We start from the raw sequence: 461,373 nt of genomic DNA on the forward strand, positions 1-461,373 counted from the left end.
AGAAACCACCCTGGCGCAGATCTGGGCCGAAGTGCTGCAGGTCGAGCGAGTGGGTCGTCACGATCACTTCTTCGAGCTGGGCGGTCACTCGCTGCTGGCCGTTACTCTGATCGAACGCATGCGCCGCAAGGGATTGTCGGCTGATGTGCGCATTCTGTTCAGTCAACCCTCTATTGCTGCGCTGGCTGCCGCCGTGGGCAATGATCGCGAAGTGGTGGTTCCGGCCAACCTGATTGAAGCGGGCTGTACGCACATCACACCTGAGCTGCTGCCATTGGTCGGCCTCGATCAGGCGGAACTGGACCGCATTGTGGCCAGTGTGCCAGGCGGCTCGGCCAATATTCAGGATATCTACCCGCTGGCACCGTTGCAGTCGGGCATTCTTTACCACCACATATCCGCCATCCAGGGGGATCCTTACGTCCTGCAGGCGACCTTTACCGTCAGGGACCAACAGCGCGTCGAGTCTTTTGCCTCGGCTCTGCAAAAGGTTATCGATCGTCACGACACCTTGCGTACTTCGGTCTTCTGGGAAGGGCTGGAAAGCCCTGTGCAGGTGGTCTGGCGTCAGGCGCAACTGGTGGTGGAAACCCTTGAACTGAATCCTGAAAACGGCGACATCGCCCTGCAGATTCGCGAGCGATTCTCGACGCAACATCACAGCCTCGACCTTGGACAGGCTCCGTTGATGCGTCTGGCCTGCGCCCATGATCAGAGCAACGGGTGCTGGATCATGCTGCTCATGTTCCATCATATGGTGCTCGATCACACGGCGCTTGAAGTGGTACGTCATGAAATGCAGGCCTTCATGGTCGGCGAAGGTGACGCGCTGCCAGCGGCGATGCCTTACCGTAACTACGTGGCTCAGGCTTGCCTGGGGCTGACGGAGCGGGATCACGAAACCTTCTTCCGTAGCCAACTGGCCGATATCGAAGAGTCGACCCTGGCGTATGGCCAGGAAGGTGTGCGAGGCGACGGGACTGGCATAGAAGAGGCCAGCATTACCCTGGATGACGAACTGAGTCGGCGAGTACGCGCCCAGGCCCGCAAGCTGGGCAGCAGTGCGGCCAGCGTCATGCATCTGGCATGGGCATTGGCTGCCCGCGCGGCTTCTGGTCGCGACCAGGTGGTTTTCGGTACGGTACTGATGGGGCGTATGCAGGGTGGTGAAGGCTCCGACCGCGCTCTGGGCATGTTCATCAATACCTTGCCGCTGCGAGTGGATATTGATACTCGCAGCGTGGTCGAGGGCGTGAAGTCCACCCATTCAGGACTGACGGCGCTGCTGGGCCATGAGCATGCCTCACTGGCACTTGCCCAGCGTTGCAGTGGCGTTGCCGCGCCTGCACCGTTGTTCAACACCTTGCTCAACTATCGTCATAGCGCTGTGGACATGACCTCCAGCCAGGCCATTTCGGCCTGGGACGGTATCGAAAGCCTGAGCAACGAAGAACGCACCAACTATCCGCTGACCCTGTCGGTGGATGACCTGGGGACAGGCTTTGCCTTCACCGCCCTCGCGATGGTCGAGATTGGCGCGCAAAGGGTATGCGACACATTGTTGTGCGCCCTGGAAAACCTGATCGATGCACTGGAGAATCGCCCGGATACCGCGCTTCATACTATTGCCGTATTGCCTGAGGCCGAGCGCGAGCAACTGCTGCACGGCTTCAACGACAGCGGCACAGACTATCCGCGGGACAGCTCCGTTCATGCCCTGTTTGAACAACAGGTGGCCGAACGTCCTGAAGCGCTGGCCGCTGTTCATGGCGAGCAGTCGCTGACGTACGCCGAACTCAATAGCCGGGCCAATCGACTGGCTCATCATCTGATCAGCCAGGGTGTGATTGCTGGCGATGCCGTAGCCATTCTGCTGCCACGCTCCCTGGATCTGCTGGTGGCGCAACTGGCGATTAATAAATGTGCCGCCGTTTATGTGCCGCTGGACGTCAATGCACCCCAGGAACGTCAAGCATTCATGGTGCAGGACAGCGGGGCGCGTCAGGTGCTGACCCATGGCGACCTGGATGTGCCTCAAGGCGTTGCGCGAATTGATCTGGACCGCCTCGACCTTTGCCAGCAGCACGGCGACAACCCGGAGTTGACCTGCTCCAGCGAAAGTGCGGCCTACATCATGTACACCTCGGGCTCCACCGGGACGCCCAAAGGCGTGCTGGTACCGCATCGCGCCATTGCCCGCCTGGTGATCAATAACGGCTATGCCGAGTTCAAGGCTTCGGACCGAGTAGCCTTTGCCTCCAACCCGGCCTTCGACGCCAGCACCCTGGATGTCTGGGCTCCGTTGCTCAATGGCGGCTGTGTCGTGGTTGTGGATCAGGACGTGCTGCTGTCGCTGCCGGAGTTCAAGGCCTTGCTGCTGGAGCAGTCAGTCAGCGTGCTGTGGATGACGGCTGGTTTGTTCCATCAATATGCTTCGGGCCTGCACGACGCTTTTGCCCAGTTGCGCTATCTGATTGTCGGCGGCGATGTGCTGGATCCTACGGTCATCGCTCAGGTCCTGAAAAACGGTGCGCCTGGACACCTGTTGAACGGCTATGGCCCGACCGAGGCCACGACGTTCTCGGCGACCCATGAAATCAAGGCTGTAGGCGAGGGCAGCATCCCTATCGGCAAGCCGTTGGCCAATACTCGCTTGTACGTACTCGATGCCCGTCAACAGCCAGTGCCACTGGGCGTAACCGGCGAGCTGTATATCGGTGGCGATGGTGTGGCCCTGGGTTATCTGAACCGTGCCGACCTGACCGAGCAAGTGTTCGTGGCTGATCCGTTCAGCACCGACCCGGCAGCCCGTTTGTACCGTACCGGCGACCTGGCGTGCTGGCTGGCAGATGGCACGGTGGAATACCGTGGCCGTAATGACCAGCAGGTCAAGATTCGCGGCTTCCGGATTGAAATCGGTGAGATCGAAGCACGCCTGGCTCAATGTGCCGGGGTCAAGGAGTCGGTGGTCCTTGCCCGTCAGGATGCGGACGGTGGACCGAAGCAACTGGTGGGTTATGTAACGGCTCTGCCCGGTGCGAGCCTGTCGGTACAGGCATTGCGTCGTGAATTGAGCGCTTCACTGGCCGATTACATGGTGCCAGTGGCCTTTGTGGTACTGGACAGCCTGCCGCTGACCAATAACGGCAAGCTGGACCGTCGTGCACTGCCGGCCCCCAATGCCCAGGCGTATGCCAGCCGTGATTACGAAGCGCCCGTCGGGCCGATCGAGTCGGTGCTGGCGACTCTCTGGGCAGAGGTGCTCAAAGTCGAGCGTGTGGGTCGTCATGACCACTTCTTCGAGCTGGGTGGCCACTCGCTGTTGGCAGTCAAACTGATCGAGAAGATGCGTCAGGGAGGGCTGAGCGCTGATGTTCGTGTGCTGTTCAGCCAGCCGACGCTTGCAGCATTGGCGGCAGCTGTGGGTAACAGCACGGAAATCCGTGTACCGGCCAACCTGATCGAGCCGGGTTGCACGCATATCACCCCCGAGATGCTGCCGCTGCTGGAAATCAGCGAAGCTTCGCTTGAACGTGTTCTGGCAGCGGTCCCGGGCGGAGCGGCCAATGTGCAGGATATCTACCCGCTGGCTCCGCTTCAGGAAGGGATTCTCTATCACCACCTGTCCGCCGAAGCTGGCGACCCGTATGTGCTGCAATCGCAGTACGCCTTCGACAGTCGCGAACGTCTGGAAGACTTTGTCCAGGCCCTGCAATCGGTCATCGAACGTCACGATATCCTGCGTACGGCCGTGCTCTGGACAGGTCTGGATGAGCCGGTGCAGGTGGTGTGCCGAAATGTCACGCTGCAACCGCAATGGGTTGAGCTGGACCCGGCCGACGGGCCTGTTGCTGCACAATTGTCGGAGCGTTTCGATGCCCGTCACTACCGCCTGGACCTGACCCGTGCGCCGCTGCTGCATCTGGCCTGTGCCGAGGACAAGGAGCAAAACCGCTGGGTAGCCACGCTGCTGTTCCATCACCTGGCGCTGGACCATACCGCGCTGGAAGTGATGCAGCTGGAAATGCAGGCCTTCCTGCTGGGCACGGCCAATCAATTAGGTGCGGCGATGCCGTATCGCAACTATGTGGCCCAGGCCCGACTGGGTGTCGAGCCAGCGGCCCATGAAGCGTTCTTCCGCGACATGCTGGGGGATATCGACGAGCCGACCCTGCCGTTTGGTGTACATGATGTGCAAGGCGACGGGCACGGGATCGAAGAGTCGCGAGCGTCTCTGGATGTGCAGATCAGCAGTCGTTTGCGTCAGCAGGCCCGTCAGTTGGGTGTCAGCGCTGCCAGTCTGGTGCATCTGGCCTGGGCGCTGGTGCTGGGTAAGGTGTCGGCCACCGATGATGTGGTGTTCGGCACCGTATTACTGGGGCGTATGCAGGGCGGCGAGGGTGCCGACCGTGCCCTGGGCATGTTCATCAACACCTTGCCATTGCGGGTCAACCTGGACAGCAATACGGTGCGCCAGGCTGTGAGCGAGGCCCACGACCGACTCACCGGTTTGCTGGTACATGAACATGCATCGCTGGCACTGGCTCAGCGTTGCAGTGGCGTGGCCGCGACCACTCCGTTGTTCAGTGCCTTGCTCAACTATCGTCACAGCAATACTGAGGCTTCGCAGGAAAGCCTGAGTGCATGGGAAGGCATACAGAGCCTGGGCGGCGACGAGCGCACCAACTATCCGCTGACCCTGAACGTCGATGACCTGGGTGAAGGCTTCCATTTTACCGTTCTGGCACTGGAAACAATGGGCGCCCAGCGCGTCTGTGGCTATATGCAGGTTGCTCTGGAGCAGTTGACCGAAGCACTGGAGCAGGCCCCGCAAACGCCGCTGCACAGTCTGTCGATTCTTCCGGTTGGCGAGCGTGAGCAATTGCTTCACGAGTGGAATATCAGTGACACGTCCTTTGCCGATGATCTACTGATACACCGCGCCGTTGAAAGCTGGGCTGCAAAACAGCCTTCCGCCACGGCAATTCGCTTTGAAGGCCACCTGTTGAGCTATGGCGAACTCAACGCCCGCGCCAATCAGGTGGCTCATCGCCTGATCGACCAGGGCATTGGTCCGGACGATCGTGTGGCGATCTGCGTCGAACGTGGTCCTGAAATGATCATCGGCCTGCTGGGCATCCTCAAGTCTGGTGCGGGTTACGTGCCGATGGACCCGGCGTATCCGGCTGAGCGTCTGGCGTACCTGCTTCAGGACAGCGCGCCGTTGGCAGTGCTGGTTCAGCAGGCCACAGCAGAAGTGCTGGCGGATGTATCGGTGCCGGTCATCAATCTGGATGATCCACGGTTGCAGGAGCAATCCGTCTCCAATCCGCAGGTGGATTCGGCCTCGTCAAACCTGGCTTATGTGATCTACACCTCGGGCTCTACCGGTCTGCCGAAGGGCGTACAGGTCGAGCATCGCAACGTGGCACGGCTGTTCTCGGCGACCCAGTCGTGGTTTGAGTTCGACCCGACCGATACCTGGGCGCTGTTCCATTCGTTTGCCTTCGACTTCTCGGTCTGGGAAATCTGGGGCGCGCTGGTACACGGTGGCGAATTGCTGATCGTGCCGCAACTGGTCAGCCGCTCGCCTCAGGAATGCTATGCCTTGATTTGCGAGGCTGGCGTGACGGTGTTGAACCAGACGCCAAGTGCTTTCCGTCAGTTGATTGCGGCCCAAGGCGAAAGCCAGCAGTCGCACTCGTTGCGTCAGGTGATCTTTGGTGGTGAAGCCCTGGAAACCGGGATTCTCAAGCCGTGGTATGCCCGTGCGGTGAACGCCGGAACGCAACTGGTCAACATGTACGGCATTACCGAAACCACGGTACACGTGACTTATCGTGCGCTGGAAGCGGCGGATGCCTTGCACGCGGGTGTCAGCCCGATTGGCGTGCGAATTCCTGATTTGCAGGCCTATGTGCTGGATGCCAACCGTGAGCCAGTGCCGGTCGGTGTGGTCGGTGAGTTGTATGTCGGCGGTGCAGGCGTGGCACGGGGTTACCTGAACCGTCCTGAATTGAATGAAGAGCGTTTCATTGCCGATCCGTTCAGCCAACGTCCGGGAGCTCGTCTGTACCGCACCGGTGACCTGGCTCGCTGGACCGCCGAAGGCAGCCTGGATTACCTGGGCCGTAACGACGATCAGGTGAAAATCCGCGGTTTCCGTATCGAGCTGGGTGAAGTTGAAGCCCAGCTTGCAGCTTGTGATGGCGTACGCGAAGCGGTGGTTATCGCTCGCGAAGACGTTCCGGGCGACAAGCGTCTGGTGGCTTATGTCATTCCAGAAGAAGGCGTGACGCCATCTGCCGCTGACCTGCGCGACCAGCTCTTGCAGAACCTGGCCGAGCACATGCTGCCAAGTGCCTTTGTGATGCTGGAATCGCTGCCGCTGACTACTAACGGCAAGCTGGACCGCAAGGCGCTGCCTGCGCCGGATCAATCGGCATTGGCCAGCCGGGCCTATGAAGCGCCGCAAGGCAAAGTCGAAGCGGCGATTGCCGAACTCTGGCAGGAATTGCTGGGTGTTGAGCAAGTGGGTCGTCATGACCACTTCTTCGAGCTGGGCGGTCACTCGTTGTTGGCAGTGAAGCTGATCGAACGGATGCGTCAACAGGACCTCAGCGCCGATGTGCGTGTGCTGTTTGGTCAGCCGACTCTGGCAGCCCTGGCTGCAGCGGTGGGCGGGCAGGCACAGATCGTGGTTCCGGCCAATTTGATTCCTGAAGGCTGCGAGCGCATCACCCCGGACATGCTGCCGCTGGCGGATCTGGATCAGGAAGCCATCGATCGTGTCGTGGCCAGTGTGCCGGGCGGTATCGCCAATGTGCAGGACATCTATGCACTGGCACCGTTGCAGGAAGGGATTCTTTATCACCACCTTTCGGCGGTCGAGGGCGATCCCTATCTGCAATATGCGCTGTTCGCTTTTGACAGCCTGGAGCGTGTCCATAAATTTGCCGCGGCCTTGCAGTGTGTGGTGTCGCGGCATGACATTCTGCGCACAGGTGTGCTTTGGGAGCGTCTGGACGATCCGGTGCAAGTGGTCTGGCGTCATGCAGAGCTGGTTGTGGAGGAAGTTCTTCTCGAGTCGGCTGCCGGCGATATCGCTGAGCAATTGAGTGAAGTGCTCGACCCGCGTCATTACCGCCTGGATATTCGCCAGGCCCCGATGATGCGCATCGGTTACGCCCATGATCCGGCCAATAATCGCTGGCTGGGCATGCTGCTGTTCCACCATATGGTCGACGATGCCACCTCCCTGGGGATCGTGACGTCGGAAATCGAAGCGTTCATGGCCGGCCTTGGTGATCAATTGCCTGCCTCGGTGCCTTACCGCAACTACGTGGCTCAGGCGCGCCTGGGTGTCAGTCGTGAAGACCATGAAGCGTTCTTCCGCGACATGCTGGGTGATATCGACGAGCCGACCCTGCCGTTCGGACTGCATGACGTGCAGGGTGACGGGCAGGGGATTCAGGAAGTCCGCCAGGTGGTGGACGCTTCCCTCGGCCAGCGTTTGCGTGCTCAGGCACGCAAACTCGGCGTGAGTGCTGCCAGCCTTTATCATCTGGGCTGGGCGCGTGTGCTGGGCGCCGTTTCAGGTCGCGATGAAGTGGTGTTCGGCACGGTGTTGCTGGGCCGTATGCAGGGCGGCGAAGGGGCCGACCGTGCCCTGGGCATGTTCATCAACACCTTGCCATTGCGTGTTGATCTCGGCGATCAGCCTGTCGACATCGGCGTGAAGAAAACCCATGCCAGCCTGACCGCTTTGCTGGGTCACGAACATGCCTCGCTGGTACTTGCCCAGCGTTGCAGCGGCGTTGAAGCACCTGCACCGCTGTTCAGTTCACTGCTCAATTACCGCCATCTGGAAAACCGTGCCAGTGCTTCCAGTGGCTCGGCCTGGGAAGGTATCGAGGCGCTTTCGGGAGAGGAACGCACCAACTACCCGCTGACCCTGTCGGTAGACGATCTGGGCGAAGGCTTCAATCTGACCGTGATGGCTGAAGCGCAAATTGGTGCAGAACGTGTCTGTGGCTATATGCAGCGCGTGATGCATCAATTGATCGATGCGCTGGAACAGGCTCCGCAGACAGCGCTGGGGAATCTGTCGATTCTTCCGGTTGGCGAGCGTGAGCAATTGCTTCACGAGTGGAATGTCAGTGACGCGAGCTTTGCCGATGACCTATTGATTCACCGCGCCGTTGAAAGCTGGGCCGCAAAACAGCCTTCCGCCACGGCACTTCGCTTTGAAGGCCACCTGTTGAGCTATGGCGAACTCAACGCCCGCGCCAATCAGGTGGCTCATCGCCTGATCGACCAGGGCATTGGTCCGGACGATCGTGTGGCGATCTGCGTCGAACGTGGTCCTGAAATGATCATCGGCCTGCTGGGCATCCTCAAGTCTGGTGCGGGTTATGTACCGATGGACCCGGCGTATCCGGCTGAGCGTCTGGCGTACCTGCTTCAGGACAGCGCGCCGTTGGCAGTGCTGGTTCAGCAGGCCACAGCAGAAGTGCTGGCGGATGTGTCGGTGCCGGTCATCAATCTGGATGATCCACGGTTGCAGGAGCAATCCGTCTCCAATCCGCAGGTGGATTCGGCCTCGTCAAACCTGGCTTATGTGATCTACACCTCGGGCTCTACCGGTCTGCCGAAGGGCGTACAGGTCGAGCACCGCAACGTGGCACGGCTGTTCTCGGCGACCCAGTCGTGGTTTGAGTTCGACCCGACCGATACCTGGGCGCTGTTCCATTCGTTTGCCTTCGACTTCTCGGTCTGGGAAATCTGGGGCGCGCTGGTACACGGTGGCGAATTGCTGATCGTGCCGCAACTGGTCAGCCGCTCGCCTCAGGAATGCTATGCCTTGATTTGCGAGGCTGGCGTGACGGTGTTGAACCAGACGCCAAGTGCTTTCCGTCAGTTGATTGCGGCCCAAGGCGAAAGCCAGCAGTCGCACTCGTTGCGTCAGGTGATCTTTGGTGGTGAAGCCCTGGAAACCGGGATTCTCAAGCCGTGGTATGCCCGTGCGGTGAACGCCGGAACGCAACTGGTCAACATGTACGGCATTACCGAAACCACGGTACACGTGACTTATCGTGCGCTGGAAGCGGCGGATGCCTTGCACGCGGGTGTCAGCCCGATTGGCGTGCGAATTCCTGATTTGCAGACCTATGTGCTGGATGCCAACCGTGAGCCCGTGCCGGTCGGTGTGGTCGGTGAGTTGTATGTCGGCGGTGCAGGCGTGGCACGGGGTTACCTGAACCGCCCTGAATTGAATGAAGAGCGTTTCATTGCTGATCCGTTCAGCCAACGTCCGGGAGCTCGTCTGTACCGCACCGGTGACCTGGCTCGCTGGACCGCCGAAGGCAGCCTGGATTACCTGGGCCGTAACGACGATCAGGTGAAAATCCGCGGTTTCCGTATCGAGCTGGGTGAAGTTGAAGCCCAGCTTGCAGCCTGCAATGGCGTACGCGAAGCGGTGGTTATCGCTCGCGAAGACGTTCCGGGCGACAAGCGTCTGGTGGCTTATGTCATTCCAGAAGAGGGTGAAGCTCCATCTGCCGCTGACCTGCGCGACCAACTGTTGCAAGCCTTGGCCGAGCACATGCTGCCAAGTGCCTTTGTGATGCTGGAATCGCTACCGCTGACTACTAACGGCAAGCTGGACCGCAAGGCGCTGCCTGTGCCGGATCAATCGGCATTGGCCAGCCGGGCCTATGAAGCGCCGCAAGGCAAAGTCGAAGCGGCGATTGCCGAACTCTGGCAGGAATTGCTGGGTGTTGAGCAAGTGGGTCGTCATGACCACTTCTTCGAGCTGGGCGGTCACTCGTTGTTGGCAGTGAAGCTGATCGAACGGATGCGTCAACAGGACCTCAGCGCCGATGTGCGTGTGCTGTTTGGTCAGCCGACTCTGGCAGCCCTGGCTGCTGCGGTGGGCGGGCAGGCACAGATCGTGGTTCCGGCCAATCTGATTCCTGAAGGCTGCGAGCGCATCACCCCGGACATGCTGCCGCTGGCGGATCTGGATCAGGAGGCTATCGATCGTGTCGTGGCCAGTGTGCCGGGCGGTGTTGCCAATGTGCAGGACATCTATGCACTGGCACCGTTGCAGGAAGGGATTCTTTATCACCACCTGGCTGCCAGCCAGGGCGACCCCTATGTGCTGCAGGTGCAGTTCAGTTTCGAGGACCGTCAACGCCTGGAAATCTTTGCCCATGCCTTGCAGAGCGTCGTGGATCGTAACGATATCTTGCGTACCGCGGTGGTCTGGGAAAGCCTGAGCGAGCCGGTTCAAGTGGTCTGGCGCAAGGCAACCCTGGACGTCGAAGAGGTCGTGCTGGAGCAGGGCGAAGCGGATGTGTTGCAGCAACTGCAACAGCGCTTCGATCCACGGCACTATCGTCTCGACGTTTCCCGCGCACCTCTGATGCGCCTGGCTTTTGCTGCGGATCCGGCCAATAACCGCTGGGTTGGCATGTTGCTGTTCCATCACATGGCCCTCGACCATACCGCACTGGAAGTCGTGGTTCAGGAAATGCAGGCCAGCCTCATGGGGCAGACCGAGCTTCTGCCTACCGCCGTGCCGTATCGCAACCATGTGGCCAATGCCCGGCTGGGCGTCAGCCGTGAAGACCATGAAGCCTTCTTCCGCGACATGCTGGCGGATATCGATGAGCCGACATTGCCATTGGGTCTGCAGGATATTCAGGGTGATGGCCACGGTATCGAAGAAGCGCATCAGGTTCTGGACGATGCCTTGAGTCAGCGTCTGCACACTCAGGCCCGCCGTCTGGGTGCCAGTGCCGCGAGTCTGGTGCATCTGGCCTGGGCACAGGTGGTAGGACGGCTTGCCGGGCGTGAAGAGGTGGTGTTCGGTACGGTATTGATGGGCCGCATGAGCGGCACTGCCGGTGCGGACCGGGCGTTGGGCATGTTCATCAATACCTTGCCGCTGCGCATCGATGTCGGCACTCAGGGCGTCGAGGCGGGCGTTCGTGCCACTCATCAACGCCTCTCTGCCTTGCTCGGCCATGAGCATGCTTCCTTGTCGCTGGCTCAGCGCTGCAGCGGTGTACCTTCGGCGTTGCCGCTGTTCAGCACGCTGCTCAACTACCGCCACAGCGCGGGTGAAGCGCCGGTATCCGAAGCCGTGGCAGCGTGGGCCGGTATCCAGACGCTGTCCATGGAGGAACGCACCAACTATCCGCTGACCCTCAACGTGGATGACCTGGGCGACAGATTCATGCTCAATGCCCAGGCGGTTGCCGAGATAGGTGCGCATAGGACCTGTGATCTCATGCAGGCTGCGCTGGTGAGCCTGGTAACGGCCCTGGAAGAAGCGCCGAATACCCATCTCAATCGTCTGTCGGTATTGTCCGAGGCCGAGCGCTGCCAGGTGCTGGTGGCATTCAATGACACCCATGCGCCGTATCCGCAAACCCAGACCATTCACGGTCTGTTCGAGGCCCAGGTCGAGCGCACGCCGGATGCGGTGGCGTTGGTCCATGGCAGTGAGCGCCTGAGCTATCGCACGCTCAACGAACGCGCCAACCGTCTGGCTCACCATCTGCGCAATCAGGGTGTGCAGCCGGATTCCCGGGTGGGCATCTGTGTCGAACGCGGCACCGATATGGTGGTCGGCCTGCTGGCGATCCTCAAGGCGGGTGGCGCCTATGTGCCACTTGACCCGGCCTATCCGGTAGACCGCATTGCCTACATGTTGAAGAACAGTGCTCCGGCAGCCATCCTGGCCCATACCGCAAATCATGAGCTACTGGCCACTTCGTCGGCACCGATCATCGATCTGGATCGGGGCAACTGGCTCAATGAACCGGCCGCCAATCCGCAGGTGCCTGGCCTCAACTCCAGCCACCTGGCTTATGTGATCTACACCTCGGGTTCGACCGGCTTGCCTAAAGGCGTAATGATCGAGCACCGCAACACAGTCAATTTCCTGACTTGGGCACAGCAGGCGTTTGCGCCTGAAGTGCTGGCCAAAACCCTGTTTTCGACCTCGCTGAACTTCGACCTGGCGGTCTATGAGTGCTTTGCGCCTCTGATTTCCGGCGGCAGCATTGAAGTGGTCAAGAACGTTCTAGCTCTGCAGGACGGCGAGCATGACGTCACCCTGATCAACACCGTACCTTCGGCGCTGAAAGCGCTGCTGGAATCGGGCGATCTGGGGCAGGGCGTGCATACCGTCAACGTGGCGGGTGAAGCACTCAAGGGTGCGCTGGTTGAAAGGTTGTTCGCTGAAACCGGTGTCAAACGCCTGTGCAACTTGTATGGCCCATCGGAAACCACCACCTACTCGAGCTGGGTGGCCATGGATCGTGAAGACGGTTTTGCCGCGCATATCGGTAAACCGGTGGCCAATACCCAGTTCTACCTGCTGGACGAACACCGCCAGCCCGTACCGCTGGGTGTTCCGGGCGAGATCTATATCAGTGGTGCCGGCGTGGCCCGTGGTTACCTGAATCGTGACGACCTGACCGCCGAACGTTTCCTGGACGACCCATTCAACGCCGGAGCGCGCATGTACCGCACTGGCGACCTGGGTCGCTGGTTGGCTGACGGCAATATTGAATACCTGGGCCGTAACGACGATCAGGTGAAGATCCGCGGCTTCCGCATCGAGCTGGGCGAGATCGAAGCCAAACTGGCGCGTCATGAAAGCGTGAAGGAAGCCGTGGTCATGGCACGTGAAGATGTGCCGGGCGACAAACGTCTGGTCGCTTACTTCACGGCCCGTGTCGACGGTGTGGATATCGAGGCGTTGCGTGAATACCTGCAAGCCTTGCTGCCTGAATACATGGTGCCGGCGGCCTACGTTGCGCTGGACGCCTTGCCACTGACGCCCAATGGCAAGCTGGATCGCAAGGCGCTGCCCGCACCGGATCTGCAGGCGCTGGTCAGTCAGGGTTACGAAGCGCCTCAAGGCGAAATCGAAGTGGCGCTGGCGCACCTCTGGCAGGAATTGCTGGGTGTCGAGAAGGTTGGACGCTTCGACCGGTTCTTTGACCTGGGTGGGCATTCATTGCTCGCCATTCGCCTGATTTCCCAGGTGAGACTGCGGCTGGGCGTTGAGCTGAGCCTGGCCGAACTGTTTACTCACTCAGAACTGTCGGCCCTGGCCGGATTGCTGGCCCAGGCGGGTCGCAGTGCGCTGCCGGATATTGTCAGGGTGCCTCGTGATGAGGATATTCCTCTGTCGTTTGCCCAGCAGCGCCTGTGGTTCCTGGCGCAAATGGAGGGCGGCAGCACGGCGTACAACATGCCAGCCGGCCTGCGCTTGCGCGGTGCTCTCGATGAAAACGCGCTGCAACAGGCGCTGGAGCGGATTATTGCCCGCCATGAAGCCTTGCGCACTCGCTTCGCCGTTCGTGAAGATCAGGAGCCTGTGCAACTGATTGAATCCCTTGAAAGCGGATTCACGTTGACCCGTGTCAACCTGCAGGCCAGCAACGACCGTGAGCAACAACTGCTCGCCATGGCTCAGGAGGAAGCCCTGGCACCATTCGATCTTGCCACCGGTCCCTTGATCCGTGGACGACTGGTGCGTCTGGGTGCCGAAGATCATGCCTTGCTGGTGACGGTGCACCACATCGTCTCCGACGGTTGGTCCATGGGCGTACTGACCCGTGAGCTGACCGAACTGTATGAAGCCTTCAGGCAGGGAATGGAAGATCCGTTGCCACCGCTGAGCGTGCAGTACGCCGACTACGCGGTGTGGCAGCGCCGCTGGCTCAGTGGCGAAGTGCTGGAAGCACAAAGCCGTTACTGGCAGCAGACCCTGGCCGATGCTCCAGCACTGCTGGCGTTACCCACCGATAAACCTCGCCCGGCGCAACAGGATTATGCCGGTGCGACCCTGGGCATCGTGCTCGATGCAGCCTTGACCCAGGACCTGAAAGCCTTGAGTCAGCGCCACGGAACGACTCTGTATATGACCGTAATGGCTGCCTGGGTCGTGCTGCTGAGCCGGCTGTCCGGTCAAGGCGACGTGGTGATCGGTTCGCCCATGGCCAACCGCATGCGTGCTGAAGTCGAGCCCTTGATCGGCTTCTTCGTCAACACACTGGCCGTGCGTATCGATATCGAGGATGACCCGGATGTCAGCACGCTGCTGGCGAGGGTCAAGGACCGGGTCTTGAGTGCCCAGGCCCATCAGGATCTGCCGTTCGAGCAAGTGGTGGAGGTTGTCAAACCGGTGCGCAGTCTGGCGCACAGCCCGGTATTCCAGGCCATGTTGAGCTGGCAGGATACTGGTGGGACAGCGCTGGAACTGGATGGCCTGGCTCTGGAAGGCATTGGTATTGCCAACACGGTGTCCAAGTTCGACCTTTCCCTGGACCTGAGCGAGTTGCAGGGCCAACTGGTCGGCAGCCTCGAATACGCCACGGCACTGTTTGGTGAAACCACCGTACGCCGTTATATCCGCTATTTCGAAAATGTCCTGCGCGGTCTGCTGGCAGGTGACGAGACGGCAATCACCCGCATTGAATTGCTGGATGCTGAAGAGCGTCAGCGCCTGCTGAATGACTTGAATCGCACACGCACAACCTACCCGCAGACCAGCACCGCTCACCGGATGTTCGAGGAACGTGCGGCTGCCCAGCCGGATGCCATTGCCGTGGTATGTGAAGGCGAGCGCCTGAGTTATGCGCAATTGAACCAGCGGGCCAACCGCCTGGCTCACACATTGACCGGGATAGGCATTGGCCCGGACGATCGGGTGGCGATCTGCGTGGAGCGCGGTATCGATATGCTGGTCGGCCTGCTTGGCGTACTCAAGGCCGGTGGTGCCTATGTGCCACTTGATCCGGCCTATCCCGCGGATCGCCTGCAATTCATGTTGCAGGACAGTCAGCCCAAGGCAGTCTTGAGCCATCGTGGGCTGGACCGTTCACTACCGCAACTGAGCATCCCGATCGTGGCTCTGGACAAACCATTGACGGGCGCGGAGCACAACCCTGAGGTCGAAGGCCTGAACGCCCGACATCTGGCCTATGTGATCTATACCTCTGGCTCAACCGGCAACCCAAAAGGGGTAATGATCGAGCATCGCGGGCTGGTCAACTACAGCCTTGACGCTGCGCGCCTGTTCGAGCTGACGCCTGAAGATTCGGTGCTGCAGCAGAACTCCCTCAACTTCGACCTGTCGGTGGAGGAGGTTTTCCCGGCGTTGCTGGCTGGCGCGACCCTGGTCCCGACCCGTGACATCTTTGGCAGTGAAGGTCTGCAAGATGCTGCCCCGAGCATGCTGCACATGACGGCCGCGCACTGGCATACCCTGGTGGGCGACTGGCACCATCAGCCGCATCTTGCAGCCAGGGCGCTGGCGAACGTGCGGTTGATCAACGTCACCGGCGATGCCTTGTCAGCACAGAAACTGCAATGGTGGCAGGCATTGCGTCCAGCCCATACCCAGTTGATCAATACCTATGGTCCGACCGAGGCGACCGTTTCCTGCACGACTGCCTATGTAGACAACACGGCTGCCAGCCACAACGTCACGATCGGCAAACCGATGGCCAACACCCGCATTTACCTGCTCGATGCACGGCAACAACCGGTTCCAGAGGGTGTGGCGGGTGAAATGTACATTGGTGGTGACGGTGTTGCCCGCGGTTACCTGAACCTTGAGCGAGTGAACGCCGAGCGATTCCTGGCCGATCCTTTCAGCGACGAGCCTGATGCCCGGATGTACAGGACGGGCGATCTGGCGCGTTACCTGGCAGACGGCAGCCTCGAATACCTGGGCCGTAATGACTTCCAGGTCAAGGTTCGGGGTTTCCGTATCGAACTGGGTGAAATCGAAACCCGTCTTGGCGACTGCTTCGGGGTCAAGGAAGCCGTGGTCATCGCCCGCGAGGATGCACCGGGCGAGAAACGTCTGGTCGCCTATGTGGTGCCTCATGCAGGGCAAACGCTGACGGCGGCTGTACTGCGTGAAACTCTCGCACCACAACTGGCCGAATACATGCTGCCAAGCGCTTTCGTGATGCTTGAAGCAATGCCGCTGACACCGAACCGCAAGCTGGATCGCAAGGCGCTTCCAGCGCCGGAAGGCGAGGCCTTTGTCAGCCGGATCCACGAGCCGCCGCAAGGCGCGACCGAAACTGCACTGGCCCAGGTCTGGCAGCAATTGCTTGATGTGGAGCGAGTAGGGCGCAATGACCACTTCTTTGAATTGGGCGGGCATTCCCTGCTTGCCATGCGACTGATTGCCCATGTCAGGCAACGACTGGGTGCCGAGCTGCGCCTGATGGATATCTTCGCCCATCCGGTGCTGGAGGCCATGGCCAAGGGACTGGCCCAGGCGGCCCGCAGTTCGCAGCCTTCGGTGATCGCGGTTTCCCGTGATCAGGCCTTGCCGCTTTCGTTCGCTCAGCAGCGCCTCTGGTTCCTGGCACGTCTTGAAGGCGACAACCCGGCTTATCACATTCCGGCCGGCCTGCGCCTGCGTGGCGAGCTGGATGCGAATGCGCTGCAACGTTCGCTGGACATGATCGTTGCGCGTCACGAGTCGTTGCGCACCACCTTTGTCCAGTTGCCGGGGCATGATGCCGAACAGCGTATTGCGCCGTCCGATATCGGTTTCGAGTTGCGACTGCAGACACTGGAGGGACAACCTGCTACCGAGCATAGTCTTGCGTTGCTGGTGGCTGAAGAGGCCCGTGCACCATTCGATCTGAGTAACGGGCCGTTGGTGCGTGGCCAACTGGTGCGCATGGCCAGCGATGACCATGTCCTGCTGGTGACTTTCCATCACATCATTGCAGACGGCTGGTCTTCGGATATTTTCACCCGTGAGCTGGGCATTCTTTATGAAGCGCTGCGCAACGGTGAAACCAATCCGCTGCCGGCTCTGACGCTGCAATACGCTGACTATGCAATGTGGCAACGCTGCTGGTTGACCGCCGACGTGTTGCAACAGCAGACGGGTTATTGGCAACAGGCACTGGATGATGCTCCGGCGCTGCTGAGCCTGCCTACTGACCGTGCTCGTCCTGCGCATCAGGACTATTCGGGGAATGCCGTCGGCCTGGCGCTGGATCAGGCGCTTACTGAACAGCTCAAGGCGCTGAGTCAGCGTCAGGGCACCACTTTGTTCATGACCGTACTGGCGGCCTGGGCCACGGTACTGGGGCGTCTGGCCAGTCAGGATGATGTGGTGATCGGTACGCCGGTGGCCAACCGTACCCGGGTGGAGGTCGAAGGCCTGATCGGTCTGTTCGTCAACACCCTGGCACTGCGGGTGGACTTGTCTGCAGACCCGTCGGTCGAGGCGTTGCTGCAACAGGTCAAGGCTCGCACCCTTGAGGCGCAGGCTCATCAGGACTTGCCGTTCGAGCAAGTGGTGGAAGCTGTCAATCCGGTGCGCAGTCTTTCCCACAGCCCGATCTTCCAGGCCATGTTGTCCTGGCAGAACGGCGCAGGCGAGGACCTGACCCTGGGTGACATGAACCTGCAGGGCGTGAATTCCACCAGCCGCAGCGCCAAGTTCGATGTGCTGCTGGACATGGCAGAAATCGGCGGTCGCCTGTATGGCTCGCTGGAATATGCAACCGCGCTGTTTGACCGGGACACCATCGAGCGCCACTTGGGTTACCTGGAAGCGGTGCTGCGTGGCATGGTCGCTGACAGTCATGCCGTCGTGACCCATATTCCGCTGGTCAAGGACGATGAGCGTCGGCAGTTGCTCGAAACCTTCAACGCGACCGCCGTGGAGTATCCGCAAGGCCTGACGTTGCATGGTCTGTTTGAAGAGCAAGTGTCGAGAACGCCGGATGCCATGGCCTTGACGTTCGAGGGCACGTCATGGAGCTATGCGCAGCTCAACGCCCAGGCCAACAACATCGCTCATCGCCTGATCGGCATGGGCGTCGGTGTGGAGGATCGGGTCGCGATCTGCGTGGAGCGCAGTCTGCATATGGTTGCGGGCCTGCTGGGGATTCTCAAGGCGGGTGCCGGCTACGTGCCGCTGGACCCGGATTATCCTGCGGATCGCCTCGCCTACATGCTGGAGAACAGTGCGCCGGTCGTCGTGCTCAGCCAGTTGTCGTTGCGTGACAGCCTTCCGGGCTGCAAATGCCCGATGCTGATGCTCGATGGTCAGGATCTGGATGGCCAGCCGGGCGATAACCCGACGGTTGCCAACCTGACAGACTCGAACCTGGCGTATGTGATCTATACCTCGGGCTCAACCGGCCAGCCCAAAGGGGTCATGAACGAACACATCGGTGTCGTGAACCGTCTCTTGTGGATGCAGGACGAGTACGGACTGGATGCGACCGATGTCGTGTTGCAGAAAACGCCGTTCAGCTTCGACGTGTCGGTGTGGGAGTTCTTCTGGCCGCTGTTCAACGGTGCCCGCCTGGTGATGGCACGTCCGGGCGGTCATCGTGAGCCGGCCTATCTGTGCGACACGATTCAGGCTCAGGGTGTGACGACACTGCATTTCGTGCCTTCTATGCTGGAAGTCTTCCTGGCTCACGGCAATCTGGAGCGTTGCCACAGCCTGACTCGTGTGATGTGCAGTGGTGAAGCGCTGCCGGGGCATCTGGTCAGACGCTTCAAGGCACAACCGACCGGCGCCGTTCTGTACAACCTCTACGGTCCGACCGAAGCGGCCGTGGACGTTACTGCCTGGGATTGCAGCGGTCTTGAAACGCCGGATAACACGCCGATTGGCAAACCGGTGGCCAATACCGGCATCTATCTGCTGGACAGTATCTTCCAACCGGTGCCACTGGGCAGTGCGGGTGAGATCTACATTGCCGGTGTTCAGGTTGCCCGCGGTTACCTGGGGCGTCCGGATCTGACCGCCGAGCGTTTCCTGCGCGACCCGTTCAGCAGTGACCCTGCAGCGCGGATGTACCGCACCGGTGACCTGGGCCGATTCCTGGCCGACGGCACGCTGATTTATCTGGGCCGCAATGACGATCAGGTGAAGATACGCGGCTTCCGTATCGAACTGGGTGAAGTGGCTGCACGTCTGGGCACTCATCCGGACATTCTGGAAGCGGTGGTCATTGCCCGTGAAGACGAGCCGGGTGACAAGCGACTGGCGGCCTATTACACCGCGAGCCGTGATCTGGAGGTCGAAAGCCTGCGCGGCTATCTGCTGGGCCTGTTGCCGGAGTACATGGTCCCCGCGGCGTATGTAAGGCTCGACAGCCTGCCACTGAGCGCTAACGGCAAGCTGGATCGCAAGCGCTTGCCTGCGCCGGACCGTGACAGCGTTGCCAGCCGCATTTATGAGGCACCGCAGGGCGCGACCGAAATCTTGCTGGCCGAGATATGGTCTGAACTGCTGCATGTCGATCAAGTAGGTCGCTTCGACCACTTCTTTGAACTGGGCGGGCACTCGCTGCTGGCGGTCACGCTGATCGAACGCATGCGCCAGGCCGGATTGAGTGCCGATGTGCGGGTATTGTTCGGCCAGCCGACCCTGGCTGCACTGGCACAGGCCGTGGGCAGCGACCATGAAGTGACGGTGCCGGAAAACCTGATTGTGGCGGGCAGTGAGCAGATCACGCCCCAAATGCTGCCGCTGATCGATCTGACTCAGGACGAGATCGACCGTCTGGTTACTGCGGTGCCTGGCGGTGTGGTGAACATTCAGGATATCTATCCGCTGGCTCCGTTGCAGGAAGGTATTCTCTATCACCACCTTGCTTCTGAAGTCGGTGACTCTTACCTGCAGCAGGCGTTGTTTACGTTCGAGAATCAGGAGCGTCTGGATGATTTCATCACCGCCTTGCGTGGTGTGATCGGGCGCCATGACATTCTGCGTACGGCGATTTTCTGGGAAGGCTTGAGCGAGCCCGTTCAAGTGGTCCTGCGCCAGGCTCCGCTGCCTATTGAAGTGGTCAAGCTGGACCCACGACAGGGTGCGCTGGAAAACCAGTTGCGCGCGCATTTCGATCCGCGTCATTACCGCATGGATGTACGCCAGGCACCGCTGCTGCATATGGCCTATGCCTATGACGATGAGCGGGATCGCTGGGTTGGCATCCTGCTGTTCCATCACATTGCTCTGGACCATACCGCGCTGGATGTCTTGCAGGCTGAAATGCAGGCGTTCCTGACAGGGCAGGAAGCACAACTGGACGCTGCCGTGCCTTATCGCAACTACGTGGCCCAGGCACGATTGGCTACAGAAGCGCAGACACACGACGCGTTCTTCACGCAAATGCTCGGTGATGTCAGCACCTCGACGCTGCCATTCGGCCTGCATGATGTGCAGATGGACGGCAGTGGCATCGAGCAGTTCCGATTGGTGCTGGACGAGACGCTTGGGCAAAGGCTGCGTGCCTGCGCCCGGCAACTGGGCGTGAGCCCGGCCAGCCTGCATCACCTGGCCTGGGCTCAGGTGCTGAGTCTGGTCAGCGGTCGTGAAGATGTAGTGTTCGGCACTTTGTTGATGGGCCGTATGCAGGGCGGTGAGGGTGCCGATCGTGCCTTGGGCATGTTCATCAATACCTTGCCGATCCGCATTGATATCTCTGCCCGGAGTGCGCGTGAAGCGGTACGTTCGACTCATGCTTCGCTGGCGGCTCTGCTGGCTCACGAGCATGCTTCGCTGGCGCTTGCCCAGCGTTGCAGCGGCATCGAGGCACCGGCGCCGTTGTTCAGTGCCTTGCTCAACTACCGTCACAGCGGGGTGCAGGTCGATGCCAAGGCTCAAGCGGCATGGGATGGCATTCAGGGGCTGGGCGGTGAGGAGTGGAGCAATTATCCGGTCGCGCTGAACGTGGATGACATGGTCGACTCGTTCGTACTGACCGCCCAGGCCGTACCTCAGGCAGGAGCGGAACGTCTCTGCGGCTACATGAACCGGGCGTTGTACAGCCTGATCGAAGCCCTGGAACGTACGCCGGACAAACCGGTTCATGAATTGCAGGTCTTGCCGCTGGCCGAGCGTCATCAGGTATTGCTGGACTTCAACGATACCCAGGTGGATTACCCTTCGGACCAGCCAGTGCATCGTCTTTTCGAGGCGCAGGCACGACTGAAGCCGCTGGCCATCGCTGTCGAGCATGACGGTGTCCAGACTTCCTACAGTAGCCTCGACGAACAGGCCCGGCGTCTGGCCGGACAGCTATGGCACGAGGGTGTCAGGCCGGGTGACCCTGTCGCCATCCTGTTGAACCGTTCGCTGGAATGGCTGGTCAGCGCGCTGGCGATTCTCAAGTGCGGTGCGGTCTATGTACCGCTGGACCGCCAGGCTCCCGAAGAGCGCTTGCGCATGGTTCTGGATGACAGTGCCGCTGTGCTGACCCTGAGCGCCGGGAACATGTCGGTTCCCGAGGGCATTCGCTGGCTGGATGTGACAGTTCCATCGGGTACTGTCCTTGAGGAACAGGTTGAGACGGGTGGCAACGATGCGGCTTACATACTGTACACCTCCGGCTCTACGGGGATGCCCAAAGGTGTGGTCGTGCCGCACCGTGGCATTGCACGTCTGGTCCTGAACAACGACTTCGCGCAGTTCACTGCACAGGATCGTCTGGCTTTTGCATCGAACCCGGCATTCGATGCCAGCACTCTGGAAATCTGGGGTGCGCTGCTCAACGGTGGGCGGATAGTCATCATCGATCATGAATGCCTGCTGGACCCGAACCGCTTCGCGCAGGTCCTGACAGGCTCCGAAGTCAGCGTGTTGTTCCTGACCACGGCTGTCTTCAACCATTACGTGAGCCTGATCGGTGATGCTCTTGCCGGGTTGCGTGTCCTGATGTCGGGTGGCGAGCGGGCAGACCCGCAGATGTTCGCCCGGATGCGCGAAAAGGCTCCTGCCTTGCAGTTGCTTCATGCCTATGGCCCGACCGAGAGCACGACCTTCGCCACCACTCATGAGGTCAGGGAGGTCGCGCCGGATGCAGCCATCCTGTCCATTGGCAAACCCTTGTCCAACACACGGGTGTATGTGCTGGATGCGCGACAAAAGCCTGTTCCCGTGGGCGTCGAGGGTGAGATCTGTATTGCTGGCGACGGCGTGGCTTTGGGTTACCTGAACCGCCCGGAACTCAGCGCAAAAGCGTTCCTCGATGATCCGTTCAGCCCGGGCGAAGGTGCCTTGTTGTACCGCACGGGCGATACCGGACGCTGGCAGGCAGACGGGACCCTGGATTGTCTGGGACGTACCGACAATCAGGTCAAGCTGCGTGGCTACCGGATCGAGCTGGGTGAGATCGAAGCCAGGCTGAATATTCACCTTGCGATCAGAGAGGGCGTTGTACTGGCGCGTGAGTCGACTGCCGGAGGGAAATGCCTGGTGGCCTATTTCACTGCCGATGGCGACGTTGATCTCGAAGCGCTGCGAGCGCACATGCAGAACCAGCTACCGGACTACATGGTGCCGGCAGCCTATGTAAGGGTGGAAAAAATGCCATTGACTGCAAACGGCAAGGTGGATGTTAAAGCACTGCCGGATCCTGATGAACTGGCGCTGGTCAACCGGGGTTATGAAGCGCCTCATGAGGGGCTTGAAACCACACTGGCCGAGGCCTGGGCACAGGTGCTGCAACTGGAGCGGGTGGGACGTCATGAGCGGTTCTTTGAACTGGGTGGCCACTCGTTGCTGGCGGTGCGTCTGGTCGGGGTTCTGACTCAGATCGATGCGCGCATCACTTTGTCGGAGGTCTTCGAGCACGACAGTGTCGCGGCCATGGCCGGGCTTATCCAGCAGCGCGGGGCTGGCCAGTCGGGAGAGGGAGGCGCAGTTCCCGTGCGCCGTAGCGGCACCCGTACGCCATTGTTCCTGGTTCATGAGTTCAGCGGTCTGGACCTTTACTTCCCGGCGCTGGGTAAACACATCGATCTCGATACGCCAGTCTATGGATTGCCCGCTCTGGCCTGGGGTGAGCCGCAATTGCAGACGCTGGAATGCATGGCAACCCGACTGGTCGGGCTGATGCGTGAGGTTCAGCCACAAGGTCCTTATCGTCTGGCGGGCTGGTCGTTTGGTGGTGTTCTGGCCTATGAAATCGCCAACCAGCTGATTGCACTCGAAGAAACGGTCGAGTTCCTTGGCCTGATCGACAGCTATTACCCACGCCTAGTGGATCAGGGGCAGCAGCGCTGGGCCGGCGAACACGGGCATGCCTTGCACTTGCTGGACCGCTGCGAGGTACTGGGCAATGCCGCCGGGCTGAGCAATGAAGAGCGTGCCCGTATCGCTGATGCTCTGGCGGCACTGCAATCGATGGCCCGTCAGGCAGATTTCGATACGTTGCTGGCCGCCTGCCGTGCACAGAATCTGTTGCCTGCGGAAATTGCAGTGTTGGGACGTGACGAGCTCTGGTCTTACCTGGATCGCGAAGTCGCTCATGGCCATGCACTTGCGAACTACAGCGTGTACCCGATTCCTGTACCGGTGCATCTGTTCGTGGCCGCTGAACGAGCCACGGATGCGCCGCTGCATGACGGGCGCCTGGGCTGGGAAGCGGTTATGCCTGTTGCCCAGTTGCGTTGCATCTCGGTACCGGGTGACCACCAGACCATGATGGAAGTGCCGCACATCCAGGTGCTGGGCGAGGCCATCAGTGCGGCATTGGAGGATGGCGGGCCTGCGGGTCCGAACGGCGGTACGTTCCACCCATTGCTGACGATTCAGTCCGGGCGTGCCGACCATGTGCCGGTGTTCTGTGTGCCGGGGGCCGGCGACAGTGTCACCGGCTTTATCGCCCTGGCCGATGCTTTCGGTCCGCACTGGCCGGTACACGGCCTGCAACCCAGAGGACTGGATGGCGCGACAGTGCCTTTCGGTCTGGTAGAGGTCGCCGCCGAGGCGTACCTGAAGGCCATCGATTCCGTTCATCCCCACGGTCCCGTGCATCTTCTGGGTCATTCGTTCGGTGGCTGGGTGGTTTATGAAATGGCGGCTCGTCTCCAGGCCCAGGGACGCGAGGTTGCGTCGCTGACCCTGATCGACAGCGAATCGCCCGGCGGCAACGGTGTGGTGGGCAAGCCTTATACGAGCAGCGGCGTCCTGAAGCGCCTGATCGAGGCGATTCAGTTGTCGTCGGGCAAATCATTGAACATCGATGCGGCGGCCTTTGCTGCCCAGAACGATGCCGGGCAGATGCGAATGCTGCATGCGGGCATGGTGCGCGCAGGCATTCTGCCGGCCCGCTCTCCGGTCACGGCAATGAATGGGCCGGCCCGTGCATTCGGGGCCGCCTTGCGCACGCGCTACAAGCCGGTTCACCGCTACGAAGGTCCGGTCCGGCTGGTACTGGCCGAAGACCCGACCCTGGATGCCGCGAACAACCAGCGTGAGCAGCAATCGATGCTCGAAGGCTGGAAGTCCCATGTGCCGGACCTGAGCGTCTGGTACGGCCCCGGAAACCATTTCACGATTCTCAAGGACGGTCATGTGCAACGCCTCGCGCAATGGTGGCGCGAGGGACTCGCTGAATCAGGCAAGGAAGTCAGCCCGAAAATGCCCCTTGAATAACGGCCTCGACGGCAAGCATCGACAACCTTCATCCCGGCTGCCAGCCAGCCGGGCCTGTCCGTAACGTATTCGTGGTCCTATATGCCAAAGTTCAAATTTCGCAAAACCGTTATCACTCTCGGTCTGGTGGTTGCTGCCGGGGTTCTGTATGCCGCGACTCGCTCCGAGGAAGCACCGCCCCAATACCTGACAGCCAAGGCCGAGCGCAGCGACATCGAGAATTCGGTGCTGGCTACCGGCGTTCTGCAAGGCGTCAGGCAGGTCGATGTCGGTGCCCAGGTGTCCGGCCAGTTGAAGTCTCTCAAGGTCCAGCTGGGAGATGAGGTCAAGAAAGGGCAGTGGCTGGCCGAGATCGACCCGGTCGTATTGCAGAATTCCCTGCGTCAGGCTCAGGTCAATGAAGAGGACCTGATCGCCAAGAAGGAAGCCACGGCAGCGCAACTGGGCCAGGCCAAGGCCACCTACGAGCGTTATTTGAACCTGCTGCCGGCCAACGCAATCTCGAAGCAGGATTTCGAGACGGCCAAGGCGGATTTTCATGTTCAGGATGCCAACCTGCGCTCCTTGAATGCTCAGCTCAAGGATGCCCGTATCCAGGTGGAAACCGCCCGGGTCAACCTGGGGTATACGCGCATTGTCGCGCCCATCGATGGCGCCGTGGTGGGCATCGTGACCCAGGAAGGCCAGACCGTCATCGCCCAGCAACTGGCGCCGGTGCTGCTCAAACTGGCCGATCTGGACACCATGACTGTCAAGGCTCAGGTTTCCGAAGCGGATGTGATTCACATCAAACAAGGCCAGGAAGTCTATTTCACGATCCTGGGCGAGTCCGACAAGCGCTACTACGGCAAATTGCGCGGTATCGAGCCTGCGCCGCAGAACTTCCTGGAAACCCAGGCCAACAACTCCAGTCGCCAGAACACAGCGGTTTTCTATAACGCGCTGTTCGATGTGCCCAATCCTGATCACAAGCTGCGCATTTCGATGACCGCGCAGGTGCGTATCGTCCTTTCCAAGGCCTCTGGTGTGCTGACAGTGCCTGTTGCGGCCTTGGGCGACAAAGATACTGATGGCCGCTTTGCGGTTCGCGTACTGGATGCTCAAGGTGTGGCGCAGGTTCGCAAGGTCAAGACCGGGATCAATAACAATGTCCGGGTGCAGATCGATGACGGGCTGCAGGAAGGTGATCAGGTGGTCATCGGTGAACCTTCCACCTCGACGGCGACTGCAACCGCAACGTCGGGGGCTGGCGCATGACGACTCAACCGTTACTGGAACTGCAGGGCATTACCCGTCGTTTCAGCGCAGGCGCCAAGGATTTCATTGCCCTGGATAACATCAACCTGACCATCAATGAAGGGGAACTGGTCGCGATCATCGGCGCATCCGGGTCGGGCAAGTCGACACTGATGAACGTGCTTGGCTGTCTCGATCATGCCGATGCCGGGAGCTACAAGGTCAGTGGACGTGAAACCCATGCGCTGACGGATGACGAGCTGGCAGCCCTCAGGCGCGATCATTTCGGTTTCATCTTTCAGCGTTATCACCTGCTTGGGCACTTGAGTGCTGTGAATAACGTCGAGATGCCTGCGATCTATGCTGGTGTCGGCGAGTCAGCCCGAAATGACAGGGCGCAAGAGCTTCTGTCACGTCTGGGGCTGGGGGAGCATCTGAGCAATCGGCCCAATCAGCTCTCTGGCGGTCAGCAGCAACGGGTCAGTATTGCGCGAGCCTTGATGAATGGAGGCGAGATCATTCTCGCCGACGAGCCGACCGGAGCGCTGGACACCGCCAGCGGCAAGGAGGTGATGAAGATTCTGCTGGAACTCAATGCGGCCGGGCGCACGGTCATTCTGGTGACTCACGATGAGAAGGTTGCAGCGCATGCGCAGCGAGTCATCGAGATATCCGATGGCAAGATTGTCAGTGATCGTATCAATCCTGATCGTCAGGCCCCGCAAGACCAGGAGCAGGATCAGTTACCGACAAAAAACCGGAAGGGCAATCGCCTGGTGGCCAGCTTCGAGCTGTTTCGCGAGGCCTTCACCATGGCCTGGGTTGCGCTGATATCGCACCGCATGCGCACCTTGCTGACCATGCTGGGGATTGTCATCGGCATTACGTCCGTAGTGTCTATCGTGGCGGTCGGCGAGGGCGCCAAACGCTATGTGCTCAATGACATCGCCGCCATTGGCAGCACGACCATCGAGATATTCCCCGGGACCGACTGGGGAGACAGCCGCTCAGCGGCGATCGAAACGCTCTCCCTGGGTGACGTCGCGGCGCTGGGAGAGCAGTACTACATTGACAGCGCCACGCCCAACGTCGGTCGCAACCTGCTGCTGCGCTATCAGAATCTCGACGTGACCGCGACAGTCAACGGAGTAGGCGACAACTATTTCCGTGTACGGGGCATCAAGATGGGAGAGGGCGTGGGCTTCAGCAAGGAAGACAGCATTCGCCAGGCCCAGGTGGTGGTGATCGATCACAACACCCGTATACGTCTGTTCGGGCCTAAAACCGATCCGTTGGGTCAGGTGATTCTGGTGGATAACCTGCCCTGTGTCGTCATTGGTGTGACCGAAGACAAGAAGAGCGTCTTCAACACCAGCAAAAACCTGAATGTATGGATGCCTTACGAAACGGCGTCCGGACGTTTGCTGGGCCAGCGTTATCTGGACAGCATCACGGTGCGGGTCAAGGACGGTCAGCCGAGCAAGCTGGTGGAAGAAAACCTGACCAAACTTATCGAGAAACGTCACGGCACCAAGGATTTCTTCACCTACAACCTGGACAGCATCATGCAGACCGTGCAGAAGACCAGTCAGTCCCTGGCGCTGCTGTTGTCGCTGATCGCGGTGATTTCCCTGGTGGTCGGCGGTATCGGCGTCATGAATATCATGCTGGTATCGGTGACTGAACGTACCCGCGAGATCGGCATCAGGATGGCGGTGGGCGCAAGGCCTTCTGACATTCGCCAGCAGTTTCTGGTCGAGGCGGTCATGGTTTGCCTGCTGGGCGGCCTGATCGGCATTGGCCTGTCCTTTGCCATCGGTTATGTGTTTTCCCTGCTGGTCAAGGAATGGCAGATGGTGTTTTCGCTGGGATCGATCATCACGGCGTTCGTCTGTTCCACCCTGATCGGCATCGTGTTCGGCTTTGTACCTGCACGCAATGCGGCACGTCTTGATCCCATCGAGGCTCTTGCACGGGACTGAGCCCTGCAGCCAGCCCCGGTTCCCCGGGGCTGAAGCGGCTGAATGAGAAGAGGGTTGCGCTGCTGGAAAGAAGCAAGGGTATCGGTCAGTACATCCCAGGGATGTAGAACCGATACCCTTGCGAAAGGCAGTGAACGTTGAAGAAGTGGAGGGCTGTCTCAGACAGCCTTTTGATAGACGCCGGCAACAGTGACACTGCGTTTGGTGTCGGTTGAATGCAGCCAGCGAAGCAGCGGGCTGCGCCCACCAATCCCCATCTTTACCGCTGCGCGCTTGAAATAGCTCTCTACGGTGCTGACCTTCAATTCCAGCCGTTCGGCCAGTTGAGGCACAGTGAGGCCTGCCAGCAGGCCTACGCATACCTCGGTTTCGCGCAGTGACAGGCTCAGCTCGCATGCATCCAGGCGATCAAGGAAGCGCTGGCGCAAGCTTTCCATGGCTGCATCTTCAGCAGCACCGGCGATAATCGGTGTTGGAGCCACAGCTGTGCGTACGGGCGTCAGGGTGGCGATGTGTTCTTCCACAATGGGCAACAGCATCCAGGACATGTCCTTGAGTTGCGACCGCTCCTGGCTGGTGAAAGGTTTGGACGAGGACGAGCGATAAACCGAGATGACGCAGCGTTGGCCATTGCTGTGCGATGCCAGGTGCACTTGAGGCACCTCACTCTGGTCTGTGCACTGGCTCGAGATGTCCTGTACGTCGAATCTGATGCTTTTATCGATACGGGCATTCGCAAACTGGTCGGCGCTCAGCAAGACAGGCTCCAGGCGGGGCTTTCCGGTCTGCGACATGGCATCCTGACTTGAGCTCCTGGTCATGGGAGCGGGTACTGATGCCGTTGTCGCGACCTCCACCAGCTTGGTGCGGTGCTGGGTCACATGAGTGGCGTCGACATGGAGCGAGGCACTGATCAGATCGTGAAGCAGGCGGGCAAAATGACGGCTTCCAGTACCGGTGATGACTTTACCCAGATGGGGAAAGAGTTGTTGAACGTTCATCAGACTTCCTTTTTGTGTTAGATGAAATTTTTTTCAGTTGAATTTCTTCAACCTTCCCAATCGCGACTAAAACGGCGACGGGCCTATGGATTAAGGTCTGGGTCGTCATCTTCCTGTACGCTTCCCAAGCCTTCCCCTTGGCGATTCAAGGGCTATTTTCTCGCAGCGAGTAATACCAGGAACTTGTAAGACTATTCAAAAAACGACATCGATCGGGTTAAACATCTATCCGGCGTTCGGCGCTCGGGTGGCGGAGTGGAGTAACTATTTGTGCGATGTCTGAATATTGAACAGTGATTGATTTTTAACTTTCACCCCGCTCTTTTACTACTGTACCTAGGTACAGGAATGATTCATGAGGCCGTGGGCGCGCTGTTATAACTTTTTTCAATGCCTCGAATAGTTAATGTTTATCGAAAACTTTCCTTAAGGTGAAACCTTACTAAACATTCCCGCCGTAACGTGCATCGTTTAAACATATACATGTTTCAAACACGTGTTTGTTGAGTAAGTTGTGAGGGGATATCGTGGGGGCACGCAAACTGCGCACTCATTGAGTGCGAGAATGTGCTTTCAATCAGGGCAAAAAGAGGAATTACTCTATCTTTCTGGACTAGACCAAAATGATATCTGGACTAGACCAAGTTGAGATACATGGCTTTCATCATGGCCTGCTTCACGTTGACGCACTCCAGCTTTTCCGTCATTTGGTGAGCATAGAATTTCACAGTGCGCTCGCTGATGTTCATTATCAGGCCGATTTCACGATAGGTCTTGCCCATGCTCAGCCATCGCAGAAACTCGTTTTCACGAGGGGTGAGCCTCAGCGAATCGGAGGAGGAAGAGGGCTGCGGTCGGTTGTGGTGGGCGAGATCGCTTATGGCCTTTATCGCCAGTTGATGGGCTTTGACACTGGGCACAAAGGCTTTGTTGGCCAGGGAAGCGGCCAGGTGCATCGAGCCAAACGTGCGACCTGGCTCATGCATCGGCACGGTGAAACCCTGCTCGATCCCGTAGTGGGCGGATTGCTCGACCACCTCCAGATTGACGTGTTTAGGCCGCAGGATCTCGTTCCAGAAGAACGGGCTCGAGGTGTTTGCCGAATGAATGATGATGGGGTCTTTCTTGTAGAGTGATTTCTTGCGGTAGGTTTCGATCCACTCGGTCGGGTAATTGCTGAATATGGAGACTCGAGAAATACCCAGGGGGGTGAGGTCCATGTGCAGGTAGGCAAAATAATCAACGTTTAACTTGCCAAACAGGGAAGCGAGCGCACTGATATATTCAGTTTCACTGGCGGCAGGGAAATTGCGCTCCGCTTCGATGAGCAAATCAAATACCTGGGAACCCGGCAGTTTTGTGTGCATAGAGTCAGTCCGATAAATATCAATCTTGGCCACGCTTGTGCGTGTCTGTCACCCGGTCAAGAACGCTGAATAGTGCGAGTTTTCATCGGAAACAAATGAGGTCGTATGACAACGGATGATCAGGAAAGTTCAATGGCAAGTTCGAGGCTTGTCGTGTATGACCTGCGCCCTAAGTCTGCCGTATGTGAAAATTTCATGATTTCAAAAGTCGATGTTTACCTGCTCTAAGATTCGATGATTCACGCATGGATCCAATCATGCACGGGGATTGGAAAAAAAGCTATATCGTTTCAGCCTCTAGTGCAACCTGCAGGTGTTGGCTTTTATCATTTTTGGCTATATGAGCGGGCTGGAGTTTGCGTTGGGGTCTTTGATTGAGTGAATTAGTAACACTGCTAAATGGCTTAGTGCATATACATACATATGAGTAGGTAAAAAAATATTAATGTGTTTTGGTACGCCTAGTGCTAGCTATTTAATATTAAGGCCTGACTATCATGCTACGCGGCTGCACTCGGCTACCACTATCATTTGAATGGATTATCGCGATGCCCGCTTACGCTGGCGGTGCCTGGTGAGGCGCGGGTGGGAGGCTTGCCGGGGTGGTGTATTCATGCCAGCCACCACCTAGCGCCTTGTAAAGGTTGATTTCGGCCGTCAATTGGGCGAGACGGTCCGAGATCAGTGTCGATTGAGCGGTGAACAGCGAGCGCTGGGCATCCAGCAGGGTAAGGCTGCTATCAAGGCCGCTTCTGTAACGTGCCTCTGCCAGCCGGTAGTAGTCCTCGTTGGCTTTGAGTGAGTCACGCTGCGCGATCAGTTGTTCTGTGTAGGTCTGCCTTGCCGCCAGGCCATCGGCGACTTCCTGGAATGCGGTCTGGATGCTTTTCTCATACTGTGCGACCCGGATATCTTTCTGGATTTTCGAGTAGTCCAGGCTGGCGCGCAGGTTGCCGGCATTGAAGATCGGAATGTTGATCTGTGGCTGGAACAGCCAACCCCCTGAACCCGCCTTGAACAACCCCGACAGCGCAGTACTTGAGGTGCCTGCATTGGCAGTCAGGCTGATACTGGGAAAGAATGCGGCCCGCGCAGCGCCGATATTGGCATTGGCGGCTTTGAGCAGGTATTCGGCTTGGAGAATGTCCGGGCGACGCTGTAACAGTTCCGAAGGCAAGCCCGCGGGTACGCTGCCAAGAAGCTCGCTGCTCAAGGGCTGCGCCGGCAGCGTATCCGAAACACTGGCACCCACCAGCAGTGTCAGGGCATTGAGGTCCTGGGCAACCAGTCTTTCGTATTGCGCCAGGCGTGCCCGCGCACTTTCCACGGATGTACGAGCCTGGCTGATGGCCAGGGCCGATGCAGTGCCTGCCGATCCTTGCTGCAGGGTCAGATTGAGACTCTGCTCATAGGTTTGCAGGGTGTCACTGGTGAGCCTGAGTTGTTCCTGATCTGCACGCCAGGTGAGGTAAGCGTTTGCCACGTTGGCCACAAGACTCAGTTGCGTACTGCGCCGTGCCTGTTCGCTGGAAAGATAGATTTCCAGATCTTCACGGGAAAGACTGCGGTTGCGGCCGAACAGGTCCAGCTCGTAGGCGCTGATACCCAATGTGGTGGAGTAGGAGCTGCTGATGGCGCGCTTGTTGACTCCAGACAAATCGGCAGGAAGGCTCTGTCGCGTGCCTGACCCGCTCACCGAAACAGCAGGAAACAGGTCGCTGCGTTGTATGCGGTGCTGAGCCTGATAGGCCTCGAGATTGAGTACGGCCACGCGCAAGTCGCGGTTATTGGACAACGAGCTTTCGATCAGTTGGCCAAGTACCGGGTCACGAAAGAAGTTTCGCCAGCCTTGTTCCGCCGCTGCCTGACCTGCAGACGCAGTAACACCTGTCGCATAGGCTGTACCAGTCGGATAGCTTGCAGCTACAGGTGCGGGCGGGCGTTGATAGTCGGGAATGAGAGAGCAACCGCCAAGCACTGAAGCCGCCAGGGCGCTGAGTAGGAAGTACTTCATTGAAATAGCCTTTGTGGGTACCGGCAACCCTCTGCATTCAGTGGATCAGGCACTCTGGGAGACACCAATCATCCACTTCACCAGACCATGACGTCCTTTCACGCCAAGCTTGGCTGCTGCACGTTTGAGGTAGGTTTCTATGGAGCTGTTTTTGACATGGAGTTTTTCAGCCATTTCCGGAACAGTTGAACCGGCAAGCAAGCCAAGACAGATTTCCTTTTCACGCAATGACAGCCTGACTTCGGAGAGCGTCAGCTTTTCGTTGAAGTCTTTCTGCAACTGTTGCCCACCCTGCATTGCTGAATCTTCTTCGGTCGGTGTGCTGAAGAGATTGCGTGTTGTCTGAGCGTGTCGCTCCAGCAAGGGCAGCAGGGTTTCGGAAAAATTCTTCAGGAAGGACAGCTCATGCAGAGAGAAATCACGCAGTGGCGGTTCCCGACGCAGAGAGATCACACAGCGCCGATTGGACTTTCGTGAAACCAGATTGCACTGGTAAGCGACACTGGAACCCGCGTTACTGCCCGGTGCATCGTTGATTGTGTATTTGAGGTGAATCAGCAGTGAATCATCCAGGTTGAGCATCCGCGTGAGCAGCATCTGGTTGTCCGGCAATGCTGTCGGCGTTCCCAGCTTTCGCTCTGTAGCTTCGCGCCCAAGAGGCTGGATGCTTATGATGCTTGCCTCGCTTTCATCGATAGTCCATTCGCTGAGTTCAAGGAAATCGATGGGCACAGAGGCTGCTATGAGCTGATACATATTGGAGACGAACTGCGCATCACCGACGCTCGAGATAAGACGCCCCAGTTCAAGAAAGTAAGCCGGTTGCTTTCCCGTCATTCGTAGATTGGCATTCATCACACGTGTGCCCCCATGGCATTAATTTCCGCCGGTATTTCAGGTATCACCCGGCCCGGAAGTCAATCAATGTCTTGCCTTGTGGTGCGCTCATTTTGTAGGACAAGACTCCTAATGTATGGATGAATGTACACAGGGGCCTTGATCCATGTCTGTAAGGGAAACTGGGGACAAACTGTCATGCATGTCTCTGAAAACGCTACAGAGCCTGCACTGTAAGGTTCTTGAGCCTGTAGATGAACATCACAGCAATCTTGTCCCCGAATGCAAGGACAGACGCGTCCGAGCCCGAATGCTTCTATTCCCCTGACAGAGAATGAGGGGGTTGCATGCATATCACGAAAAGGGCCTGGTGGTGAGGAGGATCTGGCGTTTTCTGCGTGGTCTCAACTACCGCAAGATCATTCTGCGGATGATTTTCATCGACCTGCTGGTGTCACTGGCCGGTTATGCTCTTTATAAAGGTGCCACGCAAGACGAGGCTCCTCATTACCTGACCGCTTCGGCCGAGATTACCCACATCGAAAATGCTGTACAGGCAGAGGGCGTGCTTCAGGGCCAGCAGCAAGTGGATGTGGGGTCCCAGGTTTCCGGCCAGTTGCAAAGCCTGAAGGTCGCTCCCGGCGACAATGTCCAGAAAGGGCAGTTACTGGCCCAGATCGATCCTCTGCCGGCGAGCAATGCGTTGCGTCAGGCCATCGTCAACAGCGAAAGGCTGACTGCAGACCGAGATGCGGCCGCTCACCAGTCGCACCTCGCACGTTTGACCTATCAACGCTATGAGGAACTGGGGGCCGATGCTGCTGTATCGCGTGAGGATTTCGACAAGGCGCGCTTTGATCATGAAGAGAAGAGCGCCACGCTCGCTTCGCTTCAGGCCCAGGTTCGTACTGCCCGAATCAACATAGAGACAGCCCGGATAAACCTGGGCTACACCCGGATTCTTGCGCCCATGGATGGCAAGATCCTGGCCATCGTTACCCAGGAAGGCCAGACAGTCATTGCCGAACAACTGGCGCCTGTGATTCTGAAAATGGCCCGGCTCGATACGATGACCATCAAGGCCCGGGTTTCTGAGGCCGATGTGGTGAAGATCAAGGCTGGCATGCCGGTCTACTTCACGATACTCGGGGACCGCGACAAGCGTTACAACGCCACATTGCGAGGCATCGAGCCGGCCTCTACCAGTTTCGCCAGCCAGTCCAGCGGAGCAGGGCGGTCAGATTCAGCGGTTTTCTACAATGCCTTCTTCGATGTTCCCAATCCCGACGGGCGCTTGAGAATCAATATGACGGCACAGGTACGCGTCGTGCTTGAGGTGAGTGAGGGCGTCTTGACGATTCCTGTGGCGGCACTGGGCGAACAGAACCCTGACGGGACTTATCCGGTGCGCATCCTTGAAGAGCAGGACCAGGTCAGAACGGAAAATATACGTACCGGCATCAATAACAAGGTCAGGGTTCAGGTGCTGTCCGGTTTGAAGGCGGGAGACAAGGTCGTGATCGGGGGAGAGGCACCTAAATAGAGGTCTTGTCTTGCCCTCGAGACGCCTTGAACATATTTAGATACGAAACGGGCTGAACTAACGGCTTGGCCATGCGTTCCTTTTCTGTGCGCAGTCTGCGCGCGCCCTGATGAGCCGGTGCCACTGCACCGCGCATGAGTCCAGGTTCGCCACACGATAAGGAGCCGCCGTGACCGTTACCGCCAACCCCGTCTACCGAAGCACGCCAAGCCCGCTGCACGCGATCTTGCTTGCCGGAACCGTCCCGCTGTTTCTCGGCGCCTTGCTGAGTGACATTGCCTACTTCAAGACCTTTCAGATCCAGTGGAGCAACTTTGCGTCCTGGCTTATTGCCGGTGGCCTGGTGTTCTGCGGCCTGGCGTTGCTGTTCGCGCTGGTCAATCTGATCCGGGCAGAGCACAAGGCTGGTCGCCCGGTGGTGTACTTTCTGCTGCTTCTGGGCACTTGGGTATTGGGCCTGATCAATGCTTTCGAACATGCTAAAGACGCATGGGCCGTCATGCCCTCGGGTCTGGTTCTGTCCGTTATCGTGACCCTGCTGTCTGTTGTCGCCGCATGGATCGGGTTGAGCAACCTGCGGTCAGGAGGTGCGCAATGAGACATTTGCCTGCACTGTCTGTTTTGAGTGTTGCCTTGTTGCTGAGCGCATGTGGCGGCGAAGCGGATAGCACCCAGTCTCTCGGGCCCGATCCCAAACTGCCTGAGCCGCAACGTGGCCTGCTGCCGAGCATGAAAATTGCCGAGCCGGCTGAGTGGGGCGACAAAAAGCCAACCGTGCCTCAGGGCTACAGTGTTACCGCGATCGCTACCGATCTGAGAATCCCGCGTCAGACTCTTGTTCTACCCAACGGCGATATCATCGTTGCAGAAGGTCGTGGCGGCGGTGCTGCGAAGCTCAAGCCCAAGGATGTCATCGCAAGCGTCATCAAGGCCGAGGGTAATACCAAGGTCAAAGGTGGTAACCGTCTGACATTGCTGCGCGATGCCGACGGTGATGGAACCTACGAGCTGAAGACCGTGTTTGCCGAAAACCTCAACGCGCCTTATGGCCTGGCCTTTGCCGATGGCAAGCTGTACGTGGCGAACCAGGATGCGCTGGTGCGTTTCGATTATGCAGAAGGCCAGACCAAGGCCAGCGGCGCGCCCACCAAGGTCACCGACCTGCCGTCCGAGATCAACCACCACTGGACCAAGGCTCTGACTGTCAGCCCTGACGGCCGTTTCCTGTATGTTGGTATCGGCTCAAACAGCAACGTCACCGAACGTGGCATGGAGGCAGAAGTCGACCGTGCCATGGTATGGCAGATCGATGCTCAGACGGGTGCTCACAAGCCTTATGCAACCGGACTGCGCAACCCTACGGCGTTGGCGATTCAACCCGGGACCGGACAATTGTGGACGGTGGTCAACGAGCGTGACGAGTTGGGCCCCGATCTGGTTCCCGATTATCTGACATCGGTACGCGAGGGCGGTTTCTACGGCTGGCCTTACAGCTATTGGGGGCAGAACGTCGACTCTCGCGCCCAGCCGCAAAATCCTGAGAAGGTAGCCGCTGCAATCAAGCCGGATTACAGCCTGGGGTCGCATGTCGCAGCACTGGGCGTCGACTTCTCCATACCGGCCCTGGGCGACAAGTACGCAAACGGCGTATTCGTTGGCGAGCATGGCAGCTGGAACCGGGATAATCCGGTGGGTTACAAAGTGATCTTCGTACCGTTCAGCAATGGACGGCCAGCAGGCGAGCCGCTTGATTTCGCTACAGGCTTCCGGGATGCAGAAGGGAAAACCCGCGGCCGGCCTGTGGGGGTGACTGTCGATCCACGTGGCGCCTTGATCATCGCCGATGACCTGGCGAATACGGTGTGGAGGGTGACTCGTAATCGATAAGCCTTGAGCGATGCGCCGGGCAGTAGTGCCCGGCGTGTCATTTCAGACCGTTTGTGGATGAGTGCGCTACATCGCCGTTGCTACCACCGAAATATAAGCCCCCACACGTAACTAGGCAAAATGCCAGCTGCAACGTCAAAAAGTCATAAGTTAATGACTAAAAACTATTTTTCTTATTCCTGATAGAAATATATCGTCCAGCCACATCAACGATATTTCTTGTAATCAGGAGTCAGGAATGCGGCGTCTTACGGCTTTGGCAATCGCTATTGCAATCAGTGGTTCGGTGTGGGCAAAGACGCCTGCGGATACGTTGATTGTGGCTCGTTCAATTGACGATATCGTCAGTCTTGACCCCGCAGAAAGTTTCGAAATTACCGCTACAAACACTCTGGTCAACTTGTATCAGCGACTGCTGGAACCTGATCGTCAGAATCCGTCTGTGCTGGTACCGGCCCTGGCGCAAAGCTGGACCGTCGGCAGTGACGACAAGAGCCTGGTGTTCAAACTGCGCTCTGGAGCGACTTTTTCTTCGGGCAACGCGGTACGTCCAGAGGACGTCATTTATTCTTTCAAGCGCGTCGTCAAACTGAACAAGACGCCTTCCTTCATTCTGGGGGAACTGGGCTGGACAGCAGACAACATTGACGGCTTTCTTACCAAGGTTGATGAGAATCACGTAAAAATTGCCTGGCCAGCAGGTGTCGGCAGCGCTTTTGCCCTGAGTATCCTGTCGGCGACCCCCGTTGGCTTTATTGTCGATGCGACAGAAGTCGAGAAACATGCGAAGGGCGCCGATCTGGGCAATGGCTGGCTGAAAAATCATTCGGCGGGTACGGGGGCTTATGCATTGCGCTCCTACACACCTCATGAGGCCGTGGTTTTGCAGGCCAACCCCCATGCAGCCGTGGCCCCCAAGCTGAAGACGGTCGTGATCAAGAATGTCACGGATCCGGCAACCCGCCGCCTGCTGGTGGTCCAGGGTGATGCGGACCTTGCGTATGATCTGGGTGCCGATCAGTTCAGCGCTCTTGAGCAGCAGAAGGGCGTGACAGTCCAGCGTTTCCCTTCATCGATGATTTACTACCTGGGCATCAATAGCGGTAACACTCAGGTTCCCGCCCTGAAGAATCCCGCTTTCTGGGAAGCAGCCCGCTGGCTCGTGGATTACCAGAGCATTTCCAAAAACCTGCTCAAGGGGCAGTACAGCGTGCACCAATCGTTCCTGCCATCAGGTGTGGCGGGATCATTGGGTGACCAGCCATTCAAGCTGGATGTGGAAAAAGCCAAAGGCATCCTGAAAAATGCAGGCATCGCTGAAGGCACCAGGATTGAATTGAATGTCTTCAATCAGCCGCCTTACACCGATATTGCCCAGGCATTGCAATCAAGCTTCGGGAAAGCAGGCATCGACATCACCGTTCGCCCTCTGGTCGAGAGCGAGTTGTGGGCAAAGATGCGTAGCCGTGATTATCAACTGATATTCACCTATTGGGGCATGGACTACCTTGACCCTAACTCCAACGCCAGCACCTTCACCTACAACGTGGAAAATGGGCCAAAGACTCTTGCCTGGCGCACCCAGTGGAATATTCCCCAACTAAGCCAGGAGACACGTGCGGCAGCCGCTGAACGCGATCCACAGAAGCGCACCGCCTTGTATGGCCACCTGCAAAAGACCGTACAGGAAAGCTCACCCTTTGTAGTCGCACTGCAAGGCCGCAATCAGGTCGCCGTCCATGAAGGGGTCGAGGGTGTTCTGCAGAACATCACGGTTTCTCTCCCGTACTTCGATCAGGTGAGCAAAGCCAAGTGAGGGTAGGGGCCTCGCGCAGGATTCGAGTGGCAGGAACCGGATTATTGACCTTGTTGGTCACATTGCTGGGCCTGCTGCTCTTTACCTTTCTGCTGACCACGCTATCGCCGGTCGACCCGGCGCTACGTATTGCCGGGGATCGTGCCAGTGAGGCAACCCTGGCACAGGTCCGCAGTGATCTGGGACTGGACCAACCCTGGCCAGTCAGGTTCGGCAGTTACCTCCACCAACTTTCCCAGGGCGATCTGGGTGTTTCCAATACCTCCAGCAAACCGGTGCTGGAAGACTTGAAACGTGCCTTGCCCGCCACCCTGGAACTCGCCACCCTGTCGATTGTGCTGGGTGCGTCTCTTGGATTGTCATTGGGACTGCTGGCTGCCTGGCAGCCCGGTGGCTGGATCGACACGCTGGTGAGGTTGTTCTCACTGATCGGTTATTCGGTGCCGGTGTTCTGGCTCGGGCTGCTGATGCTGCTCTTGTTCTATGCAACATTGCAGTGGGCAGGAGGGCCTGGCCGTCTGGATGATGCGTTTATCTACACCATCGAACTGCCCAGCGGCTGGATGCTGTGGGACACCTGGCGTTCGGGAGAAGAGGGGGCCTTGAGCAACGCCTTCTCGCACCTGGTACTGCCGGTGCTGGTGTTGGGGTTTTACGCCATGGCGGGTATTTGCCGACTGACACGTTCTGCGCTGCTGGGTGAGATGGGCAAGGAGTATGTGATAACCGCCCTGGCCAAAGGTGCTGGGCGCGGTCGTGTGCTGTTCCGCCACGTTTTGCCCAATGTCGCAGGCACACTTGTGGTGGTGGTTGCCCTGGCTTACGCCGGTCTGCTCGAAGGCTCCATTCTCACTGAAACCGTCTTTGCCTGGCCTGGCATCGGTCGCTATCTGACCACTGCATTGTTCGCTGGAGATGTGCCTGCAATTTTGGGTAGCACCTTGCTGATCGGTCTTTGTTTCGTCGTCGTTAACGGCATCGCCGATGTATTGGCTGGCATGATCGACCCACGAACAAGGGAGCTGCTATGAGCCTTTCTGTAGCTTTCGATAGTGTTTCAGGGCAACGCTGGTGGCGTCGCTCACCCGCCTTGACCCTGGGCGGGTCATTGATTCTATTGCTGTTGTTGGTTGCAGTATTTGCACCCTTGTTAAGCGGTTTTGACCCAAATCAGCAAAACATTGAACAGCGTCTGTTGCCACCCTCAGCCAGTCATTGGCTAGGCACCGATGGTTTCGGTCGCGATCTTTTCACACGCCTGCTTTACGGTACACGTCCCACCTTGCTGCTGGTGTCACTGGTCTTGTTGCTGACCTTGCCTATCGGTGTATTGGTGGGAGTCGCGGCCGGGTTTTATGGCGGCTGGGCGGAACGCATTCTGATGCGGATAACCGATGTGTTCATGGCGTTCCCGCAACTGGTATTGGCGCTGGCGTTCGTTGCCATTCTCGGACCGGGCTTGCTCAACGGTGCGCTGGCCTTGTCGCTCACTGCATGGCCGGCCTACGCACGACAGGCACGGGCCGAAACCAGCGTCCTGCGTGACAGCGACTATCTGGCGGCTGCTCATTTGCAAGGTATTACAGGAGCACGTTTGCTGCTCGGGCATGTACTGCCGCTGTGCCTGCCGTCTGTGATTGTGCGGGTGGCATTGAATCTGGGTGGCATCATTCTGGCGGCTGCCGGGCTCGGCTTTCTCGGCCTGGGTGTCGAGCCGCCGACAGCAGAATGGGGCTCGATGGTTGCCGATGGCAGCCGTGTCATCTTCGATCAGTGGTGGGTTGCTGCCGCACCGGGCATCGCCATTCTTCTGACGAGTTTGTCCTTCAACCTGCTGGGCGATGGCCTGCGCGATGTTCTGGATCCCCGTCATGGCTCGTGATGAAACACTCCTGGATGTAAGAGGCCTGCGTGTCAGTTTTCCCGGGCCTGATGCCCAGCGAATTGATGTCGTAAAGGGGATCGATTTCACCGTCGGAACTGAAAAGGTTGCCTTGGTGGGTGAGTCCGGTTCGGGCAAGTCACTGACCGCCCGTGCGCTGCTTGGGCTTGTGCCTCGTCCAGCTCGGGTTTCTGCAGAGCACATGCGCCTGGGAGCCGATGATTTACTGCGGCTGAATGAAAAACAGTGGCAAACCCTGCGCGGTACGCGGTTGTCACTGGTGCTGCAGGACCCCAAGTATTCCCTCAATCCGGTGCTCAAGGTCGGCACTCAGGTAGAGGAAGTGCTGGTATTGCACACCCGACTCGGGCGTCGCGAGCGTCGTGAGAAAGTATTGGAAATGCTCAATGCCGTGGGCTTGCCAGATCCGGTAACGCTCTACGATCGCTATCCTCATGAGTTGTCCGGAGGCATGGGGCAGAGGGTCATGCTGGCGTCGATGCTGATAAATGATCCTCGAGTGCTTATCGCCGACGAACCGACTTCAGCCCTGGACAGCAACCTGCGCGACCAGATGCTCGATCTGATCATGGGCCTGGTAGAGGAGCGGGGCATGGGACTGCTGTTGATCAGCCACGATCTGCCTCTGGTCTCCAGATATTGCGACCGCGTGTTGGTCATGTACCAAGGCAACATCGTGGATCGGTGCCGGGCATCCGAGTTGGCGACTGCCAGCCATCCGTATACGAAAACCTTGTGGAACTGCCAGCCTTCGGCGCTGAGCTATGGGCATCCATTGCCTGTCCTGGACAGAAGCCTGCTTGAGGAGCATCGATGAACGCAGTGGAGATCAGTTCGTTGGCAGTGGGCTTCAAGCGCGGCTTGAGCCACTTCAAGGCGCTGGAAGTCGAGCAGATACAGATCGGGCAGGGCGAGTGTTACGGCCTGATTGGCGGCTCCGGTTCCGGCAAGTCGACTCTGTTGAGGGTGCTTGCGGGACTGCAGCGTGACTGGCAGGGCGGCGTTCAAGTGTTCGGCCAGTCTCTTGTGGCGCAGCAAGCCTTCAAGGGCAAACTGCGCCGCGATGTCCAGATGGTGTTCCAGGACCCATACGCTTCATTGCATCCCTTGCACCGCATTCGTCGCAGCCTGCGCGAGCCGCGGCAAGTCAACGGATTGCCTTTTGATGAACACAGCCTGGTGGCCTCACTGGAGCAAGTGGGTTTGCCCGCCGAGGTTCTGGACCGTTATCCGCATCAACTCTCCGGTGGCCAGCGACAACGAATCGCCATCGTTCGTGCATTGCAGTTGCAACCCGGATTACTGCTGCTCGACGAGCCCACCTCGGCGCTGGACATGACCGTACAGGCAGAAATCCTCAACCTGCTTCAAGGGCTGCGACGCGATACCGGGATGACCATGATCCTCGTCAGTCACGACATGAATACGGTTGCACATCTGTGCGACAGGGCTTTGGTGATCAAGGGCGGCAGCATTGAGCGACGGCTGGACAGGGAAGGGTTATCGGCCATTGTTTGATAAGAGCGCAGACATTATTCAGCCCGGATATTTGACCGTTCGGTCATATCTGCTTAGGGTAGCGCGCTTTGTTTTGCTTCGAGATTGTCATGACCAACCGCTCTAAACTACCGCCTACCGTCTACCTGCTGGGTTTGACGATCTTCACACTGGTCACCGCAGAGTTCATGGTGGCCGGGATGATGCCGGCGTTGGCCGACTCATTCTCGGTGAGCCTTGCCCAGGTCGGTAACCTCATTGCCTTTTATGCACTGGGCATGGCACTGGGCGGGCCGCCTGTCATGGTGCTTCTGGTTTCCCGCAGCATTGGCAATAAGCCTGCACTCATCGGGCTATTGGCTGTGTATGTTGCTGCCGGAGTACTGGCATCGGCGGCGCAAAGCTACGAAATCCTGTTGCTGGCCAGAGTCATCATGGGCGTTGCCAGCGCCGCCTGCATCGGATTGTGCATGACGATATGCGCTGGTCTTGTACCGCCTGAAGCCCGCGGACGGGCGGTATCGGTTGTCCTGGGCGGACTCATGCTTTCACCTGTGGCCGGCGTGCCGATGACCAACCTGATTGAACATGCTTTTGGCTGGCGTGCGAGTTCATGGCTGATCGTGGCGTTATCCTTGGTGTGTACGTTCCTGGTAGCCACCCGATTGCCTGCTGGCGATGCAGACAAACAGCCAGCGTTACGACAGCAACTGAGTGATCTCAACAACCTCAGCCTATGGGGCGCTTACCTCACCAGCGGCCTCATCATCGGATCGACCTTCGCGGCGTTCAGCTACATCACACCGATTCTGATCAAGGAAGTCGGCGTACTTCCCGGCTACATAGCGCCGATTCTGGCGCTTTATGGTGTGGCCAATCTGGCAGGCAATATGTTCGTCGGACGCATCGCCGACCGCCATACATTCCCGGCATTGGGCTGGGGGCTGGCTCTGTTGACACTGGCATTGAGCGGCTTTGCGCTGGCTGGCGATCATCAGTGGCTGAACGTGGCGTGCTTCATCGCGATCGGCCTGACCGGTGTCTCACTGAACCCGGCAATGGCCGCCCGAGTAATGAAAGCCGCCGAGCCGGGCGCACTGGTGAATACACTTCACACATCAGTCATCACGGCAGGCCTCGCGCTGGGTAGCTGGGCAGGTGGAGAAGCTATCAATGCCGGGTATGGCCTGCGTGGACCGCTGTGGGTGGGAGCCGGGATGGCGTTGGTGGGTTTGATTAGTGTGGTGCGGCCGTTGCTGCAGGACTCTTCGGCAACGAGGTCCTGTGCTCAAGGTTGAGAGGGTTTGATCCGGTTTATGGCGTTTGGCATGATTCAAGCCCACACGTAAAGGAATACTCGATGCCAATCTATCTGGCGGCCGAATCAGAACTTCATGTAGGCCAAGGCTCAGTTACAGAAGCACCTGCGGCAGAAGGAACTTACGTTGTTGTATTTGAAGACGATGATGCGGCGCTGGGGTTGTTTGCGTAAGAGCTGGGTTGGGTTTCGCGAGATAGCATCAGTACGGTGGTTCGTGGTGATGTTTTTCTCGCAGGTGAGAAATCTGGCTTGGAAAGCACCAGCAGAGTGACCCATGCTTTGTATAGGATGATTCGTATAATGTGTATTATGTTAAATAATGCATGGGACCTAGTCGTTCGACTAAAACCAAGTACGCGTTGCCGCATAAGGACAGTAGCGCTGTGTGGGCGAAGCTGGTTGGCGTTTGTGCTGAGCTCAATGGCAGCGGCGCAGAAATCGACCTGACCTCACTCCATTTGTACTTGGAAGGACTAGCTCAAGATTTTCACAGGTCGCGGCTTGTGCGTGAGGCCATCATAGACCTGAGCTTAGGCACCGTAGTTGTCAGCCAAGAGCGGCGCGCACAGCTTGCCCCGTTAGCGGAGTACTTGGAGCCCCTGTTCTCAAGCAGCCGCCCTGCCACGAGTACCCTCCTCGCGGATGAACTTCCACCGGTGAGTCCGGCATCAGATAGCACCCTCGCCTCTCGCCAGCTTGATCGCGTCAGTCAATTCCACAACGATCATCGGTACCGGGATGCGCTGGCGCAGTTGGAGGTGCTCGAAGACGGTCTCCCTACTTACGATGCGCACCAACAGGCCCGGTGGTATTTCCTACGAGGGATGTGCTTCTGGCATTTGGCGGAGGACGTGAAAGCCGCGGCAGACCTCGAAATGGCTGCCAGCCTTTACCAGGACGATGAGCGTATCGCGGCGGGCCTTGTCCGGGCGTCGATGCTCAAGGATGACGTGCAGACTGCGATCCAGGTTGGACAGGAGGCCATCGCGCGTTTCCCGGACTCATACTCGGTCTGGGTTGCGCTGACCAATGCAAGGCTTCTGAACAGAGAGCAGCTGACGACCGAAGAGATACCTGAGACATTCCGTGACAAGTCGGGAGCTTGGCAGTTGCTGGCCAGCTCAATGGCTGGAGCCGGAGATGATGAAGGCGCTGTGGATGAATCGCCCCGGATTCTCTAGACACCTTGCAAGCTCATTGCGTAACGCTTTTCAAACTCTACCGGTGACAGCTGATTGTTGAAACCATGCCGGCGTTTTGCGTTGTAGAACATCTCGATGTAGTCGAACACATCGCTACGAGCATCTTGCCGCGTGGTGTAGATTCTCCGCTTGATACGCTCCCGCTTTAGAAGCTGGAAAAAGCTCTCGGCTACGGCGTTGTCATGACAGTTGCCTCGGCGACTCATGCTGGCAACCAAATTATTCGCCTTCAAAAAACTGCGCCAATCGGTGCTGCTGTACTGGCTGCCTTGGTCGGAGTGAACCATCACCTCCTGTTTCGGCTTACGCCTCCAAACCGCCATCAATAACGCATCAATGGCTAGATCACTGGTCATCTGCGACTTCATTGACCAGCCAACGACCTGACGAGAAAACAGATCCAGCACCACAGCCAAATACAGCCAGCCTTCGTACGTGCGAATGTAGGTGATGTCGGTGACCCACACTTTGTTGGGTTCTACGACATCGAACTGGCGCTTCAGTAAATTGGGTGAGGCGACTGCTGGCTTACCTCCGTACTTTCCAGGGCGTCGTCGATACCCTGTCTGAGAGCGCAGCCCCTCAAGACGCATCAGCCTCGCCACACGATGCCGACCACAATCTTCACCGACCTCGCGAAGATCATCATGGATTTTGCGATAGCCATACACTCCGCCACTCTCCAGCCATGAATGCTTAATCAAACCCAGCAATCGCTGATCATCTTTAGCGCGTGCAGATTGCGGCTCAGACAACCAGGCGTAATAACCACTGGGATGGACTTTCAGCGTCAGGCAAAGCCGTCGAATGGAATAGTCGCCCGCGCGCTGCTTGATAAAGGCGTACTTCAGCCGCACTCCTTGGCAAAGTACGCGGCGGCCTTTTTTAAGATGTCTCGCTCTTCAGTGACCCGCTTGAGTTCCGCTCGCAGTCGACGCAGTTCAGCGTGCTGGTCATCGTCTTGCTGCCGTTCTTCTTGAGGTTTGCTGTAGCGCTTTATCCACGCATAGAGGCTATGCGTCGACACACCAAGACGGGCCGCTACGTCAGCGACGGGAAGCTTCTTTTCGGTCACTTGATTGACCGCTTGGGTTTTGAATTCTTCGGGATAACGCGGGTTGCTCATGGCACCTCCTGATTGGCCTCATTTTAAGGCATGGAGGTGTCTACGAAACCCGGGGCGATTCAATCTGTATAGACCACGTTGTCAAATCGCTGGTTCTCTTCTGGGAAGCTCCCTTCAAAAAATCGGCTTTGATACAGAACCACAGAGCTTGCGTAATCAACACCGAGATCTTCACAAATGCTCCAGATCATTGGGGTGATTGCTGGATGGCCGCCCCATACAATCTTGTGCTGGCGAACGGCAGCGATGGCGAACTCGCGAACGGCACACTGGATAAGAAACGGGTCAGCAGTCTCAAAATACTGACCTCGCCCAGCCACTGGGATACTTGCCGAGAGAAAAATCGCCCCCATTTCTACGCCCTCCAGTCTGCAAATTGCCAGCCCGCTTCGCAGGCCTTAACCCATCGCGTCGCCTGGATGTGCTGGCCGAGCCAGTCCAAATGACTCAGCCACTGCGGATGCAGGCCTACATGGTCATAGAGTATGGCCACAGATCCGTCAGGAGAGTTCATTGAAGCTTCGTGCATAGTCGTGGAGGTCGGCACGCCCACGGCTGGGTAAACCACGACCATCCGGTCATCGGGCAGCCGTACCTGAATCCCGCGCCCGGCGCCCATACCAATCACCTCGCCACCAATGGTCTCGATGCCGATTCGCAGATTGCTAACCAGGTTAACGGTTCGCACCGCATGGCTCTTGCTGCGGACTTCTTCAAGCTGGAGACAAATCCGGTCAATCGCGTGGTCAGTGATCCTTCCAGATGCGACATCTAGCTCGCTCGCATCAAGCTCAGCGAGGCTTGCGGTGGCCAAGCGCTCGGAACGCTGGGCTTCGGGCCATCCTACCCGAAGCACGCTGATGCCCTTGGCAAGCGCCCTCCCGAACTCGGCCGATGTCCATCGTAATCGTCCGGCGAACTCACCTACCCGATCCCAGCCATAAGGGCGATGGTGTCCACCTAAAAAATACGTGGACACCATCACCCTTCTTGTCAGGATTTCCATGCGCCAAAGAACCTCTTACCCCAAGCCCTTTAAAGCCCAAGTCGTCCAGGAATGCCTACAACCGGGCGTATCAATGGCCAGCGTTGCCCTGCGTCACGGCATCAACGCTAACCTGGTTCGAAAATGGATTCCTGCGTATCGCAATTGCCAGCCACCGACGCCGCCCGCTTTTGTTCCAGTGAAACTCGCGCCCACAGCCCAGCCAGATCAGCCAATACCTATCAGCCTCGAGATTCCTTTCGGCCAGCAAATACTCACCGTGAAATGGCCATCTTCAGACCCAGATGGTTGCGCCCGCTTTATCCGTGGGCTTGCCCAGTGATCCGCATCGACGCCATCTGGCTCGCCACTGAGCCTATGGACATGCGCGCCGGTACGGAAACAGCATTAGCCAGAGTGATTGCGGTATTTGGTGCGGCGAAGCCGCACTGCGCTTATCTCTTTGCCAATCGACGGGCCAACCGAATGAAAGTCCTGGTGCACGACGGTGTCGGCATCTGGCTTGCTGCGCGGCGATTGAACCAAGGCAAGTTTCACTGGCCTGGCATCCATCGTGGCCTGGAAGTACAACTCGACAGCGAGCAACTCCAGGCGCTGGTGCTGGGCTTGCCTTGGCAGCGAGTCGGCGCGGGAGGCACCATCACAGTGCTATAACACCTTCTATTAGCCCATCGGTTTATCGCCGCTGATCGCCTGCTCTGGCACAATCAGCGGCATGACTTCCTCGCCCAGCCTCGACCAGATGACACCAGAACAGCTACGCGCCTTGGCCGAGCAGGCCTTGCAGTTGCTGTCCCAGGTCGACTCGATGGGCCAGAAGATCCAACGCCTCGAAACGGTCAATGAGCAGCTTGCCCATGAGATCGCGATCCTCAAACGCCACAAGTTCGCCAAGCGCAGTGAGCAACTGAGCCCTGACCAAGGCAGCCTCCTCGACGACCTGCTCGACACCGACCTTGCAGCAATCGAAGCCGAGCTGAAGGCGGCCAATCCGCCAACTGCACCGGCCGAGCCTCGTGAGAAACCCAGACGTGCGCAGCTGCCTGCGCAGTTTCCACGCACAGTGATCCGCCACGAGCCGGAAAACACTCAGTGCGCTTGCGGTTGCCAACTTCAGCGCATCGGCGAGGACATCAGCGAAAAGCTGGATTACACACCGGGCGTGTTCACGGTAGAGCAGCATGTGCGTGGAAAGTGGGCCTGCCGCCAGTGCGAAACGCTGATCCAGGCACCGGTGCCGGCCCAGGTAATCGACAAGGGCATACCTACTGCAGGCCTGCTCGCTCACGTGATGGTGGCGAAGTTCGCCGACCACTTACCGCTATACCGTCAGGAGAAAATCTTCGGCCGCGCCGGTTTGGCAATTGCGCGCTCAACGCTAGCCCAATGGGTCGGGCAAACTGGCGTGCAGCTTCAGCCTTTGGTTGATGCGCTGCGAGAAGCAGTACTGGCGCAGCGAGTTGTCCATGCCGACGAGACGCCGGTGCAGATGCTCGCACCCGGCGAAAAGAAAACTCACCGCGCTTATGTATGGGCTTACTGCACCACGCCATTTTCGGCGCTTAAAGCGGTGGTCTACGACTTCAGCCCAAGTCGCGCGGGTGAACATGCCCGCAACTTCCTCGGCTCCTGGAACGGCAAACTGGTGTGCGACGACTTCGCAGGCTACAAGGCCAGCTTCGAGCTGGGCATCACCGAAATCGGCTGTATGGCTCACGCCCGCCGCAAGTTCTTCGATCTGCACGTGGCGAATAAAAGTCAGTTGGCCGAACAGGCACTGCACTCGATTGGCGGTTTGTACGAGGTTGAGCGGCAAGCCAAGGAAATGGGCGATGAAGATCGCAAGCGATTACGTCAGGAAAAAGCGACGCCCATCGCTGAGAAGTTGCACGAATGGATGCTGGCTCAGCGCGAGCTTGTGCCCGAAGGATCGGCTACGGCCAAAGCTTTGGACTACAGCTTGAAACGCTGGGTAGCGCTGACGCGCTACCTGGACGATGGGGCTGTGCCCATCGACAACAATCCTGTCGAGAACACGATAAGACCATGGGCCTTGGGGCGATCTAACTGGTTGTTCGCAGGATCGCTGCGCAGTGGTAAGCGGGCTGCGGCGATCATGAGCTTGATCCAGTCGGCGCGCATGAACGGGCATGATCCGTATGCGTATCTCAAGGATGTGCTGAGCCGGTTGCCGACGCACAAGGCCAGTGAGATTGACCAACTTTTGCCGCATCAGTGGATGCCGGGCTGACTTGCGCAAGGCGTGTTCCCCGTACGCTTACGATGATCTTCGCTTGCCTGCTCTTCGTCGCTGCGACAGGACTATTGCCCTTGGGTTCTGTTGTTGCAGTCTATTGAGGAAGAACCGCCCTTCGGACAGTTCTTCGCCAAGAATCAGCCACGCTTATTCATAGTCTCAAACATGGCTTCTCCCATCTGACGGGTTTTAACGGAAACCCCGACCAGAATTTCATCTTTACCCGCTCCGAGCTGCTCAATGCTCTCAATAGTAAAATCATCAGCCGAAACCATCATGTGGCTTGCAGCGCCCGCACTGCGAGTACCGCCACCGAGAGCGGTATCGACTATGGGAGGAGCAATTTCAATAACGCGGATATTAGAAGACTTCAGTTGATGCCTCAGGCTCAATGTGAAGGAGTGGATAGCCGCCTTGGTCGCACAGTACACCGGCACGTCAGCCATAGGCGAGAATGCCAGACCAGAGCTGACGTTAATGACGTAAGCGTTTTCTTGCTGCTTAAAGCTCGGCAGCAGCTCCGCAATCAGGTGGACAGGAGCCGTAAAGTTAACGGCGATTTCGGCATCGAGCGTATCCATATGCGGGTCGCTGTTGAAATCACGTTGGTTTTGAACGCCTGCATTGTTGATCACAACGTTGAGGCTTGGGTGGTTATCCTTAAGCCATTTCACCATCGCACGACGACTTTCCGTGTCGGCAATATCGCAAGCATATGGGATCAACGTTGGAACATCATTTTTAGCGCGAGCCAACATCGCCTCATTGCGGCCGCAAATGATCACCGTATTGTTTTCAGCAAGGCGTTTGGCGAGAGAGAAGCCGATGCCGGTGGCACCGCCAGTGATCAGAATGGTATTGCCATTGAGCTTCATGAGAGCTTCCTACTTTTAGTAAGAAGGTGCGCTGCACAAAGAGAGAAATCCGCAGGCACACCTCCACAACCGGCAAGCCGGGCAAGGTGTCGCGGATACCCTTTCGGGAGGAGTTGACGTTCCATGGAACGTTGACCGGGCTACCATCCGGACTGCACTCTTTCGACGCACAATTTTTACCAAGCTTTTGTGCGGATCACAACCCGTGTCGTTAGCTGCAGCTAACAAATATCGGGCATTGCAAAAGTGGATAAGGTTTCTCTCACGCCTGGTTAAGGCGTCCAGGGTCACACACATAAGTGCTATCCAGGTCTAAGGCGCTTGGCTTTCCAAAATCCTTGGAAGCCCGAGTGCCAGCAAGTCAATCGCCAGACGTGATCGTAATGAAAGGTGCTGAGCGTCAGGCCAAACAACGTTGCACTCCATCACCGCCCAGGGATGCACACGAGCAAAACCCAGCAAAATGGGCGCAACGCAGTACCGCCCAAATAGCACAGGAAGCGACACTCTCAAACTTGGCGACAACCTCCCGACGGCCAGTCTCCAACATGATCTCGCCGACGCGCAATTCCTCTATGGTTCGGAGGCATTGCTCGTAATACTGTTGGCCATCTTCGGTATGGATTAAAAGAGCTGCATTCGGCTTGAGGAAAGTCATTCTGGAAGCACATGACAAGAGCGAAGTTAATCTCTTTGCAGAATAATGGCCAAGCCTTTAAAGCATATCAACAGCTACTGCCAATGTGACTGCCGGGGATACGGTGACTCTCTTTTAGCCTGCCTGACTGGAGATAGATGATAAGGCATGCCCACAGGCCATTGCTCACAACGCCTGGAGCACACTGGGGTCGATCAGCTCTAAAGCTCATCGAAAAGCGGCCGTTACACTGGGTTCAACCCTCACTCACGGAAGTAGTGACATGCAAATAACCAACAATCCTCTGCCCATACTGACCCCCGGCGGTACTCGCCCGGCGACTCCCCTGCCCGTTTCTCCAACCCCGCCGCCACCCTTGACCGATGAGCAAAAAGCAGCATTGGAAAAGCTCAGGGATCAGTTGCAAAATCCGACCAACCCTCCGGTTACTGTGACGCCGGTGAAAACCTCGCTGATCGATGAAGTGGTTTAATTCGACACAGTAATGGTGTTCAGGAGGTTATTTCCAAATAACCTCCCTTCTGGTTAACAGCCGTCTACGTTACCGCACTGAATCCAGCCACGAATCAACGTCCCGAGTCATTCAACTCAACGAATACTGTTCGCTGGATGAGCACATGTTTTCCATCAGGAGATGGTGGCGATAGAGTTCACATTCAAACCTGTCGAAGCTCTATTGTATAAGAGAAAATTTGAATCGTTTTTTATAAAGCCAGCCTCATCCCAAACTGCACGGCCTGTATTCCATGAGCCAAGCCTTAAGATGGAGCCCTCAACACCCAATAATAATGCGGCAATCTTAATCATATTTGCCCTGTTACTTTTAATGTTTTCCCAGGCTTTGTAGCCTGGGTTGTAATTGAGATATTTTTATCGCCTGGTCGAGGGCAGCTAAAATAAGTGTCTTCATGCTTTATTTTATGCGCTCAAAAACTCGCATTGGTATCTTTTTACTTTTTCCGGCAGCGTTCATTGCGTCAGTGTATTTTTTGTAATACCCCACAGCCTCAGTGGTTTTTTTCATATTCCAGAGAGAGTCAGCAATATTCAGCATCAATACTGTGCGCTGGCCGACAGATTCAAGGCCTCGATATATTTTAAGCGCAGAAGCATCATCCCCTGCTTGCGCCAGATAAAACCCCAAATCATTTAACGATTGGGTGTTTTTTTCGGGGGAATAACAGCTCATGTAAGAGTCGCCCCCCATAAACATCTGATCTTTTATCGCTGCGGCCCTAGAAGCTGCTTCGCCTATAACAGAAGTCGACTTTATCAACTCCTTAGGGCTTATTGTTTCCAGTTGTGGCTTTATAGTTTCTCCACCATCCGTTGACCAAGTGCCCTCCTTCCAGCTTCCCGAGCAAGCTTCAGCTGGCCGAGAGAGAAGTACACACCCGCTGTCCATGGAAATCATATCGCAGTAATTTTTTTCAGTACTTGTAACTTTCTCAGAGTCATGCAGCTCACCAAATACTGTTCGCTGAATTATTGCATACTTCCCATTCGGGGAGATGGCGGTAGAGTTTGCTCCCAAACCTATCGAGGCGCTTGAGCCGCCATCATACAAAGGGACGCTCAGGCCGTTCTTTGCAAAATCCAATTTACTCCAAACGGAAAAATCTTTATTCCATAAAGAAAAATTTAAAGCTGAGTTTTCAGCACCTTTTAAACTAAGGTCTGCCGCATTGCAAGTAGCCGCCAACGAGAGCAAGCAGTATAGGCCTGCGCCGAAGTTTCTGAGATATAACATTATTACAATTCTGCCTTTAGGTGGTTGTATCGAAGTGATGCGTTTGTCATTCTCCTGCCGGAGCCATACAGATCAAGAACCTTTCTTTCATGAACGTCATGTGTTGCTCCCCATGTATCAATATTTTTGCTGATCGTAGGGTTTTGAGCGAAAAAAGCGTTAAGTGCAGTTCCTAGGTCATCACTTACATAGCCCGGCCTGTTGATATCATGGTCAAGCACCACTGCTCTACCGAGAGCTGTTTTAAAGAAAGCTTCGGCAGTAAAACTATAGCCAGTGGGTTTCTTTTTCAAGGCGCTTCGCAATCTATCTATAAAGTCCATTATCTGTATTTCTATGTATGATGAACTTGCGATTGCGCAGGCCATCACTGAAACCGGCTGACAGTTAACTACCTGTCCAAAAGTTGACTCGCCGCAACCAATTTTCAAGTTGGTCTTGAGTGCCTGCCCTTCTAGCTTGGCACCATTAGCGCGCGCTTCTCCTTGATAATACATTTTTGGCGAAGTTCCAGTCTCATCAAGCTTCCAGCCCTTAGATTCAAAATACTCGATATAATCTTCAGGGTATTTGTCTTTGAATTTTTTGACCTGCGCAGGTAATTCTCCCCCTCCAGAAATATTAATGGTTTTTTGCATTGCGCCCGCAGTGATCACTTCACTGTCGTAACTTTGTACGCCATTGATTTTCGCCTCATTGCCTGACATCACAACAATTATTTTTTTCTCGATCGCAGTTATTTTTCCTCCTGAAACCAGCTCATCCCATTGGGGAGCACTACCAAGCTCTTTATCACCCGTATGTAATGGCCCATAATGTGTCATGCTCGATGAAATCCAGCGAGTAACCTTTACAATGGCGTTGCAGTCACAGGTTTTCTTAGCCCTCATTATTGTAATAAACTCGACAGGATGAAAATGCCAAACCAGACTCGACCCTATCGCCGCCTTCCCAGACAACTCATCCCAAAAAGCATACTTGTCAATACGCTCTTTCTCATGCTTGAGGGTTTTCGGCGAAGTCTCCAGCAGCGCATCCAGCTTGCTCCACTTCGCTGAACCGGACTTGTCCTTCCACTCCGTCGGATGATAAGCAATCAGCCTCGACCATTGATCTCTCGTATCCTTGTTTTTCAAGGCTTCTGACAGCTCGTCAGAGCTGACCTCCTTATCATTGTTTTTATCGATTTTAGCGAAAAGATCCTTGAAAAATGGCGGCATGTCATCCGGATCGAGAAAACCGTCGGCTGTAGTGTTGGTTTCTTCGACAATCTGAAAACCCAACTTCTCCCAGTCATGCTGAGTGATGAGCTGCGCACCTGTCTTTTTCACCAGGCCGGTCAGCGTCTGGTTGTCATCGACGACGCTGACTTCATACCAGTCTTCGTTGTTCTCCTTGATGACAGGTGCCTTGGCCAGATCGATGGCATGTTCTTTCTTGAGGGGGGCAGTTTCGGTGGCAGAGGCTTTTACCTTGAGTTTCGTGTCTTTTGCCAGGTAAAGATACTGCTTGCCTGTTTTCAAGCCAGCGATGTTCTTGAGAAATTCCTTGACCTCTGCTTCGGCGGTGAAAATCTCGACGTGTACCTGATGCTTGCTGCTTATTCCTCCCTCTTCACCTGTGAGGTTTTCGGTCAGCCCCAGATAGCCAATAGGATCGCCTGCCTTGATGCCTGTACTGGCCGTTTCAACCGAGTCGAAACTGCTTGGGGTCAGAGATGTCCATTCGACAACTTTGTAACTTGCTTCGTTTTCCACACATATCCAGAAACTTGGCGGTACAGTACCTGCCCCAGCGACTTCGCCACTAACCAAGGTGCATTTCGCCATTCTGCGGAGTTTGCCCCCCACGTTGAGAGTCAGAACCTCTTTGCTCTCAAACTCTACGATACTGGTGGCGTTGAGTTGGGTGCTGTACTTGTCTCCCGCTGGCTGACCATTTTGTGGATTCACCGGATCCTTGTACAGATCGAGCTTGATGGCGGCAGTCGCCTTTACCTTACCCTGCCAATAGTTCGGGCGCAGACGCTCAACGAGCTTGTCCGCTGTCCAGATTTTGTCGCCAGCGGAGTTTTTATAAGGCGCGTCGTTTTCCTTGTAGGCGAACCAGATTTCATCGCCTGCGTTACGTGTCGTACTTGAACCGCTTTTTACCGACCCGACAAGAATCTTGCCCTTGGCGTATACCTTCACGCCTTCGCTGGCCTGATCGATAATCTCCAACCTTGTGCCTTTCTTGATCAGGCCATAAGACTGGGCACCCTCTACCCAGGGAGCCTTGTCGTAAGCCTTGTAATCACCAACGTTCATCGTAACGACGGGCTTTGGTGTTTCTTCCGGGGCCAGTGGGTAACGTGCGTAGGGCAACAGATGCATGTACAAACTGTAGAAATTCAGTTTGTTCTGCTTACCTTTGTTGGGGCCTTCTTCCGGGTTTGGTGCTGATTTGTATTCGTGGCGCACCAGACAAAAGGAGTTGGAGTACTTCAACTTCTTCTCGTTGTCGCCGAAGGTCGACTCCAGGTAATCCTGATTCAGGCGATAGGCGACAACCTCACCATCGGCCATGCAGCGTACGGGTTCATTCAGTACGCACTGTGGAGCAGTTTTGTCTGAGATATGAATTCCGCCATGCCAGAACCTGTTGCTACCCAGCAGGTAATGGCCAGATGTTTCGCCCTCCAATGCTTTATAGACGTCTTCCACGTCGGTGAACTGCTTACCGTCAGCCTTGCGGAACGGGTACTGAAAGTTCAACAAGGGCGCAGGCCCGGCAGGTGCTGGAGTCGGTTCTGGTGCTGGTGCTGGGGTCGGTGCAGGTGCTGGCGAGCCCCCTGTTCTGAACTCTTCCTTTGCTCTCAGGAATTTCGTCGGGACTGGCCAATAGTAACTAAGAGGCGGTCTTGGGCCAAAAGCCGCAGTGGCATTACCACTACTCTGAGCGCCGAAAAATTTTCCACCCTGAGTCACAGGGTTATAGTCTTCAACAATACCTGTATGAAATAGTGCCACACCACCACGAACAGGAGGTATATTAATCCAGAGCGCGATATCTCCCTTTCTCACATCTTGCGGTAATACGGTCGTGTAATAGGTCGAGTTATTCATCACTCGAGTATCTTCATACGGAATATTGTAACCAGCGCCTGTCAGCAGCAGGTTGACCATATGAGAGCAATCAATCGCCTTTTTGCCGTTAAATAGGGCTGTACCATTACCACCCATCTTGTAAATATAATCGCCGCCGGTGTATCTGCTTTTTAAATCAAGTGGCTCTGTCATTTCTACATCCTGAGAATTAATAGCAATGGCTGGCTATTGTGAGGTCAGCCGCCTGCGTCTTCAGACGCTGCACATTAGTAGCGGCGGTTTGATTACCTTTATCGGCGGCTAGACGATAACAAGCCATCGCTCTAGGTACATCTTTAGTCCCCCATTTCCCGTCTTCAAAGACATAGCCCAGGTAATTGATCGCATCGACAGAACCCATGGATGCAGCTCGAACAAGCTCCTTTTCTGCCAGATCGGGATGTTGGCATACACCGTTGGCTGCAATGTCATTGCCATAGCAGTAAAAAGTCGACAAGCTCGCAGCTCCATCAGCAAGAGTAGTTGCAGCCGCTTTTAAAAGCGCCTCGACCTGTGCGGTTTCCAACTGTGGAGCCATGCCAGAAAGACTCAAACTTGCAGCATCCAGGCTGGCTTCAGGATCACCCGAGGCGGCAGCGCATAGATAGTTTTCCAGAGTCGCTTCAAATAATTCGGTAGTAAGCGGGTACTGCTCTGCCCCTGCTAGCCCGGAGTAAGCATCAGCACGTTGATAGCAGTAATTTTCAGTACGACTCATACCGGGTCTTTTTTCTGCCAACAGGTCTTTCTCACTGATCGACCAGTCTTCCATTCCCCCAAGCACCCAGCACGTCTGGCGAGTAAAGTTGAAGATTTTGATATTGCTGTTACCGGCACGCTTATCAATGACATTGACGTGGCTGTCGTCCACGTTCTCAATGACAACGCCTTCAGTCTTATCCGAAGCCATCGGTGCCATCAGTGGAAAAGCCAGCTCTGTATTCCTCACCTTAATAGTCTGAGGTTCAAATTGCTCAGCCTGTGCCGCAGGCTTGAGCACCAAAGCCGTTACCGTACTTGCCGTGAAACGCTGCTGCACTTGCGGAGCAGTAGAAAACGCCGTGAGGAAGGTGGTGAATTCCTCGGATGGGCACTCATCAGATGCACTGGCACTACCATGAAAAAGACTAAGGCCTGATGTAGCGAAAATCATCGCAGCCAGCAGGCGTCTTTTCTTTAATAGACTATTCATATCAATCACTCAGAAAACACAAAAAAAGCCTTCGGCTTAACCTTCTCAGGCGGCGCATTCACCAACGCCTGATCCATCAAACTCCCCGCCTTGTCCTTATCCGCTGCCCCCGGCAACACGGGTGGTTTGATCGCGATTCCGGTGCCTGATCCCGCCGAGCCACCGGCATTGACCTTGACGACCGGGCCAATCACGGTGATGCCACCGCCATCGAGCTTGATGAAGCTCCCGCCTCCCAGCGCAGTCAGCTCCGTACCGGCTTCGATGACGATCTTGTCGCCAGCCTTGAGATGGATTTCTCTGCCGACGCTGGTCAGTTGTGCCGTACCGAGCTTCACATGCTGGTTTTGTCCGATGGTAAGGTGGTCATCCATCCGGACCTCGACCTTGCGGTCGCTGTGGGTGGTGCGGTGTTCTTCGGCCTTGAGTTCGGTGTAGGTGTTTTTCTCTACGGTGTCGTGGCGTTCGTTGCCGACGCGGACTTTCTGGTCATGCTCGATGTTTTCGTCCCAGTCGCGCTGAGCGTGGATGTAAATCTGTTCGGCGCCTTTCTTGTCTTCGATGCGTAGCTCGTTGTACCCGCCACCGCCTGGAGAACTGAGTGTCTTGAAGACGGTACGGGTCTTGTTGGCTGGCAATGGGTACGGAACCTGGTTTTCCTTGTGGTACAGGCAGCCGTTCACCAGCGGCTGGTCGGGGTCGCCTTCGAGGAAGGTGACGAGGACTTCCATGCCGATCCGCGGGATGGAAATAGCGCCATAGCGGTCGCCGGCCCAGGCGCTGGATACACGCAACCAGCATGTGGTCTTGTCGTCGGCCTGGCCTTCCCGGTCCCAGTGGAACTGCACTTTGATCCGGCCGTACTGGTCGCAGTGAATCTCTTCACCTTTTGGCCCTGTAACAGTGGCTGTCTGGGTGCCGAGAACACGGGGTTTGGTGTGCTCCAGCGCCGGACGGTAGAACACGGCCCACGGGGTGGCGAGGAAGCGGTTGCGGTAGCCCTGATGGAAGTCGTCCTTGTTGTCAGTGGTGTCGCTGGTGACCGACTCTTCCAGCACTTGCGGCTGTTTGCCTTCGTGAACGATTTCGGTCAGCAACCACAGGTCGTTCCACTCGGTCTGGGGATGATCCGAGATTTCCAGAAAGTGCCCGCTGGTGAGGGTCGTCTGGTCGCCCCAGCCTTCGACCTGCTGGTAATCGGCGCGATGACGCTCCAGAGCGCGCTGGCTGAGGAATTTACCCCGGGCGCGGTCCAGGAAACGGCCAGGATAGTCGTAGTCTTCCAGATCCGGCTCGGTGCTTTCGTCAGCGGGCTTCCAGGCGGCTTCAAGTTGTATGCCGGGCTTTTCAAAGTCGTAGTCACGCCGAGTGACACGACTAGTGCGCGTTTCCAGGCGAAAGTTCAAGCCTTTGATTACCGGTTCGTCGGCAACCAGACCGCTGCCTTGTACATACGCCGTTGGCTGACCGAGTTTGGGAAACACAGTCTGATCGTCGCCAAATACCAGCAGATGAAGCTTTTCGCTGTGCTGGAAGTGATAGTGAATCCCCTCCTCTTCACACAGGCGCTGGATAAAGTGCAGGTCGGTTTCGTCGTACTGCACGCAATACTCACGCTTGGGGCACTGCTGGCTGAGCTGGAAGCTGTAGGCGTTACCCTTGATGCCGTGCTCTTCGAGGATCAGCGCAATGATCTCGGGCGCCGACAGTTGCTGGTAGATACGCTGGTTGGTCCTGTGGTGCAGGTACTGCAACTGCGGAACCAGAGACAGGATGTAACGGGTCAGACGCTTGCCGGCGTCGCCCTGGGCGATACGGTATATCTGGCCATGAATGCCGCTGCCCTGAGGATCGAACGCCAGAAACGCCTGCTTGTGCAGGAGCTTTTCCAAGTCCAGATCAGGGTTTTCGCTGACAAGTTCCACGTCGAAACGAAAGGCCTGGCTGATGCCTTCTGTACCAGTAAACGACAGCACCTGCAGATCGCCCTCGTAATCTTCGATGGTCAGGCTGAAGTGCGTTTCGTTGGAAGGGTTGAACATTGTTTGCTCCCTGTTCGGTAGTCATCCGTTACGCCAAGGCATCAGACGCTGCTGCCAGGACGAAGTGACGGTGAAAGCGTCACGCAATTGTTTGGCGGTGATCCTTCGATCCCCGGCATCGAAAGCCAGTGCTGCGCGCAGGGCTGGCCAGCAGTGTCTGGGCAAGTTCTTCGGCGCTTGCAATTCACGATCGAGGCGCTCGTCACGGGCCTGGGTCGAGGGCAAACGGCGAAACGGGTGTTTGCCTCCCGCCAGCTCGAAGATCACACAAGCCACGCCGAAAATATCGGCACCTGCCGACAGTGGCTTGCCTTCGAGCAATTCCGGGGCGGCATAGCCCGGTGTCCAGGCATGGAATCGCTCGCGGCTCAGGTGCGGCAGACCGGGCAGGATACCCTCCTCTGCCTGGCCAAGGCCAAAGTCGAACAGGCGTACGCCGTCTTCTGTGACCATGACGTTGCTCGGCTTCATGTCACCATGCAGCACGCCATGAGCATGGGAATAGGCCAAGGCATCGAGTAACGGCAGTGTGATGTCACGCAGTTCTTTCCACGGCAGCCCCAGAGGCCGCTCACAGAGCAATTTGTCCAGGGTCAGCCCACGCATGAGTTCCATGGTGATGAAGGCCCGCTGACAGTCAGTATCCACTTCAAAGTTATGCAGGCGCAGTACGTTGTCGTGGCGCAGGCGTCGGGTCAGGGCGTACTCGCTGTAAAGCAAGGCGCTGGCATCCGGCGACTCTGCAAATTCTTCGCTGAGGACTTTCAGCGCGATATAAGGATCGGGATCGCCGAACTGCTCGCTCAGCAAGTCCCGGGCACGATAGACCAGGCCCATGCCACCGGCACCGAGCAAACGCTCGATACGGTAACGACCTGCCAGCAGATCGGGCATCTCCGAGATGCTGGCACGGGTCGGCGCCGGCGCAGCGTCTGCCTTGTGCGACTGGGCGAAGGCAAAGTAGGTCAGATTGCTGTCCTGCTCCTCGCTCACCAGCAAGTCGTCTATCGGTCGCATGAGTTCAGTCATTGGCGGATTACCACGGCCGTCAGGTTGTCCCGTGCCGAACCACGCAGGGCACCATCGAACAGGCGCTCCAGCGCAATCTGCGGCGCAGTCAGGCTCAAGGCATTGCCGAGTGCATCGCTGCTGAGCCCTTGATACAAGCCATCGCTGCAAAGCAGAAAGGTATCGCCGGGATACACTTCCAGCTCCAGTACATCCAGGGTCAGTTGCTCTGCAGCCCCGACTGCACGAGTCAGGGCATGGGCGCCAGGATAGGCCCGCGCCTGCTCCGCGCTCATTTTCTGCTCGTCGATCAGTTGCTGCTGCAGCGAGTGGTCCCTGGACAACTGATACAGACGCTGACCGCGCCACAGATAGCAGCGGCTATCGCCGGCCCAGATGCAGGCCGCACGATTACCCTCCACCAGCAGCGCCACAACGGTGCTGCCCATGATGCTGTCGTGGCGTCCGGCGGTGACAGTCAACTCTTGCCCCAAACGGCGATTGAGCCAGTGCAGGCACTGGCGTATGTCCTTGAGTCGTTCGTTGAAATCATTCTGCACCGGCAATTCCGCCAGGCTGGCGACGATCAACTGGCTGGCGATATCGCCCCCCTGATGACCGCCCATCCCGTCTGCGACCACCCACAGCCCATGCTGTGGGGAGTCCAGAAAAGCATCTTCGTTGCGCGCCCGAACCTTGCCGGCATCGGTGCGCGCAGCGCTGCGCCATGGGCTGGCTACCAGCATCAGAGCTGCACCGGCATGCGGAAGGTACGCAGCACGCCCATGTCGAACGGGTTCGGCGTGCGCTGGCTGGTCAGCAGGTAGTTGGCGCGCAGGCCACCCACGTCGGCCTTGAGCACCAATACGTCACGCCCTGTCAGGTATTCGGTCTGCATCAGGTCGAACAGACGGAACAGTGACCATGGGCCAGTGTTCTTCTCGATACCCAGCGGGCGACCGACCATTCTGTCGAGTACCAGGCTGGTGCGCCCGTCTTCGGCATCGGTTGGCCATTTGAACGACACAGGCACGATCGGGCCATGGCGGTATTCAATGGTCTTGTCGCCCAGCTTGAACTCGGAACGGCTGACTGCCGGGTCCAGGGTGTAAGGCTCCAGCTTGAACTGCACTTGCGGCTCGGCCGGGTTATCGGCGAAGAAGCTCTGGCGGATAACCAGTGCAGACGCCATCTGGTCGAGGTAGACCTTGGAGACCGGCAGGCTGTAACCGTCGACAGTGCGCATACGGTAGTTACCCGGATCGCCACTGACGAATGGACGCATGTAGCTGTCGAAGAAGCGATCGGCAATACCTTGAGCCTTGAAGAACTCACGGAAGTCGCTGATTGCCACGTCGCTGGCGCTGTGCGCGTTGAACGGATAACGCTGGTTGATCGCCTTGCCGTAAAAACTGTACAGCTCGTTCTGATAACGCTGGTTCAGGTACTGATAGGAATCACGCAGCACCAGGCGCCATGTGTCTTCAGCCAGGACGTTGAACCACACACCCACCGGACGCGGCAGACGGCTGGATACAGTGCGCAGGTTGCTCAGCGCATCACGCTGGCCACCCATGCGGTTCTTGGCCAGCTCGAACGCGGCCTGATCCGGAGAGCTGGAGCGCGCCAGGCTGGCCATCTGCATTTGCAGTTCGTTGAGGGCTGCCAGGGCTGGCGTCAGGTCAGCGGTCGGGCCGTTGTTGTCATCCAGCAAACGGTGCAGCGGTTCAAAGCGGCTCTGCAGGGATTTGCGTGCAGTATCCGGCAGTTTCTTCGCCAGAGCATCAGACGCATTGCCTGCTGCAGCGGCTGCTACCTTGCCGAGTTTTCCGCCCTTGTCGGCCAGTTGCGCGGCAGCTGCAGCGGCTTCTTCTGCCGTTTCCGCGACCACCGGGAAGCGGGTGTTTTCACGCACTTCCACCAGCATCTGGATGACCGGTGAGTTGGCTGACGTCAGGCCTGCCAGTTGCTCGGCACCCTCGCCAAAGTCGTTGATGGCCGGCAGTTGAACCTGGCCTACCGCTTCACCCCAATAGTTGGCGTAGTCACGGAAATACAGTTGCTCCAGCTCAACCATCAGGCGACGCAAATCCATGCTGCTCAGGCCAGAGCCTTCACCCAATACCCAGTTGTCACGCAGGATATCGCTGACCAGCATCGAGCCCTGTACCGAGAAATACTGCTGGTAACCCTGTTGGGTGTAGAAGCCCGGAATCACGTAGTCGGTGCCGACAAACAGCGAGCCTTGTGGTCCCAGGTGTTGGTCCAGACGGTATTCCGGCAAGTTGCGAGCCTGTTCGCGCAGCATGCGGTAGACCACGTTGGCAAGGGACTCGCTGCGCAGAATCTGACGCGCCTGAGCCACCAGTTGCTCGTCCAGGGGATAAACGAACGGCTGCTTGAGCAAACGCTCGAAGTGGCTGTTCAAGCCGTTCTGTACGGCAGTGTTGCCACTGTAACGCTGGGACCATTCTGTCGCGACCCAGTCCTTGAGCCATTGCTCGTCACGACGGTCCTTCATGTTCAGCATCAGGTACGCACGCAGGCTGTTGAGCAGGCGATCGCGGTCCTTGGTGTTGGCACGCACCTGGCCTTCCAGCAGGGTTGCGACCCGTGGCAACAGTTGTTCTTCGAGCTGACGATCGTAAGCGTCCTTGACGACCGGGTTGACGACTTCACCCTGATACAGACCACCGCGTTCGTGGTAGCTCACATCGTCTTTTGCCGGGAACACCTGGGTAGCGGCGTAGCTGGTGTCCAGGGTCTTGAGCGCTGCCATGGCATCATCGCGGGTGCTGAGAGCCGAGCGTTGCTGGGTCCAGGTCTGAGCAAGGTTGCGCAGGTTTTCCAGACGCTCATAGTTGGCAGAGAAACCGCTTGCCCAAAGCAGGCCGAACAGTCCCAGTGCTGCCAGTGCGCCCACGTACAGCGCACGTTGGCCCCAATGGATGCGGCTGCGTTCGCGTTTGTCCAGACCCGCAAGATCGGCCTCAGGGAAAATCACCCGGCTGAGCAAGTGGTGAATGAAGCGCGAGCGACCGCTGCGCAGGGTTGGCAAGATGCCAGCATTCAGGCCCAGGTTGGCGCCGATACCAGCAGTGGTGGCGTCCATTTCCGCAGTCAGGTGCGGCGCGCTGGTCAGGTAGAAACCACGCAACTGGCTGGCACGCTGGTAGCGGTTGCCGGTGAATGCCATGTCGACGAACAGGCACAGACGCTCGCCGATCTGACCCAGTTGATGCGGGAAGTCGAGGATGCGGCCACGACGCTGGGTGTCACGCTCCTGGTGCATGCGCATGATCACCTGGCTGTTGAGGCGACGCAGCAGTTCTTCAAACTCGTTGCGCAGCACAGCCACATCGGTGCCAATCTGCTCTTTGCGGAAGCTGGTACCCAGTACCTGATCGCTTTCTTCGCGAGTCAGTTGATCGAAGAACTCATCAAAGCCCAGCAGGCTGTCAGCCTTGCTCAGCACCAGATAAACCGGCACGTCCACATGCAGTTTCTGATGCACGTCCTGCAGGCGGCCACGCACCTGACGAGCCAGGGTTTCGAGTTGCTGTTCGCTGCCCTGTAGCAGGGTTTCCACCGGAATGGTCACCAGCACGCCGTTCAACGGACGATTGCGACGACGCTTGCGCAGCAGGTCAAGCAAGGTGCTCCAGGCACTGCCATCGACTTCGGCATCCGGCTGGGTCAGGTAGCGGCCAGCGGTGTCGATCAGCACGCCATGATCAGCGAAGTACCAGTCGCAGTGGCGGGTGCCCAGGGTGTCTCGGGTCAGCTTGCGTTCGATCTTGTTGATCGGAAACTCAAGGCCGGAGAAGTCCAGCAAGCTGGTTTTGCCACTGCCTTGTGGCCCGATCAGCAAGTACCAGGGTAAGTCACTGCGCCAGCGCTCGCTACGGCCGCGATACAGGCTCGACGTCTTCAGGGTCTTGAGCGCATCCTTGAAACGCACTTTCAACTCTTTCTGTTCTTCGTCGATCTGCTCTTCGCGGCGGAGACGATCCTGGCCGTCTTCGCTCTCTTCCATCGCTTTCTTGCGAACACCGGCGCGCCAGCTGACGAAGACCATGGTCAGGCCCCAGATCAGGAACAGCACGCTGATGGTCAGCAGGCGGGAGGTCGAGCCTTCCCAGAACTTGTAGTCATTGACCGCCAGCAGCGGCCCCACGAACCACACCAGCAACGCGACAAACAGTACCAGCAGCAGCGTCCAGACCCATGTCTTGCGCAGGAATGCGCCGACTTTCTTGAAAAAATTCTTCATCACGCGTCCCTGATTACGGCTGCGACTGCGGCTGAACCGCGGTCTGATCAAACGGCTGATAAGGTTGCAGAACGGTGTCGCGCTGCTCGCCCAGCATCCAGGCGAAACCGGAATACATCACCACCAGGCAGACGAAGGTAAACAGCACCACCATCCACACCGGCACGATGCGTACCAGGCTGCGGCGCTGATCGTTCAAGCCTTCCCAATGGGGCGACAGCTCACGTGGTACATCACCGCGCAGTTGACGGATCTGGCGATACAAGGCGTCACGGATGCCTTCGAGCTCGAGCATGCCCCGTGCCTGGACCCGATACTTGCCTTCAAAACCGAGGGACAGGCACAGGTACATCAGTTCCAGCATGGGCAGATGCTTGACCGGGTTTTTCGACAGGCGATCCAGCAACTGGAAAAACTTCTCGCCGCCGAAGGTTTCATTGTGGAAGCTGCTGAGCAGGCTCATCTGCGACCACTCGCTTTCGTTGCCCCAGGGCGTGGTCACAACCGCTTCATCTACCACAGTGCACAGCACATAACGGGCAGCCATTACCTGACTGCTCTCGGCACCGTTGTGCAAGGCGCGCACTTCAAACAGTTTCAGCCCGGCCGTCAGTCGATCGTTGAGTGCGTACAGGTCCTCGCGGGAGTCACTGTGCTTGAGTCGCACCACTTCAGACAGCAGCTCGGAGCCAGCAGCCACCAGCGAATTGAGGCTGATGTTGAACGCTTCGGCCGGGCGCAGGCGCGCTGCATAGATCATGCGCTCTTCAAGCTGCTCGAAGCGTGGCGGCGCTGCGAAGTCGGTCAGCGGGCTCGATGCAGGCCCATGGCCCTGACGGTCGAGCAGGACGGTCTTGTCGTCCTGGTTGTATTCCGTGTCCTTGATCATGTCGATCAGTTCCTTATGGCCCAGAATTTCAGTTCAAGCTCGGCGAATTCGCCGGATACATGGAACGCGAAGCCGCCGGAGCGCTCGAGTTGTGCCAGGTCTTCGGAACTGAGTTCGAGGATGAAATAGGTTTTGTTGGAGTGGAACGCGATCTGCCGCGGGGCCACCGGCAAGGGTTTGACCTTGATGCCTGGCAGGTGCAGGTTGACCAGTTGGCGGATACGCTCCACCGGGCCGACCTTGAGGTGCGCGGGCAAGCGATGACGCAGCTCTTCGGAATCGCAGTTGGCACTGGCCGCCAGCACGAACGAGGCTGAGCCCAGCAGAGTGTGATCGTGCAGCGGCGAGACAATGATGCCGTACTGGCGCGCCTGCAGAATCAACTCGATGGCATGCTGCTCCAGCACCATCGACAACACCTGGCGGATCGCCTCCATCAGTTTGCGGAAGCTCGCGCCCTGGTCGCTGTGCTGATAACGGCTGTCCAGGCGTGGGCGTTTGCTGTCACTGGAAAAGGTCGCCAGATCGCCAAGCATGGTCAGCAGCGTGCGGTACAGTTCTTCCGGGTGAACCTGCTCCAGGCCCAGATAGTGACGCAGCAGCAGCTCGGTGCGGTTGATCAGTTGCAGCATCATGAAGTCGCCGACTTCAGCGCCACCCACCTTGCCGTTGGAGCGAATCCGGTCGGCGATGGTGTCGCCCCGGTGGCTGAGCATGCTGATGACTTCCTTGAGGCATGACAGCAGGTAGCTGGAAGCGTGCGCCTGGATGTAAGTCGGCACAAAGTCCGGGTCGAGGCTGATCACGCCGTCCGGCGTCGTATCGAGCACTTCGCAGATCTTCAGCTTCACGTAGGCCTGATCGCTCTGCTGCTCGCCGAGCAACAGTTTGAAATCGGGACGACCACAGCTGACCTGACTGGCGGAGTCGTCGCCGGCATTGGAGTCGGCCACTTCGGCTTCGTACGCGGTATAGCGCGCCAGCACGTCGGACTGCTCCGGACGACGAGCCTCGATGTGATTGCCGGTCACCAGCGGCAGTGCCAGATAGACCGGTGTATTACCGGTATTGGGTGGCACGTCGAGAGCCAGCGGCTCCGTGTTGCCGCCCAGCTCGAACAGGCTGCCGTCCGGCAGAATCCCCGAGGCCTGACTGACCACCAGCTTGCCCATATTGAGGAACTGCAGGTCGATGTCCAGATTGAGGAAGCCCCAGGTGTAGCTGCCCAGCAGCTTGGTGCGGGTCTTCATCTGGTGATCGTAGTAGCGATCGTTGTGCTGGAAGTGCTGCGGACGCAGCAACATGCCTTCCTGCCAAATGACTTTATGAGAGTTCATGGTCAGTCGACTGCCTTGGCGAGCGATTCATTGGTGTTGCGAATACCGTTCTGATCAAGAACCAGTTCGGCATCGGTGAGTGCCAGCGGAGTAACTTGAAGCGTGTAGCGCCATCTGGTTTCCGGCAGGTCGCGGTAGGCCGCGAGGACACCGACGTAACGGCTACCCTCTCCCACAGTCAGCTTGAGTTCGACGGTTTCACCCGGACGCAGCTCCAGCTCTTCGCTGGTCACCATGTCCGGAGCCAGGGACTCCTTGGCGCGCTCATAAAGGCTGAAGAAGTCCGCATTCTCGAACGCCACCGGGTGCTTGAGCTCGAACAGGCGTACCACGATCGGTGACGGACGGCCGTTGAGGTCCGGGTTCAAACGATCACTGGCCGTCAGCTTCAGGTTGAGCTTGGTGAGATGGGAGTACGGCGAAAGCGTTGAGCAGCCGGCCAGCACCACCAGGGCGGTCAGCGCAGCCAGCGTTTTAGAGAAAGCAGTCATACGGCGAGACATGCGCATCATCCTTGGTGATCGGTGTGGAGGGTGGAAATCAGGCGAATCTGCTCTTCATAGGCCTGGGCGAAATCGCGGGCCATCAAACGCTCGCTCCAGTCATCATCCTGGCGCAGCGCCTGGTGATAGCGCCCGTAAGCTCTCCAGCGACTGCCGGACGTGGCAATCAGCGGTTTGTTGTCGCGCTCGAAACGCAGGGTGAGCTGTTGCGGCGAGAAGTGTTCCAGGGTGCCGCGAACTGCGGCGCGGCTGGCGGTCAGCAAAGCCACCTGATGCGCCTGCAGATCACGGAATGCGCGGGATATCGCCTGCTCGGCCGGCAACTGCCCAGGCTTGCCTGGCTGCAACAGAATGCCCAGTGCTTCACGAGTATCGACGGCAAACTTCAACGGGTTCTTCTGACTGCCCTGAACCGTGGTCTGCGCCAGGCGTAATTCGTTTTTCAGCTCGCTGCGGGTGCGCAGGCTCTGTTGCAGACCGCCGATGCTTTGCTTGAGCAAACGGGCTGCATTGAGCGCCAGTGCCTCTTTTGCATCATGATCGAGATCCTTGAGGTCAACCCCCAGAGCCACAGCAAACTTGTCCCAGAAAGCCTCGGACTGACGCTCGACCGGTGGCGGTGCGGGCGCAGGTTCAGGCTTTTTCGCAACCTCGACCAGTTCCGGCACCAACAGGCTTTCCATATCGATGCGGGCATAGTCGGCACGCTGCCGTCCATCATCGATAGCGGTGTTCGGGGAGATCAACTCCTCGATTTCCGAATAGACACGCTCCTGCTGGTCAAGGGCGTTCAGCGGGTCCAGGTCGAGGAAAGCATCGTCAGGGATGATGCTGCCTGCCGCTTGTGGACGACCGACTTCCACGTCGAAAGTGGCCGGGTCACGAACCAGCCGCGCACGAATCTCGAAGTCACCCAGGACATACACACTGCCGTGTTCGATACGTACGGCTTCACCCTTGCGCAGACGCGCGCCGTTGGCACTGTCCTGAATACCGTTGCTGCTGGTATCGGTCAGGAAAAACGTTCCCTCGCGATAGCTGATCAGCGCGTGATGGTTGGACAAATGACGCTTGCGGTCCGGGATGATCCAGTCGCAGTCCTCTCCCCGACCAATCACGCCACCAGCCTGCTTGAAGGTCTTCTGGCACAACTCCGTGGGCACGAACTGCTTGGTGTTAAGCATTTCGAAAACCAGTTCCATGATGATGCTCCTTGCGGTCACTTGCCGCGATTGACCGCCTGAGGATCACCCAATGGGCGATAGGTGTTGTCGTTGAATTTGTAATTGCCGCTGCAGCCGCCAAGGCCGCATAGAACGACAAGTGTCAGCAGGAAGGCTTGCCAGTGACGAACAGACATCAGAGGGTCTCCAGGAGTAAGCACAAAGCGCCGGACCTTTCGGAGGGCGCTGTTAGAAGCGGATGAATTGGAAAAGAGTGTTGTTGCCTACCCATTGAAATCACCCAGATTGATATTCAGGCGCTCAAGGCGGTAAAGCAGCGTGCGCCTCGGCAAGCCGAGTTCACGCGCGGAAAGAGTCTGGTTGCCATCGTTCTTGCGCAGGCAATCGAGGAGCATGCAACGTTCTACCTGTTCCAGGCGCTCGCGCAGATTGAGGCTGCTGTCCAGAGGAATGGCTTCTGTGCGCAGGGAAAAGTGTTCGGCCAGCAACTCACCGCCCTCGCACAGCAGCACGGCACGTTCGACCAGGCCCTTGAGCTCGCGAACGTTGCCGGGGAAGGCATAACTGGACAGGTGAGTCAGTGCCGAATCCGACCAGCGCAACGACTCACGCTGCAGGAATGCACAAGTCTTGTCGGCAAAGTGCCGAGCCAGGTCGACAATGTCGCCTTCGCGCTGACGCAAAGCCGGCAGTTCGATAGGAAACTGCGCAAGGCGGTAGTACAAGTCCTCGCGGAATGTGCCTTCACTGACCATCACCGACAGGTCCCGGTGCGTGGCGGCGATGATACGCACGTCGATCTTGTGAGTCTCGTTGGAACCCAGCGGCCGAATCTCGCCTTCCTGCAGGACGCGCAGCAGCTTGGCTTGCAGGGCCAATGGCATGTCGCCGATTTCGTCGAGCAACAGGGTGCCGCCATTGGCTGCGTCGAAAAGCCCTTCACGGTCAAAGTCAGCACCGGTGAATGCGCCCTTGCGATAGCCGAACAACTCGCTTTCGAGCAGGTTTTCAGGGAATGCCGCACAGTTCTGCACGATGAATGCCTTCGAGTGGCGCGGGCCGAAGTCATGAATCGCCCGTGCGACCACTTCCTTGCCCGTCCCCGTCTCGCCGCGCAACAGCACGGTATAAGGGCTGTGCAGGACTTTGCTGATCATCGAGTAGGTACGGCGCATGCTTGCGCTTTTGCCGATCAGACCGTAATCGCTGGCATTGGGCACGCGGGCCGATGCAACGGGCAGCTCATCCGTGGGCTGACGCAGGCGCTGCATCAGATGCAACTGGCCAAGTACAAACGAGCCAAGCTGCCCGAGTGAGTCGGCAAAACCTTGCAGGTCGACATGCCGACGGCTCGCGCACAACAATACGCCTTCGACGGATTTCTGATGGGTGACCATGGGGACACACAGCAGCGACTGCCATGGCGTGGCCTGTGCCGGCAGGAAGCTGGTTTCATGCAGGCTGCCGCTCAGTTCACTGAGGAACAGCACACGATTCTGGCTCAGGGCGAACTGCAGCAACTGTTCGTCGCTGTAATCCACCGGCAAGCTCGCCGCTTCCCGTGGTTGCAGGATGCCATCAAGGCACTCGGCATTCATGCCCAGGCAGGTGTTGGTGGCATCCAGCAGGTAGAGCTGAGTCAGCTCGCAACCGCTGAGTCCGGCCAGCCCGCGCACAAAGCCACCCAGCAGATCGGCACCGCTGGCCGCCCGCGACAGTTCAGCGTACTGCGCAAGCAACGCTTCGGCATAGGCCAGTGGCTGAGGCACCTGAGTGAACATCACACCCACCTCAGGCGAACTCGCACGTCACACTGGCGTTGCCGTCAAGCGTGGCGTGAACCCGCTTGAGGCTTTCACCGGTGGCCATGGCATCCAGAAGGCGGTCGGCCACCAGCGGCAGAACGTGCTGATCCAGCAAGTGATCGATCAGGCGCGCACCGCTTTCGCTCTGGGTACAACGCTCGGACAGGTGATCCACAAGGTTCTGGCACCAGGTGAACTCCAGTTGGCGACGGTTCAGGCGCTCGCCCAGACGACCGAGTTTGATCTCGATCAGCTCGCGCAGCACCGGGCCGCCGACCGGGTAATACGGCACGACGCGCATACGGGCCAGCAGCGCCGGCTTGAAATGCTTGCTGAGGACTGGGCGGATGGTTTCTTCCAGCACTTCGGCAGACGGACGCTCGCCGTTTTCGCACAGTTCGGCGATACGGTCGCTGCCCAGGTTCGAGGTCATCAGGATCAGGGTGTTGCGGAAGTCGATCTCACGCCCTTCCCCGTCGTTGGCCACGCCCTTGTCGAAGATCTGGTAAAACAGGTTGAGCACGTCCGGGTCGGCCTTCTCGACCTCATCGAGCAACACCACGGAGTAAGGCTTCTGGCGCACGGCTTCGGTGAGCATGCCGCCTTCGCCGTAACCGACATAGCCCGGTGGAGCACCGATCAGGCGGGAAACAGTGTGCTTCTCCTGGAATTCGGACATGTTGATGGTGGTGATGAAACGATCACCGCCGTACAGCAAATCCGCAAGCGCCAGCGCGGTTTCGGTCTTGCCGACACCACTAGGACCGACCAGCAGGAACACGCCCACCGGTGCGTCCGGCTTGTTCAGGCCCGCAGCCGTGGCGCGCATCGAACGATCAAGCGCATGTACGGCCTGTTCCTGACCACGAATGCGGGTACGCAGGTCAACGGCGAAACTCGTGACCTTGGCATTGTGCTCACGGGCCAGTTGCGACAGCGGCACACCGGTCCAGGCGCTGATCACTTCGGCCACCAGACGCGGGCAGACTTCGAAGCTGACCAGACGCTCCTGGGTCTGGGCGGCGGTCAAGGCGCTATGGGTCTGGTTCAACTCGGCTTCCAGCGTCTCGACACTCAGGGCTTCGTCGGCTTCATTGCTCAGGGTTTCGATGACCGTGCCTTCGGCGTCTTCTTCGACACTGATGGTCGGCTCGACCGCTGCGGCTTCACGGGCCTTGGCCAGTTGCTGACGAAGTTCCAGCAGACGCTCGGCCAGTTGCTTCTGTTCGGTCCACTGGCTTTCCAGAGCGCTCATTTCGCTTTGGGCTTCCTCCAGTCGGGCTTCCAGTGCATCAAGGGCTTCATGGTCGATCAGCAGACCGGCTTCGGCATCACGGCGCAGCGCCTGACGCTGGCGGCCACCTTCAGCCAGCTCGCCACGCAGGCGCTCAAGGCTCTCAGGAGCCGCGGCCAGGCTGATACGCACACGGGCGCATGCGGTATCGAGAACATCGACAGCCTTGTCCGGCAACTGGCGGCCTGCCAGATAACGGGCAGACAACTCGGCGGCACACACCACGGCGTCATCGCGCAGGTAGATACCGTGGCTCTTCTCGTAAACCTGAGCCAGGCCACGCAGGATGGTCACGGCTTCGCTGACAGTCGGTTCGTGCAGTTGCACCGGCTGGAAACGACGGGCCAGGGCCGGGTCTTTTTCAAAGTACTTCTTGTACTCCGCCCAAGTGGTGGCGGCGATGGTACGCAACTCGCCACGGGCCAGTGCCGGCTTGAGCAGGTTGGCTGCATCGGAGCCACCGGCATTGCCGCCTGCGCCAATCAGCGTGTGGGCTTCGTCGATGAACAGGATGATGGGCTTTGGCGATGCTTTGACTTCGTCGATCACACCTTTGAGGCGTCGTTCAAACTCCCCCTTGACGCTGGCACCGGCTTGCAACAGGCCCATGTCCAGGGACAGAAGCTCTACGCCCTTGAGAACTTGTGGCACTTCACCCGCGGCGATGCGCGAAGCCAGACCTTCGACGATGGCGGTTTTACCCACACCGGCTTCACCGACCACAATCGGGTTGTTCTTGCGGCGACGGGCCAGAATATCGACCATCTGACGGATAGCGCCGTCACGGCACAGTACCGGATCAAGTTTGCCGTCACGAGCCTGTTGGGTCAGGTTGTGGGTGAAGCGCTCCAGCAGCGACTCGCCCTGCACTGCCGGTTTTCCGCTGGCCGGTTGTTCTTTCTGGGACAGAGCGAACTCTTTCAGACGTTCAACATTCAACTTGGCCAGCAATGGTTGGTAGCGGCTACCGGCATAGCGCATCGGGTTGCGCAGCAGTGCCAGGATCAGTGCGGCCTGCTCGACCTGGCTTTGGCCCAGCTCAAGGTTGGCAACCAGCAGCGCATCCTGCAGCCATTGCACCAGCTCCGGCGCGAACACCGGGTTGCGCGAAGCGCTGTGCTCGACCCGCGACTGCAAGGCTGCGCTCAGTTCACCGGCATCCACTTCGGCATCCTGCAAAGCGCGCGCGAGCAAGCCTTGGGGACGTTCCAGCAGGCCCAGCAACAAGTCTTCGACGAGGATTTTGCTACCGCCACGGGCAACGCAGCGCTCGGCCGAACGTTCCAGATCACGACGGGTTTCGGCGTCCAGTGCCTGAATAAGTTGTTGCAGGTCTACGTTGATCATGGGTCATCTGTCCTTAATGAGTTTTGCTGCCCAGGGTTACCACACCGTCCGCTTTTTCGCGGCCGAGCCAACTGGTCCATCCCAGGCGACAGGCGTTTTGTTCACCGATGCGCAGTTCGCGTATTTCTTCCTGGCGCAGTACCAGGCGAATGTCGTAATCAAGCGGGTCACGCAAGGTGAACCGCACCAGCGCGCACAGCGGCTGGTAGCCGAAACCGATTGGCAGGAACTCGTGAAAGCGCTGCCAGTCGAGCTCGCGAATGTGAATGCGGAACTTGCCGCTGCGGTCGCGTACATGTTCACCCAGCACCAGGTCTTCCCCGAGCATGCTGTTGGCGCAACCCAGACGATTGCGCTGCTCGTCGAGAATTTCCACCCGACGCTCGATGCACTGCTCGATGGTCAGTTCGGCGTGCTTGAAGTAGTAACGCAGCACCGCTTCGATCAATGCTGCCGAGTGAGCACGCAGGCTGAGCAAGCCCAGATATGGCAGCAGGCGCTTCCAGTTCAGTTCCTTGGCGCGCCGGATCTCTTCACCACCAAGGCCGATCAGGGCGAAAAGATGCGAAGAAAACGCATCGACCGCGCCGCTTTCGAAGCTGGCCCGATAGCGGTATTTTTTCCAGATCGGCAGCATCAGCCGTTGCAGACGATGGTGAAACAGATCGAGGAAATTGCGGGTCGGGTTGCCGTCCTCGCTGTCGCCCAGCGCCTGTTCGCCATAAAACGCAGGCAGCGGCGAACCGGAACCCACCAGACCGATCAGGTTGAAGCGCATGCGCGCTCGCATTTGCCCGTGCTCTTCAAAAAACTCCACGCGATCAACGTCACTGCCAGGGAAACCCAGGCTCGGGTTGGCCTGGAATTCCAGCTGGTCGTACAGGTCGTCCTCGCTCAGGTACGGGTGCGCCTCGCGCAGCCGGTCGATGACCAGCAGCACGGCCTGAAACAGCGAGTACTCTCGTATACTTCGGGTCAGCCCGCTTAAAGCAGGGGCTGAAGGCCCATACGTGGTGTCCATTGGTACACCTCTCCCTGTGTGCTTTTTACCCGCAGCTCATGGTACGAATTGAGACTGGCGTAAAGCGCGAAAAACTCGTTGAGAACCGAAGCGAACACGAACAGGTCGCCTTCGCCGATATACCCTTCCGGGTCGATGGTCAGTTCGGTGCGCAAACCGCGTACCGGCAGACCACGGTGCAACCGGTCCACGTGTTGATGCTTGATCGACTTGAGCCCGCCCAGCAGGCGTTTGCTGACCTTTTCCGCGTGCTGGTCGTAGTAGCGCGGCAGGTCGTAGGTTTCCAGAATCACCTTCAGTGCATTGACGTCGGCAAGGGACAGATAGTTAAGCGACATGTTGCTGATCAGCTTCCACAGGAAATCACGGTTCAGCGGCGGCGCAAAACTCGACGTGGCCTGGGTGATATTGCGAAAACTCAGGAACTCCGGCGTCTCTTCACAGGCCACGCAGATATCGCCGAGCTTGAGCTTGCGCGGCAGGTTCTGGTTGGTGCACATCAGCTCGATAGACAGGGTTTCGTGGGCTTCGGTATGACGGATACCGAAGCTCAGGTAAGTGTCCAGGCCGTGATGCAGCAAGGATGAACGCTGGCGGATGCTGTAGTGCGGACGGCTGTTGGGCACGTCGAAGCTCGGGTCATGCTCGAAGGACTCGAACGGCACGTATTCCTGATAACCGAGGCCGCCGGGCTTCCAGCCGGTCACGCTTTCCACCGAAAACACGCCACAGTTTTCCAGATCGTATTCCGCTGGCAGCAACAGGTACTCGTCCTGTTTGCCATCGAGACGGATCGGCAGCGCGTCGTGCTTGAACAGGTTGACGATGGGCGTGCAGAACAGCTTCACGTTATCCAGGGTCGGACGCAGGCGCTGGATGCCGCTCTTGCGGATGTCAAAGCGCAGTTCCAGGCCACGCATCTGCTTGAGGGTGTCTTGCGGCAGCGCTTTGAGAATATCCAGGCCGTTGACGTCGACGAACAGGAACTTGTCCTGAAAGGCGAAGTATTCCTGCAGGTAGCGATAGCCGCGGAAGGTGTTCAGCGGATACGGGATCAACGCCTCTTCCTCGGCAAAACCCACCGGCTGTACGCGGTCGCCCGGTATCTTGAATGCCATCGGAATGTCGTTGACGCCATTGATAGGCTTGCCGGCTCCGTCCAGAGGAATCAACTCGATGCCTTCCAGATTGCGCAACAAGCTGAGGTAAAGCATCTGGCTGATATAGCGCTCACCGGCGAAGTGCAGGCGCAGACGGCTCAGTTCCAGTTCGCCCAGATGACCATCAGCACTCATCTCCAGGCGCAGACTCAACAGCGAACCGTCGCCCTTCACCGAGTAATTCAGTGCCGCCAGATCCAGCGCCAGCACCTCGGTCGGGTAGCAGGTACGGAAACGGCAACGCACGTCATCCTTGGGCACGCTCTCGACGGGCGTATCACGCTCGACATTCAACGCAGGCCCTGAACGCTTGAGCGGATCGAACTGCAAAATACTGAACGCCGGCAGCGGCCGCATATAGTTGGGCCACAGCAACTGCATCAGCGAATGGCTGAGCTCCGGCAATTCGTCATCGAGCTTCTGGCGCAGACGCCCGGTCAGGAATGCAAAACCTTCCAGCAACCGCTCCACATCCGGATCACGCCCGGCCTGCCCCAGAAAAGGCGCCAATGCCGGGCTACGCTCGGCGAAACGGCGGCCCAACTGACGCAGTGCGGTGAGTTCGCTTTGGTAGTAGTGGTTAAAGGACACGGATTACCTGCCTGTTTTGTGAACGAATTGACCCGTTGCTTTCACGAATACGTACTTCCTTGCCAACTAAGCTGCCTTTAAAACAGCTCACGAAACACCCACTTATCAAAACTATAAATTGCGAGAAACGCTACGATAGAAACCAGCAAAGACGGAGCGCCTGCCCGAAAATCTCTTTGAACCAAAGCCAAGCCGGCACCTTTAACAAGATAATAAAGTGCCGCCACTATCAGCGGAATGAAAGAGATTGTACAAAACAAGAATAGCCATTCATAGAATGTGCTGTTCGGTTGCTGCCCTCGCGGATGTGTAAAAGACATCAGCAACAAAAGCGCAGATACGGCCAAACAAATGTACCGAAACACTTAGCGCAACCCTTTTTCGTACAGCAATTTAGCCAGCTCTCGACGTCTGGCTTTCCCCTCAGGATTATCGCCAGAGTAATAAAAGTGCCCTCCACCATTGAGCATCTGCTTGCCCAATTCAATAGAGGCTTTCATCAATTCTTCATCTGAAATCCCCGCGTAAATTGGATCTCCTTTGTCCTTGAGGTCAATAATGATGGTGCTGCCAATATTGGGGTGTGAGCTGACCGCATCACGTAGGCTCTTATTGATAGGCGCACCAATCAGAACAAGGTGATCGATCCTGATGCCGGCACGGGCATGATAAATGGCACTGCGTGCAGCAATCACTGCCCCCCACGAATAACCGACGATGTTGAACTGCCCAACCTTCGGCAAAGGCTTGTTTATCTGCAAAACGCTCAATGGAAACTCAGTTGCCTTTAATTTGCTCACATCGCGACTTATTTTCATTGCCATCAGATCACTGACGGGGGTACATACAACGTCCTTGTAGTTCCTGACAGTAATCCAGCCAAACAAGTATTTTTTCTCTATATACTCATTGCCGTACTCGCATTTCTGCAATTCTCCATACTCAAGGACGACAGGATCTTTTTCATCCTGATTATAAAGAACCACCGAGGATGCGTCGCTCAGCATGTCGGCGTATTCGGGAACATACTTATCCATACCAACAATAAGTGAAGAGTAATTTCCATAAGCCGCATTGGAAATGCCAACCTCTTCAAATGCTGCGATCATGTCATCGTTATAGGCGCCAATCATCCCTGCTCCGCCAAGAAATACGGTGAGCCCATGCTCTACTTCGACGGACTTTGGCCCCGGCTCCTTGGTTGGCGTGCTCTGCATGGTTGAGACTTTTACAAAGTTTCCGTTAGCAGTTGTTTTGGTATCGGCGCCCATTGATCAGTCCCTCGATGCAATGTAGATGTCGATTTTTTCTGCCTGCTTGTGGCGAGCAACACGATGAGTCAAGCCCTTGTCGTTTGTAATGCCCTCTTCCTCTGAACCATCCTCCCTTACCAAGAGGTAGCGGGAATTAGCCATTGGCGCACCAGACTTGTCGGTCAACACAAACTGCTCATCAAAACCAGGCAAAGGCAACGGCGGCACAAACGGCACCGGAGTATGCGAATTCCCGATAATCACCGTCCCGGACCCAGCCGTCACCTTGTTGCCATGACTACCGACAGAACCCACGGTCGCAGCCGGTTTGCCGTTGATCAGAACGGTTGTTGCAAGATCACCCACCAACGCACCGCCACAGGCCGAGGCATCGCCTTGGCGGGCGGCCGGGAGGCCGTCGAAGAATACGTCGCCGGAACCGGCGGCAATCGGGTTTGTGCCGTGGCCGGATACAGGGCAAGCAGTCGGGTCGGATACACGTGCTGCGGGTTTACCGGACATCGGAGCCTCCTTAGTTGACCTTCACTTGACCACTGCCATCCAGGCGAGCGGCGAAACTGACCTGGCGCTTGAAACCATCAACTTCCAGCAGGCCTTCGATGCTGAAGGACAGGCGAAGCTGATCGTTGTCACGCGGCAGGGAAATGACACGCACGTTGCTCAGGCGCGGCTCGTAGGCTTCGATGAAGCTTTCGATGGCCAGGCGTGCCTGACTCAAGGAATCGTGCAGGCTCAGGCGCATGTCATTGAGATCGGGTAACCCGTAATCGGACAGCGTTTGCACGCTGCCCGCACGGGTGCTGAGCATCTTGGCCAGATGGGCAGCCACGGACGACATGGCGGAAACCTCGCGGCTCCATCCGACGCGTTGATCCGCGTCGCCATTCAGGCGTTCGAAAAGGCTGCCGTATCCAGTCATGAGTTGCTCCTTACTCTTTGTCCAGCTTGCCAACCAGCGACAGGGTGAAATCGGCACCCATGTACTTGAAGTGCGGACGCACGTTCAGGCTGACGCGGTACCAGCCCGGCTCCCCTTCTACATCGCTGACGATGATCTGGGCAGCGCGCAGCGGGCGACGGCCACGCACTTCGGCGCTTGGGTTTTCCTGGTCGGCCACGTACTGGCGAATCCACTTGTTGAGTTCCAGCTCGAGGTCGGTACGCTCTTTCCACGAACCGAGTTGCTCGCGCTGCAGCACTTTCAGGTAGTGAGCCAGGCGGTTGACGATCATCATGTACGGCAGTTGGGTGCCGAGCTTGTAGTTCAGCTCTGCTGCCTTGCCTTCTGCGCTGATGCCGAAGAACTTCGGCTTCTGCACCGAGCTTGCGGAGAAGAACGCCGCGTTGTCGGAGCCTTTGCGCATGGTCAGGGAAATGAAGCCTTCCTCGGCCAGTTCGTATTCACGGCGGTCGGAAACCAGAACCTCGGTAGGAATCTTGGTTTCGATTTCGCCCATGCTTTCGAAATGGTGCAACGGCAGGTCTTCAACAGCACCACCGCTCTGCGGGCCGATGATGTTCGGGCACCAGCGGAACTTGGCGAAACTGTCGGTCAGCTTGGTGCCGAACGCGTAGGCCGTGTTGCCCCACAGGTAGTGCTCGTGGCTGTTGGCGACGGTTTCCTTGTACACGAACGATTTGACCGGGTTTTCTTCCGGATCGTACGGGTTGCGCAGCAGGAAGCGCGGCACGGTCAGGCCAACGTAACGGGAGTCTTCCGACTCACGGAAGCTCTGCCATTTGGCGAATTGCGGGCCTTCGAAGTGATCTTTCAGATCCTTGAGGTCCGGCAGACCGGTGAAGCTTTCCAGGCCGAAGAATTTCGGGCCGGCAGCGGCAATGAACGGCGCGTGGGACATGCAGGCTACGCTGGAGACGTACTGCATCAGTTTCACGTCCGGGGAGCTTGGGGACATGTAGTAGTTGGCGATGATCGCGCCAACCGGTTGTCCACCGAACTGACCGTATTCAGCGGTGTAGATGTGCTTGTACAGACCCGACTGCATCACTTCCGGCGAATCTTCGAAGTCGTCCAGCAGGTCGTCCTTGGAGACGTTGAGGATTTCGATCTTGATGTTTTCGCGGAAGTTGGTGCGATCGACCAGCAATTGCAGACCACGCCAGGACGATTCCAGGGACTGGAAGTCAGGGTGGTGCAGAATTTCGTCCATCTGACGGCTGAGCTTGGCATCGATCTCGGCGATCATGCGGTCAACCATGGCCTTCTTGACCGGCTCACCGTTGTTCTGCGGCTTGAGCAGTTCTTCGATGAAGGCAGATACGCCGCGCTTGGCGATGTCGTAGGCTTCGTCGTCCGGTGTCAGGCGGGTTTCGGCAATGATGCTGTCGAGAATGCTGTATTCGCCGCTCTCGTTGCTCTTTTGCTGTGCTGCGCTAGTGCTCATTGTGTTGGCTTCCTTGACTGATAGAGGCTCAGGCTTTCGGGGCTTCGGCGTTCAGACCCAGCTCACCGAGTACGCGACCGCGGGATTCGTCGTCGGCGAGAACGCCTTCGATGGCTTTGCGGAACGCAGGCGCGTTACCCAGCGGACCTTTGAGGGCCACCAACGCGTCGCGCAGTTCCATCAGTTTCTTCAACTCTGGCACTTGCTCGACCAGGCTGGCCGGGTTGAAGTCCTTCATCGAGTTGACGCGCAGCTGCACGGCCAGCTCTTCATTGTCGCTTTCTTCCTGAAGGCGATTCGGCACGCTCAATGTCAGACTCAGCTCTTGCTTTGCCAGCACTTCGTCAAACGTCATTTTGTCGATGCTGATCGGCTTGCGATCTTCGATCTTGCGTTCGTCCTTGCGGTGCGTGTAATCACCGATTGCAAGCAGCTTCAACGGCAGTTCGATCTCTTCCTGTGCACCACCGGTGGCAGGTTTGAAAGTGACGTTGATGCGTTCCTTGGGGGCTACCGAGCCTTCTTTGGCCATGGCTTTTCTCCTTGCGGTTGTGGCCCTGGGGCCTATTCGAGTACCACTTCGAGGTCGAGGTGGCACAGCCTGCGATAAATCTCTTCCTTGCGTTCACGCACTGCATGGTTCTGCGGTAACAACTCGTAGCAGCTATGCAGTAAATGCAGCACTTCCAGCGCAAGATCGGGCTCCCAGGCGCTCAGGCCTGAGTCCTGTAATGTTTGGTCGAGTGTTTCGAGCTGAGTCCTGGCCAGTTCGTATTTCTTGGCCATGAAGCACAGCCGCGCGAGTGCGAACTGCCAGAAAAACTTTACCCGTCCGCCGTTGGCGCTCTGCAAGCCCTGCTTGAGAATCTGCACGGCAGCCTTGAGGCCTTCCTTGCGCAGAATCGGCATGACATCTTCGAGGGCCTGCTCCCAGGCCGGCTGGATGTCGGCAACTTCAACCTTGCGCGGCGCACTGGCAGTCTGCAGGTGCGGCATGACATTGGCGCTGATCCAGGCGCGGGTATTCGGATCGGCAAACGGTGCGCCGTCGTGGAAACGCAATTCGATAATGCCGGGCAGGCGCTGGATCAACAGTGCAAAGTGGATTTCCACTTCGCGCATGGCCAGTTCGGCGTTCAGGGCTTGCAAACATTCCCAGACCATCCGCTGACCATCGAACCAGAATGGCGCCTTCGTCAGGCTGGCCTCCAGCTCTACCAGCAGGTCGGCATATTTGCCCTGGTCGTAACGATCCTGATAAGCCTTGAGTTTGTCTGCCGGCAGCCCGCGCAGCGCGGTGATCTGCTCGGCATTGCGCTCAGGAACCGCATCGATAGGCAGCCACAGCAGCGTGCGGCTGAGGCGCAAGGCACGCAGGTCACTGGCTTTCTGCTTGAGCCACCAGGCGCACAGCGGACGTGCGTTTTCCTGTTGGGCACGCAGGGCCTTGTGCGCCTCCTTCTCGTTGTCGATCGGCGCACCGGGCGTGAATAACTGGGTAGCGGCCTGCTTGACCTGAGCAACCGCTGCACCCACCACGCCAGGTTCCGGCTGGTTGTCGGCAGCGCGCTGGACCATGCTTTTAAGGCGGCGGGAAAGTGGCAACAGCAGTGGAGCATCATCGCCCAGATGTTTGGTGCACGCATTGTCGAGACCTTCAAGGTGCTCGACCAGACGGCGGAACAGAGGCAGTTGCTCTTTGATGGCAACGTTTTCGTTCAACACCTGCTCAAGGCGTGACACCAGCCAGCTGATGCCAGCGGCACGAGTACGAGCCTTGCTCGGGAAAACCTCGGGCCAGTGATTCTCGCAAAGATGGTGTAAAAGCCCGAGACCTGCCAACAGCCCCTGGAAGGATTCACGCTGATAAAGGGACCAGGTCAGCCAGGCGCCTACGCGCAAATCCTTGGACTGGGTACGAAGGAGAGCTTCACTGTTTTCGCGAATTTTCAGCCAGTCGATCTGACCGCTTTCGTGCATGGATTGGGCTTTATTCAGCTCGCTTTCCAGAGCCTCATACTCGCTTGAAAAGCGAACGTCCTCTCCCGCAAAGCTTTCGGCGCAAACCGGTGCCTTTGCGAGTTCGAGGTAATGAGCTGAAAGCTTACTTGAGTAGGACATCCATGACCTTCAATTACGATCACATCCAATATGGCCATTACAAGTGCAATGGCATAAGACAGCGCGAAGTGGTAGCGAACCCCTGGTTTAATTGGGAATCCCACCTTCTGAGGCCGTGGATCTTACTCACGGTGATGGCCACTAGCAAGTACTTAAACAGCAAGACGAAACTTCTTTATCTTTTGTAGGGATTTTCTTAAATCGCGAGAACTAATGATACCAGGCTGATGTCACACATCTCTGCCTCAGTGCGGCCCACACGGGATGGAACCCCATCCGGCACATCGCAACGGACGACATATCCATCCAGGCGAACCACTCTCTGCGAGGATGAGAACCATCATGTAAGATGATGGCAATTAGCAATCATCTATATATCAACAGCACCCACCACTAACTCTTGCGATTATTATTTTTATGCACGGGAACTAATGATATCAATATGATGTCGCGCGCATCCTGACACTTGGCAATATGCAGACAAAACATGTGCCGTAGTTATGACTGAATGTCATGACCAGATGAATACATACAAGTGATAGGCAATGAAAAGACCATCCTCAGGGTTACCCGGAGATGTCTAGGGGTATTTCCCCATTGCTGTGCATGTATACATGCACAGCAATGGAGGAAAGAAAGGCTTGATGACGAGCCAGGGTTACTCCTGACTCCCTCCAACCAGCGTCTGCACTCTCAATACCTTGTTACCTGACGTCACGTAAGCCCAGTGCTGTGAGCCCGCAGAGCAGAATGCAAGGTTGCCGGTATCCTCTGCAGCCACCTGCAATTTCCCCAGCAGTTCGCCTTTTGGCGAGAACACCTGGATACCTTCTTTGCTGCTGCTCCAGACATTGCCTTTGCTGTCGACCTTGAGGCCGTCAGGGATACCCGGAGTGATTTCGGCAAATGTCCGGCCATTGCTCAGTGCGCCCTTGTGTACCTGATAGACCATGATCTTGTGGGCCAGCTTCGGGTTCTTGAAGTCGTGGGCCAATTGCGAGTCGGCGACGTAGAGCAGGCTTTGATCAGGCGAAAAGGCCAGGCCATTGGGTGAATGAAGGCCCGGTGCCTTGAGGCGCGTCAGCTCCTTGAGCAGCGGGTTATAGCGATACAGGTATTCACCGCCCTGCTCCGGCTTTCCTCCGTAACTCTCTGCCTTGTTCAAGACGCCAAAGGTCGGATCGCTGAACCAGATATGGCCGCTCTTGTCGACGATGACATCATTCGGGCTGTTCAGGCGTTTGCCCCTGTATCTCTCGACCAGGGTTTGCCATTTGCCATCCTTTTCCTGACGCACGATTGCCCGTTCGCCGTGGGAGGCTGCAACCACGCGCCCCTCGGCATCCAGTGCCCGCCCGTTCTGATAGTGAGCAGGATCCAGCAAGGTCGTGACGCCGCTTTTCTCGTCCCAACTCATGACTTTGTTCGCCTTGACGTCACTCCAGAGCAGTCGTCCATCTGGCAGGCACAGCGGGCCTTCTGCCCACTTTGCTCCGTCGGTGAGCAGTTCCACCTTCGCATTGGGCTCGACTAGCGTGGAAAACGAAGGGCTGGTGGCAACCACCGTTATGGGCGAAGCCGCATCCGCAGCCATGATCTGGCTGGTTGCCAAGAGTGAGCTGCCCAATAGCAACAGGGACACTTTCTTTCGTAATTGCCGCATATTCCGTCCTTATATGAAGATACGTACGAAGCTGGTTTGACGGTAATCGGCGGCCGAAGTTTATTCCCGATGTCTATTGGCTACGTAACAGCTTCCAGACGACGATGCTCACCAGACCGATCAAGGCGGAAGCCGCGAGCAGAACCAGACTGTGTGATGAGCTGAAAGCCTGCTGCCCGGCCAGAACGAGTTGCTGCGCCTGATGCCCGCCCAGCGCCTTGGCAGCCATCATCGTTTCGCCGATCGAGCGCCCTGCTGTTTCGGCGATATTCAAGGGCAGGTCACCCGGCAGACGGATCGATCTTTCATAGCTGGACGTCAGAATGATTCCGAACACCGTGATCCCCAGCCCTGAGCCAAGATCATAACTTGTCGCCTCCAGAGCCCCGGCCGAGCCGGCTTTCTCGACTGGCGTATTGCTCATGATCGCGACTGAAGAAGCTGTCATGCCAACGCTGAGTGCCAGTCCGAGTGTCGCCAGGATGAAAATGACCCTCACACCGTTGCTGCCCAGGTCTGCAAGCGCCAGCCCCAACAGCGATACGGCAGAAACCAATAGAGAAAAGCTCGCCACCCGTCTCAACCCGGTCGCCTGAAGAATCATGCCTCCCAGTGGCCCGCCCACAGCGGAGCCAATCATCAGTGGCAGCATGAAAATTCCGGCCTCCAGAGGCGTTTGCCCGAGCACGAATTGCAGCTCCTGAGCGAGCATCAACTCAACCCCGGCAAGCGCTCCCATGACCATCAGTGACATGACAACACCTGCGCTGATCGCCGGAACAGAAAACAGGCTCAAGTCGAGCATTGGGTCGGGCGAGCGCAGTTGTTTACGTGCAAACCAGCACATCATCAGGATGCCGAATGCCAGGAAGAGAATCGTCATCAACAGGGAACTGCCTGTCCTGAAGCCGGATTTCAGGCCATATACTGTTGCCATGATGCCGAAGATCAGAATCAGGGCCTGGCCTATGGGCCACTTTCCGTTACTGCCTGCCGATAGCAGACGCATCGGGATATAGGCCCTCACCAGAGGCATGACAACAAGCATCACTGGCACGTTTATCAGGAATACCGAGCCCCACCAGAAATGCTCGAGCAGCGCCCCGCCAGCAAGCGGTCCCAGGGCAGCTCCTGCGGAAGCGACTGCACCCCAGATGCCCAGCGCCATAGCCCGTTCGCCTTCATCATTGAACGTCTGGCGAACGATGGCCAGGGTGCATGGCATGACCATGGCAGCACCAAAAGCCATGAACGCACGCGCCCCGATCAGGGCCGCGGCACTCGGAGCAAATGCCGCAAGAACCGAACCCGTACAAAAGATGCCAAGCCCCAGCAGCAACATGCGCCGATGACCGACTCTGTCGGCGAGTGTCCCCATGGGGATCAACAGGCTGGCCATCAGCAGCGGATAGATGTCGATGATCCACAGGACCTCGGTGCCGGTTGCCTGCAGGGCCATGGAAAGCGAGGGGACTGCCACGTGAAGAATGGTCAGATCCAGTACGATCGGCAGGAAAGCCATCATGACCGCCAGCAATACCAGCCAGCGGTTTAAAGTTCTACCCGACAAGACAGCTCATCCTTTTCAATACAGCACCACGAAAACACTTGGGCAACCCTTTATTCTTCACCAGCCGAGACACGCTGTGCTCTTTCACGCAGCCCCATGATCAGGACGAAAAACACCGGCACGAAAAGCACCGCCAGCGTTGCCGTGAGCATGCCGCCCATGACGCCGGTCCCGATCGCCTGCTGGCCGGCCGAGCTGGCCCCCGAGGCAAACGCCAGTGGCACAACCCCGAAAATGAACGCCAGGGATGTCATCACGATGGGCCGCAGACGCAGACGAGCCGCCCGGATACTGGCCTCGACCCTGCCCATGCCTTGAGCATGAAGACTCGTCGCGAACTCAATGATCAGGATGGCATTCTTCGCCGAGAGTCCGATGATGGTGATCATCCCGACCTTGAAGAACACATCATTGGGCATGCCGCGCAAGGTAACAGCCAGCACCGCGCCGATAATCCCGAGAGGCACCACCATCAAGACTGCCGCAGGAATCGCCCAGCTTTCATAGAGCGCCGCCAGGCACAGAAACACCACCAGCATCGACAGCCCGAGCAGCAGCGGCACCTGGCCGCCGGATATGCGCTCCTGCAAGGAAAGCCCCGTCCACTGTAGGGCAAACCCTGATGGTAGCCCCGAAGCCAGACGCTCCATTTCCTCCATCGCATCACCAGTGCTGTGCCCCTGCGCGGGCTCGCCGGACAGACTGATCGCCGAGTAACCGTTGTAACGAGTCAGTTGTGCTGGCCCTTTCGTCCACTTGATAGTGGCGAATGCGGAAACAGGCACCATGCGCCCCTGACGGTTTTTGACTTCCAGGCGCAACAGGTCTTCAACCTGCTGCCGACGATCTCCCTCGCTTTGCACGATCACCTGCTGCATGCGGCCAAGATTCGGGAAGTCATTGACGTAAGCTGAACCCAGTGAGGTCGACAGCACGCTGGCGATATCCGAGAACGAAACCCCCATGGCGTGGGCCTGCAAGCGATCCACGTCAATATTGATTTGCGGGGTTTCCGCCAGAGAGGCTTCGCGCACGTTTTGCAGGATCGGGCTGTCGCTGGCTCGACGCAACAACTCGTCACGAGCCTGTCGCATCGCGTCATACCCTTGTGAACTGCGATCCTGCAACCAGACCTCGAAGCCGCCCGATGTTCCAAGACCTTCAACGGGAGGTGGCAACAGACTGAAGACCATGGCGTCCTTGAGACCTGAAAACACGGCAGTTGCCCGGTCGGCAATGGATTGCGCGGAATCCTGAGCCGCTCGCTCGGACCAGTCTTTCAGCGTGGTAAAGGCAAGCGCAGCATTCTGCCCGCTACCGGAAAAGCTGAAGCCGAGAATCATCACGGTATTGGTAATACCGGACTCCCGGGTGTTGTGTGCTTCGATCTGCCTGGCCACTTCAATGGTGCGTTGCTGACTGGCACCTGGCGGCAATTGAATATCGGTGATGGTATAACCCTGATCCTCCATTGGCAGGAACGATGACGGCAGACGGGCAAACAGCAGCCCCATGATGCCTGTCAGCAATAGAAAGATGACCATGTAGCGTCCAATGCGCCCTACTGCCTTGCTTACCAGATTTTCGTAGCCCTGACTGGCTTGCTCGAAGCGCCGGTTGAACCAGCCGAAAAAACCTTTCTTTTCGTGATGCGAGTTTGCAGGTATCGGCTTGAGCATGGTGGCACACAGAGCCGGTGTCAGGCTCAGGGCCAGAAACGCCGAGAACACAATGGCAACGGCCATGGAAATCGAGAACTGCTGATAGATCACCCCCACCGAACCCGACATGAATGCCATGGGAATGAAGACCGCTGTCAGCACCAGGGTTATTCCGATGATGGCGCTGCTGATTTCCTCCATGGCTTTGCACGTCGCTTCTCTGGGTGAAAGCCCTTCCTGGGCCATCAGTCTTTCGACGTTTTCCACCACCACAATGGCATCGTCTACCAGGATGCCGATTGCCAGCACCATGCCGAACAGTGTCAGCACGTTGATCGAGAAGCCGATCACATACATCACGGCAAAGGTGCCCATCAGGGCGACAGGCACCACAAGGGCCGGGATCAGGGTGTAGCGGATGTTCTGCAGGAACACGAACATCACGATGAACACCAGCACCATGGCTTCGATGAGGGTGTGAATGACTTTGGTGATCGAGACCTTCACAAAAGGAGACGTATCGTAAGGAATGTCGTATTTCACACCCGCCGGAAAGTAGCGCGAGAGTTCATCGAGCTTTTGCTGCACCAGGGTCGCGGTGCTCATCGCGTTGGCTGCCGGCGCCAGTTGCACTCCGACGGCCACCGATGCCTTCCCATCCAGACGGGTGGCGAAATTGTAGTTCTGGGCACCGACTTCAACCCGGGCCACATCGCCGATGGTGACGGTTGAACCGTTGGTGTTCGACTTGAGCACAATCGCGGCAAACTCCTGAGGCGTGCTCAACTGCCCCTTGACCATGACGGTAGCGGTCAACTCCTGATCCGTGGAGGACGGCAAATCACCAATGCTGCCCGCCGCAACCTGTATGTTTTGCTCGGCAATAGCCTGGCTGACATCAGCCGGAGTCAGATTGAAAGCCACCAGTTTCTGCGGATCGATCCAGATGCGCATGGCACGTTCCGAGCCGAATAACTGGGCCTTGCCCACGCCTTTCAGGCGCTTGAGTTCGTTGATCACGTTGCGCGTCAAATAGTCGCTCAGCGCAATCTCGTCCAGACGACCGTCAGTGGAAGTCAGCGTCGCGATCATCAGGAACCCGGCGGATATTTCTTCCAGTTGGAGGCCCTGCTGGCTGACCGCACGAGGCAAGCGCGGCTCGATGACTTTCAGACGGTTCTGCACATCGACCTTGGCCAGCTCGGGGTTGGTGCCCGGCTGAAAGGTAATGGTCATGGTCGCCGTGCCCTGGCTGCTGCTGGAGCTGAAATACAGCAAATTGTTGACGCCGTTCAGCTCCTGCTCGATCAGGCTCACCACGCTCTCATCGATGCTATTGGCGGACGCGCCAGGGTAAGTGGCCGTCAGTTCGAGTTGAGGCGGCGCAACGCTGGGGTATTGGGCCACTGGCAGCTGAGGTATTGCCAGCAGACCGGCCAGCACAATGAACAATGCGATGACCCAGGCAAAAACCGGCCGGTCGATAAAGAACTGCGCCATTACTTCTGCTCCTGGGCCAGGGCATCCGCGCCCTCTTCCTGCACGGTGACTGCACTACCCGGTTGCACATGTTGCAGCCCGGAAACGATGACCTGGTCACCGGCGTTCAGACCGTTCTTCACGATCCAGCGATTGCCTTGTACGCCTCCCAGCTCAACGCCCCGCTCCAGAACCTTGCCCTCATCCACAATAAGAACCAGAGCCTTGCCTGCCGCATCACGTTGTACAGCGCGCTGAATGACGGTAATGCCTTGTGCCGTGCGAGCCTGATCAAGCTGTACGCGGATGAAGCTGCCGGGCAGCAGCTCATTTTTAAAATTGGGAAATTCACTGCGCAGCGTGACCTGACCGGTGCCTTGATCAACGGTCAGGTCGGAAAACAGCAACGTCCCCTTGTGCGGATATGGGCTGCCATCTTCCTGAATGAGTGTCGCGGTAATCTGTCCCGGCTCAAGCTGCTGCAATCCGCCTTGCTGCAACGAGCGACGCAGCTCGCTTATCTGGCGGGTGGACTGGTTGATGTCGGCATAGATCGGCTGTAACTGCTGGATGGTTGCCAGAGCAGTTGCATCGCCCTGCCCGACCAACGCGCCTTCGGTAACCAGCGCCTTACCGATTCGCCCCGAGATGGGCGCAGTGACGGTTGCATAATCGAGGTTGAGCCGGGCGCGTTTGAGCGCAGCACGGGTTGAGGCGACATCGGCCTGGGCCTGCAGGAAGCTGGCGCGAGCGTTTTCGGCGTCCTGACGGCTGACGGCGCTGATCTTTGTCAGCTCGGCATAACGCTCGGCCTGCAGACGAGTCTGATACTCCGTCGCCTGTGCCTTGCGCAAAGCCGCTTCGGCACTTTCGAGATCGGCCTGAAAGGGGGCAGGATCAATGCGGAAAAGCACATCGCCCTGCCTGACATCGGAGCCTTCACGGTAAACCCGTTGCAACACGATCCCTGCGACCCGGGCACGGACCTCGGCGACCCGTGGCGAAACCAGGCGGCCATTGAGTTCAGTGGTGATGATCAGGGGACGCGTCTTGACTGTTTCCACCTTCACTTGAGCCGGCATGTCTGGCTCAGCCGTGGGCTTGCCACAGGCAGTCAGTGCGGCAAGACAGGCACACAACAGAAAACGACTTGGATCGAGACGGAATAAAGACGGCATTGTGGCGCTCCCCTGAAGATAACGCCATGCTAAAGACTGCTTGCGCAGCGCATGTAAACAAGTGTTGGGAAGATGTTAATAAGTGTTAAGGCTTTGCTCGTATCCGGCATGCCTTGGTTATGCTGTCCCCTTTGCACAAATGGCCTGAACAATGACCAGGATTATGCTTGTCGAGGACGACATTGCGCTGGCAGAGCTGATTGCAAGTTATCTCCAGCGCTTTGACTACGATGTCACGGTCGTCAACCGGGGAGATCGTGCGCTCGAGGTCATGCATCGTCTACGTCCCGACCTTGTCATCCTTGATCTCATGCTGCCTGGGCTCGATGGCTTGCATGTCTGTCGACAGTTGCGCGACGAAAGTCCCGTTCTGCCCATCATCATGCTCACGGCCCGGGACAAGAACGACGATCAGATTCTCGGCCTTGAAACAGGTGCCGATGACTACGTCGCAAAACCCTGTGACCCTCGCGTACTCCTGGCGCGAATCCGCACCCTGTTGCGGCGCAGCCTTTCTAGCGAGACTCGTCACGATGCCCAGCAGATTGTCCTGGGGCGGCTCTTGATCGATCTGGCTGAGCGACAAGTGAAATGGCGCGACCAGGATGTCGAGCTTTCCTCCGGGGAGTACAACCTGTTACTGGTGCTTGCCAACCACGTGGGAGAGGTATTGAGTCGCGATCAGTTGATCCAGCAGTTACGCGGCATCGAATTCAACGGTATCGATCGTTCGGTCGATGTCGCCATTTCCAAATTGCGTCGCAAGTTTGAAGACAACCCTGCCGAGCCTCGCAGAATCAAGACGGTCTGGGGCAAGGGTTACCTGCTCAGTCGCTCGGAGTGGGACGAGTAACAGGCCGGTTTCACGAACTCATTCCGCACTTCCCCGCAAAAGATAATGGATCGCCATGTTCAAGATGCTCGCTCGGCTTTACCTGATCATGCTGGTGACCTATGGCGTCGCGCTGTTTGCGATCCCGGAGATTGTGCTGAGCTGGTTCAACCAGCAAACCATCACCTATAACCAGGATCAGGCCAAGGGTACGCTGAGTCAAATCAGAAAACGCTTCAATCAGACACCGCAAGAAGCCTGGCCAGCGCTGGAAAACGAACTGCGGACCGATTTTGCCCCGTCTCGGCTGAGGCTTGTCTCCATAGACGATCCAGGCCTGTCGGAGCGTGAGCGCACCGCTCTCAAGCAAGGCCTGAATGCTGTGCGTTCGGACAATTATGGCGAGCTGGGCACAGCACTCACCCTGATCGCCCCGGATACGGTTGTCGAACTGGTAGCGCCCGATGCGCCTGTCGACATCAACATCATGTACTGGCTGATCAATATTCTGATCGGTGCCGCATTGCTGGCCTGTCTGCTGGTATGGATCTGGCCTCACTGGCGCGATCTGCAACGGCTCAAGCGTACGGCGATGACCCTGGGCAGCGGCAATCTGGCCGAGCGAACGCAAATCTCACCACGCTCGAACATTGGCGAGCTGGCCCAGGTGTTCGACACGATGGCTCAGGATATCGAAGGCCTGCTCAATCAGCAGCAGGAGCTCTTGAATGCGGTATCCCATGAATTGCGTACCCCCTTGTCGAGGCTGGAGTTCGGCATGGCGCTGGTCATGGCCGATCCCCTGGAGGCACCGACAAGGCTGCGTCTTGAACAGATGGTGGGCCACATCCGGGAGCTGGATTCCCTGATCGATGAACTGCTTTCCTACACTCGCCTGAAATCACCGAACCAGCGTCCACTGCCCGAGGCAATGCCACTGCAGACGTATCTGGACAGCGTGCTGGGTGGCTTCATCGATGAACAGGAAAACAAGGGGTTCACGTTACTGCTGTGCCTTGAGGATGCCGCAGGATACTTTGCCCTTGATCCTCGCCTGACTGCACGCGCCCTGCAGAATCTGGTCGGCAATGCCATTCGATACTGTAACAAGGTGGTGCGCGTCAGTGCCATGCTGACAGAGCAAGGCCTCGTCATCAGTGTCGAGGATGACGGGATTGGCATACCTGTCGCCGAGCAGGAGCATATATTCGAGCCGTTCTATCGACTGGATCGAAGTCGCGACCGTGATACGGGAGGATTCGGTCTGGGGCTGGCCATCAGTCGTCAGGCCATTGAATGCCAGGGTGGCAGCATTACTGTCGATTCATCGCCACTGGGCGGTGCAAGATTTGAGATATTTCAGCCAGCACGGAAGGCTGGCTGAATATTCATTGTACAGCTCACGCGCTGTGCAACACCCGCCCCTTTACCTCGGCAATCGCCTTGTCCAGGGCAACCTGGAAGACCCCGACCAGCACATCGATTTCTTCGGCCTGAATGATCAACGGCGGCAGGAAACGCACGACCGCTCCGTGGCGTCCGCCCAGCTCCAGAATGACACCCAGGTGCAGGCATTGGCGTTGAATGGCCTGGGCCAGTGCGGTATCCGCTGCTGGCACACGGCTGTCGCCCGGCGTATCGCTGACGATTTCCACGCCGACCATCAGGCCGCGACCGCGAACCTGACCCAGGCATGGGTAATCGCTCTGCAACTGGCGCAGCGAACTCATCAGGCGCTGACCCATGACGTCAGCATGCCTCGGCAGGTTTTCGCTGATGATATGGCGCAGAGTCGCAGCGCCTGCGGCCATGGCCATCTGATTGCCGCGGAATGTGCCGGCATGGGAGCCAGGTTTCCAGGTGTCCAGTTCTTCCCGGTAAACCACCACCGACAGCGGTAGGCCACCGCCAATGGCTTTGGACAGTACGAGAATGTCCGGCTCGATGCCCGCATGTTCGAAGGCAAAGAGTTTGCCGGTACGACCGATGCCGGTCTGCACTTCATCGATGATCAGTGCCACACCATGTTTGCGGGTCAACTGACGCAGGCCCTGAAGCCAGCGCACCGGCGCGGGTATCACACCGCCCTCGCCCTGTACGACTTCAACCACGATGGCCGCGGGAGGCAACACGCCTGACTCCGGATCGCCCAGGAACTGTTCGATGAAATGCAGCCCGGCATCGATACCCGCTTCACCGCCAATACCGAACGGGCAGCGATAGTCATAGGGATACGGCAGAAACTGCACGTCAGCCATCAGAGAACCCAGCGCCTGCTTGGGTCCCAGATTACCCATCAGGCTCAAAGTGCCCAAGGTCATGCCGTGATAACCGCCGGAGAACGACATGATGGGTTTGCGTCCGGTGGCGATACGCGCCAGCTTCAATGCTGCTTCAATGCCATCGGCACCGGTAGGGCCGCAAAACTGGATGCGCGCATGGCGGGCAAAGTTTTCCGGCAATGCCGCGAACAGGTCTTCGACAAAACGATCCTTGACCGGTGTCGTCAGGTCCAGGGTATGCAGGGGCAAACCGGAATCCAGCGTCTGGCGCATGGCTTCGATGGCGACCGGGTGGTTATGGCCCAAAGCCAGAGTCCCCGCGCCTGCCAGGCAGTCCATGAACAACTGACCTTGAGTATCGCGCACATAAAGGCCATGAGCTTCCTGCAACGCCAGTGGAATGCGGCGCGGGTATGAGCGGGCATTCGACTCCCGTGCAGCCTGACGCTGCAGGTACTCATTGGTGTTCAGTTCACGGGGTGCCTGCTGACGAAACTGCTCCAGTGTGAAGGTTGCACTGGATGCCTGGCGGGGCTGGACGCTTTCCATATTGAATCCCTGAAATTGAAAACACGGTCGCAGGCGATCAGCCCTGCCCTTGTACCTGCATGGCCTGACGCAGGCTCAGCGGGCGCATGTCGGTCCAGACTTTCTCGATGTAGCTCAGGCAATCTTCCTTGCTGCCCTGAACATCGAGGGTGCGCCAGCCTTCGGGCACACTGCGATAGTCAGGCCAGATCGAGTACTGTTCCTCATCATTGACTACAACCAGAAAGCGCGTATCCGGACTGTCCAGACTCATTGTTTTTCTCCTTGAACAAGATTTTGATACATTCTCGACACATTACTACGAATGGTAGCAATTCTCATTAATATTTTATTACCTTTACATCCCTCTCAACCGCCGATGGCGAAGATGAACAGTCGCAAGACGCTGACGCCCTGTTTATACTTCCAGCCCCTCTGAACGATAACTGCTCTCAACAAGCGGTCCACGGATGAGTCGATGATTCCCAGCCTTGCTCCGCTGTTCACCGGTCCCCTCGCCGACTACGGTGAGAAACTGCAACTGCGCAGCCTTCCACGGGCCGACGTTCCGGGTGACCTGTTTTTCGAGCACGAGCATTTCAGTGCATTCGTCAATGGCCTGTTGCTGCGCTACAAGACCGATGAGCGTCTTGCCCTGGTATCGCTGTGGTCCAAGTGGTACTTCAGCACCTTCATGGCTCCGGTAATGGCCGCCAGCCTGCTGCAACAATCCGCACTGCCGCTTGCCCTGGCCTACACCGGCCTGCAACTGGGTGACGACTCCAGACCCAAGGCACTGCATCTGGCCCATGCCGGAAAACCTCTGCCAGCCTGCTCGGCCTTCGAGCGCTTTCATGACCTGATCGACAATCACCTGACACCTGTCATCGACGCCCTGGTCAAAGTCACCCGCGCATCGCCCCGGCTGTTCTGGAGCAATGCCGGCAACACCTTCGAGTTCGTCACCAGCCGTCTCGACCTTCACCCGCTGGCCAGCCCGCAAAGCACCGCACCGGCCCGGGAAATCCTCACTGCCCGCCTGCGCCCTGACGGCCGACGCAATCCGCTGTTCGCCCCCGTGCGCTACCACGACACCGGCGCAGATGAACCCCTGCGCCTGAGGCGCATCTGCTGCATCCGCTACCGGCTTCCCGGTGTCGGCTATTGCAGCAGTTGCCCTCTAGATGAATGCAGGCAGCAGGACTGACTATTTCACCAGCTGGAAAGGGTTTTCGGTTTCCCGGTCGTAATCCACCAACTGGCCGTAGTCGAGGCGATAGACCCGGTCGGCCACATCGAAATAACGGTCGTCGTGGGTGATGGCGATCACCGTCTTGCCAGCGGCTTTAAGCTCAGGCAGCAGGTCGTTGTAGAACACATGCCGGAATACCGGGTCCTGATCCGCCGCCCATTCGTCCAGCAGAAAGACTTCACGGCCTTCCATCATCAGCATCAACAGCGCCAGGCGTTTGCGCTGGCCCATGGACAAAGATGTGGTGGACAGGCGCCCGGCCGCGAACTCGACCTTATGGGCCAGCCCCAGACGCTCCAGATAATGATCCACCCGAGCCTCAAGCCCTTCATGATTACCTGCCTCGCCCAGCACATCGGCGAACAGATAGAAGTCGGCAAAGATGGCGGCGAAATGCTCGCGATGCCACTCGCTGGTGCTGATATCGAGCACCACGTCATTGAGTGAAACCTGGCCCGAAGTGGGGACGTAGAGCCCTGTCAGCAACTTGGCCAGGGTCGACTTGCCACTGCCATTGCCGCCGACAATGAAAATCAGCTCGCCACGGCGAATCGACAGATCCACCGGCCCCAGTTCAAAGGCAAATTCGTCACTCTGGCCGGGATAGCGATAACGCACGTTCGACAGGCGCAGTTCTTCAAAAGGCTGCGACGCCTGCTCCGGTGTCGTGAACTGCACCGTTTCCCCCAGGGCCAGGGCATCGATGGCCTGCAAGGCCACATGACCGCGAATGACTGCCGGAATGGCATCGAGGATCATCGAGATCGGCGTGCGCAGGAACATGATTGCCAGTACGTAACCCACCACCACCTGCTGGTTCAGCCAGCCAAGCCCCTGGCCAAGAAAGAACAGCGTACCGATCAGCACGAATACCAGCAGGGTCGTCCAATTGAGGTTGATTGCCCATAAGGTATCAGCGCGCACCGAGGCATCCAGCGACGCCCGTGCGATGGGCTCCAGCTTGTGCTGATAGAGCTGATGCCGACGCTCGCGGCTCAGGCCCAGTTCGCAACGACCATGAATGGCGGCCTCGAATTGTTCGGTCAACTGGTCATCCTGGCGCCGTACCGCCTGCATCAGGGACTTGATCTTGCGCCCGAGCAACACATCCAGGCCGACCCCGAAGGCAATCACCACCAGCGTCAGGAAGAAGAACGGCAAGCTCAGCCAGGCCATGTACGCCAGCCCCGTCAGCAACAACAGGCCGTTGTACAACGAAATCGGCAGTTGCTTGAAGGCAGTGGCGACGGTGGTCACATCTTTGGTCAGCGCGTTGTAGATGCGTGGGCTGCCCAGCCGCTCAATGCGCTCCAGCGCAGTACCCAGCACCTTGCCCACCAGTCGCAGGCGCAACTGGTAGACCAGACGATGGCCGATCTGCACCAGCAGCGACTGCGAGGTGATGCCGCTGACAAACAACAGAATCAGCAAGCCGCCGAATATCAGCAAGGCCTGGCCGATATCGCCAGGGCCTTGTTCCAGACTGCGGTTGATGTAGCCGATCAGGCCGATACTGGCCGCTGCACTCAAGGCGCTGCTCAGCACCGCAAGAAAAATGCGCCACCGAGCGTTATGCAGCAGTTCTTTCAATAGAATCATGACGCCGATACCACCTTGGCAGAAGTTTCCAACAGTAGAGGCAACAGGCTTTCGGCCAGTCGAGGTTCGCCAGGTATTTCGTGATGGCCTACGTCCAGCGTCCATTGGCGAACGGCCTGCTGCGTATGCGCTTGCCACTGGGCACGCAGATCGGCATGGACATTGCCACGCCACACCCAGACCGGCACATCGACGACAGGCAAGGTCTGCTCATACAGGCGCGTCTTGATCGAGCGATATTGCCCCAGCAGTGCAAGCAGCTCTGCGTCGGCCGCTTCCCATTGCAGATGCGAGCGCACCTGAGGATCGTTGAGCAACAGGGTAACGCCTTCGGCATAGTCATGACCGGCCAGCAGGCTCGTCAAGCGCTCCCGTAGCGATTCGCCAATCGGTTGCGCGTGACTGCGGCAATAGAAGGCAAAATCGGCAATCAACTGCCCCGCCTCATCGCCCTCACCCGCCAGACTGCGCCGGGCATCGTGATCGAGCACGGCGAGCCCGGCGATGTTAAAACCGCTGGCCTGCAAGTGCGGCACCAGCAACAAGGCCAGCCGCGAAGCCAGACTCCAGCCCAGCAGCACCAGCGGGCGCTGTTTCAGCTCGGCGGGAATGCTCGCGACATAGTGCTGCAACAGCATATCCATATCGCTTTCGTCCCAGCCTTTTTCCAGAGCCGCAAGGCCGAAGACCGAGACTTGAGCGCCAAGATTGTCCGCCAGTGGCTGATACGCCTGCAGATGCCCTTGGGCTCCGTGTACCAGCAGCAAGGCTGGCGACTGTTCATCGGCTTGCGTCAATACTTTCCAGGGGCCACGGCTCTCGCCATTGCCAAGGCCACTCACCAGGTCGCGCACGGTATGGCGCTCGAACAACAGATTGGTCGGCAGGTTGAGCGACAGACGCTCGCGCAGCAGAGAAACCACCTTGATCGCCGCCAATGAATGCCCGCCGACCGTAAAGAAGTTATCGGTCACCCCCAGGTCGTCGACACCCAGCACTTCGCACCAGATGGCCAGAATGGCAGTTTCCAGTTCACCGACCGGCGCCACTCGCGTGTTTTGCAGGCGTTGCCGGACACGTTCCAACAGGTTTTTGCGATCCAGCTTGCCGTTGCTGTTCAGTGGCAGTGCCTTGAGCTCCAGAATACCGCTGGGCAGCATGTAGTCCGGTAGCTGGCGAGCCAGGCTGGCACGCAGTTGATCGGCTGTCTGAGAACCGGCCTCGTCCTTGACGATAAAGGCCAGCAGACGCGCATGATCGCCCTCGCCATCCAGCAGTACCGCAGCCTGCGATACGCCCGGCTGGGCCAGCAGTGCCTGTTCGACTTCCGCCAGTTCCAGACGGAAACCGCGAATCTTCACTTGCTGATCGTTGCGGCCCAGAATGCGCAGTGCGCCATCAGCCTGACGCAAGGCCAGGTCGCCGGTGCGATACAGGCGACGGCCACTGAGCGGGTCGATACCAAAGGCAGAGCCGCCCACATCCCCCACATAGCCGCGTCCGACACTGCTACCGCTGATGCACAACTCACCGGCCTGTCCCGGCGGTACTGGTCTTTGCTGTTCATCGAGCAGATGGATGCGGTTATCTCCCAGTACCTGGCTCAATGCACTGCCTGCCACGCCCTGATCGAGATCAATCGCTCGCCATAGCACCCCGACCGTGGTTTCGGTCGGGCCGTAATGGTTGTACAGGCGACAAGCCGGTTTCGCCTCGGCCAGACGGCTCAGCAAATGCTCACCGACGGGTTCCCCGCCCAGCACCAGGACCTTGCGAGGAAGAATGTCGGCGGCGTGCTCGCCCATCAGGGCTTCAAGATGCGAAGGGACGATCTTGAGGACATCCAGCGGATGACGCTGAAGTTCTTCTGCAAACGCCCGGGCATCGGTCACGGTGGACTGCTCCAGCACATGCACGCACCCGCCTTGCAGCCAGGCCGGGAACAGCACAGTGTTGCCCAGGTCCGCGAGCAACGACGACACCAGTCCATAATGCCCGCCCTCAGGCAATTGCAGCGCCCGGGTCACTTGCGTGACGTAATGGCGCAACTGAGCCTGTTCGATCTGCACGCCTTTAGGCTTGCCGCTGGTGCCTGAGGTATAGAGCACGTAGGCCAGGTCTTGGGCAGCAACAGGTTGCGGCGTCTCGAACAGCGGGCCATGGCTGGCTTCTGACCAGCTCAGAGTCCTGAGCGACGTTTCGGGCAGCAGGTCTTCCCCATGCAGCAACAGCGCCGGTCGAGCGTCGTCGAGAATACCGGCCAGACGCAACGGTGGCTGCTTGGGGTCCAGCGGCAGGTACGCGGCACCGACCTTGAAGCAGGCCAGCATCGCCACCAGCATGTGTGCGCCGCGTGGCAGGTAAAGACCAACCCGTTGTTCGCGCCCCACACCAGCCTGATGCAGGCTGCCGGCCACCCGGTCGCTCAGGGCATCGAGTTCGGCGTACGAGAATAGTTGATCCGCATAGCGCAATGCCGGCCGATCCGGTTGGGTCCGGGCGTGAGTACGCAAGGTGGCGATGATATCGAGATCGGCCTCAAGAGCCGGACGCGCCGGTGCCGGCAGCAGTTCCTCGGGCAAATGAAGGTCGAAGCCATTGATCAGCCCGTTGGGCGACTGCACCAGTTGCTCCAGCCAATGGGCAAAGCGCCGCAGCAATACCTGCGCCTGCTCGGCACGGTACAAACCGCAGTCATAGGCCAGCGCCAGTTGACCGCTGCCTTGTGCATCGAGGGTCAATTGCAGGTGCAGTTCGACCGGCGTATCGAAAGACAGCACTTGCAGGTCTTGCAGTTGCGGCGTGTACAGCACTCTCAGCCCTGCCTGGAAACTGGCGCGCCATTCCGGCAGCAGTTGGGCCTGGCCTGCATATTCCTGCCACTCGACAGCGTTTTCCAGCTGACGGGTCAGTTGCCGGGCCAGATTGACCAGGGTGCTGTGTTCGGAGAGCTGCACCACCATCGGCAAGGTTTGCTCGAAAACGCCATAAGCGCCCTGCAGCTCTTCATAGTCATCACGAGGGTCGTGCTGCAAGCCAAGCTGGCCATGCTGCTGACCATTGAGCCTGCCCAGCAGCGACCCCCAGGCCGCCAGTACCAGTTGCTCGACCTCCACGCCTTCGCGCTCGGCCAACGCATTCAGTGCAGTCGGCACTGTACGGGCAAGTTCCAGGCTGACCCGCGCATGGTTGCCACTGGCAATGCCATAGCGTTCGATCAGGCGCATGCCCGGCACATCCTGCAAAGCCAGATTGCGCCAGAACTGCGCGCCCTGTTCCGCGTCTTCGTCCAGTTGCAGGCCGTTGATCCACTCGACATATTCGCCGTACTGCATGGGCTCGGCTTCCAGCGCGGCACTGCGGCCCAACAAGTGCTCCTGCAACTGGATCAGGCTGCGCTGATCCAGCGAGTAGACAGGGACCGCCAACAACAGGCTGTCGTCCAGCAGCCAGGCCAGCACATCCGGCTGTTCAGCCTGGCAATGACGCTGAGCCTGCTCCAGCCAGCCTTGTGCATCATGGCCATCACTGACCTGAGCCTGACGCCAGTCCAGGCGCAGCTCGCTGAGTTCGGCAACCCGCTGGCGCAGCGCCGTGGCACCGACCGGGCGCTGATAGCGCAGGCGCATGGCCTCATGTTGTTCCAGGCAGGCACGCAGGCGTTGTTCGACGGCGCCTGCGGGTACGCCTGTCAATTGCATACGTACCCAGCGCCAAGCCTGAGGGTTGGCCTGGGCAAGCTGTTTCTGTTGCGGTGAAAGCGTTAATCCAAGGTCCATCATGGGTTCAACTCTGCGTGGGTTTCTTCGGTCTGCGCCGGGGCAGCCATTACCTGATCACGGCCATAAATCTCGCCCATGGCCACCACAATCTTTCGCTCGCCGTCGAACGGGTCCCGGGCATGGGCCGCCAGCATATTGTCGAGCATCACCACATCGCCTTGCTGCCAGTCGAAGCGCACGGCGCAACGGTCGTAGGCAGCGTTGATGGCTTCGATGGCGCTCTCTTCAAGCTCCGAGCCGTCGCCGTAGAACACCTGCCTGGGCATGGTTGCTTCGCCATCGCGCAGGAACTGCTCGCGGATGTCGGCATCCAGAAAGGCCGGATGGTACAGTTGGATCTGGTTGAAGAAGCTCTCTTCGCCGGTCAGCGGATGCAGAATCACCGCCGGGCAGACCTGACGGGTATGCAGGTCGTTGGCGCCGCGCCACTGGAACTCGATATTGCTTTCACGGCAGATCCGCTCGACTTCGGCACGTTCCTCGGTCTGGAAGAAGTGCTGCCAGCTGACGTCCAGGCTGGTGCTGAAATTGCGCACGTACATCAATTGTTTGCTGCGCAGCTTCGCCTGCAACCAGGCCGGCAGTTCCCGATAGACCTCGCGGCTGTCGACAATCGGCGTCGCGCCACCGGTGGAGGCCGGAATCTCGCAGTAGAACCACTGCCGACGCGGCCAGCGATGCTGATGCGCGCTTTCGTTGTGGAACAGGATCATCCGGTCCTTGGGGTATGGCGTGGACTTGTAGATGTTCTTGCCGCCCTCTTTCTTGGGCAGATCACCGTACTGACCATAGAGCTGCGGGCACAAGGCCTGGCAAAAGCTCTCGAAATCGACCGGGGTCGGCAGGTCGAAACCACGGAACAGAATGCCGCCATGCTCGCGCAGCCAGCTCTCGACCTTGTCACGGTTGGCTTCAGCCCAGATGGCCGGGGCCAGTTCACGGTCGCGCAGGGTCACCAGCAAGGGGAATTTCGAGCCTTCGCGCAACGGTCGGGCTTCGATGGGCTCACGGGCTGCGGGAGAAGCGCTCTGGCGCATCTTGCCCAATTTGCTCATCTTGCGTTGCACCGGGTTGTCCGTGGACATTGCAGCAGCTCCCTTTACTGTCGGAATCAAGGTATCGATAGGGTTTTCAGGCGCGTTGAGGGCCATGTCCAGCAGCGACTCGAAAGCGTCTCGCAGGCGTTCGACCGTGGCCGGGCGGAACAGGCTGGTGCGATACACCCAGCGCAGGCTGATCGCATCCCCGTCTTCGCTGGCAAACAGCGCCATGTCGAACTTGGAGTGATGCTGCTCGCCGGTCAGCGGCTCGACCTGCAGGTTGCCCAACTGACGTTGCTGACGCGGCGTGTTGTCCAGGACAAACAGCGTTTGCAGCAACGGATGCAAGTTGGCCACACGCGGCAGTTCCAGGCATTCAACGACACGCTCGAACGGCGTGTCCTGCCAGGCGAATGCTTGCAGACAAAGCTCCCGGACCTGCTGCGCCTGCTCACGGAAACTCAGTTCCGGTTGCAGACGGATACGCAAGGCCAGCAGGTTGACGAAGAAACCGATCAGCGACTCGGTAGCCGGATGGTCGCGGTTTGCGACATCGGTCCCGATCACCAGATCTCGACCTTGGGTTTCGCGCTGCAACACGGCGGCATAACAGGTCAGCAACAGCATGAACGGTGAAGTACCACTTTCCTGGGCAAAGGCTTTCAGGCGCTCGACCGTGGAGGCCGACAACTGGAAGTCCAGCGCTGCACCGGTACCGGTGTCGCGTTCCGGGCGCGGGAAGTCGAACGGCAATGGCACTTGCGACGGGATACCCGCCAGGGTGCGCCGCCAGAAGTCCAGGCCTTCACGCTGACGCAACTGAACTGCAGGCGAGCCTTGCCACACGGCATAGTCGACGTACTGAATCGGCAGTTCGCCCTGCGCGGGTTGCAGGCCTGCACTGTAGGCTTCGTAGCCCTGAATCAGCTCATCCACCAGTACCGCGCCGGACCAGCCATCGGAGGCAATGTGGTGCATGACCAGTTGCAGCACATGCTCCTGCTCGCCAGTGCGATACAGCACCGCCCGCAAAGGCGCCTCGCTGCCCAGATCGAAAGGTCGCAACGCAACCTTGCGGGCCTCGGCCGACCATTGGGCTTCACTGGAGTCGATCACTTGCAGCTTTACCGACAGATCCCCATGAATCCGCTGACGCAATTCGCCGCCCTGCTGGTGATAGGTGGTGCGCAAGATGGCATGTCGGCTTACCAGTCGCTGCAATGAGCGTTGCAGGGATTGCTCGTCCAGCTCTCCGCGCAAGCGCACGTTGCTGCCCATATTGAAACTGCTGTCGGCCAGATCCAGTTGCTGCATCAGCCAGACCCGCTGCTGCGCCGAAGACAACGGCTGTGCGATTTGCTGATCGACGTGAGGAATCGCCAGCGAGCCGATATCCAGATCACGCGCCAGGCCTTCGAGCCGCGCAGCCAGCTCGGCCAGTACCGGGGTCTCGAACAGCCAGCGCAGAGGTACTTCAAAACCCTGCTCGCGCAAGCGCCCACGCACCTGGGCAGCCATCAACGAATGCCCGCCCAACTGGAAGAAATGACCGTCGGCAGGAATCTGCTGGCGTTTCAACACTGCGCCCCAGATTTCAGCCAGCAAGGTTTCGCTGGCCGATAGCGGACGCTGGACGGTGCTGCTGGCAGAGGTATCCAGTTGCAAACGTGGCAATTGCTTGCGATCCACTTTGCCGTTGGTGTTAAGAGGCAACTGTTCCAGTGCCTGCATATGCGTCGGCAGCATGTAAACCGGCAAGCGCGCCTGCAAATAGTCACGGATCTCGGTTTCGTCAGGTGAACTGCCAGCCTCTGCCACCCAGAACGCAGCCAGATGCTCGCCCTGCACGGCCACGACCGCCTGAACCAGTTTCGGGTGACTGAGCAGAACCGCCTCGATCTCGCCCAGTTCGATGCGGAAACCGCGCAGTTTGATCTGGTCGTCGGTGCGGCCCAGGTAATACAACTGCCCGTCGGGTTGCCAACGCGCCAGATCCCCTGTGCGGTACAGGCGGCTGCCATCGGTGCTGAACGGGTCGGCAATGAAGCGTTCTGCGGTCAGGCCAGGTTGCCCGGCATAACCACGGGCCAAGCCATCACCGGCGATGTACAGCTCACCGACGCAACCGGTCGGCACTTCGCACAAGTGCTCGTCGAGCACGTGGCAACGGGTGTTGAGCAATGGCCGGCCAATAGGCGCGACAGGTAATTGCAGCGCATTGATCGGGGTCTGGGTAGACCATACGGTGGTTTCTGTCGGGCCATAGACGTTGACGAGATGAGCTACGGATTGACGCAGCTCGGTGGCCATGTCTGCCGACAGTGCTTCACCGCCGGCCAGCGCCACACGCCCGGCCAGCACCTGACGGTCGCCCTGCAACAGCATGGCCCAGGTGGCTGGTGTGGCCTGAATCAGGTCCACGGACTGGTTCTTGATCAGACTGGCGAGCAACACAGGGTCCTGACGCTCGTCATCGTCGGCCAGCACCACGGAACCGCCGCGCACCAGCGGCAGGCACAGTTCCAGGCCACAGATATCGAAGGTGACGGTAGTCAGGGCCAGGTAACGCTGCACGGTGTCCAGTGGCAGCGCTTGCTCCATGGCCAGCAGGAAGTTGGCAAAGTTGCCGCGACTGATCTGCACCCCCTTGGGCTGCCCGGTGGAACCCGAGGTGTAGAGCGTGTAAGCCAGTTGTTGAAGGTTTCTGTCAGCCGCCGGAACCTGTGCCGGGAACTGTGCCAACGGCAGGTCGGCCCAGAGGTAGCAGCGCAGTGGCTCCGGCAAGTCGGCAGCCCGCGCATCGCAGAGCAGCAATTGTGGCTGCGCACGGGTGAGAATCTGCGCCTGACGGGCCGCTGGATGGCCAGGATCGAGCGGCAGGTAGGAAGCCCCGGCTTTCTGGATCCCCAGCATGCATACCAGCAGTCTTTCATCCCGTGGCATGCAGAAGGCAACTGTCGACTCGTGACCAACGCCCTGCTCCAGCAGCCAATGGGCCAGCCGGTTGGCCTGGGCATCCAGCGCTGCGTAGCTCAAGCGCCGATCTGCGCTGAATACCGCGACGCGCTCGGGATGCAGGGCCGCCTGTACTTCAAAGCGCGTCACAAAATCCGCTTCGCAGTGCACCTCCATGGACGTGCCCGAGGTGGCCAGTTTTGCAACCGAGCCCAGCGGCACTTCCAACAGGCTCTGCTGAAGATCAAGGCGGGTCAGGCTGCCGAGCAGGCCCTGATAATCCTCGACCAGACGCTGAGTGGTTTCAGGACTCAGCAGTGCGGTGGCGTACTCGACAATCAGGCGGGTATTGGCAGCGGCGCCACGCCCGTGGGTGAACAGGTTGAACGTCAGGTCGAACTTGGCACTGACCACACCGTCCGGCAGCGCCAGTGATTCCACGCTGACACCCGGCAGGCTGAAGCGGCGGGAATCGCCATGGTCGATCTGGTAGTTGAACAGGTTCTGGAACACCGGCGTGCGATCCAGATGGCGTTCAAAATCCAGCGTGTCCAACAGTTGCTCGAACGGCAACTCCTGATGGGCCATGTCATCGGCCAGTTGCCCGTTCAGGGTCGTGATGAATGCTTGCAGGCTTTGTCGGGCATCGATCTGTACACGGTGAGCCAGGGTGTTGACGAACAGGCCGACCAACGCCTGCCCGGCCGCCGACTCACGCCCGGCCACCGGCAAGCCGATGGCGAAATCCGTGCGCCCGGCATGTCGCCACAGCAGGATCTGGTAAGCGGCAAAGTACAGCACGAAAGGCGTAACACCCAATGCTCGGGCCTGTGCATCGACTGCCGCGCTCAGAACACCCGGCAAGACAAATTCGTCACGGGCACCTTCGTAGGCCTGCACCGCTGGCCGCAGACAGTGATCGGGCAGCTCAAGAGGTTCATTGCCCAGACCTTGCAGGCGCTGCTGCCAATAACCCAGCAATTGCTGGCCTTGCTCGCCGTCCAGACGTTGCCGCTGCTCTTGGATGAACGGCAGCAAACCGGTTGCTGCAGGCGTTGGCTGGTCCTGATAGATCAGCGCAAAGTCCTGAACCAGCAAGCCCATGGACCAACCGTCCACGGCAATGTGATGCACATTGAACAGCAGGCGGTAATCGCCGGGCGCAATGCTGAAGACATCGATGGCCAGCAACGGCCCGTTGACCAGATCAAAGACACGTCGGGCGGCCTTGGCGATGGTTGCCTGTTGCTCGGACTCGCTCAGGCCGCTGAGGTCATGCACATTGAAGATCGGCGTGCCTGTCTCGTCCAGACGCTGCCAGACCTGCCCTTGCTCTTCAAAGAAACGGCAGCGCAACGCTTCATGCCGCTGGACCAGCGCCTGACAAGTGCTTTGCAGGCGCGGAACATCCAGATCACCGCGCAAGGCCAGCAACTGAGTGACGTTATAAGCGGTTTGCGCCGGATCCAGTTGCTGCATGAACCACACCCGCTGCTGGGCATGGGACAGGGGCTGCGGTTGATCTGCTGCCTGAATGGCTACTGGCGGCGTAACGGCCTTTGCTGCAACAGGTTTCAATACCCCGGCCAGTTGCCGAGGCGTCGGATTTTCCAGCAACTGCCGAGGCATCAGGCGCAGTTCGGCCTTACGCAAGCGGGCAATCAATTGCAGACTGAGGATCGAGTCGCCGCCTGCGGCAAAGAAATCGGCATCCGGTCCAAGCCCTGGTTGCTCAAGCAATTCGCGAAAGGCGTCAAGAACCGTGGACAAGGCCGGCTGCTGGCGGCAATCGATGCACAGGGCCATGCCCGCCAGCGTGGAATGCTGCAAGACGTCCCGTGGTTTCAGCATGAGCCCTGCGCGAGATGCCAGGCCGATCAGTTGCAGACTGAGGATCGAATCACCGCCGAGGGCAAAGAAATCATCCTCGCGCCCGACCTGCGCACACCCCAGCACCTGACACCACAACTGCGCCAGTTGCTGCTCCGTGGCACCTGTCGGTGGCTGAGCGACTGCGCTTGCTGTTTCAGTTTCAGCCGGTTCCGGCAAGGCGCGGCGATCCAGTTTGCCATTGGCGGTCAGCGGCAGTGTGTCCAGCGTCAGCCAATGGGCAGGCAGCATATGCTCCGGCAATTGATGCCGGGCCTCGGCTTGCACGTCAGCCAGTTCCTCAGTGCTCAGCGCGGGGCTGATATACGCCACCAGTTGTGTCCGGCCTTTGATTTCCTGTGCCAGCACCGCACCTTCGCGAACCTGTGGCCGGGCATTGAGCCAGGCACTGACTTCGCCCGGTTCGACCCGGAAACCGCGGATCTTGACCTGATCGTCCTGACGCCCCAGGAACACCAGACGCCCGTTGCGATCCAGGCGAACCCGGTCACCGCTGCGGTAAAAGCGCTGGTGCTGGCTATGGCTCTGGGCCGTAGAACCGAATGCCTTTGCAGTCAGTTCAGGTTGGCCGAGATAACCCTGTGCAACCTGTGGGCCTGCAATCAACAGCTCACCGGCCACGCCCAGCGGAACCGGAATGTCATTGCCATCGACAATGCGCAGTTCACAGCCTGCCAATGGCTGACCCAAAGGCAGGTACTGCCCCGATTCCAGTGAATCGATGGACGAAATTTCGCCACAGATCACACCGATCGTGGTTTCCGAAGGACCGTAGTGGTTGAAGATGCGCAGTTGCGGTGCCAGTTCGCGTACTTGCGTGAACAACGCCTGATCGAAGCCTTCGCCCCCCAGAATCAACACCTCTCTTGGCAACACCCGTCGGGCATCGTCCAGTGCCAGCAAACCGCGCAAATGCGAAGGCGCGATTTTCAGGCAGTCCACCGGCTGCTGGTCGAGGAAGTCAGCCCAGCCCGGTGGGTCGAAGGTCAGGGATGCGGGCGGCAGCACCAGCGGATCACCGGCATTCAGGGCTGCGAATACGCACGTCAGGCCCAGATCCGCAGCCACGGTGGCCAGGGTCGCCCAACGGCTGCCCGGTTTTGCCTGCAAACGTTGGCCGACAGCCGTCGCGTAATGCGCCAGATTGGCGTGAGTGACCAGCACGCCCTTGGGCTGACCGGTCGAACCCGAGGTGTAGATGAGGTAAGCAGGCAGTTGCGGCTGGCTAAGGCTTTGGCCCGAATCCACAGGCGCGTCAGCCGACCAGTCGCCAGTACTCAGCTCAAGGCGCGCAATGTCGACACCGGTTTCAGGCGCTTCGGCCAGGGTCAGCCACAGGCTTGCGCCACTGTCCTGCAACAGTTGCGCAAGTCGCTGCGGCGGCTGGGCCGGATCGAGAAACAGGCAGACCGCACCGCGCTGCCAGCAGGCCAGGGTCGCCAGCAACTGCTCGGCGCAACGAGGCATGCACAGCGCAACCACATGACCCGGCTCAATGCCCTGCCCGGCCAGTTTTGCAGCCAGCGACCGGCTGGCGGCACCCAGGGTTGCGTAATCAATGGTCTGCTCAAGGCTGCACAAGGCCGGCGCGGTCGGTGTATGGGTTGCCCAGTGCTGGACTTGCCGGTCCAGCGGCAAGGGCGTCGAGCCCAATGCCGGACCGCTCAGTTCGCTCGCAGGCGAAACCAGTTGCAGTTCGGCCAGACGCCGCTGGGGATGGCTCGCAGCCTGCCCAAGAATCGCCAGCAGGTCGTCCAGCATTTGCTCGACCGTGGCGGCATCGAACAATTCGTCGCTGTATTCCAGCTCGCAACGCAGGCGCGAGTCGGCGGTGCGCACCAGGCGCAGCGTCAGGTCGAAACGGGCATGGCGCTGCGGCGGGTCAAGCACTTCGACCGCAACACCGGGCAGTTCCAGGGTGCGGCTTGCGGGCAAGTCGACCTGCACGAACATGACCTGGAACAGCGGGCTTGAACGTGGGCGCTCAAGGCTTTCCAGCACATTCTCGAACGGTAGCAATTGATGATCGAAGGCGGCTGCGACGGTGTCACGGGTGCGCAGCAGTGCGCTTGTGAAGTCCGGGTTGCCCTGCAACTGCTGGCGGATCACCAACGTGTTGAGCAACGGGCCGATCAAGGGCACCAGTTCCGGCCGGTCACGCTGGGCGGCGGAAGTGCCAAGGCACACATCGTTTTCACCGCTATAGCGGGACAGCAGACAACTGAAAGCGGTCAGGCCGTAGATGTACAGCGTCACGCCTTGCTTGCGAATGGCGGCTTCGACGGCTGTCGTCAGTTCGTGCGAAAGTTCACGGGCAAGCACCGCGCCGCTATGACGGCGCTGGCTGGCCGCAGGGCGTGGGCGGTCCAGAGGCAAGGCCAGCGGTGCCGGGGCATCCGCCAGTTGGGTGCGCCAGAACTCGATGTGCTGCTGGCAACTATCACTGTCCAGCCACTCCTGTTCCCAGGCCGCGTAATCGGCGTACTGAATGCTCAGCTCCGGTTGCCGGGCAGGTTCATTCAGTGCAAGCGCCCGATAAGCCTCGGCCAGTTCCAGAGTGAGCTGCTGAGCCGACCAGGCATCGTAGGCCACGTGATGGATGGTGAAAAACAGCCAGGTCGACTGGCCCTGCGCATCGCTGAAGGCCTGCCAGCGCCAGGGTGCAGACAGGGCAAGATCGAAGGGCTCGGCGAGCTGGCGTGCGTATTCGTCGGCACACCATTGCTCGTAGTCGGCCGCCGCCAGTGTCAAGCGCTCGACCTTTGGCAGAGACACCTGCAAAGGTTCGCAATGGGGCTGCAACTGACCTTGCGCATCAGTTGTGTAGCGTGTGCGCAGGATCTGATGACGGTCGGTCAACTGCTGCATGGCCTGTTGCAGACGCTGACCATCGAGGTCGCGGTCGAAACGCAGCACCGAGCAAAGGTTGTAGAGCGCACGACTGCTCAGGGCTTCAGCCGACAGAAAGCGCCGTTGCGCCTGGGCCAGCGGCAGGCTTTGACCTTCGCCGGGTACGGCAGGCACTATTGGCAGCCGCCAGCTATCGATGCCCTTCTCGGCCAGACGCTGGCGGAACAGCTTTTTCTTGTCCGCAGACAAGGACGCCAGTCGCTGTGCAATCTCCAGGAACGCTTGTTGCGTCATCCCACTCATTCTTATTCTTCCATCTCTGATAGCAGACGCTGCATTTCGTCCAGGGCTTCATCCGTGGAAGGCCCTTGGGGTTTTTCGATCTGCTCGGCAAGCGCAGCAATCGTCGGGTTGTGAAACAGGCTGCGCAGTTCGATCTTGATGCCGAATCGGTTCTCGACCCGGGTCATCAAGCGCATCGCCAGCAATGAGTGGCCGCCCAGCTCAAAGAAGCTGGTGAATACGCCAACTTGCGGCACTTCGAGCAGTTCCTGCCAGATTTCGGCCAGTTGCTGTTCCAGTTCGTTGCGCGGCGCCACTCCCTGAGTCGCGACCGGTTGCGGCGCAGGCAGGCTCTTGCGGTCGATCTTGCCGTTGGCGTTCAGGGCAAAGCGCGGCTGTTCGATGAAACCGGCGGGGATCATGTAGCCCGGCAATACACCTTCCAGATGGCGACGTAGTGCCGCCTGATCCACCGGGCTCGGCGTTTGCAGCCAGGCGAACAGGCTCTGACTGCGCGCATCGATCATCACCACGGCTTCTTCCACGCCAGGGTAGCGGCGCAGCAGCGATTCGATCTCGCCCGGCTCGATGCGGAAACCCCGCACCTTGACCTGGAAGTCACTGCGCCCCACGTAGGCCAGCCGACCATCATTGCGGCGGCGCACCAGATCGCCGGTGCGATACATGCGGCTACCAGGCTCGCTGGCATAAGGATCGGGCAGATAGGCCGCAGCCGTGATCGCAGCAGCATGCTGATAGCCACGGGTCACACCGGAACCTGCGATATACAGCTCACCGGTGGTGCCCAGTGGCACCGGGCGCAGCATTTCGTCGAGGACATAGCAGCGGGTGTTGAGCAACGGCGAGCCAATATCGGCCACACCGTTCGGCACCTCCTGCAATGCCTGAGTGGTCGACCAGACGGTGGTTTCCGTCGGGCCATAGGCGTTGATCAGCGTCACGCCCCGGCTGCGCAGCTCGGTCACCAGTTCTCCAGGCACCGCTTCGCCACCGATCAGGCCGCGTACAGGAGGCCAGTCGGCCTGCCCGGTTTCCAGCAGAATCTGCCAGCCTGCCGGTGTTGCCTGGAACACTGTGGCGCGGCGCAGCAAGGCAAACAGTTGGTGGCCATCGACAACCTGCTCACGACGCGCAAGCAGTATGGCGGCGCCATTGACCAGCGGCAGAAACAGCTCCGGCTTGCACATATCGAAGGCGTAGGTGGTGCTGGCCAGCCAGACATCGTCAGCGCCCAATGGCAATTGTTGGTCGAGACCGGCCAGCAGATTGCTCAGGTTATCGCGGGTAACCTGAACGCCTTTCGGTGTACCGGTCGAACCCGAGGTGTAGATGACATAGGCCCGTTGTTGCGGATTCACCGGCAACACCAGATTCTCGGCGCTGTAGTCATCCAGCACCAGTTGATCGAGCAGAACCTTATCGACGCCGTTCAAGGCCTCGGCACTCAGACTCTCGCCAAGCACCCGTACCGGACGCGCATGTTCGATGATGAAACGCAGGCGGTCTGCCGGATGTTGCGGGTCCAGTGGCAAGTACGCCGCCCCGGCCTTGTGAATGGCCAACAGGGTTGGCAACAGCCACGGGCCGCGCGTCAGGCAGACGGCAATCAGGTCATCGGTGCCGACACCCTGAGCGCGCAGCCAATGGGCCAGGCGGTTGCTACGGGCATTGAGTTGTCCATAGGTCCATTGCTGGTCCTGGCAATCAACAGCCAGCGCACCAGGTGTCAGCTCCACTTGCCGCTCGAAACGGGCAATCAGGTCCACTTCGCGCTGCGGGGCCTGGGCTGGCAGGTTCCATGGGCGCTCGTCCAGTGCGTGATCATCATTGGCCAGATCGATATCCCACAGACGTGCTTCAGGCTGTTTCAGCATGCCTTCGAGCAGATTGCGGTATTCGTCGGCATAGCGTTGCGCAGTACGTGGCAGGAACAGGTCGGTGTTGTACTCCAGCACGCACTGCCAGTCCTCACCGTGCTGCTCGATATGCAGACCGATATCCACCAGTGCGCTGTCGCTTTCGACATTCAGGCGCTGTACCGGCACGCCGGCAAAGTTGTGTTCCAGCGATGCGCTGACATCGCGCTGGATCAGGTTGAACAGTGCCTGGAACAGCGGCGTATGGCTCAGGTCGCGGCGCACTTGCAGGGCTTCCACCAAACGCTCGAACGGCACGTCGCCATGCTGTTGCGCCGCCAGGTGTGTGGCTTGCAGTTGCTGCCAGAACTGCTCGACCGATTGCAGCGGATCAATGCTGCTGCGCAAGACCTGAGTGGTGGCGAAATAGCCGATCAGGTTATCGGTATGGGCTTGATGGCGATGAGCGACCGGCAGACCGATCCAGATTTCACGCTGGCCGGAGTGTCTGGCCAGCAGGGTTTTCCAGGCCGCCAGCAAGGGGGCGAACGCCGTCAGGCCATGACTTTGAGCGGTTTCCCGCAACTGACCGACCAACGTGGCGGGCAAGCTGAAGCGCAAGCGCTGGCCGTTGTAGCCTTGCTCCGCCGGGCGTGGCAAGTCGGTCGGCAGGTTCAGCACCGGCGGTTCGCCTGCCAGGGTCTTGCGCCAGTATTCAAGCTGCGACTCGATCAGCGCCTGCCCGGCCGGGCCTTGCCAACTGGCCGCAATGTCGGCGAATTGCAAGGGCAGTTGCGGCAGGCAAGCGTTGCGGCCTTCCAGAATGGCCTGATAGATCAGTTGCAGTTCATTGAAGAAAATCTCCAGCGAACGGGCGTCAGCGATGATGTGATGCAGGGTGACCTGCAACACGCTTCGGCCTTGACCTTGATACACACGGACCCTGAACAGCGGCGAGGCCGTGAGATCGAAGGCGCGCTGTGCTTCCTGGCTGAGTGTCTGTGCGAAAGCCGGGGAATGCTCATCGACTTCCAGCGGCTCGACGCTCACCTGCACCGCTGCCTGATCCTCGACACGCTGGCGTGCGCCTTCGGCGGTGTCGCTGAATACCGTGCGCAGGCTGTGCTGACGGCTGATCAGTTGAGTCAGGGCCTGCTCCAGCACTGCCGGTTGCAGAACCGCCTCCAGACGCAAGGCCAGAGACAGATGATAAGCCTGGGTATCGCCTTGCAAACGATCCAGGAACCACAGACGCTGCTGGGTGAAATGCAGCGGTGCCAAAGGCTCCTTGAAAGGACGCAGGATGCCGTCGGACTCCACACGGGTCGTCGCCAGTTGCGCAGCCAGATCCCGCAGGACCGGGTGCTCGAACAGCGTACGCAATGGCAGGCGTCGACCATGCTGTTCGGCAATACGCGCCACCAGACGCGCCGCCAGCAGCGAATGGCCACCCAAGGCGAAGAAATTATCCTCGGCACCAATGTCGCTGCTGCCCAACAGTTCCTCCCAGAGCCGCGCCAGTTCCTGCTCCCACTCGCCGGAAAGCACACCGCGCTGGCCGTCGCGCTGGAGCGGTTCCGGCAACGCCTTGCGATCAACCTTGCCACTCGGGCTCAACGGCAAGGTGTCCAGATGCACAAACTGGCCTGGCAGCATGTAGTCCGGCAGTTGTGCGCCAAGGGTTTCGCGCAGCCACGTTTCATCCTGCGCATCGCCCGCGTAATAACCCACCAGCCGCGCCGCTTCACCGTTGCCCGACAGCACGACAGCCGCCTCGCGAATACCGGGAATGCGCGCCAGTAATGCTTCGATTTCCCCCAGTTCGATACGGAAACCGCGCAGTTTGACCTGGAAGTCCAGACGCCCCAGGTAATCCAGGCTGCCATTGCTGTTGCGGCGTACCCGGTCACCGGTGCGATACATGCGGGCACCGGCCACGAACGGATCCGGCAGGAACGCCGCTGCGGTCAGTCTTGGCGCGGCGAAGTAGCCACGGCCCAGGTTGGCACCGGCCAGATACAGTTCACCGGGAACACCTGCGGCCACAGGTTGCAGGTCGGCATCCAGCACATAGGCAGCGGTATTGGCCACAGGCTGCCCGATGGGCACTTCCACGCCAGTCTCACTGCCATTGCGGATCTCGAAGGTGCTGTAGACCGTTGCTTCTGTCGGCCCGTAACCGTTGATGACCCTGGCTCCCCTGCCCTCGATGGCTTCGGCCAGCGCACAGGGCAAGGCTTCGCCACCGGAAATGGCCCGCACACCCTGCCAACTGCGCGAGGTATGAGACACCAGCATCCGCCAGGTCGCTGGCGTGGCTTGCATGACGGTCGGTTGCGAAGCCAGCAGCAGTTGATCGATGGCCTGCGGGTCCCGGGCCTGTTCACGATCAGCCAGCAGAATGCTTGCGCCATGGGCCAGGGGCAGCAGCAGTTCGACAATGGCAATATCGAAAGTCGCGGTGGTCAAGGCCAGGACCCGGTCCTGGCTGGTCAGCGGCAGGACGTGCCCGACAGCCAGCATCAGGTTCATCAGGTTGCCACGGCTGATCGCCACGCCTTTGGGCTTGCCGGTGGAGCCGGAGGTGTACAGCACGTAGGCAAGTTGATCCGCCGTCCATGCCGGTGTCCGGAGTGTTTCGGTCGAGTTCAGAGCGTCGATATCCAGCAACGGCACGCCGCTGTTCCACTCAGCCAACGCTTCCAGGCTCGCGGCAGTGCCCAGGCATAGGCGGGGTTGCGCAGCGTCCAGAATGTAACGACCACGTTCCGGTGGCGTGTCTTCGGCCAGCGGCACATAGGCTGCGCCAGTCTTGAGGATGGCCAGCATGGTCATAGGCAGACGGGCATCGCGGGGCAAGCTGAATGCCACACAATCTTCGATACCGACACCATGGGCCTGCAACACTGCTGCCAGTCGTTCGGCAGCCTGATTCAGTTCGGCATAGGTAAGGCGCTGATTGCCTGACAGGACGGCAATGGCGTCGGGTTGACGGGCAACCTGAAGCTCAAAGGCCTGGAGAATGTCCTGATGGCCATCGACTTCAGGGCCATCAAGCCGTGCCAAGGCACGTTCGACAGGTTGCCAGACCAGTTCCCCCAAGGCTTTTTCCGGTTGGTCGAGCAAGGCATCCAGCAATGCCAGGTATTGACCGGCCATGATCTGTACGGTCTGTTCGCGGAACAGGTCGCTGCTGTATTGCAGGCTCAGGCTGATGCCATGTTCGCTGTCACGCACATCCAGGTGCAGGTCGCACAAGGCGCTGTCCGGACGGTTGTCCAGTGGCTCGGCGATGACATCGGTCAGCTCGAAACGCTCCAGCGCATTGCCGGGGAAGTAGTTGAACATGACCTGGAACAGCGGGTTATAACTGACTTGCCGCGCCACTCCGAGTTGCTCGATCAGGTAATCGAACGGCAAATCCTGATGGGACTGCACCGACACCGACAACGCCTGCAACTCGCTCATCAATTGCAACAGGCTGCGCTCGCCGGACAGTTTCTTGCGATACACCAGCGTATTGACGAAGCAGCCGACCAGAGGCTGCAACGCCGCATGATGCCGGTTGGCAGCCGGCACCCCGACAATGATGTCGTCCTCACCGCTGCGGCTGCGCAACAGCAACTGGAATGCAGCCAGCATCGGGACAAAATTGCTCCAGCCGTGACGGGCACTGAAGGCCCGCAAGCGTGCGGTCAAGGCTTCAGGCAGGCGCTGCTCGACGCGACCGCCGTTCTGGCTGGCCTGGGCGGGACGCGGGAAATCGGCCGCCAGTTCCAGCACCGGCAACTCACCGGCCAGTTGCCCGCGCCAGAAGCTCAGTTCCTGTTCGCAGGCCTTGCTGCTCATCCATTGATGCTGCCACAGGGCGTAATCGGCGTATTGCATCGATACGGCCGGGGCCTCTTCGGTCAGGCCCTGACGAAGATTGCGGTACTGCTTGCACAAACCATCGATAATCAGTTGTAGAGACCAGCCATCGGCAACAATGTGATGGCAGTTCAGTGACAGGACAAACGCTTCGGGTGCCAGACGATACAGCCTGGCGCGCAACAAAGGTGCGGCTTCCAGATCGAACGGCGTCATTGCATCCTGGCGCAGCAGGTCGTGCAGTGTTTCTTCGCTGTCTACGTCGATCAATGGCAGCTCAAGCTCGGTGCGGGCCAGAATCACCTGGCTCGGGCCTTCAGGCTCGCTGATGAACCCGGTGCGCAGCACTTCATGGCGGTCGAGCAAGGTCTGCAAGGCGGCTTGCAGGTCAGCGATATGCAGATCACCGGTCAGCCGCACTGCACCGGCCAGGTTGTAGGCCGGGCTTTGCGGGTCAAGCTGTTGCAGGAACCAGAGCCGTTGCTGGGCAAACGACAGCGGCAGTTTTTCAGGACGCGGCAAGAGCGTCGGCGACGACTTGGCGGTATCGGTGCGGTTTTCCAGCCAGTCGGCCATGGCGGCGATGGTTGGGCGCTCGAAGACCACGCGCAGCGGCAGATCTTTACCGCTGAGTTTGCCGATCAGGCCGATCAGTTGCGTGGCCAGCAGTGAATGGCCGCCCAGCTCGAAGAAGTTGTCTTCGACGCCGACCTGATCGAGCCCCAGCACGCTTTGCCAGGCTTCGACCATCTGGCCTTGCAGCTCGCTGCTTGGCGCCACATAACGGGCCTGGCTTTGCGCGGCAAAATCCGGCGCGGGCAAGGATTTGCGGTCGATCTTGCCATTGCCATTGAGCGGGAAGCGCTCCAGGAACATGAATGCACTGGGCGTCATGTACGGCGGCAGATTACCGAACACATGCTCGCGCAAAGCTTCGATGCCCGGCGGGGTATCGGCTACCACATAGGCCACCAGCACCTTGGAGCGCTGCTGGTCATCGCGGGCCACCACCACCGCTTCCCGGACGCCAGGGTAACGGGTCAGGCAGGCTTCGATTTCGTCCAGCTCGATACGATGGCCACGGATCTTGACCTGATGGTCGGTACGCCCGACGTATTCCAGATCGCCATTGGGCAGGAAGCGCGCCAGGTCGCCCGTGCGGTAGATACGGCTGCCATCGTTGGCAATCGGGTCCGGCAGGAACACTGCCGCCGTGCGCGCCGGGTCGGCCATGTAACCGCGACCGACACCCACACCGGCAACGAAGATTTCTCCGACCGCACCGGCAGGAATGGGCTGCAGGTCGGCATTGAGCAGGTAAAGACGATTGTTGAGTGTGGCACGGCCAATGGGCACGTTGATGCGTTGCTCTGGCAAGCGCTCACGCAACGGATGGAACGCCACGTCATCGGAGCATTCGGCCGGGCCATAGGCGTTCATCAGCGGAATCGCGGGATAACGCTCGAACCAGCGCCGCGCCAGCGCTGGCGGCAGCGCTTCGCCGGTGGCCAGTACCCAGCGCAGACGCGACCGGTCCAGGCCTGCATCGAGCAGGCTCTGCATCAGCGACGGCACCGCTTCAAGAATGCTGATGCCATGCCGCTCAATGGCTGACGCCAGATCGTCGGGGTTCTGCACCACGCAATCGCCAAGAATCACGGTACGCGCACCCAGCACCATACCGGCCAGGGTTTGCCAGACGGAGATGTCGAAACATTGCGGCGCGGTCTGGGCAATCACGTCATGGGCATCGAGCCCAAGCCCCGGCAGTTTGCCGAGAATGTTGTTGAGCATGCCCGCGTGGGCCACCATCGCGCCCTTGGGCGTACCGGTGGAGCCGGACGTGAAGATGCAATAGGCCAGCGAGCTGTCGTGCACCGGAATATTCAGGTCGTCATCGCTGTAACGGCTCAATACCGACGTGTCGTAGAGCACCGACTTGAGTGGCTGCTCCAGAAGCTCCACGGCCTCCATCGCCAACTCGCCCTGCCCTGCGCTATGGATCAGCAAAGGCGTACGGCTCTGGCGCAGCACCTGGGCCAGACGCTGTGGCGGGTTGCGCGGATCGAGCGGCAGCCAGCCTGCACCGGCCTTGAGGGTGGCGACGATCATCACTACCAGATCCAGGCCACGCTCGTCGAACACTGCGATCAAGTCGTCGGATTTGACACCCACGGCCCGCAGGTGCCGGGCCAGACGGTTGGCGGCGCGGTTCAACTGATCAAAGGTCAGGCTCTGCTCGCCATGCACAATGGCCACGCGATCAGGCGTCTGGCGAACCTGTTGCTGCAAGCGCTCGATGTACAAGGGTTGCAGCAGTTGCTCATCGGCGGCCAGACCACCCCCGGCCCAGACCTGATGCTGGAGGGCAATTTCGCGCTCATCGAGCATGGCCAGATGATGCAAAGGCGTTTCGGGTTTCGCGCTCAGTGCTTCGCCCATATTCAGCAGCAAGGCACGGAAGTGGCGCAGCATCTGTTCGATTTCTTCGCGCAGGAACCAGTCGGTCTGATAGGTCAGTTGCAAATGCAGACGTTCGCCCGGAACGATCACCACCGTCACGGGGTAGTTGGTGTGCGTGCGGTTGGCCATGTCGCTGATGAGGTAATCCAACTGGCTCTGACGCAGGTCGGAAGCAATCGGCGCGTTCTCGAACACGAACAGGCTCTGGAACAGATCCTGACGCTGCACTTCACTCCAGCGCTGGATTTCGGCCAGGGAAACGCTTTCGTGTTCCCGCAGGCTCAGGTTCTCGGTCTGCAAGGCTTTTAGCCATGGGCCCAGCGCATCGTCCGGCTGCCAGCTCCAGCGCAGCGGCAAGCTATTGATAAACAGGCCGACAATGCTTTCCATACCTTGCAAGTGAACCGGACGCCCGGCCACGGTGATACCGAACACCAGGTCGCGATCACCGCTGTAGCGCGCCAGCAACAAAGCCCAGGCGCCCTGCACCAGGGTGTTGAGGGTGATGCCGTGGCGGGCGGCGGTGTTTTGCAGGCTTTGGGTCTGTTCGAGGGTCAGATGCTCGACGCAGTCTTCGACGGGCTCGGCGGCATCCTGGATACGCCCCACATGGCCAAAACCAAACTCGTTGGGCGTATCGAAACCGGCCAGGCGTTGCTGCCAGAAGTCCTGATGGTCTTCCGGTTTCTGGGTTTCCAGCCAGCGAATGAAATCGCGGTACGGACGCGGTGCCGGCAGGTTCAGGCGGCGACCTTTCTGGGCGGCGCGGTAGCCGTTGAGGAAGTCCATCATGATGATCGAGAAGCACCAGGCATCCATCAGGATATGGTGATAGCTGCGCACGAACTGATAGGTGTCGGGTGCAATCTTGTACAGCCTGACCCGCATCAAGGGCGCCTTGGTAAAGTCCAGCCCCTGGGCACGCTCTTCGCTCAGCAGTTGTTCAAGACGGTCCTGTTGCTCGCCTTCACTCAGGTGCGACCAGTCTTCATAGGTGATCGGCAGTTCTACCTGCTTGTGTACCACCTGCATCGGACGCTTTTGCTGCTTCCAGACGAAAGACGTGCGCAGCAACTCGTGACGCTCCACCACCTGCGCCCAGGCCTGGCGGAAAGCTTCCAGATCGAGGTCGGGCATGACCATGACATGGCGATATTGCAGCAGGTACATCCCCTTGCCGGGGTGCAGCAGGCTGTGGAACAGCAATCCTTGCTGCATGGGAGCCAACGGGTAAATCGCTTCGATATTGCGCGAAAGTGCTTTGACCTTGTCGTTCATGCTGACGGTATCCGAACCTTTAATATGGGGGACGCAGGGTTGTCACTGCTCAAGCTGTTCGAGCAGGCCCAGGAATTCATCGTCGGACAGGCCTGAGTCAGCGAAGTCCGAAGCCGTGGCGCGGCCAGCCGCTGGAGACAGGCAGTGCTCCAGCAAGGCGCCGATCTGCTGCACAAACTGCTGCGCCAATCCGTTTACCAGTGCCTGATCATGAACATGCGGGGCATAACGCCATTCGATATGCAGCCGTCCTTCGTTCTCCAGCACCGTCACATCCAGCCAGTGGGTGCGGCGGGTATCGTCGGCGCGCATGCCTGGGCAGATCGGTCGGGCCAGACGCCAGAGACGCGAGGCCCCAAGCCATTGGTCCACACGGCCCAGATAGTTGAAGGTCAGCAGCGAGGCCGCTTTCAGCTCATTGGCCGGGTCGAGGCGCAACAGGCCGTAACCGATGCCTTGCTCGGGGACCCGGCGCAGAGCTTCCTTGGCCGCAATGATCGAGGACTCAAGGTCCCAGGAAGTCTTGACCGCCAGAGGGTAGCGACTGGTGTGCCAGCCCACCGAACGGGACAGGTCAGGGCCTTGTTCCCAGCCGCTGCGGCCATGGCTTTCCAGCTCAAGGGTGACTCGTTCGCGCCCTTGCCATTGACCGATGACACCGGCCAGTGCCGCCACCAGCAGATCCTGGACCTGGGTGCCGTAGGCTGAGTGGCAATCGCCTTGCAACCATTGCGTCTGCTCAACCGACAGTTGTGTATCCAGGGTGCGGCTTTCGCCGTATTCATTGGTCTGCTCCAGGGCTACGCCTTCAGCCACCAGTTGCTCATGCCAGTAATCCACCTGAGCCTGTACTTCGGGTTCGTTGCGATGGCGCTGCAAGGCTTCGCTCCACACATGGAAACCCGCCGAGACGGCTGGCAGAGCCAGGTCGGGTTGCAGGTACAGGCTTTCCAGTTCTTCCAGCAGCACTTGCCAGGACACGGCATCCACCAGCAGGTGATGGGCCGTACACAGCAGTTCCCGGCTTTGGGAGAAATACACCCAGCGGATCAAGGGTGCCTGATCAAGGCTGAAACCCTGCTGCCAGCGTTGTAGCAAGGCCTCGCTCAGAGGTTCCTGCTCCACGTGCAGCAGTGCCTCGACCTGCTTTTCGGAAAAGGCCTGATAACGTTGTTGCCAACCGTTTTCCGAGGCCTCGAAGATCAGCCGCAAGCTGGCATGGCGCTTGAGCAGCGCGCCAACGGCCTGGGTAAAGCGTTCCTGATCCAGCGGCTCGTCCAGTGCCAGCAACAGCGACTGGTTCCAGTAACCGGGCCGGGTTTGCTGCTGAGCGAAGAACCATTCCTGAATCGGTGTCAGGGCAAAGGCTGTGGTGGGTTCCTGGGCCTTTGGCGTAGCACCTGCGTTTGCCGCGCCAAGGTCAACTACCTGCTCTGCCCAACCGCGCACGGTGGGGAACTCGAAAATTTGCTTGGGCTTGAGTTGCAGGCGTTGCTGCTTGGCCTTGGCGATGATCTGCAAACTCAGAATCGAGTCACCACCTGCCGTGAAGAAGTTGTCGTCGGCACTCAGGTCAGGCTTGTCGAGAATTTCACGGGCGATGTCCAGCAGGCGTTTTTCGAGTTTGCTCTGCGGTGTCTGCGCCACTCGCGCCAAGGCCCGCACGCTTTGCTCGGCAAACAGTTGCTTGGGCGTCATCAGAATTTGTTGCTGACGCGCCAGGGCGATGATTTGCAGGCCGAGAATGGAATCGCCGCCATGGGCGAAGAAGTTGTCGTCCGGGCCAAGCTCGGGTTTGCCCAGCAGTGTCCGCCAGATATCCAGCAAGGTGCTTTCAACGGCATTCAGGGGTTGATTGCCTGTCGGCTCTGCCGAAGACGACTGAACCGGCGCCTGCTCGCTCATATGTTTCAATGCCTGACGATCAACCTTGCCATTGGCCAGCAAGGCAAAACGCTCAAGGCAATGCCACTGGGCTGGCTGCATATAGTCAGGCAGTTGCGTTTGCAGAGTGCTCTGAATGCCGGCCAGAGCCTCCGGCGGCGCAATCAGGAAGGCCACCAGACGGTTGCCGGTCAACGGCGTCGGAATGTTCAGCACCCGGACATCGCTGACCTGCGCAATGGTGCGCAATTGGGCCGCGACTTCTGCCGGCTCGACCCTGTAGCCCCGGATCTTGACCTGCTCATCGAGCCGGCCAAGAAACTCCACCTGACCCTGATGATTGATCCGGACCCGGTCGCCGGTGCGATAGCCGTACTCACCAAAACGGGCGTGATCCGCATCCGGGGCACTGAGATAGCCCGGTGCGACGGTTGCGCCCTGAATGTACAGCTCGCCGCTGACGCCGATTGGCAACAACGCACCTTCAGGAGAACGAACACTGACTTGAACATTGGCCAGTGGTTTCCCTAACGGCGCAGCACCACTGCCTTCCACTTCATGGGTCAGGACACCGACCGTGGTCTCGCTGGGGCCGTAGTGGTTGACGATGCGCAGGTCCGTTTTCAAGGTGCGCAAGCGGCTGACCAGGTCATGGCCCAGCGCTTCGCCGCCCGTGACCAGACACTGGCGTGGCAGCAAGCGCTGCGGATCTCTGGCGACCAGCAAGGCGTTGAGATGTGACGGCACGATCTTCAGCAGATCGACGGGCTCACGCTCCAGCACGGCGGCCAGTTCCTCGGCATCGAAGGCCAGTTCTTCGGCCAGCAGGCGCAGACGGCGACCACTGAGCAAGGCCCCGAACAAGGCCGTATGCCCAAGGTCGGTGGCGCAACTGGCGAGGCTGGCGAGGCTGGCATCAGCGCTCAGATTCAGGCGTTCAAGGCAACCGGTCACGTAATGAATCAGGTTGCCCTGGCTGACCTTCACCCCTTTTGGCTTGCCGCTGGAACCCGAGGTGTACACCACGTAAGCCGTCATATCTGCCGCCAATGCAGCACGCAGCGGCGCGTCGCTGAATAACGGCGCAGTCGGAACTGGCAACCAGCGCACCTGCTCCGCCAACCATTCGGGGCGCGAGCCTTCGCCCACCAGCACTTTGGGTGCAGCGTCCTGGCAGATGTCCTGCAGGCGCGACTCTGGCCATTGCGGATCGAGGACCAAGTAGGTTGCTCCACTCTGCCAGGCCGCGAGCATGTGCATCACCAGCTCGCGACTGCGTGGCAGGCACAAGGCAATCCGCTCGCCAGCCAGATCCAGACCCAGGCGCTCTCCACGGGCAACCACGGCACGGCCCAGTTCGGCATAGCTGAGCGTGCCCTTTTCATCCTGCAACGCAATCGCCTGGGGCTTGAGCGCACACTGTTGCGTGAAGGCTTCCCAGGCATTGCTGACGACCAGCGGAGTGCCTTCACCCTTGAGCAGCGATTGCTGCTCGACTGGCAACCAGTCGAGTTCGGCAAAGGGTACTTCAGGCTGTTCGAGCACCGCATGGACCAGTGCCACGAACTGGTCGCGGTAACGCTCGACAGTCTGATGCAGGTACAACGCCTTGCTGTAACGCCACCGGCACAGGAAGCCTTCTTCCTCGTCGATGACCACCATGTTCAGCTCGTGGGCTGCGCCACGCTGCTCCGAGAGCAAACGGTCGACATACTGCTCGAAAGGCGCAATACGCTCCTTGTTGAGGGTGAACATATGCTGGAACAGCGGCGCCCTGCCCATCTGTCGTGGCAGGTCCAGCTGTTTGACCAGACGCGAGAACGGATAGTGACGGTGTTGCAGGGCCTGTTTGACGGTGGCGTCCACCTGTTTTGCCCACTCGCCACTGGACACGTCGCGGCGCAGACGGCAACGGATCGGCAGCGGGTTGACCAGGTAGCCCGGCAGGTTGAGGTGTTCACGGCGCAAACGCCAGCCGCTGGGGGTTCCCAGCACGAAGTCATCCTGCCCGGACAGCACGCCGAGAAACTGCTGGAACAGCGAGAACCAGAATACATAAGGCGTTACACCCAAGCCTCGGGCGACGGCACGGATTCTGGCCGTCGCAGCGGGATCGAAACGCACCGACAACTCGCCGCCCTTGAATGCCTGATTGCTGCCATAAGGGAAATCCGTCGGCAATTCCAGGGCCGGGGCTTCGGCCAGTTGCGCCTGCCACCATGCCAGTTCAGCAGGTTCGGCCGCTTCGCTGCGAATATGCAGATCACTGCAATAATCGCGATACGCATCGGGATTTACCGGAGCCAGCGACTGACCATCGAGCAACGCGAACAGCTCATTGAGAAGGGTATAGAACGTGGCCAGATCCGCAGCGATGTGGTGAATCACCAGCAACACGCTGTATTCGGTAACGTCGCCCTGAGAGTTGCTCAGCAGGACAACACGGCTGACCTCGGCGGCTTCCAGATTGAACGGCTTGTCGGCCAGCCCGGTAATGTGTTGCTGCAAGGTATCGGCATCTGCGGCCTGCAATGCCACACGCTGCAAGGGCTGGATCTGTTCACGATGACTCCATTGCAGCAGCTCGCCATTACGCTCTGCATAGGCCGTGCACAACATCGGGTAACGCTGCTGTACCGTGCCCCAGGCATTCTGAAGGCGCTTGGGCAGATCATCGGTGACAAATTGCGCCTTGATACGCCCGGCATAAGCGATGTTATAGGCGCAGTTTTCAGGCTCCAGACGCTGTAGAAACCAGAGGGCCTGCTCGTTATCCGTCAATGGGCGGGCATCGAAATAATCGGGATGCTGTTGCAACCAGCGCAGTACCTCAGGACTTTTGGCCTGCAGTTCGGCTACCAGTTCATCGTTCAAGGCGCCCTGTGATCCGTGGGCAATGGCTAACTGGCCTTCGGCTATAGACAGGCGAATTCCGCGCAGCCAGCAGCGATGCATCAGGCGATCCATTTGTTGTCCTTTTTCTACTTGTTCGAAGTAAGCCGTCTATTGCGACAGCTTTCCAGATGAGAGTGCTCAGCTTGCCGAAGCAGGCTCCGCCATGGCGACCACGACCTTGCGTGCGCCCTGGAATGTCGAGCGGCCGTGGGCCACCAGCATGTTGTCGAGCATCAGTACGTCGCCTGCCTGCCAGGGGAAACTGACCTGGCAGCGCTGGAGAACAGCGCGTACATGCTCAAGAGCTTCCAGCTCGATGGGTGAACCGTCGCCGTAAAAAACGTTACGCGGCACGCCTTCCTCGCCAACGATGGAAATCAGCGTCTCGCGTACCGCCGGTGCAAGATTGGATATGTGAAACAGGTGCGCCTGATTGAACCAGACCCACTCGCCGCTCACCGGATGCCGGGCAACGGCCTGACAAACCTGACGAGTTGAAAGCTCACCCTCTTCATCCCACTCGAATTCGATATTGCTGGCCTTGCAGAACTGCTCGACCTGCGCCCGGTCTTCGGTGCTGAAAGCCTGTTGCCATGGCAGATCCAGGCCATTACCGTAATTGCGCACATACATCAGGCGCTTGTCGGCAAAACGCTGGCGAATGACCGGATCAAGCTGTCGATAGACCTCACGACTGTCTGCAATCGGGGTTTCTCCGCCGACCTGGGACGCCTGCACGCAATGAAACCAGATCTTCATAGGCCAGTTCAGGGAATAGGACTGTTCATTGTGCAGCGGAATGACCTGATGGGCCGGGTATTCGGTGGAGGTGTAGACGCGGTTGTTGAGTTTGGTGCGTGGCGTGGAAGCGTAGTCGTAGGTCAGCAGCTCATGGCCGAAGCTACAGGCAAACGCTTCAAAGTCGGCTTCGCCTTCGAAGGCAAAGCCTCGGAACAGAACACCACCGGCACGGGGCAATTCAGCCTCGACCACCCGCTGGATCTGCTCGCGATGGGCTTGCCAGGTATCGCCGGCAGCCGGCGCCTGAAAGATGAACGGCAGGGTCAGTTCACTCCCTTGGGAAACCTCCATGGATTGAACCTGTGTACGCGCCACACCCGTTTCCATTTGAACCCCTCGCCATCCCGATAAGCGTATTTTTTGGAGAGCACAAACTAATACAAACGAGTACCAACATCAATAGAGAATGATTGTCATTTATGACATTTGTATCAAAATTGACACAACTTATGGCGCTTGCAGCACGCTCTCCCGCTCACCGATATGCGACATCAGCAAATAGGCTGAACCTAACAGGCCTTGCATCGTATCGGCATAGCGGCTGCGGTTCAGATAAAGGAACTGACGATTCTTGACCGCAAACAGATTCTGCCATTGCGGCGACTGCCGGAAGGCCGCCGTGCTGGCCTCCGAATCTAGCAGCTCTTCATATGTATCAATAATGAAATCACTGTTGAAGTCGCCAATTCGCTCCAGGCTGTAGGGCACGTTCTGCCGTGCAGCGCTGTAAGCCGGGACACGTCCCAAGCCAAAATCGGCGATGACATCATCCATGCCGCCACGGCCGATCAACTGAAAGCCATCGGTGTAGACCTCAAGCGTCGTGACGGTCATTCGCGAAGGGTCCTTGACCCGTTTCTTGAACTCCTTGACGACCCATTGGTACTCACCGAGCATTTCGGCGTAACGCTGCTGCTTGCCGACCAGGTCGGCCAGCTCCTTGGCGTAGGTCTTGATATCGCTTTCACGTGCAGGCAACAGCACCACCGGCGCAATCTTGCTGAGCTTCTCCTTGATATCCGCGTGATATGACAATCCGATGATCAGGTCGGGCTTCAAGGCAGCAATCGCTTCCAGATCGGGCGCCTGATGCGAGCCGATGTATTGGATGCCCGTCACATCGAAACGCTCCTGGGTGCCGCGAAACAGCACATCGGAAAACAGCTTCTTGCGGCCTGTGGAGCCGCAGGGCTTGACGCCCAGCTCCAGCAATTGCGTGGTCAGGCTGAAGTCATGCAGCGACACGATGCAATGCGGCACCACTGGTACTTCGACCCGGCCAAAGCTGTTCTCGAACACCCTGGTTTCTGCAGCGTTCACATTTACGGCCAGCAATGCCAGAGGCACACACAACATGCACGCCACACCCCGGAAAATTCCTTTCACCCGCACTTCCCCCCAGACAATTTGTTTTTAGCGATTACGCTGACGCGCCAACAAGACCATCAGATAAGGCGCACCGATAATGGCGACCACCAGCCCGGCCGGTAGCTGCAAGGGTGGAAAGATGCCCCTTCCCAGTGTGTCGCCAGCCAGAACCAGCAGCGCGCCAAACAGCGCCGACAAGGGCATCAAGGCGCCATGGCGATCACCCGCCAGTTGCCGCGCCAGATGCGGAGCCACCAGACCGACAAAAGTCATGGTACCGACATTCGCCACAGCCGCCGCCGTCAGCATGACGCTGCACAGCAGCAAGGCAATCATGACACCCGTGACATTCAAGCCTCGGCTGAGCGCAACCTTTTCCCCCAGTTGCAGCAGGTTCAACTGCCGATGGCAGAACAACAACGGCACACCCGCCAGCAACAACCAGAGCCCAAGGCTGTTGACCTGCGCCCAGCCGGCCCGATGCAGACTGCCACCCAGCCACATCAGGGCCGACTCCACCTGATCGATATTGCCGTAGGTGATCAGCAGATCGGCGACGGCACTGAGCATGGCAGTAAGCCCCACGCCCACCAGAATCAGACGCAACGGCGAGATGCCCTGGCGCCAGGACAGCAGCGCAACAAAGAACGCCACGGCCAGACCGCCCGCCAGTGCCGCCAATGGATACAGCTCCAGCGGCAGAAGCCCGGGCCAGAGCACAATGATCAGCAACATGGTGACGCTGGCACCCGACTCCACACCCACCAGACCGGGCGCTGCCAGCGGATTGCGGGTCAACGACTGCATCAGCAGGCCAGCCAGGGACATGGCCGCCCCCGCCAGGATGGCCAGCAGCACACGGGGCAATCGCAGCTCCCAGAGCAGATTGCGGACTGTCGGACTGACCTGCTCGGGCGCCAGGACTGCCTGCCAGGCCTGAGCAACACTCAGGGAAAAACTGCCCACGGTCAGCGCATACAGGGCCAACCCGATCACAGCCCCTGTCAGCACCACCACCGAAATCAGGTCGATGGGTCGGGCAATCCAGGGAAGCAACGGCAAGGCTCTGGGCAAGGTCAGTCCGGCGCGCTTCATTTGACCTTCCTCAGCACCAGGATGACAAAAACAGGGCCACCGATCAGGGCCGTGACGATGCCGGTGTTGAGCTCGAACGGACTGACCACGGTGCGAGCCGCGATGTCCGCCAGAATCAGCAGCAGCGCGCCCAGCAAAGGGGCTGCCAGCAACAACCGACGATAATTGTCGCCAAACAGCAGGCGCGCCGCATGAGGCACCACCAGCCCGACAAAACCGATGGGGCCTGCCAGCGCCACGGCACACCCGGACAAGAGGACCACCGAAGCCAGCCCGAACACGCGCATCCGCAACAAGCTGACGCCCATGCCAGCAGCCGCTTGCGGACCCAGGCGGTGAGCATTCAAGGCCCGCACATTGAGCAGGCACAGAAACATGCCCAGCAAGACATAAGGCCAGACCCAGGCCTGCATGGTGCCGCCAGTCACGCCGATGGAGCCGGTCAGCCAGCGTCGCAGGCTGTCGAGCCCTTGTTGATCGAGCAATAACAGTATTGAAGTGATCGCACTGAACAGCGCCGCAATCATGGCGCCCGACAACGTCAGGCGAATCGGGTTATGGCCCCTGCCCGCCAGCAACAGGACGCCGATGGCAGCCGTCAGCGCACCGGCAAAGGCAAATAACGGAATCATCGACAAATCGTTGCCCGGCATCACCAGCAGCCCGAACACCACGAACAGTGCTGCGCCGCTGTTGATACCGAGAATCCCCGGATCGGCCAGCGGGTTATCGCCGACCGCCTGCATGATGGTACCGGCAAGCCCGAGGCTGGCACCGACCAGCAGCGCGACCAGCAGGCGCGGCAGGCGACTGCCACGAATGACACTGTGATCGGGATTGCCCGGCACATAAGCAACCAGTGCCTGCCAGGTTTCATGCCAGGGAATGCTCTTTGCGCCAACTGCCAGATGAATCAGTGCGGCCAGGGCGATTGCCATCAACAGACCCAGCCATACCGGCAACCGTAGACCGTGACTCACATCGCCTCCTGCACGGGCAGCGGCTTGCTTCGGTTCGACTGCGGGACGCATAACGGGTCGCCGGAATAAGGGTCGGTGATGATGTGTGCATCCAGATCGAAGACTGCCTTGAGGTTTTCCCGGGTGAACACCTCGGCAGGCGCGCCCTGGGCCAGCAAACGACCGCCACGCATCATCACCAGATGATCGGCGTAACGTGCGGCCTGATTCAGGTCATGCAGGACTGCCACGATGGTCTTGCCCTGCTCGCGCAGATCCACCAGCAGTTCGAGCAGCGTGATCTGATGGGCGATATCAAGAAAGGTGGTCGGCTCGTCCAGCAGAATCACCGGCGTATCCTGGGCGAGGGTCATGGCAATCCAGCAGCGCTGCAACTGCCCGCCCGACAGGGTTGCCAGCGAACGATCGAGCAGAGAGTTGATACCGGTCAGCTCGATGGCGCGGTCGATGGCCTGCTGATCCTGCCCGGACCATTGACGCCACCAGCTCTGCCAGGGAAAACGCCCCTGCATCACCAGTTCACGCACGCTCATGCCCGCTGGCGATGTGGTGCGCTGGGGCAGCAATGCCAGCTGTTGCGCCAGCGCCCGACGCGAATACTGGCGCAGCGGCTTGCCGGACAATTGCACCTCGCCAGCGCCAGGACGCAGCATGTGCGCAAGCACATTGAGCATGGTGGTCTTGCCGCAGCCGTTGGCACCGATCAACGCCGTGAAACGGCCTTCGGGGATGTCCAGGCTGACACCATCAAGCACAAGTTGTTCGCCATAGCCCAGCCGCACTCCGGTGGCTTTCAGCATGACCTTTCTCCCACCCAATAGAGCCTGATCGAATCGTCCGTCGAGCAATGCCCCGGCATCGTTTTTCATCCTGTCGTCACATCAGGGGCATAAGTGGGCCACAGAATGTGTCGAAAATGAAATAATTCTGTACCTCAGCAACAAATCTTAATGCAAAACCTTATCATTTACAGATAAAGTATGGCCAGTCGATACCAGCCCGGTTGAGCCACTGATGGCGCAGGATTCAGGGCAAATGGCTATTCCGAAAGTCAAAATGTACATCCAAGGACTTCCTCGATGCTCGAAAGAAAAATAACAGTTAGCACCGAAAACCGTTACACAAGGCGCCCTCCTGTGTTTCACCTGACCACCCTGGCACTGGCTTTGAGCGGCGTCATCTCGACGCAGGCAATCGCGGCGGATGAAGCATCCGACAAGAATGCCGTTCAACTCACCAATATCAACATCAACGCCGACACCCCGGAAAACCCGACTGCCCCGCTGGCCGGCAAGGTTGCCCTGCGCAATACCAGTGCCACCAAGACCAACGCGGCCATCACCGAAACACCGCAGTCGCTGTCCGTGGTGACTGCCGATGAAATCAACGACCGCAAGTCCGACACCCTGGCCGACGCCCTGAGCTATACGCCGGGCTTCACCAGCCAGCCATCGAGCTTCAACCGCACGTCCGACCGTTTCCGTATCCGCGGTTTCGACGTAGAGTCTGCCACCGGCGGCTCACTGCGTGACGGCCTGCGCCTGCAGAACAACTCCTACGACGGCGTCCAGGAACCCTACGGCCTTGAGCGTGTGGAAGTGATCCGTGGCGCGGCCTCGGTCCTGTACGGCCAGTTGTCACCAGGCGGATTCGTCAACGGTGTCAGCAAGCGCCCGACCGATACCCCGCTTCATGAGTTGGGCCTGCAATACGGCAACAATGATCGCAAGCAATTGACGGCCGACTTCAGCGGCCCACTGGGCGACAGCGATACCCTCAGCTACCGCCTGACCCTGTTGCAACGCGACAGTGGCACCCAGCAGGACCATATCAATGACGACAAGCTCTACATTGCTCCGGCCCTGACCTGGCGTCCCAATGAAGACACGTCGCTGACCTTGCTGGCTTTCCACCAGAAAAGCGACACGCGCTTCTCCGCGCCCCTGCCTTATCAGCTCGTCAAAGGCCTCGGCAACGGTCCCTTTACCATTGGCCGTCACGACTTCATCGGTGAGCCCGGTTACGACGACATGAATGGCGAAATGTCCGCCATCGGTTATGAGTTCGAGCATCACTTCAACGACAACATCCGCATCAGCAACAAGCTGCGTTACTACGAAGCGGAGATGAAGTGGAACTACTTGCAGGTCCCAATCAATAACGCAGCAGCAATAGCGGCTGTCAATTCTGCTGCCAGAAATGGCTTGCTGACTCGCCAGTACAGCGACCGTCACGAACGCTCCAGGGCCTTGGCCAGCGATACAAACGTCGAAGCACGCTGGAACATCGGCGGTGTGGAAAACACCTTTCTGATGGGTGCCGACACCTATGATGCATCCTATGACTCGCATAACTTCAGGGGCAACGCGCCCTCTTTGAATCTCGCCACCTACAACTATGGGCAGCCGGTGGTAGTGAACAAGGCGCAGGCCCTTGAACGTGGCTCACAGATCGATACCCTGCAGACCGGCATCTATCTACAAGACCAGATCAAGTTCGACGATCACTGGCTGCTGCTACTCGGTGGTCGCCACGACTGGGCCAACCAGGACCAGAAAGCTTTTGCCAACGGCCAGAAACGGCACCAGTCAGACGAATCCACCACGTGGCGCGCTGGCCTGGTGTACCAGGCGGATAACGGCCTGGCTCCATACATCAGCTACAGCGAGTCGTTCTTCCCGGTAGCGGTGGCGGATGCGCCGACCCAGAGCTTCGCCCCGACCGAAGGCAAGCAGTATGAAGTGGGTATTCGCTACCAGCCCCCTGGCAGCAATATCCTGTTGAGTGCCGCTGTTTATGAGCTGACCCAGAAAAACGTGCTGAAGACTGTCAATAACGTTTCTTCGCAGACGGGCGAACAACGCTCCCGCGGACTGGAACTGGAAGCCAAGGCCGATGTAACGCCGCAATTCAGCGTCATTGCCACCTATGCCTACACCGACGCGCGCATTACCGAAAGTTCGGTTCCGGGGGAAGTGGGCCAGCGCAGCGAAGATACGCCGTACCATCAGGCTGCACTGTGGACCGACTACAACTTCGCCCTGTTCGGCATTCCGCAACTGAAGATTGGCGGCGGCGCTCGCTACAAGGGCACAACCCAGGCTTCGGGTATCGAGTCGCAGATGCCGGCTTACTTCCTGTTCGACGCCATGGCCAGCTACCAGATCGACAAGAACTGGGATGTTTCCCTCAACGCAAACAATGTGACGAACAAGAAGTACACCTACTGTGAATTTGCGATCTGCCGCTACGGCGATGAGCGCGAACTGGTGACTTCCGTCAATTTCAGGTGGTAAAAACCCTGTAGGAACGAATTCATTCGTGAAGCCTTTCGCGAATGAATTCGTTCCCACGACTCACCCCTTCGGCTTCGCGGCCTCCAGCACCCCCCGGATAACCTGCGATTGCCACGCAAAGTACGGGTTGTACGTCAGCCGTGCATGCACCTTGCCCGGCTCACGATAGCCCCACTCGGAATACCACACCTCCTCTCCTGCCTCACAGCGCGCAACATCCCTGGTATTCAGGCTGTTCCAGCAGAAACGCAGCTTTCCTGATCGACCGTAAAGCGCATTTTGTGGCGAGAACAGGATGCCCATGTGTGAAAACTGGCTGATACGCTCATCTGCCAGTCGGTCCGTGCGGGTCAGGATGCGTGATGAGTCCGGTGCGCCTGCCTTTTCCTGGCCATACCAGATCAACCGGCTGGCAGGGTTTGTAAAGCGGCTACTGAACAACTCTCGAACATACTGCACATCAACGACCGAATCCTTTTCAGTCAGGACAATAGCCACTGGCCGGTCGAAGTTTTCATGCTCTATAAGGCTGCGAACCGCCACGCTGCTGCGGTAGAACTGGGCGAAGCCGTTGGTGGGCACGTTGTAATAGCGTACCGGTGATTGCTGCGGGCGCGTCTCGTTGGGCGCGACGAGCCAGGTCCTGACGTGGGCCAGCCATGGCGTCACCCAATCGAAGGTGGCACTGGAACGAAGGGCTGGCGAAAACAGCACCAGGCCATTGATGCCGGGATCCTTCATGGCATAGGCGAGTGCCAGATTCGCGCCGGTCGAGAAACCTCCCAGGTAAACCTCAGGGAACTCCTGTCGCAGCAGTGCAATCTGCTCCTGCACAAGTTGCTGCCATTCTTCCAGGTGAATGTCGATCATATCCTCAGGCTTGGTGCCATGCCCGGGCAGCAATGCTACACGCACGACATAGCCCTGATCAGCGAAATCCTGAGCGACGTCAACGAATGACCAGGGTGAATCACCCAGCCCGTGCAGCAAGAGCAGCGCCTTGCCGGACGGTGCGGCAGGACGAATCTCGAAAGGCGCATTCCACACCAGTTCATTGTCACGATTTTCAGTCTGGAAAAGACGCCGATCACGAATTTCCTGCCGTGTATCTTGCAGATACGCCTGAAAGCTCGCGTGATGTGTAATGGTTCTTTCAGCTTCTGGCGGCCGGGTGCATCCCATCGCCAGAGTCATGAATGCCATGCTGGCCGCTACCCTGGCCATGAGTGATTGCTGCATCGTTCCCCTACTCCCGATCCTTGCTGAACGTGTTTCCCTAAAAGTTGATCATCGTAATCATCCGCCTACACGAGCGATACTTTATTTGGTTGGTGGTTTCACACGGCATGGTTTGCCCTGCCCTGTATCCTTTCGTAAACTGCCCGCCACCCTCGGGGAAGCCTTGAACAGCGTGCTTCCCACTCATCGACCAGCGAAGTCAGGACACCCGTGGCAAGAAAATCCAGAAGGGATCTCACCCATGCAACGGGCACAGGCGATGCACCGGTCACGGTCATCGATGTGGCTCGTGCAGCCGGGGTTTCTCCCATCACGGTGTCTCGCGCCGTCAATCGCCCCGAGCTGGTCAGTGATGCAACCCGCGAGCGGGTGCTGGAAGTCGTCAAGGCCATGGGTTATGTGCCCAATCTTCTGGCTGGCAGCCTTGCCAGCAGCAAAAGCAAGCTGGTGGCTATCCTGCTGCCCACCATTGCCCACTCGATTTTCGCCATTGCCGTGCAAGCCATCATGGATCGCCTGACGGAAGCCGGGTATCAATCGCTGCTTGGCCCTACCGGCTATTCCCCTGAAAAGGAAGAGTCTCTGCTTGAAGCCATTCTTGGTCGTCGCCCCGACGGTATCGTGCTGACCGGTACGCTGCACACCGAAGGCAGTCGCGCCCGGCTGGCCAGCGCCGGTATTCCAGTGGTTGAAGCCTGGGACCTGAGCGACACGGCGCTGGATATGCAGGTCGGTTTCTCCCATGAAAAGGTGGGAGAGTTTGTGGCCGATCACTTTGTCGCCAAGGGCTATGAGCGCTTTTCGGTGATCACAGTCGACGATCCTCGCGGGATTCGCCGTTGCAACAGCCTGATTCAACGGCTGGAGCAACATGGCCTATCTGAAGTGCCAGTCGAGGTGCTGCCTTTGCCCGCGACCTGGGAAGTGGGCCGCGAAGGCCTCAAACGTCTGCTGTTACGCCACGAGCGCCCACAACTGGTGTTCTGCAGTTCCGATACCGTAGCCATGGGGGTACTCGCTCAAGCCACGGAGTTGGGTTTGCGGGTTCCCCAGGACATTGCCGTGCTGGGCTTCGGCGATACGACCAATAGTCGGTTTGCGCAACCGGCGCTGTCGACCATCAGCGTCAACTCCACACTGATGGGTCATGAAGTCGCACAGGCTCTATTGCGCCGTTTTGAAGGCGATACCTCGATCACCCACTTCGACAGTGGCTTCTCGCTGATCGAACGCGCCAGCACCTGATCCCTCTCTTTTTTCAAAAAAATGCTGCACTGGGCTTGAATGATAACGTTATCTGAACAATGATAACGTTATCGTTGTACGACAACGTATGAGAACTCAAAACCTGCTCACGCCTATCTACCCGCATAAAAATAACTAGTGGGAGCGTCATACATGCAAGAACCCAAGAAAACCCGTGCCCGGTATCTGATCCTGCTCATGCTGTTTCTGGTGACCACGATCAACTTTGCCGACCGCGCCACCATCTCGATTGCCGGGTCCAGCATCCAGAAAGACCTGGGCATCGACTCCATCACCCTCGGCTACATCTTTTCCGCTTTCGGTTGGGCCTATGTGCTTGGCCAGATTCCCGGCGGCTGGCTGCTGGACCGCTTCGGCTCCAAGAAGGTCTACGCGGCAAGCATCTTCACCTGGTCGCTGTTTACCCTGCTGCAAGGCTATATCGGTGAGTTCGGGGTCGGTACAGCGGTGGTCGTTCTGATCCTGCTGCGCATGATGGTCGGCCTGGCTGAAGCGCCCTCCTTTCCGGGTAATGCGCGCATCGTGGCTTCCTGGTTCCCCACCAAGGAACGCGGTACAGCCTCGGCGATTTTCAACTCGGCCCAGTACTTCGCAACGGCCCTGTTCGCGCCGCTGATGGGCTGGATCGTCTACCGCTTCGGCTGGCAGTACGTATTCATCTTCATGGGTGCCATAGGCATCGTGTTCTCGATGATCTGGCTGCGGGTCATCTACAGCCGCTGGCCAATGCTGAAGAAGTCCGCTACATCGCCGAGAACGGCGGCCTGATCGATCTCGATGACAAGAAAAAGAAAACCGACGCTGGTCCGAAATGGGATTACATCCGTCAATTGCTCACCAACCGCATGATGGCCGGCGTCTATCTCGGACAGTTCTGCATCAACTCGCTGACGTACTTCTTCCTGACCTGGTTCCCTGTGTACCTGGTCCAGGAGCGCGGTATGACCATCCTCAAGGCCGGGCTCATCGCTTCGCTGCCCGCCATTTGCGGCTTTCTCGGTGGCGTGTTGGGCGGTGTGTTCTCGGACATGCTGCTGCGTCGCGGCAATTCCCTGAGCGTGGCGCGCAAGACACCTATTGTCGTCGGCATGCTGCTGTCGATGTCGATGATCATCTGCAACTACGTCGAAGCTGACTGGATGGTTGTCGCCTTCATGGCACTGGCCTTTTTCGGCAAGGGCGTCGGAGCACTGGGCTGGGCGGTGGTGTCCGATACCTCGCCAAAACAGATCGCAGGTCTGGCCGGTGGCCTGTTCAACACCATCGGCAACATCTCCTCGATCACGACGCCTATCGTGATCGGCTACATCATCGCCGCTACGGGCTCGTTCAAGATGGCGCTGGTATTTGTCGGTGCCAACGCCTTGATTGCGGCCATCAGCTATCTGTTCATCGTCGGCGATATCAAACGCATCAATCTCAAAGGGATCAGTGATCCGCTGGAAGACAAGCCGCTACAGGCCGATTCGCCAGCCGCGCCTCACACTCCCCGCTGACTCACAACAAGAAAGGACTTTGATTCATGACTGTTCAGACTTCAAATCAGGCAACACACGGCGCACCGGTCATCACAGAACTGCAGGTCGTTCCCGTTGCGGGCCACGACAGTATGCTGCTCAACCTCAGCGGTGCCCATAGCCCGTACTTCACACGAAATGTGCTGATCCTCAAGGACAACGCCGGCCATATCGGCGTCGGTGAAGTGCCGGGCGGCGAAGGCATTCGCAAGACCCTGGAGGATGCCAGGGGCCTGCTGCTCGGTCAGTCCATCGGCAATTATCAGCACCTGCTCAAGCAGGTCCGCACAGCCTTTGCCGATCGCGACGTCGGCGGACGTGGCCTGCAGACCTTCGACCTGCGTATCACTATCCATGCGGTCACTGCCGTGGAGTCGGCCCTGCTGGATCTGCTTGGCCAGCATCTGGAGGTGCCGGTGGCCGCCCTGCTCGGCGAAGGCCAGCAACGGGATGCGGTGGAAATGCTGGGTTACCTGTTCTATGTCGGCGACCGCACCCGAACCGATCTGGCCTATCGCTCGGAGGCCGATGCCGATAACGCCTGGTTCCGCCTGCGCAATGAGGAAGCATTGACTCCGGAAAAGATCGTCAGCTTGGCTGAAGCAGCCTACGAGCGTTATGGCTTCAAGGATTTCAAGCTCAAGGGCGGCGTATTGCGCGGCGATGAGGAAATCGAAGCGGTCACCGCCCTGACCGAGCGTTTCCCGGAGGCGCGCATCACTCTGGACCCGAACGGTGCCTGGTCATTGAAAGAAGCCATCCGCCTGTGCCGGGACCAGCATCATGTGCTGGCTTACGCCGAAGACCCATGTGGCGCGGAAAACGGTTTCTCTGGCCGTGAGGTCATGGCCGAGTTTCGTCGCGCCACGGGTTTGCGCACTGCAACCAACATGATCGCGACCGACTGGCGTCAGATGGGTCACGCCATTCAATTGCAGTCGGTGGATATTCCGCTGGCCGACCCGCACTTCTGGACTATGCAGGGTTCGGTACGTGTGGCACAGATGTGCAACGAGTGGGGCCTGACCTGGGGCTCGCATTCCAATAACCACTTCGATATTTCCCTGGCGATGTTCACTCAGGTCGCGGCTGCCGCTCCTGGCCAGATCACGGCCATCGACACTCACTGGATCTGGCAGGATGGACAGCGCCTGACCAGAGAACCGCTGAAAATCGAGGGAGGACTTGTGGCCGTGCCGAAAAAGCCGGGCCTCGGGATCGAACTGGATATGGACGCTCTGCAAAAGGCCCATGAAGTCTACAAAGGCATGGGCCTGGGTGCCCGTGACGACGCTATGGCCATGCAGTACCTGATTCCAGACTGGACGTTCAACAACAAGCAGCCTTGCCTGGTGCGCTGATCGGTTCACAGTTGTAGGTCCGAAACTGGCCACTCAGTTGGCAGCCGGCGCACAACCCCCTTGTGCGCCGTTTTTTATCAAGGCCTGCAGACCCTGACGTATATTCTGCCAAAGTCGTAAACATGTAACAGGATGCGTACAAAATCTGAGACACAGCCTCGCTCCCGGAAGCTAAAAACGACTTCATATAGAAGCTACAAGCTGTTGATTTAATGGGGCTATCGCGCAACAGATCAAGTCCTCTCGCGCTATCGCCATCGGTCAAAAGCCTGGCGATTCATTACCTCAAAATGTATATACAAGCAATCACGCATATTCACATTCGTGACCGGGATCTCTTTATTGACGTCGAAAATGGGTCCCGCTACATCATCATGGATGAAAAAATGCCCCATAACCTGTTTCCGCAAATTGGCCCAGTTATCGCCAGTATTGGTACTCGGAATTTCTCACGTGCGTTTCAGGAACTGATCAATACGCAGCTTGGAATCGATGCCGCACATCTTCACGCGCTGCCACAGCCCCTGCAAATTGAGCATTCTTCCGCTCGTGCGGTGTTTGACGAAACGGTAACTTCACCGCGCAACCTCAGCCTTTTCACCGACTCGGTCCATCTTTACCCGACGCTGGAGTCCAATGGTTACTGCTGCCGAATCACGGTCTTTCGTGCGCCACCTTCACCTTGTTTCTCCGCTGGCGAGCGTCGTCGGTTGAAAGACATCTCGCCGTTCCTGTTTTCGATCCTCGAGAAACATGTGGAAGCCTTGCAGGCTGTCCTGTCCAGGGCCGAAGCCAACAAGACTGAAAGCCTTGAAGACCGCTTCCACGAGCGCCTTCGCGAAACCGGCCTGACGCTTTCCGAGCGGGAAACACAGGTCTGTCTCGGGCTGCTGGCCGGGCATACGGCCCTTGAGCAGGCCGAGCGTTTGACGCTGAAGGTCAATACCGTGGGCAGTTATCAGCGCCGCGCCGCCGTCAAGCTGGGGATCAGCGGGCGCAATTCACTGATGCGCTGGATGTACGCGTCGTCCGAAGGCATTTCCATAGCCAACTGAAGCTCTGGACCTGCCCTCGGACGCGGTTTTCAATCCCGTGCCAACGCTTCGATCGGATCAAGCCTTGCCGCATTGCGTGCCGGTACAAAGCCGAACAGCACGCCAATCAGTGTCGAACAGGCGAAGGCGGTGACGATCGAAGCCGGTGAGAACACCATTTCCCACTGTTTGACGAACAGCGTGAACAGGTAGCCGATCCCGTAAGACAGGGCGATACCGATAACCCCGCCGATCAGGCATACCATCACGGCCTCCACCAGAAACTGCTGGCGGATATCAGACTGGCGAGCACCGACGGCCATGCGGATACCGATCTCGCGGGTCCGCTCGGTCACCGACACCAGCATGATGTTCATCACCCCTATACCACCGACCACCAGGGAAATCACCGCAATCAGCGACAACAGCAAGGTCAGCGAGCGACTGGTTTTCTGCACGGTCTGCATGACGCTGTCGAGGTTATTGGTGAAGAAGTCCTTGGTGCCATGGCGCTGCAGCATGAGGGCCTTGATCTCTTCCTCCACCTGCTTGCTCGGCATGCCGTCCTTGACCCGCACACTGATGCTGTCCAGATGGCGCTGGCCCAGCACGCGACCGGCTGCCGTCTCGTAAGGCATCCAGATATTGAGGGTATTGCCGGCGATGAACAGGTTCTTGTGATCGCTGGTAACGCCAATCACCGTGCACGGCAGATTGCCGATCAGGATCACCTTCCCCAACGGATTTACACCCGGCCCGAACAGCCGCTGAGCGGTGTTGTGATCGAGCACCACCACCTGGGCCTGACGCCGTGCATCCTGCTCGTTGAAGGTGATGCCTGCCGCCAACTGGATGTTGCGCACCTGGAAGTACCGGTTGCTGACGCCGTTGAGCTGGGCATCGACGTCAATGTTGCGGTAGCGCACCAGCATGCTTCGACCGACCACCGGCGTAGCGCTGTCGATGTAATACATCCGATTGAGCGCCGCGACGTCGGACGGTAACAGGGTTTCGATGGACTTGGCCCGGCTGTCACCGAAGTTGCTGCCCGCGTAGATATCGATGGTGTTGCTGCCGATGGCCTGGATGTCCTTGAGCACGTAGCGCTTGGCACCTTCGCCAATGGCCGAGATGGACACGACCGAAGTGATACCGATGATGATCCCGAGCATGGTCAGCAAGGTGCGCATGCGGTGCGAAATCAGGGCGATCCAGGCCATGTTGAAAGCTTCGCGAAACAGACCGAGGCTGACACCCAGGCGCCGGGCCGCGCCCTCATGCTGCAACTGAGGCTCGGGTTCGGGCGCAGCCTGTGCCTTCTGCACCGTTCGCTGGTCACTGATGATCTCGCCGTCACTGACTTCGATGATGCGCTCGGCGTGGGCCGCGACCTTGGGGTCGTGGGTGACCAGAATCACTGTATGGCCGAGGCCATGCAGCTCAAGAAGGATGTTCATCACCTCCTTGCCGCTGGCGGTATCCAGGGCGCCGGTGGGTTCGTCGGCCAGAATTACCTGACCGCCGTTCATCAAGGCGCGGGCAATACTCACCCGTTGCTGCTGCCCACCGGACATCTGGCTCGGCCTGTGCGACAGGTGCCCACTGAGCCCCAGGCGCGTCAGCAACTCTGACGCACGCTGATGCCGCTGCGCCTGGGATTTGCCGGCATACACAGCCGGGATCTCGACGTTGCGCACGGCATCCAGGTGCGGCAGCAAGTGATAGCGCTGGAAAATGAAACCGAAATGGTCACGACGCAGCGCCGCCAGTTCCTCATCATCGAGGTCACGGGTTTCCTGGCCGTTGACCTTGTAGCTGCCGCCGCTGGCATGGTCCAGACACCCAAGGATATTCATCAGCGTCGACTTGCCCGAGCCCGAGGCACCGATGATCGCCACCAGCTCGCCTGCATGAATCGCCAGATCGATGTGCTTGAGTGCCAGAAACTCGCGGTCTCCGGCCATGAAACTGCGGCTGACACCTTGCAGGTGCAGGATCGGGCTGCCTGTATCGATCGTCGTCTCGTGGAGAGCTGCAACCTCTACCTTCTGGTTCATGCTCAGGACCCCGCCACGGTCGCTGACGGATCGGCGATGACCACCTGATCACCTTCGGCGAGCCCGTTCTTGATCTCCACCTGAACGTTATTGTTGATCCCGGTCTGAACCTTGCGCTCCTGGGCGAAACCGCTCTTGTCCAGGACACGAACGGTGTAGACACCTTCTGCATCGCGATTGCCCAGCGCGGCCACCGGCATGCTCAGGGCATTCTTGGCGGTGTCGAGAACGATACGCACCTGAGCGGTCATGGAGATGCGCAGGCGATGATCGAGGTTCGGCACTTCAAACAACGCGTTATAGAACACTGCCGAGTTCTGCTTGGATGACGAACCGCTGCCTTCGGTTTCCAGGTAGTCCTGTGGCGCTGGCTCGGTGCCGCGCAGCGTGGCGTAGTAGCGTTTCTCTTCACCCAGAATCGTGAAGTAGACCTCCTGACCCGTGCTGATATGAATCACGTCCGCCTCGGAAACCTGAGCCTTGATGGTCATGGTGTCCAGGTCCGCCAGCTTGAGCAGTACCGGCGCAAGTTGCTGGGCGATAACGGTCTGGCCTTCCTGGGTCACGATACCTACCACGTCGCCGTCGATGGGCGCGACGATGCGGGTATAGCCCAGATTGACCTTGGCCGTGTCGATCTGCACCTGGGCGCTTTTGATCTGCGCATCCAGGGCGCTGACGTTGGCTTGCTGCACTTCATAGTCGGACTCGGCATTCTCGAAGTCCTGACGGGAAATAGACTGATCGGTCTGTAATTCCTTGTAGCGATCATAAAGGCGCTTGGCCTGTTTCATCTGGGCTCTGGCCGAGAGCCGGTCGGCCTGCAGCTTTTCCTCGTCCACTTCGGCCTGACGCAAGGTGTTGCGCAGTACCAGGGGGTCGATTTCAGCCAGCCACTGGCCCTTCTTGACCTTGTCTCCCAGCTTGACCTTGAGCGACTTCATCTGCCCGGAAACCTGGGCACCGACGTCAACCTGCTTGATGCCTTCCAGCACGCCCGTGGCCAATACGGCGTTCTCGATGTCGCTTCGCTCGACCCTGGCGGTGATGTAGGTCGGCGGCTTGGCCGGAGCTTCGATGGCATACAACACGGCACCCGCCACCAATACCAGGGCAGTACCCAATCCAACCTTACGCAATTTCGACTTGTTCATAGATGCCCACTGATACTTGAAGATCGCGCCCACCAAACGGGGCGGTAACTGACTTTTCGGTGTTCTGTGCAGCAGAGCTTCCCGCGCTCATCGGCGGGAAGCTCCTTTCTTCATGGCCTCATGACAGCGTTTCCTCGACCCCGACTGTCAGCCTGTCGTACCACCATGCAGCGAGGCTGTAGACGTCTGGCGCCTTGAGGATGCTGAAGTGGTTGCCCGGGCCATCCCAGATCGCCAGTTGCGGCAACAGATGCTGCCAGCCGACAGCCATGGCGGCCTGCTCGATCAGGTTGGCTTCGGCATCCAGGCGCGTGTCCGTCACCCGCACCAGACTGGCCGGCCCGGTGTAGCCCTGGCCTGGCAGGTAAACGGTGCGCAAGGCCGTGGCGAAGGTGCGGAAGATCCCGTGCAGAGCTTGTGGCGCCAGGCGTGGCGGCAACAGGCCGGCACGAACCATAGCTTCCTGCAGCATCCGCAACTGGGTGGCATCATCGCCGTCGGTGAAGCCTTGCTGGTCAAGGTCCAGACGCTTGCCGCTGGAAATCTGCAGCGCCTCAATCAGCTCCTTCAACGCCGCTGTGGTGGTGTAAGGCTTGCTGAGCACGCCTTGGCCGCCGGGCGCTTCGCTGTCGATCAGCGTCAGGGAAGCCACTTCCCGGCCACGTGCCTGAAGCTTCACCGCCATGGCATGAGCCGCCCAGCCACCAAAGGAATGGCCGACCAGATGCAGCGGACCTTGCGGGTAGAAATCCTCGATTTCCTGCACGTAACGGTCTGCCGCGGCCTCGACCTGGCTATGGGGAACGCTGCGCCCGTCCAGGCCACGTGGTTGCAGGCCGTAGATCGGCCAGTCCGGCCCGAATGCCTCCACCAAGCCGATAAAGCTGGTGACGCTGTCACCGGCACCCGGTATGCAGAACAGCGGAGTCTTGCCGTTCTTGCCGCTCTGGATCGCCAGCAAGGCCTGATAGCCAGGCGCTGCCGTAGCCTTGGCAGGTTCCACCGCCAGCACCTGAGCGATGGCTTGACCCAGCACTTGCACATGAGGTGCCTGCATCATGGTCTGGTGATCGCCCGGCACATCGATGCTGTGCAGTTGACCCGGTTGCAAGGCCTCGGCCCACCCCAGGGTCGCGCTGGTTCCGGCCGGCGCCATCGGACGCTCCTCGGCACGGAACTGGTGCACCGCCAGGCTGATGGGCTCCAGTCGGTAATGGGCCAGGGCATGACCATGGGCCACTTCCCGCTCAAGGAAGTGCTGCAGTTGCTGATCGCTGGCCTGAGCCAGTTCCGGATGCAGCAGTTGTTCGTCGCGACACAGCAACAGCAGCGCCTCGAAGCCCGGCATGGCCGGCTGCTCCAGAATGGAAGCCAGACGCGCCAGTGGTGCAACACCCGCTTCGCCCTGAGCCTTCCAGTGCGCGGTGCAGTGCGACAGCAGTTGCCGCTCCAGCAGGTTCGGCCCTTGCCAGCGCGCCTTGCCCTGATCGGTCAGACGCGGCACGTAGGTGTCGATCAGGCCCAGGAAGTCGACCTTCTCGTCCATGCCCAGCAGTTGCGTGGCAACTTCATAAGCCAGCACCCCGCCGAACGACCAGCCAGCCAGACGGTACGGGCCCTGTGGCTGCACGTCGCGAATCAGCCCAACCAGACGCGCCGCCAGGCATTCCATGGTGTGCAGTTGCGGTTGCCCCAGGCCAATGCCCGGCAATCCGTAGATCGGGAAGTCGCCTTCCAGGTGACGGCCCAGCACCGGGAAGTAGGCATCCAGGCCGGTGAAGTCATGGACCAGGAACAACGGCGACTGTTTGCCGTCCGCACGCACGGTAATAACCTCTTCAGCTTCTGTCGGCCCGGCTGGACGCTGGTCAAGCAGACCGGCCAGCGCAGCGATACTGGAGTGCTGGAACAGCTCGGCCAGAGTCAGCGGCACACCGGACTTCTGGATCAGGCTGACCAGACGGATCGCCGACAGGGAATGACCGCCCAGCTCGAAGAAGCTGTCGTGTCGCCCTACTCGCTCGACTTCCAGCACCTCGGCCCACAGTTCGGCCAGACGTTCTTCCAGCAGTGTTTCTGGTGCCTGATAGGTGGCAGTCGCCATGGCATCCAGGCTCGGTACCGGCAGCGCACGGCGGTCAACCTTGCCGTTCTGGGTCAGTGGCAGTGCATCGAGGCCGACATAAGCGGCTGGCACCATGTATTCCGGCAAGCGGCCCAACAGATGGGTGCGCAAGGTGCTGCCGTCGAGTTCAGGGTCCAGACGGGTGAAGTACGCCACCAGACGCAACGCCCCCTGTTCCAGACGCTGGGTGGTGACCACGACTTCGCCGATGCCTGGGCACAGAGCCAGTTGCTGCTCGATCTCGCCCAGTTCGATACGCACACCGCGGATCTTCACCTGATCGTCGTTACGGCCCAGGTATTCCAGGGTTCCGTCGACCAGCCAGCGCACCAGGTCGCCGGTGCGATACATCCGTGCTTGCGGCTGCGCAGTGAACGGATCGTCGAGGAAGCGCTCGGCGGTCAGGTCCGGACGGTTCAGGTAGCCACGAGCAACACCGGCACCGCCGATGTACAACTCGCCCGGCACGCCCAGCGGCACCGGCTGCTGACGTTCGTTCAGCACATAAAGACGGGCATTGGTCACCGGCTTGCCGATGTGCAGCACGCCGCCCACTTCCATGGTCCCGGAACTGGCCACGACTGTGGCTTCGGTCGGACCGTAGTTGTTCACTACGGCAAAGCCCGGATCGCGGTTGAAGTTACGCAGGCGGTCGCCACCGATCAGCAAGGTGCGCAGGGTCGGATGACGCAGCTCGCGGCTGAAAGCGTACTCGGCCACCGGCGTCGGCAGGAAGGACACTTGCAGCGGCTGAGCCAGCCACCAGTCAAGCAGCGTATCAAGCTGTTCGTTTTCCACCTCGGCTGGTGGAATGTGCAGCACGGCACCGGCACACAGAGCTGGCCAGATTTCCCAGGCCGTGGCATCGAAGCCAAAACCCGCCACGCTGGCGGTGTGGCTGCCAGCTTTCAAGTCGAAGGCCTGGCAATGCCAGTCCACCAGATTGTTCAGGGTGTGGTGTTCGACCATCACGCCCTTGGGCAGGCCGGTAGAGCCCGAGGTGTAGATCACATAGGCCAGGTTGGCCGAGGTCAGGCCCGGAACCAGCGGGTTCTCTGGACTGGCCGCCCAGTCCGCACGATCAAGGGCAATCACCGGCACCGGCAGTTCAGGCAGACGCGCCAGCAGGTCGAGCTGAGTCAGCACTACTACCGGCTCACTGTTCTCCAGCAGGTAGCTGATGCGGTCGTCCGGATGGCCAGGGTCGACCGGCACATAACCCGCGCCCGCCTTGAGCACAGCCAGCAGGCAGACCAGGGTTTCCAGCCCGCGACGGGCAACCACCGCCACCCGATCATCCGGGCGCACGCCTTGGCCGATCAGGTGATGGGCCAGCGCATTGGCACGGCGATTCAACTCGCTGTAGCTCAAGTGATGACCGCCCACTTGCGCGGCAATGGCATCAGGCTGCACAACCGCCTGCTGCTCGATGCGCTGGTGAACGGTCAGTGCCGTTTCATGCTCGGCCAGGTGATCGTTGAAGCCTTCCAGCAATTCGACCCGCTCGGCCACCGGCAGGATGCCCAGCGCCTCGACCGGTGTCTGCGGTGCCTGCTCCAGAGCCGCCATCAAACCTTCCACGGCGTTGATCAGGTACGCGCAGATACGCCGTGCATCGATACCCGCCGAGGTCAGCGCGCTCAGCTCGAAATCCTCGCCAAGATCGTCGACGCTCAAGGTCAGCGGATAGTTGCTGCGCTCTTGCGCCTGCAACAACTCGATCCCCTGCCAGGCCGTGCTGGCCGCTTCGTCGGCAGCTTGCGGTGCCGCGCTATGGCGATAGTTGAACAGCGCGCTGAACAAAGGCGCACCCGCTGGCAAGGCGCTGCAACGCTGGGCCAGTGCCAGCGGCGCATGCTCGTGGGCAAACAGCCCGGTCAGGCGGCGATGGGTTTGCAGAACCACGTCGCGCACCGGCTGGTTACCCAGGTCGATACGCAGCGGCAAGGTGTTGATGAACACACCCAGGGTGCGCTCAACCCCTTCACCGCCCTGCAAGCGTCCGAGCAACACGGTGCCGAACACCACTTTTTCACGACCGGACAAGTGGCCCAGCACTTGAGCCCAGGCCAGATGCATCAGGCTTGCGGCACTGACGCCCAACTGGCGGGACTGATCGCGGACCCGACGGGACAAGGCGCCATCCAGACGCTGACGGGCTTCGCCTGGCACATCCGCGCCCGGCAACGTCGCCTGACCGTAAGGCAAGGTTGGTTCGTCCAGGTCACCCAGTTGCTCGCGGAAGAACGCTTCATGGGCTTCATCGCCAGGCCCCAGCAGAGCCTGAGCGATGTAGTTGCGATACGGCACCGGCTCAGGCAATTGCGCCTCAAGGCCCAGCAATACGGCTTGCAACTCGTGGCTCAGCAGCTCCAGCGCCATGTGGTCCATGATCAGGTGATGGAACAGCAGCACGGCGACGATGCGCTGGTTGTCCGGATCATCGGCATGCACCAGACGCAACAGCGGTGCCGCGTCCAGATTCAGCGGCTCGGCGTCGCTCAAGGCGGCCAGCGGCACTTCGACCACCGGCAGTTCGGCATTGCGCCAGACCACCTGTACCGGCGTTTCCAGACCTTCCCAGCTCAGCGAGGTGCGCAGCACATCGTTACGGGCGATGACGCGCTGCAAGGCAGAGCAGAAAGCGTCCAGACGTTCGCGATTGGCAAAGGCAAAGCGCGCCTGCAAGCGGTAAGGATCGTCCTCAACCGACGTCAGGTAATGGTAGAAAATACCGGCCTGCAACGGCCCCAGCGGGTAAATGTCCTGCACGTTCGCAGCACCGCCAGGAATGCTGGCGACGATACGGTCGATGGCAGGCTGATCCAGCGTCACCAGCGGCAACAGATCCGGCGTAATGCGTGAGCAATCCGCCGTGATCAGGTTGGCCGGCACTTGCACGCCATGGCTGCTGCCGATGCCGCTGGCCAGAGCGGCCAGGGTTGGCTGGGCAAACAGCACGCGGATATCGGCTTCCAGCCCGAGACGACGAATGCGCGCCACCAGCGTAACCGCCAGCAACGAATGACCGCCCAGTTCAAAGAAGTTGTCGTGACGCCCTACTCGCTCGACTTGCAGCAACTCGCTCCAGATTTCGGCCAGATCGGTTTCCAGCTGACCTTGCGGTGCCTCGTAGTCACGACCCGGCAATGCATCACGATCCGGAGCAGGCAAGGCGCGACGATCGACTTTGCCGTTGGCCGTCAGAGGCCAGGCGGCCAGGCGCACAAAGGCGCTGGGCACCATATAGCCAGGCAAGACAGTCAACAGTTCGGCACGCAATTCGGTGACAGAAGTCGGCGTTGTATTGGCCTGCTGGATGAAATAGGCCACCAGTCGCGTCTGGCCCGGTTCGTCTTCGCGAGCCAGTACCAACGCCTCTTCGATACCCGGCAACTGACCCAACTGGCTTTCGATTTCACCCAGTTCGATACGTACGCCACGGATCTTCACCTGATCGTCATTACGACCCAGGTACTCCAGCGTGCCATCGGCATTCCAGCGCGCCAGGTCACCCGTGCGGTACATACGCGCACCCGGCTGCTCGCTGAATGGATCGTCGAGGAAACGCTCGGCGGTCATTTCAGGACGGTTGAGGTAGCCACGGGCTACGCCATCGCCTGCCACATACAGTTCACCCGCCACGCCAAACGGCACCAGTTGCTGATGTTCGTCCAGCAGGTAAACCTGGGTGTTGGCAATTGGCTTGCCGATATCCAGGCTGCCATCGGGAAACAGCTGACCCGAGGTGGCCACAACGGTGGCTTCAGTCGGGCCGTAGTTGTTGATCACGGCAAAGCCCGGATCACGGTGGAACTGACGCAGGCGGTCGCCACCGATCAGCAAGGTGCGCAGCGTCGGGTGACGCAAATCGCGGCTGAAGGCGTATTCGGCAACAGGGGTCGACAGGAAGGACACCTGCAGCGGCTGCGCCAGCCACCAGTCCAGCAGCGAATCCAGCTGTTCATTGCTGACATCCGCAGGCGGCACATGCAAGGTCGCACCGGCACACAGCGCCGGCCAGACTTCCCAGGCCATGGCATCGAAGCCAAAACCGGCAACACTGGCGGTATGGCTGCCTGCGTGCAGATCAAAGGCTTCGCAATGCCAGTGAACCAGATTGCTCAGGGTGCGGTGCTCGACCATCACGCCTTTTGGCTGGCCGGTGGAACCGGAGGTGTAGATCACGTAGGCCAGATTGGCGGCGCTCAGACCGTGTACCAGTGGATTGTCCTGATGATCGGACCAATCCTGACGATCCAAGGCAATCACCGGCACCGACAATGGCGGCAGACCGGCCAGCAACGCTTGCTGAGTCAATACGGCCACCGGTGCGCTATCGCTCAACAGATAAGCGATACGCTCATCCGGATGAGCCGGGTCCACCGGCACATAACCCGCGCCCGCCTTGAGCACGGCCAGCAAACCGACCAGTGTTTCCAGACCACGACGAGCGACCACGGCCACACGATCATCCGGGCGCACGCCCAGGCTGATCAGGTGATGGGCCAAGGCATTGGCCTTGCTATTCAGTTCGCTGTAGCTCAGGTGCTGATCGCCCACTTGCGAGGCGATGGCATCAGGTCGTTGAACAGCCTGCGCCTCGATCAAACCATGGATGGTTTGACCTTGCGGGATTTCCAGACCTGTAGCGTTGAGTGCCTCCAGCAGGTACTGACGCTCTTGCTCGCCCACCAGCGTGACTTGATCCAGCACCGTCTGTTCGTTGGCCACCAGGGCTTGCAACAGTTGCTCGAAGTAATGAACGTAACGACCCACGGTGGCTTCGTCGAACAACGCCAGCGCGTAGTCCAGCGTACCGACCAGTGTTTCGCCCTGCTCGCCCAGGTTCAGCGACAGGTCGAACTTGGACACCTGACTGGCCTGCTCGACCGGCGAGACGATCAGCCCGTCCATTGCCGGAACCGAACCTTCGCCTGCCAGCCAGTTCAAGGTGGTCTGGAACAGTGGCGCGTGAGCCAGGCTGCGTTCCGGCCGTACGATCTCCACCACCTGCTCGAATGGCAGGTCCTGATGGTCCTGGGCTTCCAGAACACGTTTCTTGACCTGTGCCAGCAAGGATTTTCCGGTTGGAGCGCCCGAGGTATCGATGCGCACGGCCAGGGTGTTGACGAACAGGCCGACCAGCCCTTCCAGTTCGGTGCGACCACGGCCTGCCATCGGGCTGCCGATCACCACATCGTTCTGTCCGGACAGGCGCGCCAGCAGCGTCGCCCAGGCCGTCATCAGCGTCATGTACAGTGTCACGCCCTGACGTTGGGCCAAGGCCCGCAGACCGCTGCTCAGATTTGCATTCAGGTGTACCGCCAGGCTACCGCCCGCGAAGTCCTGCTGAGCCGGACGTGGCCGGTCGGTGGGCAGCATCAGCAGCGTCGGTGCGCCGCCCAGTGCTTCACGCCAGTAGGTGGACTGCTGTTGCAGACGCTCGCCCGTCAGCCATTGACGCTGCCAGACGGCATAGTCGGCGTACTGGATCGCCAGTGCCGGCAAAGGATCAGCCTCACCCACACGCAAGGCCGGGTACAGAGCCAGCAGTTCGCGGGTCAGCACGCCCATGGACCAACCGTCCGCGACGATATGATGCACAGTCAGCAGCAACACGTGATTATCGTCGGCCACTTGCAGCAGGCGGCCACGAATCACCGGCCCGTGGGTCAAGTCGAAAGGTGCCGCAGCTTCTGTGCGAACCCGTTCAGCCAGGGCTTCAGGGTTATGGCGCAGGTCTTCCACCGGCAGCACGACTTCATCGGACACCGGCGCAAACAGCACTTCTGCACCGTCTTCAAGGGCGACAAAGCGGCTGCGCAGGGTTTCGTGACGCTCGATGATACGAGCCAGGGCACGGGACAGCGCAGGCACATCAAGTGCGCCCTGCAGGCTCAAGGCCATCGGGATGTTGTACGCCTCGTTGCCACCTTCCATCTGCGCCAGGAACCACAGGCGCTGCTGGGCGAAGGACAACGGCAACGACTGGTCGCGAGAGGCCGGCAGAATCTGCGCCTGTTCGGTACGTTCGATACCGGAAACGGCGGCAGCCACAGCGGCCAGTTCGCCCAGGGCAAAGAGTTCACCCAGCGGCAACTCGACACCCAGTTGCTGGCGAACCTGAGAAACCATGCGCATGGCCAGCAGGGAATGCCCGCCCAGATCGAAGAAGTGATCGTGGCGACCCACCTGCTCGACCTGCAGCACTTCGGCCCAGATCTGTGCCAGAGCGATTTCGACCTCGCCTTGTGGCGCTTCATAGGTCATGCCGAACAGCGCCGAGCGATCCGGCTTAGGCAAGGCACGGCTGTCGAGCTTGCCGTTGGCGGTCAGAGGCAGGGTTTCCAGCTCGACGAACGCCGCTGGCACCATGTATTCCGGCAGGTTGGCCTGCAAGGCCGTACGCATCTGCTCGGACGTGAGGGCTTCGGCGTCCTGATGCTGGGTGAAGTAGGCCACCAGGCGCACGCGCCCCGGCTCGTCTTCCCGGGCCAGCACCACGGCATCGCGGACACTCGGCAGCTCGTGGAGACGGCTGACGATTTCGCCCAGTTCGATGCGGAAACCGCGGATCTTGACCTGATCGTCGTTACGGCCCAGGCATTCCAGCTGGCCATCTTCCAGCCAGCGACCCAGGTCGCCGGTTCGGTACATCGTGGCACCTGGCTCATCGCTGAACGGGTCGGTGAGGAATTTCTCGGCAGTCAGGTCCGGACGGTTCAGATAACCCTGCGCCACGCCATCGCCGCCAATGTACAGCTCGCCGATAACACCCTGCGGCACCAGACGCTGATGGGCATCCAGCACATAGATGCTGGTATTGCCGATAGGTCGGCCAATCGATACCGACTCGGCACCTTCAGCCACTTCACGCACTTCGTTGGTGGTGGCAAAGGTGGTGGTTTCGGTCGGGCCATAGCCGTTTACAAGACGCGGGCCCGGCCCATGTTCCAGCATGGCGCGGAAGCTGGCCGGATCGGCACGCTCGCCGCCGGACATCAGGTAGCGCAGGCCCTTGAGTGCTTCGGGGATCAGTTGCACGTACTGGTTGAACAGCGCGGTGGTGAGGAACAGCACGCTGACAGTGCGCAAGGCATCGCTGAGGCGCGCCGGGTCGATCAGGGTCTGGTGGTCGATGATCAGCAGTTGCCCGCCGTTGAGCAAAGCGCCCCAGACTTCCATGGTGCTGGCATCGAACGCAGGGTTGGAAGCGAAGGCAACACGGTCCTGTTCGTTGAAGTCGGCAAAGCCATTGTTCAGCACCAGACGGGCAATGCCGCGATGCAGCACGCACACGCCTTTCGGTGCGCCGGTGGAACCGGAGGTGTACATGACGTACGCCACGCTGTTGGAGTTCTGCACCAGAGCCGGATCATGGGCCGGCTGATCGTCCAGAACCAACTGGTCCAGGTCGATGCGCGGGGTGGCAGAGTCAATCGACGCAGCACGCTGAGCCAGCACGAACACAGCCTTGCAGTCTTCGATCATGTAGACCTGACGCTCGGCGGGTGCATTGATGTCCAGCGGCACATAGGTTGCTGCGCACTTGCCGATGGCCAGTTGGCCGACCAGCATGTCAATGGAACGCGGCAGCAGGATGGCCACGTGATCGTTGGGCTTGACGCCCTGACCGATCAGGTAATGAGCCAGACGGTTGGCGCGTTCGTTCAGTTCGCCATAGCTCAGCGAGAGACTGCCATGCACGGTGGCCACGGCCTGAGGATGCGCGGCTGCGCGCTGCTCGAACAGGCGATGCACCGGCAATTCGCGAGGGTAATCGCGACGGGTGATATTGAAACCCACCAGCAGGCGCTGACGCTCTGCCGCTGGCAGCACCGACAACTGCTGCAGGCCGTTTTCAGGCTGCTGCTCCAGCGCCTCGACCAGATTGGCCACGGCTTCCTGTAGGTAACCGCAGACTCGCTGGGCATCGATGCCTTGTGCCGCCTGAGCGGTCAGGCTGAAGGTTTCGCCCAGATCGTCGATGCTCAGGGTCAACGGATAGTTGCTGCGCTCTTCGGCATTCAGCACGTCGATGCCTTGCCAGGCAGTACTGGCCGCCTCGTCCCTGGCCTGAGGTGCCGCGCTGTGGCGGTAATTGAGCAGCGTGCTGAACAACGGCGCGCCAGCCGGCAAGGCACTGCAACGCTGGGCAAGGGCCAGTTGTGCATGCTCGTGGGCAAGCAGGCCGGTCAGGCGGCGATGGGTGTCGAGTACCGCGTCACGTACCGGCTGGTCGCCCAGATCGATGCGCAGCGGCAAGGTGTTGATGAACACGCCAAGAGCACGCTCCACACCTTCGCCACCTTGCAGACGTCCGAGCAATACCGTGCCAAACACCACGCTGTCGCGGCCGGACAACTGGCCCAACACTTGAGCCCAGGCCAGGTGCATCAGGCTTGCGGCGCTGACACCCAGTTGCCGGGCTTGCTCGCGAACCTTGCCGCACAAGGCGACATCCAGCGGCAGTCGCGCTTCGCTCAGTTCACCCTCGCCAGCCGCCACGGGCAGGCCGTAAGGCAGGGTCGGCTCGTCGATATCGCCCAGCTGTTCGCGGAAGAAGGTTTCATGGGCTTCATCGCCCGGGCCTTGCAGGACCTGAGCGACATAGTTGCGATACGGCACCGGTGCCGCCAGCTGTGCTTCTTCATTGAGGAGCATGGCCTGCAACTCGTGGCCCAGCACCTCAAGGGCCACGTGGTCCATGACCACGTGATGGAAGCGCAGCACAGCGGAAATCCGCTGGGTGACCGGATCACGGGCATGCACCAGATGCAGCAGCGGAGCCTGGGTCAGGTCCATGCGTGGCGCGCTGGCCAGGTCTTGCAGCGGAATCTCGTCGACTTTCAGACGAGCCTCACGCCAGACCACTTGTACCGGTGCCTGTAAACCTTCCCAGAGCAGCGCGGTACGCAGGATGTCGTTACGCTCGATGACCCGCTGCAATGCGTGGCTGAACGCTTCGAGGCGTGATTCGTCAGCAAAGGCGAACTGCGGTTGCAGCAAATACGGATCGTTGTCGCCTGCAGCCAGGTGATGGTAAAGAATCCCCGCCTGCAACGGCCCCAGCGGATAGATGTCCTGCACGTTGGCTGCACCACCGGGAACGCTGGCGACGATACGGTCGATAGCGTCCTGTTCCAGCGCTACCAGAGGCAGCAGGTCCGGGGTGATGTGCTGGCAATCTGCGCCAATCCGGTTGGCTGGCACTTGCAGTTCGCTGCCGATGCTGTTGTCGGCGGAGTTGGCCAGAGCAGCCAGAGTCGGCTGGGCAAACAACACGCGGATATCCGCGGTCATGCCCAAGCGGCGCATCCGGGCAATCAGGGTCACGGCCAGCAACGAATGCCCGCCCAGCTCGAAGAAGTTGTCCTGACGACCGACTGTTTCTACATGCAGCAGCTCGGCCCAAAGTGCAGCCAGCTGTGTTTCTGTCTCGCCTTGAGGCGCTTCGTAGTTGCGGCTCAGCACGGCCTGTGCGCCCGGCTCCGGCAAGGCGGCACGGTCGAGCTTGCCGTTGGGGCTCAGGGGCAAGGTAGCCAGCGCGACATAGGCCGAAGGCACCATGTAGTCCGGCAACCCGGCCAGCACGTATTCGCGCAGGGCTTCGATGCCCGGGGTTTCCTGGCCTTCATGGCAACTGAACCAGGCCACCAGACGTTCGTTATGCAGCAGGACTGCCGCTTCACGAATGGCCGGATGGGTGGCCAGTCGTGCCTCGATCTCGCCCAGTTCGATACGAAGGCCATGCAACTTCACCTGGAAGTCATTACGCCCCAGGAACTCCAGAGTGCCGTCTGCACGCTGACGCACCAGGTCGCCACTGCGGTACAGGCGGTCACCTGCAACGAACGGGCTGTCGATGAAACGCTCGGCCTGCATGTGCGGCAAGTTCAGGTAGCCACGAGCGACACCGGCACCGCCGATGTGCAACTGGCCCACCACACCTTGAGGCACGGGCTGGTCACAGGCATCCAGTACATACAGGCGGGTATTGCTGATCGGGCGGCCGATAGGCAATGCGCTGTCTGGCACGGAGTCCTGAGGCTCCAGGGTCCAGACGCTGCAATCCACCGTGGTTTCGGTCGGGCCATAGACGTTATGCAGGCGCACGCCAGGCATGCGCTGACGCACCTGTCGGGCCAGCGCCTCGGTCAGTTCGCCACCACCGCAGACGATATCGGTCAGAGAGTTGCACTGGCTGCTTTCTTCCAGTTCCAGGAACTGTTGCAGCAAGGCCGGTACGAATTGCACCACGCTGACCTGCCGCTCGATGATCAACTGCGCCAGATAGGCCGGATCACGATGCCCGTCCGGACGCGCCAGTACCAGACGCAGACCGGCGCACAGCGGCCAGAACAGTTCCCATACCGACGCATCGAAACTGACAGGCGTCTTGTGCAGCAAGGCGCCTTCAGGGGTTGGCAGAATCAACTGCGAACTCCATTGCACCAGGTTGCACAGGCCACGGTGCTCGACCATCACACCTTTCGGCGTGCCGGTGGAGCCGGAGGTGTAGATCACGTACGCCAGATGGTCGGCGTTCAGGCCTGGCACCACCGGGTTTTCAGCGGATTGCGCTGCCCAGGTACTGGCATCCAGGTTCACCAGTTGCAGAGTGTTATCGGCAAAACGCTCCTGAGTCGCGGCATCCGCCAGCAAGGTCAGGGCCCCACTGTCGGCCAGCATGTAGGCCAGGCGCTCGGTCGGGTAGCCCGGATCCAGTGGCACGTAGGCACCACCGGCCTTGAGCACGGCCAGCAGACCGATAAGCAGGTTCGGGCCACGTTCCAGGCAGACTGCAACCCGGCTGTCAGCCTGTACGCCTTGACCGATCAGGTGATGGGCCAGACGGTTGGCGGCCTCGTTGAGCTGGCGATAGCTCAGACGAACGCCTTCGCTTTCCAGGGCCACGGCATCCGGTGTACTTGCGACTTGAGCCTCGAACAGCGCCTGCACAGGCTGATCGAGTACGAAATCCTGCTCACTGGCGTTGAGATCCACCAGCAAACGCTGACGCTCCTGGGGTTTGAGCAGTTCGGCCTGTGCCGGAACGGCCTGATCGCTGCCGACCATGCTCCACAGCAAAGGCTCCAGGTAAGACACATAACGCTCGGCAGTGGCTGCATCGAACAATGCAGTTGCGTAATCCAGGGCGCCGGCAAAACCTTCGTCGGTTTCGCCCATGCTCAGGGTCAAGTCGAACTTGGCAAAAGTCGGTTGATCGCCCAGCGGCTCCAGGCGCAGATCGCCCAGATGCAGTTCCAGCCCCTGACTGCCGTCCCAGGCCAGGGAGGTCTGGAACAGCGGGCTATGGGCCAGGCTGCGTGGTGGCCGCAAGCGCTCGACAACCTGCTCGAATGGCAGGTCCTGATGTTCCTGAGCTTCCAGCACGCGAGTCTTGATGCGAGCCAGCAGTTCAGTGACATCCGGCTCGCCCGAAGTATCGACACGCACGGCCAGGGTGTTCACGAACAGGCCGATCAGCCCTTCGACCTCGGCACGACGACGGTTGGCCACCGGCGTACCCACGACCACTTCGTCCTGACCGGACAGACGCGCCAGCAACACGGACCAGGCACCCATGAACAGCATGAACGGCGTCACGCCATGGCGCTGGCATAAAGCTTTGATTTCGGTGCTCAGGCGCGCATCGAAACGCACAGGAAGACTGACGCCGCTGTAGTCCTGACGGTCCGGACGAGGCCGGTCGGTCGGCAGGGTCAGCAAGACTGGCGCGCCGGAAAGCGCCTGATGCCAGTAATCGCCCTGGCTGCTCAGCCTTTCGCTGTCCAGCCAGTTGCGCTGCCAGACGGCGTAGTCGGCGTATTGCAAGGCCAGTGGCGGCAGCGGGTCATCGAGGCCCTGGCTGAATGCCTTGTACAGCGCGGTGAGTTCGCGGGTCAGAACACCCAGGGACCAGCCGTCAGCAACAATGTGGTGCACGGTCAGCAACAGCACATGACGATCTTCGGCCAGGCACAGCAGACGACCCCGGATCGGCAATTCATGGTTCAGGTCGAAAGCCTGTTCGGCTTCCTCCTTGACCACGGCCTGCAAGGCCTGCTCGTCCTGATCGCGCAAGTCCTGCCAGGTCAGCTCCGGAACCACGTTTTCGGGTGCGGCCTGTACCGAGGCTTCTCCGTCTTCCTGAGTGAAACGGCTGCGCAGGCTGTCGTGACGCGCAACAATGCGTTCCAGTGCGCGCCTCAATGCGCGGGTGTCCAGTTGGCCAGTCAGTTGCAGGCCCAGTGGAATGTTGTAGGCGCTGTTGGCGTCTTCCATCTGCGCCAGGAACCAGATCCGCTGCTGGGCGAAAGACAGTGGAACCGCCCCGCTGCGCGGCAGCACTTCGATGGGTGGAAGCTCATTCTTGCCGGCATTGCCCAGGCATTGCGCCACGGCAGCCAGGGCGCTGTCGGCGAACAGGTCGCCCAACGACAACTCCAGCGACAGGCGCTGACGCACCTGAGAAACCATCCGCATCGCCAGCAGGGAGTGACCGCCCAGCTCAAAGAAACGGTCATGACGCCCTACTCGCTCGACTTGCAGCAATTCGCTCCAGATCTGTGCCAGAGCGATTTCCAGCTCGCCTTCCGGCGCCTGATACTCGCCGGTGAACAGCGCATCGCGATCAGGGACAGGCAAGGCGCGGCGGTCGACCTTGCCGTTGGCCGTCAGCGGCCAGGCGTCAAGACGCACCAGCGCGCTGGGCACCATGTAGGCTGGCAACTGCTCCAGCAAGGCCGCACGCAAGTCATTCACCACCAGCGGCGTGCTATCGGCCCGCTCGGTGAAATAACCCACCAGCCGTGGCTGGCCCGGTTCGTCTTCACGAGCCAGTACCAACGCCTCTTCGATACCCGGCAACTGACCCAACTGGCTTTCGATTTCACCCAGTTCGATACGTACGCCACGGATCTTCACCTGATCGTCATTACGACCCAGGTACTCCAGCGTGCCATCGGCATTCCAGCGCGCCAGGTCACCCGTGCGGTACATACGCGCACCCGGCTGCTCGCTGAATGGATCGTCGAGGAAACGCTCGGCGGTCATTTCAGGACGGTTGAGGTAGCCACGGGCTACGCCATCGCCTGCCACATACAGTTCACCCGCCACGCCAAACGGCACCAGTTGCTGATGTTCGTCCAGCAGGTAAACCTGGGTGTTGGCAATTGGCTTGCCGATATCCAGGCTGCCATCGGGAAACAGCTGACCCGAGGTGGCCACAACGGTGGCTTCAGTCGGGCCGTAGTTGTTGATCACGGCAAAGCCCGGATCACGGTGGAACTGACGCAGGCGGTCGCCACCGATCAGCAAGGTGCGCAGCGTCGGGTGACGCAAATCGCGGCTGAAGGCGTATTCGGCAACAGGGGTCGACAGGAAGGACACCTGCAGCGGCTGCGCCAGCCACCAGTCCAGCAGCGAATCCAGCTGTTCATTGCTGACATCCGCAGGCGGCACATGCAAGGTCGCGCCGGCACACAGCGCCGGCCAGACTTCCCAGGCCATGGCATCGAAGCCAAAACCGGCAACACTGGCGGTATGGCTGCCTGCGTGCAGATCAAAGGCTTCGCAATGCCAGTGAACCAGATTGCTCAGGGTGCGGTGCTCGACCATCACGCCTTTTGGCTGGCCGGTGGAACCGGAGGTGTAGATCACGTAGGCCAGATTGGCGGCGCTCAGACCGTGTACCAGTGGATTGTCCTGATGATCGGACCAATCCTGACGATCCAAGGCAATCACCGGCACCGACAATGGCGGCAGACCGGCCAGCAACGCTTGCTGAGTCAATACGGCCACCGGTGCGCTATCGCTCAACAGATAAGCGATACGCTCATCCGGATGAGCCGGGTCCACCGGCACATAACCCGCGCCCGCCTTGAGCACGGCCAGCAAACCGACCAGTGTTTCCAGACCACGACGAGCGACCACGGCCACACGATCATCCGGGCGCACGCCCAGGCTGATCAGGTGATGGGCCAAGGCATTGGCCTTGCTATTCAGTTCGCTGTAGCTCAGGTGCTGATCGCCCACTTGCGAGGCGATGGCGTCCGGCTGGTCGAGGGCCTGACGTTCGATGCGCTGATGGATGGTCAGCACGGTTTCCTGATCGAGATGGTAGGCATTGAAGCTTTCCAGCAGCCGCTTGCGCTCATCGGCAGGCAGGATGTCTACGCGATCCACCGGCGTCTGTGGCGCTTGTTCCAGTGCCTCCAGCAAATGCTCCATGGCTCGTTCAAAATAGGCACAGGTGCGCTGCGGGTCGATGCCGTCTGTGGTTTGTGCGGTAAAGCTGAAGGCGTCGCCCAGATCGTCGACGCTCACCACCAGCGGGTAGTTGCTGCGTTCTTCGGCGTGCAGCACTTCGATGCCCTGCCAGGTTTCACCTGTGGTCTGGGCAGAGCTGTGGCGGTAGTTGAGCAAGGCGTTGAACAGTGGCGTCGGTGCGGCCACACCGCTGCAACGCTGGGCCAGAGCCAGCGGCGCATGTTCGTGGCGCATCAGGGTGGTCAGGCGCTGATGGGTGGCCTTGACTGCTGTGCGAACGTCCTGCGCATCCAGATTGATACGGATCGGCAAGGTGTTGATGAAGATACCCAAAGCACGTTCGGTCGCCTCGGCGCCCAGCAGACGCCCCATGAGTACGGTGCCGAACACCACGCGCTGGCGGCCGGTCAGGCCTGACAGCACTCGCGCCCAGCCCAGGTGGAACAGGCTGGCGACGCTGATGCCGAGGGTCCGCGCCTGATTACGCAGGCGGCGGCAGAGTTCGAGGTCCAGAGACAGGGTGTATTCGGTGATGTCGCCGCCATCACCGCTGAGGTCCTGCAGGTCGTAGGCAAGGGTCGGTTCATCGAGGTCGCCCAGCATTTCGCGGAAAAACGTTTCGTGTTCTTTCTCGCTGACGCCCAACAGGGCCTGCCCAACGTAGTTGCGGAACGGAACCGGAGTACCCAGCAGGCCGGCCTGCCCACTCAGGCAAGCCTGAATTTCATGGCGCACCACTTCCAGGGCGCTGTGGTCCATGGCGATATGGTGGAACTGCAAAGCGGCCTTCACGCCCAGGGCGTGGTCGGCCTCGTCGTAGACCAGACGAATCAGCGGTGCCTGGCCGAGATCCATGAGGGTCTGAGCTTGCGCCGACAAGGCACCGACCTTGAGTTGAGCACTGCGCCAGACAACCTGGACCGGGGTTTCCAGCCCGTCCCAATGTACCGACGTACGAAGGATGTCGTGCCGTTCGATCACTGTTTGCAGCGCCAGAGCGAATGCGTCCAGACGAGCGCGGTCGGCAAAGGCGAACTCCACGTGCATCACATAAGGATCGCCATGACTGGCGGTAACGTGGTGATAAAGAATGCCCTGCTGCAAGGGCGCCAGCGGGTAGATGTCCTGCACATTGGCCGCGCCGCCGGGGACATGCGCGACCAGGCTGTCGATAGCTTCCTGATCCAGTGACACCAGGGTCAGCATTTCAGGCGTGATGCGTGTGCAGCCAGCTGGAATGCCGTTTTCCGGCAAGGTCGGAGCACCACGTTTGGTTGCCAGATACTCGCCCTGTTCGATCAGCTCGATCAATGCCGGCTTGTGCTCGCGCAGGTGTTCCACCAGGCCCTTGTCGGTCAGTGCACGGCGATTACCCTGCACCACCAGTTGCCCATCCTTGACCGACAGATTGATGTCATTGGCCTTCAGTGTCGCCAAGAGTTCGTTGATGCTCACAGGATAATCTCCATGCTCTCTGTGATGGCTGCATAGCCGGCCAGCGTAGGTTGTTCGAACAACGCCCGGACATCGGCTTCAATGCCTTCCTGCCTCAGACGCGCGGTCAGACTGACCGCCAGGAGCGAGTGACCGCCCAGTTCAAAGAAGTTGTCGTGTCGCCCCACTCGCTCGACGCCGAGCAGTTCGGCCCAGAGTTCGGCCAGCAGGACTTCCGTCTCGCCCTCCGGTGCTTCGTAAGGACGGGTCAATACCGCGTCTGCACCCGGCGCAGGCAGAGCCTTCTGGTCCACCTTGCCGTTGGGGGTCAGGGGGAACTCATCAAGATGCACATACAGCGCAGGCACCATGTAATCCGGCAGTTGCGCCCGCAGCACTTCACGCAGGGTTTCGAGCGGCAGCAGCGTGCCGGTGTAGTAAGCCACCAGTCGCTGGCCACCCGGTTGTTCGTCGCGAGCCAGCACCACAGCCTGCTGGATACCCGGATAACGGGTCAGGCACGCCTGGATTTCACCCAGCTCGATACGCAGGCCATACAGCTTGACCTGATCGTCGTTACGGCCCAGGAAGTCGAGGTTGCCGTCCGCACGCTGAGCGACCAGGTCGCCAGTGCGATACAGACGGTCGCCAGCCACGAACGGGCTGTCGATGAAACGCTCGGCCTGGAATTGCGGCAGGTTCAGATAACCACGGGTGACGCCTGAGCCACCGATGTGCAACTGACCGATGACGCCCTGAGGCACCAGTTGGTCGTACTCGTCCAGCACATACATGCGGGTGTTGCTGATCGGTCGCCCGATAGGCAAGGCGCTGTCCGGTACAGGCTCGTGTGGCTCAAGAGTCCAGGCGCTGGAATCCACCGTGGTTTCGGTCGGGCCATAGACGTTGTGCAGACGCGCCCACGGCAGGCGTTGGCGTACACGCTCGGCCAGAGCGATGGTCAGTTCACCACCGCCGCAGACGATGTCGGTCAGTGAAGTGCACTGGCTGATTTCTTCCAGTTCGAGGAACTGCTGAAGCAAGGCCGGTACGAACTGCACTACGCTGGCCTTCTGATCGCGGATCAAGCGCATCAGGTAAGCCGGATCGCGATGGCCATCAGGACGCGCCAGCACCAGCGGCAAGCCAGCGCACAGTGGCCAGAACAGTTCCCATACCGAGGCATCGAAGCTGATGGGCGTCTTGTGCAGCAGCGCAGTTTCCGGTTTCAACGGAATAACCTGCGAACTCCAGTGAACCAGGTTGCCCACGCTACGGTGCTCGACCATCACGCCCTTCGGCGTACCGGTGGAACCGGAGGTGTAGATCACATAGGCCAGGTGGTCCGGGTTCATGCCGACGATTTGCGGATTGTCGATGCTCTGGGCGCCCCAGATGTTGTTGTCGAGGTCGACACGCAACGTGCGCTCTTCGTCCAGCAGCTTGCGGGTGGCAGTCTGGACCAGCACCACGGCCGGCGCGCTGTCTTCAAGCATGTAGTGAATGCGTTCACGCGGATAGCTCGGGTCCAGCGGCACATAGGCGGCACCGGTCTTGAGGATGGCCAGCAGACCAACCACCATGGACACGCCACGTTCGACACAGATCGCGACCCGATCATCGGTTTTCACACCCAGACCGATCAGGTGATGGGCCAGGCGATTGGCCTGTTCGTTAAGGGCCTGATAGCTCAGTTGTACGCCTTCGCCACGCAGCGCCACGGCCTGTGGTTTGCGGGCAGCCTGACTCTCGAACAGACCGTGAAGGGTGTGCTCCAGATCGTAATCGACCTCGGTCTGGTTGAAGTCGACCACCAGACGCTGACGTTCTTCGGCGTCCAGCACCGACAGGTGTTGCAACGGCAGATCGGGCTGGGACTCAAGGGCCTCGACCACGCCGGTCAATGCCTGTTGCACATAGCCGCAGATACGGCGGGCACCCACGTCAGGCGTGACAGTGACCGACAGACGCAGGCTGTCGCCCAGGTCGTCGACGTTGAGGCTCAACGGGTAGTTGGTGTTTTTCTCGCTGGCCAGGACTTCCAGGCCGCGCCACGCTTCGCGCTGGGCATCCTGCTTTGCCTGACCGGCGCTGTGACGGTAGTTGAGAATCGCGCTGAACAGCGGCAATGGCGCAGCAACACCGCTCCAGCGCTGGGCCTGAGCCAGGGAAGCATGTTCGTGACCCAGCAGCGCCGCGAGGCGAGCGTGAGTGTCACGTGCCCCTTCACGCACGCCGATATCGGCCAGATCAATGCGCAGCGGCAAGGTGTTGATGAACATGCCCATGCCACGGTCGGCACCGGCGCCGCCTTGCAGGCGACCGAGCAATACCGTGCCGAACACCACACGGTCCTTGCCGGTTGCGCTGGCCAGCACCCGGCCCCAGGCCAGGTGAAACAGGCTGGCGACGCTGACGCCCATCTGCCGGGCCTGATTGCGCAGGCGCAGGGTCAGATCATCGGGCAGTGTCTGTTGAGCTTCTTCAATGGAGCTGCCATCACCCTGAACATCGTGCAGGCCGAACGGCAGGGTCGGCTCGTCGATATCGCCCAGTTGCCCGCGGAAATACGCTTCGTGCTCCGCTTCGCTGACACCCAGGCGCGCCTGGGCCACATAGTTGCGGTAAGGCACCGAAGGCTCGACGGGTTGTGGCTCGCCGCGCAGGTGAGCAAGAATTTCCTCGCGCATCACTTGCAAGGCCGTGGCATCGACCACGATGTGATGGAACAGCAGCGTGGCCTGCAAACGCGAGCTGGCCGGATCATGGCTGTAGACCAGACGGATCAGCGGCGCCTGGCTGAGATCGATCCGTGCCGAACTGTCCTGGGTTTCGATCTGCGCCAGAGGCACTTCGTCCACCGGCAGCTCGGCATGACGCCAGACCACCTGCTGCGGAACCTCCAGTCCTTCCCAGACAATCGCGGTACGCAGGCTGTCGTGACGGGCAATGACCTTGCGCAGGCCATCGGCAACCGTGTGCAGACGCTCCAGGCTGTCAAAGCTGATGCGCAACTGCAGCAGGTACGGATCGCCCTGATCGGCGGTCAGGTAGTGATAGAGAATGCCTTCCTGCAACGGCGCCAGCGGGTAGATTTCCTGCACGTTGGCAGCACCGCCGGGGACGGTTTCGACAATTCGGTCGATGGTCGGCTGGTCGAGATGCGACAGACTCAGCATGTCCGGCGTGATTCGTGTGGCGCCTGCCGGTACGAGGTTGGCCGGTACCGTGATTTCGCGACCATTGCCAACCGAAGCGGCCAGTGCCGCCACCGTCGGCTGGCCCAGCAATACGCGCACATCGGCACTCAGACCGGCGTTGCGCATGCGCTCCACCAGGCTGACCGCCAGCAACGAGTGACCGCCCAATTCAAAGAAGTTATCGTGGCGCCCTACCCGGTCCAGCCCCAGCACCTGGGCCCAGAGTTCGGCAATGGCGACTTCCACTTCGCCTTGCGGCGCTTCGTAGACCTGAGCGGCCAGATCGGACTGATCCGGGTCTGGCAGAGCACGGCGGTCGAGCTTGCCGTGGCTGGTCAGCGGCAAGGCTTCCAGACGGATAAAGGCCAGCGGCACCATGTAGCCCGGCAGACTGGCCTGCAAGGCTTGGCGCAGTGCGTCCGTCTCCACGGGCGAGGTTTCGGTGAACCATGCCAGCAGACGTTCGCCGCGCACCAGAACCACAGCATCTTTCACGCCTGGCTGAGCAGCAAGAGCCGCTTCGATCTCACCCAGCTCGATGCGCATGCCGCGAATCTTCACCTGATCGTCGTTGCGCCCCAGATAGTCCAGGGTGCCATTGGCATTCCAGCGCACCAGGTCGCCACTGCGGTACATGCGTGCATGGGCCACGTCGCTGAACGGGTCGGCGATAAAGCGTTCTTCGGTCAGGTCCGGTCGGTTCAGGTAGCCACGGGCAACACCCGAACCACCAATGTACAGCTCGCCGCTCACACCCACCGGCACGGGCTGCAACTGCTCATCCAGGACATAAATGCTGGTGTTGGAGATCGGGCCGCCGATATGCAGCGACTCGCCCACCCGTACCTGACCCGAGGTAGCAACCACCGTGGTTTCGGTCGGGCCATAGTTGTTGATCACGGCAAAGCCCGGATCGCGGTCGAACTGGCGCAGGCGGTCGCCGCCGATCAGCAAGGTGCGCAGGGTCTGGTGTTGCTGCGGACGACGGAAAGCCTGCTCAGCCACCGGAGTCGGCAGGAAGCCCACCTGAAGTGGCTGCTCCAGCCACCAGTCGAGCAGTTCATCAACGTGCTCGTTGCCCACATGAGCCGGTGGCAGGTGTAACACGGCACCGACACAGAGCGCAGGCCAGATTTCCCAGACCATGGCGTCGAAACCGAAGCCTGCAACGCTGGCGGTATGGCTGCCGGCGCTCAGGTTGAAGGCCTGGCAGTGCCAGTGAACCAGGTTATTCAGGGTGCGGTGCTCGACCATCACGCCTTTGGGTTGCCCGGTGGAACCGGAGGTATAGATGACGTAAGCCAGGTTTTCGTGGCTCAGGCCCGCCACTTGCGGGTTGCTGCGGAACTCCTGATCCCAGGCGCCCTGGCCCAGATCCACTTGCGCCACATCACCGACCAGATCCCGGGTCGAAGCATCCACCAATACCACTCGCGGCGCGCTGTCTTCCAGCAGGTAGCTGATGCGATCGGCAGGGTAAGCCGGATCAACCGGCACATAGGCGGCACCGGCCTTGAGAATCGCCAGCAGGCCGACCAGACGGTCGGGGCTGCGGCGCAGGCACAGGGCGACCCGCTCGTCCGGCTTCACGCCAAGCCCGATCAGATGATGGGCCAGGCCGTTGGCGCGGCGGTTGAGTTCGGCGTAGCTCAAGACTTCATCGCCCTGCACCACGGCAGGCGCGTCCGGCCTGTGGAAGGCCTGGGCCTCGACCAGTGCATGCACGGTCTGGCCTTGGGGGAAGGCTTGCGCGCTGGCATTGAAGTCCACCAGCACCTGGCGGCGCTCTTCGGCCTGCAGGATCGACACCCTATTGAGCGGCGCCAGCGATCCCTGCTCCAGGGACTCCACCAGTTGCGTCACAGTGTTATGCATCCAGCCGACCACACGCTCGGCACCGATACCTTCCAGTGCCAGCACATGCAGGTCGAAACTGTCACCCATGTCGTCGACGCTCAAGGTCAGCGGGTAGTTGCTGCGCACATCACCACCCAGCACACGCACACCCTGCCATGCACCTTCACCGTCAAGCGGCTTCACATTGGCGCTGTGGCGGTAGTTGAGCAAGGCGCTGAACAGCGGAGAACCCGCCGCGACGCCGCTGCAACGCTGGGCAAGCACCAGCGAGGCATGTTCATGGGCGAGCAAGGCAGACAGCCGCGAATGCACGTTCTTCACGGCTTCGCACGCGCCAGTCGTCGTATCGACCCGCAGCGGCAAGGTATTGATGAAGACACCCAGCGCCCGATCAGCCCCCTCGCCGCTCTGCATGCGACCCAGCAGCACAGTGCCGAATACCACATCGCGACGGTTGGCCAGCACGCTCAGAACCCGCGCCCAGGCCAGGTGCATCAGGCTGGCGGCGCTGACACCCTGCTGGCGAGCCTGCTCACGCAGGCGCAGGGAAAGAGCATTGTCGAGTACCAGACGGGACTCTTCGATGCCGCTGCCGTCGGTGCGCACGTCCTGCAAGCCGAAAGGCAGGGTCGGCTCATCGACGTCACCAAGCATTTCGCTGAAAAAGGTTTCGTGACGGGCGTCATCACTGCCGATGCGTACCTGAGCTACATAGTTGCGGTAAGGCACGGGTGGCGCCAGATCCACCAACTGGCCAGCCAGCAGGGCTTGCATCTCGTTGCTGACCACTTCCATGGCCGCATTGTCCAGCACCAGATGGTGGAACAACAGAATCGCCACGACCTGGTTGTTGGCCGGGTCCTGGGCATGGACCAGACGCATCAGCGGTGCCTGGGACAGTTCCAGACGATGATGACGGGCGTCGAACTGTTGCTGCAGACGTTCGATGACGCTGGCGCCTGCATCCGGGGTATCGAAGCTGACCGGTTGCACGGTCAGCTCGGCTTTGCGCCAGACCACCTGCTGCGGGCTTTCCAGTCCTTCCCAGACCACGGAAGTGCGCAGGATATCGTGACGATCAATGACTTGCTGCAACGCACCGGCCCAGGCTTGCAGACGATCCAGGCTGTCGAAAGCCAGGCGCCATTGCAGCAGGTACGGGTCGCCCTGTTCGGCAGTGATGTGATGGTAAAGAATGCCTTCCTGCAACGGTGCCAGCGGGTAGATTTCCTGCACGTTGGCGGCGCCACCTGGCACGGTGGCGACAATCCGGTCGATAGCCGACTGGTCAAGATCGGTCAGGCTCAACAGCTCTGGGGTGATCTGCGTGCAACCTGCCGGCACACGGTTGTCCGGTACAGCAATCGTTTGCGCCTCGTTGCCTTCAAAAGCCGCCAAGGCTGCTACGGTCGGTTGGGCCAGCAAGACATGCACATCAGCCTTGAGGCCGGCCTTGCGCAGACGATCCACCAGATTGATGGCCAGCAGCGAATGGCCACCCAGCTCGAAGAAATTGTCATGACGCCCGACCCGCTCCACATCCAGCACCTGCGCCCAGATGTCGGCCATGGCGACCTCAACTGGACCTTGCGGCGCTTCATAGGCCTGGCCAAGCAATGACGCAGGATCCGGGTCCGGCAAGGCACGGCGGTCGAGTTTGCCGTTGTTGGTCAGCGGCAAGGCTGCCAGATAAGTGAAGGCGCGCGGCACCATGTAACCCGGCAGACGGGCACGCAGGGCCTGACGCAAGGCTTCGGGGTCCACGACAGACGTTTCGGTGAACCAGGCCAGCAGTTGCTGATCGCGCACCAGCACCACGGCATCTTTCACGCCGGGCTGGCTGGCCAGGACCGCTTCGATCTCGCCCAGTTCGATACGCATGCCGCGAATCTTCACCTGGTCATCGTTGCGGCCCTGATAGTCCAGAGTGCCATCGCTGTTCCAGCGCACCAGGTCACCGCTGCGGTACATGCGCGCATGGGCAACGCCACTGAACGGATCGGCGAGAAAACGCTCTTCGGTGAGGTCCGGACGGTTCAAGTAACCACGGGCAACACCCGCGCCGCCGATATACAGCTCACCGGTCACGCCCACCGGCACCGGCTGTAACCGCGCATCCAGAACATAGGTGCGGGTATTGGCAATCGGGCCGCCGATATGCAGCGCGCCACCCACCAGCACTTGCCCGGAAGTCGCAACCACCGTGGTTTCGGTCGGGCCATAGTTGTTGATCACGGCAAAGCCCGGATCGCGATTGAGCTGACGCAGGCGATCACCGCCGATCAGCAGGGTACGCAGGGTCGGATGGTCTTCTTCCTGGCTGAAAGCGTACTCGGCCACCGGCGTCGGCAGAAAGCTGACGTCCAGAGGCTGGGCGCGCCACCATTGCAGCAAGGCATCGATGTCTTCGCCGCCTTCCTGAGTGGGTGCGACATGCAGGGTCGCGCCGGAGCACAGCGTCGGCCAGACTTCCCAGGCCATGGCATCGAAACCGAAACCGGCCAGGCTGGAGGCGTGTCCACCCGCACCCAGCGAAAAAGCCTCGCAGTGCCAGTCGACCAGATGAGACAACGTGCGATGCTCCACCATGACGCCTTTCGGCTGGCCGGTGGAACCCGAGGTGTAAATCACATAGACCAGATTGTCGCTGCTCAGGCTGGCGATCCGCGGGTTAGCGTGAGCACCCTGCCCCCAGTCGCTACCGTCCAGATCGATCAGCGGCAGGCTCAGTTCTGGCAGACGGTCATGCAGATTCGACTGGGTCAGCACCGCCACCGGCTGGCTGTCGCTCAACAGGTAGGACAGGCGCTCACGCGGATGCGCAGGGTCAACCGGCACATAGGCCGCACCGGCCTTGAGCACTGCCAGCATGCCCACCAGGGTTTCCAGGCCACGACGGGCAACCAGCGCAACACGATCATCCGGGCGCACGCCCAGTTCGATCAGGCGCTGGGCCAGGCCATTGGCCTTGCGGTTGAGCTGGGCGTAGGTCAGGTGTTTTCCCTGATGGACCGCCGCAACGGCATCCGGGCGAGTCTGAGCCTGATTTTCGATGCGCTTGTGGATCAGTTGTTCGCTGGCAGAGGCCGCGTCGGTCGCATTCCAGCGCTGCAATTGCTGGTGCTCGACAGGCGTCAGCAGGTCAAAGTCCTCGACCCGCAGCTCCGGATTTTCCAGGGCCTGTTCCAGCACCTGCAACAGGCGAGAGGCGATAGCCTCAGCCTCCCCGGCCTCAAACCAGGCGCGGTGATAGACCAGGTGCAGCCAGGCGTTGTCATTGAAGCTGTTGGTACGCAAATGGATGGCAAGAGGCGTCGTTTCGTAGCCGTTCGAGACTTTTACCGTCTGTGCCTGAGCCTCGCCATAGCGATATTCATGGTCTTCCTGCTCGTAGGAAACCGAAACCTCGAACAACTGACCACGCTCCTCACGGGCCACACCCAGGTTGCGATTCAACTCGCTCAGTGGAAAGCGTTGATGACGGAAGTCGCGCTTGAGTGTGTCGCGCACTTCCTTGACCAGCGAGCCAAAGTTCAGTTGCCCGTCAAAAGTCATGCACACCGCACTGACCTGAGCGAAGTGGCCCATGGTCGCCTTGAAACGCGCACCGATACGGTTGAGCAATGGCAGGCCGACCACCCAGTCTTCGCGCTGTGCGGTACGGGTGAAGTAAACGTGCAAGGCTGCCAGCAGTACATGAAACGCCGTAGAACCGTTGCTTTCAGCGAACTGCTTCATGCGCGTGTGCAGTGCTTCCGGGAAGTTCTGTACCCAGGTATGGGACGGTGCCGGATCAGTTGCACGGCGGTTGTGGTAGCGCGATACAAGCAGCGGCTCTGGCAGGTTGCTGTACTTCTCCAGCCAGTAAGCCTTGTCACGCTCGTAGCGTGGCGATTCGTGGTAACGCGCGTCTTCCTGAATGAAGTCGCGGTAGTCCGGGCCTTTGAAATCAAGACGGCTGCCTTCAGTCAGTGCGGTGTAATGCTCGCCCAGGGACTTGATCATCTGCCCGAAGCCCCAGCCATCGATAATCAGGTGATGAACTACGCAGATCATCCAGTGGTGGTCTTCCCCCAGGCGCACAAGGCAGAACCTGAACAGTGGACTGCCATCCAGCATGCAGGGGCGCTGCATATACTCAAGGGTCAGCGCGTGCGCGACGCTGACAGGGTCTGGCTGGTCGCTCAAATCATGCAAGGGCATCGGCACAGGCATCGATTCGGCATAGGTCTGCAACGGCAAGCCATCTGCCGAGGCTCCCGGCAGCAACACGGTGCGCATTCCCTCGTGGGATGCAACCATATGTTCAAGAGCGCGCTGATACGTCACCGGATCCAGGGGACCGGTGAGGTTCAGGTAGCCGCCGATGTTGTAGAGGGGAGAATCGCCACGACTGATCTGATCGAGCCAGACATCACGCTGAGCGGCGGTTAGGGGGAAGACATCGGCGGCTGACATGGTCCAGGTCCTTCTAGGCAGTTAAGCCGCGGATTCAAGCACCGCCCTGCCAAACCTGTATGTCCTAGAAAACCCCTACAATGGCGTATAGCCACCATTCAAAAAAATCTTGACAGCCGCTCTGGCCCACGCAGTTAGCTGTTTCGACCGCTCGTCACCGAACGAAGGGATTATCTTTGTCAGATAAAGTTCATATCCAATAATGCGCCTGTCCCGGTTTTCCACTACAGACACAGTACAAACCCTTGGGATTGAATAAGACCATCGTCAGCGTCATTATTCAGGCGTCAACATAAGGAATCGGCCACTATTAATCAGTACGGTCAGAATCAGGGAAGATAGAAGTATGAAACTGACAACCTCTCTTGAGCACAGTCACGACCCTCGTTTTTATCAGCATCTGGGCCAGCTTATTTCCAGCACCGGCAGCAACGCCTTTGCCAGACAGATGCTGCAACTTGTCGATGCATTGGTCCCGGTCCACGGCCTTGATCTCAATGAGTGGGTCCTGGATGCCCCACAGGCTTGCATCAGCCAGACCAACAACCTCGGCAATGCCGGCCTGCAATACGACTTCCCGACGACCAACAGTCAGCGTCCGCCACTCCTGCAGAATGTCATGCAGATGGACGCACCACTGCTGATCCAGCTCAAGGTCCCCTCGAACACGCAGAATCCGCAGTACACGATTCACCAGTGCAATCTGGTTTCGAGCCGTGGTGAGCAGCGATGGATCATCTGCTTCTATCGCCTGCCGACCTTGCGACCGTTCTCACTGAGCGAGTTGTCACTGCTCAAGAGCCTGTCCGACACACTGCTGCCGCTGGTCGAGCACCATGCACAACTTCTCGCGCAACCCGTCACTCGCGTAGCAAGCACGGCACGTGTCGAACCCGAGCAGGAAGCAGAAGCCGCCTCGATGCACCAGGCTTTCAGCGGTCGCCTGGCACAGGATGCCATCATTTTGTCTGCACGCGAACAGGAAGTCTGCCTCGGCCTGCTGACCGGGGGCACCGTGCCGGAGATGGCGCAACGACTGCGAGTCAAGGCCAGCTCGGTGGAAACCTACCTCAAGCGAGCCACTGTGAAGCTGGGCATCAGTGGACGGCATGGCTTGGCAAGGTGGATGGCGGGGGCCTGATTCACTAATACCCAGTGGGAGCGCCGCCCGATCCGCTCTCACTGGGCAATCTCCACATCAAACAGCCACTGTTGCCCCGCCAACACCTGAACAACAGAGCACGCCCTCAAACAACATCGCCACTGCACCTCCATTCATAAACCCCATATAAATCAGCCCATTACACTCTGGCACAGGACTTGCCACCTGAGCGATGCAGCTCTGATCACGGAGCCTCATCACAAAGGAATCGAACATGAGTGGACTATTGAAGGTCATCGCTGTTTCAGGTGGGGCCTCTCTCCCTTTTATCCCGACAGCCTGCCCGATGCTGCCAGACAACGGGCTTGAGTCTGTCTGCGCAGGAGGATGCCTGTGACCTCTCCTCTGTCCGCTTCCTTCGCTTCACCTCTGTTACTGGCCCGCAATCTGGCGACGGATTTCGCCAGTAACGCTGCCGAACGCGACAAGAACGGTGGAACGCCACTGGCCGAACGCGATGCCCTGCGCCGCAGCGGGCTACTGGCCCTGAGTATCCCGACCCGCTTTGGTGGCCTGGGTGCCAACTGGCAGGAAACCTTCGACGTGGTACGTGAGTTCGCCAGGGTCGACAGTTCCATTGCCCATGTCTTCGGCTTCCACCACCTGATGCTGGCCACGGTCCGGTTGTTTGCCAGCCCCGAGCAATGGCACCCGTGGTTCGAGCAGACAGCCCGGCAGAACTGGTTCTGGGGTAACGCGCTGAACCCTCTGGACACCCGAACCGTGATGAAGACCTTTGACGGCTGGCGTGAGTTTTCCGGGCGCAAGAGTTTCTGCTCCGGGGCCAGCGACTCGGAAATGCTCATCGCGTCGGCGGTGGATGAGAATGCCGGTGGCAAGCTGGTGATTGCCGCGATTCCCAGCGGTCGCACCGGCATTACCCTGCACGACGACTGGGACAACATGGGCCAGCGTCAGACCGACAGCGGCAGCGCAACCTTCGAGCGGGTGCGTATCGAAGAATCGGAACTGCTGCTCGATCCGGGCCCGCTGAGCACCCCGTTTGCCTGCCTGCGTCCGCTGATTGCCCAGTTGCACTTCACCAACCTGTTCCTGGGCATCAGCGAAGGTGCCTTCGAGGAAGCCCGGCAGTACACCCTCAAGGAAAGTCGCCCGTGGTTCACCTCCCTGACCCGGGACATCAGCGAAGATCCTTATGTCTTGCGCCATTACGGCGAATTCTGGGCGGCTCTTGAAGGTGTGCGTGCCCTGGTGGAGCGCGCCTGCATACAACTGGACGAAGCCTGGAACAAGGGACCGGACCTGAGCAGCGAAGAACGTGCTCACCTGGCACTGTCCATCAGCAGCGCCAAGGTCGCAGCGACTCGCACAGGTCTGGATCTGTGCAGCCGACTGTTTGAAGTGACCGGTGCCAGGGCCACACATGCTGCCCTGCGACTGGACCGTTTCTGGCGCAACCTGCGCACCCAGACCCTGCACGATCCGCTGGATTACAAGCTGCACGAGCTGGGCGACTGGGCCTTGAACGGCAAGCGTCCGACACCGACCTTTTATTCCTGAGCGAGAGCTCTGCGAGTGGTGGTGGAAGCCGCAACTGTCCGCCAGGCAACAGTTGTTCAGCATTATGCCTTCGGCTGCACAGCCCCGTTTCAGCCCAGATTGCGTGTAACGTCCACGGGCCGTGGCCTGCAGCATATGGCATGACACCTGCAATCGCGTCATGACTTCCCAACCCTGACTGGATACCACGCGATGCGTCTGATTGATCTGGCCTTGCCCCGCCTCCCTCGCTCTCTGAAGCTTCTGGCCTGCTCAGGCCTGATGGCACTGGCCCTGAACCCGTCGGCCCGCGCCGAAAATGCGCCTGAGGAAGTGCGTCTGGATTACGCCTACTACTCGCCTGTCAGCCTGGTGCTCAAGCACTTCGGGTGGGTCGAAAAGGCGTTGCCGAACTCAAAAGTCAGCTGGGTGTTCAGCCAGGGCAGCAACCGCTCGCTGGAGTACCTGAACAGCGGTGGCGCCGACTTCGGATCGTCGGCCAGCCTCTCGGCGGTGCTGGCACGGGCCAATGGCAGCCCGATCAAATCGGTGTATGTCTACAGCCGTGCCGAATGGACGGCATTGGTGGTGCGCAAGGACTCGCCCCTCAAGAGCGTGACCGATCTTAAAGGGAAGAAGATCGCCGCGACCAAGGGCACAGACCCGTATCTGTTCACCCTGCGCTCACTGGCCAAGGCGGGCCTGGAAAAGAATGACGTGGAACTCCTGCACCTCCAGCATCCGGACGGACGCACCGCGCTGGAGAAAGGCGATGTCGACGCCTGGGCCGGTCTTGACCCGCACATGGCCGCCAGCGAATTGCAGGCCGGTTCGCGCCTGCTGTACCGCAACAAGGACTTCAACAGCTATGGCGTAATCAGCGTAACCGAGGCCTTCGCCAAGGCCCATCCACAAACCATCACTGCCGTGATCAAGGCCTACGAACAGGCACGTCACTGGGCCATCGCCCATCCGGAAGAGTTCGCCAAACTGCTGGCTGACGAGTCCAAGCTGCCGCTGGATGTTGCCAAGCTGCAACTGACCCGTACTGACTTGTCTGCGCCTCAACTGACCGACAAGGATATAACCGCCTCCAAGGCTGCCGCACCGATTCTGGTGTCCGAAGAACTGGTCAAGCGCGGTGTCGATGTCAATCAGGTCATCGATCAACTGATCGATCCGTCCTTTGGCAAGGCCAGTATTGAGTGATGAGCACTTCCAGCAAAGCCCTGGCCGGGGCTAGTCCGGCAGAGCGCCCGGCCAGCCGTGCGCTCCAGTGGCGACGTCGGGCCAAAGGCCTGGCCTTGCCGCTGGCGATCATCCTGCTACTTGAAACCGTGGTGCGCCTGGGCTGGATCGCTTCCTACCAGATGCCCGCTCCCAGCGAGGTGGCGCAGACCCTGTTCCAGCTCGCCGATGGCGCGTTGTGGAAACACATCGGGGCGAGCCTGTCACGGGTGCTGGCCGGTTTCTTTATCGGCTCCGCACTCGGGTTGCTGTTTGCCGCCTGGGTAGGGCTCAGCCGCGAGGCCGAGGCCTGGCTGGAGCCGACCTTCGCCAGCCTGCGGGCGATCCCAAGCCTGGCATGGGTCCCACTCTTGCTGCTGTGGCTGGGAATTGGTGAAACCTCCAAGGTCACGCTGATTGCCATCGGTGCGTTCTTCCCCGTGTACCTCAACGGGGTCGCAGCGATTCGCAATATCGACCGCAAGCTGGTGGAAGTCGGGCGCATGTATGGTTTCAGCCGCACGCGCCTGGCCCGGCGGATTCTCTTGCCTGCCGCTTTTCCGGGTGTGTTCACCGGCCTGCGCAGCGCCCTGAGCCTGAGCTGGATGTTCCTGGTCGCCGCCGAACTGATCGCAGCCACTCGTGGCCTGGGTTATCTGCTCAGCGATGGCCGGGAAACGTCTCGGCCAGACCTGGTGCTGGCGGCAATCATTGTTCTGGCGCTGCTCGGTAAAATCAGCGACGGCCTGCTGGCTGGCCTGGAAAAACGCTGGCTGGCCTGGCGTGACACCTTCGACGGCGTAGACTCTGGAGCCCGACCATGACTCAGCTTCATCACACGACGGCAGATCAGATGCATCTGCTGGACCTGCATGTCGAGCACAAGGCTTTCGGTGATACCGCCGTGCTCGGTCAGCTTGAGTTGCGTCTGCAACCGGGGGAAATCGTCAGCCTGCTCGGCCCAAGCGGCTGCGGCAAAAGCACGCTGTTGCGTCTGGTTGCACAACTGGATCAGGACTTTCGCGGACAGTTGCGCAAGCGTCCCGACGAGGTGGGTTTCGTGTTTCAGGAGCCACGGTTGATGCCCTGGCTGACGGTTGCCGAGAATATCGGCTTCAGTCAGGACAAGGATTACGACCGCGCCCGGGTCACCCGCCTGATTGACGAAGTCGGCCTGACTGGCTTTGCCGACGCGCTGCCCAAGGCGTTATCGGGCGGCATGGCCCAGCGCGTGGCCATTGCCCGCGGGCTTTACGGCCAGCCGCAGCTTCTGTTGCTGGACGAACCCTTCAGTGCGGTCGATGCCTTCACTCGCTTCAAGCTCCAGGACCTGCTACTGGATCTGGCCCAACGTCACCATATTGGCCTGCTGGTCGTGACCCACGATGTCGATGAAGCGCTGTACCTGAGCCATCGGGTGCTGGTGATCGGCAACCGCCCCGGCACCGTCATCAGGGAACTGACCGTCCCTCTCACCTACCCCCGCGACCGCAGAGACGAAACCCTGGCAAAGCTGCGCAGCCAGGCGCTGGAGTCACTGCATGATGCGCGGGTGATTTGATATTACGTCGCGGCCAAGGCCCCTCCAACGGATTATGAGGGAGGGGCCTTGGCCGCGACGGGGTATTAAAACTCAAAACAACCCTGAGGTCGGCGGCTCTGTGCCCTTGAGCTGCCAGGCTCCCACCACTGCTGCTTTCCAGTGTCGCGGATTATGGTTGGCCACGGTGCGTGCATTGCGCCAATGGCGATCAAGGTTATGGCTGCGGCCTGTCGTCGATGCCCCGCCCACATCAAACAAGGTTTCAGCAGCCTTGAGCGCAAGTTCAGCGACCAGATACTGCGCCTGCGCGACTTCCACGGCAGCCTGTTCGACGTCTGCATGCGCCCGTTGCGCAGCCCAGGCCCGATCGATGGCTTCCGCGGCTTTGAGCACCAGTGCTTCGGCAGCGTAGGCCCGAGCGGAAATATCGCCCACGGCCAATTCCACATAGGGATCGTCCACCGAACGACTGGCGCTGCTGTGCTTGATCGGCCGTGCATGCTCCCTGGCAAAACGGATCGCGTCGTCCAGTGCATTACGTGCGATACCGGCCTGCACCGTGCCCAGGAACAGTTGCAGGAACGGCGTGACGATAGTGCGCTTGCCCTCTTCCACCGTGCGGGTACGAATATCGCTGGCCTCGACCCTCACGTTCTGCAGATGAGTCGTGCCACTGGCCGTCAGACGCTGGCCCATGGCATCGAAGTCATCCAGCAGCACCAAGCCTTCGCGATCACGAGGCAGAATGAACGACACCGGCTGCTCGTCTTCATCCAGCGCCACCGCGCTGACCCAGTCGGCAAACAATGCACCGGTGCTGTAGAACTTGCTGCCATTGACCCGGTAATGATCTCCTTCGCGCACCAGCCGTGCAGCAATCGCCCCATTGGCTCCACCCAGTTCCCAACCGGCATTGCCGATTACCGCGCCCTCAAGGTAACGGGCAAACCAGCGCTGGCGCTCGGCCTCGGCATCTTCAGTTGTGGAAACCAGCAGCCCTTCGACAAAGGCAAGACCGGGGCGCAGGGCCTGGGCGACGTTTGAGTCCACCGAAGCGATGCGCAACAGCAGTTCGATGACATCCCGTACGCTGCCGCCAGGGCCGCCATGGCTTTTAGGGATACGCACGGTATACACACCGGCAGCAGCAAGCTGGGCGATGGCCTTGAAAGGCAATTGCCGCTCGCGTTCACGCTGTGCCGCACCGGCGCCGATGGCTGGCAGCAGCGCAGTGATGCGGGCTTGCAGTTCGCTGACGCTGGCAGCAGGCGGCTGCGGGGTAAAACGTTGAAACGTGGTCATGGGCAGTCCTCAGCCTAGATGGCGATTTTCCAGAGACGTGATTCATCGAACACGTCGAAAGCTTCGTGTTCCGGGTCCAGCGGCGGTACCACCAGTTCCGCGCCGCTCCCGGGCAGGCACGGCACCGAACCGAGCAAACGCTGGGTGTATTCATGGGCGGGCCGAGTGAAAAGCTGCTCCGCCGGAGCCAGCTCGACGACCTGGCCGTGGCGCATCACCAGCACGTTGTCGCTGACGTGACGAATCACCCCCAGGTCGTGGGAAATGAATAGATAGGCCAGCCCCAGTTCCTGTTGCAGATCGGCCAGCAGATCCAGCACTTGTGCCTGTACCGAAACATCCAGCGCCGACACCGGTTCGTCGCAGATGATCAGCTTCGGTTCGCTGGCAATCGCTCGGGCAATGGCCACACGCTGACGCTGGCCACCGGACAACTGCAAAGGACGTCGCAGGGCCAGCTCTGGCGGCAATCGCACCTGCCCCAGCAGATGGGTAATCCGCGCCGGACGCTGGCTTACCTCGACGCCCGCAACATGCAATGCATCATCAAGGATTTGCATCACGTTCCAGCGAGGATCGAAGGAGCCGAGGGGGTCCTGATAGATAACGCTGATTTCACGCCGTAGTGGCCGCCGCCGTTTTTCATCGATGGCATTGCCAGGCAGGTTCCAGGGGTGGCCGCGGTACAGCACTTGCCCGGCATCGGGTTGCAACAGGCCAAGGGCAATGCGGGCTACCGTGGTCTTTCCCGAACCGGACTCGCCTACAATGCCCAGGGTCTGCCCGGCGCGCAGCTCGAAACCGACGTCCTGTACCACCTGACGAAGCTGGCCATCAGGCCCCAGATAACGCTTGCCCAAGCCTTGAGCCTGCAACAACACGTGCCCCGCTTCGCCACTTTTGACGGGCGATGTCGGGCGTGTCACTCCAGACAAGCGACTCCCGCGAGGGTGTTCGGACGGCACGGCGGCCAGCAACTCACGTGTGTAAGGATGTTGCGGCTTGCTCAAGACTTGCAGCATCGGCCCTTGCTCGACCACTTCGCCATGGCGCAACACCACCACGTCATCCGCCAGTTGCGCCACCACCGCCAGGTCATGGCTGATGATCAGCAAGGAAGCGCCACGGGCCTTGATCTGCTGGAAGACTTCAAGAATCTGTGCCTGCACCGTGGCGTCCAGCGCGGTAGTGGGCTCGTCGGCAATCACCAGCGCAGGGTCCATGGCCAGGGCGCTGGCAATCAACGCCCGCTGGCGCAAGCCACCGGACAACTGCCCGGAGCGTTGGCGGGCGCGTAACGCAACATCTGGCACACCAACCCGCTCCAGCAACTCCAGCACACGTGCGCCACGCTGCTGCCGATTGCCGAAACCATGGGTTTCCAGCACTTCGAGGATTTCCTTGCCCACCGGACGCAACGGATCGAGGGACACCAGCGCATCTTGAAGGACAAAGCCGATGTCCTTGCCACGCACGCCCCGCCACTGACGCTCGCTGAGAGCCAGCAGATCGTGCTCACCAAAACTCAGCCGCCGCGCCGCCACTTCAGCGCGACTGCCCGCCAGGCCCACCAGACTGCGAGCACTGACGCTCTTGCCGGAACCGGACTCGCCCACCAGCGCCACACAACGTCCGGGTGCCAGCGTAAAGGACAAGTCCCGCACCACGTTGCGGCCTTCAAAGGCGATGCTCAGGCCTTCGACAATCAAGGTCTTGTCACTCATGGCAGGCGACCCTCCAGACGTTGTTGGATATAGCGGCCGGTCACGGTGGTAGACAACGTGGTCAACACAATGAACAGGCCCGGAAAGAACGTGAGCCACCAGGCATTGGCGATAAAGTCACGGCCCATGGACAACATGGTTCCCCACTCGGGCGCTGGCGGTTGCGCGCCCATACCGAGAAAGCTCAGTGCCGAAGCCCAGACAATCGCCTGACCAACGCCCATGGTCAGGGTCACCACCAATGGGCGCATGGCATTGGGCAGCAACTGGCGCAGCACGATGCGCGAAGTCGGATGCCCCAGCGCCCGCGCCGCTTCGATATAGCCGGCATTGCGCACGGCCAGAACCTGACCGCGAACCATTCGGGCATAACCGGGCGCAGCCCCCAGCCCGGTGGCAACAATCAACGGGCCGATGCCGCTGCCGAATACCGTCACAAACAACAAGGCAAGCACCAGGCTCGGAAAGGCAAACAGCACTTCCAGCAGCCAGCCCACCCAGCGATCAACCCGCGCACCACCCAGACCGCCCAGCAGCCCGAGGGCAATGGCAATGCTCATCGCCAGTGCCGTGGCGGCCACACCGATAAACAGACTCTCGCGGGTGCCATAGACAATCCGGGCAAAAATGTCACGCCCTGACTGATCGGTTCCCAGCCAGTGCGCCCAGCCCGGCGCCTGAAACGCCTCGCGAGGCACGATGGCCAGTGGATCGATGCGGGTGAACAACTGCGGTGCCAGTGCCGCCAGTATCAGCGCGGCAAGAAACAGCAACGCCAGGCTTGCGCCCAAAGGTGGAAGGTGCAAACGCCGTTGACGGTGCAGCGGGCCGAAGGTCTGATCAAGAGTCAGGTCGCTCATGAGTTCGGCTCCTGTTGCCGTGGGTCAATCCATTGATAAAGCAGGTCCACCAGAATATTGGCCAGTACATAGCCGGCAGCCACCACCAGGCTGATGCCGATCACCAAGGGCAAGTCCTGGGCCTGTACTGCCTGATACAACTGGCGACCGACCCCCTTACGGGAAAAGATCACCTCGCAGACCACCGCACCACTGATCAACGCACCGATAGCCCAGCCGGAAAGCGACACGCCCGGCAGCAGCGCATGGCGCAAGGCGTGTTTGAAGCGCACCGCCAGATCGCTCAACCCCCGGGTGCGGGCTGTCAGCACGAAAGGTTGATCGAGTGTCATTTCAAGGGACTCACGGGTGACCTGAGCAATGAAGCCCGCCAGCGGAATGGCCAGAGAGAACGCAGGCAGCACCAGACTTGCCAGGCTGTCGCTACCCGCCGGTGGAAACCAGCGCAGACCAAAGGCAAATACGGCCAGCAGCACTACCCCAAGCCAGAAATGCGGCAAGGCGGCACTCAGGGTTTCAACGAATGACGCAGCGCCACCGATCAGTCGCCCGCGCCCGGAAGTGATGACCGTCAACAACAGGACCAGCACCCAGGCCAGCGCCAGTGAGGCCAGGGTCAGTTCCAGCGTCGCACCGCCCTGCTCGGCCAGCACGCGGGTCACCGGCTGATGCTGGGAATAGGAGTTACCCAGATCCCCCTGTAGCAAGCGGCCCAGATAGACCGCATATTGAACCGGCAACGGCTTGTCGAGGCCGTATTCCTGGCGCGTGGCTTCGATGGTTTCGGCTGTCGGGTTGCCGCTCGGGCCACCGAGAATGGCCAGTACCGGATCGCCCGGCATCAAGCGCAGGGCAAAAAAAGTCAGGGTTGCCACGGCCCACAGCACCAGCACGCCGCCCGCCAGACGAATGGCAGCACGGCGCCCGAGAGCAGTCAGGCGTTGGCGACGCGGATCAACCGCATCCAGAGACGTTGCGCTTGCACTCATTTCGTCACCCATGAGTCATAGAGATAAGTCACCGCCAGCGACGGCTCCAGGCGCACCCCGTGTGCGGTCTTGTAGATGCCCAACCGGGTGCTTTGCGGATAAGTGGTCAGCTCCAGGTATTGCGCAGCGATCTGCTTCTGGGCTTCGTAATAAATCGTGCGGCGCTGTTCGGGGTCCTGAGTGGCCAGAGCGCTTTCGATCAGCGCGTCGAATCCGGGATCGGCATAACCGGCGGTGTTCTGGTGATAGCCACCAACCCCGGCAGGCTGGACAAACGCAGAACTGAAAATGATCCGCAGCACATCGGGGGTATTGGTGTTCCAGTAGCCGATGCGGATGTCGTAATCCCAGGCGGCCTGACGCGCCGTGGACTGCACGTCGCTCATCTGTTCCATCACCAGATCGATGCCGACCTGACGGGTCGTCGCCTGGACCTGCTCCCACAAGGTCACCTCCGACGGTGGCGTACGTGAGCCGATCAGCACGACAGCCCGCAGACGCTTGCCGTCTTTGGTGCGATAACCCTCGGCGTCACGACCGGTCCAGCCTGCCTCGTCGAGTAATCGGTCGGCGCGGGCCGGGTCGTAGTCCTGAACACGCTCGAAGTCGGGGCTGTAGAACGGCGTCGCCACACTCAGCGGACCGCCCGCCCTTTGAAACTCGCCGAAATAGACACTCTTGAGCGCGCCCTCGACATCGGCGCTACGCACAAATGCCTCGCGCACCCGCAAATCGTCGAAGGGCGCGCGACGAATGTTGAAGGTGCCATTGGTAGGGTTGCCCGGACGCTGGGAGATGATCAGTTTCAAGTCAGGATTGCGCCGCGCCGCTTCATGGGACTCCGGTGGCAAAGCCTCGATCACGTCCACTTCACCGGCCTGCAGCGAGGCAAAGCGTACCGAAGGCTCCTGGATGAATTTCCAGACAATACCTTCCAGATAAGCCGGCCCCTGATGGCGAGCCGTGGGCGGTGCCCAGTTGTAGTCGGGATTACGGGCCAGCTGGACGTGGCTCTGCCGCTCCCACTTGACCACCTTGAACGGCCCGCTGCCCACCGGGCTTTCGCAGTTGGCATCGCGGCTGCGGGCCAGCGCCGTGGGCGACTGAATGCCCAGGAAACCCTGGGCCAGTACTTCCAGAAACGCGGCATAAGGCGTAGCCAGATGCACGATGGCGGTGTAGTCATCCACGACCTCGGTGCTGCGGTACTGGCGAATGTAGCCACCGGCGGTGCTGGACTGGGTCTTGGGGTTGGTAATGTGTTCGAGGTTGGCCTTCAGGGCTGCCGCGTTGAATGGCGTGCCGTCAGTGAAATGCACGTCATTGCGCAAATGGAAGGTGTAGCGCAGGCCATCGGCCGAGACTTCCCAGCTCTTTGCCAGCCAGGGACCGATCCGGCCTTCGCTGTCCATGGACACCAGCGAGTCCAGATACTGCTGGGCGACGAACACCTGGGGCATGTCGCCCGCCACATGAGGGTCGAGACAGGTGGGCTCGCGGTCAGTGGCGTATACCAGCGTACCGCCATGCACCGGCTGATCGCTCTGGGTCGCGACGTTCTCGGCACGCTCACAGCCAGTCAACGCCAGGGCCAATGTCGAGGCGGCAAATAAAGGGATAAAAGGACGGATATCGAATTTCAAGATCGCTCCCGGGGATGACAGGTCCGATGGCTTTGCATAGGCGGTTACCGGGGTATTGCAGGTCCCGTGCCGACTCTCAAACCATTGAATTAATTGACTTAAAAACAAAGTCCAGTGGTGAATGACCAACAAAATGTCCATGGGCTGTTGCTGTTGCAACAGCCGCGGACTGTGGGTTCATGACGGTTCTGCCGCCGCAAAGCGCAGCGGCTGCAAGGGCTGACTCAATGCTGCCGGGTCGCGGTAGCGCGCTGCCGGATGGTTGTTTGGCAAGCGCGCCTGCCCTGCTCCGAACAGCCGCTCGCGCAAGGTTTCGCCGGGGGTGTAGCGCTCACGAAAACGACCGCGCCGCCGCAGTTCAGGCACCACCAGGTCGATGAAATCCCGGGCAGTCTCGAACGACAGGTACTGGCGCAGGTTGATGCCGTCGATACCATCCACATCCAGCCAGCGCTCGATCTCGTCGGCGACGACTTGCGGAGTTCCAGCGACAAAGTAGCGATCCTCTTGCAGCCCGGAAAAACTGCCAAGCATTTCACCCACCGTGGTATCCGGGTCAAAACGGTTGAGCGAGCCCCAGCCGATATCGCCGCGCTTGATGATGCTGGACAGTCGCTCATGGGGTGGATACGCCTTCAGGTCTATGCCCATCTGGGCGTGGGCCATACCGCCGTCGGCGCTGATCAGGCGTCGATAGCTGTCGAGCTTGGCCGACACTTCTGCATCGGTGCGCCCGACGATCACCCCCGCCTGAACAATGAACTTGATGCCCGCCGGATCACGGCCCTGCTCCTCGGTGTTGCGGCGCATGGTGGTGATATTGCGCCGCACGTCTTCGTGGGTGATGCCGCCGGTAAACACCACTTCGGCATGTCGCCCCGCGAAAGCCGAACCTGCCGCAGAACCCGTGGCCTGGAACAGCACCGGCGTGCGCTGGCGCGACGGCTGGCACAGGTGCGGGCCGGCGACCTTGAAGTGTTCACCGACATGGTTGATATAACGCACCTTGGCCGGATCGGTGTAGATGCGCTGCTCACGGTCCTGAATCACCGCATCGTCGTCCCAAGAGCCTTCCCACAGCTTGTAGAGCACGTCGAGGTATTCGTCGGCGATCTCGTAGCGATGGTCGTGGGGCACTTCCTGATCCAGCCCGAAGTTACGGGCAGCGTTGGGCAGGTAGGACGTGACGATATTCCAGCCAACCCGGCCCTTAGTCAGGTGATCCAGGGTGCTCATGCGACGGGCAAAACTGAACGGCGGCTCGTAGGTGGTGGAAAAGGTCACGCCGAAACCCAGCTCACGGGTTACCGCTGCCATGGCCGGGACCAGCAGCATCGGATCGTTGCTGGGCACCTGCAAACCTTCGCGAAGGGCAGTTTCCGGGCCATTGCGAAAGCGATCGTAAACCCCCACCACGTCGGCCAGAAACACCCCGTCGAAAGTGCCGTATTCCAAGAGTTGAGCCAGTTCGGTCCAGTAGTCCAGATCGTTGAAGCGATGGCGGTTATTGTCCGGGTGAACCCACATGCCATGAGTGATATGGCTGACGCAGTTCATCTCGAACAGGTTGACGTGCAATTGTTTGGGCATAGCGCTCTCCTTGAATGGCGTTCAGACCGCGCTGGCTTCGTCGACAGCGCCCTGCCCATCAGCCTTGGCATGCAATGCTCGCCAGGCCGCTGTCGGGCTGACACCGTTGAGGTAGTAATTGCCCAGCGCCTGCTCGCGGTAGATCGCCGGGTTGTGGGAAGCCAGGGTGCGTGTGTTACGCCAGTGCCGGTCGAAATTGCGCCGGGTGCTGGTGGCCGAGGCCCCTCCGACTTCAAACAGCAACGTGCTGGCTTCCAGCACCTGGGCCAGAACAATCTGCTGGGCCTGATAGGTCTGTACTTCCGCTTCGGTATAAAGCTGCTCGACAACCACACCTGCCTGTTCGGCCTCGTACACGGCTTGCAGGCTGTGGCCGATGGCGGTGACCTGTGCCTGAGCTGCAAAGGCCAGGCTCGACAGGCGACCGATGACCCGCTGCACCAGCGGATCGTCGACCGGTCGGGACTGACCAGGAATGCCGAAGGCTCGTGTGCGGCCCTGCACGAAATCCACGGCATCGGCCAGCACGCCACGTGCGATACCGGCCAGGGTTGCCAAGTGCACGGTCTGATAAAAAGCCGTCAGGTAGGACTCGGCGCGCAGTTCGCCTTTCTTGAAGCGGCGCAGAATGTGCTCTGCTGGCACCTCAACGGCATTAAAGCGTGTGGTGCCGCTGCCGGTCAGGCGCTGGCCAAAACCGTCCCAGTCATCCAGCACCTCGACGCCCTGCGCCCTGGTCGGCACAGACAGGCTGACAACGTCATCACCCTCATTGGCGATGGCTGCCACCCAGTCGGCATAGAGCGTGCCGGTGCAGTAGTACTTTTGCCCGTCCAGGTGATAACCCGCGCTGGCATCTCCAGGCACTCGCGCTTGCAAGGCTACGGTGTTGCTGGAGCTGTCGTTGCGTTCAGCCATCGCAGCGCCCCACAACTCGCCTGCGGCCACCTTGGCGAACCAGTAGGCCTGGGAGCTGGTTTCACGGGATGACAGCCGTCCTTCGACAAAACCCAGGTGCGCCCGCAGGATTTGCGGCAGGTTGGAGTCGGCTTCCCCCAGACGCACCAGCCAGTGCAACAGTTGTGGCAGGCTTGCGCCCCACCCGCCATATCGGCGCGGAACCCGCAACGCGCCGAACCCGGCCTCACGTAGCCAGCCAACCGGCTCATGGGCCAGCTGGCGTTGCTGCTCGCGCTCTACGGCGCCCGCGGCAATCCGCGCAATGATCGGCGCGAAGCGCGCTTCCAGTTCAGCATCGGTAATAGGCAGTTCAGACTCATGACTCATGGCAGTTCCTTGCATTCATGGATAACGGCGTTCAGAACCGGAACGCCACCCCGGTCGTCACCGAGAAAGCGTCACCCGGATAGAAATTCGCCGAGTCCTGGCCATTGGCGTTGTAGGCCGTATTGGCGGCAGTGGCGTAACGCTCGTCAGTGAGGTTGCGCAGGTCGGCGAAGACCTCCCACTTCTTGCTCGGTGCCTGATAGCCGACCTTGGCTCCCCAGAGCACGTAGGACGGTGCCTGCCAGCTATTGGCGTAGTCGACGTAGTAACTCGACGCGGCACGCAGGTTGAGCGAGGCGTAAAAGCCGCTTTGCTGGCGATAGGCAAGTTCGGCCTGATAGACATGACGTGGCAGGCTGGGCAGCTCGTTGTCGCCAAAGGTGTCGTCGTGGCGGTAGTGGAAATCGTTGAGGGTGTAGGCCTGACGCAGGTCAAGGGTGTCGCCGTTGGCACCCGACCAGAGCAGCGCGCTCAAGCCGGCCTCAATGCCCTGGTGAATGGTCGGGCTGGCATTAGACGTGGCGGTGAGCTGATCCTGAGTCGCAGTGGCTTGCTGCACCACGACGGTCAACAGCTCTTTCTGAACCCAGGAACGGTAAAGAGTCAGGCTGCCATCGAAAATACCCTTGCTGCCGCGAATGCCCACCTCGAAAGTGGTCGCCTTCTGCGGCCTGGCATCGAACAGATAAGGGTTGCCGGTGCTGCCCAGTTGCCAGGTCACCGGCGGATCGATGCTGCGGCTGACATTGCCGAACACCTGGAAATCCGGCGTCAGTTGATAGCGCAGGCCGATACGTGGCGCGATGTCGTTCTCGGTGTATTCGACACTGTCGGGAAATTCACTGGTGTTGATGCGGGTGCTGTACTCGATCTCGGCCTTGCGTTTGATCGTGATGAACGACACCCCCGAAGACAGCCATAGCCGGTCAGTCAGTTGCAACTCATTGCCAAAACTCAGCACCGTGTCCCGGGAGCCGGTGTAGTTGGTTTCCTGCAATTGGGTGCCGGTGCTGGCGCTGTGGGATTTGACGTCGGCCAGATAGGCCCGCGTGTTACTGAAGATGATGCTGCTGTCGCTGGGTAAGCCGAAAAAGCTGTCGCCGGTACGGAAATAGCGCAGGGTCAGGTTTATATCCTTGGAACGCCAGTCCTGTGGCTCAACGGCGTAGCGCCAGCCGTTGAGCAATGGGTAATTGTTGTAGGCCGCCCCCACTTCAAGCTTGCCACCATCGTCGAAAGTGTAAGTGGTCTTGTTGGCCAGAAACGTGGTGCCGTCCTTGCGGCGTCCGGTGGGTACAAGGTTGCTGCGCGGGTCGTGTTTGAGCTGCTGGCGAGTCAGGGTATTGCCGTTGATGAGGTCCTCTTCCCGGTACTTGAGGAAAAAGCGCGTCTCCAGTTTCGGGCTGAACACATGCCCGAAGTTGGCCGCCAGACCACGGGCCTCGTTGGAGGCATGGTCCTGATAACCGTCACGCTCGTTGTGCTGGATATTGATGTAGTAATCGCTGTCACCGACCACGCCGCCAGTGCTCAACTGCTGCTTGCGATAACCGTAGCTGCCGACCTCGAAACGGGCGTAATTACCCGGATCGGTACGCCCGGTCTTGCTGACGAAATTGATCGCACCGCCCAGCGACAGGGCTGCATATTCCGAAGCATTGGCGCCATACAGCACTTCAGTGTGATCCACGGCCTGCATGTCCAGGAAGTCTTCCTGGGTTCCACCGGGGCCAGTGATCGGCAGACCGTCGAAGAGGAACTTGGTCCCCAGCACATAACCTTGATAGAAGGTATTCAGGCCGGAGCCACGGATGGAAATCTTGTTGGCACCGCTGCCACTGGTGGCCTGGGCGAACACTCCCGGTTGCAGGGCAAGCACATCCTCGGCACTGCCTGCCTTGCCCTGCTCGACCTGACGGTTATCGACCACTGCGGTATTGCCGGCCACCTTCTGCAAGCGCTTGCGGTCCTTCTGCGCCTCGCTTGCGGCAGTGCCGGTAACCGTCACTTTGCCCAGCGTCGTACTACCCGATTCATCGGCCGCCTGGGCAAACGGGCCGAGCAAGGCCAGCAGAATCGGCACGCTGGCGGCGCTGCTCAGATGGGGTAAATAACGTCCGCTTTTTCGTTTTATCGCCTGCACGGCAAGTACTCCTTAATTGACAGGCCGATATTCAAATGGCCACTACTTGACCGACTTTGAACAGCGCCAACCGTTATGAAAGTTCACAGTGCAGATGTCGTGCCAGCAATTTAATAGTGGTTTTTCTCTATACAGACACCTTTTAACAAGTTGAACAACCGTACAAACTGACTGATTGATGTTGCGCTGCAAACAGTTGATCGGCTCTGAAGCATGAAAAACCTGCGAAGGCTCTGAATCAAAAGGCGTAGCGGGGTTTTCGCTGTAAACAGATGCAATTCATACACGCTAACAATCCGTAATATGCATATAACCACTACTGTTTACCCTGCAACAGCCCACCGACAAACTTTACGATTTTTAATCACTTCTTTATCAACACCTACGTCCAAACACCAACTTTACGGGCATCTAACATCTGGCACAGAACCTGCTCAAGGCCCAAGACTGGCCTGACTATGCCCATAGAACGCCGATACCTTTTAACGACGAACTTGGGAGACATAAATTGCACGCTATACAACAGGACCGATTGCGTCTGGCCATCCGCCACGCCTCTTTCACAATGGGGCTGGGATGCGCCTTGATGATTCCAACCATGACTTGTGCCGCAGACTCAACGCTGAGCACCGTCACCGTCCAGGGAAGCCGCCAGTCTGAAGCCGAAAACGCCAGGAGCCAGCTAGCCGAAGTACCCGGCGGCACCAGCGTGGTCGACAGCGAAGAAGTAGCAAGAGGCCGCACCGCCAACCTGCAGGACACCCTTGGCTATCAGCCCGGCGTGTTTGTGCAATCCACTGGCGGTAACGACGCGGCGAAAATCTCCATCCGGGGCTCCGGTGCCAACACCTCGCCCGGTTACTTTCGTGAAGGCATCAAGTTCTTGTTCGACGGCCTGCCGATCACAGGGCCAGGAGGCACACCCTATGAATTCCTCAATGCCTCGGGCGTGAATTACACCGAGATATTGCGCGGTGCCAACGCCTTTCAGTACGGCGCATTGACCCTGGGTGGCGCGGTGAACTTCGTCAACCACAGCGGCTATACCGCACCGGGCCTGCGCTTGCGCGCAGAGGTCGGCAGCTACGGTTACCAGAAGCAGACGCTAAGTGTCGGCGGTGTGGAAGGCCCGCTGGACTACTACCTGAACGTCGACAATTACCGCAATGAAGGCTATCGCGACTACAGCCTGTCCAAGAGCTCCGGCGTGGTTGCCAACCTGGGTTATCGTTTCAGCCCGAAACTGGAAACCCGCCTGATGCTGCGCTACCGCGACGAGTTCCACGACGACCCCAGCGCCACCACCCTGGATGCAATCAAGCACAACCCCAGACACGCCAGTGCCACGGCCGAATCCAGTGGCGCTGGCAGCCGCAGGCCCGGCAGCCTGTGGCTGGGCAGCAAAACCCTCTACACCTTCGACGACGATGCACGCCTGACCCTGGGCTTCGCCTATCACGACTATGCCCACAACAATAATCCGAACAGCCCGAGCAACCCCAGTTACTGGGACTGGCATGACCTGAACCTGCTTGCAAGCTACGAGCGCATCGATAGCTGGTTTGGCCATGAAAGCCGCAGCTCCATTGCCTTTACCTCCACCCAACATCTGCGTGGAGAGGTCAATTCGACGACGGCATCGAAGGTTCCGCTCAAGCAGGTCAACTACAAGGACTCCTCCGACCGGGTCATCTCCCTGGGCAATGACCTCAACCTGATCGATCGCCTGTGGCTCACCAGCGGCGTGTCATTCATCAATGTGCGGCGCAAGGTCAATATCGATCAGGCGGTCAATCCCAACACCACGACTTTCGCCACTCACGAGGACTACGACAACTGGAGCATCGCCCCGCGCATCGGCCTGCGTTATGAACTCAACCCGCAACTGCAGGTATTCGCCAACTTCAGCCGCTCCATCGATCCACCGGCTTCGTGGGAGTACTCAGGCTCCGGCCCGACCACGCCTTATATCCGCACGTTGGTAGAACAGAAAGCCAATACCTTCGAGGTGGGCATCAAGGGCTCGTCCGGGATCTTCGACGGCAGCCTGGCGCTGTATCGCTCATGGATTCATGATGAGCTGCTGAACGTCCAGTTCATCGCCGCAACCTCGACCTCCGCAGCAGTGACCGGGGCCTTCAATGCCTCACCGACCATTCACCAGGGCGTGGAAGCGGGCCTCAATACCCGGCTCTGGGAAAACCCTCAGGGTGACCAGTTACGCTGGCGTCAGGTGTACACCTGGAACGACTTCCACTACCGCAACGACGAAGCGTTCGGCGACAACTCGTTGCCCGGCATCCCGAGCCATGTTTACCAGGGCGAGTTGCAGTACCGGCATCACGGCGGCGTTTACACCGGTGTGAACGTACAATCAGCCTCGCGCACCGCAGTGGATTACGCCAATACCTTCTATGCGCCCTCATACACCATTTGGGGAGCAAACATCGGCTACGAAGCACCCAAGGGCGACTGGAAAGTTTCACTGGATCTCAAGAATCTGGCGAACAAGGCCTATGTCTCGGCAGTGACGCCGCAGTACAACGTGGCCGGGGCCGATACGGCGTCGCTGTATCCGGGGGATGGAATCGGGGCTTATGTGGGGTTTGAAGTGAGGTATTAAGACTGATGCCACCTGTAGGACCGGATTTATCCGGGAAGCGGCCTGTAAATCCACTGCATCTCCTGGATCAGGAAGAATGTCTTCCCGGATGAATCCGGTCCTACACCGGCTGCGTGAAGACGCAGCCCGTACAACCCGCCCGGTTCTATCCTTAGCGCCACAAAGTCTAATTTTCCAGACCGATCTGCCATTACAGTCGATACCGGTCATAGACGCATTTTAAGGACGATCATGAACGCCAGGATTTTTGCTTTAGGCTTTTCCACCCTTCTCGCTTCATCCTTCAGCCAGGCGGCTGCACCCGATACCTCGATCAGCGATACGCAGTACAAGAGCGTGCTGGAAGGTTCATGGCGAGCCAAACAGAACAGTGTGCGCGACAGCCATCGTCACCCGCAGGAAACCTTGAAGTTCTTCGGTTTGCAGAGCAACCAGATCGTGATCGAAATCACGCCCGGTGGCGGTTGGTACAGCGAGATTCTTGCGCCCTTGCTCAAGGAACACGGGCATTACATTGCAGCCCTGCAAGCGCCCTCCTCGGGTGACTATTACAAGAAAGCTGCCGACAGTCTGAAGCAGAAATTCAAGGCCGATCCAGAGCGCTACGGCAAAGCGGAATTCATCGAGTTCGATCCAAAGACACCCGTCTTCGGCAAACCCGCCTCGGCCGACCGGGTCCTGACGTTCCGCAACGTGCATAACTGGGTACTTGCCGATGATGCACCGCAAACATTCGCGGCCTTCTTCAAGGTCCTGAAACCGGGCGGAGTGCTGGGTGTGGTCGACCACCGCGCCAAAGACGGCACCGACCTGGAAAGCATCAAGAAAAGCGGCTACCTGCCCACCGATTACGTCGTAAAACTCGCTACCGATGCGGGTTTCACGCTGGAAGCGCAAAGCGAGGTCAACGCCAACCCGAAAGACACCAAGGATTACCCTGCGGGCGTCTGGACACTGCCGCCAGCGCTGAAACTGGGTGAGCAGGACAAGGCCAGGTATGTGGCGATTGGCGAGTCGGACAGGTTTACGTTGAGGTTTGTGAAGCCGGAAAAATAGCGTCGCAGGCAAGCCCCCTCACACAAGGTGGGCTGCCCCCTCAATGCGCCCACCGTCGATGCAGCCCCCGCGCCGCCGCATCCAGCATGAACCCCAGCACGCCAATAATCAGCACCATGGCCATCAGCTCCGAATACGCCAGTCGATCACGGGTATCGAGGATGAAGTAGCCCAACCCGGCGCTGACACCGAGCATTTCACAAGGCACCAGCACGACCCACAGGATGCCGATGGACAATCGGGTGCCGGTCAGTACGTGCCCCAGAATGCCTGGAATGATGATCCTGCGCAGGGTTTCCCATCGCGTGGCGCTGAGGCTTCGGCTCAGTTGCAGCCAGCGTGGATCAAGCTGGCGTACACCTGCCACGGTATTGAGCAGGATCGGCCAGACGGCGGCAAAGGTCAGCAGGAAGTAGATCGGCTGGTCGCCAACGCCCATCAGCATCACCACCACCGGCATCCACGACAGCGGCGAAATCATGCGCAGCAGTTGAAAGGCCGGATTGGTTGCCGCTTCCAGCGTCCGGGAGCCGCCAATCAGCAAGCCCAGCGGGACACCGATCAGCAGCGCCAGCAGCAGCCCGACGAAAATACGCTTGAGGCTCACCCCTATGTGTTCGTACAGCTCAGCCCGCCCGAGCAATTCCCACAGGCTGGCAAAGGTCGACTCCGGCGAAAATCGCTCTGACAGACCACCCGTTTCACCAAAGACGCTGACGCCCAGCCACCAGAGTGCAAGCAGGCATAACAGACCGGACAGGCCTAAAAGCGCATGCCCGGTGGTTGAACGTTTCACCTCGCTCAAAAGCCGAACTCCTCGGTACGCTCGAAGTTATTCGCCAGCCCGAAGGTTTTCAGGCCGCCACTGGCCTCGATGCTGTTGCGCACAAAGCGGTCGTCCACCAGGTCCCGTGCTGCAAACTTTGGATCGAGATTAGCGAGAAAACCCTTGTCGCCTTCGATCAGGGTGTCCTTGAGGCGACGCACCAGTTCTTCCGTATAGCTAGGGAACGGATAAGGCTGGAAGTCGATGCGATGTTCGTCCCACTGCGTATGCTGGATGGCACCGCTGGCCAGATAACCCTGTCGCTCGCTGGCCTGTGGCGCAAGCACCCGGTCCAGCACCGATTGCGCATGCGGCGTGTAGCGGTTGGCGCCGTCCTTGGAGAGCAGCTTCGCCGCTTCGGCTCGGTTATCCCGGGTCCAGGCCTGAGCCTGAACGATGGCGTTGACCACTTTTTGCGACCACTCCGGGCGGTTGTTCAAATCATGCTCGTGCATGAACACCACGCAGCAGGCGTGATTGCGCCAAAGGTCGCCGGTAAAGCGCTGGATGCGCCCGACCTTGAGGTCTTCGGCCAGGGCATTGAACGGTTCGGCGACGATGTAACCGGCAATCCGCTTGCTCGCCAGGGCTGGCGGCATATCGGAAGGCGGTAGCACGATCAGGTTCACTTCGTTGGCGGCCAGTGTGGCAGTGGCCGCCTTGCTCACCGGCACCAGGCCGTTGTCGCGCAGCAGGTTCTGCAACACCACGTTATGCACCGAGTACCAGAACGGAATGGCCACCGTCTGCCCGCCCAGTTGTCGAACCTCGTTGATCTGCGGCGCAACGGTCAGGCCCGAACCACCCACATGGTTCCAGGCAACCACCTTGGCCGGGACTTTGCTGCCATAACGTGCCCAGACGGTCATTGGCGATAACAGGTGAATGACGTTGACCTGACCGGAAATGAAGGCCTCGATCACCTGCGCCCAACTGCGCAGCAGCACGGGACGTTCGGCCTTGACGCCTTGGGCCTCGAACAGGCCATTGTTGTGAGCCACCAGCAACGGCGTGGCGTCGGTAATAGGCAAGTAACCAATGCGAACGGGGGCATCCGGCTCAGCAGCCGCCCTCGCTTCCAGGCTGTTGAGCAACGGCAAGGCACCGGCTGCGGTCAGCATGGCGCTGAGTTTCAGAAAGTCACGACGTGTGTGAGTGAAATCGTCCAGGCACATGGCCATTCTCCGGCAAATCCAGCGATTGAGGGTGACGTTGCGGATTGCGGCTCGCCCGCCGAAGGGTTTTGAGAATATCGATACGCAGAGCGCCCAGTTCATCTACCAGTTCGGCACGAGGCTGAGGCAACTGGATACGCCACTCGCCGAGAACCCGCGCCGGGGTGTTGCCCAGTAGCAGGATGCGGTCGGAAAGCAGCAGCGCTTCATCTATGTCATGGGTAATCAGCAACGCTGCGGTGCCATGCCGGGCGATCACCCTGAGCAACAGTTGTTGCATGTCGGTACGGGTGACTTCATCCAGCGCACCGAAGGGCTCATCCAGCAGTAAAACTTGTGGCTGGCGTGCCAGGCAGCGTGCCAATGCTGTACGTTGCGCCATGCCACCGGAAAGCTGCGCCGGGTAATAGCTGCGAGCGTGCTCCAGGCCGACTTCGCCAATGGCCTGATCGATACGCCCCTGACGCTCGCTGTCTGTCAGTTGCGGCTGACGGGCAAAGTCCAGACCGAAGGCGACGTTCTTTTCAAGGTTCAGCCACGGCAACAGGCTGGGGTCCTGAAAAGCCACCGCCACTCGTGGATGAGGACCTTGCAGCGGTTCGCCAAGCAGGCTCACCGTGCCTTCGCGAGGGACCTGCAAACCGGCCAGTACGCGCAACAGGCTCGACTTGCCGACCCCGCTCGGCCCAAGAATGGACACGATCTCGCCCTTGGCCAGTTGCAGGTCAAAGTTCTCCAGCACGTTTTGCCAGCCATTGTCCCGTTCGTACCCCAGGACGATGGCTGAAGCCTGCAACAGGAGTCGGCTCATGCGGCGTTTTCCCCGGCGTGTCGGCGCAGCTCGGCACGTAGCTGTACCAGGCTTGGCGTGACAATCGGCAAAAAGGCCGACTCGCGCCAGCGCCGTGCAAAAGCGCTGCCGTATTCACACAGGAAAGCCTTGCCGCCGCTGGCCTGAAGCTCCAGTTGCACGGCATTGGCGGCAGACTCGGCCAAGGCAATGCGCAAGCGAAACAAGGCAGCGGGCTGGGTCAGGAAACGGCCGTCGAGCAAGCCGCGCTTGAGATCACTCACCGCGCTCTCCAAATGGAGCCGGTATTCGTCCAGCTCGCCACGCAATACCGAACGTGAACCCTGCAAATGACTGTCGACTTCCTTGAGGGCACGTCGTGCCAGACCAATCGACATCCCGCATTGCAACCCCAGAAACGCCGGCCGCACTGCTGGCAGAAACTGCCTGGCATCGCCATGCAGCAGCCAGTCGTTGCTCAACTGGACATCCTTGAAATCCAGGGCCGCCGTGTTGGTCGACTGTAACCCCATCAATTGCAGATCGTCCGTGCGTTGCAAACCGCTGACCGATTGCGGAATCGCCAGGATAAACGGCTTGCCGCCCTGTTCATGCTCAATGGCAGCAGCCACCACAAACCCGCTTTTGCGCAGGTTGGTGACCCAATGCAGGCGGCCGTTCAATTGCCAGTTGCCAGCCTGTTCACGGGCACTGACCTGCAACGTCTCGATGCCCGACAGAAACTTCATGGCATTGGAAAGGCCGGTGGCTCCCGCCAGACCACCACTGAGCAAATCCGGCAACAGACGCTGACGCAATGCCGCATTGGGGCTGTGCAGCAAATACTCGATAAAAGCCCGCTGGCCCCACAACACGAAAGCCGCGGCCAAGGAATGACCGGCGACTTCTGCAACCGCTTCCACCGCATCGCTCAGGTCACCGCCTCTGCCCCCTTGAGCCGCATCAATCCCCACACCCAGCACATCTCCGGCCACCAGTTGCGCCAGCACCTGTTCCGGGTCCAGGCTGCCAAGGTCAAGCGCAGTGGCATGTGTGTCCAGCCATCGGCCTGATTCGGAGTCGAGCATGATGTTTCTCCCGTGCCGCGTATTAATGTTCAGGACCTTGCCACTGGTACTGGGCCAGTTCAGGGTTGAGCGGTGTTCTGGCAAAGACATTGGCAAAATTGCACAAGGTCGCCAGGCTGACACCCAGAATCACTTCCAGCGCATGACCCTGGCTATAACCGGCGGCCAGGAACGCTTCATAAGTGCTGTCGCTGACATTGCCGCGAGTCGCAATGACGGCGCGGGTAAAGTCAGCCAGTGTTTCGAGCTTTTCCTCAGGCAACTCGCCACGTTCACGCAGGGCATCGACGACTTCCCTTGGCAGCTTCGCCTTGTTGAGCGCCACTGCGGTATGGCCTGCCACACAAAAACTGCATTCATGTGTCGTGGCAGCAATCAGTTGTACGACTTCCCTTTCGGCCAGACTTAGCTCAGCCTTGGCGTTGAGCCCCGAAACGGTGAGGTAGGTTTCCAGCGCCGCAGGTGCATTGGCCAGCACGCCAAGCAGGTTAGGAATGAATCCGGAAGTCGCCTGGGCCTTTTCCAGAAAGGGCCTGGCCGCTTCGGGAGCGCTTTGCACGGAGTGAACAGTGACACGAGACATGGAGTGGACTCCTTGATACAAGATGGGTCCCAGTCTGTTGGTTATAAGAATTTCAATCCATATTCTAAAGTCGCAATTACTTGCTCCTGAGTGTTTCCCTTAGATGATTTCATCAAGTCCTGTTATCGATTGGTTATTAGAAAGCCTTGAGCTGGATGCCAACCTCTTCCACGTGGGTCGCTACTGCGGCGGCTGGCATGCCAGTACCCATGGCATGGCGCGGGCCAGTTTCCATCTAGTGGTTCAGGGCAATTGCTGGCTGCATATCGAAGGGCATGAACAGCCAAAACGGCTCGACACAGGCGATGCGGTGTTTCTGCTGCGCGACCTGGACTATCGGCTGTCGAACGAGGCACAACCCGAAGACGCCCGCCGCCAGCCGCGTATAGAGATGCAGGCCCTCAACAGCAGTGCAGCCGATGGCGTCGGGCTGGTCTGCGGTTTTTTCCATTTCCAGTCAGGCCTGTCGTCACTGCTGATCGAAGCCCTGCCCGACTGGCTGATACTGCGCGCTGACGAACCGTCCTCCGATGCCGCTCGCAGCCTGTTCCAGCTGATCCTGCAGGAATGCCAGCGGCTACCGGCACCCTCCTCGTCAATCCTCGAACGCCTCAGCCACCTGCTGTTTCTGTATGTGCTCCGTCAGCACGTTGCCGACAACCCGGCACTGGGCGGCATGGTTGCACTGGCCAGAAACCCGGCGTTTGCAGGCCTGCTGGCAAAAATGATCGAACACCCGGAGCAATCCTGGGGCCTGGAAAGCATGGCCGCCTGCACCGGCCTTTCACGCTCGGCCTTTTTCAAACGCTTCAACGAACTGGCCGGCCAGTCACCGGGCCAGGTCCTGCTCGCCCTGCGCATGCGCCACGCTTGTCAGCTCCTCAAGGCGAACAAGACGGTTGAGCAAGTGGCGACTGCCGTGGGGTATCAATCGACTGCGGCGTTTACCCGGGCATTCAATAAAGCGATCGGGGTACAGCCGGGGGCTTATCGCAGGCAGCATGAGGGGGGTTGAGGGGGATGTCGTGTAATGCCGATCAGTTAAGCTCATAAATCACTTTGTGAGAGGCCGCTTGCTGGCGACTTCAGTGTACAGGCGCAGAATATCTGCCGGTTTCACAGGCCTTTTTCGCCAGCAAGCTGCCTTCCAAACGTTTTGCTTGTACCTTAACTGATCGGCATTACGCCTATAACGCCTGCTTACCCCCGTATATCTTTTGACGAATAAAACACCACACTCCCGTAAAGACTCCGTATAGATAATTGCTATCCCCCGTCCTTGCATTACCCTCCAGGCTTCACATTCTGCGGGGAGATCAATAATGGAAAACTCGGACCTGGGCTTCATGATCATCATAATGATCGGGCTCTTTGGATTTGCTTCGTTCCTTTTTGAATTTCTTGGCGCACGTTACTCCAAAAAGAACAAACCACGCTAAATCAAAAGCGAAACGTCCTGATACGTGACAGGCGCACCGTTGATAAGGATGCGCCTGTGTCCATTTCTATATCGCCAGACATTCAAAACAGCACTAATGCGGCCCTGACTTTATCTTTGCCAAATACGCTCATCCGCTCGAACTCCTGATGCGTCAAGGGAACGTGTTGGCAGTCCAGGCGCTGACGGTATCGACCATGGTCCAGATCGGGATCATGCAGGTACACGAAGTCTTCATCACAGCCCGTTATGACCACCCAATGCGGGGCCTTGGAGCGTGTCAGCCGGTAGCTGCTGATCAGGACGATGGGGACGCCGCCCTCGGTGAAAATCCGTGGCAGGTCCAGGCGGCCAGACCGGGATTGTTGTACCCCGCTGGCTTGCAGCTCCCGGCAAAATGCGTCATGCACCAGGCGCATGACCGACTTCTTGTCCTCGCGACGTACGCCATCCAGAAACAGCGGCCCTGTGCGACTCACTTGCAGCCGTACATCGAACCCGCGTCGCCAGGCAGCCAGTGCGAGGCCATGGGGGCTGCAACCGCCGTGACCGGAGGTCATGAAAATAGTCGTGGCTTCGCGCCACAGTTGAATTTCCTCGTCCCGGGAAAAGGTTCGATCCGGATTGAGGGCCTTCATGGCCATGAGCAATGACGCCGCGCCACAGGTAAATTCGGTTGTCTGGGAGTAATACGGAACCGCCATGACGCTGCCTGCAACCGGCAAAACGATACGCTTCTCATAACGTAGCGCACGGGCATGGTCCTGATAATAATCGTCCACTTCGGCAAAGAGCCGGTAACCCGCACGCTCGTAGAGACGGATAGCTGCCGGGTTGTCGGGGCGGACCTCAAGACGCAGGTGCGCGCACTCGTGCTCAATGGCCAGTTGCTCTGACTGCTGAAGCAGTGCCAGTCCAAGACCCGCTCCCCTGGCCCGGCTGTCAATCGCCAGTGAATACAGCCTTGCCAACGAGGTGCCGCGATGAAAGAGCACCAGTGCATACCCCATCAGGCCCTGATCGTCTTCGGCGACCAATAACCGGGCGTGGGCACGCTGAATCATCCACAGAAAGTTGCGTCGGGACAGTCGATCCTGCTCGAAACATTGATTCTCCAGAAGTTCAAGAGCCGGAATATCTTCGGCGACAGCAAAGCGGTAGTTAACATTCATGGTTTTACCGTAAATAAAGCGTAACGACAAAGGACAGACCTGCTCAAAACATGTTTTATAGAAAACACTTACACGGCAAAGGCCCCCTTTATCATGGTTTCGGTGTATTCAAACGTAATGGAAATATTACCAAAGGTCGAGTTCAATCTACCTTCAACGAAAGAAACCCCGACCGCACTGTTTGCCCCTAGCAAGTTACTGGTTATTGTCGAGCGCCGTGACGACTGGCTCGATTATTTACCCAGCGAAAGTATAGTAACCGCCCAGGAATACCTTGAAGACAAACGCTATAAAAACCCCGGCGGGCAAGTTCAAGTCATCAACCTGTGCCGCAACTATAAATACCTTGGGCACGGTTACTACTGCTCGTTATTGGCAGAAGCACGGGGCCATAAAGTCATCCCCTCGGTCAAGACCATCAGCGAACTGACAAAGCGCTCGCTCTACGGCCTGGCACTTGAAGACCTGGACCGCGTACTGGATAACGCCATCGCCGATCACCCCTATGGCGAAACCGAAGGGTTTACGCTGAGTTTTCATTTCGGCAAAACCGACCTGATAGCGTTGCAAGGTCTGGCACAACAGCTGTTCGACACCTTTCCCGCACCCATCCTGCAAGTGGAGTTCATCAAGAACCAGCGTTGGCATATCGCCGGAATCAAGGTAGGAGCCCTGCACAAGCTGCGGGAGGAACAGCAACACGATTTTGCCCATGCGCTGGACACCTTCAATCGGCGCATCTGGCGTCAGCCTGTTTCACAACGCCAATCCCGTTATGACCTGGCCATTCTCCATGACCCGGCAGAGGCCCTGGCACCTTCCAATCCTCTGGCCCTTCAGCGTTTCGTCGATGCAGGTCAGCGCCTTGGCATTGATGTGGAGCTGATCGAAAAGAAAGACTATGCGCGGCTGGCCGAATACGACGCACTGTTCATCCGTGAAACCACCAGCGTGGCCAACCACACGTATCGTTTCGCCAAGAAAGCCGAGAGCGAAGGCCTGGTGGTCATGGACGACTCGGCTTCGATCCTGCGCTGCACCAACAAGGTTTTCCTCACCGACCTGCTCAACAAACACAATCTGGGCATGCCCGCGACCGAGATCCTTTATCGTGATCGACTACACGATCTGGAACAGGTGGGCGAACGCCTGGGGTTTCCTGTGGTACTGAAAATCCCGGACGGCTGTTTCTCCCGTGGCGTGATCAAGGTAGAAAACCAGGCCGAACTCGCCAAAGCGGCAGCCGAACTCTTCGAGCATTCGGTATTGCTGCTGGCTCAGGAATACCTCTACACCGAGTTCGACTGGCGTATCGGCGTGCTCAACCGTCAGCCTCTCTATGCCTGCCTGTACTTCATGTCCAAAGGGCACTGGCAAATCTATAACCACAAGGCTCAAGGCAGCGAAGTCAATGGCCTGTGCGAAACAGTCCCCATCGAAGACGTACCCCCGGATGTGGTCAAGCTGGCCGTGGACGCCGCCAGTCTGATCGGCGACGGACTCTATGGCGTCGACCTCAAGCAAACCGACAAGCGTCTGGTGGTCATCGAGGTAAACGATAACCCCAACCTGGATGCCGGGATCGAGGATGCCTGCATTCAGGACCAGCTATACGACCGGATACTGGAGGAGTTCGTCCGTCGTCTAGAGCTCAAGCATCAGGCCCATGGTTAATCAACCTTTGCAGTAGAGACGCCAGAATGATTGAAAGCTATAGCCTCGATGCCGGGGCGCTACACGCAACAACGGCCGAGGATGCGCCGCTATTGTTATGCACGGACCCTACAGCGCAGGAGCGGGATTTTCTGCATCGCACCTTCAAGGTCGACGCCCATATGCTGGATTCGGCGCTGGACCCTGACGAGGTGTCCAGAATCGAATTCCATGATGGTCAGCTCTTTCTGATCTGGAAGCGGCCGGAAAGCTATTCGGGCACAGCGGCCATGACGTTCGAGGTGTCGTCCTTCGGTTTGATGCTCTCACCCGAGAGCCTGGTGGTGATTTCTGCGGGGAATTCACTGCTCAGTGCAGGGGGCACCCATCGCCCCTTGAAAAACCCGCTCGATATCCTGATCGATTTGCTGTTCAACAGCGTGCACCACTATCTGGGACACTTGCGGGTGATCAAGCTGATCGCCCGAGAACTGCACAAGAAGTTCGACACGTCTCTGAACAATCAGCACCTGCTGCACATGTTCAATCTCAGTGAAAGCCTGATCTATTACATCAACGCGATTCAGAGCAATGGCGCGGTCCTTGAACGCTTGCACAATCACGCCGAGAAACAGGGGTTTCCCGCTCATTTCATCGCGTTGCTGGACGACCTGATAATCGAGAACGATCAGTGTTACAAACAGGCCAGAATCTATTCCACCGTGTTCGCCACGCTCATGGACGCCCGAGGCAACATGGCAAACAACAACATGAACTCGATACTGCGCAACCTGACCGTGGTCAATGTGGTATTCCTGCCGCTGAACCTGATCGCCGGTATCGGAGGCATGTCTGAGTTCAGCATGATCACGGCGGGTTTCCCGTGGTGGATATCATTCCCGGCACTGATTGTGGGCATGCTGCTTCTGAGCCTGTTGATGGTGGTAGTGCTCAGAAAATCGTTCTTTCGCAGCGGCACCTGACGACAGCCACAGGTTGTACCCGGTAGAAAAAAGCCCCGCCATCAGGCGGGGCCAAAGAGTCGCAAGCCTCAGGCCTGCTTGTCGCGAATACCGCAGTGAACATCGGAAGCGATCTGGCCGTCGGACAGCTTGATGATGCGGTCAGCCAGCTGGAAGTACTGATCGTCGTGGGTGATGATCAGGATCGTCTTGCCACGGCGTTTCAGGTCAGGCAGCAGTTCCTCGTAGAAGAATCGCTTGAAGGGTGGGTCCTGATCCGCAGCCCATTCATCGAGGACGTAGACCGGTCGGTCTTCCAGGTAAGCACAGACCAGCGCCAGGCGCTTCTGCTGGCCATAGGAAAGTGCCTTCAGCGTCGAATAACCGTGCCCTTCGATCTTGATCTTGTCCGCCAGCCCCAGAGTTGTCAGGTATTTTTGCGCCAGCGCAGTACTCGCTTCCTTCTCGTCAGGACCGATCAGGCGGTTGAACAGGTGGAAGTCAGAGAACACCGCCGAGAACATGTCTCGATAATCGCTCCGATTCTTGTCGGTAACGTCTACACCGTCGCGCTGTACCTGGCCCTGGCGCGGGATGTAGAGGCCGCACAGCACTTTGGCCAGGGTGCTTTTGCCACACCCGTTGCCGCCGACGATATAGATGAGCTCTCCGGCATGAATATCCAGGTCAACAGGCCCCAGGGCAAAGCCCGAACCTGCATCGGCATTCTGGTAATCCATCTTTATGCCCTTGAGCGAGATGGTATTCCAGGCTTTCTGCGGGAAGTGCAGCAATTTGGGCACGTCCGCTTCCACAACCTGTGGGTGCTTGTCATTGATACTAAAGCCGAAGTCCGCCAGCCGGCTGCTTGCCACACGCCCTTGGGCCAGAATCGGCATGGCGGTCACCAGCAGAGAAAGCGGCCCCATGATATAGAGCACGGCCAGAATGCTGGCTGTGAGCACGGAGGGGTCCAGGGCTGCCACTTTCGGCGCGGCGAACAGCAAACAGCCCAGCAGTATCGACAGGGTGAGTTGCCCCACGTTGTCACCGGCCGTGAACCAGACCCGCTCGATAAAATTGAAACGCGCCACTCGGGTCGAGGAAGCGTCGATGGCCGAGCGACTGAACCAGTTACGGCGGATGCGGTTGAGCTTCAGTTCCTTGAGACCGAATACCAGCGCATGGGTGTATTCGTTGAACGAGGTGAATTCGTCACGCACCCGGCTCGACACCTTCACGCCACTGCTGAAGAAATACAGATAAAGCACCACGCCCATGAACATCAGTGACAACGTCACCGCAAACACCACCCAGGACAGGTAGGCCAGGTAAGCGATACCAAACAGAAACACCGTGGTTTCCACCAGCACCGTAGGCATCACGACCAGGGTGGTATTGAGCTGGGGAATGTCATTGGTGAGCATGGTCAGCACATTGGCCGGGCCGCGTTTGTCCACTTCTTCAAGAGGCGTGCGCAGAATCTTGCGGCACAGCGCGATGCGCAGCCGGGTCATGATGTGCATGCTTGCATAAGCCGGAAAGAACGCCGCAGCATTGCGAAAGATGAACGCGACGGCGCTCAGGCCGATAAACCAGTACAACACATGGGTCCGCGAGCCTTCCATGTGGATGGCCTGGTTGATCACGTTGACCACTGCAATCGAAGCGACCCCGCTGATGACACCGGTCACCAGGGTAAAGAGGGTCAGCCAGGGATGGCTGCGCCATAACAGGCGCATGATCGAACCCGGACTGGGCTTTTTCTCTTGCTCGTTGCTCATTGCTCAATATCCTTGGATGGACGGGCCAGATGGCAGTACCGATTACCAATCGCTGACGCATGGGCGCCAGCACGTTCGGGAAAAACAGTGAAAGATCAGGACAGCCAGTGTACGGACGCGTCAGCTCGCGGCTGTCCCGGACTCCGAGTACAAGCGCCAATCATTTGCTCGGCCAGACAGCGTCCCGCGTGGTCATCTCACCCATGGCCACAGCGATGAGCCGCGGCTCTTCATAGGGGTCACGGGCATGTGCCGCGAGCATGTTGTCCAGCATGATCAGGTCACCCTTCTGCCACTGGAACCGCACAGCACAAGCCTCATAGGCCTCGCCGACCAGCGCCATGACGTCATCCTCAATCGGGGTGCCATCGCCGTAGCTGACCATGCGCGGCAGGCGGTCTTCACCAAACATGTCGAACAGGTCTTCACGCATTTCCTCACCCAGGCAGAACGGGTGATGCAACTGGACCTGATTGAAAAAGGCCGCCTGGCCGGTGACAGGGTGATGAATGACCGCTGGGCAATGGGTGTGAATCTGCAGGGTGTCGGCATCCAGCCACTCGAACGCCGTACCTTGTTCGCGACAGCGGGCCTCTGCCACTTCGGGCTTGTCGGTGCCGAAGAAGCTCTGCCAGCTGGGTTCTACGCCCGAGGTAAAGGTACGGATGTAACGCAACGCCTTGCGCTCGAACTTCTCGACCACTTCGCCAGGCAGTTGCAGCAGCATCTGGCGAATGTCCACCAGCGGTGTGGCGCCACCCACTTTCGAGGGCAGCTCACAGTAGAACCACTGCTTGCGTGGCCAGCTTTCCAGGTGTGAGCTTTCGTTGTGATAGAGGATCATTTCCCGCTCGGGATAAGGCGTGGAGCGATACACATTGCGACCGCCCTCCTTCTTCGGCAGATCGCCATACCCGCCGTGCAAGCCCGGTGACAATGCTTCGGCAAAACTCTCGAACAGGGGCACGCTATCCAGGCCGAAACCCCGAAACAGAATCGCTCCGTGTCGGCACAACAGTGCTTCGATGCTTTCACGGTTTTCTGCGGCCCAGGCCAGCGGTTCCAGCCCGGCTTCGGCAGGCTCTATCACCACTGGCAGGCTGCTGGCGGGATCCAGCAGCGACAGGCGCACCTTTTTGTCACCGTGGCTGTCGGGCCAGCGCAATGACTCGATAGTTTTCGGCTGCATACCAGCAGGCAAATCGATGGTTTCAAGGTTCATGCATAACTCCCGGGCGATGAATATCGAGGGTCGTGCCCGTTCGAGAAACCTCCCTTGCCGGCACGCTTTGCGCCAGCATGTAAGCATCGCAGGACATGCCTGTCTGTCACCGCAATCAGGGACATTGCGGCCCTTTCGCTGTGTCACCGACTGTCCCCATTTCCCTCGACAGACACCTTTGCGGGATGGGTGCTGAAATGCCTCCGCTGCGCAAATACGAGCGGTTCGCAAGTACCTCACAACTCTTCGGTACGGGCTGCAGAACCTGGTTTCGAATGCGTCCAGCGCACTGCAACTTGTGATCAAACAGGAGTGTTATTCATGCCGATCAACCCGACAGGCGAAAGGGCAGACAAGCTGTCAGCCCCACTGCGACCCGGCGCCTTGCTGCACGAATTGTTCAGTGCCAGGGCCAGAGAATTTCCCGAAAGAACAGCGTTATCCGATGAAACCCGAGCCGTCAGTTACGCAGAGCTCGACGCAGCATCTTCGGCGCTGGCAGCCAGCCTGCGCAAACGCGGCGTCAAGGACGGCAGTCTAGTCGGCCTGTGCCTGGAGCGTAATGTCGATCTGGTCATTACCCTGCTCGCCATTCTCAAGGCCGGCGGTGCCTATGTCCCGGTCGATCCGGCCTACCCTGCAAAACGCATCGAGCACATCGTTCAGGACAGCGGTCTGCAACTGATCGTCAGCACCAGTAATCTGTGCAGCATTCCCAAGACGCCTTCACTGCAAGTGCTGCTCCTGAACGAGCTGCTTGCAGAAAAGAGCCCTGGCGAGTTCAAGGCCAGCAGCGCCGATGCGTCTCAGGCTCCGGCCTATGTGATCTACACCTCGGGCTCCACGGGCGAACCCAAAGGTGTGCTGGTAACCCATGCCAACGTGAGCAGCCTGCTGGAAAGCACCCAACGCATTTACCATTTCACTCACAACGATATCTGGTCGATGTTCCACTCCATCGGCTTCGATTTCTCGGTCTGGGAAATCTGGGGCGCTCTCGCCCACGGTGGCCAGGTTGCCGTCGTGCCTTACGAAATCTCCCGCTCACCTGAAACCTTCAGGCAGTGGCTGATCAGCAATCAGGTCACCGTCCTGAGCCAGACGCCGTCGGCCTTCCGCGGTCTTGACGAAGCAGACAGTCAGGCCAGCAAACGTCTGTCGCTCCGCTACGTGGTATTCGGTGGCGAAGCATTGCCGGCGACCGTACTGCGTCCGTGGGTCGAACGTCATGGTGACGCGCTGCCAGCCCTGATCAACATGTATGGCATCACCGAAGCCACCGTGCATACGACCCACAAACGGGTACGCGCTCAGGACCTTGAAACATCGGCCACCGTGTCTGTAGGCAAACCGCTGGATGGCTGGACCCTGCACCTGCTGGATGAAAAACAGCAAGCGGTGAACACAGGCGAAATCGGCGAGCTGTATATCGAAGGCGCCGGGCTGACCCTGGGCTATCTGAATCGCCCGGGCCTGACGGCCGAGCGCTTTGTAACCCTGCCAGGCAGCGGCATCCGTGCCTATCGCACCGGCGACCTGCTCAAGCTCGACGAGCATGGCGAATACCTCTACGCCGGACGTAGCGACCAGCAACTCAAGGTTCGCGGCTTCCGTATCGAGGCTGGCGAAGTCGAAGCCGCCCTGCAGTCGAGCAAGAGCATTTCCGCCAGTCACGTTACCGCCTATGACTACGGTCAGGGCGATCTGCGACTGGTGGCCTACGTCGTTCCTTCCGATGGTTCACAGACGGTGACTCAGGAACTGCGCAGCGAGCTGGCGGCACTGGCCGCACAACAGTTGCCGGACTACATGCGTCCTTCGGCTTACATTGGTCTGGCGACACTGCCAGTCACCGCCCACGGCAAGATCGACAAACAGCAACTGCCTTCGCCGCTTGAGCACACCAGCACCACAACCGATCAGGGCAACCTGTCGGAACAGGAGCTGTATGTACTCAAGGCCTGGTCCGATGATATCGGCCTCAAGGGCATAGGCCTGAACGACGATTTCTTCGATCACGGCGGTACCTCGCTGGCCCTGATCCGCTCCCTCAGCCTGCTCAAGGCTCACTACAAGGTCGACCTCAACCCCGGCGTTCTTGCGGACGGAGCCACTGCCAAGGTTCTTGCCGCCAGCATTCGCAACTCCCTTGCCAAAACCGAGCAGGGCAACCTGTCGGAACAGGAGCTGCATGTACTCAAGGTCTGGTCCGATGACATCGGCCTCAAGGGTATTGGCCTGAACGACGATTTCTTCGATCACGGCGGTACCTCGCTGGCCCTGATCCGCTCCCTCAGCCTGCTCAAGGCTCACTACAAGGTCGACCTCAACCCTGGCGCTCTCGCGAACGGAGCCACTGCCAAGGTTCTTGCCGACAGCATTCGCACCTCCCTTGCCAACGCTCATTGACCGAAAAGGAACACGCACATGTCTGAAGTAGCAATCAAGCGATTCCACCTTTCCAAGGAAGAACGCGCCGCATTCGAAAAAAACGGTTTCATCGGTCCTTTCACGGCCTATGACCAGGACGAAATGAAGGAAACCTGGAAACGCCTGCGCCTGCGTCTGCTGGATCGCAGCCATGCGGCCTATCAGGATCTGGATGCGATCTCCGGCGGCACCAACATCGCCAACTACGACCGCCACCTTGATGATGACTTCCTTGCCGAGCATATCGGCCGTCCGGAAATCTGCGACCGCATACAAAGCATTCTGGGCCCGGACGTACTGTGCTGGCGTACCGAATTCTTCCCGAAATACCCGGGCGATGAAGGCACCGACTGGCACCAGGCAGACACCTTCGCCAACGCCTCGGGCAAGCCACAGATCATCTGGCCTGAAAATGAAGAGTTCGGCGGCACCATCACTGTATGGACAGCCTTCACCGACGTCAGCATCGCCAACGGCTGCCTGCAGTTCATTCCCGGCACCCAGAACAGCATGAACTACGACGAAACCAAGCGCATGAGCTACTCGCCGGAAACCTCCAACTCGCTGGTCAAGGAGGGTGTACGCCGTGGTTTCTTCGGCTACGACTATCGCCAGTTGCAGATCGACGAGAACTGGAAGCCTGACGAAGCCAGCGCCGTGCCGATCCAGATGAAAGCAGGCCAGTTCATCATCTTCTGGTCGACCCTGATGCACGCCTCGTATCCGCACAGCGGCGAAAGCCAGGAAATGCGCATGGGCTTCGCTTCCCGTTATGTGCCGTCCTTCGTGCATGTCTACCCGGACTCCGATCACATCGAGGAATACGGCGGCAAGATCAGCCTGGAAAAATACGGTGCGGTGCAGGTCATCGGCGATACCACTCCTGACTACAACCGCCTGGTAACCGAAACCACCCGCGGCAAGAAGTTCAGGGAAGACTGAGTCATCGGCAATTGAGGCGGCAGGTCACCACATATGTCTGATATGTCTGGTAAGGAGCGTTTAACCATGTCCAATTTCACCGACGCGGCGACGCGCCTGTGCGAGGCAGTCAGGATGCTCCGGCATCTGGCGACCCACCTCCCCGAGCCGATTCGTATCGGCTTCCTCGGGGCCGAGGATGATCGTTCGATCATCGCCGGCCCCGGCGTAGCAGCAACACAAAAGGCAGTCAACCAGGCTTTCGAGCGCCTGGGCATTCGACATCTTGAATATCACCACGATGCGATTGCAGAACTGTCCTCCTTCGAATTGTTCATCAGCAGGAAAGTCAGCGCTGCGCTGGATTTCAATTACGAGTTGTTCGGCGCTTCGGAGCCGGATCAGACGCAACAGGCGCTGATCCGGGATTTCGACTTCAGCCCTCCTCTGCCCGGTATCGCGAGATCAAGCCTGATCACTCGCGACGGCGTCCTGCTGAACACTTACGCCAGTGCCAACCGGCAACTGGCCCCGATTGTCCTTGCCCTGCCCTGCGGCCTGCCTTTCGAACTCTGCCGCGAATGGTTCCAGGCGCTGGGCGAGCGTTATTTCGTCATGGCCTGGGAGACTCGCGGGCTATTTGGTGCCTGCATCGACTTCGATCGACTGCAAGTGGATGCCGATGCCCAGGTGGCTGATCTATTCGCCGTCATGGATCACTTTGGCCATGACAGCGCGCACCTGATGGGAATCTGTGGCGGCGCGGCCATCGCCCTGTGCGCGGCCGCTGCCAACAGTGAGCGGGTGCGTTCGTTGAGCCTTTGGCATGGCGACTACAACCTGGCCGATGACAACCTGCGCACGGCCCACCAGCGCAATTTCGAGTGGTTGATGGAGGCCGCCGCAGCGGACCGCAACGAAGCAGGCGACCTGCAGATGCTGTTCGTCGATCAGGCCACGCTGGTCACCACCCCGGAACCCATTGCCCATGTGGCGCTGTTTCCGTACACCAATCCGGAGCTGTTCTACCGCTACTCGAAACTCAACGATGCACTGAACAAGACGGACCTGAACGGGCTGCTCGACCAGATCGTCATGCCGGTACTGGTGGTGGCTGGCGACAGCGACCAGACCACGCATATTGGCGGCTCACGACACATTGCCCAGAGCATCGACGGGGCACGTCTGCATGTGGAAGAGAATGGCAGCCACCTGGCGTTTTTCGAGCATGCCCCACGCTCGTGCGCTACCGCGTTTCATTTCATGAAAGAGCTGGAAGAACCCGCACTGACTTAAATCACAACCGTATTTATGTTCCGCCTTTACGGCGGCCCCCTTTTGTTTCGGCAAAAAGGGGGGGAAAACCATCCGCTCCGGTTCGGCCCCGTCTTGTGGCGGGGCCGAACCGGAGCAGTGGCTTTGGTTACTTTTACCGAAACCAAAGTGACGCGCCGTAAAGGCGCAAGACGGCCTCAAGCCGAACCATGAATCTGGAAACACCTGCTCCTCTTTGCTGCGCGACAGCGCGGCGCCGAGGCAGCGGGTGATCTCCTACCACTCACACCATATGCTGTTCGCGATAGAACTCCATGTACATCACCGTGCGAACACCGCCCGATGCGTTGACCGCGAAATGATCGAGTGAGCCGTCAAAAACCACCAGGTTGCCGTTGACGCTCTGGCTGAACTGGCCATTGACGTTCAGGTAGTTGTAATTCTGCTCGACAGGCGCATCGATGGTCAGCTGCATGTGCAGCAAGCCCTCTTCCCAGGTACCACCGTGGGAGTGGGTGCCCAGGAAGACATTGGGCTCCAGGCGCAGCAATGCACACAGTTTGATGCCCGGTGTGTTGCTCAGCAACTCCAGGGTACGTGGCATCTTTTCCCGGGCATAGGGAATGGGCTGGTCGTAGGCCACCAGCGCGTACTGGGTCCAGTTGGTCATCAACTGATCGTTGTCGCCCCACCCCCAGAGCCAGCCGTACTCGCCGCCGTTATTGACGTGCTCGGTCAGTTCCTCGAACAGCTCGGTGATGGACTTGTTGACGCGATTTATTTCGAGGGTCGGGGCATTCAGAGCCTGAAACTCGTCACGAATCACTTCCCAGTTTCTGGCCAGGTTTTCAAGTTGCGGGAAGCGGCAGGCTTCATAAAACGACGGGCGCATGGCGCCTCCTTCATCAGCAATTATTGGAAGACCTTCAGGTGAGGTCATTTGCCTTTCGCCACGCGAATGCAGGGCGATAAAGCCATTTGGCCTGCCACCACCACAGACTGTCTGCCACCGTAATCGGGTACATCGTTCCCCCATGAAGCGCCTGGCGTTTGTCCCCACTTCCGGCGACATACAGTGAGCAAGCGTTCCTCTAATTTTCAGCCATGGCTCCCCGGAAGCGCCCGGAACCCAGGCACGAGATGGTTTGCTCGCTTGCGCATTCCTCTCTCGAAAAGCCGGTTCACCGACAGCGACCGCCGAGACGACTTTTTTGACCGAACCTCATGATTCGTCACGCCGATGGGTAATGTCCGCATTACAGCCTGGCTGCCCACCGCCCGTAGACGAGCCTTCACTGACTGCGCGATACAGGTGATCCGACATGGCCTCGTCCACTCCCCAGATGCTTGAACAAGAAACCCCGTCGTACGGGCTCGCTTCCGTACAGCAAGGTATCTGGCTCGATCAAATGGCCCATCCCGAATTGCCCTACTACAACATCGGCATGGCAATGGAGATCCGTGGCGAAATCGACGTGCCGCTGTTCGAGAAGGCCATCCAGCTGGTGGTGGAACGTCACGATTCCCTGCGCCTGAGTTTCGGCGTGCAGGACGGAGTGGCCTGCCAGCGGGTTCTGCCTCAGGTCGATGTAGCGCTGGAAGTGGTGGATTTTTCCAACGAGCAGGATCCTGAGAAAGTCGCCAGGGCGTACCTGCGTGAAGAGTTTCGCCGCCCTTTCCCGTCGCTGACCGGCGTACTCTGGAGCGTTCGTCTGGTCCGTTGCGGGCCTCAGTTGTATTACTGGCTGACCCGTTATCACCACCTGATGACCGATGGCATCAGCGTCATGCTCATGGGTCGCGCCGTTGAACAGGCCTATAACGGGTTGCTGATTGGCGAAGACGATCCGGCCCAGGGTCCTTCCTATCTATCTTTCCTCGAAGAGGATCGTGGCTACCTGGAATCGAGCCGTTTCGAGCGGGACCGGGCGTTCTGGCAGGAAGTCTTCGCCGAGCTGCCACCGCCGCTGCTGCAACAGCGTTTCGCAGTACCGGGCAGCGGCATTGCACCGAGCGCCCAGGTGCAGACGATGATGCCGCGCAAGCTGTTCAACGATCTTGCCGAGTTCGCCACAGGCCAGGGGTTGTCCCTGGCTCACGTGTTCATGACGGTCATCAGCACCTATTTCTGCCGCACCACCGGCGTCGACTCCATCGTGATCGGCATGCCGGTACACAACCGCACCAATGCCCGGCAGAAAGCGACTGTGGGCATGTTCTCATCGGTCAGCCCGATCCGCCTGGAAGTCGACACCCAGGCTTCGCTTGTGGATCTGATGCAAGTCACGGCGGCCCAGTTGCGCCGTTGCTATCGACACCAGCGCTTCCCGATTGCCGAGCTCAACCGCACCCTGAAGCTGGCCCAGGAAGGTCGTCGGCAGTTGTTTGACATATCGATCTCGTTTGAAAGCCTCAATGGCGACGCAACGCTGGGCGGTCAGGAAACCGAGATTTTTACCCAGGACAACGGTTACGAACGTCTGCCACTGGCAATCTTCGTCCGTGACTACCATGCCTCGGATGACGTTTACCTGGACTTCAACTTCAACACCGCCTTCTTCACTCGGGAGGAAGTCCAGATCATTCAAGGCCGCATGGTGTCGATGTTCGAAGCGCTTATCGAACACCACGCACTGCCTGTCGCACAATTTCCGATCATGCCGCAGACCGAGCAGGATCGCGTGCTGCATACCTTCAACGCGACCCGGCATGATTACCCTCGCGACGAACTGATCCATGGCCTGTTCGAGCAACAGGTCGAGCGTACGCCTGACGCTGCTGCGGTCAGCGATCACAACGGCCAGTCATTGAGCTACGAAACGCTTAACCGACGCGCCAACCAGTTGGCCCATCAACTGATCAAGCAAGGCGTAACACCGGACTCCCGAGTCGCCGTGGCCCTGCGCCGCAGCAACGAACTGGTGGTGGCGCTTCTGGCAATCCTCAAGGCCGGTGGTGCTTACGTGCCGATAGATCCGGACCTGCCAGACAACCGTCGGGACTACATGCTTGACGACAGCTCTCCCGTGGCGATGCTGACCTGCGAGGCCTTGCTGGATGACGTCGCCCGTGCAGATATTTCCGTGCTGCTGGTGGACGAAAATGTCGACCGCTCTGCGTTCCCGGATACCAACCCGAACCCGGCATTGCTGGGCCTTGAAGCCACGCACCTGGCCTATGTGCTGTATACCTCCGGCTCTACCGGCAAACCCAAAGGCGTGATGAACGAACATCGCGGCGTAGTCAACCGCCTGCTCTGGGCCCGCGACGAATACCGGGTCAATGAAACCGATCGTGTACTGCAGAAAACGCCTTTCGGCTTCGACGTGTCGGTCTGGGAGTTCTTCCTGCCTTTGCTCACTGGTGCTCATTTGTACATGGCCCGCCCCGGCGGCCATCAGGACCCTGGCTATCTGGCCCAGGTGATGCGCGAACAGAACATCACCCTGCTGCATTTCGTCCCTTCGATGCTGGAAGTGTTCCTGGAGCATGGCGACAACCAGGGCTTCAGCGCACTGAGTCGTGTGCTGTGCAGCGGCGAAGCCTTGCCTCGCAGTTTGCAGAAGCGTTTCGAGGAACAACTGGCACCGGTCGAGCTGCATAACCTTTACGGCCCGACGGAAGCGGCCATCGACGTCACGTCATGGCAGTGCCTCCCGAGCGACGAAGGCGACAGCGTGCCCATTGGCCGACCTATCGCCAATATCCAGATTTACATCCTCGACCCCCATGATCAGCCGACACCTGTAGGCGTGGCTGGAGAGATCAACATTGGCGGCGTGGGGGTTGCCCGTGGCTACCTGAACCTGCCTGAACTGAGCGCCGGACGCTTTGTCCGTGATCCGTTCTCCACTGACCCGGATGCCCGTCTGTACAAGACCGGTGACCTGGGCCGCTGGCTGGATAACGGCGCGGTGGAGTACATCGGGCGCAACGACTTCCAGGTCAAGATCCGTGGCCAGCGTATCGAACTGGGCGAGATCGAAGCCAAGCTGGCCTTGCACGAGGCCATCAAGGAAGCCGTGGTACTGGCCCGCGACGAGGCCTCAGGAGAGAAACGTCTGGTGGCCTATTTCACCTCGACCAGCGACTCGCCACTGGATATCCGTGAGCTGCGCGATCACCTCCAGGCCCAGCTTCCCGCCTACATGGTGCCTGCGGCTTATGTCGGCCTGGCAACCCTGCCGCTGACCGGCAATGGCAAGCTGGATCGTGGCCTGCTGCCTGCACCGACCGCGAGCGACGTGATCAGCCGACGCTATGAAGCGCCTCAGGGCCAACTGGAAAGCGCCCTGGCCGAACTGTGGCAAAACCTGTTGAAGGTTGAACAGGTAGGACGCGAGGATCATTTCTTCGAGCTGGGCGGCCATTCGTTGCTCGCCATTCAACTGATCTCCCAGATGCGCCAGCAACTGTCCATCGAGCTGGATCTGGCCGAGCTGTTTGCCCACCCGACCCTCGCTGATCTGGTAAAAATGGCAGCAAGCGCCGGTAAAAGCAGCCTGCCGGACATCACGCTGGCTGACCGTGACGCCGACCTGCCCATGTCCTTCGCCCAGCAGCGCCTGTGGTTCCTGGCACAGATGGAAGGTGCCAGCGAGGCCTATCACATGCCGGCGGGCCTTCGCCTGCGCGGCGTACTCGATGCTTCAGTACTGCAAAACGCTCTGGACCGTGTGGTGGAGCGTCATGAAGTATTGCGCACACGTTTCGTGCCGCATGCCACCGAGCAGGCAGTGCAAGTCATCGATGCCAAGGGTGCAGGCTTTACCCTGAAACGCATCGACCTGTCGGGTCAGGCCGATGCAGAACTGCAAATGCAGACTCTGGCTCGTCAGGAAGCTCTGGCACCTTTCGATCTGGAGCGCGGCCCACTGGTACGTGGCACCCTGATTCGCCTGGGTGAAACCGAACATGTGTTGCTGGTGACCCTGCACCACATCATCTCCGATGGCTGGTCGATCGGTGTGCTGACCCGTGAAGTGGCAGCGCTCTATGACGCCTTGCGCCAGGGCCATGTCGATCCCTTGCCGCCGCTTGCGCTGCAATACGCCGATTACGCCGCATGGCAGCGCCGCTGGCTGACCGGCGAAGTACTGGAGAAGCAAAGCCGCTACTGGAAGGAAACCCTGGCCGACGCACCAGCTCTGCTGACCTTACCCACCGACCGGCCACGTCCGGCGGAGCAGAACTACAACGGCGCCAGCCTGCCGGTGAACTTTGACGAAGACCTGACCCAGGCACTCAAGACCTTGGGGCAACGTCACGGCACAACCCTGTACATGACCGTGATGAGCGCCTGGGCTGCATTGCTCAGCCGCCTTTGCGGCCAAGACGAAGTGGTGATCGGCTCGCCCATGGCCAACCGGACCCGTGCCGAAGTCGAGCCCTTGATCGGCTTCTTCGTGAACACCCTGGCGATTCGTGTCGACACCTCGGGGCAACCCGATGTCGGATCGCTGCTGGCACGGGTCAAGGCCCAGACCCTGGCTGCCCAGCGTCATCAGGACCTGCCTTTCGAGCAGGTCGTGGAAATCGTCAATCCATTCCGCAGCCTGTCTCACACCCCGATCTTCCAGGCCATGCTCAGTTGGCAGGACACTGGCGTCGGCCAGGCCGCACTGGGCGAGCTGCAACTGGAAGACCTGGGCCTGTTGAACGACATCGCCAAATTCGACCTGTCCCTTGATCTGGGTGAAGACAACGGGCGCCTGAGCGGCAACCTCGAATACGCCACTGCCTTGTTCGATGAAGCCACGGTTCAGCGTTATCTCGGTTACCTGGAGCGCGTCCTGAGGGCCATGGCCGCCGACGACAGCTCCGTCGTGGAACATATCGCCCTGCTCGACGCCAATGAGCGTCAGCAGGTCCTGCAGGATCTGAACCCCGCCCGCACGCCCTACCCTCACGACCAGACTATCCATCGTCTGTTCGAGGATCAGGCCGGCCTGCGCGGCGATGAACTGGCGGTGGCTTTCGAGGGCCAGCGTCTCAGTTACAGCGAACTCAACCGGCAGGCCAACCGCCTGGCCCATCATCTTATCGGCCTCGGAGTCCGACCAGACGACCGGGTGGCGATCTGCGTAGAACGCAGCGCACGAATGGTGGTGGGTCTGCTGGGTATCCTCAAGGCTGGCGCAGCCTATGTGCCGCTGGACCCGGATTATCCTGAGCAACGCATTGCCTACATGCTGCAAGACAGCACGCCCTCGGTGCTGGTCAGCCAGCACGAAGTACTGGGGCGCGTGCCACAACTGACGATTCCGCTGGTGCTGCTGGACGAGCCCATCACGGGCCGCGATGACAATCCGGTCATTACCGATTTGCGGCCCGAACATCTGGCCTATGTGATCTACACCTCCGGCTCCACAGGCAACCCGAAAGGCGTGATGGTCGAACACCGTGCGCTGGTCAACTACAGCCTCGATGCAGCCCGTCTGTTCAAACTGAGCACCCGGGACACTGTGCTGCAACAGAACACCCTGAACTTCGACCTTTCCATCGAAGAAATCTTCCCGGCCCTGCTGTCAGGCGCAACCCTGAAACCGAGTCGCAACCTGTTCGGTACCCGCCAGGAGGACGACGAGCCAGTCGCGACCATGGTGCACATGACCGCCGCCCATTGGCACACAATGGTGGGCGAATGGCACCTGAATGCTGCCCTGGCCGAAAGACAACTGAAAAACGTGCGCCTGATCAACGTGACCGGCGATGCGTTATCTGCACAAAAGCTGCAGCAGTGGGAAGGCATCCGCCCGTCCCATGTAAAGCTGGTCAATACCTATGGCCCTACCGAGGCGACGGTGTCCTGCACCGCCGCCTATGTTCAGGGCTCTGCCGAAGCCAGCGAAGCCAGCGGCAATGCCACCATCGGCACCCCCATGGCCAATACCCGGATCTACCTGCTGGACGGGCAACAACAGCCTGTCCCTTTTGGCGCTTCGGGAGAAATGTTCATTGGCGGCGATGGCGTCGCCAGAGGCTATCTGAACCTGGATAGCGTTACCCGGGAGCGCTTCCTGGCTGATCCGTTCAGCGATCAGCCGAATGCACGGATGTACAAGACCGGCGACCTCGCCCGCTACCTGCCGGATGGACGCATCGAGTACCTGGGCCGTAATGACTTCCAGGTCAAGGTACGAGGCTTCCGCATCGAACTGGGGGAAATCGAGGCTCGTTTGGGCAGCCTGCCGGGGATCAAGGAAGCGGCCGTCATTGCCCGCGCCGATAGCGCAGGTGAAAAACGCCTGCTGGCTTATGTGGTTCCCCATGAAGGCCAGAGCATCGATGCTTCACAACTGCACGCGCAACTGACGCCGCTGCTGGCTGAATACATGATGCCCGCTGCGTTCATGAGCCTGTCGGCCTTCCCGCTGACCGCCAACCGCAAGCTGGACCGTCAGGCGCTGCCCGAGCCCACCGCCGATGCCTACGCCAATCGCGTACACGAAGCGCCGGAAGGTGCCACCGAAACCCTGCTGGCGCAGGTCTGGCAAGAAGTTCTCGGCGTTGAAGCGGTCGGTCGCAACGATCACTTCTTCGCCCTGGGCGGACACTCACTCAAAGCCGTCAGCCTGATCGAGCGCCTGCGTGAGCAAGGGCTGGTGGCCGATGTACGAGCGGTCTTCAGTGCCCCACTGCTGCGGGACATGGCCAAGGCCATCGACGGCAGCAGCGACTCGCTGTTCGTCGCCCCGGCGAACCTGATTCCCGATGGCTGCACGGCGCTGACACCAGACATGCTGCCGCTGGTGCAATTGAGCCAGCCGCAACTCGATACCCTCGTCCGGCGCGTGCCGGGCGGCGCAGAGAATATTCAGGACATCTACCCGCTGGTGCCTCTGCAGCAGGGCATTCTCTATCACCACATGCTGGGGCATGAAGGCGACGCCTATCTGGTGCGTTCGATGATCGAGTTCGACGACCGTACCCACCTGGATGCCTTTCTCGATGCCTTGCAGCAGGTCATCGACCGCCACGACATCCTGCGCAGTGCCGTGCAATGGAGCGGTCTGCCACAAGCGGTGCAGATCGTGCAGCGCCAGGCCACCTTGCCGGTCGAGACACTGGTACTCAAAGGCAACTCGACAGCCCTTGAACAACTGCAACAGGCCAGCGACCCGCGCCACCTGCGCATGGACCTGACCAAGGCTCCGCTGCTCAGTGCCCGGATCGTCCAGGATCCGCAATCCCGGCGCTGGCTGCTGGCATTGCTCGATCATCACCTGATCAGTGACCACGTCAGCCTTGCCATCATTCTCGAAGAAATCCAGACGATCATGCAGGATCGCAGGGATAAGTTGCCGGTGCCGCTGCCATACCGTGATTTCGTTGCCCAGACCCTGGCCAGTACACCAGAGATTCACGAAGCCTATTTCAGCGAACGCCTGGCAGTCATCGATACACCGACCGCGCCTTTCGATCTGCTTGATATACAAGGCGACGGAGCTGACGTCAGCGAAATCAGCCAGTATCTGGAGCCGGAACTGGCACAGGCCATCCGCGAGCAGTCCCGCCGTCAGGGCATGACACCGGCCGTGTTGTTCCACGCCGCCTGGGCACAGGTTCTGGCCCGCTGCACCGATCAGAGCGACGTGGTGTTCGGCACGGTGGTGTCGGGTCGACTGCAAGGTTCGTCCGGCTCCGAACGGGCGCTGGGGGTTTTCATCAATACCCTGCCGGTGCGTATCAGCCTTGCCGGGCAAGGCACTCAAGAGCTGGTCAGGGAAGTGGCCCGGGATCTTGGCCAGTTGCTGGGTCACGAACAGGCTTCCCTGGCGCTGGCCCAGCGTTGCAGCGGTGTTCCGGCGTCCCTGCCGCTGTTCACCACCCTGCTCAACTATCGCCATCAGACCGATGGCGGGTCCCTGGCCAATGACGAAGCCGTACTGCAATGGAATGGCGTGCGCTTCCTCAGCAACGAAGCACGCACCAACTACCCGATTGAAGTTGCAGTGGCCGATGAGGGCCAAGGATTCTCCCTGACCACCCAGACAGCCGCTGGCGTCGATCCCCACAGGGTCGCCAGCTATTTCATTCAGGCGGTCACGACACTGGTGGAAGCTCTGGCACAGACGCCGCTGCGTCTGGCAGAAACCCTTGACATCCTGTCCGAAGCCGAGCGCCAGCAGGTGCTGACCGGTTTCAACCAGACCGCCAGCGACTTCGGTACACCTCGCCCCTTGCCGGTGCTGTTCGAGGAGCAGGTCAAGGCACAGCCCAATGCCATTGCTCTGGTTTACGAGCAACAGCAGCTCACCTATGCCCAGCTCAACCGCCGCGCCAACCAGTTGGCCCAGCGTCTGCTGGTGCACGGCATTCAGCCTGAACAACGGGTCGCCATCTGTGCGGACCGTGGCGTCGAGATGATCGTCGGTCTGCTGGCCGTGCTCAAGGCCGGCGGCGCCTATGTACCGATCGACCCCAACCACCCTGCCGATCGCATCGCCTTTATTCTCAAGGACAGTGCCGCTCGCCTGTTGCTGTGCCAGAAAGCCCTGACACCTCACCTGCCTGCGACACGCTATTGCCCGGCGCTGATTCTGCTCGATGAGCATGACCCGGCACTTATCGACAACGACCCACAATACGACGAGAACTTCGACCCTGAATCCTTGGGCCTGACAGTCGAAAACCTGGCTTATGTGATCTACACCTCCGGCTCCACCGGGCAGTCCAAAGGCGTGATGGTCGAACACCGTTCAGTGTTCAACTTCAGCCACGTCATGGCGCGTACTACCCACGCCCATTGCCCGCCACAGGCTAATGTGGCGCTCAATGCCGGGTTCTACTTCGACATGTCCATCAAGGGCATCGCCCAGCTGTTCTTCGGTCATCGCCTGATCATCATTCCATCGCTGATCCGTGCCAGCGGCCATGAACTGCTGGATTTCCTCGAAAAACATCAGGTCCATGCCTTCGATTCCACACCGTCGCAACTGGATACCCTATTGGCGGCTGGCCTGCTTGAGCGTCGCAGTTATCAACCGGTCAGCGTCCTGCTGGGTGGTGAAGCCCTGAATGCCGCAACCTGGGACAAACTGCGCCAGAGCCGGAACATTCATTTCTACAACATGTACGGCCCGACCGAATGCACAGTGGATGCATCCCTCGGACTGATCAGCGAACTGGGCGAGCGCCCGAGCATCGGCAAGCCGCTGTCCAACATGCAAGTGTTGGTACTCGACAAGCGTGGCCAGCCAGTGCCGGTGGGCGTGACCGGCGAGCTGCATATCGGCGGTGCCGGTGTGGCCCGCGGTTACCTGAACAACCCGCAGTTGACTGCACAGCGTTTTGTCTCCAACCCGTTCTCCAGTGATCCACACGCCCGCCTGTACAAGACTGGCGACCTGGGTCGCTGGAAAGCCGACGGCAGCCTGGAATATGCAGGCCGCAACGACTTCCAGGTCAAGATCCGCGGTTTCCGTATCGAACTGGGCGAGATCGAAAGCGCGCTGCTGGCCTCTGCCTCGGTGCGTGAGGCCGTGGTGATTGCTCGTGAAGACAACCCGGGCGAAGCCAGCAGCAGCCGCTTGGTGGCCTACGTCTGTGGCGAACCGACTTCTGCCGAAGAACTGCGGGCACGGTTGATCAAGCGCCTACCGGAATACATGGTCCCCAGCGCCTTCGTGCAACTGGACGCCATGCCGCTGACCGCCAACGGCAAGCTCGACCGCCGTGCCCTGCCCGCTCCGGGTCAGGATTCCCTGGCCAGCCGTGCCTATGAAGCGCCACAGGGCGAAGTGGAACAGGCCATTGCCAGAATCTGGCAGGAGCTGCTGCACGTCGATCAGGTCGGCCGCAATGACGGTTTCCTGGAACTGGGCGGCCACTCTCTGCTGAGCGTTCAGTTGCAGGCCCGACTGCACACCGAACTGGGTGTTGAAATCGATCTGCGCACGCTGTTCGCCCAGTCCTCGTTGCAGGAACTGGCGGCCTATGTCGCCAAGGCCGATCACTCCCGCTCGCAACCCATTCCTCTGGCGGATCGGCAGCAGCCATTGCCGGTGTCCCTGGCCCAGCAGCGTCTGTGGTTCCTCGACCAACTGGACCACAGCGCCGGTGCTGCCTATCACATTCCGGCACTGCTGCGCCTGAACGGTGAGCTGAACCGCAATGCCCTTCAACAGGCGCTGGACAGAATCATCGAACGCCACGAAAGCCTGCGCACAACCTTCGAGCGCCATGGCACACAAGTACTTCAGCGTATTGCAGCACCAGACAGCATCACCATTAGCGAAACCGCGATCAGCCAGGCGCTGGACAACGAAGCCCTGCAACACATGGCCGCACAGGAAGTGAGCAAGCCTTTCGATCTGGCCAAAGGCCCGTTGTTCAGGGCTCATCTGGTACGCCTGAGCGATAGCGAGCATCGACTCTGGGTAACCCTGCACCACATCATTTCCGACGGTGTCTCCATGGGCGTGCTGATCGATGAGTTCAGCGCGCTCTACAATGCTTTCGCCAAGGACGAGGCCGATCCGCTGCCTGCTCTGGCCATCCAGTACGCCGACCATGCCGTCTGGCAGCGGGAGTGGCTGTCGGGTTCACGCCTTCAGGCGCAAAAAGATTACTGGCAGCAGCATCTGCAGGGCGCACCGACCCTGCTCGAACTGCCTACCGACCGCCCTCGTCCGCTGGTCCAGAGCCATGCAGGCGGGCAATACAACGTCGTGCTGCCCACCGAGCTGACATCCGGGCTCCGCGCCCTGAGCCGTCGTCATGGCAACACCCTGTTCATGACGCTGATGGCGGGCTGGGCAGCATTGCTGTCACGCCTGAGCGGACAGACCGACATTGTGGTCGGCACCCCGGTCGCCAACCGGCAACGCGAGGAAACCGAATCGCTGATCGGCTTCTTCGTCAATACCCTGGCGATCCGTGTACGGCTGGACGACGAACCAAGTGTCACGCAACTGCTTGAGCAAGTGAAAGCCAGCACGCTTGGGGCTTTCAGCCATCAGGAACTGCCTTTCGAGCATGTGGTGGAAACCCTGAACCCGGAACGCAGCCTGGGCCACAGTCCGGTCTTCCAGAGCATGCTGGCTTTGAGGAACGGCGACGCCGAACCGGTTCTGCAACTGCCGGGGCTGACGCTGAGCGCTGAGCATTACGAGCACCGCAGCACCCAGTTCGACCTGTCGCTGTCCCTGACCGATGACGGCACCGACCTGACCGGCAGCGTGGAATACGCCAGCGATCTGTTTGACGACAGCACCATCGCCCGTTTCATGTCCCACTTCCAGACCTTGCTGGAAGGCCTGCTGGGTAACGATCTGCAAGCGGTCAGCCGCCTGCCGCTGCTCAACGAGGAAGAACGCGAACAAGTGCTGCATGGCTGGAACGCAACCGAGCGGCCGTTGCCGGGCAATCCCTGCATCCATGAACTGTTCGAGCAGCAGGTCCGCAATCAGCCTGACGAACTGGCACTGATCTTTGAAGATCAGCACCTGAGCTACGCCGAACTGAACGCCGAAGCCAACCGCCTGGCCCATTACCTGCTGGCCACCGGTATTCAACCCGATGACCGGGTGGCACTGGCCGTCGAGCGCAGCCCGCGCCTGATCGTCGCTTTGCTGGCGATCCTCAAGGCAGGTGCGGCGTATGTGCCGCTGGACCCGGCTTACCCTGCCGAGCGCCTGGCGTACATGCTGAGCGACAGCACGCCGCGGGCCTTGCTCTGTGAGCACGCTGCCCTGCAACGTCTGGGCGAGTTACCCGCCGACCTGCAAGTGATTGCCCTGGATGACGAGTTCCAGCCCTGGACCACGCTCGATGACAGCAACCCGGATGCTTCGGCACTGGGCCTCAGCGCATCGAACCTGGCTTATGTGATCTACACCTCCGGCTCCACCGGTAAACCAAAAGGCGTAATGCTTGAACATGCGGGCCTGCGCAACGAAGTCGAGGCCATCTGCGGGCTGACCGGCCTGATCGCGGGTGAACGCTCGCTGCAATTCGCCTCGGTCAACTTCGACGCCTCCACCGAAGAGATTTTCGGCGCACTGGTCAGCGGTGCCACGCTGGTCTTGCGCAGCGATGCCTGGCTCACCTACGCCAGCAACTTCTGGGCCTTGTGTGCAGAAAACAGTCTGAATGTGGTGAGCCTGCCCACACGCTTCTGGCAACAGCTGGCTCAGGACCAGAAAGCGCCGATTCCCGAGCATGTGCGGGTGGTGGTCATCGGCGGCGAAGAATTGAGCACCGAGGCCGTTCAGCAGTGGTTTGCACGCGCCGGTCATACCCCGAGACTGCTCAATACCTACGGCCCGACCGAGGCGACCATCGTGACGACTGCGGCTGAAGTCCGGCCACAGGACACCCCGAACCGCTGCATCGGACGGCCACTGGCCAATACCCGGGTCTACGTCCTCGACCGCCATGGCGAGCCGCTGCCCACCGGCGTGGTCGGTGAGCTGTATATCGCGGGTGCCGGGGTTGCGCGTGGCTACCTCAACCAGCCGCAAATGAGCGCCGAGCGCTTCCCGGTCTGCCCGTTCAGTGAAGATCGACAACGCATGTACCGCACCGGCGACCTGGGTCGCTGGCTGCCGGACGGAACCTTGCAGTTCCTGGGGCGTAACGACGATCAGGTCAAGATCCGGGGCTTGCGCATCGAGCTGGGTGAAATCGAAAACGCCCTCGCCGCCTGTCCGGGCGTGCGTCAGGCGGTGGTCCTGGCCAGGGATGACAGCCCGGGACAGACCAAAGGCCTGCAACTGGTCGCCTACCTGTGCGGCGAATCGCTGGTCGTGGAGCAATTGCGCACGCAACTGCTCGAACGACTTCCCGAGTTCATGGTGCCCAGCGCCTTCGTTCAACTGGATGCCTTGCCGCTGACCCCCAACGGCAAGCTCGACCGCCGCGCATTGCCGGCCCCCGATCAGCAGGCTTTCGCCACCCGCCGGGACGAAGCGCCACAGAGCGAGACCGAAATCCTGCTTGCCACGCTCTGGCAGGAACTGCTGGGGCTGGAGAAAGTCGGTCGCCATGACCGGTTCTTCGAGCTGGGCGGTCATTCGCTGATGGCGGTCACGCTGATTGATCGCCTGCGTCAATTGGGCCTGAATGCTGACGTGCGCAGCGTATTCACCGCGCCAAGCCTGCATGAACTGGCCGCAACCCTGCAGCACGGCAACGTATTGCAATTCGAGACCCCGGCCAACCCGATAAAGGACGGTTGCACGGAACTGACCCCGGACCTGCTGCCGCTGGTAGAACTCAGCCAGTCGCACATCGACCGAATCGTCAGTCAGATACCCGGCGGCGCGGCCAATATTCAGGACGTCTACCCACTGGTGCCTTTGCAGCAGGGCATTCTGTTCCACCACCTGCTGGGCCAGGAAGGCGACACCTATCTGGTGCGCTCGGTTCTTGAGTTCAGCGAGCGGGCCTCCCTCGATGCATTCCTGGATGCCCTGCAACAGGTCATCGACCGCCATGACAGCCTGCGCACCTCGGTGCACTGGAACGGCCTGCCGCAGCCGTTGCAAGTGGTACAACGCACAGCGCAACTGACCGTCAGCAACCTGGACTTCACGGGCGACGACATTCGTGGGCAACTGGACCACGCCACTGACCCGAGTCGGCTCCGTATCGACCTGGGCAACGCACCACTGATCCATGCCCATGTCACCCGGAATACGGGAAGCTGGTTGTTGACGCTGCTCGACCATCACATCATCAACGACCATGTCAGCCTGGGCATCGTCCTCGACGAAATCCGTACCATCATGAAGGGCGACGCCGACCTGTTGCCTGAGCCACAGCATTACCGCGAGTTTGTCGCCCAGACCCTGGCCAGCCCGGTGGAACTGCACGAGGATTATTTCCGTCGGCGTCTGGCAGACGTGGACAGCCCGACGGCACCATTCGACGTGCTGGAGGTAGAGAGTGATCTTCAGAATCACATCCTGACCCTGGACGAAGACTTCACCCGACAACTGCGCACCCAGGCCAGAAACCGTGGCGTGCTGCCTGCCACGATCCTGCATGCAACCTGGGCAATGGTGCTGGCACGTTGTACAGGCCGCGACGACGTGGTGTTCGGCACCGTGCTGTCAGGCCGGCTGCAAGGCGGTGCCGGGGCGCAAAGTGCCGTGGGCATGTTTATCAATACCCTGCCGGTGCGCGTGCAACTGGCAGGACGCAACGTCCAGGAATTGATCAGCGCAACGCATCAGGACCTGAGTGAGCTGCTGGGTCATGAACAGGCAGCACTGACCACCGCCCAGCGTTGCAGCAGCATCGAAACCGGCACCCCGCTGTTTACCGGCCTGCTCAACTACCGCCAACACGCACAGGCTGATGGACTGGCGGACTGGCCGGGCATTCGGGTCCTGACCGATGTGGACAATGGCGACTATCCGCTGTCGCTGTCGGTGGACGACTATCCGCAGCACCTGAAACTCACCCTGCAATGCGTGCCGGTCATCGGTGTTCAGCGTATCGCTGACATGACCCTCAAAGCCTTGAGGCTGTTGGTTCAGGCTCTGGCGGACAGCCCTGGCACCGAGCTGAGCGATCTGGACCTGCTGCCGGATGAAGAACGCCAGCGCGTGCTGGTCGAACTCAACCGGACCCAGGTTCCTTACCTGCAGGAAGCCCTTATCCACCAGCTCTTTGAAGCCCAGGTGCAGCGCCAGCCCGAGGCCATTGCCGTGCAGGCCGGCGAGCTGAGCCTGAGCTATCAGGTACTCAACCGTCAGGCAAACCACGTTGCCCATCAGTTATTGGCGCAAGGTCTTCAGCCGGATGATCGGGTTGCCTTGCTGCAGGAGCGTGGCCCTGAACTGATTATCGGCATGCTCGGCATTCTCAAGGCCGGTGGTGCCTATGTGCCGCTGGACCCCAACTACCCGACCGAGCGACTGGCACATATCGTCACCGACAGCGCACCAAAGGTCCTGCTCAGCAAGGCAGAACTGCTTGACTCACTGCCTGAACTGTCGATCCCGACACTGCTGATCGACGCCGAATCCATTGCACAGGACAGCCCGGCACAGGAGCACAACCCGGATCTGGCGTTGAGTTCCAGAAACCTGGCCTACGTGATCTATACCTCGGGTTCGACCGGCCTGCCCAAAGGCGTAATGATCGAGCATCGCAGCCTGGTCAATTACAGCCTGGACGCAGCCAGCCTGTTCGAGCTGACATCAGGCGACCTTGTGTTGCAGCAGAACTCGCCGAACTTCGACCTGTCAGTCGAGGAGATTTTCCCGGCCTTGCTGGCAGGTGCCACGCTGATGCCGACCCCGGACATTTTCGGCACTGACGGCCTGAGCAGCGAATCCGCGCCAACGGTGTTGCACATGACCTCGGCCCACTGGCACAGCCTGGTCGGCAACTGGCACCCACAGCCGGAGCGCGCACTGGCCTGCCTGGGCAACGTGCGGCTGATCAACGTGACCGGCGACGCACTGTCGACACAGAAGCTGGAGCAATGGGCGCAGATCCGGCCGGTTCACACCCGACTGGTGAACACCTACGGCCCTACCGAAGCGACCGTGTCCTGCACCGCAGCGTATGTCGGCGAAACAGCAGGCGATCCGGATCTGCAATCGCCGACAAGCATCGGCAAGCCCATGGCCAATACCCGCCTCTATCTGCTGGATGCGCACTTGCGCCCGGTGCCTTTCGGTGTCGCGGGGGAAATTTACATTGGTGGTCATGGGGTCGCTCGCGGTTACCTGAACCTGGAAGCCACCAATGCCGAACGCTTCCTTGTGGACCCGTTCAGCGACGAAGCCGATGCGCGGATGTACAAAACCGGCGATCTGGCGCGCTACCTGGCAGACGGCAACCTGCAGTTCATAGGCCGTAACGACTTTCAGGTCAAGGTCAGGGGCTTCAGGATCGAACTGGAAGAAATCGAATCCCGGCTCAGTCGTTGTGCCGGAATCAAGGAAGCCGCAGTCATTGCCCGCGAAGACATACCCGGCGAGAAGCGACTGGTTGCCTATGTGGTCGCCCAGACCGGTCAGTTACTCAGTGCCACGGCCCTGCGCGAAGAGCTCGCGCCGCAACTGGCCGAATACATGCTGCCCAGCGCCTTCGTGATCATCGATGCAATGCCATTGACCCCCAACGGCAAGCTCGATCGCGCACGGCTTCCAGCACCGGATCAGCAAGCCTTTGCCCAGCGCACCTATGAGGCACCCAGCGGCGAAACCGAGCAATTGCTGGCTACCATCTGGGCCGACCTGCTCGGCGTTGAGCGCATCGGTCGCAATGACTCGTTCTTCGAGCTGGGTGGCCACTCCCTGACAGCGGTGCAACTGAGTCTGCGGATTCGTGAGGAAACCGGCGTCGACATTCCTCTCAGACCCCTTTTTGAACAGAACTCGCTGATGGCCCTGGCCGACCACATCAACACCTTGCAACTGGCGCTGTACGACGCCGACGACCTGCTCGCGCTCGAACAGGAACTGGCTTTGCTCTCTGAAAGCGACCTGCTCGCTATTGTCTCCAAGGATGCCTGAATTGAACGACCGTAACGAAAGTCTCGACCTGTTGAAACGCGCTGCCCTGCTGCGCCTGCTCCAGCAACGCGGTGCCAGCCGTACAGAGCGTGCGCCTCAGGATGCAATCGAAGCGGCAGACCGCAGCGCCGCGCTGCCACTGTCGTTCGCCCAGCAGCGCCTGTGGTTCCTCGACCAACTCGATCACACCGCCAGCGTTGCCTATCACATGCCCGCGGCCTTGCGCCTGACCGGCACGCTGGACAGAGCAGCACTCAAGTCTGCACTCGACCATCTGGTGGCGCGCCACGAAAGCCTGCGCACGACCTTTGAACAGAAAGGCGAACAACCGGTGCAGGTCATCGCTGCTGCCGACAGCGGCTTTGTGCTGGTGGAGCAGGATTTGCGCGGCCAGCCCCCTGAACAAGCACGCCTGAGTGCCACCCGGCTCAGCGAGGCCGAGGCTGCGGAGCCTTTCGACCTGCTCAAGGGGCCGCTGATTCGCGGTCGCCTGCTGCAAGTGACCGATGAAGAACACCTGCTGCTGATCACCCAGCACCACATCATTTCCGATGGCTGGTCCATTGAAGTGCTGGTCCGGGAGTTCTCGACCCTTTATGAAGCCTTTGTCGGCAACCAGCCCAATCCTCTGCCGCCCTTGTCGATTCAGTATGCCGACTACGCCGCCTGGCAACGCCAGCGCATGAATGGCGACCTCCAAGCGCAACATCTGGAGTTCTGGCGCAATCACTTGAGCGGCGCGCCAGCCCTGCTGACGGTGCCCACCGACCGGCCGCGTCCGCCGGTGCAAAGCCATGAAGGCAGCACCCTGAAATTCGCTCTGCCCAAGGAGCTGTCTCGCGCAATCGGTGCCTTTGCCCAATTGCGCGCCGCGACGCCATTCATGACCCTGATGGCCGCCTGGGCCGTGCTGTTGACCCGCATGAGCGGCCAGCAGGACGTGGTGATCGGCACCGTTGCCGCCAATCGTGACCGCCAGGATGTACAAGGGCTGATCGGCTTCTTTGCCAATACCCTGGCGTTGCGTGTCCGTTTGCAGGCTGACCCGAGCCTGGATGAAGTCATGGCCCAGGTGCGCAACCTGATGCTGGAATCGTCGAGCTATCAGGACACGCCATTCGATCTGGTGGTGGAAGCGCTCAAGCCACCGCGCAGTGCCAGCCACAGCCCGATCTTCCAGACCATGCTCTACACCAATGCCGGCAACGACTCGGAACAGCTGCGCCTGCCGGGCCTGACTCTGGAGTTCCTGTCTTCGCGCCAGGAAGACACCCAGCACGATCTGTCCCTGCACATCGATGAGGGCGGTGAGCAACTGGTGTGCAGCCTGTCCTACTCAACGGTACTGTTCGACGCATCGACCATCGAACGGCTTTCCCGACGCTTCGAGCGGGTGCTGCGCTATTTCACCGATGCGCCACAGACCCGAGTAGGCGCAATTGATCTGGACCCGGATCTCGATCTGCCTCAGGTGCAGCCGACCGGCCACGATGCACTGGAAACACCACTGTCCTGGCACCAGGAACGTATCTGGTTCGTCGACACCTTTGAAACCGGCTATCTGTATGCCGCCAACCCGATCTACCACAACATTCCGCTGTTGCTGGAGCTAGACGGAGAGATCGACAACAGCGCCCTGCAAACGGCCCTCAATAGCCTGATGGCCCGCCATGAAATCCTCCGTTGCCGGGTCCTCAGCGATGGCGCCAGAGCCTGGCAGCGTTTTGAAACGAAGGCCGCACTGCCCCTGAACTGCCTGCAAGCCGCAACCGGTCAATGCACCGCCATTGCTCTGGAAGATGCAGCGCAACCGCTGCACATGGACGGCGGCGGACTGGTGCGGGCGACGCTGGTACAGGACGGAAGCCGGAAGTCGGTGCTGGCCATTACGGTTCATCACTTGCTGGCCGACCGGGCTTCGATGCAGATCATCAAGCGCGACGTGCTGGAGCTTTATGACGCCGCCTGCTCGGAGCGCGAGCCGCAACTTCCAGACCTGCCGGTCACCTATCGCGATTTCGCCCAATGGCAGCGTCAGTTGCCTGCCGCGACCCGTGAATCCCTGCGCTCGTTCTGGGCCTACCAATTGCGCGGCAAGCTGCAGCCCATGGAACTGCCCCTAAACCGGCCACGTGCAGCGGTTCATGTCTTCACACCAGCCACTCATGCTTTCGAGTTCACGGCCAAGCAGGTCAAGGCCGTGGAAGCCGTTGCCCGCCGTGCCGGGGTTTCCACTCAGAGCCTGGCACTGAGTGCATTCACCGCCCTGCTGCGTCGTTATGCCGGGCACGACGAACTGGTAGTCGGAACCACCGCTGCCTGCCGTGAAGACCAGGCCTTGCAAGACATGGTCGGCCCGGTCGGCAACCTGCTGGTGCTGCGCGGTGCCTGTGATGAAAACACCTCGCTGCAAGGCCTGCTGACCCAGACCGCGACCAGACTGGCCCAGGCCCACAAGCACCGCTACATGCAGTTTGACCAACTGGTACTGGCCATCAACCCCGACAAGGACATGAGCCGCACCGCGCTGTTCGATGTACTGTTCAACTTCGAGCAGGCTCGCCAGACGCCTGAACAGGTTGCGGGCCTTGGGGTTCGCACCCTGGAAACCAGCCTGGGTTACGGCAAGAACGACCTGCACCTGCTGATCGTCGCCAGCGAAGCTCAGTGGCAGGGTCATATGACCTACAACGCCGACTTCTTCGATCAGGATTTCATCGCGCAACTGATGCAGCATTTCGTGCGTCTGCTGGACGCCTTTGCGGGCGATACCGAACAGGCGGTGGATGACATCCCGCTACTGGATGAACAGGAAAAACTCCTCCAGGCCTTGCACTGGAACGACACCGAAGCCGCTTACCCGGCGAATGCAACGCTGCATCAGTTGTTCGAGGCGCAGGTTCTCGCTACACCGGAGCACATTGCGGTCAACAGCGACGAAGGCCAGCTCACCTATAAAGCCCTCAATGAGCGGGCCAACCGTCTGGCCCATCGCTTGCGTGCCAGCGGGGTCGCTACCCAGGAGTTGATCGCCATTCTACTGGACCGCTCGCTGGACATGATTGTCAGCACCCTGGCCGTGCTCAAGGCCGGCGCGGCCTATGTGCCCATCGACCCGGCCTCGCCTGCCGATCGCATGGCCTACATTCTGAAAGACAGCGGCGTGCGCAAGATCATCGCCCGGGCAGACACCGCCAAGTCATTAGCGGACACGGCCCTTGAAGTCTTCGATCCTGCCCCGTCGGACAAAGAACGCAGCACCGCCGCCAACCTGGACAACCTCACGGCGCCGGAACACTTGTGCTACGTGATCTACACCTCGGGCTCCACCGGCCAGCCCAAGGGCACCTTGCTGGAACACCGCAACGTGGTACGCCTGCTGCACAACAGCCGCAGCCCTTTCACCTTTGGCAGCGACGATGTCTGGACCCTGTTCCACTCCAACGCCTTCGATTTCTCGGTATGGGAAATGTTCGGCGCCTTGCTGCACGGCGGGCGTCTGGTGCTGGTGCCGGAACCCGAGCGCCGCGATCCGGCGCTGTTCCTCGATTTCCTCGAACGCGAGCAGGTCACGGTCCTCAACCAGACACCCTCGGCCTTCCTGCCACTGAGCGAAGCGGCGCTCGGACACAAGGAAACCGCTCTGCGCGCCTTGAAATACGTGATCTTCGGTGGCGAAAGCCTGGAAGTGAACCGTCTGGCAGCGTTCCATGGCGCTTTCCCCGAGGTGGCGCTGGTCAATATGTACGGCATCACCGAAACCTGCGTGCATGTGACCTTCAAGCACATCAAGGCCGACGACATCAACGTCGGCATTTCCAATGTGGGACGGCCGATCCCCACCACTGTGACCTACGTCATGGATGGCAAACAGCGCCTGCTGCCGGTGGGCGTACCGGGGGAAATCTGTGTGGGCGGCCTGGGTGTGGGCCGTGGCTATCTGAATCGCCCGGAACTCACTGCCGAGCGCTTTATCAACGACCCGCTGCGCCCTGGCGAGCGCCTGTATCGCTCGGGCGACCTGGGCAAACTGTTGAGCAATGGCGAAATCGTGCACCTGGGCCGTATGGATGCGCAGGTCAAGATTCGTGGTTTCCGCATCGAGCTGGGGGAAATCGAAGCCAAACTGCTGGCCTGCGACGGCGTGCATGAAGTGCGGGTACTGGCCCGCGACGATGCCCGCCAGGGTAAACGCCTGATCGCCTACCTGATTACCGAGCCGGGCGCTGCGATTGAAGTGGCGGCCCTGCGCAAGCAGTTGGGTGCGACCTTGCCGGACTACATGGTGCCCAGCGCCTTTGTCAGCCTGAATGCCTACCCACTGACCGCCAACGGCAAACTGGATCAGGACGCCCTGCCCGCTGCGGGTGTGGACTCAATGTCCGAGCGCGGCTATGAAGCGCCGCAGGGCGCAACCGAACAGGCACTGGCACAGATTTATCAGGAACTGCTGGGAGTCGAGCGCATAGGTCGTCGCGACGGCTTCTTCGAGCTGGGCGGTCATTCGTTGCTGGCCGCGCAACTGGTGTCACGTGTCCGTCAGGTGCTGGGCGGCGAACTGATGCTGCGTGAGCTGTTCAGCCATCCTACCGTCGAAGAACTGGCCAGGGTCATCCGCACACTGGCCCCGTCCACAGTTGCCGACATTCAGCCCGTCGACCGTGAAGCTCCGCTGGTCCTGTCCTTCTCTCAACAGCGCCTGTGGTTCCTGGATCAACTGGACCCCAATGCCAGCATCGCTTATCACATGCCGGCGTCCCTGCAATTGCGCGGCGACCTGAACACTCAGGCCTTGAAAGCGGCACTGGATCATCTGGTGGCGCGTCACGAAGGGCTGCGCACCACCTTCAAGCGTATCGGTGAACAGCCGGTTCAGGTGATTGCCGCCACCGACAGCGGTTTCAGTCTGACCGAACACGACCTGCGCGCCCTGCCTTTCGAGGAAGCGCAATCCAGCGCGGCACGTATCGCCCAGCGCGAAGCGGCAGCACCTTTCGACCTGCAGCAAGGCCCGCTGATTCGCGGCAGCCTGGTGCGCCTGGCCGATGACGAATACCGCTTGCACATCACCCAGCATCACATCATTTCCGATGGCTGGTCCGTGGGTGTATTGGTCAAGGAATTCGCACAGTTCTATGAAAACCTCAGCCAGGGGAATACGCCCTCGCTGGAACCACTGGCGATCCAGTATGCCGACTATGCCGCCTGGCAGCGTAAAACCCTGGCTGGCCCGCAACTGACCAGCCAGCTTGAACAATGGCGCGAACACCTCAGTGGCGCGCCGACCCTCTTGACCCTGCCTGCCGACCGCCCAAGACCGGCACTGCAAAGCTATCGCGGTGCCGATGTGCCACTAGCACTGAGCCCGCAGTTACTGGCCCAGGTGGAACGTTGCTGCAAGCAACACGACGTCACGCTGTTCATGGTCCTGCTCAGCGCCTGGTCGGTGTTGATGGCACGGCTGGGCAACGAGCGCGATGTGGTGATCGGCGTGCCGACAGCCAACCGTGGCAATGCGCAGGTCGAATCCCTGATCGGCTTTTTCGTTAACACGCTGCCGGTACGGGTGCAATTGCAGGACAGCCCGAGCGTCGGGCAACTGCTGGTGCAAGTCCGGGATACGCTATTGGCGGTCCATGAACGTCAGGAGGTGCCTTTCGAGCATGTGATCGAAGCCTTGCAACCGCCTCGCTCCCTGAGCCATAACCCGTTGTGTCAGGTTGCTCTGTCCCTGAACAACACCCCGGACGATGGCCCGCTGAACCTGCCAGGCCTGACTCTTACAGCATTGAATCAGGCTCAGGAAACCTCGCAGTTCGACCTGATGCTGTCCCTGGCGGAAAACACCGGGGAACTGGGCGGTGCCATTCAGTACGCCACCGACCTGTTCGACCGCGCAACCGTGGAGCGCTTCGCGCAATCCTTCCAGGTCTTGCTGGAGGCCTTTGTCAGAGACAGCGAACAACCGGTTATGGCCTTGCCGCTGCTGACGCCAGCCCAGCGAGAAGCGCATCCGTCACTGCGCCCGCCTGTGGCGAGCTTCAACACGCCTGCCCTGATTCATCAGCGCTTCGAGCAAATGGCGGAACAACAGCCGCACGCCATTGCACTGCAATTCGCCGAACGTCAGGTCAGCTATCAGGAACTCAACCGTCGGGCCAACCGCATCGCCGGGCAATTGCTGGAGCTGAACGTCAAACCCGACGATCGGGTCGGTATTCTCGCCGAACGTGGCGTGGACATGCTGTGCGCCATTCTCGGTGTGCTGAAAGCCGGTGCGGCGTATGTGCCACTGGACCCGGCCTACCCTCAGGCACGCCTGAATTATCTGCTGGAAGACAGCCAGCCAGTGGCCCTGCTGGCCCAGCCCGCCAGCCTGGATGCCTTGGGCGCTCGTCCCGATATTGCGCTGATCGAGCTCAACCCGCAAACCAGTCCCGGAACGGCAACGGACGCGACCCTGGACCGCAACCCGACGCCGGACCTTGGCCCGCAGCACCTCGCTTACGTGATTTACACCTCCGGCTCTACCGGGCTGCCCAAAGGCGTGCTGGTGGAGCACGGAAATGTGGCTCGGCTGTTCGATGCAACGCAAAACAGTTTCAGTTTCGGCAGCGACGATGTCTGGACGCTGTTCCACTCATTCGCCTTCGACTTCTCGGTCTGGGAGATCTGGGGAGCCCTGGTCTACGGCGGCAAGTTGGTGATCGTGCCCACCGAACTGGCACGCTCGCCGGACGACTTCCATGCACTGGTCTGCCGTGAGCAGGTCACTGTGCTGAACCAGACGCCGAGCGCCTTCCGCCAGTTCATCGAAGCCGCCGGGCGCAGTGGCGAAACACACAGCCTCAAGGAGGTGATTTTCGGCGGCGAAGCCCTGGACGTTCGTACCCTGCGCCCCTGGACGCAGAACACGCCGCTGACCCGCACCCGACTGGTGAATATGTACGGGATTACCGAAATCACTGTGCACGCCACCTTTCATGCCGTCAGCCAGGCTGAAATCGATGCAGGCGATAACGGCCTGATCGGCGAACCGCTGCAGGACCTGTGCCTGCGCATTCTGGATGCCTTCGGGCAGCCGGTGCCCGTCGGGGTCGAAGGTGAGATCTACATTGGCGGCGCAGGTGTCGCTCGCCATTACCTGAATCGTCCCGAGCTGAATGCCGAGCGTTTCATCGCCGATCCGTTTTCCGCCAGCCCCCAGGCACGCCTCTACCGTACCGGTGACGTGGCGCGTTACCGGGCCGATGGCCAGGTCGTTTACGTAGGCCGCAACGATTCACAGATCAAGATTCGTGGTTTCCGTATCGAGCTGGGCGAAATCGAATCCCGTCTGCAAGCCTGCGACGGCGTGCGTGAAGCCGTGGTGATCGTGCGTGAAGATGCGCCCGGTGATAAACGTCTGGTGGCTTACCTGATCGCCCATGAACAGGCGACGCTGGAGTCGTCGGCCCTGCGTTCGCAACTGGCCAGTACCCTGGCCGAGCATATGATCCCGAGCGCTTTCATGCCCTTGTCGGCCTGGCCGCTCACCACCAATGGCAAGCTGGATCGCAACGCACTGCCCGCGCCGGATCGCACCGCAACGGCAACCCGCGAGTACGAAGCACCCGAAGGCGCGCTGGAAATTGCCCTGGCCTCGGCCTGGCAGGAGCTGCTGGGTATCGAACGAGTGGGTCGCGAAGACCACTTCTTCGAGCTGGGCGGGCATTCGTTCCTGGTGATCAGCCTGATCGAGCGCCTGCGCCAGAGCGGAATCGTGCTGGATGTGCGCAGCGTCTTTGCCGCACCGACACTCAAAGCCATGGCGGCGGTACTGTCCACCGATACCGGGACTGTCAGCGCTTCTATCCCGCCAAACCTGATCCCTGACGGCTGCACGGACATCACTCCAGACATGCTGCCACTGGTCACGCTCACCGAAGCGGAGATCGAGCAGATTGTGGCCGACGTGCCAGGCGGTGCCGGCAATGTCCAAGACATCTACCCGCTGTCGTCACTGCAGGAAGGGATTCTCTTCCACCACCTGTTGCAGAACCAGGGCGATGCCTACCTGATGCGCACCGTGGTGAAATTCGATCAACGCGAGCGTCTGGACGAGTTTCTGGCGGCGCTGCAAAGCGTGATCGATCGCCATGACATCCTGCGCACGGCCCTGCGCTGGTCCGGCCTGCCGAAACCGGTGCAGATCGTGCAGCGCCAGGCAACGCTGCCGGTGAATGTGCTCGACAGCAGCCAGGCTGCCGATCCGTTGCAGATGCTGCATGAACACACCGACACCCAGACCCTGAGTCTGGATCTGCAACAGGCGCCGCTGATCGCGGCCTACATGACCTGGGACAGAACACGGGAGCAATGGCTGCTGGCGCTGCTGGATCACCACCTGATCAGCGATAACGTGACCCTGCGCCTGATCATGTCGGAGATCTACGCCATCCTGCATGGCGAAGGTCACAGCCTGCCGCCGTCCCATCCTTACCGGAACTTCATTGCCAAGGCGGCCATGGTTTCCCAGGAAGAGCACGAAGCCTATTTCCGTAAACTGCTGGGCGACGTGGACGAAACTACTGCGCCCTATGGCGTGCTGGATGTTCAGAGCAGCGGTGCCGGCAATACCAAGGCCATCCGTTACCTGAGCGATGAGGTCAGCGCAGCCGTTCACCGCGTGGCCAAAATCCGTGGTGTGCCCAATTCCGTGCTGTTCCATGCGGCCTGGGGGCTAGTGGTCGCGGCCACCAGCGGACGCGACGATGCGGTATTCGGCACAGTGTTGTCGGGCCGCTCCCAGGGTGCCAGCGGTGCCGACCAGGCACTGGGCATGTTCATCAACACCCTGCCGATGCGCATTCGACTGGAGCAGAGAAGCGTCAACGACATCGTCCAGGATGCCTATCAGCAATTGAGCGAGCTGCTGACCCACGAACAGGCTTCACTGGCCCTGGCCCAGCGTTGCAGTGCGGTCGATGCCTCGATGCCGCTGTTTACCGTCATCCTCAACTGCCGTCATGGCGAGATGATCACTGCCGATGGCAGCAATATCGCTGAATTCGACAAGTGGGACGGTATCCAGTTCGAGGCTTCGGAAACCCACACCAACTATCCGATCGAAATTGCCGTGGCGACTGAAAACGGTGCAATCTCGCTGACCTCCCAGACCGTGGTCGGTATCGACCCGCAACGGATTGCCGATTATCTGGCACAAGCGGTGACTGTGCTGGTGGAAGCGCTGGAACATACACCGCAACGTCTGGCCGATACCCTCGACATCCTGCCTGTGGCAGAGCGCCAACTGGTGCTGAACGGTTTCAACCAGACCGCCAGCGACTTTGGCAGCCCTCGCCCTCTGCAGACCTTGTTCGAGGAGCAGGTTCAGGCTCAACCGGATGCCATCGCTCTGGTTCACGAGCAACAACAGCTCACCTATGCCCAGCTCAACCGTCGGGCCAACCAGTTGGCCCAGCGTCTGCTGTCCCACGGCATTCAGCCGGAACAACGGGTCGCCATCTGCGCGGAACGCGGTATCGAGATGATCGTGGCTCTGCTCGCCGTGCTCAAGGCTGGCGGCGCTTATGTGCCCATCGACCCCGATCACCCGACCGACCGTATCGCCTTTATCCTCAAGGACAGCAACGCTCAGGCATTGCTCTGCCAGCAGGCTCTGGTCGCTCACCTGCCTGCCGAGTCCTGCCGTCCGGCGCTGATCCTGCTCGACGAGCATGACCTTGCATCGGTCGATAACGATCCGCAGTACGACAGGAACATCGACCCTGCCGACCTCGGTCTGACCGCCGAAAACCTGGCTTATGTGATCTACACCTCCGGCTCCACCGGGCAGTCCAAAGGCGTGATGGTCGAGCACCGTTCGGTGTTCAACTTCAGCCAGGTCATGGCACGGACCACTCACGCCCATTGCCCGCCACAAGCCAATGTGGCGCTCAATGCCGGGTTCTACTTCGACATGTCCATCAAGGGCATCGCCCAGCTGTTCTTCGGTCACCGTCTGATCATCATTCCGCCATTGATTCGTGCCAATGGCCATGAACTGCTGGATTTCCTCGAGAAGCATCAGGTCCATGCTTTCGACTCCACGCCTTCGCAACTGGATACCCTGCTGGCGGCTGGCCTGCTGGAACGTCACAGCTACCAGCCGGTCAGCGTCCTGCTGGGTGGCGAAGCCCTGAATGCAGCAACCTGGGACAAGCTGCGCCAGAGCCGGAACATTCATTTCTACAATATGTACGGCCCGACCGAATGTACGGTCGACGCCTCGCTGGGCTTGATCAGCGAACTGGGCGAGCGCCCGAGCATCGGCAAGCCGCTGTCCAACATGCAAGTGCTGGTGCTCGACAAACGTGGCCAGCCAGTGCCGGTGGGCGTGACCGGCGAGCTGCATATCGGAGGCGCCGGTGTGGCACGCGGTTATCTGAACAATCCGCAAATGACCGCTGAACGCTTCTTCAGCAACCCGTTCTCCAGAGAGCAGCAGGCTCGCTTGTACAAGACCGGCGACCTGGGTCGCTGGAAAGCCGACGGCAGCCTGGAATACGCTGGACGCAACGACTTCCAGGTCAAGATTCGCGGCTTCCGTATCGAACTGGGCGAAATCGAAAGCGCGCTGCTGGCTTCTCCAGCGGTGCGTGAAGCGGTGGTAATTGCCCGTGAGGACAATCCGGGCGAAGCCAGCAGCAGCCGGTTGGTGGCCTACGTCTGTGGTGAGCCGACTTCTGCCGAGGAGTTGCGCGCCCTGCTGCTCCAGCGTCTGCCGGAGTACATGGTGCCCAGCGCCTTCGTGCAACTGGAATCCATGCCACTGACTGCCAACGGCAAGCTCGACCGTCGCGCCCTGCCCGCTCCGGGTCAGGAATCGCTGGCCAGCCGTGCCTATGAGGCACCACAGGGCGAGGTGGAAGAAGCCATTGCCAAAATCTGGCAGGACTTGCTGCATGTGGAGCGAGTCGGCCGTAACGATGGCTTCCTGGAACTGGGTGGCCACTCCTTGCTGGCAGTGCAATTGCTCTCCAGGCTGCGCCGCAAGCTCGGCACCCGGCTGACCTTGCGTGAGCTGTTCGACGCCCCGACTGTGCGCGGTCTTGCAGCACGAGTGGAGTCAGCATCATCCGAACAGAGCCAGACCATCCCGCTGGCCAACCGCAAGGAAAAGCTCGCCCTGTCGTTCTCGCAACAACGGTTGTGGTTCCTGGATCATCTGGACCCGGCAGCCGGTGCCGCCTACCACCTGCCAGTGGCCCTGCGCCTGAGTGGACAACTGAACCCCGATGCCTTGCAGGCCGCCCTTGACCGTCTGGTGGCCCGCCATGAAAACCTGCGGACTTCGTTTGCACTGGTCGATGGCCAGCCGGAACAGAAAATCGCACCTGCGGACCGTGGCTTTTCGCTGACGCGGCATGATCTGCGTCAGTTATTGCCCGAGGAACGGCAACAGGCCATCGAGCAACTGGGCGAAACCAATGCCAGTACTCTGTTCGACCTGTGCAACGGACCGCTGCTCAGGGGTTGTCTGGTACAGGCTGGCGATAACGAGCATGTGCTGTTCATCACCTTGCACCACATCATCTCGGACGGCTGGTCCAACAGCGTTCTCGCCCACGAGATAAGCGTGCTCTACAACGCCTATAGCCAAGGCAACAAGGACCCGCTGCCAGCCTTGCCGCTGCAATACGCCGATTACGCCGTCTGGCAACGGCAGTGGTTGCAAGGTGCAGCCCTGCAGGCCCAGACCGACTTCTGGCACAAGCATCTGCATGGAGCACCCGCCTTGCTGAACTTGCCACTCGACCGGCCTCGTCCGGCGGTGCAGAGCTATGCCGGCGGCATCATCGACTTCGCCTTGCCCGACGGGCTGAGCGAACAGTTGCGTGCCTTCAGCCAGGCACAGGGCACCACCCTGTTCATGACCCTGCTTGCCGGCTGGTCGACCCTGATGACTCACCTCAGCGGTCAGGACGACGTGGTGGTCGGCACACCGGTTGCCAACCGCCAGCGTACCGAGCTGGAGCCTCTGATCGGGTTCTTCGCCAACACCCTGGCCTTGCGGGTCAAGGCCGAGCGTGAGACGAGCGTTTCCCGGTTGCTGGTCGGTATCAGGGACCTGACCCTGGCGGCTTTCAATCACCAGGATCTGCCTTTCGAGCAAGTGGTCAGCGCGTTGCAGCCAACCCGAAGCATGAGCCATAGCCCGTTGTTCCAGGTGATGCTCAGCCTCAACAACACGCCTCCAGCCCCCCTGACGCTGCCGGGTCTTGAGATCGAGTCGCTGGAAAGTGCTCATCACACCACCCAGTTCGACCTGTCACTGTCCCTCACCGAAGACCAGGGCACTCTATACGGCAGCATGCAGTACGCCAGCGACCTGTTCGATACCGCCACGGTGCAGAACATTCTCGATCTGTTCACCCTGAACCTGGAGCATCTGGTCGCTGATGCGCGGCAGCCGGTCGGCAAGCTGCTGGAGCAGTTGCCAGCACTGGTGCGTGCCGATTCCGCGCCGCACCTGCCGGCCTTGGCACTGGATGCACAGGAGGCAGAAGCCTTGCCTTATGAAGCCCCCCAAGGCGATACGGAGCTGGCCATTGCAAGCATCTGGCAGGAACTGTTCAAGACCGAGCAGATCAGTCGCCATGATGACTTCTTCAAACTGGGCGGCATCTCTCTGATGGCCGTGCAAATGACCTCAAGGCTGCGCAAGGTGCTGGGCAAGACCATCGCGGTTCGCGATCTGTTTGTCGAGCCCACCGTGGCCGGTTTCGCCCGGACGCTGGACCAGAAGGCTGGTCAGGCAGCACAGAACAATCTGGTACCGATCCGTCGCAACGGCAGCCAGCGCCCATTGTTCCTGGTCCACCCGCTGGGCGGCGAAGTGCAATACGCCCGGGACCTGGCACCGGAGCTGGATATCGACATGCCGGTCTACGGGCTGGCGGCCAGTGGCTTCGCAGCCGGTGAAAAGACGCCGACCACGATCCAGGCACTTGCCGCCAGCTACCTGACAGCGATTCGCGCCGTGCAGCCCAAGGGGCCTTACCGGATTGCAGGCTGGTCCGCTGGCGGTCTGATCGCCCACGAAATGGCGCATCAGGCCATTGCCGCAGGCGAAACCGTCGAGTTTTTGGGGATTATCGACACCTCGGTCCACAAGACGGCGCCTGCCGGGCAACCGATCAGCGAAACGCAGTTCCTGCTGGAGTGGCTGCCAGAAAGGATTGAGCCAAGCATCAGGCATGAGCTGGATGCCCATGCCGCCGCCAACCGGATCGATCAGATGCTTGTGCTGTGCCTGGCCAATGACCTGCTGCCGCAGGAGCTGGGCAAAGACATCGACGCTCAGTCACTGCGCACTCACCTTAAGGTGGCCCATGCCATCCGTCAGGCGGTCGATGCCTATGTCAGCCCGGTGACGGCGGTGAACGTATCGCTGTTTACCGCCAGGGATCAGGAGCGCGTCGATGCGGCACTGGGCTGGAGCGAGCTGCAGGGCGACCGTGTGCAGATCACTCCGCTGCGCGGCGAGCACAACACGCTGGTAACTGCGCCCTACGTCAGTGCACTGGGCGAGGCCATCACTCTGGCCTTGAAGCGTCTATAACTTCCAGCAGCACCGGCGGCCTGGCGCAACAAACGCCAGGCCGCCATTCTCTGGATTGAAGCGAGGGTTTTCTGTGAATGGAGTATCTGCAACGGCCATCAACTTTGCCGACAAGTTTTCCCTGTTTTCGGAGCAATGGACACCCAAGGTCATCGCGCAGATGAACGACTACCAGTTCAAGCTGGTCAAGGTCGAAGGCGAGTTTATCTGGCATAGCCATGCCGATACGGATGAAGTCTTTATCGTCATTGAAGGCGAGCTGGAGATTCACCTGCGCAATGGCAAGGTCACGCTGGGAGCGGGAGAAATGTATGTGGTCGGCAAAGGTGTCGAGCACAAGCCTTGTGCGGCGCGGGAAGCCAGGATTCTGCTGGTCGAGCCCCGTGGCGTCATCAATACCGGCGAGCATACGGGCGACATGACTGCCGAGAACGATCGCTGGATCTGAGCGTGCTCCCGCACACTGCGCGGGAGCCTTCAGCCTGAAACTCCGGGTCAGGAAACCACCGCCTTGACGGGCGGCTGGGTACGACGTCCCAATACACCGGCACCTGCGGCCACCAGACCGGAAATCACCATCGTGATCAACAGTATCCAGGCAGCCTGGGAAACCCGCTTGGCAGTCACTTCGGCGGCCTCACGGGCTTTCTGTTCGGCCTGGGCCTTCAATTCCTCATACTTGGCATAAGCCTCGCGATAGCTGGCCTGGGCCTGATCGACGATCTGGTTGGCCTCTTCATCGGTCTTGTTGCCACGGGCCTTGATCAGATTGACCATGGCCTGACGGTCGGCTGCATCCCAGACCTGATCACCCTTCTCCTTGATGCGATCCATCAGGCTGCCCAGTTGCTCATCGGCCTGCTGAGGGTTCTGCGCACCTTGTCGGGCAGTATTCTGCGCGTCCTGCTGAGCGGATTCGGCCTCCTGGCGAACATTGTCGGGGTTCAGTTCCGGCTTGCCGGTCTGGCGCATGGCCGTTTCGATTTCACCCCGGATATCGTTGAGGTTGAAATCGATACCTTGCGCACGCAGTTGCTCCTGGATCCTGTCACCCAGTGCAGGTGCGACCTGAGCGATGCCGCTGCCCAGTGCAGACATGCCGCTGCCCGCCAGATTCAGCCCACCGCGCACCACGCCCGTGACAGCGCTGGAAACCAGATAGACAGTGATCAGAGAAACGCTGGCCCACACCAGCAGACCATGGAATGCGCCCTCGCGCTGAGCCAGGCGCCCTGCAGCCCAACCGCCGACGAACAGGGAGATCATGGAGCTGGCGACCAGCCAGATACCGGCACCGGTGCCGATCCCGGACATGGGATTGGCTTCTTCTATCGGATCGATGCTGGCACTGCCGATAGCCGTGCCCAGCAGGTTCAGGAGCAATGAAACAACCATGGCCAGCACGACACCGGCCAGTATCGCACTCCAGGAAATACGCTTAAGCACTGGCGCAATGGTATGAGCATCCTGATGGACATAGGCGGGGTCGGCGCCCGGAGTAATACGGTCATCGCGAATCATGGTGGTAGTCCTTGAAGTCAGTGGCAGAACACGCAAGACGTCTGCGCTTAGTCCAGTGACCTGAAGGCGAGCCAGGAAGTTTAATACTTCCGTCGAATAATCCATAAATAAGCAAAGACGTTACAACAGGTGTTTCATATAAGCGCAGCGAGCCGGTTCATTGATATTACACCCTGCACTTATTCGTTATTAAAGTATTCCGCAATCATACCTTTTCTAACACTATTGTAATAATCGGCTCACCTTCCCGTTAGCATCCGCACCGTATCATCACCCTCATGTCCTCAGGAGCGATTGCACGCTGCTCAGGTATCAGTCATCAAGCCATACAGAGGGTCATGATCATGAAATTGCTCAAGTCGATGGTTTTTGCAGCCGTTGCACTGTCCACTACTGCTGCTTTCGCTAAAGACGGAAGTGAGCGTGCAAGCCAGGCCGCTCATAACATGCGCATTGCTCAAGAAGTGCGGTTCAACGAACAGAACCGCAATGAAACCTCACCACTTGTCAGCGTTGAAAAGACATCTCGTGCTGAACAGATGAAGAAGTCGGAAGGCTGAAAACAGAGTTGTAAAAATTCACCTTTATGGCCTTACAGCTCCTTTGGTAAAGGTGAATCTTCAAGCGTCCTCAGGGACGCTTTTTTTGCGCCGGGATCTTCGCGAATGAAGTGCACCATCAAAGCCAGATATCCAATTGCCGTTCTTCAAGAACCAACGGTTGTCCATGTTCCAGCAAACGCCGGATTCCCGGGCCAAGCAGATCCTGCGGGCCATCCAGCGGCCTCGCAGGAAATGCCTGGAAACGTCGCTGATTGGCGCTGACCTGCTGGAGGATCTGTCGGTCCTGGCGCAGGATGACCCGAAACGCCTTTTGCAGAACAAGACGTTTGATCGCAGCCGGCAGCCAGCCTTGTGCCGTGGCAATCCGGGCAAACACGCGGAGTTGTCCATCGCCACACGGAGTCAGCCAGGCGCTGGCAAGCAGGCTGAGGCCGTCGCGGCGGTCGCGATATTCGATTTCCGCCAGGCCCGGCAGCCGGAAGCGGCCCATGCTGCTGCCCCGCTCGCCCTCGAACAGTCGCGAGATCAGCCCTGACTGCTTGCCTTCCTCGCTGTACAGCGCCTCAATGCCATCGGCCAGTGGCCGGACCCGGGCACTTATTTTCTGCCGTTTGAGGTCGTGGCGTATCCAGCCGGCGTGGACGAAATGGGTATGGAACCCGTCGAGGAAGTTTTCCGCAGCGTCCTGCAGCGAGCACTGCACACTGTCCGTGATCCAGAACGTGTCGAGTTGCTGCTTTTGTTCGGCAGGCGCAACCGGCGGCATTGCAGGAGGTTGCCCGCTCAGGCAGACCCACACCAGACCATGGGCTTCGCAACTGGCCAGGCTGTCGAGCAGCGGCTTGCTGCCTGGCGCATGTTCGGTGCCGGGCACGCGGGTACAACGTCCGTCAGCGGCAAATCGCCAACCATGATAAGGACATTCGATCTGCCCGCCACGGACCTTGCCCGCGCTCAGGGGCGCAAAACGATGCGGGCAGCGATCCGGCAGCGCAGCGGCGCGCCCGTCATCAGCCCGGAAAAGCACCAGCGGCGTGTCGTATAACTGGCACGCCAGAGGCGTGCTCTTCAATTCGTGGCTGAGCGCGACCGGCCACCACTGGGCAAGAGGATTCATAACTTGAGTTTCTTCATCAGAGGCACGCCAATGCCATGCAGCAGAAAACCGAGCAACGTCCACACCAGCCGACGGCCCCGGGACAGATGGGCAACGTGAACCAGGCTGTATTCGATCTGCGGCTGACCACCGCGCAAGCGCTTGAACCCGGCGGCACCAGAACTGAAATTCAATACCTGATGCCGTTTGGCCGCTTCCAGCAGGCACAGGCAGGTCAGTTGCCGATACAACCCCGTCTTTTGCGGCAGTGCCGTGTCATAACCCACGATGGGAGTGCTCAGGGTCGTGTCATTGGCAAACCAGCCCAACGCGCCGTCGATACGTCCTTCGGGGTTGCGCAAGGCGCGAATGTCGAGCCAGCCTTCGCGTTGACCGTGCTGCATCCAGCGGGCGCTGTAGTGCGGATTCAGGATGCAGTACTTTTCCAGATAAAGCAGGTTGTAGAGGTGTTCGATACGCTGAAAATCAGCGTCGCTCAGCACTGATCCCGGCACGACTTCGTAGGGTGCACGTCGCAAGAGCGTGGTGTCCATACCCACGTTGTGGTGCTTGAGAAATTCAGCCTCGTCCCCTGCCCGGCCATCGAACAGATAGACCTGGCGACTGGGAATACTAAGGTAGCCGAGAGCCTGCAGATGCTTGCGCAATTCCCTGTTGCTGAAGTCGTTGATGGAGCGAAAGCATAAGGCGTGATCCGGAAAAGCCTGCTGCAAAAAGGCGCTGATCGCCGACAGTTCGGCGACATTCCACTGTGCAGGATAAAGATTGGTGGACAGCAGCCAGTTGTTGACCTGCACCAGCCTGTCGACCCTGGCCGACTTCAGTAAAAGATCAACGCTTCGGGTCAGCAACTGCAATGGCCACGTCAGCCAGGGTCGACCAAGGCGCTTGAGCTCTTCCCGTGCATAACCACTGTAGGCCGTGCGGGGTGAAACCACGTAGCAGTTATCGTCAGGTTCACTGCCATCGTTGATGCTGACCGGAAACTCCTGAGTACCGGTGTCGAGCAGCGCCATGCGGGTGCTGACATTGCCGATCAGGCCAGCGGTGGCGCAGGCGCGGACGTAGTGCCGGGCATGGCTGTCGTCCGGGCTGGATTGCTCGCTGAGGAGTTGTTCCGGGAATAGCAGCTTCATCGCGGACGCTCGCTCAGCGCCTGACCGTTCCACTCGATATCCGCCGTGGAGGCTGCCAGCAGACCGCAGCGTCGGGAAACGGAGCGGGAGATGATTTCTGCAAGGCTCAGCACTTGCGCGCCCAACGGCCAGAAGTCGCCCTTGTGCACGATCACATCCCGGGCCGCGTTGTAATCGCGCCAGAATGCCTTGTTCAACAGCCGTTGCGGGGCTGCCAGCAACAACATGGCCAGTGCAATCATGCGCGGATCGCCCGTCGGCTCAAGCACCTTCCCGGATGCCTCACTCAGGCTGCTCACCAGGGACCTGCGCTGATCGTCGAACAGGTGCACGCCGCTGGTCGCTCGCGGATTGCATTCCAGCACATGGAACCGGCCCTCGCGATCCTCGATAAAGTCAAAGCCCACTTGGCCGGTGTAGCCGGTTTCCTGGCCGAACTGTTCCAGAAACCGGCGCACGGCTTGCGGCGCGGCCGGCTGGAAGTAGATCCCCGAGCCACGGCCCACGCGGTAGCATGGCTGGTAGCAACTGTGGGCGCGCAGTTCGCCATTGATCAGCACGCTGAAACTGCAGAACTCTTGCCCGTCGATAAACCGCTGCGCCACCCAGGGTGATGCGTTGTCGGGTTGAACCTTGCTCAACTGACTGGACGACGGGCGAATCAGGGTCTGGGAGGCAAAACGCGAATACGCCGGTTTGAATACCCATTGCCCTGCTTCAGCGGCCAGTGCCAGCACGGCTTGACGATCCGTCAGCAGTCGGGTTTCGGGAGCCGCCAGCGCCCAGCCCTGGGTCATGGCGGCGAACTGGCCTTTGTGATGCAGGCGATGCAACAGTGCAAAGTCACTGGTCAGAACACGGCACAGCGGTGCCAGCCGCTCAAGACCGTGGGACAGGTAGAACACTTCTTCGCAGGTGGGCAGCAGCAGGTCGATGCGCCGGGTTTCGATCACTTTCGCCAGGGCTTCGATCCAGGCGGCCGGATCCTGCCTTGGCTCCGGCAGGCGCACGAAATGCTGTGCCGAGCGGCTGAAACGACTGAGTGGCTGGCCCAGTGAGTCGCCAACCATGACGCTCCATCCGGCTTCGTCAAAAGCCCGCGCCCATTCCAGGCAGGCTGGCGCACGCGCCCCGAGAATCAGTACGCGCATGGCAGGCCCTCGGGCAATTGCAACAGTTTCAGACGTCGACGCTTGGCATGTGGCGGTGGCGCCTGCCAATGGCCAAAGCTCAACTCGGGTGGCTGCAAAGTATGGTCAGTGCACAGTGCGTGAACACTGTCGGTCAGTGCCTGGCACAAACTGGCGTAATCATCACGGGCCAGCAGGTTGACTTGCCAGTGAAGACCCTGCTGATGGATTTCATATTCCTGAAGCGCTGAGCCATGCATCAGCAAGGCGCGACGAATGACATCGGGATAAAGCGCCTGCAACCGGTCGCCTGCAAGGCTGGGCAGCCAGAGAATGTCATCGGCACGGCCTTCGACAGCCGCAATCGCCCGCTCGACTCGCCCGCAAGGGCAAGGTGCCTGGGCGACACGCAGAATGTCATTGAGCCGGTAACGCACGATCATCTGCGTGCGCCGGGAGAAGTCGGTGATGATCGGCTGAAAGCGCGTATGCCCGGTATCCAGCCATTGCGGCTCGATATGCAGGTGGCTTTCGTTCAGGTGCAAGGTGCCCTGCTCGCAGGTGTAACCCAGAAAACCTTCACTGGCCTGATAGATCTGCTGCGGTGCGACACCGAAGGCCTTGAGCACGGCATCGGCATCATCGCTTTCGAGCACTTCGGCCACCGACAGGATATGCGTGGGCCGTATCGTCAATTGTCCGCTCCGCATGGCCTCGGCCAGCCCCCTCAATACAGTGGCCGGAGCCACCAGCACATCGGGATTCTGCGCATTGAGGCGTTCAAACGATGCCTCAAGGCCCAGGGTCAGGTCGTGAAAAGCAAAGTCGATACGGCGACTGGACAAGGTGGTGTAGAGACGGCTGTTGGCGCGCAGGAAAAAGGCAATTCCCAAGGGCTCGCGCCAAAAGCACAGCAAGCGCGGCAGGAAGCGACGCGGCAGGGTTCGCGCCAACAGGATGCCAGCCCAGCGCTGACGCTCCAGTGCACTGACCAGAAACACGCCCTGATTGCCGGAGGTGCCGCTGGAAAGCCCCACCGTCATATCGCCCAGGGTCGGGCTGAAATCCCTTGATTCTTCTGCCTGACGTGCAATGGGCAAGACCTGTTCCAGATTCAGGCCGCGGGTGTTGAACCCGGCAAAGTCGCCCATCAGAGTGGCCTTGTCCATCAAGGGAAGGTCAGCCAGATCGGTGATGTGCAAACCTTTGAAACGCTGCGCCTTGGGCAACACCTGTTGCAGGAAATGTTTCAACTGCCGGGCCTGCCAGGCTTCCAGTTGCTCGCGCCGGGTGAAGCGCAGCCGGTAGCGGCTGTTGATGAAACTCAGGACACTGCGCAGAGCCCCCATCAGCTTTTCACTGCTCATGAGCGAATGCCTCCCAGGCCTGGGTGCAATGGGACGGCAGCACCGCTACGGCAGGCTCTCGACGAATCAAGGCGCCAAGGTCGCTGTAGGTCTGGCGGTATTGCCTGGCATCGTGACTGACAAAGTGCAGCGCGGGCCAGGCAGGCAGGCGCTCGGCGCGGCAGGCGGGAACCGACCAGCAGGCGTCGGCCACCAGAAACACCGGACGCCCATCGGCATCGGGGATAAACAGGCCAAGCTGGCCTTCACTGTGTCCCGGCAGCGGCACGCCGATCAGGCTGCCGTCGCCCAGCAAGTCGAGGCCCTGGCTGAAAGGTGTCATCCATTGGGGCAGCGCAACCTTCCTGCAGTGGTCGGCAAGAGTCACCCGCGATCCGAAATCTTCCGGCAATAATCCGGGCAAGTGACCGCCAAGTGTGGCGCGCCAGCGGGAGCCGCGCAGGCTTTCGATCTGTCGGCGGTCGGCATCCAGCGCAATGAACGATGCCTTGGGAAAATCCCTCAGCCCCGCGATGTGATCGCTGTGGAAGTGGGAAATGATCAGGGTACGAATGTCATCCGGGTGAATACCAAACTCGTTCAGTTGAGCCAGCAGTTGCTCCTGCGCGGGCAATTGCACCGGCACCGCACTGCGATACAAGCGCTCGGGCAGCGCCTGGGTCGCCTTGAAAAAGTGTTCGGCGTAACCGGTGTCGTAGAGTATCCAGCCCGCATCGGGGTGGCGAATCAGGCCGCATAATGCAGGGAAACGGGTCGGAGCAATGCGCCCGCCACGATCGGCCATGCATTCCAGGTGTCGGCACCAACCGGCGCGCAATACGTTGAGGCTGACGGTACGGCTCAACCTTGTGCTCCTTGCCGGGCCAGCCACCACTGAGCGTGCTGGCGAATGCCCTCTTCCTGAGTCATGACGGGGCGGTAACCCAGTTCGTTGCGAATGGCGTCGAGGTTCAGGGTCTGACTGAATGCCAGCACGCCAGCGCCATAACGGGTCAATAAGGGCTCGCCGCTGCCCGTCAGTCGGGCGCGGGCTTCCAGCACCCGCGCCACGGTGTCCACCAGTCGCCAAGGCAAATGCCGGGTGCGCAGAGTCAGGCGAAACTGCTCGGCGATACGCTGCAGCAAATCCTCGAAAGCCAGTGGCGTGCCGTTACTGACGTTATAGGTGCACACGGCCCTGGGCAGCGGCTGGCTCAGGCTCAGTTCCACGGCATGCATCAGATTGTCGACGCAGGTCAGGTCCAGTTGCGCCTGGCCGCCACGCATCAACGGGATTCGTCCACGCTGCATGACCCGCAGCAAGCGCGGCAACAACGTTCCGTCCCAAGGACCGAAGACCGCACGAGGGCGCAGGATCACAGCTTCGGCGAGCCCTGCTTCATGTATACGTGTTTCAGCCAGTGCCTTGCTGCGGGCGTATTCGTTGACCGCGGGTGGCAGCGGATCGTTTTCGCGAATGTCCAGACGATCACGAAAGGCAAAGTACAGACTGGGCGTCGATAGATGCACCAGACGCTTCACCTCGTTAATGCGACAGGCCTGAAGCACTTCATCGGTGGAGTCCAGATTGGCCTGGGCAAAGGCTTGCGGCGTTCCCCAGGGTGAAGACAATGCCGCGCAATGGACAATGACGTCACAGCCTCGGGCGGCTTCGCCCAGTGTATTGGCCGCCTCAGGCGTGCCATGCTGCAAGGGAAGCCAGCTCACAGCACCGGGGCTGTGGTGAATGACTTCAGCGGCTGCCGCCGGGTTGCGACCGCTGAACTGCACCTCGAAGGCCCGGGAGGCCAGTCGCCAGACGATATGTCGGCCAATGAACCCAGTGCCGCCAGTAACCAGAACTTTCATCAGTACTCCAGGATCATGCCGCCAAGCGAAAGGCCCGCGCCGGTGCCGATCAGCATCAGCGTCTGGCCGCGCAGGATACGCTGGTCGCGAATGGCGATGTCCAGCGCAGTGGGCAGCGAAGCGGCCACCTGATTGCCGTGCCGGGCAAAGATGTCGATGACCTTTTCCGCTTCAAAGCCCAGGCGTCGGGCCGCATGGTGCAGCGCTTGCTGGCTGGCCTGATGAGGGATGACCCAATGGATGTCATCCTGAGCCAGCCCGGCCTGGGTCAGCAGTTCATCCATCAGCGTGGGCAAGTGCCTGGCCGCCAGGCGATACAAGTCCTTGCCCTGCATGGCAAAACTGGTCAGCGGCTCGAACGGTATATCGATACGGCGTGGGTGAAAACGCGAGCCACCGGCAGGGATCTGACACAGGTGCGCGCCTTCGGAAAAGGTCTTGAGGCTGGAGGCAAGGATTTTCGACCCACCATCACTGACACTCAGCACCACGGCGGCAGCGCCATCGCCAAAAATCCCGCCGACTTCGACCTGCTGCCAGTCCAGACCGCACGAAGCGATATCCGAGCACACCAGCAGAATGCGCCTGTAACGCCCGGCAATCAGAGGCCATGACAAAGTATCGATGGCGGCGAGAAAGCCCAGACAACTGGCATTGATATCCATGGCTGGAATGCCGGACTGGCCCAGCCCCAGTTCTCGGTGCAGCAAGGCAGCGTTGCACGGCAGGCCCTGATCCATGGTGCCGCTGGCACAGGCGATCAGGTCGATCTGTTCCAGCTCGACACCGGCCGCACGCAAGGCATGACGCGCCGCAATGGCACCAAGGCTGGCGGCGGTTTCGGTACGGCTGGCGACATGCCGTTGGACCACGCCGCTGATGCGCTCCACACTCCCCGCCACCAGGCCCAGCTCGACATCGAGTTCGGCACTGGTGACCCTCCGTTCGGGCAAAGCGTGCCCGGAACCCAAAATGACCACGGGTCGTGGCGGGAGTGGTAAAAGCGGTGAAGTCTGCATTCAAATTCCGTTTGGCGAGGATAAAGCATCGTCTGATAAAGCGGCGGAATAGGCTAACAGGTTATTGATGGATATACGCGCTGTACGCTTACAGTGTCGGCTTGGGCACGGGCGTGTCTGGAATGGACTTGGCGTTCCTGGGTTGTTTCGGACAGCCTCCGGATATGCCCCATTTGGTAATAATGCCCCCTTCAACAAGGAAGCGTTGAACACATCGGGAATATCTGGGGTTATCTCCACTCGCGCCTGCAAGCCAGACATACTCATAAGAAATCATGCTTGCTGCACCTCCCGCCATTGGAAAGCTGTTTTGCGGCGTCCCCCAGGACATGATCAAATCGTCCAGGGACGAACCTACCCAGGACGCCTGCACGTCATCCGTCGTCTGAAAACGCTGGTTATACAGCAGGTTTCCCAGAGGTGAATTGGCACACCCGCCAAGCGTCAGGGCCGACAGAACAATTATCAGGAACCTCATATCCCAAACTCCATTAGTTGTTACGACAGACTGGTTTTTCCGTTTCTGGATGAGGCGCTACAAGAAGTGCGCAGGCCGTTATACGGTCTGGCTGGTGGTCGGAAAATAGTACAGGTGTACTATTCAAGCAGGCTCGAAATCACTCTAAGTTGCTCAATACAATGATTGACTGTGCAATGCGTCAATTCATATCCGGCTGTTCAGTACTATCATTTCAACTATCGCCAAACGCTCGAAGGTGAGCGGTTCCTGGTCTAAAAGGATGTCGCCGCGTGCTGCTCACTCTTCTGGAAATCGGGCTGGAAACGTTTGAATACCTTGTCGAGAACCCGCCTTATGCCTGGTTCTTTGGCCTGTCCCTCGCTCTCCTGGCTGTGGGCATCTGGCTGAAGCAGCAAGTTGCAAGTCTGCGCACAGAATCCGTCAGACAAAAAGAACAGATCGAAACCCTGCAGCAACGCCTTGCGCGCCTGGAGTCGCCCCTCGCCATGCCTGAAGCGGCACAGGCCACGACGCCGCTTCCTGACGATACGATTATTGTCGCGACCCAGGACAGCGGGCCGGAACTGCTCTGGGACTTGCCGGAAGAATTACCCGCTGCTGCGCAACCTGAAGCTGACATCAAACCGACCGCTCAACCTATTGCACGGCCGAACCCGCTGAACACTGCGTTCGAGGCTGCGAAACACTGGCTGCTGGGTGGCAATACCGTGCTGCGGGTTGGCGCAGTGGTGCTGTTCATGGGGCTGGCGTTCCTGCTGCGCTATGCCACTGAAGGCATCGTGGTGCCGATCGAGGCCCGCTATGCAAGCGTCGCCGCCAGCGCCATGGCGTTGCTCGGCCTGGGCTGGTGGCTGCGTCAACGCAACGCCAACTTCGCCTTGATGATGCAAGGCACCGGAGTCGGCGTGCTGTACCTGACGGTCCTGGGTGCCATTCGGGTGCATGAGCTGCTGGACCCGAGCCTGGGTTTTGTCTTGCTGGTGGCGGTCATGCTGTTCTCGACCATGCTGGCCGTCACACAAAATTCGCTGGCGCTGGCCTGCGCCGCCACGATTGGGGGTTTTGCAGCGCCCATCCTGTCGTCTACCGGCCAGGGCAGCCATGTCATGCTGTTCAGTTACTTTGCCCTGCTCAATGCCGGGATTTTCGCCATTGCCTGGCTCAAGGCCTGGCGCTTGCTGAACCTGATTGGCTTTGTCGGGACCTTCGGCATCGGTTTCGCCTGGGGCTTGCGCTCGTACAAGCCGGAGCTGTTCTGGAGTGTCGAACCGTTCCTGATCCTGTTCTTCCTGATGTACCTGGCCATCGGCCTGCTGTTCGCCCGGCACAAACTGCAGGAACGCAATGATGCGCCCGATGATGACAGCCGCGAATCGATGCTGCGCTGGTCCAGGCGTCAGGGCGACTATGTCGATGGCACGCTGCTGTTTGGTACGCCCCTCGCAGGCTTCGGCCTGCAATATGCGCTGACCCGCGACATGGAATTCGGCACCGCTTTCAGCGCGCTGGCGCTGGGCCTGCTGTACATGGGCATCGCTCGCCTGCTTTCCGGTCAGGCACCGGGTCGTGCGTTGTTGCTGGTGGAAACCTGCCTGGCACTGGGCGTCGTGTTCGCGACACTGGCGATTCCGCTGGGGCTTGGCGCGCAATGGACCACCAGCGCCTGGGCCATCGAGGGTGCGGCGATTTTCTGGCTGGGCCTGCGTCAGCAACGCGTGCTGGCACGCGGCTTTGGCTTGCTGTTGCAGGTTGCTGCGGGGCTGGCGTTCATCCATCAGATGTTCCAGTGGTACTCCCTGAAGCTGCAAGGCGATTTCTGGACGCCAATGATCATCGCCCTCGTCGCCCTGCTCAGTGCCTTGTTCGTCCATCGCATCAAGACTCTGCGTTACCTCAAGGACAACGTGCTGTCAGGCATGCTGCTGGTCTGGGGCAGCCTGTGGTGGGGGCTGGCCTTTGTCATCGCGCTCATGCGTTTCTCGTCGCACACAATGTTCCCGACCTGGTTGCTGCTGTCGGTGGCCGCCAGCACAGGCATATGGACCTTGCTGGCCCTGCGTTGGCGCTGGAGCGGGCTGGCGGCGCTGAGCCTGTGGCTGACACCTGTCAGTTGGGTCCTGCTGATCGGCGCGATGACCGACACTTATCACCTTTTTGCCCATTGGGCCTGGGTGGGCTGGGGCGCATTGCTGGCCGTGCATCTGTTTTCCCTTCGCCGCCTGGCAGATCTCCTGCCCCGCAAGGCGCAGTCACTGGCTCATATTCTGGGTTGCTGGCTGACCCTCTTCATCCTGAGCGTCGAGCTGTTCTACGGCGTAGACACGCTGGTCAGATCCAATGCTCCTAACAGCGCGTGGAACACGATGGCAAGCACATTGCTGCCAAGTCTGTACCTGATCGCAATGGCCTCCAGCCGCCCCTGGATCTGGCCGGTTACCGCCCATGCCTGGGCTTATCGCGTGTGGGCCGCACTGCCCGTGGCGCTGTTGATGCTGGCGTGGTTCTGGCTGACCAACTATTACAGCCGTGGCTACGCCGAGCCTCTGCCTTACATGCCCTTGCTCAATCCGCTCGATCTGGCCTTGTCGTTCGCCTTGCTGGGGATCGTGAACTGGACTCGCAACAAGCTGCCACAACTCGGCATAACCGTACCGCGTGCCGAGCAGCTGGCGGTGATCATCGCAGGCGCGTCCTTGTTCGCCCTGATTACCGCCACGGTGCTGCGCACTGCCCGGCATTGGGGCTGGCACGAAATCGACCCCATGCTGGATCAGGCGGTGCTGTCCATCGTCTGGACCCTGATGGCACTGGCCTTGATGATCGGCGGCCATATTCGCCGCCAGCGTGAGATCTGGATCACCGGCGCGCTGTTGATCGGCGTCGTGGTCGCCAAACTGTTCCTGGTCGAGTTGAGCGAGCGGGGAGGCATGGCACGCATCGTGTCCTTTATCGGTGTTGGCGTCCTGCTGTTGGTGGTGGGTTACTTCGCCCCGCTTCCACCGAAAAAACCGACAAACACTACGCAAACACATTGATCATGAGGATTGCCTTCTTGAGTCATCAACCGCTGTTCAAGATCGTGCTGTGCAGCCTGGCCCTGCTGGGCTCGCCCCTCGCCAGCGCTCAGGACAACCCGGCCGACTTTGCCAGTCAGACCCCCTTGAAACTCAAGGGTGACGGCCCCTGGTATCGCATCGAACTGCCACTGACCGTGCAGCTCAACTCGCGTCAGAGTGCTCTGGGCGACTTGCGGGTCTTCAACAGTGAAGGCCAGACTCAGGCTTACTCGCTGGCCTATGACCCGATTCAGCCACGACAGGAACCGGTGCCGGTTTCAGTCAAATGGTTCCCGCTGTACAACAGCGCAGACGCTGCCGACAGCACACCCAAAATCCGCGTTGAACGCAGTGCCAGCGGCACGCTGGTCGAAGTGCAGCCCCAAGGTGCCATTGAAGCGGGCGAAGAAGTGCTGCGCGGCTGGCTGCTGGACACCAGTGCCATCCAGCAGCCCCTGAAACAACTGATCCTGGACTGGAGCACCGAGCGTGAAGGCTTCCAGCGTTTCAGCATCGAGGCCAGCGATGACCTGCAACACTGGCAAGCCTGGGGTGAAGGCCAGGTAGCACGTCTGTCGTTTGCCAACGATGTGGTGCAACAGCGCCAGGTCAATCTGCCGGGTCGCAAGGCACGTTATCTGCGCCTGTTATGGAATACGCCAGACAGCGCGCCAACGCTGACTTCCGCGCAACTGCTCAGCGCCAGCAGCGACACACCACAAGTGCCTCTCACGTGGTCTCAACCGCTGGAAGGCAGCCTTGAAAAACCCGGCACTTACCTCTGGCAATTGCCCGCGGCCCTGCCCGTCGAGCGCCTGAAACTCGATATCGCCCAGGCCAACAGCCTGGCGCCCGGCACCTTGTACGGACGACCGGACAGCAAGAGCACATGGCAGACGCTGGGCAGCGGCCTGTTGTACCGCCTGACACAAAATGGCAAGGATGTGGTTCAGGATGAAATACAGGCATCCGGCACAATCGTGCGCCAGTTGAAACTTGAAGTGGATGAACGCGGCGGCGGTCTGGGTAGCCAGCCACCTTCCTTGCGGTTTGCCGTACATGCGCCTCAGGTCGTGTTTCTGGCACGCGGCAACGGCCCGTTCTCACTGGCTATCGGCAATCCGAGCGCCAAGCCTGCCAACCTGCCGCTGGCAACCCTGATCCCGGACTACAACGCCCGGAAGATGAGCAGCCTGAGCAGCGCCGAGCCGATGAACGAACCGGTCAGGCTGGCACAGGCCGCCGAGAGCAGCATCGACTGGAAACGCATTGGTTTGTGGGCCGTACTGGTGCTGGGCGTGGCTCTGCTCGGCTGGATGGCCTTGAGCACCTTACGTACGTCTGCCCCCAAGCCCTAGATTCGTGTGTCACTTATGATCCAGCCACCTGCTTTTTGAAATCAGCCTCTGGACTGATCCATCAAGCCACAGATCATTCTTTAGGCTGGAAGATCACCTTGACCGGTGTGTTCTGCTTGTAAGTCCAGCTCCGGGGTCCATCACCCGGTTTGAACCCCGGATACCAGGCTCTGAGTTCGCTATCACTCGCCCATTGGAGTTGTAACTGATCGGGTTTCGGAGATTCGGGGGTGTCGATATCAAACTGTGCCCAGGCTTCCACGGCGGATTGGCATGCTGCCGATACGCCAACGTCAAGAACGGAAACCTGTAGCTTTTCACCCCATGTCATGGACCCGCTCTCAGGGCATCGGCGAACTTCGACGTGATGCTTTCCATCGGGCGAAGGCAGACTGGAAACCAGTTCGTTGGGGCCGCATCCCGCCAGGGCAACGGACAGCAAGAGCAGGCATGGAATCATTTTCTGCATCACAGCACTCCAGGGATCTATTCCAGCAAAAGACGCCGGGCCAGACCTTCGATATAGGTTTCATCCTGACCGTCAGGGTGCGCTTCAAAGGCCAGGTGAAGGTATTCATGGGTGAGGTCGAGGCGGTCCTGAAGTGACAGGACGCCACGCACGTAGATACGTTTGCGTTCACGGTCGACATAGGGGTTGCCGAAAGCCAGCTGGCAGACGGCAAATGTGCTGACTTCGTTGTAGCCCGCTTCGCTTTCGAGTCGTTGACGCCAACCCCGACGCTGGTTTTGCAACCAGTCCTGGGCGGCTGGAAGCGCCCGGCAGGATGCGACCGGGTTGTCCCAGCGACTGAGACTGGTGCGCGGGTATGCGTGCAACAGAATGGCGTCGTAACGCTGACCGGCCTCGGCCTGATCCACAGCTTGCTGCCAGGAGAGTTTGTCGGAACCAGGCTCAGTGGAGTGATAGGTGATGTTGCTACCGGCCACCACCAGGTCACTGGTCCAGGCCGCGATCTGGCGGGACTCCGCAGAGGCCGGGCGTGGGGCGACGCGCTGGCGATTGCTGCTGTCATCGATGGCCAGACACTCGCCGTTACGGCTGGCATTCTGCAACAGGTAAGTGCGAATCGCGACGGCCAGGGCCTTGGCCGCTTCGGGCGGATTGGCCGAGGCTTCACGCTGGAGCACGCGGGCGACGTATTCCTCACGGTCCAGGCGCGCGACCAGCTTGTCCTTCAGCAGAAAGAGTTCGCCGTCGCTGTGTATATCCAGTTGATTGCCATTGGCGAACTCGACGCGATAATCCCCCAGCAAAGGCCCCGACTCCACAGCACGGCCCGGGGCAAGAACGCGCTCCACCGGATAACGTGAAAACAGGTTCACTTCGACACAACGCCCCGGCTCCGCAGGCCAGCCTGCTGGAACGACCGAAGCGATGGCCTCGCCGTAGTTGCGCAAAACCGTCTGGCTGGTGCCGCGCCCCTGGGCCCAGACAGGCGTGCCATCCACTGTCCAGCCGGCAAACCCGCCCTGACGCACCCCACTATCGCGATCCTCGAACCAGCTCCAGGTTTTCACCCGCAACCGGCCGCCCAGCTCGCCCACAACATTGCCGTCAGCCGCGTTCAGCACTACATCCAGCAATACCCGCCTCGCCTGCTCCTGCGCAGGCAACACCGCCAGCATCCCGAGCAGTTCGGCCACGGGCACCTGTGCAGCAGGCTGCAACGACTGAAGGCCAAGCAGCCATTGCGGGGCTTTGCGTGCTTGCCAGTACGAGCGCCAGTCAGCTTCGGAGATGGCCAGGCGTTGCGGCTCGAAGTACAGACCACAGGATTTCACCAGAGCCTGATCGCGCTCGACCTTGCCACCGGTCGTGCAGCAATACACTTCCTCTTTCGACTGGCCGCGACACTCATAGGCCGGTTCACTGGCGCCGGTGTCCACCAGCCATGCGTAGACAAAGAGTTTCCAGAGGCTGCCCAGATGCGCCTGCAAATCCGCAGGCAACGGCTCTCGCGACAGCAGTCGGGTCTGGTTCAAAGACAGCAGTTCCCCCTTGAACCCCATCTGCAAGGGCTCCTCCTGCGCGGTTGCCAGCGCAGGGAGCAAAAGCAGTACCAGCCATGACAGACGCCGGATCATGTCAGTTGACCTTGACCTGACCATAAGCGGGTTTCGTTTCCAGGGCCTGATTCTGCGGCGCATAGACCTGAGTGAAACGCACCGGCGGCAGCTTGAACTGGCCTTTTTGCGAGAAGCGCACCAGATGCCGTACCCGCAACTCGCCGCTCAGGGCGTCCACCGGAATGGCGTAAGCCATTTGCCCCGGCTCAAAGCGGGCCTTTTCCAGCGCCGTCGGTTCGGTACCGGCCTTGCCCTGCAACTTGATGCCCCAGGTGGTACGCTCCACATCCGCACCCGGTGGCAGCGGCACCTCGATCATGCCGTAGCGCAGCGGCTTGGCGGCCTTGCTGGTGATGATCACCTCGTCGAGGTAAAGGCTGTCACTGGACAAGGGTTTACCATCGACCGCTTCGAGGCTGAACTTGAACGCTTCGTCACCCGGTACAAGGCGCGACAGGCGACGGGTGATGGTCACTGCCATCGGATCGATTGCCGGTTGCCGGGTCTGATAACTCAGCAAGGCCCGCAGCGGACGCTCCTGGGTCCCGGACAACGACAATACGGCAGGCACAGGAGTAGCCCCCTGCCAGATCCAGTACATTTCACCGCTGTCGCCATATCGTTTCTTCCAGCCTTCACCCGGCGCCAGAGCGATGGTGGGCGAAGCCTGCTCGATGCTTCGCTGCAACCAGCTCAGGGCCAGGGCACGCTCCAGAGTCGATTGCTGTGGCAGCAGACGTTGCAGCAAGGCGTGAGCGCGGCCCTGATCGAAGCCTTGAAGCGACAGGTTCAAGGCTTCGGCAAATGGCTGGGAACTGACCGCCAGACGTTGCTGCGCATCCGGCAGTTGGCGGCTGAAAGCATCAGGCAACGTCACCTTCGACTGCCGGGCCAGGGAAGCGGTGAGCGCACGCGCCGCCGCCAGTCCCAGTGCAGAATCCGGGGCACTCATGACCATGCTGTCTTCGCCACTGTCCAGCAGGTTCGCCTGAGGGCCCTCACCGGCTTTCGCCAGATCATCCATCAGGCCGCTGAGCAATGTGTTGACAGGCAATTGCATTTGTCTGGCGAACGACAGGATCAGCGCACGCTGGAGCAAAGGCGTGTTTTTGGCCTGCTTCGCATACACCTCCAGCACCCGCTGCCAGTGCTCCGGCGGCAGGTGCAGCTCCAGAGCCTTGCTGGCGTGCCAGTCGGCGTAATAGGCGTAGGCGGTCAGGAATGCATCCGGCTCAACGTCATAACCCCACCATGTAAAGCTCGCCGAAGGACCGGCCATTTGCACCAGTCGCAAGCGACTGTTCTGCATGATCAGGCGCAGGCGATCCCTGACTTGCGGGTTCGACGACAGGATCGGATAGGCCATGCTCAGCGGCAACAGACGGCTGGCCGTATGCTCGACGCCGCCATAGGGATAGCTCAGCAAATCGTCGAGGGCCGAACGGAACAGCGCTTGCGGGCTGTCATCCAGGCGCAGGCGGATACCGGTTGCATCGCCGGGCAAGGTCAGCGGATTGTCGCCACTGATTGCGTCCAGGCTCTGGTTTTGCGTCACCTGCCAACCTTCACCGGTTGCTGTCAGGTTCACGGCCAGTGCATCGGCGACTTTTCCTTCCTGAACGAGTTGCGCCGTCCACTCGCCACTGGCCAGTGCAAACCCTGGCAGCGCGATGTAGTTGATGCCCTTGTTCAGGGTGACGGGCACACGCTGCTCGATACCGGCGTAATGCGTCACCAGCTCGGCCTTGATGGGTTTATCCGCCTGACTGAAAGCGAACACACCCAGATCAGGCTGGTCGCCTGCGCGGAACCGCGTCGGGCCGCTCCATTTCAGGTACAGCGGTTTTTCCGACCGTACAAACTGCTTTTTCTGCCCGACCTGACCGTTCTGGTCGATGGCACGGGCCGTGATGCGCCAGCGGGTCAGCGAGTCCGGCATTTTGAAGGTAAAGCGCGTCTTGCCGTTGGCATCGGTCACCATTTCGGGTTCCCACGCTGCGGTGTCGACGTCCTCACGACGCGGCCGCTCCAGCACTTTCACGCCACGCTCGCTGCGGTTGGCCTTGCCCGGCGCCGTCGGGTTGCCCGGCAATGCCACGTCGTAACTGATGAACGACAGGCTCGCGCTGGTACGCACGTTATTGCGGCGCGGATGGTAAAAGAACTGGTCGATGGTCGGTGCGATTTCCGGTTGCAGCGCGTAGACCATTTCGTCTACCACGCTGACCGTCAGGTGCGCCGGGACCGGCTTGCCAGCGAAGTGTGTGGTCAGGTCCACCGAAACGATATCCCCCGGCTGGTAATCTTCCTTGTCCGTGGCGATGGCGACGTCTATCTGCGGCGCAACCACCTTGATACCGGCGTTCTGGAAGCTGTACTGGCCACCCTTGGTGTACAGGACCGAGAAGGTCAGGTTCGGCGCAAAGTTATCCTTTACCGCAATTCGCGCACGGTATTGGGTTTCGTTGAGCTTCTCCATCGTCAGCCAGTCGCCGCCCTTGGACAGCAAGGCCGTGGCCTCGACCTTGTCACGTTCCAGGGACAGCAGCGCATCACTGACCGGCTCGGGGAAAGTGATCAGCGCCAGGGCCTCGTCGCCCACCTTGTAGTCGGGCTTGTCGAAGATGATTTCCACGGTGCCCGGCACGGCCTTGACACCGTCGCCAGTCACAGAATGTCCGGTGGCCCCCAGCAAGCGGCCATGCTCGTCCAGCAGGGTCAGGTTGTAGGTGCCCGGACGGTCGAAACTCAGGCTGAAATCCTTTGCTGTAGCCGCAAGCTTGTCGCCGCCACTGGCCTGGTCTTCCAGACGAACCCATTTGTAGCTGCTCGGCGTCATCGCCTTGAGCGGCTCGTTGCCGCCTTCATTCTGATAGCTGAAAGCAACCTTCTCGCCCGCGGCACTGAATCGTTGGGGAGCAGTGAGACGGAAACTGGCTGCGCCACGATCGATCAGGATTTCCCTGGTGGTCTTGACCCGATACGCCGCGCCATCGCTGGCGAACACGGTCAGCATGTAGCGGCTGGGCTTGTCGGCAGCGGGCAGATCAAGAGGCGCATTGCCCTTGGCGTCGGTGGTCAGTTCGGTGCTGGTCAGTTCCACAGGGAATTGCCCGAGGTATTGCAGTTCGTTATCGACCGTGGACAACTGCTGGGCGCGCAGGCTCAGGGTCACCTTGGCATTGGCCACCGGCTTGCCGTCCGGGTACAGCAGCACCAGATTGCCTTTTACCGGCTCGCCGGTGCCGTAGTCCTGTTTGTCCAGATTCAGCGACACTTCAAAGTGCGGCTTGATGTATTCCGCCACCCGGAAGGCGCTGCTGTAGGCCTGGTCCCTGTAGCTGAAACGCAATTCATAACCGCCCGCAACGGCGTTGTCCGGCAACTGGAAACGCCCCTGGGCACCCGACACGGCGTCGAATTTCAATGGCAGCGATTGCAGTGCAGTACCTGTGGCGTCGAGCACTGTCACGTCCACATCGGCAGCGGTCGGCGCGACGGAATCACGGGCGTTCTTGAACTCGCGACCGACGATTTTCAGCGACACCCAATCACCGGGCCGGTACATGGGCCGGTCGGTAAAGGCATAAAGCTTGGTGTCGTAGATTTCACTGTCGTAGTAGAAGTTTTCCGAAACGAAGACACCGCCCTCTTCGTCTTCACCAATCACGAACGAGCGTTCGGGGCTGACGTGTTTCAGTCTCAGCAAGCCATCGGTGCCGGTGGCACCGCTGCTCATCACGCCAAGGCCATCGGTCCACAGCACATTGACCTTGGGTGCCGAGCCGCCGTCATGCTTGCGGGCGGCCCAGACCAGAAGCTCGTCACCGGAAATCTTGCTCACGGCCACGGTATTGGAAACGAAGACCATGGTCGTGGCCCGGTACTTGCCGATCAGCGCCTCCACCAGATACAGGCCCGGCTTCAACTGGCCCAAGGGGATATAGACGTTACCCGGCACGACCGTGACGAACTTGCTGGACGAACCGCTCAGGTCCACGCCAGCCGGTGGCTGGATCGGCTTTGCTTCCCACAGCGGATAACGGAACTGGCTGACAACCGGCAAACCGGGGATCAGGGCAAATTGGGGTTGAGACTCGAAAGGTGTCGGCGCAGCGATGGCATTGCCCATCTTCAGTTCAGGCACTTCCTCGGTCACCTGCTTGCGGGACTCGTAGGAAAACGCTCTCTGCATCACACGACGGGAAGTGCGATACCAGTTGTCCCACAGGTAAGCCAGGGTGTTGGACAAGCCTTCGCCCTTGAACTGGCCTTCACTGACCACGCGGTGCAGGTTCTTCTGCCGCTTGAGGAAATCCAGCGGCTTGTCGATGCGGTACACGCGAATGTCTGCGCCGCCGTAAGGCTCCATGCGAAACCGGCGATAGTCACGCCCCGGCGCTTCCAGGCGAACCAGCGCCTGTTCATTGCTGGAAAAACTGCTGTCCGCCAGCAGGAAAAAGCTTTCACCGGGCACCGGGCTATAACCGCTGGGGGCGACGCTGTCCTCGGCGTGGGCATTGGCCACGGGGACCAGCAGCGCCAGAAGCAATGAAATCAGAGAGCAGATACGCAACATGCGGGCACCGGTCATTGGGAGAGAAAGTTGAGTCGATAGACGCCGATGAAATTGGGGTTGGCAGCGTCGGGTATCCATCGGGTGTCCTTCCATGTCATGAGTTGCTGCAGGCTCGCGGAGCGCATGCCGTTGTCAGTGGGGGTTGTGGTGCCGGTGTGGTAGGCGATGTAGCGGCCCATCCAGATCATCAGGTGCTGGTCATCGCCCTGATCGAAAAACATCAGGTCGCCGGGGCGGGCCTGGGTCACGTCGCGCCCTACCAGATGGCTGTTGAACTGGATCAGTTTGATTGCATTCACATACGGGCCGACCTTGCCGCCACCTTGCTGCCATTGCTGGGCGAGCCCTCGCTGTGCCTCAGTCAGTTGCAGTTCAGGCGGCAGGTAACGGTTCGACAGGCCATTGCTGCGCAGCCATTTCTCGTCATGAACCTTCAGCGCCTCGTTACTGGCGAAGCGCACCAGACCGGCGCAATCCTGCTGATACCAGCGCGGGCTGGGGCCCTGGGCCAATTGTTCCTGAGCGATACGCACGAACCAGGCACGAAACACCTGGGATTGCTGCGCATCGAGCGGCGGCACGTCACTGGCAAATGCCCGGCTGCCCAGCAGCATCGTCAACAGGACAAGTCCTCGAACCAGCCTGATCACAGGGCTTTCCACTCCAGCGGCAACCATTGCCAGTGGCCGTCGGGCTCGGTGCCTTCCGGCAGCGTGAGTGCGTACTTGCCGTAACCGCCGAGCTTGCGCAGCTTGGGAATCAGATGGGTCTGTGCGGCGTTATAAAACACCGGTTCCATGTCCTTCGGCAGGCTGCCGAGGGTTTCCTGCTGCATCAGTTGCGCCATGGAGCCGGGGTTGAAGTAAACCGGCACCAAGGAGTCCTTGGGCAACACATCGGCCAGCGGCGGGAAACGCTTGTCGAGGGTGCCGAGGGCTTTGTCCACGAGCTTGTCGTCGAGGGAAAACAGCAGCGTCGAGCCATGACGTGCCAGGCTGACTTTCATGAAGGCCTTGCCGGTGATGGCGTCCGGGTTCTCGGCATTGCGAGCCAGATACGGGCCGAAGTTGGTGCTGACCTGACGTTGCCATTGGCGGGTTTCACCTTCCTGCTTCTCGACCACCGGGAATACTTTTTCGGCGACGTTGGCCTCATAGGCTCCGACCATGGAACCGAACAGGTTGCCCAGGTCTGCATCCAGACTTGGGGCTTCCTTATGCTTGAGGCTGGCAACCAGAAGTGGCGTGTACAGACGCGAGTCGGCGTACCAGCACAGGCCTGCCGAATCGGAGATGTGCTCGGTCAAAGCCTGGGCCACGGCATCCTGCGCGCCCAGTTTGACCAGCAGCGGCTTCTGCTGGGTGGCCGCCAGCGGCAAGGCCACGCAGGCGCTGGCACCGATGGGCATGGCTTGCCAGATGGGTTTGAAATTCAGATCGGGCTGGTTCTCCAGTTCGTCCATGGCCAGGAAACTGTGCCAGCCCTTGTCGTCCATCTCGAAACGCAGGCCGGCGAAGTTCGGGATAAAGCGCTGATAACCCATGGCCAGGACACTGGAGTTGACCGACAGGCGTTGTTTGACCTCAGGTTTGCGCGGCTCCAGGCCAAAGGCTTCGGTGAACAGTTTGTCGCCGTTGAGCAAAGCGGCCATGGCTTCGGTGGAAACGCTGCCGGGTGCAAGCGAGGAACCGCTTTCCTGCTCCTCGGACGGGCTCATGCCGGAAGAGGTCGCTTCATGGGTAGCGGTGTCCGGCCCTGCAAGCCTGGCCGGGTTGGACAGCACCACCAGTTTGTCGCCGCGGGAAGCGAATACCAGCGACTTGCTGGCGTTGTAGCTGAGCTGATAGAGCGGCACCTCGTCAGCCCCCACTTTCAGCACACCGATCTTGTTCAACTGAGTGTCGTACAGCACCTTGAGCAGCGGCTCCAGGGTCTTGGCCAGACCTCCGCGGTCCATGACCATCAGAAAATCCTTGAGCCGGCCATCCTTGCCACGCCACAGGGCGATATCTGCCGGCTGATCGAGAAGTTGCTCGATCAGGGTGTCCTGCAGCTTGAGGTCGTATTCGTAGATGATTCTGCGCAGGCTGCCGATCAGGCCGAGGCGATCGGCATGGGTTTCGTAATAGAAGACGAAATCTTCGGTCAGGGTTTCCTTGAGGAACGGCACTGCCAGCAGGTCTCTGGGCAACTGGCTCAGGGACCGGGTTTCCAGCAGGCCGTCCGGGCGGCTCATGCCCAGTTTGTCACTGGCAATTGCAGCCACCGGCACCTTGGGTGTGTGCATGAACCAACCCATGGCGCCGGCCACTCCCGCCACCAGACACAACCCCGCCAGCAGCAATGGCCCGCGACGGGATGATTTGACAACAGGCGTTTCGGCAGGTTGGGGAACCGCTGTTGAAGTCGAGTTATCGCTCATGTTCACAAAACCCAATTCATCCATGGGACGGGATGATCAATAGTTGAAAGTCTTGACCAGCAGCAGGTCACCAATGGCACGCAAAGGCACGATGAAGGTTTCGCGCTTTTCATCGACGGTATTTTCGTTGAGCACCAGGCTTATCTGTGAAGTGATGACTTCCTGTTTGTTACTGGCTTCATCAAAGTTGTAACCCCCGTTGCCGAAGTTGCCCCAGTAGTTCACGTAAATCAGGTAAGTGCCCTGCATGGGGGCGGTCATGGTGAACATTTCCGGGCCTGGCCCGTCGACGCCGTCAGGGTCCAGGCCGCCACCGTTGGTCAAAGCCGTGTGCCCGAAAAACGCATGCTGCCCGTCGGGGGTCACGATGTGCAGGTCGAGTTCGGCCTCCGGGTCGTCCCAGCCCAGCACAACGCGAATCCGCGCCGGGGTTCGCTGGCTGTTGGCTTCATAGAACTGAACACGCTTGAGAGACTTGCCTTCCGCACTGCGCACCTCAACGCTGTTGGAGCCTGCGCCAAATGCATAAGGCCGGGCGAAACGCCCTTCTTCGTCGGTGTAAAGATTCAATGGGTTGCCATTGACAGAGAGCACATGGGGACCGCGCTGTTTACCGATGGCCTTGAGCTGGCCTTCGATCATGGTGCGATTGCGCTCCACGCCCCGGTCGATGGGGGGCGTGGGATAAGCGACACTAGGGTTTTCACTGCGGTCCAGAAGGCCGTGGTAGCGCCAGCCGCCCACAGGCTCCGAAAGCGTGGCCGATGGCTCGGCCCATGCGGTGGATGCCCAGGCAAACGTGGCCATGAGCGTTATCAAACGACCTTTCAAGGTAAGCTCTCCAGGAAAATCATGACGTCTGAAAGGCAGACGAAAATCCGGGCATTCAATTGACCACGGCACCCGACGGCGCAGGCTCGTCAGGTATGGGCTCATCAGGAACAGGGCCTATGGGGAATGTGCCCATGTCGGCGATGTCACTCGCCTCTGACGGGCAACCACGGCCATCCGTGGTCGTAACGACGATCTCGCCATCGAGATACCAGTACGCCATGTTGTTGTCGTCTTCTTCGTAATAACAGAGCGCCATGCGGCTGCCATCCAGCGCCGCAAGAATAGCCCAGTTCACGGAACCACCACTGCGCCGATCCCAGCCTGAAGCGAGCAAGCGATCATCGACCTTGAGAATCGGGCTGATCATGTCTTCACCCAGCACCGCATCACTGACCATGGCCGAAGGTGCCGCCTTGATCACGGCTGCGCGAACGTCAGGGTCCTCGATGAAGGCGGTGCCATTCACCTTTTCCCATGGATACTTGCCGATATAAGCCTTCAGGGGGGTGTGCGCCTGTTCCTTCCCGGCAAGGGCAATGCCTGCGGCCCCTGAAAACAACACGCCCAGAACGGTCCCTGTAAGCAAGCGTTTCATACCACTTCCTGATCAATACTACGGTTCGGGAAAATTATCTTCAGCCTTCGCACAAGGGCCAATTCTGCCGGGAATCTACCCTCACAGATAATCCCGGCCAATAGTACGGATGTGCTATCCCCGTATTCAAAATCGCCCATTCCCTATCAATAGCTTGAACAGGCCCTGAGAGCTTTATTAATGGCGCAAGGCAGCACGCTGCCGAAAACAGGCGAGGCCCGCCCTCTAAAAATGTTAATTAAGAATAATAAAAATCGTATAAATCACAAAAATGTATATTAGCTTAAAACCAAAAAGACTTTTACAGCCTCTTCTCAGACGAATAAGGTCTTAAAACCAGCCTGAAGCGCTGTTCGACTTGAAGAGGATTTCTCATGCAGCCCAACCAACCTTCGGCACTGCCAGGCAACCCCGCGGACCAGGGGACACAGCAATGATCAAAAGCCCTCTTCTACCGCGCCTGTTGTTCGCCGCTGTGACTGCCGCCACTCTTCTGGGTTGCTCCCCTGCCGGTCAGGACAGCCAGGCAGGCAAGACTCTCAAAGTCGCTTTTTTCAGGGATAACACCATATTGGTCAGCGTAGATCCCTTCCAGGTCTACTGGCTGGAGCATCGGGTAGTGCTGCGCAATATCGTCGAATCATTGACCGATCAAGACCCACAGACCGGCAAGATCATTCCCTGGCTGGCAGAGCGCTGGGAAGTGAGTGACAACGCGCTGGAATACACCTTCCACCTGCGCAAGGACGTGACCTTCAGCAACGGTACACGCTTCGATGCTCATGCGGTGAAAGCTGCTTATGACTCAAACAAATCTTTCGCCGCCCAGTTGCCGAGCACCTTTGGCGCGACTTATCTGGCGGGCTACGATCACGCCGAGGTCTTGGACGACTTTACCGTCAAGCTGGTGCTGGCCAAGCCCAATGCCGGCTTCCTGCAAGCCACGTCCACTACCAACCTCTCAATTCTAGCTCCGGAATCCTACAAGCTCAGCGCCAAGGAGCGCTCGCTGGGCGCGATCATTGGCACCGGGCCTTTTGTACTGGAGCGCTACACACCGGAAAGCGGTCTGCTCCTGACCAAACGCAAAGGCTACGCCTGGCCATCAGCCAATGCCCAGAACAAGGGCGAGGCGCATCTGGATAAGGTCGAAGTCAGTTACGTGCCGGAAGAAAGCGTGCGCAACGGTCAGTTCGTACAGGGCCAGGTCGATATTCTCTGGCCGCGCAACCCGTTCTCCGAAGTGGACCTGAACCTGTTCAAGTCCAAGGGTGCCACCATCCAGAGCCGTTCCTTGCCTGGCCCGGCCTTGAATATCTACCCCAACACCCGTGGCTCGCGCATTCTGGCCGATCGCGATGTGCGTCTGGCGCTACAGAAAGGCATCGACCGCAAGACATACGCCGCCACGGTTTATAACCCTGAGTTCCCGGTGGTTTCGGGCATCTATGACATCACTACGCCCTATTACAAGAATCAGAGCGACAAGCTTGCCTATGATCCCCAGGGAGCCGAACGCCTGCTCGACGGTGCGGGCTGGCAGAAAAATGCCGATGGTTATCGCTACAAGGACGGTAAACGGCTGAAGCTTTCCTACAACCTGTCACCTTCCGAAAGCGCTGGCGATGTGCTGATCCAGGATCAACTGCGCAAGATCGGTATCGAACTCAAGCTCAGCGTCGTGACGACGGCTGAATGGGCGGCGACCAACGCTGCAGGCAACTACGACCTGACTTTCGCCTATATGACCCGCGCCGACCCGATCGTTCTGCAGAGCATCCTTGATCCGCGCAGTGCCAACAGTTCGACCCTGGCGACCAGCCTTTACGAGCCGCAAACGCTGCCAAGAGCACTGGAGCTGTTCGATGCCGGGCTGACCGCTACCCGCAGCGAGCAACGGGCGCAAGCCTATGGCGACTTGCAGGACCTGCTGATCGACGAAGGCTCGGCGTTCCCCGTCTATGAGCGGGTCTGGCAAGCCGCGACGGCCAAGAAGGTGCGCAATTTCCACTGGACCGCCGAAGGTTTCGCACTGTTCAACGACATCGAGATCGCAGCACCATGAGCCGTTACGTCCTTGGCCGGATTGCCCAGGCGCTGCTGGTACTCTGGGGTGCCTACAGCATCACTTATTTCATTCTGTATCTGCTGCCCGGCGACACACTGTCCATCATGCTCAGTGCCTCCGGGGTCGAGATCGATGCTCTGTCAGAGCAGGACCTCGCCCAGGCCAGGTCCTATTACGGGCTGGACCGCAGCGCCTTCGAGCAATATGTCGATCTGTTATGGGGTGCGATCCACGGTGACTTCGGCAATTCACTGACGCTCAACCGCCCCGTTTCAGAAGTGCTGGTCGAGCGGCTGCCGCAAACCATGGCGCTGGCGGGCCTGGCGATTGTCCTGTCGCTGATTGGCGGGGTTGGTCTGGCTTACCTCACCGCTTACGTGCGCTGGCAGCCGTTGAAAGTTGCCCTGTCGCGTCTGCCTTCGCTGGGCTTTTCGGTGCCGGTGTTCTGGATGGGGCTGTTGCTGATCCAGTTGTTCGCCTTCAGCCTCGGCTGGTTTCCGGCAACCGGCAATGAGGGCTTTTCCAGCCTGATATTGCCTGCGGTCACCCTGGCGATTCCCAGTGCAGCGGTGTACGCCCAGGTGCTGTTGCGCGGCTTTCAGGGTGTGTGGAAAGAGCCCTACATCATCACTGCCTACGCCAAAGGCCTGAGCCGCGCTCAGGTCCAGGCACGCCATGCGTTCAAGAACGCGGCCTTGCCCCTGCTGACACTGATCGGCCTGCAAGTGGGCAATACCGTTTCCGGCGCCGTGCTGGTGGAAACCATCTTCGCCCGCTCTGGGATCGGTCGTCTTGTCCAGGAAGCGGTGCTGCGCCAGGACATTCCGGTGGTACTCGCCATCGTCGCCGTCTCGGCTGCCGCTTTCGTTGTGGTCAATCTGATCGTTGACCTGCTCTACCCCGCGCTGGATCCGCGCATTGCCCACACGCCAAAGGTCTCCTGACACCATGACCATTTTCGATACTCGCCTTGCACGCCTGGCTCGCCTTGTCAGCCGCAATGAAGCGCAGCCTGCGACCCAATGGCGGCGGCGCAGCAGCCTGAGCCGGGCTTTCGATTCGGCTCTACCATTGTTGCGTCGCCCCGGATTTCTGCTGGCCGTGGCTATCGTTGCCTTTGCATTGCTGGCCGCCATCGCGCCGACCCTGCTCAGCAGTTATGCGCCCTACGCCACCTCGCCCGCCGACAAGCTGACGCCACCCAATGCCGAGCACTGGTTCGGCACCGACGAGCTGGGGCGCGACCTTTATACACGCGTCGTGCATGGCTCCAGCCTGTCGGTACAGGCAGCCTTGCTGGCCGTCGGCATCGCCATGGCCGGCGGCCTCAGCCTTGGGGTGATTTCCGGTTTTGCGGGCGGTCGCATCGATGCCGTGATCATGCGTTTCATCGACGTATTACTGGCCCTGCCCGGCCTGCTACTGGCCCTGGCCATCGTCACCGCCATCGGCTTCGGCACCATTCCGGTGGCCATTGCGGTAGGTGTCGGGATCATTCCCGGCTTCGCCCGCACCACCCGCGCCGAGGTGCTGCGCGTCAAGACCTTGCCCTACGTCGAAGCGGCACGCCTGGGTGGCGCAAGCTGGACCCGGACCTTGCTGCGGCACATCTTGCCCAATGCCTGGGGCCCGGTAGCCGTGCTGGCCACCCTGGATTTCGGCGCAGCGATTCTGGCCACTGCCGGCCTGAGCTTTCTTGGCTTTGGTGCAGAACCACCCGCCGCCGAATGGGGCACGCTGATCGCCAATGGTCGTCACTTCCTGATGACCGCGCCCTGGGTTTCGTTATTGCCAGGCCTGTTTCTGGTGGCCGTGGTGTTCAGCTTCAACCATATCGCCCGCACTCTGGAAGAGACTCAACGATGACTGACACGCCGCAACTGATCGATCTCCAGAACCTGAGCGTGACCTATCGTTTCAACGGGCAGCTCACCCAGGCAGTGCGCAACGTCTCCTTTCAAGTGGCCAGAGGCGAAACCGTGGCGATTGTCGGCGAGTCCGGCTCCGGCAAGTCCACCATCGCCAACTCGATTCTCGGCCTGCTACCGGATAACGCGACCATCACCCACGGCGAACTGCGGGTCGATGGCAACGACCTGAGCCACGCTTCTGAACGGGAAAAGCGGCGGATTCGCGGCAGCATCATCGGCCTGGTGCCTCAGGACCCGATGGTCAGCCTCAACCCGACCTTGCGCATTGGCCAGCAGATTGCCGAAGCGCTGATCCAGGCCCACGGTCGACGCTACCCGGCCATCGACGCCGATGTGGTGGAATTGCTGGAACAGGTCGGCCTCGACAAGCCGGTGCTGCGCGCCCGGCAATACCCACACGAGCTGTCCGGCGGCATGCGCCAGAGGGTGCTGATCGCCATCGCGCTGGCAGGCAATCCCCGCCTGATCATCGCCGACGAGCCTACCAGCGCTCTGGATGTCACGGTACAACGCAAGATTCTCGACCACCTGCAACGTCTGGTGGGCGAGCGAGACATTTCCCTGTTGATCATCACCCACGACCTTGGCGTGGCAGCGGATCGCGCAGACCGGGTGCTGGTGATGAAAAGCGGTGAACTGGTGGAGCAAGGTCCGCCACGGCAGATCCTTGTAAACCCCGAACACAGCTATACACGCGCATTGATTGCCGCCGCGCCGGCTTTCGGCCAGAGAAAAAGCCCGGCAGCACCACGCCCTTCTTCGCCAGACACTACGCCGCTGCTGACCCTGAGCAATATCGGCAAGACCTATCGCCTGCCTTACGTGAAAGGCGAAGACGCCGACTTCCAGGCTTTGCAGGACGTCAATTTCAAGGTTTATCCGGGCCAGACACTGGCCATTGTCGGCGAATCCGGCTCGGGTAAAAGCACGGCATTGCGCATCGCCCTGGGCCTGGAAAAGCCCACCCAGGGACGGGTGCTGTTCGAGGATCGCGACGTCACCGACCTCGGCTGGAACGAGTTCAGGCCATTGCGGCGGCGTATCCAGCTGGTTCAACAGAACCCGTTCGGCGCCCTCGACCCACGCTTCACCCTGTTTGAAAGCATCGTTGAACCGCTGGTTTCCTTTGGCCTGCTCAAGGGCCGGGCACTGGAACAGGCGGCACGCCAGTTGATCGAGCGGGTTCATTTGCCGACGGCTTACCTGGACCGACTGCCTCGGGAACTGTCAGGCGGGCAAAGGCAGCGGGTTGCGATTGCCCGAGCCCTGGCCCTGAAACCGGACCTTTTGCTGCTTGATGAACCGGTCTCGGCACTGGATGTTTCCGTACAGGCGCAGATCCTCGACCTGCTCGTCGAGCTGCAAAAAGAACTGGGCATCGCTTATGTACTGGTTTCCCACGACCTTGCGGTAGTGGCCAGTGTTGCCCATCAGGTACTGGTGCTCAAACACGGCAAGACCGTCGAGCAAGGCCTGGCCAGCGATGTCTTCGAGCGGCCCGAGGCGGCTTACACTCAAGAGCTTATTGCCGCGATACCGGGTCGAAGCCTGGAATTACAGGCTGCGATATAGGATTGATGCCGATCCGTTAAGGCATACCTCCCATGGCCCGCCTCATAAAATAATTTATGAGGTGCTGAAAATAACTTTGTTGGCGACTGACCCAGCAGACCTCTAGGATGCCTTATCGCTCATCGCCTCAAGGAAAGACCATGATAAGGCTGCATCATCTGAACCAGTCTCGCTCCATCCGCATTCTCTGGCTGCTGGAGGAGATTGGCGCGCCGTACGACGTCGAGTTCTACCGCCGCGACAGCAAGACCCATTTTGCACCCGAGTCCTTGAAGGCGATCCATCCGCTGGGCAAATCCCCGGTGATCGAACTGGATGGCAAGGTCGTTGCCGAGTCCGGCGCCATCACCGAAATCCTCATCGAACGCTTCGCACCGCACCTCGCGCCTGAAAAACACACCGCAGACTATCTGGACTACCTGCAATGGCTGCACTTCTCCGAAAGCTCGGCCATGCTCCCGCCACTGTTGAAAATCTTTGCCCAGCGCGAAACGGCCACCCTTTCCTTTCTGCCCGGCTATGCGCAGGTGGAATGCGAAAAGGTCTTTGGCTATCTGAACAAGCAACTGGAAAACAAGACATTCCTGGTCGGCGAAAAGCTCAGCGGAGCAGACTTCATGATGCTGTTCGTGGCAGAGCTGGTCGAGCGACTGGAGAAGCCGGAGGCCTACGCCAATATCCAGCGCTATCTGGTCACCCTGAAGAACCTTGATAGCTGGAAAAGTGCGCAGGCCCGTGAGGCAGAGGCTTACAGGTAAGCTCAATTACATCCTGCTCAGAAGACTCACTCGGCGAATGGCAGTGAAAGGTAGTGTCGGCCCAACTCCGTCAGCGTTCCCTCGTTACTCAGCAGGCTTGAAAAATGTGGGTCATCGTTCATCCGCCCGGTGAACCACGCATAACGGAACACGTCAGCCCGGCTCTCGCAGATGGCAACCATTTCGGTCATCTGCTGCTTCTGCTTTTCGAGTGAGTCGATCTGGACACCATCCGGCACGGAATGCCAGTTGGCAAATTCGGTTACCCAGAACGGCTTTCCAAATCTGGACAGCCTGTCGAGCATTCCTGACAGGCCATAGTCGTACCAGTGAAAGGCCAGGTAGTCGATTTGCGGCTCTCTGTTCTGGTTCTGCGCCCGATAGGCCGCATAGAACGCATCCAGCCATACGACCGGGTCCCCATAACCGCTCATGGTTCCCCAGTTCATGGCAGGACCGACCAGCTTGACGCCAGTCTGGGCGGATATCTGCTCCAGTCTTGGCCAGAACCGGGCTGCCGCTTCGGGAGTCATGTTCGCCTGATCCAGAAGATTAGGCTCATTGATGATCAGCAGATATCGAATAGCGGGATGTGCGAGCAGGTACAGCTTCAACTGGCCGTCATCGACATTCGAATTCCAGACCATGGGGATGAAGTCCACCCCGTACATCGATGCATAGTCATACGAAGCCAGCCGATCGTGAGGCTTGGGACTCCAGTTGTACCACCAGCTGATTCCGGGAGCCAAAGCACTCAAGTCTGCTGGATACGCAATGTCATAGGCGATCCCGCGCTTTGCACTTTTTGTGGCAGCCCAGGCCGATGAGCTCAATACCAGCATCAGCAGCACACAAAAGAATCGTGCGCAGCGTTGTCTTGCAGCGTTTTGCAAAATCATGGGCTGATCTTCCATAGATAATTCAAAGGAAATTCTTATTCAGATCATCCAACGACAGCCACTCTTCCCGCCCTGCTCCAGCCGGATATTAATCACTTATCTTATCCACACTTCTTGAAAATCCACCCCAAAGCCCCTGACAACTAACCCTGGAGAAAACCCTAACTAACCCATTCACAAACCTTTATTTAACACACAAAAAACCACCATTTAATTCCAGCTACAACAGCATATCAGACCACTAAACCTAACAGCAATTAGGTTTAAAAATTAGCAAAACAAACTCATAAACCCACTAAAAAACAGCAACAAAACCCATAAAAACCAAAAATAAAGCAATAAAAAATCAAAAAAAGGCGTTTTTAGCAAAATATTTTCGGAACAATCCTTAAAAACAAACACCCATAGCCATGCGCCAGCATTTCCAACTAGCCTCATAAAATATAATTTCTCACCCGCTGAACTTTTAATCCTCTTCCCGGACTTAACATGCGGCCCTCAGGCGGAACTTCTGCATTCCGCGATCAGCCGACTCAACACTTATCCTTTATCGAGACCCCATCGATGACTAGACCCCTGCTGTCTGTTGTTAGCGTATTACTGCTGGGCGCCTCCAGTGTCGGCCCGGTTTGGGCAGACTCTAAAGCGGTCGACACACATCATTCGGAACAAGCTGTTCGTGAACAGGTGGATAAACAAAGGGAGCAACTTTCGGGTGCCAACAAAATTGCCACGCCGGTTGAAAAAGGATCGTCCGCACTTCTGCAGGCCCCTGTAGATACAGAGGATGCGCCCGCTCAGGTGCAGAAACCATGAACATCGGCTCCCATGATTCCTTCAACTCCCGCCTCCATCATCAGCCAAAAAGGATGCTGCCCTTGTCAGCCCTCAAACACACGCTGGGCTTGAGCATATTGGCCATAAGCGTCTCGCAGGCCAGTATTGCCATGGCCGTGACGCCCATGACCGGCAACGAGGTAGAAGCCCGTGTCGGTGCCGTACTGGATAACATGAGTGTCGCGGAAAAGATCAACTTCACCCGCGTGGATGACGGGCGCATGATTCCGCGCCTGAGCAAGTGGGGAATGGAAGGTACCGTCGCGTATGACTCGGCGATGGGCGTGCATGTCAACAATGCGACATTCGGAGCCCAGTACCCGGCTCAATCCGCGCTGGCGGCCACCTGGAGCATCAACCGCGCCAAGGAGTTCGGCCTGGCAATCGGGTACGAAACCCGCATCGCGGGCGGCCAGCAAATGCTGTCTCCGGGCGTCAACCTGTATCGCACGCCTTATGCAGGACGTACCGCAGAGTATGTGAGTGGCGAGGATCCATTCCTTGGAGCCGTGCTGGCACCAGCCATCACCAACGGAATCCAGGTCCAGGGCATACAGGCTGCCGGCAAACACTATGTTGCCAATGAACAGGAAGCCAACCGGCATTACGTCGATATCCGCGTTGATGAGCGCGCCCTGCGCGAAATGTACCTGCCCGGCTTCGAATCGATGGTCAAGAACGCCAATATCGCCTCGATCATGTGCGGCTACAACAAGATCAATGGCGACTATGCCTGCGAGAACCACCACCTGATCACTGACGTTCTCAAGGGTGAATGGGGCTTTCAAGGCTTTGTGATGAGCGACTTCAACTCGGTGCAGGATGCCTTCAAGGGTGCATGGGCCGGGACCGATATCGATATGCCGTCCGGCCTTCAATTCACCGAGGCCAAACTGCTTCCTTACCTGTGGAGCGGGCAACTGACTCAGAACGTCATCGACGACAAGGTCAGACGCAACTTGCGCGGTCTGGTGAGCTACGGTTTCGACAAACAGCTGAACAAGGCCCAGACTCTGGAGCATCCGGAATACGGCATGCGTGCGGCGCTGAATATGGCCCGCGAGTCGACTGTGCTTTTGCGTAATGAAAAGACCGCGAAGGGAACCCCTCTGCTGCCACTGGCCCGTGATGCGAAAATCGCCGTTATCGGCGACCTGGCCATGCAGCCTCCGGCTTCGCCGTTCGGTACTGCCAACTCGCCACCCAACACCTATGTGACAGAACTCAGCGGCCTGCAGCAACTGGCTTCAACAAGCTCGAATATCGAGTACCTGCACGAGATGAGCCTCAACCCGAAGGCGTCTGTCTGGTATCAGCCGGGCAGTGGCCAGAACGGCATCAGCAACGGCGGGGTAAAAGCGGAGTATTTCTCCAATACGGAGCTTTCCGGATCACCTGCCCTGACGCGTGTGGAACCGGGGGTCAACCTGAACTGGGTCACCAATACCAACACCACCGATACCGGCACTACCACCGTTTCGGGATTCACCCCCGCAGCCGGATCCTTCTCGGCACGCTTCACCTCCACGATCAAGCCGACCATTTCCGGCGAACACGTTTTCAAGGTTCGTGCTGACGGCGCTTACAAGTTGTGGGTGAACGACGAACTGGTTCTGGAAAACGATGGCACGCAACAGTCGTTCGATCTGATCAACGCGCTGGTGACTTCGGGCAAGACCGCCCGACTGCAAGCAGGCAAGGAATACAGCGTGAAGCTGGAATATCGCCGCCTGCAAGGCAACTTCACGACGTTCCTCGGCGGCCTGGCTGGCGTTCAGATGAGCTGGGCGTCTCTGCGACCGCCTAAGGATCTGTCCCGATACGACGCAGTCGTCATTGCGGCCGGTACCAATCATGAATATGAGGGCGAGTCGATTGACCATGCCTACGAGTTGCCCGAGTACCAGTCGGACCTGATCACCTACGCAACCAAGGCCAACCCGAACACTGTCGTCATCCTCCACAGTGGCGGCGGGCTGGATATGCAGCCTTGGGCCAACAAGGTCGGTGCCAGTCTTCATGCCTGGTTTGCAGGTCAACAAGGTGGTCAGGCAATCGCCGAAATCCTGTACGGCAAGGTGAACCCTTCGGGCAAGCTGCCTATCACGATCGACAAAAAGATCCAGGACAACCCCAGCTACGCCTCGTATTCCGATCCAAAACAATATCGAGGTGACAACGCGCTGACCGAAATGACCTACAGCGAAGGCATTTACCTGGGCTACAGAGGCTATGACAAGAAGCATGCGAAACCGCTCTACCCCTTCGGATACGGGCTTTCGTATACCAGCTTCGCGTACAGCGACCTGAAACTGTCGACCAACGTCATGACTCCGGGCAACACCATTGACGTGAAATTCACGGTGACCAATACCGGCGACAAGGCCGGCTTCGAAGTCGCGCAGTTGTACGTCCGTCCAGTGGCGCCAGCGGTGGACCGTCCGGAAAAAGAACTCAAGGGGTTCAGCAAGGTGTACTTGCAGCCAGGCGAAAGCAAGACCGTCAGCATCCCGATCGACTCGCGTTCACTGGCTTATTACGTGGACAAGACGGCCAGTTGGGATGTCGATGCCGGCAAGTTCAAGATTCTGGTGGGGCCGGACTCAGAGACTCTGCCCCTGGATCGCACCCTGATCACGCTGTATCCAGAGCACCTGACCACCCGCGACAGCAACCCGTTGCCGCTGCCGTTGCGCAAGGCCGTACAGGTAAGCGCCACCCAGGCATTCTGATGACAGGCATTCAGGCTCAGGGATGAGCCTGGATATCCTTGCCCAGACGACGAAGGTAAATATCGAAAACAGCCATGACATCCACGTCCTGAGGACATCTCAGCCACTGGATCTGCAAACCGTCCATGACCGAGAAGATTTCCTGCGCCAATGCCTTCACATCGATATCAGCACGAATCTCTCCCGCCTCTTTCAAAGCCGTCATGTGCCCACGTGCGTGCTGATGAGTGAGGTGAAAACGTTCCTGGTACCAGGCCCATGCAGGGTGAGCCTTCGACATGCTTTCCATATTCATGACCAGCGATGCCTGGCACTCGAAGGCATCTTCGATACTGAAGCCCATGCTCTGCCTCAGGAACCTGAGGAAACCTTCAAGCGTCATCTCCATGGTCAGCTCATGAAATCGCGAGACGACCCTCTGATCCCTGCGCTCCAGAAGCGCGTTCAGCAAAGCCTCTTTATTCGGAAAATGGTGCAGCAACCCTACGGTTGTAATGCCGACAAGTGCCGCGATATCGCGCATCGAGGCGCTGGAGTATCCATCCCGCGCAAAAATGACGGTGGCCGCATCCAGCAACGCCGTTCTGCGCATCTCACCCTTCGGCGCGCGACGACGCTTCGGCGCAGTCTCCTCAACCGATTCATTCCCTGATTCGTCAACTGCCATAAGGATCCGCTAACACACTCATTCAAACTGTCCCGACGTCTTGTAATACCCGACTCCACGGAGTCAGGCCAAGGAGGCGACAAGATACGCTAGCGCTGAGGGCATCGCCAAACGGGTAAAGTGCCAAGACGTAACGAATTACATCAGGATTGCTAAAACTGTAATCGCCAAGACGGCAATACCTATCAAAGACGTCAAAGTGGCCTGCGCGGTTTCTGCAAACAAGGAGCCTTTCACTGGGTACTTTCCCAATGTGAGGGCCTTCATCACAGGCCAGCCGACAAAGTAGCAAACAGCTCGAAAAACGACTTCAACCAGTATGTCAATCACAGCCGACGATCCTTGATCTGCTTGAAAAGAGAACGGGCCGGTAAATTACCATTACCTCATGGGTTGCCGAAGGCCTGATTGGCTGAACATTCAGGCCAGCCTAACGAAAGGCATCGGCGCTGAGCCCGAATCGGTTCATTTTGTTATACAGCCCGCCCCGGGACACTTTCAGTTGCTTTGCAGCCAGCCGGATATTTCCGTTGGTGTGCTTAAGCGCATCAATAATCGCGTTCATTTCATGGGCTCCCAGGTCCGGGGCATCATTGTATTCAGGTCGTGAAGGGGGTTGCGGCCGGAGCGATGCCTGCAGGATTTCCAGAGGCAGGTCGCCTGGCTGGATCGATGCGCTTGCCGCCAGATTGGTAGCGCGCTCGAGGGTATTTTCAAGTTCGCGCACATTTCCCGGCCATGAATACGCCATGAGCGCGTCCAGCGCCGGGGTGGAAATACCCGACACGGACTTGCGCAGTGACTGCGCACAGCGGTCAAGAAAGTGCTGTGCCAGAAGGGAAATATCCTCCTTGCGCATCCGCAATGGCGGCACGGTGAGGTTCAGGACATTGAGTCGGTAATAAAGGTCTTCCCTGAATGCACCTTCAGCCACTGCCTGGCTCAGGTTACGGTGGGTGGCTGCAATGATCCGGACATCCACCTGCCGGGACTTTCTGGCGCCGACGCGAGTCACCTCGCCCTCCTGTAAAACCCGCAGCAGGCTGACCTGTGCATCAAACGACATGTCACCGATTTCATCGAGAAAGATGGTGCCGCCATCAGCCAGCTCGAACTTGCCCGCAGAACCGCCACGGGCAGACCCGGTAAACGCGCCTTCAACGTGACCGAACAGCTCGCTTTGAACCAGTTCCCGGGGAATGGCGCCGCAGTTGACGGCCACAAAAGGACCACTGCTACGGTCGCTGGCATTATGGATGGCCTGAGCGAACAGTTCCTTGCCGGTGCCACTCTCGCCGAGAATCAGCGTGGTGGAGTCGCTGCGACTCGCAATCCTGCCAAGGCGCAGCGCGTCCTGCATGACTCTGGAGTGTCCCTGAATGCTGTCGAAGGTATAACGAGCCTGAGCCCCCATGATGCGGCGGGTGATTTCGCGGATGCGGCGGTTTTCACGCAGCGACACGATCCGTCCGCCCTGCCCGGTCAGGCAGACCGAAACCAGGCACACCAGTTGAGTGCCATCGTGAAGCTGAAAGGTACAGTCCAGATCCCGTAAGGCTTCGCCCTGACGCTGCATGATTTCTTCGTTCAGCTCACTCTGCCCGAGTTGCAGGAACGGACGCTCCAGCAGTTCAGGTCCGACCCGGAACAACTGGCGGGCATAGCGATTGAGCGCCTTGATGCAGCCCTTGTCATCAAGAACCACGAGGCCTTCATTGAGCACTTCCAGAACGCTGCGCTGCTCGTCCAGCAGGATCTGCAACGCCATCTGCCGCGAAACGGCCTCAGCCGCTGCCTGCACGGTACCCAGGGTATGGAAGTGAAACCATCCCGGTTCGGCTGTCAGGGTCAGGATCGCCAGGGTTTCACCACTGGCATTGCGAATCGGCGCCGCAGCGCAATGCATTCGGCGCTGCCGCAGGCCATTGGCAAAGTTCTCCTCGGCCAGCACGTAGACCAGGCGATCCTCGGCAATCGCCAACCCGGTGCAGTTGGTGCCCTGAATGGATTCCAAGAGGCGACTGCCCACCGGCGTGATGTCCAGCCCGCAGAAACTCAGGGTCGTGCCTTGAGGATCGGTGAGGTTGATATGGCCTCGAGGGTTATAGGCGAGCAGACCGCGCATCACTTCCTGGGCGGTTTCGATCAACAAGGCGTTAACGCTCAGCTTTTCAGCCAGATCCGTCGGGGTGACGAACCGGTACTCGGCATCTTCAGGGTCGATTCCCTTGTCGATGCTGCGCCGCCATGAAGCCCAGATCACCGGCCTGACCACAGGATGAGGATCGACCCTGCCTGCAAGACACTCCCGCCAGGCCTGTTGCAGTTCGAGCATCGGCCCGTCATTCAGGGCCAGCGGACCGATGGCGGTGATGTAGTCCAGTTCATTCTGGGGCAAGGTCAGGAACGAATGATCGGCCATTTGCAGCTCTCGAAGTGTTCATTTCTTTGACATGTCATTGTAGACATGTCTTTCAAATAGACACTCCTACATGCGCACAAACAGATATTTTCATTACATATCAATACCTTGAGAAGTGGCACAGGGCTTGCTCTCCCGTCCATAGAGCGAAGTGAGTTCACTCGCTCGCCCCATGACAACAACAAGGAACGCATGCATATGAGCAAGATCATCCGCCTGGGACTCATCGGTGCAGGCCGCATGGGCAGTTTTCACGGCCAGACAGCCGCCCTGCATATTCCGGGAGCCTGCCTGGCTGCCATTGCCGACCCGACACCGGGACAAGCCGCTCGCCTGGCTGAAAAATTCAATGTGCAGAAGGTCTACACCGACCCGCAGCAATTGCTGGATGATCCTGATATCGATGGGGTTCTGATTGCGGCTCCGGCTCGCAGCCATGCTGAACTGGTCATCGCAGCCGCACGGGCCGGAAAAGGCGTTTTTTGCGAAAAACCCATGGCAATCACACTGGATGAAGCCGACCGGGCCATCGCTGCAGCCGCCGATGCCCAAGTGCCTTTGCAAGTGGGGTTCAACAGGCGTTTTGCCAGAAGCTTTCGCCAGGCGCATCTGGATGTTGTCTCGGGCCGCATCGGCACACCGCAACTGCTGCGCTCAGTCACCCGGGACCCGGCATTGAATAATCCGGCTGGCATCGGGCAGTGGGTGATTTTCCTGGAAACACTGATCCACGATTTCGATGCCCTGCTCTACCTGAACTCCGGCGCCAAGGCCGTGGAGGTGAATGTCATGGCCGATGCACTGGTCGCTCCGGCCTACAAGGACAAGGGCCTGCTCGACACCGCGGTGGTAACGATTCGTTTCGATAACGGCGCCATCGCCACTGCCGAGGCCAATTTCCAGGCAGTCTATGGCTACGATGTGCGGGGTGAGGTCTTTGGCAGTGCAGGCATGCTGACCATGGGCAGCGTTGCCCAGTCCGAACTGGTTCGTTATCTGGCCGATGGCATCCAGGCCGACACCCAGCGCATGGACACCGACCTGCTGCGCGATGCCTACATTGCCGAACTCAACCACTTTGCAGACTGCCTGCGCACGGGCGAAAAACCATTGGCAAGCGGTGAGGATGCCAGAGCGGCACTGGCCATTGCCCGCGCCTGCATCGAGTCAGTCCAGCAGGGCAAGACGATCCGGATAGCAGGAGAACAGCCATGAGTTTCTGCCCCTTCACACTGGCCGTCAGCGCCGAAATGGTGTTTCTCGACCTGCCCTTCGTAGAGCGCGTTCGACGCATCCATGAGCTGGGTTTCAGTGCCGAAATCTGGGACTGGACCACCAAGGACATCGCTGCGCTGAGTGCCACCGGTGCTGATTTCACCTCCATGACCGGTTATATCTGGGGCAACCTGACAGACGCCGAAGATATTCAGCGCTTGCTGGACAGCGCCAGAGAATCACTGGCCGTTGCCGAGCACCTGAACTGCCCCAGCCTCAACCTGCATGGCACCGGCCTGGATAACAAAGGCCTGCCGGTCAAACCCGTCAGTCATGCCAATGGCCGGATGTGGCTGAGCGCCTGCAAGACTCTGGAAAAGATTGCCCGCCTGGGTGAAGAGCATGGAAAAGTATTCCTGCTGGAAAACCTCAATACTCAGGTTGACCATCCCGGCACGCCTTTCGCCAGGGCCGAAGACACGCTGGTCCTGATCGAAGCCGTGGACAGCCCGCACCTGAAAATGAATCTGGACCTTTATCACGCACAAATTGGCGAGGGAAACCTGATCGAACTGATCCAGCGTGCCGGAACGGCCATCGGCGAGATTCAGGTGGCCGATGTACCGGGACGCATGGAGCCGGGCACCGGCGAGATCCATTACCCGGCCATTGCCAAAGCCCTGCATCACATGGGTTATCAGGGCGTGGTGGGGCTGGAAGGCTGGGCCAGCGGCGATCCGGTCATTGCGCTGGAGCGCTTCCGCCAGGCTTTTACCCTGTCGGCGTAACCACCCGAAGCATTGATCCACTGATGAATTTCAACTCATAAGAACAAGAGGAAAACCATCATGCGTCGCTACTTGTTTGCACTGGCCTCTCTGGCACTGCTGTTCAGCCACAGCGTTTTTGCCGATGCCCGGATCGGCGTCAGCATCGCCAAGGTCGACGACAACTTCATGACCTATGTGCGCAGCGGTCTGAACGATGCCGCGAAGAAGGAAAACGTACAGATTCAGTTCGAGGATGCCCAGGGCGATGTGGTTCGCCAGCTCAGCCAGGTCGAGGGTTTCATCAGCCAGAAGGTGAATGCAATCATTGTCTTGCCGGTCGATACCGCCGCCGCAGTCAATATCACCCGTGCAGCTACAAAGGCCGGAATACCGCTGGTCTACGTCAATCGCCGCCCCGACCAGCGCCCCCTGCCCGCCGGCGTGGTCGCCGTAGCCTCGGAGGACATCCAGGCCGGGCAACTGCAAATGCAGTACCTGGCGGAAAAGATGGGTGGCAAGGGTAATCTGGCGATCATCATGGGCGATCTGGTGCAAAACGCCACCCAAGGCCGGACCGAGGGGGTCAAGCAGATTCTGAAGAACTACCCGGACATCAAGATCGTCGGCGAACAGAGCGCCATGTGGCAGCGCGACAAAGGCATGGACCTGACCAGCAACTGGCTGCTGGCAGGAGTCAGGATCGATGCCGTAGTCGCCAACAATGATGAAATGTCTATCGGGGCCGCCATGGCCTTGAAGCAGGCCGGACAAGGCTCGACCCCCGTGGTCGGCATCGACGGTCTGCCCGATGGACTGGCGGCCATCAAGCGTGGCCAACTGGCAGCATCGGTGTTTCAGGACCCCAAAGCCCAGGCCAGCAGCGCCATCACTGCCGCGCTACGGATGATCAAGGGCGAAACTGTGGAGCCCGATATCTGGGTACCTTATCAATTGATCAAGCCGGAGCAGGTAGAGGAGTTCGCGCAACATTTCAAATAACTTCGGGTAAAGCGCTCACTGAATGAGTGGCCGAGTGTTGCGGATAAATCCGGGGAAGATGACGCTCTTTCCATTGCCGCGACACTTGGCCAAAGCCCAAAAAAGACGATAACGAATCTCATTTATAAATAAAAAATAATCTCAATAACAGCAATTATTACCCCACAAGAACTTCTTTGATTCCCTCCAGAACTTCCTCCGCAAATTCTGTCATTTCACATACTTGCAAAACGCTAGCACTGAACTACATTGCTATTGATTCCAAGCCTGAACACTCAGGCGCCCTACCCGTTTGGTTGTAGAGACAGGAGTAATGCCGGCCCCGGATGCAGTTTGAAATATCTGACAAGGACACTCAGTCATAACAATCAAGAGGGATGCTTGATGAAGCATAGTCAGTTGTACCGTGCACTCTCGAAAACAGGAGTCGCCGGAAGTTGGTGGCTATCCTTGCTGTGTTTTTCGATTCTGGTCATCACCAGTTTTCTGTTGTTTGGTGAGCAGATCGAACACTTCCTGACCGGTTTGAGCCTGACGACTCCATCAGACCCCATTCAGAAGTTAAACCTCGCCCTTCTGCTGATTGCGCTGCTTGCGTTCGATGTCGTACTGCCTGTGCCCTCCAGTATCGTGGCGCTGATGGCGGTGGCGTTGCTGGGCAGTGTCGGCGGTTATCTGGTCATTTTCATTGGGCTGTGCCTGGGTGCCGGAATGGGCTATGCCCTGGGGGCCGGTTACTTGCGACTGCTGTCCAGGCGCCTGGCGGTCAACAAGCGCAGTAGCGGGCAACTGGCCTATCAGCTCAGTACCCTGTCGCTGATCTGTCTTCGTGGCGTGCCGGTACTGGCCGAAACTTCGGTGGTGGCCGCTGGCATGCAGCGCTATCCGCTGCGTCAGTTCCTGCTGGTCACTACTCTGGCGAATGCCGGGCTTGCACTGGCCTACAGCGCCATCGGCACCTATCTGATGGAAAAAAACGCACTGTTGGCCACGGTACTGGCCAGCATGGTGTTGCCCGGCCTGTTCATCGCCGGTCGCAGCCTGGTGAAAACCATAAAGAGCCGCGCTGCAAAAGACACCGACAGTCCTTTGCAGGGCCGTTTCGAGGTCAGTTACAACTATCCGGTGGTTTTTACCGATCACCTGTTTGACCCGAAAAATGACTGCTTGCGTGCGCAACTCACCGCTGAGAAGGCTGGCCAGATAACAGTATTGATCTTTGCCGACGAGCAACTGCTCAAGTCGTCGCCTCACCTTCTGCCGCAGATTGATGCCTACTTTGCCGCGCACAGCAATGACCTTCGTTTGCAGACCGCGCCCATTGCGGTGCCTGCAGGTGAACTGAGCAAAACCCCGCAAGTCCTGCACCGGCTCTATGAACACATGTTGCAGCACGGGCTGGACCGGCATTGTTATGTGCTGGCCATGGGCGGCGGTGCCGTGCTGGATGCCGTGGGCTATTCCTGCGCCACCTTCCATCGTGGCATGCGCCTGATTCGTATCCCGACCACAGTGCTGGCCCAGAACGATGCCGGTATCGGCGTCAAGAACGGCATCAACGCCTTTGGCCAGAAGAACCTGCTCGGCGCGTTCTGCCCGGCCAATGCTGTGATCAACGACTTTCAGATGCTGCTCAGCCTGTCCCAGCGAGACCGGATCGCCGGATTGGCCGAAGCCGTGAAAGTCGCTGCCATCAAGGACTCGGCCTTTTTCCAGTGGATGGAGCAACAAGCCCAGGCGCTGGCGACCTTTGAACACAGCGCCAGCCGTTACGCCATCCGCCGTTGCGCGGAGCTGCATCTGAGGCATATCACAGGCGCAGGCGACCCGTTCGAGCGGGGCAACGGTCGGCCACTGGATTACGGACACTGGTCCGCCCACAAGCTGGAAAACCTGAGCCAGCACCGCTTGCGCCATGGTGAAGCAGTGGCCGTGGGCATGGCCCTGGACGCGCTGTACGCCAATGCGGTGAAGCTGCTGTCGGACACCGATACGGAGCGCCTGCTACACCTGCTCGTGCAACTGGGTTTCAGCCTCAACCCACCGGAACTGTTGCTCAAGGACGCCCAAGGCCGCTCGCTGATCGTGCAAGGGCTGGAAGAGTTCAGGCAGCACCTTGGCGGTCAGCTTTCCATCCCGATGCTCACCCGCCTGGGTGAATCCACCGATCTGCACGAGATCGATTTCGCCCTGATGGAGCAGGCTTTGCAGCGCCTGTCGTCCTACAGCACATCGCCCCTCGGCTGGACCAAGAGTTGCCCTGAATGAACCAGACCTCCTTGAAAACCTGGATGACACTGGGCCGTGTCTCCAATCTGCCGACGGTATGGACCAATACCCTGGCAGCCGCATTGTTGGCCAGCAGCGCTGGCGCCCTCGCCCCGCCCTCGCTGCTGGTCTGGGGCCTGCTGCTGGTGGTGCTGTCGCTGCTTTATCTGTTCGGCATGCTCTTGAACGACCTGCTGGATGCCGACTGGGATCAGCAACACGATAACCCGCGCCCCATTACCCTCGGACTGGTCAGCCGCCAGCAGGTCGCACTGGCTGTCGGCGCGCTGATTCTGGTGGCGGCCGTCGCGATACTGGGCCTGAGCCAGTTGATCGAAGAACCGGACTGGCTACTGGGCAGCGCGGCGCTGTTGCTCGGCTTCATCCTGGCCTACAACATTCTGCACAAGAAATACCCCCACAGCGTCTGGCTGATGGGCGCCTGCCGCTCGGCGCTTTACCTGACAGCGGCTGCCAGTCTGAGCGTACCGCCGGAACCCATCTGGCTTTGCGCAGCATTGCTGGGTGCCTACATCAGTGGCCTGACCTACCTGGCTCGCCAGGAACATCGCAACCAGTTGCTCAGCCGCTTCCCGCTGATTCTGATGCTGAGCCCGCTGATTCTGGTCAGCTACGCCAGCAACGGCATGTTCTGGCTGGTACTGCTGATCTGGCTCGTCTGGCTGGGACGCAATTACTGGCGTCATCTGGCCAACCCGCAGCATCGTCAGGTCCGTGCGTTCATCGGCGCCGGTCTGGCAGCACTGCCGCTGTTCGACGCCATGGTTCTGGCCCTGGCGGATCAGCCATGGGGCAGCCTGCTGTGCGTTCTGGTGTTCTTTCTGCTCCCTCGCTTCCAACGCTGGATCAAGCCGACATGATCGAAATCGCCCCGAATGGACTTGCGGCACTTGAACTCAGAGACGAGATCCTGACCGAGCAGTTGCAGCGTTTCACCCGCCACCTGCCCATTTCCGAGTTGCAGTGGTGGGAAAGTACGCTGCCACAGATTGCGCAAAACCCGAGTGCCGATACGCTGGTGCTCCTGAGTAGCCAGTGCAAACGTCAACTGACTGAACAGCCTCAGGTCGACAGCGCTGTCTGGACCAAGGTGCAGCAAGCCCGCGTGCTGCTTCTGGCCCAGGCCCTCAAACATCAAGAACCGGGCAAGCGCTCACCTTTGCTGCGTCAGTTCTATGCCTGGGGCGACGATCAGGAAAAGATCGCCATCCTCAATGCCCTGGACTGGTTCGATGCCAGCGGGCAGTGCCTGGACCTGGCACTTCAGGCTGGCCGCACCCACAACAGTCAGGTGTTTGCCGCCATTGCGCTGGATAACCCCTTCCCGTCGAGCCACTACAACGAGCGCGCTTTCCACCAACTGGTGTTGAAGGCGCTGAGCATGGGCCTCGATATCCGGCGCATGCTGGGTCTGCCTGAAAGGCGTAGCAGCTCGCTGAACCAGCTTGCCCTGGACCTGCTGGAAGAACAGCTTGCCGCCGAGCGCCCGGTTTCAATCGGACTGGTTCACGTCATCGCTTTCGCGCTGCTCACAACGCCCCAACACCAAAGGCTTGCCCAGTTGAATCAGGCACAACGCCTGCCCGCCGAATGGGCCGGGCACTTTCGGTAACACCAAACCCTCATTCCCCAACGCTTGCCCTTTGCGCATTACGAGGATGTCCCATGCCCAAGTACTTCGATCCGCACATCCACATGGTAAGTCGTACCACGGACGACTATCAGAACATGGCCGCAGCCGGGATCACCGGGGTCATCGAACCCGCCTTCTGGCAAGGCCAGGCGCGCACCAGCCTCGGCAGCTTTGTCGATTACTTCGATACGCTGCTCGGCTGGGAGCGCTTTCGTGCCAGCATGTTCGGCATCCATCACTTCTGCACCATCGGCCTCAACCCCAAGGAAGCCAATAACCTCTCGATAGCCGAAGAAGTGCTGGAGATCCTGCCGCGTTATCTGGTCAAGGATGGCGTAGTCGCCGTCGGTGAAATCGGCTACGACGACATTACACCCGACGAGGATCGTTTTCTGGCCGCCCAACTGGAACTGGCCAAGCAGTTCCACCTGCCGGTTCTGGTCCACACCCCGCATCGCGACAAGATTGGTGGCACCAAACGCACTCTGGCGGTGATCCGGGAAGTCGACATTCCCGAAAACCTGGTCATCATCGATCACCTGAACGAGTTGACCCTGCCGCTGGTGATGGAAACCGACTGCTGGCGCGGCCACTCGATCTACCCCAACACCAAGATGTCGGAACAACGCATGGTGGCGCTGCTCAAGGAGTACGGCACCGAAAAAATGGTGGTCAACAGCGCTGCCGACTGGGGCATCAGCGACCCGCTCAAGGTACCGAAAACCGGTCAGGCAATGCTCGATGCCGGCTTTACCCAAGCCCAGGTTGAACAAGTGCTGTTCCATAACCCGGTGGACTTCTTCGCCCAGAGTGGACAACTGGACAAGACCCTGGTCAGCACCCCATTGCCCATCGACCAGCGCAAGCAATGGCAGGAAAACTCGGCCCTGCGTGGCCAGGAACCGGTGGTCAAATGAGCGCCGCGTCAGGCTGGACCGCCGCCCAGATAGGCTATTGCAGCAATGTGCATCCCGCACCCGGGCTGGCTGAGCTGTGCGCCTCCATCGAGCAGCATTTCCAGGGTGTACGCCAGCAACGCAAGCTGGTCGAGCAGGAAAGCGGGCTATGGATCAGCGCCCAGGCCGCACAGGAACTGCAAGATGATTCAGCGCGCAAGGCCTTTCTGGGCGTGTTGAAAAACTGCGGCGTGCGGCTGACGTCACTCAACGGTTTTCCCTACGGCCAGTTTCACAAGGGCGCAGTGAAAGCCGAGGTTTACCTGCCCAGTTGGGCGGACGGCGAGCGACTGGCCTACAGCCTGCAACTGGCAGAAATTCTCGCCGAAGCCTTGCCAGCGGACTGCGATCAGGGCGTGATTTCGACCGTGCCACTGGGTTACGCCGCCCACTGGAGCCCGGAGCGGCAACAGCGTGCCGAAGAGCTTCTCGCGCAACTGACGTCTTCCCTCGCCAGCCTTCGACACAGGACCGGCAAGAAGATCGTGATCTGCCTGGAAATGGAACCGGACTGCGTGCTGGAAAACACCACACAATCCATCGAGTTCTTTCAGCGCCTGCAAGCCCGCGATCCGCATCATGAGCATCTGGCGCTGTGCTTCGATGTCTGCCATCAGGCGGTCGTTTTCGAGCACTGCTACAAATCCCTTACGAGGTTGCGCGAAGCCGGAGTCCCGGTCGGCAAGATCCAGTTATCCAATGCCATGATCTGTCGTTTGCCCGCCGAGGGTGACAGTCGGCGTGAACACGTTCTCGATGCTCTTGGCAACTTTGCCGAAGCCACCTATCTGCATCAGGTCAAGACCCTGGACCCGCAAGGCCGGTTAAAAGCCTGGGCCGATTTGCCTGAGGCACTGGAGAACCCCGAGCAAAGCAGCGAACTGAGGATTCACTTCCATGTGCCGCTGTTCAGCGAGCAACTGCTGCTGCCGGAACTGAGCGGCAGCCAGTTGGCCCTGGCCCAGACCTTTGACTTTCTGGCAGACCACGCCGATTTCCGTCCGGTGCTGGAAGCGGAAACCTACAGCTGGAACGTCCTGCCTTCCGCCATCAGGCCGCAGACCGAGCGGGCCTTGCTGCTGGGCATCGCGGCCGAACTGCAATGGGTCGAAAAGCAACTGCTCCAGCGCGGTTTACTGCTGACCGATGCCCACAAGCAAAAGGCGTATGCCGATGCGATCTGACTTGCCGCCACTGCTGCTGATCAACGTGGTGGGCCTGACACCCGGCTTGCTGGGCGAAGCCACACCGCAGATCAATGCCTTGCTCAAAAATGCGCAGATGACCAGCTTGCAGCCGGTGTTTCCGGCGGTGACTTCCACTGTCCAGGCGTCCATCCTTACCGGCCAGCCGCCGTCGAAGCATGGCGTTGTCGGCAATGGCTGGTATTTCCGCGATCAGGCCGAAGTGCGTTTCTGGCTGCAGCCCAACGATCTGATACAGGGCGAAAAGGTCTGGCACGCTCTCAAGCGTGAGCATCCGGAGTTTCGCAGCAGCCAGTTGTTCTGGTGGTTCAACATGTACGCCGACGTGGATGCCGCCATCACGCCACGCCCCCACTACCCTGCTGACGGCCGCAAAATGTTCGGTCTGTATTCGTCACCGGCGTCCCTGCACGAAGTCATCGAGCAGCAGATTGGCGAATTTCCGTTTCCTGGCTTCTGGGGGCCAGCCGCCGGCATCGCGTCCAGTCGCTGGATAGTGGATTGCGCCATGGCCGAATTCCGCATCAACCGGCCCAATCTGCAACTGGTCTATCTGCCGCACCTGGATTACAGCCTGCAACGCCACGGGCCGGATCATCCGTCGATTGCCGATGAAGTCAGGGCCATCGACCATGAAGTCGGACGCTTGCTGGCCTTCGCCGAACAGCAAGGTGCCAAGGTCATGCTGCTTTCGGAATACGGCATAGAAGCGGTTCAGCAATCGGTGTCGATCAATCGGGTACTGCGCTCGGAAGGCTTGCTGCACGTGCGACAGTCCCTGTCCTGGGAACTTCTGGATCCGGGTGCCAGTGCGGCCTTTGCCGTTACCGACCATCAGATCGCCCATATCTACGTGAAACGGGCGCAAGACATCCCCAAAGTGAAAGCCCTGTTGCAGCGCCAGCCAGGCATCGAGCAGGTGCTGGATAAAACCGAACAGCAGGCCTGGCAACTCGATCACCCTCGCAGCGGCGAGCTGGTGGCCATCGCAGAGGCCGGTTTCTGGTTCGATTACTACTACTGGTTCGATGATCGCAAGGCGCCCGACTTTGCCCGCACCGTGGATATTCATCGCAAGCCCGGTTACGACCCGCTGGAGCTGTTCATCGACCCGGCCATTCGTTTCCCGAAACTGAAAGTGGCGCGCCGCCTGCTGCAGAAAAAGCTCGGCTTTCGCTACTACATGGACTTGATCCCTCTCGATACCCGACTGATTCGCGGCAGCCATGGACGCTTGCCCAGCGACGAACAGTCAGGCCCGTTACTTATTACAAATTGCGAACTGCAGCTGCCGGAGCGTCTTCCTGCAACCGCCGTCAAGCAACTGCTTCTGGAGTACTTCCGGGGGCACCAACACCGTGATCAGGCCAATGCCAAGGAGATTTCATGCGGCGAGCCCTTTGTGTAACCGTTCTAAGTGCCGTGGCCGGTCTGGCTCAGGCTCAGACGCCGACCCCAGCCAACTTCGATTGCACCAACCTTTTCAAGTTTGGCACCAGCCCCGCCACGACCTGGACTGCATTCCAACAGAGCCCTGAAACCATGGCCTGGAACTGGTTTGCCTGCCTGAACCAGCCCGCAGCCCAAGGCAACCCCAATCGTGTCTGGGAAACCCTCAAGCCCAGCGATCAGGTCTATCTGGGCAATGGCGCACAGCCTCTGCCCTATGCCCAGCGCGAACCGTTGCCAGCCGAGGTGAAAGACAAGGCCCAACAACTGGGCCTGAACATGCAGCGCGCGTTCCAGAACCTGGACAGCGTGCAGCAGGTGGACGGGCTGATTCTGCAAATGGGCAACCAGGTGCCTGCAGCGCAACGGGGCCAGCCGGTGCGTTTTCACCTGCAGATGAGTGAAGACACCTTCAATTACATCATGCAGCAAAAGGTCTACAACGCGAACGGCCAGGCGGCCCTGACCAGCAGCCTGAACTTTCCCTCCACAGCCTGGGAGCTGAAAACTTCCTGGCTGTGGATCGGTGCCGATCAGACTTTCATGCAGCAACTGACCAATGATGGTTACTACATCATTCAGGCCTATTACCTGGAGGACGACGAGAAAACCTATAACGTTGGTTATGCAGCCCTCAGTGGTATGCACGTCATCAACAAGCTGTCGCCAAGCTGGGTCTGGACCACCTTTGAAAACAAGAACAACAGCAAGTACAGCGTGACCAATGACACGCCGGCAAAGCCCATGACCAATATCACCGGGCCAACAGCGGCGGCAAAACCGGTCAACGCCACTTTCCAGGCTCAATACCCTGCGCTGGCGCAATACGAATTGATCGGCGTCCAGTATCAGAACGACGGACAGTTGCTGGCCAACTCGCAACTGGAGTCGGCTTTCCAGAGCAATTCCGACTGCCTGGCCTGTCACAGCACAGCGGCCTATTCAACGAAGACCAAGACTTATTTCAACTTTGCGCTCGACCAGAATGGCGGCCTCGCCTACCCGGTCAAGGAGCTGCCCGAGTCGGCCTATGCCGGTTACGAAAAACTGGACTTCGTCTGGTCGCTGAAACGCGCCCAGTGGCAACGACCTTAAGGAGCATGACCCTATGAGCGTGTTGAATTTCCCCCGTATCTATTTCAATGGCCACATGTTCTGGAACCCGCCGACGGCCAACAACAACGACATGTTTCCGCTGTACGACGCGGTCAAGATGCAGATGAACTGGCCGTTTCTGGCCGAGTACGGCATCACCCCCGAAAACGCCGCCAGCACTCTGCTGCCCTGGACCATCGCACCGATTCCCACCGTTCCAGACTATGTGCTGCAAGTACCCGGCAACGCTGCGGCGAGCGGTATCCCTGGCGAATGGAACCTGTTTGGCGATAACAGCTGCGGCACGGTCAGCCACAACCTCACCCAGTCGCTGGTCATCGGTGGCGAGTTGCAGACCAACAGCTACATCAGCCAGGACAACCTGGTCAACAAGAGCTACCAGTTGACAGGCAACCCCTTTGGCGGCACGGCACCCTCCGCGGCACGTTTCGTTGATGTCAGCCCCTGGCAGAACACATTCACGGCGCTGTACTTCGACAATCTGGTCATAGGCGACAGCCAGTGCGGCCTGACCCTCAATCGCCAGCACCGCATGCTCGACCGCTTTCTGAACTTCAACTGGGGAGCCTTCGGCGGCCTGAGTTATGTCACCACCACCTGGCAGACCTGTTTTCCCAAGGAAAACCTGCAATGGGTGATCGGCGACTCGGTTCTGTTGCAGAACCTGCAGCAGCAGATGGAACAGCAAAACGCCAAAGGCCTGATGTTCCGCTTCTCGACCTATCTGACCTACTACGACAAGAACGGCATCTTCAACGACTACCCCCCCTTTATCACTCACCCGACAGGCAACGAAAGCCCGGCAAAAATACTGGCAGAAATGCAGGCCATGTATCAGAAAGGTCTGGATAACGTCGCCGATATCTTTTTCAACCCGGCCTACAGCCGCACGGCCGGCACACTGGGGTTATGGTTCGAGGATGAATTCCCGACCGCACCCGCAGGGCAGCGTCTGGTCCCGGCCTCGCCTATCAGCGTTTACAAGACCAAACCCGGCGATACCCCGCTACCGCCTGGCGTGGCTATCCAGCTTGGGGTGATTTCGGCTCAGGTGCAGCCTGAGAACAACACCCTGTCGCTGGACCTTGGAACCGGATTCCCGTTCTATCCGGTCGACAGCAAGGCGGCCATTCCCGTTGCGGAAAAATTCCAGGCCGGTGACTACCAGGTGGGCGTGCGCAATAACGGAAAATTCACTCCGGTAGCGAACTTCGGCTTCGAGCAGTACCGGCAGTTTGCGTTCGACAAGCGCGCCGGTATTCTCGACTTTGTCCTGAGCGCCGATGACATCGCCACGCTGCAAAGCGGGCCGCTGGAACTGCGCTTGCTGGGCTCGTCACCCAAGACCGCCGCCACGCAACAGATGTGGACTGCCGAGGTAGTGGAAAGCGCCAGCTTCATCGATGTGGGTGATATCAAGACCCTGAATATAATGGTCCAGTACGACGGCAAGCCGGCAGTGGACACAGTGATCTGGGTGGCGGAATACAACAACGCCTTCTCGGTAACCACCAGCGACTATTATCTGGCCTTCCGCAATGATCCGGACTTCACGCTGTTCACCAACAATCCATTGGACTACTCGCAGAACCAATCCCGACTGCCGCAATTTATCGATACGCCCCTGGTAGTGAGTCAGGCAACCAAAGGCAGCGGCCGCAGCCTGAGTGCCGTACATTCTGCGGCAATCAACACGGGAACCAATGGCGATAAAGTCAGCTATCAGGCCTATTTGCACGAACCCACAGCGCTGTCCCTCAAACATTGCCTGACGTTTGCCAATGCCACCGACCTGCAAGGCACCCTGCAGGGCAACACCACGGTGGATTACAGCGTGGTACAGATCAAGACCGACGCCAAAGGCATTGCCCAGGTGATGATCAACGCCACGGCAGCCGGCTTTCCCACCCTGAGGTTCTTTGTCCAGGAAGGCGATCAGCCTCCCGCGATCCCTTTCAGCTTCAACTACATGGAAGCCTACACCGACTTCCTGGCACCGTTGCGGGTGCTGCCTATGGAGCCCAAGTTGCAAAAGGACTTCGTCGACTACTGGAACAGCATCTGTACGCAACAGGATGCCCGTGTATTGATCTGGGAACAGTTCATCTACCCGAAGATCCTGCAGCCCTTCTACTACCTCTACCCGATCATGACCAAGTACATGCCGCTCAACTCCCTGAAACGCATCGAGGGCGCGGTCGATCAGTTGATCAAACTGATCGGCAAGCCATACCAGGAAGAAAGCACACTGGCGATGCCCATCACCCGTGACATGCCGCAAAGCCGACGCGCCGTGCTGGAGCTTTGGGCGCAATCGCTGGTGAAGGCGAACTACCCGCCCATGCCGCTGAGCATGAGTAATTACCCTCAAAGCTGTTAAACCCGGCAGGAAAGCGGGTGGCTGAAAGGCCATCCGCGCTTGCAAAGGAGTGTCGTATGAAGTCCAGCATTTTGATTCGGCTGTTCATGTTGTCGAGCCTGCTGTTTTGCAACACCCTGTTTGCGCAGGACGGCGGCGATGTCTACTTCAGCATGGGTGTCCATAACACTTCGGGCTGCACCGAAAAGAATGGCAATTGCATTGCCAAGAGGAATCCGGGCGACCCAAGCGATCCGTTTTTCCCCGCGTACTGGGTCAGTGACTGGACCATGTACCGGGTCACTACTGACAGCTACAAGAAAAACCCGCCGCCTTACAGCAACCCGCCCGCCACCCTGAAGCCCAGTGACTACAGCGTTTCCAAGGGCACCAGCTATTACGACACCACTTACATTCCCGCCGACGGCGATGGCTACGGCGCGATGATGGAGCACTACGAGAAATACTGCCTGCCGATCTTCCCGATCAAGGACAACAATTACACCTGCTCCTTCGTATCGCTGGGCAACAAGGCATACTTCCTGACCTACGAGCAGGACCGCCCCAAGGGCATGCCCGCCTGCTGCATGTTCTCGCCCATGAACCACCCGCCTCGCCAGGACTTCATCCAGCACCTGCCTTACAGCGTCGAGCGCAGCAAAAACCTCAATGCCAGCGTGCAGGCCTATTCCATCGATGTACCGGGGCCGGATGGTCCGATCCTGTTCGGTTATTCATTCTTCAAGGACGCCACCAGCGACCAGAAAGGCCAGGCTCCTTATCGGCATCCACAATCCTTCTTCTTTTCAGGCGATGTCTCCACCGCCAATGCTCCCATCGTCAGCCAGAACTACACCAACTTTCGCGTGAGCAAACCGGACCCGGCCACCACCTGGGCACAAGTGGCGAAGATGTGTCCGGCCAATCCAGAGCCCTGCCAGCTGTTCAATCCGCCAGCCACGCTGAGCAATGGCAAAAAGGCGCAATGGAACAACCTCATGCCCAACAAGCCCTGACAGACAAGGAGGTACGCCATGAACTCTCGATATCGTCTTGCCCTGGCACTGCTTGGCAGTGTCAGCCTGCCTGCCCTGGCTCTGGAACAACCGATGCCTGATGTGTCGGTGACGAGCCTCAACTGCCAGCTTCCCGGTAGCGCCCCAGCCGCCAAAAGCGGCCAGGACCTGTTCGATCTGTACAGCTGGCAGATGTTCATCGCCCTGAACTGGCCCGTAACGGATGGTCAGCGCGGAGTCCCCGACTGCAGCAAGAAGCCTGGCGATGCGGGCTACACCGTCTGGCAGAGCTACAAGAACGTCAGTGAAATATTCCCGGCGGACGGCAGTAATCCAGGCCCCTGGAATACTCCGTTGACCGGCAGGAATCTGGGCATGATCAATATTTCGGCCCTGAAAAATACCGGTGTACTTCAGGCGGTCGATCAGGCCGTGGGGGGCTGGCTGATCGATCAGCGCGGCAATCCGACCTATTACGACATCTCGGCCAACGAGGTTTCGTACACCTACATCGTGGCCAACAACTTCTACAACGCCAATGTGGTTTCCAAAGCCAGCAACATTTCATTCCCCAACGGCGTCATCGAGGTCAAGTCGAGCTGGCGCATCCTCACACCTGCCGACAACGCCAGCCGTTACCTGACGGTTCATTCGCAGGTCGATCTGTTCGATGATCAGGGCAAACCCACTGGTGCTGTTGCAGATGCCTATCTGGGGCTGGTGGGTCTGCATATCATCACCAAGGTTCAGGGCTACCCACAGTGGATCTGGTCCACCTTCGAGCAGGTCGATAACGTGCCACCCAAGAAGGAATCGGGAGGCCAATGGATCGACAACCCGGCACCCGGCATCAACTACTCCTACTTCAACCCCCACGCCGAGCCTGCCAGCCTCAATCAGTCCCCGTGCGACTGGCAGACGCAAGATAACAAGATGGTGTGCGTGCCCAAGGCCGGCACCACCTTCCAGACCCCGAACCCGCTGAACCGGGTGACGCCGATTGCTCTCTCCACCGAACTGATCAACAAGGGGTTCCAGCTCAATCCCGGCCTGCAGCAAAGCGCTCTGAAGTACTACCAGCTCGTCACGACCCAGCGTCCGTTCAACCCGAACAACCCCGGTAATCCGTTGGGCCAGCCGACCCCGGCACTTTCGGCCAACGTCACGATGGAAAGCTATATCCAGGCCAACAGCAGTTGCATGGCTTGCCATTCCATGGCGACACCGGTCGGCAGCCCTTACAAGGCCGACTTTTCCTACATGTTCAAATTTGCACAACCCGCCGCCCAAGGCGCCAAGGACGAGAAATAGATCATGAGCATTCTCAATGGACCACGATTGAATTTCTGGGGTGGCATCAGCACCGATGTGAGTGTGCCGAACAATTCAGCGACCGTTCCTCAGGGGGATCAAACAGGCTTCAAGCTGTTCGATCCGGCAACCTCGACTATTGCTCCAGAGGCCCAGTCTTACACCGACGAACAATTGAACGAAAAGATCAACACGCCTTCCAGCACTGCGCCAGCCAGCGGTTACACCCAAGGTGGCTGGAATCACTATGGCCAGCATGTCGTCGAATTGGACACGAAGATCAGTTCGCAAGGCAATCCGGGAGCTATCAGCAAGCAAGGCGATCTAGTAGGGCAACCCGTCTATCTGCTAGGTTCACTGGACCCGAAAACCGGCCAGAGCAGTTCCTCTGGTGCGATGATGGTGGATCTGGACCCGACCTCAACGGTCACCACCCAGATATTTGTCGGTGGCCTGCAGATTGGCGACAGCGACATCCAGTTGCTGATTCGCTGTAATACCGTGTGCAGCAGCCTGGATGTGAAACAGCGAATACTGGGGCCGGCGACGATGGATGCTCCAGGATCCTTCGCCCTCAGCGGCACATTCCAGTTGACCTTCCCGCTGGACAGCATCGTCAGTTACAACCAGAACAGCGAAATCCTGCAATCGATCATCAAGGCTCCCGGAGCAACCGGTATCGTCTTGCGCTTCGTCATGTTCGAGATGTGCCCGACCCTGACCACAAAACAACTGAATGCCGATTACGCAGCCAAGAGCTACACACCCAACCCAAGCATTGGCAGGGTCATTGGCACTCTGGCGCCAGCCTTTGCCGACGAGCCAGCCATCTGCCCGGCGGGTCGACTGCTGGTCAATCAGGATACAAAAAACACCGGTTTTGCAGACCTGAGCGACGACGGGTTATTGAGCATCGATATGGTGAACCTCATTCCCAAAGAAACATTCAGGACTGATCGAACGGCCATCACCAGCCCCATCGGCCCCAATGCCGATTATGGCCTTGTCAGTTTCTGCGCAGGCACAACAACTCTCACGACACTGGCACCGGACAACGAGTACCTGCAAAACTATTACCTGTACGGCGGTATCGTGGATTTGCCGCTTGATGCAGGCAATGCACAGCAGGCAAAGACCCAACCGCTTTCCCTGTCGGCCCCCGACAAGAAAATCAGCTACTGGCCAAAAACAAGAGAAACATCCCTGCTGATCAAAGAGTCGGCTTACAGACTCTACACTGACCAGAGAAATATCTATCTGGAAGACCACCCCAACGGCCTGACGATTCCGTTGCAGGTCAGGTATCTGGGCGGACCTGTCCCTTCCGCCACCGAGATTGCTGTAACGATTGACGACACCCTCGATTGCCTGGACTACCCGACATCGGTTCCCGTACTGCCCAACCAGCTCTCGGTCGATGTCGAGGTAACCCTCAAAGCCGGTACCGAAGCATTAGCTGGTTTCAGCACTCTGACGTACACCCTTACGGGCAACAGCCCGTACTTCAGCAGCTTCCGCAAATACGCCCAGACAGACTTTGGAATCCCTCAAGGCAGCATCATCACTTGGGATCAGGTCTACCCCAACGTGCTGCGTTTCCACTATCTGGCGTTTCCTGCCATGTCGCGCTACGTGCCGCTCAACCAGCCAGACGCAGTCATGGGCCACAAGAATGCAATCCTTGCGCGCACTTCGGACACGTACAAAGGCACCACCTTGTATATGCCGGTAGTTCGTTCGATGTCACCCAGCCAACGAGCATTGCTCAGCGCCTACCTGACAGGCACGCCTTGGCAGCCGCTGCCATGAGTACCCCACCCATGGCTATGGAGAGCGTCATGACTGTTCACATTGAGATTCCCGCCCATCCAACTGAGCGACTGTGTGCCAGTACGTTCATTGCCGAGGGTTTGCTGAACCCGCGAGGGCTATGTGCCGGGCCGGATGGCAACCTGATTCTGACCGAAGCCGGATCAGGCTTGCCCGATGCGACTTTCAGCGGCCGCATCAGCGTGCTGCGCCCGGATCCGGAAAGTCCGGGCGCTTATTTGCCTGCCGAACCCCTGGCCCAAGGTTTTCGTGCCATGAACATGCAACCACGCATGCTGCGGGACGAGATCATGGGCATTTCGGATGTCGCCTGGGGTGACGGGCGCTTTCTGGTCAGCCAGACCGACTATGTGCAGGGTTCGAAGATCCTGGATATCCAGTACTCGCCACCCGAGCCGGTATTCCGCAGTCAGGGCAACCTGAACTCCCTGTGCTATCACCCCACCCGTCACAGCTGGCTGGCGGTCAAGCCCGATACCAATCAACTGGTGGAGTTCAGTCAGGGCAACGAAGGTGAACGCATCCTGGTCCAGTTGCCCGATCTGGCTCAAGGCCAGGAAGCGGTGCCGGTAACCCTGATTTATGAACCTGCGACCGGAGCGGTCCTGATCAGCCTGTTTTCCGGGGAATTGCGCAGCGATCCTGCCAGGCAGGGTATCGATTTTGTCGACCGAGCCGGCCAAGTCATCCGGGTCTGGCCGGACACCGGCAAGATCGAGTTGCTAATCAGCGGGCTGCAACTGCCCACCGGCCTGGCCATCAGCCCGGATGGAAGCGTACTGGTGCTGGAGTTGTGCGACCGGCTGCTACAACCCTTGCGCCCCGACTGGGCCGGCGAACCCCTACATGGTGGTTTCGAGCGTTTCAGCGGTCGGTTATTGAGCTGCGACCTGAAAGCACGGGAAGTCACCGTGTTCGCCACTGGGCTGGATACACCCTCCAACCTGTGTCTTCTGGAGAATGCCGTGATCGTCAGTGAAGGCATGGGACTCACCGGACGTCTGCTGCCCGGTCGGGAAAATACAGTGGTGCCGCTGAGTGGGAGATTGCGGCGAGTGGCGTTATCTTCCTGAAGCTTGAAAATCCTCGCCTCGCCGCAGGAATGAATTCATTCGCGAACAGCACAGTACATCCGACAGAGATATGTCGTTTTGAATGTCGTCTCGCGAATGAATTCGCTACTACTTTCCTGCAACACGTGTAAGTGACGCCATCTCCCTGTCCGGCATCGAATACCTATTCTGCGGCACAGCGGTCGTTCTCAAGGAACAAGGCATATGCACTTGCAACACACTCCACCTTTCCCTCTATCTCGTCTGAGCACTGCGAAACTGCTGGGCCTTAGCACCGCCCTCGCCTGCGTCAATATCGCTCACGCCCAGAGCAGTGATGAAAACACCGTCAACCTGTCGAATATCGAGGTTTCTGCCGGTACGGTCAGTGCCGCCGAGGTATCGCGGGAGGAAGTGAAGAAGGTGCCGGGTGCCACCAATGTCGTGGACCTGAATGACGTCGAGCAAGGCCGTGTGGCCAACAATGAAGATGTCTTCAAATATCAGGCCGGTATCTACGCCAAGGCGGCCAACAACGAAGGCGCGAAAATTTCCATTCGCGGCTCGGGCATCAACCGGGCACCGGGCGCACATGCTTCGGGCCTGTTTGAAATGCTCGACGGCCTGCCGCTTACCGGCCCCGGCGGTACGCCTTATGAACTGAAGGAACCTCTGTGGCTGAGCCATGTGGACGTACGGCGCGGCGCCAATGGTTTCGATCAGGGCTCACTGGCTCTGGGCGGCTCGATCAATTACCTGACCCGTACTGGCTATGACGCGCCCAAACTGCAATTGCGCTATGAAGCTGGCAGCCATGGCTATACCAAGCGTCAGATCAGCTCCGGGCAGGTGCTGGGGGATCTGGATTACTACGTCAGCCTGACCGACTCGAACTATGACGGCTTCCAGGACCAGAGCTCCGGTGGCAGCAAAGGCATTGCCGCCAATGTCGGCTACCGCTTCAACCCGAATATCGAAACCCGCTTTTACTTCCGCTACCGGGAAACCGATAACGATACGCCGGGCCGACTCACCAAAAACCAGATCCAGCACGACCCGCGTGCAGCCAACTCACTCAATGTGACCCGCGACTCAAAACGCCTGCAACCGGGCAGCACCTGGCTGGCCAACAAGACCACGTTCTACCTGGATGACAATTCTCGCGTGGAAGCCGGTCTGGTCTATCACGACTACCCCATGGACCTGCGCGAAGGCACCAACCGCCTGAAAGTTGCCTACACCGACATCAGCGGCACGCTGAACTATATTCGTCAGGACCAACTGGCCGGGCATCAAAGCATCACCACCCTCGGCCTGCGCACCACCAAAGGTTTGCCGAATAATGGCGCTTCCGAATACGTCCGTATTCCCACCGGCAACACCGCCGGTTTTGCCGTCGGTACCAAGACCCGGGATTACAGTTACCTGGGCTCCGACACGGCCCTGCACCTGAGCAACGATCTGGAACTGGTGCCGGACTTGTGGCTGACCACCGGTGTCGCGGCCATCTATACCCGCCGCGAGACGGAAGTCACTTATCCTGAGGTCAACGACCCGGTCAGTACCCATGACTGGGATTACGCCGCCCGCCTCGGCCTGCGTTATGACTTCACTCCGCAATTGCAGGTGTACGGCAACCTCAGCCGTTCGGTAGAACCGCCTCATGCCTGGTCGATGATCTGGGGCTCGAACAAGTTCTTCCCGGCCGGCAGCGGGGCCGCCACCGGCCTGCAACGCGCCGGTGTCGAGCTTGAGAACCAGACCGCCACCACTCTGGAACTGGGCGGACGCGGTGAAAACGGTTTGGGGCGCTGGGATCTGGCCTGGTATTACTCGCAGGTTCGCCACGAGTTGCTGAGCGTCGAAACCCAGGCTGCCACCCAGACCACCTCGCAAATCATTGCGGAATCCAATGCCAGCCCGACCATTCACCAAGGGATCGAAGCCAGCCTGGACAGTACGCTGTGGCAAGGCGGGGCGGCAGGCAAGCTGGCATTGCGTCAGGCCTACACCTACAGTGACTTCCACTACCGTGATGACGACCGATTCGGTGACAACCAGTTGGCTGGCATTCCAAAACACTATTACCAGGCTGAACTGCGCTATAGCCATCCCACCAGTTTCTACGTCGGGCTGAACACCGAACATGCATCAAAGATTGCCGTGGACTACGCCAACTCCTATTACGCGGACTCGTACACGCTGCTGGGGGCAACGCTGGGTTATGCCTCGCCCAAGGATGACTGGCAGACCTGGCTGGACCTGCGCAACCTGACCAACAAGCGTTACGCCAGTACCGTGACGCCAGGTTATGACGACCGAGGGCAGGATGTGGCCCGCTCGACACCGGGCGATGGGCTGGGCGTCTACGCCGGCATTTCCTGGAGTCTGCGCTGAGATAACCTGTTCCCCATCGACTGGCACTGTGCAAGCGATGGGGACCGGTCAGAAGTTTGCAGGCGTGTTGGCGCTGATGATCTCGGCCTCGTCCTGGCCGATATTGCGGAAGCGATGAGGCAAGGTGGAAGGAAAATAGTAGCCATCCCCGGCGCTGAGGATATTGGTCTGGCCATCGATGGTCAGCTCGATTGTCCCGCGAGTGACCAGCCCGCACTCCTCGCCTTCGGCATGCACGATGGGTTCGTCACCGGAACTGGCACCCGGCGCGTATTGCTCGCGCAGAAAGCGCATCTGCCGGCTCGGCAGGGTCGCGCCGACCAGCAAGAGGCGTAGCCCGTTACGACCAAGATCGGGCTGATCACTGGCGCGGAACACATACTGGTCCTGCCCCGGCGGCTGATCGAAGGTGAAGAAATCCGCCAGGGTCATGGGAATGCCCTCAAGCAGTTTCTTGAGGGAACTGACCGAAGGGCTGACCCGATTCTGCTCGATCAGAGAGATCGTGGCATTGGTCACACCGCTGCGTCTGGCCAGCTCGCGCTGAGACAACTTATAGCTTTCGCGTACCAGCTTGAGTCGTGCTCCCGTGTCCATAGCCGCCTTACATGAGAAATATTCGGTGAATGAGGCGCGATTGATGGCAGACACCACAACCCCACAAAAGCCGCGTATTAAATCACGTTTGCCAGCGTACGGAACATGCTCCGGCTATCGCTGGCTGCGGCGTTGCGCATAAACCTGACAGGCTTCACGAAATGCCTCGAACAGACGCAACGACACCGGATTGTCCAGAAACTGCCACTCCGGGTGCCACTGCACGCCCAGCACAAACCCTGATGCGCCAGGCATGGATACCGCCTCGACCAGACCGTCCGGCGCCAGCGCTTCTGCGCGCAAATCGCCCGCCAGCCGGTCGATGCCCTGGCTATGCAGGCTGTTGACCTCGAAGCCCGGAGCCAGGCCAAGGGCATCGAGCACGCCACCGGATTGCACCTGCACGCCATGCTGCGGGGCGTATTGCTCTTCCAGCAGGTCACTTTTCGGCTCGCGGTGGTCCATGTAACCCGGCAGTTCATGAACACGCTGGTGCAGGCTGCCACCCAGGGCCACGTTCAGTTCCTGGAAGCCCCGGCAGATACAGAAAACCGGCACGCCCAGGGCAATGGCCTGCCGCAGGAGTGGCAAGGTGTTGCGATCCCGGAACACATCATGCTGAGTGCCTTCGGCGCTGGGAGGCCCCTGATAGTGGCGAGGCTCGACATTGGAGGGCGAACCGGTAAACAGCAAGCCATCCAGACGGGCCAGCAACTGCGCAGGATCGGTTGGCATAGCCAACGCAGGCAAGACCACAGGAATACCGGCAAATGCGGCGGCCTCGACGTATTTGTCACCCGCCGTATGGGAGGAATATTTGCCCAACTGCTGACGGCAGGCAGTAACGCCAATCATTGGAGCGTTCGACATGATTCAACCTCTTTGACGATGCACGCGCAGGGCCTGTAAAGCCGCTATCGCGCAGAATGGCTATGAGTCTAAGATAGTCACCACCGCAATGGGCATGGGCATTCTGGCAATGGAAGTATGCAGCGATGCAATATGAGATCAGTCACGCCGACCTGGCCCTGGTGCTGGCATTGGTGCGCGGACGCACGCTGGCGCGGGCCGCAGAGTTGCTGCAGGTGGATATCTCCACGGTATTCCGCTCCATCAGACGGCTCGAAGCGGCATTGGGTACGGCACTGTTCGAGAAAAACCGTCGCGGCTATATTCCCACCGACACGGCACAAGCCATGTCCGAACAGGCTGAACGAGCAGAGCTGGCCCTCAATGCTGCCCGCGTGGCCCTGCAACAAGGGGAAAACGTAGTCAGCGGCACAGTGCGCCTGACCTGCACAGACGCCGTATTGCACAGCCTGTTGTTACCCGCCCTCGCCCGCTTCATGCCGTCCTACCCGGCGTTGACGCTGGAACTGGCGACCTCCAACACTTTCGCCAACCTGAGCCGTCGCGATGCGGACATCGCCCTGCGCCTGACCAATACCCCGCCCGAGCACCTGATAGGCCGACAACTGGGCACTGCCCACTACGTCATTTGCGGCCACCCGGATTATCGCGATCCATTGCTGGATTCGCCGACGTCCGTGCCATGGATCAGCCCGGACGATTCAATGCCGGACCACACCTCAGTCATCTGGCGCAGACAGACATTCCCTGCCGTCGTGCCACGCTATCGATGCAGCAGCATGTCAGCCGTTTCACAACTGGTGGCCGCCGGGCTTGGCGTGGCAGCCATGCCCGACTTCACCGCCCGCAACCTGCCAGGCACCGAAGTGCTGAGCCCTCCCCTCGAAGGCTGCAGCACCGACCTGTGGCTACTGACACGTCCCGATTGCCGGGCATTGCGTTCGGTTCAGGTACTGATTGAAGAATTGACGCCGTTACTGCGAAGCGCGCTGGAGTGAAAAAGCAGCCATAAGCTTCAAGCTGCAAGCGTCAAACCGTTTCAGATCGATAGTTCAACAATTGCCGCCCTGGCCTGCTCGATCCCCTTGTTGCGCACTTCTTCGGTTTTCGATGCGCCTTCGGCCCTGACCACCTGCACATCGGTGACGCCCAGAAAACCGAAGAAGGCCTTGAGATAGCTTTCCTGAAAGTCCATATGCCCCGCCGGTCCCTGCGCATAAAAACCGCCACGAGCCGAGACGATAATGACCCGCTTGCCGACGGTCAGGCCGACAGGGCCTTTATCCGTGTATTTGAACGTACGCCCCATCTGCGCAATACGGTCCAGCCAGGCTTTCAGCTGGCTCGACACGGAAAAGTTGTACATGGGCGCGCCGATCACCAGCACATCGCTGGCCAGAAACTCGTTTACCAGCGCTTCCGATACCAGATGTTCCTGCCGGGCGCTGTCATCGATAGCGCTGCTACCGCCCGGACGGAATCCGGCTGCAATGGCACCATTGAGGTGTCTGATTTCGTTGAGAGCCAGATCGCGGTACTCAACCTGAGCATCGGGATGGCTGGCCTTGATATGAGCCACAGTGGCGGCAGACAGATCACGGGTTACAGAACTATTGCCCAGAATGCTGGAGTCGATATGCAGAATTTTCATTTCAGCCTCACGTTTACGGGGGTTATCGGTTAGAGGATTCCTGGCCTGTTTCCCTGGCGGCCCGGTCAATCAGCGCAGCCACTTCTTCGGGGTGAGAAAGCAGAGACAGATGACCGGAGCGGATGGAGGTGACTTTTGCGCCAATCTGCCGGGCAATGACCTTCTGCACGTCGGGAGGCAGAGCCTTGTCGCTTTCCGTCTGCAGATACCAGCTGGGCTTTTCATGCCAGGCCGCATGCCGGACCTTTCCGGCAAAACTGTCCGCCGAGATGGGCTGCTGGACCGCGGCCAGTTCCTGCACCTTTTTCATGGGCAGATCCGCTGCCATGACCTGCTGAAATGCCTGGGGATCGTCCAGCCAGATCAGGCCTTGATCATCGGGTACCAGCCCCTCCATGGGGGCATCGAGCCTGTGCAACAGATCGGCTACTGACTCACCGCTGTCGGGAACCAGCGCGCTGAGATAGACCAGGCCTTTGACATTGTCTTCATTACCCGCCTGGCTGATCACGGCCCCGGCCCAGGAGTGGCCCACCAGCAGCACATCGCCCTTCTGGCGTTTCAGCACTCTTTCGGTGGCAAGGACATCATCGTCCAGTGAAGTCAGCGGGTTCTGTACCGCAGTGACGCGATAGCCCCTGGCCTGAAGTCTGGCAATGACAGGAGACCAGCTGGAACCATCGGCAAATGCGCCATGCACCAGCACGATACTGCGCACGCCTTGCTCTGCAGGGGCGGCCATGCTCTGCCCAGCACTGAACAGCATCGTCAATCCGAGCGCCGCAGCGAGTTGGCCAGGTTTGAGAAACTTCATGGGGAAACGCCTGAATGACTTGATGGAGAAAAGTCTATAGAGGCTCTCGAAAAGGCATCAGATGGCAAACTAGACATGTTTCATGCAAAACTCGCCAATGCGTGACATTTATCAGGAGTCCCTATGCGCATTGCGATCGTTGCCGTGGATGGCAGCCTGCTGTCGGCGATTGCCGGTCTGTCGGATATGTTCTGGATCACCAATCAGGCACTGCGCAGCCCGCCACAAGGGGCTGCAAAAGGCCTCATCAATCAGGCCGGTCTCGAATTCGAAACCACCATCGTCAGCGCCGATGGCAAGGTCATGCGCGACCCTCAGGGTCGGCAGATTCCGGTGGACGGCTCGTTTCATGACCTGCCCGATTGCGATGTCGCCCTTGTCACCGGGATGGCCCTCGGGCCGGACGGACTGCCACCGTTATCCGACTCGATCCGTCAGGCCGCGGGCTGGCTCAAGAGCAGCCACGAAAAAGGCGTGCTGATTGGCGCAGCCTGTGCCGGTGGGTTTGTGCTGGGGGAGTCGGGCCTGCTGAACGGCAGACGCTGCACCACCACATGGTGGCTGCATCACGCCTTCAAGCAACGCTTTCCGAGGGCACTTCCCGTCTGGGGCACGGCCGTGGAAGAACAGGACGGAATCATCACCACAGGAGGTCCGCTGTCCTGGGTCGACCTGGCCCTGCATGTGATCAGACGTCAGGCCGGGGCCGAAGTCGCCAGGCTGGCCGCGGACATTTCCGTTGCCGACAGCCTGCCGCTGCCACAACTGGTTTATGCGCCTCGGGGGTTCGTCAATGCAGCAGATCCGTTATTGCTGCAGGCAGAACAGATCATCCGCCATATCAATCCCGAACTGACAGCAGGAGGCCTGGCAAAAGCCCTGAACATGAGCGAGCGAACCCTGCATCGCCGGCTCAAGGAACTGACCAATGAATCCCCCAAGACGTTCATCACTCGCGTCAGGATAGAAACCGCCTGCGTGCTTCTGGAAACGCCGGGCAGCAGCGTCAAGCAAGTGGCTCTCAAGTGCGGCTACAGCGAAGAAACCGCATTCCGCCGCGCCTTTATCCAGTCGACCGGCATGACACCCGCCGATTACAAACGCTGGTCGAATGGGCGCAATTGAACAGCCTTTCGAATAAACCCGGTCCTGCGCTCAAATGCTGTGCAACCGCACCTCAAACCGGCAGCCATTAGGCTCCCGGCTGGTCAGCAGCACTTGCCACTGCTGGTTGGCGCAGATGCGTTGTACCAGTGAAAGCCCCAGCCCCAGACCATTGCCTCGTTGTTCGTCGCCCCTGACAAAGGGTTGAAACATTGCTTGCTGCTTCTCGGCGGGAATCCCTATGCCGCTGTCTTCCACCACAAAGCTGTCCGCTCTCAGGGTCAGGCGGATGAAGCCTTGGTCGGTGTAGTGCCAGGCATTGCGCAGCAGGTTACCCATGACCGAGTGCAGAAGAGTGGCGTTGTACAGGGTGTCCGATGTTTCCAGGGGTTCATGGATCAGTTCCAGCCCTTTTTGCTTGATGGGTTCACCCCAGAATTCGACCAGTTCCCTGGCCACCATCGACAGTGTGGAACGGGGTCCCTGACTGGGTTGATTGCTTTCGGCACGGGCCAGCAGCAGAAAGGTTTCCACCAGTTGCTGCATCGCGGTACTGGCCCTGGCAATGCGCACCACCTGTGAATGGGAGCGTTTGTCCAGGCTCGGGTTTTCCAGCAGCAGTTCGCTGGAACTGATCAGAATCATCAAGGGCGTGCGCAGCTCATGGCTGACATCACTGGTAAACAGCTTCTCGCGCCCCAATGCCGCACGTAACTGATCCATGGTCTTGTCGAACGCCACGGCCAGGGTGCCCACTTCATCCTGGGCATATTCGGGGGCCAGTGCAGGCGCCTGGCCCATGAATTGTTCCCGCTGCCGGACCTGACGGGACAGACGCACCACCGGCGCAATCACGCGATGGGCCAGCAAGCGTCCCAACAGAATGGCCAGCAGCACGCTCAATACAAAGCTGATGAAAACCACGACCAGCAGGATTCTTTCACGCTTGATGGAGCTGTACAGATCGCGCAACAACACATACTTGCGGCCGCTGACCAACTCGACCATGGCGTGATAAGGACGGTTTTCCCAGGTGAGTTCATGAAAGCCTTCGCCCAGTTCCTCCAGAGCCGGCGTCATCGCCAGATCACCCGCCCCGCCCTGAACGTAGAACAGCGAACGTTTATAAGGCCGGTGTCGCCAGTCATCTGCACTCTCCATCATCAAGAGCCGGTGCAGGTCACTGCCGAGGGTAATGATGGCCAGTTTTTTCTCCACCACATGGACTGTAGCAACGACACCGACCGCAAATACCCCGGCAATCAGAGCGCTCATCACCGCAAAAACGGTAACGATGCGTTGCTTGAGACTGTGTTTGTTTTCCATGGACTTTCCGACATCAGGACAATGCTCAACGACCCGAAATCACTCAAGCCTTCAGGCGTGAGTGATTATCGGGAAGCGGATGTCATGATTTCGTCAAGAAATGGTGCTGACCACGCGCAATGCCAATCCTTCGTACGCATCCAGGGTAATTGTGAATTCACCCTCTTGGGTCAGATCCCCTTCCACTCGCTCGTTGATGATGTCCACCACAAGGCCTGCGGCAATATCCGGCAGGTGCAGGGTTTCGACAATGACCTGCGAGCTGAAGTTGAGGGCCGTTATCTGAATGCCTTTGTCGGCGGGCAACTCATGAACCATCACCAGCAGGCCGGGATGTTCCACATCGGGAATCAATATCTGGCGGCTGGCCGCAATGTCGTAGGCGCGGCGCACGGCGAGTATTTTCTTGAGCTGCGACACGAACGAGTCCGGACGCTGCAACTGGCTGATCAGGCTGCCGTACAGGGTTTTGGGGCGAGGCATATTGCCGGAGGAAAACTCTGCATCCGGGTCAAGGTCCACCAGATCATAGGCCCCGCGATGAATCCAGCGGGTATCACCATCCTGCATCAGGTGCTGAACCTGCTCGGCCGGCAGTGGCAATGCACCGACCAGATCCCAGCCGGACAAGGCAAAAACCCCAGGCTGCATTGCGTTATACATCACCAGCAACAAGTGAATGTGCTGGATCTGCTTGATGTCTGCCTCGGTGATGGTGTTCAGGTCACGAATTCCCAGGGCCGCCGTGATGATACTGGCCGTGGTACAGGACACGCCGTTAGTGACGAACTTGAGGTTGTAAGGCGCATGCTCTCCCGCCAGATGCTCATACATCTCTTCGCGGATGTGCTCGCGCAGGATATTGCCGGGAAAGGTCTGGCCCTGATAGTGGTATGTGTCATGGGCATGCAGGGTCCAGAAATGCACCAGTTCCAGGGTCAGCTCATCATGGTTCTGCAACGCATGGATCAACGACGCCGGATCGATACCGAACGCATGCACCTGACGCAGCATCAGGCGCAAAAACTCGGTCGTGCCGGTCACCAGCGCATGCTGATAGGCAGGCCGGGTAATGAAGTCATAGGACAGATCGGCGCCGCCATGGGACATGGCCGCGATGTCATCCAGGGTCAGGTTGAGTTCCTGAAAACTGAAACCGCCCGCCTTGCGGATTGCGCCACCCAGTAACTGGTTGCCGGTAATCGACAGCGGATGGCTTTCCGACCAGGCCGTGCCTTCGGCCTTGCGCTCCACACCCAGAAAACCGTTGGCATCCAGGCGCAGAACCCTGGCGCCCATGACATCGATGGCATGCAGTGCGTCGCCAATGATCATCTGTTGCGCGGCAAAGCTTGGGTCCAGCCAGTTGAGCGAGGGCTGGCCCTCCTTGAAGTAATGCAGGTAGACCCAGCGCCGGGCCTTGCCATCCACGCCATGAACCACAGCAGTGGCACTCCAGTCGGTTTCCTTGACGCCTGGCTCGAAGAAAATGACCCGCTGCAATTGCCCGACGATGTAATGCTTGTCCCGAAGCTGATCGACCACCTCGGGCATCAGGTTGATCGCATCCCGTCCCGCAGGTACATCCGGCAGCAGGGACCAGTCTTCCTCACGGATCTCGACCATGTGATAAAGGCCGGGATAATCCTCGTAAGCCATCTCCGCCAGACGGAAATCAGCCCCCTTGCCGGTGTGTGACGGAATCACGTCATCGATGATGACCGCATTGTGCGCGGCAGCAATGCGGCTGAGGTTCAGCAACTGGGCCTCGGTCCCCAGTTGCGGATCGATCCCGAAACTGATCCGGTCGAAATTGCCGTCGATGCTGGGCGTGAGATTGCGGCCTTGCAGGCCACCGGAAAGCTTGAGCGGTCCGTTATGAATACCCTGGATACCGATTTCGGATAATGAGTGCCAAAGTGCCTCATCCCCCAGAGCCTCCAGAACCGAGCCGCCCTCGCGGGTAATGATGGAAGCCGGATAGGCCGTGAACCAGACAGAGGCTATCGCCGAAGCATCCCTGGGACGGGCCTGGGCAAAAGGTCGCTGCCATAACCTGCCCTGCCCGCCATAGGATTTGGCACGCTGCCGTGCGGCATTGAGCATTGATTGTTCAACCAGCCAATCCAGGTACTGCTTGTCCGGTGTCGTCATAGGGTTCAGTCATCCACGTCCATTAGGGTGGCTCAAGACAGAGCGCAAGCGCTCCGCCCCGAATTCATTACCTATGGGTATGAGCGCCAGCGATGAAAAACGTTGCATCCGGTTTTACGTGAACACTCACTTGGCCGGGATGATCGATGGCTTCTTCAATGTCTGTAGCACGGCATTGGCAGCATTGGACAATAACGATGTGGGCCGTGCGACGACGCTGATATGGCGCATGATCATCAAGGGAAGCGGGACGGGTTCAAGCGTGCTGAAACGACCGGCCAGCAAGGCGCTGGGCAGGATCGAGATGCAATGCCCCTTGGCAATCAGGTCCAGCAATGTTTCCAGACAACTGAGTTCACCGCGATGGCTGAGGCGCAACTGGGCCGAGGCCAGATGATTGTGCAAACGCTCAAGGCCTGGATGACGCCAGGCAACATAGCGCACGGTTTGCGAGAGCTCGGTAAAGCTGCGTACAGAGGGGTGTCCGTTCCTGGCGCACACCAGCACGTAATAATCGGACCAGTGATGATGCTCGATATAGTGTTCGCTCAGCACGGTGCTGGGCAGGATCAGAATATCGGCCAGTTCTTTTCTCAAGGGGTCGAGAGAGGGGGTTTGTTCGTTGCTGTGCACAACGCTCAAATGGATATCCGGGTAAATCCGGGCCAGAAAATCCAGCGACGTATCCAGGCTTGTTTCGAGAATGTGTGTGAAATAATGGATTGTTACAGTACCGCTGGCCCCATTTTTTTTAGTTGCTCAAGCGTCGCCATGATACTGCCCAGGGTCTGGGTGATGACTTTTCCTTCCGGGGTCAGGGTGCAGCCTGTGCGGCTGCGGATGAACAGGCGTTTCTCGAAAAAATCTTCAACTTCCTTGATGGCGTAGCTGATATTGGACTGACTACACCCCAGGATGGCTGCAGCCTCCGAGAAAGAACCATGCATTGCAACGGCTTGAACGACTTTGAAAAAGTGGGTTTTCATATTTCCTGCACTCTGGACGTGGCGATAGTGGGCGCGGGCCTGCAATTGAGCAGGTTGGTGAAGGGAATACAAGAAGCCCCGCAAACGCAATCCCGCAGCCTGCCGCAGGGCGGCACAAAGGGAAGTGTCAGACGGGGTAAAGCGACCGCTGCATTTTTCGAGAAAGGTGCGTGACGCCCAAGCGCGTCACGAAATCAGTGATATTCCCTGCCTGGCTCAACGGCTGTGAGCCAGAGGGAATATCGGCACCGATCCTTCTGAAAAAACAGGAAAAGACGGGATGGCGAGATGACTCAGTCGTTTTCGGTCCAGTCGAAGTCTAGTTGCAGAGCGGTGCGTTCCGCCAGTTCGCGACTGTGCAAACGTTCGACAAGGTGAAGGCTCATGTCGATACCGGCAGAAATGCCCGCCGAGGTCACAAAGGAACCTTCATCGACCCAGCGCAGGGTGCTCAGCACATCGATGGAGGGGAACATTTCCTTGAGGTCGGCGATGTCTTCCCAGTGAGTGGTGACTTGTTTACCTGCCAGCTTGCCGGTCTTGGCCAGCAAGAAAGCGCCGGTGCAGACGGCAGCCACCACACGACCGGGCACAGACTGATCACTGATCCAGTGGATGACATCCGGTTTTTCCAGTTCGGCGTTTACAACGCCGCCCGGCACGATCAGGCAATCCATGGCCGGATGATCATGGATCGAATAGTCCGGGTCGACCTTCAGGCCAGCCCTGGCGCGTACCGAAGCGGTGCTTCGGCCAATGGTGAATACATTGAACAATGGCCGTTCGTCGCGGCTTTTGCGTGCATGCATGCGCGTTGCAGTGGTGAACACTTCATAGGGCCCTGCGAAGTCCAGGACTTCGACATCGTCATAGACGTAGATACCGATATTGAGTGACATGAAGGGGCTCCAGAGTACTTGGTGACAGCCGTCAGATTACCCAGTAGCATCACACCGAACTACTGTCGGTAATGCCAATATCCGGTAACATCGCGCCATGAAAAATCATCTCGTCGTTGCCCTCATCTACAACCAGCTCTGCACCTTTGAATTCGGGTGTACGGTGGAAGTCTTTGCCCTGAAAAGGCCCGAGCTGGGTGTGAACTGGTATGAGTTCGCCACTTTTCCGGTAGATGACGGCCCGATCACAGCGGCGGGCGGCATTACTATCGTTCCAACGCCCGGTGATGTGCTGCTGGAAAACGCCGACACCATCATCGTCCCCGGCTGGCGCGGGGTGGAATCCGCAATTCCTCAACGGCTTATCGAACAACTTCAGGCAGCCCATGCACGCGGGGCACGCATTTGCTCGATCTGCACCGGCGCCTTTGTGCTGGCAGCGGCAGGCCTGCTCGATGGGCACAAGGTAACCACTCACTGGCGTTACACCGACCTGTTGGCCACCATGTATCCGGGCCTGACCATCCAGCCCAATGAGCTGTATGTCGATCAAGGCAATATCGTGACTGCTGCCGGGTCTGCAGCAGGCCTGGACATGATGCTGCATCTGGTGCGTAACGATCACGGCTCACGTGTTGCCAATATGGTGGCGCAACGTATGGTGATTCCGCCCCATCGCGAAGGCGGACAGTCGCAATACGCTTCCCGGCAACTGGTCGCAGCCGCCGATGGGCCGATCTCCAACCTGATGGACTGGATCCGCAGCGACTTGCAGCGCCCGCACACCATCAAGGAAATGGCCTCCCGCGCCGCCGTCAGTACCCGTACTCTGCACCGCAGCTTCATGGAAAGCACCGGGCTGACGCCTTATGACTGGCTGTTGGGTGAACGCATCGCCTACGCCAAGGAATTGCTGGAATCTTCGCGAATCCGCCTCAATGAGGTAGTAGACAGAGCAGGCTTTGGTTCGGAAGAGTCTTTCCGTCGGCACTTCCGCAATCTGGTGGGTATCAGCCCCAGCAGTTACCGCAAGCAGTTTGCCAGGGCCTGATACTGGCCGGTTCTAGCCGTAGATGGCCTCGACCAGCCCATCGGAAAATGCCCCCCATGCCCCGGCCACGGCGGTATTGGTCAAGGCAACCAGGCTGATCCCGGCCTGCGGATCGACCCAGTAATGGCATCCATATAAACCACACCACGACCAGGTACCCGCGCCCTGCGGATGCCGGGCACGCTCAGGGTCGGCAAGCACTACCGGGCCAAGCCCGAACTTCCAGCCAGCCCCCCTGCCCGCCAGCCCGATATCACCAATGGCATTGCCCAACAGGCTGGCGGTACTGGCAGCGCTCAATACCGGTGAACCACCCAGCCTCAGGCACTCCAGCAGACGCAGATAATCATCGGCCGAGCCCAGCATGCCCGCGCCCCCCGAAGCATAAGCCTCAGGCTCATAAGCCCGGCTCGACGACAGCCAGGCATGCCCGCTGTCGAGCACCAGTACATCATGGCGGCTCACCCGTTCCGGGCCACACACTCCGTCCTTGTAGGCGCTGGCCAGCAGTTGATCGCCAGTGGGACTGAACCCCGTCGCGCTCATGCCCAAAGGTTCCGTCACCCAACGGGCGACCGCTTGCGGCAACGCAAGACCGGTGGCCTGTTCGATGATGGCGCCCACCACCTCCGTAGCCAACGAATACCCCCAGCCCGTGCCCGGCTCGAACAACAGAGGCACGCTGGCCAGACGTTGCAGGTTCTGCTGCAAGTCCATGGCGACAAGATCCAGCCCGTCCGATACACCGGCCAGTGCATAGGCATTGCCCGGTGGTTGCTCGAAGCCATAGCTCAGGCCGGCGGTGTGCGACAGCAAATGCCTCAAGGTGATGACCGGCTCTCGACCATCGGCAAGTTGCGGGCGAAAGTCCTTGAGCCAGTTCGTCACCGGTGCCTCCAGCGGCAATACCCCCAGCTCGCAGAGACGCAAGGCCGTGACCGACGTCAGCAGCTTGGTCAGCGACGCCAGACGAAACCGGGTATCACGCTGCACCGCTATCCGGCTTTCACGATCCGCCCAGCCTCGAGCGGAGGCGTAGCGAATCTCGCCCTCCTGAGCCACAAGCAGCACCCCGCCCACAATCGAGCCCTGATCGACAACCCCATGCCAGACTTCGACCAGACGTTTGATGACCGGCCCATCGATAGACGGCATAGGCTACAGCCCTCTGACCGCATGGCTGAATATCTGCGAATAGGCCTGCGCCGAATGACGGATCGGATTGGTATGTGAGCAACCATCGGCAAAGGCCATACGCCCCACCAGCTCCGCATCCCGCTCATCGATGCCAATGGCTCCCAGCGTGTGAGGAATGCCGATTTCTTCGCGCAGTTGCAACAGCCACTCCATGACACCCTCGAAGCCCGACCCGGGCAGGCGCAGGTAAACCGCCAGATCGTCCATTTGCGTGGTCAGGGCCGATTCATTAGCTTGCAACACGTAGGGCAACAGAATGGCATTGAGCAAACCGTGGTGCAGGTCATACAGGGCACCCAGGCTCTGGGCGATGGCATGCACCCCGCCCAACCCACGCTGAAAGGCAGCCGCACCCATGCTTGAAGCCACCAGCATCTGCTGGCGGGCCTCAAGATCGTGACCATCCGCCACGACTCTGGGCAAATGAACCTTGATCAATTGCATGCCCTTGACCGCAATGGCCTCGGCCATCGGGTGATAGACCGGCGAACAATAGGCTTCCATGCAGTGAGTCAGGGCATCGGCGCCGGTGGCAGCGGTCAGGTGCGTGGGCAGATCAAGGGTCAGGTTGGCGTCCAGAATGGCAATGCGCGGCATCATCCGCAGATGCAGGATGGTGCGTTTGACCCGCGCCTCTTCGTCGGTAATTACCGATGCCCGTCCGACTTCCGAACCGGTACCTGCCGTCGTGGGCAAGGCAATCACCGGCGCAATCCCCAGAGGATCGGCCCGCAAGTGGTTCTGGCCGATGTCTTCAAAATCCCAGAGCGGACGAGTCTGGCCCGACATCAGCGCCACGGCCTTTGCCGCATCCAGCGCAGAGCCGCCGCCAAAAGCGATGACACCGTCATGACCACCGGTTTTATAAGCCTGCAACCCATTGGCGACATTGTCGCCGGTGGGGTTGCCCTTGACCTGATCGAACAGGCCGCAGTGCCCCAGCGCTTCGCGGCACTCGGTCAAGGCGCTGTGGATCATGTCGGTGCTGCCCAGAAACGTGTCGGTAATCAGTAACGGGCGTTTGATCCCTGTGGCACGACAGGCATCGGCCAACTCTCTGACACGCCCAGCTCCCACCCGAATCGAAGTGGGATAGTTCCAGTCGTTAGTGTGCATAGGTCTATTCCTTATTGAGGCGATAGTTGCTTCAGCCGATAAAACCGGCAGGCAATAAACCGATCAGCAGTCGCAGACCGAAAACGATCATGAACAGCCCGGTAATGATGTCGATGGCCTTCTTCATACGCTGATAACGCGCTTGAACAGCCGGAATCGAAAACAGCGTCGCCAACAAGACAAACCAGGAAATGGCCAGAATCGCGATAATCGAAACCCCGGCAGTACGTACCCACATTGGCATGCCCGGCGTGGTGACGGTGGTAAATACGCTGGTGTAGAAAGCCAGGGCCTTGGGATTGGTCATATTGGTCAGCAGGCCAAAGCGATAGGCGCGGCCCAGACTGCCGATGCCCAGGGCCCGGATATCACGCGGCTTGGGCTGACTGCCCGCGCTGCGCAGACTTTTGCTGCCCAGCCAGGTGAGGTAAGTGCCGCCGAGCAATTGCAGGGCCGGCTGCAACCAGGGCAGTTGCTGAAAGATCAGCCCCAGGCTGGTAGCCGCCAGCAATGCCCAGATGATGCTTCCCGACGCCACCCCCAGCCCGGCACATATTCCTTGCTGTCGAGACTGGCTGAATGAAAGTTGGGTAATGACCAGAAAGTTGGGACCGGGGCTGATAATCAGAACGATGAAAGCACCGGCAAGCGCGGTCAACAACGTGATCTCGTACATCAAAAGTTATCCTGTTCAATTCAATAAATAATGTGGCGGGTTACAAACTGGCGGCTGTTGAAGCGTTAACACCCAATGTGTCCATACAAGACTCGACAGCCAGTCGCGCTTCGATAAGCGCCCGACAACCCGGATCCGGCGTGGGAACGTAGTGGTTATAGAAAGTGCAGCCCTCGACGGCAGGACCCAGGACCCAGAGCCTTTGCTGGACCGAACCGTCAGCACTCAGCGCCCGGCCTACGCTGTCCGTCTCGATGCCATCGGCGGGATAGGCATGGGCAGCGCGAACCAGCCCCTGACGCTGCAAATCGCCGATCAAGCCCTGAGGGTTGCGGGACAGGCCGCTATGAGGGACCCGGGCATTGATGACCCTGTCGAAATCCGAACAGCCTGCCTCCTCCATCGGCGGCAATACCGTGACCACACCGGCGTCCATCAAGGCCAGCAGGTCTTCGTAACGTTCTTTTTGCGGCCCGCCGACCAGACGGTTTGAAAGCCCGGCCCAGGTGCCATAGAACTCAAGGGTCGAGCGTTCCGTCAGCCCGTTGCGATCCACCAGCATTCGCAGCAGGTCGCGGTAGTCGCGCCAGACCTCCAGCGCCTGCTTCACCGGGCTCTGTGCAGTGCCTCGGCGACTGAGCGCCAGATCATGCTCGACCCACTCGCGATACCACTGGCTGTAATCGCTGGCCTGCCCCGTCCAACGCCGGGTTGGCAACCAGTGAGCCGGCTCGAACTCGCCCCACTCTCCGGCCAGGCGAGCGAACAGCATTTCCCGAACATCGGCCCCCTTAGCGGCCCACAATCCTTGTTGAACAGACAACAGTTGTTCAGGTGCTTCAAGCCGAACCCTGGCCTGATAGAACACCGCACGCATTTCGTCTTCGATCAGCGGCAGGATGTCCTGCTCGAAATCCAGTTGCCCGGTCGCGCTCTGCTGTCGCAAGACCTCGATGGCCTGGGCGGTAAAAAACATCCTGGGTAATCTTTCACTGCTGGCCGGGCTCCATTGTGGCCGGGCATGGAACGCCAGCCCCGAACGGGAAAACAGGTAGATCTGCGGCTCGCGACCCGAAGGCAGGTAACGCCAGCCAGCAAAGCCCGCGTCACGCTCGTAGCGCCCGCCTCGGCCCTGAGTCAGTGCGGCAACGGTGTCCATGGCGGTCAGTCCAAGGCCTTCGATGGCAACCCGCTCACCAATGACCTGTTCTGCCCGTGCTTCAAGCACATGCCCGCTGGTGAGAAACAACGCTTCAGTGATGAACTGTCGGCCATTGGCGACCTTCAAGCGAAAGCCCGTGGCATCCGGCAATGACTGGCAAGCGATCACCTCTTGCGGGTCATGACACACCTGGACACTGGCAGGACATTGCTCCAGCAGAAACCGGTAGCTGTCCTGCAGATAGCGGCCCAGTAACTTGCGTGGCACGAAATCGCCAAACCCGACGGGGCGACCATGCTCGCTATCACAGGTATGGCCACGCTCATCCAGACGCACGCCATGGGCTGTACACCATTGCAGGAATGTCATGCCCGCCGGCTCACAAACAGGAAACGCACTGGAAAACGCCGAAAGCTGCCCGGCCATGGTGTTGAGCATCAGGTAGTCCGGTTGCTCGGCCAGGTGCAGGCCGCTGCCGGGCGCTTGCGGGTCTAAAACCTCGATCACCCAGCATTGGCTCGGGTCCTGACGCGCCATGCCGATCAACTGCTCCAGAACACTCAACCCTCTGGAGCCCATGCCGACAATGGCGACCTTGCGTGTTTCAGGTACGGCAACAGGTAGGGTTTCATCAAGGAAACGCTCGATGGAAAGAGTCTGCATAGCCATCACCACCGATTCGATTCAAAAAAGAACCGGGGCACGGACAACGCCGTGCAGTCGGTAATCGCCTGCTGATACACCCGCTGGCCCACAGCCAGATCCAGCACTCCCAGCCCGAACGGCGAAAAGATCGACGCCCGGCCCGGCTTCAGCTCGACCTGGCCCAGCATCAGTTGCGCCAGGGTGCCGGTGATGAACGAGCGATCCTGATAATGCTGCACCGCAAGGTCAGGCGAGGTCTGGGCCTTGAGGCAGTGCTCCACGTCATCGAGGATATTGTTGGCGCCGGCAATGACCTTCGGCCCCAGATCACGCAATGAGATATTGAGGATGACCTGCTCGGGGCGGAACGGGTAATCGTCCACGTAAGGGCTCGGCGCAGTGGTCGCAAATACCACCACATCGGCCTGCAGGCTGCTTTCCAGATCCGCCGGGTGACTGGTGAGTTGATGACGGGTCGAAGCGTGTTCGATCAAGGCCAGGGCCGATTCCACATGTTTGTCGAATACGCTGACGTCATCCATAGCCCAGCCATCGCTGACGAACATGTCCAGAATCGTGCGGGCAATGAACCCTGCGCCGATAAAGGCGATGCGACGGACGCTGCGTTGCTGGCGGTTCAACCAGCGCGCCCCCAGCACTGCCGAAGCCGCCGTCCGCATGGCGCTGATGCGCGAAGCTTCAAGACACGCGAAGGCGTAGCCGGTCAGCGGGTCGTTGAGGATCAGCACCGCCGAGGCTCGCTGCAACCCCGTGTCGATATTGCCGGGAAAGCTGGAAATCCACTTGATGCCACTGACCGACTGCTCACCCGACAGGCTGGCCGGCAAGGCGATGATGCGATTGGCCGGAGCCTGGGGAAAGCGCAGGAAGTAACTGTCCGGGTTGATGGAACGCCCCGCTTCATGCTCCAGATACGCACGCTGCACATCGTCGATGCAGGCTTGCGGGTCGGCAGACAGAATCCGCGCCACCGCTTCGCCATCCACCACATGGAATGGCGTCTGGCGCAGGCGCTCAGCCGCCAGATAAGTGGTCCACTCGGGTACGATCGGCATGTCAGCCAGGGTCATGTTCAGCACTTCACTGCCAAAGCGCTGCTCGACCCATGGGTCGTCGTAAAGCGTGTCCAGATAGCGCTCGCCCCAGTCCGGCGACAACGCCACCACCACCGAGTCCGGCTCGATGCGCTCGCGCCAGGCATGCACGGCCGCTATCACCGTGGCGGTCGAACCACCGACCAGCAAGCCTTTGCTGCGCGCCAATACCCGGCACATGGCAACGGTGCGCGATTCAGGCACCATTTCCAGGGCATGAATGCCTTCGGCGTTGAAGATCGGCGGACGCTGGCTGGTGCCCAGCCCCGGAATGAAACGCCGACTGGCGGGCGTGTTGAAAGTCACCGAGCCGACACTGTCCACGGCAATGATCTTGGTCGTGGGGTGATGGCGCTGGAAATACTGCACGCAGCCCATCAGGGTTCCGGTGGTGCCAGCCCCCACGAACAGGTAATCCACATGCCCGAAATGTCGGCCTATGGAACGCGCCGTCGTGCGCGCATGGGCCCGGGGGTTGGCCGCATTTTCATACTGATTGAGCCAGACATAGCGCGAGTCGCTGCCGACCTTGTCACGGATCAAAGCGATGCGCGTCCCCAGAAAACCGCCATTGGCATCCGGCGTATCGACCTGGATCACCTCGGCGCCATAAGTGCGCATCATGCGGATGTTGTGATTGGAACTGTTGGGGTCGACCACACAGGTGAACCTGATGGAGCGCTCGGCACAGATCATCGCCAGGGCCACACCCAGGTTGCCGGACGAAGACTCGATCAGAATGGTGTCCGGACCGATCAGGCCGCGGGCCTGAAGATCATCTACCAGGCCCACGGCGGTCTTGAGCTTGATGGAGCCTGCCGGGTTGAGCGATTCCATTTTCAGGAAAAAATCATGCCCCAGACCTGCGACCTTGAGAAAGGTCTGGTCGTGAACGATATCGCAGATATTGTCGTACATGAGGATCACTTCACTGTGTCAGGAGCGGGGCATCGGCCAGGGAATCGAGTGTTTGTCCAAGGGCATTGGCAATGCGCTCGGCGCGCAACGCCATCAGGGAAAACGACTGGCTGTCGCTGATGCCATGGGTACGCTCGGACAGGCCGTTGACCCAGACGCTCACGTCACACTCGCCCTGAGTGGCGACGTTGTAATTCCTGTCGATGACCAGGCCGCCGTCCACATCAGCCTTGAGCCAGGGCTGCAGGTTGCTCAGCAACGGCGGGATCAGATATTGCTGGTAGCCCGTGCCCAGCACGATCACGTCCACTTCCAGCAGTTCGGTGCGCTGGCTGAAGGTGTCGGTCAATGCCACGCGATAACCCTGGTCGATTTTTTCCACCTGGGAGATGACCCGGTAGCCATAGGTCTGCAAACGCTTGCGACCGACAATGGTGTCTTCATAGATCATCGAGAACAGTTTCTGGCTCTCGTCCGGATCGATACCGGCGTAGTTGGTCGACCGGCTCCAGTCGAGGAAGCGGTGGCGTGCAGCAGGGTTCAGGTCATGGAAATAGTCCACATGATCCGGGGCAAAAACCCGGTTGGGGAACTGGCCCAGTTGAGTCAGCTTGAAGCCTGCGGAGCGATGCACCGAATGCACCTCGATGCTGCTGTCGCGACCGGTCAGCTCCAGCACCGACTCACTGGCGCTCTGCCCGGAACCCAGCACCAGCCAGCGCTTGGGCAGCCGGTCGCCAAAGGCTTTGAGGCGGGTCAGAAACTGCGAGGTATGGAACAGGGTCGGGCCAAGCAGAGCCTGGAACTCCACCGGAACTCTTGGCGCACTGCCGCTGGAGAGCACGATATTGCGTGTGTTGAAACTGGCATCCGGCGTCTTGACCTGCACCTCGCACAAACGACCGTCACGAATGACCGGCAGGATTTCAGTGACGGGCGCATTGAAGCGGGTGTAGCTGTCGACTTGCCGGGAAACCCAGGCGAGATAGTCCGACCACTCATGGCGGCTGGCAGGACGCCCCAGCAGACCGAAGTCGAACATGCGGCCCTGGCTTTTCAGGTACATGGCGAATGAAAAGCGGCTGCGGGGATTGCGCGGCGTTACCAGATCGCGAAAGACATGGTGATTGATATCAGTCCCGGTCAGCAGAAGTTCGCGATGCCATTGAGTATCCGGCGCGGCTTCAAGATAACGGACCGTCAGGCGAGACAGTGGGTCATCCACTTCCCGCGCATCTTCAAACACACAGGAAAGTGCAATACCTGCCGGCCCGAAACCAATACAGACCGCATCGGTATTAAACGTGTGTGGTGCTAAGTTACCCATTGAAGAACCATCCTTAGAACTGGAGTAAATGGCAGTAAGCAGATAGAGGTGTTGCGTTATTCGGTCACGGGGACGAGCCCTCTCTCGCCCAGCTTCCAGACACTGTTGAACGCCCCCCGGCATTCGCCCCGGTCGAAACTGACGAGGCCCAGCGGCGTGTTGAAAATGGTGTTGCTCAAGGCGGCTGACAGTTCGGCTTTGCGCAAAGTGCTGTTGGCCAAGACCCCAAGTACGTAAAGCATCAGCAGGCTTTCGCGGTAATAGGTTTGCGGCATTGCGCCGTACAGTTGCTGATGAAAATCCGTTGCCTGACGCGAAGAGCTTTCCGGTTCTTCAGCCAGGCCTGCTACACCGAAACCGATGACGTAGGTGTCGCGGTCATCAGCCTGTGCATTGCCCAGGTAAGGCGATGCGGCGTCGTCAGTGAGCACCAGAGGTCGCGTACTGCCCGACTGGCGTCGTGCAATCCAGTGCTCGCGGCTGGCCTGCAAGCGTCCGGCGAAGACTTCCACCTGGGCCTGATCGGGCTCGAAAACCCGGCGCAGCCCAGCCTGTCTGGCTGCAACGGCGATTGCACTGGCCAATGCCTGACCGTGGGCGCTGTCGTCGGCGTCGATATGCAGAACCTGCCAGTTTCGGGTTTTCAGCCAGGCCAGCAGATCACTGGCCAGTTGCCGATCCGACGGGCAAAAACGAAAGACGTTGGGGTGCTCCAGCGTCAGGCAGTCAATGGTCGCGGCAGGCGTCAGCAAGGGGATTCCCGCCTGCTGATAGAGTGGCGCGGCACTCAGCGCTGCATCGGAAGAGAAATGCCCGACCACCAGGTCAACCTCCCAGTCGATCATCTGTCGCGCAACCTCGACTCCCCGTGCGGCATTGGCGCCATCATCGAGAAAACGCCACTCCACCCGGTCCAGTCCGGCAATGAAGTTGCGGGCTACAGCCAGCGCCCGCAGAAAGGTTCGTGCATGAGGCGTGTCATTGGGGTCGAACAACGCACTCACGCCAACCCGCAGAGCCCGGGGCGTCTGTACTGAGGTCATGGCTGCACGCTCGAGTCGGCGGAGTCATTGCGGGCGCGGGCTGGTGACAGGGCCGACCAGTCACTGCTCAGTTCCTGGCCTGCCAGATGACTGCGCAACTGGTCGAAGGCAATCTGTGCAATCGCCGGGGCAAACTTGAAGCCAAGCCCGGACATACCGGTGGCCATGTAAACCGGGCTGTGCTCGCCGCAGAATCCCACCAACGGCCTGCCATCGGGGCTATAGCTGTCAAAGCCCGGCAGCACATCCAGCACGCTGATCAGGCCGGTGGAGGCCGACAGTTGCTGCACCCGCTGGCTGGCGTCCAGAGCATGACGCTCATCAGGCAAGGCAAGACTTTCCGGCCACGCACCCGCCTCTCGCAAGCCACAGCCGGTCTGCACGATATTGCGGGTCAGGGGAATGCCGTAAGACTGGGTGACGGCATCGATCACCGGCATCAACCAGGTGCTTTCGGTCATCACTCGTGCAAGTGGGATCGAGCGGGTTTCAAGTCCGAAGTCCATGCCTGGCAGCAGATCCGGACTCCAGGCCCCGGCGGCAATCACCACCGCCCGGCAGCGCAAGGTGGCGCTGCCCAGTTCGATGCGAACGTCGTGACTGGAACGACAGTCGATGGACCTGACTTCACTGTGCTCCAGCAACAACCCATACTGACGGACCACATTACTCAACAAAGCCACGGCCTGACGCACATTCCCCACACTGGCACGGGGCTCGAACAGATTGACCCGCGCCTCCTTGTGACAGTGTGGATAATGCACGCCGTCAAGCTCATGGGTGCCGACCAGATGCATCGGGTAGCGCACTTTGGCGTGTTGCCTGATCGCGCTCCAGATGTCCTCCAGTTGATCCGGTGCGGCACGATAAATCATGCCGGTGCGACGCAATGCACTGGAATACGTGGTGGCGAAAACGCCCTCATCCATCAAGCCAATGGAATACGCTGCCAGTTCCATCAACAGCGGATCGGTGTCGTATAAACGCACCAGCCCGCCAGAATAACCGCTGGCCCCAAGGGCACCTGCTGCGCCCTTGTCGATCAGCGCCACGGAAATACCCGTACTGCTCAGTTTCGCGGCAATGCTGGCGCCCACGATGCCAGCGCCAATCACCGCAATTTCATAATCGATGAACATCGAGATGTTCCTGCTCAGATAGAGTATTCAGCGGCCGAGCCGGACATGACCGTGGCGTTTACCCGTGTCTCGGGCAGCCCGAATGCCGTGACGATGCGCGCTGACATCTCAGGGATCAGCGATTTGCCGATCACAGCCAGGAACGCCGCCAGGTGAATCACCGTGCGCCCTTCGGCAAGGCGCGTAGCGGTAATGGCGATCACATCCAGCAGCACCTGAGCCATGCCCTTCATCGAGAAATGTTCGGAGTCCGAAGCCTTGATCCATTGCAGACGCAGCGCTTCCAGCAAACCGGCATCCTGGCCGCAGACGCCACTCCACCAGCAGTCATCGCAGCGTTGCCCGGCTTCCAGCAAGGCCGGGAAAAACTCGTTGAATACCCTCTGCCGCCATTGCAGGAAGTGCTGCAGGCGGAAATCGCCTTCGCTTTCCTCTGGGGCAATACTGGCCAGGTACAAACGGGCGCTGTCCGCGCAGGCCTCGCGGGCCAGATCCCCGACCCAGATGGCATGGTTGCGGCTGGTGGACAGGTTCAGGCCATCGAGCTTGAGAAACTGGTTGGGAATGAAACGCTGGTTGACCTTGATGTCATCCATTGCAGAAAGCTGCGCCGGGTAAACGATGGCGTGGCTGAATACGCAGTCGAAACCCAGAAAATGCACCAGCGTCCCCTGCCCCGACTGCCAGTACTGGCGGAACAGTTCGGGGCGTCCAGCCTGCTCCGCATACTCGCGAAAAGCCGCCATGTAACCGGCCAGCCCCATGAACCAGGTATGCACCCGGCATGAACCATCGACCTCAAGATCGAGCCCGCCATCTTCAGGGCGCGTCACACCCCAGTCATGCAGGTGTTCAACAGTTTCGCGCAGCCAGTTGTCCAGCGGCTTGCGCCATTTGCGGCCCAGCAGCCTGTCGCGCAGAACCGGCTTGAACGCCGCCAGTTTCATGAAGGCACGATGGGTGGATTTCCATTGCGACGGCTGCTTGCACAGCTTGCAGTGCAGATCGCTCATCAACGCAGCATCAGGCGCCTGAGCACAGTTTTCGCACTGGCTGGCGTCGGACTCGGCCCCGCAGTAGTTGCAATTGCCCCGGGCAAAGGCTTCATAGCCCCACACTCGACAGTCCGGGCAATACGGCTCCTCGGCATCGAGAAACTCGATGAAGCCGGATTTGCGAACCTTGCCGAACACCTCGCCAACTGCCTGCTCGAACCACGGGTTCCGGTATGGGCGCATCCAGTTGTCCGGCTTGATGTTGATGGCCGCCAGCGACGCCTCGATGCGGTTCGAGTTGCGATTGGCCAGCTCCACCGGATCGACACCCAACTCCATGCCTTTGCGCAGCATGTAGGACTGATAGTCATCCGAGTAGGAAACCAGCACGCAATCATGGCCGCGCTGGCGCTGGACGCGGGTGAACACATCCGCCGCCAGAAACGGTCCGGCGATATGGCCGATGTGCAGATCGCCGTTGGGCGTGGGCGGTGTGATGGTCACAATGAACTTAGCCATTGAGGCACCCCGTCGTCTCGTTGTGCTGCTCGACGAAGGCATTCACGTAGTTCATGTCCCACCAGACCACGTAGAAATGAAAGTCCTCATCGGAATCGTTGATGACGTAGTGATTGGTGTGTTTGGGAATTGCCGCAATGTCACCCACGGCAAATTCCATTTCCCGATCACCGACCACCAGCCTGGAACGCCCCTTGATGGCGATGAAGATTTCCTGATCGATCTGGGTGTGGGCTTCACTGCTGGTACCCGGTCGAACGACGCACCAGCCCCCGGCAAATGGCATCGGATAACCATCCCATGGCAGCAGACGACTGCCATCGAGCCCGTATTCATTGACCAGGGCTTCGAAGTTGGTTTTACGGTGAATGTCGAACTTTTCCATGCTCAAACCCGTGCGTTGTAGAGGGGTAAAGCATGAATTTGGTGAGAAACGTTGGCTATCGGATTGCTGGATAAGTCAGACGGGTCGAATCGATTTTTTGGATGGGTATATACATGGCTTCACCCTGCGCTGAAGCACAGGTGTCTCAGTGAAACTTCTTACAGCAATGCAGGCATTTGATTCAAAGTATTTCATTTCAAATGAAAAACATCGTTATGACAGACGTTACAAGGCATTGGCGCGCAAGGGGCGAACAATGATAATCACTATCATTGTTGCTGATAATTGAATACATCCCGGCAGTGTTACTGTGCCCGCGATGACAGAACACGTTGACAGCCTTGCGAAACCGCATCGCAGGGACTGAATACCTGCTCTACTTCATCAGTCCTTTGGTTAGATCTTTTAAGCCATCACACGCGAGTGCGGTGGCTTTTTTTTTGATTTCGGGCAATTGGCAGTAACAACTTTAGACTTGATGAATGGCCTGTTTGCGATAGTTTTTCGATCGTTTTCTCACGGCAAAAACAGGCACTCCGATGTTCACCCCCGCAGTTTCTCCTCGCAGCACCGAATCCGGTGCCGAATTCTGGTTACTTGCCAATCAGGTCAGTAAACGTACCGAAAGCGAACGCCTGAGCAATATCCATTCAGGCTTTGCACCCGGCTGGATACGCTCGGTTCGCGAGGCGTTCAGGCTCAGTAATGAACACCTTGAAGAATTGCTCAATGCCTCGACTTCCACCCTGGAGCGGCGTCAACGCCAGCAACAGCCTCTGGACCGGATAGCCTCAGAGCGCCTTGACCGGATCGCCATGATTGCCACCCAGGCCATGGAAATATTCGAGACCCCCGAAAGCGCCAGCCAGTGGATGCTGACCGCCAATGCGGCATTGGGTGATCAGCATCCTCTGCGCTTGTGTGAGACGGAGATCGGTGCCCAGCAAGTACGCCGCGCCCTCGCTGCTATCGCCTATGGCGGTGTTGTCTGATGCACGCCTGGAGAATCACCACGGCACCGTGCGCCACAGACCTGAGTGGCCAGGGTGCTGCGCTGTTTGGCGGGCGCTGGAATCACACGGAGCACAAAGCCCTGTATTTCGGCATGACAGCAGCAATCTGCGCGCTGGAAGCGGTTATCCATTGCACCGAAGTACCACGCATCGCACTGAAACTCGTACGCGTGAAGCTGCCGGATGAGCCGCAGCTTTACTGCGAACCCGACCTGCAAGAACTTGGCGAGGCATGGGCCAGCAATCCTGCCGATATCCAGAGTATGGATTTCGGTACGGCCTGGCTCAGGTGTGGTCAGCAGCTAGGGCTGATCGTACCGTCCTCGGCCCTGCCTCAGGCCCGCAACATCATGCTCAATCCGCTGCATCCGGCAGCGCAGCGGATCGAGGTTATGGAGGTCACTGACTTCGCGCTGAATCAGCGTTTGATATCCACCACCACTCTTCCCCTCACCTGACCGGCAATCAGTTGTGGCGCTATGTCGATGACTTCGCTCAATCCGATTTCACGGCTGATCAGCGGTAACAGCGAAACATCCAGATCAGTGGCCAGCCGCCCCCAGGCTTCCAGGCGGTCGGCGCGAGGACGATTGACGCTGTCGATCCCGGCCAGGGTTACACCGCGCAGGATGAACGGTGCGACCGATCCCGGAAACTCCATGCCCTGCGCCAGACCGCAGGCTGCAACTATGCCGCGATAGCGAATGCCGGCGCAGACATTGGCCAGCGTGTGGCTGCCGACCGAATCGATGGCTGCCGCCCACTGCTCTTTGGCCAACGGGCGACCGGGCTCGGACAAGGTCGCCCGATCAATGATCTGCGCCGCGCCCAGTTGCTGCAGGTACTCACTCTCCTCAGGACGCCCGGTGGAAGCCACGACCCGATAACCGAGCCTGGCCAGAATGGCCACCGCAAAGCTGCCCACGCCACCGTTGGCACCGGTCACCAGCACATCACCACTGTCGGGCGTCAGACCATGTTTCTGCAAAGCGATAACCGCAAGCATTGCGGTATATCCCGCCGTACCGATAGCCATGGCCTGGGCTGGCGTGAACGCCTCGGGCAGAGTAATCAACCACTGGCTCTTGAGTCGTGCCCTGGCAGCCAGACCACCCCAATGCGACTCGCCTACGCCCCAGCCATTGAGCAGGACCTGATCGCCCACCTTGAATTCCGGCGACTCGCTGCTTTCGACCGTTCCCGCCAGATCGATCCCCGGCACCATGGGAAAACTGCGCACTACTGGGCTGGCACCGGTGATAGCCAGGGCATCTTTGTAGTTAAGGGTGCTGCTGGATACCTGCACCGTCACATCGCCCGGCGGCAGCGAAGCTTCATCGATATCTGCCAGACTGGCGCGGTATCCCTGCTCGTCCTTGTTGATCAAAATGCCTTTGAACATATGCACCTCCAATTTAGACCGATCGTCTTTAAATAGACCCGAGCAATCATTGCGGCAAGCCGCGAAGAAAGCCCGCAATAAAGGTATTCAAGGGTTTATCGCTTTTAACCAGCCGCGCACGCAGCACCGCGCCTTCCCAGCCGATCCAGAAAAAAGCCGCCAGCTCATTGCAGTCCGCATCCCTGGCCAGCTCACCAGCCTGCTGGGCTGCTTTCAGACAATGGGTGAGTCTGGCCTGCCAGCCCTGAAGAATATCTTCAAGTTCAACGCGAAAATATTCAGGTAAGACACTGATTTCCTGGCCAAAATTACCCACCATGCAACCGCGTCGATAATCATGGCGCGCCATGCCGTGCTTGGCGCTCTGCACGAACCCTACCAGCCGCTCCAGCGGCGAAAGCGATTCATCCAGCAGCCAGCGATCCAGGCGACGGGCGAAGTAACCGGCGTAGCTCTCCAGCACTGCGCGGCCAAAGGCTTCCTTGCTGGCAAAATAGTGATAGAAGGAGCCTTTGGGTACGCCCACTTCCTTGAGGATGTAATCGATGCCCGTGGCCGTATAGCCCTGCTCGGTCAGGACCTCAAGGCCTCGGCGAATCAGGGCTTCGCGGGTTTCCAGATTTTCACGGTCCACCTTGGGCGGACGACCGGGGCGTCTGGGCTTATCGGATAATGTCGTCATGGCGGCAATATTAGACCGACCGTCTCCAAAGTCAAATCCATGTGAGCCAACATCCGCCTGAAGGGTTGCCAAAGGCGATGGCTGCGCGCTCAATAGCAGTTTTACTGCCTTCGATATGGAGCCTCTGGCATGAGTTCATGGCCTGACAACCGCATCCTTGATCTGCTATCCATCACCCTGCCCATCCTGCAGGCCCCCATGGCCGGAGCCACTGGATCGGCAATGGCGATTGCCGTCGGAAATGCAGGCGGACTGGCCTCACTCCCCTGCGCCATGCTGAGCCCTGAGCAAATACGCGAAGAAGTTGCGTTGATTCGTCAATACAGCCAGGCACCGCTGAACCTGAACTTCTTCTGCCATACGCCGCCTGCTACCGATCCTGAGCGGGACGCACGCTGGAAAGAAGCGCTACAGCCTTACTATCAAGAACTGGGTGCCGATTACGCTGCACCCACACCGGTTTCAAGCCGGGCACCTTTCGATGCCGATAGCTGCGCATTGGTCGAAGCCCTGAAACCTGAAGTGGTGAGCTTCCATTTCGGCCTTCCTGAACGCGCCTTGCTGGATAGAGTCCGGGCGACCGGCGCCAGGATCCTCTCCTCGGCCACCACCGTTGAAGAAGCTGTCTGGCTTGAGAAAAACGGCTGCGACGCGATTATTGCCATGGGCTATGAAGCAGGCGGCCATCGCGGCATGTTCCTCAGCGACCAACTCCATACCCAGGTCGGCACTTTTGCCCTGGTCCCGCAAATTGCCAACGCCGTCAGCGTGCCAGTCATTGCCGCAGGCGGCATTGCAGAAGGCCGAAGTGTCGCAGCGGCCTTCATCCTTGGCGCATCGGCGGTGCAAGTGGGCACGGCTTATCTGTTCTGCCCCGAAGCCAAGGTCAGCAAGCCGCATCATCAGGCCCTGCGCAGCGCTACGGACAGCCAGACGGCATTGACCAACATCTTCACTGGTCGCCCGGCACGGGGCATCGTCAACCGGATCATGAGAGAAATCGGCCCCATGAGCCCTCTTGCGCCCGCCTTCCCCCTGTCTGGCGGTGCGTTGATCCCCCTTCGTGCCAAAGCCGAGCCACAGGGTAACGGCGACTTCATGAACCTGTGGGCAGGCCAGGCCGTGGGCATCAAGCATGAGCTGTCCGCAGCCGAACTGACCCGTCAACTGGCTGATAATGCGCTGAAAATACTCTCCGGGAAGTGAAACAGCGCTTCCATGGGAATGCGTCATCGCTATATATTTAAATATATAGCGTATGACTCCCTATGGCTGTCTCGCTAATTATCCCCCTCAAAATATCCCGGAGCCGTTTCATGCGAGCGTTCCTGTCACGCATCACCCTCAGATCACTGGTTGCAGCCATCGCGGCTCTGGGCATGACCTCCGCCCTTGCCGATGAGGTCCAGGTCGCCGTGGCTGCCAACTTCACGGCGCCGATACAGGCCATCGCCAAGGACTTCGAGAAAGACACCGGACATAAGCTTGTCGCCGCCTTTGGCTCGACCGGCCAGTTTTACACCCAAATCAAGAACGGAGCGCCTTTTGAAGTGTTCCTGTCCGCCGACGACACCACCCCGGCCAAGCTTGAACAGGAAGGCGATACCGTCAAAGGCTCGCGCTTCACCTATGCTGTCGGCACCCTGGCGCTGTGGTCGGCCAAAGAGGGTTATGTCGACAGCAAGGGCGACGTGCTCAAGGCCGGTCAATATCAGCACCTGTCCATCGCCAACCCCAAGACCGCACCTTACGGCCTGGCAGCCACTCAAGTGCTGGGCAAACTGGGGCTGATCGATGCAACGAAGGCCAAGATCGTCGAAGGCCAGAACATCACCCAGGCCTATCAGTTCGCCTCCACCGGCAATGCCGAGCTGGGTTTCGTCGCCCTGTCGCAGATCTACAAGGATGACAAACTCACCAGCGGCTCGGCCTGGATCGTCCCTGCCGAACTGCATGACCCGATCAAACAGGACGCGGTCATCCTCAACAAAGGCAAGGACAACCCGGCCGCCAAGGCTCTGGTGGAATACCTCAAAGGCCCGCAAGCGGCCAGTGTCATCAAATCCTTCGGGTATCAACTGTAAATGCCGCTGGGGAGTGCCGATATCGCGGCGATCTGGCTGACGCTGAAACTGGCGTCGCTGACAACCGTCATCCTGCTGGTGATCGGCACGCCCATCGCCCTGTGGCTGGCCAGGACCGACTCCTGGCTCAAAGGCCCGGTAGGCGCAGTGGTAGCCTTGCCTCTGGTGCTGCCGCCGACGGTCATCGGCTTTTACCTGCTGATCCTGCTGGGACCTGACGGTTTTGTCGGCCAGATCACCCAGAGCCTTGGCCTGGGCACGCTGACGTTCAGCTTCACGGGGCTGGTGATCGGCTCGGTGCTGTACTCGATGCCCTTTGTCGTGCAGCCTTTGCAAAATGCCTTCGCGGCCATCGGCACGCGCCCGCTGGAGGTGGCTGCCACCCTGCGAGCCGGCCCGTGGGACACCTTTTTCCATGTGATTCTGCCGCTGGCCAAACCTGGCTTCATCACCGGCGCCATCCTGGGCTTTGCCCATACCGTGGGCGAGTTCGGCGTGGTACTGATGATTGGTGGCAATATCCCCGAGAAGACCCGTGTGGTGTCGGTGCAGATATTCGATCACGTCGAGTCGATGGAGTACCTGCAAGCTCACTGGCTGGCGGGTGCCATGCTGGTTTTTTCATTTCTGGTTCTTTTGGCGCTCTACTCAAGCGGCAAGTCCAAAGCAGGTTGGAGTTGACTCATGGCATCGCCCATCGCCGCTCGCCTGCAGATGGCTTTTCCCACCTTCAAGGTGGATGTTGACCTGAACTTGCCGGGCACAGGCGTGACGGCACTGTTTGGCCCGTCCGGCTCAGGCAAGACTACCTGCCTGCGCTGCATCGCCGGCCTGGAAAAAGCGCAACAGGGGTTTATCCAGGTCAATGGCGAGGTCTGGCAGGACTCGGCCAACGGCATATTCCTCGCACCGCACAAGCGCTCGATCGGCTATGTCTTTCAGGAAGCCAGCCTGTTCCCGCACCTGTCGGTACGCGGCAACCTGGAGTTCGGCCTGAGCCGCATCCCCAAGAACCAGCGCAGCATCCAGATGCAGCACGCTACGGTCTTGCTGGGCATCGACCACCTGCTTGATCGCCAGCCAGACAAGCTCTCCGGCGGCGAACGCCAACGAGTCGGCATTGCCCGCGCCCTGCTCACCAGCCCGCGCCTGATGCTGCTCGACGAGCCGCTGGCCGCGCTGGACAGCAAGCGAAAAAGCGAAATCCTGCCGTATCTGGAGCGCCTGCATAGCGAGCTGGAAATTCCCATGCTCTACGTCAGCCACTCCCAGGATGAAGTGGCACGTCTGGCGGATCATCTGGTACTGCTTGAGGAAGGCAGCGTTCTGGCCTGTGGCCCCATAAAGGAAACCCTCGCCAGACTCGATCTACCGCTGGCCATAGGCGACGATGCTGGCGTGGTGATCGAAGGCGCAGTGAGCGCCTACGACAGTCATTACCAGTTGCTGACCATCACCCTGCCCAACAGCGACCTGCGCCTGACCGTTGCTCACACCGAACTGGCAAAGGGCAAGACATTGCGGGTCAAGGTGCAGGCACGCGATGTCAGCCTCAACCTGCAGGCCGATGACCAAAGCAGCATTCTCAACCGGTTACCCGTGACCGTGATCAGCGAAGTCGCCGCCGACAATACGGCACATGTGCTGGTGCGGCTCGATGCTGGCGGCACACCTTTGCTGGCGCGTATCACCCGCTATTCCTACGACAACATGAGACTTTACCCCGGACAGCAACTCTGGGCGCAGATCAAGGCCGTCGCGGTACTGGCATGAAATAATTGGCACCCGCTCGAGCAGGCGTGGTCAGTGTTGTTAACCGACCTGGAAACATGACCATGCCCTCTCCGACCGCCAGTTCATCAGCAGTGCCTGGACTTCATTACGTCGACGATTCTCAGCCAGGGTTCACCCGCAAGATCCTGCGAGGCAAGTTCGCCTACTTCGATACCGATGGTCAGCGCATTCGCGACGAGGCAGAAATACAGCGCATCAACGCACTGGTCATTCCCCCCGCCTACACCGACGTCTGGATCTGCGCCGACCCGGCCGGACATCTGCAAGCCACTGGCCGCGACGCCAGAGGCCGCAAACAATATCGCTACCATCCGCAATGGCGGGAAATCCGGGATCAGGACAAATACTCGCGCCTGATCGAATTCGGCCATGCACTGCCCAAGGTCCGCAAACAGATCGAAGCACAACTGGCACAACCCGGCATCGGTCGCGAAAAAGTCATGGCAACGGTCATTTCCCTGCTGGACGCCACCTTGATCCGCATCGGCAACAGTCGCTACGCCAAGGAAAACCGCTCGTACGGCCTGACCACCCTGCGCAACAAACACGTAGAAGTGCACGGCACGCAAATCGTCTTCGAGTTTCGGGGTAAAAGCGGCATAGAACATCGCGTCAGTGTGCGGGATAGACGACTGGCCAATGTGATCAAGCGCTGCATGGAATTACCGGGGCAAAACCTCTTTCAGTATCTGGACGATAACGGCGAACGCCACACCGTCACCTCTTCGGATATCAATGCCTACCTGCAAGACCTGACCGGAGCCGACTTCACCGCCAAGGACTATCGCACCTGGGCCGCCAGCGCGCTGGCCCTGGCAACCCTGCGCAAACTGCATTGGGAGCCGGAAGCCGATGCCAAGAAACACATCGTTGAAATGGTCAAGGCCGTCTCACGACAACTGGGCAACACCCCCGCCATCTGCCGCAAATGCTACATCCACCCCGCCGTGCTGGAGGGTTTCCTGCTGGGCGAACTGGCGAAGCTGCCCCGCAGCCGACAACGCAAAGGCCTGCACCTGGAAGAGGTCGCCCTGGCCCATTACCTACACAGCCTGGCGCAAAGCATGGAAGACGTCGCGACCACGAAGAAATCGTGAGGTGAGTATCTGACAGAGATACGAACCGGGAACCTCCTGCTTCATCGCAAGCAGGTTTCGTAGCCCCATGATTTACAGAGACTTTTCATTTCACGGAAAAAGTAACATCTTGTGCCATCTGAAGGACTTGCACGCTTGCTTCATGGGGACGGGATGTATATATTCCCTGCCTTGGCGCTACCGCCCCGATGGCGAAATTGGTAGACGCAAGGGACTTAAAATCCCTCGTCCTCTGGACGTGCCGGTTCGACCCCGGCTCGGGGCACCATATATGAATCAAAGGCTTGCACGGGGAGACTCGGCAGGCCTTTGGTGTTTTTGTGGATTGTGAACGTTACGCTGCTAGGCAATTTCGGCAAAGCAGATATATCAAGCCCGGCTTAGTGCCGGGCTTTTCGTTTCAGTTCCTAAGCCAACCGCCTCATGGACAATTCCATCTTCGCCATCAGATCTCGCTGCTCCCTCAACGAAAGCACCAGATGCGCGATCGACCTGCTGGATGACAGATCAGACAAAGGCATACCCGTTACGTACAGCTCGATTTCGCCTGATTCGGCGTTGGTGAGCTTTACCGAAAAGCTGTCGTTCGCCGAAATGACGCATTCGCATTTGCTGGGCAGAAAAGCCGTTTCAAGGACTCGCTGTAGCTCGGGCTTTGAATACATGGTTGCTCTCTACTGATCAGATCTTTCCGACAATACTAGACAAGTATTACGCCAACTTGTTGCCGATCGTCGGCATCTTTTCTTGATCCAAGTGGCTTCGGGCGTACTCGATAAGCTCATCCACATACATTTCTGCACGAGCCAGTCGGGTACTCAGGGAAATACTTGAACCATGAGTAGTGGTTCGTCGATACAGACAGTTTTCTGAAAAAGATAGAAGTGGCCTGGCTTCAACTACATCAGATAGTTGAGGATGCTCGTTCAAAAATGCCAGAAGCCTTTCGCTGGCTCTGTGTAGAGCTTCCTCCATGAGACGGCTGAATCTGCCAGCATTTCTGTTTACGTATCCAACAAAATACTCGCTCTTGTAGCAGTCCGGTGACGCCACATGACATTCGGCACAGAGCAGGAATCGGTTCTCTACCGTGTCAGCCCCACCCAGAGAATGCGGAATGATGTGGGCGACTTCCTGATACCCCTGATCGCCACAGCACCAACAGATACGCAGCTCTTCATTGTCATCACACACCGCTTCGAGTGCGTATTCAGAAAAGCCGTACTGTTTGATCCAGTGCGAATTGTCTTGCCAGGCCTTGCGAACAACTTCGCGCCTGATCACTTTTCTCTTTGGTGACAGCCCCATTAGAGACACCTGCTCGATCAACCATGAATGACTTCATGATCGCAATGATACTTCGGCTATAGCGGACTGTAGGACCGGATTTATCCGGGAAGACGATATGACTGACGATATAGATATCGAGGATGTACAAGTTGCCTGGTACACACATCATGAGCAGGCCCGACATTCGCCGAACCTGCCAGACAACCTATCTTACGGACATACGCAGACCGTCGGACCAAACACCGGGCCGCTGCATGGGTCTTTGGACGGGCCGAATACCGGGCATGCAGCCTGGGCATTCAGGGAGAAACCACACAGCAGCACTACAGCAAACATCACTTTCTTCATTTGCAACCTCCTGGTCGAAACATCAATAACATTCCGTGCTCTCCCTGCAGCCAGGACACCAGCCCGCAGAGGTGCCGAATATTCGCCTATCACAGGATGGGCCGCAAGATCTGTCAGCAATGACCGCCGAGCCCTTCACAGAAAATCCGGTTGAACCAACACACTGGAACGCCATCCACTTTCAAGCAGCCTGAATCTAATTCGGATGGACAGCCAAGGCTGGGAGGCAGTCATGAAAAAGAACACCGACACCAAGAACAAAGCAGTGCCGTCGTCAGATCAATCAGGCGAAGTCGAGCGCGATAACGATGCACATCGTCCAGACGGGTCTTCTGGAACAGCGCATGATTCAACGGCGCAGAAAACCGCCCGCAAAGAAGGCAAGCATTCAAAGTGAAGTGACGACGATGCTACACATTTGACAGGGCGAAACTGCGAACAGCCGCAGTTGCTCTGGGCCAACAACACCGTTCAGGTACGTTGCTGCTTGTCATAGCATATTGCTTCATACTGATGGGCAAAGTCATACGTACGAGAGTTGCCACTTGCTCGATTTCATAAGCGATGCATTGAATATATTTGCGAACTGGCCCACCTATGAACGCCCTCGTCGTGTATTTACGAGAGGTTTCGTCATTTTTTGCATCGTGACGGCAGTGGCAGAACTGCTCATTCTGAATGAGCTGTTCGGCAGCTGATGATGAGAGGCAAGCCCGCCCCTGGCGGGTAAATGAATCGATGCAAATGGCGAATACCGATCCCCTGTACTACCTTCAAGGTGCTTGCATCCCCCTGCGCGTAAAACACAGAGCCGGGCGTATCACTGCGAAGCGGACTTGATCTGGAGCTTTCATGAAAAAAATCATGCTGCTGGTGTTTTTTGCCCTTTCGGTGTCTGGCTGTAGCTATTTTTCATTTCAGGAAGACAACTGCACAGACAACCCACAGATGGCGGGATGCGATGGGGAACACTCTGAATCGCCCCGGATTCTCTAGACACCTTGCAAGCTCATTGCGTAACGCTTTTCAAACTCTACCGGTGACAGCTGATTGTTGAAACCATGCCGGCGTTTTGCGTTGTAGAACATCTCGATGTAGTCGAACACATCGCTACGAGCATCTTGCCGCGTGGTGTAGATTCTCCGCTTGATACGCTCCCGCTTTAGAAGCTGGAAAAAGCTCTCGGCTACGGCGTTGTCATGACAGTTGCCTCGGCGACTCATGCTGGCAACCAAATTATTCGCCTTCAAAAAACTGCGCCAATCGGTGCTGCTGTACTGGCTGCCTTGGTCGGAGTGAACCATCACCTCCTGTTTCGGCTTACGCCTCCAAACCGCCATCAATAACGCATCAATGGCTAGATCACTGGTCATCTGCGACTTCATTGACCAGCCAACGACCTGACGAGAAAACAGATCCAGCACCACAGCCAAATACAGCCAGCCTTCGTACGTGCGAATGTAGGTGATGTCGGTGACCCACACTTTGTTGGGTTCTACGACATCGAACTGGCGCTTCAGTAAATTGGGTGAGGCGACTGCTGGCTTACCTCCGTACTTTCCAGGGCGTCGTCGATACCCTGTCTGAGAGCGCAGCCCCTCAAGACGCATCAGCCTCGCCACACGATGCCGACCACAATCTTCACCGACCTCGCGAAGATCATCATGGATTTTGCGATAGCCATACACTCCGCCACTCTCCAGCCATGAATGCTTAATCAAACCCAGCAATCGCTGATCATCTTTAGCGCGTGCAGATTGCGGCTCAGACAACCAGGCGTAATAACCACTGGGATGGACTTTCAGCGTCAGGCAAAGCCGTCGAATGGAATAGTCGCCCGCGCGCTGCTTGATAAAGGCGTACTTCAGCCGCACTCCTTGGCAAAGTACGCGGCGGCCTTTTTTAAGATGTCTCGCTCTTCAGTGACCCGCTTGAGTTCCGCTCGCAGTCGACGCAGTTCAGCGTGCTGGTCATCGTCTTGCTGCCGTTCTTCTTGAGGTTTGCTGTAGCGCTTTATCCACGCATAGAGGCTATGCGTCGACACACCAAGACGGGCCGCTACGTCAGCGACGGGAAGCTTCTTTTCGGTCACTTGATTGACCGCTTGGGTTTTGAATTCTTCGGGATAACGCGGGTTGCTCATGGCACCTCCTGATTGGCCTCATTTTAAGGCATGGAGGTGTCTACGAAACCCGGGGCGATTCACTCCGGTCATCGACGCTAAACATTGCCGTACTTCGAAACGCGGGCCTGATTGACCTCATGAGCGACTGTAGGCCCGCCCCCGCCATTACCCTCTGACCATCTGCCTGCGTTGTCTGCGATCAGTCGCTCTGGATACCACATAGGTCCAGCTCAGAAATCCCATACCCGCCACAATGAACACTGCCGGGCTACGCATCAGAACAATCCCACCGATCAGCATACCCAGACCCAACGCACCCACGAGCAAGGCAGATAGTGCAATCAGATTCATACAACCCTCCTTTGTCATAAATAAATTGGTCGCACCTTCGGCATTGCCATGCGTATAAGTTTTCAACTGCGAGATAGGTGTGCAGACCGGCTTGGAGGATGAGTGGGTGTTTGGCGGGGGTGGTTCCATGATTGCGGCATACCGATAAAGCCCTGAGTCTTGCAGGTGCTTGGCAAGAGCCTCATATAGCTGTAAAAAACGCAACGAAAGTGGTTATCACTTACAGCCATCCCAGCTCTGGAATCCAAGGACGATAATGCCCCTGATCACTGAACGTGTAGAACTGGCCCGCAACGGAGCCAACGATAAAGTCATTTGCCGAATGGCATCAGGCTGGGCGGTCATGGGCGACGTGCAGTTTCTTCCCGGTTACTGCCTGCTACTCCCCGACCCTGTCGTTCCAAGCCTGAACGATCTGGATGCAGAAGCCAGAACGACATACCTGCTCGACATGGCCCGAATCGGAGATGCGGTGCTTCAGGCAACCGGGGCACTTCGTATGAATTACGAAATTCTGGGCAATTCAGAGCCCGAACTGCATTGCCACATTTTTCCTCGTTACGCCTCGGAACCGGAAAAGCATCGCAAGATGCCTGCATGGTTCTATGACTGGAAAACGGCTACGCCATATGCGGAGGAAGTGCATGGGGAATTGCGCAAGAAGATTGCACGGTTGTTGGATGCAGACTTGAAATAGCGGCAATTTGCCGGTATTGGTGGCGCCTTCTAACAGCCAGATAGCTGACCAATGGAATTCGTTCGCAACCGTTTTACTGCAGTATCCATCCTGGCCGCCCTGGCTCTCAGTGGATGCACCTCCTATCCGCCGGAGACGAAGACTAACTACGGACCTGGGAAAGTCGACATTGTGAGCAGAAAATATGTTTGCTACACGGATGCGCAGATCATAAATGGCGAGCGTACCCTCGTAAACTTATGCGGCAGGTCCCATTCGGGGTTTTCTTTTAAGGATGAACCTCAAATATGGGCAGGGATTGGCCACCAGATGCCGCCCAAGTTTCAGCTCAGCGATGCGATTGAAGGAACAAAAGTACCTATCAAGGATAAGATTGGCCTGCTCAAATGCGAGCCGCTGAAGCAAGAAACCAGTACTGCGGCACGTGAGACTTTCTGCAAGGTCACACTCAACGATCAGGTGCTTGTGAGTGCTCAAATCATCTTTGAACCGCTCTCCGAATCTCGCATGGATGAGCAACCGGCCAATCCATTGACCAGACCCATCTCGAGCCTCATCGAAACATTGCAACGACCGTGATGAGTAATACCGGTGTCACCAACAACATTCTGATAACTTGCCGCTCGCTGGAAAGCTTTCAGGGTAATCATCGTCGTGGTCATTTTGGCTCTTTCAAGGCTACCCCTCTCCCGCGGATACACCACCACGCAAATCACACCACAACGGCGCAGACATCCGCATCACTAAAATCGAGATACTGTCTCGCATACCTGCCTTGGCGGACGAGCTAGATAGAATGACAGATGACGAACATCTTGGACTGACTGCCGAAGATCAGCGTGAAATCTGCTATTCCCAGGCAATCCATAAACTAGGGGAGCAGCAGGGACTGAAGCGCCCACCTCTCAATTGTTTGATTTTTGCGAGATGGCACGCATGATGAGCCCCGCTTAACACTGTCCGCAGCCTCATATAACAAATCCCGCATCAGCGGGCTTTCGTTTGCCTGAGCCAAGGGTGCATCAGTTCGCTTCTACCCTCGCCGCCGAGATATCTTCAAGCCCAAGGGTCATCTGCAACTGATCACGCCAGTAGGCGACCTGATATTCCAGGCGCGGTTTCTTCTGTTTCCACTTGGACAGCTCACGGCCGCTGAGGCTGGCGATGTCCTTGCCGTCGTCCAGCGCCTTGCAGGCCAAGTCGAAATTTTGTTTTTCGTTCAACTCGCCACGGATAAGCGCGTCGATGTGCAGATCACACCAGACCGAGAACTTCACATCCAACCACCGAGCAAAAACTACCGCCAGCTTCGGATGAAGCAATGTTCCCGGCGACTTACCACCGCGAGCAGTGCGCACCAGACCAAAGTGATCCTGAGTCACTTTGGTATCCAAGCCCAGAGCATCAGCCAAGACAGCAAGGTACTGCTTGGTCTCGGCCTGCTTCAGCCAGTCCACGGGTCGTTTGTCGAAGCGCTTGGCCACGTCCGTGGCATTGATCCAGCCATCGCTACTGAAGTGCACTGGCTGTCCTTGGTAATGAAACGGGATCACATTACTTGCGTTCATGGGTGTCACCTCGCTCATCAGGCGAAAAGGTACGCAGCCGGGGAGGACGGATGAACGAACATCCACCGTTCGACTGTACGGGTCTAGGCTGCGTATTGGGTTTGCCTTGCGGCAGAAACAAAAAGCCCCAGATCGCAAGTGCGTCCGGGGCTATGTGGGGGATACGTCGATCTACATCGCGACCTTCAGCGCGCTATTTTTTCTCAAGTGTGGTGGAGGGCTGATGCGACTGGATTTTGATATCCAAATTTTTGATAACCCCCTCCAGATTTTTTCCATCATTGGTGCCACTGACAAGCGCATACCCAACAGTGTCCTTTGGCAAGGCCAAGACATTTTGGAATCTCACCGTCACCGTATTCGACCTTGCGGACGATTTTTGCCCGGAAAGCTCGCCTCCAACACCAACCCCATCACTGACTGCAGGAGCTGACAAGTCGACCTTCAACTTCCCGCCGCTGGTGGCGTCTGCAGATATCTTGAAGGTTATCTCCGCAGATTCGGCCATTAGTCCGGTCTTGACATCTCCTTGCGCGGCCCGCATCGAGCTGAGCCCTTCTCCGACCTGCCTCATTGCCTCGACCAGGGTGATATCACTGGGCTTTGCGACCTGCTGAAAACACCCCGAAAGCGGCACCAAGCACATCGCCAATATGACCTGCTTCATTCACTACTCCTTGTTGTGAGTGGCAAATAGCCACTTAAGGAGCGTAGCAGTGGGTTTCAGCAAGCCAAGGAGCCAGATGCAAAAAGCCCAGCGCGGGGCTGGGCTTTTACCTACGATCAATCTTGGATCACGACTCAGGAGCACGATCATAAGCATCTTGATCAGTAATCTGTGTGACCTTTTCAACCTCCGCCTTTATGAGCTTCCCAGCCCTGGTCTTCGTTACCAAGTGCAGCATCACAACTTTTCCGCCCCACTCAGCCTCTTGGATCACATCCAATATCTGGTCAGTAACAAATGAACCATCCCTTGGCAGAGTTGCAGTTATCTCGGTTTTGCGAAGAACATCAAACAAAGCGAGCTTATACTCGGTACTTGATCGATGATCAACGCCGCGAACCGTAAATACACTGACGGATCGATCCTCAACAGCAACATTTCGAGGGGTATTACTCAGTTCTTCAACAGCAGCACCTGGAACCTCAACCCCTTGAAGATTGATCGACTCAGAATCCTTAGTGGCAGCTATAAGCTTATTGTAGGTTCCGGCCATATGATCAGAAATTGTCTGAATTTGCGGAGTCCTCTCAACTACCATTTTCATGAGATCCGCATAACGATCGGCTGAAATCTCAGATGCCTGCTTAACAAGCTCAAGGGTTTTCATGCGCTCATCCCGCTCAGCGTCGGACTCCAGTTTGGCCAGCTCTACTCGCCTGGCTTCGGCTTGGTGTTCCAGATGATAAACAAAGCCTGCCGACCCAAAACCAAGCGCCCCTAACGCCAAGAAGGTGATTAGCTTGTGCTTAGAATCCATAGTTTTAAATCCTTCACATAGGCCGGTCACCAAGGCTTCCGCCTGATCGCCCAAGAAAGCGAAAAAGCCTGAGCTACCATCCCCAACTTGGACCAGGATTTTCAAATCATCGCGATCTGAATTAGTGAGTCGACGACTCGAATCTGAATAGCGTAGCAGCGCAAACGACTTGTTAATGGTTTTCTGGAAGTCTAGAAATGACTCCATGAGTTCAGGCGTGATGGTAGAGTGGTAGCGCTCCCCCCGCACGTGCATCTCGAATCTGGGCCAGTTATGAAACTCGATCTCAGGAATCAGAGAGTCCGGCTCCCGCAAAAGCATTTCAAGCAGATTTAATGCCGATTCGTCGCTATCAATTACTACATTGTTGGCGCTGATTTAAAACTGACCCACCCTGCCGATTGAAAATTGACCCAGGACGGATTGCTGATTTTTGCCCCAGCAATTGTGGATAAGCTTAGCAGCAGTGTTCCGATTCAAGACCATCAAGCCCCACCGCAAGCGGCAGGGCATTTATGGTGCGGATCAACATGGCTCATCGTCCTCGACATCATCTCCGTCCTTGCGCTTTCGTTCCCGTGACTTGATCTTTGTCTGCGCGGCCAAGGTGCTGTGTTGTAGTCGGTAGGACTCGTTGCCCGTTTCGACGATGTGGCAGTGGTGTGTCAGCCGATCCAGCAACGCGGTGGTCATCTTGGCGTCGCCAAACACACTCGACCATTCCGAGAAGCTCAGGGTGGTGGTGATGACCACGCTGGTGTGTTCGTACAGTTTGGACAGCAGGTGAAATAACAGGGCACCGCCGCTTTGACTGAAGGGCAAATACCCCAGCTCATCCAGTATCACCAGGTCTGTTCGTAGCAGTCCCTGGGCGATTCGCCCTGCCTTGCCATCGTACTTCTCACGCTCCAGCAGATTCACCAGATCCACCGTGGAAAAGAAGCGCACGCGTTTGTTGTGGGCCGTGATTCCGGATACAGCCAAGGCACTGGCCAGGTGTGTTTTCCCGGTTCCAGGGCCGCCGATGAACACGACATTCTGCGCGGTTTCAGTGAACGCTAAGCTGGATAGATCGCTGACCAGCCGGGCATCAGCGCTGGAAGCGCTGAAGTCAAAGCCAGCTAAGTCACGGTGCATGGGGAGTTTTGCCATGTTCATCTGATGATTCACCGAGCGTACCGCGCGATCCGCATGTTCCTGCTGAAGCAGATGTTCCAGCAGCCATTTCGATGAAGCCGTCGACGCTGTTCCTTGAGAGACCAGTTCTTCCCAAGCACTGGCCATGCCGTGCAGGCGAAGTTCTTTGAGTTCAGTCATTAGGTCACGCATTGCGATTCTCCTCATCGGTCGCACGGAGCCGGTCGTAGCGTGCCGTATTGGCAACAGGCGCGACCTTGAGTTGCAGGCTGGTTTCTACACAGGGAGGTGGTGTGGTGGAGGTCAGGCGGGCAACGACATTGAGGATGTGATCGGCGCTCAGACTTCCCGATTCAAGTACCAGCTCCACCGCCACCAGCACTGGTTCGAGACCCGCAATTGGCACAGCAGCCAGTACCTGCATCATGATTCGATCACCGTTGGTGTGACGCCTCAGTCCTCGTTTGAGAAGCCGTAACGGTTTTGGCAAATCAGCAAATGGCGCGCCGTTGCGCAATGCACCAGGCTTGCGTTCGATGAGTGGGATGTAGTGCTGCCAGTCAAAACTGACCTGATCTCGATCAAAGAGGCGCTCGTGACTGGCGATCACCGTTTCGTCGGCAATGACCACGATTCGCGAAGGGTACAAACGGCTGCTGACCCATTGACCCACACGCTCGCAAGGCACCGAATAACGATTGCGCGCCACGCTGATCAGGCAGGTGCTAGAGACACGGACGGTGCGTTCCACGTAGCCATCAAAGGCCGTCGGCATCGGCATCATTTCAGCCTGCTCCAGCTCCAGGACTTCTGCCACCGTCAAACCGTTGTACTGCGGATGTACAAGTTCAGCCCAGAGCGTACGACAGCGTTGGCCGAGCCAGACGTTCAGCTCCTCGAAGGTATGGAACATGCAATTTTGAGCATCGAGCCAGATTCGCCTCCGGCTGTCCTGCACGTTCTTTTCGACGATGCCTTTCTCCCAGCCAGAGGCCACGTTGCAGAAGTCCGGATCGAACAGATAGTGCGCGCACATCACGGAAAACCGGGCGTTGACCGTGCGGCCTTTACCTTTGTTGACCTTGTCGACAGCCGTTTTCATGTTGTCGTAGATGCCGCGACGTGGCACGCCACCCAACGCTCCAAACGAGCGCGTATGGGCATCAAATAGCATCTCGTGGCCTTGGCTGGGGTACGCAACCAACCAGAATGCGCGGCTGGCGCACAGCTTCATGTGGGAGACCTGGACACGTCGAAAAAGACCACCGATCAGCAGACCTTCTTCGCTCCAGTCAAATTGAAAGGCCTCACCGAGAGCAAACGTCAGCGGTACAAAAGCGCGTAAAGACTTGCCTTGCTCCCCTCGCCAAGAGCGGACAAACGCCGTGAGCTGGCTGTAGCCGCCGTCGTAACCCTCGGCCTTGATCTGCTCGAAAAGCGCTTTGGCGCTCCTGCGGTTGTGTCTTGGCCGGAACGAATCGGCCTTGAGCGCCTGCTCCAGGGTCTCGTGAAAAGGGCTGAGCTTATTGAAGGTTGCGCACCGTTGGTACGCTGGCTGAGTGGCTTCGGGCGCTCTGACCCATTTTCGGATGGTGTTTCTCGACAGCCCGGTACGCTTGGCTATCTGATGCAGCGAGAGCTTGTCGCGGAAGTACATCCGCCGGATTTTTCCCAACATTTCCATGCTGATCACCCTGTGTTCTCCTGCTCAAAAAGTGAGCAGAAGCAGTTGAACACCTGGGTCAGTTTTCAGTCGGCAGAACAGCCTCTACTGGGTCAGTTTTCGGTCAGCGGCAACACCCTGCCGACACGCTGAAGTTCAGCACCATCGACCTCGACGAGGACTACCTGTGGGTCGATCAGAACAAGACTGAAAAGAAACTGCGCATCCGTCGGCACGTCAATGGCGAGCTTACTGGCCTTGGATTGTTCATCGAGGCGTTACTTGAGCGCCGCAAGCTGCAGGGCGTGCGCAACTCACGACTGATCACAAACGACTCGGGACTGCGAATGAGCTGGGAGATGCTGAGGAACCGGTTCAGCGAAGCGCGTGACAAGGCTGCTCGGAAACTTACGGCCGATGGTAACGCTGATCTAGCCAGCAAGGTCCGGCAGTTCCAGTTCCGCGATATTCGACCGAAGGCAGCCTCGGAGATCGAGGACATCAGTCACGCCAGCCGACTTCTGGGGCACTCCAAAGAGGAGATCACGAAGCGAGTCTATCGACGAGTCGGCGAGGTGGTTTCTCCGACCAAATAAATGCCTGATGCGGAAACGATGCCTGATTATGCAGAAACGATCCCCCTTTCCCCAGCCCAATAAAAAACCCCGTAGACGTTAATCTACGGGGTTTTCAATAGTGGAGGCCGAGGTCGGAATCGAACCGGCGTAGGCGGATTTGCAATCCGCAGCATAACCATTTTGCTACTCGGCCTCAGACGCCTGATGCTTATACAACCACATCAACCGTTTTGAACTCTTTGGATCAAGCCTTGGCTTCACCCTCAACCCATTGAATCTTAAGGGTTTTTTCTCGTTCCCGAATCAGGAATGGACGCAATTCTGGACTGGTTGACCGGGCATGTCAAGAACGAGAATGAAATAATTCCATACACGTCCGGTCAACGAGTCAGACTTTACTCTTTGCTCAGGTCCACCAGTGGTTCCTTGCGGACTTCGGTTGCCCGGCCGCCCTGGATGGTCTTGATCTGGCCCAGTGCGGTGTCGACTGCGCCTTTGTCTGCCAGCAGGCTGTAGCTGATCTGGAACTGGCGCTGTTCTTTCGGGGCGATGGTCGGCACGAGTTTCAGAGGGCGCTGGTAGCGGCGGTTGTAGGAGAAGCTGGTGCCTGGCTCAAGGCCGGTGACGTAGCCCTGGCCACGGGTGTCGGTGTTTTTCCACAAGGAGAACACAGGCAGTTGGTGGGTGTTGAAGCCCACCGCCACCCCGAGGCTGCCGACCTTGTTATGCAGCACGGTCAGGGTATCGCCCTTGGCGTCGCCGTAAGGCACTACGTTATAGACGGTTTCGTCGTAGTCTGGTGTAGGACCGCGGTAGGTTTGCCAATCAGGCAAGTCGCCTTTGGCCTTTTCGTTGAAGGGCGATACCTGCTGCACCGGTGCCTCGAAGCGTGCGCCCTCCTCCAGGAACGGCGTGCTGAAGTTGCTGTGGTACAGCGCCTGGTATTCCTTTGGATAGTCGCCGTTGTTGGTCAGGGTGTCGTTGAGGGTAAAGCGGGTGCTGCCCGGATCGGTGACCAGCTCGGTCTGGACCGAAAAATCGACTTTCTTGAACGCCTGCTCTTTCAGTTCACCCTTGAGGCGAATGGCATAAGGCGGCTTTTCGTCGATATGCAAAGTGACTTTGTTCGCCGGGATATTCGCCGCGCGGCCATGCAGGGTCAGCAGTTCGCCGTTGTCGATGCCCGGATGGCCAACCCATTCATAACCACAACGGGTCACCAGTTCGTTGAAACCTTCGAGCCAGCCCAACCCGCCGCGACCGTTCAGTTCGATAAAGGCCGGGTTGACGACCTCTTTCACCGGCGAGTCCCAGCCCATGCGTACATCACCGACCGAGGCTTGCAGCACGTTCATGCCGCGAGTGGGCACAACCGACAGCTTCATGGTGCCGTTGTCGATCTCGATGATGCTCACGCCTTCCTGACGACCGCCGTGGAGGGTGCGCATGGTGACGGAAAAGGGTTTGTCGGTCTTGATCCCGAGTTGGGCACTGGTGATCTGCTGGTTCTGGGCGGCCTTGTCGGTATCGAGCAGCACATAGTCCCAGGCGAAGGCGTTGGTAGCCGAGACAATGGCAGTGGCACCGAGAAGCCAGGCGAGCGATTTCATGGGGGTGGTCCTTATTGGAATTATGGGGACAACTGAAGTTGATTAAACGATTCAGCGACCCATCAAGTCTAGTCAAAATCGCAGAATTCGTGAAAAGAGAATTATACGCCCATGCAGATTCGACCCTCTGATCAGAACCTCGACCACAATTGAAAATACTTATCGTTCACGTTTAAACTGCGCGCTTTTCAGCGGGCGACACAACCGCTCTTCAGGTTCGAGATCACTGCAATGAGCGATTCATCCGGCCATCTGTACACGTTTCTGGGGATTCGCCGGGAACTGGTCAGCTACGCGGCAAAGATCACGGGTGATCGCATGCAGGCCGAAGACATTGTTCAGGAGGCCTGGATTCGCTTCATTCCGCAGCAGGCCAGCGCCGAGCAGCCGGCAGCGTATCTGTATCGGATTGTGCGCAATCTGGCGCTGGACCTCATACGCAGCCGCAGCCGGGAGCTGGCGCATCAGGTCTCCCCTCCTGCCTGGCTGCTGCCGGCGCATATCAGTGATCCTGCCGAACTGTGCCAGCACAACATGACGCTGGAACGTCTTTCCCGTGCCCTTGAAGCAATGCCTGAAAACAGTCGTCGGGCTCTTGAGATGCATCGCTTTGGCGGCTGCACCCTGGCCGAGATCGCCGGGCATCTGAACGTGTCCCTGACCACGGCCCATCGCCTGTTGCGTGATGCATTGGTGCGGCTGGCCCGTGAAGTGGACAACCCGGATGACGATAAGGATGTTTCCCTGTGAGTCATGAGGACGATGCACTGGAACAGGCCGGTGACTGGCAGATACGCCTGCAGGAAGATCCTCAGGCCCGGGAAGCTTTCGAGCAGTGGTTGCAGGCCAGCCCTGAACACCGTGCAGCATGGCTCAAGATGGAAAAGCTCTGGGGCGCGCTGGGCGAATTGCCAGCCCTGGCAGTTGCGCCTGCCCCCCGCAGCCAACCGCAGCCACAAGGCAAACCCGTAAAGCGCCGTATCTGGACCCGTCTGGCACTGGCAGCCGGGCTGGCGGCAGTTGCGGTTTTACTGGCGCCGCAAGCCAGCCTCACGCTGCGCGCCGACTATCACACCGGCGTTGGAGAAACCCGAACGGTCCAACTGGCGGACGGCTCCACAATCACCCTCAGCCCGCAGAGTGCATTGCGCCTGATCGGTGGCGATGCCCGAAAGGTGGAATTGCTGCAAGGCCAGGCCTATTTCCAGATCGCCCCCGACCCGCAGAATCCGTTCACGGCCCAGGCCGGACAACTCTCGGTACGGGTATTGGGCACGGCTTTCGATCTGGACCTTCAGGCACACAGTGCCGAAGTCGCTCTGGAGCATGGCCAGGTCCAGGCCGAAAATGCTCAACCACCGCTCAGCGAACGCCTGATGCCCGGCCAGCGCCTGAAGTTCAGCTGGCCATCGGGCAAAGCCGAACACTCGCATGTCAATCCCACGGACATTGGGTCATGGCGCAGCGGTTCGTTGTTCGTCGAAAACCAGACCGTGGCCGACATCGCTGAGCGGCTGCAACGCTATACCAGCGGCTGGATTGTGATTGCCGACCCGGCCCTGAAGCAGCGGCGCATTACGGGCGTGTTCGACCTGAACCACCCGGATCGAGCCCTCAAGGCCCTGGCGCAATCGCTGGCGGTTGAAACCCGGCAGGTGTCGCCGTGGGTGCATGTTTTGGGGAGTTTCTGATTTTTTATCTGAAAGATGGAAAAAATCCCGGCGTCCTACGTCTTTCATGACCAACTTGAGAACTTATCTCAAATGCAATCAAGTCGTATGAAGGATTAAATCGATGTCGCGCTTCCCTGCATTGCCGACACTGGCACTGGCCATCCTCCTGCCGATGGACAACGTCCGGGCCACCGAAACGTCCGAGAACCTGCGCACGGCACGTTACAGCATCGCTGCACAACCGCTGGCCTCGGCACTGGCCCAGTTTGCCCGACAGAACAACCTGCAACTGAGCTTCGATGCCGCACTGGCCCAAGGCAAGATAGCCCCGGCGGTGAACGGGCAGCTCAGTGAGCGTGAAGCGCTGGCCCGGCTGCTCCAGGCGTCGGGATTGAGCTGGTCGCTGACCGACGACCGTATCCTGTTGCTGTTCCCGCAACCTGCCAGCGGCTCGCTTGATCTGGCGCCGTCACTCATCACCTCCAGCGCATTCACCGAACAGGCTGGCGGCCCGGTGCAAGGCTATCGGGCGACTCGCAGCGCGACCGGCAGCAAGACCGACACGGCCCTGCGCGACATGCCGCAGTCGATCCAGGTGGTGTCGCGCAAAGTGATAGAGGATCAACAGGCCAATAGTCTCGCCGACGCCCTGACCAACGTCAGCAGCGTGCAGCGCAGCAACTCCCATGGCGGTTCGTCCGAGAGCTTCGTGATCCGTGGTTTCAAAGCCACCAGCTATGCCGTGGACGGAATGCTGATCAACCCGCTGGCCTCACGGCCCGAGGCTTTGCGCGACCTGGCCAACGTCGAACGTGCCGAAGTGCTCAAGGGCCCGGCGTCGGTGCTTTATGGCCGGGGCAACCCTGGCGGCCTGATCAATCTGGTCACCCGCAAGCCCAGCTTCACGCCCGAAGCACAGGTCAAACTCCAGGCAGGCTCCTACGATTTCTACCGCCTGGAAGCCAATGCCAGTGGGCCGCTGGACGAAGCCAGGACCCTGGCCGGGCGCATGACGGTCGCCACACAGACCGAACGGGGTTTTCGGGACACCTTCCGCGACAGCAAACGCACCTACCTGGCCCCGACCCTGCGCTGGGAGCCAACGGATACCACCCGGGTCGACGGTGGCATGGAGTATATCGATCAGACCAGCCCGTTCGACCGAGGCCTGATTCCGGTCAACGGCAAGATCGATATGAGTGCCGACCGCTATCTGGGCGAACCCTGGGCGCGTGACAAGGCCAACAAGTTTTCGCTCTGGTATCGCGCCGAACATGACGTCAATGACTGGCTGACCCTGCGCCAGATGACTCGCTGGGATCAGTCCCACAAGGATCGCTATGTCGTCGATCTACGCGGCCTGGGTCCGGATGGCCGCACCCTCGCCCGCCGCGCCACTGACGGCGAAGAGCGAATCAAGACTCTGGACATGCAGCTCGAGGCCATCGCCCGTTTCGCCACCGGCGGCCTGAACCATACGGTGCTTGCCGGCTTCGAGTACATCGACGGCAAACGTCGCAGCCGCAGCGACCGCGCATCCCTGACTTCCATCGATATTTTCAATCCGGTCTACGGCGCCACACCCAGCCCTTTTGCATTCAGTGAAAAGGCCAGTTTCGACCTGACCGCCTACAGCTTTTACCTGCAAGACCAGATTGATCTGAACGAACAATGGAAGCTGATCCTCGGCGCCCGCTACGATGACACCCGCCAGCGAAACACCACAGTGGGCACCTCTGACATTACCCGCACCGACGTGGACCCCGGCAAGGTGTCGCCACGTATCGGCCTGGTTTATCAACCCACCGACTGGCTTGCGCTCTACACCAGTTACAGCACGTCATTCACCCCGCAGAGCGATATCCAGCGTAACGGCAGCCTCCTGGACCCGGAAGAAGGTATTCAGTATGAAGTGGGCGCAAAATTCGATCTGATCCCGGACCGTCTGAGCGCTACCTTGTCAGCCTTCGAGATCACCCGCCAGAACGTTGCCGCTACAGACCCCGAAGACGACAACTATTCAGTGCAGACCGGTGAGCAGCGCGTACGTGGTGTCGAACTGGACGTCAGTGGCACGCCGCTGGAAGGCTGGGAGATCATCGGCAATATCAGCGCGCTGAATGCTGAAGTGACCAAGGACACCACCATCCAGGTCGGCAACACGCTTGAAGGCGTGCCGACCCTGAGTGGTTCGCTGTGGTCCAGTTATCAGTTGCAGGAAGGTGCGTTGAGAGGGCTGGGCTTTGGTGCCGGGGTGATCGCTGTCGGCGAGCGTCAGGGTGATATCGACAATACCTATGACGTGGGCGGCTATGCCCGGATCGACGCCAGTCTGTTCTACGACATTGATGAAAACATCCGGGTATCACTCAATGGCCGCAATCTGACCGACCGCAAATATATCGAAACCGTTGCCAGTACCGATGGTAACTATGCTGGTGCACCGGCATCGGTGGTCGCGACCTTGAGTGCCAGGTTCTAGGGCGACATCTCTCAGCCCTTCGCGAATGAGTTCACTCCTACAGATTGTGTAGGAGCGAATTCATTCGCGAGACTCACTACAAGCTGGAACTTTGACTCGCGCAGGCCCTGTCGCTGGTATGATCCGCTTTTCGCCCTGCACCGCTGAAATCGTTTAAGGACCCTTAATGGCCAGCCATCCGCAACGTGTCGCCATCGTCATCCCGGCAAGATACGCATCCACCCGCCTCCCCGGTAAACCGCTTGCCGACATCGCGGGCAAACCCATGGTGCAGCATGTGTATGAGCGCGCTCTGGAAGCCGCCATTGCCGATACAGTGGTGATTGCCACCGACGACCAGCGTGTGGCCGACGCGGCGCGCAGCTTTGGCGCGGCCTGTGTGATGACATCCCCTGACCATCCTTCGGGCACTGATCGCCTGGCCGAAGTCATGAGTCAGGTCGACGCCGATATCTACGTCAACCTGCAAGGCGACGAGCCTCTGGTAAGGCCTGCGGATATTGTCACACTGGTGAAGGGCATGCTCGCCGATGCGTCCGTGCAGGTCGGCACGCTCTGCCATCCGATAGACTCGGCCGAAGCAGGCAACCCCAATACCGTCAAAGTGGTCCTGGCCGCCAACGGCAATGCGCTGTATTTCAGCCGCTCGCCAATTCCTTACCCCCGCGAAGCTGAAACCGCCACCTACCTCAAGCATGTCGGAGTCTATGCCTACCGTCGCGAGGTGCTGACCAGCTACTCCGGCTTGTCCCAGCCAATGATCGAACACGCGGAAAAACTGGAACAACTGCGCCTGCTGACCGCCGGTTACTGCATTCGTGCCTGGGTGGTGGAGCCCACCGGCCCTGGCGTCGATACCCCTGAATGCCTGGAGAAAGTCCGCGCCCTGATCGAAGGCCGTTCACTGCCAGGCCTACCTGCGCTGGCCGATATTCGTCTGGTAATTACCGATGTCGACGGCGTACTGACCGATGGCGGTATTTTCTACGACGCCACCGGCGAATGCCTGAAACGCTTCCACGTGCGCGACGGCATGGGTATGCGCATGCTGGAAGAAAACGGCGTACGCGTGGCCGTGTTGTCGGGCCGCGACTCGGCTACTTTGCGCAAACGCGTGGCTGATCTGGGCGTCGAGCTTTGCCAGTTCGGTATCAAGGATAAAAAGGCAGCCTGCGAGCAGTTGATGGCTGCCGCAGGCGTTACTGCCGGGCAAACAGCCTGTATCGGTGATGATTCCATTGACCTGCCAGCCTTTGCTGCCTGCGGCCTGTCGTTCGCCGTGGCCGATGCACCGATATACGTGCAGCAGCAAGCCACCCATGTGCTGCAACGCGCAGGTGGCACCGGTGCATTCCGTGAGGTTTCCGACTCCATTCTGATTGCTCAGGGCAAAGCCGATGTGCTGGGCTCAGCCGCCGGTTATGCGTCGGTCATGGCAAAGATGGCCCAGTAAAACCTGAGGCTCCCGACCTCCAGCGGCTCGGGAGCCTTTACATCCGCATCACCATTTCCCTTTCTGCATGGAACAACTCCCGCACAACGGCCACTCAGGTTCAAACGAACCTAAGACCGCGGGAGAGAATTCATGGGCATTCAGTCCGCCAGGGCTTTCAAATACGTACAAGAGTTTTCATGCATTGCCGAGCGTTGCGAAGACAACTGCTGCAAGGGTAACTGGCGCATTGCGGTCAGCAATCGTAGCCATGACCTGTACAGCCGGGAGTTTCCCGAACTCTTGAATCTGATCGTCAAGGACGATTCGGGCTACCAGATGGACAAGACGGGTGGCCAGTGCGGCGCGCTGCAAGGCGGACGTTGCCAGATCCATGCCCAGCAGGGTGAAGCAGTTCTCACCGATACTTGTGCCAACTACCCTCGCATGTATCGCCGTATCAATAACTCGTTGGTGAAGTCCGCAACCATGAGCTGCCCCGAAGTTGCCCGTATCGGACTGTTTGGCGAAGCGCCGTTCCAGATCGAAGAAGGTCCGCAGGACGACCATCATCTCTACGCCGCCGCCAATCAGGAATTCCCCGGTATCGATCAGGCCCAGTGGCGTTCGGTGGTGGAGTCTCTGCTGCAAATCACCCTGTCGAAGAAACTGCCGGTTGGCCAGGTATTGCTGCGCCTGTACGACATTTCTGCGCAACTTTCGGAACTGCCACATGCCCGTTGGGTCGAGGAAATCCCGCTGCTGGCCGACAACACCAGCAACCTTCAGGAAGATACCAGCGAGCCGATTCTTGCCGACCCTTTGCTGATCGTGCTGATCAATGTCTTGAACTCGCCGGGCGCCCCCTCCTCCTTGCGCCAGCAGATACTCACCTCTTCACTCATCGTGCCCGGCGAAACCCCGGCACAGGCGCAATGGACCCTGCGCAGCGAATATCGCCACCTGTATACGGAAAAACTGCAACACAGCCTGGATCTGATCCTGAAGCGTTTCATTGCGGCCGAAATGACCCGCACCGGTTTCCCGTTCATCTCCAACACCAGTGCCGGGCAGGATTACGGCCTGAGCCTGACCGAGTGGGCCACCACCCTGGCGATCCGCACCCTGACCCTGCGCAACCTGCTAATCGCGCATTGCGATGTAACCAACCAGTTGGCGCCGGACAAACAGCAGACCGTGGACCTTGTCTACCGCTTCTGCCGGGCTGCCAGCCATAACGCAGTGACCGCCGCCGAACGGACCTTGCGCAACGCAATCACCGACAAAGGCCTTGCCTACCTGAAGACGCTGATCAATCAAGTGAATGCCTGACGGTATCCGCGTCCCCCTTCCTGAGCCCTGCGTCGAGCAGGGCTCAGGCATCAAAGAATACTGTACACAGCGTTTCATAGATCCAGATCAATAAACCCGGCAGGCAAGGCGATTACCGTTCGCGACTTTTTGCGACCGACACCGCCATGACACCCTTTACCCCGGAACTGCTCGCCCCCGCTGGTACCCTGAAAAACATGCGGTATGCCTTCGCCTACGGAGCCGATGCGGTCTATGCCGGCCAGCCGCGCTACAGCTTGCGGGTGCGTAACAACGAATTCGATCACGCCAACCTGGCACTCGGCATCAACGAGGCTCAGGCTCAAGGCAAGCGTTTCTACGTCGTGGTGAACATCGCACCGCACAACGCCAAGCTCAAGACCTTCCTCAAAGACCTTGAACCCGTAATCGCCATGGCTCCAGACGCGCTGATCATGTCCGACCCCGGCCTGATCATGCTGGTACGCAAGCACTTCCCGCAGATGCCGATTCACCTGTCGGTGCAAGCCAACACCGTGAACTGGGCCAGCGTCGAGTTCTGGCAACAGCAGGGCCTGAGCCGGATCATCCTGTCTCGCGAGCTGTCCCTGGAAGAAATCGACGAAATCCGCCAGCAGGTTCCTGCCATGGAGCTGGAAGTATTCGTCCACGGCGCGCTGTGCATGGCCTATTCCGGCCGCTGCCTGTTGTCGGGCTACCTCAACAAGCGTGACGCCAACCAAGGCAGTTGCACCAACGCCTGCCGCTGGAAATATTCTGCGCAAGAAGCCACGGAAAACCCGCTTGGCGACATTGTGCAAGTCTATGAGCCCGAACCGACCCTGAGCGCAGGCGCGCCGACCGATCAGGTGTTCCTGTTGCAGGAAAACAATCGCCCGGATGAGCTGATGCCCGCCTTCGAGGACGAACACGGCACCTACATCATGAACTCCAAAGACCTGCGCGCTGTACAGCATGTCGAGCGCCTGACCCGCATGGGCGTGCATTCATTGAAAATCGAAGGCCGGACCAAATCCCACTTCTATTGCGCCCGCACTACACAGGTCTACCGCCGGGCAATCGACGACGCCGTAGCCGGCCGCGAATTCGACCGCAGCCTGATGACCGATCTGGAATCCCTGGCCCATCGCGGCTACACCGAAGGCTTCCTGCGCCGCCATGTCCACGACGAATACCAGAACTACCAGAACGGCAGCTCGGTTTCAGAACGACAGCAGTTCGTCGGCGAACTGACCGGCGAACGCCGCGACGGGCTGGCCGAAGTCCGGGTCAAGAATCGCTTCAGCCTCGGCGACCCTATGGAACTGATGACACCCAGGGGCAACTTCCACTTTGACTTGCAGCAGTTGCAGAACGCCAAAGGAGAAGCCATCGAAACCGCGCCCGGGGACGGGCATACGGTGTACTTGCCTATTCCCATTGAGGTGGACTTGGGGTTTGGGTTGTTGATGCGAGATGTGGGAGGTTGAGCGACAGTCTGGCGTGGGAGGGAGCTTGCTCGCGACGACGGCATTGAAGGCGATACATTTTTTGGATGTACCGCCCTCTCACTTGATCTAAAGGGTTTTCATGTACTCGATCAACGCATAGCGCTCGTCATCGTTGAACGATGATGCACCATAGTCATGACCTGCCTTCGAGTTCCCCGGTAAGGACGTATCGAAAGTGAAGGGGGCACCAGGCCCATTGGCATCGATAAAACCGACAGCCTTCGGATCGAACACAATCGAGCCCGTCTTGAAACTCGAAGGACGTGCATCAGGGGGAAGCAGCAGATCATATAGCGTGCGTACCGAGCCGTTGTGCAGGTAAGGCGCTGTTGCCCAGATGCCCGTCAATGGGCGCGCCTTGTAGGCAAGAGTCGGATACTCCTGAATATTCAGTGCATAGCAGGCCTGGAGTCGCTTGTTCTTTTCGGACGAGGCAAAGCTCAGCAAGGAGAAAGCGCTCTTGTGTACGACTCGTGGCGGTGACGGCTTGACATCCAGGTAATCCTTGAACGCCAGCTCAAGAAGGTCTTTCTTCTGGTTCAGCAATATTTCTCGTGCCGTTACGCCCAACTGTGTAACCAACGTCGTCTGATCGGTGACAACACCGTCGAATGTGTTGAGAAGCGCGCCCTTGAGCTTGCCAGGATCACTGATGAACTGGACCGCATTACAGGCCATCCAAGGGTCCGTATTGATGCTTTGAAGGCTTTCGGGCCTCGTACTGATAGGCGTCATCTGAGCGACGATCTTGCTTTTCAGATCATCGCGTGACAACGGTAAATGGCAGCTTGAACAATTGTTGTCGAACAGTCTGGCGCCCTGCTCCACCTTCACAGGATCGATAGCTCCGAGTTTTTCAGGCCATTTCGGTGGTTTCAGGCGCTGCAACGTGCGCTCGAGCTGATCAAGGTTATCGATGCGCACGCTTGAAACAAAGCCCTTGAAAAGCGAATTTGAGCGAAAGGCCACATCACCGAAGACCCCCACGACTTCCGAGGCGTTGCGCGCAAGAGCGCCAACATCCAGGCCATCCGGACCCAGTCGCTTGTTTGGAGCAACACCGTTCCATTGCACTTTATCGTGCTGGGAAGTGTTCCACAGGAACGGATAGCTGACGGGAGCATCCGAGGGATTGGGCGTTGGGTGTGGCGCACCATTGAGCTGCGCCACACGGTTGAGGATATGCCCCACAGCATCAACTCGGCCGGGGCCATACACCAGATCCGTCTTATAGAGCGATGCGCTTTTCTCAAGGAAAAGATTCAACTCATTCAGTGAACTGGACAGAAGCTGACGATTACCTTCGGTGTCGTCACCTGCAAGGACCTTTGCCGCAAAGCGATCAAATTTTTCATCATCACTCTGGGTGTCGATCAGCGCATCGCGGAAGGCATCAACAAACTTCTGGAAATCGGCATTGGTGGGGCCGCCCTGAACTTCCCAGGTATGGCCACCGTAGGAAACATTGGCCGTGTGACAGGCCGCGCAGTTCATTCCCACCCAAGGTTCCTTGTCAGACTGGTTGCTCTTCCAGCGCAGGCGAGAAAACGTCAGGGACTTGTCACTGCCTTGATCGACCACAAACCCCAAGGGCAACCGATAACTCTTGTAGTCGAACTCCAGAGTACGCGGTGTATAACCATACTTTTCAATATTCGCATCAGACATGAAAGGCACTTTCGAGCCTTTTATTTCCAAGGCCATCATCCAGCTCAGAGGAACCAGACGCGATCCTTGAGAAGTGTCCTGCCAGACTGCGAGATCTTTCGCACTCCAGTTTTGATCCAGACTGTACTCATCTGCCAGTACCACTGCCGATGTCAGACTTCCAACCCCAATGCTTAATGCTGCCAACACAGACTTCACTGTCATTTTCTCGATCCTTCGTGGCTGTCTCAAGGAACCGCAATCAGTGAGCGCATCGCCCGAATCCTCGATTGGGCAGCCCCCTGATTGGCAGTGTAGATATTTTCCAAGCGAATGATGGCATTTTGTCGTAAGCCTTGGAATTGGACGGCCACTCCTGCTCTCACCCCCTCTGCGGACTCAGCGCCCAATCGCAAAACATTTTGATGTCGATCATAATCAAATAATTTGACCAAAAAGATTATGACCATCATCATAATCAGGCATTCACACCCAGTCAGCCTGACGAGAAAAGCGGCCTTCCGGATCGCCCGATTTCCAATTCACAGAGCCAAATCAACATGAAGGCATTTTTCATTGAGCGCTACGGCAAAAACAGCGGACGTTTTGCCGAGTTACCCGACCCGCAAGTGGGGCCCAACGACGTACTGGTTCAAGTGCATGCCACAAGCGTCAATCTTCTGGATTCCAAGATCAGGAAAGGTGAGTTCAAGCTGATCCTGCCGTATTCCTTTCCACTGGTGCTGGGCAACGACCTGGCTGGCGTTGTGGTTCGTACGGGGGCGGGTGTGCGGCACTTCAAGCCAGGTGATGAGGTTTATGCGCGCCCTCCCCAGGAGCGCATCGGCACCTTCGCCGAGCTTATCTGCGTCAAGGAAGATTCACTGGCCCTGAAACCCAAGAACATAAGCATGGAGGAAGCAGCCTCTGTCCCTTTGGTCGCTCTGACGGCCTGGCAGGTACTGGTCGAGACAGCCAGAGTAAAGAAAGGGCAGAAGGTACTTATACATGCCGGTTCAGGCGGCGTTGGAACCATCGCCATTCAGCTTGCCAAACACCTTGGAGCCTTTGTTGCCACAACGACCAGTACGAGCAATGTCCAGTGGGTGAAAGCGCTGGGCGCGGACGTTGTCATCGATTACACGCAGCAAAGCTTCGAGAGCGAACTGCACGACTATGACGTCGTACTCAATAGCCTGGGCCCCGATGTTCTGGAAAGATCGCTCAAGGTTCTGAAGCCTGGTGGCCAGCTCATTTCCATCTCCGGGCCACCGACGCCCTTGTTCGCTGACGAGCAGAAATTGTCCTGGGGACTAAAGCAGATCATGCGGGTTCTGAGCTATGGCATCAGAAAGAAAGCACGCGAATTCGACGTCAGCTATGCATTCGTTTTCATGCAGGCAAATGGTGCCCAACTGCGTGAAATCAGCACACTGATCGAATCCGGTGCAATCAAGCCGGTGATAGATCGGTCCTTCCCGTTAGAGTCGACAGCAGAGGCTCTGAGTTATGTGGAACAGGGGCGCTCAAAAGGCAAGGTGGTCATTAACGTCAGGTAAACGTACGCCCAACGTCAATCGTCCTGATTGGCCAGGACAGCCTCAGCGCTGTCCTTGGCTTTCACCTCTGGCACATACGAAAAACCTGCTGCCTCCCAGTCGCGCCAATCAGGGGTGAAGCCTGGTCGCCAAGGTGATGTGATAAGCCCTCTGGGGACGCATCGCCACATCCCTTTATCAAGCTCCACTTGCTTACACCAGAAGAGATGCACCGCTTCACCCTGCTCAATGGCGAGAGGCAAAAGGTTTTCCTCTCGCTCACCAGGTGCCGGATCCTGCTTCCAGTCCGCAAGCATGTTCTCTCGCACGAGTCTCAAACGCTCGGTCTGCAACTTCAACAGGACGCCTGGCAGTTCCTCAAACCGACAGCCGGGACGTTTGCTTTCATCACCTACAAATCTGTTGAAGCCAATTGACTGCTTAGCCCCGGTCAAGGCATCCAGCTCACGTCCTGTACGCACATGAAAAGTCACCGCTCCCAGATCAAGGTCGTTTTCATTGAAACTTGAGTCGGAGTTGATATGCGCCAGGATGTAGAACTGTGCGGGGAAAACCCGCTCGGAGAGGTTCTTGTCTTCCATGATGTTCCATCGGCAAGTCTTTTTGAGGCTCCAGTTCTGGGGAGACGCCGTACTCTTGATCTCCAGGGTCACGCCCCAAGTCAATTGCAGGTCAAACACATCACCATGGGGCTGTACTTGATAGTGCTTTTCAATGCTTCGAGTCAGGTCGCCGTCTTTGGGGTTATCAGTCGTCAGGGTTCTTACCGTATCCCCGACAATGTCGCCACACTTCGCGATCAGGCTCTTGGCAACCAGATACTCGATCAACACGCCACGCAAGACCGGCACATTCATATTGGAAAATGCCCAGCTCCAGAAATCACTGGCCGTGTAAGGAGTCGCTGCATCACCAAATGAAAACGTGGTTTGCGCTTCAAGAAATTTCTTCAGTTCCTCGGCCTGCATAAAGCTCCTTTGCTGTTCGGGATAAAGCATCTGCTTTTGGTAATCCTGAATATAGGGCCATAAGCCATATTTCCAAGTACGTGGCATTATCCAATCTGGTTCATGTCGGCATGCGGATTTACGCAATATATCGATGGATTCTGCGCCTCTAGACTGATTCTCCTCAGCCCTCAAAGGGCTCATGTATTCATGAAAAGGAGAACTCATGACCGTTAAAGCCTACGGTGCCTACGCTGGCGACAAGCCTCTCGAATCGCTGGAAATCACCCGCCGCGCTCCAGGCCCCCACGATGTACAGGTCGATATCGCTTATTGCGGCATTTGCCATTCCGACCTGCATCAGGTGCGGGGCGAATGGGCCGGGACTCAATTTCCCTGCGTACCGGGCCACGAGATTGTCGGGCGTGTGTCCGCAATCGGCGAGCACGTAAAAGGCTTCCAGCAGGGTGACCTGGTCGGTATCGGTTGCATCGTCGACAGCTGCAAACACTGCGAAGAATGCGATTCGGGCCTCGAGAACTATTGCGACGGCATGATCGGCACTTATAACTTCCCGACTCCAGACGCTCCCGGCTGGACACTTGGGGGTTACTCGGAGCAGATCGTGGTTCACGAGCGCTATCTGTTGCGTATCCGTCACCCGGCCGAACAACTCGCTGCCGTTGCACCGCTGCTGTGTGCGGGAATCACCACCTATTCGCCGCTGCGCCACTGGCAGGCTGGTCCCGGCAAGAAAGTCGGGATTGTCGGTATCGGAGGCCTTGGCCATATGGGCATCAAGCTGGCCCATGCCATGGGCGCACATGTGGTGGCTTTCACCACCTCCGAATCCAAGCGTGAAGCGGCGAAAGAGCTGGGCGCCGATGAAGTCGTGATCTCGCGCAACGCCGAAGAAATGGCCTCCCATGCCAAGAGCTTCGACCTGATCATCAACACCGTGGCGGCACCCCACAGCCTTGATGACTTCCTGGCGCTGTTGAAGCGTGACGGCACCCTGACGCTGGTCGGCGCGCCCGCCTCGCCACACCCGTCCCCCGAGGTATTCAACCTGATCTTCAAGCGGCGTTCGATCACCGGTTCCATGATCGGCGGTATCCCTGAAACCCAGGAAATGCTGGACTTCTGCGCCCGGCACAACATCGTCTCGGACATCGAGCTGATACGTGCCGACCAGATCAACGAAGCCTATGAGCGCATGCTCAAGGGCGACGTCAAATACCGCTTCGTGATCGATAACACCACGCTGGCCAACGCCTGATTCAGGGTATCAAGGCAACATGCCGGGACCTGTACATGGCCTCGGCGTGGGCGCAATCGAGGGCTATTAATCAATCCAGCTCATATAGCCTAGAAACCACACGCACTTGAGGGTGTTCAAGAGCGTGCTAACGTTTCAGCAGTGTTACGCAAGCGAAACGCTTGCTACCTGGCCCGCAAATAGCACCCAAGGGCATTCCCCCACGAGATGGCTGGATAATCATGGAACTGCAGATTAACGATAAGACCTATCAGGTCCAGTCCGAAGGCGATACCCCGTTGCTGTGGGTCATTCGCGATGAGCTCGGGTTGACCGGAACCAAGTACGGCTGTGGCCTCGCTCAATGCGGGGCCTGTTCCGTGCTGATCGATGGCGTGGCTGCGCGTTCGTGCGTCGTGCCGGTCCAGGGCGTGATCGGGCGCAAGATCACCACGATCGAAGCCATCGAAGAAGATGACGTGGGCAAGCGAGTAGTCGCCGCCTGGGTCAAGCATCAGGTCCCGCAATGTGGCTACTGCCAGTCCGGCCAGGTCATGGCTGCGACCTCATTGCTCAAGCAGGTCGCCCACCCTTCGGATGCAGAAATCGGCGCTGCGATGGTCAACCTGTGCCGTTGTGGCACCTACAACTTCATCAATGCAGCAGTGCATGAAGTGGCTGGAGAAAAGGTCGCGCTGTTTGAACCGGCAGCGACTCCCGGCAAGTCCTGAGGACTGCACGAGGCACAGACCTCGGCATTGAGCTTCACCCATCGTGATCCAGAACCTGAGTGTGGATGCGTCTTGAAAGGGATGGAATCCAGAGGAAATCATAATGACAAAGTTGGCGGACAGTCCCGACACAAGCGAGGCGTTTCCGACAGGGGAAGCGATCAATATTTCTCGGCGTCGCTTCCTGGTTGCATCGGCCGGCACCATGGCAGGCGCCCTGGTTCTCGGCTTCGGCCTGCCGATGGGCCAGGCCCGCGCCCAGGCCCGAGTGGCCGCAGAGGTTCCGGGCACGCGAGTCCCCGCCTTTCTCGAAATTCGCCCGGACAACACGATCCGGTTGCAGAGTCCTTTCATCGAAGGCGGCCAGGGCATTTTTACCGCCATGGCGCAGATTGTCGGTGAAGAACTGGACGCAGATCCGTCCACCTTTATCGTGGAAAACGCCTCTCCCGGCAGCGAGTATGTGGTCCTGAGCAACGGCATGCGGATCACCGGCGGCAGCATGTCGGTGCGCATGAGCTACCCCACCATGCGTCGGCTCGGCGCCTTGACGCGGGCGATGTTGTTGCAGGCGGGCTCGGAACGGCTCGGCGTGCCGGTCAGCGAACTGACCACCCAGCCTGGCCAGGTCGTTCATGCGGCCTCGGGCAGGACGCTGAGTTACGGCGAACTGGCCTCGCGCGCCATGGACCTGCCAGTACCCGATCCGGACAGCGTCAAGCTCAAGGACCCAAGCCAGTTCCGCTGGATCGGCAAGTCGGTAAAACGCCTGGACGGCCACGAAAAGTCTACAGGCAAGACCCTCTACACCATCGATTGCAGTGTCGATGACATGCTCCACGCGGCCGTACAACACGCTCCGCGACTCGGCCTGACGGTCGGTTCCATCCGCAACGAAGACCAGATCAAGGCCATGAAAGGCGTTCACTCCGTGCATCGTCTGCCGGGTGCCGTGGCTGTCGTGGCGGAGCGCTGGTGGACGGCCAAACGTGCAGTAGAAGCCGTACAGGTCGACTGGAAAGAGCCAGGCCCCGACTCGGACCTGCGCTACATGCCGGCGGACTTCTCCACCGCGGCTTTCAGCGAACGACTGGCCAACGAGCCGGGCGCAGGCAAGGACGACGAAGTGGTCGGCGAAGCTGGCAAGGCGCTGGACAGCGCTCATACCGTTGTCAGCGCTACTTATTACAGCCAGTTTGTCCATCATGCACAGCTGGAACCGCCTTCTGCACTGGCGCGTTTCAACCCGGACGGCACGCTGGATCTGTGGCTGCCCAACCAGGCGCCGGACCTGTTTCTGGCCGACGTGGCCAAGAGAACAGGCCTTGAGCCGTCGCAGATCAAACTTCATTCGCCGGTACTGGGCGGCTTCTTCGGCAGGCACTTCCTCTACAACAGTGCCTCGCCCTACCCCCAAGCCATCCAGTTGGCCAAGGAAGTCGGGCGTCCGATCAAACTGATCTGGAGTCGCGAAGAAGAGTTCCTGCGCGATGTGCTGCGCCCCATGGCCGTCGTGCGCTTCCGTGGCGGACTCGATGCCAAAGGCATGCCTGTCGCGCTGGAAGCCGTAAGCGCCACCGAAGGTCCAACCGAAGCCATCAGCAACAAACAGGGAGAGAAAATTGACCCCACGGCCCTTGAAGGGCTGGCCGGCAAGGTTTATTCGATCCCCAATCGCAGGATTGCCCAGTTGTATGTAAAGAGCCCGGTCATGCTGGGTTACTGGCGCTCGGTCGGCAACTCGATGAACGATTTCCTGTATGAAACCTTCCTCGACGAGTTGGCAGACAAAGGCGGTCAGGACCCTTACGAGCTGCGCCTGCACTTGCTCAAAGGCAACGAGCGGTTGACCCACCTGCTGCACGCCGTCGGCGATCTGGCCGGTGGCTGGAAGCGCGGCCCGTTCAAGGCTGAAGATGGAACCCTCCGTGCCCGTGGCGTTGCCATGGCGTCGCCTTTCGGCACTGAAGCGGCGGTCATCGCGGAGGTTTCGATCAAGAATGGCCAGGTCAAGGTGCACGACATCTGGCAGGCCATCGATCCAGGCAGCATCGTCAACCCTGGCATCATCGAAGCCCAGGTCAACGGTGCCGTCGCGCTTGGGCTTTCACAGGTCTTGCTTGAAGAAGCGGTGTACGAGAACGGCATCCCCGCCGCCCGCAACTACGACATGTATCCGATCCTGCCACCTGATCGCATGCCCCGTGTGCATGTAAAGATCATCGAAAGCGGCGCGAAAATGGGCGGCATCGGCGAACCGCCGTTGCCCGCCGTTCCGCCAGCCGTGGCCAATGCGGTCGCCAGGCTGACTGGCCAGCGGATTCGCAGCATGCCGCTGTCTCGGTACACCTTCAAAGACCAACAAGCCTGACGCCTAGGGATCACAGATGACAACAAGCAGACTCAAGAAAGTTGCTGCCATCCTGGTGCCGGTGAGTGTCGTGGCGGCAGCCGGCGTAGCCTGGTTCGTGACACGCACACCCGCCTCGCCCTTCGATGGCGTGGCCAGCCCTCAGACTGCGCCAGCGGAGCTGATCCAGCGTGGCGAATACGTTGCCCGGCTCAGCGACTGCGTGGCCTGCCACAGCACCCCCAACAGTGCGCCCTTCGCTGGCGGTCTGGAGATGGCCACCCCATTGGGATCGATCTTTGCCACCAACATCACGCCCGACAAGGAAACCGGGATCGGCAACTACAACCTGGCAGAATTCGACCGGGCATTGCGCCTGGGCGTGGCCCGTGACGGCCATCGGCTTTACCCGGCGATGCCTTATCCGTCCTATGAAAAGCTCAGCCAGGACGATATACGCGCGCTCTATGCCTACTTCATGCAGGGCGTAAAACCCGTCAAACAGGAAAACCAGCCGAGCGAAATCCCGTGGCCACTGAGCATGCGCTGGCCCCTGGCGTTGTGGAACACGGTCTTCACCGACTCTGGAAGCTATATAAAGGCTGAAACCGCAAAAGACCCGCTGTGGCTTCGCGGTGCCTACATTGTTCAAGGCCCTGGGCATTGCGGCAGTTGTCACACACCGCGTGGCCTTGCCATGAACGAGAAAGCACTGGACGAACGCAGCCCGGCGTTCGTTTCCGGCGCACTTCTGGATGGCTGGTATGCGCCCAGCCTGCGCAACGACCCAAACACCGGGCTTGGCCGCTGGAGCGAGGAAGACATCGCACGCTTCCTCAAGACAGGTCGCAATCAGCATGCCGTTGTTTTCGGCTCGATGACCGACGTGTTCAACAACTCCACGCAGTACATGACTGACGAAGACCTGAAGGCCGTGGCGCACTACCTCAAGTCGCTGCCGGGGGATCCCAAGCGTGACGGCGAGCCATGGCAATACGATGCGAAATCCAATGCCAACCTGACGGTCAGCGAGCAGTTGAAGGTTCCGGGAGCAAGCACCTACATGGCCAAATGCAGCTCCTGTCACGGCCCGGACGGACGTGGACAGGGAGAATGGGTCCCGCCTCTGGCAGGCGCCTCATCCTCACTGGCGAAGGAACATGCATCGTCGATCAACGTCACCCTGAACGGGTCGGGACGTATCGTTGCGGATGGCGTACCGGATGCCTATCGCATGCCGCCGTTCCGCAATCAGCTCTCGGATCAGGAAACCGCAGACGTCCTGACTTTTATCCGCACTTCCTGGGGTAACAAGGGCGGCCCGGTCAGCGTGAAGGATGTGCAGGATCTTCGCGAACGGACGAATCCGGCCAGCAGTAATGTGATCATCTTGCAGATGCGGTAAAGCCTCTTCGCGGATGAGTCCGCTCCTGCAGGAGCGAATTCATTCGCGAAAAAGGCCCGCATAATCCTCATGCCGATCAGTGAAGGCACAAACAAAACGTGAGGGAGGCTGCTTGCTGGCGAAAAGGCCTGTGAAACCGGTCGATATTCTGCGTCTGTACACTGAAGTCGCCAGCAAGCTGCCTCCCACCAAGTGATCCATGACCTTGACTGATGAATCCCGCGTTAAAGAGGTGCTTCGTTTGAAGCCCTGCGCCTGCCCATCATCTGCTCCGCCTCTTCCTGATGAACCTGTTTCACCATTGCCACGTACGGTGGGTTCTCTGCCGGAGGGATCTGCGGGTCGTACAGTTGAGCAAGCATCCATAGCGCATGACGATCACCCTTGACGAAGGCATCAGCAGTCTTTTGCGCCTCGCCGGGCTCCATACCCAACGCCTCCAGCGAGTTGCGACCTGCACGCACGGCGCTGTCGAAGGTTTCGCGGATAATCTCGTCGCACCCGGCCTTGAACAGGTCATAGACATGCAGACGATCATAAGCCCGAGCCACCACATGCAAATCGGGACGCACCCGCTTGGCATAGCGGACAATGGTCAACGCACGGGCGCGATCGTCAATGGCAACCACCAGCAGGCGCGCTTTCATCAGGCCCGCCGCTTCCAGAAGATCCGGACGCGACGCATCGCCGAAGAGCGTCTTGACGTCAAATCGCGCCAGGGTTTCAACCACCTCGGCGCTGATGTCCAGAACCACCGTGCTATAGCCATTGGCGTGCAAAAGGCGATTGACGATCTGCCCAAAACGCCCGCACCCGGCAATGATGACCGCGCCCTCGTCATCGATGGCATCAGCCTCTCGGGCCTGTTTTTTTGCCTGACGCGGCAGGATCACCCGTTCCAGAAAAACGAATAACAGCGGTGCACAGAGCATCGAAAGCGCCACAACCAACAGCAGAAGCTCGGCCATGTCTTGCGCCAGCACACCACCGCCCACGCTGAAGGACAGCAGGACAAAAGCAAACTCACCGCTTTGCGCCAGGCCCAGCGCCAGCAGCCATCGATCCATGCCTCGAAGCCGGAACAGACTACCAATCACCCAGAGCACCAGTGCTTTGATGACAATCAACAGCAAGGTCAAACCGACAACCAGCCCAAGATGTTCAAACAGCAAGGCGAAGTCGATACTTGCGCCGACTGTTATAAAAAATAACCCCAGCAGCAGCCCCTTGAACGGCCCGATATCGCTTTCCAGTTCATGCCGATATTCGCTGTTGGCGAGCACGACACCGGCGAGAAAGGTCCCCAACGCAGGCGACAGACCGACCAGGCTCATGAGCAGTGCAGTGCCTACCACGAGCAACAGCGCACTGGCCGTGAAGATTTCGCGCATTTGCGCCGTGGCGATAAAGCGAAACAAAGGTCGCGTCAGGTAGTGCCCTCCGACCACCACCGAAGCAACAGCCAGGAGCGTGACCAGCCCGATCATCCAGCCCGGTAACCCGGTGAGCAAGGTCGTGCTGGAGCCATGAGCGACTTCGGCCTCGCTACCGGTGAGAAGACCGGGAACGACCAGCAATGGCAGCAACGCCAGCATAGGAATCACGGAGATGTCCTGAAACAGCAACACCGAAAAACTTGCCCGGCCGCCATCGCTGTCAAGCAGGCGCTTCTCATCAAGGGTCTGCAACGCAATGGCCGTGGAGGAAGCCGTCGCAATCAGGCCGATGGCCAGCGCCGTTTTCCATTCCACGCCCATGGCAACAGCGGTGCCCCAGACCGCCAAAGTGGTCAACAGTACCTGCAAGCCACCAAGCCCTAACAGCCGATGACGCATGTCCCACAACTGCTGCGGTTGCAGTTCAAGGCCGACCAGAAAAAGCATCATCACGACACCGAATTCGGCGAAATGCTGCAAGCGCTCCGCCTCGGCACCCACCAGCCCCAGTAGCGGGCCAATGATGATCCCGGCGATCAGATACCCCAATACCGAGCCCAACCCAAGCCGTTTGGCGACAGGTACAGCCAGCACGCCCGCGCACAGATAGAGAAAGGCATGAAACAGTGCATCGACCGTCATGCCTGCGCCCCCTGTCCATCGGGCGGCAGGAAGGTTGCAGAAGCCGGATTAGTGAACAAAAACAGCATCATGCTATGTATGCCTCCCTTGTCATGAAGCAATGGCCACAACGTCGGTATCGATCAGTTCAAGAGACCGGACCATGTGCGCCACTGTGGATTTGTAGGCCTTGAAATGAGGAGAATCCAGATGAGCGCAATAAGCTTCGGCATCCCGGTACACCTCGACCACGAAGAAGCGGCCTGGCACCTCACGCACTTCAAGGGCATAGAAAGCAATCACCCCAGGCTCCAGCTCACCCGAAGCCTCCACTATTGTTCGGGAGGCTGTCCGATACTCATCAAGCTTTGCGGGATCAACCTCGATCCGCGCAATGCGCACAAGTGGCGGGCGGTCTGGTGGGGCGGGTTGACTTGAATCAATCATGCCCATCCCCTCCTCGATCAAAACGCCTGCCGCGTCGGGCGGAAGACGATTTCGTTGATGTCGACTTCTTCAGGCTGGCTGATGGCGAACAGCACACAGCGAGCAAAGCTGCTGGCAGGAATCGCATTGTGTTCGTAGAAACTGTGCATGGCCTGCGCCATGCCCTCGGCCTTGGTAGAAGCAGGCAGCTCGGTATCTACCGCGCCAGGGGAAAGGATGGTGGAACGGATGTTGTATGGTTTGACTTCCTGGCGCAGGCCTTCGGAAATCGCCCGCACGGCAAACTTGCTAGCGCTGTACACAACGCCCCCTGGGCTCACGATATGCCCGGCCACCGACGAGACATTGATGATCTGCCCGCTTTTCTGTTCTTTCATATAAGGCAACGCAGCAGAGATGCCATACAGCACGCCCTTGATATTCACGTCGATGGTCTGATCCCATTCCTCGACGCGCTGCATTTCCAGTGGCGAGAGCGGCATCACGCCAGCATTGTTGATCAGCACATCGATGCGGCCATGTATTTCAACAGCACGCGCCACCAGTGCCTGCACCTGGCCATGATCGACGACATCGGTCTGCACGATGCTCTCGTCGCCAAGCCCCAATTCCCTGGCAAGCGCCTGCAAGCGATCCAGCCTGCGCGCCCCGAGCACAACGTTAGCCCCGGCTTGCACAAGATGTCGCGCCGTCTCTGCGCCCAGGCCACTGCTGGCACCGGTGATGACAACGACCTTGTTGTTGATTTCTTGCACCATGTTTTTCTCCTTGAGTCAGATCACGCCGCTCGGCATCGCTGACAGGCAGGCGTGACGTAATGTGGCTGATCCGTATCAGGCATGTGGGGTTGGTACTTTTCCAGGCTGGCACCGGGCTGTGGAACATCGAGACAACGTAGTTTCATGGGAGAGCTCGCCTATTGAAGTGACGGGTCAGACCGGCTGAAATCGGCGCACTGTTTCGGCCACGCGCTGGCCCAGGTAGGCAGCGGTTTGCAGATCACTGTTGATGGGGGCGTCATCCGGTCCCTGATCGCCGTTGGATTGCGCCATCGCGCCCAGCCAGCTACCCAGTCGGTTGAGGTCTTGCTCGCTGCCTGTGCTGATGTTGTTACCCGGCTTCAGATCGAGCCCTACCCACAACATCCCGTGCTGGGCGGCAAACAGCGCCATGGAGATCAGAGAATGCAGTTTGTCGCCGTTTTGCGCGCCCGAATTCGTAAAGCCGGCGGCAACCTTGTTGCCCCACTTCAAATCATTCCAGGCAAGCCGGGTGGAGTCCTCGCAGAACTGCTTGAAGCGGGCGCTGGGAGCACCGTTGTAGGTAGGCGAGCCAAAAATGATTGCATCACTGGCCTCAAGAACATCCCAGGCTATCGAGCCTTCGGATAGCGCGATCAACCGAGCCTCGGCACCGTCAACCTGGCGAACGCCCTCGGCCACGCTCTGAGCCTGCCTGGCGGTGTGGCCCCAGCCACTGTCATAAATGATGGAAATCAACATGCTTCATGAATCCTTCTTAAGCCATGGAGAGAAAGAAAAACGACGATGACAAGTCGCTGTACTGGCTCCGTGCAGGCACCAATAGCCACGGGAAGGAAGTTTATAGTAGAGTAATAATCACCATTTCCGATATTTATTCCTCTTTAAGTAGAACCACAGGCACCAATTGAGAGCCGAGAATTTATGAGAGATCCTCTGGATGGCATTGCCCTGTTCGTTGAAGTGGTCAATGCAGGCGGTTTTTCGCGTGCTGCGGAGCAGTTAGCGCTGACACGCTCTGCGGTGGGCAAAGCGATTGCCCGTGTGGAAGAACGGCTGGGTGTGCGTCTGTTCCATCGCACCACCCGCACCCAGAGCCTGACCGAGGATGGGCAGCTCTATTACGAACATTGCCTGCGCGCACTGGAAGAAGTCCGCTCAGCCCAGTCTCTGATCGAATCCGGCATGCACGAGATTGCCGGCCGCATGCGCGTGACCATGCCCGCCCTGTTCGGCCAATACTGTGCGACCCCGCTGCTGATGGAGCAGGCACGCGAACATCCAAAACTGGAACTTGATCTGCACCTGTCCGACCAGTCGGTTGACCTGATCGCCGAAGGTTTCGACCTGGCAATACGTTTTGGCCCACTGTCACAGTTGAACGGCCTGCAAGCCCAGCACCTGGCCGTACAACAGAAACTGTTGTGTGCATCGCCGGCTTATCTGGCAGAAAAGGGGCATCCACGCACCATCGCGCAGTTGATGGATCACAAAGCGGTTCTGTATCACCGGCGCGATTACACCCAGACCTGGCCGGTTTTCGACATGGATGGCCAACTCAAGAACCTGTCCCTTGCGCCGCGCATCCGGCTGAATGATCTGTCTTCAATCGCCGATGCAGTCGAAGCCGGAATGGGGGTCGGCTGGCTGCCTTCCTGGCTGATACGTGATCGTCTGCGCTCGGGCGCAATCGTCCAGCTTCTGGAAAACCACCCGCCTACAACCATGGATTGCCACGCCGTCTGGCCGCAGATGCGGCAGATGCCCAAGCGACTGCGCCATCTCATCGACGTGCTCGCGACACGATTACCGGAGGTGATGCTCCTTTGAATCACCCAAGCCAGAACCCCACCCATGACATCAAGGACCGACCATGAAACTTCGCCGTTTGTTTTCCACCTGCTCCATGACGCTTTGCCTGCTTGCATCAGGCTGGGCCAATGCACAACAGTTCCCGCCTTCGGTGGTGGTGCGTGTCGCACAGCTTGAGATCGATCCGCAGCAACTGGAACGCTACTCACAGATAGTCAAGGAAGAGATGGAAATTTCCGCACGGGACGAACCAGGCGTGCTCGCCATTTACTCCGTGGCCGAGAAGGATCAGCCCCACAAGCTCCACTTCTTTGAAATCTATGCCGACGAGCAAGCCTACAAGTCCCATATCGCTTCTGCGCATTTCAAACACTATGTAGAAGCAACCAAGGCAATGATTGTCTCGCGCAAGCTGATCGAGACGACACCGGTGCAATTGAGCGCGAAATAAACCATCAAGCGGTTTATCACCTGGAGAACCACATGAAGAAACTTGCCTGTCTGACGCTGCTGGCCGTTACCAGCCTTGCAATGGGTGCGGCATTCGCACAAACGCCTGCACCGGCCAAACCCATGGCGTATTACGTCGCCGAGTTCGAGCCCACCACGCCGGGGGCCATCAAACCTTATAGCGACCGGGTCGAAGACACCTTCAAACCGTTTGGCGGGCGCTTCATCGTACGCGGTGGAGAAGTCGATGCTCTGGAGGGTGAAAAACCCATGGGAAGAATGGTAGTCATTGCGTTCGACACTATCGAACAGGCCCGAGCGTGGTACCGCTCGCCAGCGTATGAAGCGATCAGGCCGATCCGCCACAAGGCAGGCAAAACCAACGTTTACATCGTGCAGGGAATACAAGCGCCACTACCCCAGTAAGAGCGAATTCATTCGCGAGAGGCCGGTACATCCCAAGAAAATGTATCGTCTGGAATACCGTCTCGCGAATGAATTCGCTCCTACGCGGGAGGTTTAACAGATCAAGGATTCTGCGTCACAGCATCAGCCGCGGGCAGTACGAAACCTGTAGCGAAGGTTGGTTTGACGTCCAGTGGCTTGGCGATCAGGCCATGGGCCTGGTAGAAGTCGGCCGTTTCCTGTTGCTCGGTGATGGTCTTGGCATCCACGGCTTGCCAGCGCAGCTTCCGGCGCTCGAATTGCAGGCGTGCAGCCTCCTGAGGGAAGCCGATGATCTGCGCCAGGGTTTTTGAATAGCTGTCGAGGTTCTGGTAAGCCCAGATCTGCGCATTGGCCAGCCGTACCAGATAATCCTGCAACGCTTCGCGACGGGCCGGATCAGCCAGTGCCTTGTCGGTGGCGGCCAGGAAACTGTTGCCGCTGGACAGCCCGCGACCATTGACCAGCACCCTGCCCTGACCGCTGAGTTCAGCCAGCGCGGTGTAGGGTTCCCATGTAGCCCAGGCATCCACCGAACCATTGGCCAGTGCGACCTTGGCGTCCACCGGCCCGAGGAAACGGAACTCCACGTCCTTCTCGCTCAAACCGGCAGTAGCCAAGGCCTTGAGCGCGATATGGTGACCAATCGAGCCGCGCCCGGTGGCAATACGCTTGCCTTTCAGGTCCGCCGCCGTTTGCAGTGATGACTTGGGCTCGACCAGCACCGCCGTGCCGTAAGCGTCGGACTTGTCCACGGCAATGGCCTTGACCTGCGCCCCGGACGCCAGCGCGAACAGCAATGGCGCATCACCGATGATGCCCGCGTCAACGGCCCCGGCATTCAAGGCTTCGGCCAGCGGTGCAGCGGCCGGAAACTCCGCCCAGCGAATGTCGTAAGGCAGATCACGCAGAGCATCAGCGGCTTCAAGCTGGGCGCGCATATTGCCCTTCTGATCACCGATTCGCAGTTCGATACGTTGTTCGGCGAGGGTCGGGCCTGCCAGCAGCAGGGCGGCGCCAAGCGCCAGGATTCTTGCAAAAGGGGGCATCGCGGACATTCTCCGTGGCTGAGGTAGCCTGTGGTCAGGTTCTGGAGGATGACTGTACCGACAAGTTAATAATCAGTGAAATGCATTTTAGTCATATCCTAATATGCGCAATATTTTAATTATCGCCATTAGCTTATATCAAAAAAGAATTTTACAGCGCAAACCACCAAGAATACGGTCATAAGCATCGCCCAACCTGGGCGGGATAACAGCGCCTGAAACGGGCGTTCCCGTGTTTCCTGTGATGAGTGCCTGATGAACCAGTCTTCTGCTACCACTGTTAGCGTGATCGCCAGCCAACTGGATGCCCAGACCAACGAATTGATCCGTCGGCAACTGCCTGAGCACCGGGTTCTGGACCTGACGCCCGATCAGTTCAATGCCGAACGTGCAGACGTGGTGATCCTGCGCCCGGTCAACGTACGCGGCCGTCGGGTGGATGAACCACCGCGCGGCTGGCCCTGGTCGCTGCGCTGGGTGCAACTGGTGTCCTCGGGCATCGATTTCTATCCAGACTGGCTGTTCCAGGGGCCACCGGTCACCAGCGGCAAGGGCAGCAATGCCGAGCAGGTCGCCGAGTTCGCGCTGGCAGCCGTATTTTCCGCAGCCAAACGCTTGCCGGACATATGGGTCAAGGATGACGACTGGAGCTTCAGCCAGTTACAACCGGTACGTGGCCGTACCTTGGGTATTCTGGGGTTAGGCAGCATCGGCCGCAGCCTGGCGACCAAGGCCACGGCGCTGGGTATGCGCGTGATCGCCCTTGGCCGACCAGAGCAGCCGCTGACCGAGTTGCCGCAGGTCGAAGTGGCTGAAAACCTCCATCACCTGTTTGCCGAATCCGACCATCTGGTGCTGGCTGCTCCCCTGACCTCGCAGACCCGCGGCCTGATCAATCGTGAAGTACTGGCCAGCTCCAAGCCCGGTCTGCATTTGATCAATATTGCCCGTGGCGGGTTGCTTGATCAGCAGGCCCTGCTCGAAGCACTCGAAGCCGGCTGGATTGGCCGCGCCACACTGGATGTAACCGAACCCGAGCCACTGCCGGCAGGCCACCCGCTGTACAGCGATCCACGGGTATTTATCTCGCCACATACCTGTGCGCTGTCCACCGACGGCATTCAAGGCTTCGTCAACGATTTCGTCGAGAACTTCAAGCGCTATCGTCAGGGCCTGCCCCTGAACAACCTGGTGGATCACCAGCGCGGTTACTGAAGCTCGCGACAAACCAGACCACCCCATAAAAAAATACTGCCCATTTACAGACTGACCGACCCCGACCCGGCGGAGGCACAGGATTCCTGCACCCTCCCCGGCTCTCGTGCGTTTCCGTGGACGGTTGCAGGTTGCACACACCAACCGAGCATGTTGACCGTCAGGAACTCCGTCCATGGCCAAACCTACCTTGCGCTACAGCATTTCCCCGTTACTGCTGTCATTGCCTCTGAGTACCTTCGCCGCCAGCGACCCGCTGCCGGAAGAACGTCTGCCCAGCGTTACCGTCACCGCCGAACACCGTCAGGAAAACCTGCAGAAAACCCCACTGGCAATCAGCGCCTTCGATGAAAACACCCTGCGCGACCAGCAGATCAACAATATCCGCGACCTCTCCGGGCGGGTGCCGAACCTGACACTCAGCCGTCAGTCGATCTCCTACAGCGCACAGACCTATGGCATTCGCGGCATTGGCGAAACCGATCCGATCCAGGAAGCCGCTGTCGCGGTGTACGCCGACGATCTGTACATCCCCCGGGCGATTTCCTCGATGCTCGACTTCAACGATGTCGAGCGCGTCGAAGTATTGCGCGGTCCGCAAGGCACGCTGTATGGCCGTAACAGTGCGGCTGGTGCGATTCGGGTGATCACCCATGATCCGACCCAGGAAACCCGTGGCTTCGTCGAACTGGGTGCCGGGACTTACAACGCGCAAAGCAGCCGCCTGTTGATCAGCGGGCCGTTGGTGGACAACACCCTGTTCGGCAGTTTTTCTGCGCTGCGCCTGAGTCGCGACGGCACGGTGCGCAACCGCACTCGCGATACCGATGTGAACAATGTCGATATCCAGTCCTATCGCGGCAAGCTGCGCCTGGCACCGCTGGATTCGCCTTGGGACACGCAACTGACCCTGGCAGGCACCTTCGACCGTGGTGACACCACCAGCTACACGCCATTCGACCCGGCCACCGGCCGCTTCGACAAGTTCAAGACCTACAGCAGCCTCGATCCGAAGAACCGCCTCGATCAGGGCAGCGCCGTGCTGCGAGCCATCTACACCTTCGACGATCACCTGAACTTCAAGTCAGTCACCGGCTGGTCGGCCTTCGACCAACCCGTGGACTATGACAACTCCGGCGAAGCCAACAGCGGCAATGCCTCGCCGGTACAAAACAACCTGATCCACTACAAGCAGCGCTACGCCACTCAGGAATTCCAGCTCAATGGCGACTACGAACGCTTCAACTACACCTTGGGTGTCTACCTGTACAAAGAGCGCTTCCGTGCCGAACGCGACAGCCTCACTTATTCGGTAGCGGCTGATCGGGTCAATGCCAGCGGCCAGTACAGCACCACCGACACAGAAAGTTACGCGCTCTACGGCCAGGGTAACTACAAGCTGACCCCGCGCCTGTCGCTGACCGCTGGTCTGCGCTACACCAGCGAACACAAGAACTTCGATTACAAGAACTACAGGATCACCACCGCTCGGGAGATCACCGGGCTCAACTTCAGCGCAGAAACCAGCGACAGCTGGGCCTCCGTAAGCCCGAAAGTGGGTCTGGAATATGCCTGGAGCGAGAACCTGACCCAATACGGCTACGTGGCCAAGGGCTTCAAGGCCGGTGGCTTCGACAACCGGGCACCGACCCTCGCCGCCGCCCAGCAGGGCTTCGAGCCGGAAAACGTGATCACCTATGAAACCGGCTTCAAGGGTGATTACCTCGGTGGCCGTCTGCGCAGCAACGTCGCGGTGTTCTACAACGACTACCGCGACCTGCAGACCAATGCCTGGGACCCGGCCATCAGCGCCAACCTGCGAACCAACGTCGGCAGCGCCCACAGCTACGGCGTCGAGCTGGAAAATACCGCACTGCTCAACCGCGACCTGACCCTGACCGCCAACCTGGGTTACCTCAAGGCCCAGTACGACGACTTCAAGAACTCCGCAGGTGCGGGAGTGGATGCCGATGGCAACTGGATGGTCTTCGCCCCGCGCTGGAACGCATCACTGGGCCTGAACTGGACCGTACCGGTCAATGTCCCTGGCGCGCTGGTGGCTGGCACCGACTGGCAGTTCCAGACCAAGTCCTACGCCAACGCCGTGAATGGCGATATCTACGAAGTCCCTCAGCAGAGCTTCTGGAACGCCAACACCAGCTACAGCAGCGGCGACGGTCACTGGACCACCACCCTAGCAGTGAAGAACCTGCTCAACCGCGCCTACCCGCAAAGCATCGCCTATTCAGCGGCAAGCAGCACGGCGTACTACGCGGTCAACGACCCACGCACCATCACTCTGAGCGTGCGCTACGACCTGTAACCGAGAACGTGATCAGCCTGCATCGACACCCAGAGGCGGTGCAGGCAGTTCCTGAATTACATATTCCAGAATCGAATCAATACATGAAAACAAATTATTTATCGTTCTATAAAAAAACCCTTAGTCTCAACCCATGCCCAGCTTCGCAAACAAGGATTCCTTCATGAGCCACTCCGCACAGATCATCGACCTAGGCCTGTTTCGCAAACGCAAGCACGCACAGCAGTTGGGCCGTCTGATGTGGGCGATGTACGCTCATCAGGCAGGAATCGTGACGCAACCGGGAAGCGATGGCCTCGCGTCACCGAAAACACCTCGTCAAGCGTAACGCCATGACGACATCGGAGCGTTTCCTGGCAACATCGATTGACACCCCACTTGACCTTGGACAAGAGGCGGCCACCAACGAAGACGACCTGATCGGCTCTCGCGTCGCACAGAACCTGCAACGCCTGCGCAGCAAACGCCAGTTATCGCTGGATGCCCTGGCAAGATTGAGCGGGGTGAGCCGGGCGATGCTGGCACAGATCGAGTCCGGGCGCAGCGTGCCGTCGATCAAGGTACTGTTCAAGATCGCCAAGGCTGTCAGGGTTTCGGTTGCAGCCTTTCTGGAAAACCGCGAATGCGAAGGTGTGACCGTGATGCCGGCACGCGACAGCAAGCGCCTGGTCAGTGCCAGCGGCGACTTTATCAGCCGGGCGCTCTACCCGTACGACACATCGCGTCATGTTGAATTCTATGAGTTGCGGATCAGCCCACTGGGGGAAGAACATTCCGCCGAGCATGGGCCGGGCGTGCAGGAGAATCTGGTGGTCGCGCAGGGTGCGCTGGAGATCAGTGTGAACGAAGAGCGCTTCCTGCTATCCACGGGTGATTCGATCATGTTCTATGCAGACCAGCCCCACCGCTACCGAAATCCGGTAGACAGTGAGGCGGTGGCTTATCTGGTGGTCACCCACCCCGAGCGCCGCGACTGAGGTTCGCGGCGTCCCGTATCAGATCAGCAGGTGCAGCACATCATCGGCATGCCGTTGCAGCTCATCATCATCGGCATGCTGCAGTCGTTCATCATTTTCATCATCAGCATGCAGCAGTTGTTCATCATGTCCATGCTCATGCCAGCCATCGGCATCATCTTGCAGGTCATGCCGTCAGCCATCATGGTGCACTCCATCATGCACTTCATCATGGGCATGCCCATTGGCATCGACATCCCCATCATCGGCATGTTCATGGACATCGCCATGGCCGCTTCGGACATGCACATCATCGACATGTTGGCGCACTGCATCATGACCGGCATGCCGCAGTTCATCATCATCTGCATCATTTCAGCGTTGTTCTTGAACATGGCCATGTCCATGCCAGCCGCCGGCTTCATGGTGCACATCATGCCGTCTTCGACCATTTTGCAAGTCATGGTCGCCATCATCATCGGCATGCCCATCATTGGCACCATCGGCATGTTGGCGCTCATTGGCATCTGCATCGCGTTCATCATGGTGAAATCCTCTTCAATTTTGACGATAGGGTGTGGAGCTGATGGGGCCGATTCTAGGCTCAAGCGTGAGCACGGCAAGATGCTGGCAAAACAGCACCGGATGCTGCCAAGGCAAGCGGTTTCATGCCAACGACCAGTGCATGAACTGTAGCAGCAGATAAATAACTGCTATTACATCCATAGAACGCCACTTAACGACCGATACCACGCAATGGATATCGCTATTGGTTCCATGCTCATAACTCAAATGCATATTTGTTCTAAACGCGATGCAAATAAATGCTCAAGTTGCGCTTTGCAATAAAGCCGATACAACGTCAGTTGGCTCTTCACCCGGCATCCGATCACGGCTAACCTTGGCGACCGGTCAGGCCAGCATTCGAGCCTGCCGATCAAAATGCTCTCGGAAAACACTGCCACGATGGATATCTCTTCGACTCACCCCGCACTCAATAGCAGCAAGGAAAACGCTGGCGGCGGGCGCGTTCAGGTCATTGACCGTTCGATTGTTCTGCTGCGAACCCTGGCCGGCCTCAAGAACGGCGCCAGTGCGCTGGATCTGGCGCGGTTGACCGGCATTGATCGCTCCACCATCCATCGCCTGCTCAAAACCCTGACCTACTGGAGCCTGATCGAGTCCCAGGGCGCGACCTACCGCATCGGACCTGAGAGCCTGATCTACTCGGCGGCCTATCTGAACCGCATGAACCTGCGCAAGATCGCCCTGCCCTACGCCATCGAACTGCAACGGGTGATTGGCGAACGCCAGGCAATCGTCTCGCTGTCGGTTCCGGTGGGTGATCAAGTGGTGTTGATCGAGAGGATGTGGACACCGACCACGCCGCTCAACGTCATCGTCGATCTGGCCGATCAGTACCCCATCGATGGCAGCCCCAGCGGCCGCGCCGTGCTGTCCACCTACAGTGAAGACGCGGCGCTGAACATTCTGGGCCAGGAGCGCTACGCCAGAGTGTTGCCCGCACTGGAGAAGATCCGCAGCCAGCAGGATTTCGCCTTCGGTCAGGGCGAGTTCAAGCCGGGCCTGTCGTCCGTGGCCTTTCCGATTCGCCTTGAGGCAGGCCTGGCGCTGGGCGCCGTGGTGGTGGCAGGCCTGGCGATGGAGGATGAAACCCATCCCGCCTCGCCACTGGCCAGCCATGTGCGTCGCGCCTGCGAGGGCATCGCGGCGCAACTCGGCAATCTTTAAGCCGGCAACTGCGGCCCAAGCGCCTCAAGCAGGCGGTTTTTCTGCACCTTGCCGTAATGCGAACGCGGCAATTCGTCGATGAAGTAGATCTGTCGCGGGACCTTGTGCCGCGACAGGCTGGCGCGACAATGCTCGGCCAGTTGCTGCAACGACGGCGGGCTCGCCGGGTCAACCACCACTGCCGCACACACCTGCTCACCCCACTCGATATCCGCCAGACCGAACACATGGGCCTCCTTGACGCCCGGACAGCTCAGCAGGCTCTGCTCGACTTCGCCAGGTTGTACCGACTTGCCGCCACTGCGAATGATGTCCTTGCAGCGCCCGAGCACGACCAGTTGCCCATCATCACGAATCCGTCCCAGGTCACCACTGCGCAGCCAGCCGTTATCCAGCGCTTCGGCACTCTTGGCCTCCTGCTGCCAGTAGCCGCTCATCAATTGCGGCCCGCCCAGCAGAATCTCGCCCATGCCATTGGCGTCCGGCTGGTGGATGCGGATGGCCGCAGAAAACAATGGCCGCCCTACCACGCCTTCGGCGCTTTCTCCGGCATTGCGTAACGCAGCCATTTGCGCGGCGGCGAGGTAGCAACTCCAGGGCGCTTCGGTCATGCCGTAAAGCACACTGATTCGCCCATTGAACACTCTGAAGGAGCCTTCCAGCACTTCACCACTCAAGGCGGCTGCGCCGATATCCAGGCTCTTGAAGGCAGGCAACTGCGCGGGCTCGCTGCCGTTCTCACGCAGCAGGCGCAACAGTTGAGTCGGCACCAGAGAACTGAAGGCAACCCGCTGCTCACTCAACTGCGCCAGAAAGGTCTTGCTGTCAAAACGCCCGCCCAGCACCACTTGCCCGCCGCTGAGCAGATGCGCCAGCACCGCTACCGCCGCAATCGGCCATAACGGGCGGACATTGAGCAGCACGTCGCCCACCGCCGCACCACGGCCCATCACGATGTTCTGCAACACGGCGCAGAGGCTGGCATGCCGGTGCATGACCGCCTTGGGCACGCCGGTAGTGCCACCGGTATAGTTCAAAGAAGCCAGGGCCTGGGCCGGTTGTCCGGCACGGGGCAGGAGGTCGGCAGGCGCTGTTTCGATAACCGAACCCAGAGCACGACAGGCAATGCCCGCCAGCGCCAGACCTTCGGCAACCGCCGCGTACTGATCGGAAAACAGCAGCAAGGCTGCACCGGCATCGCGCAACTGTGCTAGCAGTTCATCAGGCGACAGTGCCGGATCAAGGGGTACGCGTACACGTCCATTGGCCATGCAGCCATAGTCGGCGATCAGGTAATCGATACTGGCATCCGCCAGCAACGCCACCCGCGAACCGGGTGCGATGTCGAGCCGGTCCAGCACCTGGCCGAACGCGGTAAGAGCGCGGTCGAGATCAAGAAAACTCAGGCTGCGAGCACTGGCCGGCTCGCTCAACGCTGGCAGATCAGGCCATTTACAAGCGGCCTGCCCCAGCAAGGTACTGATATCCATCTCTACCACCCACTCAAAACAATACGCCCATTGACCTGACGCGACTCCAGCAGCGCATGGGCCTCGCTCACGTGCTGAAACGGCAACACCCGGTCGATCAAGGGCCGCACCTGTCCGCTATGGATCAGTGCCAGCGCGACCCGCAGTTCCTCCACAGTGGCACTGCCCGATCCCTGAACCTTGAGCCGCCGACCGATCAACAAGCCCGGCGGGATCGGCACACTCCCCGGCTGGACATTACCGAGCACCACAACGCGCCCACCCAGGGTCATGCTGCGCAAGGTGTCTTCAAGGGTGTGCCCGAGGTTTTCCATCGCCACATCCACGCCGCGCTTGCCGGTCAGCTTCCAGACTTCGGCACTGTAGCTGCCATCTGAAACCACCACTTCATGGGCGCCCAGCTCATGAAGGAAATCGCGCTTCGCGGCGCTGCCGGTCACGGCAATCACTCGCGCGCCCAGCGCCCGGGCCAACTGGATCTGATGCGCGCCCAAGCCACCACTGGCGCCGTTGATCAATACGGTTTCACCCGGTTTGAGCGCCGCCTCGCCGTGCAATGCCCGCACGCTGGTGGCAATCGGGCAGGACGCCAGCGCCGCCAGGGTGTAATCCAGCCCCTCAGGCAATTCGATTGCCGAGATCGCCGGAATACGCAGGTATTGGGCATAGGCACCTTCGGTATCCACCGATGGCAGGCCCAGTGCCCGACACAAATCCTGGCGCCCGCGCAGGCAATCTCGGCACTGGCCACAGAAACGTCGCTGATAGACCACAACCCTGGAGCCGACCACCAGTTGCAAGACGCCCGCGCCGACCTCGACAACCTCGCCGGCCACTTCATGGCCCAGCACCACGCCGGTATGCGCACCGGGAAGATGCCCGGCACGGTGCAGCAAATCGTGATGGCAGACGCCTGCAGCGTGAACCTTGACCAGTACTTCACCCGGACCGATCTGTGGCGTAGGCACCTCTTCGACTTGCAGTTGCTCAGGCCCGCCGAAGGCTTTCAGGACTATCGCTTTCATTTTTTATAACCATTAGTGACCTATTAAGAATATGTTCATATAACAAACATGTTGTTTGCATTATGAACATCAATTAAGTTTTCCTCACTTTGACGCGGACCTCAAGAGGCAATGCGTCTTTCTTTCACACTCAGCGAAATCGAAGTCATGACAGTCGAGTATCAACACCTTGGGGAAGGCGTTCTGCAGGTCACTCTCAACCGCCCCGAGCGTCTGAACGCCCTGGACAGCCAGGCCAAACGCGAACTGGGCGAAATCTGGCAGCGCGCCGGTGACGATCAGGCCGTACGCGCAATCGTTCTGCGTGGCGCAGGCGAGCGCGCGTTCTGCGCAGGCTCCGACCTCAAGGAAATCGAAGCCACTGGCGAAGCCGTGAGCAGCGAATTGCTCGCCCGCGCCCTGCCCGGCGTCGGCTTCGACCTGAACAAGCCGGTGATTGCCGCACTGCACGGCCACACCCTGGGCCTGGGCATCAGCCTGGCGATTCATTGCGACTTTCGCATTGCCCGACATGACACTCGTTTCAGCTTTCCGGAAGTGCAGCACGGCATGTTGTCGGGGTTCAGCGCCATTACCCTGCCAGGGCTGATCGGCGAAGCCGCGGCGCTGGACATCATGCTCAGTGCTCGCCAGTTCGATGCCTCGCAGGCGCTGGCCATGGGGCTGGTCAACCAGCTCGCGGACGACGCCCATGCCAGTGCGCTGGAACGGGCATCACGCCTGGCCGCCCATTCGCCCAAGGCGGTGGAATGGACCAAGACCCTGCTGCTGGCCCAGAGAAAAGACCGTCTCAAGCAGTACATGGCCCTGGTCGACCAGGCCCGCCAGGACGTCATGCTCTACCGATAACCACAATAACTAACACTTTTCGCCTCGCCAGTACTGTCAGGAACACACACCACCAGGAATGGAAAGCGGCACCAGAATCGGAGCCTCACCATGTCTCGCCCCAACACTTTCCAGCCCAGGCTCAACCTGCTGACCGCAGCGACCCTCGGCCTTTGCGCCACCCCGTTGGCATTCGCCGCCGAAAGCACAATCGGCAGCACTGATACTGCTCTGCAGACAGTCGTCGTAACCGGTGCCCGCGATGAGGGCCGCACCGTGGCCAAGAGCCTGGCCCCCATCGACGTGATCAGCGCCGACGACCTGGCCCGCTCGGGCAAACAGAACCTGCGCGATGCCCTGGCCGCCAGCGTGCCGTCCTACACCAATGCCGCCGGTTTTACCGGCGGCACCGGGCTGTCGGTGAAGTCCGCGACCCTGCGCGGCCTGGGCGGTAACCACGTGCTGGTGCTGGTCAACGGCAAACGCCGCCACAACACCTCGCTGATCTTCGTGCAGACCGCTGCTACCTCCAGCGGCCAGTCACCCGCCGACCTGGACCTGATCCCGGTCAGCGCAGTCGACCATATCGAAGTGCTGCGTGACGGTGCCGCTGCGCAATACGGCTCGGACGCCATCGCCGGGGTGATCAACATCATCCTCAAAACCAACCGTTCCGGCGGCAGCGCCAGCGCGCTGTACGGGCAATACAAGGAAAGGGTCGGCGGCAAGGGCAACTTCGGCGCTCGAGGCCAAGGCCAGATCAACCAGGGCTTCGAGCTGCCCAATGACGGTTTCTTCAGCCTCAGCGCCGATATCGGCATTCAGGAAAGCTCCAACGTCGCGGGTGCAGTACCTGACCGCACCCGCATCTATTTCCCGCAGAACGGCAGTGCCGACCCACGGGAAACCAGCGAAAGCCGCTATCGCCAGCAACTCGGCCAGCCTCGCTCACAAACCTATAACTTCGGCTACAACGCCGAGTTGCCGCTCAACGATGAGGTCAGCCTCTACTCGTTCTCCACCCTCAGCCACCGCAACTCCACCAGTTGGGGGACTTACCGTACCGCCAACTCGCCGCAGAACATCGTCTCGGTATACCCGGACGGTTTCTCACCGCGCTTCGTGGTGGAAGAGGACGACTTCCAGACCGTATTCGGCGCACGCCATGAAAACCTGCTCGGCTGGCGCTGGGACCTGAGCACCAGCTATGGCCGCAACGATGCCAACACCCGCAACGAACGCTCGCTGAACCCGTCGCTGGGTCCGGACAGCCCCCGCGACATGGATGGCGGCCATCTGATCGCCAGCCAATGGACCAACAACCTCGACCTGACCCGTGGCTTTGATACAGGGCTGTTCGCCAAGCCGCTGAACGTTTCCACCGGGCTGGAATTCCGCCGCGACGGCTTCGCCATCGAAGCGGGCGAATACGCTTCATACGCCGATGGCGGCTACATCTTCCCCGTCGGTCATCCGTTGGCCGGACAACGCCCGAACCCTGGCGCACCGGGGCTGGTCGGTTTCACCCCGCAAGATGCACACAACTATTCACGCACCAACACCGCTGGCTACATCGACCTCAGCCAAAGCCTGACCGAGCAATGGGATGTCAGCCTGGCCGGACGTTTCGAGCATTACAGCGACTTTGGCGATACTGGCAGCGGCAAGTTCTCGACGCGCTATGCCTTTACGCCGCAGTTCGCCGTACGCGGCACAATCAGCAACGGTTTCCGTGCGCCGTCGCTGCAACAACAGTATTACTCCTCGTCGCTCACCGCCTGGCGCACCAGCCCGCTGAACGGCCAACTGGAACAGGCAGTCACTCGCTATGTGACGGTGGATGATGCTGCCGGTCAGGCACTCGGCGCCAAGGAGCTGAAACCCGAACGTTCGATGAACTACAGCCTGGGCTTTGTCGCCACGCCGACGGAAAACCTCAATGTGACAGTCGATCTGTATCAGATCGATATCAAGGACCGCATCCTGCAGACCAGCAACCTGCAAGGCACTGCAGTCTCCAACCTGCTGGCGGCCAATGGCCTGGACCCGAACCAGATCGTGTCCTACTTCGGCAACCTGGCCGACACCCGCACCCGTGGTATCGACCTGGTGGCCGATTACCGCTATGACCTGGGCCGCTACGGCAAGACCAAATGGACCCTGCTGAGCAACCAGAGCCTGCAAACCATCGAGAAAATCAAGGAGCCAGAATCACTGGCCGGTACCGGCGTCAGCGCCGTGGGTCGTGATCGTCAGGGCAACCTGACCACGGCTTACCCGAAGAACGTCACGTCCCTGACCGCCGCCTGGCAACTGGACGATTTCGACGTAACGCTCAAGGGTACGCGCTACTCGAAAGTCACCGGACGCAATCAGGTTTCCGCCAGCCGCGACGAGGAAATCCGCCCGGCACTCATCACCGACCTGAGCCTGGGTTACTGGCTGAGCGATGCCATAAAAGTGACCGTCGGCGGCGAGAACATCTTTGATCGCAGGCCACAACAGCTCAACGAAGAGGCCAAGCGTTTCTACTTCTTCCCCACTGACAACCCGACCTATAGCTGGTACTCGCCCTACGGACTGGAAGGTGCCTACTACTTCGCCAAACTTGACGTGAGCTGGTAACCCCCATGAGCACTCCCGGCGCTTTACCCGCTAGCACGCAACCTGCCACAGAAGACACTGAGGTGGTTTTCGACCAACGCCTGTACCGCAAGCTGGCGTGGCGAATCATGCCGTTCCTGTTTCTGTGTTTTGTCCTGAACTGGCTGGACCGGGTCAACATCAGTTTTGCCCACCTGCAATTCAAGACCGACCTGAACATCAGCGACGCCACCTTCGGCATCATCGTCGGGGTGTTCTCCATCGGTTATCTGCTGTTCGAGATCCCCAGCAACCTGTTGCTGGAGAGGTTCGGCGCGAAGAAAACCATGACCCGGATCATGATCCTCTGGGGCCTGGTGACCATCGCCACCGCCTTCGCCCAGACGCCCGCGCAATTCTATGTGCTGCGGATACTGCTGGGCGCGGCCGAGGCCGGGTTCTTCCCGGGCGTGATCCTGTACCTGACCTACTGGTTTCCGGCCAGCCATCGGGCGCGGATCACCTCGCGCTTCATCATGGCGATTGCCGTTTGCGGAATTATCGGCGGCCCGTTGTCGACCTGGATCATGAGCCACTTCGGCGGCCTTGGCGGCTTTACCGGCTGGCAATGGCTGTTTGTCGTCACCGGTATTCCACCGGTGCTGGCCGGGCTGTTCGCCTGGTACTGGCTGGACGATAAACCGGCCAATGCAAAATGGTTGAGCAGCACCGAAAAGCAGGCCATCGCCAACGCCCTTGCCCATGAACGCAAGCAACGTCAGCCAAGCGGCCATCAGCGCTTCGTCGAGGCACTGAAAGACCGCAAGGTCTGGTTCATCACCCTGGCCTACTGCCTGACCATCATGTGCACCGGCAACGTCACCAATATCTGGGCGCCGTCGATCATCCGCGATTCGGGGGTCAGCAACCTCGGGCATCTGGGACTGCTCTCGGCACTGCCCTATGTCGTCGGTGTGTGCATGATGCTCTGGGCCTGCCGCCATTCGGACCTGCATCAGGAACGTCGCTGGCACTTCGCACTGGGCGGGCTGACCGCCGCACTGGCGATGGCGATCCTGCCGCAAATGCTGTTCAGCCCATGGTCGGCGATTGCAGTACTGACCGTGATGACCAGCGGCTATCTGGTAGCCACGTCGATTTTCTGGACCATCCCCACCTATTACCTGTCGGACGGTGCCAAGGCAGCGGGCCTGGCGCTGGTCAACTGCTGCGGACAAGTCAGCAGCCTGCTGACGCCAATCATGATCGGCTCGATCAAGACCAACACAGGCAGTATCAGCCTGGCGCTCTACATAGTCGCAGCCCTGGTGGCCTGCGGCACCCTGATCCTTTTGCTCGGCGTTTCACGCCAGGCCTTGCGCGATGCACCCTGAACCCTTTTCGAGAGTTGCACATGACTGATTACCTGGCACTGGCCCATGAACTGGCCACCCACATTCAACCCGGCGCAGCGGAACGCGATGCCAACCGCACCCTGCCCTACGCTCAGCTCGACCTGATCCGCGAGTCGGGGCTGGGGGCCGCTCGCGTGCCGACCGAACTGGGCGGCGGCGATATCAGCCAGTTACAGGTGGCGCAGATATTCATCGCCCTGGGCAAGGCCGACCCGTGCGTGGCCCAGGCGCTGTTTCCGCATTTCGCCACCGTCGAACACCTGCGCCTGATCGCCAACCCGGAACAACAGCGCCGCTACCTCAGCGCCTTTGCCGACCGGCAATTATCCTCTGGCGCAGTCGCCGAGCGCAGCGGCACCTTTCGCGGTGAAATCCATACCCGCCTTGAGCGCCGTGGCGAACAGCTGATTCTCAATGGCAGCAAGTTCTACAGCACCGGCTGCCTGTTCGCCGACCTGCTGAAGATCCAGGCGGTGGACGAAGAAGGCAACGCGCTTTACGTGATCCTGCCCGCCAACACGCCTGGCATCACCCTGCTCGATGACTGGGACGGCATGGGCCAGCGCAGCACCGCCAGCGGCAGCACCTTGCTGGAAAATGTCATCGTGCAACCGGAGCAGGTGATTCCTCTGGCCCAGTGGTATCAGCGGCGCAACTACGTCGGGGCCAGCGCGCAACTCATCCACTGCTCCATCGATATCGGCATTGGTCTGGCGGCGCTGGACGACGCCGTACACTGGGCACGCAACGGCTCGCGCCCGGTTCGCGAAAGCGGTGTCGACAAGGCCCGTAACGATCCTTACATCTTGCACACCATCGGCGACCTTTCGGCGGCGATTCATGGTGCTGAAGCGCTGGTTGAAAAGGCTGCGCTGAGTGTCGATCTCGCGGCCCGCGCTCAATTGCAGGGCCTGCTGGCCGGCGAAGAACTGGACGCTCTGCTGGCGCGCTCTTCGATTGCCGTGGCCGAGGCGAAGATCGCCTCCACCCGCGCCTCGCTGCATGTCTGCGAGCGGCTGTACGAAGTGGGCGGTGCTGCCACCACGCAATCGAGGTACAACTTCGACCGCCACTGGCGCAATGCCCGGACCCACACCACCCACGATGCCGTGGCCTACAAGTACAAGGCCATCGGTGACTACCTGCTCAACGGTAACTACCCGCCGATTGCCTTCACCTACTGACAGAGCAGGTTTCCCATGCAGCCGAATCGCAAGCCCTGTGCGCCCCTGATAGCAGGCGCCTCATTGTTGTTGACCTTGCTGTCGAGCCAGGTCCGGGCCGCTGAACCGGCTGCCTGGGCTGATCTGGATGCACAGATCGCCCGCGTCCTGCCCGGCGTGATCGAACTTCGCCATGACATTCACCAACACCCGGAACTGGGCAATCGCGAATTCAACACCAGCAAACGCATCGCCGAACGGCTGCGTGAGCTGGGCCTTGAGGTGCAGACCGGCATCGCCCATACCGGCGTGGTCGGCGTACTGCGTGGCGGCAAGCCGGGACCGGTGGTGGCAATCCGGGCCGAAATGGATGCCCTGCCGCTGATCGAGCAGACCGGCCTGCCGTATGCCTCGACCGTGCGCGTTCAGGACCAAAGCGGTGACTTTCGCACCCGTGGCAAGGAAGTCGGCGTGATGCATGCCTGCGGCCATGACGCGCACATGGCCATGGCTCTCGGCGTGGCCGAAGTACTTGCGGCCCATCGCAGTGAACTGCCAGGCACCCTCAAACTGATATTCCAGCCCGCTGAAGAAGGTCCGCCGCTGGGCGAAAAAGGCGGTGCGCAATTGATGATCGAACAAGGTGTCCTGACCCATCCAGCACCCGCTGTGATCTTCGGCCTGCATGTCACTGCCGGCACTGCTGGCACCTTCACCTTGAGCCGCAACCGCACCACGGCGGCAGCCGATACCTTCGTCGCCCGTATCAAGGGTCGCCAGACCCACGCCGCATTCCCCTGGACCGGCATTGATCCGGTCCCCGTCGCGGCCCAGACCATCCTCGCCTGGCAGACCATTCCCAGCCGCCAGTCGAACCTGAGCCTGCTGCCTGCTCCGGTGATTTCGGTAGGCCGGATCGAAGCCGGCGACCGCCACAACATCATCCCTGCCGAAGTGCGCCTGGAAGGCTCGATCCGCACCGTCAGCGATGAACAGCGAGAAGACGTGCTGATGCGCATGCGCCGCACGGCAGAAAAAATCGCCGAAGCCTCCGGCGCCACGGCAGAGATCGACTACCTGCCAGGCAACTACCGCGCAGGCCACAACGACACCGCACTGGTCGACCGATTGCTGCCGGTGCTGCAAGAAGTCTCCACCACACCCGTAAAAATCGACAACGGCACCTACGGCGCCGACGATTTCGCCGAGTATGCACGGCAGATTCCGGGGATCTTCATGCGCATGGGCGTTACACCCCCTGCGCTGGAAGGCAAGGCCGTCTGGCCGACCCATTCACCGGGGTTTACCGTGGATGATCCAAGCCTTGCCGTGGGGATTCGGGCGCTGAGCCGGATGACGTTGAGGTATATGGCTGGCGGATAGTGCCCGGCAGCTCTTGTGAAAGCTGCTGGCTAGCGTTGAGGGTCTCAGGCACCGCCACCCACAGCAGGATCAGAGCAACCGCCGCCACAGCCGCAAGGGTCAGAAACGCAGCGCTGTAACCAGCCTCCTGAACCACAAAGCCCGCCAGGCTGTTACTCAATGCCGCGCCAAGGCCAAAGACCGTCGAGAGCGCGCCAAGGCTGATATTGAAGTGCCCGGTGCCATACGTGAGGTCTTTGACGATCACCGGAAACAGGGCACCGAAAATGCCCGCACCGATACCGTCCAGCAATTGAACGGCGACCAGCCAGTAAGGGTCGTCGGACAGGGTATAAAGCGCGCCGCGCAACGGCAGGATCAGGAAACCGATCAACAGCAACGGTTTACGCCCCCACAAATCGGCTTTGGCGCCCACCAGTAACGCGGCAGGTACCATGACCAGTTGCGCTGCAACGATGCAGGCTGACGTCAATGGCGTTGCCATCTGCAGATTGACCTGCGCCAGTTTCTGGCTCACCAGCGGCAGCATCGCGGCATTCGCCAGATGGAACAGCGCGCAGCAAATGCCGAACAGCAGCAGTGGCCTGTTGGTGAGCAGCACGGAAAATCCCGAAGGCGGCTCAACATGCCGCGCATCGCTTGTATCCAGGCCTCGGGCAAGGTCATGATCAATGGCATCCGCCGAAACGAAGCTGACCGCAATCACACTGCCCAGCGCCATGACGGCCATCAGATAGAAGACTGCAACAGGCCCGAACAGGTAGGCGAAACCGCCAGCCAACAAGGCCGCGCAGGCATTACCCGCATGGTTGAAGGTTTCGTTGCGCCCGGTACGGCGGGTGAAAGCACGAGGCCCGGTGATGCCCAGAGTAATCGCGGCAATGGCCGGGGCAAAAACCGATGCAGCCACGGCACTCATGGCCTGGGTCAGGGCGACCAGCGTGAATGAAGTCACGAAAGGCAGCATCAGGCAACTGCCGGTCACCAGCAATGCCGCAACCGCAATGATCGTCCGCTTGCCACGAGCACTATCGACCAGTGCTCCAGCAGGAGTCTGCGTGATAAGCCCGGCTATCCCGGCAATCGTCATCACCACACCAATGCTGGCGGGCTCCCAATGATGAACAGCCAACAGGTAAATCGCCAGGTAAGGCCCAAGCCCGTCGCGTACGTCCGCGAGGAAAAAATTGAGGCTATCGAGGGAGAAATTGTTGCGGCGATCCGAGTGACTGGCCAAGGCGGACATCTTCAATACTGGAGGTTTTGCGACATGACCAACCTCTGCGAGGTTAATGACCGATGGCCTGCGGTTTTAGTTTCATGAAACCTCTCAAGACTCGGCAAGAGCGAATTTATTCGCGAACGCAGCCTTTTCGCGAATGAATTCGCTCCTGCTGTGACAGGCTTAAAATATATAAAACTGATTTTATAAATCATCAACATAACAAAAATACATAATTAGCTTAGACCGAAAAAGACTTTCACAGGCATTTCTCAGAGGCCTATCGTCTATTCCAGTCCGACCCCTTTCCTGGCGGAGGCCGTTTCCCCGCCGACCTTCGCCAGGAGCCTGTCATGAGCGAATCCCTCAATATCGATGCTGTGGACGCGGTACTGGACGCCGACAGCCAACCCGCTCGACAGGCCCGGGCATGACAGCCATGACCCCCCTCTATTCCAGCGAAAGGACTTGACCCCATGAGCAAACGCCAACTGCACTTTGGCGCCATCCTGACCGGCGTAGGAACCGACCAGCAGGAGTGGTTGCACCCGGATATTCCCGGCAACGCCAGCATCGATATCGACTGGTACAAACAGCAGGCACGAGCGGCCGAGGCAGCGCATTTAGACTTCGTATTCATCGTCGACAGCCCCTACATCACCCCGGACTCGGCACCGCACTTTCTCAACCGGCTGGAACCACTGACCTTGCTCTCGGCACTCGCCGGTGCCACCGACAAGATCGGCCTGGTCGCAACCTTGACCACTTCCTACACAGAGCCGTTCAACGTCGCCCGGCAGTTCGCCTCACTGGATCAGATCAGCCACGGTCGTGCCGGCTGGAACGTGGTCACTACAGGACTTGAAGGCGCAGCGGGCAACTTTGGCCGCGAGCAGCATATCGACCACACCGAGCGCTATCGCCGGGCAAGCGAGCACGTGGCGGTGGTTCAGGGGTTGTGGGATTCCTATGAAGACGACGCTTTCCCTCGGGACAAGGCCAACAAACGCTTCCTCGACCCGAACAAGCAGCACCGCCTGGACCACCGTGGCGAGTTCTTTTCGGTCACCGGACCCCTGAATATTTCCCGCTCGGCGCAGGGTCAGCCGGTAATTTTCCAGGCCGGGGTTTCCGAGTCCGGACGCAAGCTGGCGGCGGAAATCGCCGAAGGCATCTTTGCCGGTGTCGACAATTTCGAGGATGCCCAGGAGTACTACGCCGATATCAAACGTCGTGCCGCAGCCGCAGGCCGTGACCCGGCACAGGTGCTGCTGTTCCCCGGCATTACACCGATCATTGCCGACACCGATGAACAGGCTCAGGCGATTCTGCTGGAACGCGAAGGCGAAGTAGATCTGAACAAGGCACTGGTGCAACTGGGCCGCCCGTTCAACTACCACGACTTCAGCCAGTACGACCTCGACGCACCGTTCCCCGAGCTGGGCGAACTGGGCAGCAACGGCTATCGCGGCCATGCAGAGAAGATCAAGCGGGTCGCAAAGGAAAAAAATCTGACCCTGCGCGAAACCGCCCTGCGCTTTGCACGCCCTTTCACCGGGTTCGCCGGCTCAGCACTGACCGTTGCCAACGAAATCGAACGCTGGTTCAACGAAGGCGCCGTGGACGGCTTCAATATCCACGTCGGCGCACCGGCCAGCTTCGCTCGATTTACCGATGAAGTACTGCCGATCCTGCGCGAACGCGGATTGTTCCGCAGCGAATACGAAACCAGCACCCTGCGCGGCCATCTGGGGATTGATGTGCCGCAGAATCGTTATACCCAGCAGGTTGAGCAGGTTTCGGCAGTGGCAGAACCGGCGTAAGGCATTGAGAGTGATCCTTGTTGATGCCCGGGTTCACAAGGCCCGGGCGTCATTTTGAGGCAAAGAAGGCTAAATGGATTTGGAAAGCAGGTAATCAATAAAAACCCGCAACTTCGGTAGAACCGTTCGCCGACTGGGGAAGTACAGTGCCAGGCCCGGGAATGCTATGGAGTAAGCATCGAGAATGACTTCAAGTGTTCCCGCGTGAATGTTGCGAGCAACGAGGGAGCGCGGCAATTTGAACAGGCCGACACCGTGTTCCGCCGCATGTATGCAGGCCGCTATATCGTCGAGTATCAAAGGCCCGCTGACGGGAATGACACGCCTCTCTACACCGACGTTGAAAGCCCACTCATCAAGCAGAGTGCTGGCCTGACGAAAAACGATGCAGGGTATTTTCCCGATTTCATCCGGTGATGAGGGTCGCCCATAGCGCGCAAACAAGGCAGGCGAACCCACGACCACTTGCGGCTCTTCGGCGGTAATGGGCACTGCGACCATATCTGCCTGTACAAAATTCCTGGGCCGCACACCGGCATCACAGCCTTCGGCGACAATGTCGACCATTCGGTCATCGCCAATGAATTCGACCTGAACACCAGGATGCGCCTGCAGAAACTCCGTGAGAAAGCGCTCGGTCAACATGAGCACGCTCGCCTTGGGCACACTGATACGCAGTAAACCGGTCACCGAGTTACCCAGGCTGCGAGCGGACTCTATACCTTGAAGCACTTGTTGAGCAGCAGGACGGACTTGAAGCAGCAACCGCTCGCCCGCCTCGGTCAAGCCGACGCTTCGGGTTGTGCGTAGCAGCAAGGCGGCGCCCACACGGTCCTCAAAGGCCCGTATCGCCTGACTGACTGCAGACGGAGTGATACCAAGACGACGCGCAGCCGCTCGAAACCCTCGCTCTTCGGCGACAGCCAGGAAAACCACTACGCCATCCAGGTCGCCACGTTTTATTGTGTAGTTCATCTACACAGTATGATCACCTGGAGCTGGCTTCTCAAGCCTCCCCCAATAGACAAAGATAGCTTTCTTACCCCCTTTATCAGGAAAGCTCATGAGCTCTGAAGCCAATAAATCCCGAGCCTTTACGTTCGACAAAATCGGCAGTGTTGATGCCTTGAAGCGCGGCGAAGCACCTATCCCCACACCAGGCCCGGGCGAAGTGCTTGTCCGGGTTCGAGCTTCTTCACTTAACTATCGGGATGTCATCATCCTGGATGGCCATTACTTCCTGCCCGCACCTGCGGGCCGAATCCCTCTCTCGGACGGAGCTGGCGAGATCGTAGCCATTGCGCCTGACGTGACGCGATTCAGCGTCGGAGATCGCGTCACCAATTCATTCTTTCCGGACCTGATCGACGGGCCTTATACCGGTAAACACCTCCACTACAACATTGATGTTGATGGCTGGTTGACCGATTACCGTGCGATAGACGCAGAGTACCTGACCCACATCACCGACAGCCTGAGCTTTGAAGAAGCCGCGACCTTGCCCTGCGCAGGTGTTACCGCCTGGACAGCACTCAAGGGCGTAAAACCGGGCGACACCGTGCTGACCCAAGGCACCGGAGGCGTTTCGCTATTTGCCATTCAGATAGCCAAAGCGCTGGGCGCACGGGTCATCGCGACGACCTCAAGTGACACCAAGGCAGAACGCCTGAAAGCCCTCGGCGCAGACGAAACCATCAATTACAAAGACCAACCTGAATGGTCACAACAGGTTCGGGAACTGACTGACGGCAACGGAGCAAATCGCATCGTGGAAGTCGGCGGCGCGGGTACGCTGGAGCAGTCCGCAAAATCAATCGCCGTGGGCGGCCAGGTCACACTGGTAGGCGCGCTGTCCGGCTTGCAGGGTGGTGTCGAGTTCATGACAATGTTCATGAGTCAGGCACGTTACCAGCCAATCGCCATTGGCAGCCGTAATGACCTTGATGACCTTATACGGTTCATCACCCAACATGACATCCACCCCGTCATCGACAGCACTTGGGATTTCGACGATGCGAAACTGGGGATCGAGCGTCTGGTCACCCGTAATGTATTTGGGAAAGTAGTCATAAAAAACTGACTGTCAGCGGGAGATTGCGCGATGCCTCTGACACCGCGCAATCTCCTACATGCGTTGAGTGCTTTCGGAATAAGGCAGCCCCAACGTCACCACAAAATCCTGACCGGTGCTATTGAAGTCAATCGTGCAACCGCAACGCTGAACGATCGCCTGCACGATTGCCAGGCCCAGTCCGCAACCCGTGCTTGAGCTGCTGCGCCAGAAACGTTCGGTCATGTGGCGAAGGTTATCTTCGGGTATGCCTGGGCTGGCATTCCTGACGCTGACAAAGGCAAATTCGCTGTTGCTTGTCACATTGACGATAACCTGCGTATCGACAGGACTATGCCGCAAGGCGTTATCCAGCAGGTTGCGAAGTGCAGCCACTGCCAGTACCGACGGCATGTCCAGGACAGATGAAGGCGTCACTGCCTGGAAACGCAGGTGAATTCGCTCCGTATTGCTGCCCGTATCCTGAATAGCCAGGGAAACAGCCTGTTCGACATTGCACTGGCTGCCGTCATCGAATGACAGGCTGCCTTCCACCTTGGCCAGCAACAACAATTGCTCAAGGGTGTTATGCAGCCGGTCAGTCCCTTGTTCGGCGCGGACCAATGCCAGTTCTCTGGCTTCACCGCAAGTCATCTGCGCAACCTGCAAATGGGTTTTGATCGCAGTGAGCGGGCTGCGCAGTTCGTGGGCAGCATCCCCGGTCAGGCGGCGCTCACGTTCGACGGCCTGACTGATACGCACCAACAGGTGGTTTTGGGTTTCCAGCAGCGGCTTCAATTCGTTGGGCAGCATGCGAAGCTTTAGAGGCTCAAGGGAGTCGATGTTGCGCTTTTTCAGTTCGTCTCGCATGCGCTTGAGCGGTGACAAACCTTTGCCTATCCCCAGCCAAAGCATGGCAACGCACGCCAACAGCGCTACCGATACAGGAACTGACGCTGACAGCAGGACCGAATGGTTGAGGGACTCGCGCTCCTGCTCACGATCCGCCGTGGTGATACGCACATCACCACGGACAAGAGTAAAGGTTCGCCAATGCTCGCCGTCGATCTCCTGATCATAAAAACCACCGTTCGGGCTGGCGATAATATTCCCGGCAGTGTTATGACTGCTGGCCAGAATTTCACCGCGCAGCGAACTGACCTCACAGGCCATGCCGTCAGGAATAGCCAGCTGGTTGGCGCTGAAGTGTGCACCGCCCTCCTTCACCGACAAAGGTTCGGGCAATTGATCGACCAAGGCAGAGACCATACGTGCCGAGGCTACGAGCCGCTGATCGAGGGAATACATCATCTGGGTTCGCAGGTCCTGATACATCCAGGTAGCCGCCAGCGTCCAGACCACGACAAAGGCAACCCCAAGAATCAGGCTCAGACGCAGGCGCAGACTCATGAGCGTGCCGCCAGCGCACCGAGCCGATAACCCGAGCCGCGTACAGTCTCGACAATGCCGTGACCCAATTTGCGACGCAGATGAAAGATATGGACGTTCAAAGCGTTGCTCTCGACCTCATCACCGAAGCCATACACGCTGTCTTTCAACTGTTCGATAGAGAGAACCCGGCCACGGTTGTTGAGCAATGCCAGCAGCAATGCCTGCTCACGACGCGAAAGGTCGATGGCCTCACCTGCCAGCCAGGTTTCTCGAGTGCTGGGATCGTGGGTGACGGCCCCATGCTCGATGAGATTGACCGCCCGGCCTGCAACTCGGCGTACCAGCGTATGCAAGCGAGCATACAGCTCTCTCAGATCAAAGGGCTTGAGCAGGTAATCATCAGCTCCCGCTTGCAGCCCTTTGACGCGGTCATCCACATCATCCCGTGCGGTCAGAATCAATACCGGTATCGCCTGACCCAGAAGCCGCAAACGCCGCAACAGACTGATCCCGTCCTCATCAGGCAAGCCCAGATCAAGAATCATCACATCGAACTGCGCGACATCCAGCAGGGCATAAGCGGCGGATGCCGAAGCCACGCGGTCGACGTTAAGACCCTGGGCGCTCAAGCCGGCGACGATGCCACTGGCAATGAGTTCATCATCTTCACACAGCAGTACGTGCATGGCCGACTCTGTTGGAGGGCAAGATTTCATACTTGCCACAATAGCGCGTAAGCGGCATTTCAGGTTCTGAAGATAACAAATGCTTATGATTTAACTGGCAGGTTTTTCGTCCATCTCCCGAGGCTTTGCATTCCCCCTGGAAGCACTTGCGGCTGCCTGACTCTTTTCAGCCTTCTCCTGAGCTTTCGCCAGGCTCTCACGCGCCTGCTGACGCTCCAGCGCAAAAGCCTCCTGACGCTTTTGAATCATGTCAGCGCCATCCTGGGCAAAGGCAGTCGTGCAGCACAGGGCAAGAAACGAGGTCAGGATAAATTTGCGGGTAGTCATCGGGTATCTCTCTCATGGGTGGCAGGCTTGCAGCGCCAAGGGCGTCTGCTTCAAGTGACTGCACTTTGAGGGAGGCCGATTAAGGCCTCGTTAACACGGTCGAGGATTTTGAAAAGAACCCCACACCGTCAAGGATCGTGGTAGCGGGATGACTCGATCATGGCATAAAGACCAAGCGTGGCCCGGAAGCGCACCACTGGAAAAAGAGGAAATAACCGCTCACATCACTGAGGCAGTTATCAAAGAACAAAGTCGAAGGTCGAAAAACTTGACGACTATCCGGCACCTCTTAAACTTACCCAACGTCTTCTCGATAAGCTCAATTCGATTTTTATATCAGAATATACAACCCTCGACATCCGCAGCACTCTTTCAGTTACTTCCCGGATTTTCAGGAAATAAAACTCCAGACGCTGCAGGTCAATAGTCATGAAACGTATACTGGTGGTCTATTTTTCACAAACAGGGCAATTGAAACGTGCAGCGGATTCATTTGTCCGCGCTCTGATTGAAGATGATCGCGTGATCGTAGAGTTCGAGGAGCTTGCCCCGCTCAGGCCTTATCCATTTCCCTGGTCATTTATCGAGTTCTTCGACCAGTTTCCAGAAGCAACATATTTATATCCACCACGCATGCACCCCTTCAAGGCTGATATAAACACACGATATGACCTTGTCATTCTTGCATACACCGTCTGGTTTCTGTCACCTAGCCCTCCTGTTACAGCTTTTTTGAAATCTGCAGAAGGACAAGTCATTCTTCGTGACACAGCAGTGATCACACTTATTACGTGCAGAAATATGTGGATACAGGCACAGGAACAAGTAAAAAAGCTATTGCTTCAAGCCAATGCACGGCTTCTGGACAATGTTGTTCTCACCGACAGGGGAAGCGCCCTCAAAACGCTTGTAACAACACCGCGCTGGATGTTCACCGGAAACAGGGAAGCCTTTTGGGGAATATTTCCACGCGCGGGCCTGACGGACGAAGATGTTCAATCTGCTCAACGATTTGGCAAGGCTCTTCTTCCTGAACTTGTAAATGGCCGCATGGAGCAAAGCTCGCCGTTGTTGAAAGGCCTGAAAGCCGTCCGTGTTGATCCACGGCTCATCGACAGCGAAAAATTTGCTCGTCGCAGCTTTCTACTCTGGGGGAAATTATTTCTCGCGATAGGCCCTCAGGGACATCCTCACAGAAAACTTGCTGCCATCGCGTATGGCGTTTTCATGATCTGCATGGTGGCCACTGTTATTCCCGCGATGATGGGTCTGAGAACACTTATAAAACCAATGCGTCGGCACGCATTCGAAAGGCAATGCCGTTATTTTGAGGAGCCTTCCGGGTCTAGTGGCTTTCGCATGAAGGATTAATCATGAGCTCATCAGTCTATATCAACCGCGCCGCTACTTTTTTGCCTGGCGCACCTGTCTCGAACGATGACATGGAAAATATTCTTGGTACCGTAGCAGGCAAAACTTCACGCGTGCGGCAGAAAATCCTGAAAAGTAACGGAATCCGAAACCGTCATTACGCAATTGACCCGGCAACTCATCGACTTACCCATAACAACGCACAGCTCACTGCCGAGGCGGTTCGCAACCTCAGGATTGAAAACCCAGTGTTATCAACCCTGGAATTACTCTGTTGCGGCACCAGCAGTCCGGATCAGATTTTCCCAAGTCACGCCTCGATGGTGCATGGAGAGCTTGCCTGTCCACCCTGCGAGCTGGCTTCATTCAGCGGAGTCTGTCTCTCTGGACTGTCTGCAATCAAATACGGATACGTGTCGATTCTCTCAGGCTTGAGGCACCAGGCCATTGCAACGGGTTCTGAACTGGCGTCCACATTCATGCAGGGAAAACATTTCACGGAAGAATCCGAATCAGCTATTCATGAACTGGAAGCACAGCCTGAAATCGCGTTCGAGAAAGACTTTCTCCGCTGGATGTTATCGGATGGGGCAGGCGCGGTGCTCTTGAACGACAAACCGAATCCAAGCGGTATTTCTCTGCGGATTGACTGGATCGAGATACTGTCCTATGCCAATTTACTACCGGTCTGCATGTATGCAGGAGCGATAAAAAATAAAGACGGAACACTGACAGGATGGCGAGAGTTCAACTCGTACAAGGAGCTGGGCGAACACTCCGTATTCGCTATAAAACAGGACGTCAAACTTCTCAATGAACATGTTGTGAACATTACCATTGCCAAAGGGCTTCAGGATATTCTTGAGAAAAGAGCACTGACACCGGAAGAGATCGACTGGTTTCTACCACACTACTCCTCCAAATTCTTTCGCCAGCGGATTTACGACTCCTTGAAATCCATAAACTTCGAAATACCCGATGAGCGCTGGTATACAAATCTGGAGCGCGTCGGAAATATCGGAGCAGCTTCCATCTATTTCATGCTTGCAGAGCTTCTCAACAGCGAAAAGCTGAGCAATGGCGATAGCATTCTGTGTTTCGTTCCTGAAAGCGGGAGATTTTCAACGGGTTTCATGAAAATGACAGCCATTTATCAGTAATGGGCATACATACCCTCTCTTAACAGAGCTTTCACATGAAAAATCACTCACGAAAAAACGCACTGTCAGCGGCCGAGATGCCCTGCCCGCATTCATCCGAAATGCAATTATTGAATTTGATTACCGGAGCCTGGGCGTCTCAAGTCATATATGCCACAACCCAATTCGGATTGATCGATAAAATACAAGAAGGCACTCACAGCACAGAAGGCCTGGCGTATGGACTAGGGGTCAGGGAAAAGGAACTGCATCGCTTACTGGGCGCAATCGAGGCATTTGGACTTATCAGCGGATGCGCCAAAAACCATATTGAACTGACGGAGATGGGCAGTTTGCTTTGCTCCAACAGAAGCAACTCGCTTCGTCCACTTGCACTGTTCTGCGCCCAAGGCTGGCACGTAAAAACCTGGGAGCATTTACTCCAAAGACTGAATCTGGAAAAACCGGCATTTGACCACATCATGGGAATGCCACTGTTCGACTATTTGCAGGGTACTCCTGATGACAGGGCCTTGTTTGATAGCGCCATGGACAGCCTATCGTTACTCTGGGGACCAAAGATAGTTCAACACATGAATCTTTCAGACGCGAAATCCGTCATTGATATTGGAGGCGGGAGAGGTATATTTCTTGCTGAAATCCTGTCACAACACCATCATCTGGAAGGCCGCCTGCTCGACCTGCCCGAAGCTCTCGAACAGGCTCGACACACTCCATATCTCCAGGACTTTATCTCCCAGGGTCGCTGCAAATTGATTGAGGGTTCATTTTTCGACAGATTCTCTACCTCGGCTGACACCCATGTAATGAAATTCATCATGCATGATTGGGGGGATCAAGAGGCTCTGACAATACTGGAGAACAGTCGAAATGCGTTATCGGTGGATGGGCAGCTTTTTATTGTGGAGCAGATCATTGATCCGGCTAAAAAATCACCCTTCACGCAACTCTGTGACATTGAGATGCTGCTCTTTGGTAACGGAAAGGAACGTACCGCAGAGGAGTTCTGCAGACTGATCGAGCACGCCGGCTTCACGGTTGAAGACATCAGTGAAACCGCTACACCCTTTTCGATCATCCAGGCAAAACCACACTGAACCTCTCAGACGGGAAAAGCAGGGGAAGATGAAAGCGGGCAGGCACAGCCTGACAGAAAACACACAAACAAAAACGCCACTCTATTGAGTGGCGTTTTTGTGAATCTGGAGCGGGAAACGAGACTCGAACTCGCGACCCCGACCTTGGCAAGGTCGTGCTCTACCAACTGAGCTATTCCCGCTTGGTGATGGCCGCCATTCTATACGCTGGCGTTTATTCGTCAAGCCCTTGATTCAAAAAAGTTATTTCTTTTCGGCGGTGGTTTTCAGGTGAGGCCAGGCGGCTCTCAGATACTGGACCATCGACCACAAGGTCAACCCTGCTGCAATCAGCAGCAATGCATAGCCGAGGATCACCCAGAAGGTGACCGCAGGCGGGTTGGCCAGCAGGATGACCAGCGCCAGCATCTGCGCGGCGGTTTTCCATTTGCCCATGTTGGACACGGCCACCTGGGCCCGTGCGCCGATTTCGGCCATCCATTCACGCAATGCCGAGATCACGATCTCACGACCGATAATCACGGCAGCCGGCAGGGTCAACCACAGGTTGGCGTGGGTCTGAACCAGCAGAACCAGCGCGACCGCCACCATCAGCTTGTCTGCCACCGGATCGAGAAAGGCGCCAAATGGCGTGCTTTGTTCGAGACGACGTGCCAGATAACCATCGAGCCAGTCAGTCGCAGCGGCAAAGGCGAACACGCTACTGGCCGCCATGTAGCTCCAGTGATAAGGCAAATAGAACAGCAGAATGAAGATCGGGATCAGTAAAACACGCAGAACGGTAATCAGATTAGGGATATTCATCGGCACAACTGGCTACGAGGTGAGCGAGCATTCTACTCGCTGTGCAGGTTTGCATAAATCGACTCTGCCAGCTTTTTGCTAATTCCGGGTGCTTTTGCTATTTCATCGATGCTCGCACGGGCCAATTCCTGCAATCCACCGAAGTGTTTGAGCAGATCCCGGCGTCGGGTCGGGCCTACGCCAGCCACGCCTTCGAGGGTCGACGTGCGGCGTGTCTTGCCGCGTCGGGCACGGTGACCGGTGATGGCGAAGCGGTGAGCCTCGTCGCGAATCTGCTGGATCAGGTGTAAAGCGGGAGAATCGCCCGGCAAGGTGAACTCGTGGGCGGCATCATTGAGGTACAGGGTCTCGAAACCGGCCTTGCGGGTCGTGCCCTTGGCCACGCCGAGCAGGATCAGGTCGGGAACCGCCAGTTCGTTCAGTACATCCCGGGCCATGGACAGTTGCCCTTTACCACCGTCCACCAGCAGGATATCGGGCAACTTGCCCTCGCCGTCCTTGATTTTGCTGAAGCGTCGGGTCAGGGCCTGATGCATGGCGGCATAATCATCGCCCCCCGTGACACCCTCGATGTTATAGCGCCGATAATCGGACTTGATCGGCCCTTCAGGACCAAAGACCACACAGGACGCCACGGTCGCTTCGCCGCTGGAATGGCTGATGTCGTAACACTCTAGCCGTTGAGGCGGCTCGTCGAGCTTGAGAACCTTTGCCAGCGCCTCGAATCGCGAAGCCACATGCTGACGATTGGCCAGACGTGCGCTCAGAGCCTGTTCCGCATTGGTCACGGCCAGTTGCTGCCAGCGCGCACGGGTGCCACGAACCCTGTGGCTGATGGTCATCTCGCGGCCACGGGACTCTTCGATGGCATCGATCAGCGTCGGGAAGTCCTCGTGGACCACATTGACGATGACCTCGCTGGGCAATTCACGGTCGACGCCACCCAAAAAGTACTGGGCCAGAAAGGCCGACATCACTTCACCGACCTCCTCTTCTATACCAACCTGCGGGAAGAAGTTCTTGCTGCCCAGTACACGCCCGCCGCGCACACTGATCAGATGCACACAGGCGCCGCCCGGATTCACGAACGCTGCCACCACGTCCACATCACCGGTCCCGCCTTCCATGCTTTGCTGATCCTGAACCCGACGCAGCAAGGCCACCTGATCACGCAGTTCGGCAGCCCGCTCGAAATCCAGGGCCATGGCGGCCTTTTCCATGGACTCGTTCAGCTCATCGGTCAGGGCATTGCTGCGCCCTTCGAGAAACATCACCGAATGACGCACGTCTTCGGCATAGACCTGCGGCTCCACAAGCCCGACACACGGCCCCTTGCAGCGCTTGATCTGGTATTGCAGGCAAGGCCGGTTACGGTTCTTGAAGTAGCTGTCTTCGCACTGGCGAACCAGAAACGTCTTTTGCAGCAGGCTCAGGCTTTCACGAATCGCACCTGGGCTTGGATAAGGCCCGAAGTATCGCCCCTTGGCCTTCTTGGCACCGCGATGAATGCTCAGGCGCGGAAACGCACCGTCGGACAGAAAGACATAGGGATAAGACTTATCGTCGCGTAACAGGATGTTGTAAGGAGGCCGCCACTCCTTGATGAGGGTCTGCTCCAGCAACAGCGCTTCGGTTTCGTTGGCCGTGATGGTGGTTTCAATCTGGGCGATGCGGGCAACCAGCGCGCTGGTCTTGGGTGCAAGGCCGGTCTTGCGAAAATAGCTGGCCAGGCGTTTCTTGAGGTTCTTGGCCTTGCCGACATAAAGAAGCTGGGCATGAGTATCGAACATGCGATAGACGCCAGGACGGCCACTGCATGTTGCAAGAAACGCACTTGGATCAAACGATTGGGTCATGTTCAGGCGCTGGCATCAACCATGCCGTGACGTACAGCCAGTAATGCAAGCTCGACATCGCTGCTGATCGAAAGCTTCTCGAAAATCCGGTAACGGTAGGTATTAACGGTCTTGGGTGACAAGCATAGCTTGTCGGAAATGGTCTGAACCTTCTGGCAGCCGACAATCATCAGGGCAATCTGGATTTCGCGCTCGGAAAGCAGATCGAACGGAGAATTGTTGACCTGTGGCTGAAAAGACTTCAATGCCAGTTGCTGAGCAATCTGCGGGCTTATGTAGCGCTGACCGGCAAATACAAGGCGAATGGCCTGCACCATTTCCGCAAGCCCTGCCCCTTTGGTCATGTAGCCAGCTGCGCCAGCCTGAAGCAGGCGCGTCGGGAAAGGGTCTTCCTCGCACACCGTAACGGCAACGACCTTGATCTCGGGATGGCTGCGCAGCAACTTGCGAGTCGCTTCAAGACCTCCGATGCCAGGCATCTTGACATCCATCAGCACGACGTCAGGCTTGAGTTCCCGGGCTTTCTTCAGGGACTCCTCGCCAGAGTCAGCCTGACCGACAACCTGCAAGCCATCTATGTCGGCAAGCATGCGGGTGATGCCTGTGCGGACAAGATCATGGTCATCGACAACTAGCACCCTAATCAAGCAGACACCTCACGCAACAGTCATAACGAATGCCAGCCACCATAACAAAAACCATGAGTCAGACCTAGCGCCTGTTGCCGTTTCAGTACAAAGCCGATTACCGCACTAATCCCTGCAGACCAGAAAGTGGGGGAAATCGTGCAGAAACGGCAGCACAGGACAAGATCCGCATCACACGGATACGTGGAAAGCGTTGCCAACAAACTATCACTAACCTCTTAAGACGCCAGTGTTTTTTCGCAAAAGCGCTTGATTGGCAGATCTGCCATCAATGATCATCAGGCAACGACTTGTTGTGAATGGTGTAGGACGCCGACAGTTCGGCCAGAGTGATGGTCAATCGGCTTATTGCATCCTGATCCTCCTTGAGTAAGGTTCTGTAACTTCCCAATACTTTTTCTTCGGCGCTACTGAGATTATCGATGGGAACAGGCGTAGGCATCCCGGTCAACACGTAAAGGACATCGACACCCTTGGCCGCTACCGCGGCTAGATAGTCAGCCTTTGGCGCACGATCGCCACTCTCGTATTTCCCCTGAGCATTAGCCTCCACGCCACCGATTTCACCAAAGGCGCGTTGAGAGAGCCCAAGACGCTCCCTTTCTTTTCTCAATCGATAACCGATTCCACTCATTTGAATGCATAACCTTGTTGACCCCATCCTTACGAATGGTAGAATCCAGACAGAATTAAACTTATTTGAACGGTTTTGAACTATGCCCGGAATACGTACTGCTGCACAAGCCAAGGCTTGGCTCGAACAACAGGGAAAATCGGTTCAAGAATTTGCTCGGGAAAACGACATTGACCCGGCAACTACTTACCAAGTATTGGCTGGCCGCAAGAAAGGCCGTCGCGGAGAAGCCCATAAAGTGGCGGTTTTACTGGGTATGAAGATAGGCGTCATCCCTTCGCACAGCAGTGACCCAGCACAAGAGACTGAAAGCTGAGAATATCTCCCGGTCCAACATCTGCAATTAATAAACAAACAATCCGACTGTCGGTGTCGACTTTTCTGACAGAACCTGTCCATAGAAAAACCTGCCGTTTAAACCTTGATCTCTTTTAATGGCCAGCGTTCATGAAGGCCCGCACACGGACGCCAATTAAGTCGATTGAATTTTCCAATTGAATCAGGCCATTCGCCTACGGTAAGCTCGCGCTCAACCTATGGAGACACATCATGTTGCCATCCGCCTCATCACAGCCTTTGCATCCTGCCAGCGTTGAACGCTCGGTAGCAGGCGCGGCTGCGCGGGCTGCCTCGGTTGGTGTCTGCCTGCCGGTCAACGTTTATTACGGGTATTGGTTTAGCCACTGGCGCGCCTGATACCCAAAAGGCGCCCAGATTCAGGGGACGCCAACCAGAGAATTCTCTACCCCCGGTCGGCTACCCGACCGGGGGTTTTGTTTTTTGGGGCTCTCGAAAGCCCGATTGAATCCACATGAGGAATACGACATGAACACCACTTTCTATTACCGCAACGACATCGACTTCGCCTGGCGATTTAGCAACCTCCGTTCGGGACAACCAGCCGCCTCCGATCGGTCACTGCCAGGTGGCAACCTCACACGCACAGCCAGTCAGGCCAATTGTCGAACACCCCAATAGGGTCTTGCGCGGGAACATGCCCGCCAGCCCAGGAAACCAGATCATGAACTCGTCCGTTGCCGTAAAACCGTCCGACCTGTCCAGCAATGTCACTCTGCTCGACAACACGCCCGCTCCAACGCGCCTGCCCAGTACTCTCGAGCTGAAAAGCCGTCTGCCACTGACCGCCGCCCTGAACGAACAGGTCGCAGCCCACCGCCGTGCCGTGCGCTCGATACTGACCGGGGAAGATTCCCGCCTCCTGGTGATCGTAGGTCCCTGCTCTCTTCACGACCCGCAATCAGCCCTTGAATACGCCGAACGCCTGGCCAGCCTGTCCGCCGAAGTCAGCGATCAGATGCTGCTGGTGATGCGCGCCTACGTCGAAAAGCCTCGCACCACCGTAGGCTGGAAAGGCCTTGCCTACGATCCGCAGCTCGATGGCAGTGACGACATGGCCGCCGGCCTCACCCTGTCACGCCAGTTGATGCGCGAAATGCTGCTCATGGGCCTGCCGGTTGCCACAGAGATCCTGCAACCCATGGCAGCAGGCTACTTCGATGATCTGCTCAGTTGGGTGGCCATTGGCGCACGCACCACCGAATCCCAGATCCACCGGGAAATGGCCAGCGGCCTGCCCATGGCGGTAGGTTTCAAGAACGGCACCGATGGCGGCGTAGCAGTGGCCAGTGACGCGATGCGTTCGGCAGCTCACCCCCATCGCCATTTCGGGATGGATCGTCACGGTCATCCGGCGATCATCGAGACTCAGGGCAACCCGGACACTCATATCGTCCTGCGCGGCGGCCATCGCGGCCCCAACTACGACAGCCAGAGCGTTGCCCAGGTGCGCGCCAGCCTTGAAAAGAACCGGATTGCGTCAAGGATCATGGTCGATTGCAGCCACGCCAACAGCGGTAAAGACCCGCTACGGCAGCCACAGGTGTTCAATGACGTGCTTGAACAACGCTTGCAGGGCGACAAATCGTTGATCGGCATGATGCTGGAAAGTCACCTGTTCGATGGCTGCCAGCCCTTGAGTGAAACGCTTCAGTATGGGGTTTCGGTGACCGATGGCTGCCTGGGCTGGGAAGGCAGCGAGCAGTTGCTGCGCCAGGCGGTGGACCGGTTGCGCTACAGGTAATCGCTTCTCGATGAACTTTTATCAGGAAATGCAGCCTTGATTCCGGTAGGCTCTTTCTTTTTTTTTCACAGGAGATACTTTCCCATGGCTAAAGCCACTGCCCGCCACATCCTTGTTTCGAGCGAAGAGAAATGCAACGAACTCAAGGCTCAGATCGAAGGCGGCGCTGATTTCGCTGAAATCGCCAAGGCCAACTCCAGCTGCCCGTCGAGCCGTCAGGGCGGCGACCTTGGGTCGTTCGGTCCAGGCCAGATGGTCAAGGAATTCGATACCGTCGTATTCAGCGCGCCAGTCAATACCGTGCAAGGCCCAGTGAAAACCCAGTTCGGTTATCACCTGCTGGAAGTGACCAGCCGTCAGGACTGATCCTGATTCGCTGAGGCACATGGAACGGCTCATCTTCGGATGGGCCGTTTTCATTTGTGCCCCCTTCACAAGCTCCCGTCTTTATTGACAATTACGGTTACAAAGCCCCTTGCGATCCGGTACCTTGGCGCATGCCTTCAACCCTGATGTTCATTTGCGAACCTCAGTCAGGATTCAAGTAATGCGTTCTGTTTTCTTACCACTGCTAACTGCACTGCTGGTGCTGATCACGGGCTTTCAACAGGTGCTGGCGGCGCCGCAGCATGCCTTGACCGTCTATGGCGAGCCGCCGCGCTATCCTGCCGGCTTCCAGCATTTCGACTACGTGAATCCCGAGGCGCCCAAAGGCGGCAGCATGCGCCGCTCGGCAACGGACATCGGCCAGTTCGACCATCTGATTCCCTATATCGATAAAGGCATAGGGGTCACACAGATCAGCGGCATGCTGTATTCACCCCTGGCCGTCAAATCCCTGGACGAGCCCTACACGGTATACGGGCTCATCGCACAGAAAATGGAGCGCCTGGAAGACGGTATGTCCCTGCGCTTCTATCTTGACCCACGCGCAAGCTTTGCCGACGGCACGCCGATCACGGCCAGTGACGTGAAATACACCTATGAGTTGCTGATGACGCAAGGCAGCCTGCAATACCGCACCCGCTTTGAAGCGGTTAAGGGTCTGGAAGTGGAATCCGAAAGCCGGATTCGCTTCGACTTCAAGAATAATGACAGCCGTACCCTGCCCCTGGATCTGGCCTCGTTGCCTGTGTTTCCCGAGCATTGGTGGAAAACCCGTGACTTTGCCGGTGGCGCAGGCTTCGAGGTTCCACTGGGCAGCGGCCCTTACAGGATCAGCCATGTGGATCCGGGGCGTAGTATCACCTTCGAGCGTAACCCGAACTGGTGGGGCAAGGATCTGCCGGTCAATAAAGGTATGTACAACTTCGACCGATTCAGTATCGAGTACTTTGGCGATACCGATGTAGCGCGGCAGGTGCTCAAGGGCGGCGCCTACGATTACAACCGCGAATACTCGGCAACCGGTTATTCGATTCGCTACGACAGCCCGGCGCTCAGCGAGGGCCTGTTGCAAAAGGCGCATCTGGCCAAGGGAGCGGTCCAGAGTACGCAAGGCTTCGTCTTCAACCTGAATCGCCCGATGTTTCAGGACCGCCGCGTGCGTCAGGCGCTGTCTCTGCTCTGGGACTTTGAATGGGCCAACCGGCAGATGATGCGCAATATGTACATCCGCCAGGACAGTTATTTCTCGAACTCGGAACTGGCCGCCAGCCAATTGCCGACACCTGCCGAACTGAAGATTCTCGAGCCCTTGCGTGGTTCGATTCCCGACGAAGCCTTCACGACGGTCTTCAAGAACCCGAAAACCGATGGCACGGGGTTTATACGCGACAAACAACTGCAAGCGCTGGCGCTATTGCAGGAAGCTGGCTGGAAACCCAAGGGCGATCAACTGGTCAACGCCCAGGGCGAGCCGCTCAGCTTTACCTTCCTCAATGGTCAACCGGGTTTCGAGCGTCTGCTGCTGCCTTACAAGCGCAATCTGGCGCAGATCGGTATCCACTTCGATGTGCGGCGGATCGATGCGGCCCAGTATCTGAACCGTGTCATGGCCCGTGATTACGACATGATCGTGACCGGTTATTCGGTGTCGACTTCACCGGGTGCGGACCTCTATAACAGCTTTGGATCGAAGGTGGCCAACGACCCCGGCTCCAGCAATTACATGGCGTTGCAAGACCCCGCCGTGGACACCTTGATCGAAGGCCTTGTAAAAGCGGGCGACAAGGCGACCATGACCGACTACGCCCATAGCCTGGATCGGGTGTTGCAATGGAACTACTACTGGATTCCCAACTATTACCCGCCGGGCTCCTCCACTGTCTGGTGGAATCGTTTCGGTATCCCGAAAATCCAGGCCAGCAACAGCGAAGCCATCGAAACCTGGTGGGAAGTCAGCCCCACTCCGCTCAATAACGAGCAATTTGCAGCAAAACGCGGCGCTTCAGCCCTTGTTTCGGAGATGAAGTGAATGCTCGGTTATATCTTGCGCCGCCTGCTCCTGATCATTCCCACGCTGTTGTGCATTCTGCTGGTCAACTTCTTTATCGTGCAGGCCGCTCCCGGTGGCCCCGTGGAGCAAGCCATCGCCCGTCTGCAAGGCATCGGTAACAGCAGTGTTGGCGCAGGCGCGACAGAGTCGGTCAACACCGGTCAATCAAGAGCTTCCCGTGGCCTTGATCCCAAGCTGATCAAGGAGATCGAGCGTCAGTACGGCTTCGACAAACCGCTGCACGAGCGGTTATGGCTGATGCTGAAAAACTACGCACGCCTGGATTTCGGTAACAGTTTCTTTCGTGGAACCACGGTGACCGATCTGATCCTGCAAAAGATGCCGGTTTCCATTTCTCTCGGACTCTGGGCAACGCTGCTGACGTACCTGATCTCGATTCCGCTGGGCATTCGCAAGGCGGTCAGGCACGGCAGCCAGTTCGATATCTGGAGCAGCACCGCCATTATCATCGGCTACGCCACTCCGGCCTTTCTGTTTGCCATGTTGCTGATCGTGGTGTTCTGCGGCGGCACCTCGCTGCACTGGTTCCCGGTGCGCGGCCTGGTTTCGGATGATTTCGACCAGCTCTCGACATGGGCCAAGATCGCCGATTACTTCTGGCATCTGGTGCTGCCGGTATCGGCGCTGGTCATCGGCGGATTCGCCTCCTTGACCCTGCTGACCAAGAACGCCTTCCTCAATGAAATCACCCGCCAGTACGTCACGACAGCCCGAGCCAAGGGCATGAGCGAGCGGCGTGTGCTGTACGGCCATGTGTTTCGCAACGCAATGCTGCTGGTGGTGTCCGGTATTCCCCAGGCATTTATCACTGTGTTCTTCGCCGGTTCGCTGCTGATCGAGGTGATTTTCTCCCTCGATGGCCTGGGGCGCATGAGTTACGAAGCCGCCGTTTCAAGGGATTACCCGGTGGTGTTCGGCTCGCTGTTCATCTTTACCCTGTTCGGCCTGCTGATAAAGCTGGCAGGTGATATCTGCTACACCCTGGTCGATCCGCGCATCGACTTCAGCGCGAGGAATGCCTGATGCGCAGGCTTTCTCCGCTGGCTCAACGCCGCCTGGAACGCTTTCGCGCCAACCGTCGGGGCTGGTGGTCGCTGTGGCTGTTCTGTGCGCTGTTTGCACTGACACTGGGCGGCGAACTGATCGCCAATGACAAACCGTTGGTGGTGAGCTATCAGGGTTCGCTCTACTTCCCGGTTCTCAAGCGCTATACCGAGCAGGAATTCGGCGGGGAACTGCCCTTCCAGCCCGATTACCGCAGCGAATACGTGCACACGCTCATCGCCAAGGGAAATGGCTGGATGGTGTTTCCAGCGATTCCGTTCAGTGACGACACGCCCAATTACGACCTGGCGCTCCCGGCCCCCAGCCCGCCCTCGCCCACCAACTGGCTGGGCACCGACGATCAGGCTCGGGATGTGCTGGCGCGGGTCATCTTCGGGGCGCGGGTGTCGATCCTGTTTGCCTTGATCCTGACCGCCATCAGCGCACTGATCGGCATCGCGGCCGGGGCACTGCAAGGTTATTACGGCGGCTGGGTGGACCTGATCGGTCAGCGTCTGCTGGAAGTCTGGTCAGGTCTGCCGGTGCTGTACCTGCTGATCATCCTGTCAGGCTTCGTCGAGCCCGGTTTCTGGTGGCTGCTGGGCATCATGGCGCTGTTTTCCTGGCTGACCCTGGTGGATGTGGTGCGCGCCGAATTCCTGCGCGGTCGTAACCTGGAATACGTCAAGGCAGCCCGCGCCCTTGGGCTGGGTGATCGCAAGGTGATTGTGCGGCATATCCTGCCCAACGCCATGACCGCAACCCTGAGCTACCTGCCGTTTATCCTGACCGGAGCCATCTCGACCCTGACGGCACTCGACTTCCTGGGCTTCGGCATGCCGGCTGGCAGTGCTTCGCTGGGCGAACTGATCGCTCAGGGCAAGCAGAACCTGCAAGCGCCGTGGCTCGGGCTGACAGCCTTTTTCGCCCTGGCGTTGATCCTGACGCTGCTGGTGTTCATTGGTGAAGCCTTGCGTGATGCGTTTGATCCCCGATCTTGATCCGCGATCTTGATCCCCCCGATTTGATTCGAGACCCTGAAATGTCAGAAAAGCTGATCGAAATACGCAACCTGAACATCGCCTTCGGTGAGCAGAAGGTCGTCAGCAACCTGAGCCTCGATATCTGCGCGGGGGAATGCCTGGCACTGGTGGGCGAATCCGGATCGGGTAAATCCGTCACGGCCCACTCGATCCTGCAATTGCTACCCAAAAAAGGCACGACCAGCACCGGCAGCATCACCTATCGCGGCCAGGAACTGATCGGTGCCAGCGACCGGACCTTGCGTGAGTTGCGAGGCAATCGGATTGCCATGATTTTTCAGGAGCCCATGACGTCCCTGAACCCGCTGCACACCGTCGCCCGGCAGATCGGCGAGACGCTGCTCCTGCATCGCGGCATCAGTGGACGCGAGGCTGAGTCCCGAATCATAGAGTTATTGGAGCTGGTGGGCATCCAGCAGCCGCAAAAGCGCCTCAAGGCCTACCCTCACGAACTGTCCGGCGGCCAACGCCAGCGGATCATGATCGCAATGGCTCTGGCCTGCGAGCCGGAACTGCTGATTGCCGATGAGCCGACCACCGCACTGGATGTGACCGTACAGCGCAAGATCCTGTTGCTGCTCAAGGAACTGCAACAGCGCCTGAACATGTCGCTGCTATTGATAAGCCATGATTTGAATCTGGTGCATAGCGTCGCCCAGCGGGTTTGCGTGATGCGCGCCGGTGAAATCGTCGAGCAGACCGATTGCCAGTCACTGTTCAAATCGCCACAACACCCTTACAGCCGCCTGTTGCTGGATGCTGAGCCTGCGGGCGAGCCGCTGCCACGGGATACCCGGGAAAAGGTGCTGGAAGTCGAGAATCTGCGCGTCTGGTTTTCCCTGGCGGGCGGTATCCTGCGTCGGCACAAGGAGTATCTGAAGGCCGTCGATGATGTCAGCTTGAGCATCGAGCGTGGCAAGACGCTCGGGATAGTCGGCGAATCCGGTTCGGGCAAATCGACACTTGGTCAGGCAATCCTGCGCCTGCTGGAGTCTCGTGGCAGTATCCGCTTTCGAGGACAGGCTCTGGATGGCTTGAGTCAGAAGCAGATGCGCCCATGGCGTAAAGAGATGCAGGTGGTGTTTCAAGACCCTTACGGCAGTCTCAGCCCGCGCATGTCAGTGGCGCAAATCATCAGCGAAGGCCTGGAAGTCCACCGAAAACTGGACGCACAGCAATGTGAGGCAGAAGTGATCCGGGCGCTGGAAGAAGTCGGCATCGACCCGCAAAGCCGCCATCGCTATCCCCATGAGTTTTCCGGCGGCCAGCGCCAGCGTATTGCGATTGCCCGGGCCCTGGTGCTCAAGCCAGCCTTGATACTGCTCGACGAGCCCACTTCGGCGCTGGATCGTACGGTACAAAAACAAGTCGTTGCACTGCTGCGCGACCTGCAGGAAAAACATGGTCTGACCTATCTTTTCATCAGTCATGACCTGGCCGTAGTCAAGGCGCTGGCCCATGATCTGATCGTGATCAAGGACGGCAAAGTGGTCGAGTACGGCGCCAGCCACACCATCTTCGATTCGCCTCAGCATCCTTACACCAGGGAATTGCTGGCGGCAGCGCACCCAGGATAAAAACAGGCATTCTGTTCGGCCAGACGCCGGGGTCAAATGACGGAACACCCCAATGAAAGAGAACACTCTCAGCGACTACCAAAACATCCAGCGCCTTGCGACCCGCTCCCTGTTCGAGATCATCGAACAGTCCAGTGAAGGCACGGTGATCGTCGACAAAGAGGCGCGCATCGTCTGGATCAATGAACGCTACGCCCGTCGCTTTGGCCTGCAGGATGCAAGCCTGGCCATCGGGCAACCTTGCGAAAGCGTGATTCCCGGCAGCCTGCTGCGCCAGGTGGCCAACAATGGGCAACCGATCCTGCTGGACATGATGGATACCGCCAAAGACCCGCTGGTGGTCATGCGCCTGCCGATCCATGACAACGCCGGCTCGGTGATTGGTGCCATCGGTTTTGCCCTGTTCGACCAGTTGCAGACCCTGTCCCCCCTGCTCAAGCGTTACCTGAGCATGCAACAGGAACTGGCCAGCACGCGCTCGCTGCTCAAGGCCCGGCAGGCAAAATACAGCTTTGCGCACTTCATCGGCATCAGTGAGGCAACCCTGGAAGTCAAACGCCGTGCCCGACGCAGTGCCAGCACCGATTCCCCGGTCTTGCTGCTGGGTGAAACCGGCACCGGCAAGGAACTGCTTGCCCATGCCATCCATAACGCCTCGCCCCGCGCCGACAAGCCTTTCGTCAGCATCAACAGCGCCGCGATCCCGGAAGCCCTTCTGGAAGCCGAATTCTTCGGCACAGCCCCCGGCGCGTTTACCGGTGCCGTGCGCAAAGGGCGTTCGGGCAAATTGAAAATCGCCCAGGGCGGCACGCTGTTTCTCGATGAGATAGGCGACATGCCGCTGGCGCTGCAAAGCAAATTGCTGCGGGTGTTGCAGGAAAAGGAATACGAACCCGTAGGTTCCAACGAAGTGTTCCAGAGCGATGTGCGCGTGATAGCCGCCACTTCCATCGATCTGGAAGCAGCCATCAAGCGGGGGGAATTTCGCGCCGACCTTTACTATCGCCTGAGCGTCCTGCCGATTCAGGTTCCGCCCTTGCGCGAGCGCCTGGAGGATTTGCCGGTCCTGAGTGAAACCATCCTCGAAGAACTGCACAGCCAGCACGAACTGGAAGGCAACGCGCTGAAGCTGCTGGCCCAGCATGCCTGGCCCGGCAATATCCGGGAATTGCGCAATGTGCTGGAGCGTGCGGCCTTGCTCAGCGACGACCTGCAACTCACGGTCCAGGACATCCACAGCGCCATCGGCACCCTGCTGCCGGTCAGCGCCAGCAACCACCGCGATAGTCAGACTCATGTCCACGAAACCTTCAGCCAGGCCCGCAAACGCTGTGATCGGCAGTTGATTGAAAGCGCTTTGCTGCAGTGCGCAGGAAATGTAGTGCAAGCAGCCCAGCAACTGGGCCTTGGCCGCTCAACCCTCTACAAGAAGATGGCAATGCTGGGGATTGCCGAGTCTCAATAAAGAGAACCAAGTCTCCTTTAAGAGACAATCCCCCCATAGGAGCGAATTCATTCGCGAAAGATCGGTTTTCGCGAATGAATTCGCTCCTACGGGGCGGCGGTAGTCTCTGTTGTGAGATTACCGGCTGCATGTATTTAAATAATTTCCTTTAATTTCAATAAGTTGAATATCTGGCACGAATCCCGCTATAGCCCTGCGGCGGCCTGACCGCACCCATAAAACAATAACAACAGGAGATACCCATGAGCGTAATCATCGCTTTGGCGGCGCTCGCGCTGCTGATGCTCGCAGCCTACCGTGGCTATAGCGTCATCCTCTTTGCCCCCATTGCCGCGCTGGGTGCGGTATTGCTGACCGATCCTTCGGCGGTGGCACCTGCTTTTACCGGGCTGTTCATGGACAAGATGGTCGGCTTCATCAAGCTGTACTTTCCTGTGTTCCTGCTGGGTGCGGTGTTTGGCAAGTTGATCGAGCTGTCCGGATTCTCCCGTTCCATCGTGGCAGCCGCCATCGGCGTGCTCGGCACCCGCCAGGCCATGCTGGTGATTGTGCTGGTCTGCGCCCTGCTCACTTACGGCGGCGTGTCGCTGTTCGTCGTGGTATTTGCGGTCTATCCGTTTGCCGCCGAAATGTTTCGCCAGAGCGATATCCCCAAAAGACTGATCCCGGCGACCATCGCCCTGGGCGCCTTCTCGTTCACCATGGACGCCCTGCCCGGCACGCCGCAAATCCAGAACATTATCCCCACCACCTTTTTCAACACCACCGCCTGGGCCGCGCCGTGGCTGGGCCTGATCGGCACCGTATTCGTATTCAGCGCTGGCATGCTGTATCTGCAGCGTCAGCGCAACAAGGCTGCACGTACCGGCGAGGGTTATGGTCATGACCTGCGCAACGAGCCGGAGACGGCAGCCGACCTGAAGCTGCCCAACCCGTGGATCGCACTGTCGCCGCTGATACTGGTGGGAGTCATGAACCTGCTGTTCACCTGGTGGATTCCCCAGTGGTATGGCAAGACTCACACCCTGGCGCTGCCGGGCATGGCGGCGCCGATTCAGACCGAAGTCGCCAGGCTGACAGCGATCTGGGCGGTTGAAGCCGCACTGCTGACTGGCATTGTGATGGTGCTGATATTCGGCTTCAGCGCCATTCGTTCCAGACTGGCCGAGGGCAGTAAAAGCGCAGTCAATGGCGCATTGCTGGCGGCCATGAATACTGCATCCGAATACGGCTTTGGTGCTGTCATCGCTTCATTGCCAGGGTTTCTGGTACTGGCCAACGCCCTGAAAAGCATCCCGGATCCGCTGGTCAATGAAGCCATCACTGTGACCTTGCTGGCCGGGATAACAGGCTCGGCTTCGGGTGGCATGAGCATCGCTCTGGCAGCCATGTCGGACAGTTTCATCGCAGCCGCCAATGCCGCGAATATTCCACTGGAAGTCCTGCACCGGGTGGCCGCCATGGCCAGCGGCGGCATGGACACCCTGCCCCACAACGGCGCGGTCATCACGCTGCTGGCCGTGACCGGGCTGACCCACCGTGAAGCTTATCTGGACATTTTCGGCATCACTATTATCAAGACACTGGCGGTTTTCGTCGTGATCGCAGCGTTCTACGCCACTGGCATCGTTTAAGGAATCGATTATGAATCTGCAAGGAAAAACCGCACTGGTCACCGGCTCCACCAGCGGCATCGGTCTGGGCATTGCACTGGTGCTGGCAAAAGCCGGTGCAAACCTGGTGCTCAATGGTTTCGGAGAAGCTTCGGCGGTGATCGCACAGGTTAAACAGTTTGGCGGCCGTGTTGGCCATCACCCGGCGGATGTCAGCGACCCGGCCCAGATTGCCGACATGATCGCCTATGCCGAACGCGAATTCGGCGGTGTCGACATTCTGGTCAATAACGCTGGCATTCAGCACGTGGACGCTGTGGAGGACTTTGCCGTCGAGCGCTGGGACTCGATCATCGCCATCAACCTGTCATCAGTGTTCCACACCACGCGCCTGTGCCTGCCCGGTATGCGCAGCAAGGACTGGGGACGCATCATCAATATCGCCTCGGTTCACGGGTTGGTGGGCTCGACCGGCAAGTCGGCCTATGTCGCAGCCAAACATGGCGTGATCGGCCTGACCAAAGTGGTGGGTCTGGAGACAGCCCGCAGTAATGTCACCTGTAACGCCATCTGCCCCGGCTGGGTCCTGACGCCGCTGGTGCAGCAACAGATCGACAATCGCAAAGGCGACCCGGATCAGGCACGGCGTGACCTGCTGGCCGAAAAACAGCCTTCGCTGGATTTTGTCACGCCCGAGCAATTGGGCGAGCTGGTGTTGTTTCTGTGCAGCGAAGCGGCAGTTCAGGTGCGCGGGGCCGCCTGGAATGTGGATGGCGGCTGGCTGGCACAATAAGACGGCGTAGGAGCCAATTCATTCGCGAATGAATTGGTTCCTACAGGGTTTGTATACTCAGGATTGGGGGCCTTCATTTTCATCCACGAGGCCCCAATCGGGCATCTGCGCTGTATTCGTCCCCACAGGCGCCGAGGGTGCCGTTGTCAGGTGCGAGACGCCCTCGCCATGCAACTTGAGGCGCAGGCGCACGTTGTTTTGCGAGTCGGCATTCTTCAGGGCTTCCTCTTCGCTGATGACCCCTTCTGCCGCCAGGTTGAACAGCGCGGTATCGAAGGTCTGCATGCCCAGGCTGCCGGACTTCTCCATGATGCCCTTGAGTTCAGTCAGTTGGTTGCGCTGGATCAGATCACGAATGGTTGGCGTGCCCATCATCACCTCAACAGCAGCCCGTCGTTTTCCATCCGGGGTCTTGACCAGTCGCTGGGAAACGAAGGCCTTGAGGTTATTGCCCAGGTCGTGCAGCAGTTGTTCGCGGCGCTCTTCCGGGAAGAAATTGATGATTCGGTCCAGGGCCTGGTTGGCGTTGTTGGCATGCAGGGTCGAGATGGCCAGGTGACCGGTATCGGCAAAGGCCAGCGCATGCTCCATGGTTTCCCGGTCACGAATCTCGCCGATCAGGATGACATCCGGTGCCTGACGCAAGGTGTTTTTCAGGGCGGCACGGAAACTGCGGGTATCGACCCCCACTTCACGCTGGTTGACGATGGACTTCTTGTGGCGATGGATGAACTCCACCGGGTCTTCGATGGTGATGATATGGCCACTGGCATTGCGGTTACGGTAATCGATCAGGGCCGCCAGGGAAGTAGATTTACCCGAGCCAGTCGCGCCTACGAACAGCACCAGCCCGTGTTTTTCCATGATCACATCGAGCAGGATCGGCGGCAGGTGCAGGTCCTCGAAACGCGGGATATCCAGTTTGATATTGCGCGCAACGATGGAGACTTCGTTGCGTTGCATGAAGATATTGATCCGGAAACGCCCGATACCGGCCAGCGACACCGCCAAGTTCATCTCCAACTCACGCTGGAATTCGAGCTTCTGTTCCTCATCCATCAGGCCTTGGGCGACGATCGCCACCTCACCGGGCTTGAGGGTTTCAGTGCCCAGCGGCTTGAGCACGCCATTGAACTTGGCGCAAGGCGGCGCTCCGGTGGAAAGATAAAGGTCCGATCCGTCCTGGCTGGCCAGAATCTTCAACAACGCCGGAAAATCCATAATCAACACCGCACAATAAAATATGAAAACGTTTGTCTGCCCATCACACTCGATGGCTTTCGACGAGCAGATTTATTCATTCAGGTCAGGGCAGGCATAATGGCAGCCTTTTCTGACAGGTGATATTGCGACATGAAAGCCCAAGCCCGCCATATTCTGGTGAAGACCGCCGAAGAAGCCGAACAGCTCAAGCTGCGTATTGCCAAGGGTGAGGCCTTCGACGTGCTAGCGAAGAAGCATTCCACCTGCCCGTCCGGCAAGCGTGGCGGCGACCTGGGTGAAGTGCGGCCCGGCCAGATGGTCGGCGCCATCGACCAGGTCATCTTCAAGAAACCGCTGCGCACCGTGCACGGCCCCATCAAGAGCAAGTTCGGCTACCACCTGGTTCAGGTGTTCTACCGCGACTGATCTGGCTCCAGGCTACTCACGCCCAACGGCAAGCGTAGCCCGAAACCTGCGTTATCACTTCGGCGCAATGGCTCCATCGACCAGCACCTGAGCTTCAGCCACCAGACGCTGGAGGTGATCCTCACCCAGGAAACTTTCTGCATAGATCTTGTAGATGTCCTCGGTCCCGGATGGACGTGCGGCGAACCAGCCGTTCTCGGTCATCACTTTCAGACCGCCGATAGCCTGATCGTTGCCCGGCGCATGGCTGAGAATGCCCTGGATCTTTTCACCCGCCAGTTCCGTGGACGTGACCTGCTCAGGCGACAGCTTGCCCAGCAGCGCCTTCTGCTGCGGGTTGGCCTTGGCATCGACGCGAGTCGAGAACGGCTCGCCCAGCTCATCGGTCATAGTCTTGTAGCGTTCGCTTGGATCGCGCCCTGTGCGGGCGGTGATTTCAGCAGCCAGCAAGGCCGGGATCAGGCCATCCTTGTCGGTGGTCCAGACCGTACCGTCGCGACGCAGGAACGAAGCACCGGCGCTCTCTTCGCCACCAAAGCCCAGCGAACCCTCGAACAGGCCTTCGGCAAAGAACTTGAAGCCCACCGGGACTTCATACAGACGACGTCCCAGACGCGCCGCAACGCGATCGATGATGCCGCTGCTGACCACGGTCTTGCCGACGGCCGCATCGGCGCGCCAGTCCGGACGGTTCTGGAACAGGTAATCGATGGACACTGCCAGATAGCTGTTGGGCGTCATCAGTCCGCCGGTCGGGGTCACGATGCCGTGGCGGTCATGATCCGGGTCACAGGCAAAGGCAACCTGATAGCGGTCCTTGAGGCCGATCAGGCTCTGCATCGCATGGCTGGACGATGGGTCCATGCGGATCTGGCCATCCCAGTCCACGCTCATGAAGCGGAAGGTCGGATCGACGAACTGGTTCACCACGTCCAGGTTCAGGCCGTAATGTTCACCAATGGCCGACCAGTAGCGAACCCCTGCCCCGCCCAGCGGATCGACGCCCAGACGCAGACCGGCATCGCGGATGGCGTTCAGGTCGATGACGCTTTTCAGGTCGGCCACGTAGGTGTTCACGTAGTCATGACGATGGGTGGTATCGGCACGCAGGGCTTTTTCATGGCTGATGCGCAACACACCCTGGAGCTTCTCGGCCAGCAGTTCGTTGGCCTTGTTCTCGATCCATTTGGTGATGTGGCTGTCAGCCGGGCCACCATTGGGAGGGTTGTACTTGAAACCGCCACTTTGCGGCGGGTTGTGGGACGGCGTGATCACGATCCCGTCTGCCAGACCGGATGTACGGCCACGGTTGTAGCAGATGATCGCGTGGGATACCGCCGGAGTCGGCGTGTATTCATCACCTTCGGAAATCATCACCTGCACGCCGTTGGCAGCCAGCACTTCCAGGGCCGTTGCGCTGGCAGGCGTCGAGAGTGCGTGGGTATCGGCGCCCAGGAACAGCGGACCATCGATGCCATTGGCCTGACGGTACAGGCAGATCGCCTGGCTGATGGCCAGAACGTGCCACTCGTTGAAGCTCAGCTCAAACGAGCTGCCACGGTGGCCGGAAGTACCAAAAGCCACGCGCTGGGTTGTGATCGAAGCGTCCGGCTGTCCGGCGTAATAGGCCGTTACCAGTCTCGGGATATCGACCAGTAACTGCGCAGGTGCCAGCTTGCCGGCGAAAGGACTGAGACTCATACAACCTCCACGTAAATGGGGACAGGAAATTCGGTTTTGGCGAAAACGGCTATGGTGCGGCAGTTTACTGGCAGTTTGACCGGAATGCTTGGCTATCGATCCCTAAGTCTCTGAGTTAGCGAGCTGCCACCAGGTCGGGAGCAGTTGTTGCACCTGACGCTCGGCAAAACGGTCATCGATCAGCATGACCACACCGCGATCGTTCTGGCTGCGGATCACTCGTCCGGCAGCCTGCACAACTTTCTGCACGCCGGGATAAAGATAGGTGTAATCGTAGCCAGAGCCGAACAAGGCAGCCATTCGTTGCTTGAATTGTTCGTTGACCGGGTTCAGTTGCGGCAAGCCAAGGGTCGCGATGAACGCGCCGATCAGCCGTGCTCCGGGCAAGTCGATACCCTCGCCAAATGCACCGCCCAGTACCGCAAAACCAATGCCTCTGCTGCTCAGGGTGAAGCGGTCGAGAAAGGCCTGTCGCTCGCCTTCACTCATCCCGCGCTCCTGTTGCCATAACTCGATCTTCGGCCAGGTCTGGCGCATCAGCTCAACCACTTGTTGCAAATAATCGAAGCTGCTGAAGAACGCCAGATAATTGCCCGGTTGCACCTGAAACTGCTCCCCCATCAAGGAAACGATGGGGGCCAGTGATGCCTGACGATGAGTGAAGCGGGTCGATATATGGCTGACGATCCGCACATTCAGTTGATCGTGATGAAACGGCGACTCCACATCGATGCAGACTGTTTTCTCTGGCAGCCCCAACAAGTCAGCGTAGTAGCGTTGCGGCCTCAGCGTGGCAGAAAACAACACAGTACCCAGCGCTGCACTCAGGCGCGGCGCAATGAAACGGGCCGGCACCACATTGCGCAATGTCAGCCGGGAAAAACGGCGTTTTGCGCCCCAATCGCGCACGGCGATATCGAAGATGAAATGCTCGTCGAACAGCTCGGCAATCCGCACAAAACCGATGGCATCGAAATAGAAGCTTTGCAGCGCGCCATCGACGGCATGGGGATGCTCGTTGAAGTAGTCGCCTATTGCCGCTACACAAAGGTTCAGGCTGCTGAGGAATTTGCCCGGCAGATCGGCGTAAGCCTGATAAGCGCCCGCCTGTTCCTTGTGCAGCGCATTCCATTGGCGATTGAGCCGTTGCAGGGTTTTCTGCAGGGGCTGCGGAGCCGTCTGCCGAAGCGCATTGAGGCTCTGCTGGTCGAGACTGGCGCTGTACATGCTGCGGGCACGCTCGACCATGTTATGGGCTTCGTCCACCAGCACCGCCACGCGCCACTGATTGAACTGGGCAAGGCCGAACAACAAGGCACTCAGATCAAAATAGTAGTTGTAGTCCGCGACCACCACATCCGCCCAGCGCGCCAGCTCCTGGCTGAGGTAATACGGACAGACCTGATGCTGCAAGGCGACTTCCCGCACGCCAGCCTGATCCAGCCACGGCGCCTTCAAGGCGGAGCTGCGTGCAGCAGGCAGGCGGTCATAGAAACCGTTGGCCATCGGACAGGAGTCGCCATTGCAGGCCTTGTCCGGATGCTCGCAAGCCTTGTCCCGTGCAACCAGCTCCAGCACACGCAGCGCAAGCTCAGGCGAACTGCGCCCGATCACTTGCAGGGCATCCAGTGCCAGTTTGCGGCCCGGTGTCTTGGCCGTCAGGAAAAACACCTTGTCGAGCTTTCGAGTCGGTGCAGCCTTGAGCATGGGAAACAGCGTGCCCACAGTCTTGCCAATCCCGGTCGGCGCCTGGGCCATCAGACAGGAACCGGTGCTGACAGCCTTGTAAACCGACTCGGCCAGCATCCGTTGCCCGGTGCGAAAGCCGGGATAAGGAAATGCCAGCGCTTTCAGGTTCTGGTTGCGCAATGAGGTATGCGCCAGTTCCTGCTGCGCCCAGTACAGGAATATCTCGCATTGCTGCTCGAAGAACGCCCGCAACGCTTCGCGGCTGAAAGGCTCGCGGATCACGGTTTCCTGCTCGCTGACGATATTGAAGTACACCAGCGCCAGGGTAACGTCGCTCAGGTTCAGATGCTGACAAAGCAGCCAGCCGTAGATCTTCGCCTGGGCCCAGTGCAATTGGCGATGATTGGCCGGCATGGCATCGAGTTCGCCGCGGTAGGTCTTCACTTCCTCCAGTTGATTGAGCGCCGCATCGTAGCCATCGGCCCTGCCCCGGACCGTCAATTCCCGATAGTCGCCACTCAGCGACAGCTCGGCCTGATAACTCGCGCCACGCCGCGCCGCCACAGTGCGATGGCCAGCAATGCCTTCCTGAGCCGTGGGCGAAGGCGTGAAGCGCAGGTCCAGGCTGCCAGCCTTGGCCGTAAACTCACACAACGCACGCGCCGCCACGACATAGCGCGAAGGTTCTGCGCTGGTCGGTGGCGGTTTCAGGTCAGGGCTGGAAGGAATCGTCAGGGTCACTGCACAGAGGAACTGTTGATTGCCAATACTGGATGGGTATACAGATAACAGTCTTTACCCGGCTCTGGCAAATACAAATGGATCAGCGGCTCCATCAACATGAATTTTGTTTGTGAAGTGCGTCCATCTCATCAATGCTGCCGCGCCTGCTTCAAGGCTTCGACCAGTGCAGTCAGAAGACGGGGAATATTCTGAGTCCAGTCGATGGCGTAGCCGATGCGCAGGTGTTGCCGATGCAAGCCCTGGAGACTGAACAGCTCGCCGGGGGTGATGATTATGCGCTGCTGCAAGAGGCTCTCGAATACCTGACGCATGTCCACGGGATGCACACTTTGCACCCATATTCCGCAGCCGCCTTCTGGCAGGTCATAGCGCAGCAATTGCCCCAGATGTCGATCCAGCAACTGCACCATCATCTTCATGCGCTCCACCAGCAAACCCCGCAACTCAACCAGATGGGCATCCAGCCGCCCGCTGCTACAGAGCCTGGCGATTGCCTTCTGACGAATAGGCGGCAACTCGAAGGCCCGCAACAGGAAATACTGCTGCCACTGGACCTCGAAGTGCTTGCACAGCAGATAACCATAAGGCGCTTCCGGCCCAAGGGTCTTGTCGAAGCTGCCCAGAATCAGCAGGCGCTGGGGATCGATCAGGTCACGCAAGCGGGTGGGTTCAGGCGTAAAGACCAGCTCGCCGTGACTGTCGTTTTCCAGCACCCAGACCCGATAACGATTGAGCAATTGGGCGACGGCCTGGAGGTTGGCAAGCGGCAACAGGCTGCACTGCACCGGGTTCAACAGCGAGGGTAAAAACGCCAGGCCAATGTTTTCCGTCAGCAACACCTGGTCCAGCGCTGCCAGATTGATGCCGCCGGTTTCGTCCAGCGGTATCTCGATGACCCGGATGTCGAAGGATTGCAGCAGACGTAGCAACGTCCAGGTACAAGGCGACGCCACCAGTACGGTTCCACCGCGCAGGTTCAGAACATCGATAACCGCTGTCAGCATGCCGGGCATGTCCGGCCCGATATAGACATTTTCCGGATGCCAGCAGTGCTGGGCATCACGGGTATGACGAGCCGCCAGGGCCGTGCGCAGTTCAATATCGCCAAACGGCTGAAATACGGCATTCAGCGGGCGTGGGTAATACCTGAGCAATTCGCGCTCCATGGCCAGCAGCGGGCTTTCCATGGATTGCAGCAAGGTGGGCTCGTCGTTGCCCAATACCCATCCACCCGGGCGACGGACATGCCGGTAAAACGTTTCCAGCAGGTTGTCATTCTCGAATACCGGCTCAGGAGACTCATCGCCGACCCCGCCTGGCAAGGCGTAATAGCCGGACTTGGGCATGGAGCACACCCGCCCTTCTTTCTCCAGCAGCGAATAGGCGCTTTGCACCGTCGAGATCGATACTCGCAGGCGCCGGGACAACTGCCGCAAGGAGGGCATCCTGGTCGTTGAATCGGTTTGCACTTCGTCAATCAGACGAACGAGATAGCGGTAGACCGCCTGATAGGCGAAATCCGTTTTGTTTTTCATGGGGAGACAATCCGGCGCAGGGCCAAAAGATTTTCCAGGCGATGGCGACATGGCTGATACCGAGTCCAAGGCAACAGCCATATCCAGACAAGAAGGCTCAGCGTCCGGAGAGCACTTCAGCCATGACGCCGCCGGTTTCAGGATCGACCGTCACGACCCGGCACTTGTCCGGGTCAGCAGCGCGAACCTTGGCGATGATCGAGTGTTCATTGTCAAAGTTGACCCGCGATTTGCAGTACAGGCTCTGCAAACCCTTGAGACTCAGGCCGCTGATATCCACCAGCCATTGCACCACCTGCTCCGGTGCCGTGAGCCCCGAGAGCACCTTGTGCAGGTCCGGCAAAGCCACCAGCATGCCCGGATGACAAGAACGCAGAAATGCTTCCAGCTCCCGCCCACGATCCACAAATGGCGAGAAAGTCATGCAGACCAGTTGCGACTCATTCAGGCCAAATCCATCCAGGGCGTAGCTGGCGGCCAGTTCACGTCGCGACTCGATACGCTCAGGCCCGTCATAGGCATCCATGGCCAGCTTGATCAGCCGTGCCGGCATCTGCTTCCTGCGCATCAGCATCCGGGCCAGTGCCAGGTACTCGGCAATACCGTCGGCATAGCGGCGGCCATGCAGGTATTGCGCCTTGAGACCCCGGATGTGGGCCATCAACAATGGATTGGCGCAGTCAGATTCGCTGAACGCGAACGCCAGGTCATCAAAGCGAAAGCCCAGGAACTCGGTCAGCAGGTTCCAGTGCTCCTCGACCTTGCAACTGACCAGATCACAGATGCTGATGAAGGCCGGCACAATCGCCTGATTGGGGGAAACCACAGCCCGCGGCGACCTGGCGGCCTCATCGCCCTCTCCATAGAGTTCATGGAAATAAGCCTGGCCGATCGTGTCGATGGACCTGAGGATGCCATTGAGATTCTGGCCACCCCAGTTGACCTTGCCCTGCCCCGTTCGCTGGGCAAGACGCATCGCCCAGGTGACGTAGTGTTTCTGCTCCTTTCGGGAGTCGCCATTGACCACGGCATCCACGCCGCTGCCCCAGCTAGAAGCCCGCCCCAAAAACTCCGCAAGCCCCAGATAGCAACGATTGCAGAAAGTGGTGCGGCCATCGCCGCCGGTCAGATGGCCGGCCAGCAACATGTCCGAGCGATTCTGCTCGCGCCCCGCACTGGAAAACGGCAGGTCCGGCTCGAATGTCTGGGTATATTGGTTATCGACCACAAGCATTTCCACCCGCGGGTCGTCATACAGAAACAACGCCGAGTAGGTGCGATGAATGTTATCCATCACGGCCTGGGTCAGCCCTACATGGCGCATGTTGGCCACCCGCAGATTGAAAGTGCCGGGGGATCTGCCTGCGATGCTCAGTTGCGCAGCTCTCAGGAAAGCCAGTGTATAGGCACTGTCCTTGCCGCCACCGAACGCGACCAGCACCTTGAAGCTGGAGATTCGCTCGATACCACCCGCGGCCACGATCAGTCGCTGAATCAGCAATTGCAGGGCCGTGCGCTCAGCTCTCGTGAAATAGCCCAGCAAGCGCTGCAATACTTGCTGGTACACATAATTCATGGCTTGTTCGTGAATGGAACTCATACTTTTTCACCCACCCCGCGATCAAGACAACACATGATGTAAGGGCGGCATTTAATATCGGGCTTATACGCGATTTTATAATCGATCATGACTCATTCCCTGAGTAAGAATTACCAAACTATTATCGGTATCCCTAAAACAATTACAAGGTACAGATCGACACCAAAAGAAATACACTTCGTTTAAACAGACACCCACAATAAACACCACGCTCAAACTGTAATGATCCTGCTCCCGTCACGCGCTACCCGTAGCGCAAGCCAATCCGGTCAGGCCGAAGGCTCTGGAAAGGGTTTGTACATCAACCTCCCCGAAGCAGCCGACAAAAAATGGATTTTCAACCGTAGGAAACCCTGTTCATTCAAGCCAGCATCCGTCAGACACATTAAACACAACTACTCATTATGACTATTTTAAAAATGACGACCCCACCTAACCGTTCATCCGTAAAACCGAAAAATATCAAACAACTAATATCACCTTTCTGATGCCTGCCCTGCAGTACAAGCCCACCTAGTTTCCACGTATAAAAAAGCCCTCCTGAAAAGGAAGGCTTCAAGTAGAACTTAACAAGCAGGTGACAAAACTATGCCTGAGTGATTTCCAGCACAGCACGTCCACCAATCGGGCAAGCATCCATGTAGCGGTGAGCCTGGACCACTTGCTCAAACGGGAAGTTGCGCGTCTGTAGCGGCACCAGTACCCGGTCAGCCGTCAACTGGTTGATATCGCGCAAGGCCCGTTGCAGCGCCTCGGTATCAGGAACAATGCCCAATTCGGGCTTGCCGGTGAAGTTACCCAGGCAGTGCACGAAGAACTGGATATTCTTCTGGAACGCTGCACAGGCCGGGAACGGCGTCTGGTTGCCACCTTGCAGGCCATACAACACCAGGCTGCCACGGGGAGCCAGAACATCGCCCATCATCGACATCTGCGGACCGCCCAAGCCATCGAACACCGCATCAACACCGCGATTGTCGGTGTACTTGTTGATGGCCATCAGCAAGTCCTGCTCCTCGGTGACCACCACCTTGTCAGCGCCTTGAGCCAACAGATAATCACGGGCATCGTCAGTCTTGGTCGCTGCAATGACACGAGCGCCCAGCGCCTTGCCAACTTGCACGAAGCACGGCCCCGAGCAATGACTGGCATCGGTAACCAGCACGGTTTGCCCCGCCTTGATGCGAGCCAGCTCTACATAGGCAAAGTAGGCGACCAGCATCGGCGTGTAGTGCACGCTGGCTTCGACAGGGGTCAATACGTCGGGGTAACGGGTCAATGCCGAACGCGGCAATACGATGGACTCGCCATACACAGGATGCCTGTTGGCATCGGCGGCCGGAAAGCTGGCGACCTTGTCACCCAAGGCCAGATCGCTGACACCATCACCCAAAGCGCTTACAACACCCGCCATCTCATAGCCAAGACCGGCAGGCAGACGCGCCTGGGTGGAAGCAAGATTTTGCCGCCAGAGAACGTCATACCAACTGACACCGATTGCCTGGACACGCACTTGTACCTCGCCGGGTGCAGGCAGCGCGTCGGGATGCTCTTCGACCTTGAGCACCTCGGCCGGGCCAAACTGGTGAAAACGGATCGTGCGGGACATTTAGAACCTCGCCTTGTATACCTTGATGCCGTGAACTCTATCCGGGCTCTGCCGACAACACTATCAGTGGCTATTAATAGTCGACATGCCTGTCATCGATTGTGCCTCATGGGCCGGGCGACAACGCCTGACACTCCCTGAAGGCCCATGCATTCATGGGCGGCCATTGTTGGCATGTCGACGAAACATTGCAACCTGTGTGGACATTTAAGACAGCGCCACGAAATTTTTCGATGCGCGTTATCAGCGTTTGCTCGTACTATCGCAGCCTCTCAAAGCACCAAATCGACAAATGGCCCGAGAAACTCCGCATGAATCGCAACGACCTGCGTCGCGTTGACCTCAACCTGCTCATCGTTTTCGAAACCCTGATGCATGAAAGAAGCGTGACCCGCGCGGCCGAAAAACTGTTTCTCGGGCAACCGGCAATCAGCGCGGCCCTCTCGCGCCTGCGCGGCCTGTTCGACGACCCGCTGTTCGTGCGCACCGGCCGCAGCATGGAGCCCACAGCTCGCGCCACGGAAATCTTCGCCCTTCTGTCCCCGGCGCTGGACTCGATTTCCACCGCGGTCAGCCGGGCATCGGAGTTCGATCCGGCCACCAGCACCAACGTCTTCCGCATCGGCCTGTCCGACGACGTGGAGTTTGCCCTGCTGCCGACCCTGCTCAAACGCCTGCGCTCTGAAGCGCCAGGCATCGTGCTGGTGGTACGGCGCGTCAACTACATCCTGATGCCGGCACTGCTGGCCTCCGGCGAAATCTCCGTAGGCGTCAGCTACACCCAGGACCTGCCCGCCAACGCCAAACGCAAGGTATTGCGCAGAAGCAAGCCGCAACTGCTGCGCGCCGACTCGATTCCCGGCGCCCTCTCCCTGGATGACTTCTGCGCCCGCCCCCATGCACTTGTGTCATTCGCAGGCGACCTGAGCGGTTTCATCGATGAATATCTGGAAGCAGTAGGCCGCAAACGCCACGTCGTCCTGGCCGTCCCGCAGTTCAATGGCCTGGCCACCCTCCTGACCGGCACCGACATCATTGCCACCGTCCCGGACTACGCCGCACAGGTGCTGACGGCTGCTGGCGGGGTTCGATCAGAGGATCTGCCTATCGAAACCCAGACTTTTGAACTGCATATGGCCTGGCGCGGGGCGCAGGATAATGATCCGGGGGAGCGGTGGTTGAGGTCGAGGATTCAGATGTTTTTTGGGGATCCGGATAGCCTTTGAGATCGACCAGTGTCGCCTTCAACATCCACCGATTATTGGATCTGTGTTGCAATCCAAGGTAGTGGCACCATGATCTCAAAATGGTTAAAATCGCCTTCTTTTAGTAGCTCGCAGGATAGCTAGCAATGGATAGCGACGAGGATTCACAACAGGAAAAAAAATCTAAATCTCCCTATTTCGATCTCAAGGATGCTTATCAAGAGTTATCTGGAGCGATAGGTGCCAAAGACACTGCTTTGGCTGGAGCCAAGCTTTTCGGCAAGGGGCTGTTCAACTCCGTTCTTTACGCAGGTACTTCGGCAGTAAAGAAAGTACGTGAAGCAAATGGACTGAAAGAAACATATCAAGACTTGCCGGACGCACAGTTACAGAAACTGCGCGACACAGGCAGGCTCGAAGAGAAAATGGCAGCCAACGCCGTTTTAAAAAACCGCCAAGGAACTGATCAAGAGGTATAGATATGTCGTGTAGTCAATGCGGAGCTGGTAATCACACACTGCGGAACTGTCCTAACGTTAATCGATGCTCTGTATGCAGCAAACCCGGGCATAACGCTCAAACGTGCCCTGATGCCAGACGTTGCAGTATTTGCAGTGGGCGCAGTCATGATGCCCGTAACTGTCCAATGAAAAAATAAAGATAAAGGAGGGATAGTTGCTTTGTAGAAGAGCTAGAAGTATCTCCTTACAAAATAACTCTCCCTCCTCTATTCAGTGAAAAACTTGCGAAATCTTATGCGAAGCCTACCCTAGCCAGTGAAAACCTTAATCCGTCAAGTAATATCTAGGCGCGCGAGACACTAACGCAAGGGTGAACGCGATATCTACACCAGCTTCAAGCCTCAATCTCACGCTGAGGAGCGCTGACGGACAAATCGCACGAAGTAGAAGGCTTATCTTCATGCCCTTGCATTAGCTTTTACGACCCGACCAGCAATTTTCGGAACAACTAGCTCCCACTCTTGCGAGCGATGAAGCGCTCGATAGGGCTCTTCACATCTATCCGAATTTCGCACCAAAACAGCTGCAACTTCACACTCTTCAACCTCAATATCCAGGCTGAACGACTTTGATGTGCGACCTACAACCTGTCCGTTGGCATTCTGGATCAGATACCTGCCTTCATGGACCTTGAACGTAAGCATGTCGCCAGGCTCAAGCGCTGCCAATAACTGATGTATTGACGCCGTAGGGTTCTGACGCCCTGCATAATCAAGATCAATATCCTTCAAAGAGAGCTGTAGGTAGCGCTTTTCCAGTTCTGCAAGGAATTCGCCTTTAAAGGTGCGCCCCATGACCGCCTCGGTAAGTTGGTTACTGAAAGGATTGCCTTCAGGAAACTCGCACAAGGTCAAAGTTTGCTCGGCGCGAGTCATGCCTACGTAATAGAGTCGACGCTCATCGCTAAGCTTTTCGGGATTCGTGGACCAGCCGCCATCAAGCACGACTACGTGGCGGAACTCCAAGCCTTTGGCAGAGTGGACAGTGCCCAGGTAGAGGCCCTTTCTGGGTTGCTGACGCAGCTCTCGGAAATAGTCGTAGAGCCAATCGACCAACATCTCGGCACTTAGTGTGCATTGCCCAAACTCGGCGGTGAGCTGATCAAAAGCGATGAGTAATATGTCATACCATTCTGGCCCAAGCGGCCTCTTGTTTATGTATTTCCATGCCTAGGAAGCACTCAGCGGCTCGGTAATTGCTCGTAGTATTTCAACAGCCTGTCCGAAGCCGCGTTGAGCGGTCAGAGGCAAAACACCTTCCTTATCGGCTGCAAGACAATATGGAACACCGTGAACTTCACACCAGGCCTGAAGGGGCAACAGGTACTGGTGGGTGCGGGCTAGCACAGCACACCCTTGCCAATCCTCGCTATCCAGACTGAGCAGACGCTGCAGCTCCGCCATCGCAGCCTGGGCCTGCAGATTCGCTCGAGCGTAGCCCTCAGCCTCTATTCTAAGACGAAGCACGCGACCAGCCCGTTCGGTGTCCAGGTTTTCCCAGTCGCCGCCTTTCGGCAGTGCACGACGAACAGTATCGATCTGGATCGGGTGATCCTTTTTGAGGCGATCGGGGTTGCGACCAATGACCCTGTTGGCCGCATCGATGATGCAGACGCTGGAGCGGTAGTTGTCGACCAGATAGTTCTTTGTAGCTGAGTATTCCTCGCGAAAGCGCTCTATGTAGCGATTATTCGTATCACGCCAGGCATAAATATTCTGATCATCGTCACCGACTGCCAGAATGCACAAACGCCCTTCTTCTTCGGCCTTGCGTCCGGCCAATGCACTCACGAGGCGATACTGAAGGTCGTCAATATCTTGGTATTCGTCGACAAGGATGTAACGGTAGCCTCGCATAAGTTGCTCGCGTAGATCGTCCTCGCCTTCTACCTGACGCTTGCCCTCAAGCAGCTCAACAGCTTCTTCCATCACTTGAGCAAGGCGCCCTTCCTCGACTGTTTCACCTCGCTCGAAGCGAGTCCCCGTCAGACGCATTGCCATCCGGTGATAAGTCATCACGTTGACCCCAAAGGCATCGGGACCAACCAACTTGAGCAGGCGCTGCTTGATCTCATTGGCCGCGTGACGGTTAAAGGTCAAAGCCACGATGCAGCGCGCAGGTACACGTCGAACTCGCAATAGATAAGCGATACGGTGCACGATCACACGAGTCTTGCCAGAACCTGGCCCCGCCAGAATCAGACGATTAACGTCATCGTCGTCGGATACGATAATCCGTTGGGCAGCACTGAGCCTCTCGACGATGCTACGCCAGGACTCCTCACTCGTGGCTAGCTTGAGTACTTCCTCGCGACCTACAAAGTAGCGGCGAATAAACTCCTGTTTGGCTAGCGTGAAATAGTGTTGAACGAGGCCACGGGCCTCTCCCATCGACCCGAGTCCAACCTCGGCATACTCACGCATAACGTGAACCTGAATACGTTTTTCTCGATAATGCTCATCAAGGCGCTGGTAGTCATCCTTAAGGTATTTTTCGTTACGTTTTTCCGGCTCGACTTCAATCGTCATAGCGCGACGCATGACTGTCATGCCGTGGTTCAACGTAAGCACGTCCTGTTTGTGCAGGTGTAGCAGTACGTGCTCAATAGCTTTACGTCGCTGCGGCTCGGGTATTCTGGAGCGCAACTCTAGATCCTGATCAATCAGGCTCATAAGTTCGCCGAACGTGGTGTCGACCAACAGGTCCTTGTTCCGTGAGCCTGGCGGCAATTTGCCAATCAAAAACGTAAGTACTACGGCAGCCAAGGCACGCCGGCGCTCGCCCAACCCTTGAATACCTCTCCAGCTGCACCCTCCACGGATACGAAGCTTGAGAAAATCCTGAGTGATTTGACGCAACTCGAAACAACTACGCTGTTGACTCTCGATATCGTGATCTTGAGCCAGACTACGCAGCAGTCGCAGGACATGAAGCGGTATCAGATCGTTGTTGCCGGTGGATGTTTTGAGTGTCGAGGTCAACAGGGGCACGTTAAGGTCCTGCCACTCCCCATGCTCGGCCTCCGGAGCCAACTCCTGTAACAGGTCGAACAAGGCAGATTCGAGCTTCAAGGTAGTCTGCAGACGTTGGGTCGAAGGAAATACAACGCCATGCCGGACGTACAAAGTGAGCTTAGAATCGTTGACTAAAATCCCCAAGTCCTCCATCTGGCGCAGTGTCGCAGTAACCTCTTCGGACGTGAGACTGGTGAGCGCCATTAAGGCGTCGGTATTGATGCGCTCATCAACACTCGCTTCATACAAATAACTCAGAATGGCCTTGAACTCTTCCAGCCGCCTGTCCGGCAGTTTAGCGGTGGTCAGACGCTTATCGGCTTCCTCCTTCGTCAGCTTCAGGCTTGCCGGAAAGATTTGGGTCTGATTCTCTTCCCGCTTTAAAAACTGCCCACGCTCTAGCCAGGATACAGCCGTGACCACCTTGGTTTCAGCATCGCGCTCTCCGGCCTCAAAACTGGTATCGACGTGTTCGTCCATCAATACTTCACCAGCAGTGATGACCAGCCGGCTGCCCTTGCGTCGGTCGCTCTCCTTGCGCAGTTTTCGCAGGATCTGCTGAATATCGCGCAGAGTCAGTTTCGACCCTTCGCACATCCCGAACTGGTTCTCGATATCCTGGGCGTCATACAGGAGAACGCATCGAGCCTGTCCTTGATCGCGCCCAGCCCGGCCAGCTTCCTGCAAGTAGTTCTCCAGCGAGCCCGGAATATCAGCATGTACCACCAGGCGAATATCAGATTTGTCTACGCCCATGCCAAAAGCGTTGGTGGCCACGATAATCTTCAGTTCCCCATCCTTGAAGGCGTCCTGAATGTCCTTCTTGTCGTGTGGCTCAAGCCCAGCGTGAAAATGCTTGCAGGCCCAACCGTGGCCGATCAAAAAATCCGCGAGTTCTTCGGCACCTTTGCGGCTAGACACGAATATCACCGCGCCGCCCTCACTACCGCCTAGCTCTTCCTCAAGTAACGCCTGGGTATGGTGACGCTTTTCTGAACGGGTACAAGGCAAGACTTCAAAGTGCAGATTGGTTCGCTCATGAGTACCGATGAAACGCTTGAAAGTGATGCCCAACTGTTCTTGAAAGTGCTGCTCGATATCCTCAAGCACGTCAGGCTTGGCTGTTGCCGTAAAGCAACCGATCGCTGCGAGTTGACCATCACCTGTGAACTGCTTGATGAAACGCGAGACATAAAGGTAATCCGGCCGGAAATCTGCGCCCCACTTGGATAAGCAATGCGCTTCGTCGAAGATCCAGGCACCGACCTGACGTTGGGAGATCGCACGACGAAAAGCTATGTTGCGAAACTGTTCGGGCGAGACCAGCAGAATGCCGACGTCCCCTAACTGGATCTTCTCCAGCACTTCGGCCCGTTCAGGCATGGTCAGCAGGCCATTCAGGGTCGCAGCACACTGGACGTTGCGAGCAAGAAGGCCGTCGACTTGATCCTTCATCAGTGACTGCAACGGCGAAATGATGACTGTCAGACTGCCGTTGCGGTGAAAGCGGTTCAGGGCCAGTAACTGGTAGCACAAGGATTTTCCGCCCCCAGTCGCGAGAATCGCGAGCACGTGCTTGCCCTGCATACCCGCCAGTACCACATCATGCTGTAAAGAGCGGCCGTCAGGTTCAGTCCGGAAATCCTGAATTGGAGCGAAGTAGCGCCTGAGCTCGTGGCGGGGATCATGAGTAGTGCTGCAGTAGCCGCAGTGGCTTTCTCCGCAGGGTACATCACGCAGCTCGGTAATCAATTTACCGGTTGCGGGAAATTGGTGACGCACCCAGGGTGCCAGAACCGAGTTGCCGCCCGAAACGCGCAGCCAGGCCAACGCATAGGCCAGTGGCCAACGCAGACTTTCCTCCATCAGGTCGCTTTGTAGCAACTGGCTTAGTCGAGTACTGCAAACTTTGGAAGTACGCGTCAACGCCGGGTCGGTTTCCCTGAGCAGTTCAGGAATCAGACTGCGCAATTCTGTGAGATGTCTAGGCTCCTGACCAGTGATCGAGGCGAAGAACGTCTCCAGGTCGCTGTTCGGCGTTGGGGCGAGCAACGCTTGGTAGCAGAGGAGTTCTGACTGGTGCTTATTATTCAGATTTTCAAACGCACGACGCTGGTCATTGAACAATGTCAGGGTCGAGCGGCAATCAGACAGCGGAGAGTTGAGGCTGTCACGAATGAGTTTGTAGTCTTTGACCAAGCGGTGATAAGGGTTCTGCGGAAAAGCCAACGGCGATAGGCGCAGGGTGTCGATCACCGGCAACTGGTGTAAGTCAAGATGCGCGGCTTGCTCTTGAAGTATCGGCAAGTCATGGTTGATAACGTTGTGGCCGAGTACAAAACTAGCGCCCTGCCCTAAGCGATCCAGTGCCTTGAGGGCTTCGGGCAGGTCCTTGTCGATTTTACGCTCGAGTTCTTCTTGCATGTCGGGACGCATCGCACCGACCATGAAGATACGGTCAGGTTGATTGGGTTTGCCGGGGACGACTTCCAGGTCAAATATCAGGCTTTTGGGTTGATCCGGTGAAACCATCTGAACAGCATCCTTGCAATAAACCTCTCGCATCATGGCACTTTAAAGGCAAATGGCCTAGCACGGATGGGCACGCGAGATTGCAGTGATGCTCAGACAAGTAGATAGAATTTTGATTTTTCTGGGACAGCCACGATGCCCAAGAGGCATACCCGACCGGCGACTCCAGCCCCTTGAGTCTGCCAAAATGGCGCCAGCCCCTAAGGCACGGCGTCACACGCCATAATCCCTTACCGATACCGCTCCAACCAATGCGCATAAGGCGCAGGCAATGTCCACGCGGCCTTCTCCACACCCAGCTCTTTCGCCGCAAAGTAAGCCCAATGCGGGTCAGCCAGATTCTCGCGCCCCACGGAAACCAGATCGAGTTGCCCAGCCTGCAACGCACCTTCCGCCAGTTGCGGCGTACCAAAGCCCTAGGCCGAGGTCACGGGCAAACCGGCTTCGCGTCGTACGCGCTCGGCGACAGGCCCCATGAATGCAGGCCCCATGGAATATTGGCTTCAGGGATGGACGTGCTTGAAAGCCGATTTCCAGGGTTGCTTGCGAGTATTCTTGCGCAGAAATGAGATAAAGCAGTCAGAACCCTGACCGCTTTATCCTGCCCCACTTACCGGCTCGACAAGACGTCCCCATCGGTACTTTCCTGCCGACTCGCCTGCCCCAACGCCGCCCACGCGAACGCTGAAGACGCGAGCAGGACCACCACGCCCAGAGCAAACGGACTCCACCAGCCCAGGCTGTCGAACAACGTGCCTCCAAACCCTGCACCGGCAGTGATCGCCATCTGAATGGTAGCGACCATCAGGCCGCCGCCCGCCTCGGCATCGTCCGGCAGGGTCTTGCTCAGCCACAGCCCCCATGCCACAGGCGCCGGCGTGGCAACCAGGCCCCATACCGCGAGCAGGATTCCCACTGCCCACATTGAACTGCCCATCTCGACCAGCAGTGCAGCGAGAACAGCCATCGTCAGTGGAATGGCGATGAGGTAGGCATACATGCGGGTTTGCAGCAGTGTGCCAATCAAGTAAGTGCCGACGACGCCGCTCGCCCCCAGCAATAGAAGCATGAACGACAGTGTCGTAACGCTCACGCCGGTGATGACTTCCAGAAACGGGCGCAGGTAAGTGAAGACCGCGAACTGCCCCATGAACAGCAGCATGATTGCCAGCATCCCGAGCGCAACCTGGGGATTACCCAGCAGGCGGAAAGGGTTGCTGGAACGAGTCGTCGCCTCACTGCGCATCGCGGGAATGCTCAGCCATTGCCAGATGAAGGCAAGCACGGCCAATGGCACCACGAGGAAAAACGAGCCCCTCCACCCGATGAATTGCCCCAGATAACTGCCCAATGGTGCAGCAACAGTGGCCGCCAGTGCGTTGCCGCCATTGATGAGGGCCAGGCCTTTTGCAACGGAGTCCTTGGGCACCAGTCGCATGACGGTCGCGGTCGACATGGACCAGAAACCGCCAATTGCGATACCCAGCAGAGCACGCCCGGTCATGAAGAGCATGCCGTTGTGAGCCCAGGTAACAATTGCGCCTGAAATCACCAGCAGCAGGCTGAAGCCCAGCAGTACTTTGCGGCGATCGAACCGACCGGTCAGCGGCGTATTCAAGAGGCTGGTAAGGACGGCAAAAAAGCCGGAAATAGAGATCGCCTGACCTGCCTGGCCCTGGCTGATCCCGAGATCCTGGGCAATCGGCGTAAGAAGGCTGACCGGCATGAATTCCGATGCAATCAGTACAACGACACAGAGCGCCATTGAAAATACGGCTCCCCATGCAGGAGGATGGCCGGAAGTCGTTTGTTGATCTGGACGGGTTTCCAGTGTGTTCATATGTCTCTACCTGTAAAGCTGATGCATGTCGAGCACGCCCCAAAATGTGGAGCCCAGCTTAAGGCAGGTGGATTAGAATGATTAGTCGACGTAATTTCCATGCAATCATGAGAAAAGCTCAACAATGAGCGCACCCAAAGTCAATGACTTACAGCTATTCCTTGCCGTAGCTCGCGACCAGAGCTTTACCAAGGCCGCTGCGAAACTCGGCGTCACTCCTTCTGCCCTGAGCCATACCATCAGGGCACTTGAGGAAAGACTGGGCATCCGTTTGCTGGCTCGCACCACTCGCAACGTGGCGCCGACTGAAGCCGGCGAAAAGCTGATGCAGTCCATAGGGCCGTTGTTTGATCAGATAGTCGCGGAGGTCGAAAGAGTCACCGAGCTGCGTGACAAGCCTGCCGGTACAATCCGGATAACCTGCTCCGATGATGCGGCCGAGAGCATTTTAAGGCCCATGCTTGCCGACTTTCTTGCGGCGTATCCGGATGTTCAGGTGGAGATCGGTATCGATTACGGCTTCACCAATATCGTGACCGACCGCTTCGATGCCGGTATCCGGCTGGGTGAATCCATCAGCAAAGACATGATTGCCGTGCGCCTGGGCCCTGACTGGCGACTTGCCGTGGTGGGCTCACCGCTCTACTTTAAAAAGCATGTTGCCCCTACCCAACCCCAGGACCTTACGCAACATAACTGCATCAATATTCGCCACTCGGCAAATGGCAGTTGCTATGCATGGGAATTTGAAAAAGGTCAGCGAAAACTCACTATCCGGGTCAGCGGCCAATTGACCGCCAACAGCATGATCCACGTGTTGAACGGCGCTCTGGATGGCCTCGGCCTGGCCTATGTTCCCGACTTCATGGCCAAGCCTTACCTGGCAAGCGGTCAGTTGAAAGAAGTGCTGGCTGACTGGAGCCCTTATTTTCAGGGCTTTCACCTGTATTACCCCAACCGCCGCCAGGCATCTTCGGCGTTTACAGCCTTTGTAGACGCGGTCAGGTATCAGGGTTGATTCAGTCGACGCGGTTCCACCAGGGCTCGAAGGACTGAGCCCTGCCGTCGACATGAACGGGCTGACCGATCATCGGTGTCCACAGGGCATAGCCGCGCCCTTCACTGGCTGCAGTCAGGCGCCGGAAAGGATCATTCCAGTCATGGGACGCGAGGGAGAAGCGTCCCACATGCCCGGGAGTCAATACGCGGGTGCCCAGATCGACAGCAGCTTGAGCAGCCTCTTCGGGGTTCATGTGCAGGTTCGCCCAGCGCGGGTCGTACTGGCCGCTGTCGAGGGACACCCAGTCGAACGGCCCGAAGCGCTTGCCAATCTCGGCAAAGTGGCGTCCATAGCCGGAGTCACCGCTGAAGAACAGCCGACGCTGCGGTGATTCCAGCACAAACCCTGCCCACAACGCCTGATTGCGGGTCAATGTGCGTCCGGAGTAATGCCTGGCAGGCGTGGCATGCAACCGCAGGTCCATGCCGACTTCATGACGCTCATACCAGTCCAGCTCGTGAATCCTGGCAGCGTCATAACCCCAGGACTCGAAATGTGCTCCGATTCCCAACCCGGTAACCACCTGTTTGACCAGCGGCTTGAGGGCAAGAACCGTCGGGTAATCGATGTGATCGTAATGGTCGTGGGTGATCAGGAGCACATCGATCCATGGCATGTCCTGCGCCGAATAGATAGTCGTGCCGTCAAACGCCGTCACGAATCCGGGCAACGGAGCAGCATGGTCGCTGAATACCGGGTCGATCAGGATGCGCTTGCCGTTCAGTTGCACATACCACGAGGAATGACCGAGCCAGATCACCAGATCATCCTGCGGATTCAGGGAGCGCAGATCTGTTTTCTGGGTGGGAATGCTCTGAGTTGGACGTGGCTTGCCCTTTTCCGCGAAAAAGTTGTCGATGCGAATCGACAACTGGGTAGCGCCATTGGTCAGGAAAGGCGTGTCCTCCTGATTCTGAAAAGCACCGTTCACGTAGTTCGGTGATGCCTGGATACGGGCAAGCCGCTCTCCCTGCGGCAACTGGCCGAAAACCGGCTGACGCATATAGAAGAAGACCGCTGCAACCAGCACGGCAACGATAGCCGTGAGCACAGCCAATGTTCGCAACAGGATTTTTCTCATCTTGGCTCTGGCCACATTCAAAAATTGCCCGCGATGTTAGGGGGAGAACGAGTATCCAACTAGACCCGCATTACTTGATACGGTTATGAATGAAGTTCAGCAATGACGCTCGACAGAAGGCTGTGCAACCTATGGTCAGAAGCACTCGCAAATGGCTATGCTGCGCCCATGAACACCTCGCCCCCGATCCGCAACCCATGCCCGCCCGGCGCTTGTAACTGCGAGCGTGAGCGGCTGGACGCTCCCGATGCCGATCGGCGCATTCTGCTTCTGACCCGCGAGGAAGAAAAACGCCTGCTGGAGCGGCTGGAGCGTATCGAAAGCCTCAGCGACCTTGAACGCTTGCAAGGCAAAATCCACGAGCAATTGGGTATCCGCGTGGAGATCGCGCCGGGTTTCAATGAGGTGCGTACCATGCGCGGTATCAGCATCTTTGTGCCCGAAAAGACCGGCCTGTGCCGCAAGACCCGCCAGTCGATTCCGGCGGCTATTCGGCGTGGCCTGGAAAATCGCCCCGAAATCGCCTGGGAACTGCTCAACGCCCATGACTTGTTGCGTGATGCCTGAGCTATGATGCCGGCTCATACCAATAAGGAAGAATCGTTGTGCCGCTCGAAATTCGCCCTGCCCGCCCCGACGACGCCAGCCAGATCCTTGCTTTCATCACTGAACTGGCCATCTATGAACGTGCCCGTCATGAAGTAATCGCCACTGTCGAAGACATTCATCGCTCGCTGTTCGCCGACAATGCACCTGCCAAGGCCTTGATCTGCCTGTATGACGACAAGCCCGTCGGTTTCGCCGTCTATTTCTACAGTTACTCCACCTGGCTGGGCCGCAACGGTATTTATCTGGAAGACCTGTACGTCTCGCCGGAAAACCGCAGCATCGGTGCCGGACGCGCCTTGTTGCGTCATATCGCCCGTGAAGCCGTCGCCAATGGGTGCGGCCGCTTCGAGTGGAGCGTGCTGGACTGGAATGAGCCGGCCATCAAGTTCTACAAGGCTTTGGGTGCGGCACCTCAGGACGAGTGGGTGCGGTATCGCATGGAAGGCGACGCGCTGCTGAGTTTTGCCAAGGGTGACGAATAACCCCGTCATCACGCTTGAACCAGGCCCGACGCAATGTCGGGCTTTTCAATGGAATACAGGCTCATGTCCGGGCCATGGCGGCTTGTTGCAATCAATGCGGCGAATCGGCATCATTTGATAATAATTTTCATTAGCCTTCGTAACATGATCCCGACCTCCCCCGATGCCCGCCCTCTGAGCGTGCGTAACCGTGTTCTGCAACAGTTGTTCGGCGACCATCATGGCTGGTTGCAGGAGCGATTACGTGCACGTCTGGGTTGTCATCACGATGCAGCAGACATGGCGGCCGAAACCTTCGCCCAAGTGGTCGCCCTGCCCGAGCCTCACGCCATTCGTGAACCAAGGGCGTTGCTGACGACCATTGCCAAGCGACTGATTTTTGCTTCGTGGCGGCGCCGAGATCTGGAGCGGGCTTACCTGGAAGTACTGGCGCAACAGCCTCAGGGCTACGAGCCTTCCGCCGAAGAACAGGTACAGGCGCTGGAAGCCCTGAGCACGATCGACCAGATACTGGATGGCCTGTCGCCCATGGGCCGCAGCGCCTTTCTGTATAGCCAGCTCGATGGCATGACCTACTCCGAAATCGGTCGCGCGCTGGGCATTTCCGCGCCACGGGTTCATCAATACGTCGTCAAGGCATTGGGCCTTTGCTATCTGGCCCTGGAGCAACGATGAGCACCCAGCGGCTATCGCCCTCTGTCGCCGAAGCCATTGAATGGCTGGCCCTGCAACGCTCCGGCAGCATCAGCACGACTCAACGCCAACACTTTCAGCAATGGCTGCAGAGCAGCCAGGACAATCGCGATGCCTGGGCGCAACTTGAGCAGCGTATCGGGCAGACCTTCGCCGGGCTGCCGCCCTTGTCACGCCAAGTGTTGAGTACGTCCGGGCAAAACCGTCGTCAATGGCTGCGCGGAGCATTGGGGCTGGCCGGAATGGGTGTCGGCGGCTGGTGGCTGCAACGCAACGGGCTGCTGCCATGGAATCGTGGCGATCTCTACACCGGACTGGCCGAGCGGCGCCCCTTCTCTCTGGAGGATGGCAGCCAGCTTCTACTCAATGCCCGAAGCCGCGTCGACCTGGCCTTCGACGACCGACAGCGCACCCTCATTCTGCATGAGGGCGCCCTCAGCATTCAGGTCGCTTCAGACCCGCAACGGCCTTTGGTCATTCGCACAGCCTTCGGCGAAGCCAGGGCACTGGGCACACGCTTCACCGTCAGCCTGCATGAACAGGGTACGCATGTCTGGGTGCAGGAATCTCGCGTGCAACTCACGGTTGCCAGCGGTGCGACTCAAACCCTGGGTCCAGGCCAGGGCGCACGGCTGCAGGACGGACGCATTCAGCCTCTGGATACGCGCCTGTCGAGCGAAAATGCCTGGAAAGAGGGCTTGCTCGAAGTTCACGACCAGCCGCTGGCCGATGTCATCGAAGCCCTGCGCGACTATCACCCCGGTCTATTGCGCATCGATCAGGATGCCGCCGCGCTGCGGGTCACCGGCGTCTTCACCCTGGATGACAGTGGCCAGACCTTGCGTTCGCTGCAGGAAGTGCTGCCGGTAAAAGTCGAGAAACGCTTCGGCTGGTGGACGCACATCAGCCTGCGCTGAAAATATTTTTCATACCCCCTTAATTTCCAGGCCGCTCGCGTCACATAGCTGGCATCGACTACCCAAACGGGAAATGCTGCCATGCACCGACCACTGCGCTTGACCCTGACACCGCTGGCATTTGCCCTGGCGTTCACCACGCTGGACAGCGTGGCCGATGATCCCGCCCAGCCCGCAAACGCCCGCCAGCAACTCATGGACCTGGATCTGCCAGCCGGCCCTCTGGATGCAACCCTGACCAGCATCGCTCGCCAGAGCGGGCGCAACATTGCGTTTAACGCAACGCTGACTCGCGGCCTGACAGCCGCGCCATTACGCGGTCGCTACAGCGTCGAGCAGGCGGTGAGCGAGGTGCTGCGAGGTTTGCCCCTGCAATTGAGCATCACCCCCAGCGGCACCTTGAGCATTGAGCGGCGCCCCGAGACTTCGGCCATGGAACTCTCGGATATCACGGTGAGTGCGGCCAGCCATGAACAAGACGCCTGGGGACCGGCTCACAGCTGGGTCGCACAACGCAGTGCAACCGTGAGCAAGACCGACACCTCCCTGCTGGAGATTCCCCAGTCGGTGTCGGTGATTACCCGTGAAGAAATGCAGTCGCGCAAACACGACAGCCTTGCCGACGCCCTCAACTACAACACCAGTGTGATCAGCCAGCCGAACGGCTACAGCCGCGTGGCCGACGACTACCGCATGCGCGGTTTCGATATCGGCCCACGCACAGGCGGCGTAATGCGCGACGGCATGAAAATGCAGAGCACCCAGTTTGAAGGGGGTCAGGAACCTTACGGGCTGGAACGTGTGGAAGTGCTCAAGGGCGCATCCTCCGTACTGTATGGCCAACTGGCGCCCGGCGGGCTGATCAACGCCATCAGCAAGCGTCCCACGCTCGACCCGTTGCATGAAATCAATCTGGAATACGGCAATCATGATCGACAGCAACTCTCCACCGATCACAGTGGCCGCATCGATGACGAAGGCCGTTTCAGCTATCGGCTGACTGCCCTGGTGCGCGACAGCGGCACCCAGTACGACGCCATCGACGATGACAAGCACTACATCGCCCCCGCGCTGACCTGGCAGATCAACGACGACAGCCGCCTGACCCTGCTCGCCAGTCATCAGCGCACACAGACCAGCCTGACGCCGCCCATGCGCTATGACATCACCACCTTTAGCTCAACGCCGGGCTACAAAGTGCCCTATGACCTGTTTGCGGGCGAGCCGGATTTCGACGATTACGATGGCACCTTGCAGACCTTCGGCTATCTGTTCGAGCAGCGCCTGAACGACAACCTGCAATTGCGTCACGCGGCCCGCTACTTCGAGTCCCGCACCGACTATGACTACATCACCCTGAACAACAGCCGGATCAGCGGCGCGAATCTGTCGAGCCTGTCGCGCACTTACAACTCACGCGAAGACATTGCCACCGGCTGGACCTCTGACACCAGCCTGCAACTGGATCTGGAAAACGGGCGCTGGAAACATACCCTGCTGGGCGGCCTGGACTACTACCGCAAGACCTACGACAGCCACCGCTTCAGCGGCAGCGCACCGGCGCTGGACCTTGCCAACCCGGTCTATGGCAACCTGCCTGCCGTGAACCGTAACATCGACAGTGGCTCCGACCTGCACAGCCATCAACTCGGCATTTACCTGCAGGAACAGCTGAAACTCGATGACCGCTGGCTTCTGATGATCGGCATGCGCCAGGACTGGGCTGACAACAGCACCCGCAACTACCGCAACGACTCGCGCAGCAGCACCGACGACAGCAAGGCCACTGGGCGCATCGGGCTGGTCTATCTGGCCGAAAACGGTCTGGCGCCTTATATCAGCTATAGCCAGTCCTTCCTGCCCTCTTCCGGCACCGATGCCAATGGCGATGCCTTCCTGCCCACCGAAGGCGAGCAATATGAAATCGGTATCCGCTACCAGCCTCCAGGTCGCGAGATGATGATCAGCGCGGCGGTCTATCAGTTGACCCAGAGCAACGTCATCACCTCCATTGCAGGCTCGGACTTCGACGAGCAGACCGGCAAGGAACGCAGCACCGGTTTTGAAGTGGAAGCCAAGGCTCAACTGACGCCACAACTGGCCATGAACGCCGCCTATGCCTATACCGACGCCCATATCATCGAGGACAACGATGAAGTGCTCGAAGGGTCGCGCATCGAAGGCACGCCTTATCACAATGCCTCGCTGTGGCTGGATTACCGTTTCGCCTCGGCGGGCCTGAAGGGCCTGTCAGTGGGCAGCGGCGTGCGCTATGTCGGCACCACCCACACCACGCCCAGCGTCACGGATCGCAAGATCCCGGCCTACGCCTTGTTCGATGCACGAATCAGCTATGACCTGGACGACAACTGGCAAGTCAGCGCCAAGGCACAGAACCTCACCAACGAGAAATACCTGTACTGCGCCAACTCATGCCGCTATGGCGATACCCGTAGTGTGGTGGGGGCGGTCAGTTATCGGTGGTAAGTCTTCGCGAAACCCCTAACGCTCGACCAACATCAGCCATTGACGCTTTCCAGCTTCAATGATTTGATGCGCGCCAGTTTCAGGTGTCCCATGCCGCCGTGCATGGGATTAAACGGGAAGCCGGTGCGTCACTCTCTGTGATCAGTCCGGCGCTGCCCCCGCAACGGTAAGCGAGCGAAGCATTCAAAATACCACTGTGCCAAGGCATGGGAAGGTGAATGTTTCATGACCCTCGCAAGCCCGGAGACCGGCCTGCAACCTTGTTTGGCAAACCCGCGGTGGGCGGGCGCAGGCCGGTCTTCGCGGGCTTTTTGCGCCTGCGATTCCCTATGCGTTGTTCCCTCCGGGATTCATTCATTCCTGATTGGCTGGAATCGCATGTCCCGTTCTTTTCTGCTTCAATCCCTGAGCCTGCTTCCCTGTCTGGCGCTTTCGTCCCATGCATTGGCCGCTGACTCACAAACCCTGGCACTGCCCTCGGTCGCAATCACTGGCAGCGCCGATACGCCAGTAACCGATCTGGCAACCCCGACACCCAGCGGTTCGCGCCTGAACCTTACGGCGCTGGAAACACCCGCCAGCACCAGTAGCCTCGACAGCCAGCCCCTCGAAAGCCGCAATAACCTGACCGTTCAAGATGCAGTCAGCCGCTCGCCGGGCATCACCAGCATCGCAACGCCCGGTGATGGCAATACAGCGCTATCCGCTCGCGGCTTCACCGGGCATTCCTCGGTCATGACCCTGTTCGACGGCTCGCGCCTGTACACCGGCGCCGGCACTCAGACCTTCCCGGTCGATCCGTTCATGGTCGAGCGTATCGACGTGATCCGTGGCCCGGCTTCGGTGCTTTATGGCGAAGGCGCAACCGGAGCCGTTATCAACGTGGTACCGAAAAAGCCTTTCGAGGGCGAAATCCGCAATCGCCTGCGCCTGGGCTACGGCTCCAATGACCGCCAGCAACTGGGCCTCGACAGCGGCGGCTCGCTGAGCGATACCCTGAGCTATCGCCTTACCCTGAACCAGCAGGAAAGCAATGGCTGGGTCGATAACGGCAATTCCCGCAGCCTGGCCATGAGCGCAGCCCTGCGCTGGCAAGCCACCGACGACCTGAGCTTCACCCTCGCCCACGAACGTGGCGACAGCGAGCCGATGAACTACTTCGGCACACCGCTGATCGATGGCCGATACCGCGACAGCCTGCGCGACAAAAACTACAACCTGCGCAATGCCGTGCAACGCTACAACGATGAATGGACCCGCCTGAACACCGACTGGGCCATCAACGATAACGTCAGCGCCAGCAACCAGCTCTACTACATCAAGAGCCGCCGCCACTGGCGCAACGCCGAAGTCTATAGCTGGAGCAGCGCTCAGGGTCAGTTGTTGCGTGGCGACTACCTGGAGATCAAGCACGACCAGGAGCAGATCGGCGACCGCCAGAGTTTCACGTTCAACCATTCGCTGTTCGGCCTGGACAGCCGCACGGTGATTGGAGCCGAGTACAACAGAATCCGCTTCGACGTCAGCAACAACTCGCCTTACAACGATGTCGGCGGCGACTTCATCGATCCATGGAGCCCGGCATCCGGCGACTTCCAGAGCCAGTCGGCATTCCGGCCACTGGCCGAAAGCACCACGCGCACTTTTGCCGTGTTCGCCGAAAACCGCCTGCAACTGTCCGAGCGCTGGTCGCTGGTGACCGGCGTGCGCCGCGACCAGAACCACATCGACCGCTATGACCAGCGTGCCGACAGCCGTAGCGACCGGAGCCTCACCGGCGGCAACTGGCGCGCCGGGCTGGTGTTCGCTGTGACCAATCAACTGTCCCTGTATGGCCAGTACTCCACCAGTGAAGACGGCGTCAGCAACCTTATCAGCATGAACCCGACCCAGCAGCAGATGGACCTGACCGAAGCGAAACAGACCGAGTTCGGCCTCAAGCAGCAGTTCTGGGATGGACGTGGCGAATGGACCCTGGCGGCCTATCACATCGTCAAGAAAAAACTCCTGGCCATCGACCCGGTGACCCGCCTGACCCAACAGGTCGGCCAACAGTCATCTGACGGCCTGGAAGCTTCTCTGGAACTGGCCCTTGCCAATGACTGGCACGTGTCGGCCAACGCCTCGGTGGTACGTGCCGAGTACGATGATTTCGATGAGACGGTTTCTGGGCAGGTCGTGTCCCGCGCCGGCAATCGCCCCACCGACGTCCCGCGCCGCACCGCCAATCTGTGGCTGAACAAGGCGCTGAACGAAACGCTGGATGCCGGCATGGGCCTGCGCTATGTAGACGAGCGTTATGCCAACACCGCCAATACCACCTCAGTGCCAGGCTACACGGTGCTGGACGCCAATCTGGGCTGGCAGGTGCAGCGCGATGTGCGTCTGGGCCTGCAACTGAACAACCTGCTCGACCGCCGCTACGCCGCGTCGCAGTACAACAACGGGCAGCAGTGGCTGATGGGCGAACCTCGCTCCTTCTTCGTCACGGCTGATTACAGCTTCTGATCCAGTTGGCGGCAAGCATACAACCTGTCGCCAGCCAACCCGGAAATCGAGCATGTCCACCCTGAATATCAACCGCCTGAACTGGACTGCGCCACAGGGCCAGGGCCAACACTGGCAGCTTGAAGGCATCGACCTGCACATCGGGCAAGGCGAATTCGTCGGGCTGATCGGCCCCAATGGCAGTGGCAAGACCAGTCTGTTGCGCTGCGCCTACCGTTTCAACGAACCGGACAGCGGCTCGCTGCACCTCGACGGGCAGGATATCTGGCAACAGACACCCCGCTGGAGCGCTCAGCGCATGGCCGTGATGATGCAAGAATTTCCTCAGGAGTTCGGCCTGACCGTGCAGGATGTCGTGGCCATGGGGCGTACACCTCATCAGGGCTGGTTCGACGGCGAAAGCGCCGAAGACCTTGCCCTGATCGACAAGACCTTGAATCAGGTGGGCTTGCAAGGGCTCAGCGAACACTCGTTCGTGTCATTGTCGGGCGGCGAAAAACAGCGCGCATTGCTGGCCCGCGCACTGGTGCAACAGCCCGGTCTGCTGATCCTCGACGAGCCCACCAACCATCTTGATCCGCGCTACCAACTGGAGCTGCTGCACTCTTTGCGGCGACTGAAACTCAGCACGCTGGCCAGCTTTCATGACCTCAATCTGGCTGCGGCGTTCTGCGACCGGCTGTATGTCATCGAGCACGGCCAGATCGTTGCCAGTGGCACGCCGACCGAGGTTCTGACCGAACAACGACTGCTGCACGTATTCGGCGTCCACGCACTGGTGGATACCCATCCACTGGCACCTCATCCACGCATTACCTGGATCAGCCCATCATGACCCGAGCCCTGGCCTGCCTGATGCTGCTTGCCGCCCTGCCACTGGCCGCTGCTGCCGATAATTTCCCCCTGACCGTGCAGAGTTGCGGGCGCGAGGTGACGTTCGATCATCCACCACAGCGGGCAGTCAGCCATGACATCAACCTGACCGGCATGCTGCTCGCCCTCGGCCTGCGCCCCCGCATGGTTGGCTACACCGGCATCACCGGCTGGAAAACCCTCGACCCGGCCCTGCGCGAGGCGCTGGACGGTCTGCCCGAGCTGGCAGAGCGTTACCCGTCGGTGGAAAACCTGCTGGATGCCAATGCCGACTTTTTCTTTGCAGGCTGGAGCTACGGCATGCGCGTCGGAGGCCCGGTGACGCCACACACACTGCAACCGTTCGGCATTCCCGTGTATGAACTAAGCGAATCCTGTTCGCGGATCATGACTCAGCGCGAAGCCAGCCTGGAGGATCTGTACCGCGACCTGCATAACCTGGGGCGAATCTTCGATGTCCAGCAACGCGCCGATGCCGTAGTCGAGGGCCTGCAACAACGGGTCGCGCAGACAACGGCCCGACTGGGACAGGTCCGGCAACGCCCGCGAGTGTTCCTGTATGACAGTGGCGAAGACAGGCCCGCGACCTCAGGAAAACTGGGGATGCCACACGCCTTGATCGAAACGGCTGGCGGGCAGAACGTCATGGACGATATCGCCGCCAGCTGGACTCAGGTCAGTTGGGAAAGCGTGGTGGAGCGCAACCCGCAGGTGATCGTGATCGTCGATTATGGGCCGACCTCCTGGCAGCACAAGCGCGACTTCCTTTTACAGAACGCAGCCTTGAGCAGTGTCGAAGCCATCCGTCAGAAACGATTCGTGGTACTGCCCTATGTCGCCGTGACGCCTTCGGTCGATAACGCTGAAGCCATCGAAAAACTGGCCGCTGCGCTGCATCCCGAACAGTTCGACGGAGCCCGGCAGTGAAGCCTGTACGCAGCGTGGCCGGTTATCGCTGGCTGATCGGCACCCTGTTCGTTCTGCTGGCGCTGTCGTGCCTGATATCACTGGGCTTCGGTCCGGCGCGAGTGCCCTTGGCCAAGGTACTGGGCATTGTTTTGCAACAGGTCGGCTTCGATGCCGTGGTGGACTGGAGCAAGGGCCAGGCACAGATCATCTGGCTGATCCGCGCCCCCCGGGTATTGCTCGGTGCGCTGGTGGGCGCGGGGCTGGCACTGGTCGGTACGGCACTCCAGGCGGTGACCCGCAATCCGCTGGCTGACCCGCACCTGCTGGGCGTCAGTTCCGGCGCTGCTCTTGGGGCAGTGGTCGCGGTGTTGTATCTGGGTGAGTTCATTGGCGTATTCAGCCTGCCGCTGGCCGCCTTCATCGGCGCACTGGGCAGCATGCTGCTGGTCCTGGCCGTCGCCAGCAGGCACGGACGTCTGGAAAGCGAGCGCCTGTTGCTGGCTGGGGTCGCGGTGTCATTCGTACTGATGGCCCTGGTCAATCTGCTGCTCTACACCGGCGATCAGCATGCCGCCAACTCCGTGATGTTCTGGATGCTCGGCGGCCTTGGGCTGGCGCGCTGGGAGTTGCTATGGCTGCCGGTCGCTTGCGTATCGGGTGGTTTCATCGTGCTGCTAAGCCTGAGCCGTGCCCTCAATGCCTTGATGAGTGGCGAACAGACTGCCGTGAGCCTGGGGTTCAATACCCGGCATGTGCGCTGGCAGGTGTTTGTCAGCACTTCGTTGCTGACCGGCGTACTGGTGTCGCTCTCCGGTGCCATCGGTTTCGTCGGCCTGATGTTGCCGCACATGGCGCGTCGTCTGGTCGGAGCCGAGCACCGCAGGCTGCTGCCGGTCAGCGCCCTGCTTGGGGCGCTGTTCATGATCTGGGTGGACGTCGCAGCCCGCACGCTGATTGCGCCACAGGACCTGCCCATCGGCATCGCCACGGCGGCCATTGGCGGTGTGTTTTTCATATTGCTGATACGTCGATAGGGGTTGAGCAAACGCCTTCTCTCCCCTCACCAGATCATGCGTTTCATGCTTCAATAGCCCGGCAGCAGAGAACAGGCAGCTACCTCTGTTCAGATTTACTGAACAGAGGTCATGTGGTGTACATGCGGGATTGCCCGCGCAAGGTTGTGACCTTCATGAATACACGATTCGTTGAAACCTTCATCCTGTTGGCCCATGTGGGCAGTGTTCGTCAGGTTGCAAAGCAGATGCACACCACACCGGGTGCTATCTCCATGCGTGTGCGCAAGCTGGAAGCCGAACTGGGTATTGTGCTCTTCAACTGGGACCACAAGACCCTTCAGATAACGCCTCAAGGCGCCAGCCTGCTGCCTCATGCCGAGCGTCTGGTGGAAGCCACACAGGCCTTTCAACGTGCGGCCAGCTCTCCAGCGAAAGAACAAGGCCGAATCCGGATTGCGGTAATCGAGACAGTCGTTCACACATTTCTACCGGACTTCATGAAACTCATGAGCCGGACAATGCCCGATGTCACCATAGACCTGTCCGTTGAACTGACTTCAAACTCGAAAGAGCAGTTGATGCGACGTGAAGTCGACCTGATCATCCGGGTCATCGCCGATGACGGCGACAATCCGTTTGCGATTACCAAACCGATTGCAGAGCTGCCCATTCATTGGGTTGCACGCCCACGTGCTGTGCCGACACGGGATATGGTGCGTAAAGTGCTGAGCAAGCAAATGCTGACGCAGATGCGAGGCTCGGCCCCCTATGAGTCCGCCGTTACCATCGCGCAACAGTTGGCATCGGAGCACGGGGTATTGGCCAGTGAACTGCGCATATCCGGTTCCCCTTCCCTGGCAGCGCTGGTATCGCTGGTGAAAGAAGGTGTAGGCGTGGCGATCATGCCGGGCATTCTGGTCAAGAACAGCCTGCAACATGGCGAACTGCAAGAACTCCCGCTGCCCAGCCCGCCCTCGTTCAAGATCGCGACATCCCATATGAAAAATGCGCCTGCGCTGGTATCAGGGGTCGCAGACATCGTGCACAAGGTCTGCCGCACGTACTGTAAACGCCAGGGGGAACACTGGATCATCAGTCACGGCTAAATCACCTGTTCAGTTAAATTGAACAGGCATGGCGATTATTGTTGGATAGACACTGCCTGCAAGCTGTTCAAAGAATGACTCCCCTACTTCGTAATGCTGGAGCCTTCACGATGAGCACGCCCTGGACCAACCCCGCCGAGTTTCGCGCAGCCGTCAGAGCTGGCCTTCATACTGGCCCCACCGCAGACGTCTGCCCTGGCTACACCCAGGGAAACCTGGCCATTCTGCCTCGTGAATACGCAGACGAGTTCTTGCGATTCGCCTGCCTCAACCCGAAGTCCTGCCCGATTATCGGCATGACCGAACCGGGAGACAGCCGGGTTCCTGAACTGGGCGGCGTGGATTTGATGGCCGACGTCCCGGCTTATTGCGTATTCCGCGACGGTGAACAGGTTGATGAAGTGTCGGATCTCAAAGGGCTGTGGAACGATGATCTGGTAGGTTTTGTCATTGGCTGCTCCTTCTCCTTTGAAGGCGCGCTTCTAGATGCAGGCGTACCGATTCGCCACATCGAACAGGGCTCCAATGTCCCGATGTACGTTTCCAATATTGCCAATGGCAAGGCAGGACGTTTCGGCGGGACCACCGTGGTCAGCATGCGTCCGATGACTCCGGCACAGGCCATCCGGGCGGTGCAGGTCACTTCCCGCTTCCCGAGTGTCCATGGAGCGCCTGTTCACTTGGGTGACCCGTCCCAGATCGGCATCCGCGATGTCGATTCGCCCGACTTCGGCGAACGCTCGATTATCCGCCCAGGCGAAATCCCGGTGTTCTGGGCCTGCGGCGTAACCCCCCAACAAGCGATCCGCAGCGCACGCCCCTCATTCGCCATCACCCACAAACCTGGGCATATGGTGGTGACCGATATTCTCAATAGTCATCTTGCGGTGTTTTAAGAATGACGTACTTGCAGGAGGCAGCTTGCTGGCGATAGGGCCTGTTGCAGTTTGACAACACCGCAGTAGTAGCGAATTCATTCGCGAAGGGCCAGCACATCCGACAGAGATATGTCGTTTGATATGCCGTTTTCGCGAATAAATTCGCTTGTGCCAGCTTTAGAGGATATCCAGCGGATAAGTCACAATCACCCGATGCTCATCGCTGTCACGCTGGGAGGCGACTTCGCTGCGCAGCGAGGCATGTCGCAACTGGACGCCTAGCTTCTTCAGCGGGCCGGATTGCACCACGTAGCCCAGGGTCAGGTTGCGTTCCCATTCTTTCTGGTCGCCATTGGCCGTGCGAATGTTCGAGCCGCTTTCGTACATGCCCATGAAAGTCAGGCCCGGAACGCCCACCTGAGCGAAGTCGTAGCCATAGCGAACCTGCCAGGTGCTTTCGCCGGCACGCTGGAATTTGCCGATCATGGATTCGGTCATGAAGTACGCCGTAGAGCCATCGCCCTGGTTGAGCCATACAGCATCGCTGTCGCCGCTGACCTGCTGGAAACCGGCCGCAATGGTGTGGCCGCTGACCAGATAGGTGAACAGCGCGCTGGACAGGCGGCTGTCTACCTTGCCTTTCACCACACCGCCGCCGTAATAGCCGTTGGTGTAGAACGCCGGATCATTGCCATTGGCGCCATCGGACTTGTTATCGAAATAGCGCAGGTCGGAACGCAAGGTGCCCGGCCCGACAGCAATATCGTATTTCACACCCAGGAAGTTCTGTTTGTAGAAGTCTTCCAGATGGCCGTAGTAATACTGCAAGGTCAGGTCTTTAGTGACTTTGTAATCGACACCACCGTAATAGAACTTGTTGACGAACTCGCCAGTACGGGCGTTGTTCGCGCCAGGAATGGACATGCCCATCTGGTTGCTCGACCCGCGCCCTTTTACATGTTCCAGCTGGCCCAATGTAAAGGTGAAGTTATCGATATCCCTGGACTGAACCTGGCCACCATTGAAAGTCTGTTGCAACATGCGATCGGTGGACATCACTACCGGCAACATCGGCACCAGCGTGCCGTAACGGAACTCGGTCTTGGAAACCAGTGCCTTGGCGGTCAGGCCAACACTGCCGAATTCATCGACGGCACGACCATCGCCGTCGGTAGGGAACACGTTACCGTTGAACGCTGAACTGGTCGGGTTGTAATGACGGCCCTTGCCGGAGTCCAGACGAAAACCGGCCATGCCCAATGCGTCGACACCAAACCCTACAAGCCCCTGGGTATAACCGGAACGAAAATCGAGAATGAAACCTTGCCCCCACTCCTGGGTGTAGTTCGGGTTGTCCGCCCCGCTGCGGTTATCGGCATTACTGAAGAAGTTACGGGCCAGCACACTGGCCTTGCTGTCCTCTACAAAACCGGCACTGAATGCCTGTTGGGCCATGACCATACCGCAAATACCAGCCACCAGACGGGGCGAGCGATTGATAAGCTCCATCGAAATATCCTTTGCTGTAAGTAAGTGGTGTAAGCAGTCAGGAGTAGGCAGTTAAGTTTTATTGTTTTGAGGAGCAACGAGAGTCGGCGCGGTGACTAACTTGACCGCGGGCAAGCGATACAGAACCAGTAATGCAATTACCCCAAGGCCTGCGCACATCAGCAGCCCGATCCCCACCGAGCGTGCCAATGCCTCACGGGCCAGTTCCAGCAGGTGCCAGGCTTCGCCCGAATCATCAGAAGTCGATGTCAGCAACACTTGTGGATTGATATAACGGGCAATCGAACTTTCCTGGCCAGCCGCCAGAAACGCACGGTTCAGATGAGTGACATACAGCAAGTTGACCAACACCCCCATGACCGCAGTGCCCAGCAGGCCGCCGACCAGTCGCAGTGACTGGATCAGGGCCGTGGCAATGCCCAGGAACTGCCGCTCGGCCAGGGTTTGTGTGAACACGGTCAGGTTGAGCAGGATGAACCCAAGCCCTACTCCGGCCAGCAGGATCAGCATCAGCAAGGTATTGAACGATGCACTGCGCCCCGCCAGCGCCAGGCCGGTACAGGCCAGCAACAAGGCAAGAAAACCGGCCAGCGGCAGCAGGTTCGGATTGCTCAAGCGGGTCACGATGCGGCTGTTGACGATGGCACCCAGGGTGATGCTCAAGGCCAGTGGTGTAATCAGCAGGCCGGCGTCTTTCGGGGAGTAGCCGTAACTGCCTTGCAGCAGCAGCGGCAGATAGAACAGCAGGCTGAACATGATCGCCCCGGCCAGCACCGACAGTAGAAACAGGGTGCGCATGCTCGATACGGCGAACATTGCCGGTGGCAACAGCGCCGACGTGCAGCGCCGCTCCCAGAACCAGAGCGTCGCCCCGCAAAGCAGGCAGATCAAGGCCAGGGACGCGCTAAGCAAGGTACTCGAATGCCCCATCCATTCAACGCCCAATTGCAGGCTGCCCAGTGCGACCGCAATCAACAAAGCGCCGAACCAGTCCAGGCGAATGCCCTGGGTCTGCACGGGCCGGTAATACGGCAGGTAACGCCAGGCGAAGAACAGCGCGATACACCCCAGCGGCAGATTGAGATAGAACACCGAACGCCAGCCATAAGCCTCCGTCAGCAAACCACCCAGACCGGGACCGATGGCGTTGACCACACTGAACAGCGCGCTGAGCATCATCTGCCAGCGCAGCCGCTGCCGGGTATCCGGGAACAGCTCAGGAATACAGGCGAATGCCGTACCGATCAGCATCCCTCCTCCGACACCCTGCAACGCCCGACCAATCACCAGCACCCGCATGTCGGTGGCCATCGCACAGATCAGTGAAGCCAGGGTAAAGACGATGGTCGCGGCAATCACGAAAGGCTTGCGTCCGAAGTAATCGCCCAACCGACCGAACACTGGAATGGTCACGATCGAGGTCAGCAGATAACCGGTGGCGACCCAGGCATAGAGTTCAAAGCCCTGTAGTTCGGCGACGATGCTGGGCAACGCATTGCCGATCACCGTCTGATCGAGCGCCGAGAGCATCAGCACCAGCGAGATGCCGAGCATCGCCAACAGCGCTTGCCTGAAGCTCAAGGCACTTACCTGAGTCGTCATCGATGCGCCTCAGACCAATGCCGCAACGGCAGTGGCGATTCGCGAGCAACCCTGCTCAAGGGTTTCCAGCGCCGTGGCAATGGACATGCGAAAGAACGGTGCCAGACCATAGGCTGTACCGGCAACCACCGCCACGCCCTGGCTTTCCAGCAGGTACATCACCACGTCAGTGTCGGTTTCCAGAAGCTTGCCATCGGGCGCGCGCTTGCCGATCAAGGCCCCGCAGTTCACATAGAGATAGAATGCGCCGTCGGGCTTGAGGCAGCTCAGGCCATCAATGGCATTGATCAGTTCCAGGCAGCGATCACGACGCTGCTGATAGACCTTCACGCTCTCTTTGACGAAAGACTGATCACCGCTCAAAGCCGCCACCGCAGCCGCCTGGCTGACAGAACTGGCATTGCTGGTCGACTGCGACTGCAAGGTGGCCATGGCGTTGATCACATCGGCAGGCCCGGCCGCATAGCCAATCCGCCAGCCGGTCATGGCGTAGGTCTTGGAGACACCATTGATGACCAGCACCCGGTCACGCAACTGGGGCTCGACGCACAGGATGTGCGCGTTATCCGCCCCCTCGAAACGAATGTGCTCATAGATGTCGTCGGTCATCAGCAGCACATCGGGGAACTCCAGCAGCACGTCGGCCAGCGCGCGCAGTTCCTGGGCGCTGTAGCTGGCCCCGGTCGGATTGCTCGGTGAGTTGAGCAGCAACCAGCGGGTACGCTCGGTGATCGCGCCACGCAGTTGTTCGGCGGTGAGTTTGAAGCCGTTTTCTTCCGGGCAGGCCAGGGTCACCGGCTCACCTTCACAGGCCAGCACCATATCCGGGTAGGACACCCAGTAAGGCGCAGGAATCAATACCTCATCGCCTGCGCCAAGGGTCGCGGCGAAGGCATTGAAGATGGCACTCTTGGCTCCGCTGGTCACCACGATCTGCGAAGCCGGGTAATCCAGACTGTTTTCCCTGGCGAGTTTGGCGGCAATGGCCTGACGCAGCTCCAGTGTGCCGACGTTCGCCGTGTAGCGGGTTTCACCCCGTTCAATGGCAGCGCTGGCAGCCTCACGGATGTGTCTGGGGGTATCGAAGTCGGGCTCGCCGACGACCAGATTGATGATCGACTTGCCCTGGCGACGCAGCTCATTGGCACGGTCGGAAGCCGCGCTGCTTGGCGAAGGTTTGATGCGTTGCACGCGGGCGGCGATGCGGGAGGCGTTCAAGGTCGTAATCCTCGGAGGTGACATTCGAGGCTCTACGTTACGAGTCGGAATCGTTGAGCGGATAAGACCGTTTCGTTCTGGTTTGATAGGAAGTCCTTATGACCGCTTGCAGACCGGCAACGCACCAAAATGAAACAGCCTCGGGACTGTTGCGCCTCACGCAGGCAGAACCGGCTGCTGATCAGCACGCCATAGCAAAGGCTTATAGATAGCGTCCAGCCTGCTGCGCGGCATGGCCTGTCTTTTGCTATGACCCATGGGATGTCAGCCCCAGCATGAGTCCGTCTTTTGAATCTCCGTCGTCTGAAATATTTCGTGAAAATCGTCGACATCGGCAGCCTGACACAGGCCGCCGATGTCCTGCACATTGCGCAACCCGCCCTCAGCCAACAGTTGGCAACCCTGGAAGCCGAGCTGCATCAGCAATTGTTGATCCGCACCAAACGCGGCGTGACGCCCACCGAGGCGGGCAAGGTGCTTTACGGTCATGCGCAGCACATTCTGCGGCAGTGCGAGCAGGCCATCAGTGACGTGAACGACACCGGACACGCCTTGTCCGGACAGGTTTCGGTCGGGCTGGCACCGGGCACGGCAGCGTCCACCCTCGCCCTGCCGCTGCTGCGCCGGGTTCGCGAGCGCTATCCGGGGATTCTGCTGTACCTCAATGAAAACTTCGGCACCACCCTCAGCGAACTGATCATGAATGGCCGCATGGACATGGCGGTCTTGTATGGCGGGCGCGAAGTGCATGGCCTGAGCTTCGTCCCCCTGCTGCGGGAAAACCTGTATCTGGTCAGCGCAGACGAACACCTGGGCGAACGTGATGAAATCGCCCTGGCAGAACTGGCAACCATGGACATGCTGCTGCCGCGCCCCTACAACATCATGCGCAAACTGGTCGACGAAGCGTTTCTGAGCATCAGCCTCAGCGCCCGAGTGGTGGCTGAAGTGGAGTCCTCGGCCACCCTGACTGCCGCCGTGGCAGAGCGCTTCGGCTCGACGATTCTTCCCGAGTCGGCCGCCAAGGTGCTGGTGGTCGCCACAGGTGCCCGCATGCTGCGCATTGTCGAACCCGGCATTCAGGCACCGTTGGCGTTGTGCCTGTCCGGTCACCTGCCATTGTCGGTGCCTGCTCAGGCAGTGAAAGCCATCCTCCTGGAGCTGGTGGCAGAACTGCGTAACCAGACCGATCCCGGGTCATAAGCGAGCCTTATCACCCCACAGCCAAACCGTCTTGGCGGTCCTGCGCGGCCCTCGTTAGATTGAAATTCATTCAATACGGCAAGCGGCATAGGTAAAGGCAAGGGTATGGATCAAGAACGTATCAAGGCACTGATCGGGTTGCTGGCAGAGTCCGACCTGATTGAGCTCAGCCTGACGGAAGGTGACAGCACCCTGCGTCTGTTCAAGGAGGCCGCGGGCAATATCGTGCAGGCACCTTCGCTATCCGCCAGGGCGACAATCGGCAAGGCCGCCAGCGTACCGGCACCGGCCATGCAGGCCGTCGCTCCTGCGCCCGCCAAAGGCGAGGTCAAGGCCAGCCTCTATGGCGTCTTGCACCTGACTCCGGCAGTCGGTGAAGCGCCCTTTGTACAGGTCGGCGATAGCGTGGAAGCAGGACAGACTCTGGCGGTCATTGAAGCCATGAAGATGTTCCATCCGCTCAAGGCCAGCCGCTCGGGCATCGTCGAAGCGATCCTCGTGGACGGTGGCACGGAAGTCGAAGCCGGCCAACCCTTGTTCCGTATCGGTTGATCCCGACGCACATTTTTCAGGTATCTCGAATGTTCGATAAAGTGCTGATCGCCAACCGTGGCGAAATTGCCCTGCGTATCCAGCGCGCTTGCCGTGGCCTGGGTCTGAAAACCGTCGCGGTCTACTCCGAAGCCGACCGTCATGCGCAGTACGTCACCCAGGCCGATGAAGCGCTGTGCATCGGCCCTGCTGCGCCCACCCAGAGTTATCTGAATCAGACCGCCCTGCTCTTCGCCGCCAAGGTCAGTGGCGCACAGGCCATTCATCCCGGTTATGGCTTTCTGTCGGAAAACGCCGCCTTTGCCGAACGTATCGAAGCCGCCGGCCTGACCTTTATCGGCCCCAGCGCCGAGTGCATTCGCACCATGGGCGACAAGGTTTCTGCCAAGCGGGCCATGCGCGAAGCCGGTGTGCCTTGTGTGCCGGGACCGGACTCAAGCATGCCCAGCGACCCACAAAGCATTCTCGCCGTCGCCCGGGAAATCGGTTATCCGGTGATCGTCAAAGCCGCTGGCGGTGGCGGCGGGCGTGGCATGCGTGTGGTGCAACAGGAACCGGAACTGCTGGAGGCGATTGCCCTGACCCGTGAAGAAGCGCGTCTGGCATTCGGCAATCCCGAACTCTATATCGAGAAGTTTCTCGGCCATCCGCGCCACGTCGAAATTCAGGTGCTGTGCGATGCCTACGGTCATGCCGTGTGGCTCGGCAGCCGCGACTGCTCCTTGCAGCGTCGCCATCAAAAGGTGCTTGAAGAAGCCCCGGCGCCCGGCATCGACCCGCAATTGATTGCCCATGTGGGCGAGCGCTGCGTCAAGGCCTGCCAGCAGATCGGCTATCGCGGCGTCGGCACCTTCGAGTTCCTTTATGAAGACGGCCAGTTCTTCTTCATCGAAATGAACACCCGCTTACAGGTCGAGCATCCCGTCACCGAGATGACCACCGGCATCGATATCGTCCAGCAGCAGTTGCGCATGGCCCGAGGTGAGCGCCTGGCGTTGCGCCAGGCCGATATCGTCGCCCAAGGCCATTCGCTGGAATGCCGGATCAACGCCGAAGACCCGCTCAGTTTCATGCCCACGCCAGGGCAAGTCACCCGCTGGGAAGTGCCGGGCGGTTTTGGCGTCAGGGTGGATTCCCATGTCACCACCGGCTACCGCGTACCGCCCTATTACGACTCCATGGTCGCCAAGGTCATCAGTCACGGCGCCACGCGGGAAGAAGCCATGGCCCGCATGCGCCTGGCCCTCAGCGAGCTTCATGTGGAAGGCATTTCCACCAATATTCCCCTGCACCGGGAAATCCTCGACGACCCGGCGTTCTGCGCGGGCGGCGTCGATATTCACTACCTGGAGCACTGGCTGCAACAACGGAGCCCACAATGAGCATCGTGCTTGAGGACACACGTCCGACCATCAGCCTGCTGGGCACCACCGCCCTGTTGTTCGAAGCACCGGGCAGCCTTGATCTGGCTCCGCAACAACGCATCTGGGCCATGGCTCGCGTGACCGCACAGTGGCCTGAAATCAGCGAATCGGTGCCGGGCATGAACAACCTGATGCTGACCTTCAAGGTCCCGCCACGGCACCTGAATGCCCTGACCGAACGCTTGCTGGAAACCTGGCAGGCCTGCGAGCCGTTGCCGCTGGAAGGCCGCATCATTGAATTACCCGTGACCTACGGCGGCGAACACGGCCCGCACATGGGCGACGTGATTGCCCATACCGGGCTGGACATTGAAACCATCGCTCATCTGCACAGCGAACCGCTGTATCCGGTCTATGCCTTGGGCAGCCACCCCGGCTACTGCTATCTGGGCGGCATGGACCCACGCATTGCCACACCCCGGCGCAAGGTTCCGGTGCTCAGCATCGGCGCTGGCGCGGTGTCCATCGGCGGCATACAGACCGGCGTTTCCGCCTCTGCCGGCCCCAGCGGCTGGAACACCATCGGGCGTACCGAAATGTCTTTCTTCGACCCCGGGCAATCGCCCCCGGCACTCTTGCAGCCGGGCGACCTGCTGCGCTTTCGCATCGAGAGGATCATTCGATGATCGAGATTCTATCCGCCACCGCCCTGGCCACTGTTCAGGATCTGGGCCGCATCGGCAGCCTGGGTTATGGCGTCGGCACGTCCGGGGCCATGGACACACTGGCCGTGGCGACCGGCAATATTCTGCTGGGCAATGCCGATGACGCCGCGGCCATCGAAATTCCGGTGTTCCCTTTTGAGGTGCGCCTGCTGGAAGACTGCGCCTTTGCCGTGACCGGTGCGGCCTGCGCCTTGAGCCTGGACGACGTCGCCTTCCCGCCGAACTGGGTGATGCAGGGCCATAAAGGTCAGACGCTGGTTATCGATCATCCTGTTGCAGGCTCTCGCGCTTATCTGTGCCTGGCCGGTGGTGTCGATGTGCCGGTGGTGCTCAATTCCCGCAGCACCCAGTTGCGTGGCGAGTTCGGCGGTTTTCAGGGTCGCGCCTTGCAACAAGGCGACCGTTTGAATGCCAGCTCGCCGGGCATCAGCATGCTGGCCACCGATTTCGGTGTGCTCAGCCCTGTGCATGCCTTACCGCTGGACGCGGACGGTGTACCCGCCATGCGCGTTTTGCCCGCAGCGGAATACCTGGCGTTCAAGGCTGATTCCCGAGCGTCCTTCTGGAGCGACGACTGGAAGATCACGTCCCAGAGCAATCGTTATGGCTATCGCCTGGAAGGCACGCCGGTCTTGCCCGAGCATGCCATGGAAGTGCGCTCCCACGGCATCGTACCGGGCGTGATTCAGGTACCTCACGGCGGCCAGCCGATCATCCAGATGCGCGATGCGCAGCCCAGTGGCGGCTACCCGAAATTCGGCACGGTGATCGAAGCCGATCTGTGGCGTCTGGGCCAGGCAGCCATCGGCAGCCGGATTCGCTTTATCGAATGCAGTTACGAACAGGCCCTGGATGCCCTTGAGCAGAATCAGGCCTATCTCGCCGAAGTGCGGCGTCTTGTGGCCCTGCATGGCCTGGCCCGGCGCTGAGGAAACGAACATGAACATTGAAGAGATTCGTCAACTGGCGGCTGATCTGACACTGGCAGGTTTGTCTGGCGCAGAGATCGAGAAGCCGGGGTTCAAGCTGAGCCTCAAACGCGGCGTTGCCTGTCAGGCATCGTCCTCACCAGCTTCGGTCGGCATGACCGAAACCGGATTGAATGCAGGTGCCCCCGCAATCAAGTCCAGCGGCATCGGCCGCTTGCTGGATGCCCACCCGGACAACGGTATCGTACTGGCACCGCCTGGCAGTGAAGTGCAGGTTGGCCAACTGGTCGCACTGCTGGCCGTCGGCACTTTGATTCTGCCAGTCCGTAGCCTGCACGCAGGCAAGGTTTCAAACCTGCTGGTGTCCAGCGGCACAACAGTCGGTTACGGCCAGCCACTGATAAACCTCAGTGCCACAGAAGCGGAGCAACCATGAAGATCGACCTGAATGCAGACATGGGCGAAGGCTTCGGCGCCTGGCGCATGGGCGAAGACGAAGCCCTGATGGAGATCATTTCCTCGGCCAACGTCGCCTGTGGTTTTCATGCCGGTGACCCGTTGATCATGGATAACACAGCGCGACTGGCCAAGGCCCGAGGCATCGATCTGGGTGCCCATGTAGGCTTCCCAGACCTGATGGGTTTTGGTCGTCGCCAGATGAACATCGACATCCATGAACTGAGCACGTACGTGACCTACCAGTTGGGCGCTCTGGCGGCAATGACCAGGGTCGCGGGCCATCGCATGACCCACATGAGCTTTCATGGCGCACTGGGCAATATGGTTGCCGCCGATGCAGAGATGGCTGCGCACCTGATTCGCAGCGTGGCGGCGTTCGACCCCGAGATCATCATCAGTTCGTCGAGCAGCCGCGCCATCGAAAGCGCCGCCAGCCAGTGCAACCTGCGGGTGGCGACCACCTTCCTCGCCGACCGCGCTTACGACGATGACTGTCTGCTGGTGCCACGCAAGATCGCCAACTCGGTCATCAAAGACCCCGCGACTGTACTGCAACGGGTTCGACAACTGCTGGAGGACGGCACCGTGACCAGCATCACCGGCAAAGTCATCAAGGTCAGCGCCTGTTCGATATTGCTCCACGGCGACACACCCGGCGCGGTTGAGCTGGCGCGCACGGTGCGCCATGAAATCGAATCGGCGGGCGGGCAGATCGTGCCGATTTCGCAGCTTGTGGCGTAAGCCATCGCGGCCAAGGCCCCTCCCGCATGAGCCTTACAATCCTTGTGTGAGGCTGCAAGAAACGAATCATAAGAGACGCTTATAGCCACACAGCCAATCCGTCTTGGTCGCCGGGGTTTGTGCTGGATAGAGTCGATGCATGAGCAACACACAGCATTCAGAGGTAAACGCAATGCCATTTTCCGATTACAAAACCGCGCTGGTCACGGGCGCATCTTCCGGCATCGGTGCCGCTGTGGTTGAGCGTCTGTGCCAGGAAGGTATCGAAGTTCACGCGCTGGCCCGCAGTGCCGACAAGCTGGCCGATCTGGCGGCACGTACTGGCTGTATCGCCCACGCAATCGATGTCACCGATCTGGCCGGGCTGACGGCACTGTTCGGGCAATACAACTTCGACATTCTGGTCAACAACGCCGGCGTCGACCGTCCGGGCTCGATCCTGAAGGCTGACGCCGAGGGCATCGACTTCCTGATCGACGTTAACCTGCGTGCCGTGCTGCATCTGGCACGCCTGGCCTTGCCGGGCATGGTCGAACGCGACAGTGGCCATATCATCAACATCAGCTCGATTGCCGCCGCTTATAACTTTGGCGGTAACTCGACCTACCACGCCACCAAGGCGGCGGTGAGCATGCTGTCTCGCCAGTTGCGCATCGATGCCTTCGGCAAGCGTGTGCGGGTCACCGAGATCTGTCCGGGCCGGGTCGCCACCGACATCTTCGCCCACGTACATGGCGACTCAGAAGAAACCTACAAGCGCTTCGTCGAAGGTTTCGAGCTACCCGTCGCCGCCGATATCGCCAATGCCATCGCCTTCGCGATTGCCGCGCCGGTGTCCATGAACATCGGCCATATGGAAATCACCCCGACGCTGCAAGTGCCTGGCGGCCTGTCCACTGCACGCCCACAGGACTATCAGGGCTGAAAGCGTCACCCCCGAGAACAGAACGGATCAATCCGTCACATGCTCCCTGGCCGGGCCGGACGCCCGGCATTTTTTCTGCCCCTACCCATGCTGATAGGGATTGACCATGAAGCAAGACTTCGATTTAGCCCCGATCCTGCAAGGCGAATACGCCGAGCTGATCTTCAAGGGCATCGAAATGACGCTGCAACTGGCTTTGTTCGCCTGGTGTCTGGCCATGGCCCTCGCGCTTGTGCTGGTGACCGTGCGCCTGACCGGTAACAAATACGCCAATCGCCTGGTAGCGGCCTATGTCTCCTACCACCGCAACGTGCCAACACTGGTGCAGTTGATGCTCTGGTATTTCGGCATCCCGACCCTGCTGTCCAGCTCCACACAAATCTGGCTGGCAGGTTACAACACCGAATACCTGTTCTCGATCATTGCCCTTGGCCTGTGCCAGGCCGCGTATTTCAGCGAAGACATCCGCAGCGGCCTGCGCGCCATTCCTGCCGGACAGACTGAGGCTTCGCGGGCGCTGGGCATGGGCTACGTGCGCTCGATGCGTTACGTGATCCTGCCGCAAGGCGTGCGCAACTGCCTGCCGTCGCTGATCAACCATACGGTGCTGTTGTTCAAGAACACCAGCCTGGCCATGGCCATCGGCGTCATGGAGTTGACGTACGCAACGCGGGAAGTCGAGAACTACACCTTCCGCACCTTTGAAGCCTTTCTGGTGGCTTCGGTGGTGTACCTGGCCTTTTCGCTGCTGCTGATGGCCCTCGGTGCCCTGCTGGCCAAGCGATTCAACAAAGCGTTGGCGAGGTAAGCGCACATGTTCGATATCTTCACGATTCTGCAGCAGAACTGGGCGCTGTTCCTGATCGGCCAATACCCCCACGGCCCGCTGGGCGGTCTGGCAAGTACTCTGATCCTTGCGGTTCTGGCGCTGCTGTTCGCCTTCCCCCTCGGTCTGTTGCTGGCACTGGCAAGGACGTCGCCCTGGAAAGCACTGCGCTGGCTCTCGACCGTATGGGTCTATGTGCTGCGCGGCATTCCGCTGCTGATGGTGATCTTCTGGACCTACTTCCTGGTGCCCTTGATCATCGGGCACAACATCACAGGTTTCACCACCATGCTCTGCACCCTGGTCATTTACCAGAGTGCCTATCTGTGCGAAATCATTCGCGGCAGCATCCAGGCGTTGCCGAACGGTCAGTACGAGGCCTCCCGCGCTCTGGGCATGGGCTACATGCGTACCACAGTCTGGGTGATCCTGCCTCAGGCACTTTATAACGCGCTGCCCAGCCTGCTTAGCCAGTTCATTTCCATCATCAAGGAAACCTCGCTGGGCTATGTGATCAACGTGCAGGAAATAACCTTCGCCGCCAACCAGGTGAACAACCAGTTACTGACCAAGCCCTTCCAGGTGTTCTTCATTCTGGCAGTCATTTACTACCTGCTCTGTTTTGGCCTGACCCATCTGGCCGACTGGCTGGAACGTCGCATCGCCCGCAAGCGCCTGGGCACCACCGTTGCTGCCGTTACCGACAGCCCTTTGCCTACCCCTATCAATTGAAGAGGGCTGACTCATGCGTCCAATGATCATGTTTTCCAACGTCAACAAGTGGTACGGCGAGTACCAGGCCCTGACCAATCTCACGGCCCAGGTGAATACCGGCGAAGTCGTGGTGCTGTGCGGCCCTTCCGGTTCGGGCAAATCGACCCTGATTCGTACCGTCAACCGCCTGGAAGATATTCAGGAAGGCCAGATCCTGTTCGACGGGCAAGACGTACACGGCACCGACGCCAACGTGAACCGGCTGCGCAGCCGGGTGGGCTTCGTATTCCAGAGCTTCAACCTGTTTCCGCATTTGTCGGTGCTGGACAACATCATCCTGTCGCCCACCAAGACCCTCGGGCTAAAAGGCATGGCGGCAAAACAGCGAGCGATGCAATTGCTGGAACGTGTCGGCCTGGCGCACAAGGCCGGTGCCTATCCCGCGCAATTGTCCGGTGGCCAACAGCAGCGCGTGGCGATTGCCCGTGCGCTGGCCATGGAGCCACCGGTCATGCTGTTCGACGAGCCCACCAGCGCCCTTGATCCGGAAATGGTGGGTGAAGTGTTGAGCGTGATGAAAGGCCTGGCCAAGGACGGCATGACCATGATGTGCGTGACCCACGAAATGAACTTCGCCCGCGAAGTCGCTGACACCATCTGGTTCATGGATGCCGGACAGATTCTTGAAAAAAGCGACCCGGAAAGCTTTTTCAGCCAGCCCCGACACCCGCGCGCACAGCGTTTCATCGCTGACTTGCGTGCCCATTGATTGGCAAGAACGATTTGCAAGAGCTGCCGCTGGACCGATTACTGATCCTTAATCTTCTGGAGTTCCCCATGCGTATGAAGCATCTGTTCGCCGCTGTAGCGTTGAGTCCCTTGGCAGTAACCCTGGCCCATGCCGATCAATTGAGCGACATCATGGCCAGACAATCCATGAGCTGCGGCGTGTATGCCGACGTTCCGCCCTTCTCCGCACCGGACCCGAAAACCCGTGAGCTGGTGGGCATGGATGTCGATCTGTGTACCGCGCTGGCGAAAAAACTGGGCGTGAAGCTGGAGCTCAAGCCGATGTCGGTGGAAGCACGGGTTCCGGAAGTGAAAATGGGCCGCGTCGATGTGCTGTTCGCCAACCTGGCCTACACCCAGACCCGCGCCGATCAGATCCAGTTCAGCGACCCCTACTACATCGCCAAGGAAACACTGGTAGTGCATGCCGTCAACGCTGACAAGGACAAGGCCTTCTTCAAGGGCAAGCGCATCAGCTCCACCAAAGGCTCCACCTCCGAGCAATCGATCCGCATCGCTGGCGCAGTGCCGGTGACCTTCCAGGACACAGGTTCTGCTTACATGGCCCTGCAACAGAACAAGGTTCTGGGCCTGGTCACCAACACCATGACGGCCATCAAGCTGGTCAACCAGGCCAAGGCGTCAGGGGTGGAACTGGCAATCGTCAAAGAGCCAATGGCGCTGGAGCCGATTGGTGCCGGTATGCGCAAAGGTGAGCCCGCGTTCCTGGCCAAGGTCAACGAGTCCCTGAAAGCCATGGACGACGCAGGCGAAATCGACGCCATCTGGGACCGCTGGATCGGCCCGAACACCGAATACAAGATGGTGCGCGAAGACAAGGTACAAAGCCTGAGCAGCCTGAAGTTCGACCCATTGCCTTGATCGATTCATGACCTGGCTCAACACATGAACCCCAAACGCCCGGCTTTTGCAGGGCGTTTCTTTTTTCGGGTTCAGTTATGAAAGCAGAGCCTGTAGCATCCTGTGGCGCGCCTGTATCCAAAACGGCGCAAGACCCGGAGCTTGAGATAGATGGCACATTCACTTCAGTATCAGGTATCAGACTCCATTCGTGGTATCGAGACCGAAGTCGGCCGACTGCTTGATCTGGTGACCATGCTCAAGGAAGCAGGCAATGAAGACCTGGCCGCAAAAGTCAGCCTGCAGGCACACAGACTGCTTGAGGTGGCTGTGGCGTTGAGGATGGCTTTGGCGGGGTGAGTCATGCGAGGTTAACCACCGCAATAACAGCCAAAAACGCCCTATCGCTGCACACTTCCTCCCCCAGCAATACGCCTTCGACCCGCCAAAACTGCGCGAACAGACCGGCTGATGATTTGTCATCGCGACCCGGAAACCTTTTGTATAAAAATTGACGTAAACATCACTTTGCCATTACTGTTGCGCCTTGCGGCAGCGTCATTGCTTAGCCAACGGATTGAATTACAAGGGAATGTAAAGCATGCAGGCTGCGCTGCTTCGTACGGGCAAAAGTGACGAATTCATCGCTGTAGGCGAAACCGGGCAACCTGTTTACAAAGCAGCCCTACAGTTGATCGCAGCCCTCACCCGCAAAGATCCCTCCCTGGCCAGATTTCTTGCCGTGCCCAAAAGCAACGAGCAAGGCAGCGTGATCGACTGGTACAGCCCGGTCCCCGGCGACGTGGTGCCCTGGAGTTCGGCAAGCGAAGACGAGCGCGACGACGCCAGGGCACAACTGCTCCGATTCAAGGACGCCATCGCAGGCATGAGCAAAGCCTTGGTTCAGGCCGCCAACAAGGATGAGCAAAGAGACCAGATCATCTTTGGAAAATTGCTGGGGCTGATTCCTCATGCACCTGCCGAAGACTACCTGTATCTGGTCCAGACAACTCGCACTGATACCAACGGCGTTAACGAACCCTGCATACAGCCGGTGCTGACTTTCTGGGGTTTCGTACAGAGCGAAGCCGACCGGTATCATGACCCGCTATATTTTCTGGCCCAGAGTCCAATCGTCCCAGACATCTCCTCCTCACCAAGTCCGGCATCTGCTGCAGATGTGACGAAACCGCAGATTACAACCACATCCGTTACATCTGGCCAGCCTAATCCATTGCTTCGTACGGGCAAAAGTGACGAACTCATAGCAATGGGTGAAACCGGGCAGGCGGTATACAAATCTGCCTTGCAGCTCATTTCAGCACTCGCCCGTAAAGATCCCTCCCTGGCCAGATTCCTTGCCGTGCCAAAAAGCAACGAACAGGGCAGTGTGATCGACTGGTATAGCCCGGTTCCAGGCGATGTGGTGCCCTGGAGTTCGGCCAGCGAAGACGAGCGCGACGCCGCACGGGCCCAACTGTCCCGTTTCAAGGAAAACATCGCCGCGATGAGTCAGGCGCTTGTGCAGGCGGGTAAAAAGGACGGGCAAAGCGACCAGGCCATCTTTGGCAAACTGCTGGGACTGGTTTCGCATGCACCAGACGAAAGCTATGTGTATCTGGTCAAGACAACACGCACCAATGCCAGCGGCGATAACGAGTCCTACATGCAGCCGGTGCTGACTTTCTGGGGTTTCGTAAAAACCGAAACTGATCGTAACCGTGAGCCACTGTACTTTTTGACACAACAGCGAAAGGTTTATGTTCCATCACCCGAGTCGACACCTTCTGTAAACCCAGCCACACCCCAGATGACAGCCACTCCTGTTGTGCTGCGCCCTTGGTGGCGTCGCTTCTGGTGGTTATGGCCACTGCTGCTCTTGTTGCTGGCCTTGCTGTTATTCGGCCTGCTTCGCGGTTGCTTGCCAACGGCTACGTTGCCTATCGGCGGCCTTTCAGTACCGCCTGCAGGTATCGCCACAAACACCATCAGTGCAAGTAGCCAGCCAGTAGAGGGCATGGCGCTCAATGGTTCGACACTGTCAGCCAGCAGGGGCACTGTCAGCCCCACTCAGCCTCAGACACAGACGACAGAACCAGCAGCGATAGCGCCTGGGCCGACAGCACAGTCTCAAGTCAGCGAAACCGCTGCAACCGAATCCGAAGCCGCACCTGAACAGCCAGCAGAACAACCGACAGCCGAAGCCCAGACACCGCAATCCGGAACGCCTGGCGAACCCTTAAGCATTCCGCAGGACACAGGCGAAGGCCCGGCCTCCTTCCTCAACGGCAACTACCGTGCAGGTGCAGGCATTATGGATGCCAAGACTTCCAGACCCTTGCGCCTCCAGTATGCCTTCGAGAAAGGCAAGGGCAACGTCACTATCCGCCGTCCTGACGGCGTGTCCTGCACAGGTGCGGTCGATGCCGCCATGAATGGCGGAAGCCTGGGCATCAACAGTCAGGATCAGGCCAACTGCACCGACGGCAGTCGCTATGACATGCCACAAGTGTCCTGCAAACCGGGTGCCCAAAGCATCGCGGATTGCCAGGGCAACTACGGCAACACTCAATTCCCCATGTCCATGCGGCGCGAATAAAGGCTGGACCCATGCTGCCAGAACTGACTCAATTTGAAGAAACCGTCCACTTGATCAATGACAGCGGGCTCCAGTTCATGGACTTCGCGGTCAAGCTTGATCTGCGTAACGAGCCCGCCGGGCGCTTTGCAAGGATGGGCAACACCCTGATCGCACGCCTGTTGCAGAATCAGGAAAGCAAACAGTACTTCCACTTCGGCCCGGTGGGCACGGCCAGCCAGTCTGGCGAAAGGCTGGCACAGTCACAGGCTCAGGAACGCCTGATCAGTGAGGTCGACGACGAAGATCTGACCCTGAGCATGCAGACCAGCCTCAGGCTGCTCGATGGATTATGGTTGCCCGTCCCCTTCTTTCGTTTCCTGCCACCAGAGCGTTATGACGAAGGCCCGACCAACTGGGCAAGGGCGCGTCTGGTCGAGCTTGAGCAAGCGGATGTAGACGGCAACACTCACCGCCTGACCCTGGCGTTCGACACCCGCGCCATGGCCTCGGCAGCAGGCATGCAGTACCTGGCGCCGACCCGTGACGACATCAATGCTGGTTCATCTTTCCGTCTGGCGTGCCATGCACGCCAGAGCCGCTGGTTTCTGGACCAGAAATGGGTGCAGGACTGGCTGGCGGAAATCTATCGCGAAGGCAACAAACATCGCCCCGGCGAAGACGTCGACGAGGAACTGGTCGAGCAGCGCCACATTGGTCACTACCTGAACTTGCTGAGCCTGATGGCCCGGCCAATTCCCGAGCAGCGTACCAGCGAGCCCGCACGCATCGAGGTACCGGAGGTCAAGCTCACCGCCAACGGCGTCGACTCCATCGACCCGCCCATTCCAGTAGATCTGGTGCTGGACGTCGGCAACTCACGCACCTGCGGCATCCTGATCGAGAATCACGGGCAATCCGGCGACGGGATGAAGCACAACTACATCCTGCAGATCCGTGACCTCGTACGCTCAGAGCGGGTTTACAACCAACCCTTTGAAAGCCGGATCGAGTTTTCCCAGGCCGCCTTCGGCAAGGAAAACTTTTCGGTACAAAGCGGTCGCCATGACGCTTTCCAGTGGCCGACCATCGCCCGCGTCGGAGTTGAAGCCGGACGTTTGTCCGCACGTCGCCGTGGTACCGAAGGCTCGACCGGTCTGTCGAGCCCCAAGCGTTATCTCTGGGATGAAAACGCCTACACCCACGGTTGGCGCTTCAACAACTCTTACGTACAGACCGACAACGAGCCCAAAGCCACTGCTGCGCCCTTCTCACACAAGATCACCAAGCTCGGCCAGGCGTTCT

The 461,373-nt window shown here is 59.0% G+C and carries 301 protein-coding genes, 3 tRNA genes, 4 pseudogenes and 1 riboswitch (2 of these 309 cut by a window edge); of the genes and pseudogenes, 154 read left to right on the forward strand and 154 right to left on the reverse strand.

Annotated elements, in window-relative coordinates:
* The 3 genes from KGD89_RS12630 to KGD89_RS12640 form a co-directional block, all read left to right on the forward strand.
* Positions 1-24,469: the 3' portion of a non-ribosomal peptide synthase/polyketide synthase gene (locus KGD89_RS12630; RefSeq protein WP_213149634.1), read on the forward strand. It extends 6,383 nt beyond the left edge of the window; only the last 24,469 of its 30,852 coding nucleotides appear in the window; its start codon lies beyond the left edge, outside the window; it ends in the stop codon at positions 24,467-24,469.
* A gap of 81 nt (positions 24,470-24,550) precedes the next feature.
* On the forward strand, positions 24,551-25,726 hold the full coding sequence (macA, locus tag KGD89_RS12635) for a macrolide transporter subunit MacA (protein WP_025260146.1): 1,176 nt from the start codon (positions 24,551-24,553) through the stop codon (positions 25,724-25,726).
* The gene (locus KGD89_RS12640) at positions 25,723-27,687 is read left to right on the forward strand and encodes a MacB family efflux pump subunit (protein ID WP_025260147.1); all 1,965 of its coding nucleotides are present in this window, start codon (positions 25,723-25,725) and stop codon (positions 27,685-27,687) included. Before macA (KGD89_RS12635) ends, KGD89_RS12640 begins: the two co-directional genes overlap by 4 nt.
* Before the next feature lie 158 nt (positions 27,688-27,845).
* Here KGD89_RS12640 and KGD89_RS12645 read toward each other — a convergent pair whose 3' ends face one another.
* From KGD89_RS12645 to KGD89_RS12660, 4 genes are all read right to left on the reverse strand, one after another.
* Positions 27,846-28,688 (reverse strand): helix-turn-helix transcriptional regulator, encoded by an 843-nt coding sequence (locus tag KGD89_RS12645; protein WP_025260148.1) that lies wholly within the window; start codon positions 28,686-28,688, stop codon positions 27,846-27,848.
* Between the two features lie 635 nt (positions 28,689-29,323).
* The gene (locus KGD89_RS12650) at positions 29,324-30,055 is read right to left on the reverse strand and encodes a helix-turn-helix transcriptional regulator (protein WP_025260149.1); all 732 of its coding nucleotides are present in this window, start codon (positions 30,053-30,055) and stop codon (positions 29,324-29,326) included.
* Between the two features lie 556 nt (positions 30,056-30,611).
* A complete protein-coding gene (locus KGD89_RS12655; protein WP_025260150.1) occupies positions 30,612-32,069 on the reverse strand; it encodes an efflux transporter outer membrane subunit in 1,458 nt (485 codons plus the stop codon).
* 45 nt (positions 32,070-32,114) lie between these two features.
* A complete protein-coding gene (locus tag KGD89_RS12660) occupies positions 32,115-32,924 on the reverse strand; it encodes a helix-turn-helix transcriptional regulator (protein ID WP_038399861.1) in 810 nt (269 codons plus the stop codon).
* 412 nt (positions 32,925-33,336) lie between these two features.
* Between KGD89_RS12660 and KGD89_RS12665 the strand changes: the two genes are divergently transcribed.
* From KGD89_RS12665 to KGD89_RS12710, 11 genes are all read left to right on the forward strand, one after another.
* The gene (locus tag KGD89_RS12665; protein ID WP_051427775.1) at positions 33,337-34,449 is read left to right on the forward strand and encodes an efflux RND transporter periplasmic adaptor subunit; all 1,113 of its coding nucleotides are present in this window, start codon (positions 33,337-33,339) and stop codon (positions 34,447-34,449) included.
* Positions 34,450-34,618: 169 nt separating this feature from the next.
* Entirely contained in the window at positions 34,619-35,047 is a 429-nt protein-coding gene (locus KGD89_RS12670) for a DUF2231 domain-containing protein (protein WP_025260153.1), read from the forward strand.
* The gene (locus KGD89_RS12675; protein ID WP_025260154.1) at positions 35,044-36,336 is read left to right on the forward strand and encodes a PQQ-dependent sugar dehydrogenase; all 1,293 of its coding nucleotides are present in this window, start codon (positions 35,044-35,046) and stop codon (positions 36,334-36,336) included. The genes KGD89_RS12670 and KGD89_RS12675 overlap by 4 nt, the downstream gene beginning before the upstream one ends.
* Positions 36,337-36,574: 238 nt before the next feature.
* Entirely contained in the window at positions 36,575-38,152 is a 1,578-nt protein-coding gene (locus KGD89_RS12680) for an ABC transporter substrate-binding protein (RefSeq protein WP_025260155.1), read from the forward strand.
* A 20-nt stretch (positions 38,153-38,172) separates the two neighbouring features.
* Complete coding sequence (locus KGD89_RS12685) at positions 38,173-39,183, forward strand: ABC transporter permease (RefSeq protein ID WP_025260156.1); 1,011 nt, start codon at positions 38,173-38,175, stop codon at positions 39,181-39,183.
* Entirely contained in the window at positions 39,180-40,034 is an 855-nt protein-coding gene (locus KGD89_RS12690; protein WP_025260157.1) for an ABC transporter permease, read from the forward strand. Before KGD89_RS12685 ends, KGD89_RS12690 begins: the two co-directional genes overlap by 4 nt.
* On the forward strand, positions 40,024-40,872 hold the full coding sequence (locus KGD89_RS12695; protein ID WP_025260158.1) for an ABC transporter ATP-binding protein: 849 nt from the start codon (positions 40,024-40,026) through the stop codon (positions 40,870-40,872). The genes KGD89_RS12690 and KGD89_RS12695 overlap by 11 nt, the downstream gene beginning before the upstream one ends.
* Positions 40,869-41,573 (forward strand): ABC transporter ATP-binding protein, encoded by a 705-nt coding sequence (locus KGD89_RS12700; RefSeq protein WP_025260159.1) that lies wholly within the window; start codon positions 40,869-40,871, stop codon positions 41,571-41,573. Before KGD89_RS12695 ends, KGD89_RS12700 begins: the two co-directional genes overlap by 4 nt.
* Before the next feature lie 89 nt (positions 41,574-41,662).
* Positions 41,663-42,850: an MFS transporter gene (locus tag KGD89_RS12705; RefSeq protein ID WP_025260160.1), complete on the forward strand. Its 1,188-nt coding sequence runs from the start codon at positions 41,663-41,665 to the stop codon at positions 42,848-42,850.
* Between the two features lie 62 nt (positions 42,851-42,912).
* Entirely contained in the window at positions 42,913-43,044 is a 132-nt protein-coding gene (locus KGD89_RS26150; RefSeq protein ID WP_256327116.1) for a hypothetical protein, read from the forward strand.
* A gap of 212 nt (positions 43,045-43,256) precedes the next feature.
* Positions 43,257-44,054 carry a tetratricopeptide repeat protein gene (locus KGD89_RS12710; protein ID WP_025260161.1) on the forward strand — a complete coding sequence of 266 codons (798 nt, stop codon included), beginning with the start codon at positions 43,257-43,259 and terminating at the stop codon, positions 44,052-44,054.
* Here KGD89_RS12710 and KGD89_RS12715 read toward each other — a convergent pair.
* The 3 genes from KGD89_RS12715 to KGD89_RS12725 all read right to left on the reverse strand — a co-directional run bounded on the left by KGD89_RS12715 (position 44,051) and on the right by KGD89_RS12725 (position 46,207).
* Positions 44,051-45,201, reverse strand: a protein-coding gene (locus tag KGD89_RS12715) for an IS3 family transposase (protein ID WP_117148206.1) whose coding sequence is annotated in 2 segments (ribosomal slippage) — positions 44,051-44,967 and positions 44,967-45,201 — 1,152 coding nt in all. Because the reading frame shifts where the segments join, the coding sequence is not laid out codon by codon here. The genes KGD89_RS12710 and KGD89_RS12715 overlap by 4 nt on opposite strands.
* Positions 45,202-45,260: 59 nt before the next feature.
* Entirely contained in the window at positions 45,261-45,554 is a 294-nt protein-coding gene (locus KGD89_RS12720) for an SLOG domain-containing protein (protein ID WP_038400392.1), read from the reverse strand.
* Between the two features lie 2 nt (positions 45,555-45,556).
* On the reverse strand, positions 45,557-46,207 hold the full coding sequence (locus KGD89_RS12725) for a hypothetical protein (RefSeq protein WP_244165755.1): 651 nt from the start codon (positions 46,205-46,207) through the stop codon (positions 45,557-45,559).
* Between KGD89_RS12725 and tnpA the strand changes: the two genes are divergently transcribed.
* From tnpA to tnpC, 3 genes are all read left to right on the forward strand, one after another.
* A complete protein-coding gene (gene tnpA / locus KGD89_RS12730) occupies positions 46,206-46,529 on the forward strand; it encodes an IS66-like element accessory protein TnpA (protein WP_081741908.1) in 324 nt (107 codons plus the stop codon). The genes KGD89_RS12725 and tnpA overlap by 2 nt on opposite strands.
* Positions 46,472-46,861 carry an IS66 family insertion sequence element accessory protein TnpB gene (gene tnpB / locus KGD89_RS26005; RefSeq protein WP_244165752.1) on the forward strand — a complete coding sequence of 130 codons (390 nt, stop codon included), beginning with the start codon at positions 46,472-46,474 and terminating at the stop codon, positions 46,859-46,861. The genes tnpA and tnpB overlap by 58 nt, the downstream gene beginning before the upstream one ends.
* Before the next feature lie 61 nt (positions 46,862-46,922).
* Positions 46,923-48,458 (forward strand): IS66 family transposase, encoded by a 1,536-nt coding sequence (gene tnpC / locus KGD89_RS12740; RefSeq protein WP_025258071.1) that lies wholly within the window; start codon positions 46,923-46,925, stop codon positions 48,456-48,458.
* A gap of 143 nt (positions 48,459-48,601) precedes the next feature.
* Here tnpC and KGD89_RS12745 read toward each other — a convergent pair whose 3' ends face one another.
* Entirely contained in the window at positions 48,602-49,339 is a 738-nt protein-coding gene (locus KGD89_RS12745; RefSeq protein WP_025260163.1) for an SDR family oxidoreductase, read from the reverse strand.
* A 920-nt stretch (positions 49,340-50,259) separates the two neighbouring features.
* Here KGD89_RS12745 and KGD89_RS12750 point away from each other — a divergent pair.
* A complete protein-coding gene (locus KGD89_RS12750; RefSeq protein WP_025260164.1) occupies positions 50,260-50,469 on the forward strand; it encodes a hypothetical protein in 210 nt (69 codons plus the stop codon).
* A gap of 441 nt (positions 50,470-50,910) precedes the next feature.
* Here the strand turns inward: KGD89_RS12750 and KGD89_RS12755 are convergent, their stop codons facing one another.
* The 26 genes from KGD89_RS12755 to KGD89_RS12880 all read right to left on the reverse strand — a co-directional run bounded on the left by KGD89_RS12755 (position 50,911) and on the right by KGD89_RS12880 (position 87,872).
* Positions 50,911-51,747: a tetratricopeptide repeat protein gene (locus KGD89_RS12755; protein ID WP_025260166.1), complete on the reverse strand. Its 837-nt coding sequence runs from the start codon at positions 51,745-51,747 to the stop codon at positions 50,911-50,913.
* A gap of 2 nt (positions 51,748-51,749) precedes the next feature.
* Positions 51,750-55,028: an EF-hand domain-containing protein gene (locus KGD89_RS12760; protein WP_025260167.1), complete on the reverse strand. Its 3,279-nt coding sequence runs from the start codon at positions 55,026-55,028 to the stop codon at positions 51,750-51,752.
* Positions 55,029-55,044: 16 nt separating this feature from the next.
* Positions 55,045-56,067, reverse strand: a complete 1,023-nt coding sequence (locus tag KGD89_RS12765; RefSeq protein ID WP_025260168.1) for a tetratricopeptide repeat protein — start codon at positions 56,065-56,067, stop codon at positions 55,045-55,047.
* Between the two features lie 5 nt (positions 56,068-56,072).
* Complete coding sequence (gene tssI / locus KGD89_RS12770; protein ID WP_025260169.1) at positions 56,073-58,109, reverse strand: type VI secretion system Vgr family protein; 2,037 nt, start codon at positions 58,107-58,109, stop codon at positions 56,073-56,075.
* 21 nt (positions 58,110-58,130) lie between these two features.
* Positions 58,131-59,138, reverse strand: coding sequence for a serine/threonine-protein kinase (locus tag KGD89_RS12775; RefSeq protein ID WP_025260170.1), 1,008 nt, complete (start codon positions 59,136-59,138; stop codon positions 58,131-58,133).
* A complete protein-coding gene (locus KGD89_RS12780) occupies positions 59,135-59,863 on the reverse strand; it encodes a PP2C family protein-serine/threonine phosphatase (RefSeq protein WP_025260171.1) in 729 nt (242 codons plus the stop codon). Before KGD89_RS12780 ends, KGD89_RS12775 begins: the two co-directional genes overlap by 4 nt.
* Positions 59,863-63,390, reverse strand: a complete 3,528-nt coding sequence (gene tssM / locus KGD89_RS12785; RefSeq protein ID WP_025260172.1) for a type VI secretion system membrane subunit TssM — start codon at positions 63,388-63,390, stop codon at positions 59,863-59,865. Before tssM ends, KGD89_RS12780 begins: the two co-directional genes overlap by 1 nt.
* Positions 63,391-63,403: 13 nt before the next feature.
* Complete coding sequence (icmH, locus tag KGD89_RS12790; RefSeq protein WP_025260173.1) at positions 63,404-64,279, reverse strand: type IVB secretion system protein IcmH/DotU; 876 nt, start codon at positions 64,277-64,279, stop codon at positions 63,404-63,406.
* A 5-nt stretch (positions 64,280-64,284) separates the two neighbouring features.
* A complete protein-coding gene (tssK, locus tag KGD89_RS12795; protein WP_025260174.1) occupies positions 64,285-65,616 on the reverse strand; it encodes a type VI secretion system baseplate subunit TssK in 1,332 nt (443 codons plus the stop codon).
* A gap of 2 nt (positions 65,617-65,618) precedes the next feature.
* Positions 65,619-66,119, reverse strand: a complete 501-nt coding sequence (gene tssJ / locus KGD89_RS12800; protein WP_025260175.1) for a type VI secretion system lipoprotein TssJ — start codon at positions 66,117-66,119, stop codon at positions 65,619-65,621.
* Positions 66,120-66,124: 5 nt separating this feature from the next.
* Positions 66,125-67,321 (reverse strand): type VI secretion system-associated FHA domain protein TagH, encoded by a 1,197-nt coding sequence (tagH, locus tag KGD89_RS12805; RefSeq protein ID WP_025260176.1) that lies wholly within the window; start codon positions 67,319-67,321, stop codon positions 66,125-66,127.
* Positions 67,322-67,338: 17 nt separating this feature from the next.
* Positions 67,339-67,479: a hypothetical protein gene (locus tag KGD89_RS12810; protein WP_025260177.1), complete on the reverse strand. Its 141-nt coding sequence runs from the start codon at positions 67,477-67,479 to the stop codon at positions 67,339-67,341.
* Between the two features lie 87 nt (positions 67,480-67,566).
* Entirely contained in the window at positions 67,567-69,084 is a 1,518-nt protein-coding gene (locus KGD89_RS12815) for a sigma-54 interaction domain-containing protein (RefSeq protein WP_025260178.1), read from the reverse strand.
* Positions 69,085-69,094: 10 nt separating this feature from the next.
* Positions 69,095-71,749 carry a type VI secretion system ATPase TssH gene (gene tssH / locus KGD89_RS12820; RefSeq protein WP_025260179.1) on the reverse strand — a complete coding sequence of 885 codons (2,655 nt, stop codon included), beginning with the start codon at positions 71,747-71,749 and terminating at the stop codon, positions 69,095-69,097.
* A 13-nt stretch (positions 71,750-71,762) separates the two neighbouring features.
* The gene (gene tssG / locus KGD89_RS12825; protein ID WP_025260180.1) at positions 71,763-72,770 is read right to left on the reverse strand and encodes a type VI secretion system baseplate subunit TssG; all 1,008 of its coding nucleotides are present in this window, start codon (positions 72,768-72,770) and stop codon (positions 71,763-71,765) included.
* Positions 72,734-74,521, reverse strand: a complete 1,788-nt coding sequence (tssF, locus tag KGD89_RS12830; protein WP_025260181.1) for a type VI secretion system baseplate subunit TssF — start codon at positions 74,519-74,521, stop codon at positions 72,734-72,736. Before tssF ends, tssG begins: the two co-directional genes overlap by 37 nt.
* Before the next feature lie 365 nt (positions 74,522-74,886).
* Positions 74,887-75,792, reverse strand: a complete 906-nt coding sequence (locus tag KGD89_RS12835; RefSeq protein ID WP_025260182.1) for an alpha/beta hydrolase family protein — start codon at positions 75,790-75,792, stop codon at positions 74,887-74,889.
* Positions 75,793-75,795: 3 nt separating this feature from the next.
* Entirely contained in the window at positions 75,796-76,296 is a 501-nt protein-coding gene (locus tag KGD89_RS12840; RefSeq protein WP_025260183.1) for a PAAR domain-containing protein, read from the reverse strand.
* A 10-nt stretch (positions 76,297-76,306) separates the two neighbouring features.
* The gene (gene tssE, locus KGD89_RS12845) at positions 76,307-76,714 is read right to left on the reverse strand and encodes a type VI secretion system baseplate subunit TssE (protein WP_025260184.1); all 408 of its coding nucleotides are present in this window, start codon (positions 76,712-76,714) and stop codon (positions 76,307-76,309) included.
* A 10-nt stretch (positions 76,715-76,724) separates the two neighbouring features.
* Positions 76,725-78,200, reverse strand: coding sequence for a type VI secretion system contractile sheath large subunit (gene tssC, locus KGD89_RS12850; RefSeq protein ID WP_025260185.1), 1,476 nt, complete (start codon positions 78,198-78,200; stop codon positions 76,725-76,727).
* A 28-nt stretch (positions 78,201-78,228) separates the two neighbouring features.
* Positions 78,229-78,732, reverse strand: a complete 504-nt coding sequence (tssB, locus tag KGD89_RS12855; RefSeq protein WP_025260186.1) for a type VI secretion system contractile sheath small subunit — start codon at positions 78,730-78,732, stop codon at positions 78,229-78,231.
* A gap of 32 nt (positions 78,733-78,764) precedes the next feature.
* The gene (gene tssA / locus KGD89_RS12860; RefSeq protein ID WP_025260187.1) at positions 78,765-80,321 is read right to left on the reverse strand and encodes a type VI secretion system protein TssA; all 1,557 of its coding nucleotides are present in this window, start codon (positions 80,319-80,321) and stop codon (positions 78,765-78,767) included.
* A gap of 658 nt (positions 80,322-80,979) precedes the next feature.
* A complete protein-coding gene (locus tag KGD89_RS12865) occupies positions 80,980-81,984 on the reverse strand; it encodes an SMP-30/gluconolactonase/LRE family protein (protein WP_038399864.1) in 1,005 nt (334 codons plus the stop codon).
* Between the two features lie 73 nt (positions 81,985-82,057).
* Positions 82,058-83,554: an MFS transporter gene (locus tag KGD89_RS12870; protein WP_025260190.1), complete on the reverse strand. Its 1,497-nt coding sequence runs from the start codon at positions 83,552-83,554 to the stop codon at positions 82,058-82,060.
* 50 nt (positions 83,555-83,604) lie between these two features.
* A complete protein-coding gene (locus KGD89_RS12875; protein ID WP_025260191.1) occupies positions 83,605-86,715 on the reverse strand; it encodes an efflux RND transporter permease subunit in 3,111 nt (1,036 codons plus the stop codon).
* Positions 86,715-87,872, reverse strand: a complete 1,158-nt coding sequence (locus KGD89_RS12880; protein WP_025260192.1) for an efflux RND transporter periplasmic adaptor subunit — start codon at positions 87,870-87,872, stop codon at positions 86,715-86,717. The genes KGD89_RS12875 and KGD89_RS12880 overlap by 1 nt, the downstream gene beginning before the upstream one ends.
* A 151-nt stretch (positions 87,873-88,023) precedes the next feature.
* On the opposite strand from KGD89_RS12880, the gene KGD89_RS12885 reads away from it, so the two are divergent.
* Together KGD89_RS12885 and KGD89_RS12890 are read left to right on the forward strand one after the other, a co-directional pair.
* The gene (locus tag KGD89_RS12885; protein ID WP_025260193.1) at positions 88,024-88,725 is read left to right on the forward strand and encodes a response regulator; all 702 of its coding nucleotides are present in this window, start codon (positions 88,024-88,026) and stop codon (positions 88,723-88,725) included.
* A gap of 55 nt (positions 88,726-88,780) precedes the next feature.
* A complete protein-coding gene (locus KGD89_RS12890; protein WP_025260194.1) occupies positions 88,781-90,088 on the forward strand; it encodes an ATP-binding protein in 1,308 nt (435 codons plus the stop codon).
* 16 nt (positions 90,089-90,104) lie between these two features.
* Here the strand turns inward: KGD89_RS12890 and KGD89_RS12895 are convergent, their stop codons facing one another.
* Positions 90,105-91,535 (reverse strand): diaminobutyrate--2-oxoglutarate transaminase, encoded by a 1,431-nt coding sequence (locus tag KGD89_RS12895; RefSeq protein WP_025260195.1) that lies wholly within the window; start codon positions 91,533-91,535, stop codon positions 90,105-90,107.
* Positions 91,536-91,572: 37 nt separating this feature from the next.
* Positions 91,573-91,788 (reverse strand): MbtH family protein, encoded by a 216-nt coding sequence (locus KGD89_RS12900; RefSeq protein ID WP_025260196.1) that lies wholly within the window; start codon positions 91,786-91,788, stop codon positions 91,573-91,575.
* Between the two features lie 204 nt (positions 91,789-91,992).
* On the opposite strand from KGD89_RS12900, the gene fhuF reads away from it, so the two are divergent.
* A complete protein-coding gene (gene fhuF, locus KGD89_RS12905) occupies positions 91,993-92,721 on the forward strand; it encodes a siderophore-iron reductase FhuF (protein WP_025260197.1) in 729 nt (242 codons plus the stop codon).
* On the opposite strand, the gene KGD89_RS12910 is transcribed toward fhuF, so the two are convergent.
* From KGD89_RS12910 to KGD89_RS12955, 10 genes are all read right to left on the reverse strand, one after another.
* The gene (locus tag KGD89_RS12910) at positions 92,722-94,365 is read right to left on the reverse strand and encodes a cyclic peptide export ABC transporter (protein ID WP_025260198.1); all 1,644 of its coding nucleotides are present in this window, start codon (positions 94,363-94,365) and stop codon (positions 92,722-92,724) included.
* Positions 94,362-98,147 carry a non-ribosomal peptide synthetase gene (locus KGD89_RS12915; protein WP_025260199.1) on the reverse strand — a complete coding sequence of 1,262 codons (3,786 nt, stop codon included), beginning with the start codon at positions 98,145-98,147 and terminating at the stop codon, positions 94,362-94,364. Before KGD89_RS12915 ends, KGD89_RS12910 begins: the two co-directional genes overlap by 4 nt.
* Entirely contained in the window at positions 98,144-107,185 is a 9,042-nt protein-coding gene (locus tag KGD89_RS12920) for a non-ribosomal peptide synthetase (protein ID WP_051427730.1), read from the reverse strand. The genes KGD89_RS12915 and KGD89_RS12920 overlap by 4 nt, the downstream gene beginning before the upstream one ends.
* Before the next feature lie 2 nt (positions 107,186-107,187).
* Positions 107,188-116,652: a non-ribosomal peptide synthetase gene (locus KGD89_RS12925; protein ID WP_025260201.1), complete on the reverse strand. Its 9,465-nt coding sequence runs from the start codon at positions 116,650-116,652 to the stop codon at positions 107,188-107,190.
* A 42-nt stretch (positions 116,653-116,694) separates the two neighbouring features.
* A complete protein-coding gene (locus KGD89_RS12930) occupies positions 116,695-121,503 on the reverse strand; it encodes a non-ribosomal peptide synthetase (RefSeq protein WP_025260202.1) in 4,809 nt (1,602 codons plus the stop codon).
* A 66-nt stretch (positions 121,504-121,569) separates the two neighbouring features.
* Positions 121,570-122,523 carry a TauD/TfdA family dioxygenase gene (locus tag KGD89_RS12935; protein WP_074569179.1) on the reverse strand — a complete coding sequence of 318 codons (954 nt, stop codon included), beginning with the start codon at positions 122,521-122,523 and terminating at the stop codon, positions 121,570-121,572.
* A gap of 156 nt (positions 122,524-122,679) precedes the next feature.
* The gene (locus tag KGD89_RS12940; RefSeq protein ID WP_236249412.1) at positions 122,680-123,618 is read right to left on the reverse strand and encodes an ABC transporter substrate-binding protein; all 939 of its coding nucleotides are present in this window, start codon (positions 123,616-123,618) and stop codon (positions 122,680-122,682) included.
* 27 nt (positions 123,619-123,645) lie between these two features.
* On the reverse strand, positions 123,646-124,695 hold the full coding sequence (locus tag KGD89_RS12945) for a FecCD family ABC transporter permease (RefSeq protein WP_025260205.1): 1,050 nt from the start codon (positions 124,693-124,695) through the stop codon (positions 123,646-123,648).
* Positions 124,692-125,675 carry a FecCD family ABC transporter permease gene (locus tag KGD89_RS12950; protein WP_025260206.1) on the reverse strand — a complete coding sequence of 328 codons (984 nt, stop codon included), beginning with the start codon at positions 125,673-125,675 and terminating at the stop codon, positions 124,692-124,694. Before KGD89_RS12950 ends, KGD89_RS12945 begins: the two co-directional genes overlap by 4 nt.
* Positions 125,672-126,475, reverse strand: a complete 804-nt coding sequence (locus KGD89_RS12955; protein WP_025260207.1) for an ABC transporter ATP-binding protein — start codon at positions 126,473-126,475, stop codon at positions 125,672-125,674. Before KGD89_RS12955 ends, KGD89_RS12950 begins: the two co-directional genes overlap by 4 nt.
* A 279-nt stretch (positions 126,476-126,754) precedes the next feature.
* On the opposite strand from KGD89_RS12955, the gene KGD89_RS12960 reads away from it, so the two are divergent.
* Complete coding sequence (locus tag KGD89_RS12960; protein ID WP_051427731.1) at positions 126,755-128,971, forward strand: TonB-dependent siderophore receptor; 2,217 nt, start codon at positions 126,755-126,757, stop codon at positions 128,969-128,971.
* Positions 128,972-129,031: 60 nt separating this feature from the next.
* Here the strand turns inward: KGD89_RS12960 and KGD89_RS12965 are convergent, their stop codons facing one another.
* The gene (locus KGD89_RS12965) at positions 129,032-130,210 is read right to left on the reverse strand and encodes an alpha/beta hydrolase (RefSeq protein WP_236250108.1); all 1,179 of its coding nucleotides are present in this window, start codon (positions 130,208-130,210) and stop codon (positions 129,032-129,034) included.
* A gap of 210 nt (positions 130,211-130,420) precedes the next feature.
* On the opposite strand from KGD89_RS12965, the gene KGD89_RS12970 reads away from it, so the two are divergent.
* The 4 genes and pseudogenes from KGD89_RS12970 (at position 130,421) to KGD89_RS12985 (ending at position 135,409) form a co-directional block, all read left to right on the forward strand.
* Positions 130,421-131,455: a LacI family DNA-binding transcriptional regulator gene (locus tag KGD89_RS12970; protein ID WP_025260210.1), complete on the forward strand. Its 1,035-nt coding sequence runs from the start codon at positions 130,421-130,423 to the stop codon at positions 131,453-131,455.
* 153 nt (positions 131,456-131,608) lie between these two features.
* Positions 131,609-132,972 (forward strand): annotated as a pseudogene (locus KGD89_RS12975) (MFS transporter).
* Between the two features lie 26 nt (positions 132,973-132,998).
* Positions 132,999-134,354, forward strand: coding sequence for a glucarate dehydratase (gene gudD / locus KGD89_RS12980; protein ID WP_025260211.1), 1,356 nt, complete (start codon positions 132,999-133,001; stop codon positions 134,352-134,354).
* A gap of 386 nt (positions 134,355-134,740) precedes the next feature.
* On the forward strand, positions 134,741-135,409 hold the full coding sequence (locus KGD89_RS12985; RefSeq protein ID WP_025260212.1) for a helix-turn-helix transcriptional regulator: 669 nt from the start codon (positions 134,741-134,743) through the stop codon (positions 135,407-135,409).
* 29 nt (positions 135,410-135,438) lie between these two features.
* Here the strand turns inward: KGD89_RS12985 and KGD89_RS12990 are convergent, their stop codons facing one another.
* The 4 genes from KGD89_RS12990 to KGD89_RS13005 all read right to left on the reverse strand — a co-directional run bounded on the left by KGD89_RS12990 (position 135,439) and on the right by KGD89_RS13005 (position 165,950).
* The gene (locus KGD89_RS12990; RefSeq protein WP_025260213.1) at positions 135,439-137,445 is read right to left on the reverse strand and encodes a MacB family efflux pump subunit; all 2,007 of its coding nucleotides are present in this window, start codon (positions 137,443-137,445) and stop codon (positions 135,439-135,441) included.
* 2 nt (positions 137,446-137,447) lie between these two features.
* Positions 137,448-138,599, reverse strand: a complete 1,152-nt coding sequence (macA, locus tag KGD89_RS12995; protein WP_025260214.1) for a macrolide transporter subunit MacA — start codon at positions 138,597-138,599, stop codon at positions 137,448-137,450.
* A 118-nt stretch (positions 138,600-138,717) separates the two neighbouring features.
* Positions 138,718-156,456: a non-ribosomal peptide synthetase gene (locus KGD89_RS13000; protein WP_025260215.1), complete on the reverse strand. Its 17,739-nt coding sequence runs from the start codon at positions 156,454-156,456 to the stop codon at positions 138,718-138,720.
* Positions 156,453-165,950: a non-ribosomal peptide synthetase gene (locus KGD89_RS13005; RefSeq protein ID WP_025260216.1), complete on the reverse strand. Its 9,498-nt coding sequence runs from the start codon at positions 165,948-165,950 to the stop codon at positions 156,453-156,455. Before KGD89_RS13005 ends, KGD89_RS13000 begins: the two co-directional genes overlap by 4 nt.
* 346 nt (positions 165,951-166,296) lie before the next feature.
* On the opposite strand from KGD89_RS13005, the gene KGD89_RS13010 reads away from it, so the two are divergent.
* From KGD89_RS13010 to KGD89_RS13030, 5 genes are all read left to right on the forward strand, one after another.
* Complete coding sequence (locus KGD89_RS13010) at positions 166,297-167,091, forward strand: helix-turn-helix transcriptional regulator (RefSeq protein ID WP_025260217.1); 795 nt, start codon at positions 166,297-166,299, stop codon at positions 167,089-167,091.
* Positions 167,092-167,439: 348 nt separating this feature from the next.
* The gene (locus tag KGD89_RS13015) at positions 167,440-168,633 is read left to right on the forward strand and encodes an acyl-CoA dehydrogenase family protein (RefSeq protein ID WP_162883718.1); all 1,194 of its coding nucleotides are present in this window, start codon (positions 167,440-167,442) and stop codon (positions 168,631-168,633) included.
* A 261-nt stretch (positions 168,634-168,894) separates the two neighbouring features.
* Positions 168,895-169,821 (forward strand): aliphatic sulfonate ABC transporter substrate-binding protein, encoded by a 927-nt coding sequence (locus tag KGD89_RS13020; RefSeq protein ID WP_176767554.1) that lies wholly within the window; start codon positions 168,895-168,897, stop codon positions 169,819-169,821.
* On the forward strand, positions 169,821-170,663 hold the full coding sequence (locus KGD89_RS13025) for an ABC transporter permease (protein WP_025260220.1): 843 nt from the start codon (positions 169,821-169,823) through the stop codon (positions 170,661-170,663). The genes KGD89_RS13020 and KGD89_RS13025 overlap by 1 nt, the downstream gene beginning before the upstream one ends.
* A 29-nt stretch (positions 170,664-170,692) precedes the next feature.
* Positions 170,693-171,400 (forward strand): ABC transporter ATP-binding protein, encoded by a 708-nt coding sequence (locus KGD89_RS13030; protein ID WP_025260221.1) that lies wholly within the window; start codon positions 170,693-170,695, stop codon positions 171,398-171,400.
* 72 nt (positions 171,401-171,472) lie between these two features.
* Here the strand turns inward: KGD89_RS13030 and KGD89_RS13035 are convergent, their stop codons facing one another.
* The 8 genes from KGD89_RS13035 to KGD89_RS13070 all read right to left on the reverse strand — a co-directional run bounded on the left by KGD89_RS13035 (position 171,473) and on the right by KGD89_RS13070 (position 182,920).
* Complete coding sequence (locus tag KGD89_RS13035; protein ID WP_025260222.1) at positions 171,473-172,684, reverse strand: acyl-CoA dehydrogenase family protein; 1,212 nt, start codon at positions 172,682-172,684, stop codon at positions 171,473-171,475.
* A gap of 14 nt (positions 172,685-172,698) precedes the next feature.
* Positions 172,699-174,408, reverse strand: coding sequence for a dipeptide ABC transporter ATP-binding protein (locus KGD89_RS13040; RefSeq protein ID WP_025260223.1), 1,710 nt, complete (start codon positions 174,406-174,408; stop codon positions 172,699-172,701).
* Complete coding sequence (locus tag KGD89_RS13045) at positions 174,405-175,268, reverse strand: ABC transporter permease (RefSeq protein WP_025260224.1); 864 nt, start codon at positions 175,266-175,268, stop codon at positions 174,405-174,407. The genes KGD89_RS13040 and KGD89_RS13045 overlap by 4 nt, the downstream gene beginning before the upstream one ends.
* The gene (locus KGD89_RS13050; RefSeq protein WP_038400406.1) at positions 175,265-176,257 is read right to left on the reverse strand and encodes an ABC transporter permease; all 993 of its coding nucleotides are present in this window, start codon (positions 176,255-176,257) and stop codon (positions 175,265-175,267) included. Before KGD89_RS13050 ends, KGD89_RS13045 begins: the two co-directional genes overlap by 4 nt.
* On the reverse strand, positions 176,254-177,852 hold the full coding sequence (locus tag KGD89_RS13055) for an ABC transporter substrate-binding protein (protein WP_236249416.1): 1,599 nt from the start codon (positions 177,850-177,852) through the stop codon (positions 176,254-176,256). The genes KGD89_RS13050 and KGD89_RS13055 overlap by 4 nt, the downstream gene beginning before the upstream one ends.
* 225 nt (positions 177,853-178,077) lie before the next feature.
* Complete coding sequence (locus KGD89_RS13060; RefSeq protein ID WP_025260227.1) at positions 178,078-179,490, reverse strand: LLM class flavin-dependent oxidoreductase; 1,413 nt, start codon at positions 179,488-179,490, stop codon at positions 178,078-178,080.
* Between the two features lie 21 nt (positions 179,491-179,511).
* Entirely contained in the window at positions 179,512-180,777 is a 1,266-nt protein-coding gene (locus tag KGD89_RS13065; protein ID WP_025260228.1) for an acyl-CoA dehydrogenase family protein, read from the reverse strand.
* Between the two features lie 31 nt (positions 180,778-180,808).
* Complete coding sequence (locus KGD89_RS13070) at positions 180,809-182,920, reverse strand: TonB-dependent receptor family protein (RefSeq protein ID WP_025260229.1); 2,112 nt, start codon at positions 182,918-182,920, stop codon at positions 180,809-180,811.
* Between the two features lie 508 nt (positions 182,921-183,428).
* Between KGD89_RS13070 and KGD89_RS13075 the strand changes: the two genes are divergently transcribed.
* The gene (locus tag KGD89_RS13075) at positions 183,429-185,543 is read left to right on the forward strand and encodes a TonB-dependent receptor family protein (protein WP_025260230.1); all 2,115 of its coding nucleotides are present in this window, start codon (positions 183,429-183,431) and stop codon (positions 185,541-185,543) included.
* A 231-nt stretch (positions 185,544-185,774) separates the two neighbouring features.
* Positions 185,775-186,599 carry a class I SAM-dependent methyltransferase gene (locus KGD89_RS13080; RefSeq protein WP_025260231.1) on the forward strand — a complete coding sequence of 275 codons (825 nt, stop codon included), beginning with the start codon at positions 185,775-185,777 and terminating at the stop codon, positions 186,597-186,599.
* Positions 186,600-186,639: 40 nt separating this feature from the next.
* Here the strand turns inward: KGD89_RS13080 and KGD89_RS13085 are convergent, their stop codons facing one another.
* Genes KGD89_RS13085 through KGD89_RS13105 form a run of 5 tightly spaced genes read right to left on the reverse strand, consistent with a single transcriptional unit; the run spans position 186,640 to position 191,061 of the window.
* Positions 186,640-187,395 (reverse strand): ABC transporter permease, encoded by a 756-nt coding sequence (locus KGD89_RS13085; protein WP_038400412.1) that lies wholly within the window; start codon positions 187,393-187,395, stop codon positions 186,640-186,642.
* A gap of 5 nt (positions 187,396-187,400) precedes the next feature.
* A complete protein-coding gene (locus KGD89_RS13090; protein ID WP_025260233.1) occupies positions 187,401-188,600 on the reverse strand; it encodes an ABC transporter substrate-binding protein in 1,200 nt (399 codons plus the stop codon).
* Positions 188,566-189,411: an ABC transporter ATP-binding protein gene (locus tag KGD89_RS13095; protein ID WP_025260234.1), complete on the reverse strand. Its 846-nt coding sequence runs from the start codon at positions 189,409-189,411 to the stop codon at positions 188,566-188,568. The genes KGD89_RS13090 and KGD89_RS13095 overlap by 35 nt, the downstream gene beginning before the upstream one ends.
* Complete coding sequence (locus KGD89_RS13100) at positions 189,408-190,478, reverse strand: acyl-CoA dehydrogenase family protein (RefSeq protein WP_025260235.1); 1,071 nt, start codon at positions 190,476-190,478, stop codon at positions 189,408-189,410. Before KGD89_RS13100 ends, KGD89_RS13095 begins: the two co-directional genes overlap by 4 nt.
* 22 nt (positions 190,479-190,500) lie before the next feature.
* The gene (locus KGD89_RS13105; RefSeq protein ID WP_025260236.1) at positions 190,501-191,061 is read right to left on the reverse strand and encodes a carboxymuconolactone decarboxylase family protein; all 561 of its coding nucleotides are present in this window, start codon (positions 191,059-191,061) and stop codon (positions 190,501-190,503) included.
* 103 nt (positions 191,062-191,164) lie between these two features.
* Between KGD89_RS13105 and KGD89_RS13110 the strand changes: the two genes are divergently transcribed.
* Positions 191,165-192,076 carry an AraC family transcriptional regulator gene (locus KGD89_RS13110; protein WP_025260237.1) on the forward strand — a complete coding sequence of 304 codons (912 nt, stop codon included), beginning with the start codon at positions 191,165-191,167 and terminating at the stop codon, positions 192,074-192,076.
* A 506-nt stretch (positions 192,077-192,582) separates the two neighbouring features.
* Here KGD89_RS13110 and KGD89_RS13115 read toward each other — a convergent pair.
* A complete protein-coding gene (locus tag KGD89_RS13115; RefSeq protein ID WP_025260239.1) occupies positions 192,583-193,671 on the reverse strand; it encodes a GNAT family N-acetyltransferase/peptidase C39 family protein in 1,089 nt (362 codons plus the stop codon).
* Between the two features lie 117 nt (positions 193,672-193,788).
* Between KGD89_RS13115 and KGD89_RS13120 the strand changes: the two genes are divergently transcribed.
* Positions 193,789-195,345, forward strand: coding sequence for a RimK family protein (locus KGD89_RS13120; protein ID WP_236249409.1), 1,557 nt, complete (start codon positions 193,789-193,791; stop codon positions 195,343-195,345).
* A 26-nt stretch (positions 195,346-195,371) separates the two neighbouring features.
* Positions 195,372-196,307 carry a magnesium transporter CorA family protein gene (locus KGD89_RS13125; protein ID WP_025260241.1) on the forward strand — a complete coding sequence of 312 codons (936 nt, stop codon included), beginning with the start codon at positions 195,372-195,374 and terminating at the stop codon, positions 196,305-196,307.
* A gap of 68 nt (positions 196,308-196,375) precedes the next feature.
* On the opposite strand, the gene KGD89_RS13130 is transcribed toward KGD89_RS13125, so the two are convergent.
* Entirely contained in the window at positions 196,376-198,070 is a 1,695-nt protein-coding gene (locus KGD89_RS13130) for a cyclic peptide export ABC transporter (RefSeq protein ID WP_025260242.1), read from the reverse strand.
* Between the two features lie 160 nt (positions 198,071-198,230).
* Positions 198,231-199,259 (reverse strand): TauD/TfdA family dioxygenase, encoded by a 1,029-nt coding sequence (locus KGD89_RS13135; protein WP_038400415.1) that lies wholly within the window; start codon positions 199,257-199,259, stop codon positions 198,231-198,233.
* A 354-nt stretch (positions 199,260-199,613) separates the two neighbouring features.
* Between KGD89_RS13135 and KGD89_RS13140 the strand changes: the two genes are divergently transcribed.
* From KGD89_RS13140 to KGD89_RS13150, 3 genes are all read left to right on the forward strand, one after another.
* Complete coding sequence (locus tag KGD89_RS13140; RefSeq protein WP_025260244.1) at positions 199,614-201,701, forward strand: amino acid adenylation domain-containing protein; 2,088 nt, start codon at positions 199,614-199,616, stop codon at positions 201,699-201,701.
* Between the two features lie 18 nt (positions 201,702-201,719).
* Positions 201,720-202,664, forward strand: a complete 945-nt coding sequence (syrB2, locus tag KGD89_RS13145) for a syringomycin E biosynthesis L-threonyl-[L-threonyl-carrier protein] 4-chlorinase SyrB2 (RefSeq protein ID WP_025260245.1) — start codon at positions 201,720-201,722, stop codon at positions 202,662-202,664.
* 66 nt (positions 202,665-202,730) lie between these two features.
* Complete coding sequence (locus tag KGD89_RS13150) at positions 202,731-203,939, forward strand: alpha/beta fold hydrolase (RefSeq protein WP_025260246.1); 1,209 nt, start codon at positions 202,731-202,733, stop codon at positions 203,937-203,939.
* A 262-nt stretch (positions 203,940-204,201) separates the two neighbouring features.
* Here the strand turns inward: KGD89_RS13150 and KGD89_RS13155 are convergent, their stop codons facing one another.
* Positions 204,202-204,810 carry an aspartyl/asparaginyl beta-hydroxylase domain-containing protein gene (locus tag KGD89_RS13155; RefSeq protein ID WP_025260247.1) on the reverse strand — a complete coding sequence of 203 codons (609 nt, stop codon included), beginning with the start codon at positions 204,808-204,810 and terminating at the stop codon, positions 204,202-204,204.
* Between the two features lie 430 nt (positions 204,811-205,240).
* On the opposite strand from KGD89_RS13155, the gene KGD89_RS13160 reads away from it, so the two are divergent.
* The 3 genes from KGD89_RS13160 (at position 205,241) to KGD89_RS13170 (ending at position 235,452) form a co-directional block, all read left to right on the forward strand.
* The gene (locus tag KGD89_RS13160) at positions 205,241-221,398 is read left to right on the forward strand and encodes a non-ribosomal peptide synthetase (protein ID WP_025260248.1); all 16,158 of its coding nucleotides are present in this window, start codon (positions 205,241-205,243) and stop codon (positions 221,396-221,398) included.
* A 1-nt stretch (position 221,399) separates the two neighbouring features.
* Positions 221,400-235,004 carry a non-ribosomal peptide synthetase gene (locus KGD89_RS13165; protein WP_038399868.1) on the forward strand — a complete coding sequence of 4,535 codons (13,605 nt, stop codon included), beginning with the start codon at positions 221,400-221,402 and terminating at the stop codon, positions 235,002-235,004.
* 73 nt (positions 235,005-235,077) lie between these two features.
* Positions 235,078-235,452, forward strand: coding sequence for a cupin domain-containing protein (locus KGD89_RS13170; RefSeq protein WP_025260250.1), 375 nt, complete (start codon positions 235,078-235,080; stop codon positions 235,450-235,452).
* Positions 235,453-235,499: 47 nt separating this feature from the next.
* On the opposite strand, the gene KGD89_RS13175 is transcribed toward KGD89_RS13170, so the two are convergent.
* Complete coding sequence (locus KGD89_RS13175; RefSeq protein ID WP_025260251.1) at positions 235,500-236,525, reverse strand: hypothetical protein; 1,026 nt, start codon at positions 236,523-236,525, stop codon at positions 235,500-235,502.
* Between the two features lie 344 nt (positions 236,526-236,869).
* Between KGD89_RS13175 and KGD89_RS13180 the strand changes: the two genes are divergently transcribed.
* Complete coding sequence (locus tag KGD89_RS13180) at positions 236,870-237,085, forward strand: hypothetical protein (RefSeq protein ID WP_074569138.1); 216 nt, start codon at positions 236,870-236,872, stop codon at positions 237,083-237,085.
* Positions 237,086-237,203: 118 nt separating this feature from the next.
* Here KGD89_RS13180 and KGD89_RS13185 read toward each other — a convergent pair whose 3' ends face one another.
* From KGD89_RS13185 to KGD89_RS13220, 8 genes are all read right to left on the reverse strand, one after another.
* The gene (locus KGD89_RS13185) at positions 237,204-238,205 is read right to left on the reverse strand and encodes a Rieske 2Fe-2S domain-containing protein (RefSeq protein WP_025260253.1); all 1,002 of its coding nucleotides are present in this window, start codon (positions 238,203-238,205) and stop codon (positions 237,204-237,206) included.
* On the reverse strand, positions 238,202-239,341 hold the full coding sequence (locus tag KGD89_RS13190) for a hypothetical protein (RefSeq protein WP_025260254.1): 1,140 nt from the start codon (positions 239,339-239,341) through the stop codon (positions 238,202-238,204). The genes KGD89_RS13185 and KGD89_RS13190 overlap by 4 nt, the downstream gene beginning before the upstream one ends.
* Entirely contained in the window at positions 239,338-240,492 is a 1,155-nt protein-coding gene (locus tag KGD89_RS13195) for an ATP-grasp domain-containing protein (RefSeq protein WP_025260255.1), read from the reverse strand. Before KGD89_RS13195 ends, KGD89_RS13190 begins: the two co-directional genes overlap by 4 nt.
* A complete protein-coding gene (locus KGD89_RS13200) occupies positions 240,480-241,838 on the reverse strand; it encodes a F390 synthetase-related protein (protein ID WP_025260256.1) in 1,359 nt (452 codons plus the stop codon). The genes KGD89_RS13195 and KGD89_RS13200 overlap by 13 nt, the downstream gene beginning before the upstream one ends.
* On the reverse strand, positions 241,828-242,682 hold the full coding sequence (locus KGD89_RS13205) for an MBL fold metallo-hydrolase (RefSeq protein WP_025260257.1): 855 nt from the start codon (positions 242,680-242,682) through the stop codon (positions 241,828-241,830). The genes KGD89_RS13200 and KGD89_RS13205 overlap by 11 nt, the downstream gene beginning before the upstream one ends.
* Positions 242,679-243,686 carry an NAD-dependent epimerase/dehydratase family protein gene (locus KGD89_RS13210; RefSeq protein ID WP_025260258.1) on the reverse strand — a complete coding sequence of 336 codons (1,008 nt, stop codon included), beginning with the start codon at positions 243,684-243,686 and terminating at the stop codon, positions 242,679-242,681. The genes KGD89_RS13205 and KGD89_RS13210 overlap by 4 nt, the downstream gene beginning before the upstream one ends.
* A complete protein-coding gene (locus KGD89_RS13215) occupies positions 243,686-244,705 on the reverse strand; it encodes a 3-oxoacyl-[acyl-carrier-protein] synthase III C-terminal domain-containing protein (protein ID WP_025260259.1) in 1,020 nt (339 codons plus the stop codon). The genes KGD89_RS13210 and KGD89_RS13215 overlap by 1 nt, the downstream gene beginning before the upstream one ends.
* 88 nt (positions 244,706-244,793) lie before the next feature.
* Entirely contained in the window at positions 244,794-245,183 is a 390-nt protein-coding gene (locus KGD89_RS13220) for a hypothetical protein (RefSeq protein WP_025260260.1), read from the reverse strand.
* Positions 245,184-245,455: 272 nt separating this feature from the next.
* Here KGD89_RS13220 and KGD89_RS13225 point away from each other — a divergent pair, with 272 nt between their 5' ends.
* Both KGD89_RS13225 and KGD89_RS13230 read left to right on the forward strand, forming a co-directional pair.
* On the forward strand, positions 245,456-248,221 hold the full coding sequence (locus tag KGD89_RS13225; protein ID WP_025260261.1) for a DUF2339 domain-containing protein: 2,766 nt from the start codon (positions 245,456-245,458) through the stop codon (positions 248,219-248,221).
* Between the two features lie 2 nt (positions 248,222-248,223).
* The gene (locus KGD89_RS13230; RefSeq protein WP_051427732.1) at positions 248,224-249,600 is read left to right on the forward strand and encodes a DUF3999 domain-containing protein; all 1,377 of its coding nucleotides are present in this window, start codon (positions 248,224-248,226) and stop codon (positions 249,598-249,600) included.
* A 73-nt stretch (positions 249,601-249,673) separates the two neighbouring features.
* Here the strand turns inward: KGD89_RS13230 and KGD89_RS13235 are convergent, their stop codons facing one another.
* The 7 genes from KGD89_RS13235 to KGD89_RS13265 all read right to left on the reverse strand — a co-directional run bounded on the left by KGD89_RS13235 (position 249,674) and on the right by KGD89_RS13265 (position 260,118).
* On the reverse strand, positions 249,674-250,069 hold the full coding sequence (locus KGD89_RS13235) for a hypothetical protein (protein WP_025260263.1): 396 nt from the start codon (positions 250,067-250,069) through the stop codon (positions 249,674-249,676).
* A gap of 17 nt (positions 250,070-250,086) precedes the next feature.
* On the reverse strand, positions 250,087-251,706 hold the full coding sequence (locus tag KGD89_RS13240; RefSeq protein ID WP_025260264.1) for a DUF2300 domain-containing protein: 1,620 nt from the start codon (positions 251,704-251,706) through the stop codon (positions 250,087-250,089).
* A 1-nt stretch (position 251,707) separates the two neighbouring features.
* On the reverse strand, positions 251,708-256,282 hold the full coding sequence (locus KGD89_RS13245) for an alpha-2-macroglobulin family protein (protein WP_074569133.1): 4,575 nt from the start codon (positions 256,280-256,282) through the stop codon (positions 251,708-251,710).
* The gene (locus tag KGD89_RS13250) at positions 256,279-256,944 is read right to left on the reverse strand and encodes a DUF1175 domain-containing protein (protein ID WP_051427733.1); all 666 of its coding nucleotides are present in this window, start codon (positions 256,942-256,944) and stop codon (positions 256,279-256,281) included. The genes KGD89_RS13245 and KGD89_RS13250 overlap by 4 nt, the downstream gene beginning before the upstream one ends.
* Positions 256,914-258,689, reverse strand: coding sequence for a DUF2138 domain-containing protein (locus KGD89_RS13255; protein ID WP_025260267.1), 1,776 nt, complete (start codon positions 258,687-258,689; stop codon positions 256,914-256,916). The genes KGD89_RS13250 and KGD89_RS13255 overlap by 31 nt, the downstream gene beginning before the upstream one ends.
* A gap of 36 nt (positions 258,690-258,725) precedes the next feature.
* Complete coding sequence (locus tag KGD89_RS13260; protein ID WP_038399870.1) at positions 258,726-259,496, reverse strand: YfaP family protein; 771 nt, start codon at positions 259,494-259,496, stop codon at positions 258,726-258,728.
* 79 nt (positions 259,497-259,575) lie between these two features.
* Positions 259,576-260,118, reverse strand: a complete 543-nt coding sequence (locus KGD89_RS13265) for a hypothetical protein (protein ID WP_025260269.1) — start codon at positions 260,116-260,118, stop codon at positions 259,576-259,578.
* A 433-nt stretch (positions 260,119-260,551) separates the two neighbouring features.
* Here KGD89_RS13265 and KGD89_RS13270 point away from each other — a divergent pair, with 433 nt between their 5' ends.
* The 5 genes from KGD89_RS13270 (at position 260,552) to KGD89_RS13290 (ending at position 266,447) form a co-directional block, all read left to right on the forward strand.
* Positions 260,552-262,183 carry an ABC transporter substrate-binding protein gene (locus KGD89_RS13270; RefSeq protein ID WP_025260270.1) on the forward strand — a complete coding sequence of 544 codons (1,632 nt, stop codon included), beginning with the start codon at positions 260,552-260,554 and terminating at the stop codon, positions 262,181-262,183.
* Complete coding sequence (locus tag KGD89_RS13275; protein ID WP_025260271.1) at positions 262,180-263,130, forward strand: ABC transporter permease; 951 nt, start codon at positions 262,180-262,182, stop codon at positions 263,128-263,130. The genes KGD89_RS13270 and KGD89_RS13275 overlap by 4 nt, the downstream gene beginning before the upstream one ends.
* Before the next feature lie 4 nt (positions 263,131-263,134).
* Positions 263,135-264,052 (forward strand): ABC transporter permease, encoded by a 918-nt coding sequence (locus KGD89_RS13280; protein WP_025260272.1) that lies wholly within the window; start codon positions 263,135-263,137, stop codon positions 264,050-264,052.
* A complete protein-coding gene (locus tag KGD89_RS13285) occupies positions 264,049-265,689 on the forward strand; it encodes a dipeptide ABC transporter ATP-binding protein (protein WP_025260273.1) in 1,641 nt (546 codons plus the stop codon). The genes KGD89_RS13280 and KGD89_RS13285 overlap by 4 nt, the downstream gene beginning before the upstream one ends.
* A gap of 140 nt (positions 265,690-265,829) precedes the next feature.
* Positions 265,830-266,447 (forward strand): glutathione S-transferase family protein, encoded by a 618-nt coding sequence (locus KGD89_RS13290; protein WP_025260274.1) that lies wholly within the window; start codon positions 265,830-265,832, stop codon positions 266,445-266,447.
* Positions 266,448-266,473: 26 nt separating this feature from the next.
* Here the strand turns inward: KGD89_RS13290 and KGD89_RS13295 are convergent, their stop codons facing one another.
* Positions 266,474-267,289, reverse strand: coding sequence for a glycoside hydrolase family protein (locus KGD89_RS13295; protein WP_236249415.1), 816 nt, complete (start codon positions 267,287-267,289; stop codon positions 266,474-266,476).
* 633 nt (positions 267,290-267,922) lie between these two features.
* On the opposite strand from KGD89_RS13295, the gene KGD89_RS13300 reads away from it, so the two are divergent.
* A complete protein-coding gene (locus KGD89_RS13300; RefSeq protein WP_038400420.1) occupies positions 267,923-268,162 on the forward strand; it encodes a hypothetical protein in 240 nt (79 codons plus the stop codon).
* A 53-nt stretch (positions 268,163-268,215) separates the two neighbouring features.
* A complete protein-coding gene (locus tag KGD89_RS13305) occupies positions 268,216-270,915 on the forward strand; it encodes a beta-glucosidase (protein WP_038400421.1) in 2,700 nt (899 codons plus the stop codon).
* 16 nt (positions 270,916-270,931) lie between these two features.
* On the opposite strand, the gene KGD89_RS13310 is transcribed toward KGD89_RS13305, so the two are convergent.
* From KGD89_RS13310 to KGD89_RS13320, 3 genes are all read right to left on the reverse strand, one after another.
* Positions 270,932-271,582 (reverse strand): TetR/AcrR family transcriptional regulator, encoded by a 651-nt coding sequence (locus tag KGD89_RS13310; RefSeq protein ID WP_025260277.1) that lies wholly within the window; start codon positions 271,580-271,582, stop codon positions 270,932-270,934.
* Positions 271,583-271,720: 138 nt separating this feature from the next.
* A complete protein-coding gene (locus tag KGD89_RS13315) occupies positions 271,721-271,912 on the reverse strand; it encodes a hypothetical protein (protein ID WP_025260278.1) in 192 nt (63 codons plus the stop codon).
* A 100-nt stretch (positions 271,913-272,012) separates the two neighbouring features.
* Positions 272,013-274,004, reverse strand: a complete 1,992-nt coding sequence (locus tag KGD89_RS13320; protein ID WP_051427734.1) for a sigma-54-dependent Fis family transcriptional regulator — start codon at positions 274,002-274,004, stop codon at positions 272,013-272,015.
* 192 nt (positions 274,005-274,196) lie between these two features.
* Here KGD89_RS13320 and KGD89_RS13325 point away from each other — a divergent pair, with 192 nt between their 5' ends.
* The 16 genes from KGD89_RS13325 (at position 274,197) to KGD89_RS13400 (ending at position 295,601) form a co-directional block, all read left to right on the forward strand.
* Positions 274,197-275,219: a Gfo/Idh/MocA family oxidoreductase gene (locus tag KGD89_RS13325; protein WP_025260279.1), complete on the forward strand. Its 1,023-nt coding sequence runs from the start codon at positions 274,197-274,199 to the stop codon at positions 275,217-275,219.
* On the forward strand, positions 275,216-276,007 hold the full coding sequence (locus KGD89_RS13330) for a TIM barrel protein (RefSeq protein WP_025260280.1): 792 nt from the start codon (positions 275,216-275,218) through the stop codon (positions 276,005-276,007). The genes KGD89_RS13325 and KGD89_RS13330 overlap by 4 nt, the downstream gene beginning before the upstream one ends.
* Positions 276,008-276,067: 60 nt before the next feature.
* Entirely contained in the window at positions 276,068-276,988 is a 921-nt protein-coding gene (locus tag KGD89_RS13335; protein ID WP_025260281.1) for a sugar ABC transporter substrate-binding protein, read from the forward strand.
* Positions 276,989-277,372: 384 nt separating this feature from the next.
* On the forward strand, positions 277,373-279,256 hold the full coding sequence (locus tag KGD89_RS13340) for a 3-dehydroquinate synthase (protein WP_025260282.1): 1,884 nt from the start codon (positions 277,373-277,375) through the stop codon (positions 279,254-279,256).
* Positions 279,253-280,137 carry a UbiA family prenyltransferase gene (locus KGD89_RS13345; RefSeq protein ID WP_025260283.1) on the forward strand — a complete coding sequence of 295 codons (885 nt, stop codon included), beginning with the start codon at positions 279,253-279,255 and terminating at the stop codon, positions 280,135-280,137. The genes KGD89_RS13340 and KGD89_RS13345 overlap by 4 nt, the downstream gene beginning before the upstream one ends.
* On the forward strand, positions 280,134-280,889 hold the full coding sequence (locus KGD89_RS13350; protein WP_038399872.1) for an EboA domain-containing protein: 756 nt from the start codon (positions 280,134-280,136) through the stop codon (positions 280,887-280,889). Before KGD89_RS13345 ends, KGD89_RS13350 begins: the two co-directional genes overlap by 4 nt.
* A 53-nt stretch (positions 280,890-280,942) precedes the next feature.
* Positions 280,943-281,827, forward strand: coding sequence for a TatD family hydrolase (locus KGD89_RS13355; RefSeq protein ID WP_025260285.1), 885 nt, complete (start codon positions 280,943-280,945; stop codon positions 281,825-281,827).
* A complete protein-coding gene (eboE, locus tag KGD89_RS13360) occupies positions 281,824-283,050 on the forward strand; it encodes a metabolite traffic protein EboE (RefSeq protein ID WP_025260286.1) in 1,227 nt (408 codons plus the stop codon). The genes KGD89_RS13355 and eboE overlap by 4 nt, the downstream gene beginning before the upstream one ends.
* Entirely contained in the window at positions 283,040-284,479 is a 1,440-nt protein-coding gene (locus tag KGD89_RS13365) for an alkaline phosphatase family protein (RefSeq protein ID WP_025260287.1), read from the forward strand. The genes eboE and KGD89_RS13365 overlap by 11 nt, the downstream gene beginning before the upstream one ends.
* A complete protein-coding gene (locus KGD89_RS13370) occupies positions 284,458-285,615 on the forward strand; it encodes a hypothetical protein (RefSeq protein WP_025260288.1) in 1,158 nt (385 codons plus the stop codon). Before KGD89_RS13365 ends, KGD89_RS13370 begins: the two co-directional genes overlap by 22 nt.
* Positions 285,616-285,628: 13 nt before the next feature.
* The gene (locus KGD89_RS13375) at positions 285,629-288,016 is read left to right on the forward strand and encodes a hypothetical protein (protein ID WP_025260289.1); all 2,388 of its coding nucleotides are present in this window, start codon (positions 285,629-285,631) and stop codon (positions 288,014-288,016) included.
* Between the two features lie 56 nt (positions 288,017-288,072).
* Positions 288,073-289,011 carry a hypothetical protein gene (locus tag KGD89_RS13380; protein WP_025260290.1) on the forward strand — a complete coding sequence of 313 codons (939 nt, stop codon included), beginning with the start codon at positions 288,073-288,075 and terminating at the stop codon, positions 289,009-289,011.
* Between the two features lie 18 nt (positions 289,012-289,029).
* Complete coding sequence (locus KGD89_RS13385; RefSeq protein ID WP_025260291.1) at positions 289,030-290,322, forward strand: hypothetical protein; 1,293 nt, start codon at positions 289,030-289,032, stop codon at positions 290,320-290,322.
* Positions 290,323-290,325: 3 nt separating this feature from the next.
* Positions 290,326-292,131 carry a hypothetical protein gene (locus KGD89_RS13390; protein ID WP_025260292.1) on the forward strand — a complete coding sequence of 602 codons (1,806 nt, stop codon included), beginning with the start codon at positions 290,326-290,328 and terminating at the stop codon, positions 292,129-292,131.
* A gap of 29 nt (positions 292,132-292,160) precedes the next feature.
* Positions 292,161-293,225, forward strand: coding sequence for a hypothetical protein (locus KGD89_RS13395; RefSeq protein ID WP_025260293.1), 1,065 nt, complete (start codon positions 292,161-292,163; stop codon positions 293,223-293,225).
* Between the two features lie 204 nt (positions 293,226-293,429).
* Positions 293,430-295,601, forward strand: a complete 2,172-nt coding sequence (locus KGD89_RS13400) for a TonB-dependent receptor family protein (RefSeq protein WP_025260294.1) — start codon at positions 293,430-293,432, stop codon at positions 295,599-295,601.
* A gap of 48 nt (positions 295,602-295,649) precedes the next feature.
* Here KGD89_RS13400 and KGD89_RS13405 read toward each other — a convergent pair whose 3' ends face one another.
* Positions 295,650-296,198, reverse strand: a complete 549-nt coding sequence (locus KGD89_RS13405) for a cupin domain-containing protein (protein ID WP_025260295.1) — start codon at positions 296,196-296,198, stop codon at positions 295,650-295,652.
* A 114-nt stretch (positions 296,199-296,312) separates the two neighbouring features.
* Entirely contained in the window at positions 296,313-297,068 is a 756-nt protein-coding gene (locus KGD89_RS13410; protein ID WP_025260296.1) for a gamma-glutamyl-gamma-aminobutyrate hydrolase family protein, read from the reverse strand.
* Positions 297,069-297,193: 125 nt separating this feature from the next.
* Here KGD89_RS13410 and KGD89_RS13415 point away from each other — a divergent pair, with 125 nt between their 5' ends.
* Positions 297,194-298,066 carry a LysR family transcriptional regulator gene (locus tag KGD89_RS13415; RefSeq protein WP_038399874.1) on the forward strand — a complete coding sequence of 291 codons (873 nt, stop codon included), beginning with the start codon at positions 297,194-297,196 and terminating at the stop codon, positions 298,064-298,066.
* A gap of 41 nt (positions 298,067-298,107) precedes the next feature.
* On the opposite strand, the gene KGD89_RS13420 is transcribed toward KGD89_RS13415, so the two are convergent.
* The gene (locus tag KGD89_RS13420) at positions 298,108-298,719 is read right to left on the reverse strand and encodes an FMN-dependent NADH-azoreductase (RefSeq protein WP_038399876.1); all 612 of its coding nucleotides are present in this window, start codon (positions 298,717-298,719) and stop codon (positions 298,108-298,110) included.
* A gap of 22 nt (positions 298,720-298,741) precedes the next feature.
* Complete coding sequence (locus tag KGD89_RS13425; protein WP_025260297.1) at positions 298,742-299,533, reverse strand: alpha/beta fold hydrolase; 792 nt, start codon at positions 299,531-299,533, stop codon at positions 298,742-298,744.
* Between the two features lie 123 nt (positions 299,534-299,656).
* Between KGD89_RS13425 and KGD89_RS13430 the strand changes: the two genes are divergently transcribed.
* The gene (locus tag KGD89_RS13430; protein WP_025260298.1) at positions 299,657-300,658 is read left to right on the forward strand and encodes a GlxA family transcriptional regulator; all 1,002 of its coding nucleotides are present in this window, start codon (positions 299,657-299,659) and stop codon (positions 300,656-300,658) included.
* 30 nt (positions 300,659-300,688) lie between these two features.
* Here KGD89_RS13430 and KGD89_RS13435 read toward each other — a convergent pair whose 3' ends face one another.
* From KGD89_RS13435 to KGD89_RS13455, 5 genes are all read right to left on the reverse strand, one after another.
* The gene (locus KGD89_RS13435; protein ID WP_025260299.1) at positions 300,689-301,963 is read right to left on the reverse strand and encodes a sensor histidine kinase; all 1,275 of its coding nucleotides are present in this window, start codon (positions 301,961-301,963) and stop codon (positions 300,689-300,691) included.
* Between the two features lie 93 nt (positions 301,964-302,056).
* Positions 302,057-304,117: a maltose alpha-D-glucosyltransferase gene (gene treS, locus KGD89_RS13440; protein WP_025260300.1), complete on the reverse strand. Its 2,061-nt coding sequence runs from the start codon at positions 304,115-304,117 to the stop codon at positions 302,057-302,059.
* A 126-nt stretch (positions 304,118-304,243) separates the two neighbouring features.
* Entirely contained in the window at positions 304,244-304,807 is a 564-nt protein-coding gene (locus KGD89_RS13445) for a LysR substrate-binding domain-containing protein (protein ID WP_236249414.1), read from the reverse strand.
* Between the two features lie 35 nt (positions 304,808-304,842).
* Complete coding sequence (locus tag KGD89_RS13450) at positions 304,843-305,103, reverse strand: LysR family transcriptional regulator (RefSeq protein WP_025260302.1); 261 nt, start codon at positions 305,101-305,103, stop codon at positions 304,843-304,845.
* A gap of 293 nt (positions 305,104-305,396) precedes the next feature.
* Entirely contained in the window at positions 305,397-306,002 is a 606-nt protein-coding gene (locus KGD89_RS13455) for a DJ-1/PfpI family protein (protein WP_025260303.1), read from the reverse strand.
* Between the two features lie 97 nt (positions 306,003-306,099).
* On the opposite strand from KGD89_RS13455, the gene ftrA reads away from it, so the two are divergent.
* Entirely contained in the window at positions 306,100-307,053 is a 954-nt protein-coding gene (ftrA, locus tag KGD89_RS13460; protein ID WP_025260304.1) for a transcriptional regulator FtrA, read from the forward strand.
* Between the two features lie 12 nt (positions 307,054-307,065).
* Here ftrA and KGD89_RS13465 read toward each other — a convergent pair whose 3' ends face one another.
* Genes KGD89_RS13465 through KGD89_RS13510 form a run of 10 tightly spaced genes read right to left on the reverse strand, consistent with a single transcriptional unit; the run spans position 307,066 to position 319,290 of the window.
* The gene (locus KGD89_RS13465) at positions 307,066-308,208 is read right to left on the reverse strand and encodes a serine hydrolase domain-containing protein (protein WP_038399877.1); all 1,143 of its coding nucleotides are present in this window, start codon (positions 308,206-308,208) and stop codon (positions 307,066-307,068) included.
* Between the two features lie 3 nt (positions 308,209-308,211).
* Positions 308,212-309,366, reverse strand: coding sequence for an iron-containing alcohol dehydrogenase (locus tag KGD89_RS13470; RefSeq protein WP_025260305.1), 1,155 nt, complete (start codon positions 309,364-309,366; stop codon positions 308,212-308,214).
* 31 nt (positions 309,367-309,397) lie between these two features.
* On the reverse strand, positions 309,398-310,042 hold the full coding sequence (locus tag KGD89_RS13475; RefSeq protein ID WP_025260306.1) for a LysE family transporter: 645 nt from the start codon (positions 310,040-310,042) through the stop codon (positions 309,398-309,400).
* Between the two features lie 40 nt (positions 310,043-310,082).
* Positions 310,083-311,867, reverse strand: coding sequence for an FAD/NAD(P)-binding protein (locus KGD89_RS13480; protein WP_051427780.1), 1,785 nt, complete (start codon positions 311,865-311,867; stop codon positions 310,083-310,085).
* A gap of 5 nt (positions 311,868-311,872) precedes the next feature.
* Positions 311,873-313,882, reverse strand: a complete 2,010-nt coding sequence (gene sbnB, locus KGD89_RS13485; RefSeq protein WP_074569128.1) for a 2,3-diaminopropionate biosynthesis protein SbnB — start codon at positions 313,880-313,882, stop codon at positions 311,873-311,875.
* A 10-nt stretch (positions 313,883-313,892) separates the two neighbouring features.
* Positions 313,893-315,209 carry a SidA/IucD/PvdA family monooxygenase gene (locus KGD89_RS13490; RefSeq protein ID WP_025260308.1) on the reverse strand — a complete coding sequence of 439 codons (1,317 nt, stop codon included), beginning with the start codon at positions 315,207-315,209 and terminating at the stop codon, positions 313,893-313,895.
* Positions 315,210-315,265: 56 nt separating this feature from the next.
* The gene (locus KGD89_RS13495; protein WP_025260309.1) at positions 315,266-316,252 is read right to left on the reverse strand and encodes an ABC transporter substrate-binding protein; all 987 of its coding nucleotides are present in this window, start codon (positions 316,250-316,252) and stop codon (positions 315,266-315,268) included.
* Positions 316,249-317,391, reverse strand: a complete 1,143-nt coding sequence (locus KGD89_RS13500) for an NAD(P)/FAD-dependent oxidoreductase (RefSeq protein WP_025260310.1) — start codon at positions 317,389-317,391, stop codon at positions 316,249-316,251. The genes KGD89_RS13495 and KGD89_RS13500 overlap by 4 nt, the downstream gene beginning before the upstream one ends.
* Before the next feature lie 14 nt (positions 317,392-317,405).
* Positions 317,406-318,905, reverse strand: a complete 1,500-nt coding sequence (locus tag KGD89_RS13505) for a methionine--tRNA ligase (RefSeq protein WP_025260311.1) — start codon at positions 318,903-318,905, stop codon at positions 317,406-317,408.
* On the reverse strand, positions 318,898-319,290 hold the full coding sequence (locus KGD89_RS13510; protein ID WP_025260312.1) for a cupin domain-containing protein: 393 nt from the start codon (positions 319,288-319,290) through the stop codon (positions 318,898-318,900). The genes KGD89_RS13505 and KGD89_RS13510 overlap by 8 nt, the downstream gene beginning before the upstream one ends.
* 539 nt (positions 319,291-319,829) lie before the next feature.
* Between KGD89_RS13510 and parS the strand changes: the two genes are divergently transcribed.
* Positions 319,830-320,282: a type II RES/Xre toxin-antitoxin system antitoxin gene (gene parS, locus KGD89_RS13515; RefSeq protein WP_025260313.1), complete on the forward strand. Its 453-nt coding sequence runs from the start codon at positions 319,830-319,832 to the stop codon at positions 320,280-320,282.
* The gene (locus KGD89_RS13520; protein WP_025260314.1) at positions 320,282-320,761 is read left to right on the forward strand and encodes an RES family NAD+ phosphorylase; all 480 of its coding nucleotides are present in this window, start codon (positions 320,282-320,284) and stop codon (positions 320,759-320,761) included. Before parS ends, KGD89_RS13520 begins: the two co-directional genes overlap by 1 nt.
* Here the strand turns inward: KGD89_RS13520 and acuI are convergent.
* The gene (gene acuI, locus KGD89_RS13525; RefSeq protein ID WP_025260315.1) at positions 320,722-321,705 is read right to left on the reverse strand and encodes an acrylyl-CoA reductase (NADPH); all 984 of its coding nucleotides are present in this window, start codon (positions 321,703-321,705) and stop codon (positions 320,722-320,724) included. The two genes, KGD89_RS13520 and acuI, sit on opposite strands and share 40 nt — an antisense overlap.
* Before the next feature lie 46 nt (positions 321,706-321,751).
* Positions 321,752-322,387: an acrylate utilization transcriptional regulator AcuR gene (gene acuR, locus KGD89_RS13530; RefSeq protein WP_038399879.1), complete on the reverse strand. Its 636-nt coding sequence runs from the start codon at positions 322,385-322,387 to the stop codon at positions 321,752-321,754.
* Between the two features lie 129 nt (positions 322,388-322,516).
* Here acuR and KGD89_RS13535 point away from each other — a divergent pair, with 129 nt between their 5' ends.
* From KGD89_RS13535 to KGD89_RS13560, 6 genes are all read left to right on the forward strand, one after another.
* A complete protein-coding gene (locus tag KGD89_RS13535) occupies positions 322,517-323,593 on the forward strand; it encodes an NAD(P)H-dependent flavin oxidoreductase (protein WP_025260317.1) in 1,077 nt (358 codons plus the stop codon).
* A gap of 173 nt (positions 323,594-323,766) precedes the next feature.
* The gene (gene modA / locus KGD89_RS13540; RefSeq protein WP_117148205.1) at positions 323,767-324,471 is read left to right on the forward strand and encodes a molybdate ABC transporter substrate-binding protein; all 705 of its coding nucleotides are present in this window, start codon (positions 323,767-323,769) and stop codon (positions 324,469-324,471) included.
* Entirely contained in the window at positions 324,472-325,152 is a 681-nt protein-coding gene (gene modB / locus KGD89_RS13545) for a molybdate ABC transporter permease subunit (RefSeq protein ID WP_025260319.1), read from the forward strand.
* 3 nt (positions 325,153-325,155) lie between these two features.
* Positions 325,156-326,244: a molybdenum ABC transporter ATP-binding protein gene (gene modC / locus KGD89_RS13550; RefSeq protein WP_025260320.1), complete on the forward strand. Its 1,089-nt coding sequence runs from the start codon at positions 325,156-325,158 to the stop codon at positions 326,242-326,244.
* Positions 326,245-326,306: 62 nt separating this feature from the next.
* Positions 326,307-327,362, forward strand: coding sequence for a DNA topoisomerase IB (locus KGD89_RS13555; RefSeq protein ID WP_025260321.1), 1,056 nt, complete (start codon positions 326,307-326,309; stop codon positions 327,360-327,362).
* 182 nt (positions 327,363-327,544) lie between these two features.
* A tRNA-Leu gene (locus KGD89_RS13560) sits at positions 327,545-327,630 on the forward strand.
* Between the two features lie 139 nt (positions 327,631-327,769).
* Here KGD89_RS13560 and KGD89_RS13565 read toward each other — a convergent pair.
* The 3 genes from KGD89_RS13565 to KGD89_RS13575 all read right to left on the reverse strand — a co-directional run bounded on the left by KGD89_RS13565 (position 327,770) and on the right by KGD89_RS13575 (position 329,000).
* Positions 327,770-328,027, reverse strand: coding sequence for a DUF1652 domain-containing protein (locus tag KGD89_RS13565; RefSeq protein WP_025260322.1), 258 nt, complete (start codon positions 328,025-328,027; stop codon positions 327,770-327,772).
* 46 nt (positions 328,028-328,073) lie between these two features.
* Positions 328,074-328,670 (reverse strand): HNH endonuclease, encoded by a 597-nt coding sequence (locus tag KGD89_RS13570; RefSeq protein ID WP_025260323.1) that lies wholly within the window; start codon positions 328,668-328,670, stop codon positions 328,074-328,076.
* 192 nt (positions 328,671-328,862) lie between these two features.
* Positions 328,863-329,000 (reverse strand): PA0050 family protein, encoded by a 138-nt coding sequence (locus KGD89_RS13575; RefSeq protein ID WP_095067823.1) that lies wholly within the window; start codon positions 328,998-329,000, stop codon positions 328,863-328,865.
* A gap of 232 nt (positions 329,001-329,232) precedes the next feature.
* Between KGD89_RS13575 and KGD89_RS13580 the strand changes: the two genes are divergently transcribed.
* A complete protein-coding gene (locus KGD89_RS13580) occupies positions 329,233-329,397 on the forward strand; it encodes a hypothetical protein (RefSeq protein ID WP_162883719.1) in 165 nt (54 codons plus the stop codon).
* Between the two features lie 455 nt (positions 329,398-329,852).
* The gene (locus KGD89_RS13585) at positions 329,853-329,996 is read left to right on the forward strand and encodes a hypothetical protein (RefSeq protein ID WP_155951535.1); all 144 of its coding nucleotides are present in this window, start codon (positions 329,853-329,855) and stop codon (positions 329,994-329,996) included.
* On the opposite strand, the gene KGD89_RS13590 is transcribed toward KGD89_RS13585, so the two are convergent.
* Positions 329,993-331,143, reverse strand: a protein-coding gene (locus KGD89_RS13590; protein WP_117148206.1) for an IS3 family transposase whose coding sequence is annotated in 2 segments (ribosomal slippage) — positions 329,993-330,909 and positions 330,909-331,143 — 1,152 coding nt in all. Because the reading frame shifts where the segments join, the coding sequence is not laid out codon by codon here. The genes KGD89_RS13585 and KGD89_RS13590 overlap by 4 nt on opposite strands.
* A gap of 147 nt (positions 331,144-331,290) precedes the next feature.
* Positions 331,291-331,476: a hypothetical protein gene (locus KGD89_RS13595; RefSeq protein ID WP_025260324.1), complete on the reverse strand. Its 186-nt coding sequence runs from the start codon at positions 331,474-331,476 to the stop codon at positions 331,291-331,293.
* A 256-nt stretch (positions 331,477-331,732) separates the two neighbouring features.
* Between KGD89_RS13595 and KGD89_RS13600 the strand changes: the two genes are divergently transcribed.
* Together KGD89_RS13600 and KGD89_RS13605 are read left to right on the forward strand one after the other, a co-directional pair.
* On the forward strand, positions 331,733-332,173 hold the full coding sequence (locus tag KGD89_RS13600) for an HIT family protein (RefSeq protein WP_025260325.1): 441 nt from the start codon (positions 331,733-331,735) through the stop codon (positions 332,171-332,173).
* Between the two features lie 51 nt (positions 332,174-332,224).
* Positions 332,225-332,752: a hypothetical protein gene (locus KGD89_RS13605; protein ID WP_025260326.1), complete on the forward strand. Its 528-nt coding sequence runs from the start codon at positions 332,225-332,227 to the stop codon at positions 332,750-332,752.
* A 443-nt stretch (positions 332,753-333,195) separates the two neighbouring features.
* Here KGD89_RS13605 and KGD89_RS13610 read toward each other — a convergent pair whose 3' ends face one another.
* From KGD89_RS13610 to istA, 5 genes are all read right to left on the reverse strand, one after another.
* Complete coding sequence (locus tag KGD89_RS13610; protein ID WP_025260327.1) at positions 333,196-333,741, reverse strand: KilA-N domain-containing protein; 546 nt, start codon at positions 333,739-333,741, stop codon at positions 333,196-333,198.
* Between the two features lie 193 nt (positions 333,742-333,934).
* On the reverse strand, positions 333,935-334,408 hold the full coding sequence (locus KGD89_RS13615; protein ID WP_025260328.1) for a trypco2 family protein: 474 nt from the start codon (positions 334,406-334,408) through the stop codon (positions 333,935-333,937).
* A 127-nt stretch (positions 334,409-334,535) separates the two neighbouring features.
* Positions 334,536-335,432 (reverse strand): hypothetical protein, encoded by an 897-nt coding sequence (locus tag KGD89_RS13620; RefSeq protein WP_143008761.1) that lies wholly within the window; start codon positions 335,430-335,432, stop codon positions 334,536-334,538.
* 318 nt (positions 335,433-335,750) lie between these two features.
* Entirely contained in the window at positions 335,751-336,554 is an 804-nt protein-coding gene (gene istB, locus KGD89_RS13625; RefSeq protein WP_025260330.1) for an IS21-like element ISPsy20 family helper ATPase IstB, read from the reverse strand.
* On the reverse strand, positions 336,547-338,046 hold the full coding sequence (gene istA / locus KGD89_RS13630) for an IS21 family transposase (RefSeq protein WP_155951542.1): 1,500 nt from the start codon (positions 338,044-338,046) through the stop codon (positions 336,547-336,549). Before istA ends, istB begins: the two co-directional genes overlap by 8 nt.
* 242 nt (positions 338,047-338,288) lie before the next feature.
* Here istA and KGD89_RS13635 point away from each other — a divergent pair, with 242 nt between their 5' ends.
* Positions 338,289-338,621 (forward strand): site-specific integrase, encoded by a 333-nt coding sequence (locus KGD89_RS13635; RefSeq protein WP_025260332.1) that lies wholly within the window; start codon positions 338,289-338,291, stop codon positions 338,619-338,621.
* Positions 338,622-338,722: 101 nt separating this feature from the next.
* Here KGD89_RS13635 and KGD89_RS13640 read toward each other — a convergent pair.
* Positions 338,723-338,796, reverse strand: a tRNA-Cys gene (locus KGD89_RS13640).
* Positions 338,797-338,998: 202 nt separating this feature from the next.
* A complete protein-coding gene (locus tag KGD89_RS13645; RefSeq protein WP_025260333.1) occupies positions 338,999-340,213 on the reverse strand; it encodes an aldose 1-epimerase family protein in 1,215 nt (404 codons plus the stop codon).
* A gap of 231 nt (positions 340,214-340,444) precedes the next feature.
* Between KGD89_RS13645 and KGD89_RS13650 the strand changes: the two genes are divergently transcribed.
* From KGD89_RS13650 to trhP, 6 genes are all read left to right on the forward strand, one after another.
* On the forward strand, positions 340,445-340,963 hold the full coding sequence (locus KGD89_RS13650; protein WP_025260334.1) for a sigma-70 family RNA polymerase sigma factor: 519 nt from the start codon (positions 340,445-340,447) through the stop codon (positions 340,961-340,963).
* Positions 340,960-341,904, forward strand: coding sequence for a FecR family protein (locus KGD89_RS13655; protein ID WP_025260335.1), 945 nt, complete (start codon positions 340,960-340,962; stop codon positions 341,902-341,904). Before KGD89_RS13650 ends, KGD89_RS13655 begins: the two co-directional genes overlap by 4 nt.
* A gap of 103 nt (positions 341,905-342,007) precedes the next feature.
* The gene (locus tag KGD89_RS13660) at positions 342,008-344,368 is read left to right on the forward strand and encodes a TonB-dependent siderophore receptor (protein ID WP_025260336.1); all 2,361 of its coding nucleotides are present in this window, start codon (positions 342,008-342,010) and stop codon (positions 344,366-344,368) included.
* A 166-nt stretch (positions 344,369-344,534) separates the two neighbouring features.
* On the forward strand, positions 344,535-345,821 hold the full coding sequence (gene kdsB, locus KGD89_RS13665; protein ID WP_074569079.1) for a 3-deoxy-manno-octulosonate cytidylyltransferase: 1,287 nt from the start codon (positions 344,535-344,537) through the stop codon (positions 345,819-345,821).
* Between the two features lie 132 nt (positions 345,822-345,953).
* Positions 345,954-347,132, forward strand: a complete 1,179-nt coding sequence (gene fliB / locus KGD89_RS13670) for a flagellin lysine-N-methylase (protein ID WP_025260337.1) — start codon at positions 345,954-345,956, stop codon at positions 347,130-347,132.
* Between the two features lie 146 nt (positions 347,133-347,278).
* On the forward strand, positions 347,279-348,601 hold the full coding sequence (gene trhP / locus KGD89_RS13675) for a prephenate-dependent tRNA uridine(34) hydroxylase TrhP (RefSeq protein ID WP_025260338.1): 1,323 nt from the start codon (positions 347,279-347,281) through the stop codon (positions 348,599-348,601).
* An 87-nt stretch (positions 348,602-348,688) separates the two neighbouring features.
* Here trhP and KGD89_RS13680 read toward each other — a convergent pair whose 3' ends face one another.
* Positions 348,689-350,494: a di-heme-cytochrome C peroxidase gene (locus tag KGD89_RS13680; protein ID WP_038399883.1), complete on the reverse strand. Its 1,806-nt coding sequence runs from the start codon at positions 350,492-350,494 to the stop codon at positions 348,689-348,691.
* Positions 350,495-350,829: 335 nt separating this feature from the next.
* Between KGD89_RS13680 and KGD89_RS13685 the strand changes: the two genes are divergently transcribed.
* The gene (locus KGD89_RS13685; protein ID WP_025260341.1) at positions 350,830-351,828 is read left to right on the forward strand and encodes an NADP-dependent oxidoreductase; all 999 of its coding nucleotides are present in this window, start codon (positions 350,830-350,832) and stop codon (positions 351,826-351,828) included.
* A 14-nt stretch (positions 351,829-351,842) separates the two neighbouring features.
* On the opposite strand, the gene KGD89_RS13690 is transcribed toward KGD89_RS13685, so the two are convergent.
* Positions 351,843-352,883, reverse strand: coding sequence for a hypothetical protein (locus KGD89_RS13690; protein ID WP_025260342.1), 1,041 nt, complete (start codon positions 352,881-352,883; stop codon positions 351,843-351,845).
* Positions 352,884-353,001: 118 nt separating this feature from the next.
* Between KGD89_RS13690 and KGD89_RS13695 the strand changes: the two genes are divergently transcribed.
* From KGD89_RS13695 to KGD89_RS13710, 4 genes are all read left to right on the forward strand, one after another.
* Complete coding sequence (locus KGD89_RS13695) at positions 353,002-354,054, forward strand: NAD(P)-dependent alcohol dehydrogenase (protein ID WP_025260343.1); 1,053 nt, start codon at positions 353,002-353,004, stop codon at positions 354,052-354,054.
* Positions 354,055-354,275: 221 nt separating this feature from the next.
* Positions 354,276-354,764, forward strand: a complete 489-nt coding sequence (locus KGD89_RS13700; protein ID WP_025260344.1) for a (2Fe-2S)-binding protein — start codon at positions 354,276-354,278, stop codon at positions 354,762-354,764.
* Positions 354,765-354,867: 103 nt separating this feature from the next.
* Complete coding sequence (locus KGD89_RS13705) at positions 354,868-357,135, forward strand: xanthine dehydrogenase family protein molybdopterin-binding subunit (protein ID WP_025260345.1); 2,268 nt, start codon at positions 354,868-354,870, stop codon at positions 357,133-357,135.
* A gap of 16 nt (positions 357,136-357,151) precedes the next feature.
* A complete protein-coding gene (locus KGD89_RS13710) occupies positions 357,152-358,519 on the forward strand; it encodes a c-type cytochrome (RefSeq protein WP_025260346.1) in 1,368 nt (455 codons plus the stop codon).
* Positions 358,520-358,743: 224 nt separating this feature from the next.
* Here KGD89_RS13710 and KGD89_RS13715 read toward each other — a convergent pair whose 3' ends face one another.
* The 4 genes from KGD89_RS13715 to KGD89_RS13730 form a co-directional block, all read right to left on the reverse strand.
* A complete protein-coding gene (locus KGD89_RS13715) occupies positions 358,744-360,597 on the reverse strand; it encodes a monovalent cation:proton antiporter-2 (CPA2) family protein (protein WP_025260347.1) in 1,854 nt (617 codons plus the stop codon).
* 90 nt (positions 360,598-360,687) lie between these two features.
* Complete coding sequence (locus KGD89_RS13720; RefSeq protein WP_038400447.1) at positions 360,688-361,023, reverse strand: putative quinol monooxygenase; 336 nt, start codon at positions 361,021-361,023, stop codon at positions 360,688-360,690.
* 17 nt (positions 361,024-361,040) lie between these two features.
* A complete protein-coding gene (locus KGD89_RS13725; RefSeq protein WP_025260349.1) occupies positions 361,041-361,781 on the reverse strand; it encodes an SDR family oxidoreductase in 741 nt (246 codons plus the stop codon).
* A gap of 174 nt (positions 361,782-361,955) precedes the next feature.
* The gene (locus KGD89_RS13730; RefSeq protein ID WP_025260350.1) at positions 361,956-362,525 is read right to left on the reverse strand and encodes a flavodoxin family protein; all 570 of its coding nucleotides are present in this window, start codon (positions 362,523-362,525) and stop codon (positions 361,956-361,958) included.
* Positions 362,526-362,708: 183 nt separating this feature from the next.
* Here KGD89_RS13730 and KGD89_RS13735 point away from each other — a divergent pair, with 183 nt between their 5' ends.
* Genes KGD89_RS13735 through KGD89_RS13745 form a run of 3 tightly spaced genes read left to right on the forward strand, consistent with a single transcriptional unit; the run spans position 362,709 to position 364,472 of the window.
* On the forward strand, positions 362,709-363,614 hold the full coding sequence (locus tag KGD89_RS13735) for a LysR family transcriptional regulator (protein ID WP_025260351.1): 906 nt from the start codon (positions 362,709-362,711) through the stop codon (positions 363,612-363,614).
* A gap of 43 nt (positions 363,615-363,657) precedes the next feature.
* Positions 363,658-364,047: a putative quinol monooxygenase gene (locus KGD89_RS13740; RefSeq protein ID WP_025260352.1), complete on the forward strand. Its 390-nt coding sequence runs from the start codon at positions 363,658-363,660 to the stop codon at positions 364,045-364,047.
* A gap of 32 nt (positions 364,048-364,079) precedes the next feature.
* Positions 364,080-364,472 (forward strand): DUF1330 domain-containing protein, encoded by a 393-nt coding sequence (locus KGD89_RS13745; RefSeq protein WP_025260353.1) that lies wholly within the window; start codon positions 364,080-364,082, stop codon positions 364,470-364,472.
* Between the two features lie 101 nt (positions 364,473-364,573).
* Here KGD89_RS13745 and KGD89_RS13750 read toward each other — a convergent pair whose 3' ends face one another.
* The gene (locus KGD89_RS13750) at positions 364,574-365,539 is read right to left on the reverse strand and encodes an ABC transporter substrate-binding protein (protein ID WP_025260354.1); all 966 of its coding nucleotides are present in this window, start codon (positions 365,537-365,539) and stop codon (positions 364,574-364,576) included.
* Positions 365,540-365,794: 255 nt separating this feature from the next.
* Here KGD89_RS13750 and KGD89_RS13755 point away from each other — a divergent pair, with 255 nt between their 5' ends.
* The 4 genes from KGD89_RS13755 (at position 365,795) to KGD89_RS13770 (ending at position 370,054) form a co-directional block, all read left to right on the forward strand.
* A complete protein-coding gene (locus KGD89_RS13755) occupies positions 365,795-366,754 on the forward strand; it encodes a D-isomer specific 2-hydroxyacid dehydrogenase family protein (protein ID WP_025260355.1) in 960 nt (319 codons plus the stop codon).
* 175 nt (positions 366,755-366,929) lie between these two features.
* Positions 366,930-369,077 (forward strand): TonB-dependent receptor, encoded by a 2,148-nt coding sequence (locus tag KGD89_RS13760; protein ID WP_038399885.1) that lies wholly within the window; start codon positions 366,930-366,932, stop codon positions 369,075-369,077.
* A 163-nt stretch (positions 369,078-369,240) separates the two neighbouring features.
* On the forward strand, positions 369,241-369,405 hold the full coding sequence (locus tag KGD89_RS13765) for a hypothetical protein (protein WP_162883744.1): 165 nt from the start codon (positions 369,241-369,243) through the stop codon (positions 369,403-369,405).
* A 4-nt stretch (positions 369,406-369,409) separates the two neighbouring features.
* Positions 369,410-370,054: a helix-turn-helix domain-containing protein gene (locus KGD89_RS13770; protein ID WP_025260357.1), complete on the forward strand. Its 645-nt coding sequence runs from the start codon at positions 369,410-369,412 to the stop codon at positions 370,052-370,054.
* A 23-nt stretch (positions 370,055-370,077) separates the two neighbouring features.
* Here the strand turns inward: KGD89_RS13770 and KGD89_RS26010 are convergent, their stop codons facing one another.
* Positions 370,078-370,578, reverse strand: coding sequence for a hypothetical protein (locus tag KGD89_RS26010; RefSeq protein ID WP_162883743.1), 501 nt, complete (start codon positions 370,576-370,578; stop codon positions 370,078-370,080).
* 421 nt (positions 370,579-370,999) lie between these two features.
* Between KGD89_RS26010 and KGD89_RS13780 the strand changes: the two genes are divergently transcribed.
* Positions 371,000-371,785, forward strand: a complete 786-nt coding sequence (locus KGD89_RS13780) for an IclR family transcriptional regulator (RefSeq protein ID WP_025260359.1) — start codon at positions 371,000-371,002, stop codon at positions 371,783-371,785.
* Here the strand turns inward: KGD89_RS13780 and KGD89_RS13785 are convergent.
* Entirely contained in the window at positions 371,782-373,275 is a 1,494-nt protein-coding gene (locus KGD89_RS13785) for a class I adenylate-forming enzyme family protein (protein WP_025260360.1), read from the reverse strand. The two genes, KGD89_RS13780 and KGD89_RS13785, sit on opposite strands and share 4 nt — an antisense overlap.
* A gap of 2 nt (positions 373,276-373,277) precedes the next feature.
* Complete coding sequence (locus KGD89_RS13790) at positions 373,278-374,300, reverse strand: alcohol dehydrogenase catalytic domain-containing protein (RefSeq protein ID WP_025260361.1); 1,023 nt, start codon at positions 374,298-374,300, stop codon at positions 373,278-373,280.
* Positions 374,301-374,411: 111 nt separating this feature from the next.
* On the opposite strand from KGD89_RS13790, the gene KGD89_RS13795 reads away from it, so the two are divergent.
* From KGD89_RS13795 to KGD89_RS13815, 5 genes are all read left to right on the forward strand, one after another.
* The gene (locus tag KGD89_RS13795; protein WP_236250097.1) at positions 374,412-375,149 is read left to right on the forward strand and encodes an enoyl-CoA hydratase/isomerase family protein; all 738 of its coding nucleotides are present in this window, start codon (positions 374,412-374,414) and stop codon (positions 375,147-375,149) included.
* A gap of 90 nt (positions 375,150-375,239) precedes the next feature.
* Positions 375,240-377,753, forward strand: a complete 2,514-nt coding sequence (locus tag KGD89_RS13800; protein WP_025260363.1) for a TonB-dependent receptor plug domain-containing protein — start codon at positions 375,240-375,242, stop codon at positions 377,751-377,753.
* 5 nt (positions 377,754-377,758) lie between these two features.
* Positions 377,759-379,105 carry an MFS transporter gene (locus KGD89_RS13805; RefSeq protein WP_025260364.1) on the forward strand — a complete coding sequence of 449 codons (1,347 nt, stop codon included), beginning with the start codon at positions 377,759-377,761 and terminating at the stop codon, positions 379,103-379,105.
* 20 nt (positions 379,106-379,125) lie between these two features.
* Positions 379,126-380,310, forward strand: a complete 1,185-nt coding sequence (locus tag KGD89_RS13810; protein ID WP_025260365.1) for an acyl-CoA dehydrogenase family protein — start codon at positions 379,126-379,128, stop codon at positions 380,308-380,310.
* A 15-nt stretch (positions 380,311-380,325) separates the two neighbouring features.
* Positions 380,326-381,672: an amidohydrolase gene (locus tag KGD89_RS13815; RefSeq protein ID WP_025260366.1), complete on the forward strand. Its 1,347-nt coding sequence runs from the start codon at positions 380,326-380,328 to the stop codon at positions 381,670-381,672.
* On the opposite strand, the gene KGD89_RS13820 is transcribed toward KGD89_RS13815, so the two are convergent.
* Positions 381,593-382,909 carry an MFS transporter gene (locus tag KGD89_RS13820; RefSeq protein WP_025260367.1) on the reverse strand — a complete coding sequence of 439 codons (1,317 nt, stop codon included), beginning with the start codon at positions 382,907-382,909 and terminating at the stop codon, positions 381,593-381,595. The two genes, KGD89_RS13815 and KGD89_RS13820, sit on opposite strands and share 80 nt — an antisense overlap.
* Positions 382,910-383,370: 461 nt before the next feature.
* On the opposite strand from KGD89_RS13820, the gene KGD89_RS13825 reads away from it, so the two are divergent.
* Positions 383,371-384,717: an LLM class flavin-dependent oxidoreductase gene (locus tag KGD89_RS13825; RefSeq protein WP_025260368.1), complete on the forward strand. Its 1,347-nt coding sequence runs from the start codon at positions 383,371-383,373 to the stop codon at positions 384,715-384,717.
* Positions 384,718-384,786: 69 nt separating this feature from the next.
* On the opposite strand, the gene KGD89_RS13830 is transcribed toward KGD89_RS13825, so the two are convergent.
* Positions 384,787-385,692 (reverse strand): LysR family transcriptional regulator, encoded by a 906-nt coding sequence (locus tag KGD89_RS13830; RefSeq protein ID WP_025260369.1) that lies wholly within the window; start codon positions 385,690-385,692, stop codon positions 384,787-384,789.
* 88 nt (positions 385,693-385,780) lie between these two features.
* On the opposite strand from KGD89_RS13830, the gene KGD89_RS13835 reads away from it, so the two are divergent.
* On the forward strand, positions 385,781-386,797 hold the full coding sequence (locus KGD89_RS13835; RefSeq protein WP_025260370.1) for a zinc-dependent alcohol dehydrogenase family protein: 1,017 nt from the start codon (positions 385,781-385,783) through the stop codon (positions 386,795-386,797).
* A 45-nt stretch (positions 386,798-386,842) separates the two neighbouring features.
* On the opposite strand, the gene KGD89_RS13840 is transcribed toward KGD89_RS13835, so the two are convergent.
* The 3 genes from KGD89_RS13840 to KGD89_RS13850 form a co-directional block, all read right to left on the reverse strand.
* Complete coding sequence (locus KGD89_RS13840; protein WP_025260371.1) at positions 386,843-388,177, reverse strand: ATP-binding protein; 1,335 nt, start codon at positions 388,175-388,177, stop codon at positions 386,843-386,845.
* The gene (locus KGD89_RS13845) at positions 388,174-388,845 is read right to left on the reverse strand and encodes a response regulator (RefSeq protein ID WP_025260372.1); all 672 of its coding nucleotides are present in this window, start codon (positions 388,843-388,845) and stop codon (positions 388,174-388,176) included. The genes KGD89_RS13840 and KGD89_RS13845 overlap by 4 nt, the downstream gene beginning before the upstream one ends.
* A 90-nt stretch (positions 388,846-388,935) precedes the next feature.
* Complete coding sequence (locus KGD89_RS13850) at positions 388,936-389,172, reverse strand: hypothetical protein (protein WP_025260373.1); 237 nt, start codon at positions 389,170-389,172, stop codon at positions 388,936-388,938.
* A gap of 429 nt (positions 389,173-389,601) precedes the next feature.
* On the opposite strand from KGD89_RS13850, the gene KGD89_RS13855 reads away from it, so the two are divergent.
* Genes KGD89_RS13855 through KGD89_RS13865 form a run of 3 tightly spaced genes read left to right on the forward strand, consistent with a single transcriptional unit; the run spans position 389,602 to position 392,800 of the window.
* Positions 389,602-390,543 carry a hypothetical protein gene (locus KGD89_RS13855; RefSeq protein ID WP_025260374.1) on the forward strand — a complete coding sequence of 314 codons (942 nt, stop codon included), beginning with the start codon at positions 389,602-389,604 and terminating at the stop codon, positions 390,541-390,543.
* A 2-nt stretch (positions 390,544-390,545) separates the two neighbouring features.
* On the forward strand, positions 390,546-391,703 hold the full coding sequence (locus KGD89_RS13860; protein ID WP_025260375.1) for a beta-ketoacyl-ACP synthase III: 1,158 nt from the start codon (positions 390,546-390,548) through the stop codon (positions 391,701-391,703).
* A gap of 35 nt (positions 391,704-391,738) precedes the next feature.
* Positions 391,739-392,800: a methyltransferase gene (locus KGD89_RS13865; protein ID WP_025260376.1), complete on the forward strand. Its 1,062-nt coding sequence runs from the start codon at positions 391,739-391,741 to the stop codon at positions 392,798-392,800.
* A 106-nt stretch (positions 392,801-392,906) separates the two neighbouring features.
* On the opposite strand, the gene KGD89_RS13870 is transcribed toward KGD89_RS13865, so the two are convergent.
* From KGD89_RS13870 to KGD89_RS13890, 5 genes are all read right to left on the reverse strand, one after another.
* Positions 392,907-392,982 (reverse strand) — tRNA-Gly (locus KGD89_RS13870).
* A gap of 61 nt (positions 392,983-393,043) precedes the next feature.
* The gene (pgsA, locus tag KGD89_RS13875) at positions 393,044-393,604 is read right to left on the reverse strand and encodes a CDP-diacylglycerol--glycerol-3-phosphate 3-phosphatidyltransferase (RefSeq protein WP_025260377.1); all 561 of its coding nucleotides are present in this window, start codon (positions 393,602-393,604) and stop codon (positions 393,044-393,046) included.
* Between the two features lie 32 nt (positions 393,605-393,636).
* Positions 393,637-395,460: an excinuclease ABC subunit UvrC gene (uvrC, locus tag KGD89_RS13880; protein WP_025260378.1), complete on the reverse strand. Its 1,824-nt coding sequence runs from the start codon at positions 395,458-395,460 to the stop codon at positions 393,637-393,639.
* A gap of 2 nt (positions 395,461-395,462) precedes the next feature.
* The gene (gene gacA / locus KGD89_RS13885; RefSeq protein ID WP_025260379.1) at positions 395,463-396,107 is read right to left on the reverse strand and encodes a response regulator transcription factor GacA; all 645 of its coding nucleotides are present in this window, start codon (positions 396,105-396,107) and stop codon (positions 395,463-395,465) included.
* Positions 396,108-396,375: 268 nt separating this feature from the next.
* Positions 396,376-396,741, reverse strand: coding sequence for a helix-turn-helix domain-containing protein (locus tag KGD89_RS13890; protein ID WP_025260380.1), 366 nt, complete (start codon positions 396,739-396,741; stop codon positions 396,376-396,378).
* Between the two features lie 82 nt (positions 396,742-396,823).
* Here KGD89_RS13890 and KGD89_RS13895 point away from each other — a divergent pair, with 82 nt between their 5' ends.
* The 10 genes from KGD89_RS13895 (at position 396,824) to KGD89_RS13940 (ending at position 408,835) form a co-directional block, all read left to right on the forward strand.
* Complete coding sequence (locus KGD89_RS13895; RefSeq protein ID WP_074569075.1) at positions 396,824-397,057, forward strand: DNA-binding protein; 234 nt, start codon at positions 396,824-396,826, stop codon at positions 397,055-397,057.
* A 705-nt stretch (positions 397,058-397,762) separates the two neighbouring features.
* Positions 397,763-398,842, forward strand: a complete 1,080-nt coding sequence (locus KGD89_RS13900; protein WP_025260381.1) for a 3-deoxy-7-phosphoheptulonate synthase — start codon at positions 397,763-397,765, stop codon at positions 398,840-398,842.
* An 84-nt stretch (positions 398,843-398,926) separates the two neighbouring features.
* Positions 398,927-399,208 carry a peptidylprolyl isomerase gene (locus tag KGD89_RS13905; RefSeq protein ID WP_002553340.1) on the forward strand — a complete coding sequence of 94 codons (282 nt, stop codon included), beginning with the start codon at positions 398,927-398,929 and terminating at the stop codon, positions 399,206-399,208.
* Positions 399,209-399,389: 181 nt separating this feature from the next.
* Positions 399,390-401,258: an extracellular solute-binding protein gene (locus KGD89_RS13910; RefSeq protein WP_025260382.1), complete on the forward strand. Its 1,869-nt coding sequence runs from the start codon at positions 399,390-399,392 to the stop codon at positions 401,256-401,258.
* Positions 401,259-402,323: a microcin C ABC transporter permease YejB gene (locus KGD89_RS13915; RefSeq protein ID WP_025260383.1), complete on the forward strand. Its 1,065-nt coding sequence runs from the start codon at positions 401,259-401,261 to the stop codon at positions 402,321-402,323.
* On the forward strand, positions 402,323-403,345 hold the full coding sequence (locus KGD89_RS13920) for an ABC transporter permease (protein ID WP_025260384.1): 1,023 nt from the start codon (positions 402,323-402,325) through the stop codon (positions 403,343-403,345). The genes KGD89_RS13915 and KGD89_RS13920 overlap by 1 nt, the downstream gene beginning before the upstream one ends.
* Before the next feature lie 41 nt (positions 403,346-403,386).
* The gene (locus KGD89_RS13925; protein ID WP_025260385.1) at positions 403,387-404,964 is read left to right on the forward strand and encodes an ABC transporter ATP-binding protein; all 1,578 of its coding nucleotides are present in this window, start codon (positions 403,387-403,389) and stop codon (positions 404,962-404,964) included.
* A gap of 52 nt (positions 404,965-405,016) precedes the next feature.
* A complete protein-coding gene (locus tag KGD89_RS13930; RefSeq protein ID WP_025260386.1) occupies positions 405,017-406,429 on the forward strand; it encodes a sigma-54 interaction domain-containing protein in 1,413 nt (470 codons plus the stop codon).
* A 242-nt stretch (positions 406,430-406,671) separates the two neighbouring features.
* Complete coding sequence (locus KGD89_RS13935) at positions 406,672-408,063, forward strand: GntP family permease (RefSeq protein ID WP_025260387.1); 1,392 nt, start codon at positions 406,672-406,674, stop codon at positions 408,061-408,063.
* A gap of 10 nt (positions 408,064-408,073) precedes the next feature.
* Positions 408,074-408,835, forward strand: coding sequence for a 3-hydroxybutyrate dehydrogenase (locus KGD89_RS13940; protein ID WP_038399888.1), 762 nt, complete (start codon positions 408,074-408,076; stop codon positions 408,833-408,835).
* A gap of 57 nt (positions 408,836-408,892) precedes the next feature.
* Here KGD89_RS13940 and KGD89_RS13945 read toward each other — a convergent pair whose 3' ends face one another.
* Entirely contained in the window at positions 408,893-410,056 is a 1,164-nt protein-coding gene (locus KGD89_RS13945; protein ID WP_025260389.1) for a PilT/PilU family type 4a pilus ATPase, read from the reverse strand.
* Between the two features lie 132 nt (positions 410,057-410,188).
* Here KGD89_RS13945 and KGD89_RS13950 point away from each other — a divergent pair, with 132 nt between their 5' ends.
* Positions 410,189-410,464: a peptidylprolyl isomerase gene (locus KGD89_RS13950; RefSeq protein ID WP_025260390.1), complete on the forward strand. Its 276-nt coding sequence runs from the start codon at positions 410,189-410,191 to the stop codon at positions 410,462-410,464.
* Positions 410,465-410,518: 54 nt separating this feature from the next.
* On the opposite strand, the gene pgm is transcribed toward KGD89_RS13950, so the two are convergent.
* From pgm to KGD89_RS13975, 5 genes are all read right to left on the reverse strand, one after another.
* The gene (pgm, locus tag KGD89_RS13955) at positions 410,519-412,165 is read right to left on the reverse strand and encodes a phosphoglucomutase (alpha-D-glucose-1,6-bisphosphate-dependent) (protein ID WP_025260391.1); all 1,647 of its coding nucleotides are present in this window, start codon (positions 412,163-412,165) and stop codon (positions 410,519-410,521) included.
* 102 nt (positions 412,166-412,267) lie between these two features.
* Positions 412,268-414,595: an ATP-dependent DNA helicase gene (locus KGD89_RS13960; RefSeq protein ID WP_025260392.1), complete on the reverse strand. Its 2,328-nt coding sequence runs from the start codon at positions 414,593-414,595 to the stop codon at positions 412,268-412,270.
* Positions 414,596-414,726: 131 nt separating this feature from the next.
* Entirely contained in the window at positions 414,727-416,133 is a 1,407-nt protein-coding gene (locus KGD89_RS13965; RefSeq protein WP_025260393.1) for an aminotransferase-like domain-containing protein, read from the reverse strand.
* 97 nt (positions 416,134-416,230) lie between these two features.
* Positions 416,231-417,733: a hypothetical protein gene (locus tag KGD89_RS13970; protein ID WP_025260394.1), complete on the reverse strand. Its 1,503-nt coding sequence runs from the start codon at positions 417,731-417,733 to the stop codon at positions 416,231-416,233.
* 586 nt (positions 417,734-418,319) lie between these two features.
* Entirely contained in the window at positions 418,320-419,342 is a 1,023-nt protein-coding gene (locus KGD89_RS13975; protein ID WP_025260395.1) for a zinc-dependent alcohol dehydrogenase family protein, read from the reverse strand.
* Positions 419,343-419,653: 311 nt separating this feature from the next.
* On the opposite strand from KGD89_RS13975, the gene KGD89_RS13980 reads away from it, so the two are divergent.
* Together KGD89_RS13980 and KGD89_RS13985 are read left to right on the forward strand one after the other, a co-directional pair.
* Entirely contained in the window at positions 419,654-420,568 is a 915-nt protein-coding gene (locus tag KGD89_RS13980) for a LysR substrate-binding domain-containing protein (protein ID WP_025260396.1), read from the forward strand.
* Between the two features lie 125 nt (positions 420,569-420,693).
* Positions 420,694-421,026, forward strand: a complete 333-nt coding sequence (locus tag KGD89_RS13985) for a hypothetical protein (protein WP_025260397.1) — start codon at positions 420,694-420,696, stop codon at positions 421,024-421,026.
* Between the two features lie 440 nt (positions 421,027-421,466).
* Here the strand turns inward: KGD89_RS13985 and KGD89_RS13990 are convergent.
* The 3 genes and pseudogenes from KGD89_RS13990 to KGD89_RS14000 form a co-directional block, all read right to left on the reverse strand.
* A pseudogene (locus tag KGD89_RS13990) lies at positions 421,467-426,614 on the reverse strand (RecQ family ATP-dependent DNA helicase).
* A 230-nt stretch (positions 426,615-426,844) separates the two neighbouring features.
* Positions 426,845-427,128: pseudogene (locus KGD89_RS13995) on the reverse strand (NADH:flavin oxidoreductase/NADH oxidase); the annotation flags it as partial.
* Between the two features lie 96 nt (positions 427,129-427,224).
* Entirely contained in the window at positions 427,225-428,454 is a 1,230-nt protein-coding gene (locus tag KGD89_RS14000; RefSeq protein ID WP_025260401.1) for an MFS transporter, read from the reverse strand.
* A gap of 124 nt (positions 428,455-428,578) precedes the next feature.
* Here KGD89_RS14000 and KGD89_RS14005 point away from each other — a divergent pair, with 124 nt between their 5' ends.
* Positions 428,579-429,472 (forward strand): LysR family transcriptional regulator, encoded by an 894-nt coding sequence (locus KGD89_RS14005; protein ID WP_025260402.1) that lies wholly within the window; start codon positions 428,579-428,581, stop codon positions 429,470-429,472.
* A 1-nt stretch (position 429,473) separates the two neighbouring features.
* On the opposite strand, the gene KGD89_RS14010 is transcribed toward KGD89_RS14005, so the two are convergent.
* Positions 429,474-430,595: an MBL fold metallo-hydrolase gene (locus tag KGD89_RS14010; RefSeq protein WP_025260403.1), complete on the reverse strand. Its 1,122-nt coding sequence runs from the start codon at positions 430,593-430,595 to the stop codon at positions 429,474-429,476.
* Between the two features lie 168 nt (positions 430,596-430,763).
* Between KGD89_RS14010 and KGD89_RS14015 the strand changes: the two genes are divergently transcribed.
* The 11 genes from KGD89_RS14015 to KGD89_RS14065 all read left to right on the forward strand — a co-directional run bounded on the left by KGD89_RS14015 (position 430,764) and on the right by KGD89_RS14065 (position 443,091).
* Positions 430,764-431,162: a hypothetical protein gene (locus tag KGD89_RS14015; protein ID WP_025260404.1), complete on the forward strand. Its 399-nt coding sequence runs from the start codon at positions 430,764-430,766 to the stop codon at positions 431,160-431,162.
* Positions 431,163-431,200: 38 nt separating this feature from the next.
* Positions 431,201-431,686, forward strand: a complete 486-nt coding sequence (locus tag KGD89_RS14020; RefSeq protein WP_025260405.1) for a GNAT family N-acetyltransferase — start codon at positions 431,201-431,203, stop codon at positions 431,684-431,686.
* A gap of 144 nt (positions 431,687-431,830) precedes the next feature.
* On the forward strand, positions 431,831-432,361 hold the full coding sequence (locus KGD89_RS14025; RefSeq protein ID WP_025260406.1) for a sigma-70 family RNA polymerase sigma factor: 531 nt from the start codon (positions 431,831-431,833) through the stop codon (positions 432,359-432,361).
* Entirely contained in the window at positions 432,358-433,296 is a 939-nt protein-coding gene (locus KGD89_RS14030) for a FecR family protein (protein WP_025260407.1), read from the forward strand. The genes KGD89_RS14025 and KGD89_RS14030 overlap by 4 nt, the downstream gene beginning before the upstream one ends.
* A gap of 81 nt (positions 433,297-433,377) precedes the next feature.
* The gene (locus tag KGD89_RS14035) at positions 433,378-435,783 is read left to right on the forward strand and encodes a TonB-dependent siderophore receptor (protein ID WP_025260408.1); all 2,406 of its coding nucleotides are present in this window, start codon (positions 433,378-433,380) and stop codon (positions 435,781-435,783) included.
* A gap of 64 nt (positions 435,784-435,847) precedes the next feature.
* Positions 435,848-436,053, forward strand: a riboswitch (cobalamin riboswitch).
* A 108-nt stretch (positions 436,054-436,161) separates the two neighbouring features.
* Positions 436,162-438,291 carry a TonB-dependent receptor gene (locus KGD89_RS14040; protein ID WP_038399891.1) on the forward strand — a complete coding sequence of 710 codons (2,130 nt, stop codon included), beginning with the start codon at positions 436,162-436,164 and terminating at the stop codon, positions 438,289-438,291.
* 52 nt (positions 438,292-438,343) lie between these two features.
* On the forward strand, positions 438,344-439,126 hold the full coding sequence (locus KGD89_RS14045) for an ABC transporter ATP-binding protein (RefSeq protein ID WP_025260409.1): 783 nt from the start codon (positions 438,344-438,346) through the stop codon (positions 439,124-439,126).
* Complete coding sequence (locus tag KGD89_RS14050) at positions 439,123-440,091, forward strand: ABC transporter substrate-binding protein (protein ID WP_025260410.1); 969 nt, start codon at positions 439,123-439,125, stop codon at positions 440,089-440,091. The genes KGD89_RS14045 and KGD89_RS14050 overlap by 4 nt, the downstream gene beginning before the upstream one ends.
* A gap of 14 nt (positions 440,092-440,105) precedes the next feature.
* Entirely contained in the window at positions 440,106-441,107 is a 1,002-nt protein-coding gene (locus KGD89_RS14055) for a FecCD family ABC transporter permease (RefSeq protein WP_025260411.1), read from the forward strand.
* Between the two features lie 155 nt (positions 441,108-441,262).
* On the forward strand, positions 441,263-442,195 hold the full coding sequence (locus KGD89_RS14060) for a LysR family transcriptional regulator (RefSeq protein WP_025260412.1): 933 nt from the start codon (positions 441,263-441,265) through the stop codon (positions 442,193-442,195).
* Positions 442,196-442,305: 110 nt separating this feature from the next.
* Positions 442,306-443,091 (forward strand): putative hydro-lyase, encoded by a 786-nt coding sequence (locus KGD89_RS14065; RefSeq protein WP_025260413.1) that lies wholly within the window; start codon positions 442,306-442,308, stop codon positions 443,089-443,091.
* Between the two features lie 159 nt (positions 443,092-443,250).
* Here the strand turns inward: KGD89_RS14065 and KGD89_RS14070 are convergent, their stop codons facing one another.
* Genes KGD89_RS14070 through KGD89_RS14080 form a run of 3 tightly spaced genes read right to left on the reverse strand, consistent with a single transcriptional unit; the run spans position 443,251 to position 447,402 of the window.
* The gene (locus KGD89_RS14070; protein ID WP_025260414.1) at positions 443,251-444,582 is read right to left on the reverse strand and encodes an OprD family porin; all 1,332 of its coding nucleotides are present in this window, start codon (positions 444,580-444,582) and stop codon (positions 443,251-443,253) included.
* A 51-nt stretch (positions 444,583-444,633) separates the two neighbouring features.
* On the reverse strand, positions 444,634-446,184 hold the full coding sequence (locus tag KGD89_RS14075) for an MFS transporter (RefSeq protein ID WP_025260415.1): 1,551 nt from the start codon (positions 446,182-446,184) through the stop codon (positions 444,634-444,636).
* A 9-nt stretch (positions 446,185-446,193) separates the two neighbouring features.
* On the reverse strand, positions 446,194-447,402 hold the full coding sequence (locus tag KGD89_RS14080; protein WP_025260416.1) for an aspartate transaminase: 1,209 nt from the start codon (positions 447,400-447,402) through the stop codon (positions 446,194-446,196).
* A gap of 288 nt (positions 447,403-447,690) precedes the next feature.
* On the opposite strand from KGD89_RS14080, the gene nac reads away from it, so the two are divergent.
* The 16 genes and pseudogenes from nac to KGD89_RS14160 form a co-directional block, all read left to right on the forward strand.
* Positions 447,691-448,605, forward strand: a complete 915-nt coding sequence (gene nac, locus KGD89_RS14085; protein ID WP_025260417.1) for a nitrogen assimilation transcriptional regulator NAC — start codon at positions 447,691-447,693, stop codon at positions 448,603-448,605.
* 105 nt (positions 448,606-448,710) lie between these two features.
* On the forward strand, positions 448,711-449,157 hold the full coding sequence (locus KGD89_RS14090; protein ID WP_025260418.1) for an acetyl-CoA carboxylase biotin carboxyl carrier protein: 447 nt from the start codon (positions 448,711-448,713) through the stop codon (positions 449,155-449,157).
* 29 nt (positions 449,158-449,186) lie between these two features.
* A complete protein-coding gene (gene accC / locus KGD89_RS14095; RefSeq protein WP_025260419.1) occupies positions 449,187-450,539 on the forward strand; it encodes an acetyl-CoA carboxylase biotin carboxylase subunit in 1,353 nt (450 codons plus the stop codon).
* Positions 450,536-451,207 carry a 5-oxoprolinase subunit PxpB gene (gene pxpB, locus KGD89_RS14100; protein ID WP_025260420.1) on the forward strand — a complete coding sequence of 224 codons (672 nt, stop codon included), beginning with the start codon at positions 450,536-450,538 and terminating at the stop codon, positions 451,205-451,207. Before accC ends, pxpB begins: the two co-directional genes overlap by 4 nt.
* Positions 451,204-452,175 (forward strand): 5-oxoprolinase subunit C family protein, encoded by a 972-nt coding sequence (locus KGD89_RS14105; protein ID WP_025260421.1) that lies wholly within the window; start codon positions 451,204-451,206, stop codon positions 452,173-452,175. Before pxpB ends, KGD89_RS14105 begins: the two co-directional genes overlap by 4 nt.
* 10 nt (positions 452,176-452,185) lie before the next feature.
* Positions 452,186-452,611: a biotin/lipoyl-containing protein gene (locus tag KGD89_RS14110; RefSeq protein ID WP_025260422.1), complete on the forward strand. Its 426-nt coding sequence runs from the start codon at positions 452,186-452,188 to the stop codon at positions 452,609-452,611.
* Complete coding sequence (locus KGD89_RS14115) at positions 452,608-453,375, forward strand: LamB/YcsF family protein (protein ID WP_025260423.1); 768 nt, start codon at positions 452,608-452,610, stop codon at positions 453,373-453,375. Before KGD89_RS14110 ends, KGD89_RS14115 begins: the two co-directional genes overlap by 4 nt.
* A 172-nt stretch (positions 453,376-453,547) precedes the next feature.
* The gene (locus KGD89_RS14120) at positions 453,548-454,300 is read left to right on the forward strand and encodes an SDR family oxidoreductase (protein WP_025260424.1); all 753 of its coding nucleotides are present in this window, start codon (positions 453,548-453,550) and stop codon (positions 454,298-454,300) included.
* A 106-nt stretch (positions 454,301-454,406) separates the two neighbouring features.
* Entirely contained in the window at positions 454,407-455,108 is a 702-nt protein-coding gene (locus KGD89_RS14125) for an amino acid ABC transporter permease (RefSeq protein WP_025260425.1), read from the forward strand.
* A gap of 6 nt (positions 455,109-455,114) precedes the next feature.
* On the forward strand, positions 455,115-455,858 hold the full coding sequence (locus KGD89_RS14130) for an amino acid ABC transporter permease (protein WP_025260426.1): 744 nt from the start codon (positions 455,115-455,117) through the stop codon (positions 455,856-455,858).
* A gap of 22 nt (positions 455,859-455,880) precedes the next feature.
* Positions 455,881-456,609, forward strand: a complete 729-nt coding sequence (locus tag KGD89_RS14135; protein ID WP_025260427.1) for an amino acid ABC transporter ATP-binding protein — start codon at positions 455,881-455,883, stop codon at positions 456,607-456,609.
* Positions 456,610-456,677: 68 nt separating this feature from the next.
* Positions 456,678-457,511 (forward strand): ABC transporter substrate-binding protein, encoded by an 834-nt coding sequence (locus KGD89_RS14140; RefSeq protein WP_025260428.1) that lies wholly within the window; start codon positions 456,678-456,680, stop codon positions 457,509-457,511.
* Positions 457,512-457,661: 150 nt separating this feature from the next.
* Complete coding sequence (locus tag KGD89_RS14145) at positions 457,662-457,850, forward strand: hypothetical protein (protein ID WP_025260429.1); 189 nt, start codon at positions 457,662-457,664, stop codon at positions 457,848-457,850.
* 241 nt (positions 457,851-458,091) lie between these two features.
* Positions 458,092-458,634 (forward strand): annotated as a pseudogene (locus tag KGD89_RS26430) (SrfA family protein); the annotation flags it as partial.
* A 126-nt stretch (positions 458,635-458,760) separates the two neighbouring features.
* Complete coding sequence (locus KGD89_RS14155; protein ID WP_051427784.1) at positions 458,761-460,089, forward strand: SrfA family protein; 1,329 nt, start codon at positions 458,761-458,763, stop codon at positions 460,087-460,089.
* An 11-nt stretch (positions 460,090-460,100) separates the two neighbouring features.
* Positions 460,101-461,373: the beginning of a virulence factor SrfB gene (locus KGD89_RS14160; protein ID WP_025260431.1), read on the forward strand. Its footprint extends 1,865 nt past the window's final position; the window shows 1,273 of its 3,138 coding nt (coding positions 1-1,273); its start codon is at positions 460,101-460,103; its stop codon lies off the right edge, out of view.

This window comes from Pseudomonas cichorii (assembly GCF_018343775.1).
Lineage (GTDB): Bacteria > Pseudomonadota > Gammaproteobacteria > Pseudomonadales > Pseudomonadaceae > Aquipseudomonas > Aquipseudomonas cichorii.

Coding starts and splice junctions, on each gene's coding strand:
- macA (WP_025260146.1), top strand. CDS start 24,551: ATGCCAAAGTTCAAATTTCGCAAAACCGTTATCACTCTCGGTCTGGTG.
- KGD89_RS12640 (WP_025260147.1), top strand. CDS start 25,723: ATGACGACTCAACCGTTACTGGAACTGCAGGGCATTACCCGTCGTTTC.
- KGD89_RS12645 (WP_025260148.1), bottom strand. CDS start 28,688: ATGAACGTTCAACAACTCTTTCCCCATCTGGGTAAAGTCATCACCGGT.
- KGD89_RS12650 (WP_025260149.1), bottom strand. CDS start 30,055: ATGCACACAAAACTGCCGGGTTCCCAGGTATTTGATTTGCTCATCGAA.
- KGD89_RS12655 (WP_025260150.1), bottom strand. CDS start 32,069: ATGAAGTACTTCCTACTCAGCGCCCTGGCGGCTTCAGTGCTTGGCGGT.
- KGD89_RS12660 (WP_038399861.1), bottom strand. CDS start 32,924: ATGAATGCCAATCTACGAATGACGGGAAAGCAACCGGCTTACTTTCTT.
- KGD89_RS12665 (WP_051427775.1), top strand. CDS start 33,337: ATGATTTTCATCGACCTGCTGGTGTCACTGGCCGGTTATGCTCTTTAT.
- KGD89_RS12675 (WP_025260154.1), top strand. CDS start 35,044: ATGAGACATTTGCCTGCACTGTCTGTTTTGAGTGTTGCCTTGTTGCTG.
- KGD89_RS12680 (WP_025260155.1), top strand. CDS start 36,575: ATGCGGCGTCTTACGGCTTTGGCAATCGCTATTGCAATCAGTGGTTCG.
- KGD89_RS12690 (WP_025260157.1), top strand. CDS start 39,180: ATGAGCCTTTCTGTAGCTTTCGATAGTGTTTCAGGGCAACGCTGGTGG.
- KGD89_RS12695 (WP_025260158.1), top strand. CDS start 40,024: ATGGCTCGTGATGAAACACTCCTGGATGTAAGAGGCCTGCGTGTCAGT.
- KGD89_RS12700 (WP_025260159.1), top strand. CDS start 40,869: ATGAACGCAGTGGAGATCAGTTCGTTGGCAGTGGGCTTCAAGCGCGGC.
- KGD89_RS12705 (WP_025260160.1), top strand. CDS start 41,663: ATGACCAACCGCTCTAAACTACCGCCTACCGTCTACCTGCTGGGTTTG.
- KGD89_RS26150 (WP_256327116.1), top strand. CDS start 42,913: ATGCCAATCTATCTGGCGGCCGAATCAGAACTTCATGTAGGCCAAGGC.
- KGD89_RS12720 (WP_038400392.1), bottom strand. CDS start 45,554: ATGGGGGCGATTTTTCTCTCGGCAAGTATCCCAGTGGCTGGGCGAGGT.
- tnpA (WP_081741908.1), top strand. CDS start 46,206: ATGCGCCAAAGAACCTCTTACCCCAAGCCCTTTAAAGCCCAAGTCGTC.
- KGD89_RS12725 (WP_244165755.1), bottom strand. CDS start 46,207: ATGGAAATCCTGACAAGAAGGGTGATGGTGTCCACGTATTTTTTAGGT.
- tnpB (WP_244165752.1), top strand. CDS start 46,472: ATGGCCATCTTCAGACCCAGATGGTTGCGCCCGCTTTATCCGTGGGCT.
- tnpC (WP_025258071.1), top strand. CDS start 46,923: ATGACTTCCTCGCCCAGCCTCGACCAGATGACACCAGAACAGCTACGC.
- KGD89_RS12745 (WP_025260163.1), bottom strand. CDS start 49,339: ATGAAGCTCAATGGCAATACCATTCTGATCACTGGCGGTGCCACCGGC.
- KGD89_RS12750 (WP_025260164.1), top strand. CDS start 50,260: ATGCAAATAACCAACAATCCTCTGCCCATACTGACCCCCGGCGGTACT.
- KGD89_RS12755 (WP_025260166.1), bottom strand. CDS start 51,747: ATGTTATATCTCAGAAACTTCGGCGCAGGCCTATACTGCTTGCTCTCG.
- KGD89_RS12760 (WP_025260167.1), bottom strand. CDS start 55,028: ATGACAGAGCCACTTGATTTAAAAAGCAGATACACCGGCGGCGATTAT.
- KGD89_RS12765 (WP_025260168.1), bottom strand. CDS start 56,067: ATGAATAGTCTATTAAAGAAAAGACGCCTGCTGGCTGCGATGATTTTC.
- tssI (WP_025260169.1), bottom strand. CDS start 58,109: ATGTTCAACCCTTCCAACGAAACGCACTTCAGCCTGACCATCGAAGAT.
- KGD89_RS12775 (WP_025260170.1), bottom strand. CDS start 59,138: ATGACTGAACTCATGCGACCGATAGACGACTTGCTGGTGAGCGAGGAG.
- KGD89_RS12780 (WP_025260171.1), bottom strand. CDS start 59,863: ATGCTGGTAGCCAGCCCATGGCGCAGCGCTGCGCGCACCGATGCCGGC.
- tssM (WP_025260172.1), bottom strand. CDS start 63,390: ATGAAGAATTTTTTCAAGAAAGTCGGCGCATTCCTGCGCAAGACATGG.
- icmH (WP_025260173.1), bottom strand. CDS start 64,279: ATGATCAAGGACACGGAATACAACCAGGACGACAAGACCGTCCTGCTC.
- tssK (WP_025260174.1), bottom strand. CDS start 65,616: ATGAACTCTCATAAAGTCATTTGGCAGGAAGGCATGTTGCTGCGTCCG.
- tssJ (WP_025260175.1), bottom strand. CDS start 66,119: ATGTCTCGCCGTATGACTGCTTTCTCTAAAACGCTGGCTGCGCTGACC.
- tagH (WP_025260176.1), bottom strand. CDS start 67,321: ATGGAACTGGTTTTCGAAATGCTTAACACCAAGCAGTTCGTGCCCACG.
- KGD89_RS12810 (WP_025260177.1), bottom strand. CDS start 67,479: ATGTCTGTTCGTCACTGGCAAGCCTTCCTGCTGACACTTGTCGTTCTA.
- KGD89_RS12815 (WP_025260178.1), bottom strand. CDS start 69,084: ATGTTCACTCAGGTGCCTCAGCCACTGGCCTATGCCGAAGCGTTGCTT.
- tssH (WP_025260179.1), bottom strand. CDS start 71,749: ATGATCAACGTAGACCTGCAACAACTTATTCAGGCACTGGACGCCGAA.
- tssG (WP_025260180.1), bottom strand. CDS start 72,770: ATGGACACCACGTATGGGCCTTCAGCCCCTGCTTTAAGCGGGCTGACC.
- KGD89_RS12835 (WP_025260182.1), bottom strand. CDS start 75,792: ATGGGCGCCGATACCAAAACAACTGCTAACGGAAACTTTGTAAAAGTC.
- KGD89_RS12840 (WP_025260183.1), bottom strand. CDS start 76,296: ATGTCCGGTAAACCCGCAGCACGTGTATCCGACCCGACTGCTTGCCCT.
- tssE (WP_025260184.1), bottom strand. CDS start 76,714: ATGACTGGATACGGCAGCCTTTTCGAACGCCTGAATGGCGACGCGGAT.
- tssC (WP_025260185.1), bottom strand. CDS start 78,200: ATGAGCACTAGCGCAGCACAGCAAAAGAGCAACGAGAGCGGCGAATAC.
- tssB (WP_025260186.1), bottom strand. CDS start 78,732: ATGGCCAAAGAAGGCTCGGTAGCCCCCAAGGAACGCATCAACGTCACT.
- tssA (WP_025260187.1), bottom strand. CDS start 80,321: ATGTCCTACTCAAGTAAGCTTTCAGCTCATTACCTCGAACTCGCAAAG.
- KGD89_RS12865 (WP_038399864.1), bottom strand. CDS start 81,984: ATGCGGCAATTACGAAAGAAAGTGTCCCTGTTGCTATTGGGCAGCTCA.
- KGD89_RS12875 (WP_025260191.1), bottom strand. CDS start 86,715: ATGGCGCAGTTCTTTATCGACCGGCCGGTTTTTGCCTGGGTCATCGCA.
- KGD89_RS12880 (WP_025260192.1), bottom strand. CDS start 87,872: ATGCCGTCTTTATTCCGTCTCGATCCAAGTCGTTTTCTGTTGTGTGCC.
- KGD89_RS12885 (WP_025260193.1), top strand. CDS start 88,024: ATGACCAGGATTATGCTTGTCGAGGACGACATTGCGCTGGCAGAGCTG.
- KGD89_RS12890 (WP_025260194.1), top strand. CDS start 88,781: ATGTTCAAGATGCTCGCTCGGCTTTACCTGATCATGCTGGTGACCTAT.
- KGD89_RS12895 (WP_025260195.1), bottom strand. CDS start 91,535: ATGGAAAGCGTCCAGCCCCGCCAGGCATCCAGTGCAACCTTCACACTG.
- KGD89_RS12900 (WP_025260196.1), bottom strand. CDS start 91,788: ATGAGTCTGGACAGTCCGGATACGCGCTTTCTGGTTGTAGTCAATGAT.
- fhuF (WP_025260197.1), top strand. CDS start 91,993: ATGATTCCCAGCCTTGCTCCGCTGTTCACCGGTCCCCTCGCCGACTAC.
- KGD89_RS12910 (WP_025260198.1), bottom strand. CDS start 94,365: ATGATTCTATTGAAAGAACTGCTGCATAACGCTCGGTGGCGCATTTTT.
- KGD89_RS12915 (WP_025260199.1), bottom strand. CDS start 98,147: ATGATGGACCTTGGATTAACGCTTTCACCGCAACAGAAACAGCTTGCC.
- KGD89_RS12920 (WP_051427730.1), bottom strand. CDS start 107,185: ATGAGTGGGATGACGCAACAAGCGTTCCTGGAGATTGCACAGCGACTG.
- KGD89_RS12925 (WP_025260201.1), bottom strand. CDS start 116,652: ATGAACGACAAGGTCAAAGCACTTTCGCGCAATATCGAAGCGATTTAC.
- KGD89_RS12930 (WP_025260202.1), bottom strand. CDS start 121,503: ATGGATCGCCTGATGCATCGCTGCTGGCTGCGCGGAATTCGCCTGTCT.
- KGD89_RS12935 (WP_074569179.1), bottom strand. CDS start 122,523: ATGGAGGTTTCCCAAGGGAGTGAACTGACCCTGCCGTTCATCTTTCAG.
- KGD89_RS12945 (WP_025260205.1), bottom strand. CDS start 124,695: ATGAAGCGCGCCGGACTGACCTTGCCCAGAGCCTTGCCGTTGCTTCCC.
- KGD89_RS12955 (WP_025260207.1), bottom strand. CDS start 126,475: ATGCTGAAAGCCACCGGAGTGCGGCTGGGCTATGGCGAACAACTTGTG.
- KGD89_RS12960 (WP_051427731.1), top strand. CDS start 126,755: ATGCTCGAAAGAAAAATAACAGTTAGCACCGAAAACCGTTACACAAGG.
- KGD89_RS12965 (WP_236250108.1), bottom strand. CDS start 130,210: ATGCAGCAATCACTCATGGCCAGGGTAGCGGCCAGCATGGCATTCATG.
- gudD (WP_025260211.1), top strand. CDS start 132,999: ATGACTGTTCAGACTTCAAATCAGGCAACACACGGCGCACCGGTCATC.
- KGD89_RS12985 (WP_025260212.1), top strand. CDS start 134,741: ATGCCCCATAACCTGTTTCCGCAAATTGGCCCAGTTATCGCCAGTATT.
- KGD89_RS12990 (WP_025260213.1), bottom strand. CDS start 137,445: ATGAACCAGAAGGTAGAGGTTGCAGCTCTCCACGAGACGACGATCGAT.
- macA (WP_025260214.1), bottom strand. CDS start 138,599: ATGAACAAGTCGAAATTGCGTAAGGTTGGATTGGGTACTGCCCTGGTA.
- KGD89_RS13005 (WP_025260216.1), bottom strand. CDS start 165,950: ATGTCAGCCGCCGATGTCTTCCCCCTAACCGCCGCTCAGCGTGATGTC.
- KGD89_RS13010 (WP_025260217.1), top strand. CDS start 166,297: ATGAAACTGACAACCTCTCTTGAGCACAGTCACGACCCTCGTTTTTAT.
- KGD89_RS13015 (WP_162883718.1), top strand. CDS start 167,440: ATGCCTGTGACCTCTCCTCTGTCCGCTTCCTTCGCTTCACCTCTGTTA.
- KGD89_RS13020 (WP_176767554.1), top strand. CDS start 168,895: ATGGCACTGGCCCTGAACCCGTCGGCCCGCGCCGAAAATGCGCCTGAG.
- KGD89_RS13025 (WP_025260220.1), top strand. CDS start 169,821: ATGAGCACTTCCAGCAAAGCCCTGGCCGGGGCTAGTCCGGCAGAGCGC.
- KGD89_RS13030 (WP_025260221.1), top strand. CDS start 170,693: ATGCATCTGCTGGACCTGCATGTCGAGCACAAGGCTTTCGGTGATACC.
- KGD89_RS13035 (WP_025260222.1), bottom strand. CDS start 172,684: ATGACCACGTTTCAACGTTTTACCCCGCAGCCGCCTGCTGCCAGCGTC.
- KGD89_RS13040 (WP_025260223.1), bottom strand. CDS start 174,408: ATGAGTGACAAGACCTTGATTGTCGAAGGCCTGAGCATCGCCTTTGAA.
- KGD89_RS13045 (WP_025260224.1), bottom strand. CDS start 175,268: ATGAGCGACCTGACTCTTGATCAGACCTTCGGCCCGCTGCACCGTCAA.
- KGD89_RS13050 (WP_038400406.1), bottom strand. CDS start 176,257: ATGAGTGCAAGCGCAACGTCTCTGGATGCGGTTGATCCGCGTCGCCAA.
- KGD89_RS13060 (WP_025260227.1), bottom strand. CDS start 179,490: ATGCCCAAACAATTGCACGTCAACCTGTTCGAGATGAACTGCGTCAGC.
- KGD89_RS13065 (WP_025260228.1), bottom strand. CDS start 180,777: ATGAGTCATGAGTCTGAACTGCCTATTACCGATGCTGAACTGGAAGCG.
- KGD89_RS13080 (WP_025260231.1), top strand. CDS start 185,775: ATGAACGCCAGGATTTTTGCTTTAGGCTTTTCCACCCTTCTCGCTTCA.
- KGD89_RS13090 (WP_025260233.1), bottom strand. CDS start 188,600: ATGTGCCTGGACGATTTCACTCACACACGTCGTGACTTTCTGAAACTC.
- KGD89_RS13095 (WP_025260234.1), bottom strand. CDS start 189,411: ATGAGCCGACTCCTGTTGCAGGCTTCAGCCATCGTCCTGGGGTACGAA.
- KGD89_RS13100 (WP_025260235.1), bottom strand. CDS start 190,478: ATGCTCGACTCCGAATCAGGCCGATGGCTGGACACACATGCCACTGCG.
- KGD89_RS13105 (WP_025260236.1), bottom strand. CDS start 191,061: ATGTCTCGTGTCACTGTTCACTCCGTGCAAAGCGCTCCCGAAGCGGCC.
- KGD89_RS13110 (WP_025260237.1), top strand. CDS start 191,165: ATGATTTCATCAAGTCCTGTTATCGATTGGTTATTAGAAAGCCTTGAG.
- KGD89_RS13115 (WP_025260239.1), bottom strand. CDS start 193,671: ATGAATGTTAACTACCGCTTTGCTGTCGCCGAAGATATTCCGGCTCTT.
- KGD89_RS13120 (WP_236249409.1), top strand. CDS start 193,789: ATGGAAATATTACCAAAGGTCGAGTTCAATCTACCTTCAACGAAAGAA.
- KGD89_RS13125 (WP_025260241.1), top strand. CDS start 195,372: ATGATTGAAAGCTATAGCCTCGATGCCGGGGCGCTACACGCAACAACG.
- KGD89_RS13130 (WP_025260242.1), bottom strand. CDS start 198,070: ATGAGCAACGAGCAAGAGAAAAAGCCCAGTCCGGGTTCGATCATGCGC.
- KGD89_RS13135 (WP_038400415.1), bottom strand. CDS start 199,259: ATGCAGCCGAAAACTATCGAGTCATTGCGCTGGCCCGACAGCCACGGT.
- KGD89_RS13140 (WP_025260244.1), top strand. CDS start 199,614: ATGCCGATCAACCCGACAGGCGAAAGGGCAGACAAGCTGTCAGCCCCA.
- syrB2 (WP_025260245.1), top strand. CDS start 201,720: ATGTCTGAAGTAGCAATCAAGCGATTCCACCTTTCCAAGGAAGAACGC.
- KGD89_RS13150 (WP_025260246.1), top strand. CDS start 202,731: ATGTCCAATTTCACCGACGCGGCGACGCGCCTGTGCGAGGCAGTCAGG.
- KGD89_RS13155 (WP_025260247.1), bottom strand. CDS start 204,810: ATGCGCCCGTCGTTTTATGAAGCCTGCCGCTTCCCGCAACTTGAAAAC.
- KGD89_RS13160 (WP_025260248.1), top strand. CDS start 205,241: ATGGCCTCGTCCACTCCCCAGATGCTTGAACAAGAAACCCCGTCGTAC.
- KGD89_RS13175 (WP_025260251.1), bottom strand. CDS start 236,525: ATGATTCGCGATGACCGTATTACTCCGGGCGCCGACCCCGCCTATGTC.
- KGD89_RS13180 (WP_074569138.1), top strand. CDS start 236,870: ATGAAATTGCTCAAGTCGATGGTTTTTGCAGCCGTTGCACTGTCCACT.
- KGD89_RS13185 (WP_025260253.1), bottom strand. CDS start 238,205: ATGAATCCTCTTGCCCAGTGGTGGCCGGTCGCGCTCAGCCACGAATTG.
- KGD89_RS13190 (WP_025260254.1), bottom strand. CDS start 239,341: ATGAAGCTGCTATTCCCGGAACAACTCCTCAGCGAGCAATCCAGCCCG.
- KGD89_RS13195 (WP_025260255.1), bottom strand. CDS start 240,492: ATGCGCGTACTGATTCTCGGGGCGCGTGCGCCAGCCTGCCTGGAATGG.
- KGD89_RS13200 (WP_025260256.1), bottom strand. CDS start 241,838: ATGAGCAGTGAAAAGCTGATGGGGGCTCTGCGCAGTGTCCTGAGTTTC.
- KGD89_RS13210 (WP_025260258.1), bottom strand. CDS start 243,686: ATGAAAGTTCTGGTTACTGGCGGCACTGGGTTCATTGGCCGACATATC.
- KGD89_RS13215 (WP_025260259.1), bottom strand. CDS start 244,705: ATGCAGACTTCACCGCTTTTACCACTCCCGCCACGACCCGTGGTCATT.
- KGD89_RS13220 (WP_025260260.1), bottom strand. CDS start 245,183: ATGAGGTTCCTGATAATTGTTCTGTCGGCCCTGACGCTTGGCGGGTGT.
- KGD89_RS13230 (WP_051427732.1), top strand. CDS start 248,224: ATGAGGATTGCCTTCTTGAGTCATCAACCGCTGTTCAAGATCGTGCTG.
- KGD89_RS13235 (WP_025260263.1), bottom strand. CDS start 250,069: ATGCAGAAAATGATTCCATGCCTGCTCTTGCTGTCCGTTGCCCTGGCG.
- KGD89_RS13240 (WP_025260264.1), bottom strand. CDS start 251,706: ATGATCCGGCGTCTGTCATGGCTGGTACTGCTTTTGCTCCCTGCGCTG.
- KGD89_RS13245 (WP_074569133.1), bottom strand. CDS start 256,282: ATGACCGGTGCCCGCATGTTGCGTATCTGCTCTCTGATTTCATTGCTT.
- KGD89_RS13250 (WP_051427733.1), bottom strand. CDS start 256,944: ATGGTTGCCGCTGGAGTGGAAAGCCCTGTGATCAGGCTGGTTCGAGGA.
- KGD89_RS13255 (WP_025260267.1), bottom strand. CDS start 258,689: ATGAGCGATAACTCGACTTCAACAGCGGTTCCCCAACCTGCCGAAACG.
- KGD89_RS13260 (WP_038399870.1), bottom strand. CDS start 259,496: ATGGCCACGTTTGCCTGGGCATCCACCGCATGGGCCGAGCCATCGGCC.
- KGD89_RS13265 (WP_025260269.1), bottom strand. CDS start 260,118: ATGAAACGCTTGCTTACAGGGACCGTTCTGGGCGTGTTGTTTTCAGGG.
- KGD89_RS13270 (WP_025260270.1), top strand. CDS start 260,552: ATGATCAAAAGCCCTCTTCTACCGCGCCTGTTGTTCGCCGCTGTGACT.
- KGD89_RS13275 (WP_025260271.1), top strand. CDS start 262,180: ATGAGCCGTTACGTCCTTGGCCGGATTGCCCAGGCGCTGCTGGTACTC.
- KGD89_RS13280 (WP_025260272.1), top strand. CDS start 263,135: ATGACCATTTTCGATACTCGCCTTGCACGCCTGGCTCGCCTTGTCAGC.
- KGD89_RS13285 (WP_025260273.1), top strand. CDS start 264,049: ATGACTGACACGCCGCAACTGATCGATCTCCAGAACCTGAGCGTGACC.
- KGD89_RS13290 (WP_025260274.1), top strand. CDS start 265,830: ATGATAAGGCTGCATCATCTGAACCAGTCTCGCTCCATCCGCATTCTC.
- KGD89_RS13295 (WP_236249415.1), bottom strand. CDS start 267,289: ATGCTGGTATTGAGCTCATCGGCCTGGGCTGCCACAAAAAGTGCAAAG.
- KGD89_RS13305 (WP_038400421.1), top strand. CDS start 268,216: ATGCTGCCCTTGTCAGCCCTCAAACACACGCTGGGCTTGAGCATATTG.
- KGD89_RS13310 (WP_025260277.1), bottom strand. CDS start 271,582: ATGGCAGTTGACGAATCAGGGAATGAATCGGTTGAGGAGACTGCGCCG.
- KGD89_RS13320 (WP_051427734.1), bottom strand. CDS start 274,004: ATGGCCGATCATTCGTTCCTGACCTTGCCCCAGAATGAACTGGACTAC.
- KGD89_RS13325 (WP_025260279.1), top strand. CDS start 274,197: ATGCATATGAGCAAGATCATCCGCCTGGGACTCATCGGTGCAGGCCGC.
- KGD89_RS13330 (WP_025260280.1), top strand. CDS start 275,216: ATGAGTTTCTGCCCCTTCACACTGGCCGTCAGCGCCGAAATGGTGTTT.
- KGD89_RS13335 (WP_025260281.1), top strand. CDS start 276,068: ATGCGTCGCTACTTGTTTGCACTGGCCTCTCTGGCACTGCTGTTCAGC.
- KGD89_RS13340 (WP_025260282.1), top strand. CDS start 277,373: ATGAAGCATAGTCAGTTGTACCGTGCACTCTCGAAAACAGGAGTCGCC.
- KGD89_RS13345 (WP_025260283.1), top strand. CDS start 279,253: ATGAACCAGACCTCCTTGAAAACCTGGATGACACTGGGCCGTGTCTCC.
- KGD89_RS13350 (WP_038399872.1), top strand. CDS start 280,134: ATGATCGAAATCGCCCCGAATGGACTTGCGGCACTTGAACTCAGAGAC.
- KGD89_RS13355 (WP_025260285.1), top strand. CDS start 280,943: ATGCCCAAGTACTTCGATCCGCACATCCACATGGTAAGTCGTACCACG.
- eboE (WP_025260286.1), top strand. CDS start 281,824: ATGAGCGCCGCGTCAGGCTGGACCGCCGCCCAGATAGGCTATTGCAGC.
- KGD89_RS13365 (WP_025260287.1), top strand. CDS start 283,040: ATGCGATCTGACTTGCCGCCACTGCTGCTGATCAACGTGGTGGGCCTG.
- KGD89_RS13370 (WP_025260288.1), top strand. CDS start 284,458: ATGCGGCGAGCCCTTTGTGTAACCGTTCTAAGTGCCGTGGCCGGTCTG.
- KGD89_RS13375 (WP_025260289.1), top strand. CDS start 285,629: ATGAGCGTGTTGAATTTCCCCCGTATCTATTTCAATGGCCACATGTTC.
- KGD89_RS13380 (WP_025260290.1), top strand. CDS start 288,073: ATGAAGTCCAGCATTTTGATTCGGCTGTTCATGTTGTCGAGCCTGCTG.
- KGD89_RS13385 (WP_025260291.1), top strand. CDS start 289,030: ATGAACTCTCGATATCGTCTTGCCCTGGCACTGCTTGGCAGTGTCAGC.
- KGD89_RS13390 (WP_025260292.1), top strand. CDS start 290,326: ATGAGCATTCTCAATGGACCACGATTGAATTTCTGGGGTGGCATCAGC.
- KGD89_RS13395 (WP_025260293.1), top strand. CDS start 292,161: ATGACTGTTCACATTGAGATTCCCGCCCATCCAACTGAGCGACTGTGT.
- KGD89_RS13400 (WP_025260294.1), top strand. CDS start 293,430: ATGCACTTGCAACACACTCCACCTTTCCCTCTATCTCGTCTGAGCACT.
- KGD89_RS13405 (WP_025260295.1), bottom strand. CDS start 296,198: ATGGACACGGGAGCACGACTCAAGCTGGTACGCGAAAGCTATAAGTTG.
- KGD89_RS13410 (WP_025260296.1), bottom strand. CDS start 297,068: ATGTCGAACGCTCCAATGATTGGCGTTACTGCCTGCCGTCAGCAGTTG.
- KGD89_RS13415 (WP_038399874.1), top strand. CDS start 297,194: ATGCAATATGAGATCAGTCACGCCGACCTGGCCCTGGTGCTGGCATTG.
- KGD89_RS13420 (WP_038399876.1), bottom strand. CDS start 298,719: ATGAAAATTCTGCATATCGACTCCAGCATTCTGGGCAATAGTTCTGTA.
- KGD89_RS13425 (WP_025260297.1), bottom strand. CDS start 299,533: ATGAAGTTTCTCAAACCTGGCCAACTCGCTGCGGCGCTCGGATTGACG.
- KGD89_RS13430 (WP_025260298.1), top strand. CDS start 299,657: ATGCGCATTGCGATCGTTGCCGTGGATGGCAGCCTGCTGTCGGCGATT.
- KGD89_RS13435 (WP_025260299.1), bottom strand. CDS start 301,963: ATGGAAAACAAACACAGTCTCAAGCAACGCATCGTTACCGTTTTTGCG.
- treS (WP_025260300.1), bottom strand. CDS start 304,117: ATGACGACACCGGACAAGCAGTACCTGGATTGGCTGGTTGAACAATCA.
- KGD89_RS13450 (WP_025260302.1), bottom strand. CDS start 305,103: ATGAAAACCCACTTTTTCAAAGTCGTTCAAGCCGTTGCAATGCATGGT.
- KGD89_RS13455 (WP_025260303.1), bottom strand. CDS start 306,002: ATGTCACTCAATATCGGTATCTACGTCTATGACGATGTCGAAGTCCTG.
- ftrA (WP_025260304.1), top strand. CDS start 306,100: ATGAAAAATCATCTCGTCGTTGCCCTCATCTACAACCAGCTCTGCACC.
- KGD89_RS13465 (WP_038399877.1), bottom strand. CDS start 308,208: ATGCCGTCTATCGATGGGCCGGTCATCAAACGTCTGGTCGAAGTCTGG.
- KGD89_RS13470 (WP_025260305.1), bottom strand. CDS start 309,366: ATGCACACTAACGACTGGAACTATCCCACTTCGATTCGGGTGGGAGCT.
- KGD89_RS13475 (WP_025260306.1), bottom strand. CDS start 310,042: ATGTACGAGATCACGTTGTTGACCGCGCTTGCCGGTGCTTTCATCGTT.
- KGD89_RS13480 (WP_051427780.1), bottom strand. CDS start 311,867: ATGCAGACTCTTTCCATCGAGCGTTTCCTTGATGAAACCCTACCTGTT.
- sbnB (WP_074569128.1), bottom strand. CDS start 313,882: ATGTACGACAATATCTGCGATATCGTTCACGACCAGACCTTTCTCAAG.
- KGD89_RS13490 (WP_025260308.1), bottom strand. CDS start 315,209: ATGGGTAACTTAGCACCACACACGTTTAATACCGATGCGGTCTGTATT.
- KGD89_RS13495 (WP_025260309.1), bottom strand. CDS start 316,252: ATGACCTCAGTACAGACGCCCCGGGCTCTGCGGGTTGGCGTGAGTGCG.
- KGD89_RS13500 (WP_025260310.1), bottom strand. CDS start 317,391: ATGTTCATCGATTATGAAATTGCGGTGATTGGCGCTGGCATCGTGGGC.
- KGD89_RS13505 (WP_025260311.1), bottom strand. CDS start 318,905: ATGGCTAAGTTCATTGTGACCATCACACCGCCCACGCCCAACGGCGAT.
- KGD89_RS13510 (WP_025260312.1), bottom strand. CDS start 319,290: ATGGAAAAGTTCGACATTCACCGTAAAACCAACTTCGAAGCCCTGGTC.
- parS (WP_025260313.1), top strand. CDS start 319,830: ATGTTCACCCCCGCAGTTTCTCCTCGCAGCACCGAATCCGGTGCCGAA.
- KGD89_RS13520 (WP_025260314.1), top strand. CDS start 320,282: ATGCACGCCTGGAGAATCACCACGGCACCGTGCGCCACAGACCTGAGT.
- acuI (WP_025260315.1), bottom strand. CDS start 321,705: ATGTTCAAAGGCATTTTGATCAACAAGGACGAGCAGGGATACCGCGCC.
- acuR (WP_038399879.1), bottom strand. CDS start 322,387: ATGACGACATTATCCGATAAGCCCAGACGCCCCGGTCGTCCGCCCAAG.
- KGD89_RS13535 (WP_025260317.1), top strand. CDS start 322,517: ATGAGTTCATGGCCTGACAACCGCATCCTTGATCTGCTATCCATCACC.
- modA (WP_117148205.1), top strand. CDS start 323,767: ATGACCTCCGCCCTTGCCGATGAGGTCCAGGTCGCCGTGGCTGCCAAC.
- modB (WP_025260319.1), top strand. CDS start 324,472: ATGCCGCTGGGGAGTGCCGATATCGCGGCGATCTGGCTGACGCTGAAA.
- modC (WP_025260320.1), top strand. CDS start 325,156: ATGGCATCGCCCATCGCCGCTCGCCTGCAGATGGCTTTTCCCACCTTC.
- KGD89_RS13555 (WP_025260321.1), top strand. CDS start 326,307: ATGCCCTCTCCGACCGCCAGTTCATCAGCAGTGCCTGGACTTCATTAC.
- KGD89_RS13565 (WP_025260322.1), bottom strand. CDS start 328,027: ATGTATTCAAAGCCCGAGCTACAGCGAGTCCTTGAAACGGCTTTTCTG.
- KGD89_RS13570 (WP_025260323.1), bottom strand. CDS start 328,670: ATGGGGCTGTCACCAAAGAGAAAAGTGATCAGGCGCGAAGTTGTTCGC.
- KGD89_RS13575 (WP_095067823.1), bottom strand. CDS start 329,000: ATGAAGAAAGTGATGTTTGCTGTAGTGCTGCTGTGTGGTTTCTCCCTG.
- KGD89_RS13580 (WP_162883719.1), top strand. CDS start 329,233: ATGAAAAAGAACACCGACACCAAGAACAAAGCAGTGCCGTCGTCAGAT.
- KGD89_RS13585 (WP_155951535.1), top strand. CDS start 329,853: ATGAAAAAAATCATGCTGCTGGTGTTTTTTGCCCTTTCGGTGTCTGGC.
- KGD89_RS13595 (WP_025260324.1), bottom strand. CDS start 331,476: ATGAATCTGATTGCACTATCTGCCTTGCTCGTGGGTGCGTTGGGTCTG.
- KGD89_RS13600 (WP_025260325.1), top strand. CDS start 331,733: ATGCCCCTGATCACTGAACGTGTAGAACTGGCCCGCAACGGAGCCAAC.
- KGD89_RS13605 (WP_025260326.1), top strand. CDS start 332,225: ATGGAATTCGTTCGCAACCGTTTTACTGCAGTATCCATCCTGGCCGCC.
- KGD89_RS13610 (WP_025260327.1), bottom strand. CDS start 333,741: ATGAACGCAAGTAATGTGATCCCGTTTCATTACCAAGGACAGCCAGTG.
- KGD89_RS13615 (WP_025260328.1), bottom strand. CDS start 334,408: ATGAAGCAGGTCATATTGGCGATGTGCTTGGTGCCGCTTTCGGGGTGT.
- KGD89_RS13620 (WP_143008761.1), bottom strand. CDS start 335,432: ATGGAGTCATTTCTAGACTTCCAGAAAACCATTAACAAGTCGTTTGCG.
- istB (WP_025260330.1), bottom strand. CDS start 336,554: ATGCGTGACCTAATGACTGAACTCAAAGAACTTCGCCTGCACGGCATG.
- istA (WP_155951542.1), bottom strand. CDS start 338,046: ATGGAAATGTTGGGAAAAATCCGGCGGATGTACTTCCGCGACAAGCTC.
- KGD89_RS13645 (WP_025260333.1), bottom strand. CDS start 340,213: ATGAAATCGCTCGCCTGGCTTCTCGGTGCCACTGCCATTGTCTCGGCT.
- KGD89_RS13650 (WP_025260334.1), top strand. CDS start 340,445: ATGAGCGATTCATCCGGCCATCTGTACACGTTTCTGGGGATTCGCCGG.
- KGD89_RS13660 (WP_025260336.1), top strand. CDS start 342,008: ATGTCGCGCTTCCCTGCATTGCCGACACTGGCACTGGCCATCCTCCTG.
- kdsB (WP_074569079.1), top strand. CDS start 344,535: ATGGCCAGCCATCCGCAACGTGTCGCCATCGTCATCCCGGCAAGATAC.
- fliB (WP_025260337.1), top strand. CDS start 345,954: ATGGGCATTCAGTCCGCCAGGGCTTTCAAATACGTACAAGAGTTTTCA.
- trhP (WP_025260338.1), top strand. CDS start 347,279: ATGACACCCTTTACCCCGGAACTGCTCGCCCCCGCTGGTACCCTGAAA.
- KGD89_RS13680 (WP_038399883.1), bottom strand. CDS start 350,494: ATGACAGTGAAGTCTGTGTTGGCAGCATTAAGCATTGGGGTTGGAAGT.
- KGD89_RS13685 (WP_025260341.1), top strand. CDS start 350,830: ATGAAGGCATTTTTCATTGAGCGCTACGGCAAAAACAGCGGACGTTTT.
- KGD89_RS13690 (WP_025260342.1), bottom strand. CDS start 352,883: ATGCCACGTACTTGGAAATATGGCTTATGGCCCTATATTCAGGATTAC.
- KGD89_RS13695 (WP_025260343.1), top strand. CDS start 353,002: ATGACCGTTAAAGCCTACGGTGCCTACGCTGGCGACAAGCCTCTCGAA.
- KGD89_RS13700 (WP_025260344.1), top strand. CDS start 354,276: ATGGAACTGCAGATTAACGATAAGACCTATCAGGTCCAGTCCGAAGGC.
- KGD89_RS13705 (WP_025260345.1), top strand. CDS start 354,868: ATGACAAAGTTGGCGGACAGTCCCGACACAAGCGAGGCGTTTCCGACA.
- KGD89_RS13710 (WP_025260346.1), top strand. CDS start 357,152: ATGACAACAAGCAGACTCAAGAAAGTTGCTGCCATCCTGGTGCCGGTG.
- KGD89_RS13715 (WP_025260347.1), bottom strand. CDS start 360,597: ATGACGGTCGATGCACTGTTTCATGCCTTTCTCTATCTGTGCGCGGGC.
- KGD89_RS13720 (WP_038400447.1), bottom strand. CDS start 361,023: ATGATTGATTCAAGTCAACCCGCCCCACCAGACCGCCCGCCACTTGTG.
- KGD89_RS13725 (WP_025260349.1), bottom strand. CDS start 361,781: ATGGTGCAAGAAATCAACAACAAGGTCGTTGTCATCACCGGTGCCAGC.
- KGD89_RS13730 (WP_025260350.1), bottom strand. CDS start 362,525: ATGTTGATTTCCATCATTTATGACAGTGGCTGGGGCCACACCGCCAGG.
- KGD89_RS13735 (WP_025260351.1), top strand. CDS start 362,709: ATGAGAGATCCTCTGGATGGCATTGCCCTGTTCGTTGAAGTGGTCAAT.
- KGD89_RS13740 (WP_025260352.1), top strand. CDS start 363,658: ATGAAACTTCGCCGTTTGTTTTCCACCTGCTCCATGACGCTTTGCCTG.
- KGD89_RS13745 (WP_025260353.1), top strand. CDS start 364,080: ATGAAGAAACTTGCCTGTCTGACGCTGCTGGCCGTTACCAGCCTTGCA.
- KGD89_RS13750 (WP_025260354.1), bottom strand. CDS start 365,539: ATGCCCCCTTTTGCAAGAATCCTGGCGCTTGGCGCCGCCCTGCTGCTG.
- KGD89_RS13755 (WP_025260355.1), top strand. CDS start 365,795: ATGAACCAGTCTTCTGCTACCACTGTTAGCGTGATCGCCAGCCAACTG.
- KGD89_RS13760 (WP_038399885.1), top strand. CDS start 366,930: ATGGCCAAACCTACCTTGCGCTACAGCATTTCCCCGTTACTGCTGTCA.
- KGD89_RS13765 (WP_162883744.1), top strand. CDS start 369,241: ATGAGCCACTCCGCACAGATCATCGACCTAGGCCTGTTTCGCAAACGC.
- KGD89_RS13770 (WP_025260357.1), top strand. CDS start 369,410: ATGACGACATCGGAGCGTTTCCTGGCAACATCGATTGACACCCCACTT.
- KGD89_RS26010 (WP_162883743.1), bottom strand. CDS start 370,578: ATGATGAACGCGATGCAGATGCCAATGAGCGCCAACATGCCGATGGTG.
- KGD89_RS13780 (WP_025260359.1), top strand. CDS start 371,000: ATGGATATCTCTTCGACTCACCCCGCACTCAATAGCAGCAAGGAAAAC.
- KGD89_RS13785 (WP_025260360.1), bottom strand. CDS start 373,275: ATGGATATCAGTACCTTGCTGGGGCAGGCCGCTTGTAAATGGCCTGAT.
- KGD89_RS13790 (WP_025260361.1), bottom strand. CDS start 374,300: ATGAAAGCGATAGTCCTGAAAGCCTTCGGCGGGCCTGAGCAACTGCAA.
- KGD89_RS13795 (WP_236250097.1), top strand. CDS start 374,412: ATGCGTCTTTCTTTCACACTCAGCGAAATCGAAGTCATGACAGTCGAG.
- KGD89_RS13800 (WP_025260363.1), top strand. CDS start 375,240: ATGTCTCGCCCCAACACTTTCCAGCCCAGGCTCAACCTGCTGACCGCA.
- KGD89_RS13805 (WP_025260364.1), top strand. CDS start 377,759: ATGAGCACTCCCGGCGCTTTACCCGCTAGCACGCAACCTGCCACAGAA.
- KGD89_RS13810 (WP_025260365.1), top strand. CDS start 379,126: ATGACTGATTACCTGGCACTGGCCCATGAACTGGCCACCCACATTCAA.
- KGD89_RS13815 (WP_025260366.1), top strand. CDS start 380,326: ATGCAGCCGAATCGCAAGCCCTGTGCGCCCCTGATAGCAGGCGCCTCA.
- KGD89_RS13825 (WP_025260368.1), top strand. CDS start 383,371: ATGAGCAAACGCCAACTGCACTTTGGCGCCATCCTGACCGGCGTAGGA.
- KGD89_RS13830 (WP_025260369.1), bottom strand. CDS start 385,692: ATGAACTACACAATAAAACGTGGCGACCTGGATGGCGTAGTGGTTTTC.
- KGD89_RS13835 (WP_025260370.1), top strand. CDS start 385,781: ATGAGCTCTGAAGCCAATAAATCCCGAGCCTTTACGTTCGACAAAATC.
- KGD89_RS13840 (WP_025260371.1), bottom strand. CDS start 388,177: ATGAGTCTGCGCCTGCGTCTGAGCCTGATTCTTGGGGTTGCCTTTGTC.
- KGD89_RS13845 (WP_025260372.1), bottom strand. CDS start 388,845: ATGCACGTACTGCTGTGTGAAGATGATGAACTCATTGCCAGTGGCATC.
- KGD89_RS13850 (WP_025260373.1), bottom strand. CDS start 389,172: ATGACTACCCGCAAATTTATCCTGACCTCGTTTCTTGCCCTGTGCTGC.
- KGD89_RS13855 (WP_025260374.1), top strand. CDS start 389,602: ATGAAACGTATACTGGTGGTCTATTTTTCACAAACAGGGCAATTGAAA.
- KGD89_RS13860 (WP_025260375.1), top strand. CDS start 390,546: ATGAGCTCATCAGTCTATATCAACCGCGCCGCTACTTTTTTGCCTGGC.
- KGD89_RS13865 (WP_025260376.1), top strand. CDS start 391,739: ATGAAAAATCACTCACGAAAAAACGCACTGTCAGCGGCCGAGATGCCC.
- pgsA (WP_025260377.1), bottom strand. CDS start 393,604: ATGAATATCCCTAATCTGATTACCGTTCTGCGTGTTTTACTGATCCCG.
- uvrC (WP_025260378.1), bottom strand. CDS start 395,460: ATGACCCAATCGTTTGATCCAAGTGCGTTTCTTGCAACATGCAGTGGC.
- KGD89_RS13890 (WP_025260380.1), bottom strand. CDS start 396,741: ATGAGTGGAATCGGTTATCGATTGAGAAAAGAAAGGGAGCGTCTTGGG.
- KGD89_RS13895 (WP_074569075.1), top strand. CDS start 396,824: ATGCCCGGAATACGTACTGCTGCACAAGCCAAGGCTTGGCTCGAACAA.
- KGD89_RS13900 (WP_025260381.1), top strand. CDS start 397,763: ATGAACTCGTCCGTTGCCGTAAAACCGTCCGACCTGTCCAGCAATGTC.
- KGD89_RS13905 (WP_002553340.1), top strand. CDS start 398,927: ATGGCTAAAGCCACTGCCCGCCACATCCTTGTTTCGAGCGAAGAGAAA.
- KGD89_RS13910 (WP_025260382.1), top strand. CDS start 399,390: ATGCGTTCTGTTTTCTTACCACTGCTAACTGCACTGCTGGTGCTGATC.
- KGD89_RS13915 (WP_025260383.1), top strand. CDS start 401,259: ATGCTCGGTTATATCTTGCGCCGCCTGCTCCTGATCATTCCCACGCTG.
- KGD89_RS13920 (WP_025260384.1), top strand. CDS start 402,323: ATGCGCAGGCTTTCTCCGCTGGCTCAACGCCGCCTGGAACGCTTTCGC.
- KGD89_RS13925 (WP_025260385.1), top strand. CDS start 403,387: ATGTCAGAAAAGCTGATCGAAATACGCAACCTGAACATCGCCTTCGGT.
- KGD89_RS13930 (WP_025260386.1), top strand. CDS start 405,017: ATGAAAGAGAACACTCTCAGCGACTACCAAAACATCCAGCGCCTTGCG.
- KGD89_RS13935 (WP_025260387.1), top strand. CDS start 406,672: ATGAGCGTAATCATCGCTTTGGCGGCGCTCGCGCTGCTGATGCTCGCA.
- KGD89_RS13940 (WP_038399888.1), top strand. CDS start 408,074: ATGAATCTGCAAGGAAAAACCGCACTGGTCACCGGCTCCACCAGCGGC.
- KGD89_RS13945 (WP_025260389.1), bottom strand. CDS start 410,056: ATGGATTTTCCGGCGTTGTTGAAGATTCTGGCCAGCCAGGACGGATCG.
- KGD89_RS13950 (WP_025260390.1), top strand. CDS start 410,189: ATGAAAGCCCAAGCCCGCCATATTCTGGTGAAGACCGCCGAAGAAGCC.
- pgm (WP_025260391.1), bottom strand. CDS start 412,165: ATGAGTCTCAGTCCTTTCGCCGGCAAGCTGGCACCTGCGCAGTTACTG.
- KGD89_RS13965 (WP_025260393.1), bottom strand. CDS start 416,133: ATGAAAAACAAAACGGATTTCGCCTATCAGGCGGTCTACCGCTATCTC.
- KGD89_RS13970 (WP_025260394.1), bottom strand. CDS start 417,733: ATGAGTTCCATTCACGAACAAGCCATGAATTATGTGTACCAGCAAGTA.
- KGD89_RS13975 (WP_025260395.1), bottom strand. CDS start 419,342: ATGTCCCGCACGATCCGTTTTCACCAGTTTGGCCCGGCCGAGGTGCTC.
- KGD89_RS13980 (WP_025260396.1), top strand. CDS start 419,654: ATGAATCGCAACGACCTGCGTCGCGTTGACCTCAACCTGCTCATCGTT.
- KGD89_RS13985 (WP_025260397.1), top strand. CDS start 420,694: ATGGATAGCGACGAGGATTCACAACAGGAAAAAAAATCTAAATCTCCC.
- KGD89_RS14000 (WP_025260401.1), bottom strand. CDS start 428,454: ATGAACACACTGGAAACCCGTCCAGATCAACAAACGACTTCCGGCCAT.
- KGD89_RS14005 (WP_025260402.1), top strand. CDS start 428,579: ATGAGCGCACCCAAAGTCAATGACTTACAGCTATTCCTTGCCGTAGCT.
- KGD89_RS14010 (WP_025260403.1), bottom strand. CDS start 430,595: ATGAGAAAAATCCTGTTGCGAACATTGGCTGTGCTCACGGCTATCGTT.
- KGD89_RS14015 (WP_025260404.1), top strand. CDS start 430,764: ATGAACACCTCGCCCCCGATCCGCAACCCATGCCCGCCCGGCGCTTGT.
- KGD89_RS14025 (WP_025260406.1), top strand. CDS start 431,831: ATGATCCCGACCTCCCCCGATGCCCGCCCTCTGAGCGTGCGTAACCGT.
- KGD89_RS14030 (WP_025260407.1), top strand. CDS start 432,358: ATGAGCACCCAGCGGCTATCGCCCTCTGTCGCCGAAGCCATTGAATGG.
- KGD89_RS14035 (WP_025260408.1), top strand. CDS start 433,378: ATGCACCGACCACTGCGCTTGACCCTGACACCGCTGGCATTTGCCCTG.
- KGD89_RS14040 (WP_038399891.1), top strand. CDS start 436,162: ATGTCCCGTTCTTTTCTGCTTCAATCCCTGAGCCTGCTTCCCTGTCTG.
- KGD89_RS14045 (WP_025260409.1), top strand. CDS start 438,344: ATGTCCACCCTGAATATCAACCGCCTGAACTGGACTGCGCCACAGGGC.
- KGD89_RS14050 (WP_025260410.1), top strand. CDS start 439,123: ATGACCCGAGCCCTGGCCTGCCTGATGCTGCTTGCCGCCCTGCCACTG.
- KGD89_RS14060 (WP_025260412.1), top strand. CDS start 441,263: ATGAATACACGATTCGTTGAAACCTTCATCCTGTTGGCCCATGTGGGC.
- KGD89_RS14065 (WP_025260413.1), top strand. CDS start 442,306: ATGAGCACGCCCTGGACCAACCCCGCCGAGTTTCGCGCAGCCGTCAGA.
- KGD89_RS14070 (WP_025260414.1), bottom strand. CDS start 444,582: ATGGAGCTTATCAATCGCTCGCCCCGTCTGGTGGCTGGTATTTGCGGT.
- KGD89_RS14075 (WP_025260415.1), bottom strand. CDS start 446,184: ATGACGACTCAGGTAAGTGCCTTGAGCTTCAGGCAAGCGCTGTTGGCG.
- KGD89_RS14090 (WP_025260418.1), top strand. CDS start 448,711: ATGGATCAAGAACGTATCAAGGCACTGATCGGGTTGCTGGCAGAGTCC.
- accC (WP_025260419.1), top strand. CDS start 449,187: ATGTTCGATAAAGTGCTGATCGCCAACCGTGGCGAAATTGCCCTGCGT.
- pxpB (WP_025260420.1), top strand. CDS start 450,536: ATGAGCATCGTGCTTGAGGACACACGTCCGACCATCAGCCTGCTGGGC.
- KGD89_RS14105 (WP_025260421.1), top strand. CDS start 451,204: ATGATCGAGATTCTATCCGCCACCGCCCTGGCCACTGTTCAGGATCTG.
- KGD89_RS14110 (WP_025260422.1), top strand. CDS start 452,186: ATGAACATTGAAGAGATTCGTCAACTGGCGGCTGATCTGACACTGGCA.
- KGD89_RS14115 (WP_025260423.1), top strand. CDS start 452,608: ATGAAGATCGACCTGAATGCAGACATGGGCGAAGGCTTCGGCGCCTGG.
- KGD89_RS14120 (WP_025260424.1), top strand. CDS start 453,548: ATGCCATTTTCCGATTACAAAACCGCGCTGGTCACGGGCGCATCTTCC.
- KGD89_RS14125 (WP_025260425.1), top strand. CDS start 454,407: ATGAAGCAAGACTTCGATTTAGCCCCGATCCTGCAAGGCGAATACGCC.
- KGD89_RS14130 (WP_025260426.1), top strand. CDS start 455,115: ATGTTCGATATCTTCACGATTCTGCAGCAGAACTGGGCGCTGTTCCTG.
- KGD89_RS14135 (WP_025260427.1), top strand. CDS start 455,881: ATGATCATGTTTTCCAACGTCAACAAGTGGTACGGCGAGTACCAGGCC.
- KGD89_RS14140 (WP_025260428.1), top strand. CDS start 456,678: ATGCGTATGAAGCATCTGTTCGCCGCTGTAGCGTTGAGTCCCTTGGCA.
- KGD89_RS14145 (WP_025260429.1), top strand. CDS start 457,662: ATGGCACATTCACTTCAGTATCAGGTATCAGACTCCATTCGTGGTATC.
- KGD89_RS14155 (WP_051427784.1), top strand. CDS start 458,761: ATGGGTGAAACCGGGCAGGCGGTATACAAATCTGCCTTGCAGCTCATT.